This is a genomic window from Actinomadura sp. NEAU-AAG7, from assembly GCF_018603865.1.
Classification (GTDB): Bacteria; Actinomycetota; Actinomycetes; order Streptosporangiales; family Streptosporangiaceae; genus Spirillospora; species Spirillospora litoris.
In genome coordinates, this window is the sequence record NZ_JAHFZY010000004.1 from 451,464 (window position 1) to 879,199 (window position 427,736).

At 73.1% G+C, this 427,736-nt stretch carries 320 protein-coding genes, 1 other RNA gene and 1 pseudogene (1 of these 322 only partly in view); 196 read left to right on the forward strand and 126 right to left on the reverse strand.

Translation table 11 applies throughout. The annotated features are described in order from the left end of the window. Together KLI87_RS21130 and KLI87_RS21135 are read left to right on the forward strand one after the other, a co-directional pair. On the forward strand, positions 1 to 92 hold the 3' portion of the coding sequence (locus KLI87_RS21130) for a TadE/TadG family type IV pilus assembly protein (protein ID WP_250904070.1). It extends 358 nt beyond the left edge of the window; 92 of the gene's 450 nt are visible here — the last part of the coding sequence; its start codon lies beyond the left edge, outside the window; its stop codon occupies positions 90 to 92. A 94-nt stretch (positions 93 to 186) separates the two neighbouring features. After that, a complete protein-coding gene (locus KLI87_RS21135; RefSeq protein WP_214618361.1) occupies positions 187 to 3,210 on the forward strand; it encodes a BTAD domain-containing putative transcriptional regulator in 3,024 nt (1,007 codons plus the stop codon). Between the two features lie 15 nt (positions 3,211 to 3,225). Here KLI87_RS21135 and KLI87_RS21140 read toward each other — a convergent pair whose 3' ends face one another. From KLI87_RS21140 to KLI87_RS21155, 4 genes are all read right to left on the reverse strand, one after another. Then, entirely contained in the window at positions 3,226 to 4,413 is a 1,188-nt protein-coding gene (locus tag KLI87_RS21140) for a YncE family protein (protein WP_214618362.1), read from the reverse strand. 172 nt (positions 4,414 to 4,585) lie between these two features. After that, a complete protein-coding gene (locus KLI87_RS21145; protein ID WP_156219532.1) occupies positions 4,586 to 5,656 on the reverse strand; it encodes an NYN domain-containing protein in 1,071 nt (356 codons plus the stop codon). Positions 5,657 to 5,793: 137 nt separating this feature from the next. Then, complete coding sequence (locus KLI87_RS21150; protein ID WP_308166098.1) at positions 5,794 to 6,042, reverse strand: acyl-CoA carboxylase subunit epsilon; 249 nt, start codon at positions 6,040 to 6,042, stop codon at positions 5,794 to 5,796. A gap of 19 nt (positions 6,043 to 6,061) precedes the next feature. After that, on the reverse strand, positions 6,062 to 7,654 hold the full coding sequence (locus tag KLI87_RS21155) for an acyl-CoA carboxylase subunit beta (RefSeq protein WP_156219530.1): 1,593 nt from the start codon (positions 7,652 to 7,654) through the stop codon (positions 6,062 to 6,064). A gap of 162 nt (positions 7,655 to 7,816) precedes the next feature. On the opposite strand from KLI87_RS21155, the gene KLI87_RS21160 reads away from it, so the two are divergent. Together KLI87_RS21160 and KLI87_RS21165 are read left to right on the forward strand one after the other, a co-directional pair. Next, positions 7,817 to 10,411, forward strand: a complete 2,595-nt coding sequence (locus KLI87_RS21160) for a phosphoenolpyruvate carboxylase (protein WP_214618599.1) — start codon at positions 7,817 to 7,819, stop codon at positions 10,409 to 10,411. After that, positions 10,411 to 10,854: a GNAT family N-acetyltransferase gene (locus KLI87_RS21165; RefSeq protein ID WP_156219529.1), complete on the forward strand. Its 444-nt coding sequence runs from the start codon at positions 10,411 to 10,413 to the stop codon at positions 10,852 to 10,854. Before KLI87_RS21160 ends, KLI87_RS21165 begins: the two co-directional genes overlap by 1 nt. Here KLI87_RS21165 and KLI87_RS21170 read toward each other — a convergent pair. Beyond that, positions 10,851 to 11,621, reverse strand: a complete 771-nt coding sequence (locus KLI87_RS21170; RefSeq protein ID WP_156219528.1) for an enoyl-CoA hydratase/isomerase family protein — start codon at positions 11,619 to 11,621, stop codon at positions 10,851 to 10,853. The two genes, KLI87_RS21165 and KLI87_RS21170, sit on opposite strands and share 4 nt — an antisense overlap. A 241-nt stretch (positions 11,622 to 11,862) precedes the next feature. On the opposite strand from KLI87_RS21170, the gene KLI87_RS21175 reads away from it, so the two are divergent. Then, complete coding sequence (locus KLI87_RS21175) at positions 11,863 to 12,705, forward strand: biotin--[acetyl-CoA-carboxylase] ligase (RefSeq protein ID WP_156219527.1); 843 nt, start codon at positions 11,863 to 11,865, stop codon at positions 12,703 to 12,705. A 107-nt stretch (positions 12,706 to 12,812) separates the two neighbouring features. After that, on the forward strand, positions 12,813 to 13,826 hold the full coding sequence (locus KLI87_RS21180; RefSeq protein WP_214618363.1) for an adenylate/guanylate cyclase domain-containing protein: 1,014 nt from the start codon (positions 12,813 to 12,815) through the stop codon (positions 13,824 to 13,826). Between the two features lie 56 nt (positions 13,827 to 13,882). Here the strand turns inward: KLI87_RS21180 and bfr are convergent, their stop codons facing one another. After that, positions 13,883 to 14,380: a bacterioferritin gene (gene bfr / locus KLI87_RS21185; protein WP_156219525.1), complete on the reverse strand. Its 498-nt coding sequence runs from the start codon at positions 14,378 to 14,380 to the stop codon at positions 13,883 to 13,885. Positions 14,381 to 14,486: 106 nt separating this feature from the next. Next, entirely contained in the window at positions 14,487 to 14,846 is a 360-nt protein-coding gene (locus tag KLI87_RS21190) for a bacterioferritin-associated ferredoxin (RefSeq protein ID WP_214618364.1), read from the reverse strand. Positions 14,847 to 15,217: 371 nt separating this feature from the next. Here KLI87_RS21190 and treY point away from each other — a divergent pair, with 371 nt between their 5' ends. From treY to KLI87_RS21210, 4 genes are all read left to right on the forward strand, one after another. Beyond that, the gene (gene treY / locus KLI87_RS21195; RefSeq protein ID WP_214618365.1) at positions 15,218 to 17,482 is read left to right on the forward strand and encodes a malto-oligosyltrehalose synthase; all 2,265 of its coding nucleotides are present in this window, start codon (positions 15,218 to 15,220) and stop codon (positions 17,480 to 17,482) included. Between the two features lie 47 nt (positions 17,483 to 17,529). Continuing rightward, entirely contained in the window at positions 17,530 to 19,272 is a 1,743-nt protein-coding gene (gene treZ / locus KLI87_RS21200; protein ID WP_308166099.1) for a malto-oligosyltrehalose trehalohydrolase, read from the forward strand. 174 nt (positions 19,273 to 19,446) lie between these two features. Beyond that, on the forward strand, positions 19,447 to 20,118 hold the full coding sequence (locus KLI87_RS21205) for a response regulator transcription factor (protein WP_026402549.1): 672 nt from the start codon (positions 19,447 to 19,449) through the stop codon (positions 20,116 to 20,118). 96 nt (positions 20,119 to 20,214) lie between these two features. Then, positions 20,215 to 21,492: an ATP-binding protein gene (locus KLI87_RS21210; protein ID WP_156219523.1), complete on the forward strand. Its 1,278-nt coding sequence runs from the start codon at positions 20,215 to 20,217 to the stop codon at positions 21,490 to 21,492. A 32-nt stretch (positions 21,493 to 21,524) separates the two neighbouring features. On the opposite strand, the gene KLI87_RS21215 is transcribed toward KLI87_RS21210, so the two are convergent. Continuing rightward, entirely contained in the window at positions 21,525 to 22,142 is a 618-nt protein-coding gene (locus KLI87_RS21215; RefSeq protein ID WP_214618367.1) for a GtrA family protein, read from the reverse strand. A gap of 350 nt (positions 22,143 to 22,492) precedes the next feature. On the opposite strand from KLI87_RS21215, the gene KLI87_RS21220 reads away from it, so the two are divergent. Together KLI87_RS21220 and purE are read left to right on the forward strand one after the other, a co-directional pair. After that, positions 22,493 to 23,653 carry a 5-(carboxyamino)imidazole ribonucleotide synthase gene (locus KLI87_RS21220; RefSeq protein ID WP_374225464.1) on the forward strand — a complete coding sequence of 387 codons (1,161 nt, stop codon included), beginning with the start codon at positions 22,493 to 22,495 and terminating at the stop codon, positions 23,651 to 23,653. Further along, positions 23,650 to 24,138: a 5-(carboxyamino)imidazole ribonucleotide mutase gene (gene purE, locus KLI87_RS21225; protein ID WP_156219521.1), complete on the forward strand. Its 489-nt coding sequence runs from the start codon at positions 23,650 to 23,652 to the stop codon at positions 24,136 to 24,138. The genes KLI87_RS21220 and purE overlap by 4 nt, the downstream gene beginning before the upstream one ends. Before the next feature lie 13 nt (positions 24,139 to 24,151). Here purE and KLI87_RS21230 read toward each other — a convergent pair whose 3' ends face one another. The 5 genes from KLI87_RS21230 to KLI87_RS21250 form a co-directional block, all read right to left on the reverse strand. Further along, positions 24,152 to 24,562 (reverse strand): CoA-binding protein, encoded by a 411-nt coding sequence (locus tag KLI87_RS21230; protein ID WP_214618368.1) that lies wholly within the window; start codon positions 24,560 to 24,562, stop codon positions 24,152 to 24,154. Positions 24,563 to 24,600: 38 nt separating this feature from the next. Then, complete coding sequence (locus KLI87_RS21235; RefSeq protein ID WP_156219519.1) at positions 24,601 to 25,935, reverse strand: UDP-glucose/GDP-mannose dehydrogenase family protein; 1,335 nt, start codon at positions 25,933 to 25,935, stop codon at positions 24,601 to 24,603. A 207-nt stretch (positions 25,936 to 26,142) separates the two neighbouring features. Next, the gene (locus KLI87_RS21240; protein WP_214618369.1) at positions 26,143 to 26,652 is read right to left on the reverse strand and encodes a hypothetical protein; all 510 of its coding nucleotides are present in this window, start codon (positions 26,650 to 26,652) and stop codon (positions 26,143 to 26,145) included. A 114-nt stretch (positions 26,653 to 26,766) separates the two neighbouring features. Continuing rightward, positions 26,767 to 27,690: a thioesterase family protein gene (locus KLI87_RS21245; RefSeq protein ID WP_214618370.1), complete on the reverse strand. Its 924-nt coding sequence runs from the start codon at positions 27,688 to 27,690 to the stop codon at positions 26,767 to 26,769. A 71-nt stretch (positions 27,691 to 27,761) separates the two neighbouring features. Then, positions 27,762 to 29,438 carry an LCP family protein gene (locus KLI87_RS21250; RefSeq protein WP_214618371.1) on the reverse strand — a complete coding sequence of 559 codons (1,677 nt, stop codon included), beginning with the start codon at positions 29,436 to 29,438 and terminating at the stop codon, positions 27,762 to 27,764. Between the two features lie 250 nt (positions 29,439 to 29,688). On the opposite strand from KLI87_RS21250, the gene KLI87_RS21255 reads away from it, so the two are divergent. Continuing rightward, positions 29,689 to 30,807, forward strand: coding sequence for a glycosyltransferase family 2 protein (locus tag KLI87_RS21255; RefSeq protein WP_156219516.1), 1,119 nt, complete (start codon positions 29,689 to 29,691; stop codon positions 30,805 to 30,807). A 66-nt stretch (positions 30,808 to 30,873) separates the two neighbouring features. Further along, the gene (locus KLI87_RS21260) at positions 30,874 to 31,734 is read left to right on the forward strand and encodes a hypothetical protein (protein WP_214618372.1); all 861 of its coding nucleotides are present in this window, start codon (positions 30,874 to 30,876) and stop codon (positions 31,732 to 31,734) included. A 6-nt stretch (positions 31,735 to 31,740) separates the two neighbouring features. Here the strand turns inward: KLI87_RS21260 and KLI87_RS21265 are convergent, their stop codons facing one another. Beyond that, a complete protein-coding gene (locus KLI87_RS21265; protein WP_214618373.1) occupies positions 31,741 to 32,493 on the reverse strand; it encodes a glycerophosphodiester phosphodiesterase in 753 nt (250 codons plus the stop codon). Beyond that, positions 32,490 to 33,191 (reverse strand): 2-C-methyl-D-erythritol 4-phosphate cytidylyltransferase, encoded by a 702-nt coding sequence (gene ispD, locus KLI87_RS21270; RefSeq protein ID WP_214618374.1) that lies wholly within the window; start codon positions 33,189 to 33,191, stop codon positions 32,490 to 32,492. Before ispD ends, KLI87_RS21265 begins: the two co-directional genes overlap by 4 nt. A gap of 318 nt (positions 33,192 to 33,509) precedes the next feature. Between ispD and KLI87_RS21275 the strand changes: the two genes are divergently transcribed. The 4 genes from KLI87_RS21275 (at position 33,510) to KLI87_RS21290 (ending at position 37,150) form a co-directional block, all read left to right on the forward strand. Then, positions 33,510 to 34,253, forward strand: a complete 744-nt coding sequence (locus tag KLI87_RS21275) for a sugar phosphate nucleotidyltransferase (RefSeq protein ID WP_156219513.1) — start codon at positions 33,510 to 33,512, stop codon at positions 34,251 to 34,253. Positions 34,254 to 34,330: 77 nt separating this feature from the next. After that, positions 34,331 to 35,404 (forward strand): iron-containing alcohol dehydrogenase family protein, encoded by a 1,074-nt coding sequence (locus KLI87_RS21280; RefSeq protein ID WP_156219512.1) that lies wholly within the window; start codon positions 34,331 to 34,333, stop codon positions 35,402 to 35,404. Further along, positions 35,394 to 36,272: a CDP-alcohol phosphatidyltransferase family protein gene (locus tag KLI87_RS21285; protein ID WP_246250560.1), complete on the forward strand. Its 879-nt coding sequence runs from the start codon at positions 35,394 to 35,396 to the stop codon at positions 36,270 to 36,272. The genes KLI87_RS21280 and KLI87_RS21285 overlap by 11 nt, the downstream gene beginning before the upstream one ends. A gap of 23 nt (positions 36,273 to 36,295) precedes the next feature. Then, on the forward strand, positions 36,296 to 37,150 hold the full coding sequence (locus tag KLI87_RS21290; RefSeq protein ID WP_156219824.1) for a glycosyltransferase: 855 nt from the start codon (positions 36,296 to 36,298) through the stop codon (positions 37,148 to 37,150). On the opposite strand, the gene KLI87_RS21295 is transcribed toward KLI87_RS21290, so the two are convergent. From KLI87_RS21295 to KLI87_RS21310, 4 genes are all read right to left on the reverse strand, one after another. Continuing rightward, positions 37,143 to 37,784 carry a TetR/AcrR family transcriptional regulator gene (locus KLI87_RS21295; RefSeq protein WP_156219510.1) on the reverse strand — a complete coding sequence of 214 codons (642 nt, stop codon included), beginning with the start codon at positions 37,782 to 37,784 and terminating at the stop codon, positions 37,143 to 37,145. The two genes, KLI87_RS21290 and KLI87_RS21295, sit on opposite strands and share 8 nt — an antisense overlap. Positions 37,785 to 37,988: 204 nt before the next feature. Continuing rightward, positions 37,989 to 40,448 carry an AAA family ATPase gene (locus KLI87_RS21300; RefSeq protein WP_214618376.1) on the reverse strand — a complete coding sequence of 820 codons (2,460 nt, stop codon included), beginning with the start codon at positions 40,446 to 40,448 and terminating at the stop codon, positions 37,989 to 37,991. 142 nt (positions 40,449 to 40,590) lie between these two features. Beyond that, positions 40,591 to 41,073 carry an SRPBCC family protein gene (locus KLI87_RS21305; protein WP_214618377.1) on the reverse strand — a complete coding sequence of 161 codons (483 nt, stop codon included), beginning with the start codon at positions 41,071 to 41,073 and terminating at the stop codon, positions 40,591 to 40,593. Between the two features lie 33 nt (positions 41,074 to 41,106). Beyond that, positions 41,107 to 41,697, reverse strand: coding sequence for an HD domain-containing protein (locus KLI87_RS21310; protein ID WP_214618378.1), 591 nt, complete (start codon positions 41,695 to 41,697; stop codon positions 41,107 to 41,109). 124 nt (positions 41,698 to 41,821) lie between these two features. On the opposite strand from KLI87_RS21310, the gene KLI87_RS21315 reads away from it, so the two are divergent. Then, positions 41,822 to 43,840, forward strand: a complete 2,019-nt coding sequence (locus tag KLI87_RS21315; RefSeq protein ID WP_214618379.1) for a PQQ-binding-like beta-propeller repeat protein — start codon at positions 41,822 to 41,824, stop codon at positions 43,838 to 43,840. A gap of 10 nt (positions 43,841 to 43,850) precedes the next feature. Here the strand turns inward: KLI87_RS21315 and KLI87_RS21320 are convergent, their stop codons facing one another. The 3 genes from KLI87_RS21320 to KLI87_RS21330 all read right to left on the reverse strand — a co-directional run bounded on the left by KLI87_RS21320 (position 43,851) and on the right by KLI87_RS21330 (position 47,925). Further along, a complete protein-coding gene (locus KLI87_RS21320) occupies positions 43,851 to 44,984 on the reverse strand; it encodes a glycosyltransferase family 4 protein (RefSeq protein ID WP_156219505.1) in 1,134 nt (377 codons plus the stop codon). A gap of 193 nt (positions 44,985 to 45,177) precedes the next feature. Further along, on the reverse strand, positions 45,178 to 46,440 hold the full coding sequence (locus KLI87_RS21325) for a nucleotide sugar dehydrogenase (protein ID WP_156219504.1): 1,263 nt from the start codon (positions 46,438 to 46,440) through the stop codon (positions 45,178 to 45,180). Positions 46,441 to 46,461: 21 nt separating this feature from the next. Further along, entirely contained in the window at positions 46,462 to 47,925 is a 1,464-nt protein-coding gene (locus KLI87_RS21330; protein ID WP_308166100.1) for a glycosyltransferase family 4 protein, read from the reverse strand. A 24-nt stretch (positions 47,926 to 47,949) separates the two neighbouring features. On the opposite strand from KLI87_RS21330, the gene wecB reads away from it, so the two are divergent. From wecB to KLI87_RS21345, 3 genes are all read left to right on the forward strand, one after another. Next, positions 47,950 to 49,053, forward strand: a complete 1,104-nt coding sequence (wecB, locus tag KLI87_RS21335) for a non-hydrolyzing UDP-N-acetylglucosamine 2-epimerase (protein WP_374225466.1) — start codon at positions 47,950 to 47,952, stop codon at positions 49,051 to 49,053. Then, entirely contained in the window at positions 49,046 to 49,759 is a 714-nt protein-coding gene (locus KLI87_RS21340) for a hypothetical protein (RefSeq protein ID WP_214618381.1), read from the forward strand. Before wecB ends, KLI87_RS21340 begins: the two co-directional genes overlap by 8 nt. 86 nt (positions 49,760 to 49,845) lie before the next feature. Next, the gene (locus KLI87_RS21345; RefSeq protein WP_214618601.1) at positions 49,846 to 52,095 is read left to right on the forward strand and encodes a glycosyltransferase; all 2,250 of its coding nucleotides are present in this window, start codon (positions 49,846 to 49,848) and stop codon (positions 52,093 to 52,095) included. A gap of 97 nt (positions 52,096 to 52,192) precedes the next feature. On the opposite strand, the gene KLI87_RS21350 is transcribed toward KLI87_RS21345, so the two are convergent. Then, the gene (locus KLI87_RS21350) at positions 52,193 to 53,218 is read right to left on the reverse strand and encodes a CDP-alcohol phosphatidyltransferase family protein (RefSeq protein WP_156215688.1); all 1,026 of its coding nucleotides are present in this window, start codon (positions 53,216 to 53,218) and stop codon (positions 52,193 to 52,195) included. 244 nt (positions 53,219 to 53,462) lie between these two features. Between KLI87_RS21350 and KLI87_RS21355 the strand changes: the two genes are divergently transcribed. Then, positions 53,463 to 55,046 carry a hypothetical protein gene (locus KLI87_RS21355; RefSeq protein WP_214618382.1) on the forward strand — a complete coding sequence of 528 codons (1,584 nt, stop codon included), beginning with the start codon at positions 53,463 to 53,465 and terminating at the stop codon, positions 55,044 to 55,046. Here KLI87_RS21355 and KLI87_RS21360 read toward each other — a convergent pair. The 7 genes from KLI87_RS21360 to KLI87_RS21390 all read right to left on the reverse strand — a co-directional run bounded on the left by KLI87_RS21360 (position 55,033) and on the right by KLI87_RS21390 (position 67,765). After that, positions 55,033 to 57,051, reverse strand: a complete 2,019-nt coding sequence (locus tag KLI87_RS21360) for a glycosyltransferase family 2 protein (RefSeq protein WP_308166101.1) — start codon at positions 57,049 to 57,051, stop codon at positions 55,033 to 55,035. The two genes, KLI87_RS21355 and KLI87_RS21360, sit on opposite strands and share 14 nt — an antisense overlap. 9 nt (positions 57,052 to 57,060) lie before the next feature. Then, positions 57,061 to 60,468, reverse strand: coding sequence for a CDP-glycerol glycerophosphotransferase family protein (locus KLI87_RS21365; RefSeq protein ID WP_214618384.1), 3,408 nt, complete (start codon positions 60,466 to 60,468; stop codon positions 57,061 to 57,063). A 125-nt stretch (positions 60,469 to 60,593) separates the two neighbouring features. Continuing rightward, positions 60,594 to 62,807, reverse strand: a complete 2,214-nt coding sequence (locus KLI87_RS21370) for a bifunctional glycosyltransferase family 2 protein/CDP-glycerol:glycerophosphate glycerophosphotransferase (RefSeq protein WP_308166102.1) — start codon at positions 62,805 to 62,807, stop codon at positions 60,594 to 60,596. A gap of 59 nt (positions 62,808 to 62,866) precedes the next feature. Further along, a complete protein-coding gene (locus tag KLI87_RS21375) occupies positions 62,867 to 63,952 on the reverse strand; it encodes an acyltransferase family protein (protein WP_214618386.1) in 1,086 nt (361 codons plus the stop codon). 120 nt (positions 63,953 to 64,072) lie between these two features. After that, complete coding sequence (locus tag KLI87_RS21380) at positions 64,073 to 65,248, reverse strand: acyltransferase family protein (protein ID WP_214618387.1); 1,176 nt, start codon at positions 65,246 to 65,248, stop codon at positions 64,073 to 64,075. A gap of 79 nt (positions 65,249 to 65,327) precedes the next feature. After that, a complete protein-coding gene (locus KLI87_RS21385) occupies positions 65,328 to 66,752 on the reverse strand; it encodes an LCP family protein (RefSeq protein WP_156215694.1) in 1,425 nt (474 codons plus the stop codon). 125 nt (positions 66,753 to 66,877) lie between these two features. After that, the gene (locus KLI87_RS21390; RefSeq protein WP_214618388.1) at positions 66,878 to 67,765 is read right to left on the reverse strand and encodes a TIGR03089 family protein; all 888 of its coding nucleotides are present in this window, start codon (positions 67,763 to 67,765) and stop codon (positions 66,878 to 66,880) included. A 151-nt stretch (positions 67,766 to 67,916) separates the two neighbouring features. Between KLI87_RS21390 and KLI87_RS21395 the strand changes: the two genes are divergently transcribed. The 3 genes from KLI87_RS21395 to KLI87_RS21405 all read left to right on the forward strand — a co-directional run bounded on the left by KLI87_RS21395 (position 67,917) and on the right by KLI87_RS21405 (position 72,231). Continuing rightward, complete coding sequence (locus KLI87_RS21395) at positions 67,917 to 69,995, forward strand: hypothetical protein (RefSeq protein WP_250904073.1); 2,079 nt, start codon at positions 67,917 to 67,919, stop codon at positions 69,993 to 69,995. 102 nt (positions 69,996 to 70,097) lie between these two features. Next, entirely contained in the window at positions 70,098 to 71,111 is a 1,014-nt protein-coding gene (locus tag KLI87_RS21400) for a glycosyltransferase family 2 protein (protein ID WP_374225469.1), read from the forward strand. A 4-nt stretch (positions 71,112 to 71,115) separates the two neighbouring features. Beyond that, complete coding sequence (locus KLI87_RS21405; protein ID WP_250904074.1) at positions 71,116 to 72,231, forward strand: glycosyltransferase family 4 protein; 1,116 nt, start codon at positions 71,116 to 71,118, stop codon at positions 72,229 to 72,231. Here KLI87_RS21405 and trxA read toward each other — a convergent pair. Beyond that, positions 72,206 to 72,529, reverse strand: coding sequence for a thioredoxin (trxA, locus tag KLI87_RS21410; protein ID WP_214618389.1), 324 nt, complete (start codon positions 72,527 to 72,529; stop codon positions 72,206 to 72,208). The genes KLI87_RS21405 and trxA overlap by 26 nt on opposite strands. Beyond that, positions 72,526 to 73,560 (reverse strand): lysylphosphatidylglycerol synthase transmembrane domain-containing protein, encoded by a 1,035-nt coding sequence (locus KLI87_RS21415; protein WP_246249576.1) that lies wholly within the window; start codon positions 73,558 to 73,560, stop codon positions 72,526 to 72,528. The genes trxA and KLI87_RS21415 overlap by 4 nt, the downstream gene beginning before the upstream one ends. Before the next feature lie 65 nt (positions 73,561 to 73,625). Between KLI87_RS21415 and KLI87_RS21420 the strand changes: the two genes are divergently transcribed. From KLI87_RS21420 to KLI87_RS21440, 5 genes are all read left to right on the forward strand, one after another. Then, on the forward strand, positions 73,626 to 74,336 hold the full coding sequence (locus tag KLI87_RS21420; protein ID WP_156215697.1) for a class I SAM-dependent methyltransferase: 711 nt from the start codon (positions 73,626 to 73,628) through the stop codon (positions 74,334 to 74,336). A 131-nt stretch (positions 74,337 to 74,467) separates the two neighbouring features. Further along, complete coding sequence (locus KLI87_RS21425; protein WP_214618390.1) at positions 74,468 to 75,625, forward strand: glycosyltransferase family 1 protein; 1,158 nt, start codon at positions 74,468 to 74,470, stop codon at positions 75,623 to 75,625. 51 nt (positions 75,626 to 75,676) lie between these two features. Continuing rightward, positions 75,677 to 76,744: a sugar phosphate nucleotidyltransferase gene (locus KLI87_RS21430; RefSeq protein ID WP_214618391.1), complete on the forward strand. Its 1,068-nt coding sequence runs from the start codon at positions 75,677 to 75,679 to the stop codon at positions 76,742 to 76,744. 46 nt (positions 76,745 to 76,790) lie between these two features. Next, a complete protein-coding gene (locus KLI87_RS21435; RefSeq protein WP_308166104.1) occupies positions 76,791 to 77,744 on the forward strand; it encodes a DNA-3-methyladenine glycosylase 2 family protein in 954 nt (317 codons plus the stop codon). Between the two features lie 323 nt (positions 77,745 to 78,067). Further along, positions 78,068 to 79,024, forward strand: coding sequence for a LysR family transcriptional regulator (locus KLI87_RS21440; protein ID WP_156215699.1), 957 nt, complete (start codon positions 78,068 to 78,070; stop codon positions 79,022 to 79,024). On the opposite strand, the gene KLI87_RS21445 is transcribed toward KLI87_RS21440, so the two are convergent. From KLI87_RS21445 to cofD, 3 genes are all read right to left on the reverse strand, one after another. Next, positions 79,008 to 81,557, reverse strand: a complete 2,550-nt coding sequence (locus tag KLI87_RS21445) for a bifunctional FO biosynthesis protein CofGH (protein WP_156215700.1) — start codon at positions 81,555 to 81,557, stop codon at positions 79,008 to 79,010. The two genes, KLI87_RS21440 and KLI87_RS21445, sit on opposite strands and share 17 nt — an antisense overlap. Before the next feature lie 257 nt (positions 81,558 to 81,814). After that, on the reverse strand, positions 81,815 to 83,101 hold the full coding sequence (locus KLI87_RS21450; RefSeq protein WP_214618392.1) for a coenzyme F420-0:L-glutamate ligase: 1,287 nt from the start codon (positions 83,099 to 83,101) through the stop codon (positions 81,815 to 81,817). Beyond that, on the reverse strand, positions 83,098 to 84,054 hold the full coding sequence (gene cofD, locus KLI87_RS21455; protein ID WP_214618393.1) for a 2-phospho-L-lactate transferase: 957 nt from the start codon (positions 84,052 to 84,054) through the stop codon (positions 83,098 to 83,100). The genes KLI87_RS21450 and cofD overlap by 4 nt, the downstream gene beginning before the upstream one ends. Positions 84,055 to 84,223: 169 nt before the next feature. Here cofD and KLI87_RS21460 point away from each other — a divergent pair, with 169 nt between their 5' ends. From KLI87_RS21460 to KLI87_RS21475, 4 genes are all read left to right on the forward strand, one after another. Continuing rightward, complete coding sequence (locus KLI87_RS21460) at positions 84,224 to 85,171, forward strand: hypothetical protein (protein WP_214618394.1); 948 nt, start codon at positions 84,224 to 84,226, stop codon at positions 85,169 to 85,171. A 201-nt stretch (positions 85,172 to 85,372) separates the two neighbouring features. After that, a complete protein-coding gene (locus KLI87_RS21465) occupies positions 85,373 to 85,636 on the forward strand; it encodes a WhiB family transcriptional regulator (protein ID WP_021594342.1) in 264 nt (87 codons plus the stop codon). Positions 85,637 to 85,839: 203 nt separating this feature from the next. Beyond that, on the forward strand, positions 85,840 to 89,094 hold the full coding sequence (locus KLI87_RS21470) for a glycosyltransferase (protein ID WP_214618395.1): 3,255 nt from the start codon (positions 85,840 to 85,842) through the stop codon (positions 89,092 to 89,094). Positions 89,095 to 89,099: 5 nt separating this feature from the next. Then, positions 89,100 to 90,545, forward strand: a complete 1,446-nt coding sequence (locus KLI87_RS21475) for a DUF5719 family protein (RefSeq protein ID WP_250904141.1) — start codon at positions 89,100 to 89,102, stop codon at positions 90,543 to 90,545. Between the two features lie 19 nt (positions 90,546 to 90,564). Here KLI87_RS21475 and KLI87_RS21480 read toward each other — a convergent pair whose 3' ends face one another. Beyond that, positions 90,565 to 91,008, reverse strand: a complete 444-nt coding sequence (locus tag KLI87_RS21480) for a metallopeptidase family protein (protein ID WP_308166105.1) — start codon at positions 91,006 to 91,008, stop codon at positions 90,565 to 90,567. A gap of 197 nt (positions 91,009 to 91,205) precedes the next feature. Between KLI87_RS21480 and KLI87_RS21485 the strand changes: the two genes are divergently transcribed. From KLI87_RS21485 to KLI87_RS21530, 10 genes are all read left to right on the forward strand, one after another. Continuing rightward, a complete protein-coding gene (locus KLI87_RS21485) occupies positions 91,206 to 92,948 on the forward strand; it encodes a substrate-binding and VWA domain-containing protein (RefSeq protein ID WP_214618397.1) in 1,743 nt (580 codons plus the stop codon). Continuing rightward, complete coding sequence (locus tag KLI87_RS21490) at positions 92,936 to 94,189, forward strand: sensor histidine kinase (RefSeq protein ID WP_156215707.1); 1,254 nt, start codon at positions 92,936 to 92,938, stop codon at positions 94,187 to 94,189. The genes KLI87_RS21485 and KLI87_RS21490 overlap by 13 nt, the downstream gene beginning before the upstream one ends. Next, complete coding sequence (locus tag KLI87_RS21495) at positions 94,186 to 94,911, forward strand: response regulator transcription factor (protein WP_308166106.1); 726 nt, start codon at positions 94,186 to 94,188, stop codon at positions 94,909 to 94,911. The genes KLI87_RS21490 and KLI87_RS21495 overlap by 4 nt, the downstream gene beginning before the upstream one ends. A gap of 139 nt (positions 94,912 to 95,050) precedes the next feature. Further along, entirely contained in the window at positions 95,051 to 95,428 is a 378-nt protein-coding gene (locus KLI87_RS21500) for a DUF3499 domain-containing protein (protein WP_214618398.1), read from the forward strand. 93 nt (positions 95,429 to 95,521) lie between these two features. Beyond that, on the forward strand, positions 95,522 to 96,877 hold the full coding sequence (locus KLI87_RS21505; RefSeq protein ID WP_214618399.1) for a phosphomannomutase/phosphoglucomutase: 1,356 nt from the start codon (positions 95,522 to 95,524) through the stop codon (positions 96,875 to 96,877). An 8-nt stretch (positions 96,878 to 96,885) separates the two neighbouring features. After that, complete coding sequence (locus tag KLI87_RS21510) at positions 96,886 to 97,068, forward strand: Trm112 family protein (RefSeq protein WP_156215708.1); 183 nt, start codon at positions 96,886 to 96,888, stop codon at positions 97,066 to 97,068. Beyond that, positions 97,065 to 98,207, forward strand: coding sequence for an SIS domain-containing protein (locus KLI87_RS21515; RefSeq protein ID WP_308166107.1), 1,143 nt, complete (start codon positions 97,065 to 97,067; stop codon positions 98,205 to 98,207). Before KLI87_RS21510 ends, KLI87_RS21515 begins: the two co-directional genes overlap by 4 nt. Beyond that, the gene (locus KLI87_RS21520; protein WP_214618400.1) at positions 98,208 to 99,176 is read left to right on the forward strand and encodes a cation diffusion facilitator family transporter; all 969 of its coding nucleotides are present in this window, start codon (positions 98,208 to 98,210) and stop codon (positions 99,174 to 99,176) included. 371 nt (positions 99,177 to 99,547) lie between these two features. Next, positions 99,548 to 101,086, forward strand: coding sequence for a histidine kinase (locus KLI87_RS41590; RefSeq protein WP_214618401.1), 1,539 nt, complete (start codon positions 99,548 to 99,550; stop codon positions 101,084 to 101,086). Positions 101,087 to 101,098: 12 nt separating this feature from the next. Next, a complete protein-coding gene (locus KLI87_RS21530) occupies positions 101,099 to 101,773 on the forward strand; it encodes a response regulator transcription factor (protein ID WP_214618402.1) in 675 nt (224 codons plus the stop codon). On the opposite strand, the gene KLI87_RS21535 is transcribed toward KLI87_RS21530, so the two are convergent. Further along, positions 101,770 to 102,135, reverse strand: a complete 366-nt coding sequence (locus tag KLI87_RS21535; protein WP_214618403.1) for a MerR family transcriptional regulator — start codon at positions 102,133 to 102,135, stop codon at positions 101,770 to 101,772. The genes KLI87_RS21530 and KLI87_RS21535 overlap by 4 nt on opposite strands. Positions 102,136 to 102,258: 123 nt before the next feature. Between KLI87_RS21535 and ahcY (KLI87_RS21540) the strand changes: the two genes are divergently transcribed. The 4 genes from ahcY (KLI87_RS21540) to KLI87_RS21555 all read left to right on the forward strand — a co-directional run bounded on the left by ahcY (KLI87_RS21540) (position 102,259) and on the right by KLI87_RS21555 (position 107,272). Next, positions 102,259 to 103,689, forward strand: coding sequence for an adenosylhomocysteinase (ahcY, locus tag KLI87_RS21540; protein ID WP_156215711.1), 1,431 nt, complete (start codon positions 102,259 to 102,261; stop codon positions 103,687 to 103,689). Between the two features lie 253 nt (positions 103,690 to 103,942). Beyond that, positions 103,943 to 105,199 carry an adenosylhomocysteinase gene (gene ahcY / locus KLI87_RS21545; RefSeq protein WP_156215712.1) on the forward strand — a complete coding sequence of 419 codons (1,257 nt, stop codon included), beginning with the start codon at positions 103,943 to 103,945 and terminating at the stop codon, positions 105,197 to 105,199. Between the two features lie 6 nt (positions 105,200 to 105,205). Next, positions 105,206 to 105,772: a hypothetical protein gene (locus KLI87_RS21550; RefSeq protein ID WP_214618404.1), complete on the forward strand. Its 567-nt coding sequence runs from the start codon at positions 105,206 to 105,208 to the stop codon at positions 105,770 to 105,772. A 276-nt stretch (positions 105,773 to 106,048) separates the two neighbouring features. After that, complete coding sequence (locus KLI87_RS21555; RefSeq protein WP_308166108.1) at positions 106,049 to 107,272, forward strand: M14 family metallopeptidase; 1,224 nt, start codon at positions 106,049 to 106,051, stop codon at positions 107,270 to 107,272. 316 nt (positions 107,273 to 107,588) lie between these two features. Here the strand turns inward: KLI87_RS21555 and KLI87_RS21560 are convergent, their stop codons facing one another. Beyond that, the gene (locus KLI87_RS21560) at positions 107,589 to 108,626 is read right to left on the reverse strand and encodes an RDD family protein (RefSeq protein WP_214618405.1); all 1,038 of its coding nucleotides are present in this window, start codon (positions 108,624 to 108,626) and stop codon (positions 107,589 to 107,591) included. 70 nt (positions 108,627 to 108,696) lie between these two features. Between KLI87_RS21560 and KLI87_RS21565 the strand changes: the two genes are divergently transcribed. Beyond that, positions 108,697 to 109,692, forward strand: a complete 996-nt coding sequence (locus tag KLI87_RS21565) for a stage II sporulation protein M (protein WP_214618406.1) — start codon at positions 108,697 to 108,699, stop codon at positions 109,690 to 109,692. A gap of 8 nt (positions 109,693 to 109,700) precedes the next feature. On the opposite strand, the gene KLI87_RS21570 is transcribed toward KLI87_RS21565, so the two are convergent. The 5 genes from KLI87_RS21570 to KLI87_RS21590 form a co-directional block, all read right to left on the reverse strand. Then, positions 109,701 to 110,993 carry a DUF58 domain-containing protein gene (locus KLI87_RS21570; RefSeq protein WP_156215716.1) on the reverse strand — a complete coding sequence of 431 codons (1,293 nt, stop codon included), beginning with the start codon at positions 110,991 to 110,993 and terminating at the stop codon, positions 109,701 to 109,703. Next, positions 110,993 to 111,961, reverse strand: coding sequence for a MoxR family ATPase (locus tag KLI87_RS21575; protein WP_156216184.1), 969 nt, complete (start codon positions 111,959 to 111,961; stop codon positions 110,993 to 110,995). Before KLI87_RS21575 ends, KLI87_RS21570 begins: the two co-directional genes overlap by 1 nt. A 104-nt stretch (positions 111,962 to 112,065) precedes the next feature. Then, a complete protein-coding gene (locus tag KLI87_RS21580) occupies positions 112,066 to 113,253 on the reverse strand; it encodes a DUF4350 domain-containing protein (RefSeq protein ID WP_214618407.1) in 1,188 nt (395 codons plus the stop codon). Further along, complete coding sequence (locus KLI87_RS21585) at positions 113,247 to 113,939, reverse strand: DUF4129 domain-containing protein (RefSeq protein ID WP_214618408.1); 693 nt, start codon at positions 113,937 to 113,939, stop codon at positions 113,247 to 113,249. The genes KLI87_RS21580 and KLI87_RS21585 overlap by 7 nt, the downstream gene beginning before the upstream one ends. Further along, positions 113,936 to 115,243 carry a hypothetical protein gene (locus tag KLI87_RS21590; RefSeq protein WP_214618409.1) on the reverse strand — a complete coding sequence of 436 codons (1,308 nt, stop codon included), beginning with the start codon at positions 115,241 to 115,243 and terminating at the stop codon, positions 113,936 to 113,938. The genes KLI87_RS21585 and KLI87_RS21590 overlap by 4 nt, the downstream gene beginning before the upstream one ends. Before the next feature lie 401 nt (positions 115,244 to 115,644). Between KLI87_RS21590 and mtrA the strand changes: the two genes are divergently transcribed. The 5 genes from mtrA to hpf all read left to right on the forward strand — a co-directional run bounded on the left by mtrA (position 115,645) and on the right by hpf (position 122,428). After that, on the forward strand, positions 115,645 to 116,322 hold the full coding sequence (gene mtrA / locus KLI87_RS21595; RefSeq protein ID WP_021598338.1) for an MtrAB system response regulator MtrA: 678 nt from the start codon (positions 115,645 to 115,647) through the stop codon (positions 116,320 to 116,322). 146 nt (positions 116,323 to 116,468) lie between these two features. Continuing rightward, a complete protein-coding gene (gene mtrB / locus KLI87_RS21600; protein WP_308166109.1) occupies positions 116,469 to 118,220 on the forward strand; it encodes an MtrAB system histidine kinase MtrB in 1,752 nt (583 codons plus the stop codon). A gap of 2 nt (positions 118,221 to 118,222) precedes the next feature. Next, positions 118,223 to 119,995, forward strand: coding sequence for an LpqB family beta-propeller domain-containing protein (locus KLI87_RS21605; protein ID WP_308166128.1), 1,773 nt, complete (start codon positions 118,223 to 118,225; stop codon positions 119,993 to 119,995). 95 nt (positions 119,996 to 120,090) lie between these two features. After that, positions 120,091 to 120,759, forward strand: a complete 669-nt coding sequence (locus KLI87_RS21610) for a ComF family protein (RefSeq protein WP_214618410.1) — start codon at positions 120,091 to 120,093, stop codon at positions 120,757 to 120,759. Between the two features lie 1,033 nt (positions 120,760 to 121,792). Continuing rightward, positions 121,793 to 122,428 carry a ribosome hibernation-promoting factor, HPF/YfiA family gene (gene hpf, locus KLI87_RS21615; protein WP_214618411.1) on the forward strand — a complete coding sequence of 212 codons (636 nt, stop codon included), beginning with the start codon at positions 121,793 to 121,795 and terminating at the stop codon, positions 122,426 to 122,428. 804 nt (positions 122,429 to 123,232) lie between these two features. Here hpf and KLI87_RS21620 read toward each other — a convergent pair. Continuing rightward, complete coding sequence (locus KLI87_RS21620) at positions 123,233 to 123,517, reverse strand: hypothetical protein (RefSeq protein WP_214618412.1); 285 nt, start codon at positions 123,515 to 123,517, stop codon at positions 123,233 to 123,235. Between the two features lie 236 nt (positions 123,518 to 123,753). Beyond that, positions 123,754 to 124,161, reverse strand: coding sequence for a nuclear transport factor 2 family protein (locus KLI87_RS21625; protein WP_214618413.1), 408 nt, complete (start codon positions 124,159 to 124,161; stop codon positions 123,754 to 123,756). Between the two features lie 117 nt (positions 124,162 to 124,278). Between KLI87_RS21625 and KLI87_RS21630 the strand changes: the two genes are divergently transcribed. From KLI87_RS21630 to KLI87_RS21655, 6 genes are all read left to right on the forward strand, one after another. After that, positions 124,279 to 124,839, forward strand: a complete 561-nt coding sequence (locus KLI87_RS21630) for a TetR/AcrR family transcriptional regulator (protein ID WP_214618414.1) — start codon at positions 124,279 to 124,281, stop codon at positions 124,837 to 124,839. Between the two features lie 134 nt (positions 124,840 to 124,973). Continuing rightward, on the forward strand, positions 124,974 to 125,588 hold the full coding sequence (locus KLI87_RS21635) for a class I SAM-dependent methyltransferase (RefSeq protein ID WP_308166110.1): 615 nt from the start codon (positions 124,974 to 124,976) through the stop codon (positions 125,586 to 125,588). Between the two features lie 187 nt (positions 125,589 to 125,775). Continuing rightward, positions 125,776 to 126,273, forward strand: a complete 498-nt coding sequence (locus KLI87_RS21640; protein ID WP_214618415.1) for a nuclear transport factor 2 family protein — start codon at positions 125,776 to 125,778, stop codon at positions 126,271 to 126,273. 1,025 nt (positions 126,274 to 127,298) lie between these two features. Further along, positions 127,299 to 127,955: a response regulator transcription factor gene (locus KLI87_RS21645; protein WP_207933348.1), complete on the forward strand. Its 657-nt coding sequence runs from the start codon at positions 127,299 to 127,301 to the stop codon at positions 127,953 to 127,955. Positions 127,956 to 128,222: 267 nt separating this feature from the next. After that, on the forward strand, positions 128,223 to 129,251 hold the full coding sequence (locus tag KLI87_RS21650) for a maleylpyruvate isomerase family mycothiol-dependent enzyme (protein ID WP_214618416.1): 1,029 nt from the start codon (positions 128,223 to 128,225) through the stop codon (positions 129,249 to 129,251). 63 nt (positions 129,252 to 129,314) lie between these two features. After that, positions 129,315 to 130,511: a DNA glycosylase AlkZ-like family protein gene (locus KLI87_RS21655; protein WP_308166111.1), complete on the forward strand. Its 1,197-nt coding sequence runs from the start codon at positions 129,315 to 129,317 to the stop codon at positions 130,509 to 130,511. Between the two features lie 180 nt (positions 130,512 to 130,691). On the opposite strand, the gene KLI87_RS40230 is transcribed toward KLI87_RS21655, so the two are convergent. Next, positions 130,692 to 131,150: an HGxxPAAW family protein gene (locus tag KLI87_RS40230; RefSeq protein WP_246249547.1), complete on the reverse strand. Its 459-nt coding sequence runs from the start codon at positions 131,148 to 131,150 to the stop codon at positions 130,692 to 130,694. A gap of 182 nt (positions 131,151 to 131,332) precedes the next feature. Between KLI87_RS40230 and secA the strand changes: the two genes are divergently transcribed. Next, the gene (secA, locus tag KLI87_RS21665) at positions 131,333 to 134,248 is read left to right on the forward strand and encodes a preprotein translocase subunit SecA (protein ID WP_214618417.1); all 2,916 of its coding nucleotides are present in this window, start codon (positions 131,333 to 131,335) and stop codon (positions 134,246 to 134,248) included. A gap of 68 nt (positions 134,249 to 134,316) precedes the next feature. On the opposite strand, the gene KLI87_RS21670 is transcribed toward secA, so the two are convergent. The 4 genes from KLI87_RS21670 to KLI87_RS21685 form a co-directional block, all read right to left on the reverse strand. Further along, positions 134,317 to 135,201 carry an Rv3235 family protein gene (locus tag KLI87_RS21670; RefSeq protein ID WP_214618418.1) on the reverse strand — a complete coding sequence of 295 codons (885 nt, stop codon included), beginning with the start codon at positions 135,199 to 135,201 and terminating at the stop codon, positions 134,317 to 134,319. Positions 135,202 to 135,401: 200 nt separating this feature from the next. Further along, a complete protein-coding gene (locus tag KLI87_RS21675; protein WP_214618419.1) occupies positions 135,402 to 136,775 on the reverse strand; it encodes a PTS transporter subunit EIIC in 1,374 nt (457 codons plus the stop codon). Between the two features lie 21 nt (positions 136,776 to 136,796). Continuing rightward, a complete protein-coding gene (locus KLI87_RS21680; RefSeq protein ID WP_214618420.1) occupies positions 136,797 to 137,537 on the reverse strand; it encodes a GntR family transcriptional regulator in 741 nt (246 codons plus the stop codon). A gap of 510 nt (positions 137,538 to 138,047) precedes the next feature. Then, positions 138,048 to 139,364 carry a PTS transporter subunit EIIC gene (locus tag KLI87_RS21685; RefSeq protein WP_214618421.1) on the reverse strand — a complete coding sequence of 439 codons (1,317 nt, stop codon included), beginning with the start codon at positions 139,362 to 139,364 and terminating at the stop codon, positions 138,048 to 138,050. Positions 139,365 to 139,630: 266 nt separating this feature from the next. Here KLI87_RS21685 and nagA point away from each other — a divergent pair, with 266 nt between their 5' ends. The 7 genes from nagA to ptsP all read left to right on the forward strand — a co-directional run bounded on the left by nagA (position 139,631) and on the right by ptsP (position 145,259). Then, the gene (nagA, locus tag KLI87_RS21690) at positions 139,631 to 140,692 is read left to right on the forward strand and encodes an N-acetylglucosamine-6-phosphate deacetylase (protein ID WP_308166112.1); all 1,062 of its coding nucleotides are present in this window, start codon (positions 139,631 to 139,633) and stop codon (positions 140,690 to 140,692) included. Then, positions 140,689 to 141,729 carry an SIS domain-containing protein gene (locus KLI87_RS21695; RefSeq protein WP_156215728.1) on the forward strand — a complete coding sequence of 347 codons (1,041 nt, stop codon included), beginning with the start codon at positions 140,689 to 140,691 and terminating at the stop codon, positions 141,727 to 141,729. Before nagA ends, KLI87_RS21695 begins: the two co-directional genes overlap by 4 nt. 100 nt (positions 141,730 to 141,829) lie before the next feature. Next, on the forward strand, positions 141,830 to 142,063 hold the full coding sequence (locus tag KLI87_RS21700; protein WP_156215729.1) for a glucose PTS transporter subunit EIIB: 234 nt from the start codon (positions 141,830 to 141,832) through the stop codon (positions 142,061 to 142,063). Positions 142,064 to 142,077: 14 nt separating this feature from the next. Next, positions 142,078 to 142,527 carry a PTS glucose transporter subunit IIA gene (locus KLI87_RS21705; protein WP_156215730.1) on the forward strand — a complete coding sequence of 150 codons (450 nt, stop codon included), beginning with the start codon at positions 142,078 to 142,080 and terminating at the stop codon, positions 142,525 to 142,527. Further along, positions 142,518 to 143,186: an HAD family phosphatase gene (locus KLI87_RS21710; protein ID WP_250904076.1), complete on the forward strand. Its 669-nt coding sequence runs from the start codon at positions 142,518 to 142,520 to the stop codon at positions 143,184 to 143,186. The genes KLI87_RS21705 and KLI87_RS21710 overlap by 10 nt, the downstream gene beginning before the upstream one ends. Before the next feature lie 137 nt (positions 143,187 to 143,323). Further along, positions 143,324 to 143,596: an HPr family phosphocarrier protein gene (locus KLI87_RS21715; RefSeq protein ID WP_214618422.1), complete on the forward strand. Its 273-nt coding sequence runs from the start codon at positions 143,324 to 143,326 to the stop codon at positions 143,594 to 143,596. Continuing rightward, positions 143,589 to 145,259, forward strand: coding sequence for a phosphoenolpyruvate--protein phosphotransferase (gene ptsP / locus KLI87_RS21720; RefSeq protein WP_214618423.1), 1,671 nt, complete (start codon positions 143,589 to 143,591; stop codon positions 145,257 to 145,259). The genes KLI87_RS21715 and ptsP overlap by 8 nt, the downstream gene beginning before the upstream one ends. Here the strand turns inward: ptsP and KLI87_RS21725 are convergent. From KLI87_RS21725 to KLI87_RS21735, 3 genes are all read right to left on the reverse strand, one after another. After that, positions 145,247 to 145,750 (reverse strand): hypothetical protein, encoded by a 504-nt coding sequence (locus KLI87_RS21725; protein ID WP_214618424.1) that lies wholly within the window; start codon positions 145,748 to 145,750, stop codon positions 145,247 to 145,249. The genes ptsP and KLI87_RS21725 overlap by 13 nt on opposite strands. A 100-nt stretch (positions 145,751 to 145,850) precedes the next feature. Continuing rightward, complete coding sequence (locus KLI87_RS21730) at positions 145,851 to 147,485, reverse strand: glycoside hydrolase family 3 protein (protein WP_214618425.1); 1,635 nt, start codon at positions 147,483 to 147,485, stop codon at positions 145,851 to 145,853. Positions 147,486 to 147,801: 316 nt separating this feature from the next. After that, complete coding sequence (locus KLI87_RS21735) at positions 147,802 to 149,022, reverse strand: BadF/BadG/BcrA/BcrD ATPase family protein (RefSeq protein WP_308166113.1); 1,221 nt, start codon at positions 149,020 to 149,022, stop codon at positions 147,802 to 147,804. A gap of 61 nt (positions 149,023 to 149,083) precedes the next feature. Between KLI87_RS21735 and KLI87_RS21740 the strand changes: the two genes are divergently transcribed. From KLI87_RS21740 to KLI87_RS21770, 7 genes are all read left to right on the forward strand, one after another. Then, entirely contained in the window at positions 149,084 to 150,046 is a 963-nt protein-coding gene (locus KLI87_RS21740; RefSeq protein ID WP_246249550.1) for a MurR/RpiR family transcriptional regulator, read from the forward strand. Then, positions 150,043 to 150,939: an N-acetylmuramic acid 6-phosphate etherase gene (locus tag KLI87_RS21745; RefSeq protein WP_214618426.1), complete on the forward strand. Its 897-nt coding sequence runs from the start codon at positions 150,043 to 150,045 to the stop codon at positions 150,937 to 150,939. The genes KLI87_RS21740 and KLI87_RS21745 overlap by 4 nt, the downstream gene beginning before the upstream one ends. A gap of 113 nt (positions 150,940 to 151,052) precedes the next feature. Beyond that, entirely contained in the window at positions 151,053 to 151,688 is a 636-nt protein-coding gene (locus KLI87_RS21750) for an HAD family phosphatase (RefSeq protein ID WP_308166114.1), read from the forward strand. Between the two features lie 17 nt (positions 151,689 to 151,705). Further along, complete coding sequence (locus tag KLI87_RS21755) at positions 151,706 to 152,197, forward strand: hypothetical protein (RefSeq protein ID WP_214618428.1); 492 nt, start codon at positions 151,706 to 151,708, stop codon at positions 152,195 to 152,197. A 1,497-nt stretch (positions 152,198 to 153,694) separates the two neighbouring features. Next, positions 153,695 to 155,326, forward strand: coding sequence for an L-glutamate gamma-semialdehyde dehydrogenase (pruA, locus tag KLI87_RS21760; protein WP_214618429.1), 1,632 nt, complete (start codon positions 153,695 to 153,697; stop codon positions 155,324 to 155,326). A gap of 445 nt (positions 155,327 to 155,771) precedes the next feature. Next, a complete protein-coding gene (locus tag KLI87_RS21765) occupies positions 155,772 to 156,482 on the forward strand; it encodes an HAD family hydrolase (protein ID WP_156215736.1) in 711 nt (236 codons plus the stop codon). 416 nt (positions 156,483 to 156,898) lie between these two features. Next, on the forward strand, positions 156,899 to 158,860 hold the full coding sequence (locus KLI87_RS21770) for an acetoacetate--CoA ligase (RefSeq protein ID WP_214618430.1): 1,962 nt from the start codon (positions 156,899 to 156,901) through the stop codon (positions 158,858 to 158,860). A gap of 79 nt (positions 158,861 to 158,939) precedes the next feature. Here the strand turns inward: KLI87_RS21770 and KLI87_RS21775 are convergent, their stop codons facing one another. Then, positions 158,940 to 159,533, reverse strand: a complete 594-nt coding sequence (locus tag KLI87_RS21775) for a hypothetical protein (RefSeq protein ID WP_214618431.1) — start codon at positions 159,531 to 159,533, stop codon at positions 158,940 to 158,942. Between the two features lie 243 nt (positions 159,534 to 159,776). On the opposite strand from KLI87_RS21775, the gene KLI87_RS21780 reads away from it, so the two are divergent. The 3 genes from KLI87_RS21780 (at position 159,777) to KLI87_RS21790 (ending at position 168,765) form a co-directional block, all read left to right on the forward strand. Then, positions 159,777 to 161,303 carry a serine/threonine-protein kinase gene (locus tag KLI87_RS21780; protein WP_214618432.1) on the forward strand — a complete coding sequence of 509 codons (1,527 nt, stop codon included), beginning with the start codon at positions 159,777 to 159,779 and terminating at the stop codon, positions 161,301 to 161,303. A gap of 1,116 nt (positions 161,304 to 162,419) precedes the next feature. Then, positions 162,420 to 167,303: an NAD-glutamate dehydrogenase gene (locus KLI87_RS21785; protein WP_214618433.1), complete on the forward strand. Its 4,884-nt coding sequence runs from the start codon at positions 162,420 to 162,422 to the stop codon at positions 167,301 to 167,303. Between the two features lie 484 nt (positions 167,304 to 167,787). Then, positions 167,788 to 168,765: a hypothetical protein gene (locus tag KLI87_RS21790; protein ID WP_214618434.1), complete on the forward strand. Its 978-nt coding sequence runs from the start codon at positions 167,788 to 167,790 to the stop codon at positions 168,763 to 168,765. 290 nt (positions 168,766 to 169,055) lie between these two features. On the opposite strand, the gene prfB is transcribed toward KLI87_RS21790, so the two are convergent. Continuing rightward, a complete protein-coding gene (prfB, locus tag KLI87_RS21795) occupies positions 169,056 to 170,165 on the reverse strand; it encodes a peptide chain release factor 2 (protein WP_214618435.1) in 1,110 nt (369 codons plus the stop codon). Positions 170,166 to 170,290: 125 nt separating this feature from the next. Between prfB and KLI87_RS21800 the strand changes: the two genes are divergently transcribed. Further along, positions 170,291 to 171,343 (forward strand): hypothetical protein, encoded by a 1,053-nt coding sequence (locus tag KLI87_RS21800; RefSeq protein ID WP_214618436.1) that lies wholly within the window; start codon positions 170,291 to 170,293, stop codon positions 171,341 to 171,343. 83 nt (positions 171,344 to 171,426) lie between these two features. Here the strand turns inward: KLI87_RS21800 and KLI87_RS21805 are convergent, their stop codons facing one another. Continuing rightward, positions 171,427 to 171,609 (reverse strand): hypothetical protein, encoded by a 183-nt coding sequence (locus KLI87_RS21805; protein ID WP_156215742.1) that lies wholly within the window; start codon positions 171,607 to 171,609, stop codon positions 171,427 to 171,429. A 454-nt stretch (positions 171,610 to 172,063) separates the two neighbouring features. Here KLI87_RS21805 and ftsE point away from each other — a divergent pair, with 454 nt between their 5' ends. The 5 genes from ftsE to ssrA all read left to right on the forward strand — a co-directional run bounded on the left by ftsE (position 172,064) and on the right by ssrA (position 177,192). After that, a complete protein-coding gene (ftsE, locus tag KLI87_RS21810) occupies positions 172,064 to 172,753 on the forward strand; it encodes a cell division ATP-binding protein FtsE (RefSeq protein ID WP_067453578.1) in 690 nt (229 codons plus the stop codon). Between the two features lie 164 nt (positions 172,754 to 172,917). After that, entirely contained in the window at positions 172,918 to 173,823 is a 906-nt protein-coding gene (gene ftsX, locus KLI87_RS21815) for a permease-like cell division protein FtsX (protein ID WP_156215744.1), read from the forward strand. A gap of 203 nt (positions 173,824 to 174,026) precedes the next feature. Next, the gene (smpB, locus tag KLI87_RS21820) at positions 174,027 to 174,500 is read left to right on the forward strand and encodes an SsrA-binding protein SmpB (RefSeq protein WP_214618437.1); all 474 of its coding nucleotides are present in this window, start codon (positions 174,027 to 174,029) and stop codon (positions 174,498 to 174,500) included. 117 nt (positions 174,501 to 174,617) lie between these two features. After that, a complete protein-coding gene (locus KLI87_RS21825; RefSeq protein ID WP_308166115.1) occupies positions 174,618 to 176,510 on the forward strand; it encodes a penicillin-binding transpeptidase domain-containing protein in 1,893 nt (630 codons plus the stop codon). Between the two features lie 308 nt (positions 176,511 to 176,818). Continuing rightward, positions 176,819 to 177,192, forward strand: a transfer-messenger RNA (tmRNA) gene (gene ssrA / locus KLI87_RS21830). Between the two features lie 312 nt (positions 177,193 to 177,504). On the opposite strand, the gene KLI87_RS21835 is transcribed toward ssrA, so the two are convergent. Then, positions 177,505 to 178,092: a TetR family transcriptional regulator gene (locus tag KLI87_RS21835; protein WP_214618438.1), complete on the reverse strand. Its 588-nt coding sequence runs from the start codon at positions 178,090 to 178,092 to the stop codon at positions 177,505 to 177,507. A gap of 80 nt (positions 178,093 to 178,172) precedes the next feature. Between KLI87_RS21835 and KLI87_RS21840 the strand changes: the two genes are divergently transcribed. From KLI87_RS21840 to KLI87_RS21855, 4 genes are all read left to right on the forward strand, one after another. Further along, positions 178,173 to 179,210: an NAD(P)-dependent alcohol dehydrogenase gene (locus tag KLI87_RS21840; protein ID WP_214618439.1), complete on the forward strand. Its 1,038-nt coding sequence runs from the start codon at positions 178,173 to 178,175 to the stop codon at positions 179,208 to 179,210. 450 nt (positions 179,211 to 179,660) lie between these two features. Then, positions 179,661 to 180,638, forward strand: coding sequence for a hypothetical protein (locus KLI87_RS21845; protein ID WP_214618440.1), 978 nt, complete (start codon positions 179,661 to 179,663; stop codon positions 180,636 to 180,638). A 490-nt stretch (positions 180,639 to 181,128) separates the two neighbouring features. After that, the gene (locus KLI87_RS21850; RefSeq protein ID WP_214618441.1) at positions 181,129 to 182,574 is read left to right on the forward strand and encodes a serine/threonine-protein kinase; all 1,446 of its coding nucleotides are present in this window, start codon (positions 181,129 to 181,131) and stop codon (positions 182,572 to 182,574) included. 245 nt (positions 182,575 to 182,819) lie between these two features. Then, the gene (locus tag KLI87_RS21855) at positions 182,820 to 183,305 is read left to right on the forward strand and encodes a hypothetical protein (protein ID WP_214618442.1); all 486 of its coding nucleotides are present in this window, start codon (positions 182,820 to 182,822) and stop codon (positions 183,303 to 183,305) included. A gap of 30 nt (positions 183,306 to 183,335) precedes the next feature. Here KLI87_RS21855 and KLI87_RS21860 read toward each other — a convergent pair whose 3' ends face one another. Further along, positions 183,336 to 183,935 (reverse strand): DUF4360 domain-containing protein, encoded by a 600-nt coding sequence (locus KLI87_RS21860; RefSeq protein ID WP_214618443.1) that lies wholly within the window; start codon positions 183,933 to 183,935, stop codon positions 183,336 to 183,338. A gap of 118 nt (positions 183,936 to 184,053) precedes the next feature. Then, complete coding sequence (locus tag KLI87_RS21865) at positions 184,054 to 184,959, reverse strand: LysR family transcriptional regulator (protein WP_308166116.1); 906 nt, start codon at positions 184,957 to 184,959, stop codon at positions 184,054 to 184,056. A gap of 106 nt (positions 184,960 to 185,065) precedes the next feature. Here KLI87_RS21865 and KLI87_RS21870 point away from each other — a divergent pair, with 106 nt between their 5' ends. The 3 genes from KLI87_RS21870 (at position 185,066) to KLI87_RS21880 (ending at position 187,680) form a co-directional block, all read left to right on the forward strand. Further along, positions 185,066 to 185,476: a hypothetical protein gene (locus KLI87_RS21870; RefSeq protein ID WP_214618445.1), complete on the forward strand. Its 411-nt coding sequence runs from the start codon at positions 185,066 to 185,068 to the stop codon at positions 185,474 to 185,476. Further along, on the forward strand, positions 185,469 to 187,055 hold the full coding sequence (locus KLI87_RS21875) for a multicopper oxidase family protein (RefSeq protein WP_250904078.1): 1,587 nt from the start codon (positions 185,469 to 185,471) through the stop codon (positions 187,053 to 187,055). The genes KLI87_RS21870 and KLI87_RS21875 overlap by 8 nt, the downstream gene beginning before the upstream one ends. A 313-nt stretch (positions 187,056 to 187,368) precedes the next feature. After that, positions 187,369 to 187,680 (forward strand): hypothetical protein, encoded by a 312-nt coding sequence (locus KLI87_RS21880; RefSeq protein WP_156215754.1) that lies wholly within the window; start codon positions 187,369 to 187,371, stop codon positions 187,678 to 187,680. Positions 187,681 to 187,753: 73 nt separating this feature from the next. On the opposite strand, the gene KLI87_RS21885 is transcribed toward KLI87_RS21880, so the two are convergent. Beyond that, positions 187,754 to 188,158: a nitroreductase family deazaflavin-dependent oxidoreductase gene (locus tag KLI87_RS21885; RefSeq protein ID WP_214618446.1), complete on the reverse strand. Its 405-nt coding sequence runs from the start codon at positions 188,156 to 188,158 to the stop codon at positions 187,754 to 187,756. Between the two features lie 116 nt (positions 188,159 to 188,274). Between KLI87_RS21885 and KLI87_RS21890 the strand changes: the two genes are divergently transcribed. The 11 genes and pseudogenes from KLI87_RS21890 to KLI87_RS40240 form a co-directional block, all read left to right on the forward strand. After that, positions 188,275 to 188,907, forward strand: a complete 633-nt coding sequence (locus KLI87_RS21890) for a Crp/Fnr family transcriptional regulator (RefSeq protein WP_214618447.1) — start codon at positions 188,275 to 188,277, stop codon at positions 188,905 to 188,907. 71 nt (positions 188,908 to 188,978) lie between these two features. Next, positions 188,979 to 189,722 (forward strand): hypothetical protein, encoded by a 744-nt coding sequence (locus KLI87_RS21895; RefSeq protein WP_214618448.1) that lies wholly within the window; start codon positions 188,979 to 188,981, stop codon positions 189,720 to 189,722. After that, positions 189,719 to 191,905, forward strand: coding sequence for a hypothetical protein (locus KLI87_RS21900; RefSeq protein WP_214618449.1), 2,187 nt, complete (start codon positions 189,719 to 189,721; stop codon positions 191,903 to 191,905). The genes KLI87_RS21895 and KLI87_RS21900 overlap by 4 nt, the downstream gene beginning before the upstream one ends. A 47-nt stretch (positions 191,906 to 191,952) precedes the next feature. Next, entirely contained in the window at positions 191,953 to 192,822 is an 870-nt protein-coding gene (locus tag KLI87_RS21905) for an SDR family NAD(P)-dependent oxidoreductase (protein WP_214618450.1), read from the forward strand. Positions 192,823 to 192,845: 23 nt separating this feature from the next. Next, a complete protein-coding gene (locus KLI87_RS21910; protein WP_308166117.1) occupies positions 192,846 to 193,655 on the forward strand; it encodes an EI24 domain-containing protein in 810 nt (269 codons plus the stop codon). Positions 193,656 to 193,721: 66 nt separating this feature from the next. Continuing rightward, on the forward strand, positions 193,722 to 195,254 hold the full coding sequence (locus KLI87_RS41060) for a hypothetical protein (protein ID WP_214618451.1): 1,533 nt from the start codon (positions 193,722 to 193,724) through the stop codon (positions 195,252 to 195,254). A 71-nt stretch (positions 195,255 to 195,325) separates the two neighbouring features. After that, a complete protein-coding gene (locus KLI87_RS21920; RefSeq protein WP_156215761.1) occupies positions 195,326 to 197,074 on the forward strand; it encodes a hypothetical protein in 1,749 nt (582 codons plus the stop codon). Continuing rightward, on the forward strand, positions 197,074 to 197,205 hold the full coding sequence (locus KLI87_RS41065; RefSeq protein ID WP_281377906.1) for a hypothetical protein: 132 nt from the start codon (positions 197,074 to 197,076) through the stop codon (positions 197,203 to 197,205). Before KLI87_RS21920 ends, KLI87_RS41065 begins: the two co-directional genes overlap by 1 nt. Positions 197,206 to 197,218: 13 nt before the next feature. Next, positions 197,219 to 198,067, forward strand: coding sequence for a glycosyltransferase (locus tag KLI87_RS21925; RefSeq protein WP_156215762.1), 849 nt, complete (start codon positions 197,219 to 197,221; stop codon positions 198,065 to 198,067). Then, positions 198,064 to 199,425 (forward strand): glycosyltransferase family 4 protein, encoded by a 1,362-nt coding sequence (locus tag KLI87_RS21930; RefSeq protein ID WP_214618452.1) that lies wholly within the window; start codon positions 198,064 to 198,066, stop codon positions 199,423 to 199,425. The genes KLI87_RS21925 and KLI87_RS21930 overlap by 4 nt, the downstream gene beginning before the upstream one ends. A 10-nt stretch (positions 199,426 to 199,435) precedes the next feature. Continuing rightward, positions 199,436 to 201,475: pseudogene (locus tag KLI87_RS40240) on the forward strand (alpha-(1->3)-arabinofuranosyltransferase family protein); the annotation flags it as partial. A 2,086-nt stretch (positions 201,476 to 203,561) separates the two neighbouring features. On the opposite strand, the gene KLI87_RS40245 reads toward KLI87_RS40240, so the two are convergent. Together KLI87_RS40245 and KLI87_RS21940 are read right to left on the reverse strand one after the other, a co-directional pair. Then, positions 203,562 to 204,785, reverse strand: a complete 1,224-nt coding sequence (locus KLI87_RS40245; RefSeq protein WP_246249551.1) for an acyltransferase — start codon at positions 204,783 to 204,785, stop codon at positions 203,562 to 203,564. Beyond that, on the reverse strand, positions 204,782 to 205,543 hold the full coding sequence (locus KLI87_RS21940) for a class I SAM-dependent methyltransferase (protein WP_156215766.1): 762 nt from the start codon (positions 205,541 to 205,543) through the stop codon (positions 204,782 to 204,784). Before KLI87_RS21940 ends, KLI87_RS40245 begins: the two co-directional genes overlap by 4 nt. 157 nt (positions 205,544 to 205,700) lie before the next feature. On the opposite strand from KLI87_RS21940, the gene KLI87_RS21945 reads away from it, so the two are divergent. Continuing rightward, complete coding sequence (locus tag KLI87_RS21945; RefSeq protein WP_214618454.1) at positions 205,701 to 206,690, forward strand: DUF3068 domain-containing protein; 990 nt, start codon at positions 205,701 to 205,703, stop codon at positions 206,688 to 206,690. Between the two features lie 4 nt (positions 206,691 to 206,694). Here the strand turns inward: KLI87_RS21945 and KLI87_RS21950 are convergent, their stop codons facing one another. After that, positions 206,695 to 206,952 (reverse strand): hypothetical protein, encoded by a 258-nt coding sequence (locus tag KLI87_RS21950; protein ID WP_156215768.1) that lies wholly within the window; start codon positions 206,950 to 206,952, stop codon positions 206,695 to 206,697. A 264-nt stretch (positions 206,953 to 207,216) separates the two neighbouring features. After that, positions 207,217 to 208,368, reverse strand: a complete 1,152-nt coding sequence (locus KLI87_RS21955) for a helix-turn-helix transcriptional regulator (RefSeq protein WP_214618455.1) — start codon at positions 208,366 to 208,368, stop codon at positions 207,217 to 207,219. Positions 208,369 to 208,549: 181 nt separating this feature from the next. Between KLI87_RS21955 and KLI87_RS21960 the strand changes: the two genes are divergently transcribed. From KLI87_RS21960 to KLI87_RS21970, 3 genes are all read left to right on the forward strand, one after another. Beyond that, on the forward strand, positions 208,550 to 209,020 hold the full coding sequence (locus tag KLI87_RS21960) for a MarR family winged helix-turn-helix transcriptional regulator (RefSeq protein ID WP_214618456.1): 471 nt from the start codon (positions 208,550 to 208,552) through the stop codon (positions 209,018 to 209,020). A gap of 269 nt (positions 209,021 to 209,289) precedes the next feature. Further along, entirely contained in the window at positions 209,290 to 209,661 is a 372-nt protein-coding gene (locus KLI87_RS21965; protein ID WP_156215770.1) for a hypothetical protein, read from the forward strand. 111 nt (positions 209,662 to 209,772) lie between these two features. Then, positions 209,773 to 211,383: a serine/threonine-protein kinase gene (locus tag KLI87_RS21970; protein ID WP_214618457.1), complete on the forward strand. Its 1,611-nt coding sequence runs from the start codon at positions 209,773 to 209,775 to the stop codon at positions 211,381 to 211,383. Here KLI87_RS21970 and KLI87_RS21975 read toward each other — a convergent pair. Beyond that, positions 211,350 to 212,567 carry an MFS transporter gene (locus KLI87_RS21975; protein ID WP_156215771.1) on the reverse strand — a complete coding sequence of 406 codons (1,218 nt, stop codon included), beginning with the start codon at positions 212,565 to 212,567 and terminating at the stop codon, positions 211,350 to 211,352. The genes KLI87_RS21970 and KLI87_RS21975 overlap by 34 nt on opposite strands. An 80-nt stretch (positions 212,568 to 212,647) precedes the next feature. On the opposite strand from KLI87_RS21975, the gene KLI87_RS21980 reads away from it, so the two are divergent. The 11 genes from KLI87_RS21980 (at position 212,648) to KLI87_RS22030 (ending at position 220,495) form a co-directional block, all read left to right on the forward strand. Next, complete coding sequence (locus KLI87_RS21980; protein WP_156215772.1) at positions 212,648 to 213,538, forward strand: LysR family transcriptional regulator; 891 nt, start codon at positions 212,648 to 212,650, stop codon at positions 213,536 to 213,538. A 5-nt stretch (positions 213,539 to 213,543) separates the two neighbouring features. Beyond that, the gene (locus KLI87_RS21985; protein ID WP_214618458.1) at positions 213,544 to 214,311 is read left to right on the forward strand and encodes an SDR family oxidoreductase; all 768 of its coding nucleotides are present in this window, start codon (positions 213,544 to 213,546) and stop codon (positions 214,309 to 214,311) included. Positions 214,312 to 214,329: 18 nt separating this feature from the next. Then, positions 214,330 to 214,539: a hypothetical protein gene (locus tag KLI87_RS21990; RefSeq protein WP_214618459.1), complete on the forward strand. Its 210-nt coding sequence runs from the start codon at positions 214,330 to 214,332 to the stop codon at positions 214,537 to 214,539. Positions 214,540 to 214,638: 99 nt separating this feature from the next. Next, a complete protein-coding gene (locus KLI87_RS21995) occupies positions 214,639 to 214,986 on the forward strand; it encodes a DUF6507 family protein (protein WP_214618460.1) in 348 nt (115 codons plus the stop codon). Further along, on the forward strand, positions 214,983 to 217,268 hold the full coding sequence (locus tag KLI87_RS22000; protein ID WP_214618461.1) for a hypothetical protein: 2,286 nt from the start codon (positions 214,983 to 214,985) through the stop codon (positions 217,266 to 217,268). Before KLI87_RS21995 ends, KLI87_RS22000 begins: the two co-directional genes overlap by 4 nt. 34 nt (positions 217,269 to 217,302) lie before the next feature. Continuing rightward, on the forward strand, positions 217,303 to 217,938 hold the full coding sequence (locus tag KLI87_RS22005) for a hypothetical protein (protein ID WP_214618462.1): 636 nt from the start codon (positions 217,303 to 217,305) through the stop codon (positions 217,936 to 217,938). 29 nt (positions 217,939 to 217,967) lie between these two features. Then, on the forward strand, positions 217,968 to 218,444 hold the full coding sequence (locus tag KLI87_RS22010; protein WP_214618463.1) for a DUF6301 family protein: 477 nt from the start codon (positions 217,968 to 217,970) through the stop codon (positions 218,442 to 218,444). After that, complete coding sequence (locus KLI87_RS22015) at positions 218,419 to 218,904, forward strand: hypothetical protein (RefSeq protein WP_214618464.1); 486 nt, start codon at positions 218,419 to 218,421, stop codon at positions 218,902 to 218,904. The genes KLI87_RS22010 and KLI87_RS22015 overlap by 26 nt, the downstream gene beginning before the upstream one ends. Before the next feature lie 9 nt (positions 218,905 to 218,913). Continuing rightward, the gene (locus KLI87_RS22020) at positions 218,914 to 219,300 is read left to right on the forward strand and encodes a hypothetical protein (RefSeq protein ID WP_214618465.1); all 387 of its coding nucleotides are present in this window, start codon (positions 218,914 to 218,916) and stop codon (positions 219,298 to 219,300) included. Further along, a complete protein-coding gene (locus tag KLI87_RS22025; protein ID WP_284734166.1) occupies positions 219,300 to 220,112 on the forward strand; it encodes a DUF6177 family protein in 813 nt (270 codons plus the stop codon). Before KLI87_RS22020 ends, KLI87_RS22025 begins: the two co-directional genes overlap by 1 nt. Positions 220,113 to 220,204: 92 nt before the next feature. Then, a complete protein-coding gene (locus KLI87_RS22030) occupies positions 220,205 to 220,495 on the forward strand; it encodes a Fe-S cluster assembly protein HesB (RefSeq protein WP_214618467.1) in 291 nt (96 codons plus the stop codon). 80 nt (positions 220,496 to 220,575) lie between these two features. Here the strand turns inward: KLI87_RS22030 and KLI87_RS22035 are convergent, their stop codons facing one another. Continuing rightward, positions 220,576 to 220,716, reverse strand: a complete 141-nt coding sequence (locus tag KLI87_RS22035) for a hypothetical protein (protein WP_156215776.1) — start codon at positions 220,714 to 220,716, stop codon at positions 220,576 to 220,578. A 33-nt stretch (positions 220,717 to 220,749) separates the two neighbouring features. On the opposite strand from KLI87_RS22035, the gene KLI87_RS22040 reads away from it, so the two are divergent. The 6 genes from KLI87_RS22040 (at position 220,750) to KLI87_RS22065 (ending at position 227,481) form a co-directional block, all read left to right on the forward strand. Next, positions 220,750 to 221,400: an MBL fold metallo-hydrolase gene (locus KLI87_RS22040; protein WP_214618468.1), complete on the forward strand. Its 651-nt coding sequence runs from the start codon at positions 220,750 to 220,752 to the stop codon at positions 221,398 to 221,400. Then, entirely contained in the window at positions 221,397 to 222,050 is a 654-nt protein-coding gene (locus tag KLI87_RS22045; protein ID WP_214618469.1) for an HAD family hydrolase, read from the forward strand. The genes KLI87_RS22040 and KLI87_RS22045 overlap by 4 nt, the downstream gene beginning before the upstream one ends. A 154-nt stretch (positions 222,051 to 222,204) precedes the next feature. Further along, a complete protein-coding gene (locus KLI87_RS22050; protein WP_214618470.1) occupies positions 222,205 to 222,408 on the forward strand; it encodes a PspC domain-containing protein in 204 nt (67 codons plus the stop codon). A 93-nt stretch (positions 222,409 to 222,501) separates the two neighbouring features. After that, on the forward strand, positions 222,502 to 225,708 hold the full coding sequence (locus KLI87_RS22055; protein ID WP_308166118.1) for a hypothetical protein: 3,207 nt from the start codon (positions 222,502 to 222,504) through the stop codon (positions 225,706 to 225,708). 60 nt (positions 225,709 to 225,768) lie between these two features. Beyond that, positions 225,769 to 226,863, forward strand: a complete 1,095-nt coding sequence (locus KLI87_RS22060) for a winged helix DNA-binding domain-containing protein (RefSeq protein WP_156215780.1) — start codon at positions 225,769 to 225,771, stop codon at positions 226,861 to 226,863. 66 nt (positions 226,864 to 226,929) lie between these two features. Then, complete coding sequence (locus tag KLI87_RS22065) at positions 226,930 to 227,481, forward strand: hypothetical protein (protein WP_214618471.1); 552 nt, start codon at positions 226,930 to 226,932, stop codon at positions 227,479 to 227,481. On the opposite strand, the gene lysX is transcribed toward KLI87_RS22065, so the two are convergent. Then, complete coding sequence (lysX, locus tag KLI87_RS22070; protein WP_214618472.1) at positions 227,478 to 230,765, reverse strand: bifunctional lysylphosphatidylglycerol synthetase/lysine--tRNA ligase LysX; 3,288 nt, start codon at positions 230,763 to 230,765, stop codon at positions 227,478 to 227,480. The genes KLI87_RS22065 and lysX overlap by 4 nt on opposite strands. 185 nt (positions 230,766 to 230,950) lie before the next feature. On the opposite strand from lysX, the gene KLI87_RS40250 reads away from it, so the two are divergent. Genes KLI87_RS40250 through KLI87_RS22085 form a run of 3 tightly spaced genes read left to right on the forward strand, consistent with a single transcriptional unit; the run spans position 230,951 to position 236,060 of the window. Further along, positions 230,951 to 232,918 carry a serine/threonine-protein kinase gene (locus KLI87_RS40250; protein WP_250904081.1) on the forward strand — a complete coding sequence of 656 codons (1,968 nt, stop codon included), beginning with the start codon at positions 230,951 to 230,953 and terminating at the stop codon, positions 232,916 to 232,918. Positions 232,919 to 232,972: 54 nt separating this feature from the next. After that, positions 232,973 to 234,688 carry a serine/threonine-protein kinase gene (locus KLI87_RS22080; protein WP_214618473.1) on the forward strand — a complete coding sequence of 572 codons (1,716 nt, stop codon included), beginning with the start codon at positions 232,973 to 232,975 and terminating at the stop codon, positions 234,686 to 234,688. A gap of 22 nt (positions 234,689 to 234,710) precedes the next feature. Beyond that, positions 234,711 to 236,060: a serine/threonine-protein kinase gene (locus KLI87_RS22085; RefSeq protein ID WP_156215783.1), complete on the forward strand. Its 1,350-nt coding sequence runs from the start codon at positions 234,711 to 234,713 to the stop codon at positions 236,058 to 236,060. 11 nt (positions 236,061 to 236,071) lie between these two features. On the opposite strand, the gene KLI87_RS22090 is transcribed toward KLI87_RS22085, so the two are convergent. The 6 genes from KLI87_RS22090 to KLI87_RS22115 form a co-directional block, all read right to left on the reverse strand. Next, positions 236,072 to 236,677 (reverse strand): two-component system response regulator, encoded by a 606-nt coding sequence (locus tag KLI87_RS22090; protein WP_214618474.1) that lies wholly within the window; start codon positions 236,675 to 236,677, stop codon positions 236,072 to 236,074. An 89-nt stretch (positions 236,678 to 236,766) separates the two neighbouring features. After that, positions 236,767 to 237,432 carry a response regulator transcription factor gene (locus tag KLI87_RS22095; protein ID WP_214618475.1) on the reverse strand — a complete coding sequence of 222 codons (666 nt, stop codon included), beginning with the start codon at positions 237,430 to 237,432 and terminating at the stop codon, positions 236,767 to 236,769. Then, a complete protein-coding gene (locus KLI87_RS22100; RefSeq protein WP_156215784.1) occupies positions 237,429 to 238,727 on the reverse strand; it encodes a sensor histidine kinase in 1,299 nt (432 codons plus the stop codon). The genes KLI87_RS22095 and KLI87_RS22100 overlap by 4 nt, the downstream gene beginning before the upstream one ends. Before the next feature lie 87 nt (positions 238,728 to 238,814). After that, complete coding sequence (locus KLI87_RS22105) at positions 238,815 to 240,053, reverse strand: esterase family protein (RefSeq protein WP_214618476.1); 1,239 nt, start codon at positions 240,051 to 240,053, stop codon at positions 238,815 to 238,817. Between the two features lies 1 nt (position 240,054). Continuing rightward, positions 240,055 to 241,197 (reverse strand): esterase family protein, encoded by a 1,143-nt coding sequence (locus tag KLI87_RS22110; RefSeq protein WP_214618477.1) that lies wholly within the window; start codon positions 241,195 to 241,197, stop codon positions 240,055 to 240,057. 200 nt (positions 241,198 to 241,397) lie between these two features. Further along, on the reverse strand, positions 241,398 to 242,321 hold the full coding sequence (locus KLI87_RS22115; protein WP_214618478.1) for a cytochrome P450: 924 nt from the start codon (positions 242,319 to 242,321) through the stop codon (positions 241,398 to 241,400). 175 nt (positions 242,322 to 242,496) lie between these two features. Here KLI87_RS22115 and KLI87_RS22120 point away from each other — a divergent pair, with 175 nt between their 5' ends. Then, positions 242,497 to 242,634 carry a hypothetical protein gene (locus tag KLI87_RS22120; protein ID WP_214618479.1) on the forward strand — a complete coding sequence of 46 codons (138 nt, stop codon included), beginning with the start codon at positions 242,497 to 242,499 and terminating at the stop codon, positions 242,632 to 242,634. A 9-nt stretch (positions 242,635 to 242,643) separates the two neighbouring features. Here KLI87_RS22120 and KLI87_RS22125 read toward each other — a convergent pair whose 3' ends face one another. Continuing rightward, positions 242,644 to 243,528 carry an alpha/beta fold hydrolase gene (locus tag KLI87_RS22125; protein ID WP_214618480.1) on the reverse strand — a complete coding sequence of 295 codons (885 nt, stop codon included), beginning with the start codon at positions 243,526 to 243,528 and terminating at the stop codon, positions 242,644 to 242,646. Between the two features lie 94 nt (positions 243,529 to 243,622). On the opposite strand from KLI87_RS22125, the gene KLI87_RS22130 reads away from it, so the two are divergent. Further along, a complete protein-coding gene (locus KLI87_RS22130) occupies positions 243,623 to 244,042 on the forward strand; it encodes a helix-turn-helix domain-containing protein (protein ID WP_308166119.1) in 420 nt (139 codons plus the stop codon). Here the strand turns inward: KLI87_RS22130 and KLI87_RS22135 are convergent. Next, positions 244,015 to 244,374, reverse strand: coding sequence for a hypothetical protein (locus KLI87_RS22135; RefSeq protein ID WP_156215789.1), 360 nt, complete (start codon positions 244,372 to 244,374; stop codon positions 244,015 to 244,017). The two genes, KLI87_RS22130 and KLI87_RS22135, sit on opposite strands and share 28 nt — an antisense overlap. A gap of 23 nt (positions 244,375 to 244,397) precedes the next feature. Next, positions 244,398 to 244,868 (reverse strand): ATP-binding protein, encoded by a 471-nt coding sequence (locus KLI87_RS22140; RefSeq protein ID WP_214618481.1) that lies wholly within the window; start codon positions 244,866 to 244,868, stop codon positions 244,398 to 244,400. 130 nt (positions 244,869 to 244,998) lie between these two features. On the opposite strand from KLI87_RS22140, the gene KLI87_RS22145 reads away from it, so the two are divergent. Next, the gene (locus KLI87_RS22145; protein WP_214618482.1) at positions 244,999 to 245,790 is read left to right on the forward strand and encodes a helix-turn-helix transcriptional regulator; all 792 of its coding nucleotides are present in this window, start codon (positions 244,999 to 245,001) and stop codon (positions 245,788 to 245,790) included. After that, positions 245,781 to 245,966 carry a DUF397 domain-containing protein gene (locus KLI87_RS22150; protein ID WP_214618483.1) on the forward strand — a complete coding sequence of 62 codons (186 nt, stop codon included), beginning with the start codon at positions 245,781 to 245,783 and terminating at the stop codon, positions 245,964 to 245,966. Before KLI87_RS22145 ends, KLI87_RS22150 begins: the two co-directional genes overlap by 10 nt. A gap of 18 nt (positions 245,967 to 245,984) precedes the next feature. Here the strand turns inward: KLI87_RS22150 and KLI87_RS22155 are convergent, their stop codons facing one another. Next, positions 245,985 to 246,824 carry a hypothetical protein gene (locus KLI87_RS22155; RefSeq protein ID WP_214618484.1) on the reverse strand — a complete coding sequence of 280 codons (840 nt, stop codon included), beginning with the start codon at positions 246,822 to 246,824 and terminating at the stop codon, positions 245,985 to 245,987. A gap of 427 nt (positions 246,825 to 247,251) precedes the next feature. Here KLI87_RS22155 and KLI87_RS22160 point away from each other — a divergent pair, with 427 nt between their 5' ends. The 6 genes from KLI87_RS22160 to KLI87_RS22185 all read left to right on the forward strand — a co-directional run bounded on the left by KLI87_RS22160 (position 247,252) and on the right by KLI87_RS22185 (position 259,051). Then, positions 247,252 to 248,265, forward strand: coding sequence for an alpha/beta fold hydrolase (locus KLI87_RS22160; RefSeq protein ID WP_173390696.1), 1,014 nt, complete (start codon positions 247,252 to 247,254; stop codon positions 248,263 to 248,265). 8 nt (positions 248,266 to 248,273) lie between these two features. Beyond that, complete coding sequence (locus KLI87_RS22165) at positions 248,274 to 255,584, forward strand: type I polyketide synthase (protein WP_214618485.1); 7,311 nt, start codon at positions 248,274 to 248,276, stop codon at positions 255,582 to 255,584. A 19-nt stretch (positions 255,585 to 255,603) separates the two neighbouring features. After that, positions 255,604 to 256,152: a GNAT family N-acetyltransferase gene (locus KLI87_RS22170; RefSeq protein WP_214618486.1), complete on the forward strand. Its 549-nt coding sequence runs from the start codon at positions 255,604 to 255,606 to the stop codon at positions 256,150 to 256,152. A gap of 400 nt (positions 256,153 to 256,552) precedes the next feature. Then, entirely contained in the window at positions 256,553 to 257,509 is a 957-nt protein-coding gene (locus KLI87_RS22175) for a cyclase family protein (protein WP_250904082.1), read from the forward strand. A gap of 241 nt (positions 257,510 to 257,750) precedes the next feature. After that, entirely contained in the window at positions 257,751 to 258,380 is a 630-nt protein-coding gene (locus KLI87_RS22180) for a LysE family translocator (protein WP_214618487.1), read from the forward strand. A gap of 65 nt (positions 258,381 to 258,445) precedes the next feature. Continuing rightward, on the forward strand, positions 258,446 to 259,051 hold the full coding sequence (locus KLI87_RS22185) for a TetR/AcrR family transcriptional regulator (protein ID WP_214618488.1): 606 nt from the start codon (positions 258,446 to 258,448) through the stop codon (positions 259,049 to 259,051). Here KLI87_RS22185 and KLI87_RS41595 read toward each other — a convergent pair. Then, positions 259,048 to 260,850 carry a D-alanyl-D-alanine carboxypeptidase gene (locus KLI87_RS41595; protein ID WP_308166120.1) on the reverse strand — a complete coding sequence of 601 codons (1,803 nt, stop codon included), beginning with the start codon at positions 260,848 to 260,850 and terminating at the stop codon, positions 259,048 to 259,050. The two genes, KLI87_RS22185 and KLI87_RS41595, sit on opposite strands and share 4 nt — an antisense overlap. Before the next feature lie 239 nt (positions 260,851 to 261,089). On the opposite strand from KLI87_RS41595, the gene KLI87_RS22195 reads away from it, so the two are divergent. From KLI87_RS22195 to KLI87_RS22205, 3 genes are all read left to right on the forward strand, one after another. Next, positions 261,090 to 261,698: an RNA polymerase sigma factor gene (locus tag KLI87_RS22195; RefSeq protein WP_156215798.1), complete on the forward strand. Its 609-nt coding sequence runs from the start codon at positions 261,090 to 261,092 to the stop codon at positions 261,696 to 261,698. Between the two features lie 2 nt (positions 261,699 to 261,700). Further along, complete coding sequence (locus KLI87_RS22200) at positions 261,701 to 262,747, forward strand: LCP family protein (RefSeq protein ID WP_214618489.1); 1,047 nt, start codon at positions 261,701 to 261,703, stop codon at positions 262,745 to 262,747. A gap of 78 nt (positions 262,748 to 262,825) precedes the next feature. After that, positions 262,826 to 263,245 (forward strand): CBS domain-containing protein, encoded by a 420-nt coding sequence (locus tag KLI87_RS22205; protein ID WP_156215800.1) that lies wholly within the window; start codon positions 262,826 to 262,828, stop codon positions 263,243 to 263,245. Positions 263,246 to 263,251: 6 nt separating this feature from the next. Here KLI87_RS22205 and KLI87_RS22210 read toward each other — a convergent pair whose 3' ends face one another. Further along, complete coding sequence (locus KLI87_RS22210) at positions 263,252 to 264,412, reverse strand: aminotransferase class V-fold PLP-dependent enzyme (RefSeq protein ID WP_214618490.1); 1,161 nt, start codon at positions 264,410 to 264,412, stop codon at positions 263,252 to 263,254. A 139-nt stretch (positions 264,413 to 264,551) separates the two neighbouring features. On the opposite strand from KLI87_RS22210, the gene KLI87_RS22215 reads away from it, so the two are divergent. Next, positions 264,552 to 266,435: an ABC transporter ATP-binding protein gene (locus KLI87_RS22215; protein ID WP_214618491.1), complete on the forward strand. Its 1,884-nt coding sequence runs from the start codon at positions 264,552 to 264,554 to the stop codon at positions 266,433 to 266,435. 368 nt (positions 266,436 to 266,803) lie between these two features. Here KLI87_RS22215 and KLI87_RS41070 read toward each other — a convergent pair whose 3' ends face one another. From KLI87_RS41070 to KLI87_RS22230, 3 genes are read right to left on the reverse strand one after another with little or no spacing between them, the layout of a single operon-like run. After that, positions 266,804 to 267,220 carry an SRPBCC domain-containing protein gene (locus KLI87_RS41070; RefSeq protein WP_214618492.1) on the reverse strand — a complete coding sequence of 139 codons (417 nt, stop codon included), beginning with the start codon at positions 267,218 to 267,220 and terminating at the stop codon, positions 266,804 to 266,806. Then, a complete protein-coding gene (locus tag KLI87_RS22225; protein ID WP_214618493.1) occupies positions 267,217 to 267,540 on the reverse strand; it encodes a metalloregulator ArsR/SmtB family transcription factor in 324 nt (107 codons plus the stop codon). The genes KLI87_RS41070 and KLI87_RS22225 overlap by 4 nt, the downstream gene beginning before the upstream one ends. Before the next feature lie 2 nt (positions 267,541 to 267,542). Further along, positions 267,543 to 267,902 (reverse strand): VOC family protein, encoded by a 360-nt coding sequence (locus KLI87_RS22230; protein ID WP_214618494.1) that lies wholly within the window; start codon positions 267,900 to 267,902, stop codon positions 267,543 to 267,545. A 125-nt stretch (positions 267,903 to 268,027) separates the two neighbouring features. Here KLI87_RS22230 and KLI87_RS22235 point away from each other — a divergent pair, with 125 nt between their 5' ends. After that, on the forward strand, positions 268,028 to 268,954 hold the full coding sequence (locus KLI87_RS22235) for an NADP-dependent oxidoreductase (RefSeq protein WP_214618495.1): 927 nt from the start codon (positions 268,028 to 268,030) through the stop codon (positions 268,952 to 268,954). Positions 268,955 to 268,957: 3 nt separating this feature from the next. On the opposite strand, the gene KLI87_RS22240 is transcribed toward KLI87_RS22235, so the two are convergent. Genes KLI87_RS22240 through KLI87_RS22255 form a run of 4 tightly spaced genes read right to left on the reverse strand, consistent with a single transcriptional unit; the run spans position 268,958 to position 272,926 of the window. After that, a complete protein-coding gene (locus KLI87_RS22240; protein WP_214618496.1) occupies positions 268,958 to 269,857 on the reverse strand; it encodes an ROK family protein in 900 nt (299 codons plus the stop codon). Beyond that, positions 269,854 to 270,726: a carbohydrate ABC transporter permease gene (locus KLI87_RS22245; protein WP_156215806.1), complete on the reverse strand. Its 873-nt coding sequence runs from the start codon at positions 270,724 to 270,726 to the stop codon at positions 269,854 to 269,856. The genes KLI87_RS22240 and KLI87_RS22245 overlap by 4 nt, the downstream gene beginning before the upstream one ends. Next, positions 270,723 to 271,670 carry a sugar ABC transporter permease gene (locus KLI87_RS22250; RefSeq protein WP_308166121.1) on the reverse strand — a complete coding sequence of 316 codons (948 nt, stop codon included), beginning with the start codon at positions 271,668 to 271,670 and terminating at the stop codon, positions 270,723 to 270,725. The genes KLI87_RS22245 and KLI87_RS22250 overlap by 4 nt, the downstream gene beginning before the upstream one ends. Before the next feature lie 2 nt (positions 271,671 to 271,672). Beyond that, positions 271,673 to 272,926 carry an extracellular solute-binding protein gene (locus tag KLI87_RS22255; RefSeq protein WP_156215807.1) on the reverse strand — a complete coding sequence of 418 codons (1,254 nt, stop codon included), beginning with the start codon at positions 272,924 to 272,926 and terminating at the stop codon, positions 271,673 to 271,675. 556 nt (positions 272,927 to 273,482) lie between these two features. Here KLI87_RS22255 and KLI87_RS41600 point away from each other — a divergent pair. Next, positions 273,483 to 275,486 (forward strand): histidine kinase, encoded by a 2,004-nt coding sequence (locus tag KLI87_RS41600; protein ID WP_214618497.1) that lies wholly within the window; start codon positions 273,483 to 273,485, stop codon positions 275,484 to 275,486. Here the strand turns inward: KLI87_RS41600 and KLI87_RS22265 are convergent. Beyond that, the gene (locus KLI87_RS22265) at positions 275,483 to 276,088 is read right to left on the reverse strand and encodes a DNA-binding response regulator (protein ID WP_214618498.1); all 606 of its coding nucleotides are present in this window, start codon (positions 276,086 to 276,088) and stop codon (positions 275,483 to 275,485) included. The two genes, KLI87_RS41600 and KLI87_RS22265, sit on opposite strands and share 4 nt — an antisense overlap. A 127-nt stretch (positions 276,089 to 276,215) precedes the next feature. On the opposite strand from KLI87_RS22265, the gene KLI87_RS22270 reads away from it, so the two are divergent. Together KLI87_RS22270 and KLI87_RS22275 are read left to right on the forward strand one after the other, a co-directional pair. Further along, positions 276,216 to 276,947, forward strand: a complete 732-nt coding sequence (locus KLI87_RS22270; RefSeq protein ID WP_173390697.1) for an ABC transporter ATP-binding protein — start codon at positions 276,216 to 276,218, stop codon at positions 276,945 to 276,947. After that, entirely contained in the window at positions 276,944 to 279,340 is a 2,397-nt protein-coding gene (locus KLI87_RS22275) for an FtsX-like permease family protein (RefSeq protein WP_308166122.1), read from the forward strand. Before KLI87_RS22270 ends, KLI87_RS22275 begins: the two co-directional genes overlap by 4 nt. Here KLI87_RS22275 and KLI87_RS22280 read toward each other — a convergent pair. The 8 genes from KLI87_RS22280 to KLI87_RS22315 form a co-directional block, all read right to left on the reverse strand. Continuing rightward, a complete protein-coding gene (locus KLI87_RS22280; protein ID WP_214618499.1) occupies positions 279,229 to 279,714 on the reverse strand; it encodes a DUF6463 family protein in 486 nt (161 codons plus the stop codon). The genes KLI87_RS22275 and KLI87_RS22280 overlap by 112 nt on opposite strands. A gap of 57 nt (positions 279,715 to 279,771) precedes the next feature. Continuing rightward, positions 279,772 to 281,871 (reverse strand): histidine kinase, encoded by a 2,100-nt coding sequence (locus KLI87_RS22285; RefSeq protein WP_214618500.1) that lies wholly within the window; start codon positions 281,869 to 281,871, stop codon positions 279,772 to 279,774. 8 nt (positions 281,872 to 281,879) lie between these two features. Beyond that, entirely contained in the window at positions 281,880 to 282,560 is a 681-nt protein-coding gene (locus KLI87_RS22290) for a response regulator transcription factor (RefSeq protein ID WP_214618501.1), read from the reverse strand. A 165-nt stretch (positions 282,561 to 282,725) separates the two neighbouring features. Then, positions 282,726 to 283,712 carry a class A beta-lactamase gene (bla, locus tag KLI87_RS22295; protein ID WP_156215811.1) on the reverse strand — a complete coding sequence of 329 codons (987 nt, stop codon included), beginning with the start codon at positions 283,710 to 283,712 and terminating at the stop codon, positions 282,726 to 282,728. A gap of 52 nt (positions 283,713 to 283,764) precedes the next feature. Continuing rightward, complete coding sequence (locus tag KLI87_RS22300) at positions 283,765 to 284,535, reverse strand: thioesterase II family protein (protein ID WP_156215812.1); 771 nt, start codon at positions 284,533 to 284,535, stop codon at positions 283,765 to 283,767. Then, positions 284,532 to 284,774, reverse strand: a complete 243-nt coding sequence (locus KLI87_RS22305; RefSeq protein ID WP_156215813.1) for a DUF5988 family protein — start codon at positions 284,772 to 284,774, stop codon at positions 284,532 to 284,534. Before KLI87_RS22305 ends, KLI87_RS22300 begins: the two co-directional genes overlap by 4 nt. A 47-nt stretch (positions 284,775 to 284,821) precedes the next feature. Continuing rightward, a complete protein-coding gene (locus KLI87_RS22310; RefSeq protein WP_214618502.1) occupies positions 284,822 to 286,132 on the reverse strand; it encodes an MFS transporter in 1,311 nt (436 codons plus the stop codon). Between the two features lie 27 nt (positions 286,133 to 286,159). Beyond that, positions 286,160 to 287,374 carry a carboxyl transferase domain-containing protein gene (locus KLI87_RS22315; protein WP_156215815.1) on the reverse strand — a complete coding sequence of 405 codons (1,215 nt, stop codon included), beginning with the start codon at positions 287,372 to 287,374 and terminating at the stop codon, positions 286,160 to 286,162. Between the two features lie 151 nt (positions 287,375 to 287,525). On the opposite strand from KLI87_RS22315, the gene KLI87_RS22320 reads away from it, so the two are divergent. After that, on the forward strand, positions 287,526 to 289,715 hold the full coding sequence (locus tag KLI87_RS22320) for an MMPL family transporter (protein ID WP_214618503.1): 2,190 nt from the start codon (positions 287,526 to 287,528) through the stop codon (positions 289,713 to 289,715). A gap of 111 nt (positions 289,716 to 289,826) precedes the next feature. On the opposite strand, the gene KLI87_RS22325 is transcribed toward KLI87_RS22320, so the two are convergent. Continuing rightward, entirely contained in the window at positions 289,827 to 292,646 is a 2,820-nt protein-coding gene (locus KLI87_RS22325) for an AAA family ATPase (RefSeq protein ID WP_308166123.1), read from the reverse strand. A 427-nt stretch (positions 292,647 to 293,073) separates the two neighbouring features. On the opposite strand from KLI87_RS22325, the gene KLI87_RS22330 reads away from it, so the two are divergent. Continuing rightward, complete coding sequence (locus tag KLI87_RS22330; protein WP_156215817.1) at positions 293,074 to 293,727, forward strand: TetR/AcrR family transcriptional regulator; 654 nt, start codon at positions 293,074 to 293,076, stop codon at positions 293,725 to 293,727. A gap of 54 nt (positions 293,728 to 293,781) precedes the next feature. Here the strand turns inward: KLI87_RS22330 and KLI87_RS22335 are convergent, their stop codons facing one another. Continuing rightward, positions 293,782 to 294,567 carry an AfsR/SARP family transcriptional regulator gene (locus tag KLI87_RS22335; protein ID WP_156215818.1) on the reverse strand — a complete coding sequence of 262 codons (786 nt, stop codon included), beginning with the start codon at positions 294,565 to 294,567 and terminating at the stop codon, positions 293,782 to 293,784. A gap of 299 nt (positions 294,568 to 294,866) precedes the next feature. On the opposite strand from KLI87_RS22335, the gene KLI87_RS22340 reads away from it, so the two are divergent. Further along, complete coding sequence (locus tag KLI87_RS22340; RefSeq protein ID WP_214618505.1) at positions 294,867 to 296,327, forward strand: FAD-dependent monooxygenase; 1,461 nt, start codon at positions 294,867 to 294,869, stop codon at positions 296,325 to 296,327. Between the two features lie 61 nt (positions 296,328 to 296,388). Here KLI87_RS22340 and KLI87_RS22345 read toward each other — a convergent pair whose 3' ends face one another. From KLI87_RS22345 to KLI87_RS22355, 3 genes are all read right to left on the reverse strand, one after another. Then, a complete protein-coding gene (locus KLI87_RS22345) occupies positions 296,389 to 306,771 on the reverse strand; it encodes a type I polyketide synthase (protein WP_214618506.1) in 10,383 nt (3,460 codons plus the stop codon). Further along, entirely contained in the window at positions 306,772 to 314,928 is an 8,157-nt protein-coding gene (locus KLI87_RS22350; protein ID WP_214618507.1) for a type I polyketide synthase, read from the reverse strand. Positions 314,929 to 315,039: 111 nt separating this feature from the next. After that, positions 315,040 to 316,560 carry an FAD-binding oxidoreductase gene (locus KLI87_RS22355; RefSeq protein ID WP_214618508.1) on the reverse strand — a complete coding sequence of 507 codons (1,521 nt, stop codon included), beginning with the start codon at positions 316,558 to 316,560 and terminating at the stop codon, positions 315,040 to 315,042. A 172-nt stretch (positions 316,561 to 316,732) separates the two neighbouring features. Between KLI87_RS22355 and KLI87_RS22360 the strand changes: the two genes are divergently transcribed. Then, on the forward strand, positions 316,733 to 318,034 hold the full coding sequence (locus tag KLI87_RS22360; protein ID WP_214618509.1) for a condensation domain-containing protein: 1,302 nt from the start codon (positions 316,733 to 316,735) through the stop codon (positions 318,032 to 318,034). A 68-nt stretch (positions 318,035 to 318,102) separates the two neighbouring features. On the opposite strand, the gene KLI87_RS22365 is transcribed toward KLI87_RS22360, so the two are convergent. Genes KLI87_RS22365 through KLI87_RS22380 form a run of 4 tightly spaced genes read right to left on the reverse strand, consistent with a single transcriptional unit; the run spans position 318,103 to position 322,710 of the window. Then, positions 318,103 to 319,563, reverse strand: coding sequence for an FAD-dependent monooxygenase (locus KLI87_RS22365; protein ID WP_214618510.1), 1,461 nt, complete (start codon positions 319,561 to 319,563; stop codon positions 318,103 to 318,105). 28 nt (positions 319,564 to 319,591) lie between these two features. After that, positions 319,592 to 319,819, reverse strand: a complete 228-nt coding sequence (locus tag KLI87_RS22370; RefSeq protein ID WP_214618511.1) for an acyl carrier protein — start codon at positions 319,817 to 319,819, stop codon at positions 319,592 to 319,594. After that, complete coding sequence (locus KLI87_RS22375) at positions 319,816 to 321,678, reverse strand: HAD family hydrolase (RefSeq protein WP_214618512.1); 1,863 nt, start codon at positions 321,676 to 321,678, stop codon at positions 319,816 to 319,818. Before KLI87_RS22375 ends, KLI87_RS22370 begins: the two co-directional genes overlap by 4 nt. A gap of 3 nt (positions 321,679 to 321,681) precedes the next feature. Continuing rightward, positions 321,682 to 322,710 carry a 3-oxoacyl-ACP synthase III family protein gene (locus KLI87_RS22380; protein WP_214618513.1) on the reverse strand — a complete coding sequence of 343 codons (1,029 nt, stop codon included), beginning with the start codon at positions 322,708 to 322,710 and terminating at the stop codon, positions 321,682 to 321,684. Between the two features lie 215 nt (positions 322,711 to 322,925). Between KLI87_RS22380 and KLI87_RS22385 the strand changes: the two genes are divergently transcribed. The 3 genes from KLI87_RS22385 to KLI87_RS22395 are packed head-to-tail and all read left to right on the forward strand — an operon-like array spanning position 322,926 to position 349,208. Then, positions 322,926 to 334,355, forward strand: coding sequence for a type I polyketide synthase (locus KLI87_RS22385; protein WP_214618514.1), 11,430 nt, complete (start codon positions 322,926 to 322,928; stop codon positions 334,353 to 334,355). 32 nt (positions 334,356 to 334,387) lie between these two features. Next, complete coding sequence (locus tag KLI87_RS22390; protein ID WP_214618515.1) at positions 334,388 to 344,659, forward strand: type I polyketide synthase; 10,272 nt, start codon at positions 334,388 to 334,390, stop codon at positions 344,657 to 344,659. A gap of 40 nt (positions 344,660 to 344,699) precedes the next feature. After that, positions 344,700 to 349,208, forward strand: coding sequence for a type I polyketide synthase (locus KLI87_RS22395; RefSeq protein ID WP_214618516.1), 4,509 nt, complete (start codon positions 344,700 to 344,702; stop codon positions 349,206 to 349,208). Positions 349,209 to 349,211: 3 nt separating this feature from the next. Here KLI87_RS22395 and KLI87_RS22400 read toward each other — a convergent pair whose 3' ends face one another. Continuing rightward, positions 349,212 to 350,684, reverse strand: a complete 1,473-nt coding sequence (locus KLI87_RS22400) for an MFS transporter (protein WP_214618517.1) — start codon at positions 350,682 to 350,684, stop codon at positions 349,212 to 349,214. Positions 350,685 to 350,765: 81 nt separating this feature from the next. Here KLI87_RS22400 and KLI87_RS22405 point away from each other — a divergent pair, with 81 nt between their 5' ends. Then, the gene (locus KLI87_RS22405) at positions 350,766 to 351,209 is read left to right on the forward strand and encodes a MarR family winged helix-turn-helix transcriptional regulator (RefSeq protein ID WP_156215831.1); all 444 of its coding nucleotides are present in this window, start codon (positions 350,766 to 350,768) and stop codon (positions 351,207 to 351,209) included. A gap of 22 nt (positions 351,210 to 351,231) precedes the next feature. Here KLI87_RS22405 and KLI87_RS22410 read toward each other — a convergent pair whose 3' ends face one another. Next, a complete protein-coding gene (locus KLI87_RS22410) occupies positions 351,232 to 352,098 on the reverse strand; it encodes an NAD(P)H-binding protein (RefSeq protein ID WP_214618518.1) in 867 nt (288 codons plus the stop codon). 147 nt (positions 352,099 to 352,245) lie between these two features. Between KLI87_RS22410 and KLI87_RS22415 the strand changes: the two genes are divergently transcribed. Then, positions 352,246 to 353,235 carry a zinc-binding dehydrogenase gene (locus KLI87_RS22415; protein ID WP_214618519.1) on the forward strand — a complete coding sequence of 330 codons (990 nt, stop codon included), beginning with the start codon at positions 352,246 to 352,248 and terminating at the stop codon, positions 353,233 to 353,235. 41 nt (positions 353,236 to 353,276) lie between these two features. After that, the gene (locus KLI87_RS22420; RefSeq protein ID WP_214618520.1) at positions 353,277 to 354,239 is read left to right on the forward strand and encodes an RNA polymerase subunit sigma-70; all 963 of its coding nucleotides are present in this window, start codon (positions 353,277 to 353,279) and stop codon (positions 354,237 to 354,239) included. 34 nt (positions 354,240 to 354,273) lie between these two features. On the opposite strand, the gene KLI87_RS40260 is transcribed toward KLI87_RS22420, so the two are convergent. The 3 genes from KLI87_RS40260 to KLI87_RS22435 all read right to left on the reverse strand — a co-directional run bounded on the left by KLI87_RS40260 (position 354,274) and on the right by KLI87_RS22435 (position 357,017). After that, positions 354,274 to 355,275: an alpha/beta hydrolase gene (locus KLI87_RS40260; RefSeq protein WP_214618521.1), complete on the reverse strand. Its 1,002-nt coding sequence runs from the start codon at positions 355,273 to 355,275 to the stop codon at positions 354,274 to 354,276. Next, the gene (locus KLI87_RS22430; protein WP_214618522.1) at positions 355,272 to 356,069 is read right to left on the reverse strand and encodes a 2-oxo acid dehydrogenase subunit E2; all 798 of its coding nucleotides are present in this window, start codon (positions 356,067 to 356,069) and stop codon (positions 355,272 to 355,274) included. Before KLI87_RS22430 ends, KLI87_RS40260 begins: the two co-directional genes overlap by 4 nt. Positions 356,070 to 356,162: 93 nt before the next feature. Then, positions 356,163 to 357,017, reverse strand: coding sequence for an SDR family NAD(P)-dependent oxidoreductase (locus tag KLI87_RS22435; protein WP_156215834.1), 855 nt, complete (start codon positions 357,015 to 357,017; stop codon positions 356,163 to 356,165). Between the two features lie 89 nt (positions 357,018 to 357,106). Here KLI87_RS22435 and KLI87_RS22440 point away from each other — a divergent pair, with 89 nt between their 5' ends. Then, positions 357,107 to 357,736 (forward strand): TetR/AcrR family transcriptional regulator, encoded by a 630-nt coding sequence (locus KLI87_RS22440; protein ID WP_156215835.1) that lies wholly within the window; start codon positions 357,107 to 357,109, stop codon positions 357,734 to 357,736. Here the strand turns inward: KLI87_RS22440 and KLI87_RS22445 are convergent. Next, positions 357,733 to 358,479 carry an SDR family oxidoreductase gene (locus tag KLI87_RS22445; protein WP_308166124.1) on the reverse strand — a complete coding sequence of 249 codons (747 nt, stop codon included), beginning with the start codon at positions 358,477 to 358,479 and terminating at the stop codon, positions 357,733 to 357,735. The two genes, KLI87_RS22440 and KLI87_RS22445, sit on opposite strands and share 4 nt — an antisense overlap. Then, positions 358,476 to 359,459, reverse strand: coding sequence for an aldo/keto reductase (locus KLI87_RS22450; protein WP_214618523.1), 984 nt, complete (start codon positions 359,457 to 359,459; stop codon positions 358,476 to 358,478). The genes KLI87_RS22445 and KLI87_RS22450 overlap by 4 nt, the downstream gene beginning before the upstream one ends. A gap of 150 nt (positions 359,460 to 359,609) precedes the next feature. Between KLI87_RS22450 and KLI87_RS22455 the strand changes: the two genes are divergently transcribed. Beyond that, positions 359,610 to 360,806 (forward strand): MFS transporter, encoded by a 1,197-nt coding sequence (locus KLI87_RS22455; RefSeq protein ID WP_214618524.1) that lies wholly within the window; start codon positions 359,610 to 359,612, stop codon positions 360,804 to 360,806. Positions 360,807 to 360,842: 36 nt separating this feature from the next. Here KLI87_RS22455 and KLI87_RS22460 read toward each other — a convergent pair whose 3' ends face one another. Then, positions 360,843 to 362,027 (reverse strand): cytochrome P450, encoded by a 1,185-nt coding sequence (locus KLI87_RS22460; RefSeq protein WP_214618525.1) that lies wholly within the window; start codon positions 362,025 to 362,027, stop codon positions 360,843 to 360,845. A 146-nt stretch (positions 362,028 to 362,173) separates the two neighbouring features. Here KLI87_RS22460 and KLI87_RS22465 point away from each other — a divergent pair, with 146 nt between their 5' ends. The 7 genes from KLI87_RS22465 to KLI87_RS22495 are packed head-to-tail and all read left to right on the forward strand — an operon-like array spanning position 362,174 to position 371,913. After that, positions 362,174 to 363,064: a TauD/TfdA family dioxygenase gene (locus KLI87_RS22465; protein ID WP_156215839.1), complete on the forward strand. Its 891-nt coding sequence runs from the start codon at positions 362,174 to 362,176 to the stop codon at positions 363,062 to 363,064. Beyond that, a complete protein-coding gene (locus KLI87_RS22470; protein ID WP_214618526.1) occupies positions 363,065 to 366,025 on the forward strand; it encodes a type I polyketide synthase in 2,961 nt (986 codons plus the stop codon). A 21-nt stretch (positions 366,026 to 366,046) separates the two neighbouring features. After that, positions 366,047 to 368,020, forward strand: a complete 1,974-nt coding sequence (locus KLI87_RS22475) for a non-ribosomal peptide synthetase (RefSeq protein WP_214618527.1) — start codon at positions 366,047 to 366,049, stop codon at positions 368,018 to 368,020. Continuing rightward, a complete protein-coding gene (locus tag KLI87_RS22480; protein ID WP_214618528.1) occupies positions 368,017 to 368,745 on the forward strand; it encodes a thioesterase II family protein in 729 nt (242 codons plus the stop codon). Before KLI87_RS22475 ends, KLI87_RS22480 begins: the two co-directional genes overlap by 4 nt. A gap of 39 nt (positions 368,746 to 368,784) precedes the next feature. Next, a complete protein-coding gene (locus tag KLI87_RS22485) occupies positions 368,785 to 369,780 on the forward strand; it encodes an alpha/beta hydrolase (RefSeq protein WP_156215842.1) in 996 nt (331 codons plus the stop codon). Positions 369,781 to 369,784: 4 nt separating this feature from the next. After that, a complete protein-coding gene (locus tag KLI87_RS22490) occupies positions 369,785 to 371,023 on the forward strand; it encodes an ATP-grasp domain-containing protein (protein WP_214618529.1) in 1,239 nt (412 codons plus the stop codon). Further along, positions 371,020 to 371,913, forward strand: coding sequence for an LLM class flavin-dependent oxidoreductase (locus KLI87_RS22495; RefSeq protein ID WP_214618530.1), 894 nt, complete (start codon positions 371,020 to 371,022; stop codon positions 371,911 to 371,913). Before KLI87_RS22490 ends, KLI87_RS22495 begins: the two co-directional genes overlap by 4 nt. A gap of 4 nt (positions 371,914 to 371,917) precedes the next feature. Here KLI87_RS22495 and KLI87_RS22500 read toward each other — a convergent pair whose 3' ends face one another. The 7 genes from KLI87_RS22500 to KLI87_RS41605 all read right to left on the reverse strand — a co-directional run bounded on the left by KLI87_RS22500 (position 371,918) and on the right by KLI87_RS41605 (position 381,212). Further along, positions 371,918 to 372,985, reverse strand: coding sequence for a hypothetical protein (locus KLI87_RS22500; RefSeq protein ID WP_214618531.1), 1,068 nt, complete (start codon positions 372,983 to 372,985; stop codon positions 371,918 to 371,920). A gap of 102 nt (positions 372,986 to 373,087) precedes the next feature. Continuing rightward, entirely contained in the window at positions 373,088 to 374,275 is a 1,188-nt protein-coding gene (locus KLI87_RS22505; protein WP_214618532.1) for an MFS transporter, read from the reverse strand. Positions 374,276 to 374,287: 12 nt separating this feature from the next. Beyond that, entirely contained in the window at positions 374,288 to 376,105 is a 1,818-nt protein-coding gene (asnB, locus tag KLI87_RS22510) for an asparagine synthase (glutamine-hydrolyzing) (protein ID WP_214618533.1), read from the reverse strand. Then, entirely contained in the window at positions 376,105 to 377,241 is a 1,137-nt protein-coding gene (locus KLI87_RS22515) for a GNAT family N-acetyltransferase (protein ID WP_214618534.1), read from the reverse strand. The genes asnB and KLI87_RS22515 overlap by 1 nt, the downstream gene beginning before the upstream one ends. After that, positions 377,238 to 378,596, reverse strand: coding sequence for a DUF6002 family protein (locus KLI87_RS22520; RefSeq protein ID WP_214618535.1), 1,359 nt, complete (start codon positions 378,594 to 378,596; stop codon positions 377,238 to 377,240). Before KLI87_RS22520 ends, KLI87_RS22515 begins: the two co-directional genes overlap by 4 nt. A gap of 138 nt (positions 378,597 to 378,734) precedes the next feature. After that, a complete protein-coding gene (locus tag KLI87_RS22525) occupies positions 378,735 to 380,006 on the reverse strand; it encodes an ATP-grasp domain-containing protein (protein ID WP_214618536.1) in 1,272 nt (423 codons plus the stop codon). 108 nt (positions 380,007 to 380,114) lie between these two features. Next, on the reverse strand, positions 380,115 to 381,212 hold the full coding sequence (locus tag KLI87_RS41605; protein ID WP_214618537.1) for a helix-turn-helix transcriptional regulator: 1,098 nt from the start codon (positions 381,210 to 381,212) through the stop codon (positions 380,115 to 380,117). A 398-nt stretch (positions 381,213 to 381,610) separates the two neighbouring features. Here KLI87_RS41605 and KLI87_RS22535 point away from each other — a divergent pair, with 398 nt between their 5' ends. From KLI87_RS22535 to KLI87_RS22555, 5 genes are all read left to right on the forward strand, one after another. Beyond that, positions 381,611 to 383,980 (forward strand): ROK family transcriptional regulator, encoded by a 2,370-nt coding sequence (locus KLI87_RS22535; protein ID WP_214618538.1) that lies wholly within the window; start codon positions 381,611 to 381,613, stop codon positions 383,978 to 383,980. An 806-nt stretch (positions 383,981 to 384,786) separates the two neighbouring features. Next, positions 384,787 to 385,254, forward strand: coding sequence for a hypothetical protein (locus KLI87_RS22540; protein WP_214618539.1), 468 nt, complete (start codon positions 384,787 to 384,789; stop codon positions 385,252 to 385,254). Between the two features lie 326 nt (positions 385,255 to 385,580). Beyond that, positions 385,581 to 386,390 carry a phytanoyl-CoA dioxygenase family protein gene (locus KLI87_RS22545; RefSeq protein ID WP_156215852.1) on the forward strand — a complete coding sequence of 270 codons (810 nt, stop codon included), beginning with the start codon at positions 385,581 to 385,583 and terminating at the stop codon, positions 386,388 to 386,390. A gap of 41 nt (positions 386,391 to 386,431) precedes the next feature. After that, a complete protein-coding gene (locus tag KLI87_RS22550; RefSeq protein WP_214618540.1) occupies positions 386,432 to 387,490 on the forward strand; it encodes a polysaccharide deacetylase family protein in 1,059 nt (352 codons plus the stop codon). Then, a complete protein-coding gene (locus tag KLI87_RS22555; protein ID WP_214618541.1) occupies positions 387,484 to 388,740 on the forward strand; it encodes an FAD-binding protein in 1,257 nt (418 codons plus the stop codon). The genes KLI87_RS22550 and KLI87_RS22555 overlap by 7 nt, the downstream gene beginning before the upstream one ends. 49 nt (positions 388,741 to 388,789) lie before the next feature. Here the strand turns inward: KLI87_RS22555 and KLI87_RS22560 are convergent, their stop codons facing one another. Together KLI87_RS22560 and KLI87_RS22565 are read right to left on the reverse strand one after the other, a co-directional pair. Continuing rightward, positions 388,790 to 389,830 (reverse strand): polysaccharide deacetylase family protein, encoded by a 1,041-nt coding sequence (locus KLI87_RS22560; RefSeq protein ID WP_214618542.1) that lies wholly within the window; start codon positions 389,828 to 389,830, stop codon positions 388,790 to 388,792. A 142-nt stretch (positions 389,831 to 389,972) separates the two neighbouring features. Continuing rightward, the gene (locus KLI87_RS22565; protein WP_214618543.1) at positions 389,973 to 391,172 is read right to left on the reverse strand and encodes a glycosyltransferase family A protein; all 1,200 of its coding nucleotides are present in this window, start codon (positions 391,170 to 391,172) and stop codon (positions 389,973 to 389,975) included. 245 nt (positions 391,173 to 391,417) lie between these two features. Between KLI87_RS22565 and KLI87_RS22570 the strand changes: the two genes are divergently transcribed. Next, on the forward strand, positions 391,418 to 393,343 hold the full coding sequence (locus KLI87_RS22570) for a glycosyltransferase (RefSeq protein ID WP_214618544.1): 1,926 nt from the start codon (positions 391,418 to 391,420) through the stop codon (positions 393,341 to 393,343). 56 nt (positions 393,344 to 393,399) lie between these two features. On the opposite strand, the gene KLI87_RS22575 is transcribed toward KLI87_RS22570, so the two are convergent. Beyond that, positions 393,400 to 394,308 carry an aminoglycoside phosphotransferase family protein gene (locus KLI87_RS22575; protein ID WP_214618545.1) on the reverse strand — a complete coding sequence of 303 codons (909 nt, stop codon included), beginning with the start codon at positions 394,306 to 394,308 and terminating at the stop codon, positions 393,400 to 393,402. Positions 394,309 to 394,526: 218 nt separating this feature from the next. Here KLI87_RS22575 and KLI87_RS22580 point away from each other — a divergent pair, with 218 nt between their 5' ends. From KLI87_RS22580 to KLI87_RS22595, 4 genes are read left to right on the forward strand one after another with little or no spacing between them, the layout of a single operon-like run. Continuing rightward, the gene (locus tag KLI87_RS22580; protein WP_214618546.1) at positions 394,527 to 397,622 is read left to right on the forward strand and encodes a non-ribosomal peptide synthetase; all 3,096 of its coding nucleotides are present in this window, start codon (positions 394,527 to 394,529) and stop codon (positions 397,620 to 397,622) included. Next, on the forward strand, positions 397,619 to 398,671 hold the full coding sequence (locus KLI87_RS22585; RefSeq protein WP_214618547.1) for an ATP-binding cassette domain-containing protein: 1,053 nt from the start codon (positions 397,619 to 397,621) through the stop codon (positions 398,669 to 398,671). The genes KLI87_RS22580 and KLI87_RS22585 overlap by 4 nt, the downstream gene beginning before the upstream one ends. Next, positions 398,668 to 399,513 carry an ABC-2 family transporter protein gene (locus KLI87_RS22590; protein WP_214618548.1) on the forward strand — a complete coding sequence of 282 codons (846 nt, stop codon included), beginning with the start codon at positions 398,668 to 398,670 and terminating at the stop codon, positions 399,511 to 399,513. The genes KLI87_RS22585 and KLI87_RS22590 overlap by 4 nt, the downstream gene beginning before the upstream one ends. Before the next feature lies 1 nt (position 399,514). Continuing rightward, the gene (locus KLI87_RS22595) at positions 399,515 to 400,423 is read left to right on the forward strand and encodes an ABC transporter permease (protein WP_214618549.1); all 909 of its coding nucleotides are present in this window, start codon (positions 399,515 to 399,517) and stop codon (positions 400,421 to 400,423) included. On the opposite strand, the gene KLI87_RS22600 is transcribed toward KLI87_RS22595, so the two are convergent. Next, positions 400,413 to 401,684, reverse strand: a complete 1,272-nt coding sequence (locus tag KLI87_RS22600) for a helix-turn-helix transcriptional regulator (protein ID WP_156215859.1) — start codon at positions 401,682 to 401,684, stop codon at positions 400,413 to 400,415. The genes KLI87_RS22595 and KLI87_RS22600 overlap by 11 nt on opposite strands. Positions 401,685 to 402,003: 319 nt before the next feature. Between KLI87_RS22600 and KLI87_RS22605 the strand changes: the two genes are divergently transcribed. The 14 genes from KLI87_RS22605 (at position 402,004) to KLI87_RS22670 (ending at position 415,070) form a co-directional block, all read left to right on the forward strand. Further along, positions 402,004 to 404,007: a translation factor GTPase family protein gene (locus KLI87_RS22605; RefSeq protein ID WP_214618551.1), complete on the forward strand. Its 2,004-nt coding sequence runs from the start codon at positions 402,004 to 402,006 to the stop codon at positions 404,005 to 404,007. A 221-nt stretch (positions 404,008 to 404,228) separates the two neighbouring features. Next, positions 404,229 to 404,906 (forward strand): HAD family phosphatase, encoded by a 678-nt coding sequence (locus tag KLI87_RS22610; RefSeq protein ID WP_214618552.1) that lies wholly within the window; start codon positions 404,229 to 404,231, stop codon positions 404,904 to 404,906. Positions 404,907 to 404,929: 23 nt separating this feature from the next. Then, entirely contained in the window at positions 404,930 to 406,114 is a 1,185-nt protein-coding gene (locus tag KLI87_RS22615; RefSeq protein ID WP_214618553.1) for a hypothetical protein, read from the forward strand. Further along, positions 406,111 to 406,848 carry a hypothetical protein gene (locus tag KLI87_RS22620; protein WP_214618554.1) on the forward strand — a complete coding sequence of 246 codons (738 nt, stop codon included), beginning with the start codon at positions 406,111 to 406,113 and terminating at the stop codon, positions 406,846 to 406,848. The genes KLI87_RS22615 and KLI87_RS22620 overlap by 4 nt, the downstream gene beginning before the upstream one ends. A 59-nt stretch (positions 406,849 to 406,907) precedes the next feature. Then, a complete protein-coding gene (locus tag KLI87_RS22625; protein WP_214618555.1) occupies positions 406,908 to 407,867 on the forward strand; it encodes a diiron oxygenase in 960 nt (319 codons plus the stop codon). Beyond that, on the forward strand, positions 407,864 to 408,391 hold the full coding sequence (gene dcd, locus KLI87_RS22630; RefSeq protein ID WP_214618556.1) for a dCTP deaminase: 528 nt from the start codon (positions 407,864 to 407,866) through the stop codon (positions 408,389 to 408,391). Before KLI87_RS22625 ends, dcd begins: the two co-directional genes overlap by 4 nt. Further along, entirely contained in the window at positions 408,388 to 408,912 is a 525-nt protein-coding gene (locus tag KLI87_RS22635) for a deoxycytidine triphosphate deaminase (protein ID WP_156215865.1), read from the forward strand. Before dcd ends, KLI87_RS22635 begins: the two co-directional genes overlap by 4 nt. Beyond that, positions 408,909 to 410,009 (forward strand): glycosyltransferase family 4 protein, encoded by a 1,101-nt coding sequence (locus KLI87_RS22640; protein ID WP_214618557.1) that lies wholly within the window; start codon positions 408,909 to 408,911, stop codon positions 410,007 to 410,009. The genes KLI87_RS22635 and KLI87_RS22640 overlap by 4 nt, the downstream gene beginning before the upstream one ends. Then, complete coding sequence (locus tag KLI87_RS22645) at positions 410,006 to 410,416, forward strand: HIT family protein (RefSeq protein ID WP_214618558.1); 411 nt, start codon at positions 410,006 to 410,008, stop codon at positions 410,414 to 410,416. The genes KLI87_RS22640 and KLI87_RS22645 overlap by 4 nt, the downstream gene beginning before the upstream one ends. 132 nt (positions 410,417 to 410,548) lie before the next feature. Then, positions 410,549 to 411,406, forward strand: coding sequence for a glycosyltransferase family 2 protein (locus KLI87_RS22650; RefSeq protein ID WP_214618559.1), 858 nt, complete (start codon positions 410,549 to 410,551; stop codon positions 411,404 to 411,406). A gap of 23 nt (positions 411,407 to 411,429) precedes the next feature. Next, positions 411,430 to 412,593 (forward strand): glycosyltransferase family A protein, encoded by a 1,164-nt coding sequence (locus tag KLI87_RS22655; protein WP_308166125.1) that lies wholly within the window; start codon positions 411,430 to 411,432, stop codon positions 412,591 to 412,593. A 35-nt stretch (positions 412,594 to 412,628) separates the two neighbouring features. Continuing rightward, positions 412,629 to 413,612, forward strand: a complete 984-nt coding sequence (locus KLI87_RS22660) for a UDP-glucuronic acid decarboxylase family protein (protein WP_214618560.1) — start codon at positions 412,629 to 412,631, stop codon at positions 413,610 to 413,612. After that, positions 413,612 to 414,484, forward strand: a complete 873-nt coding sequence (locus KLI87_RS22665) for an alpha/beta fold hydrolase (protein ID WP_214618561.1) — start codon at positions 413,612 to 413,614, stop codon at positions 414,482 to 414,484. The genes KLI87_RS22660 and KLI87_RS22665 overlap by 1 nt, the downstream gene beginning before the upstream one ends. 73 nt (positions 414,485 to 414,557) lie before the next feature. After that, positions 414,558 to 415,070: a hypothetical protein gene (locus KLI87_RS22670; protein ID WP_214618562.1), complete on the forward strand. Its 513-nt coding sequence runs from the start codon at positions 414,558 to 414,560 to the stop codon at positions 415,068 to 415,070. Here the strand turns inward: KLI87_RS22670 and KLI87_RS22675 are convergent. Continuing rightward, positions 415,045 to 416,319 (reverse strand): amidohydrolase family protein, encoded by a 1,275-nt coding sequence (locus KLI87_RS22675; protein ID WP_173390704.1) that lies wholly within the window; start codon positions 416,317 to 416,319, stop codon positions 415,045 to 415,047. The genes KLI87_RS22670 and KLI87_RS22675 overlap by 26 nt on opposite strands. Positions 416,320 to 416,707: 388 nt before the next feature. Between KLI87_RS22675 and KLI87_RS22680 the strand changes: the two genes are divergently transcribed. From KLI87_RS22680 to KLI87_RS22690, 3 genes are all read left to right on the forward strand, one after another. Beyond that, positions 416,708 to 417,853: a DUF5753 domain-containing protein gene (locus KLI87_RS22680; RefSeq protein WP_214618563.1), complete on the forward strand. Its 1,146-nt coding sequence runs from the start codon at positions 416,708 to 416,710 to the stop codon at positions 417,851 to 417,853. A gap of 86 nt (positions 417,854 to 417,939) precedes the next feature. Next, positions 417,940 to 418,761 carry an SAM-dependent methyltransferase gene (locus KLI87_RS22685; RefSeq protein WP_156215874.1) on the forward strand — a complete coding sequence of 274 codons (822 nt, stop codon included), beginning with the start codon at positions 417,940 to 417,942 and terminating at the stop codon, positions 418,759 to 418,761. A 101-nt stretch (positions 418,762 to 418,862) separates the two neighbouring features. Next, positions 418,863 to 419,387, forward strand: coding sequence for a pyridoxamine 5'-phosphate oxidase family protein (locus tag KLI87_RS22690; RefSeq protein ID WP_156215875.1), 525 nt, complete (start codon positions 418,863 to 418,865; stop codon positions 419,385 to 419,387). A gap of 13 nt (positions 419,388 to 419,400) precedes the next feature. Here the strand turns inward: KLI87_RS22690 and KLI87_RS22695 are convergent, their stop codons facing one another. After that, the gene (locus KLI87_RS22695; RefSeq protein ID WP_214618564.1) at positions 419,401 to 420,537 is read right to left on the reverse strand and encodes a 2Fe-2S iron-sulfur cluster-binding protein; all 1,137 of its coding nucleotides are present in this window, start codon (positions 420,535 to 420,537) and stop codon (positions 419,401 to 419,403) included. 17 nt (positions 420,538 to 420,554) lie between these two features. After that, positions 420,555 to 422,036: an NAD(P)/FAD-dependent oxidoreductase gene (locus tag KLI87_RS22700; RefSeq protein WP_214618565.1), complete on the reverse strand. Its 1,482-nt coding sequence runs from the start codon at positions 422,034 to 422,036 to the stop codon at positions 420,555 to 420,557. A 203-nt stretch (positions 422,037 to 422,239) separates the two neighbouring features. Here KLI87_RS22700 and fabG point away from each other — a divergent pair, with 203 nt between their 5' ends. The 5 genes from fabG to KLI87_RS22725 form a co-directional block, all read left to right on the forward strand. Further along, entirely contained in the window at positions 422,240 to 422,995 is a 756-nt protein-coding gene (gene fabG, locus KLI87_RS22705; RefSeq protein ID WP_214618566.1) for a 3-oxoacyl-ACP reductase FabG, read from the forward strand. 14 nt (positions 422,996 to 423,009) lie between these two features. Further along, the gene (locus KLI87_RS22710; RefSeq protein WP_156215879.1) at positions 423,010 to 423,261 is read left to right on the forward strand and encodes an acyl carrier protein; all 252 of its coding nucleotides are present in this window, start codon (positions 423,010 to 423,012) and stop codon (positions 423,259 to 423,261) included. Positions 423,262 to 423,265: 4 nt separating this feature from the next. Further along, positions 423,266 to 424,462, forward strand: a complete 1,197-nt coding sequence (locus KLI87_RS22715; protein WP_156215880.1) for a beta-ketoacyl synthase — start codon at positions 423,266 to 423,268, stop codon at positions 424,460 to 424,462. Continuing rightward, positions 424,459 to 425,475, forward strand: coding sequence for a beta-ketoacyl synthase N-terminal-like domain-containing protein (locus KLI87_RS22720; RefSeq protein ID WP_214618567.1), 1,017 nt, complete (start codon positions 424,459 to 424,461; stop codon positions 425,473 to 425,475). The genes KLI87_RS22715 and KLI87_RS22720 overlap by 4 nt, the downstream gene beginning before the upstream one ends. Before the next feature lie 226 nt (positions 425,476 to 425,701). Further along, positions 425,702 to 427,736, forward strand: a 2,035-nt coding sequence (locus KLI87_RS22725) for a condensation domain-containing protein (protein ID WP_214618568.1), incomplete at its 3' end; no start/stop codon positions are given.

The window sequence follows — 427,736 nt, forward strand, 5'->3', positions numbered from 1 at the left end:
CCCAGTTCCTCGGCATCATCCCCGGTTTCGGGGCGTTCCAGATGTCCTCCAGCGCGACGGCCCATCCCGTCACGGGAGGCGACGACCGATGACTCGCGTGTCTACGATTGGTACGGCGACGTCCAGGGACCGGCGAACGGCGGCGACGCGATGGTGACAGGGCACGGGCGGAGGACGCCCCAACGGATGACGCCCCCGCGCGGGCGGCGGCGCAGCGCGGGCGATGTCGCGGCGGGCATCGGCGCGATGCTCGCGCTGGCGGCGCTGGTCGGCGGCGTCCCCTACGCGCTGCTGACGTTCTTCGGCTCGGCGCTCCCCGACGGGATGCCCGCCGCGTCCGACCTCACGCACCGGCTCGGGCCGGGCGCGCTCATCACGGTGCTGGTCGTGCTGGTGTGGCTCGCCTGGGCCCAGCTCACCGCGTGCGTGGTCGTCGAGGTGTACGCGGGGATCCGGGGCGTCGGCGTGCCCGCGCGGGTGCCGCTCGCGGGCGGGACGCAGTCGCTCGTCCACCGGCTCGTGGTGACGGCGCTGCTGCTGTTCACCGCGACGTCGGTCATCATGCCCGCGTTCTCGGGCGGCGGCGGGCTGACGCAGCAGCGCGCGGCGGCTGCGGCGCGACCGCAGGCCCAGCCGCAGGCGCAGGAGTTCCACCGGGTCGCGGACGCGCCGGAGCGCCCGGCGGCGGCGCCCGGCGACGTCGCGGAGCCGCTCACCGCGAGCCCCGCGGAGAACCGCACCACCAAGATCTACCGGGTGCAGCCGCCGGAGGGCCGCCACCACGAGAGCCTCTGGGAGATCGCGGAGAAGTGCCTCGGGGACGGGCGCCGCTACCAGGAGATCCACGACCTCAACAAGAACCGCGTCCAGCCGGACGGCAGCAGGCTCACGCACGCCAGCCTGATCCGCCCCGGCTGGGTGCTGGAGATGCCGGCGGACGCCAGGGGCGCCAAGGTCATCCCCCTCCAGGACCTGGACGAGTACTACCGCTACGGGCACGCCGTCCCCGACAAGGACCCGGCCCCTTCCAAGCCCGCGCCTTCCAAGCCCGCGCCCTCCAAGCCCGCCCCGGCCAAGCCCGCGCCCGCGCGGCCTCCCGCGTCGCACGCCCCCGCTCCGCAGACCCCGGCACCGCACACCCCGGCACCGCACACTCCAGCACCGCAGACCCCGGGGCAGCAGGGCCCCGCCCAGCAGCACGCCGATCCGCGGCGGATGCCGCCCGCGGGCGGCGGCGCGGACGGGCCGTCCGGCGAGATGACCGGCGGGGCCGGGAGCGGCGGCGCGTCGGTCCCCGGCCGGAACTCCTCGGCGCAGGAGCACGACGGCTCGTTCGACCTCGGCTGGCCGCACGGGCTCGCGGCCGCCTCGCTGCTGGCCGCGGGGCTGCTGACCGTGCTCGGGCGGCGGCGCCGCGTCCAGATGTGGAACCGCGCGTTCGGGCACATGGCCGTCCGGCCGGAGGGGGCGGCGGCGGAGGTCGAGCGGGCGCTGCGCCTGGGCGCCGACGCGTCCGCCGCGCGGCTCCTCGACCTCGGGCTGCGGCACCTGTCGAAGTCCATGGCCGCCGGGGGCCGCGCGCTGCCCACCGTCTACGGCGTGCACCTCGGCGTCGAGAGCCTGGACCTGTGGATCGCGCCCGCCGACCGCAACCCGCCCGCGCCCTGGCAGGCGTTCGACGACGGCCAGGTGTGGCGGCTGCGCGCGGAGGACCTGGACGCCGTCGAGGCGGCCGACCCCGCCGCCGGGGCGGGCGACGTGCTCGCCCCCTATCCCGGGCTCGTGTCGATCGGCACGAACGACAACGGCCGCATCCTCGTCGACCTGGAGGCCGCGCACGGCCTGATCGCGCTGCGCGGCCCCGCCGACACCCGCCGCGCCGCGCTCGCCGCGATCGCGCTGGAGCTGGCCACCAACCGCTGGTCCGACCACATGCGGATCACGCTCGTCGGGTTCGGGACGGAGTTCGGCGAGGGCATGGCGGAGATCGCGCCCGACCGGATCCGCGCCGTCCCGAACCTCGCCGACGCGATGCCGGAGCTGGAGGGCCGCACCGAGGAGGTGCGGCAGGCGCTCGCCGCCTCCGGCGTCGACTCCGTCCTCACCGGGCGGAGCCGGGGCGTGTTCGGCGAGGCGTGGATGCCGCACTACCTGATCATGGCGGACCCGCCGTCGGAGCAGGAGGCCGACCGGCTGGTCGCGCTGGCCCGCACCGGCACCCGGATGGCGGCGGGCTACATCGTCCCCGGCGAGGTGCAGGGCGCCACCTGGACGTGGGACATCGACGCCGCCGGGCGCCTGCACGCCGGAGTCCTCGGCTTCCAGGTCGCCGCGCAGCTCGTCCCGGAGGAGCACTACCACGGTGTGTTCGAGCTGTTCCGGACCGCCGGGCGGCTCGACGCGGTGCCGCTGCCCGAGCCGGCCGGCGGCGAGGAGCCGCCCGCCGCGCAGCGGTCCTCGGCGCAGGTGCGGCTGCTCGGCCCGATCGAGGTCGAGGCGCCCGGGCCGATGGACGAGGACCGCCGCGACCTGTGCACCGAGCTGCTGGTCTACCTCGCCGCGCATCCGAACGGCGTGCACCCGACCGTGCTGGCCGGCGCGATCTGGCCGCGCGGGGTGACCGCAGCCGTCCGCGACGCGTCCGTGGCGCGCGTGTCGGACTGGCTCGGCCGCGACACGCGCGGCCGCCCGAACCTGTACTACGACGACCGGGGGCGGATCAAGCTGGGCTCGGAGGTCCGCGTCGACCTCGCGGTGTTCCGCTGGCTGGTGTGGCGGTCGGCGGCCGAGCCCGCCTCCGAGGCCGCCTACATGTCCTACGCGCTGGACCTCGTGCGCGGCCCGCTGCTCGCCGACCGCCCGCGCGGCCGCTACTCCTGGCTGGCCTCGCACGACCTGGAGTACGAGGCGGCGGCGCGGGTCGTGGACGTCGCGCACCGGCTCGTCGTGCTGCGGCTGGACGAGGGCGACCCGCACGGCGCGGTCGGCGCCGCCCGCGCCGGGCTGCGGCTCGCGCCCGACGACGAGGGCCTGTGGCGCGACCTGCTCCGCGCGACCCACGCGTCCGGTGACGTCGCGCAGATCGGGGTCATCGTGGACGAGATGCGCTCCCGGATCGCCCACGACCCGATGTTCGGCGGGCTCCAGCCCGAGACGGAGGCGCTGGTCGAGGAGCTCCTGCCAGGCTGGCACCGCGTCGGCTCCCGCTGACCCACCGGCGCCGGCTCACCGGTACAGGCCGGTGCCGCCGAGCGAGTACCGCCCCGGCTGCGGGTGGACGAGCAGCGCCGACGGGCGTCCGCCCACCCATACCTGGCGGAGCGTCCGGCCCGTCCGGGTGGACACGGCGTAGACCATGCCGGCGGCGTCGGCGAGCCACAGCTCCGCGCCGTCCGCCGAGAGGCCGCCCGGCGCGGGTGAGCCGCCGCGCGGCAGCGGCCAGCGCGCGGCGACGCCGCCTCCGGCGAGGTCGAGCGCGGTCAGCGCGGCGTCGCCGACGACGAACAGGCGCCGCGCGTCCCGGTCGAGCGCGAGGCCCCGCGCGCCCGGCCCGGTCGGCACGAACCCGGGCGGCCCGACCGTCGGCCGGGCGGCGATCACCCACACCCCGCCCCTGGCCGGGTCGGCGACGTAGAAGCGCGCACCGTCGGGGGAGAGGCGCAGGTCACCGGGCCGCGCGCCGTCCGGCAGCCGGATGGTCCCGGTGACCTGGCGGCGCGCGACGTCCACCCGGAGGAGCCGCCCCGCTCCTGCGCAGCTCGCGAGGAGGGACGCCCCGTCCGGGGTGAAGTCGGCGTGTGCGGCCGCGCAGGGCAGCGGCACCGAGAGGCGGGGGCGCATCGTGCGCGGGTCGCGGACGTCGAGCCGCCGCGCCCGCCCGGCGAGGACGAGCGCGTCCCGCTCGTCCGGGGTGAAGTAGAGGCCGGCGGGTTCGGTGGCGGCGACCGCGCGGCCCCGCGCGCCGCTGCGCGGGCCGACCGGCGTCAGCGTCCCGTGCGCGAGGTCGGTCGCCCACAGCCGCCGCAGGTCGAAGGACGGGACGACCCGCGCGGTGGCCGGGCCCGCGCCGATCCGCTGGACGATCCGCGCCGTCACCGGGTCGATGACGTCGATCACCGGCCCGTTCGCGACGTAGAGCCGCACCGGCGAGGTGCTCGGCCGGACCGGCGCACCGCCGGTCGCGCCGCCGCCGAGCGGTGGCGAGGGCAGGGGCGCCTCCGGATCCGGGGCGCCCGTGGCGGCGGGCGGCCTCGTCCGGACGTAGGGCGCGGCCCCGCCGAGGTCCACCACCGGGCCGTCCGCCGGCCCCTCCCCCGGCGGGTGGAACGGGACGGGCGACTCGCATCCGGCGAGTGCCGCGGCCACGACCAGCACGCCCACGGCGAGCGCGGCGGCAGGTGATCGTCGTCGCATGCGCGGGTCCCCCTTCCCGGCGGGGACTGTACCGGCGCACGACTCCGCGTGTCCGAGTAATCGCAAGACGTGTCGGCGTGCGGGCGGCGGGCAGGCGGCGGGCAGGCGGCGGGCAGGCGGCGGGCAGGCGGCGGGCAGGGCGCGGTCGCGGCGGCCGCGACGCCCCGCCGGGTCAGTCGGACTTGCCGATCCCGATGCCGAACTCGCGGTAGACGCGCTCCCAGAAGCCGTCCCGCAGCCAGGTGCGGGCCTCCTGGTAGGGGCGCAGCGACCCGCCGAGCTCCTTCTCCGCCTCGATCAGCAGCTCCTTGTCGATGACGGGCGGCAGGATCGGCCCCGGCAGCAGGTCGCGGATGTTGTCGCGGCCCCGCTCGAAGATCCACTTCTGTGCGACATGCTCGCCGATCTCCAGCATGTGGTCGCGGTCGGGGCCGAGCTTGCCGTCGGAGGCGGCGGCAGCGGCGTTGTTCATCGACGCGGCGACGGTGGCGGGCGTCGCGGGGGCCGCGCCCACCGGGACGGGGGTGCGCGCGGGCGCCGGGGCCGGCTTGATCGCCGGGGGGCGTCCTGCGAACACCTGCGACGGCGAGGGGACGGCGGGCGTGGCGCGCTGCGCGGCGGCGGCGTCGGCGGCGTCCCGGACGGCGGCGGCGGTGCCGGGCGCGGGGACGGGCAGCACCTTGGCCTTGGTGAAGTAGGGGCGCAGGAAGTCGGCGGGCAGCACCTCGACCGTGTCGGACTCCCACACCAGCCACTCGGCCTGGTTCGAGCCGTGCGTCGGCTCGACCCCCCACAGGTGCACGCGGACGCCGTAGCGCTGCGCGGCCTCCACGGCGGGCAGCATGTCCTCGTCGCCGGCGAGCAGCACCGCGTCGGTGATCGCGCGGTGCCGGGCGAGGGCCTCCAGGTCGGCGCGGAGCTGGGCGTCCACGCCCTTCTGCTGGCCCTGCGCGTTCAGGTTGCCCAGGCGCAGCTTCACCAGCGGCAGGTTGGCGATGACCCGCTGGTCGACGGTCGGCTGCCGCTTGGGCGCGGCGTCGAACCAGTAGACGCGCAGCAGCTCGCCGAGCAGCTTGTCGTCGGCATGGCTGGTCAGCGCCTTGATCAGCTTCTCGGCGGCGACCCGGTACTCGCGCCGTGAACCGCAGCCGAGCAGCAGGGCCCCGGAGGCCGCGTAGAGGTATCCCGCGTCGACGAATATGGCGTATCGCGCGGGCTGTGGGACGAACTCCGAGGTGGCCATGGCCTTCCACCTTATTCGTGCCGGAGCCCTCACTGGGCGCGAACCACGGTTACATGTCCCTAGGCGCCGTCACCTCGCGTGCCCGTGAGGTGCCGAGATCCCCCTTGTCGTCCCCTCGCCGTCCCCCGGTGCCGTGCTCAGCGCGGTAGTGCGGCGGCCTTCCAGGCGCCGGGGCCGCGCGGGGTGGCCACCCCGGCCGCCGTCCCCCGGACGAGCCGGGAGCGGTCGGCCCAGCGGGAGGGCCGCGGCGTGTCGGCGCCGTCCGGCGCCTGGGCGGAGGCCCGCGCGCGGGCGGTCAGCACGGCGACGAGCGCCGCGACCTCCTCGGCGGACGGCTCACCCCGCACGATCTGGAGGAACGGCCGCTCGGGCCTGTCGTCGCTCACCGGAACCCCCTCGGAACGGTCACAGTGGGATGTTCCCATGCTTCTTGGGCGGCAGCGTCCGGCGCTTCTCCCGGAGTGCCCGCAGCGCCCGCACGACCTGCCCGCGCGTCTCCGACGGCTTGATCACGTTGTCGACGTAGCCGCGCTCGGCGGCGATGTAGGGGTTGGCGAGCGTGTCCTCGTACTCGGTGACCAGCTCGGCGCGGCGGGCGTCGGGGTCGTCGGCGGCGGCCAGCTCGCGCCGGTACAGGATGTTGACCGCGCCCTGCGCGCCCATCACGGCGATCTGCGCGGTCGGCCAGGCGAGGTTGACGTCGGCGCCGAGGTGCTTGGAGCCCATGACGTCGTAGGCGCCGCCGTACGCCTTCCGCGTGATCACCGTGACCAGCGGGACGGTCGCCTCGGCGTAGGCGTACAGCAGCTTCGCGCCGCGCCGGATGATCCCGTTCCATTCCTGGTCGGTGCCGGGGAGGAAGCCGGGGACGTCCACGAACGTCAGCACGGGGATGTTGAACGCGTCGCACGTCCGGACGAACCGGGCGGCCTTCTCGGAGGCGGCGATGTCGAGCGTCCCGGCGAACTGCATCGGCTGGTTCGCCACGACGCCGACCGAGTGGCCCTCGACCCGCCCGAACCCGACGATGATGTTGGGCGCGAACTTCTCCTGGACCTCAAGGAACTCGCCGTCGTCCAGCACGTGCTCGATGGCGGTGTGCATGTCGTAGGGCTGGTTCGGCGAGTCGGGGATGAGGGCGTCGAGCTCCTCGTCCAGCTCGGACGGGTCGGCGGGGGCGTCGAACACCGGCGCGTCGGACAGGTTGTTGGACGGCAGGTAGGACAGCAGCGCCTTGACGTAGCCGATCGCGTCGTCCTCGTCCGAGCCCTGGTAGTGCGCCACCCCGGACCGGGAGTTGTGCGAGTGCGCGCCGCCCAGCTCCTCCATGCTCACCTCCTCCCCGGTGACCGTCCTGATCACGTCGGGGCCGGTGATGAACATGTGGGAGGTCTTGTCGACCATGACGATGAAGTCGGTGATCGCGGGGGAGTACACGGCGCCGCCCGCGCACGGGCCCATGACCAGCGAGATCTGCGGGATCACGCCGGAGGCGTGCACGTTGCGCTTGAAGATCTCGGCGTAGAGGCCGAGCGCGACCACGCCCTCCTGGATCCGCGCGCCGCCGGAGTCGTTGATGCCGATGACCGGGCAGCCGACCTTCACCGCGTGGTCCATGACCTTGCAGATCTTCTCGCCGAACACCTCGCCGAGCGAGCCGCCGGAGACGGTGAAGTCCTGGCTGAAGACCGCGACCGGGCGCCCGTCGACGGTGCCGTGCCCGGTGACCACCCCGTCGCCGTAGGGGCGGTCCTTCTCCATCCCGAAGTTGGTGGAGCGGTGCCGCGCCATCTCGTCGAACTCGACGAACGAGCCCTCGTCCAGCAGCGCGGCGACCCGTTCGCGGGCCGTCATCTTGCCCTTGGCGTGCTGCTTCTCGACGGCGCGCGCGGACCCGGCGTGCACCGCCTGGGACCGCCGCCGCTCCAGGTCCGCGATCTTGCCCGCGGTCGTGTGGACGTCGGGGGCCGCCGAGGGGTCAGGGGCTTGCATCGCCATGCGCGCCAGAGTAACCGCACGGGCGGACCGGGCCCGTCCCGGGGGTGTGGGGGCGCCCCCACAGGAGCCGGGAGCGGTGCCCGGGGTCCGGCGGGGCGGGCCGGGCGGCCCGCTCACTACGCTGGGCGGGTGGCTAAGACACGTGACATCCTCCGCCAGGACATGCCGGAACCGCTGCGCCGCGACGTCCGGCTGCTGGGCGCGATGCTCGGCGACGGCCTGGTCGAGTACGGCGGCCAGGAGTTGCTGGACGACGTCGAGCGGCTCCGCCGGGCCGTGATCGCCGCCCGCCGGGGCGAGACGGGCATCGAGGAGGTCGCGGCGCTCGTCGACGGCTGGACGCTGGAACGTGCCGAGCAGGTGGCCCGCGCGTTCACCGTGTACTTCCACCTCACCAACCTGGCGGAGGAGCACCACCGCATCCGGACCCTGCGGGAACGCGACACCGGCGGCGCCGTCCCCGGGTCGGTCGCCGCGGCCGTGGAGGAGATCCGCGCCTCGTCCGCCGACGGGCGGCTCGCCGAGGTCATCGAGGGCCTGGAGTTCCGCCCGGTCTTCACCGCGCACCCGACCGAGGCCCGCCGCCGCGCCGTCGTCACCGCCATCCAGCGGATCAGCGATTTGCTCACCGGGCTGAACGCGGGGCCCGGCGCGGGCGAGCGCGAGGAGGCCGAGCGGCGGCTCCGCGAGGAGATCGACCTGCTCTGGCGGACGGCGCTGCGCCGGGGCACCCAGATGGACCCGCTGGACGAGGTCCGCACCGCGATGGCCGCGTTCGACGAGACGATCTTCCGGGTCGTCCCGGAGGTCTACCGGTCGCTCGACCGGGCGCTGGAGGGCGACGGCACCGGCACCCGCCCCCCGATGGCCCGCCCCTACCTGCGGTTCGGGAGCTGGATCGGCGGCGACCGCGACGGCAACCCGTACGTGACCGCCCAGGTCACCCGGGACGCGGTCATGATCCAGTCCGAGCACGTCCTGCGCGCCCTTGAGGCCGCGTGCGCCCGGGTGGGGCGGGAGCTGACCGTGCACGAGGCCACGACCCCGGCCTCGCCCGCGCTGCGCGAGGCCCTCGCCGCCGCGCGCACCGCCCAGCCCGCCCGGATCGAGGAGATGACCAAGCGGTCGCCGGGGGAGCCGCACCGCCAGTTCCTGCTCTACGCCGCCGCGCGCGTCGCGGCGACCCGCGTCCGCGACGCCGACCTCGCCTACGCCTCCCCGGACGACCTCCTCGCCGACCTGCGGACCGTCCAGGACTCCCTCGCCGAGGCGGGCGCGGCCCGCCAGGCCTACGGGCGCGTCCAGCAGCTCATCTGGCAGGTCGAGACGTTCGGCTTCCACCTGGCCGAACTGGAGATCCGCCAGCACTCCGAACTGCACGCCAAGGCCCTCGCCGAGGTGGACGGCGGCGGCGAGCAGAGCGAGACGACCCAGGAGATCCTCGACACGCTCCGCGTCGTCGCGTGGATCCAGCGGCGCTTCGGCGTCCGGGCCTGCCACCGCTACATCGTGTCGTTCACCCGGTCCGCCGAGGACATCGCGAACGTGCACGCGCTCGCCGCCTCGCTCGGCGACGGCGCCCCCGTCCTCGACGTGATCCCGCTGTTCGAGACCGGCGAGGACCTGGAACGCGCCCCGCACGTCCTCGACGGCATGCTGGAGATCCCCGCCGTCCGGCGCCGGCTGGAGGAGACGGGACGCCGGCTGGAGGTCATGCTCGGCTACTCCGACTCCGCCAAGCAGCTCGGCCCGGCCAGCGCCACCCTCCGCCTCTACGACACGCAGGAGGCCCTCACCGCGTGGGCCGCGCACCACGACGTGAGGCTGACGCTCTTCCACGGCCGCGGCGGCTCGCTCGGCCGCGGCGGGGGCCCCGCCAACCGCGCGATCCTCGCGCAGGCGCCCGGTTCGGTCGCGGGCCGCTTCAAGGTCACCGAGCAGGGCGAGGTCATCTTCGCCCGCTACGGCCACCCGCAGATCGCGCGCCGCCACGTCGAGCAGGTGACCAGCGCCGTGCTGCTGGCCTCCACCGGCGCCGTCCAGGACCGCGCCCGCGACGCCGCCGCCCGGTTCCGCCCGCTCGCCGACAAGATCGGCGAGGCGGCCAAGGCGTCGTTCCGGGCGCTGATCGAGTCCGAGGGCTTCGCGTCCTGGTTCGCGCGGGTCAGCCCGCTGGAGGAGATCGCCGAACTGCGCATCGGCTCCCGCCCCGCCCGCCGCAAGGCCGCCCGCGGCCTGGAGGACCTGCGCGCCATCCCCTGGGTGTTCGCGTGGACGCAGACCCGCGTCAACCTCCCCGGCTGGTACGGGCTCGGCAGCGGCCTCGCGGCCGTCTCGGGCGACGGCCGCGACCTCGCCGAACTCCGCGAGGCCTACGAGGCGTGGCCGCTGTTCAACACTTTGCTGGACAACGCCGAGATGAGCCTCGCGAAGTCCGACCGCGCGATCGCCGAGCGCTACCTGGCCCTCGGCGAGCGCCCGGAGCTGTCGGAGGCCGTGCTCGCCGAGTACGACCGCACCCGCTCGCTCGTCCTCGCGGTCACCGGTCACGACCGGCTGCTGGAGAACCGCCGCGTGCTGTCGCGCGCCGTCGAACTGCGCAACCCCTATGTGGACGCGCTGTCGCTGCTGCAACTGCGCGCGCTGTCCGCGCTGCGCTCCGGCGACGTCACCGACGAGGGCGAGCGCGCCCATCTGGAGGCCCTGCTCCTGCTCTCGGTGAACGGTGTCGCCGCCGGGCTCCAGAACACCGGCTGATGGCGACGATCAGAGCCGCCGCCCCGGACGACCGCGCCCGCGTGGAGCGGATCGTCCAGGCCGCCTACGCGCCCTGGGTCGAGGTCATCGGCGCCCGCCCGCTGCCGATGGACGCCGACTACGCCGCGCTGATCGACGCGGGGAACGTCTTCGTCACGGGCGAAGGCCCCGACGGCCTGATCGTCCTCGTGCCCGAGGACGGCGTGCTGCTGGTGGAGAACGTCGCCGTCGCCCCCGACCGGCACGGCCGGGGCATCGGCCGCAGCCTGCTGGCCTTCGCCGAGGACCACGCGCGCAACCTGGGGCTCCCCGCGCTGCGCCTGTACACCAACGAGCTGATGACCAGGAACATCGCGCTGTACGAGTCGCTCGGCTACCTCCCCGGCGGACGCGAGGACATCGGCGGCCGCCACGTCGTCCACCTGGCGAAGACGCTGGACTAGGACCAGTTCGGCGTCCGCTTCTCGTTGAACGCCGCGATGCCCTCCCGGCGGTCGGGGGAGAACGCCGCCGTGCGCCAGGCGTTCTCCTCCAGGTCGAGCGCGGCGTCGAGCCCCACGCCCCCGCCGAGCCGCATGGCCCGCTTCGCGGCGCGGACGGCGGTGGGCGAGTTCCGCGCGATCCGCCCGGCGATCGCGAGGGCCTCCTCGCGCGCCGTCCCGGCGGCCACCCGGTGGTCGGCGAGCCCGTACGCCACGGCCTCGTCTATCTTCACGCGCCGCCCGGTGAACACCAGGTCGGCGGCCCGCCCGGGGCCGAGCCTGCGCAGCGCGAGCTGCGTCCCGCCCCCGCCCGGCACGAGCCCGACGCCCACCTCGGGCAGCCCGAACACGGCGGTCTCGTCCGCGACGATCATGTCGGCCGACAGCGCGAACTCGCACCCGCCTCCGAGCGCGTACCCGTGCACCGCCGCGACCACCGGCTGCGGCAGCCCGAGCACCCCGCCGAACGCGGCCCGGAACACCGGCCGCTGCGCGTAGATCTCCGCGTCGCTCATCCCGTTGCGCTCCTTGAGGTCGGCCCCCACACAGAACGCCTTCTCGCCCGCCGCCGAGAGCACCACGGCCCGCACGGACGGGTCGTCCGCGACCTCCCGGCACACCGCCGCCAACCGCCGGGCCATGGCCGTGGACAAGGCGTTCAACGCCTCAGGCCGGTCCAGCACGATCTCCACCACATGCCCGTCCCGCGCAACGCTCACACCGTCCATGCCCCGCACCCTAATCGCACCGCGGACAGGACCACCGGCAGCAGGGACCCCAGCCACGCGACGACCAGGAACCGTCGCGATCGCGTCCGAAGGCAGGTACGAGCGAAGCGAGGACCTGATCGCGCAGCGAGCCGCCAGGCGAGTTCGGAGCGATGCCAGCGATCGCACGCATTGCCCGTTGAAGGAGGGAGCGCCAGCGACCGACGCCGAGGGCAATGCAACAACACGGCAGTATGAACCCATGAGCTCATATGGGGATCTCGACCGGCCGCCGCTGCACGAGGGGGCGTTGCGGGGGGCGCTCGTCCGGCCGGGCGGGCTGTGGCGGGACGTGCGGGTGGTGCCCGAGACGGGATCGACCAACGCCGATCTCGCGGCGGCGGCCGGGGGCGGGGCGCCGGAGGGGACGGTGCTGGTCACCGAGGTGCAGACCGCCGGGCGCGGGCGGCTCGGACGGCGGTGGGCGGCGCCGCCGAGGTCGGGGCTGATGTTCTCGGTGCTGCTGCGGCCCGAGGTGCCCGCGTCCTCGCTCGGGTGGGTGCCGCTGCTGGCGGGGGTGGCGGTGGTCACGGCCGTCCGGCGGATGACCGCGTTCTCGGAGTCCTCGGGCGAGGGCGGCGACGTGGCGGTGGACGCGCGGCTGAAGTGGCCGAACGACCTGCTGGTCGGGGACCGGAAGCTGGCGGGGATCCTGGCGGAGAAGGCCGGGGACGCGCTCGTCGTGGGGGTCGGCCTGAACGTGGGGCTGCGGGAGTCCGAGCTGCCGGTGCCGACGGCCACGTCCCTGGCGATCGAGGGCGCGCCGCTGAGCGACCGGGCGCCGCTGCTGCGCTCGATCCTGCGCGGGTTCGAGACCTGGTACCGGGAGTGGACGGCGCTGGGCGGCGACCCGGAGACCAGCGGCCTGCGCACCGCCTACAAGGACCTGTGCGTGACGCTCGGCCGGGAGGTCCGGGTCGAGATGCCCGGAGGCGGGACCCTGAGCGGGACGGCGCGCGACATCGACGGCTCCGGCCGCCTCGTCGTGGACGGCCCGCGCGGGGAGACGACGGTCAGCGCGGGGGACGTCGTCCACGTTCGGTGAACATTGGTGGGAACACCCGACAGCCTCCGGATCTGCACGGATATATCGTGGTGCCGGGTCATATCGTCGCAGGCGGGGCCCATGCCGGTGGACTGAGGGGCGGGCGGATGGCAGCGGGATTGCCGGATCCGAAGGAGATCGAAGAGCTCCTGCTCGGTGGCGAGCTGCGCTACACGCGGGTCGACGCCGTCCGGCTGTCGGGGGTCACCCGGGAGTTCTCCGGGCGGCTGTGGCGGGCGTTCGGGTACCCGTCGATGCCCGACGACGCCATCGCCTACACCGAGGGTGACATCTCGGCGCTGTGCCGCATCCGGGAGCTGATGGAGGAGGGGGTCCTCGACGAGGACGGCGTGATCCGGCTCGTCCGGGCGTTCGGGCAGACGATGACGCGGCTCGCCGAGTGGCAGGTGAACCTGCTGCGGGGGATGCTCGCGCCGGAGCCGGGGGAGCAGGCGTCCGAGAGCGCCCTGAACACCATCGTGGACATCGCCGAGCGGCACATCGGCGAGTTCGAGCCGCTGGTGGTGCACGCGTGGCGGCGGCAGCTCGCGGCGGCGGGGACGCGCGCGATGGCGGCGGCGGCCACCCGGGCGGGCGGTGATCCCTCCGGGCGTCCGATGACCACGGTCGGGTTCGCCGACATGGTGTCGTTCACGCAGGTCAGCCGGGAGCTGGAGGAGATCGAGCTGGCCCGGGTCGTGGAGTGGTTCGAGGAGACCGCCGCCGACATCATCGCCACCTGCGGCGGGCGGCTGGTCAAGACGCTCGGCGACGAGGTGCTGTTCAGCGCGGAGACGCCGCGGGTCGGCGCGGAGATCGCGTTGACGGTCGCGGCGGCCATCCAGGACGAGACCGAGGTGCCCGACGTCCGGGTCGGCGTGGCCTACGGGCCCGTCCTGCCGCTGATGGGGGACGTGTTCGGCACGACGGTGAACCTCGCGGCGCGGCTGACCTCGCTCGCCCGGCCGGGCTCGGTGATGATCGACTCGGAGCTGGCGGCGCGGCTGGAGGAGGACCCGGCGTATGAGGTGACGCGGATCGTCCGGCGCCCGGTGCGGGGCCTCGGGATCATCCAGCCCTACGTCCTGCGCCGCAACCCCAAACCCCCGGACGGCGTCTGAACCGGCCCGGGTGAGGCGACGCGCGGCCGCGTGCCCCACCGGGACGGCGCGGCTGTCTAGACGGGGCTGGGGCCGCCCTCGCCGGGGGCGTCGGTGAGGCGCTGGAGGTAGTTCTGCTCGCCGAGGGCCCGGACGAGCCCGATCTCGGTCTCCAGGTAGTCGATGTGCTGCTCCTCGTCGGCGAGGATGTCCTCGAAGATCCGCGCGGAGGTGACGTCGCCGCGCGAGCGCATCAGGTCGATGCCGGGGCGCAGCCGGGCCACGGCCTCCAGTTCGACCTGGAGGTCGGCTTCGAGCTGCTCGAAGACGGTCTGGCCGATCCGCAGCGTGCCGAGCTTCTGGTAGTTCGGCAGCCCCTCCAGGAACAGGATCCGGTCGGTGAGCCGCTCGGCGTGCCGCATCTCGTCGATGGACTCGTCCCGGGTGTGCTTCGCGATCCGCGTGTAGCCCCAGTTCTCCTGCATCTTGGAGTGCAGGAAGTACTGGTTGATGGCGGTCAGCTCGGCCGTGAGCTGCTCGTTCAGCAGCGCGATGATGTCCTTGTCGCCTTCCATATCGCCCCATGCTTCCACGCCGCGCGACCGGTGGACAGCACTGACCCCCGCACGGCGCGTGTCCGCCCCGGTGACGGGCGGGCCGTGCGGGTGCCGGAGACCGGGCTCAGGCGGCTGTGGGCGGCGCCGCTCCCCTCTTGCCGCGCTCGGGCTCCGACGCGATCGACTCCGCCGCGATCGGCCCCGGCACGGTGGTCTCGGGGACGGTGGTCTCCGGGACGGCGGTGAGGGGGTGCGGCCCGCCGGTGAGGGCGTCCGCGAGATCGCTCGCGGTGCGGAACTCGCTCACCATGGCGTGGATCCGCTTGGTGCAGGAGCCGCAACCGGGCAACATGCCGCAGGCCGCCTTGACATCCTTGGCCGAGGTGCAGGCGCCGCCCGCCATGCAGCCGTACACGTCGTCCTCGGTGACGGCGTTGCAGATGCAGACGTACATGCCGGTGGGGGTACCTCCCGTGCGGGCCATCAGGCGATCCTGTGGGCCCCTGACCTGCGGCGTTAGGGCCCCCTCAATAAGGTTAGGCTCCCCTAAGGTAACCCACGCTTGTCGGTTCTGGCCAGGGGGCCCCTGACCGGTGTGAGCCACCCCTCACGGGGAAGGGCTTCCGTCGCATCGGACGGAAGGGTGGGACATTGGCTCAGCTCCGCCGTGCCGTGTCTGACGGCGCCCCCGCCGCCGCGGTGCCCGCCCCCGAGGCGCCCCTCCCCGGCGAACCGCTCCCCGGCGAACCGCTCCCCGATGAACCGCTCCCCGATGAACCGGTGCCCGGCGCGCCGCTCCCCGACGCGCCGCTCCCGCACCGACCGCTCCCCGACGAAAAACCCCCAGAGGAAATCGTGTCCGAGGAACACACGGCCGAGGAGGCCGTCGCGGCGGAGGAACACTTCACCGCGCCCCCGTCCGGAACGTACCGGCTCCAGCTCCGCGGCACGCCGGAGGGCCGTTTCGGCTTCGCCGAGGCCGCCGCGCTCGCCCCCTATCTCGCGGCGCTCGGCGTGTCGCACGTGTACCTGTCGCCGATCTCGCAGGCGGCGCCCGGGTCCGCGCACGGCTACGACGTCGTCGACCACACCCGGCTGTCGGAGGAACTGGGCGGCCCCGAGGCGTTCGGCGCGATGGCCGCCCGCTTCCGCGCGCACGGGCTGCGCCTGCTCGTGGACGTCGTCCCCAACCACATGGCCTTCCCCGAGCGCCGCGACCTGAGCCCGGCGCTCGCCGACGTGCTCGCGCGGGGGCCGGAGTCCGCGCACGCGGCGTGGTTCGACGTCGACTGGGACGCGGGCGGCGGACGCCTCGTCCCGCCCGGGGAGGGGGAGCCGAACTTCCGCCGGTTCTTCGACATCTCCGGGCTGATCGGGCTCCGCCAGGAGGACCCGGAGGTGTTCGAGCGGACGCACGGGCTGCCGCGCGAGCTGATCGAGGAGGGCCTGGTCGACGGCCTCCGCGTGGACCACCCCGACGGGCTCGCCGATCCGCGCGGCTATCTGCGGCGACTGGCCGAGGTCGCGCCGGAGGGCTGGATCGTCGTCGAGAAGATCACCGAGGGCGAGGAGCGGCTCCCGCCGGACTGGCCCTGCGCGGGCACCACCGGCTACGACTCGCTCGGGATGGTCGGCGGCCTGTTCGTCGACCCGGACGGGGAGAAGCCGCTCACCGACCTGTACGCGTCGCTGACCGGCGGCCCGGACACGTTCGCGGGCGTCGCGCGCGGCGGCCGGCTGCACGCCGCCAGGCACGCCCTGAAGCCCGAGGTCGACCGGCTCGTGCGCGTCCTGCGCCGGGTCGCCGGGACGGACCGTCCGGGCCTTGAGCGGGCGCTGGTCGAGCTCCTCGTGGAAATGCCCGTCTACCGCGCGTACGTCGTGCCCGGCGAGGACGCGCCCCAGCGGGCCGTGGACGTCCTGGAGGAGGCCGCCAACCGCGCCCGCCTCCACCTCCCCCGGGAGCTGCACGGCGACCTGGAGACGCTCGTGGACCTGGCCCTGGGCCGGGGCGAGGTCTCCGACGCCGAGTTCATCGTCCGGTTCCAGCAGACGACGGCGCCGCTGGCGGCCAAGGGCGTGGAGGACACCGCATTCTACCGGTGGAACCGCATGGCCGCTCTGAACGAGGTGGGCGGCGACCCGGGGCGCTTCTCCGTCGGCCAGGCGGACTTCCACTCGCACTGCATACGGCTCGCGCGCGACTGGCCGCTGACGATGACGACGCTGTCCACGCACGACACCAAGCGCGAGGAGGACGTGCGCGCATGGCTGGCCGTCCTGGCGGAGCTTCCGGGTGAGTGGGCCGAGGCCGTCGACCGGTGGTGGAACTGGTGGGGGCCGGGCGCCTCGCCCATGGAACCGGATCTGGAGTACCTGTTCTGGCAGACGCTCGTCGGCGCGTGGCCGCTCACCCCCGACCGGCTGACGGAGTACCTCACCAAGGCGATGCGCGAGGCGAAGACGAGCACCTCCTGGATCGACCAGGACCCCGCCTACGAGGAGGCCGTCCTCACGTACGCGCGGCGCGTGCTGGCCGACCCCGACCTGCTCACCGACCTGACGTCGTTCGTGCGGCGGCTCGCCCCCTACGCGCGGGTGAACACGCTCGGGCAGAAGCTCGTGCAGCTCGCCATGCCGGGCGTCCCGGACGTCTACCAGGGCTGCGAGCTGACCGGCCTCGCGCTCGTCGACCCCGACAACCGGCGGCCGGTCGACTACGGGCGGCGCCGCGAGAAGCTGCTCCGGCTCGACACCGGGCGGCGGCCGAAGGAGGTGGACGACGAGAAGCTCCTGGTCACCTCCCGGACGCTGCGGCTGCGCCGGTCCCGGCCCGGCTGGTTCGGCCCCGGCTCGCGGCACGAGCCCGTCGCCGCGCGCGGGCCCGCCGCCGACCACGTCGTGGCGTTCGCCCGGGGCGAGGCGGTCGTGGTCGCGACCCGGCTGCCGGTCGGGCTGGAGCGGCGCGGCGGCTGGGCCGGGACGACCCTGGACGTCGGAAGCGTGGGCTGGCGCGACGTCCTGACCGGCGCCACGCTGTGGGGCCCGGAACTGGAGGCCGCCGACCTGTTCGCGCACCTGCCCGTGGCGCTGCTCGTTCCGCGGGCGATCGACAGATGAGCGCAGTTACCGGGGGGTGTGGGGGGTCTTCCCCTCGCAAGGGACAGGTGAGGTTCGAGGTGTGGGCACCGGCGGCCGGACGCGTCGCCGTGACGGCGGCCGGTGCCCCGCATCCCATGGCCGCCGTGGAGGGCCGTCCCGGCTGGTGGTTCGCCGACGTCCCGTCGGCCGGGCACGGCACCGACTACGGCTTCCTGCTGGACGGCGCGGAGAAGGCGCTGCCGGATCCGCGTTCCCGGTGGCAGCCGCATGGCGTGCACGGTCTGAGCCGCGTCTACGACCACGACCGCTTCGCATGGACCGACCACCGCTGGCATGGACGCCCGCTCCCCGGCAGCGTCCTCTACGAGCTGCACGTGGGCACGTTCACCCCCGAAGGCACCTTCGACGCGGCCACCGAACACCTGAACCACCTGGCCGCCCTGGGGGTGGACGCCGTGGAACTGCTCCCGGTCGCGTCCTTCCCGGGGCGGCACGGCTGGGGATACGACGGCGTTCACCTGTGGGCGCCGCACGAGCCCTATGGCGGCCCCGACGGGCTGAAGCGCTTCGTCGACGCCGCGCACGCGCACGGCATCGCCGTCGTCCTGGACGTCGTCTACAACCACCTGGGCCCGGACGGGAACCGCCTGGCGTCCTACGGCCCGTACTTCACCGCCGCGCACACCACGCCCTGGGGCGAGGCGGTGAACTTCGACCAGGAGGGCTCGGACGAGGTCCGCGCCTTCGCCGTCCAGAACGCGCTGATGTGGCTCCGCGACTTCCATCTGGACGGGCTCCGCCTGGACGCCGTCCACGCCATCAGCGACCAGAGCGCCGTCCACGTCCTGGAGGAGATGACCCGCGAGGTGGACGCGCTCTCCGCGCACCTGGGACGGGAACTGTTCCTCATCGCCGAATCCGATCTGAACGACCCGCGTCTGGTGACCTCCAGGGAAGCGGGCGGTTATGGCCTCGACGCGCAATGGAATGACGATTTCCACCATGCCCTGCATGCGGCGCTCACCGGAGAACGGCAGGGCTATTACTGCGACTTCGGTTCGATGGAGACCCTGGAGAAGGCCCTGACAAAGGTCTTCGTGCACGACGGGACGATGTCGTCCTACCGGGGGCGGCACCACGGCCGCCCCGTGGACCTCCGAACGACGCCCGCGCACAGGTTCGTGGGCTTCCTCCAGAACCACGACCAGGTCGGCAACCGCGCGTCCGGCGACCGCGTCGGCGCGTCGCTCCCGCCGGACCTCCTCAAGATCGGCGCGGCCCTGCTGCTGCTCGCGCCGTACACGCCGATGATCTTCATGGGCGAGGAGTGGGGCGCCTCCACCCCCTGGTGCTACTTCACCGACCACCGCGACCCGGACCTCGCCCGCGCGGTGAGCGAGGGGCGCCGCCGGGAGTTCGCCCGGCACGGCTGGGCGGACGACGTCCCCGATCCACAGGCTGTGGAAACCTTCCGCCGGTCGGTGCTCGACTGGTCCGAGCCCGCCGCGCGGCCGCACCGCGAGATGCTCGAATGGCACCGCGCGCTGATCACGCTCCGCCGTGCGAGACCGGAGCTGAACGACCCCTCCGCGCCCGCCGTCGAGACCGGCGACCGCTGGCTCACGATGCGGCGCGGCGGCGTCCACCTCGCCGCCAACCTGGGCGAACGTCCGGTCCGCCTCGACGTCCCCGGCGGCCGGCTGCTGCTGGCCTCGAACCCGGCGATCGACCTTCAACCGGACGTCAACGGCGATTCCCGGACCGTCACGCTGGCCCTTCCCGGCACCTGCGTCGCGGTACTCGGCTGACCGCACGGCACCACCACGGCGACCACGCGCCACAAGGGCGGCGGGCGACTTGACGGCAACATCCCGGTTCAGCCGGGAATAGTGGTGTTCGAGGATGTACTACGAGTGGCAAACCGCAGGTCAAGAGCGCGGCGGCGACCGGGCAATGTTCAAGAATGGTCATACGATCGGTCCATGACCTCAGTACTGCTCGCCGAGGACGACACGTCCATCTCCGAGCCTCTCGCCCGCGCGCTCCGCCGCGAGGGGTACACCGTCGAAGTCAGCCCGGACGGACCGCAGGCCCTGGAGCGGGCGCTCGGCGGCGGTGTGGACCTCATCGTCCTGGACCTGGGCCTGCCCGAGCTGGACGGCCTCGAAGTGGCCCGCCGGGTGCGTGCCGAGGGGCATGGCGTCCCCATACTGATCCTGACCGCCCGCGCCGACGAGGTCGACACCGTCGTCGGCCTGGACGCGGGCGCCGACGACTACGTGACCAAGCCGTTCCGGCTGGCCGAACTGCTCGCCCGGGTGCGGGCGCTGCTGCGCCGCGGCAGCACCGAGACGCCGATCGTCCAGGGGGTGCGGATCGACGCCGAGTCGCGCCGCGCCTGGATGGGCGAGCAGGAGCTCCAGCTCACCACCAAGGAGTTCGACCTGCTGCGCGTCCTCGTCCGCGACGCGGGCAAGGTCGTGACCCGCGAACAGATCATGCGCGAGGTGTGGGACACCAACTGGTGGGGTTCCACCAAGACCCTCGACATGCACATTTCCTGGCTGCGCCGCAAGCTCGGCGACGACGCCGGCAGCCCCCGCTACATCACCACGGTGCGGGGCGTCGGCTTCCGGTTCGAACGCGGCGACTAGTCCCCGCCGCCACGGCCGGCGGCGGCACCCCGGGCCTTCCCGAGAGGCCCGGGGCGGTGTTCGCGCGGCCGTGGCCACACCCTCCAAGGAGCCCTGATGAGGCGCCGACTCCTGCTGTCGACGCTCGCGGTGGCGGTCGTCGCGATACTGCTGCTCGGCATCCCCCTCGCCTTCGCCACCCGAAAGCTCATCTACGAGGAGGCCGGGCAGGCGCTGAACCGGGAGGCCGTCTCCATCGTCGGCGGCGTCGGCTACAGCCTGCAGACCCGCCAGCCCCTCACCGGCGACAAGATCGCCCAGGAGTACCCGGGCCGTGACATCGTCATCACGCTGCCCGACGGCCGGACGATCGTCGCGGGAGGCCGTCCCGACGCCTCCGAGCGGATGCTCACCGCCGCCGCGTCCGGCGGGAACGTGCGGGTGCGGGTGTACCGCCCCGCCGCCGAGGTGCAGGACGAGTCGCTCCGGCTGCTCGCGCTGATCGGCAGCCTCGCGCTGTTCGGCGTCGCCGTCACGGTCGGGCTCGCGATGTTCCAGGCCCGCAAGCTGACGCTCCCGCTGATCGACCTCGCCGAGACCGCCGACCGGCTCGGCACCGGCAACGCGCGCCCGCGCCGCCGCCGCTACGGCATCCCCGAGGTCGACCGCGTCGCCGAGGTGCTGGACCGCAGCGCCGTCCGGATCGCCGACCTGCTGGCCGCCAGCCGCGAGTTCGCCTCCGACGCCAGCCACCAGCTCCGCACCCCGCTGACCGCGCTGTCGATGCGGCTGGAGGAGATGATCGACGCCGCCGACTACCCCGACGTCGTCCGGGAGGAGGGCGTCGCGGCGGTCGCGCAGGCCGAGCGGCTCGTCGCGGTCGTCGAGCAGTTGCTCGCCCGCGCCCGCCACGACCGCACCGGCGGCGCCGTCGCGTCCCCGGTCGACGACATCATCGCCCAGCAGGTCGAGGAGTGGCGGCCGATCTTTCGCCGGGACGGGCGCGACGTCCGGATGACCGGCGAGCAGGGCCTGGTCGGCGTCACCAACCCCGAGGGCCTCTCCCAGATCGTCGCGACGCTGCTGGACAACTCGCTCATGCACGGCTCCGGCACCGTCACGATCAACACCAAGCCGGGCGCCGGATCGGTGGTCGTCGAGGTCGGCGACGAGGGCGCCGGGATCGCGCCCGAACTGGAGCCCCGCATCTTCGAGCGCAGCGTCAGCGGCGGCAAGGGCACCGGGCTCGGGCTCTACCTCGCCCGCTCGCTGGCCGCCGTGGACGGGGGACGGCTGGAACTCGTCCAGGCCCGTCCGGCGGTGTTCGGGGTGTTCCTCCGCCAGGCGACCGACGCGCGGCTCGCGTCCGAACGGGTGGTCATCGGCCCCGCGTGAGACCCGCGGCCCGCGTGAGACCCGCGGCGGCCTCAGTTGCCCGGGGTGACCTGGGCGTAGTCCTCGGCGGGGTGGGCGTCGAGCGGGTGCCCGAGCCGGGGGGAGGCGGCGTCGCGGCCGCCCGCCCGGTGCGCGCCGGGCCGCCCGTCGGGCACCTCGCCGCGGGAGGGGTCGTGCGGCGCCTCGGGCAGCCCCGAGGCCGGGTCGACCTGCGGCGCGCTCGTCGGCAGGAACACCCACTTCTTGTACGACCAGAAGCGGAACAGCGTGGCGACCCCGGTGCCGATCACCAGCGAGACGTTGTAGGGCAGCGCGCCGGACATGTCCAGCACGTAGCGGGTGAAGCCGATGAACAGCTCGGTGATCACCAGCCCGATCCCGTTCAGCGCGAAGAACAGCACGTACTCGCGGGTCAGGCCGGTGCGGTCGCGGTGCCGGAACGTCCAGTAGCGGTTCGCCAGGTAGGAGAACGTGGTGGCGACGACCGTGGCGATGCCGTTGGAGGTCAGCGGGCCCATGCCGAGGCCGGTGTGCAGGACGTTGCCGAGCGCGACAGTGATCACGAACGCGATGGCGCCCACGCTGCCGAACTTCGCGAGCTCGCGCACCAGGTGCGCGAACCGCCGTTGGAGATTGGCGACCAGGCTCACGAAACGGAACCGTCCCTTCCGGACTTGGACTTCGGCCAGGGAGCAGCGGCGGAGGCGCCGCTCCCACCGCGGAGGTATGACGAGGATAGACGCACGGGACCCCAGTGGCGTCGGAACATGAACGTTTCAGGCCGTCCGTGCGGTTCCCTCCCCGCTGTCCGGCCGTCCACACACGTTCGACGCGGGGGACGGGCGATTCGTTCGGTCCGGCCGCCGGATAGCCTTCTGACGTGACATCTCCAGCTCAGCGCCGCGCGCGGGAAGCCTCCCGGGAAGCCCCCCGGGAAGCACCGCGAGAAGCACCCCGGGAAGCACCGCCCACCGCGGGCCGGGACGAGGCGCCCCGCAGGGTGGCGCGCACCACCCCCGTCGTCGGGATGGCGGGCGGCGGGCAGCTCGCCCGGATGACGCAGCAGGCGGCGATCGCGCTGGGCGTGCCGCTGCGCGTGCTGGCCGGGGCCGCCGACGACTCCGCCGCCAAGGTCGTCGCGGACGTCCGGACCGGCGACGACCGCTCGCTCGGCGACCTGCGCGCCTTCGCCCAGGGCTGCGACGTCGTCACCTTCGACCACGAGCACGTGCCGGGGCCGCACATCCAGGAGCTGGAGAGGTCGGGCGTGGCGTGCCGCCCGGGGTCGGCGGCCCTCGCCCACGCGCAGAACAAGCTGGTCATGCGCGACCGGCTCAGCGAACTCGGCGTCCCCTGCCCCGCATACGCGCACGTCCCGTCCACCGCGCCGCTGCCCTTCCTGGAGTCCTGGGCCGGAGAGCACGGGTGGCCGCTCGTCCTCAAGGCCACCAGCGGCGGCTACGACGGCAAGGGCGTCTGGGTCGTCGAGGGCCTCTCCGGCGACGCGGGCGACCTCGTCCGGCGGCTGCTGGACGAGGGCGTCGACCTCATGGTCGAGCAGCACGTCCCGTTCCGGCGGGAGCTCGCCGCGCTCGTCGCCCGCTCCCCCTACGGGCAGGGCGCCGCGTACCCGATCGTGGAGACCGTCCAGGAGGGCGGGATCTGCACCGAGGTGATCTCGCCCGCGCCCGGCCTGTCCGGCGACCTCGCGGCCGAGGCGCAGCACCTCGCCCTCGACATCGCCGGGCGGCTCGGCGTCACCGGGCTGCTCGCGGTCGAGCTGTTCGAGACCGACACGGGCCTGCTGGTCAACGAGCTGGCCATGCGCCCGCACAACTCCGGGCACTGGACGATCGAGGGCGCCCGCACGTCGCAGTTCGAGCAGCACCTGCGCGCCGTCCTCGACCTGCCGCTCGGCTCCACCGAGCCGACCGCGCCGTACACGGTGATGGCGAACGTGCTCGGCGGCGACGCCCCGGACGTGTTCGAGCGCTACTTCCACGTGATGGCCCACGACCCGGCCGTCAAGGTGCACCTGTACGGCAAGGACGTGCGGCCCGGCCGCAAGGTCGGTCATGTCACGGCGCTCGGCGCCGACCTGGACGAGGTCCGCGAGCGCGCGCGCCACGCGGCCGACTACCTGCGCTGGGGGAAGCGATGACGCTGGTGGGCGTGGTCATGGGCAGCGACTCCGACTGGCCGGTCATGAAGGCCGCCGGCGAGGCGCTGGAGGAGTTCGGCGTCCCCTACGAGGCCGACGTCGTCTCCGCGCACCGGATGCCGCACGACATGATCGCCTACGGCGAGCAGGCCGCCGGCCGGGGCCTGGCGGTGATCATCGCCGGGGCCGGCGGCGCCGCGCACCTGCCCGGCATGCTCGCCTCGGTGACGCCGCTCCCGGTGATCGGCGTGCCCGTCCCGCTGAAGTACCTGGACGGGATGGACTCGCTGCTGTCGATCGTCCAGATGCCCGCCGGGGTCCCGGTCGCCACCGTCGCGGTCGGCGCCGCGCGCAACGCGGGGCTCCTGGCCGTCCGCATCCTCGCCGCCGCCGACGAGGAGCTCCAGGCGAGGATGAAGGTCTTCCAGCGCGACCTCTACGGTCAGGCCAAGGCGAAGGGCGCCCGCCTGCGAGCCCAGCTCTGAGCGCCGCCCGCCGCTACCGGCGCTTCGCCCACTCGATCGCCGGGCACCGGTCCATGACGACGTCCAGGCCCGCGTCGCGCGCCCGCCGCCCGGCGGCTTCGTCGACCACGTCGAGCGGGAGCCACACGGCCTTCGCGCCGGCCGCGATCGCCTCGTCCACGACGGCGCCCGCGAACTCCGAGCGCCGGTAGACGCCCACGACGTCGATGTCCCCGGGGACGTCGGCCAGCGAGGCGTACGCCTGCTCGCCGAGGACCTCCTCGCCGTCCGGGTGCACGGGGATGATCCGCTTTCCCCGCCCCTGGAGCAGGCGCGCCTGGTTGTAGACCTCGCGCGCCGGGTTGGCGCCCAGGCCCACGAAGGCCCAGACCTTGGTGTCGCTCAACAACCGCTCGATGACGTCCGGCTCAGCAAAATGCCCCATACGTCGCACAACACCCCCGGGTTCCGGGGCGTTCCCGCCTAGGGACGGCCGAGGGCGCGGTAGTTCCAGCCCGCGGCGCGCCAGCGTTCGGGGTCCAGGGCGTTGCGGCCGTCGACCAGGTTGCGCTCGGCGACGGCGCCGGCCAGGGCGTCGGGCTCCATGTCGCGGAACTCGGCCCACTCGGTCAGCAGCAGGACGACGTGCGCGCCGGCCGCCGCCGCGAGCGCCGACTCGCCGAAGTCCAGGGACGGGTGGGCGCGGCGGGCGTTGGGCATGGCCTGCGGGTCGTAGACGGTGACCTTGCCGCCCTGCGCGCGGATGGAGGCGGCCACGTCCAGGGCGGGGGAGTCGCGGACGTCGTCGGAGTTCGGCTTGAACGCGGCGCCGAGCACGCCGACCGTCCGGCCGATGAAGGAGCCGCCGAGCAGTTGCCGGGCGAGGTCCACCATGCGGATGCGGCGGCGGATGTTGATCTCGTCGACCTCGCGCAGGAACGTGAGCGCCTGGTCGGCGCCCAACTCGCCCGCGCGGGCCATGAACGCGCGGATGTCCTTGGGCAGGCAGCCGCCGCCGAAGCCGAGGCCGGGGCCGAGGAACCGGCCGCCGATCCGGTCGTCGTAGGAGAGCGCCTCCGAGAGCTTCGTCACGTCGGCGTGCGCGGCCTCGCAGACCTCGGCCATCGCGTTGATGAAGGAGATCTTGGTGGCGAGGAACGCGTTGGCCGACACCTTCACGAGCTCGGCGGTCGGGAAGTCGGCGGTGACGAGCGGGGTCCCGGCGCCCAGCGCGCTCGCGTAGACCTCGCGCAGGACCTTCTCGGCGTGCTCGGCGGCGCCCTGCTCGCCGGGCAGGCCGACCACGATCCGGTCGGGGTTCAGCGTGTCGTCGACGGCGAAGCCCTCGCGCAGGAACTCGGGGTTCCAGGCGAGGACGGCGTCGCCGCCGACGGGCGCGAGCCGGGCCAGCACGTCACCGAGCCGCGCGGCCGTCCCGACCGGGACCGTGGACTTGCCGACGACCAGGCAGGGCCGGGTCAGCAGCGGCGCCAGCGCCTCGACCGCCGCGTTCACGTAGGTCAGGTCGGCGGCGTACTCGCCCGACTTCTGCGGGGTGCCGACGCAGAGGAAGTGCACGTCGCCGAACTCGGCGGCCTCCGCGTAGGACGAGGTGAAGCGCAGCCGCCCGCTCTCCAGCCCCCGGCGCAGCACCGGTTCCAGCCCGGGTTCGTAGAAGGGCAGGTCACCGGCCGACAGCCGGGCGACCTTCTCCTCGTCCATGTCCAGGCCGAGGACCTCGAAGCCGAGGTCCGCCATGCAGGCGGCGTGCGTGGCGCCGAGGTAACCGGTTCCGATGACCGTCAGCCGGTGGGCCAAGTCGGGCTCCTCTCGGTTCGCCGCCGCCGCGGGGTCTCCGCGGGAGGGGGTGGCGAGCGGCGTTTGGCGGGGGTTCGCACATGGTGCGCGTGTCCGAAATCCTACGGGGTGCGGGGCCGGACGTCCCGCCGGCGGGTGATCGCCCGTTCACGCGGCCGCGCCCCCGTCCGGCACCGGACGGGGGCGCGGCCGCGCCTCACCCGGGCGTCAGTCGTGGGAGATGTCCACGATGACCTTGCCGTCCGGCCCCTTGCGCGGGGTCAGCCTGATCCCATTGAACACCGAGGTCCCGCCGACCGCGTTCGATCCGATCAGCCACTGCGTGGTGGTGGCCTTCGAGCCCTTGTTCCGCATGGTGAAGGTGACCTGGTCCCCCCTGACCTTGACGGCGATCGAGTCGGCGCCGTGCCTGCCGTCCAGCGGGATCTCCTGGCCGTCGCTGACCTCCACCTCGCAGGTGGCGTCCAGGCAGGCGCCGAGGTCGGTGCCGTCCTTGGCCTCCGCGGCCGCGGCCTTCGGGTTGCCCTTCGGCTTGGTCTTCGGTTTGGCCGGGCCCGCCTCCGGCGAGTCCGGGTCGGGTTGTGCCGCGGGCGCGTCCACCACGGGATGGCCCCCGGGGGTCGGCGCGGCGGACGCGAGATGAGTGTCGCTGCCGCAGCCCGTGAGGGCCAGTGCGGCGGCGGTCGTGGTGAGCAGGACGAGAACCCTTGCCGACATGCTGTGTGTCTCCTGACGGTCGCACGTGACTTCTCTCTGTCTGCCTATCATCACAGAGAGTAGCGATCAAGGGTGGTCGAGGTCAGGGCGGGTCGGGTCCGGTCGAGCCGGGGCTCAGGCGGAGGGGAGCTCGTCCACCAGGAGGGTCTGCAGGACGCGCCCGACGTCGCCGTCGCGGTCGGCCAGCGTGGCCTCGCACAGCGCGCTGCCCAGCGCGCTCGCGTGCAGCGCGGCGCCCATGCACAGCCATTCGCCGACCGGGTCGCGGTGCAGCGCGACGGTCAGGTCGGTGTTGATGATCAGCCACTTGGAGAGATCGAGCTGGCTGCCGACGCCGGACGCGCTGTCGGCCAGCACGAGCGCCCGCACGAGCGGCGTGTCGGCCTCGCCCGCGACGAGCGGGATCCGGGGCCGCGCCCAGACCACGCCGGGCCCGGGACGTCCGAGGGCGCCCTCGACCACGCGCCACTCCATCGCCGACAGGTAGCCGTCGAGGTGGGCGCCCTCCCACGCCACCAGCGGCGAGGCCGCCGCCGGCATCGGCGGCGGCGCGGGAGCGTGCCAGACCGAGGGGAGCCGCTCGGGCGCCGCGAGGATCCGCCAGGCGGTGGCACGTGCCACCGGCCGTCCCGCGTGCGTCATCTCCGCTTCGAGCAGCGCCACCCGCCGCCCCGGACGCAGGACCCGCGCCGTCACCGCCAGCTCCGCCACCGGGACGGGGCCGAGGATCTCCACCGTCACCCGGGCGATGCGCGTGCGCGGCTTCGAGCCGTTCCGGGGGGTGTGGGGGGTCGTCCCCCCACCAGAATCCGGGTCGTTCCGGGGGGTGTGGGGGGTCGTCCCCCCACCAGAGTCCGAGCCGTTCCGGGGGGTGTGGCGGGTCGACCCCCCGCCAGAGTCCGGCTCGTGTCGTTCGAGGACGTGCCCGAGCAGGCCCGCGACCGGCCCGGCGTGCTGCGCGTGCGGCGACCAGGGGCCCGCCGTCGCCGGGGTGCTCGCGAACAGCCCGCCGCCGAGCGGCCGGTAGAACGCCTCCACAGGGACCTCCCTCGCTCCTAGAACCGCATTCTAGGGGAGGGCGTCCGGCGGGCCGCAGGGTGGTCGTGCCGTCAGTCGCAGAGCTTCTGGGTGGCCGTGCCGGTCTCCACCGCCGGGGTGCCGGACGACGGCGTCGGGGTCGGCGACGCGCCGGTCACCTTGACCTTCTTCACCCCGTCCCAGTCGCCGCCGACCAGCACCTGGATGCGGCTCCCGAGCGAGGAGACCTTCTTCAGCCGCGCCCCCGGGATCGCGGCGGCGAGGGTCTTGGCCGAGTCCTCGCGGCCCGGGCCGTACTGGATCTGCGTCGTCTGGAGCCCGCGCCGCGCCACGCCGGGCACGACGCTCGCGTGGAATCCGGCCCGGTTCAACTCCCCGCCCGCGCGCGTCGCGAGCCCCCGGGTGCCGATCGCGTTGAGCACGCGCACCTGGATCTCGTCCGGCGGCACGGTCAACTCCTCGCCCGGCTTCTTGGTCGTCGGGCTCGCGCTCGGCTTCGGCTTCGGGGTCTCCTTGGCCAGCGCCTTGTCGCGCCGGATCCGGGTGAACAGGTCCCGCGCGCGGCGCTCGTCCCACTGGACGGTCGACTGCGGGGTCGAGGCGTTCCACAGCACGGTGTTGTAGTCGGGGTTGGCCAGCGGCACCTTCGCGAACGTCAGCCGGTCGGTCGAGAGGTCCTTCATCTGGTTGGCGAGCTTCGGCAGGTTCTTGGCGAGCTTCGGGTCGACGCGCAGCGACTTCAGCGCCGCGTTCAGGAACCGCGTCGACTTCACCGGGTCGCTCAGCGTCCTGGACGAGAGCGCCTGCTTCATCATCTGCGCCATGAACTGCTGCTGCCGGTCGATGCGCCCGAGGTCGCTGCCGCCGGTCAGCGTGTAGCGGGCGCGCGCGAACCCGAGCGCCTTCAGGCCGTCCACGTGCGACTTGCCCGCCGGGAGCTTCAGCCCGCTCTTGGCGTCGTCGATCGGCTGCTCGGTGCAGATGTCCACACCGCCGAGCGCGTCCACCATGTTGACGAAGCCGTAGAAGTTGACCTCGACGTAGTGGTCGATGGACACGCCGGTGGCCCGCTTGATCGTGTCGACGGTCAGGTCGGGCCCGCCGAACTGGTAGGCCCAGGTCAGCTTGCCGGGACGGGCCGGGACCCGCGCCCCCTTCGCGCCCTCCGAGCCGTTCGAGTCGTGCGCCGGGATCGTGACGTAGGAGTCGCGCGGCAGGTTCACGACCGACACGTCGTCGTGGTCGCGGGAGATGTGCAGCAGCATCATCGTGTCGGACCGCTCGCCCGGCTCGTGCCCGAGCCTGGCCGCCCGCTGCTGCTCGCGCGTCAGCCCCTCGCGCCGGTCGACGCCCGCGACCAGGATCGTCATCGCGCCCTTCGGCGCGTCCTTGCCCTTGCCGAGCCCGCCGACCGACACCTTGTCGATCGCGCCGGTCACGTAGTTCTGGAAGGCCCACGCGCCGCCGGAGGTCAGCAGCACGAACGCCGACATCGTCCCGGTGACCATGAGGAAACGGCGCTGCCGCCGGGCGCTCACCGCCGCGCGCGGGCTCAGCGTCGGCCCCGGGCGGCGGGGCCCGCGGCCCTCCACCGGCACCCTCGGGGCGGGCATGCCCTCGATGGTCACGCCCTCGATATCGCCCTCGTCGCCGGACCCCGGACCCTTCGCCGCGCCACCCGGGCGGGGCCGGAAGTAGTGTTCCAGCGGGTCGGAGTCGCCTCGACCTGAGTCGTGCCCGTCTGCCATGCGACCGCCCGCCTCCCCAAGGACTGCCATCCAGCGCGTGTCGACGCGAGTGCCCCCCACTCTAAAGTGGGAGACACCCGTCCGATGGCTACCTGGACCTCGTGTCCTTGCAGTAACGTGGCGCCGACTTGACCACACCCGGCGGCCCGCACGTGATCCTGGGTGGCGTGGGCCGCGTCAGGCAAGCCAGCGAGAGAGAGGAAGGGGGGCCTCCTCCGGCCGGTAGGTCGAGGTGTGTCCGCGAGCCCATATGAACCCGTCTCCCCACGCCAAGCAGGCCCAGCAGACCGGAGAGCGGCCGGCGCCGGAGCCGGTGCCGCAGCCGGAGCCAGTGCCGCAGCCCGAGCCGCGTGCCGCCGCCGGCGAGCGCACGTGGCCGGCCGTGTCGGTGGTGATGCCGGTGCTCAACGAGCAGCGCCACCTGACCGACGCCGTCCGGCGCATCCTCACCCAGGACTATCCCGGCGAGCTTGAGCTGGTCCTGGCGATCGGGCCCTCGCGCGACCGCACCGAGGAGATCTCCCGCAGGCTGGCCGGGGAGGACGCCCGCATCGTCGTGGTCGCGAACCCGACCGGCCGCACCCCGCAGGGCCTCAACATCGCGATCAAGGCGTCGCAGTACTCGATCATCGTCCGGGTGGACGGCCACTCGCTGCTGCCGCCCGACTACGTCCGCGCGGCGGTCGAGACGATGGAGGAGTCCGGCGCCGACAACGTGGGCGGCATCATGGCCGCCGAGGGCGTCACCGCGTTCGAGAAGGCCGTCGCGCGCGCGATGACCTCCAAGCTCGGCGTCGGCAACGCCCGCTTCCACACCGGCGGCGAGGCCGGCGAGGTCGAGACCGTCTACCTCGGCACGTTCCGCCGCAGCGCGCTGGAGCGGGTCGGCGGCTACGACGAGACCTTCACCCGCGCCCAGGACTGGGAGATGAACCACCGCATCCGGCAGAGCGGCGGGCGGATCTTCTTCACCCCCCGGATGCGCGTCACCTACCGCCCCCGGCCCAACCTGCGGGCCCTCGCCAAGCAGTACTTCCACACCGGGCGCTGGCGCCGCGTCGTCGGGCGCGAGCACCAGGGCACGCTCAACCTGCGCTACCTCGCGCCGCCGATCGCCGTGCTGGCGATCACCGCGGGCGTGGTGGCGGGCGCGGTCGGCTTCTGGCCGGGCTGGATCCTGCCCGGCGGCTACGCGGCGGCGATGGTCGCGGGCGCCGCCGTCGAGGGGCGGGGCCTGCCGGTGTCGGCGTGGCTGCGCCTCCCGCTGGTCTTCGCGACCATGCACCTCACCTGGGGTGTCGGCTTCCTCACCAGCCCGCCCGGGCTCGGCCAGCCCGCTCCGGCCAAACCAGGAGAAGCCGTCCGATAGCGGGCAGCCCGCTCCTCCCCTGAACCCCCGTGCGCTCAGGTACGTCTGAGGGTTAGGTTGGCGGTCATGCCGCCAACCGACGAGGAGGTGGGCATGTCCAACAGCGCACGTCACGTGATAGGCGCGCTGATCGGTCTGATCATCACGCCACTGGTGGCCGGGGCCCTGCTGTACGGCGCCCAGAAACTCGGGTTCGGCATCCGGCTGTCGGCCTACACGGGCCGGGCGGGCGGCAGCGACAAGTGGGTCGGCGCGGCGCTGCTGATCCTGGTCGCGGCCGTCCTCGGGGTGTCGGCGGGGTCGCGGCTCTCGCCGCTCGCCTCGCTCGTCCCCGGCGTCGCGTTCGCCTCCGTCGGGGTCCTGTGGGTGCTCGCCCCCAACTGGGCGGCCGAGAACACCGTGCGGGACTTCGCCCCCGACAGGTTCACGGTCGGGTACATGACGCTGGCGTCCTACGGCGGCTTCCTGGTCATCGGGGTGCTGCTGATCGTGGCCTCGCTCGCGCCGTCCCGCTGGACGGCGAGCACCGCGGGCGCGGCACCGCGCTTCGGTGGCCCGCCGCCCGCGCCGCTGGGCCCGCCGCCGGGACGACCGATGTCCGCCCCGATGGGCGGCCAGATGGCCCCTCCGCCGCCGCTGGGCGCGCCCCCCGGGCACGCGGCCCCTCCGCCCGGCGCTCCGGGGCGTCCGCCGCAGGACCAGCCGTGGCAGTCGCCGAGCGGCCCGTACGGCCACCCCGCACATCCCGCGCAGCCCGCTCCCGGCGCTCCCGGCGCGCCGGGCAGCTCGCCCAGCCCGTTCGCGCCGCCGCCCGCACAGAGCCCGAAGCCGTCGTCGCCGCAGGGCGGCTCGGGCGAGGGCGTCGGCGAGTGGACGCAGATGTACGGCGGCGACGACCTGCGCGGCGAGGGGAAGGACCGCTCCTGACCCGCCTCAGCGCACGGCGGCGAGCACCCCGGGGACGTCGTTGACCACCATCGCGTCGACCCCGGCCGCCTTGTAGTCGGGCGCGCGCTCGGCGGACGGGCACCAGACGACGACGTCCAGGCCCGCCTTGTGGGCCTGCTCGACGCAGCGCTCCAGCGGGCGCAGCCGCGTGTCGGGGTGCTCGAACCCGCACGACCCGGTGTGCGGCGCGACGGCCTGGAGGCCGAGGCCCGCCGCCGCCGGGACGGCGTGCCACAGCGGGAACCGCAGCCAGGTCAGCAGCCCCAGCGGGACGCCCGGCAGCTCCTCGCGCAGGAACACCAGCAGCGACGGGTCGAACGAGGTCACCAGCAACCGGCGGCGCCGCGCCTCGCGCCGCAGCACCGGCAGCAGCAGCGCGCCGGTGCGCCGGGACGGGTCGTCGGTCGCGTCCTCCAGGACGGTCTTGACGTCCACGTCCACCGCGACCTCGGCGGGCAGGCCCTCGAAGATCTCCTCCAGCAGCGGTAGCCCGGTGGCCTCGGCGGGCAGCTCGACCACATGGTCGCCCTCGGGGGTCGTCGGGTCGTGCCGCAGGACGAGCCGGTCGTCGGCGGTGCGCGTCACGTCGATCTCGACCCATGACGCCCCCGCCTCGACGGCCGCGAGCATCGAGGGCAGCGTGTTCTCCACGACCGACGACGTGCCGCCGGGCGGCGTCAGCGTGCCCGAACCGAGGCCCCGGTGGCCGATGACGGCGGGCGTCCGCTCGAAGATCACAATGATTTCCCGTCGGCGAGGTGTTCGGCGATCACGACGTCCAGGGGGCGGGTGACCTTGAGGTTGCGCTCGCTGCCCGCCACCACCCGGACCGGCACGTCCGGCAGGTAGCGGTGGACGATGCCGCAGTCGTCGGTCGCGCGCAGCCCGGGGTCGGCCAGCGCCAGCTCGTAGCCCTTGCGGATGGTGCCGAGCCGGAACCCCTGCGGCGTCTGGAACCGCACGGTCGTGTCGCGCGGCGGCATCGAGGCGACGAGCCCGTCCTCCACCACGACGATCGTGTCGGACGACGGGACGCCCACCGCGACGGCCTCGTGCGTCTCCAGCGCGTCCAGCACCCGGCCGATCACCTCGGCGTCCACGAACGGGCGGGCGGCGTCGTGGAACAGCACCCGCGTCTCGTCGGCGTGGCCCTCCAGGCGGCGCAGCGCGGCCACCGAGGAGGCGGTGCGGGTCTCGCCGCCCTCGACCACCGCGCTCACGCGGCGGAACGGCGCCGCGATCGCCGCGGCCTCCCGCAGGTGCGCCGCCGCCATCACGACGAGGACCTCGTCCACCCCCGGATGCGCGTCGAACGCCGCGATCGAGCGCGCGAGGATCGTGCGCCCGCCGACCTCGACCAGCTGCTTGGGGCGCCCCGCGCCCAGCCGGGCGCCGATCCCCCCGGCGAGTACCACCGCCACCGTCCGCGTCGCCATCTCACCCCGTTCGTCACGACCCGAAGTCATTCAAGCACTACGCTGAGCGTCCGCGTGCCACGTACCGGACCGCCCGGACGCGCGAGATCGAGTATGGTTACCTCGCCGTGTTGGGGTTTGCGCAGGGGATCTCGGCGCCCCTGTCCGCGCGCTGGTCACGATCCGCGCGCCCTACCACCACGCCACCGTGTACCGCTCCCGCCCGGGACCGGCCGCGGGGCGGGTCCTTCACGCCGGGCTCGGCCCCGAGAGGGCCGGACGCTCCCGGAGGGCCGGACGCGGCACCGGTGTGACCCTCGACCTGGAGGAACGAAAAGCATGATCGGCATGGTGCTGGCCGCCGGCGCGGGCCGGAGGCTGCGGCCCTACACCGACACCCTCCCCAAGGCGCTGGTCCCCGTGATCGAGTCCGCCGACGGCGGGACGACGATCCTCGACATCGCGCTCGGCAACCTCGCCGAGGTCGGCCTGACCGAGGTCGTCATCGTCGTCGGCTACCGCGCCTCGGCCGTCGAGGAGCGCAAGGCCGCCCTTGAGGAGCGGTACGGCGTGAGCATCACGCTCGTCCACAACGACAAGGCCGAGGAGTGGAACAACGCCTACTCCATGTGGCTGGCTCGGGAGTACTTCTCCAGGGGCGTCCTCATGGTGAACGGCGACACGGTCCACCCGGTCGGGGTCGAGAAGACACTATTGTCCGCTCGTGGGCCTGACATCCTCCTCGCCGTGGACAACGTGAAAACTCTGGCCGACGAGGAGATGAAGGTGATCCTCGACGACGGGGGCCACCTGCGGACCATCACCAAGCTGATGGACCCCTCCACCGCCGACGGCGAGTACATCGGCGCCACGCTGATCGAGCCGGCCGCCGCGGAGCCGCTGGCCGACGCGCTGAAGGCCACCTTCGAGCGCGACCCCGACCTGTACTACGAGGACGGCTACCAGGAGTTCGTCAACCGGGGCGGGCGCGTCGCCGTCGCGCCGATCGGCGACGTCGACTGGGTCGAGGTCGACAACCACGACGACCTGGAGAAGGCCCGCCTGATCGCCAAGGGCTACTGAGCCCGCCGGTCTTGGCGCCCACCCGGCCCTGAGCAACCGGCCGCGCGACCCGCGCGACCGAACGATCGAGGAGGCCCATGCCCCTGCTGACGCGGATGCTGACCGCACCGCTGTCCATCGACGTGCGGCGCGGGGCCGTCGCGGCCCTGGGCGAGCTGCTGGCCGACAGGAGGATCGCCACCGAGGGACGGGTGGCGATCGCGGTCGGCCCCGGCCAGGGCGACCACATCGCCGAGCACGTCCGCCCGTCGCTGACGGCGTGCGAGGTGTTCCAGGTCGAGGGCGGCACCGTCGAGGCGGCCGTCAGCCTCGGCTCCAAGCTGCGCGCCGGATCGTATGAGGCCGTCGTCGGCATCGGCGGCGGCCGCACGATCGACGCGACCAAGTACGCGGCGACGCTGTCGGGCATCCCGATGGTGTCGGTCGCGACCAACCTCTCCCACGACGGGATCTGCTCCCCGGTCGCCTCGCTCGTCCACGACAAGGGCAAGGGCTCGTTCGGCGTCGTGATGCCGCTGGCGATGATCGTCGACCTCGACTACGTGCGGGCCGCGCCGGAGCGCCTCGTCCGCGCCGGGATCGGGGACGTGGTGAGCAACTTCTCCGCCGTCGAGGACTGGCTGCTCGCCGCGCAGGAGTGCGGCGAGCGCGTCGACCGGATGGCGCTCACCGTCGCCCGCACCGCCGCCGAGGCGCTGCTGCACCAGCCCGAGTCGATCGAGTCGGACCGGTTCCTGACCGTCCTCGCCGAGGGGCTCGTGCTGTCGGGGATGGCGATGTCGTTCGCCGGGGACTCCCGCCCCGCCAGCGGCGGCGACCACGAGATCCTGCACGCCATCGACCAGCTCTACCCCGGCACCGCCAACCACGGCGAGCTGGCCGGGATCGGCGCGGCGTTCTGCTACCACCTGCGCGCGACCCGGCTGGGCGAGGGCGAGCGGCGGCTGGAGGAGATCCTCGCCTGCCTCGGCCGGCACGGCCTGCCCCGGTTCCCCGGCGACGTCGGCCTGTCGGTCGAGCAGTTCGCCGAGGCCGTCCAGTACGCCCCGCAGACCCGGCCCGGCCGCTACACGATCTTGGAACATCTCGGCCTCGACTACGGCGCGACCCTCAAGGCGGTGGAAGAGTATGTCCAGGCCCATGGAGGCTGAGGCCCCCGATCACCAGGCCCCCGCCGGTGCGGCGGGCGGCGGCGACCAGCGGCCCGACCAGCGGCCCGACCGCCGGGGCGCGAGCGTCGCCGACATCCGCCGGTACGGGCAGCCGCCCGGCCTGAAGGACCGGCGCAACGAGGAGCACTGGGCCGGCCGCCTCTACATGCGCGACCTGTCCCCCTACTTCGCGTGGATCGCGCTGCGCCTCGGGTTCAGCCCCAACCAGCTCACCTACCTGATGATGCTCAGCGGCATCGTCGCGGGCGCCGTGGTGTCGCTGCCCGCCTCCGGCACCGCCGCGCTGTGGACGGCGCTCGGCGGCGCCGTCCTCATCCAGGTCTACCTCCTGCTCGACTGCGTGGACGGCGAGGTCGCCCGCTACCTGCGCCGGACGTCGGTCGCCGGGGTGTTCCTCGACCGGATCGGCCACTACCTCTCCGAGGTGTCCCTGCTCATCGGGCTCGGGTTCGCCGCGCAGGGCGGCTGGAGGAACGGCGGCTGGGTCGAGCTCGGGCTCGTCGCCGCGCTCGGCGCCGCCCTGATCAAGGCGGAGACCGACAACGTCGTCGTGGCGCGGGCCAAGTCGGGGCTGACCGCCGACCCCTCCGGCGGCGACCGGGCGCTGCGGCCGCGCTCCACCGGCATCGCGCTGGCCCGGCAGGCGGCCTCCATGCTGCGCTTCCACCGGATCATCGGCGCGGTCGAGCTGTCGCTGCTGATCCTCGGCGCCGCCGCGCTGGACGTCGTGCTCGGCACCGACACCCCCGCGGCGACCCGCGTCCTGATGGTCGCCGTCGCCGCCGTCGCCGTCCTGCAGACCCTGCTGCACCTGGTCAGCATCCTGGCCTCCCGGAGACTGAAGTGAAGATCAGCGTCGTCGTCCTCACGATGGGCAACCGCCCGGAGGAGCTGGCCCGCGCCGTGCGGAGCGCGCTGGACCAGGAGCACGTGGACGTGGAGGTCGTCCTCGTCGGCAACGGCGTCGACCCCGTCGGCGCCGGCGCCGGGGCGGCGCCCTTCGACGACGAGCGCGTCCGGACGCTGAGCCTGCCGAAGAACGTCGGCATCCCCGCCGGGCGCAACCGGGGCGTCGAGGCGTCGTCCGGCGACGTCGTCCTGTTCCTGGACGACGACGGCTGGTACCGCTCCAACCGTCTCGGCACCTACCTGCGCGACCGCTTCTCCGCCGAGCCCGACCTCGGCGTGGTCTCCTTCCGCGTCCGCGACCCCGAGGGCGGCCGCGGCGAGCGGCGCCACGTCCCCCGGCTGCGCGCGGGCGACCCGGAGCGCTCCTCGCCCGTCACCACGTTCCTCGGCGGCGCCTGCGCGATCCGCCGCGCCGCCTTCGACGCGGGCGGCGGCCTGCCCGAGGACTTCTTCTACGCCCACGAGGAGACCGACCTCGCCTGGCAGATCCTCGACGCCGGGTACCGGATCGTCTACGACGCGTCGGCGGTGATGTTCCACCCCGCCGTGCTGCCCACCCGGCACGACATGTTCTACCGCTACAACGCCCGCAACCGCGTGTGGCTGGCCCGCCGCAACCTTCCGTGGCTGCTCGCGCTGACCTACCTCACCGTGTGGGTGGGGATGACCGTGCTGCGCGAGCGCAGGCCGAGCGCCCTCAAGCCCTGGTTCAAGGGGTTCGCCGAGGGCTGGCGCAAGCCGGCGGGGCCGCGCCGTCCCATCTCCTGGCGCACGGCCTGGCGCATGACCCGCACCGGACGTCCGCCGATCATCTAGCGGTCGTGATGGCCGCGAGCATCAGGTGGGTCAGCTCGGTGACGATGTCGTCGAGGGGGATGTCCTGCCCGCGCGCGGACCAGTGGTGCACGAGGTCGTCGACGGCCCCGATGATCGCGATGACGGTCAGGCCGTAGTCGCGGTCGGGGGCCTCGCCGCGCGTGACCGCCTCCCGGGTGATCGCCAGGATCGCCTCGGCCCACTGCGCCCGCCACCGGGCGCGGTGCCGCTCCAGGTCGGCGCTGACGCCGATGACCTCGACGAACGCGATGCGGGCCCAGCGCGGGTCGCTCGCGGTGACGGTGACGAACGCGCGGACGGTGCGCTCGGCGAGGGCGGCCAGCCCCGCGCCGGACGGGTCGCCGTAGGCCTCGATGAGCGCGTCCCGCGCGCGCTCGTTGATGTCGCGGTGCAGCGCGGTGAGCAGCTCCTCGCGGCCGGAGAACTCCTCGTAGAAGTTGCGGGTGGACACGCTCGCCGTCGCGCACAGCCGCTCGATCGAGGTGGCCGCGTAGCCGCGCGTTCCGAACAGCTCCAGGCCCGCGGCCAGCAGCCGCTCCCGTCGTTCGGCGCGGCGCTCCTGCGCGGAACGGCCGGCATAGCTTCGCCGGGGGGCGGGGTTTCGGCCGCTCATGGATCTCCGTCCACAGGTAGGCGGGGGCGCTGTGTCTATTGAAGCCCTGGCCCAAGGTACTCGGCTAGCGGCTCGCACCTTGACCATGCCTTTGGCGAGTGCGGCATCGCTTCGCGATCTTCCCGGCGAGGCTCGGCTCCGGCGTCGCCCCACCGCTCAGGTCACGCGCTCGCGTGAAGGCTGAGGCCGCTGTGCGGGGGTGCCCTAGGTCGTGAGGGTGCGCTGCCAGGCGGGGTCGGAGGTGAGGACGGTCAGGCGCTGGGTGGCGCGGGAGACCGCCACGTACAGGACGCGCAGGCCGCGCGGTGACTGGTCGGCGACGGTCTCGGGAGCGACGATCACGGCGGCGTCGAACTCCAGGCCCTTGGCCTCCAGGACGTCGAGCACCTGCACGCGCTCGGGCAGCCCCGCGCCGAGGCGCTCGCGGGCCGCGGCGTCCCAGGCGGTGCTCTCGGGGGCGGCCGGGCCGTCCAGGGTGAGCTGGCCGTCCTCCTCCAGCGCCATCGGGACGATCAGGCCGATCGTCCCGTCGACCTGGCCGAGCAGCTCCTCGACGGACGCGCGGGCGGCGGCGGCGAGGCCGGCCTCCGGCACGACGCGGACGACCGGCTCGATCCCCGAGGTGCGCACCGCGCGCGCCGGGCGCGCCTCGGGCAGCGCGACCGCCAGCACCCGCGCGGACACGGCGGCGATCTCCGTCGAGTTGCGGTAGTTCGTGGTCAGCTCGTACTCGTGCCGGGCGCGGCGGGGCGGGGCCTTGCGGCGCGGCTTCCCCCGGCGGGACCGGCCCCGCGTCGCCGGCTGCTCGCCGCCGAGCGCGGCCTCCATCGCCTGCCGCGCGGCGTCCAGGTCCTCCCAGGCGCTCTGGGCCGGGTCCTCCACGATGGTCCAGCTCGCCTGGCGGCCCCGGCGGCCGAGCATCCGCCACTGCATGGGGGAGAGGTCCTGCGCCTCGTCCACGACGATGTGCGCGTACTCCGGGCGCTCGTCGACCACGCCGTCGTCGACGCGCCGCGACCGCTCCAGCCGCTCCATCGACGTGGTCAGCTCCTGCATCTCCGGCTCCCACGTCTCGTCGGCGACCTCCTCACCGGTGAGGATGTTCACGCCGTCCACGACGAACGGGTCGCCCTCGGCGGGGGCGCGGCGCCGGGACGGGCGGGGCGGCGCGCCGAGCAGCGCGTCGATCTCGTCGAGCAGCGCGACGTCCTGGTAGCTGAGCGGGGCGTCCCCGGCCCAGGACGCGGCGAGCGGCGTCAGGTCGACGCGGTCGAGGTCGCGGCCGGCGGCGTGCCGCAGCCGGTTCGGGTCGCCGAGGGAGCGCAGCACGTCCAGCGGGCGGCGGAGCGGCCACCAGGCGACGAGGAAGTCGGTGAACGGGCGCTGCTCGCGGACCCGCGTGTCGAACTGGGCGCGCTTGCCGGCCGACCCGTCGCCGTTGCCGTTCGGGTGGCCGGGCTCGTCGTCGATCGAGGCGAGGCCGTCGGCCGCGAGGATCGCGTTCCACAGCCCGGCCTCCGCGCCCTCGGCCGCCTCGGCGGCCTCGGGACCGCCGAGGTCGTTGAACCGCTCCCACAGGGCGTCGAGCAGGGCGTCGGCGGCGCGGCCGCGGGCCGCGTTCACGGCGCCCCGGCTGCGCCGGTGGACCTCGCCGCGGATCCGGTCGAGGCGGGCCCGGTCCAGCGCGACGACCACGCCCTTGAACACCACGCGCAGCTCGTTCGGCGCGCCGGGGGCGTGGTCGGTGACGGCGCGGCGCAGCACCGCCGCCATCGTCTCGGCGCCCTTCAGCCGGGCCAGCCGGGGCGAGTCGTGGACGCTCGCGGTCGCGCCGTCGACCAGGTCGCCGAGCGAGCGCAGCGTCGCCGACCCCTCGCCGAGCGAGGGCAGCACGCGCTCGATGTAGGCGGTGAAGCGGCGGTTCGGGCCGACCACCAGCACGCCGCGCGAGCCGAACCGGCGGCGGTGCCGGAACAGCAGGTAGGCGACCCGGTGCAGCGCGACGGCGGTCTTGCCGGTGCCGGGGGCGCCGCGCACGAGGACGGTGCCCTCGGCGGGCGCGCGGATCACCTCGTCCTGCTCGCGCTGGATCGTCGCGACGATGTCGCGCATCGCGCCCTCGCGGGTGCGGGCGAGGGAGGCCAGGAACGCGCCGTCGCCGACCACCGTCATCTCCTGCGCGGCGGCCGGGTCGAGCAGGTCGTCCTCCAGGTCGACGACCGTGTGGCCGCGCGAGTGCAGGACGCGGCGCCGCACGACGCCGCGCGGGTCCTCGGGGGTGGCGCGGTAGAAGTCCTCGGCGGCGGGGGCGCGCCAGTCGATCACCAGGGAGTCGTGGTCGCGGGTCCGCACGCCGATGCGCCCGACGTAGCGGATCTCGCGGGTGGCGAGGTCGAGGCGGCCGAAGACCAGCCCGTCGTCGGCGACGTCGAGCGCCTGCGCGCGCAGGGCCGCCTGGTGGACCATCGCGTCCCGGTCGACGAGCGAGCCCTTGGTGCCGGCGAGCGACTGCCGGTAGCCCTCGCGGAGCATGGCCTGGGCGTCCGCGCGCATCTCCTCCAGCCGCGCGTACGCGAGGTCGACGTAGCGCTGCTCGGTGGCGATCTCTTGGTCCTTGACGGTGCCGCCGGTACTGGACGACCGCCCGGTGACCTGGGACGACATGCAGGCTGCTCCTCGGATCCGCTGCCGGGGACCGCCCCCGGCGCCCCGGCGGGGGCGAAAGAGACAGCTTATTCGCTCCCCCCGACGTTAAGGGGGGACCGGACATCCGGCCCAGGCGGGGGGCGGCCCGCCCACCTGCCGACTACCCCGCGACGCCCGTCCTGATGCGGTCGAGGGTGGCGCGCATGCCCGCCCGGTTGACCTCGGCGCGGTGCGCGGCCGGGACACCGGTGAACAGCCGCCCGAGCACCGACACCAACGCCGCGCCGCGTCCGCCGCGCCGCAGGTCCTCCCAGTACTCGGTCAGCCGGGTGGAGCCGCCGCCGATGTCCTCGACCCGGTAGCCCCACAGCGCCACCGGCATCCCGAAGCTCGACACCCGGAACGCGAACGCCTGGCCCGGGACGGCGGCCGTCACCCGGCAGCTGGTGAACCAGAGCCGCCAGCCGATGCGGTTGAACCCGACGAACCGCAGGCCCGGCACGACCGCCCGGCCCCGCACCCACACCGCGAAGACCTCGGGGCTCCACTCGCGCATCCGGCGCGGATCGGCGACCGCCGCGTAGACCTCCCTGGAGTCCGCGCCGATCGCGACGCTCTCCTCGACCACCCATTCGCGTTCCATGTCCGTAATCATCCCGCCCATGCGACCGCCCGGTCATCTCAGGTGGGCGAACTCCTCCCGCCAGGACGCGTACCAGGACGCGAACCACGGCTCGCCCTCGGCGAGCGGCAGGATGTAGGTCACGGTCTCGGCGTAGTAGCGGCGCTGGAAGTCGGGCGGCATCTGGTGGAGGCGCTGGACGTTGCTCGCCCGGTCGGCCAGCTTCACCACGACCGCCTCGCGCGGGGCGTCCCGCAGCCGCCGCAGGTAGGCGGACTTCGCGGCGCGCCTCGCCTGCCGTCCCGCGCCCCCGGCGGGCGGCTTGGTGACCCAGTCGACCAGCTCCGTCACCTCGTCGCCGAACTCGGCCTCGATGTCGGCGAGGGTGGCGGGGGTGTCCTCGACGACGTCGTGCAGGAGCGCCGCGTCCAGAATCGCGGGGTTCGTCTCGCCCGCGCCGCGCACCAGCACCTCCAGCGCCTCCAGCAGGTGCTCGACGTAGGGGACGCCCGTCGGCCGTGTCTGGTCGCCGTGCCAGCGCCGCGCGGCCAGGGCGGCCTTCTCCAGACGATTAAGGTCGATACCGGACGCGGTGAGGGCGGCGCGCGCCTCGTCCCACGTCCGCCAGTGGGCGAAGACCTCCACGGTTCCTCCCCTTCTGCCCGGGCCGTGTCGCGCGTGCGCCCGCCACACGGCATGGTTGGACTGGTCTTCCCGCACCATATGGGGAGCACGAAAGAGCACAGTAGGGGAAGGAGGCGGCGCGGTCGTGGTCGGGAGCCGGCAGCGGACCGGCGGCCGGTCCGGGCCCGCGAGCAGGATCAGGCTCGCGCTCGGCCTCGTCGCGGGCGCCGTGGCGATCGCGCTGTGCACCGTGCTGACCGACCGGTTCGTCCTGCACGCCGAGTGGTGGCAGGTGCGGCACACCGTCACCGCCGACCCGGTCGCCCCGCAGGCCGCGATCGGGCCGCCGCCGGGGCCGCTCACCGCGAGCTGGGAGCGCACGACCCCGATGCACCACGGCCCGGTCGCCGGATACGACAGTGTCGCCTACGACGTCGCGCAGGGCCAGGTGATCGTGGCCTCGGGCGACGGCCTTGAGGTGCGGGACGCGCGGACCGGCGACAGCCGCTGGAGCTACCGCCGCTCCGGGTGGACGCTGCTCGGCTGGGCCTCCACCCGGTCCCGGCTGATCGCCTACTTCGAGCGGGACGGGCATCGCGGCGAGCGGCTGTTCGCCGGATTCGACGCGCTGTCGGGCGGGCTGCTGTGGCGCCGCGAGGGCGAGCGGCCCGCCGCCGCGTCCCGGGCGACGCTGCGGTTCCCCGCCGGGGCCGGGGTCGCGCTCGCGACCGACGAGGAGCGCCGGACGGTGTCGGGCCGGTCCGCCGAGACCGGCGCGCGGGTGTGGGAGCGGCGGCTGCCGGGGCGCTGCCGGCTGTTCGAGGGCGCCGCGCACCCCTCCGACGCCCGGGAGAAGCTCGCCGCGCTCGCCCTGGACTGCCCCGGCCGCAGCCGGCTGCTGGCGCTGGACCCGGCGACCGGCCGCGTCGTCTTCGACCGGACGCTCGGCTCCCCGGAGTCGCCCGAGGTGGCGATGCTCGACGGCGTCACGCTGGCCTCGGACGGGACGGCGCTGCGCGCGTTCGGCCCGAAGGGCTCCCTGCTCGCGGCCTGGAAGGGCGACGCCGTGTGCGGTGACGAGATGTGCCCCGCCGTGATCGCGGACGGGCGGCTCGTCGTCGTCCACCATCCGGAGGGCGAGCGCAGGCCCCGCCACGAAGAAGGCGAAGGGGGCGAGGGGGGCGAGGGAGAGCGGTCGACCGATGACGAGAACGGCGACCAGGAGCGGTACGGGGACTCGGCGGCGCGCATGGAGGCGGTGGACGTCTCCTCCGGCGCCCTCGTGTGGCGGCGCGCCGTCCCCGCGTACGCGGCGCTCGCGCAGGCGGGCGACCGGATCTACGCGCTGCGGCCCCGGCTGTCGGAGGCGCTGCTCCCGGCGGGCGTCGACATCGTCTCGCCGGACCGGGGGGCGGCCACCACGGCGCCCGCGCCGCTCGCGGTCGATCCCGACCTGCCGGGCGTCCGGCCGTGGATGGCGGCGGCGGGCGGGCTGCTCTACGTCGCCTACGCCGAGTCTCCGCCGCGTCCCGAGGGGCGGGCGCGGCTGGCGGCGCTGCGCGGCGGGGCCACCGGCACCGGCCCCGCGGAGCTGGGCGGCGTCCCGGAGTCGGACTGGCCGGACGCGTGCGAGCTGCTGAGCAGGCCCGACCTGGCCAAGGAGCACCTCGACGCCTACGTCCGCAGGCCGACCCGCGCCCATGTCGGGTCGGTGAAGCTCCCGCACGCGGTGTCGTGCACCTACGAGCCGCCCGAGCCCGGCCGTCCCAAGAAGGGCGAGTCAGGCAAACAGGGCAAGGGGGGCAAGGGGCCGGGGAGGAGCGGCGAGCCCTCGCCCGGCGGCACGCGGAGCGGCGGGCCGTCCGCGAGCCCCGGCGGGACACCCGACCCCGGGAAGGAGCCGATCATCCGGGGGCTGACCGTGAGCGTCCGCTGGGTCGCGCCCAACGAGGGCACGGCCGGGCGGCTGCTGGACGCCCTGCGCTCCACCCAGGCGCAGGCGCGGCCGCGCCGCGACCTCGGCGACGAGGCCTACGAGCTCGGCCCGACCGCCGGGACGATCGCGCTGCGCGTCGGCCGCGTGATCGTGGTCGTCGACACCGACCGCCCGCCGGGCGCCGCCGCCCGCATCGCCTACCGCTTGCGGCATCCCGCCCGGCCCTGATCCCGGGGCGTCAGAACTCGGTGACCGGCGCCGGGTCGGTGGTCGGCCGGAGCGCTGGCGAGCGCCCCGCCCAGGTCTCCAGCTGGGCGACGAACCGCTCGGCCTGGATGGGCCAGTGGAAGCGCGCGCGGGCCGTCTCGTAGCCGCGCTTGCCCATGCCGACGCGCATCTCCGGGTCGTCCCGGAGGCGGCGGACGGCCTCGGCGGCGGCGGCCGGGTCGGCGAACGGGACGACCAGCCCGCAGCCGGACGGCTCGACGATCTCCACGGCGGGCGGGTTCGGCGTGCAGACCACCGGGACGCCGCGCGCCATGTACTCCACGACCTTGGTCGGCATCGAGTGCCGGTAGTTCGGCTCGTCGTGCAGCAGCGCCAGCCCGGCCATCGCGCCCTCGGCGATGCGCAGCGCCCGGTCGTTGGGGACGAACCCGTACCAGCGCAGCAGGTTCTCGCGCTGCGCTTCGCGGAGCGCGGGCCGGACGTCGCCGTCGGCGGAGCCGATCAGCTCGACCATGATCCCCTCGGGGGCCAGCAGCCGGGCCATCTCGATCATGTCGAAGGCGCCCCGGGCGGCCGACAGGTGCCCGACGTAGACGGCGCGGCGGCCGTCGGGCGGGCCGGGCGGCAGGTCGGAGACGTAGGTGGTGTTGGGCACCACCGGGTGCTCCTCGCGGAACCGCGTCCGGTAGCCCTCCTCGGCGAGCAGCAGCCGGTGGCGCCGCTCGCTGCGCCGCTCCAGCCGCCGCACCGCCGGGCGCAGCACGGGCCGCGCCGGGCCGGGCAGCCAGCCCTTGGCGGTGAGCGCGGCGGCGGTGTCCTCGTGGACGTCCCAGACGACCGTCCGCGCGCGCACCGAGCGCGGCATCGAGACGAGCAGCTCCGGGTCGTGCAGCAGGATCAGGTCGGCGTAGGCGGCGTGCTCGGCGAGGGCGCGGTGGGCCGCGCGCAGGGCGCGCAGGCGCCGCCGCCCCGTCGCCCGGGGCACGTCCACCGGGCTGATCTCGCGCCACGGCGTCACGTTGCATGACCGAAATGGTGCAATATAGGTGACTTCATGGCCGGCGTCCAGGAGCGCGCGTATCTGCCGGTGCAGAATGCGCGCATCCTCCGGATGATGCACGATCGTGCAAACACAGACCCGCATTCCACTCACTCCGCAACGTGCCGAATTATCGCCTTGTGGCCGAGTCTTCGGTGGCGATGGAAATGGCCGATGAATCCCCGCCGTCCAGAAGGTGGCCAACGCCAGGCAGATCACCCTCGGTGGGGGAACGACCTCGTTCCTTCTGGCCCCGTGCGGGGGACGACGCCCCCCACACAACCCCCGGAACCGCCCTTCAGAGGAGCTCGACGGTCTCGCTCCGCAGATCCCTCGTACGGCCGCGCGTGTCGAACAGCAGCCGGGAGTGCCGGGCGAGCGTCGCCGCGTCGTAGGCGGCGTGGTCGGCCAGGACGACCACCAGGTCCGCCGCCGCGAGCGCGGCCGGCAGGTCGTCCCCGGCGTTCCGGACCTCGGTGCCCTCGACCAGCCACTCGCTCACGAACGGGTCGTGGAAGCTGAGGTCGGCGCCGAGGCGGGCCAGGCGGCGGGCGACGGGACGGGCCGGGGACTCGCGCTGGTCGGCGATGTCGGCCTTGTAGGTGACGCCCAGGAGCAGCACCCTGGCGTCCTTGAGGGCCCGCCCCTCGCGGTTCAGCAGTTGCTGGGCCCGCTCCACGATGTACCGGGGCATCCGGTCGTTGATCTCCTGGGCCAGCTCCACGAACCGGAACGGGTACCCGAGGGAGCGGACCTTGTACGACAGGTAGTTCGGGTCGATCGGGATGCAGTGCCCGCCGACCCCCGGCCCGGGACGGAACGCCTGGAAGCCGAACGGCTTGGTCGCGGCGCAGTCGATCGCATCCCACAGGTCGATGCCGAGCTCGTTGCAGAACACCGCCATCTCGTTGACCAGCGCGATGTTCACATGGCGGTAGGTGTTCTCCAGCAGCTTGGCCATCTCGGCCTCGCGGGTGCCCTTGGCCTCCACGACCTGCTCGACGAACTTGCCGTAGAACGCGGCGGCGGCCGACGCGCACGCCGGGGTCAGCCCGCCGACGATCTTGGGCGTGTTCCGCACCCCGTAGACGGGGTTGCCCGGGTCGATCCGCTCGGGCGAGAAGGCCAGGTGGAACTCCTCGCCCGCGACCAGGCCGGACTTCTCCAGGATCGGGCGGACGACCTCGTCGGTCGTGCCCGGGTAGGTGGTCGACTCCAGCACCACCAGCATGCCGGGCTCCAGGTGCCGGGCGACGGTCTCGGCGGCGCCGCGGACGGCGGTCAGGTCGGGCCCGCCCTCCTCGGAGAGGGGGGTCGGGACGCAGATGACCACCGTCCGCGCGCCGTCCAGGATGTCCTCGTGCAGGCTGGGCGTGAATCCGGCCTCGTTCATCTGCTCGACCTCGGCGGTCGAGACGTCGTCGATGTGCGACAGCCCGGCCTTGAGCCCGGCGACCACGCGCGCGTCGCGGTCCAGGCCGCCGACTTCGAGACCGGCCCGGCAGACCTCCCGCACCAGCGGCAGCCCCACGTAGCCGAGTCCGATGACCACCAGATCCATGCCCGGCTCCCTTCGCGAGTTCTATGTGATGGCGTACGCCGCCCGGTAGCCGGCCGCCACGGCCCGCCACGTGCGTTCCGCCCTCACCCACTCCCGAGCCGACTGCCCGATTTTCCGGCGTCTTTCTGGAGCGTAAATGAGCTCTTCCAGCGAAATGGCCCATGCTTCCGGGTCTTCCGGAACTGTTAACGTGCCCGTTACGCCCGGTTCCACGATTTCGCGCAGAGCCTTGACATCACTTGCTATTACTGGGATCCCCCCGGCCATCGCCTCGATCGGCTTCAGGGGCGTGACCAATTGGCAGACCCGGTCGGCCCGTCGGGGGACCGCGAACACATCGAGGACGGCGTGGTGGCGACGAACGGCATCCATCGGCACGCGTCCGGTGAACACGGCGTGGACGCCGTGCCCGGCCGCGCGCCGTTCGAGCGCGCCGCGCTCGGGCCCGTCGCCGACCAGCAGCAGCGTGACGGGCGTGCCCCGCTCGCGCAGCAGCGCCGCCGCGTCGATCAGCGTGTCGATGCCCTCGTAGCCGTAGAACGACGAGGTCAGGCCGACGACCGGCGCGTCAGCCGGGATGCCGAGCGAGACGCGCAGGTCGGCGGCGTCGGGCAGCGGCTGGAGGAACGCCTCGTCCACGCCGTTCGGCACCGTGAAGATCTTCTCGGCGGGGACGCCGCGGGAGGCGATCTCGGCGCGCATCGCCTCGCCCAGCGTGACGACCGCGCCGGCCTCGACCATGCGCCGGGTCTCCAGCTCGCGGGTGAGCCGGTAGAACTCGTCCGTCTCCTTGTGGGACGGGTCACGCGAGAGCCACGAGTCCTCCAGGAACCCGCGCACCTCGTAAACGACGGGCAGATCGTGCCGCCGCCCGAGCTCCAGCGCGACGGCCGCGTTCAGGTGGTTGCTGACCGCGTGCAGCACGTCGGGGCGCAGCTCGCAGACGAGGCGTCCGGCCAGGTCGGCGCCCTTGTCCACCGCGCGGACCGGATTGCCGGGCGGCAGCCAGGGGATCAGCCGGTGGTAGGGGACGCCGTCGACCTCCACGCGGGGCCGGGTGTCGCCGATGCCCTGGCTGAGCGGGTAGCCGAGCCGCGTCACGACGTGGACGTCGGCGCCGAGCTCCCGCTGGGCGAGGGCGAGCCGGTGCGTGCGCACGGTGTATCCGGCGTTCGTGCGCGGCAGGGCGTTGGTGACGAACTGGAGAACGCGCGGCCCTTCGGTGGCGCGCTCGGGGGGGACGGGTATGCCGGGGGGCACGGCGGGGGGCGGCGGCGTACGGGCCAGCAGGGCGCGCAGCTCGCCGGCCTCGCGCTGCACGCCGCGGGGACGCGGGACGGCCAGGCGGGAGCGCCGCAGCCGCCCGCCGAGCGGGCCGGGCGCGACCCGCGCCAGCAGCCGGACGGCCAGCCGGGGCGCCCGCCCCGGGTCGTCGCGGAGCTGGCGCCAGGTGAGTCCCAGCAGGTAGACGGGTTTTCTGAGCACGGCGGGCGAGCGTAGGCAACCCCGATGAACAGAAGGGAAATTGTGTTGGCACCCATCGTGCACGTCCTCGGGGCGCGGCCGAACTTCGTCAAGGCCGCCCCGGTGATCGCGGCCCTGCGCGCCGCCGGCGCGGAGCAGGCGGTGGTCCACACCGGCCAGCACTACGACGAGCGGATGTCGGAGATCTTCTTTGTGGAGCTGGGGCTCCCGGAGCCCGACGTCAACCTCGGCGTGGGCTCGGGCGGGCACGCCGAGCAGACCGCCGCGCTCATGATCGGGCTGGAGCGGGAGTTCACGAGCCGTTCACCCGCGCTCGTCATCGTGTACGGCGACGTGAACTCGACGATCGCCGCCGCGCTGGTCGCGGCCAAGCTGCACATCCCGGTCGCCCATGTGGAGGCCGGGCTGCGCAGCTTCGACATGACGATGCCGGAGGAGGTCAACCGGCGCCTCACCGACCAGCTCTCCGACCTGTGCCTGGTCACCAGCCCTGAGGCGATCGGCCACCTGGCGAACGAGGGCGTCCCGGTCGGCCGCGCCCACCTGGTCGGCAACCCGATGATCGACACGCTGCTGGCCAACCTCGACAGCTTCGACACCGCGAAGGTCCGCGCGGCCCACGACCTGCCCGAGCGGTACGTGCTGGCGACCATGCACCGGCCCGCCAACGTGGACGCGCCCGGCACGGCCGCCGCGCTCGTCAAGCACCTGCACGGCGTCGCCGACCTGGCCGACGTCGTGATCCCCGTCCACCCGCGCGGACGGGCCAACCTGATCGCCGCCGGGCTGGACGAGCACCCCCGCGTCCACGTCCTCGAACCACTCGGCTACATCGACTTCATCGCCGCCGTCCGCGGCGCCGCCGCCGTCGTCACCGACTCCGGCGGGCTCCAGGAGGAGACGACGATCCTCGGCGTGCCGTGCCTGACCGTCCGGCCCAACACCGAACGGCCCATCACCATCACCCACGGCACCAACCGCCTCGTGACGTTCGAGGAACTGGTCCCGGCGGCCCGCAAGGCGCTGGAGAGCGAAGGCAAGGACGCCGGGGACCGCAGGCCCCCGCTGTGGGACGGCCAGGCAGGCCCCCGCATCGCAGATGTGATCATGGAGTTCCTCGGTGAGTGACGCCAAGGCCAACCGGCAGGTCGCGCGGCTGCGGGCCACGCTCCGCGAGCGCGAGTCCCGCGTCGAGGAGCTGGAGCGGCGCCTCGCCGCGCTGGAGACCTCGACGACCCTCCAGTTCGGACGGCTCGTCGCGGGCGCCGCGCGCAACCCCAGGCGGCGCGGTGTGCGGCTGCCGAAGGAGCTGTACCGGCTCTGGCGCAAGCGCAACGTCCCGGTGTCGGAGAGCGGCACGGGCGACGGCGAGCGGATCACGCTCGACCGGATCGACCGCCCCGAGGACCGGCTGCTCATCGCGGCGCCGCACGACGGCCTGGTCATCGCGGGCGTGCTCGGCGCGCGCGCGGCGGCGACGCTGGCCGAGCACGCCAAGGTGGTCCGGCTCTACCCGCACGACGCCTCGATCGTGCTCGACACCGCCGACGTCGACCTCCTCGTCGTGGACGCGGCGGCGGGCGAGCCGGGCGGCCCCTGGGCCTACCTCGGCGTCCCCGGCATGTACGACCGGGACCGCGCGCTGAACGACGTCCGCGAACTCGCCGCCGCCCGCGGCCTCCCGCTGGTCCTGTGGGGGGAGGCGCCGCCCGCCACGCTGTCCTGCCTGCGCTGGGACGCCGCCGTCACCGCACCCGGCCGCCTCGCCGACCTGCTCACCCCGGCCCAGTCACCCGTGGGGGGACCCCCAACGCCCTCCGGGACCGCCCGTTGAAAGGAACTCCTGTGCGACCTCGCGCCCTCGTCTACGGCGACGTCGATCTCAACCTGATCGACGGCTCGGCGATCTGGGCCCAGGGCATGGTCCAGGCGCTGGCCCGCGCCGGCTGCGCGGTGACCTTGGTGCTCAAGGCCCCCGTCCGGACCGGCCGGCTGGTCGACCCGCTGCGCGCGCTGCCCGAGGTCACCGTGCGCAGCCCGCACGCCGAGGGCATGGTCTCCTTCGAGGGCGGCATGCCGGCGAAGGCCGCCGCCGCGGTCCTCGCCCGCGTGGACGAGGAACACCCGTTCGACCTGATCGTCGTCCGCGGCCGCCGCCTCGCGGGCAAGCTGTCGGCCGGGCCGCTGGCCGGACGGATGTGGACCTACCTCACCGACGTCCCCCAGTCCGCCGGGGAGTTCGACGGCGCGTCCAAGGGCGAGCTGCGCCGGATCGCCGACGCCTCCCGGGTGCTGCTCTGCCAGACCGAGGAGCTGCGCGGCTTCCTGGAGAGCGCCGTCCCCGCGACGGCGGGCAAGAGCGTGCTGTTCCCGCCCGTCGTCGTCCTGCCCGAGGGCCTGGCGACCCGGCCCGACGGCGCGCCCGACGGCCGCGCGCTCAAGCTCGCCTACACCGGCAAGTTCGCGCCGCGCTGGAACACCTACGAGATGACCTCGCTGCCGCGCCTGCTGGCGATGCGGGGCGTGGACGCCGAGCTGCACATGGTCGGCGACAAGATCCACGACGACCCGAAGGACCCGGGGTTCGCGACCCGGATGCGCACGGCGCTGGAGAGCGGCCAGGGCGTCATCTGGCACGGCGGGCACCCGCGCGCCGAGGCGATGCGGCTGACGGCCGCCTGCGACGTCGGCCTGTCGTGGCGGCACCCCGAGATGGACGCGAGCCTGGAGCTGTCCACGAAGGTGCTGGAGTGCGGGACGCTCGGCGTCCCGGTCGTCATGAACCGCACGCCGATGCACGAGCGGCTGTTCGGCGCCGACTACCCGCTGTTCGCCTCCACCGAGACCGACGTGCTGGACGCGCTGACGCTGATCGGCAAGAACCCCGACGTGTTCACGCTGGCGGTCCAGCGGTGCCGCGCCGCCGCGGCGGAGTTCACGCTGGACGCGGCGGCGGCGCGCCTGCGCGGCCACCTCGCCCGGACCTTCCCCGAGCCGTCCCCGCGCGTGCTCGCGGCGGCGGTCGAGCACGAGCGCGTCGGCGTGCGTCCGGCCGACGCGCTCAGCGACGTCTCCGCGCCCGCCGCGTCCGCCGTGTCCTCCGCGCCCGCCGCGCCCGCCGGGCCTGCGGCGGGGGAGGGGCGGCGGCTGCGCGTCGGCGTCGCGGGCCACGACCTGAAGTTCTTCAGCAGGCTGCTGGACTACCTCCAGTCCCGTCCCGACATGGAGGTCCGCGTCGACCACTGGGCGGCGCTCAAGGTCCACGACGAGGAGCGCAGCCAGGAGCTGGTGGACTGGGCGGACGTCATCGTCTGCGAGTGGTGCGGCCCGAACGCGATCTGGTTCGCGCAGCGCAAGCGCCCCGGGCAGCGGCTCGTCGTCCGGCTGCACCGCTTCGAGCTGTACGCGCGCTGGCCGCAGCACCTCGACATCGACGCGGTCGACGAGATCATCTGCGTCAGCCCGCACTACGCCGACCTCACCCGCGAGATCACCGGCTGGCCCGCGGACAAGGTCACCACGATCCCCAACTGGGTGGACGACCAGCAGCTCGACCGGGCCAAACTGCCCGGCGCGCAGCACCACCTCGGGATGATCGGCATCGCGCCGTCGCGCAAGCGGCTCGACCTGGCGCTGGACGCGCTGGAGGAGCTGCGCCGCGACGACCCCCGCTTCACCCTCTTCATCAAGACCAAGCTCCCCTGGGAGTACTGGTGGATCTGGCAGAAGGAGGAGGAGCGCGAGCACTACGAGAAGGTGTTCCGCCGGATCCGCCGCTCGCCGCTGCTGGCGGGCGGGGTCGTGTTCGACTCCTACGGCCGCGACGTCGCGTCCTGGCTGCGGCGCATCGGGTTCGTGCTGTCGACCAGCGACGACGAGAGCTTCCACCTCGCGCCCGCCGAGGGGATGGCCGCCGGCGCGGTGCCGGTGCTGCTGAACTGGCCGGGCGCCGACACGATCTACGACCGGCGCTGGATCCACGCCGACCCGCCGGCGATGGCCGCCTCCATCGCCGCCACCGTGTCGCTCGGCCGCTGGGAGCAGGACCGGCTGCTCGCCCGCGACCAGGTCCGCGCCGCCTACGGGCTGGACGAGGTGTGCCGCCAGTGGACGGACATGCTCGCCGCCACCGGCGCGCCGAAGGCCGCCCGGCAGGCCCGCACGGCCTGACCCGCGCCTGAGACCCGGCCGGAAGTCGTCTGGGGACGAGCAAAGTCCCCGTGGAGCCGCGCTCCACGGGGACTTTGCTCGTCCAGGACCGGGGAGGTCAGCCGGAGCTGCCGACGCCCGCGTTCGCCGTCTCGCGGTACTCGGCGGGCAGCTGCGCCCGGTAGCCCTCGATCGCGTCGTTCAGCTTGGCGAGGCTGCGGCTGTAGTCGCGGCTGGCCAGCCAGAACTTGTAGATGATGACCAGCTCGAAGGCCAGCATGCCGACCGCGCTCGCCACCACCACCGGGATCACCGCGCCGGGCACGATCGCGGCGGCGATCGGCGCGATGATGAACACGCCCATCTGGAACTCGATGCCGCTGATCAGGTGCGGGCGGATGCGGCCCGCCATCAGCGCGTTGCGGATCCGCGCGTACCAGGGGAACTTCTGCTCGAAGCCCTGCCGCATCATGGCCATCGCGGGGTCGTCGGCGACGACCCGGTTCTCCATGTCGGCCTCGGGGTCCTCGCCGAGCGCGCCCTCGGCCGAGCGCAGGTCCGCGCCGACCTCGGCGGCGTCGACGATCTCGCCGTTGGCGCGGCGCGCGGCCAACTCCAGCTCGGCGGCCTCCTCGCGGGCGGCGTTCAGCGTGACCCGCATCTGCGAGCGGACCTTGTAGATCTCCAGCGCGTCCATGTAGCGGAGCATGTCGAGGAAGACGACCGCGACGGCCGTCCACACGTAGGCGACGTTGTCGGTGGCGGCGTACTGCCCGGCCATCAGCGCGATCGCGCAGGCCAGCACCCGCACCCGGTCGAAGATGTAGTCGAGCCAGGCGCCGAAGACCGAGCCGGTGCCCTTGAGCCGCGCGATCTTGCCGTCCATGCAGTCGAGCGTGAACGACAGGTGGTACAGCAGCGCGCCGAGCAGCAGCCACGGCCAGGACGCGACCGTGAAGCAGGCGCCCGCCGCCAGCCCGAGGACGAGCGCGCCCACGGTGAGCTGGTTGGGCGTCACGCGGGTGCGGTTGGCGGTGAAGCGCACCAGCCGGGCCGCGAGCGGATCGACCAGCAGGACCGTCCACCAGGCGTCACGCGCCTTGTACGTCCGTTGCCGAACGTCGTCGAGCGTGAAGTTCGCCATGGATCGGTGTCCTTTCTTTCGCGCCCGGCGGTGTCGTTTCGTGCCCAGGCGCTCTCGGCCGTTGACGATCGTATCCGCTGTCCGGATACGGACCCGGCCATTGTCTCCGAGTCGTGATCCACTCGCTGTCCCAAGCACCGTAACCCGGTGTTCGCTTGACGAAGTCTTGCGGCGAGGAGGTGGTGAACGCGCGGCGGACGGAGGGTGGCGCGATACGGCGTCCCGCCCTGGGTAGGCTTTCGGAGTGCGCGAGAAAGCCGGTCTGGCGGGCCGTTCCGCCGTGGCCCACCTGCCCTTCGCCTGTGTACTCGCGGTAGCGGTGTGGATACGGGTGGTCGCGGTCAAAGGCTATCCGGCGCCGATGTGGTTCGGCGACTCGCCCGGGTACCTGCGGGCGGCGATCGACCTGCGGCCCGGCGAGACGCGCCCGAGCGGCTACCCGCTCACGCTGTGGCTGATCAAGCCGTTCCACAGTTTCACGGTGATGGTGTCGGTGCAGCACGCGATCGGCGTCCTGACCGGTGTGCTGGTGTACGTCCTGGTGTGGCGCGCGGCGCGGGCGGCCTGGCCCCTCGGCCCCGACGGGGACGCCGGTCGCTGGGCCTGGCGCCGGTACGTCCCGGGGCTCATCGCGGCCCCGCTGACGCTGCCGGTGCTGCTGCCCGTCCACCAGGTCGCGCTGGAGCACATGCTCATGTCCGACTCGCTGTTCACGTTCCTGCTGCTCGCGGCGGTCACGGCGGCGCTGTGGCGGCGCCGCCTCACCTGGTGGCTGGGCGCCCTGGCCGGGTTCTTCGCGGCGTGGGCGGCGCTGACGCGGTCGGCGGGGCTGCCGCTGGTCGCCGTGATCCTCGTCGCGATGCTGCTGCGCCGGGCGGGCTGGCGCGCGTGCGCGGCGACGGTGGTCGCGTTCAGCCTGCCGATCATGGGCTACATGGCGTGGTTCCACGCGGAGTACGGCCAGTACGGGCTCGCGAAGGCGAGCGGGGTCTGGCTGTACGGGCGCACCGCCGACTTCGCCGACTGCCGGGTCATCAAGCCGCGCCCCGAACTCGCCGTCATGTGCCCGAAGAACAGCGACCCGCGCATGTCGCCCGCGTTCGCCGCGATGTGGACGCGCGACTCGGCGTTCCGCGACATCCCCGGCTGGATCACCGGCCCGACCGGCAACGAGCTCGCCAGCGAGTTCGCCATGGACGCGATCAAGGCGCAGCCCGGCGACTACGCCCGCGTCGTCGTCCGCGACACCTTCCGGTCGTTCGAGTGGGAGCGCAAGCCCTACCCCACCCCGTGGACGTGGTTGCAGTACGAGTTCCCCGAGGGCGAGGCGTGGGCCGAGAAGCAGGCGGTGATCGCCGCGCGGTACGACCCGGGCGGCGGGGAGCCGAGGGTCGTCGAGCCCTGGGCCGGGAGGATGCGCGGCTACCAGGACCGGATGGCCATGCCCGGCACCTTCCTCGGCATCCTGCTGCTCGGCGGCCTCGTCGCGGCCCTGCCCCACGTCCGCTCGGGCGGGCGGTGGCGGGTGCTCGGGCCCGTCCGGCACTGGGGGACGGGCGCGCTGCTGCCGTGGGGGACGAGCCTCGCGCTGCTGGTGATCCCGGCCGCGACCGCCGACTTCGACTACCGGTACGTGCTGCCCGCCGTCCCGTTCGCCTGCGTGGCTTTCGGGCTGGCGCTGCTGCCGCCGCCGCGCCGCCCGTGCGCCGCCGCGTCCCCGGTCGGGCCCGGGCAGTCCGAGGAGCCGGAATCGAAGGGGCCCGAGGAGCCCGAGGAGCCCGAGCCGGCCGAGTCGGCCGAGTCGGAGGGCGCGGCTACCTCCGGGTGAGGCGGCGTCCCGCCGAGCGGGCCAGCGCCGTGACCCTCCCCGGGACGATGTGGACGGCGAGGTTCCCGCCGCCCGTCCGGTAGAACGAGGCGCGGCGCAGCCCCAGCGTCGCGCACGGCACGGGCGGGACCTTCGGCTGCCCCGCCCTGACGGGCACGCGCATCCGGGCGGTCTCGCCGCCGACGGTGAACTCCAGGTGGACGTCCCAGCGCCCGACGGCCAGCCCGCGCAGGTCGGTGACGGCGGTGAACTCCAGCCGCTCCGCGCCGGGGAGGAGGCTGATCTCGGCGTCCTTGGTGTCCCCGCCGCCGCGTGCCTCCAGCCGGACGGCCACGCCGACGTGCGCCGCCGACGCCGGCGAGACCGGCACCGACCCGCGGACGAGCAGGCGCGGCAGGCCGTCCCAGCCGACCGCCTCGACCCGCAGCAGCTTCTCCAGCGCGGCGGGGCCCGGCACGACGGTCAGCGACAGGTTGTCATAGCCCTGGGTGAAGAACGGGGTGACGGACGCGCCCACCCCGCCGCCGGAGACGACGAACCGGGGCTTCGGGGCGGTGACGCCCTCGGCGCGGTCGGCGCCGAGCCGACCCTCCTTCACCAGCCGGTCGTGCGCGACCTCGACGTGCAGGTCCCACGTGCCCGCCGGCAGCGGCGAACCCGATGCCGCCGTCCCCGGGTCGAGGGCCGCGGTGAAGCCGCCCCCGTCGTCACCGCTGTCCCCGTCGTCCCCACCGGCCTCGCCTGCCTCGCCTGCCTCGCAGGGCACCCGGTGCTCGCCGCCGGACCTCTTGTCGCGCAGCAGCAGCGCGATCGTCCGACCGGCCGTGTCGAGCCGGCTCACGACCGCCGTCCCGCCGAGGCCGAGCCGGTCGCCGTCCCAGCCGAGCGCGGTCAGGCTCCGCCGCACGCGCAGCCGGTCGGTGACGTCGAAGTAGGTGTCGGGCACGGACGCGCCCGGCTCCCGGAACCCCGGGTAGGCGACGTAGGCGCGGGCCTTGTCCACCAGCAGGGGCACGGGCTCGGACGCCGCCGCCCGCTCGATGATCCGCATCAGCAGTTCCCGGCGCCCGCTCCGCACGCTGTGGGCGAGGACGCGGTAGCGGGGCCGCATGCGCATCATGACCGAGGGGGTGAGGAAGTCCTCGCAGAGGCGGCGCATCCCGTCCATGACCCGGTCGACGACGTCCTCGGGGGCCGTGAGGAGCCGCCGGTCGAGCCCGTACAGCACCTCCAGCTCGAAGTGCCGGACGAGCATCCGGTCGCGGGCCGGGCCCGGCCCCCGGTGCGCCATGACCTGCTCCAGCATCGAGCGGGCGACCTCGCCGTGGAACACCTCGGGCCAGCCGCCGCCCGCCTGCATGATGCTGCTGCCGTCCTCGCGCTCCACCAGGTAGTAGCAGTCGTGGTCGGCCACGACCGACACCCCGGAGGAGTGCAGGAACGCGTGCGCGGTGAAGACCTTGTCCTCCGCCGCGAGGATGCCCTCGGGGAACCGGATGCCGTGCCGCTCCAGCAGCTCGCGCCGGAACAGCTTGTGCGTGGTCAGCGAGGCGCCGTAGACGTCGGTGTCGGGGTCGTCCACGCCCACGCGGGCGATGTTCTTGGTGAACCGCGCGACGCCCCGGCCGATGCCGACGTAGCGGCCGACGACGACGTCCGTGCCCTGCTCCTCGGCCACCGCGCACATGCGCTCCAGGGCCTCGGGGCCGAGCCGGTCGTCGGCGTCCAGGAAGAACAGGTACCGGCCCCGGGCGCGCTCGATGCCCGCGTTGCGCGGCGCGCCGGGGCCGCCCGAGTTCGCCTGCCGGACGACGGTGAACCCGGGCCGCCCCTCGGCGAGCCGGTCCAGCTCGTCGCCGCTCCCGTCGGTGGACCCGTCGTCCACCGCGACGACCTCGACCAGACCGGGGTCGATCGTCTGCTCGACGACCGACCCCAGCGCCTCACCGAGGGTGGCGCGGCAGTTGTAAACGGGAACGATCACACTGACCAAGGGGGGATTCACTGGGGGGCCTCACGGAGTCGGGTCGAAGATCCGGTCGACGGTGCGGGCGGCGGCGCTGCCGTCGTCCAGGGGGCAGAACCGGGCCACGAAGTCCTCGTACCGCTTGCGGTGGCCCTCCGTGGCGGACTCGACGTCGCGGATCGCCTCGATCAGGTCGTCGGAGGTCTCCACGAGCGGCCCCGGCGACTCGGCCTCGAAGTCGAAGTAGAAGCCGCGGAGCCGGTCCCGGTAGTCCGCCAGGTCGTAGGTGAAGAACAGCATGGGGCGGCCGGTGTTGGCGTAGTCGAACATCACCGAGGAGTAGTCGCTGATCATCATGTCGGCGATCAGGTACAGCTCGGTGATGTCGGGGTAGAGCGAGACGTCGCGGACGAAGCCGCTCTCGTCCTCGGGGACGCCGTCCACGACGTTGGTGTGCAGCCGGACGAGCAGCACGTGGTCCTCGCCGAGCGCCTCCCGCGCGCGCTCCAGGTCGATGCGCATGTCGAACCGGTACCGGCCCTTGCTGTAGTACTGGTCGTCGCGCCAGGTCGGCGCGTACAGCACGACCTTCTTGCCCTCGGGGATCCCGAGCCGGGCGCGGACGTCCTTGGCGACGACCTCCGCCTCGGGGCTGTGCATCAGGTCGTTGCGCGGGTACCCGGCCTCGATGATCTCGCCCTTGAACGCGAACGCGCGGCGGAAGATCTCCGTGCTGAACGGGTTCGGCGACAGCAGGTGGCTCCACTCGGGCACGGTCGGGCCGGTGGTCTTCGCCTGGAGCGCGTGCTTCATGCCGGGCGCGTAGGCGAAGTGCACCTCCTTGATGTCCCTGCCGATCTTCTTCAGCGGCGTCCCGTGCCAGGTCTGCAACACGACCTGGTCGGGGTGGCGCTGGAACCACTCGCCGAGCCGGTGGTTGGTGATGATGTAGCGGGAGGTCGTCACGGCCTCCTGCCACTCCTTGCCGTTCAGCCGCAGCGCCTGGAGCGTGTCGGGCAGCTCCACCTGGGCGTCGTTGACGACCCAGAGCTGCTCCAGCGGCGAGCCGCGCCGGACGAGCTCCTGGTGGATCGCCTTCGGGCTGTCGGAGTACTGGCGGCCGCTGAAGCAGGAGAACACGACGGCGTCGCGCAGGCCGTCCCGCTCGACGCGGCGGCGCGCCTCCTCGCGGATCTTCGGGCCCGCGCTCTTCTCCTCGCCGGAGACGTCGCCGGTCACCGCCACCACGAGCCGCCCGTCGCTGGACTCCAGGTCGTACTCGCGGCGCGCCACCTCCAGCGCCCCCGGCAGGCCCTTCTGCGCGGCGCCGGTGAGCCGCACGGTCAGCGCCCGCTCCCCGCGCCCGGACGGGCGGAACAGCACGTCCCAGCGCCCCGGGCGCAGCGGCAGCACGCCCGCGACGCTCGGCACCGCCGCGACCGGCACCTCGGCGCGCAGCGTCCCCGCCTCGCCGGGGACGAGGTCGAACGCGAACTCCTTGCGGCGCGCCCTGCCCCGGACCACGATCTGCCCGCCGCCGTGGGCGGCGTGCGTCGCGGTGAGCACGAGCGTCCCGTCGGGGCGCCACGCGCACTCGCCGACGATCAGCCGGGTCGTGGTCAGCCGCACCCGCAGGTAGCCGCTCGGGCCGCGCCCCGCGCTCACCTCCAGCGCGCCGAACGGACGCTCGGCGTCGTCGATGCCCTCGGCGAGGACGAGCGGGCGGCCGTCCGCCGACACCGTCCAGTCGCGGGTGTCGTCGATCGCCTCGGGGGAGATCGGGACGTCCGCGAGCGCCGCCGGGTCGATCCGGGCGCGGTGCGTGCCGCCCTCGTCCACGACGGGGACCGCGACGGCGGTGTCGCCGAGCCGCAGGGTCAGCTCGGCGGGCGGGGCCTGCGCCGCCGCGACGTCGACGACCAGCGCGTCGCCGTCCCAGCGCAGCCCGCTCGCGCGCACCCGCACCTTCTCGACCTTGACCCGCAGCTCGCCGTCCACGATCAGCGGGACGACGCGCACGTCGCCCGCGACGTAGCGGTAGGGCGGGTTCGCGCCGGTGCCCGACCCGCCGCCGCGCAGCGGGCCCTGCCGGAACACGCCGGCGTTCAGCACCGACGCCCGCACGTCCCAGGTGCCCTCGACCCACTGGCCGTGGTCGCGGAGCTTCCCGGCGTCGATCGAGAACTCAAAGCCCGACCAGCCGCCGGTCTTCTTGCCCGGCTTCGGCGTCTGCCTCGCCCGCGCGGTGATCTTCCGGCGGCCCGAGCGCAGCGTGACGGCCTTCAGCGACGTCCAGCGGCGGCGCGAGCTGACCGAGTTGATGTAGGCCTCGCCGGTGACGGTGAGGCGGTCGCCGTCCCAGGACACCGCGTGCACGCGGCCCCGCAGCTTGACCTCGCCGCGCGCCCGGTACACCTCGCGGGGGACGTCGAGCGAGCCGTCCTTCCAGTACGGGTACACCACGTAGCGGCGCAGCGGGTCGCGGACGATCGACGGTGAGGACTTGCCCCGCTCGTACCGAACGACCTTCACCAGCTCGCCCGTGTGCCCCGTCGTGGCGAGGTGCCACTTCAGCCGGACGAGCGCGGACGCCTCGGCGAACACCTTCGGGGAGATCCCCGCCGCGTACGTCGCGGCCTGCGCGACGACCTGCTCGCGCTCCTCCTCGGACAGGTCGGGCAGCACGTCCAGGAACACGCGCAGGTCGGTGTTGACGGTGGCGAGCTGGAGGCGCCGCGCGTCCCTGGCGTCGCCGTGGGCGGTGAGCCAGCCGGTCGCGAGCGTGACCGCGCCGAACCCGTCCGCGATGTCCTGCGGGACCGTCGTCGACCCGAACCGGGGGCGCCGCCGCCGCAGCACCACCTCCGACAGGACGTCGATCTTCTTCGCCAGGTGCAGCGCCTTGACGGTCGCCGCGAGGTCGTCGTAGCGGCCGATGTCGGGGAACTCCAGGCCCGCCGACGTCCAGAACGACCGGCGGAGGAGCTTGCCGGTGATCTGCCGGTTCAGGATCAGCTCGGGACGGCGCCGCAGGTCCGTCCCCGACGCGGGGGCGGCGGGCGTCGAGCGCGGCTGCCACGACCACACCTGGCCCGTCCGCCTCCTGACGGCCTCCGAGCCGAGCGCGAGGTCCGAGCCGGACCTCTCCAGCGCGGTCACGAGCAGCTCCAGCCCGTCCGGAGGCAGCTCGTCGCCGCCGTCCACGAACAGCAGGAACTCCCCGCCCGCCTCGGCGGCGCCGCGGCCGCGGGCCGCGCCCCGGCTGAGCGCGCCCTCCCGGACGAGCCGGAACCGCTCGTCGGGCAGCTCGACCCCGGCGGCGCCCCCGGCCCCGTCGTCCATGACGAGGACCTCGATCTCGCCGTAGGACTGCGCCGCGAGGGACTCCAGGGTGCCGGGGAAGGACTCCCCGGCGCCGTGCGTGAGGACGATGACGCTGATCCGGCTACTGGACAAGCGGCCCACTCCTTCAACCACCTAAGGGACCCGGCGCCCCGCGCCGGGTCGTGAGACGACGTTGTGTGCGCGGCGGGCCCCGTGGGTGCCGGTGCCCGCCGGTGGTGCTGGAGCGGGGCGGGTGCTCACTGCGGAGGGTTCGGGACCTTCTCGCCCAGGAACATCCGGCGGACGGCGCGCTCGGCGGCGTGGCCATCGTCCCAGGGGCAGAACCGGGCCCGGAAGCTTTCGCGCGCCTTCTGGGCCGTGTCGCTCCACGCCGCCCGGGAGACGAACGCGTCCACCAGCTCGCTCTCCGTCGTGGCGACGACGCCCGGCGGGGTCGCGGTGATGTCGAAGTTGACCCCGCGGGTCAGCTTGTAGGTCTCCCAGTCGTTGGCGTAGATCACGATCGGCTTGTCGAGGTTGGCGTAGTCGAACATGACCGAGGAGTAGTCGGTGAGCAGCGCGTCCGAGGCGATCGCGAGGTCCTCGACCGACCGGTGCCCGGACACGTCGATGACGCTGCCCTCCGGCCATCCCATGTCCGCCGCCATGTTCTTCAGCTTGTAGTAGTAGTGCGCGCGCACCAGCAGGACGTGGCCGGCTCCGAGCTGCTCCACGACCCGCCCGATGTCGAACATCGGGGTGTAGCGGCGCTGGTACTCGCGGTGCGTCGGCGCGTACAGGATCGCGGTCCTGCCCTCGGGCACGCCCAGCTCGTCGCGCAGCCGGAGCCGCTCCTCCTCGGTGGCCCGCACGAGCCGGTCGTTGCGCGGGTACCCGATCTCCAGCATCTCGTAGTTGCACGGGAAACCGCGCTCCCACGCCTCGCTCGACAGCGGGTTGGAGGAGACCAGGTAGTCCCAGCGGTCCGAGCGCTCGATCAGCGCCTTGAAGTCCATCTCCTTGGCCCCGACCGGGTACTCCATCTGGTCGAGGCCCATCTTCTTCAGCGGCGTCCCGTGCTGCGTCATCATGTGCACCTGGCCGGGGCGCTTGACGTAGTGGTCGGGGAAGTTGACGTTGTTGACGAAGTACTTCGCGCGGGCGATCGTCCGGTAGTAGTCGGCCGACCCGGCCACGACGTAGTCGACGCCCTCCGGCATGTTCTTGCGCGCGCCCGACTTCACCACCCACACGCCGTGGACGTGCGGGGCCAGCTCCTTGAGCTTCTCGTAGATCGCCGCCGGGTTGCAGGAGTACCCGCGGTACCAGTAGGCGCCGAACACGGCCAGGTTCTCGTCGACGGCCAGGTGGCGCTGCATCTGGTAGAAGCGGTCCTTGGCCATCGCCTTGGAGGCCAGCACGCCGCGCTTGCGCAGGTTGTTGGCCTTGCGGGCGGGCTTCTTGGCCTTGGCCTTCACCGACCCCGGGCCGAGCCGCGCGAAGCCCCGGTAGTCGTTCTTCTGGATCAGCCGGTGCTTCTCGGCCAGGTGCGGCTTGTCGTCGGGCGGGACGTGCCCCTCGGGCCGGTACCGGTTGTAGGTCTTGGACATCTCGGCGAAGAACCGCTCGTTCTCCGACGGGTGCACTCGGTCGCCCCGCTCGATGATCACCAGCAGGTGCCAGATCGTCCGGTTGAACATGAGGTTCCGGAACTGGTCGGCCTCCGGGCCCATCTCGTCCATGAAGGCGAAGATGCGGTCGTACTGCGCGAACGCGTCGAAGTGCTTGGCGCCGGTCGTCCGGGTGATCGCGCCGCGGCGGCGCTGCCGGTAGATGTAGCAGACCCGGTCGAGCAGGCTGAGCCGCTCGGCCGCCATCAGGATCGGGTAGGTGACGTTGACGTCCTCGTAGTACCCGCCGCTGAAGCGCAGCCCGAGGTCGAGCAGGAACTGGCGGCGGATCGCCTTGTTCCAGGCCGTCATCATCATCTCAAGGACGCTCGGGCGCTCGGCCAGCGTGAACACGTCCGGCGCCGGAGGCTCGCGGAACAGGTCGTTGATGATGCTGCGCTTGACCTTGCCGTTCCAGTACGAGCGGGCGTAGTCGAAGACCAGCACGTCCGGCCGGGTCTCGGCGAGCCGGTCGCAGATCGCGCGCAGGGCGCCCTCGGTGGCGTGGTCGTCGCTGTCGAAGAACCAGACGTAGTCGCCGGTCGCCGCGTCGAGCCCGGTGTTGCGCGCGTGGCCGAGCCCGACGTTCTCGGCGAGGTGCAGGACGCGGACGCGCGAGTCGCGCTCCGCGTACTCGTCGAGGATCTCCCCGCATGCGTCCGGCGAGGCGTCGTCGACCGCGATCACTTCCAGGTTCGGAAGGTCGGGATCGAGGATCGAGTCCATGCACTGCCGGATGTAGCCCTGCACCTTGTGCACGGGCACGATGATGCTCAGAGAGATGTCATTACCACTGCTCACGGAACGCCAATCAACTTCTCGGTGAAATCTGGATCATACCCGCACACGGTAGTAAGAGCTTATGTCCGGCCATGCGAGGGCTTGAGCAGCCATCGGGCCCTGGGCTCCACCGCCCAGCGCGTGACCCGCTGCACGGGGGCCGTGGCGAGCACCACCCCGAGCGCCAGCGCGGCCAGCGTGACGCCCACCATGCCGAGCGGGTTGTGCAGGGCGGGCTTGGCCAGGAGGCCGCTGTAGTCGAAGGTCTTCACGACGAGGCCGTGCAGCAGGTACACGTACATCGTCCGCGTCCCCATCGCCGTGTACCAGGCCTGGCCGCGCGGGATCGCGGCGAGGAACGCGGCCCCGAGGACGAGCGCGAACACGACGGTGAGGACCCGCCAGCCGATGCCCTCCGGCGTCGAGTAACCCATGTCCTCATAGCCCATCGTCCACCAGACGTAGGCCTTGTTGATCTTCGGGACGACCGTGCCGCGCTCCCAGACGTAGGCGACCGGCAGCGCGGCCAGCAGCACGCCGAGGCCCGCCCAGCGCGCCCAGGAGCGGCGCAGCAGTTGGACGTGCCGGGGCTCCACGGTCAGGCCGAGGACGAAGAAGGGCAGCAGCCCGGCCGTCCGGCTGAGCGTGGAGTCGGCGGTGAACGTCCAGGTGCCCGCGACCAGCGCCAGCGCCATCGAGACCGCCACCGGGTGGCGCAGGTGCCCCCACAGCGGCGCGCTCAGCCGCCAGAACACCATCGCGACCAGGAACCACATCAGGAAGTGCGGACGGAAAAGGGAGCTCAACCGGAAATCGGCGTCGTTGATGAACACGAGCTGCAACCGGTAAAGCACGATGAAAATCACATAGGGCACGATCAAGCTGGGGAAGATATTCCGGAACTTGTCGGTCGAGCGCATGAACCCGCGCGAGAAGTAGCCGGAGATGAACACGAACACCGGCATGTGGAATCCGTACAGCACCATGTACGCCGCGTGGGCGGCCTGGCTGTCCCCGAACTCGGCCCAGACGTGCCCGACGACGACGAGCAGGGCCGTGAAGAACTTGGCGTTGTCGAAGTAGGCGTCGCGGGGGCGCGGCTGCGGCGCGGCACCGCCGGCGGGTTCGCCGGCCGGCGGGCGCGCCTGGGGGAGGGTTTCCGTCATGTCTCCGAAAGATTCACTTGGCGCGGGACGAACGTTCACGCGGAGGGGATGCCGACTCTAGTGCCCCGCCGGAGGCCGCGGAGGCCGATGCGGCAGACTGCCGCGAACGCGGCGATCATGTCAGCCCTTGGCGCGGGGACGGCGCAGGGGGGTGAACACCCAGGTCATCTTGGGCTCCAGCGCCCAGCTCATGCAGCGCACGACCGGCCGCGTGCACAGGCAGGTGCCGACGACCACCGCGCCCGCGACGACCGCGACGACGCCCGCCGGGGTGTGCATCCAGTCCGCGCCCCACCAGTCGGTGAAGTTCAGCAGCCGCGTGACGAACCCGTGCAGCAGGTAGGCGTACAGGGTCGCGGCGCCGAGCGCGGTGAACCAGTACCGCCGCCGGGGGACGATCGCGAGGAACGCCGCGACCAGCACGGTCGCGGACACGAACATGCCGAGCCGCATCACCGTCCCGGCGAGGTTGCCGACGCCGAGCTGGAAGTGCGGGTTCGCCCAGAAGATCCAGTTCCGCGACATGTGGTTCATGACGAGGTAGGAGCCGCCGAGCCCGAGGGCGAGGACGGCGAACCCGATCGGCCGCGCGATCGGCCGCTTCAGCAGCTCGAAGTGCTCGGGCTTCAGGTTGAGCCCGAGGACGTAGAACGGCAGCAGCCCGAGCACCCGGTGGATGTCGAAGGTGCCGCCGAGGTCGCTCATGTACGACAGCAGCGCGAACGTCAGCGCGACCGCGAGCGGCCACCGGATCTGCTGCCAGACCGGCGTGGACAGCCGCCACAGGAACAGCGCGCACAGGAACCAGGTCAGGTAGTAGGGGTTGAGGAGGCTGATCTCCAGCTTGTTGTCGCCCGCCAGCCAGTCGTAGATCGAGTAGGCGAACTCGAACACCACGTAGGGCACGCCGACGTTGGTGATGAGCTTGCGCGCCTTGCCGCCGGAGAACGTCCAGTTCCGCGAGAAGTAGCCGGTGATCACGATGAACAGCGGCATGTGGAACAGGTAGATGAAGATGTACAGGCCCTTGGCCATCGGGACGTTCTGCAGGTTGGCCAGCGAGTGCCCGGCCACGACCAGCAGGATCGCGAGGTACTTGGCGTTGTCGAAGAACGGGTCGCGGGGCTTGCGGACCTGGTCGGCCGGCTCCGCCTCGGAGCCGGCCCGTCCGGGCTCGGCGGGCGGGCCCGTCTCGGCGGCGGGCACCGCCGCCGGGTCGGGGATCGCGGCCCCGGGGACCGAGGACCAGGGCTGATCGGGCCTTTCGACCGTTCCGGGAGCGGTGGTGTGCGTCATGGCTGCTTCATGATGGCTGCTTCATGATGGGCTGCGGCATGGGCTGTAGGGGCTCAGGGCCCCTTGCTGGTCGTGCTGGTCAGGCTCCCTTGCAGACGTCGTCGCTGGCCTTGATCTCGCCGTTCTGCTTGGGGATCCCGCCCTTGGGGTTCTTCAGGGCCTTCCAGTCGGAGCCGACGATCAGGTCGACGACGCCCGGCTTGGCGCCGGTCGTGCGGGCCGTCGGCTGCGGCTTGCTCGGGATCATCGAGACCAGCGTCTGCGCCTGCCTGTCGGCACCCGCACCGTACATGACCTTGGTGATCGCCGAGTTGGACGGCGCGTTGCCGCCGACGGTGACCTGGTAGCCCTGCGCCTGGAGGTCCTCGGAGACGCGCTTGGCCTGCCCCGCGATGCCGCTGGCGTTGTACACCCGCACCTGCACCTGGCTCGGCGGGATCTTCGAGGCGCCCGGCTTGGGCGCCTCGGGGACCGTCTTGTCGTTGCGGACCGTCTCGAAGAACGGCTGCGCCTCGGTGGTCAGCGCCACCCGGTTGGTGTCGGCCGGGTCGGGCCCCGAGGGGACGGTGATGAAGCGCAGCTTGCCCGAGCTCATGCCCTGCATGCCCTGGCCGATCCGCATCATGACCTGCGGGGTGAGCTCCTTGTCGGTGGTGAGCGACTTGGTGGCCGCGTTCATCAGCGACAGCATCCGCGCCGGGTTGCTGAGCACGCCCGCGCTCATCGCCTTGTTCGCCAGCGCGCCCATGAACTTCTGCTGCCGCTTGATGCGGTCGGTGTCGGAGCCGTCCCCGAGACCGTGCCGGACGCGGACGTAGGCGAGCGCCGTCTCACCCTTGATCGTGTGCCTGCCGCGCTTCAGGTTGAGCTTGGACTTCGGGTCGTTGACGTCCTTGGGCAGGCAGATCGGGACGCCGCCGACGGCGTTGGTGATCGACTTGAAGCCGTTGAAGTCCACCTGCATGAAGTGGTCGATGCGGATGTTGGACAGGCTCTCGATCGTCTTCATCACGCACGCGGCGCCGCCGTTGGTGAACGCCGAGTTGATCTGGGCGCGGGCCTGGGCGGGGATCGTCCGGCCGTCCCTGGACTTGCAGGAGGGCATCCGGACCATCAGGTCGCGGGGGAAGCTGATGCCCATCGCCTGGCCGCCGCCGGGCGACAGGTGCAGCAGGATCATCGTGTCCGAGCGCGGCGGCTCGTTCTTCAGCGCGCGGCCGTACTTGGAGTTGGCCCCCGCGCGGGTGTCGGACCCGAGCAGCAGGATGTTCATCGCGCTGTTCAGCTTCTTCGGCCGGTTGGGGCCGAGCTGGGCGTTCACGTCCTCGTGGGAGATGTTCCCGAACGCCTTGCGGTACAGGCCGTAGGCGGTGAGCGATCCCGCCACCATGACCGCCGACAGCCCGATGCACACCCAGCCGAGGATGCGCCAACCGCGTCGAGGCGACGCCTGTTGCGGATCGGCGTCGTCGACGTACTCCATGTACATCGGGTTGCTGTTCATCGGCTCCGTGGTCCGGGGGCGAGCCCGCTTTCAGGGGTTCGGTCGGCGTTGTGAGTCGTGGCGCTAGCGGTGTGAGTCGTGTTCAGAGCGGCTGTGGTCGTGGTTGGAGCAAGGGAGAGCGTAGGTCAGGCGAGCAGGCGCGGGGACCCGGATGCGTCATTCGCTCCGGGGATCCCGGCCACCGCCGTCACATGCTCCAGCGTGACCCGCCGATCCAGGACGGCTTTGTCAAAGTTTCGTTGAATTATGACGGAAGCACCTGAGGCTAGTGGTGCGACCAGGCACGCAAGTACCCCGTCGAGTGTGGTGAAGGACATGTCAACCAGGATCCGGCTCCGCGCGTCCAACTCCCATTTCACAGCGGCCGCGCGGGCTCGCGCGACGACGTCCGCCCCGGTCAGTGTGGTCTTTGTCACATCTGAGGCGGGCAACGGAACCGGCACCGAGAGCGCGGGGAGCTCGGGCGACACCCGCCGGTCCGGCACGAACCGGTCACCGTGGGCGCGCACCTCCAGGGCGTAGTCGGTCACCCCGGAAGGGCACGCGGTGAGCGGGCCGCCCAGCGCGTGCAGCGAGAGGCCCACGATCTCCTCCGCATCGCCGTACGCCCCGCCGGTGAGCACGTCGTCCAGCACCTCCTCGGCCGCCGCCAGGATGTACGGCGCGGAGGCGTCGCCCGGTTCGGCCGACTCGCTATCGAGGGCGGCCGGATCCACGGGCTCGGCGACGAGACCCGCAGACCAGCAGGCCATCAGCCACACGGCGGTCTGCCAGTGCGGCGGCAGCGCGAGCACCACGCGCGTGCCGGGCTCGGCGCCCAGCCCGTCCACCAGGAAGTTCGCCGTCTTGGAGACCCAGTTGTCGAACGTGCGCGCCGACAGCTCGACGCGCTCGCCCGACGCGTCGTCGTAGAAGGTCACGAAGGGGCGGGACGGGTCGTCCGCGACGCGGGCGCGGAGCAGGTCGGCCGGCCCCGCTCCGCCGCCGGGGCCGCCGCCGGCACGTGTGCTCATGGGGTGAGCGTAGAGCGCCGCACGTCGCGGCACCTCTCCGGCGGCGGCTTAGCACGTGTCGGGAGTGCCTCCCGACATGCGTCCTGAGCTGGCGTCTGGTATGCGCGGTCGGCCGTCCGGCGGTCGGCCCGGACCGCTACGCTCCGCTCCGATGAACGACCACCGCATGGGCCTGAGCGCGGGCCGGACGCTCACACGGGCCACCGTGGCGCCGGCGCTGCTCCTGGTGGCGTGGCTGGCGGTCTCGCTGCCGCTGCTGCTGGCGGGCGTGTTCCGTCCGGGCCCGGCGATCGCCCTGTTCGTGCCGGTGGCGGGGCTGGCGCTGTGGCTGGGGCTGCGGTCCCGGCCGCGCGGCGCCGGGGACGGCGGCGCGGACACCCCCGACCCCGGCGGGCTCGGCTCGGTGTCGTGGTGGACGACCGGCGCCGTGCTCGCGGTGGCGGGAGCGTTCCTCGTCCTCCAGGTGGCGATGTGCTCCGAGCAGATCATCGTGCGCCGCGACCCGGCCTCGTACGTGCAGTTCGCGAGCTGGCTGACCGGGCACGGCTCGCTGCCGATCCCGCGCATGGAATGGGCGTTCGGCGGGGAGGACCGGGCGCTGGAGTACGCGGGCCCCGCCTTCTACGAGGACCGCGGCTCGATCGTCCCGCAGTTCATGGCCGGGCTGCCGATCGTCCTCGCGCTCGGCGGCTGGATCGGCGGTACGCAGGGCATGCTGCTGATGGCGCCGCTGCTCGGCGCGTGCTGCGTGCTCGCCTTCGCCGGGCTGGTCGCGCGGCTGGTCGGGCCGCGCTGGGCGCCCGCGGGCGCGCTGCTGCTCGCGCTGACGCTGCCGATGCTGTGGGCGTCGCGCTCGACGTTCAGCGAGCTGCCCGCGCTGGTGCTGCTGCTCGGCGGGCTCGCGCTGCTGCACGACGTCCGCACCGAGGAGGTGCGGTCGGCGCGGGCGAAGGCGTTCCTCGCCGGGCTCGCGCTCGGGCTGGTCGTGCTCGTCCGCATCGACGGGCTGCGGGACGTGCTGCCGGTGGCGGCGTTCGCCGGGCTGCTGGTCGCGCGGGGCCGCCGCACCGGCCACCCGCTGGCCGCCGGGCTCGCGCTCGGCGCGGGGGGCGGGCTGGTCGAGGGGTTCACGCTGTCCCGTCCGTACCTGCGCTACCTGCACACCTCGCTCGACCCGCTGCTGGCGCTCACCGTCGTCGTGGTGGCGGCGACGGGCGCCATGGCGGTGCTGCTGCGCTGGGGACGCACCGGCCCCCGGCTGCGCGGGCTCGCGGCGGCCGTCGGGCGCGGGCGGCTGCCGGACGCCGCCGCCCTGCTCACCGTCCTCGTGATGCTGGCGTTCGCGGTACGGCCGCTGGTGCAGACCGTCCGGCGGGTGCCGACCAACCCCGACGACAAGCTGAACGCCTACTTCATCGAGCAGGTCCAGCGGATCAACGGCATGGCGCTGGACGGCACCCGGCAGTACTCGGAGCTGTCGCTGTACTGGGTCGTCTGGTACATCGGCGTGCCCGCGCTGCTGCTGGCCACGTTCGGCGCGGCGCTGCTGGCGCGGCGGCTGACGCGCGGCCGGTCGCCGGAGTGGCTGCTGCCCTACGCGGTCATCGTCTGGACGACCGTCCAGGTGCTGCTGCGGCCCGGCATCACCCCCGACCACCCGTGGGCGTCCCGGCGGCTGATCGGCCTCGCCATCCCCGGCCTGCTGCTGTTCACCGTGTTCGCGATGGCGTGGGCGGCGCGCCGGGTGCGGCGCCTCGGGTACGGGCCGCGCGTCGTCCGCCCGGTGGCGGCGGGCCTGGTGCTGCTGGCGCTCGTGCCGATCGTCATCACCTCCGGCAGGTTCCTGGTCACCCGCACCGACCAGCACGAGCGCGCCGCCGTCGACGGCCTGTGCGACAGGCTCGGGCCGGGACGCTCCGTCGTGGTCGTCGAGCGGGCGACCGCCGACCGCTTCCTCCAGGTGGTCCGCGGCATGTGCGGGCTGCCCGCCGCGCGGACGACGTCCTCCGCGCGGCCCGCCGACGTCAGGCGCGTCATCGGCCGCGTGTACGCCACCGGGCGCCGTCCGGTGATCATGGGGGCGGAACCGGGGCAGGTCGCCCGGTACGGCCCGGCGACACGCGCGCTCGCGCTCGCGACCCGGCAGGACGGCCGGACCCTGGACGGCCCGCCCGGCAGCACCTGGGGCCTCACCGTCGAGGTCTGGATCGCCGAGCCGCCCCGCCCGTAAGGCCGCCGCGCCCCGCGCGGGCGAGTATTCTCGCCCTGCGTGAGTACCCAGCCCGCCATGTCGGCGTCCCAGCCCGCCGCACCGACGACCGAGCAGGCCGCCCTGGCGGCTGAAGCCGCGACCGGCGCCGCGACCGAGGCCGCGGTCGGAACCGCGGCCGAGTCCGCGCCCGCGCCGTCGCTGCCCGATCCGGCGCTCGACTTCGAGCTCGCCGACGTGCCGCCCGAGCCCGTCCACGTCACGATCGTCCTGCCCTGCTACAACGAGCAGGACCACGTGATCGAGGAGGTCGAGCGGATCACCGCGGCGATGGACGGCAGTGGAAGATCCTATGAACTCCTCGCCGTGGACGACTGCTCGACCGACGAGACGCTCGCCCGGCTGAGGGAGGCGGCGCCCCGCTTCCCGAACATGCGGATCATGGCGTTCCAGCACAACAGCGGCTCCGGCACCGTCCGGCGGATCGGGTCGCAGCAGGCGCGCGGCGAGATCGTCGTGTGGACCGACGCCGACATGTCCTACCCGAACGAGCGGATCCCCGAGCTGGTCGAGGCCCTGGACTCCGACCCCTCGATCGACCAGGTCGTCGGCGCGCGCACCAGCGAGGAGGGCACGCACAAGGCGCTGCGCGTCCCGGCGAAGTGGTTCATCCGCAAGGTGGCCGAGCGGCTCACCAACACCAAGATCCCCGACCTCAACTCGGGGCTGCGCGCGTTCCGCCGCGAGGTGTCGCTGCCCTACCTGCGGCTGCTGCCGCCCGGGTTCTCCTGCGTCACGACGATCACGATCGCGTTCCTGTCGAACCAGCACCCGGTGCGGTACATGCCGATCGCCTACGCCAAGCGGGCCGGGAAGTCCAAGTTCCACTTCACCAAGGACGCCTACCGCTACATCCTCCAGGTGCTGCGGATGGTCATGTACTTCAACCCGCTCAAGGTGCTGATGCCGCCCGCGCTGTGGCTGGTCGTGATCGGGCTGCTCAAGGGCGTGTTCGACATGGTCGTGCACTTCGGGTACTTCGCCAACAACACCATCATGATCTTCGTGACGGGGTTGATCATCGCCTCGCTGGCGCTGCTGGCCGACCTCATCGTCCGCTCGCGCGGCGACGTCTAGCGGGATGGGCAACCCCGCGTTGCGGATCGCCGTCGTCGGCCCCGCGTTCCCGTTCAAGGGGGGCGGCGCCCACCACACCACCGAGCTGGCGCACCGGCTGTCGGCCGCCGGCCACGAGGTCGTGATCGAGTCGTGGCGGGCCCAGTACCCGAGGTTCCTGTACCCGGGCCAGCAGACGATCTCCGAGCCCGAGGGCGAGCCGTTCCCGGGGACGCGGCGGAGGCTCGACTGGCGCCGCCCCGACGGCTGGTGGCGCACCGGCCGCGCGCTGCGCGAGCGCGACCTGGTGGTGCTGGCGGTGCTGAGCCCCGTCCAGGTGCCCTCGTACCTGGGGATCCTGGGGGGCCTCCGCCGCCGGACGCCCGTGGTGGCGCTGTGCCACAACGTCCTGCCGCATGAGCGCAAGCCGTACGACGTGCCGCTGATGAGGCGGCTGCTGCGGCGGGTGGACGGCGTGCTCGTCCACAGCGGGGCGCAGGCCGACCTGGCGCGCGGCCTGACGGGGCGCCCGGTCCGCGTGGCGGAGATGCCCGCGCACCTGCCCGCGTCCGCGAAGCCCGCGCCGCCGGACGGGAAGGTCCGCCGCAGGCTGCTGTTCTTCGGGATCGTCCGCCCCTACAAGGGCCTGGACGTCCTGCTCCGCGCGCTCGCCGCCGGGCCGGACGGCGTCGCGCTGACCGTCGCGGGCGAGTTCTGGGGCGGGCTGGAGGAGACCCGGGCGCTGATCGCGGAGCTGGGCCTCACCGACCGCGTGGAACTGCGTCCCGGCTACGTGCCCGCCGCCGACGTGCCGGGGCTGTTCGCCGCCGCGGACGCGCTCGTCCTGCCCTACCGGACGGCGACCGCCTCGCAGAACGTGTGGATGGCCCACGAGCACGGCCTGCCGGTGATCGCCACCGATGTGGGCGGGTTCGGCGAGCAGGTCCGCGACGGGGAGGACGGCGTCGTGTGCGCTCCGGACGACGTGCCCGCCCTCACCCGCGCGCTCGAACGCTTCTACGCGCCGGGGGAGCCGGAGCGGTTGCGCTCCGGCGTCCGCCCGGTCGACCACGGCCCCGTGTGGGCCGCCTACCTCGACGTGCTGACCGGCGCGATCACAGGTGCGGTTCGAGCACCTTGAGCAGGGCGCGCTTCGGCTTGGCGCCGACGATCTGCTCGACGACCTCGCCGTTCTTGTAGAGCAGGAGGGTCGGCAGGCCCATGACCCCGTACTCCTGCGGCGTCTTCGGGTTGGCGTCGTAGTCGATCTTCGCGATCCGGATCTTGCCGTCCTGCTCCTGCGCGATCTGCTCCAGGATCGGAGCGATCATGCGGCAGGGACCGCACCAGTCGGCCCAGAAGTCGACCAGTACCGGAGTGTCGCTTTTCAGGACCTCTTCGGTGAACGTCGCGTCGGTCACGGTGATCGGGGCCGTCACGGTCCCTCCTTCGTTTGCGGTGTACCCCTGACAAGCGCCTCAGGGGCGGGTTCATTCCCGGGTTCCCCGGGCTGACCAGGCAGGCCGGGCTCGCCCGGCTCGGACGGCTCCGGCGGGCGCGCCGCCGGATGCCCGGGGCCGCGTCCCAGCAGGAGCGCGGCGCCCGCGTTCAGCAGGTCGGCGATCGTCAGCAGGACGCGGGAGGCGATCGCGACCACGACCGGCGCGCCCGCGGGCAGCACCGGCGTCAGCACGACGGTCAGCGCGGCCTCCCGGGCCCCGATCCCGCCGGGCGCGATGAAGACCAGGAACCCCGCGACGAACGCGAGCGCGTAGGCGCCGGTGGCGAGGAACGGCAGGCCCGCGCCGTCGCCGCCGACGGCGACGCACAGCAGCCAGGTGTGGACGCCGAACAGCACCCAGCCGAGCACCGTCCAGCCGACGGCCCGCAGCGTCACGCCGAGGCTGACCGGCTGCTCCAGCGGCGGCCGCCGGATGAGCCTCAGCATCGTGTCGAGGCACCACGTCACGATCTTCGGGTGCAGCGCGGCGAGCATGACGGGCGCGAGCGGGAACAGCCACCAGTACTTCTCGCGCGCGGCGGCGGAGGTCAGCGGCAGCGTCGCCGAGGCGACGGCGAGCCCGCACGCCGTGGACGAGGCGACCGCGAGCAGCGTCGAGCCGAAGCTGCGCTCGGCGGGCACCTTGTGCTCGCGCGCCATCTCGATCTGGGTGACCAGCGCCCACACCTTGCCCGGCACGTACTTGCCGAGCTGGGAGATCGCTGAGATCCGGAACGCGGGGCGCAGCGCCAGCGGCGAGCCGAGCCCGGCGAGGAAGGTGCGCCAGCCGAGCATCCAGGTGAACAGGCCCGCGAGCCCCACGGCGAGCGACCCGGCGAGCGTCGCCCAGGACATCTCCCGGAACGCCCGCGTCGTCGCGTCCCACTGGTCGACCACGCTGTAGGTGCAGAAGGCCAGTGCGAGCAGGACGAGCAGCACGCGCAGGACTCGCATGGCGACGACCTTCATCTTCACCCGCCCAGGGTAGGCGAACGTGACCTCCCTGCCACGCTCTCGCCCTACAGTTGGAGGCGATGAAAATCTCGGATGTGGTCGCCTTCATGGGGCACCAGGTGCATGTGTGCCGCTACCGCGAGGCGGGGACGCTCCTGTCGTGGATGGGACGCGACCTGCGCGGTCGGCGTGTCCTCGACGTCGCCGGGGGCGACGGCTACTGGGCCGGGCAGGCGCGCCGGCGCGGCGCGGACGCGGTGTCGATCGACCTCGCGCGCGGCAAGATGGTCTACGGCCGGACGCTCGCGAACGCCCCCGCGCTGATCGAGTGCGACGCGCTGCGGCTGCCGTTCGCCGACGCCTCCTTCGACGCGATCCTGTCGGTCTGCGCGATCGAGCACTTCGACGACGGCGGGAAATCGCTGGACGAGATGGCCCGGGTGCTCAAGCCGGGCGGTGAGATCTTCATGTCCGCCGACGTGCTGAGCCGCGCCGACGCATGGCCGAAGCTGCGCGACGCGCACAAGGCGAAGTACCACGTCCAGCACACCTACACCCACGGCAGCCTCGGGAAGCTGATGGACGAGCGCGGCCTGGACCTCGTCCGCCACTCCTACCAGTTCCGGACGGCGGCGACCGAGCGGCTCTACCTGTCGCTGTCGACCTACGGCGGCAAGGTCGGCTTCAACGCGGCGGCGCCGCTGGCCCCGCTGGTCGCGCTGGCCGACCGGTCGGCGCCGAACGAGCGCGGCAGCATCGTCCTGATCCACGCGCGCAAACGTCCCGTTTAGGTAAACCCGGGCGCGCGTGCTCCAGGTCGCGCGAATCCGTCCCCGGCGGGGCGTAGGCTCGTCAGTAAAGAGTGATCTACGCCACTGCGGCCCCGGATCGCTGAGCCGGGGCCGGGATGGGGGAGTGGACCGTGGCGCCTCGGATCCTGCTGGACACGACGGCCGTGCCCGCCGACAGGGGAGGGCTCGGCCGGTACGTCGACGGACTGCTGACGGCCCTGCACGCGCAGGGGGCCGATCTCGCCGTCGCCTGCCAGCGCGCCGACCAGGAGCGGTACGAACGGCTCGTGCCGGGCACCCGCATCGTCAGCGGGCCGCCGGGCCTCGCGCACCGCGCGACCCGGCTGGCCTGGGAGCAGACGGGCCTGCCGCACGTCGCCGCGAGCGTCGCCGCTGACGTCATCCACCTGCCGACCTACACGATGCCGGTCAGCGCGAGCCTGCCCACCGTCGTGACGATCCACGACGTGACCCTGTTCGCCGAGCCGGGCAGGCACGACCCGGTGAGGACGACCTACATCAAGTCGGCGACGCGCACCGCCGCGCGGCGGGCGACCCGCCTGATCGCCCCGTCCCGGGCGACGCGCGACGAGCTGGTCCGCCTGCTCGGCGCCGACCCCTCGCACATCGACGTCGCCTACCACGGCGTCGACCACGAGGTGTTCCACCGTCCGGCCGAGCCCGAGATCAAGCAGGTCTCCGACCGGCTCGGCCTGCACGGCCGCCCCTACATCGCCTATCTCGGGGCGCTGGAGCCGCGCAAGAACGTCCCGAACCTGATCCGCGGCTGGGCGCGGGCCTGCGCCGGGCTGCCCGACCCGCCCGCGCTGGTGCTGGCGGGCGGCGGCGGATGGGACGACGAGGTCGACGCGGCGATCGCGGCGGTCCCGCCCCAGCTCCGGCTGCTGCGTCCGGGCTACCTGTCGTGGTCGTCGCTGCCGGGCTTCTTCGGCGGCGCGCTCCTGGTGGCGCTGCCGAGCCTCGGCGAAGGGTTCGGGCTGCCCGTCCTGGAGGCGATGTCGTGCGGCGCGCCCGTGCTGACGACGCGGCGCGGCCCGCTGCCGGAGGTCGGCGGCGAGGCGGTCGCCTACACCACGCCCGACCCCGACGGCATCGCCTCGGCGCTGGCCAAGCTCATCGCCGATCCGGTCCGCCGCGCGAGCCTCGCCGAGGCCGCCCAGGCGCGCTCGCACGAGTTCAGCTGGACGGAGTCGGCCCGCGCGCACATCGCCTCCTACGACAAGGCGGTGGAGGAGCACCGCGCGTCCCAGGGGTCGCGCACCCACTAGCCTGGCTCGCGGTAAAGCCGCGTGGGCCGGAGCTCTTGAGAAGGGGACTTTGTGGAAGCGATCCTGCTGGTGGGAGGGCAGGGCACCCGCCTGCGCCCGCTGACGATCTCCACCCCCAAGCCGCTGCTGCCGACGGCGGGCGTCGCCTTCCTCGCGCACCAGCTCGCCCGCGCGCACGCGGCCGGGGTCGACCGGATCGTGTTCGCCACGTCCTACCGCGCGGAGATGTTCGAGGCGGCCTTCGGCACGCACGCCTACGGCGTCGACCTGGCCTACGTCAGCGAGAACGAGCCGCTCGGCACCGGCGGCGCGATCCGCAACGCGGCCAGGGCGCTCACCGCCAAGCCCGACGACCCCGTGCTGATCCTCAACGGCGACATCCTGTCGGGGCACGACGTCCAGGCGCAGGTCGCGGTGCACGAGCGGGCGGAGGCGGCGGTGACGCTGCACCTCACGGAGGTCACCGACCCCTCGCGGTTCGGCTGCGTCCCCACCGACGGCACCGGCCGGGTCACGGCGTTCCTGGAGAAGACCTCCCATCCCGTGACGAACCAGATCAACGCGGGCTGCTACGTCTTCCGCCGCTCGGCGATCGACACGATCGCCGAGGACGAGGTGGTGTCGGTGGAGCGGGAGACGTTCCCGTCGCTGATCGCGTCCGGCGCGGTCGTGATGGGCCACGTCGAGTCGGGCTACTGGCTGGACGTCGGCACGCCCGAGGCGTTCGTCCGCGGCTCCTGCGACCTCGTGCTCGGCAAGCTGGCCTCGCCCGCGATGCCCGGCGAGCCGGGGGAGCGGCTCACGCTGACCGGCGCGAGCGTGTCGCCCGGCGCGGTCGTGCGCGGCGGCACCACGGTCGGGCGCGGCGCGGTGGTCGAGGCGGGCGCGACCGTGCTCGGCAGCGTCCTGCTGGACGAGGCGTTCGTCGCCGAGGGCGCGACCGTGCGCAACTCGGTGCTGAGCCGGGGCGCGCGGGTCGGGCCCGGCGCCGTCCTCGACGACGTGATCCTCGGCGACGGCGCGGTGGTCGGGCCGGGCAACGAGCTGCGCGGCGGCCTGCGCGTCTGGCCCGGGATCGAACTGCCGCCGACCGCCGTCCGGTTCTCGACCGATGCCTGAGAGCACGGCGCCCCCGGTGTCTGGCGGTACGGTGTCCGGCGGTACGGTGTCCGGCGGTACGGCCCGCGTGCGAACCGGGGAGCCGACCGCTGGGCGGCTCCCCGAGCACGGATCGCAGCGGCGGGAATGGCGTCCGCCGTGGCCGCTCGACCTGTCGGCCGTCCTGGCGCCGCATCGGCGTGGACCGCGCGATCCGGCGTTCCAGGTCGACCGGAACGGTGCGATCTGGAGAACATCCCACACTCCGGACGGCGCGGGAACCATCCGCCTATTCCATAGCGGAGAGGTCGTCTACTGCACGGCCTGGGGGCCGGGCGCCGGATGGCTGCTCGACGGCGTCCCGGCCCTGCTCGGAGAGGGTGACGCGCCGGAGGGGCTGCGCGCGCACCACGACATCGTCCGGGAGCGGATGGCGCGGCGCCCCGGCCTGCGCATCGGCCGGACGGACCGCGTCTTCGAGGCGCTCGTGGCCGCCGTGATGGAGCAGAAGGTGCTCAGCGAGGAGGCGTACCGCGCCTGGGGCTACCTGCTGCGCCGGTTCGGCGAGCCCGCCCCCGGCGCGCCCGCCGAACTGCGCATGCGGGTTCCGCCGCCGCCCGCCGTCTGGGTCCGGATCCCGTCGTGGGAGTGGCACCGGTCGGGCCTGGAGGCCGTCCGCGCCCGCACGATCATCGGCGCGGCGCGCGTCGCGGCCCGCCTGGAGGCCGACCCCGCCGAGGCCCGGCTGCGCACGCTGCCGGGCGTCGGGGTCTGGACGGCCGCCGAGACCAGGCAGCGCGCGGTCGGCGATCCCGACGCCGTCTCCGTGGGCGACTACCACGTGCCCGGGCTCGTGGGCTGGGCGCTGATCGGCCGCAAGGTCGACGACGCCGGGATGCTCGAACTGCTGGAGCCGTACGCCGGACACCGGTACCGGGTCACCCGGCTGCTGGAATCGTCCGGCAGGCGTCCGCCGAGGCGTGGCCCCCGGCTGCCGGTGCGGGACTATCGCTCTTTCTGAGCTCGCTCTTCCGCAGGTCCTTGGCGCAGGTGTCGCGGCGCCGCTGCCAGAACGCGTTGGGGGCCCAGTCGAGCCCGTCCCGGGTGTCGGATCCGAAGAGGGGGCCGAGGACGGCCGCGGCGACGATGAGACCTAGCATGATCAACATGTTCGTTCCTTGGGATCGTGTGTGACCCCTCAGCAGGGGCGTGGACGTTCCCGCGCGGGGCGATCAGGGGGGATCGGGGTCGCCGTCCCTTTCCTGTCGCATGTTCAGTTTGACGCGGTCCAACGTTCAGGTCCAGCGACCATTTCTGGATGGATTGTGTAAGAATCCCTTCACTATGCTGGATTTGGCCAGGTTGCGGGTGTTGCGGGAGTTGAAGCTGCGCGGCACCGTCGGGGCGGTCGCCGAGGCGCTCGGGTACAGCCCGTCGGCGGTCTCCCAGCAGCTCGCACAGCTCCAGAAGGACGTGGGCGTCAGCCTCGTCGAGCGCGCCGGGCGGCGGCTGCGGCTCACCGAGGCGGGCGACGTGCTCGCCGGGCACGCCGAGACGCTGCTCGCGGGCGCGCACCGGGCGGAGGAGGCGGCGCTCGCCGCCAGCGGGCGCGTCGCGGGCGTCGTGCGGGTCGTCGGGTTCACGACGGCGCTGGTACACGTCCTCGCGCCCGCGCTGCCGGGGCTCGCCGAGCGCTACCCCGAGCTGGTCGTGGACGTGATGGAGGAGGAGTTCGTCCGGGTGCTCCAGGCGCTCGTCCTCCAGGAGATCGACGTGGTGCTTACCGACGAGTACTCGCACCTGCCCCGGCCGCGCCGTCCCGAGCTGACCTCGGAGGTGCTGGTCATCGAGAAGATGCGGCTCGCGCTGCCCGCGGCGCACCCGCTCGCGCGCGGCACCGGGCCGCTGCGGATGGCCGAGTTGGCGGAGATCCCGTGGGCGACCGGCCATATCGGCACCAACCACGCCGACGTGATGGAGCGGACGTGCGTGGAACTCGGCGGGTTCCGGCCGAACGTCCGCTACCGGTCCAACGACATGCTGGTCATCTTCGCGATGATCGCGCGCGGCGGCGCGGCGTGCCTGGTGCCCGACCTCGCGCTCGCGGAGCTGGAGGAGGGCATCGTCGTCCGCGACATCGCCGACGCGCCGGTGGAGCGGCGCATGGTGCTGTGGACGCGGACCGGCGCGGACGTCCGACCGTCCGTCCGCGCCGTCCTGGAGGCGCTGCGCCGCTCCGCCGACGAGCTGGCGGCGGGGCGGACCACCCTCGTCCGGGGCGTCCCTAGCGCAGGGGGGTGAGGGGCAGCCGGCCGAAGGCGCCGATGCCGTCGGTGCGGCGCGCCGCCTCGATACGCTCCGCCGGGACCTCGCCGTAGAGGGTCGTCCGCTGCCGGGCGGGACGGCCCGCGCGTGCCGCGATCTCCTCCAGCTCGCTGATGGCCTTGAACGAGCCGTTCTCCGACCCCGCCATGCGGCTGATCGTCTCCTCCATCAGCGTCCCGCCGAGGTCGTTGACCCCGCCGCGCAGGACGCGCGCGCACAGCTCGTCGCCGAGCTTCACCCAGGACGTCTGGATGTTGGAGATCGCGCCGTGCAGCAGGATCCGGGCCAGCGCGTGCACGGCGACGTTCTCCCGCGCCGTCGGCCCCGGGCGGGCCAGCCCCGCGAGGTAGATCGGGGAGTTGTGGTGGACGAACGGCAGCAGCACGAACTCGCTGAACCCGCCCGTCCGCTCCTGGATCGACCGCAGCAGCTTGATGTGCGCGACCCAGTGCGCCGGGGTGTCCACGTGCCCGTACATCATCGTGGACGTCGTCGGCATCCCGAGCTCGTGCGCGGTCGTGACGACCTCGACCCACTGGTCGGTGGGCAGCTTGCCCTTCGTCAGCACCCAGCGGACGTCGTCGTCGAGGATCTCGGCGGCGGTCCCCGGCAGCGAGTCGACCCCCGCCTCTCGCGCGGCCTGGAGCCACTCCCGGATCGACATGTCCGCGCGGGACGCGCCGTTCACGACCTCCATCGGACTGTAGGAGTGCAGGTGGATGTCCGGCGCGCGGCGCTTCACCTCCCGCGCGAGGTCGAAGTAGGCGGTGCCGGGGAGGTCGGGGTGGATGCCGCCCTGCATGCACACCTCGGTCGCCCCCGCGTCCCACGCCTCGTCCACCCGGTCGCCCACCTGCTGGAGTGACAGAGTGTAGGCGTCCGCGTCGGTGCGGCGCTGCGCGAACGCGCAGAAACGGCAGCCGGTGTAGCAGACGTTGGTGAAGTTGATGTTCCGCGTGACGACGTAGGTGACCTCGTCGCCGGACGCCTCGCGCCGCAGGTCGTCGGCCAGCTTCGTCAGCGCGTCGAGTTCGGGGCCTTCGGCGTGCAGCAGGGCGAGGGCCTCGTCGTCCGACAGCCCGGCCGGGTCGCGTTCGGCGGCGGCCAGCGCGGCCTTCACGTCGGCGTCGAAGCGGGTCGGCGCCGCCATCCGGTCCTTGAGCGCGTCCCAGTCGCCGTAGACCTCGTCGAAGTCGTCGCGGCGGTCGGCGGTCCGGCCGGCGGTGTCGATGGAGGTGTGCAGGTCGGTGCGTCCCGACGCCTCGAAACCGCCGTCGGGCTCCTGCCACGGACGCCCCTCCAGGACGGCGTCCTGCCTGGCCAGGCCCGTCGCCGGGTCGGCGAGCGCCGCGACGTGGCCCGCCAGCCGCGGGTCCAGCCACGGCTCGCCGCGCCGGACGTACTCGGGGTAGATCGTGAGCCGCTCCCGCAGCGCGAACCCCGCCTGCGCGGTCCGCTCGGCCAACTCCTCGATCTGCGGCCACGGCCGCTCCGGGTTCACATGGTCGGGCGTCAGCGGCGACACCCCGCCCCAGTCGTCGATCCCCGCCCGCAGCATCAGCGCGAACTGGTCGGCGACCAGGTTCGGCGGCGCCTGCACCCGCGCCTTCGGCCCGAGCACGAGCCGCGTCACCGCGATCGTCGCGGCCAGCTCCTCCAACTCGGCGTCGGGGGTGTCGCGCATCTTCGTGTCGGGCTTCGCGCGGAAGTTCTGGACGATCACCTCCTGGATCGCCCCGTACTCGCGCATCGTCCGCCGGATCTCGAAGATCGCGTCCGCGCGCTCCGCGACGGTCTCGCCGATGCCGATGAGGATGCCGGTGGTGAAGGGGACGTTCGTCCGCCCCGCGTCCTCCAGCACCCGCAGCCGGACGGCCGGGTCCTTGTCCGGCGACCCGAAGTGCGGCCCGCCGCGCTCGCTGAACAGCCGCGTCGCCGTCGTCTCCAGCATCATCCCCATGGACGGCGCGACCGGCTTGAGCCGCTGGAAGTCCCGCCAGGTCAGCACGCCGGGGTTCAGGTGCGGCAGCAGCCCGGTCTCCTCCAGCACCCGGATCGCCATCGCCCGCACATAGGACAGCGTGTCGTCGTAGCCGTGCGCGTCCAGCCACTCGCGGGCGGGCCGCCACCGGTCCTCGGGCCGGTCCCCGAGCGTGAACAGCGCCTCCTTGCACCCCATCGCCGCGCCCTGCCGCGCGATCTCCAGCACCTCGTCGGGGCTCAGGTACGGCGAGTCGAGCCGGTGCGGGACGGTCGCGAACGTGCAGTACCCGCACCTGTCGCGGCAGAGCCGGGTCAGCGGGATGAAGACCTTCCGGCTGTAGGTGATGACGCCGGGCCGCCCGGCGGCCTCCAACCCGGCGTCCCGCGTCCGGGCGGCATGGGCGAGCAGATCGTCGAGCTGCGCCCCGCGGGCGCCGAGCAGCGTCGTGGCCTCGGATCGGTCCAGCGTCTTGCCGTCACGCGCGCGGGCCAGGGCCCGCCGCACGGAGTTCTCAATGGCCTCCATGCGGGCACTCTATGCCAAGTGTCATACTTTTTTGCATCGCCCTCGGCGTCGGTCGCCGGCGCTCCCTCCTGCAACGGACAATGCGTGCGATCGCTGCATCGCTCCGTCTCGCCTGGCGGCTCGCTTCGCGATCAGGTTCTCGCAGGCTCGAACCTGCCTTCGGACGCGATCGCAACGTCTGAGGTTGCTGACGGCTGGGGTTACGAACTGCGGCTTACCGCTGGTGCAGCCGTTGGCGGGTGTGGGGTATTCCCGGGTCAGCGGAGTTCGATGAAGGTGTCGGGGGAGCGGGGAGGGCGCTCGCGGGGCGGGGCGGCGGGGTGGCCGACGCCGACGGCGCCCATCGGGTCCCACGTGCCCGGAATGTCCAGGGCCTCGCGGACGACGTCGCGGCAGAACAGCGTGCTCGACACCCAGCAGGAGCCGAGGCCCTCCACCGCCAGGGCGACCAGCAGGTTCTCCACGGCGGCGCCGGCGGCGACCACGAACATCTCGCGTTCGGCCTGCGCGCGGCGCTCGTCGGGGTAGTCGTGCGAGCCGTCCATGACCAGGCACGGGACGACCAGGTAGGGGGCGCGGCGCAGCACGTCGCCGCGGCGCAGCCGCTTGGCGACCGACTCCTCGGTGAAGCCGTCGCGGCGCAGGTCGGCCTCCCAGGCGTCGCGCATCGCGTCCAGCAGCGCGGTGCGGGACTCCGCCGACTCCAGCAGGACGAACCGCCACGGCGTCGTGTGGTGCGGCGCGGGCGCGGTGATCGCGGCGGCGACCGCGCGGCGCACCGCCGCCGGGTCGACCGGGTCGGCGGTGAACTCGCGGATCGTCCGGCGGGCGTGCAGCACCTCGGTCGAGCCGTAGCGGAACATGTCCTCGCCGGGCGGGCGGACCAGGACCCGCGCGCCGGGCCCGTCCTCGGCCGTGACCAGGGCGGACAGGCCCCGGACGACGGCGATCGGCACCCCGTCCAGCTTGCCCTTGACCAGCTCGCCCGCCGCCGCGATCTCGTCGGCGACGGCCGTGATCGTGGCGTCCAGGCGGTTGCCGTGCGTGTCGTCGCGGCCGCGCAGGTCGCTGATCGGCTCCAGGCCCGCCACACCGATCGCGACGTCGGTGAGCCCGTTGCGCCACGGCCGCCCGAACGTGTCGGACACGATGACGGCGACGTCCACGCCGTGCAGTTCGCGTACTCGTGAGCGGATCCGCCGGGCGGAGGCGTCGGAGTCCTCGGGCAGCAGCAGCACCGTGCCGGGCGCGGTGTTGGACGCGTCCACCCCGGCGGCGGCCAGCACCAGGCCCTGCCGGGTCTCCACGATCCGCGTCTCGCCGCGCGCGTGCGTGCGCCGCGCGACGACCCGCACGGTCTCGGCCTCGATCGCCTTCTCCCGGTCCGCCGCGACCAGGACCCGCCCCTCCGCCTTGCTCACGATCTTGGACGTGACCACCAGCACGTCGCCGTCCTCGACCGTTCCGGCGGGCAGCAGCGCCGCGATGTCGTCCCCCTCGGCCACCTCGGGCAGCCCCGGGACGCCGAACACGTTCAGGTTCATCGGGCGCCCTCCTCGCGCTTCAGCTCCAGGGCCAGGTCGAGCGCGGCCCGCGCGATCGCGGCCGTGGCGTCCGCGTCGCTCATCAGCAGCGGGCGCGGGCGCACCTCGATGCCCTCGACCCGCACGCCGGAGTCGGCGTCGTCGACGAGCCAGCCGTCCAGCAGGCCGAGCCCGTAGTGCTCGGCCACCGCCTGCGCGGAGGTCTCCACGCCGATCGCGGTCAGGCAGGCGTCGGCCATGCCGCGCACCGGCGCGCCGCCGATGATCGGGGAGACGCCGACGACCGTCTTCGCGGCGACCGCGTCCCTGATGCCGGGGATCGCGAGGATCGTCCCGACGCTCACCACCGGGTTGGACGGCGGGAACAGCACGACGTCCGCCTCCTCGATCGCGGCGAGCACGCCCGGCGCGGGCTTCGCCTCGTCCGCGCCGACCGGGGCGATCGACACCGCCGGGGCGGACGCGCCCATCCGCACCCACCACTCCTGGAAGTGGATCGCGTGCCGGCCCCGCTCGGGGTCGTCCACGACCACGTGGGTCTCGACCTGGTCGTCGGTCATCGGGATCAGCCGCACGCCCGGCCGCCACCGGTCGCACAGCGCCTCGGTCACCGCCGACAGCGTGTACCCGGCCGCGAGCATCTGCGTCCGGACGATGTGGGTCGCGAAGTCGCGGTCGCCGAGACCGAACCAGGACGGCCCGACCCCGTAGGCGCCGAGCTCCTCCTTGACCGTGAACGTCTCGGCGGCGCGTCCCCAGCCCTGCTCCTCGTTGATGCCGCCGCCGAGGGTGTACATCACGGTGTCCAGGTCGGGACAGACCCGCAGCCCGAACAGGGAGATGTCGTCCCCGGTGTTGCCGATGACGGTGATCTCCGCCTCCGGGGCCGCCGCGCGCAGCCCCCGCAGGAAGCGGGCCCCGCCGATGCCGCCCGCCAGCGCCACGATCTTCATGCGATCAGCCTAGGCCGCCCCGCCGTCCGCCCTGGACACCGGTGACCGGAACCGGCGCCGGAGCGGCGGTCGCGCCGGGTCCGGCGCCGCGCCGGGGACGCAGACGTGGATGGGCCTCATGTGCAAAGCTTTGCGTGTCATCCGATTGCCTCGATCTGGAGATGTTCCCGTGAACAAGGAAGCCGTCCAGCGCCTGCGCGAACCGGCCGCCTGGGTATTGCTCGCCGCGGCGGGTCTGCATTTGCTGGCAGGCATCATCCTGCTCCTCGGCGGCGACGGTGAATTCAGCTACCGCGCGCTGAACGAGACGGGCAGCGGTGTCTTCACCCAGTTCGCCGTCGTCGCCCTCGTCGTGCTCGCCGTCCTGCTGGCGACCTGGGGCCCCGCCCCGACGCCGCAGGCCAGGAACATCACGATGGGCGGGCTCGGCGTGCTCGGCGGCGTCGCGCTGTTCGGCGTCATCTGCTGGCTCGCCGGGATGCTCGCCAACTCCCAGATCGCCGAGGCGGTGACCAAGCTCTCCTATTTCCTCATCGGCGCCGGAAAGCTCGCGGTCGTCGGCCTCGGGGCCTGGCTCGTGTTCACGATCTACCAGGGAATGCAGCCGCCGCGCCCGCAGGGCCAGCCGCAGATGCCGCAGGGCTACGGCGGCGACTTCGGCTACCAGCAGGGCCCGCCCGGCCAGCAGTACGGGCAGCAGGCCGGGCAGCAGGGCTACGGCCAGCAGCAGTACCAGCAATACCAGCAGTACCAGCAGGGTGCCGAGGGGCAGCAGGGCTACGGCCAGCAGGGATACGGGCAGCAGCAGTACGAGCAGCAGCAGTACGGCCAGCAGCCCGGTCAGCAGCCTCAGCCGGGGCAGGCCCAGCCGGGGCAGGACTACCAGCAGTACGGCGCCCAGGGCGGCTACCAGGCCGGTCAGCAGCCCGCCCAGCCCGGCCAGCAGCCCGCCCAGGGAGCCGAGCAGGAGGAGATGGGCGAGTGGACGCGCGCCTACGGCGGCACCGGCGGGCAGGAACAGGGCCCGCAGGGCACCCAGGGCATGCCGCCGCAACCGGGCGAGCAGGGTGAGCAGGACGGTGGCGACTGGTACCGGGACAACCGGCCCCCGCAGTGACGCCTCGATTAACTGATCTTCATCCAAAGGCCGTCCAGCACGTCCGGACATAACCCGCTATGCCTCCCCGGAAACTCGTTGCGCTTGACGGGGCGGGCACTACACGCGTGTAATTTCGTAGGTGTAGTTTCAATGCCTTCTCGGGGGAACAAGCCAGGGGAGGGCGTTGACCAGGGGGCTCCACGGGCAGGGAGGTGCGCTGTGAGCGAGGTAGTCATACCGCTGGCGCACGGCACAGACGGTGAAGAGTTGGGCTGGCAGGAGCGCGCCCTGTGCGCGCAGACGGACCCGGAGGCGTTTTTTCCGGAGAAGGGCGGCTCCACTCGCGAGGCCAAGAAGGTGTGCCGGGCATGCGAGGTGCGAACGGAGTGCTTGGAGTACGCGCTGCAGCACGATGAACGCTTCGGGATTTGGGGAGGGCTCTCCGAACGCGAACGCCGGAAGCTGAAGCGCCAGGCCGTCTGAGCGCGTCCGGGCAGGGTGGCGGGCCGGTGGCACCGAAGGGGAGCGGTGCGCCCGGCGCGAGGACCCGGCCGGAAGAGAGCCCGCTTTTTCCCGATCTCGGGGGATCCGGAGCGTGCTCACGCGACCACGCGTACAGTTGTCAGCCGTGCCGGCCCCCGGGCCGGCACGGCTGCTGATTGTCGTCCCACAGATCGCGCGGACCGTTGTCGCCCACACCCGATCGCCACGTCGTCACGGCGGTCCTCGTCGCCCACGACGGCGCGCGCTGGCTGCCCGAGACGCTCAAGGCGCTGCTGACCCAGGCGCGGCCGGTGCAGCGCCTGCTCACGGTGGACACCGGGAGCCGCGACCGCGGCCCCGCCGTGCTCGCCGAGGTGATCGGCGCGGGCCGGGTCCTCGCCCTGCCCCGCACCACCGGCTACGGCGAGGCGGTCGCCGAGGCGCTGCGCCAGGACGCCGCGTCCGCGCCCGTCCCCGACGACGAACCCGGCTCGCCCCGCACCGAGTGGGTGTGGCTGCTGCACGACGACTCCGCGCCCGCGCACGACGCCCTCGCGCGCCTGCTGCGGACGGCCGACTCCGATCCCGGCATCGCGGTGCTCGGGCCGAAGGTCCGCGACTTCCACGACCGGCGCGTCCTGCGCGAGGTCGGCGTCGCGATGGACGCCGCCGGACGCCGCGCCACCGGCATCGACGGGCACGAGTTCGACCAGGGCCAGCACGACGGCGTCCGGGACGTCCTCGCGGTCGGCAGCGCCGGGATGCTCGTGCGCCGCGACGTGTGGAACCGGCTCGGCGGGTTCGACCTCGACTACGGCATGTTCCGCGACGACGTCGACTTCTGCTGGCGCGTCCACGCGGCGGGGCACCGCGTCGTCGTCGCCACCGACGCCGTCGTTTACCACGCGGAGGCGTCCCGGCGCGGCGTCCGCGAGGTCGGCATGACGGCCACGGCGCCGGCCCGCCTCGACCGCCGCAACGCGATGCACACGCTGCTGGCGAACCGGCCGTTCGGCCCGATGGCGCGGGGCCTGGTCCGCAACGTGTGGGCGTCGCTGCTGCACGCGCTCGCGCTGCTGGTGACCAAGCGGCCGGACGCGGCGCGCCAGGAGCTCGGCGCGCTCGCCGACGTGCTGCGCGCCCCCGGACGGCTGCGACGGGCCCGCGCCGCGCGGGCCGAGGGGCGCAAACGCGTGTACCGCAGCGTCCGCCGGTTCCAGCCGCGCTGGGTCGTGGCGCGCCGCGCGGTCGAGGCCGTGTCGGAGTTCCTCGCGGCGCACGAACGCGGCCGGGAGGAACGTGACGACGACCTCGCGCCCGACGAACCCGGCCTGCTCCGGCGGCTCGTCGCCCGGCCGGGGGTGGCGCTCGTCCTCGCGCTCACCGCCGTCACGGTCGCGGCCGAGCGCTCGCTGCTCACGGCGGGCGCGCGGCTCGGCGGCGGCGCGCTCGTCCCGGCGTGGGGCGGCGCGAGCGACCTGTGGACGCAGTACATCTCCGGCTGGCACCCCACCGGCCTCGGCGGTGACGCGGGGAGCCCGCCGTACGTGGGCGTCCTCGCGGTGCTCTCGACGGTGCTGTTCGGCAAGCCGTGGCTGGCCGTGTCGCTGCTGCTGCTCGGCAGCGTGCCGCTCGCCGGGCTGACCGCCTACCGCGCGTCCCGCGTGCTGATCTCGGCGCCGCCCGTCACCGGACGGCGCGCGCGGGCGAACCGCCGCCGGATCCCCGTCTCGGCCGTCCGGGTGTGGTTCGCCGCCGTGTACGCGCTGCTGCCCGCCGCGACCGGCGCCGTCGCGGGCGGGCGGCTCGGCACCGCCGTCGTGCTCGTGCTGCTGCCGCTGATCGCCGTGCGGGTCGCGCGGATGTACGGGCTGCCGCGGCCCGCCCCCGACCCCCGGACGCGCCGCAAGCGCGCGGGCCGCGCCGCGTGGGCGGTCGCGCTGCTGCTCGCGGTCGCGACGGCGTTCGTCCCGCTGGTGTGGCCGCTGGCGCTCGCGGGCGGCGGCCTGCTGTGGGCGCTGTTCGACCGGCCCGGCCGGGTCGGCCGCCGCAACCTCGCCATCGCGCTCGGCGTCCCGCCGCTGCTGCTCGGCCCGTGGACGGTCGGCCTGCTGCTGCATCCGTCCCGGTTCCTGCTGGAGGCGGGCCTGCACCGGCCCGGCGCCCCCGCCGGGGCGGGCGACCTGCTCGCGCTGAGTCCCGGCGGGCCCGGCACGTCCGCGCGGTGGGCGCTGGCCGGGCTGCTGGCGGTCGCGGTGTGCGCGCTGCCGCTGCGGGCGCGGCGCAGCGCCGTCCTCGCGGGATGGCTGCTGGCCCTGTTCGGGCTGCTCGTCGCGATCGTGACGAGCGCCGGCACCGTCACCAAGGGCACCGACGCCGGGCCCGCCTGGCCGGGCGTCGCGCTGGTCTTCGCGGGCGCCGGGGTGCTGCTGGCCGCGACCGCCGCCGTCCAGCGCGCCACCGAGGCGCTCGCGGGCACCCACCTGATCTACCAGGCGGGCGGCGCGGTCGTGGCGACCGCCGCGCTGACCGCGCCCGTGCTGGCCGCGGCGCTGTGGATCACCGGCGGCGCGGGCGACCCCCTCGGCCGGACCGATCCGGACGTCGTACCGGCGTTCGTGCGGGCTCCGGGCGGGCCGCGCACGCTGGTCCTGCGCGGCGACGGCTCGGGGCGCGTGTCCTACACCGTCCTGCGCGGCGCGCGGCCCATGCTCGGGGAGGCCGAGACGCCCACCGGGGGCGCGGCCGAGCGGCGGCTGGACGATCTGGTCTCCGGGCTCGCCGGGGGCCGCGAGGGCGACGAAGGGCCCGCGCTGACCCGGATGGGCATCCAGTACGTGCTGGTGCCGCACCCCGCGTCCGACCAGGTCACCAAGATCCTGGACGCGGCGCCCGAGCTCTCCCGCCTCAGCCGGACCGGCACGTTCGGGGTGTGGCGGCTCCAGGCGAACACCGCGCGCCTCATGCTGCTGGACGGCGCGTCCACCACGCCGCTCCCGGCGGGCCGGACCGACGCGCGCGTCCGCGTCCCGCCCGGCGGCGGGAGCCGCACGCTGCTGCTGGCCGAACCGGCGGACGGCGGCTGGCACGCCACGCTCGACGGCCGCGAGCTCAAGCCGAGGACCGTGGACGGCTGGGCCCAGGGCTACGACGTCCCCGCCGCCGGGGGCGACTTCGCGTTGACGCGCGGGATGACGCTGCGGCACACGTGGGTCGCCGTCCAGGGCGCCGCGGTGCTCCTCGTCGCCGTGCTGGCGCTGCCGGGCGCGCAACCTGGCACGCTCCTGCCGTCCGGTGAACGCGCCCGTGACCGCCGCGCCCGCCGCGGCCGCCGCCCCGGACGCGGCCGCCGCGCGTCCCCGCCTCCCGCGCCGAAGGCGCCCGAGACGCTGACCCTGCCCGAGCCGCGCGAGAGCGCCGACGACGGCGACGCCCTGGCCGAGGAGCGCAGCCCGTGAGAACCATGCTCCGCGTCCTCAGGTTCCGCTACGCCACGGCCGCGCTCGTCCTCGTCGCGGTCGCGGCCCTGTACGGCGCCGCGGCGCTGTCGCGCCCCTCGGCGGGCGGCGCGGACGCGGGGGGCGTCCGCGCGCCGATCACCTCGGCCGTCGCGGTCTGCCCGGGGCACGAGGGCGGGCGGCTGAGCGTCCAGTCGGCGAAGGGCGGCCCCTCCGGCGGGCGGATCGACACCTCCCCGACGCGCGGCGGCGCTCCGCTCGCGTCGCTGACGGCGGCGGGCCAGAGCTGGACGAAGGACACCGGCGACGGCGAGGACTCCTACACCGTCCGGGCGAGCGGCGGCATCGCGGCGGGGCTGGAGGCCGAGCAGACCACGCACTGGGGCGGCGGGCCCGACCGCGGCCTCGCCGGAACGCGCTGCGCCGCGCCCGGCACCGACCTGTGGTTCCTCGGCCCGGGGCCCGCCGACGCCGACGCGCTCGACCTCTACCTGACCAACGTCGACTCCCAGCCCGCGTCGGTCGACCTCAGGGCGCTGTCGGAGGCGGGCCCGCTGGACACCACCGACGGCCGCGCCACCTCCATCGCCCCCTACACGACCGCGGTCGTGCCGATCGGCGGGTCGCCCGAGGGGCTCGGCGACATCGTCAAGACCGCGCACGACCTGGCACTGCACGTCCACACCACCGGCGGGCGGGTCGCCGCGTCGCTGCGCGCCCGGATCGGCGAGAAGAAGGGCATCGAGTGGGTGCCGCCGTCGCCCGCGCCGTCCGCCGCGCAGGTCGTCCCGGGGGTGCCGGGCGGGTCGGGGGAGCGGCGGCTGGTGGTCGCGGTGCCCGGCGACGCCGACGCGCGGGTCAGGGTCCGCGTGGTCACCCCCGACGGCGAGTTCACGCCGCGCGGCCAGGACGTCGTCGAGGCCCCCGCCGGCACCGTGACGCCCGTCGACCTCGGGCTGTCCGGCAGGCCGGCGGCCGTGCGGGTGGTCGCCGACCGCCCGGTCATCGCGGGGTTCGCGGCGACGCGCGGCGGCGACGTCGGCTACGGCGCCGCGACCGCGCCGCTCGGCACGCCCGACGGCCCGGACCGGCTGACCACGGGCGTCGTCGCCGACAACCGCTTCGACTCGGTGCTGACGCTGACGGCGCCGTCGGGCGCCGCGTCCGTCCAGGTCACGACCGTCGGCGGGCAGGGGCCGGGGCCGTCGCGGGAGATCGGGATTTCCGCCGGGCGGACGGTCGAGACGACGCTCGCGCCCCCGCCCGGCGGCGACGGCGGCTTCGGGGCACTGATCACGATCAAGCCGGGCTCGGCGCCGGTCTACGCCGCGCGGATGATGTCCACGGGCAAGGGCGAGGAGTTCCTGTTCACGGTGCTGCCGGTGGTCCCGGCGTCCACCACGCGGTGGCTGCCGAGGGCGGCCGACACCCAGGGCGCGCTGATCCCCTAGCCGGGGTCTTCAGCCGGGGTCAGTCGTCGGGGGAGTCGTAGCTCGGGTCCACGGATTCGGGGGACAGCCCCAGCAGGTCGGCGATCTCCTCGACGAGCAGGTCGCGGACCAGCCGTCCGAGCTCCTGCTCACCGCTCGCGCGGGCCTCCACCGGGCGCCGGTAGACGACGATGCGGACGGGCGCGCCGCCCCGGCCTGGGCGGCCCCGGCCGGCGAGGGTCTGGCCGAGCGGCACCGGCCCGTCGAACCAGGGCTCGACCTCGGGGACCTCCTCGACCGTGAACTCGACGCGGGCCAGCTCACGGCCCCAGCGCCTGCCGAGGCGCCGCACCTCGTCGGCGACGACGTCCTCGAACCGCTCCGCGCGGGAGCGCGAGACGGGGGCCTGCGGGGGCGTGAGGGGGCCCCGGAGGCCGCGACCGTGCCGATCGCGGCGCCGCACGCCTGACACACGGGATCGCACACGTCCAGACTACCCCGCCGGACGCGGGCTGCCCCTTCCGGTCACGGACAGGTTCGCGGGCCCGTAAATCCCGGTCCGGAACTCCCCCATAAAAGGACGCCTTTATGTGGTTGTGTAGTTAAAAGAGTGGTTACAGTGGCGTGGCGCGGTCGCCTCCGGGCCCGCGCGGCCGAGGGTGCATGAAGGGCCGACTACCCGTGCTTCCACCGTCCTCCGACTCCCAGGCGCGCACCCGGCGCAGCCGGGACCGGCTCACGGTCGCCGCCGCCGTCGCCCTGATCACCGGGCTGGTGCTCGGCGGCGGGGGCTGGGCGCTGGCGATGCGCGGCACCGGCTGCGACGGCCCCGGCCAGTGGCTCTCGGTCACGGCCGACCCGGCCCTCGCGCCCGCCGCGCTCGCGGCCGCCGACCGCTTCAACGCCGCCCGCCGGGAGGCCGGGGACTGCGCGGCGGTGAAGGTCGCCGCCGCCGACTCCGGGGAGATCGCCGGGGTCTTCCGCGACGGGCGCGGCACGCCGGACGTGTGGATCCCCGACTCCTCGCTGTGGCCCGACCTCGTCGGGCGGGTGCGCGCGGGAGGGGCCCCGTCCGTGGCGTCCTCCCCGGTCGTGTTCGCGATGCCCAACGTCCCGGCGAACCGGCACCACCGGGAGCTGGAGCGCCGCTCGTGGGGCGCGTTCCTGCCGGAGGGGGGCGGGATGTCCGCCGACGCCGCGTTCCGGCTCCAGTTGCCCGACCCCGCGCGGACGGGCACGGGCATGGCCGCGCTGCTCGCCCTCCAGGCGTCCTCGGGCGCGGGCCGGGGCGCCCTGGACCGGTTCACCACCATGCTGAGGACGGCCAAGACCCTCCCCCACGGCAAGGGCGTGGACGCGGTGTTCGACGACGGCGACACCTCGGTCGTCGCGGTCTCCGAGCAGGTCGTCTGGCGGCACAACCGGTCCGCCAAGGACGCGGGGCGGCGCGTCGCGACCATCTACCCCTCGGCGGGGACGCCCTACCTGGACTTCCCCTTCGTCGTCACCACCGCCGACGCGGGGCGCAAGCGCGTCGCGGAGCGGTTCCTCGCCGAGCTGCGCACCGCGACATCCGTGGCGGACCTGCGGCAGGTCGGGCTGCGCGGCTCCGGGCCCGCGAGCGGCTCCGCCAACGCCGCGCCCATGGCGGCCACCGAACCGATCGGCGGCACGCGGACGAGCCGCGACGCGCCCCGCGCGCTGCCGGTGGCGCGTCCGGGCGCGGCGGCCGAGATCCAGGAGATCTGGCGCAAACTCGGTCAGGGGCTCAACGTCCTCGCCCTGGTCGACCCGTCCGGGATGGCGACCGCGCCCATGCCGCCGAGCGGCGGCCGCAAGCGGGGACGGTCCGAGGGGACGCGGCTCGACGCGATGCGGAAGGCGCTGTCCACCGGCTTCACCCTCGTCCCGGACGACTCGTCCTTCGGGCTGTGGACGCTCTCCGGCTCCACCAGGGCCGCCCCGTACCGCGAGGTGCTGCCCATGCGGGAGCTGGGCGCCCGCACGCCGGACGCGCTCAACCAGCGCCTCCGACTCCAGGAGGCCATCGCGGGCGTTCGCCCGCGTTCCGGTCGGCGACCCGGCCTGTTCGACGCCATCGACTCGGCCTATTCCGAAGTGGAGCGCAACTACCGAAGCAACGAACTCAACGTCGTGCTCGTTCTCACCGCTGGAGGCCCACGCGGCGAGGAACGGAAGGAGGTCGAGCGGACGGTGCGACGCCTGCGCGGCGCCTTCGACGAGCGGCGGCCGGTGAGCGTCGTGGTCCTCGGCTTCGGCGCGGGCGCCGACCCGGCGCTGCGCCGGGTCGCGGCCGTCACCGACGGCGGCACCTACAAGATCGACAACCCGGGAACGGTGATGCGGCTCTTCCTGCGCACGGACCAGCTCCGCGTCTGCGACCACCCGCGATGTCCGGACTGATCACGCTCGCGCGGCCGGACGAGCGGTCGGTGCGGACCCGCCTCGCGGTGACGTTCCGCCTGCTCCTCCTGCTGCGCGGCCTGCTGCTCGCGATGGCGGTCGTGCTGCTCGCCGACGACCCCGGCCCCCGCCTCGGCCTCGGGCTGGTGGTGCTGGGCGCGGAGACCGTGATCGCCAGTGCGGCGTGGCGCCGGGTGCTGCCCGCCGTCCAGCGGATGCCGCCGCTGTGCTGCCTGGACGCGCTGCTGGTGTTCGCCGTCCTCGCCGAGGGCGGCGTGTTCGGGCCGTTCTTCCTGTTCACGGTGATGACGGCCGCGATCGCGGGTGTCCTTTACACCTGGGGCCCGGTGCTGCTGGTCTGCGTCACGCAGATCGCGCTGTCGTTCGTCGCGATGGCCGCCGCCGCGCCCGCCGACCGGCACTCCCCGGGCCTGCTCATCGCGCTGCCCGTCTTCTACCCGCTCGCCGCCTGCGCCGGGGTCGCGCTGCGGACGCTGTTCGACCAGTACGCCGAGTCCGAGGCCGTCCGCCGCCGCGCCGAGGCCGCCGTCGCCGCGGCCGACGAGCGCACCCGGCTCGCCCGCGAGATGCACGACTCGCTCGCCAAGACGCTCCAGGGCCTCACGATGTCGGTGGCGACCCTGCCGCACTGGATCCGCAACAGCCCCGACCGGGCCGAACGCGACGCCCAGGACATCCTCGCCGCGCTCCAGGTCGCCGCCCGCGAGGCCCGCGGGCTGATCGCCGACCTGCGCGAGGACGCCTACGGGATGCCGCTGCCCTCCGCCGTCCTGCACGTCGCCGCCGGGTGGAGCCACGCGAGCGCCGTCCCGTCCAGCGTCGAGACGCAGGGCTGGTTCGCCGACGACATCCCGGTCGCGGTCCGCTACGAGATCATCTCCGTGCTGAAGGAGGCGCTGACCAACGTGGAACGCCACGCCCGCGCGGGCCAGGTGGACATCCGGCTGCTCTCGTCCGCCGACGCGCTGCACCTGACCGTCCGCGACGACGGCGCCGGGTTCGCCCCGCCCGCCGGAGGACGGCTCGACCTGCTCGCCCGCGAGGGCCACTACGGGCTGGTCGGCATGGCGGAGCGGGCCCGCAGGATCGGCGGGCGGCTCGCCCTGCGCTCCGACCCCGGCGGCGGCACGACCGTCACGATCGTCGTCCCGCACGTCCCCGGAGCGGGCCACTGGAGCGACGCGCCAGACGTCTCGGGCACCGAGCGGCGCGCATCGTGAGCGCCCCGGTGGGAACGCGCGTGCGGGCGCTGGTGGTCGATGACAACCCGGTGGTCCGCGCGGGCCTCGCGACGCTCCTGGAGGCCGGGGACGTCGACGTGGTCGGCCAGGCCGTCGACGGCGCGCACGCGCTGGAGCAGGCCGAGCGGCTGCGCCCCGACATCGTGCTGCTGGACGTGCGGATGCCCGGCGTGGACGGCGTCACCGCCGCCGGGCCGCTCAGCGCCCTGGCGAAGGTGCTCATGCTGTCCTACGACACCGACTCCGACGTGATCGGCCAGGCCATCCGCAACGGCGCGGCCGGCTACCTGGTGCACGGCGCGTTCGACGTGGACGAGCTGCTCACCGCCGTCCACGACACCGTCGCGGGCCGCGCCTGCCCCCTGTCGCCCCCGGCCTCCCGGGCCGTGGTCGAGGCGCTGCGCCGCGGCGAGGCCCCGCCGCAGCCCGCCCCGCCGCCTACCCCGCCCGCGCCCACCGCTCCGCCTGTCGCCCTGCCCGCCGTCCTGCCCGCCGCTCCGCCCGCCGACGCGTGCGGGCTGTCGCCGCGCGAGGCGGAGGTGATGGACCTGATCGCCCAGGGCCACTCCAACGGCGAGATCGCCGCGCGGCTCGTCGTGTCCGAGTACACGGTCAAGAACCACGTGAACCGCATCTTCGCGAAGCTCGGCGTCCGCACCCGGGGCGCCGCGATGGCCCGCTGGCTCGGCACCGCGCGCTGACCGGCGGGCGCCCCGGTCGGCACGGTGAGGCCCGGCGGGCTCACGGTATGTAGTTGTTACCCCGGAAATCGACCGGTAACGGCGACACGTGCGGCGGGGTGGTGGCGGACGCGCCGGAGGGGAGGTACCGTCGGCCATCGTGAGCCCCGTCCGCACTTGCTCCCGCACCGCCTGCAAGGCGCCAGCAGTCTTCACGCTCACGTACGTCTACCGTGACTCCACCGCGGTCCTGGGGCCGCTCGCCACGTACGCCGAGCCCCACTGCTACGACCTGTGCGCGGAGCATTCCGAGCGGCTCACCGCCCCGATGGGGTGGGAGCTGGTGCGCCTCCCCGTCGAGGAGGAGAGCGAGCCCAGCGCCGACGACCTGGAGGCCCTCGCCGACGCCGTCCGCGAGGCCGCGCGGCCCGCGCCGGGCCCCGGGCAGGAGCCCGTCGGCCAGGGCACCGAGGTCGGCCGCCGCGGGCACCTGCGGGTGCTGCGCTCCGAGCCCGCGGGCACGCAGCCGCAGGAGTGAACCCCCAAGCCGGAGGCGGGGCGGGTGACGCCCGCCTTTCCCGGTAGGCTCGGGAAAATCCCCCTCGCGACAACACTCGGACAGGGAGCAGGAGTGGGCGACCTCGCCAAGATCTTCAAGGCGTATGACATCCGGGGCGTCGTACCCGACGAACTGGACGCCGAGACCGCCGAGGCGATCGGCGCGGCCTTCGTCCGCGTGACGGGGGCGGACTCCGTCGTCACCGCCCACGACATGCGGGCCTCCTCGGTGCCGCTCGCCGAGGCGTTCGCGCGCGGCGCGACGTCCCAGGGCGCGGACGTGGTCGAGGCCGGGCTCGGCTCCACCGACCTCCTCTACTACGCCAGCGGCAGCCTCGAACTGCCCGGCGCGATGTTCACCGCGAGCCACAACCCGGCGAAGTACAACGGGCTGAAGCTGTGCCGCTCCGGCGCGCGCCCGGTCGGCCGCGACACCGGCCTCACCGAGATCCGCGAACTGGTGGAGAAGGGCGTGCCCGCCCACGACGGCCCCGCCGGGACGGTGACGCGCCGCGACCTCCTCCAGGGCTACGCCGACCACCTCAAGACCCTCGTCGACCTGTCGGGGATCCGCCCGCTCAAGGTGGTCGTGGACGCGGGCAACGGCATGGGCGGCCACACCGTCCCGTCGGTGTTCGCGGGCCTGCCGATCGACCTCGTGCCGCTCTACTTCGAGCTGGACGGCACCTTCCCCAACCACGAGGCCAACCCGATCGAGCCCGCGAACCTCCGCGACCTCCAGGCGAAGGTCCGCGAGGTCGGCGCCGACCTCGGGCTCGCCTTCGACGGCGACGCCGACCGCTGCTTCGCGGTGGACGAGCGCGGCGAGATCGTCTCCCCGTCCGCGATCACCGCGCTGGTCGCGACCCGGGAGCTGGCCAAGCACCCCGGCTCCTCGATCGTGCACAACCTGATCACCTCGAAGGCCGTGCCCGAGATCGTCGCCGAGAGCGGCGGCACCCCGGTGCGGACGCGCGTCGGCCACTCCTTCATCAAGCAGACGATGGCCGAGACCGGCGCGGTGTTCGGCGGCGAGCACTCGGCGCACTTCTACTTCCGCGACTTCTGGTTCGCCGACTCGGGGATGCTCGCGGCGCTGCACGTCCTCGCCGCGCTCGGCGGGCAGGACGCCCCGCTGTCGGAGCTGCTCGGCGAGTACACGCGCTACGCCGCGTCCGGCGAGATCAACAGCGAGGTCGCCGACCAGGCGGCCGCCACCGGCCGCGTGCGCGCCGCGTTCGCCGCGCGACCGGGAGTTACCATTGACGAACTCGACGGCCTCACCGTCGCGGACGAGTCGCAGGGGTGGTGGTTCAACCTGCGGCCGTCCAACACCGAACCGCTGCTCCGGCTGAACGCCGAGGCGGCCGACGACCGGGCCGTGACGGCCATCCGCGACGAGGTGCTGGCCATCGTGAGGGAGAAGTGACGCCGCACATGAGCATGAAGATCGACTCCTGGCTGCTGGAGATCCTCGCCTGCCCGAACTGCGGCGGCGGCCTGCGCGCCGACGAGGACGCGGCCGAGCTGGTGTGCACCGGCTCGTGCGGCTACGCCTACCCGGTCCGCGACGACATCCCCGTCCTCCTCGTCGACGAGGCGCGGACGCCCGCACCGTGAACCCCGGCCGACTGGAGGAGGCCGAAAAGATCGAGGCCGCCGACCCCGGCGGCATGCTGCGGCAGGTGGCCTCCTCGGCCGCGCAGGTGCGGGAGGCGCGCCGCGCGGCGGCGGAGGCGGGCGTCGACGGCCTCGCCGAGGACGGGCGCCCCCGCGCGATCGTCGTCGCCGGCATGGGCGGCTCGGGCATCTCCGGGGACGTGCTGGCCGCCGTGTGCGGCATCGGCTGCCCCGTCCCGATGACGACCGTGCGCGGCTACCGGCTGCCCGGCTGGGTGGGCGCCGCCGACCTCGTCATCGCCGTGTCGTGCTCGGGCGAGACCGAGGAGACCCTCGCGCTCGCCGCCGAGGCCGCCCGGCGCGGCTGCCGCCTGCTGTTCGTCGGCGCGGGCGGCTCGCCGCTCGCCGACCTGGCCGAGCAGACCCGCGCGCTGTTCGTCCCCGTCCGCTCGGTGGGGCAGCCGCGCTCCACACTGTGGGGGCTGACGGTCCCGCTGCTGCTCGCGGCCCGCTCGCTCGGCCTCACCGACCTCCCCGACGCGGTGCTGGAGTCCACCGCGACCCTGCTGGAGGACGTCGCGCACCGCTGCCGCCCGGCGAGCGAGCCGTTCGTCAACCCCGCCAAGCGGGTCGCGCTCGACCTCGCGGGCGACGTGCCGCTGGTGTGGGGCTCCTCCGCGCTCGCGGGCGCCGCCGCCCACCGGCTGACCTGCCAGCTCAACGAGAACGCGAAGTACCCGGCGGTCTTCGGCGAGATCCCCGAGGCCGACCACAACCAGGTGATGGCCTTCGACGGCTTCTTCGCCCGCACCGCGTCCTCGCCCGAGCCCGGCTCGCTCGACCCCGAGGACTTCTTCCGCGACCGCTCCGACGATCCCGAGCACGGCCTGCACCTGGTCATGCTGAGCGACATCGACGAGCATCCGCAGGTGCGCAAGCGGCGCGAGGCGTCGGTCGCGATGGCGCGCGACCGGGGCGTCGCGGTCACCGAGCTGGGCGCCGAGGGCGCCCATCCGCTGGAGCGGATCGCGTCGCTGATCGCGCTCGGGGACTATGTCACGGTTTACTTGGCCATCGCCCTGGGCGTCGACCCCACACCGGTGCCCGCCATTCAAGAGCTCAAAGCGAGGATTGCGTAGATGAGTGCTGAGGGTGGAACGAAGGCCATCATCGCCGCGCTGGCCGCCAACCTCGGGATCGCCGCGTCGAAGTTCGTCGCGTTCGTGTTCACGGGTTCGTCGTCGATGCTCGCCGAGTCGATCCACTCGGTCGCCGACTCGGGGAACCAGGCACTGCTGCTGCTCGGCCGCAAGCGGTCCGAGCGCGACCGGACCCCCAAGCATCCGTTCGGCTACGGACGGGAACGCTACTTCTACGCGTTCCTCGTGGCGGTCGTCCTGTTCACCGTCGGCTCGGCGTTCTCGCTGTACGAGGGGTACCACAAGGTGTCCCACCCCGAGGAGGTGAAGTCGCCGGCGTGGGCGTTCGCCGTCCTGATCATCGCGATCGGGCTGGAGGGCTTCTCGTTCCGCACGGCGATCAAGGAGTCGAACGCGCTGCGCGGCGACAAGTCGTGGTGGGCGTTCATCCGCCGCGCCAAGGCGCCCGAGCTGCCCGTCGTCCTGCTGGAGGACCTCGCCGCGCTCGTCGGCCTCGTCCTCGCGCTGGCCGGCGTGTCGATGGCCGTGGCCACCGGCGACGGGGTCTGGGACGGTGTGGGCACCGTCGCGATCGGCGTGCTGCTCGCCGTGGTCGCGACGATCCTTTCGATCGAGACCAAGAGCCTGCTGATCGGCGAGGGCGCCGACCCCGAGCAGCAGAAGCGGATCGTCGCGGCGCTGGAGTCGGTCGACGAGGTCGACCACGTCATCCACATGCGGACCGAGTACGTCGGCCCCGAGGAGCTGCTGATCGCCGCGAAGATCGCCGTCTACCACGACGACACGGCGGCGGAGGTCGCGCGCGGCATCGACGCCGCCGAGGCGAAGGTCCGGTCGCTGATCCCGGAGGCGCAGCTCATCTACCTGGAGCCCGCGCTCGACGAGGCGTACCGCAAGAACGCCGCCCCATCGGGGAACGCCTCGTCGGAGAGTCCCACGTCCTCCTGACGGAGGCGCGGCGGACGTTCGCACGGGATCCCTCGCCGGGCGGCCGACGACGTGCCGGTCGACCCCAGCCCAGGCAAGACCGGCGAGTGCCTCCGGGGAGGCGGTACCACGGCCGTCCGGCGAGGTGCTTCCCATGCTCCCCGCCCGGACCCCTGAGCCGGGCGGTTCTGGTGTGACCGCGGCAGCCCCACCGAACCCCCTACGTCGGTGCGGCCGCCTTCGCGGTCACGATTAAGACACTACGTTCGCGCTGGTCCCTCGGGCGTCCGCCAAAAGGAGGGAAACCGGGTCGTCCTCCAGGGGGATCCCGCCTCCTCGCATAGCCCCGCATGGTGAGGTGACCTCCTCCACCCAGCGGTCAGTATGGAGGGGTGACCAGCGACGACCACACCGACAAGGCCCGGCCGGCGCCCGATCCCGCGGGGTTCGGCCCCGCCATCGCGCATCACGCGTGGCGGCTGTCCGGCCGGATCGTGGCGGGCGTGGGGCAGCTCCTCCTGTGGATCCTCACCGGACTCGGCAGGCTCCTGCGCCCGGCGGCGGCCCGCCTCACCGGCCGCCTGACGGGCGCCTCGCGCCCCGCGCCCGGCGGCGGGGCCACCGCGCCGCTGCCCCGGTGGCTCGACGCCTGGGGCGAGATCACCGGCTCCTGGTACTTCGCGCCGCTGACCGGCCTCGCCCTCACCATCGCCGCGCTGGCGGAGCTGGCGCCGAGCGCCGGCACGCCGCTGAGCCTCGCGGGCGGGTTCGCGGTCGCCTCGACTCTCCCGCTCGTCTGGCGCCGCGAGTACCTGCGCCCGGTGGCGGCGGTGGCGCTCGGCGCGTTCGCCGCCGGGCTGCTCACCGGGCAGGTACTGCTGATCACCACGACGTTCGGCGCGCTCTACACGCTGTTCGCGCTCGGTCGGCAGCTGCCCCGGCAGTCGGCGGGCGTCCTCGCGGTGGGCTCGGTCGCGACCGTCGCCGTCGTGTACGTCGCGACCTCGACGCTGGACGACGTGCCCTGGCCGGCGCCGATCGTCGCCGTGCTCGCCGCGATCGGCCTCGGCGACGCGCGCCGCGTCGTGGAGACCGCCGGGCGCACCGAGGCCGAGGCCGAGGAGCGCACCAACGAGACCCTCACCCGGCTGATCGCCGTCCAGCGGGAGCAGGCGGTGATGCGCGAGCGCGCCAGCATCGCCCGCGAGCTGCACGACGTCGTCGCGCACTCCGTCTCCATGATCGCGGTGCAGGCGGAGACCGCCCCCTACACGATGCAGGACCTCTCGCCCGAGGCCCGCGCCGGCTACACCGAGATCGCCAAGACGGCGCGGGAGGCGCTGGTGGAGATGCGGCGGCTGCTCAGCGTGCTGCGCGCCGACGCCAAGCCCGAGCCCGACGCGGTCACCACCCCGCAGCCCCGGCTGGACCGGCTGCCCGACCTGATCGACCAGCACCGCGGCGCGGGCGGCGCCGTCGACCTCGCCGTGCACGGCGACCCGCGCACGCTGTCGACGACCGTGGAGCTGTCGGCGTACCGGATCGTCCAGGAGGCGCTGACGAACGCGCGCCGCCACGCGCCCGGCGCCGGCGTCCACGTCGACCTGACGTTCCTGCCGGACCGGCTGGCCGTCCGGGTCCGCGACGACGGCGCGTCCGCGCGGACGATGGTCCTGCCCCCCGGCATCGCCGGGACGCCCGGCGATGATCCAGCGGGACCGACCCGGTTCGACACCACGTCAGGGCCGATCTCCGAACCCGCGCCCGAGTCCGGTGGCGGACATGGCCTCGTCGGCATGCGCGAACGTGCGACCATGCTGGGCGGACGGTTCTCCGCCGGGCCCGCCACCGAGGGCGGGTTCCTGGTGGAGGCCGAGCTTCCGCTCAACAGGGAGGAGTCGGCCGATGGGGGACGACGCGCGCGCGGGTAGGGACCGGCTGCGGTGATCAAGGTGATGATCGTCGACGACCAGACGATCGTGCGGGCGGGGTTCGCCGCGCTGCTCGCCTCCCAGGACGACATCACCGTCGTCGGCGAGGCCGGCGACGGGCGCGAGGCGGTCCGGCTGGCCGAGCGGGGCCGCCCCGACGTGGTCGTCATGGACATCCGGATGCCCGGCATGGACGGCATCGAGGCCACCCGCCGCATCCTCGCGCTGCCCGGCGCCGAGAACGTGCGGGTCCTGGTGCTGACCACCTTCGACGTCGACGAGTACGTCTACGAGGCGCTCGCCGTCGGCGCCAGCGGCTTCCTGCTGAAGGACGCGACCGCCGAGGAGCTGGTCGCGGCCGTGCACATCGTGGCGCGCGGCGACTCGCTGCTCGCCCCGCAGGTCACCGGGCGGCTCATCCGCGAGTTCACCAAGCAGCGGCGCGGCCGTCCGCAGGCGCCCTCGGAGCTGTCCACGCTGACCGCCCGGGAGAGCGAGGTCCTCGTGCTCATCGCGGGCGGCCTGTCCAACGGCGAGATCGCGCAGCGGCTGGTGGTGAGCGAGCACACCGTCAAGACCCACGTGGCCCGCGTGTTCACCAAGCTCGGCCTCCGCGACCGCGCCCAGGCCGTCATGCTCGCCTACGAGTCCGGCGTGGTCGTCCCCGGCGAGTCCGCCGCCGGCTAGCGGCGGCGGAGCAGGCGCAGCGCCTTCTCCTTCTCGAAGTCGAGCGCGCGGGTGGGCGGCGCCGAGAGCCGTCCGATGCGCTCGCCCAGCTCGCGGACGTGCGCCTGCACCTGCGGCTCGGCCAGCACCCGCAGCCCGAACGCCAGCTCCGCCGGGCCGATGTCGTAGCGCTTCTCCAGCGCCAGGGCGAGCGCCACCGCGCGCAGCTCCGCGTCCCCGAACCGCCGGTGCCCGTTCGCGCGCCGGACACCCCCGCCCGGCAGCGAAGACTCCCGGGTCGTGGGCAGCAGCCCGAGCGTCTCCCGGTAGCGGAGCATGCGGGGCGAGGTACCGAGCCGCCGGGCGGCCTCCGTGATGCGCATGAGTCGATTCTGACAAATTTGTGTCAGGAAGTCGCCCCCGACGATGCCGAACCGGCTTCGCCCGCCATAGACTCGCGGCCGGACGCCAACACGGGCACACGCGGACCAAGGAGCAACGTAAGCATGGACTACAAGGTCGCCGACCTTTCGCTGGCCGACTTCGGGCGCCGGGAGATCCGGCTCGCCGAGCACGAGATGCCCGGCCTGATGGCCGTGCGCAACGAGTACTCCACCGCCCAGCCGCTGCGCGGCGCCAAGATCATGGGCTCCCTGCACATGACGATCCAGACGGCCGTGCTGATCGAGACCCTCGTGGAGCTCGGCGCCGACGTCCGCTGGGTGTCCTGCAACATCTTCTCCACCCAGGACCACGCCGCCGCGGCCATCGTCGTCGGCAAGGAGGGCACCGCCGAGAACCCGCAGGGCGTCCCGGTGTTCGCCTGGAAGGGCGAGACGCTCGACGAGTACTGGTGGTGCACCGACCAGGCCCTGCGCTGGCCCGACGGCTCCGGCCCCAACATGATCCTGGACGACGGCGGCGACGCGACCCTGCTCGTCCACAAGGGCGCCGAGTACGAGAAGGCCGGCGCCGTGCCGACCGCCTCCGAGGACGACCCCGAGGAGTGGGGCATCATCCTGGAGACCCTCCGCCGCACGATCGCCGAGAAGCCCGGCCGCTGGACCGCCACCGCCGCCGAGATCAAGGGCGTCACCGAGGAGACCACCACCGGCGTCCACCGCCTCTACGAGATGGCCAAGGCCGGCACGCTCGCCTTCCCGGCCATCAACGTCAACGACTCGGTCACCAAGTCGAAGTTCGACAACAAGTACGGCTGCCGCCACTCGGTCATCGACGGCCTCAACCGCGCCACCGACGTCCTCATCGGCGGCAAGGTCGCCGTCGTCTGCGGCTACGGCGACGTCGGCAAGGGCTGCGCCGACGCCCTCAAGGGCCAGGGCGCCCGCGTGATCGTCACCGAGATCGACCCGATCTGCGCGCTCCAGGCCGCCATGGACGGCTTCCAGGTCACCACCCTCGACGACGTCGTCGAGATCGCCGACATCTTCGTCACCACCACCGGCAACTTCAACATCATCACGGCCGCGCACATGGGCCGGATGAAGCACCAGGCGATCGTGTCCAACATCGGGCACTTCGACAACGAGATCGACATGGCCGGCCTCGCCAAGACCGACGGCATCGAGAAGATCGAGATCAAGCCGCAGGTCGCCGAGTGGCGCTTCCCCGACGGCCACTCCATCATCGTCCTCGCCGAGGGCCGCCTGATGAACCTCGGCTGCGCGACGGGCCACCCGTCCTTCGTCATGTCCAACTCCTTCACCAACCAGGTCATCGCGCAGATCGAGCTGTTCACCAAGACCGAGGAGTACCCGGTCGGCGTGTACGTCCTGCCGAAGCACCTCGACGAGAAGGTCGCCCGCCTGCACCTCGACGCCCTCGGCGTCAAGCTCACCGAACTCACCAAGGAGCAGGCCGCCTACATCGGCGTCCACGTGGAGGGCCCCTACAAGCCCGACCACTACCGGTACTGAGTTTCTTTGCATTGCCCTCGGCGTCGGGCGCAGAGCGCCCTCCTTCAACGGGCAATGCGCCGATCGCTAGCATCGCTCCGTCTCGCCTGGCGGCTCGCTTCGCGATCAGTTTCTTGCTTCGCTCGAAACTGGCTTCGCACGCGATCGGAGGGTTGGGGTCGTTGCGGGGCTGGGGCGGCGGCTGAGGTAGTTGCAGTGATTAACTGCCGGACGGGGGTTTCCCCGTCCGGCAGTTAGGGTTCGGAAGGGTTGTATGAGCGACGTCTCGGATGTGTCGCTTGCCTATCAGGGGGGCAAGCGGATCGAGTGGGCCGACCGGAGCATGCCCGTGTTGGGGCAGATCCGGGAGCGATTCGCTGCCGAGCGGCCGCTGGAGGGGTGGCGGGTGGCGGCGTGCATGCACGTCACCACCGAGACGGCGTGTCTGATCCGCACCTTGCAGGCGGGGGGCGCCAGTGTGGCGCTCGCCGCGTCCAATCCGCTCTCCACGCAGGACGATGTGGCCGCCGCCCTGGTGCAGGACGACGGCGCCGAGGTGTTCGCGCGGGCCGGGATCGACCGCGAGGGGTACTACGCCCATATCCACCAGGTGCTGGAGACCGGGCCCGATCTCGTCCTGGACGACGGCTGCGACCTCGTCAACACCCTGCACAGCGACCGGACGGATCTGCTCGGCACCGTCAAGGCGGGCTGCGAGCAGACGACGACGGGTGTCATCCGGCTGCACCAGATGGCGCGCGAGGGCGCGCTCAGGTTCCCCGTCGTCGCGGTGAACGACACCGACACCAAGCACATGTTCGACAACCGGTACGGGACGGGCCAGTCCACGCTGGACGGCATCATCCGGGCCACCAACACGCTTCTCGCGGGCAAGACCATCGTGATCGCGGGCTTCGGGTACTGCGGGCGGGGGCTCGCCGAGCGGGCGCGCGGGCTCGGCGCGCGCGTGGTGATCACCGAGATCGACCCGGTCAAGGCGCTGGACGCGGCGCTCCAGGGGTTCTCCGTCCAGCCGATGGCGCAGGCCGCGCCGGACGGGGACGTGTTCATCACCGTCACCGGCAACCGGGACGTGGTGAACGCCGAGCACCTCGCCTCGATGAAGGACGGCGCGATCCTCGCGAACTCCGGGCACTTCGACGTGGAGGTCGACGTCCGCGCGCTGGAGGAACTGGCCGTCGAGGTGCACCACGGCGTCCGTCCGCAGGCCGACGAGTACGTGCTGGCCGACGGCCGGCGGCTGGTGCTGCTGGCCGAGGGGCGGCTGGTCAACCTCGCGGCGGCCGAGGGGCACCCCGCCGCCGTCATGGACATGTCGTTCGCCGACCAGGCGCTGACCTGCGCGTGGCTGGCGACCGCGCACGAGAAGCTGGCCCCGGCCGTCCACGAGGTGCCGCAGGAGATCGACACCGAGGTCGCCCGGCTCAAGCTCGCGTCGATGTCGATCTCCATCGACCTGCTCACGCCCGAGCAGGAGGAGTACCTCCACTCGTGGCGGATGGGTTCCTGAGGGCCCATGCCGACCGGAGCCTACCTCCACCTGGAGGACGGTCTTGAGGAGCGCTTCCGATGCGCGCCGGGGCCCGGCGGCTGGCGCTACACCTCCGAGCGCTCCGACGGCGTCCGGACCGACCTCGTGGTCGACAGCCGGTGGCGGCAGATCCGGGTCGAGGTCGTCACCCCGTCGTGGTGGGTGCGCGGCGGCGTGACCGGGCCCGAGGTCGCCTGGGTGCGCGGGGACGCGGAGCACGGCGAGCGGGCGTCCGGGTTCCTGACCGACTCGCCCGGCTTCCTCGTCGCGATCGCCCATTCGCTCAGGGTCGCCGAGCAGGACGAGGCGGACGTCCGCCTCGTCCGTCTCTCCGGGCCCTCGCTGGCGGCGCTCACCGCGACCTGGCGGTGGCGGCTCGCGGGCACCTCGGCCTACCAGAGCGAGACCGAACCGCTTCCCGTCGCCGAGTACGAAATCACCGACCTGTCAACCGGAGAACGCACCGCGTTCCATCTGGCCGGGGACGTCGTGCTGGCCGCTCCGGGAATCGAGCTGACCGAACTGGAATCGGTTCCGAACTTCCTGGTCTAGCGGGCTGCCGGCCGCGCTGAAATTTCACATCCCGTTTGATTGGCGCTGAATCGCGCCCGGGATATGCGGCCCTGACCTGCGTTTTCATCGTGGCGACCTGCGCTGCGCCACTGAAAGTGCGCCCATTGTCATTCGGGCGTACAGCGGTCATCGTGACGACACCGCATGCGTTCGTGACCCTCCTGAGGAGCCCCCGCCGCGTGCCCAGGCACGCAGATCCGAATGGCAGGTTACCCGTCAATGGTGAATTCCAGCAGACAGCGTTGTCTTCTGGCGGTGCTCGCCGCCGGCGCCCTCGCCGCAGGCGTCCCGAGCACGGCCGGGGCGTCCGCGCCGGCGCCGGTCGAGACCTCCGGCCAGTACATCGTCACCGGTGCGCGCAGCGCCGAGCAGCGCACCCAGGTCGCGCGGACCGGCGCGGCCATCGACCTCCTCCGGGCGGACGGCGTCCAGGTGAGCGCGATCCCGTCCGAGGTCGCCGCGATCCGCAGGCTCGGCTTCACGGTGAGCGCGCCGCTCCCCAAGCCCGCGCCGCAGCCGACGAGGTCGGCGACCTCTTACCACACCTTCGCCGAGACGCAGCAGGAGGTCGACGCGGTCGCCGCCGCGCACCCGCAGATCACGCGCAAGTTCGTCGCGGGCAAGTCCGCGCAGGGCCGCGACATCATCGGCCTCAAGATCAGCGACAACGTGGCCACGGACGAGAACGAGCCCGAGATGCTCGTCATCGCCAACATCCACGCCCGCGAGCGGCTCACCGCCGAGCAGGCCCTGGACTACATCGGCCAGCTCACCGGCGGCTACGGGACCGACAAGCGGATCACCGACCTCGTGAACGAGCGCGAGATCTACGTGATGCCGATGGTCAACCCCGACGGCCAGGTCTACGACATGACCAGCGACACCCAGCCGGGCCGGATGTGGCGCAAGAACCGGGTGGGGTCGGGCACCGACCTGAACCGCAACTTCGCCTACAAGTGGGGCTGCTGCGGCGGGTCGTCCACCAGCCCGTCGAGTGAGACCTACCGCGGCACCGGGCCCGAGTCGGCCCCGGAGACCAAGGTCATCGCGAACTTCGTGCGCAGCCGCGTGGTCGGCGGCAAGCAGCAGCTCAAGATGTTCCTGGACGTCCACTCGGTGGCGCAGCTCGTGCTGTGGCCGTTCGGCTACACGATGAACAACACCGTCCCGGGCTCGATGGACGCCGACGACGAGGCCGCCCACCGCACGATCGGGCGCGAGCTCGCCGGGACGAACGGGTTCACGCCCGAGCAGTCCAGTGACCTGTACATCACCGATGGCACGACCGACGACTGGACGTGGGGCGAGTACCGCATCTTCTCCTACACGTTCGAGCTCGGCGGCGGGAGCTTCTACCCGCCCCCCTCGGCCATCGACAGTGAGGTGCGGCGCAGCCGCGAGGCGATGCTGCGCCTGACCGCCTATGCCGACTGCCCCTACCGGGCCATCGGCAAGGAGGACAAGTACTGCGCGGCCTGATCGGACGCCTGCCGCGTGGCCCCAGACGGCCCCTGGACCGGTCGCAGAGCCGGTTCCAGGGGTCGTTTCAGGGGGCGCGGGCGTCCCGTTCGGCCCTTCCGAGTCCGGTGAGAGGTGAGGGTGGTGTGCCGGCGTAACGGGTGCCGGGGGACGCGATCCCGGTTGGACCGCTCCTTTCGGTGCGGTGCCGCCGCGCCGCGGCAGGGTTCCCCGTGGTGCAGGAGATCGTGGTGGACGGCCCGGCGCCGCGCCGGCGGGCCCGGGGGAAGGCGGCTCTGGTCGGGCTGCCCGTACCGCCGCTGACGCGTCCCGGGTGTCAGGGCCGCTGCGGCGGTACGGGGTACTGGCCGGTCGGGTACTGGCCCTGTGGCGGGCCGGGCGGCGGGCCCTGCGGCAGGACGCCCTGGTACGGGCCCGCGCCGTAGTTCTGCGGCGGGAGGAAGCGCGGCTGGCCCGGCCCGGGAGCGCTGAACGGCGGCGGCATCGGAGGGCCCTGCGGGACGGGCGCCACCGGCGGACCCCCGGCCATCGCCATGGCGGGAACCGGCGCCGGGGCCGCGCCGGGCGGCTGCCCGGTCTGCCCGAGGCGGCGCAGCCGGGCGGCGCGGCGCTGGGCGAGGCGCCACTCCTCGCGGCGGCGGCGCTCGGCGAGGATCGCCGACAGCAGGATCTCCGGCCGGACGCGCCCCGGCGGCGGGGGGCTCACCACCGCGGCCACCTGGTCGGCGATGCGCTGCCCCAGCGAGTCGCGGACGTCCGGACGCAGCTCCCAGAAGCGCGAGAGGTACTGCCGCGCCGTCATCGCCAGCTCGTCGGACAGCATCGACAGCTCCAGCGTCCGCGCCCACCCGGCGAGCTGCGGCGGCATCACCGCGACCGGCCCGAACACCGACGAGGGCACCCGCTCCTGGATGACGATCGTCCCGGCGAACAGGTCGCCGAGCCGCTTGCCGCGCTTGCTGCACAGCGAGGCGATCAGCGCGGGCGCGCTGTAGAGCGTCCAGAACTCGATGAACCCGGCGAGCGCCCGCACGAGCGCCTGCCGGAACCGGATCGGCCCGCCGTCGTCGGCGACGACGCGCAGCCCGGCCGCGAGCTTGCCGAGCGTCCGGCCGCGCGAGAGCGTCTCGAACGCGCACGGGTAGCCGACGATCACCGCCACCACGCAGGCCAGGCTGAGGCCGGTCGTCCACGCGTCGTCGGCGCCCGCCGTCGCCATCGACACGCCCACGATCAGGATGTTCATGATCACTAGCTGGAACAGCAGGTCGAGCAGCACGGCGCAGCCACGGCTGGCCAGCCGCGCGACACGGATGTCGAGCGCGACGGCCTCGCCGGTGACGAGTTCGGCCATGTCCTGTTCCTCCAATGCCGGGGCACGTCTATTTTGCCGGTTCGGCGGTGTGAGGCGTTAGTCTCCCGGGGTGGACGTCGACGCCTATGTGGCCGCGCACAACGCCGACTGGCTGCGCCTCGAACGGTTGATCAACCGGGGCCGCCGGCTGTCCGGCACGGAGATCGACGAGCTCGTCGAGCTCTACCAGCGCACCGCCACGCACCTGTCGGTGGTGCGCTCCAGCTCCCCCGACCCGCAGCTCGTCGGGCGGCTGTCGTCGCTGGTCGCGCGCGGGCGCGCGGCCGTGGCGGGCGCGCAGGCGCCGCTCTGGCGGGACGTCTCCCGGTTCGCCACGGTCTCGTTCCCGGCGGCGGCCTACCGGATGCGGTGGTGGTGGCTCGGCAACGCCGTCCTCGGCAACCTGCTCGCGCTGGCCCTCGCGATCTGGATCGTGCACAGCCCCGAGGTGCAGTCGAGCATCGCGACGCCCGCCGAGATCCGCGACATCGTCGACCACGACTTCGCGAACTACTACACCGAGCACTCGGCGGCCTCGTTCGCCTTCAAGGTGTGGATCAACAACGCGTGGGTGTCGGCGGTCGCACTGATCTTCGGCATCATGCTGGGCATCCCCACCCTGTTCGTGCTGCTGATGAACCAGGTCAACCTGGGAGTGATGGGCGGGCTGATGTTCGCCTCCGGCAAGGGCTCCATCTTCTTCGGGCTGATCCTGCCGCACGGCCTGCTGGAGCTGACCGCCGTGTACCTCGCCTGCGCGGGCGGCCTGAAGATGGGTTGGACGGTCGTCGACCCCGGCCGCCGCACCCGCGGCCAGGCCCTCGCCGAGGAGGGCAGGGCGGCGGTCAGCGTCGCGATGGGCCTGGTCGTGGTGCTGCTGGTGTCCGGCCTCATCGAGGGGTTCGTGACGGGCTGGGTCCATGTGACGTGGCTCCGCGTCGGCATCGGCGTGGTCGCCGAGGCGGGGTTCCTCGGCTATGTGATCGTCCTGGGCCGCCGCGCGACCCGCCGGGGCGAGACCGGCGACGCCGACCTCACCCCCGACCTCGTCCCCGTCTCGGGCTGACCCCGGGCCTACAGGCGGCCCGCGGCCTTGAGGGCCAGGTAGGCGTCGGCGAGAGCCGGGGCGATCTCGTCGGGCGGGGCGTCCACCACCTCGACGCCGTGGGCGCGCAGCTCGGCGGTGAGGCGGCGGCGGTCGGCGCGGGCGCGCTCGGCGGCGGCCGCGTCGTAGACGGCCGCGAGGTCGCCGCGCCCGGCCGCCATCTCCCCGAGCCGCGGGTCCGCCACGGCGGCGATCATGACCAGGTGCCGGGCGGTGAGCTGCGGCAGCAGCGGCAGCAGCCCCTCCTCGATCGCGGCGGTGTTCAGGTCGGTCAGCAGGACGACCAGGCAGCGCTGCCGGACGCGCGCCATCAGCGTCGACACCATCCCCGCCGCGTCGCATTCGAGCAGCTCGGGCTCCAGCGGCGCCATCGCGTGCACCATCGCGGGCAGCAGGTCGGTGCGGGACGCGCCCTCCACGCGGGTCCGGACGCGCCGGTCGTAGGCGAGCAGGTCGACGCGGTCGCCGGCGCGGGAGGCCAGGGCGCCGAGCAGCAGCGCCGCGTCCATCGAGCAGTCCAGCCGGGGGATGTCGCCGACGCGGCCCGCGGACGTGCGGCCGGTGTCGAGCACCAGGTAGATGCGCCGGTCGCGCTCGGGACGCCACGTCCGCACGACGACGTCGCCGCGCCGCGCGGTGGCCCGCCAGTCGATGGAGCGGACGTCGTCGCCGTCCACGTACTCGCGCAGCGAGTCGAACTCGGTGCCCTGGCCGCGGATCAGCGCCACGTGCGCGCCGGTCAGCTCCCGCAGCCGCGCCAGCTTGGCGGGCAGGTGGCGGCGGGACGGGAACGCCGGGAGCGCCCGCACCGTCCACGGCGCGGGACGCGAGAGCTGCCGCGCGGCGAGCCCGAGCGGGCCCACCGACCGCACCACGACCGTGATCGCGCGCCGGTCGCCGCGCCGCGTCGGGGTCAGCGACATCTCGACGCGGCGGCGCTCCCCGGCGGGCACGTCCACGCGGGCGGTGCGGGGGGTGGCGCCCGCGCTCGGCGGCCACACGTCCCGCAGCCGGGCCTTGAGGCGCCGCCTGCCGAGGTTCTCGACCGTCAGCGTGACCGTCGCGCTCTGGCCGAGCCTGACGCTGGTGTCGCCGGTCCGGTGGAAGCGCAGCGCCCGCACGTTCCCCGCGAGCGCGAGGTCGGCGACGACGCCGAGCAGCAGGACGCCCCACAGCGCGAGCAGCGTCCACCAGCTCGGCACCAGCAGCGGGACGAGCGCGCCGAGCAGCGCCAGCAGCCCCAGGCGTCCGGTCAGCGCCATCAGCGGGGCGCGGGGACGTGGGCGAGGATGCCCTCCAGCACGCCGTCGGCGGTCGCGCCCTCCAGCTCCGCCTCGGGACGCAGCTGCACCCGGTGCCGGAGGGTGGGCCTGGCCAGCGCCTTCACATCGTCCGGCGTCACGTAGTCGCGGCCGGACAGCCAGGCCCAGGCGCGCGCGGTCGCCAGCAGCGCCGTCGCGCCGCGCGGGGACACCCCGAGTTGCAGCGACGGGGACTGTCGGGTGGCGCGGCACAGGTCCACGACGTAGGCGGCGACCTTCGGGTCCAGCAGGACGGCGCGGACCGCCGCCCGCCCAGCCGCCAGCTCGGCCGCGCCCGCGACGGGCCGCACCGCCGACAGGTCGCGGGGGTCGAACCCCGAGGCGTGCCGTTGCAGCATGGCGATCTCCTCGTCCCGGGTGGGGACGGGCACGGTCAGCTTCACCAGGAACCGGTCGAGCTGGGCCTCGGGCAGCGGGTAGGTGCCCTCGTACTCGATCGGGTTCTGCGTCGCGCACACCACGAACGGGTCGGGCAGCGGACGCGCCGTCCCCTCGACGGAGATCTGCCGCTCCTCCATCGCCTCCAGCAGCGACGCCTGCGTCTTGGGCGGCGTCCGGTTGATCTCGTCCGCGAGCAGGAGGTTGGTGAAGACGGGCCCCTCGCGGAACTCGAACTCCGCCGTGCGGTTGTCGTACACCAGCGACCCGGTCACGTCGCCGGGCATCAGGTCGGGGGTGAACTGGACGCGCTTGAAGTCCAGGTCGAGGGCGCGCGAGAGCGTCTTGATGAGCAGCGTCTTGGCCGTGCCGGGGACGCCCTCCAGCAGCACGTGGCCGCGGCAGAGCAGCGCGATGACGAGACCGGTCACCACGGAGTCCTGGCCCACGACCGTCTTGGCCACCTCCTTGCGCAGCGCCGTGAGCGCCGCGCGGGCGGTCTCGGACTGCCGCCGCACCTCCTCGGGCAACCGCTCGGCTCCCGGGGGCGTGTCCACGGGTGCGCCGGGGCCCTGGCCGGGTGCGCCGGACTCCGGGCCCGGCCCGTCGCCCTTCCCGAGGTCAAGAGGGTGGTTCACGACTGTCGTACCTGCCTTTCCAGGTCGTCGAGGACGTCGGTGAGAGCGATCAGCCCGGCGTCGTCCGCGGGCTCGGGACCGTACAGCGCCGCGCCCACGTAGGCCTCCTCGCGGCCGGTGCGGACCGCGACGGCGGCGACGATCTCGTGCATGGACGCCGGGTCCTGCGCGCTGCCGCGCGGGAGGCCGAGCAGCGGGACGATGCGCTCGCGCGCCCCCGAGCGCAGCGCGTCGGAGGCCCGGTCGCGGGCGCGGGCCGCGCGGTACAGCCGGGCCCGCCCCTCGACCGTCTCGGCGGAGCGGACCGCGACCGGCAGCGCCTCGGCCACGACCGGGCCGAGCCGCCGCGCCCGCCACGCCGCCACCAGCAGCACGGTGACCACCAGTTCGAGGAAGAACAGCCAGACGCCGAACGGCACCATGTCGGTGATCGTCTTGTCCCCGGCGCCGGAGCCGGCGGCGGGCTTGTCCGGGATCAGCCAGATGACGGAGGGCGGCGCGCCGATCATTCCCATGGCCAGCGCCGCGTTCCCCTCCTCGTCCAGGTGCTCGTTGGTGAGGAAGCCGGACGAGCCGACCACCGTGACCGACCGGTTTCCCGCGATGAGGCTGACCAGCCGGGGGGAGCCCGCCGCCTTGTAGCAGCCGACGCCCTCCTCCGGGTCGTCGTAGGTCTGGGAGTCGCCGAACCTCACCCTTCCGGCGAGCCTCGCGAAGGGCATCTCGCAGCCCGGGTCGCTGGTCTCCTCGAAGCTCGGCCCGGCCGAGGTCACCCCGGGGGCCAGCGCCGCCAGGACGTCGCGTCCGGGCGCGAGGAGCAGCAGGTCGCCCGGTGTGGAGCGGAGCCGTTCGATGTCGGCGTCGGTGAGCCGCTCGCTGCGGCTCACCACCAGCATGCTCCGGGGCGTGGACGCCTCGGCCGCCTCGCTCGCGTGCCTGGCCACCGTCACCGGCGTCCCGCGCTGCTTGAGGAGCTCGGCGATCGCCCGGGTGCCGTCCCGCTTGGCCGATGTCGGGTCGAGCTGCTCGTTCGAGCCCGTAGGGCGAAGCGCCGCGAGCACGACCGCGATGACCGCCAGGGCGAACAGCACGCCGACGATCCCGCGCGAGGACCGCCAGCGCCGCCGCGCGACCTGCCCGGCGGACGGCTCGGCGGGCGCCTGGGGCGGGGCCTGGGTCACCATCGCGGGCCCCCCTCTCCCTCCGCCGCGTCCTCGGCGGCTCCGACCGGGACGAGACCATCGGCCTCCAGCGGCTTCGGACGCGCCTCCCGGAGGCGTTCGTCCAGGTCCTTGAGCCGCGCGTACCCCTCGGAGGTGCCGGGGCGGTCGCCGTACCAGACGTCGTCGAAGATCCGCACGCCGCCGCGCAGCTCGTCGGCGAGCTGCGGCACGGCCTCGCCCGCCTCGGCGGCCAGCTCGTCGGCCGTCCGCCCGGGACGCGGCGAGAGCACCGCCCGCTCCTCCAGGTCGCGGGCGATGGCGCGGAGCCGCTCGCGGATGGCCTCGGCCCACCGCCCGGCGGCGGCGTGCGCGTCCGCGGCGTCCCGGTGGTCGAGCGCGGTGGACGGCTCGTCCTCCAGCAGCGCCTCCCCCCGCGAGCGCGGGTTGCGCCGCCCCCACATCAGCCACGCGACCAGCGCGATCGCCGCCGCCAGGATGAGGATGATGACCGCGACCGACAGCCACCCGCTCCCGTTCCCCTGCGCGTTCGGCGCGGCGGCCCGCTGGAACAGGTCGCCTAGCCAGTCGGTGAACCTGTCCCAGGCCCGCTCCAGCCAGGACGGCTTGTCCCGCTGGTAGATCTGCTTGTCGAGCTCGCGCCGCGCCATCTCGCGCGCCTCGTCCCGCCCGACCGGATCGAACCTCACGACCCCACCCCGCCTTCAGACCCGGGCCACCCCTGAGCCCCGGCCGCGAACCCGGCCCCAGGCGCGGAGTCGCCCCCGCCACCGAACGCGGCCCCGGACCCCGCGCCGGGCGCGGGAGGGTGGCCGACCCCAGGAGCGGGGTTCGTCTCGGGGCCCTGACCTGTCCAGGGGGCGGGAGGCGCGGTGGGCGCCGGGGCGTGGGGAGGTCGTGGGGGAGGTTGTGTTCGCATGGCGGGATCGGTCGGGAACCCCGTGGTTCCCGGGGGCGGGGTGAAGGGCGCCCCGGAGGGTGGTGGCGGCGGGGCGGGGCGCCACAGGTCGATGAAGCCCTCGCCTCCCTCGTCGTCGCCGGCCAGGGCCGCCGCGGAGCGTCCGCGGGTGCGCAGGTCCAGGTCGAGGCCCTCGCGGCGCATGCGCCGGTCGATGTACAGCAAGGCGATCACCCCCGCGTCGAAGGGCAGGACCACGGACCAGCTCACGATCCGCCCGAGCGTGTCGACGGCCAGCGCCGCCACGGCGGCGCCGCCCTCCGGCTTGGTGCCGAAGGCCACCAGTTCCACGATCAGGAACGGGATCCGCAGGGCGAAGAACCCCATGAACACCGTCACCAGCAGTGCGAGCAGGAGCGTCCCGCAGGTGCGCAGCCAGCGGCCCTTGGACAGCGTCCTGGCCCGCCGGAGCGCCCCGCCGACGCCCTGCCGCTCCAGCACCACCGCCGGCACCGCCTGGACGAGCAGGATGTACAGCCACACCATCAGCCCGACCCCGACCGGGACGCCGAGGATCCCGGCCAGCAGGACCAGCGCCGGATGCGCGCCCGCCGCCAGCAGCAGGAGGAACGGCAGCGCGGGCAGCAGCAGCGCGAGCAGCGGCACCACCATCACCACGCCGGCGGTGGCGGCGACCCGGCCCAGCCGCGGCCGGACGTCGCGCCAGGCCCGCCCCTGCTCGACCGGCAGGCCGAGCAGTTCGCGCCCGAGGATGGGCGCCATCATCCCGGCCATCAGCAGGACCCCGTACGCCGACAGCACCAGCCCCGCGAGCCCGAGCGTGACCTGTGCGCCGATCGAGTCCAGCAGCACGTCCGGCGTGACCTCGCCGCGCGCCTCGTCCCCGACGAAGAAGTACGCGGCGACCGACCCGGCCACCTGGACCACCGTACTGATGGCCACCGACATTCCGAGCGTCGTCCGCGGCCGCCGCCGGATTCCGGCGATGGCGCCGTCCAGCATCTCCGAGATGGACATGGGGCGGAACGGGACGGCGCCGTCCACGTCGTCGTCCCAGCCGTCCGGTCCCGGCATCTTGGCTCCCTGCGATCTCTGGCGGGGGTCTCGGCTCGCCCGCGTCCCCGTCCGGGCGGTGGCCCCGCCCGCTCTCGCCGGGGCCGCCGGTCAGGTCATCCTGTCACGGGCGGGCCGCCGTCAACGCCGCTCGACGGCGATCGGCGCCACGACTCGGGGCGAGCCGGACCAATACGGCCCAACCCGTCAACCGGGTGTCCCTCTCGGGAGTCCCCTTTACAATCCGTCCCTCGAATAGGGGACGGATAAGGCGTGGGCGTGCTCGGACACGGTCCGGGAGGAGTCATGTACGACGCAAACGCGGGTAACCTTGCACGCCAAGGCATATCTCTCCCTGGCGAGGTGGGGCCGGAGCGTCTCACCCCACTCCACCGAACCCCGACTTTGTGACGATGAGGGCCATGAGAGGACGTGTACTGGTCGTCGATGACGATCTCGCGCTCGCCGAGATGCTCGGTATCGTGCTGAGAGGCGAGGGTTTCGAGCCCTCGTTCGTCCACGACGGTGACAAGGCGCTGGAGGCGTTCCGGGAGACCCGGCCTGACCTGGTGCTGCTCGACCTGATGCTGCCGGGGGCCGACGGCATCGACGTCTGCCGCCAGATCCGCGCGGAGTCGGGCGTCCCGATCGTGATGCTGACCGCCAAGAGCGACACCGTGGACGTCGTGCTCGGGCTCGAATCCGGGGCCGACGACTACATCGTCAAGCCGTTCAAGCCGAAGGAGCTGGTGGCGCGCGTGCGCGCGCGCCTGCGACGCACCGACGAACCCGCGCCCGAGACCCTCCAGATAGGCGACATCACCATCGACGTCGCCGGGCACTCCGTGAAGCGGGGGGACCGGCACATCCCACTCACGCCCCTGGAGTTCGACCTCCTGGTCGCCCTGGCCCGCAAGCCCCGTCAGGTGTTCACCCGCGAGGTCCTGCTTGAGCAGGTGTGGGGCTACCGCCACGCCGCCGACACGCGCCTGGTCAACGTGCACGTGCAGCGGCTCCGAGCCAAGATCGAGAAGGATCCGGAGCGTCCCGAGATCGTCGTCACCGTCCGCGGCGTCGGCTACAAGGCCGGTCCCGCCTGACCGTCCGGACCCTCCCGTCCCCGGAACGGCACGCCCATGACGACCCGACTCCGCCCCGCGAACATCCCACCCGCAGCCGCCGGTGGGCCGCTGAGCGACGCCGCTCGCGGCTCCGGGCGGCGCGCTGACAGCGTCCGGGGGCGGCCATGAGCGGGCCGGCGGGTGCGAGCGGCGCCGACGGCGCGCAGGGCGAGACCACCGCGCAGGGCGGGGCGAGCGGGCAGGGCGGGGCGAGCGGGCAGGGCCGCGCGAGCGGGACGGGCGGCCTCGGGAGGCGGTTCAAGCGGTTCGTCCGGCGGGGGCTGGGCGCCGCCCGGCGCGTCGTGCGCGGGACGGCCCGGCACGGCTACATGCGGTGGCGCCGCTCCATCCAGGTGCGGATCGTCACGTCCACGCTCTTCATCTCGGCGATCGTCGTGGCGATCCTCGGCGTGTTCCTGATGCAGCAGGTGTCGTCCGCGCTGATGGACGGGAAGGTCAAGGCGGCCCGCCTCCAACTGGACGAGGGCCTGGCCCAGGTACAGCGCGACAGGGCGGGCGCATCCGCCGAGAACGGGAACTGGCTGAGTTCCACGGTCGATCGCCTGAAGGCGCGCAGCGGTCCGTCCGGCCTCTACGAGGTCTACATACGCGACACGACGGAGCAGTACGTCGGCGGATACGCGACCAACGACCTGCGTGAGGAGAGCATCCCCAGGCGGCTGCAAGAGGAACTCCAGCACGCGCCGGCCGGGTCACGCGCCTACACCTACGGCAAGCTCACCTACGTCGACCACCGTCCGTCCGAGCGCGGGCTCATCGTCGGCGGCAGGACGGGCCAGTTCGAGCTTTACTACCTGTTCCCGCTGGAGCAGGAGCAGCACACCCTCACCAACGTGGGGCGCTCCATGGCGGGAGTGGGCATCGTCCTGGTGCTCCTCCTGGCGGCGATCGCCTCGCTGGTCACCCGGCAGGTCGTCATCCCCGTCCGGCTCGCCGCGCAGGGCGCGCAACGCCTCGCGGCCGGGCGCCTCGAAGAGCGGATGAGGGTCCGCGGCGAGGACGACCTGGCGCGCCTCGCCCGCTCCTTCAACGACATGGCCGCCAACCTCCAGGAGAAGATCGGCGAACTGGAGGACCTGTCCCAGGTCCAGCGGCAGTTCGTCTCGGACGTCTCCCACGAGCTCCGCACGCCCCTGACCACCATCAGGATCGCGGCCGACATGCTCTACGAGAACCGCGACACCTTCGACGATCCCGCCGTCGGACGCTCGGCGGAGCTGTTGCAGAGCCAGCTGGAGCGGTTCGAGTCCCTTCTGGCCGACCTCCTGGAGATCAGCCGTCACGACGCGGGCGCCGCGACCCTCGACGCGGAGTCGCTCGACATGCGCGACCTCGTCCTGCGCACCGTGGGCGACATCCAGGGCCTGGCCGAGCGCAAGGGCAGCAAAGTCGTCCTGCAACTTCCCGGCGAGCCTTGCATGGCGGAGGTGGATCGGCGCAGGGTGGAGCGCATCATGCGGAACCTACTCGTCAACGCCGTCGAACACGGCGAGGGCGAGGACATCGTGGTCTCCGTGGGAGCCGACCGCGACGCCGTCGCCGTCGCCGTGCGCGACCACGGGGTCGGCCTCAAACCGGGGGAGGGGCAGATGGTCTTCGACCGCTTCTGGCGCGCCGACCCCGCGCGCGCCCGCACGACCGGCGGGACGGGCCTGGGCCTGTCCATCTCCCGCGAGGACGCCCAACTCCATGGCGGCTGGCTCCAGGCGTGGGGCGAGCCCGGAGCCGGATCCCAGTTCCGCCTGTCGCTGCCCCGCGTCGCCGGTGCGGAACTGCGCGGCTCGCCGCTGCCGCTCGTCCCGCCGGGCGCGGGTGACGCGCGTCCCCTCTTCGCGGAACTGGAGGCGGGCGATTGACCGTGCGTGTGTGCAGGCTGCTGGCCGTCGCAGCCTTCGTTCTGGGGGCCTCCGCATGCGCGAACGTCCCCAGCGGCGGCCAGGTGGTGACGGGCAAGCCCGCCGAGCGCGCGGAACGCGTGGACGACCCGTACGTGCGGCTGATCCCCGTCCGTCCGCGTCCGGAGTGGGGCCCGGAGCAGATCGTCTCCGGCTTCCTCGCCGCGTCCGCCGGGTTCGACGACGACCACCGGGTCGCCAAGGAGTACCTCGGCGGCCAGCTCTCCTGGAAACCGGGCCCGCGCCCCTACGTGACCGTTCTGCAGAGCCGCGTCCCCGACCCGCACGTGGACAAGGCGTCCGGTGGGCAGGCGACCGTCAAGGTGACCGCCGAGCAGCTGGGGACGATCAGCTCCGACGGCCAGTACACCGCCGCCCCCAAGAACCTTGAGGCCACCTTCCAGCTCGCCAAGAACGCGCAGGGGAGATGGCGCATCACCAACCTCCCCGGCGAGGAGAAGTCCGGGCTGCTGCTCACCAAGAACGACGTGGAGCGCACCATGCGCCCCGTCAACCTCTACTTCTTCGCCCCGGACAAGCGCACCCTCGTCCCCAACGGCATCTTCCTCCCGGTCGTGGCCAGGCAGACGCTTCCGGCGCGCCTCGTCCAGGCGCTCCTGACGGGCCCCACGTCCTGGCTCAACGGCGCCGTCGAAAGCGCCTTCCCCACCGGGACGAAGCTGCGCGGCCTCAGCGTCGAGAAGGACGTCGCCACCGTCGACCTCAGCGGCGAGGCCGCCGGAGCCAGCGTCGACCGCATGTCGGCCCAGCTCGCCTGGACGCTGCGGCAGCTCTCGGGCATCCAGCACTTCCGGCTCAGGATCGACGGCGAATCCGTCAGCCCCCAGAACAGCGACGCGACACAGCCCGTGAGCGGCTGGGCGGGCAACTCCCCGGACGGCCCCCACCTGACCGGCCAGACCCACCAGAACGCCTACGTCGCGGGCGCCCCCGGCTTCCTCGGCACCCTGGTCCGCGACCACGCCCAGCCCGTCGTCACCGGCCCCGCCGGGCACCTCTCCCACCCCGCCGTCGCGCCCGACTACCAGGAGCTGGCCGGCCTGAGCACCAGGGGCGACCAGCTCCTCGCCGCCGCCCCCGTCACCGGCTCACCCTCCGCCCGCCTGCTTCTGACCGCCCATCGCGGCGCACGCTTCACCGCTCCCTCGTGGAGCAGCGACGGCACCCTCTGGGCGGTGGAGAGCAAGGCGAACCAGTCCTGGCTCTGGGTGCGGGCGCGCGGGGAACGTCCCGTCCTCGCCGCGCACTGGGGCCTCGGAGGCCGCGAGGTCCTCGCCTTCCGCGTCGCCCGCGACGGCGTCCGCGCGGCCGTCATCGTCCGCATCGACGGCCGCCCGCAGGTCCAGATCGGCCGCATCGCCCACGCCCCGGGCGGGTCCCTGGACGTCGGGTCGTTCCTGCCCGTCAGCTCCGAACTCCAGGACGCGATCGACCTGGCCTGGCGCGACTACGGCAACCTGGCCGTCCTCGGACGCGCCAAGCGCGACAACCTCTCGCTGCCCTACATCATGCCGGTCAGCGGCAGCGCCATCACGCCCCTGGGCGTGGGCGCCCTGGGCGAACCGCGCACGATCGCCGCCGCGCCGGGCGAACCCGTCCTGATCGGCACCCGCTCGAACGGCAAGGACCAGGTCTGCCGCCAACGCTCGGCGGACAAGTCGTTCCGCGAGTGGATCTGCCCGACCGCCGCCCGGGACCCGAACTACCCCAATTAGCCCGTCCCCCCACGTCACAGCCCCGCTATCGCCGGTTATCCACAATCACGCGAGGGGGTTACGGCCAGGGCCTCCAAGCGGCCATCGTCGTGGGCATGAACTTCTTCCGCGACCTGATCGACCTGCTTCTCCCCGACCGCTGCGCGGGCTGCGGCAAGGCCCCGGCCCTCCTGTGCGACGCCTGCGCCGCACCCCTCTCCGGCGCTCCTCGCCCGGTCCGCGCCCCGGCGGGCGTCCCGTCCGCGTGGACGGTGGCGCCCTACGAGGGCTCCGTCCAGATGGTCCTGGCCAACTACAAGGAACGAGGCCGTACCCCGCTGGCCGATCCCTTAGGCCGGGCACTGGCACACGCGATCCAGGCCGCCGCCCCGACCGGCGTGCCGCTGGTCGTGGTCCCGGTGCCCTCAAGCCGCCGCGCCAACCGCAGACGCGGCCACGACCCCCTGGGCGGAGTGGTGGACGCGGCACTCCAACACCTCCGCGCCAACGGCCTGAACGCAACGAAGGCATCCGCGCTCCGTCAGCGCCGCCGTACCAACGACCAGGCGGGTCTCAGCGCCGCCGAGCGCGCGGCGAACCTGTCCGGAGCCCTGGAGGTGACCCCGAAGACCGACATGGCCGGACGCCGCGTCCTGCTGGCCGACGACGTGATCACCACCGGCGCCTCCCTGGCCGAGTCCGCAAGAGCCCTGCGGGCGGCCGGGGCCGAGGTGACCGCCGCAGCCACGCTGGCGGCGACCCCACGCCGAAGCCCAAGCTGGTAGAGCCCCTTCGCAACGCGGAGCGGGCGGGCGCACGGGGACGCGAAAGGAGAGACGACGAAGGGACTCCCGCGGCGGAGCCGGCGGCCGACGCGAGCACACCCGGCCTACAAGCCCGCCCGGCGCTGCCACGCAACATCGGGACCACCTGTAAGAGAGGAGCACCCTCGTACACGAGCCACCGGGTGTCGCGGGAGTAGTCGGATCGGGACCGTATGTAAGAGGGGGGCACCTCCCTTTCGCGAAGGTGGTCGAGGGCCTCTGGGTGAGGTTGCTGTTCGCTGACGCCTCGCCCCCGCTCACCGCGACCGATTCCAGTCCAGCGCGACCGTCGCGCTGGCCCTGCGGGCCCCGGAACGACAAGCCGACCGCAACCGTCAATCACTGTTCGTAGCCGTCTCATGCCCCGCTGCCAACGCCTGAGCTGCAACTTGAGGTAACAGACGTCACAATGCGGCCACAAAAGGAGGGGAGATCTCCGAACCCGCTAGATCGCCACTTCGGACTGACCTGCGGACGGGGCGGGGCGCGCAGCCCCGACGCACGGGGGGTTCCGGGCGTCCCAGAGGTGCCGTGCGGACCCGCCGGGACCGCGCTGCGACGGCCACCGATGACGGTCAGTGAGTATTTCCTCGGCTCACCCCCCTGACATTCGTGGCGGAAGGGGTTAGCGTTCCTGACATGGCACCCGCCCGGGTCCGTGGTTGCGCTGGATCGCAGTGCTCATCAGGAGCACGGCAGACGATCCGGCTAGCCGATGCCAGGCGCAGGCGAAACGGCCCACGTAAGGCGACTTCTCGTCGACCGATCACGGTGCGCCTTAGAGGTAAGTCCTGCCCCGTCGAGGGATCCGACATCCTTCGAACCGGGAGAAGGGCAGTAGTGGCGAGAGCGCCGCGAGCCCCTCAGCAGGCGGATGTGGGGACGAAGACCAGGTCGGCCGGGCGGGTGCGACCCATCGTCCTGTGGAGCCCGACCGGAGCCTGCATGGCTCCGGCTCGGGTGGGCAACGCAATCGGGAGAAGGGGGGTCCCGCGTGGACATCATCGTCAGGGGCCGGCACACCGACATCAACGACAGGTTCCGCCGGCACGTCGACACCAAACTGGCCAAGATCGAGCGGTTGAACCAGAAGGTCATCCGCGTGGACGTGGAGGTGTCCGAGGAACGTAACCCACGACTGGCCGACCAGCGCGAACGGGTGGAGCTGACCATCCGCTCCCGAGGCCCGGTGATCCGCGCCGAGGCCGCCGCCGACGACCGCTACGGCGCCCTCGACCTGGCGCTCGACAAGCTCGAATCGCGGCTGCGCCGCGACGGCGAGCGGCGCAAGGCCCACGGCGGCAAGGCCCGCGCCAAGCTCACCCCGGCGGAACCGCTTCCCGAGCCCCCGCTCGAAAAGGCACCCGAGGCACCGGCCAAGGAGCCCGCCGCCCAGAAGCCTTCGGAAGACGACCACATCGTCCCGATCCCCATGGAGGGCGACGGCCCCATCGTCGTCCGCGAGAAGTTCCACGAGGCCGAGCCGATGGGCATCGAGCAGGCCCTCTTCGAGATGGAACTCGTCGGCCACGACTTCTACCTGTACCGCGACAAGGCCACGGGCCACCCCTCGGTCGTCTACCGCAGACGCGGCTGGGACTACGGGGTCATCAGGCTCGTCGAGGAGTAACGCCCCGCCGCGCAACGATCCCGAAGAACCGATCCCCACCCCATCGATCAACGCTGGCGCGGGCCGCGTGGTACGGATCCTCAACCCCGCCACCGACCCGCGCCGGCAACACCCCAGCGCCTCGCCCGAGCCGAGGACCAGGCCCGACGCGGGGAACCTCAACAAACGCCGAGCCACGGCGCCCCGGTAGTGGGTTGAGGGCGAGCCCGTGCCCTCGGAGGCGGCCCAGCGGCGGCCGTCGCAGCGCGGTCCCGGCGGGTCCGCACGGCACCTCTGGGACGCCCGGAACCCCCCGTGCGTCGGGGCTGCGCGCCCCGCCCCGTCCGCAGGTCAGTCCGAAGTGGCGATCCAGCGGGTTCGGAGATCTCCCCTCCTTTTGTGGCCGCACGTCAAGAACTATGGATCAGGCCAGCCGGGTGGCTGGTCTCGCCGACGTAGCCGGTGGTGGGCGGCAGCGCGGACGCGTCGTGTTCGTCCCGCGCCGGTGAGCAGGGCGAGGACGGCGGCTGCGGTCACTGTCTCGACGGCCTTGCGCCGGCGGTGGGCGGCAGCGCGGGCGCGTCGTGTTCGTCCTGTGCCGGTGAGCAGGGCGAGGACGGCGGCTGCGGTCACTGTCTCGACGGCCTTGCGCCGGCGGTGGGCGGCAGCGCGGGCGCGTCGTGTTCGTCCTGTGCCGGTGAGCAGGGCGAGGACGGCGGGTGCGGTCATTGTCTCGACGGCCTTGCGCTGGAACCAGTCGGATGCGGTGGTGACTTCTTCTGCGGCCCAGCGTCCGCCCATGGTGATCGATCTCAGCAGGGTCCACTAGTGCAGGCGGCGTGTGAGGAAGTCCAGTTCGCTGATTCGACCGGCCATGGTGTGCGCACAGTCCTCGAACCGCTCGTCGGGGAGCGGAAGCAGGCTTGCCGCCCGGTGGTCCCAGTGGCGGACCACCGCGGATTGCGCCATCGCCTGGTCCGGGTCGCGTAGGACGCCGGCTACCAGGTCGGCTTCTTCCGCCGCGCGGACGATGGCCAGGTCCCGCAGGTACTGAGCGAATCGCTGATGCTCGTCGGAGGCGGGCCGCTCGTGTGCGTTGCGGCCGGTCACGCGGCGGCTCCCTTCGGCCGCTCAACCGAGCGGCCTTGTTCGAAGCAGGCGCCGACCCGCGCCCACGCGGCGAGCCAGGAGGCGTCGACCTCCGCCTCCAACGCGGCAACGGGCATCCGCCGGGCCGCATCGAGTTCGCCCGCGAGGGCGAGCGCCGCGGCGCCGGAGCCCTGGTCCCTTCTCGGACGATCTCACCGATCAAAGGACCGTCTCGCTGTTTTGATGGGTCTTGCGGGTCAGGCTTGGCGGCCTAGGGGCTTGCGGTGGGCGTGGATCTTTCGGTGGCTGATCCGCCAGCCTTGGGGTGTGCGCAGGACGGTGTCCTCGTAGGTCACGCTCCCGGCGGTGCCGTCGGCGTTGACGCCGATCCCCTTGGACCGCGCCTGTACCCGGTCGTCGGCGATCTCGCTGAGGACGATGTTGGTGACGTGGTGGCCGACCGGGTTGAGCTCGCCCAGCGCGCGTCCGGCGGCGGCGCAGGCCGCGACGCCCAGCAAGGGCTCCTGACCGAACTCCGAGACGTCGTAGACGACGTCGGGAGTGAACACCTCGTCGAGTCGATCCAGTTCGCCGCTGTCGCATAGGTGGCCGTGCATGGAGATCAGCTCGGTGATCGCGGTGCGGTCGTCGGCGGTGAACGTCATCGCTCCTCCAGACCGGGGCGCCGTCCCTCGACCTCGTTGGGAAGTGGGGAGCTCCCCGCTTAGTGTCACGAGTAAGGTAAGCGGGGAAGTCCCCGTTTAGCAACCAAGGGAGCAGGGATGGTGGCGTCCTCCGGGCGGGCACGCCGCGCGGACGCCGAGCGGAACGCCCGGCTGCTGGTGGCGGCGGCCAGGGAGCTCTTCGACGAGCGCGGCCCGGACGTCGCCCTGGACGAGGTGGCCCGGCGCGCCGGGGTCGGCAACGCGACCCTCTACCGGCACTACCCGACGCGCGGTGACCTGCTCACGGCGGTCTACGCCGACGAGATCGCCGCGCTTTGCGACCGAGGCGCCGCTCTCCTACGCGAACCGGATCCCGGTGAGGCCCTCTTCACCTGGTTGGAAGACTTCGTCGTCCACGTGGCCACCAGGCGGACGCCGGCCTTCGCCGGTGTCGCCGGCGAGCGGCGCACCGCGCTGTTCGAGCGCTGGCACGCCTCGCTGACCTCGACCGCGGAGAGGTTGCTCTCCCGCGCCCAGGAGGCGGGCGCCGTTCGCGGGGACCTCGCCGTGGCCGAGGTGCTGGCGCTCGCCAACGCGGTCGCTGTTTCGGAGCCCGATGTCGGCCGGGCGCGCCGCCTCCTCGACATCCTTCGCCACGGCTTCAGCGGGCCCGGCTGAACCATTGGACGATGATCAGGGGACGGGCGGGTCCAGGGCGGATGGCGTCTTGTCGCGGCCGCGCTGGCTGGCGGGGCCGCGGGTGCTTGTTACGCGGGGCGCGGTCGCAGGGGTGTGCCCTTTACGGTGAGCGGGTGCGTCAGGCGGATCTGGAACCGTATTGGAACACCAACGTCGCCCGTCACCCCGGCATTCTGCGCGCCGTTCCGGAGGGGTGCGGCGACGCGCTGGACGTTGGTTGCGGCGACGGGCTGCTCGTGCGCAAGCTGGCCGGGAAGGCGAAGCGCGTGACCGGTGTCGACAGCTCGCCGAGGATGGTCGCCCACGCTCGCCGGCTCGCTGCCGGGGAGCCGGATCTGGCCTTTGTCGAGGGCGACTTCCTCACCGCCGATCTGCTGGACGAGGGCTATGACTTCATCTGTTCGGTGTCCGCGATCCATCACATGGACTTCGAGGCGGCCCTGACCCGGATGCGCGAGCTGCTGCGCCCCGGCGGCACGCTGGTGGTGGTCGGGTTGGCTCGGGAGAGCAGCCCGACGGACTGGGCGGCGTCGATCGCGGTCGCCCCGGTCGTCCGGGTCATCAAGGTGCTGCGGCGCGCGCACGGCCCGGACGGAATGCCGGTCGCCAATCCGCAGATGAGCTACGGGCAGGTGCGGACCGCGGCGCGGCGGCTGCTGCCGGGCTCGCGTTACCAGCGCCACATCCTCTATCGATACTCGCTGACGTGGGAGAAGCCCGTCCGCTAATGGCAGCGCCTCACAGCGGTGGCCTCTGGGGGTGGGGCGTGCTCGGCGGCGACGGGCGGTCACGTCATCGCGGCGGCTGCCGAACGTTCGTCGGAGTTCCGATTCACCGCGGCCTCGTGTGGCCGCTGGTGCAACCGCGTTGGGGTGGACGGGGTTCCGGGCGTGACTGCGGTGAGAGGGGCAGACGATGGGCATGGGGCCTTCGGTGGAAGACCGGTACGCGTCAGGTGACGCGTGGGCGGTGATGGAGAAGTTCTACGCGGCCGAGGCGGCGTATGTGGCGGCAGGCGGGTACGGCAAGGCCGACTATGGGCCGGCGGCCGCCTGTCTGGATCCGGAGGTGGTGCTGCACCAGGCTCCGGGCCTGCCGTTCACGGGCACCGGGACGTGGCGCGGCCGGGACGGGCTGGAGCGCTTTCTGACCCGCTTCAGCGAGGTCTGGGAATCGATGGAGTTCCTGGAGCAGGAGCACTGGGGCGACGGCGACACCGTCGTGGTGCGCAATCGGGTGCGGTTCCGGGCCCGGGCCACCGGCCGGGAGGTCGAGACTCTGATCCTGCAGCAGATCAGGGTCCGGGACGGGCGCATGCTCGAATGCCGTCCCTTCTACTGGGACCAAGCCGCCATCGTTGAGGCGTGCGGCTGGACGGGGCCGAGCGGGGAAGGCGAAGTTTCCATCGGGTGAGGTGCGCGTCGCGGCGTCCGGGTGCTGACATCGTTTTCCGGCAGAGCGGGTCGAGCGCCTTCCGCGGGGAATTCGGGGGCGTTCGAGTTCCCGGATGATCGCCATTGGAGGTCAAGGCCGCCCACCGGTGTGGCGGAGTGGTCGCTGACGGTTGAGGGGGAGCACGTCGCTGCGGCGGCTCCTGCGGGACGGGCGTGAGCGCTGGTCAGCGGCTTGTGCCGGGAGGTTCCGGTCAGCTCTGGAACCTTTCTGGAGGCGCAGCAGTTCACTCGTGGACGGGCGCGGTCCCTGAGGTTGCGCGGGGTTCGCCCGTGATCAGGTTCCTTGGCGGGCGTTGCGCGTGATGCCCGGAAACTCCGAAGAATAGGGCTCCGGTTCTCGTCCGATTTCAGAGGTTTCGAAGGGTGCGAGAACCGCCGAGCCGCTCTAGGCCGTGGCCGGGGAGGTGAATCGGTTTGGGTGAGGTGGGTACCGGCGATTTTCGTGTCACCGGAAATCGAATCGGTCGAGCCTTTCCTGAGCCGAGCGTGCCCTGCCGCCCCGGCGCGGGCAAGGGTCGGGGCGAAGCGTGCGAACCCGGCATCCTGCGGAGGCGACAGGCGCGGGCGGCGCCCCTGGGGGCGCGCGGGCAGGGCCGTCCAGGGAAATCCGGATGATTCCAGGGCGCGTCAGGGGGTGTGGTCGCCCCGCAAGTAGAAGACACTTGGACCAGCGAACCGTACAAGCCGGGGCAACCCCGGAGCCGGTGGGTCGCCCGGGAGTGATTCCGGGGGCGCGGCGGTCCGGGCGACCCCCAAGTGCAAGAAATTGGACGACCCGGGGCCGTAAGGTGCCGGAACCGGGCTCGTCCAGGCCCGGTACAGATCATTGACAGCGAAGGGGGGAAGCGGCGTCTCCTCCACGCCGCGACTCAGGTGAGCGAGAAACCCGAGGCTCGCGGCGCCGCGGCCGTACCCCGTCAGGCCGGCGCCGGTGCGACGCCCGCCGCCCGTGAGGCGGCGGGTCCGGCCGGGGCCGCCGACCCGATCCGGGTGCTCATCGTCGACGACCACGCGCTGTTCCGCAGGGGTCTGGAGATGGTCCTGCAGGGCGAGGACGACATCGAGGTCATCGGCGAGGGCGGCGACGGGCACGAGGCGGTCGAGATGGCCGGCGACCTGCTGCCGGACGTCGTGCTGATGGACATCAGGATGCCCCGCCGCAGCGGTATCGAGGCGTGCACCGCCATCAAGGACGCGGCGCCCAGCGCGAAGATCGTCATGCTGACCATCAGCGACGAGGAGGAGGACCTCTTCGAGGCGATCAAGGCGGGGGCCAGCGGCTACCTGCTCAAGGAGATCTCGATCGACGAGGTGCCGCAGGCGGTCCGCGCCGTCCACGGCGGGCAGTCGCTGATCAGCCCGTCGATGGCGTCCAAGCTGATCACCGAGTTCGCCGCGCTCGCCAAGCGCAGCGAGGAGCGCACCCAGCAGGTGCCGGCGCCGCGTCTCACCGAACGTGAGATGGAGGTGCTGCGGCTGGTCGCGCGCGGGCTCGGCAACCGGGAGATCGCCCGGGAGCTGTTCATCTCCGAGAACACCGTGAAGAACCACGTCCGCAACATCCTGGAGAAGCTCCAGCTGCACTCGCGGATGGAGGCGGTCGTCTACGCCGTCCGGGAGAAGCTTCTGGAGATCACCTAGAGGTTGGGCGCACCTGACCGGAACCGTCCGACAACACGGTCCTGAGGGTTACGCCCGCGCTACCTGTGCGTCCCCAGGAGCGGAGGTCGTCGCGGTGGCGGCCCGTTTGAGCGCCCTGCGGGAGGCGGTCGTGCTGGCCTATTTCCCCCGGCGCACGTACGGTCGGGTGGCAGCCTGGTTCGGTCCGGCGGAGGGCACCGCGGGACCGCGCGTCAGGACGGCCCCGCGCCGCGTCGCCGAGACGCTGGCGGAGAGGGGGATCACGCCATGAGCCCCGTGCACGAGCACGTCGCGTCCCTGCTCGGCTCCTGGGCGTTGGGCGCGTGCTCGGACGAGGAGACGCGGCTCGTCATGGGCCACGTCCCGCACTGTCCCGCCTGCATGGAGGAGAGCCTCCTGCTCGGTGGCGTCGCGGGTCTTCTCGACGGCGTCCGGCCCGGCGCGTCCCTGCGTGAGCGGACCCTCGCGGGCGCGCGCGCCCGGCGGCGGCCGGTGGCGCCCTCCGTCCCGTCCTATGCGGCGCCCTACGCGGCGCTGGTGTCGATGCTGGACGCGCTGCTGGCGGAGCTGTCGCGGCGCGCGTGGTCCACCAACGTCATCTACGACTGGTCCGTCCAGGATGTCGTCGCCCACCTGTCCGCCACCGATTCCCTTCTGGCGGAGCAGTTGAACACGCAGGACGGTGCCCCCGTTTTGGCACGTGCCGAACCTGCGCAGGGGGCAGACGCCCGGGACGTGGACGCGCGCACGGCCCTCGTCATCGACGAGCAGCGCGGACGCGGCCACGAGGAGACGCGGGTGTCCTGGCGCACCCAGGCCGACGCGTTGTGCGCGCGCCTGGACGAGGAGGCGGCCGCCATCCGGGTGGTCCTCAAGTTCCCGATGCGGACGGACAGCGCGGTGGTCGCCCGCGCGTTCGAGACCTGGGTCCACGCCCGCGACATCGCGACGGCGACCGGCCACTCGCTGCCCCCGCCGCCGCCCGAGCATCTGCACGCGATCGCGACCCTGGGCGTCCGTGCGCTCCCCGGGGCGCTCGCGCTGCGCGAGGGGCGGGCCGCGGCCGGCGAGAGCGTCCACGTCGATCTGAGGGGCCCCGGCGGGGGAGCCTGGCATCTGCCGCTCGGCCCGTCCGCCCCCGACAAGCCGACCGTGACGCTCGCGCTCGACACGATGGACTTCTGCCTTCTCGCCGCGGAACGGCTGCGACCGGGCGAGATACGGGTCGACGTGGGCGGGGACGTGCCGCTGGGCCGGCGCATCCTCGCCGCCGCCTCCGCCTTCGCCGGCCCCTGACACCGGGCCCGTCGCGCGACCGGCATTCCCCTTTTGTCGGTGTCGTGCCCTAGCATCGCGGACGTGGACGAGGTAGAGCTCAGCGCGGACGAGGCACGGCGGCTGCAACTCCGGGCCCAGGGGTTCCTGGGGGCCCGGCCCAAGGGCGGTGTGCCCGCCATGCTGGAAAGGCTGGGGGCCGTCCAGCTGGACACGATCTCGGTTCTGGCACGGTCCCACGAGTTGATTCCCTATGCCCGGCTCGGCCCGGTGGGGCGGAACGCGATCGAGACCGCCTATTGGGGCAATGGCACGTATGGGGCATTCGAGTATTGGGCTCACGCGGCGTCCATAATCCCGATGGCCGACTGGCCGCTGTTCGAGTTCCGCCGCCGCGCGTACCGGAGCCGGGGTTGGCGCTGGCACAAGGTTCCGGAGGGCGTCTGCGACCAGATCCGGGCACGGCTCCGCTCGGACGGGCCGCTCACCACGAAGGAGCTGGGCGGCGCCAAGGCCAGCTCCGAATGGTGGGACTGGAGCGACCACAAGATCGCTATCGAGTGGCTGCTCGACATCGGCGAGGCCGTCTGCGTGGAGCGGGTGGGCTGGCGGCGCGTGTACGACCTGGCGGAGCGGGCCGTCCCGGAGGAGCTCCGCATGCGGGAGCCGGACGACGACGCCTGCCTGACGGCGCTCGTCGCACGCGCGGGCAGGGCCCTCGGCGTGGCGACGCGGGGGGACCTCGCCGACTACTACCGCGTCCGGCAAGACCAGGTGGACCGGGTGATCGAGGCGACGGGCCTCGTCAGGGCGTCGGTGCGGGGATGGACGCAACCCGCGTGGGCCGACCCTCAGGCGCTGGAGGTCCCGCCCAAGGGCAGGCACATGACGACGCTGCTCTCGCCCTTCGACTCCCTCGTGTGGGACAGGGCCCGTGCCTCACGCGTCTTCGGTTTCGACCACCGGCTGGAGGCGTACGTCCCCAAGGCCAAGCGCGTGCACGGCTACTTCGCGATGCCGCTGCTGGCAGGGGGGCGCATCCTGGGCCGCGTCGACCCCGCCAGGGAGGGAGGCACGCTCATCGCCCGGCAGGTGACCTTCGAGCCCTGGGCGGTCAGGACCGCTCCCCGCGCGGAGACGGCCGCGGCCTCCCTCGCCACGGCGCTCTGGCGCGCGGCCTCCTGGGTCGGATGCGACGACGTGCGCGTCGAGCGGATCGTTCCGGACGGCGTCGACCGCGCCCTCCTCGACGCCGCCCTCAAGTCCGCCGCCACCGGCTAGGGGCCGCGACCGGCTAGGGGCCGCCACCGGCCAGAACCTCCGCCACTGGCCGGAAGGCGCCATCGGCGTGCGGCCGCCGCTGGCCGGAACACGCCGAAGACGCCCGGCCCGCGGGCCGGACCGCCGGAGCGGGTGGCGCGGCGTGCGCCACCCGCTCCGGCGGTCCGATGTACGGCCAGGTCAGCCGTGCGGTGTCTGCTGCGGGTCCGTGGCGATGGGACGGTCGATGGCCTCGCCCTGCTCGCCGCCGCGCCGCTTGTCCGAGCGCGAGCCGAACAGCGAGTAGTCGACGATCTCGGGGATGACGCGCGGCGCGTCCACCACCACGTCCGAGAAGAGGTGGACGAGGCCACTGACGATCATGCCGACGACGATGATCCCGACACCGACGTAGAACATGATCCAGGCCGGTCCCAGGCAGATCGCGACGCCGCCGACGACGAACCCCGCGAAGATGATCGTGACGGCGACCCACGAACCCGGCCGCCCGGCGTGGGAGCCGTGCGACTCCGCTCGCGCCGCGCCGTTCGACTCCCCGGTGTGCGACGCTCGTGACCCTCCGCCACCTGGACGGCGCGCCCCGCGCGAGTCGGATCCCTCAGAGCCGTACGGCTCTCCTGTCTGCGGTTCTTCGGACACCAGGCCTCCCCTTCCGTGCCGTCGGAGACCTATCCGGTACCCGAACGGTCAAACGGAACGTTCTGTGGATTGCGTTGCGGAGTGACCTAGACCATTCTGGATCTCGCCTACGATGGGCATCGTACGTGTGGTGTGCGCGCCGCCAGGAGCGGTGACCCACGATCTGCAAGGAGTCTTCGAGAGTGCCGCCAGTCATCGACAAGATCCTTCGTGCGGGCGAGGGAAAAACCCTGCGCAAGCTCAAGAAGCTCGCGGATCAGGTCAACTCGATCGAGGACGACTTCCTCGAGATGAGCGACGCCGAGTTGCGCGAGCTGACCGACAAGTACCGAGAGCGCCTCGCCGACGGCGAGACCCTCGACGACCTGCTCCCCGAGGCGTTCGCGACCGCCCGTGAGGCCGCCAAGCGCGTGCTCGGGCAGCGCCACTACGACGTCCAGATCATGGGCGGTGCCGCGCTGCACCTGGGCAACATCGCGGAGATGAAGACGGGTGAGGGCAAGACCCTGACCTGCGTCCTCCCGGCGTACCTGAACGCCCTTGAGGGTGACGGCGTGCACGTGGTCACGGTGAACGACTACCTGGCCAAGCGCGACGCCGAGTGGATGGGCCGCATCCACCAGTTCCTCGGCCTTGAGGTCGGCGTCATCCTCCCGCAGATGACCCCGGACGAGCGCCGCACGGCCTACAACGCCGACATCACCTACGGCACCAACAACGAGTTCGGCTTCGACTACCTGCGCGACAACATGGCCTGGAGCCTGGAGGAGTGCGTCCAGCGCGGCCACAACTTCGCGATCGTGGACGAGGTCGACTCCATCCTGATCGACGAGGCCAGGACCCCGCTGATCATCTCGGGTCCGGCCGAGCAGAACTCCAAGTGGTACTCGGAGTTCGCGAAGATCGTCCCGCGGCTGAAGCGGGCCGAGCTGATCAGCACCGCGGGCCAGGTCGACGAGTACGGGCCCGGCGACTACGAGGTCAACGAGAAGAAGCGCACGGTCGGCATCACCGAGGCCGGGGTCGAGAAGGTCGAGGACTACCTCGGCATCGACAACCTCTACGACTCGGTCAACACGCCGCTGGTGAGCTTCCTCAACAACGCGCTGAAGGCCAAGGAGCTGTACAAGCGCGACAAGGACTACGTCGTCATGAACGGCGAGGTCCTGATCGTCGACGAGTTCACCGGGCGCATCCTGCACGGCCGCCGCTACAACGAGGGCATGCACCAGGCCATCGAGGCCAAGGAGGGCGTGTCGATCAAGGACGAGAACCAGACGCTCGCCACGATCACCCTCCAGAACTACTTCCGCCTCTACAACAAGCTGTCCGGCATGACCGGTACGGCCGACACCGAGGCGGCCGAGTTCAACAAGACCTACAAGATCGGCGTCGTGCCGATCCCGACGAACAAGCCGATGGTCCGCCAGGACGTCGCCGACGTCGTCTACAAGACCGAGCAGGCCAAGTTCGAGGCGGTCGTCGACGACATCGCCGAGCGGCACGAGAAGGGCCAGCCGGTCCTGGTCGGCACCACCTCGGTCGAGAAGTCCGAGAAGCTGAGCAAGATGCTCAAGCGGCGCGGCATCCCGCACCAGGTGCTGAACGCCAAGCACCACGAGCAGGAGTCGGCGATCGTCGCCGAGGCGGGCCGCAAGGGCGGCGTCACGGTCGCGACGAACATGGCCGGCCGCGGCACCGACATCATGCTCGGCGGCAACCCCGACTTCCGCGCCGACCTCGAACTGCACCAGCGCGGGCTGTCCCCGCTGGAGACGCCCGAGGAGTACGAGGAGGCCTGGCCCGAGGCGCTGGAGAAGGCCAAGGAGGCCGTCAAGGGCGAGCACGAGGAGGTCGTCGACGCCGGCGGGCTCTACGTCCTCGCCACCGAGCGGCACGAGTCGCGGCGCATCGACAACCAGCTGCGCGGACGGTCCGGCCGCCAGGGCGACCCGGGCGAGTCGCGGTTCTACCTCTCGCTCGAAGACGACCTGATGCGGCTGTTCAACTCGGCCCGCGTCGAATCGATCATGACCCGGCTGAACATCCCGGACGACACGCCGATCGAGTCCAAGATCGTCTCCAACGCGATCAGGTCGGCGCAGACCCAGGTCGAGCAGCAGAACTTCGAGATGCGCAAGAACGTCTTGAAGTACGACGAGGTCCTCAACCGGCAGCGCAAGGTCATCTACGCCGAGCGCCGCAAGGTGCTGGAGGGCGAGGACCTTCAGGTCCAGGTCCGCCGGATGATCGACGAGGTCGTGCACGGCTACGTCGCGGGCGCCACCGGCGAGGGCTTCGCCGAGGACTGGGACCTCGACAAGCTCTGGAAGGCGTTCAAGCAGCTCTACCCGATCTCCATCACGGTGGACGAGCTGGTCGAGGACGCGGCCGACGGCGACATCTCCGGCCTGGACGCCGAGACCCTCGCCGCCAAGATCCGCGACGACGCGCAGGACGCCTACGAGAAGCGCGAGGAGGAGCTCGGCTCCAACGTCATGCGGGAGCTGGAGCGCCGCGTCGTGCTGTCGGTCCTGGACCGCAAGTGGCGCGAGCACCTCTACGAGATGGACTACCTCCAGGAAGGCATCGGCCTGCGGGCCATGGCGCAGCGCGACCCGCTGGTGGAGTACCAGCGCGAGGGCTACGACATGTTCAACGCGATGCTGGACGGCATCAAGGAGGAGTCGGTCGGCTACCTGTTCAACCTTGAGGTCGAGATCGAGGAGCAGCCCGAGGCCCCCGCGGTCGGCGCCGCGCCCGTCTCCGTCGCCAAGTCCGCACCCGAGGGCAAGCTCGCCGTGGACGAGGACGTCGCCGTCGACGAGGACGTGGAGGAGCCCGAGGAGGCCGACGACGTCCCGGTGGACCAGCTCGCCGTCGACGAGGCCCCGGCGATCAAGGCCAAGGGGCTGGACAAGCCGAACCGTCCGTCCAAGCTGGAGTACTCGGCCCCGACGGTCGACGGTGAGGGCGGCGTCGAGCACCACAGCGAGGAGACCGACGACCCCTACGCGGGCGTCGGCCGCAACGACCCGTGTCCCTGCGGCTCGAAGAAGAAGTTCAAGCGCTGCCACGGAGACCCGCGCAACAAGTAGCACGTGATCGCGAGCGGCCTCCCGGACCTGGTCCGGGAGGCCGTTCTCGCATTCAGGGGGACGCCGCGTCACGGCCCGGTGGTCTCCACGGCGGTGCAGCGCCAGCGCCCCCGGTGCAGTTCGAGCCGGAGCGCGAGCGCCCGCACCCGGCCCGCCACGACGGCCACCGCCCCCACCTCGGCGACCCCCGGCGCGGGCCGCTGCAACCAACTCGACAACACCCGAGCCGGAACAACCCGCCCCGCGGGAACCCTCCCCGTCGGCACGGCACCCCCTCCTGGCAAGGCCCGTCTCGGCAGCCCGGCGCCCGCCGGGTCGGTGCGTCCGGGTGAGGCGGCCCCCGGTGGGACGGCGCGCCTCAGAGCGGCGGCGCGCGGTCCGGCGGCGCGTCCGGGCTGCATGGTCCCCGGCGGGTCGGCGCGCCCCGGAGAAGCGCCACGCGGTGGCGCGGCGCGGCCCTCCCGGCGGGCACCCGGCGGGGCGGCGCGGCCTGCGGTGGGCGGATAGAGGCGTTCCAGTTCCTGGCAGACCGCCGGGACCGCCACCTGGGAGAGCCGGTGTGCCGGGCGTGCTCCGGCCAGGACGTCCAGCACGATGCGCACGGTCGCCTCCGCGCGTGCGCGCAGTTCCGTCTCCACGCTCTCGCCCGGCTGGACGAGGCGCAGCGGACGCGGCGTCCGCGCATGCAGCGGCGCCCGGTTGAGCGCCAGCGCCCCGTCCGTGCTCGGGGCCTGGGAGGGCCTCCACTCGGAAGGCGCGCCAGATGCGCGTCCCGCCGTAGAAGGCCCCGAAGGCACCTCGGATACGGGCCGCGCCGCGCCGGGTCCGCTCCGCCCGGTTGAGGCCGTGCTGGACGCCGATCCGCCGCCGTCCCGCCACCGGGCGGATGACAGGACGGGCGTGTAGCGGACGATGCGAACGGCGGACACCGGCTGGACGGGGCGTCGGCCCACGGCTACCTCCTCGAATCGGTTCGAGAAAAGGAGTCCTGAGCGGCCGAGAAAATACATGCTGGCCACATACGGCCAGTTCCGCATCCCTAAATATCACCGGATATTCGTGCGGAAAGGGCGGCGGCGGGGCGGTGGAGCGCCCCGCCGCCGCGTGGAGGGAGAGTCCCGGAGGGGTCGTGGGAGGTCCGGGGCTCTCGGGGTCAGCCGGAGGCGGGGGAGTCCTGGGGCGATCTGCGGTCGGGGTCGCGCGCGGGCTTGGCGCCGGCGGCCAGTTCGGGGTTGGTGGTCGGATCGGCGGCCACCGACTCCTCGCCCTCGGGTTCGCGTCCCGGCGTGGCGAAGTCGAACCTCACGATGAGGAACTTGAACACGAAGTAGTAGACGAAGAAGTACAGGACGCCCAGCCCGATGATCAGCGGCAGGCCCTTGGTGTTGTCCTTGGAAGCGTTCAGCAGCATGTCGATGCCGCCCGCCGAGAAGCCGAAGCCCATCTGGGCGCCCGCCGCCTCCATCAGGGCCATGGAGATGCCGGTCAGCACGACGTGCACCGCGTACAGGACGGGCGCGACGAACATGAACGCGAACTCGATCGGCTCGGTGACGCCGGTGACGAAGGCGGTGAGCGCGGCGGAGATCATGATGCCGCCGACGGCGGGGCGGCGGTGCGGGGGCGCCGCGCGCCAGATGGCGAGGGCGGCGCCGGGCAGGCCGAACATGAGGACGGGGAAGAACCCGGCGGTGAAGCCGCCCGCGTGCGGGTCGCCGGCCAGGTAGCGGTTGATCTCGCCGTGCACGACGCCGTCCGGCCCCTTGTAGTCGCCGAACACGTACCAGATCAGGGAGTTCGGGATGTGGTGCAGGCCGAAGGGGAGCAGGAGCCGGTTGACGACGCCGTAGACGCCCGCGCCGAGCGCGCCCGCGCCGGTGATCCAGTCGCCGAAGTCGGTCAGCCAGGTGCCGAAGACGGGCCAGATGAAGCCGATCGCGACGCCGATGCCGAGGGCGGCGACCGCGGTGATGATCGGGACGAACCGGCGGCCGCCGAAGAAGGCCAGGTAGGTGGGCAGCTTCACGCGGTTGAAGCGCTGGTAGAGCAGTGCCGCGACGACGCCGATCAGGATGCCGCCGAGGACGTCGGTGGGGTTGGTCGCGCCGAAGTCGATGACCTGCTTGGTCGTGCCCTCGTCGACCTTGGTGATCAGCACGCTGCCCTTGAGGTCGGCGGAGTGCGAGAACATGATCTTGGTGACCTGGTCGAAGACGAGGTACCCGACGAGCGCGGCGAGCGCCGTGGAGCCGTCGGACTTCTTGGCGAACCCGATGGCGACGCCGACCGCGAACAGCATCGGCAGGTGCTCGAAGAGCGTCTGCCCCGCGCCGCCGACGACCTCGGCGACGCGCGTCCAGCCGAGCCCGTCCGCGCCCAGCATGTCCTTCTGGCCGAGCCGGAACAGCAGGGCCGCGGCGGGCAGGACCGCGATCGGCAGCATGAGGCTGCGGCCGATCCGCTGGAGCACCGCGAGGATGCTCGACCCTCGGCGCGGCGCGCCCGCGTCCACGGTTGTCGAAGTCATCGGGGGTTCCTCCTCAGGGGGTTAGGAGTGCGGCGGGGGGTTTCCGAGGGCCGTGTGGATCTGGTAGCGGTCCGCCCTGTAGGTCGAGACGCCGAGTTCGGCGCAGATGCCGCCGGTGTAGGAGCGGCGTTGCAGCAGCAGGACGGCGCTGCCGCGGGCGATCTGGAGGTGCCGGGCGTCGGCGGCGTCGGCGAGGCTGGCGTCGATGGTCTGGTCTCCCGCGTCGAAGACCAGCCCGTACACCGCCTCCAGCACGCCGTAGAGGGAGCGGTCGGCGAGCCGCCGGTCGAGCAGGTCGGGGGCGAGCGAGGCGAGGATATGGGCACGTTCCAGAGCCATCGGCTCGCCGTCGGCGGTCCGCAGCCGCTCGATGACGTGGATCTCGGTGCCGGGCTCGACCTCGAACATGCGGGCGAGGCGGGCGTCGGCGGGGACCGTGCGGCGGTCGAGGTCGACGGCGCCGGGCCGCAGCCCGCGGCTGAGCATGTCCTCGGTGAAGGAGACGAGCCGGAGCGGCATCTCGATCTTGGGACGGGCGACGAACGTGCCCTTGCCGGGGACGCGGTAGAGCCGCCCCTCGGAGACGAGCTGGTCGACGCCTTGGCGGACGGTCATGCGCGACAGCTCGTACCGGACGCACAGCTCGCGCTCGGACGGGATCGGCGCGTCGACGGGCAGCTCGGCGCTCTCGATCAGGTCCAGCAGGATGGCGCGGAGCTGGAAGTACTTCGGTACCGGGCTGTGCGGATCGATGGCTGTCACGGGGGAGTCCTCGATGGCCGGGGCCGGAGCGACGGGGTCGGCGGACGGATGGTCGGTCGGACGGGCGGCGGCTCGACGGGCGGACGGCCCGGGAGCGCCCCGGGCGGCTCGGGCTGGTCCGAGCCCGGGGTACGTCCCCCCGAACGCGTCCCCCGAACGTCCTGAACCGTTCCAACGCCTGCGCACATCCCTGAAACGTCAGGGAAACCGGGACGCGCGCGCGGGTGGCGGCGCGGACGCGTGAGCGGCCCGGCGGTGGCCGGGCCCGAACGCGACCGGGTCGGTGCGACCGGCAGGGGTTGCCGGACCGGGCGCACAAACGGATGTGACCAGGCCGGACGTCGTCCGGTGCGTAATGCTAGGGATGGGATGGGGGTTTCGGTTGTGATTCAGTTTGGTTCGTACTGGTCTAGGCCGGACTAGACCACATTGGGGAAAGACATGTCAATGCACAGATCCGTAACGAGCAGGTCACGGCTCCATCCTCTCAAGATCGAATGAATGCGCAGGTCAGGTGGCCGGTCCGAGGGCCTGCCCGGCGTCGCTTTCGGGCGGTGCGTCCTCCTCCCGCTCGCGGCCCGGTGTGGGCAGGTCGAACCTCTTGATCACGAACATGAACACCGCGTAGTAGAGGAAGAAGTAGACCACTCCCAGTGCCACGACCAGCCACAAATGCCGCGTGTTGTCCTTGGTGGCGTTCAACAGCATGTCGATCAGCCCGGCGGAGAAACTGAACCCGAGCTGCGCGTCCGCCGCCGCCAGAACGTACATCGAGATACCCGTGAGCAGCACGTGGATCACATACAGCAGCGGCGCGACGAACATGAACGAGAACTCGATCGGCTCGGTCACCCCGCAGACGAACGCGGTGAGCGCCGCCGAGATCATCAGGCCGCCGACCGCGCCGCGCCGGTGCGGCGCCGCCGAGCGCCAGATCGCCATCGCGGCGCCGGGCAGACCGAACATCAGCACCGGGAAGAACCCGGCGAGGAACGTGCCCGCGTGCGGGTCGCCCGCGAGGTAGCGGTTGATCTCGCCGTGGACGACGCCGTCCGGCCCCTTGTAGGTGCCGAACACGAACCAGATCAGCGAGTTCAGGATGTGGTGCAGGCCGAAGGGGAGCAGCAGCCGGTTCGAGACGCCGTAGATCCCGGCGCCGAGCGCGCCGAGGCCGGTGAGCCAGTCGCCGAAGTCGTCGATCCAGCCGCCGAGCGTCGGCCACACGACGCCGAAGACGACGCCGAGCACCAGCGCCGCCCCGGCCGAGACGATCGGGACGAACCGGCGGCCGCCGAAGAACGCCAGCCACGACACCAGCTTCACCCGGTAGAAGCGCTGGTAGAGCAGTGCGACCATCAGGCCGACGACGATGCCGCCGAGCACCTGGGTCGGGTTCTTCAGCCCGTAGCCGATGGTCTCCTTGAGCGAGCCGTCCTCCTGGCGGACCATCTCCACCACGGTGCCCTTGAGCTCGCCGCTGTGGGAGAACATCACCTTGGAGACGCGGTCGAACACGAGGTAGGCGGCGACGGCGGCGAGCGCGGTGGACCCGTCGGACTTCTTGGCGAACCCGATCGCCACGCCGACCGCGAACAGCAGGGGGAGGTTGTCGAGCAGGGCGCCGCCCGCCGCCGCGAAGACCTCGGCGATCCGGTCCCAGCCGAGGCCGTCGACGCCGAGCAGGTCGTCCTGGCCGAGGCGCAGCAGGATGCCCGCCGCGGGCAGGACGGCGATGGGGAGCATGAGGCTGCGGCCGATCCGCTGCAGCACCCCGAACGTGGCGGACCACGCCCCGCGCATCCCTCCGGCCTCGGCCGTGGTGCTCATGGGCGGATGACCTCCCCCGAGACGGCCCGAACCCGGACGAGTTCGGGCCGACGTCTTCAGCTGGCTCCGATTGGTGGGATAAGGTGCGTACTGGTCTAGTCCGGACTAGACCTGTACGCCCCGGCGGCGACGTTCCGCGATCGTCGCGTCACAGAGAGCGCGCTCCAATGGCATCACTACTGATCAGCGCTGAGCACATGATCACTACCCCCGGGGGTGGTCCTACCCGCGTACTCTCCCCGGGATTCGTCCGAGCGGAGAACGGTGTGATCACCGAGGTGGGGGAGGGCCGCCCGCCCGGCGTCCCCGACGCCGACCTCGGTGAGGGCCTGCTCGCCCCCGGCCTCGTCGACCTCCAGGTGAACGGGTTCTTCGGCTACGACATGGTCGACGCCGACGTGGACCAGTGGCGCACGGTCGTCTCCCGCCTCCCCGAGACCGGCGTGACCGCGTTCATGCCGACGTTCATCACCGCCCCCGTCCAGGTGCAGGCCGAGGCGCTGCTGCGCACCCGCGACCTGCTGCCCGACCTCGCCTCCGGTACGAAGGTCCTCGGCGTCCACCTCGAAGGGCCGTTCCTGTCGGAGCGGCGGAAGGGCGCGCACAACGCCGCGTACCTGACCGACCCGACGCCCGAGGCGATCGCGGCGCTGCTGGAGACCGGCCTGGTCAAGCTCGTCACGCTCGCGCCCGAGCGGGAGGGCGCGCTGGCGGCGATCCGCGAGCTGGACGCGGCCGGGGTGCTGGTCAGCGTCGGGCACAGTGACGCGACCGCCGCCCAGACCGCGGCCGCCGCCGACGCGGGCGCCCGCATGGTCACCCACATCTTCAACGCGCAGAGCGGCGTCGGGCACCGCGACCCCGGCGTGGCGACGCAGGCGCTGATCGACCGGCGGCTGCACCCCGGGCTGATCCTCGACCTGCACCACGTGTCCCCGGAGGCGGCGAAGCTGGTCTTCCAGGCGGCGGACGGGCGGGTACTGCTCGTCACCGACGCCGCCTCCTCCGCCGGGATGCCGCCCGGCACCTACGAACTCGGCGGCGAGCCGATCACGATGCCCGAGCAGGGGCCGCCGTTGCGCGCGGACGGCACCCTCGCCGGGTCCGGCCTCCGGCTGGACGAGGCGCTCGGCAACGCCGCCGCCCTCGGCATCGACACCGCGGTGGCGGTGGACGCGGCGACCCGCGTCCCCGCCGACCTGATCGGCCGTCCCGACATCGGCCGCATCGCGCCGGGCGCGTCGGCCGACCTGGTCTGGCTCGGCCCGGACCACCGCGCGCATGCGACCTGGATCAACGGGCAGAAAGTCTTCGGAGGGGGATCATGACCAGTCAGATGCGCGCCGAGATCGGTGAGCAGCCGGACGCGCTCGGCCGGACGGTGGGCGCGCTGCTGCCGCGGCTGCCCGAGGTCGCGGAGCTGGCCCGCGACACCCGGCAGGTGCTGTTCATCGCGCGCGGGTCGTCCGACAACGCCGCCGTGTACGGGCGCTACCTGGTCGAGGCGCACACCGGGCGGCTCTCCACGCTGGCGGCGCCCTCGATCGCGACGGCCTACAAGCGGCGGGTGGACCTGAGCGGCGTGCTCGCCGTGGCGATCAGCCAGTCCGGCAAGACCGAGGAGATCGTCGAGACGCTCGACTGGGCCGCCGCGGGCGGCGCCCGGACCGTCGCCGTCACCAACGGCGCCGGGTCCCCGCTGGCCGAGGCCGCGGAGGTCGCGCTGATCACCGACGCGGGGGCCGAGATCGCCGTCCCGGCCACCAAGACCTACACCACGCAGCTCGCCGCGCTGTCGGTGCTGGCCCTCGGGCTCGGCGCCGACGTCGCGGTCGACGACCTGCGCCGCGTCCCGGACGAGGTGGCGCGGCTGATCGCGCTGACCGAGGCGTCCCCGGCGCTGGAGCAGATCGTCGAGGCGCTGGCGCAGGTCCCGGGCGCGGTCGTGTCCGGGCGCGGCATCGCGTTCGGCACCGCGCTGGAGCTGGCGCTGAAGATCAAGGAGGCCTGCTACCTGCACGCGATGGGCCTGTCCTACGCCGACCTGCTGCACGGCCCCATCGCCGTCGTCGACGAGCAGACGCCCGCGCTGCTGGTCGCCGCCGACTCCGGGCCGACGCTGCCCGGGACGGTCGCGCTGGCCCGCCGGGTCGAGGGCGCGGGCGCCCACGCGTTCGGCGTCGGCGGCGGCGAGGGGCTCGCCGAGGCGTGCACGGCCGCGCTGCCCGGCCCGGCGCTGCCCGAGTGGGTCGCGCCGCTCGGGCTGATCGTCCCCGGCCAGATCCTGGTCGAGAACCTGGCCCGCCGGCTCGGCGTCGACCCCGACGTCCCGCGCGGGCTGAACAAGGTCACGCAGACGGACTGAGCCGTACCGGCGGCCCCGGACCGGCGCCCGGGGTCGCCGTCCGGGCCGCCCGCCTGGCAGGTTGGAACGAGCCACCCACCCCGAACGGAATGAGAGAGCAATGGACAAGGCCGAGGCCATCGTCGCCGCGCTGGGCGGCGCCGACAACATCGTGGAGATCGAGCCGTGCGCGACCCGGCTGCGCACCGAGGTGAGCGACGCGGGACGGGTCGACGAGGCCGGCCTGAAGCGGGCGGGCGCGTTCGGCGTGATGCGCAGCGGCACCGTCGTCCAGGTCGTGGTCGGCCCCGAGGCCGACACCATCGCCAGCGACATCGAGGACATCCTGGAATGAGAGGAGCGCTCACGATGACCCGAGTGCTGTCGCCCGTCGCCGGCCGCGCCGTCGGCCTCGCGGGCGTGCCCGACCAGGTGTTCGCGCAGGCCATGGTGGGTCCGGGCACCGCCGTCGACCCCGAGCGCGGCCCCGGCTACGCGATCGCGCCGGTCACCGGCAAGATCGTCAAGTTGCATCCGCACGCCTACGTCGTCGTGGACTCCGAGAACCACGGCGTGCTGGTCCACCTCGGCATCGACACCGTCCAGCTCAAGGGCGCCGGGTTCGAGCTGCTCACGACCCAGGGTGAGGCGGTCACCGCCGGGCAGCCGCTGGTCCGCTGGGACCCGGCCGTCATCGAGGCGGGCGGCCGGTCGCCGATCTGCGCGGTCGTGGCGCTGGACGCGGGCGACGGCGCGCTCACCGACGTCGTCGAGTCGGGCGAGGTCACGAAGGGGGCCGAACTGTTCACATGGAGCTGATCCCCCTGCGTGCCGCCGTGTTCGACCTCGACGGCACCCTCATCGACACCGAGCCCCGCAACCGCGTCATGTGGGGGCTGCTGTTCGACGCGCACGGCGTCCCCTACGACGACGACCTGATCACCTCGTTCGCGGGCCGCCGCGGGCTGGAGGTGCTCCAGGAGCTTGAGCACAGGTTCTCCGGGCCGACCGCCGAGGAACTGCTCAAGGAGGCGCTCTCCTACGGGAAGCTGCCGGACATGCCCGTCGACGTGCCCGTCCCCGGCGCCGTCGACCTGATCCGGGCGCTGGCCACGGCAGGCGTCCCGCTCGCCGTCGTCACCTCCGGACGGCGCGGCTACGCCGAAGGGCTCCTGGAGGGTCTCGGCGTCCGCGACCTGCTCGACCTCGTGGTGACCGCCGGCGACGTCGTCAACGGCAAGCCCCACCCGGAGGGGTACCTGGCCGCCGCGCGCGACCTCGGCGTCCCGCCGGAGGAGGCGATCGGGTTCGAGGACGCCCCGGCGGGCGTCGCGGCCGTGAAGGCCGCGGGCATGACCTGCGTCGGCGTCACCACCTCGCAGCCGGTGGAGGCGCTGGCCGAGGCCGACCATCTGGTGGCCGACCTGAAGGAACTGGACGTCGCGCCGGGCCCCGCGCTGCGGGTGCGCGGCCGGTGACGTCCGTGGCAGCGGCGGCCCGGGCCTCCCGGGCGAAGCGTTCGGGGGCGGGTCCCCCGGGCGCGAAGGCCGACAGTGAGGGCCGTGACCGACGGCCCGGCGACGGCCGTGACAGACGGCCCTTCGAGGAGCATTCCGTGACTGAACGCACTATCAAGATCATGTCCAGGGTGGGCCTGCACGCGCGGCCGGCCGCGCTGTTCGTCCAGACCGCCGCCAAGGCGCCCGGCCAGGTCACCGTGGCCAAGCGCGGCGCGGGGCCCGTCAACGCCAAGAGCATCCTCGCGGTGCTCGGCCTGGACGCGCGGCACGGCGAGGAGATCGTCATCGCCGCCGACGGCGAGGGCGCGGACGCGCTGCTCGACACCCTGGAGGGCCTGCTGTCGACCCCGGAGCCCGAAGGTGTCTGAGCCGCTGCGCGGTGTCGGGGTGAGCCCGGGGGCCGGGGCGGGTCCCGTGCTGACCATCGCGGGCGCCGTCCCCGAGCCGCCCGCCGGCTCCCGGCACGGCGGCGACGCGGGCGCCGAACGCGACGCCGCGCTCGCCGCGCTGGAGGCCGTGGCCGCCGACCTGGAGGACCGCGGCGCCCGTGCCGCGCAGGCCGGCAACACCGACGGGCGCGACGTGCTGAACGCGCAGGCGCTGATGGCCCGCGACCCGGGCCTCGCCGACGGCGTCGGCGCCAAGGTCGAGGAGGGCGTCGCCGCCGCGCGCGCGGTGTTCGAGGCGTTCGGCGTCTATCGGGAGCTGCTCGCCGGGGCCGGCGAGTACATGGCGGCGCGCGTCACCGACCTCGACGACATCCGGGACCGCGCGATCGCCCGGCTGCTCGGCCTGCCGGTGCCGGGCGTCCCCGAGTCCGCCGAGCCGTTCGTGCTGGTCGCGCGCGACCTCGCGCCCGCCGACACCGCCGTGCTCGACCCCGCCCAGGTGGTCGCGTTCGTGACCGAGGAGGGCGGCCCGACCAGCCACACCGCGATCATCGCCCGCACGATGGGCGTGCCCGCCGTCGTGGCGCTGCCGGGCGCGACCGCGCTGACCGACGGCACCCGCGTGCTCGTGGACGGCGCCGCCGGGACCGTCGTGGTCGACCCGTCCGACACCGAGGTCGAGGCGGCGCGCGCCGCGTCCGCCGCCCGCGCGTCCGCGCTGGCCGAGTCCACCGGTCCCGGGGCCACCAAGGACGGGCACGCCGTCCCGCTGCTGGCCAACATCGGCGGCCCGCAGGACGTCGCGGCCGCGCTGGCGGCCGGCGCCGAGGGCGTCGGGCTCTACCGCACCGAGTTCCTGTTCTTGGATCGGTCCAAACCGCCGTCCGACGCCGAGCAGGAAGAGGCGTACCGGAAGGTGCTGGAGGCGTTCCCCGAGGGCCGCGTCGTCGTGCGGACCCTGGACGCCGGAGCCGACAAGCCCCTCGCCTTCCTCCCGCCTCCCGGCGACGAGCCGAACCCCGCGCTCGGCGAGCGCGGCCTGCGGATGATGCGCCGCCACCCGGACGTGCTCACCGCCCAGCTGTCGGCCCTCGCCCGCGCGGCCGCGGGGCTGACCGTGAAACTCCAGGTCATGGCCCCGATGGTGACCGGTGTGGAGGAGGCGGAGTCGTTCGCCGCCGCGTGCCGCGCGGCGGGCGTCGAACGTCCCGGCATCATGATCGAGGTCCCCGCCGCCGCGCTGCGCGCCCGCGACCTGGCGCCGGAGGTCGAGTTCTTCAGCATCGGAACCAACGACCTCACGCAGTACGCCTGCGCCGCCGACCGCCAGATCGGCGGCCTCGCGCACCTCCAGGACCCGTGGCACCCGGCCGTCCTCGACCTGGTCGCCCCGGCGGCGGGCGCCGGCGTCCCCTGCGGCGTCTGCGGCGAGGCGGCCGCCGACCCGGCCCTCGCGTGCGTCCTCGTCGGCCTCGGCGTGACGTCGCTGTCGATGAGCGCGCCGTCCCTGCCGCTGGTGCGCGCCACCCTCGCCCAGCACACGCTGGACGAATGCCGCGAGGCGGCCCGCGCGGCCCGCGCCGCGCGGACACCGGCCGAGGCCCGCGCCGCGGCCCTGGCGGTGCTGGGTCAGGAGGGCTGACCCTGCTCGGCGACGAGCCAGCGTCCGCCGGTCCTGCGGAGGGTGAAGCTCGAAGCGAGCAGCCCACCCTGGCCGGCGGGCTCGCCGCGCCACTTCAGATCCTCGAAGCGGACGGTGACCTCGCCCGCCCCGGGGCCCGCCTCACCGGTCGGCACCGTGACCCCGCGGAGCGCGGCCAGATCCCACGGACCGAGCTTCGCGCGCTCTCGCCCTAACCCGGCGCGGCAGCCGCCCGGCCTGCCGAAGGCGGTGCGCTCGTAGGCGGGCGCCAGGTAGGCGCACACCGCGACGTTCCCCTTGGCCACACCGCGCAGGAACCGGTACAGGACGAGCCGCGCCGGAAGCGTCCGCCGCTCGTCTCCGCCCGTGTCGGCCAGCCGGGAGTCGGCGGGCTCGGGCGTCAACGGCGGCATCGTGACCTCGCCGCCCCCACCGCACGCGGCCAGCGCGGGCAACAGGGCCAGAACGGCGAGGGAAGGCCGGACCCACACGGCGACCTCCTGGGGACGGGGGCGCCCGATCTTCCCAGCTCCCGCCACCCGCCGTCCACAACTCCCACCAGACCGACCCCGCGGACGGCATGCGCGGGGGTCAGTAGCCGAGGCCGTGGCCGACGGGCTTGCCGCCCGCGGGCACCGGGAGGCGGCCCACCGGCTTCACCGTGCCCGCCAGCACCTTCGCCAGCGCCTCGATCGCGACCGCCTGCGAGGAGTAGGTGGCCAGCGCCGCCGCCGCGCCGCGCGCCGCGTCCAGGTCGTAGGGGCGGCCGAGCGCGGCCACCACGACCGGCTTCGGCCCGAGCGCCCTGACCCGGGCTGCCGTCGCCGCTCCGGCGTTGAGCGTGGTCAGGACGGTGACGTCCGCCGACCCGGGCGCGGCCGTCCGGACGCCCTGGCGCCGGAGCGCGGCGCTCAGCGCGGCGCCGTCCGGTCCGGACACCCCGACCGTCCTCTTCTTGAGCGGCAGCAGCCGCCCCTCGTTGCGGACGAGCGTCACCGCGTGCTCGGCGACCGTCCGCGCGGCGGCCCGGTGCGCGGACGTGCCGATCGTCGCGTCCGCCTTGGCCGGGTCGGCGCGCGTCCCCTGGAACAGGCCGCGCTTCTGCTTGAGCCGGAGGATGCGCGCGACCGACTCGTCCAGGCGCCGCTCGGGGATCTTCCCCGAGCGCACCGCGCCGAGCACCGCGTTGTAGGCGCGCGGCAGGTCCGGCGGCATGAGGAGCTGGTCGGCGCCCGCCGCGACGGCCCGCACCGGCACGGCCGCGTCGCCGTACGCGCGGCGCGCGCCCGCCATCTCCAGCGAGTCGGTCACGATCACGCCCTGGTAGCCGAGCGTCCCGCGCAGCATCCCGGTCAGGACCGTCCGCGACAGCGTGGACGGGTCGCCGGACCGGTCGAGCTTCGGCACCACGATGTGCGCCGTCATGATCGCGTCCACGCCCGACGCGATCGCGGCCTTGAACGGCGGCGCGTCCAGGCGCTCCCAGGTCCGCCGCGAGTGGGTGATGACGGGCAGCCCGGTGTGGCTGTCGGTCGCGGTGTCGCCGTGCCCGGGGAAGTGCTTGGCCGTCGCGGCGACGCCCGCCTCCTGGTAGCCGCCGATCGCCTCGGTCAGCATCGCCGACACCTTCGCCGGGTCGGACCCGAACGAGCGCAGCCCGATCACGGGGTTGCGCGGGTTGACGTTCACGTCGGCGTCGGGCGCGTAGTCCTGGTTGATCCCGATCGCGCGCAGCTCGGTGCCCGTGACGCGCGCCTGGGTCCGTGCGTCGGCGGGGCGCCCCGTCGCGCCCAGCGCCATGTTCCCGGGGAAGCGCGTGATGAACGGCGTCCGGGACACGATGCCCTGCTCCTCGTCCACCCCCAGCAGGAGCGGCACCTTCGACGCCTTCTGCAACGCGTTCGACTGCGCCGCCGCCCGGCTCGGCGTGCCCATGTTCTCCGGGAAGTAGATCAGCCCGCCGACGTGGTACCGCCTGACGATCGAGATCCCGTCCGCGCGGCTGGAGAACCGGGTCACGAAGAGCTGCCCGACCTTCTCGGCCAGGCTCATCCTCGCGACGTGACCGGGCACCCACGCGTCCGGCGCCGGGCTCACGGACGGGCTCGCGGACGTCGCGGGCCGCGCGCCCTTCTCGCCGTCCTTGGTGCCGCCGCCTCCGCAACCCGCCGCAGGCACGGCCAGCGCCGCCACCGCGACGAGCGCAAACCGCCGTGAAACACGCACTGACCAGGCCCTCCGCCACGGTCGACAGCTCGCCTTCGGACGCCCGCGACGCTAACGCCTCCCCGACTCCCTGTCGACCCGCCACCACCTTCGTGTCCACGGCCCCGCCCCGACGTCGAGCGGCCCCAGCGGGCACGGCGCCATCAGGACAGCGCTGGGAGAACCCACGTCCCCCTGACCACACCCCCGATCACGATGGACCCCGGATCGCGATCCATCGCGGGTCTTCGGGGGGTCCATCGTGATGGGAGTCCGGACGGCCGTGGCGCCGTCCTCGCCTCGGGCGGGCCCTACAGGGTCGCCGGCCAGGGGCGGCTCAGCCGGGGAGCGGGTGGCCGAGGCGGCGCAACGCCAGCCCCGCGGCGCCCACGGCCCCGTCTCCCGCGCTTCGGGGAGCTTCGGCGAACCGGTCGCGCAGCCCGGTCCGGACGGCCTCGGCGACCGGGCCCTCGCGCAGCACCGAGCCGTGCATCACGACCGGGGCGCAGGGGTCGGAGAGGGCCGGGCGCACCGCGTCGACGTCGCGGAGGAGCCATTCGGCCGCCTCCTCGGTGATGCGCCTGGCCACGGGATCGCCCGCGGCCGCGGCCGCCGCGACCACCGGGCCGAGCCGGCCGAGGGCCGCGGGCGGACGACCGTAGACCTCCTTGATGATCGCCTGGGCGAGCTGCGGATTGGGCGGCGTCCCCGACATCTCCGGATGGTGCGGGCCGTCCGGATCGCCGGAGCGTCCGGGCGGCCCCGGGCCGTTGACGTCCGGTCGTGGGACGGGCGATCCGGGGATCAGCACGGCGGTGCTCGTGCCGCCCCCGGCGGGGGAGGGGAACGCGGAGGCGAGCGGGACCGTCTGCGGCAGCGCCGAAGCGGCGCCGGGCGGGGCCGGGACGGCGCCGGCCATCGCCAGCTCCCGCCGCGCCCGGGGCCGCCGCCGCGCCGAGTCGATCTCCGCGACCACCGTCGGACCGAGCAGCGCCCGCGGGACCGAGTCGGTGAGCAGCGTCGGGGAGCCGCGGCCGTCGTAGGCCGCGAGCGCGGCCCTGACCGCCTCCTTCCCGAGCCACACCGCCGAACCCTCGTCCCCGACGAGCCAGCCGTAGCCGTCCGCGCGCTGCACGATCGACCCGTCACTGATCACCGCCGCCCCGGCGCCGGTGCCGGAGAACACCACGATGCCCTTGGGCTCGCTGGTCCCCGCGGCGAACGCCACGGCGATGTCGGTCACCACTGCGGGCGAGCCGCGCAGCCCGACGGCCTGCCACGCCTGCCGCGCCGCCGCGACGGCGGCGGGTCGGCCTGCCGAGCCCGCGCCGGCGATCCCGAAGACACCGGTGAGGATGCGGGTCCGGTCGAGGTCGCCGAGCGCCTCCCGCAGAGCGGTGGTCAGCGCCCCCGCGGTGTCGCCTCCGGAGTTGGGGTTGGCCCCTGGGCCGGTGCCGGAACCGGCCAGGGCTCCCCCGAGCGTCAGTACGACACAGCGGGTCTTCGTGCCACCCGCGTCTATACCGACCACGTAAGGACCGGCCAAATGGGTCAACACATGGCGACCGTAGCCTTTTCTACCGTTGACGTGACATCCTGGCAGTAAGAAAATTCCTTACATGAGGAAACCCAACGGCCCCGAGAGCGGGGGCACAGGGGAGGCCGGTACGTCCAGGGAAGACGCGGCGCCCAAGGAGCAGACGCCGCTGAGCACCGTGGTGCGGGTGCGCTCGCTGCTGCCCTCACTGCCCCCCGCGGAGCGACGTGTCGCTCAACGCGTCATCGACGACCCCGAGGGGGTCGCCAACTCCACCATCACCGAACTCGCCCAGACCTGCGGCACCTCGGAGACCACGGTCATCAGGTTCTGCCGGGCGATCGGGTTCCATGGTTATCCAGAGCTCCGACTGACCCTCGCCACCGAGGCGGGCCGGGCGCAGAGCGCCAGCGGGGGCCGGGTCATCGGCAGCGACATCAGTCCCGACGACTCCCTCGAACAGATCGTGGAGAAGGTGACCTTCGCCGACGCGCGAGCCGTGGAGGAGACCGCCTCGCAGCTCGACATCAAGATGCTCGAACAGGTCGTCGACGCCGTCGTCGCCGCCGACCGGGTCGACGTCTACGGCGTCGGGGCGAGCGCCTTCGTCGCGGCCGACTTCCAGCAGAAACTGCACCGCATAGGCCGGGTCTGCTCGGCGTGGTCGGACGCCCACATCATGCTCACCAGCGCCGCGGTCCTCGGCGCCGGGGACGTCGCGATCGGGATCTCCCACACGGGCTCGACGGTGGAGACCATCGACGCGCTGGAGGTCGCCAGGAGCAACGGAGTGAGGACCGTGGCGCTGACCAATTTCCCGAAGTCCCCCATAGCGGAGGTGGCGGACCTGATCCTGACGACGGCGGCGCGGGAGACCACCTTCCGCTCCGGCGCCACCGCCAGCCGGCTGGCGCAGCTGACCGTGGTCGACTGCGTCTTCGTCGGTGTGGCACAGCGCACCTACGGGTCTACCCGCAAGGCCCTGGAAGCCACGTTCGAGGCGGTCCGCGGCCGGACCGTGCGACCCGACCGGAGGCGTCGGTGATCGATTGCGAGCTCCCCACCGAGGGCAGGAACCCCCGAACCCTCGACGTCGACACGCTGCCGACCCTGGAGGTGCTGCGCCTGATCAACACTGAGGACGCGACGGTTCCGATGGTCGTCGCGTCCGTCCTGCCCGAGGTCGCCCGGCTGGTCGACCTCGCCGTGGAGTCCCTGCGCGCCGGCGGGCGCGTGCACTACTTCGGCGCCGGGACGTCCGGCCGGCTCGCGGTGATCGACGCCGCCGAGCTGCCCCCGACGTTCGGCATCTGGGGCCGCGTCGTCGCCCATCACGCCGGCGGGCCCGGCGCGCTGTCCCAGGCGATATCCGACGTCGAGGACGACGTCGAGCTGGGCGCCCGCGACGCCCGCGACGTCCAGCCGGGCGACATCGCCATCGGCATCGCCGCGTCCGGCCGCACGCCCTACGTCGTGGGCGCCCTGCGCGCGTCCGCCGCGGTCGGCGCGCGCACCGCCCTGATCAGCTGCAACCCGCACACACCGTACGGCGACGAAGTGGAGGTGCACATCGGCCTCGCCACCGGCCCCGAGGTGATCACCGGATCGACCCGGATGAAGGCGGGGACGGCGACCAAACTCGTCCTCAACTCCTTCTCCACCACCCTCATGGTCAGGCTCGGCCGCACCTACTCCAACCTGATGGTCAGCGTGAACGCGCTGAACGCCAAACTGCGCGCCCGCCTGGTCCGCATCCTCACCGAGGCGACGGGCATGGACGCCCGCACCTGCGAGAACGCACTGACCGAGGCGCACGGCAACACCCGGGTCGCCCTGGTCTCCCTGCTCGGCGAGGTCCCGGCCGCCCGAGCGACGATCGTCCTGGAAGAGACCGACGGCGGCGTCAGGGAGGCGCTGCAGAGACTGAGATCGGCCTGAGGCGCCCCGTGATCATGCGATCGCCCCCGCACCGATCGCATGATCACGGCCGCCCCTCGGGGCCTTGTCGAACTGGATTCGGTCACCGGTTCGGGATCGTTTACCATCGGGCCGTGGCCGTCAAAGCTGTGATCACCGACTGGGGCGGTGTCCTCACCTCCCCGCTGAACGAGGCGGTCGCCACCTGGCTGGCGGCCGACCGCATCGACGCCGAGCGCTACGGCGTGGTGATGCGGGCGTGGGTGAGCCAGGCCTACGAGGGCTCCGGCCAGAACCCGATCCACGGGCTTGAGGACGGCTCGCTCGCCCCCGAGGAGTTCGAGCGGCTCCTCGCCGCCGAACTGCACACCGTGGACGGCGGCCCGGTCACCGCCACCGGCCTGATCGCCCGCATGTTCGGCGCGTTCGCCCCCGTCGAGCCCATGTACGCGGCCCTCCGCACGGTCCGCGCCGCCGGATCCCGGGTGGCGCTGCTGTCCAACTCCTGGGGCAACGACTACCCGCGCGACCTCTTCGCCGACCTCTTCGACGCGGTCGTCATCTCCTCCGAGGTCGGCATGCGCAAGCCCGACGAGCAGATCTTCCGGCACGCCCTCGAACTGCTCGGCCTGGACCCCACCGAATGCGTCTTCATCGACGACATCGACCACAACATCCGCGCGGCCACGACCCTCGGCATGCTCGGGATCCACCACACCTCGACGGACGCCACGGTCGCCGAACTGCGCGATCTCGGTCTCCTCCCGTGACAGACTGATCGATCGTCATGCGCGTCTACCTGCCTTCCACGCTCACCCTCCTCGCCGCCGTCCAGGCCGCCAGGGAGATCGGCCCCGCGCCGCTCGCCGCCCACGCCGTCACCCCCGCCCTCCGCGAGTGGTACGCGGAGGGGGACCAGGAGGAGATGGAGTACGCGGCGATGACCGCCGCCGCCCGCGCCTCCCTGCGCATGCTCGCCGCCGACCCCTCCGCCCCCCGGCGCCGCCTCGTGCTCGCCGCCGAGGTCGCCGACCAGGCGGTGCGCCGGTCCCATGACGCCTCCGACCGCTCCCTGGTCGAGCTCACCGCCACCGTCCCGTGGAAGAAGATCGCCTCCGCCCACGTGGACGACCTGTCGGCCGTCGCCGACGTCACCGCGGCCTGCGAGGCACTGCCCGCCGCCGACAACGGCGACGATGACGCCCTCTTCACGGTCGAGGGCGCCGAGGGCCACGAACTCCTCTGGTACGCCACCCAGGAACTCCCCCACCTCCTCTGACCGGACGTCACCGCCCGACGTCCGCGTTCAACCCTCGGCGCCGAACGTGCCTGCACGACGCGCCACAACCAGACAACCGGTGCCGGCGAGGCCGACACGGCGAAGGGGAATTCGGGCCGCGGGCACCAGAGAGCAGACGGCGAAAATCAGGAAGCGCGCAAGTTCAACCCTCCCCAGGCAGCAGGACACCCCTGCCGCGGGCGACCTGGGGTCCGGGCGTCGGCAGCGGACGACGGGGAGCGAAAAGCGCGCAGCTTCTGGAACCGCCAGCAGACGGCGGAGAACGGCAAGGATGCGGCTTCTGAGACCCGCAGGAGGCGGCGGAGAGCGGAGAGCGGGAAGCGCGCAATTTCTGGGACCCGCAGCAGGCGGCGGGGAGCGGTAAGGACGCGGTTTCTGGAACCCCCAGCAAGTGGCGAGGGAGCGGGAAGCGCGTAGGGGGCAGCAGGAGGGGAGCGCGGAGCGGACGGCGGGAGCGGGGAGCGGGGAGCGGGCGGTGGAAAACGGGAAGCGCGCAAGTTCCGAAACCCTCCGCAGGCAGCAGGACGCCCCTGCTGCGGGCGATCAGGGGGGCCGGGCGTCGGCGGCGGACGATGGGGAGCGGCACGGACGCGGTTTCTGGGACCCCAGCAAGTGGCGGGAAGCGGGAAGCGCGCAGCTTCTGGATCCGCAGCAGGTGGCGGGGAGCGGGAAGCGTGTAGGGGGCAGCAGGAGGGGAGCGCGGAGCGGACGGCGGAAGCGGGGAGCGGGCGGTGGAAAAGGGAAGCGCGCAAGTTCGGAACCCTCCGCAGGTAGCAGGACGCCCCTGCTGCGGGCGATCAGGGGGGCCGGGCGTCGGCGGCAGACGATGGGGAGCGGCAAGGACGCGGTTTCTGGAACCCCCAGCAGGTGGAGGGGAGCGGCAAGCGCGCAGCTTCTGGATCCGCAGCAGGTGGCGGGGAGCGGGAAGCGTGTGGGGGGCAGCAGGAGGGGAGCGCGGAGCGCGGAGCGGGGAACGGACGGCGGGTGGCGGGGAGAGGGAGCAGGCGGCGTGCAGAGCGGGTCGGGGACGACCGGTCGTGGGCGGTGGGGCGTGGGGATTCGAGAGACGGGCGGCGGGAGTGGGGCGCGGGTGGTGGGTGGCGGTGAGTAGGGAGTAGGCGGCGTGTAGCGGGGCGTGGGCGGTGGGGCGTGGGGATTCGAGAGAAGGGTTGCGGTGGGGAGCGGGGCAGCGGGAGGGGCGGCGGGGCAGGAGGGCGGGAGGGGGCAGGGCTGGGGTTGGTGGGTGCCCATGGGCGTCGAGGTTCGGCGGGCGGCGGGTGGGTGAGGGGTGGTTGGGTGTCGCCCTTCGAGGTTGGACGGTTGGAGGGGCGGAGCAGGTGGGGGCGCATGTTTGCGGCGTCCTGACTTGTGTGGCCGGGCGGGGGCCACGGGACTGCGGCATCGGTATTCGGCTGCGGACGGGCGGGTAGGGCACCGCACGTTGGCAACGCTGTCGGATTCGTAGGGAGCGACCAGATGGACGCCGTCACCAATGTGCCGGAACCGGTGAACGAGCCGATCAAGGGCTATGCGCCGGGCAGCGCCGAGCGGGCCGCACTCGAAGCCAAGATCAAGGAGCTCGGCGGCGAACAGGTCGAGCTGACGATGACGCTCGGGGGCGAGCGGCGCATGGGTGCCGGGCCGCCGATCGACGTCGTCGAGCCCCACAACCACGGTCACATCCTCGGGCGGATGGGCAACGCCACCGACGCGGACGTCGCCGAGGCGATCGCGGCCGCGCGCACGGCGGCGGTGGGTTGGCGGGAGATGCATCCGGACGACCGCGCGGCGATCTTCCTGCGCGCGGCGGACCTGCTCGCGGGGCCGTGGCGGTCCACCCTGAACGCCGCGACGATGCTCGGCCAGTCCAAGACCGTGCAGCAGGCGGAGATCGACTCGGCCTGCGAGCTGATCGACTTCCTGCGATTCAACGTGGCCTACGCGCGGGAGATCCGCGAGAAGCAGCCGAACTCCTCGCCGGGTGTCTGGAACCGGATGGAGTACCGTCCGCTGGAGGGGTTCGTCCTCGCCATCACCCCGTTCAACTTCAGCGCGATCGCCGGAAACCTGCCGACCTCGCCCGCCCTGATGGGCAACGTCGTCGTCTGGAAGCCGTCCCCGACCCAGCAACTCGCCGCGCACCACACGATGCGGCTGCTGGAGGCCGCCGGGCTCCCGCCCGGAGTGATCAACCTGGTTACCGGCGACGGGCAGGCCGTCTCCAACGTGGCCCTCCGGCACCCCGATCTCACCGGACTCCACTTCACCGGGTCGCCGCCCACCTTCCAGGCCCTCTGGCGGACGATCGGCGAGAACATCGCGGGGTACAAGCACTATCCGCGCATCGTGGGCGAGACCGGCGGCAAGGACTTCATCGTCGCGCACCCGTCCGCGGATCCCGCGGTGCTGAGGACCGCCCTGATCCGCGGCGCCTTCGAATACCAGGGCCAGAAGTGCTCCGCCGCCTCCCGCGCGTACATCCCCCGCTCCATCTGGGACGGGATGCGCGATGACTTCTGCGACGAGGTCGACGCGCTCACCGTGGGCAACGTGGCCGACGACCTCTCGGTCTTCATGGGCGCGGTCATCGACGAGCGCGCGTTCGCCAAGCATCGCCGCGCGATCGAGCGGGCGCGCGACATCGACACGGTGCGGATCCTCGCGGGCGGCGAACTGGACGACTCGCGCGGCTACTTCGTCAGGCCCACCGTTCTGGAGTCATCCGACCCGACCGACGAGATCTTCACCACCGAGTATTTCGGCCCGATCCTCGGCGTCCACGTCTACGACGACAACGACTACGACTCCGTGCTCACGCAGATGGAGAGCGTCTCGGAGTACGGTCTGACCGGCGCGGTCATCGCCCAGGACCGCGCCGCGATCGCCGCCGCCACCGAGACCCTGCGCTTCGCGGCGGGCAACTTCTACATCAACGACAAGCCGACCGGCGCGGTCGTCAGCCAGCAGCCCTTCGGCGGTGCCCGGGCGTCCGGCACCAACGACAAGGCCGGTTCTGTCTTCAACCTCCTTCGCTGGACGAGCGTCCGCTCCATCAAGGAGACCTTCGTCCCGCCGACCGATTACCGCTACCCCTACATGGGTCGCTAGCCCGTTCCCGGCAGGTGGCCATGCCCCGGGATGCGACTGGTCGGTCTGGGCCGTAGTTCGTCCGCGCATAGGGACGCGAACGCTCGTCCGAGTGCGAGTGACCACACTGTCGTCTCGTACGCGGCGGCCATGCCGCCGCCCACCTCGAACGCACGCGGCCCGGCATGATCCGGCTGGGCGCGGCACCTCCCGTCGGGCATCACCGTCGAGGCCGTTCATTTCTGGGTGAGGCTCCTCGCGGTCCCCGCCGTCTCCAACGTCCCCGCCATGGCGCTGCCGAGCCTGTGGCGTCTGGAGGGGGGTTGTTCGTTGGAGGTAGGGGCGTCGTTGGTCTGCTGGGGGCTGGTTGCACTCGGGGGGCGTGAGGGCCGACGATAAGCTCGCCGCACGCCGCGGGTGCCTGAGGGTGCTCACGGATGCTCCTCCGACCGGTCATGGGAACGGGATGTCGACGCTGAACCGTCTGGTGCTGTGGAACATCGATCACACTCTGGTCGACGTCGGGCGGGTCACTCGGGAGGCCTACGCCGAGGCTTTCCAGCGGACGATCGGACGGCCCCTCGTCCGGCTCGCCCCCACCCCGGGCCGGACGGAATCGGAGATCATCTTCGAGACGCTGGCGTTCAACGACGTCGTCACCACCGATGACCACCTGCCCACCTTCATGGCCGCGCTCGTCGAGGCGTTCGCGACGCGACGCGCCGACCTGCGCGGTCACGGCCGCGTGCTCGCGGGCGCCCAGGAGGCCGTCGCCGCGCTGGCCCATGTTCCGGGCGTGGTGCAGTCCGTCCTGACCGGCGCCGTCCAGCCGAACGCCGTGCTGAAGGTGACCGAGCTGGGGCTCGCCGACCACCTCGACCTCGACTCCGGGGGTTACGAGAACGGGGTCTACAGCAAGGCGGCGCTGCTCGAACTGGCGCGCAGCCGGGCGGGGGAGCGCCACGAGGCGCGCTATCCCGAGTCCGCGACCGTCTACATCGCCGACTCCCCCCGGGACGTCCAGGCCGCCCACATAGCCGGGTCGCCGATCATCGCCGTCGCCACCGGGAGCGCCACCGAGGCCGAGCTGCGCGCGGCGGGGGCCGACCGTGTTCTGGCGACCCTCGCCGACACCCACGCGGTCGTGAGCGCGGTCGCCGACCTGACGCGGCTCTGACCGGCAGGCTGATCGACCGGAGCCCGGCGGGGCGATGTTCACCGCTCGCCGGGGCGGGGCCCGTCTTCCTTCGTGACCGCATGTGGATCTCTTCGTGTGCGGTGGTCGGCATGGTCGGTGCTCCTTCCATCGATCCCGGGAGAGGCGCTGGCGTCTGCCCCCGGACCTTCGCGGTCCAACCGACTTCATGTCTTGAGTCTCGGGCGCCTCGACGGGCAGCGGAACTGGAATGCGATTCTGTGGAAAAACCCGGCTCGGAGGCCCGACGATCGGGGCGCGCAGGTGTGCCGCGCGGCGGGTGTGACGTGCGGGGGAGACCGGCGGACGGCCCGAGATCAGGGAGGTTGCGCGGGGCGTCCGGCGGGGCCGATATTGGGGGTGCCGCGCGATGGGGCGTGGCGATGGAAGGGAGAGAGATGTCCCGTGACCATGAGGTCTCCGAGGGCTCGCCGTTGTGGGAGCCGTCGGAGGAGGTCGTCGCGAATGCGCGGGTGACCCACTTCGTCCGCTGGCTGGGGGATCGGGGCGTCCTCACGGAGTCCTACGACGACCTCTGGCGCTGGTCGGTCACGGAGGTCGACGCGTTCTGGGACGCGGTGTGGTCGTACTTCGAGGTCGTCGGCCGGCGGGGCGACGGTCCGGTGCGCGCGGGCGGCACGATGCCCGTGGACGGGTTGACATGGTTCCCCGGGGCGACGCTCAACTATGCGGCCAATGCCCTGCGCAATACCTCGGAGAACCCGGACAAGGCTGCGGTCATCTTCCGCTCTGAGGCGGGTGGGCACCGTGTCCTCACCCATCGCGAGTTGGCCCTTCACGTGGCCGAGGTCCGCGCGGGCCTCGCGGAGCTGGGCGTCGGCAGGGGAGACCGGGTCGCCGCCTACATCCCGAACATCCCCGAGGCTCTGGTCTGCTTCCTGGCGACGGCGTCGCTGGGAGCGGTCTGGTCGTCCTGTTCTCCGGACTTCGGGGCCTCCTCGGTGATCGACAGGTTCGCGCAGATCGAGCCGAAGGTGCTCATCGCCGTGGACGGCTACGCCTACAACGGCAAGCGGTTCGACCGGCGGGACACGCTCGCCGAGATCGAGGCGGAGCTGCCGAGCCTCGCCGCCACCGTCCTGATCCCCTACCTCGACCCGGCCGCCGTCCCGGACGGACTGCGAGTCGGTATGCACTACCGCGACCTGCCTCGCCCCGGCCACGACACGCTGGAGTTCGAGGACGTTCCCTTCGACCATCCGCTGTGGGTCGTCTATTCGTCCGGGACGACGGGGCTGCCCAAGCCGATCGTCCATGGGCACGGCGGGGTCGTCCTGGAGCACCTCAAGGCGCTTTCATTCCACCAGGACCTCGGCCCCGAGGACGTCTTCTTCTGGTACACCACGACCGGCTGGATGATGTGGAACTACCTCATCGGCGGCCTGCTCGTGGGATCCACCATCGTCATGTACGACGGCGCTCCGCTCGACCTCTGGTCCCTCGCCGCCGACAATGGCGTCACGTATATGGGAGTGGGCGCGCCCTATATCACCGCCTCGGCGAAGGAAGGGCGGCGTCCCGGACGGGATCACGACCTCTCCCGCTTGCGCGGTATCGGCTCCACCGGCTCGCCGCTGCCCCCCGAGGGTTTCGCCTGGATATACGACGCCGTCGGCGAGGATCTGCTCCTGGGATCGATGTCCGGCGGCACCGACCTCTGCACCGCCTTCGTGGGGCCGTCGCCTCTGCTGCCGCTGCGCGCGGGCGTCATCCAGTGCCGTTGCCTGGGCGCCAAGATCGAGGCGTTCGGCGACGAGGGCAAACCGGTCGTGGACGAGGTCGGAGAGCTGGTCATCACCGAGCCCATGCCGTCCATGCCCGTCGGGTTCTGGAACGACGCGGACGGCGAGCGGTACCGCGAATCCTATTTCGGGATGTACCCCGGCATCTGGCGCCATGGCGACTGGATCAAGATCCTGCCGGACGGCGGCTGCGTCATTTACGGCCGCTCCGACTCCACCCTCAATCGGGGTGGTGTGCGGATGGGCACCTCCGACTTCTACCGCGTGGTCGAGGCTTTCGACGAGATCGCCGACAGCCTCGTCATCGACACCGGACGCCTGGGGCAGGAGGGCCGCCTTCTGCTCTACGTCCAGCTCGCCCCTGATGCCTCTCTTGGCGACGACCTCGTGAACAGCCTCAAGCGGCGGATCCGGTCCGCGCTGTCACCTCGCCACGTCCCGGACGAGATCCACGAGGTCCCCGGTATTCCGCGCACGCTGTCGGGTAAGAAGCTGGAGGTTCCCGTCCGGAAGATATTGCAGGGCACCCCGGTCGACAAGGCCGCGAACCGCGACTCCATGGCCAATCCGGAGGTTCTCGAACACTTCACTAGGTGAAGACTGGACTTATGGTGCTGGCCCGAATCTCGCCTCTTGGAATCCGGATGTGGGGTTGCGATAAGGCCGGATTGCGGGGTCAGTTGCGTTTTTCCGCGTAGGACTGGATGTCGCGGCGGCGGTAGAGACGCCGGACTCGTCCGCCCCCCAACTGTTCCACGCGGGCCGGTTCGGGCCATCCCGCCGGTGGGCGTTTCGGATAGACGGTGACGCTCGTCTGCGCGAGCCCGAGGATCCGGGCGGCCTCGGCGAGGGTGACCAGATCGTCGGGTCCGTCCTCGCGCGGACGTGCGGTGTGGGCCGCGTACCAAGCGGCCCACTCCTTCTCGTTCCAGTACAGGGCTTTGCCCGCGCGATGGGCGGCCTCGGGATGGCCGTTCGACTCGCGGTCCGCCCACAACTGCTTGAGCCGGTGGCGGCTGACGCCGTGGCGTGCGGCGAGTTCGTCGCGGCCGGCAAGCCCCGGCGGGACGGAGGCGGAGCCGCGCGAGGCATGCCAGCGGTCCCATGCGTCCGCGTCCCACACGAGTTGTGATCCGACCGTCCCGGCCGGCTCCGGGTGGCCGTTGCGGTCGCGCTCGCGGAACCACTTCTCCAGTGTGCTGCGCCCCAGCCCGTGCGCGTCCATCAAGTCGGCGCGGGTATAGACACGGCGTCCGTCGAGTGTGGTCACCGGCACAGTCTCACCTATGCGAACCGGGGTTTGCGCGGTATCGCCGCCGGGTCGGCAGCATTAGGGTGGTCCCCGAGCCCAAATGTGTCCGATCGGGTGCGGGGCGTCAGAACGCGCCGTAAGGTCGCAGGGGCGAGTGAACTTTCCTGGGGTTTGGGGCGTCATACAAGCGGAGCGGCGACCTGCGGAAATAGGTCTCTGGCCCGTTTCGGTCCGTCGAGATGGAGAGGGACGGTTTCACGCATGGAGGTTGGGGCGCTGCGATCCGGTGACCCGGAGCGGCTTGGTTCGTACGCCCTGACCGGCCGGGTCGGTGAGGGCGGCCAGGGCACCGTCTTCCTCGGCGAGGACGAGAACGGGCGGCAGGTGGCCGTCAAGCTGCTGCACGCCGAACTGACGTCCGACGACAAGGCACGCGCCCGTTTCCTGCGTGAACTTGAGGTCGCCAAGCAGGTGGCGCCGTTCTGCACGGCGCAGGTCATCGACGCGGACGCGACGGGCGAGCGGCCCTACATCGTCAGCGAATACGTCCCGGGCCCGTCCCTCAACCAGTACGTCACGCAGGACGGTCCGCTCGTTGGCGCGGCCCTTGACCGGCTCGCGATCGCCACGGCCACGGCGCTCGCCGCGATCCACCAAGCGAAGATCATCCATCGCGACTTCAAGCCCCACAACGTCCTGATCGGCCCGGACGGCCCCCGCGTCATCGACTTCGGGGTGGCACGTGCCATCAGTGGCTCGACGACGCTGACCAGCCGGGTCATCGGCACGCCCTCCTACATGGCGCCCGAGCAGATCCAGGGAGAGGACGTCGGCACCGCCGCCGACGTCTTCTGCTGGGCGGCCACGCTGGTGTTCGCGGCCACCGGCGAGCCGCCGTTCGGCCAGGACACGATCCCCGCGGTGATCAACCGCATCCTGCACGAGGAACCGGAGCTCGGTGACCTCACCGGCCCGCTGCGCGATCTCGTCCTCGCCTGCCTGCGGAAGGACCCGGCGGGGCGTCCGCCCGCACGGCAGGTCCTGATGCGCCTGCTCGGCCACGAGGACGCCCCGGTGTCCGACATCGCCCCTCCGCCGAGCGACACCGACGAGACGGCGATGCTCGCCGCGGGCAGCGTGCTGGCCTCGGAGGCGGCCGACGACTACCAGCAGGCGGCCGCCGGCCTGCCGCCCGCCGACCACGCGCCCGCCGCGCAGGCCGATGCCGCGGCGTTCGGTCCCGCCGGACATGACGTCCCGGACAAGACCCAGGGCACCGCCGGACGGCTGCCCACCCCCGCCGAATGGGCCGCCGGCAACACCCTGCCGCCCCACCTCGCGCCGGAGAAGCGCGGCCTTCGCAAGGCCCTCGTGGGTTCGGGACGTTCGGCCGTGCTCGCCGGAGCCGCCGCGCTGGTCCTGGCGATCGTGGTGGTCTCGTCGGTGCTAGCGCTGAGCTCGGGCGACAAGGGCAAGGCGGGGCAGAAGGTGAGCGACCCCAGCGCCCCGGCCAAGTCGAGCGAGGTCGCGCCCAGCCCGACCGCCCCGAGAACCCATGCTCCCGTCGAGGAGACGCCCGAGAGTCCGTCCGGCCCGCCGCCGTCGGCGAGCCCGTCGCCCAGCGATACGCCGCCCCCGTCCGACACCCCGACGCCGAGCGATACACCGACGGACCCCACGCCGACGCACACCACCGAGAGCCCGGACCCGACGCCCACGACCACGCCCACCGCCCCCACGACCACGCCCACCGCTCCAGCGGGCAAGAACGCAGCCCCTCCCAGCTAATACCGCCCCCGCTGACACCGCCCTCCTCGCTATGGAGTTTCCAGCGGTCAGGGCGCAGGGCGCGATCATGGGCCGCCCTCCCCCGCTCGACGCGCCCCCTCCCCGCTGACGCCACTCCTACCAGCTAGGACGGCCTTCCAGCGGTCAGCGCGCAGAGGCGCGGTCGTGGGGCGCCTCTCCCTGCTGACCGTGCTCCTACCAGCTCGGGCGGGCTTCCAGCGGTCAGGCGCAGGGGCGCGCGCGGTCGTGGGGCGTCTCTCCCTGCTGACGCCGCCCCTCCCAGCTCGGGCGGGCTTCCAGCGGTCAAGGCGCAGGGGGGCGCGCGGTCGTGGGGCGTCTCTCCCTGCTGACGGTGCCCCTTCCAGCTCGGGCGGGTCTCCGGTGGTCAGCGTGCAGGGCGCGGTCGGGTGGGTGCGCGTCTCGCGCGTGTGGTCATCTGTGGATGACCGGCCAGGTCGCCTCCTTCCGGGTTCGCGGCGCGGATTCCTTCTCCGGGTCCTCCTGACGGAGCCCGATCAGCCCGGACTCCTTCCGGGTTCGTAGCGCAGATTGCTCTGAGTGTTCCGCTGCGATCGCGACGTCGCTTGGGCGGCGACGTTGTTGCGGGGTGGCCGTGCTCACGTGGGGCGGGGGACCAAGCCCTCGGTGGTTCGCATCCCGCGCGGTCGCTGCCCTGCCGTATTTGGGCGCGGGTGTGTGGGCGGATGTCGGGTTGCGTGGGTTGTGAGCCTCCGGCCTGGTTTTCGGGCAGGGGGACTGAGGGGTTCAGGGCTGTGGTTGGGGGGCTGGGTGGTTGCGATGGGGTGTGGTGGGGAGTGGAGGGCCATGGCTGGGTGAGCTGGCGGTTCTGGGCCTTGTGGTTGAGGGAGGGCGAGGCGGTGCGCGGACGGGGGAAGTGGCGGTTGGGGTGGGTTTCGGCCGCCGTCGTGTGTGCGGGCGGGGTGGGCGGACGGGCACTTCGGCGATCTTCGGGCAGGGGTGCTGGAGGGCCTGGCAGGGTGGGCAAGGCCACGTCCACCTCGGTGCCGAGCAGGTCGGCTTTGGGGGATTTCCTGGCTACGCTGGCGCAGTGAGCGGCGCCACAACGAGGTGGCGCATTCTCTAGGGGAGTTGTTGATGGGCGGCAAGCTCGACCAAGCGAAGGACGACCTGCTCAGGAGGGCCGCGGAGACTTGTGCCCAGCGTCCTGGCGGTAAGGGCGAGGACGTGGAGGAGGCCCTCGCCTACCTCCGGCTCTACTACCGGCACGTGGCGCCCGAGGATCTGCTGGCGCGGGACCCCGCCGACATCTGCGGCCCGGCGATGGCGCACCGGCTGCTCGGTGAGGAGCGGCCGCAGGGGCGCGCGAAGGTGCGGGTGTTCACGCCGTCGCTGGAGGAGTACGGCTGGGACCCGGGGCACACGGTCGTCCAGGTCGTGACCGACGACATGCCGTTCCTGGTCGACTCGGTGACGATGGAGCTGAACCGCCACCAGCTCGCCACCCATCTGATCGTCCACCCCCTGCTCGGCGTGGACCGCGACGTCGCGGGCCAGATGCGGGCGTTCCGCGGCAAGCTCGACAGCGCCACCGACATCGACGAGTCGTGGATCCACATCGAAGTGGACCGCACCAGTGACCGTGAGCGACTGGCCGCTCTCGAAAAGGATCTGCTCCGCGTCCTGCAGGACGTGCGGGTCGCCGTCGAGGACGAGCCGAAGATGCGCGCCCGCGCCGGGGAGATCGCCGCCGCGATCCGGGAGGCCGCGCCGCCGCTGCCCGCCAAGGAGCTCGCCGAGGGCGTCGAGCTGCTCGACTGGCTGGCCGACGGGCACTTCACCTTCCTGGGGTACCGCGACTACACGCTGACCGAGGGCGGGGACACCGCTGAGGGGCGCGGGACGCTCGGGCTCCGCCCCGAGCCGGGCACCGGGCTCGGCATCCTGCGCAACGACAAGCGCGAGTCCGACAGCTTCGCCTCGCTGCCCCCGGAGGTCCGCGAGAAGGCCACCGAGAAGCACCTGCTGGTGCTGACCAAGGCGAACTCGCGCTCGACCGTCCACCGGCCGCTGTACCTCGACTACATCGGGGTGAAGAAGTTCGACGAGTCCGGGGAGGTCATCGGCGAGCGCCGGTTCCTTGGGCTGTTCACGCACGTCGCCTACAGCGAGTCGATCGCGCACGTGCCCGTCCTCAAGCGCAAGCTCGAAGAGGTGCTGGAAGAGGCCGACTTCACCGCCGACAGCTACGACGGCCAGGACCTCATCGAGATACTGGAGAGCTACCCGCGCGACGAGCTGTTCCAGATCTCCGTCGACGACCTGCTGTCGATCTCGCTGGGCGTGCTGCGGCTGCGCGAGCGCAGGCAACTGAAGCTGTTCCTGCGCAAGGACCTGTACGGGCGCTACATGTCGTGCATGGTCTACCTGCCGCGCGACCGGTACACCACGCAGGTCCGGCTGCGCATCCAGCAGATACTGCGGGACGCGTTCGAGGGCGTCAGCGTCGACTACAGCGCGAACGTGACCGAGTCGATGCTCGCGCGGCTGCACGTGGTGGTGCGGGGCGAGCGCGGACGTCCGCTGCCCGACGTGGACGTGGACGACCTGGAGGCGCGGCTGGCGAACGCGACCCGCTCGTGGGGCGACGACCTGGCCGACGCGATCGTCGAGCAGTGCGGCGAGGAACGTTCCGGTACGCTCGCGCGGCGCTACGCGAACGCCTTCCCCGAGGGGTACAAGGCCGACTTCCCGGCCCGGACCGCAGTCGCCGACCTGCGTCGCCTCGACGAGCTGACCGGCGACGACGACACCTCGATCAACCTGTACGAGCCCTACGGCGCCCAGCCCGGCGAGCGGCGCCTGAAGATCTACCGGCTGGGCGAGCCGATCTCGCTGTCGCGGGTGCTGCCGCTGCTCCAGAACATGGGCGTCGAGGTCATCGACGAGCGGCCGTACGAGATCGCGACCGGCGACGGTCGGCGGTACTGGATCTACGACCTCGGGCTGCGGTACGTCCCGCCCGTGGACGTCCCGGAGGAGGCCATCAAGGGCCTGTTCCAGGAGGCGTTCACCGCGCTGTGGCGCGGCCGGATCGAGAACGACGGCTTCAACGCCCTCGTCCTGCACGTGGGGCTGAGCTGGTGGCAGGCGATGATCCTGCGCGCCTACGCCCTGTACCTGCGGCAGACCGGCACCACCTTCTCCAAGCGCTACATCGAGCAGGTGCTGCTGCGCAACGCGCAGATCACCCGGCTGCTGATCCGGCTGTGGGAGAGCCGCCTCGACCCCTCGCTCGCGGGCGGTGAGGAGGAGCGCAGCCTCGGCATCACCGAGGAGCTCCAGGGCAAGCTGGACGAGGTCGCCAGCCTCGACGAGGACCGCATCCTCCGTGCCTACCTGGCGATGATCCAGGCGACGCTGCGCACGAACCACTACCAGCACAAGCCCTACCTGGCGGTCAAGTTCGACCCGCAGGGCATCCCGGACCTGCCCCAGCCGCGCCCGACGTACGAGATCTTCGTGTACTCGCCGAAGGTGGAGGGCGTGCACCTGCGCTTCGGGTCCGTGGCGCGCGGCGGGCTGCGCTGGTCGGACCGGCGGGAGGACTTCCGCACCGAGATCCTCGGGCTGGTGAAGGCGCAGGCGGTGAAGAACACCGTCATCGTGCCCGCGGGTGCCAAGGGCGGGTTCGTCGGCAAGCAGCTCCCCGACCCCGCCGCCGACCGCGAGGCGTTCATGCAGGCGGGCATCGCCTGCTACAAGGACTTCATCTCCGGCCTGCTCGACGTCACCGACAACCTGGTGGACGGCAAGGTCGTCCCGCCCTCGAACGTGGTCCGCCACGACGGCGACGACACCTACCTCGTCGTCGCGGCCGACAAGGGCACCGCGACGTTCTCCGACATCGCCAACGGTGTCGCCGCCGAATACGGGTTCTGGCTCGGCGACGCGTTCGCCTCGGGCGGCTCGGTCGGCTACGACCACAAGGCGATGGGCATCACTGCGCGCGGCGCCTGGGAATCGGTCAAGTACCACTTCCGCTCCCTCGGTAAGGACATCCAGAGCGAGGACTTCACCGTCGTCGGCATCGGCGACATGTCCGGCGACGTGTTCGGCAACGGGATGCTCCTGTCGGAGCACATCAAGCTGGTCGCGGCGTTCGACCACCGGCACATCTTCCTCGACCCGGACCCCGACCCCGCCGCCTCGTTCGCCGAGCGGCGCCGCGTGTTCGAGCTGCCCCGCAGCTCCTGGGCCGACTACGACACCTCCCTGATATCCAAGGGCGGCGGGGTCTTCCCCCGGACCGCCAAGTCGATCAAGCTGAGCCCGCAGATCAGGGCGGCCCTCGGCATCGAGGACGGGGTCAAGGCGCTGACCCCGTTCGAGCTGATCCGCGCCGTGCTCAGGGCGCCGGTCGACCTGCTGTGGAACGGCGGCATCGGCACCTACGTCAAGTCCTCGATCGAGAACAACGCCGACGTCGGCGACAAGGCCAACGACGCCGTCCGCGTGAACGGCGAGGAACTGCGCTGCAAGGTGATCGGCGAGGGCGGCAACCTCGGCCTGACCCAGCTCGGCCGCATCGAGTTCGCCCGCGAGGGCGAGCGCCGCGGCGCCGGAGCCCTGGTCAACACCGACTTCATCGACAACTCCGCCGGCGTCGACACCTCCGACCACGAGGTCAACATCAAGATCCTCCTCGACCAGGTCGTCCGGGACGGGGAGCTGACGCGCAAGCAGCGCGACGGCCTCCTCTACGAGATGACCGACGAGGTCGGCCGGCTCGTCCTGCGGGACAACTACGCGCAGAACGTGACGCTCGCCGCGTCCCGCGCGCAGGCGGCCGCGATGCTGCACGTCCACGCCCGCCACCTGCGCAAGCTGGAGCGCGACGGGCGGCTCAAGCGCAGGCTGGAGTTCCTGCCCGACGACAAGGCCCTCGCCGAGCGCCGCCAGTCGGGCCTCGGGCTGACCAGCCCCGAGTTCTCCGTCCTGCTGGCCTACGCCAAGCTCACCCTCGACGCCGAGATCGTCGCCTCCGACCTCGCCGACGACCCGTACCTGGAGTCGTGGCTCGTCGACTACTTCCCGACCCCGCTGCGCGAGCGGTTCCAGAGCTACATGGACCGCCACCCCCTACGCCGGGAGATCATCACCACCGCCGTGGTGAACGACCTGGTCAACAACAGCGGCTCCACGTTCGTGTTCCGGATGAACGAGGAGACCGGGGCGTCCTCGTCCGACATCGCGCGCGCCTACCTGGTGGCCCGCGAGGTCTTCGAGATGCCGCGGTTCTGGCGGTCGGTGGAGTCGCTCTCGCACCAGGTCGAGGAGTCGACCCAGATCGCGATGCTGCTGGAGGCGCGGAAGCTGACCGAGCGCGGCGCGCGCTGGCTGCTGCACAACCGGCGGCCCCCGTTCGACATCCGCGAGACGATCGACTACTTCTCCGGCGGCGCGGCCACGCTCAGCGGGCGCCTTCCGAAGGTGCTCGTCGGCCTGGACCTCGCCGCGTTCGAGCAGCGCAGGGACGGATTCGCCGAACTCGGCGTGCCGGACGACCTGGCCGAGCAGGGCGCGATGCTCGTCGCCGCCTACTCCACGTTCGACCTCGTGGGCATCGCCCACGAGACCGGACGCCCGGTCGAGGAGGTCGCCGAGGTGTACTTCGACCTCGGTGACCGGCTCCAGCTGTCCCGCCTCCGGGAGCGCATCATCGCGCTGCCCCGCGACGACCGCTGGCGCTCGATGGCCCGCTCCGCGCTCCGCGACGACCTGTACGCCGCTCATGCCGCCCTCACCCGCGACGTCCTCGTCACCAGCGAGCCCGGCGGGCAGCCCGAGGAGCGCCTGGTGCACTGGGCGGAGAAGAACCAGACCGCGGTGCTGCGCGCCCAGCAGACGCTCAGCGAGATCTGGGAGAGCGACAGCTTCGACCTCGCGACGCTCTCGGTCGCCCTCGGTTCCATCCGTACCCTCGTCACGGCGAGTTCCCTCCCGTCCACCGAGGCCTGATCGGCCCCGTTCCCCGACTCCGTGCCGCCCGCCCCGCCTGGGGACGGGCGGCGCGCTCGTCTCCCATCCTCGACACCGCGGCCCCGGCCCCAAAAGTGGAATGCCGTTCTGTGGATAAGCCCCGGCACCCCGAAAATGATCAGTTTTCGAGCCGGGGTGCGAGTCTCAGGGAACGGTGCGGCGCGGTGCGTTCAGCGCGCAAACTCTGACCCCCGAGGTGATCAATATCCCTGATCGGGCCACGAGCCATGCGAGCCGCCGGCCGGCGTAAGGAGGGGGACGCATTGAGCGGAGCCCCGACGTCCAGGGACGATCGACGGCCTCACCCGCCGAGCCTGTGGCCCGCCAACGAGTGCCCGGGAGAGGCTGAGAGGACGGCGCGGGCGGTGCATTAAGCGGACATTCTACGTTCACAGAGTGACAACTCAGTTACTCTGCGATGATGCTCCGTGGACCGGACCACCGTCTCCACTCGGGGGGCTTCATGCCCAAACGTTTCATCACCATTCTGTCGCTGGGACCCTGCCTGGCCGTCGCCGCATTCGCGGCGGGCTGCGGCGGGGGAGAGAGTTCGTCCGCAGGGACGGATCCGCCGGCGCTGACCAAGGCGCAGGCGCAGCAGGTTCTCACCTCGTTCACCGAAGGGGCGAACCGCGCGGGCAGGACGCTCGACCGCGGCGAACTCACCGGAATCGAGGCCGACCCGCAGCTGTCGATGGACGCGGCGTCGTTCAGGCTCCGCAAGGTCATCCGCCAGCGGCCGCCTACGCTGCGCTTCGACAACCCGTCGTTCTACATCCCGCGCATGAAGGAGTATCCGCGCTGGTTCGCCGCCGACGCCAGTACGGGGGTGGGCAAGCAGACGACGCGGCACGCGCTGCTGTTCACCCAGTCCGCGGCCGGAGCGCCGTGGCTGCTGGCCGCGGACCCGTTCCCGCCGGACGCCGCGCTGAGCCGTGTGGCGCTCGACGCGGAGGGGTACGCCACAGCGGTGAGCCCCGGGACGTCCCAGGGGCTTCCCGTGGCGCCCGCGAAGCTGGCCGACACGCACGCGGCGATGCTGTCGGGCGGGTCGTCCGCGCCCGGCGCGTCCGTCCTGGCGGACGGGCCGAGGACGAGCCAGACCGTCGAGGCGCTGCGTCAGGGCGAGAGGATGCTGGCCAAGCGGGGGATCACGCTCTCGTCGAGGTTCTCGGTCGCCCCGTACGGGGTGTACGCGCTGCGGACCAAGGATCGCGGCGCCCTCGTCTGGTATGTCCTGCAGCAGAACGAGGCGTATTCCTCCGCGAAGCGGGGCAGGCTGGCTGTGAGCGGTGATCTTGTCGGGCTCGCTCCCGCCAACTCCGTCCGGAACCGCATGGACACCACCGTCCTCGTGCAGTATCTGGCCACCGTTCCGCCCAAGGGCCGGGTGACGATCAGCGGCATGTACCGCAAGGCCGTCACCGCGCACGGTTCCTGAACTCCGTCGGGTGCCGGGGCGTTCCCGCTCTTCTGACCGCTGCAGCGGGACCGCCACCGGCATCCGACGGGCTTGTTCTAGCCCAGGCCGGAGCCCGGGTCGTGCCGAAACCACGGAAGGCGCACGGCCCGGTCAACGAACCAGCAGCGGAAAACGCGGCCGCTCAAGCAGCGGAAAACGCGGTGCTCAGGCAGCGGGAAACTCGGTCGCTCAGGGGCGCGCCCCTCAAACCCTGGCCGCGCCCGGCGGCGCACGTCACAGCGCTCGCCCTCAGCCCCGCCGAGACGGGGTTACGCGGTCTCCTGCTGGCGCATCCAGCGGATCTCGGCCTCGATGAACTCGTCGATATCGCCGTCCAGGACGGACGTGGGGTTGCCGACCTCGACCCCGGTGCGCAGGTCCTTGACGATCTGGTACGGGTGCAGGACGTAGTTGCGGATCTGCGTGCCCCAGCTGCTGGTGCCCTCACCGCGCAGCGCGGACATCTTCTCCGCCTCCTCCTGCCGCTTGCGCTCCAGCAGCTTGGCCTGGAGCACGTTCATCGCGGTGGCCTTGTTCTGGAGCTGGCTCCGCTCGTTCTGGCAGGACACCACGATCCCCGACGGGATGTGGGTGATGCGGACGGCGGAGTCGGTCGTGTTGACGCCCTGGCCGCCCGGCCCGGACGAGCGGTACACATCGACCCGCAGCTCGCTCTCGTCGATGTCGACGTGGTCGCTCTGCTCGACGACCGGCACGACGTCGAGCCCGGCGAAGGAGGTCTGGCGGCGGCCCTGGTTGTCGAACGGCGAGATGCGGACGAGGCGGTGCGTGCCGTGCTCGCCGCGCAGCGTCCCGTAGGCGTAGGGGGCCCGCACCGTGAAGGTGGTGGACTTGATGCCGGCCTCTTCCGCGTAGGAGGTGTCGTAGACCTCCGTCGGGTAGCCGTGCCGCTCCGCCCAGCGCAGGTACATCCGCTGGAGCTGCTCGGCCCAGTCGGCCGCGTCCACGCCGCCGGCCTGGGCGTTGATCGTGACGAGGGCCTCGCGGGCGTCGTACTCGCCCGACATGAGCGTGCGCACCTCAAGCTGCTGGACGGCCTTCTGCAGGGAGGCCAGCTCCTCGTCGGCCTCGCCGCGCGTGTCGGCGTCGTCCATCTCCTGGGCGAGCTCGTAGAGGGTCGCGATGTCGTCGTGCCGCTGGCGCAGGCCCTCGACCCGGCTCAGCTCGGCCTCCAGGTACGACAGGCGGCGCGTCACCGTCTGGGCGCGCTCCTGGTCGTTCCACAGGTCGGGGTCGGCCGACTGCTCGCGCAGCTCGGCGATGTCACGCCGCATGCCGTCGAGATCCAGCACCTGCTCGATGCCGGTGAGTGTCGAGCCGAGCTCCTTGAGCTGCTCTTCGGGTTCGATGGCTGCCACGCCCCCGAGCCTATCGCCGTCCCGGTAGTGCCCGAGCGTTCTGACATTACGCTGTGGATGGCAGAATCACGAAGAGGTCGATCATCACGGTCGGCATGGGGTTGTTCTGGCCGGGGGATGGAGCTGTGCGGAGGATCTCTCGGGCCGTCGTGGCGGTCGTGGTGCTGCTCGCGGCCGCGGGTTGCGCGGAGGAGAAGAAGAGCGGCGCGCCGCCGTCCACCCCCATGCCCACGCCTTCGCCCACGCTCCCGGTTCCCCTGACATCGCAGGTGGCGGAGAAGGCGTTCGGCACCTACGTCACCGACGAGGACGTGGCGCGCGCGGCCGGGGACGAGCGCCTCGCCATGACCTGGACGTCGGGTGGGCAGACGCTGCTGACCGCCGCCGAGTTCCGCAAGGCGGCCTTCGACGGAGACCCCGTCCGGCGTTTCTCCTATGAGAAGCCCAAGCTGTACGTACCGAAACTGAAGCCGGACGGATACCCGCAGTGGTTCGTGGCGTCGGTGAAGCGGTCCGTCCAGGGGGAGGACGAGAGCGAACGCACCGCGCTCATGGCGTTCATCCTGCGCTCGCCCTCCGACCGCTGGCATCTCACGATGACGACCCTGCTCTCGAAGAAGGCCAAGGAGCCGAAGGTCGTCCTCGACCCCGAGGGCTACGCGGAGGCACTGGGCAAGGACGACACGTCGGTGGTGATCCGCCCCAGGGACGTGGGCGGTATCCAGGCGACGATCGCCGCCGAGGGCGGACGCAGCGTGGCGGCGAAAGTGATGCGGCCGGGCGCCGTCACCACCGGCTACTACCAGCAGGCAAGGCGTGAGAAGAAAAAGGCCAAGGAGAAGGACCTCACGCTCCAGGTCGTATACACAGCGACGCCCTACCCTTACTTCGCGCTACGTACGGAGCATGGCGGAGCCTTTGTGCTCTACTCCCTGTTCCGCAGCACGACGCTCGTCGCCAAGGACCCGAAGACGCCCAAGCCCGAGATCCCGTCAGAGGCGGAACACCTCCTGGACGGCACGGTCGAGGGCAACGAGATCGACACCACATCCGTCCTGCACTTCGCGGCCCTCGACCCGGCACGGGCCAAGAAGGGGAAGACGCAGTCCAAGGCCAGCGTCATCGCCGACGACGGCGCGGTCTCCAAGGCCACGACCCCGCCCCTGAAGAAGCCCTGACCCGACGGGTGCGGCCGTCTCGGAACGGTCGGGGGCAAGCGTCGAGCCCGCCATTCGGAAGGCCCTGGCCGTCCGCCGTCGGCTCAGTAGACCCTCTGCAGGACGAGCGCGATGAAAAGGAGCGCGACGAGCCCCGCCAGGACGAGCGCGGGCGGTATCGACGGGCCGTGGCGGTGGAGTTCGGAGCGGGCGGCCCGGCAGGTCGGGCAGCGGCCCTCGACCACCGGGTTCGAGCACCGGGCGCAGATCAGATGTTCGCAGCTCATGTCGTGGGCCCCAATCTCCGTGAACGGCACGTGGGTCCGTGCGGGTGAGAACGTCGATCGACGACCTATTAGGTATCTTTCGCCATCATCCAGCGTAGCCGGACTGTATGGTCGTTCCGGCAAGTCCGGGAGCTTGACGGCATGAAACAGGCCTGACGTCGGGAGACGGTTGCATGGCACTGATTGGATGCAGGGCAATGATCGGACACCATCACCCCCTCCGGCGTGTCGCCGTCCAGGGGACGGCCGACACGCCGTTACGGGCCGCCATTCCCGGTCATGCGCCCCACGTCGAGCGGGACGAGGTAGTTGACTGTCCCCTCTACACTGCTCGGAGGCTCCACGGTCCACCCGGCCGCGAAGCCCGGCGACCAGGCCGTGGGCCACGGATCTCCTCCGTGGTCACAGGTCGGGCCGTTCCCCAACCCCTAGACTGAACCGCCGTGATGCAGCCGTGATCCATTTCGACAACGTCACCAAGGTCTACCCGAGCCAGAACCGGCCCGCCCTGCAGCATGTGAACGTCGCCATCGAGAAGGGCGAGTTCCTGTTCCTGGTGGGGCCCTCCGGTTCCGGCAAGTCGACCTTCCTGCGCCTCGTCCTCAAGGAGGAGCGTCCTTCCCAGGGTCACGTGCATGTGGCGGGCAAGGACCTGAGCAGGCTGAGTAACTGGAAGGTGCCGCACCTGCGCCGCAGGATCGGCTGCGTCTTCCAGGACTTCCGGCTGCTCCCCAACAAGAACGTCTTCGAGAACGTCGCGTTCGCCCTGGAAGTGATCGGCAAGCCGCGGCGCTTCATCGGCAAGGTCGTCCCCGAGGTCATCGACCTGGTCGGTCTGGAGGGCAAGGCCCACCGGATGCCGGACGAGCTGTCCGGCGGTGAGCAGCAGCGCGTCGCCATCGCGCGGGCGTTCGTCAACCGGCCGATGATCCTGCTGGCGGACGAGCCCACGGGCAACATCGACCCCGCCACCTCCATCGGCATCATGAAGGTGCTGGACCGCATCAACCGGACCGGCACCACCGTCGTCATGGCCACCCACGACGCCGCCATCGTCGACGCCTTCCGCAAGCGCGTCGTCGAGTTGGAGGACGGACGGGTCGTCCGCGACCAGTCGCGCGGCGTCTACGGCCAGGCCTACTGACCCGGCGGGGGCCTGACCGGGAAGGCCGCCGCCACCCCATCTGAACCCAACGATTCTTGCCGGGGCGTACGACACCCCAGACGTACGAGACACCCGCAGAGGGCCCGCGCGCGGCGCGGCGCCCACGCTTCCGGCGGGACACAGGCGATCAAGGACAGCGAGGCATGCGCGCACAGTTCGTTCTCCAGGAGATCTGGATCGGTCTCCGCCGGAACATGACGATGACGATCTCCCTCGTCATCACCGTCGCCATCGCCATGGCGCTTTTCGGCACGGGCCTGCTCCTGCGTAAGCAGGTGGACGAGTCCAAGAGCTACTGGTACGACAAGATCGAGGTCTCGATCTTCCTGTGCGCCAAGACGAGCTCCAACGACAGCTGCCAGAAGCGGGACGTGACCCCCGAGGAGCGGGACGCGCTCAAGACGCAGCTTGAGAAGATGCCGCAGGTCTCAAGCGTCCAGTACGAGAACAAGCAGCAGGCGTACGCGCGGTTCAAGGACCGTTTCGCGAGCTCCCCCGGATTTGTGCAGAGCACCCGCGAGGGCGACATTCCTGACTCGTTCCGGGTGAAGCTGAAGAAGCCCGAGGAGTACAAGGCGGTCGCCCAGGCGATGCTCGGCCAGAAGGGCGTCGACACCGTCATCAACGAGCAGGAGATCCTCAAGAAGTTCTTCAGGATCCTCAACGGGCTCCAGTTCGCGGCGCTGCTGATCGCCCTGATCCAGGTGGTGGCGGCGGTGCTGCTGGTCGGCAACACCGTCCGGCTGTCGGCGTTCAACCGGCGCCGGGAGACGGGCATCATGCGGCTGGTCGGCGCGTCCAACACCTATATCCAGATGCCCTTCATCCTGGAAGGCGCGATCGCGGGTCTGCTGGGCGGGCTGATCGCCTCGGTCCTGCTGGTGTTCAGCAAGATGTTCCTCGTCGACCGGCTCGCCAACGACCTCCAGATCGTCAGCAAGCTCGGCTGGAGCATCGTCATCCTGGTGATCATCCTGTCGATATGTTTCGGGGTGCTGCTGTGCGCCCTGTCCTCGTTCCTGACGCTGCGGAGATACCTGAGAATCTGATCCGGCGGCCCGCGCCGTCCAGGATCCGGATCCGCGTGAACCGGACGCCGGAGGCCGCCGTCAGAGCAGAGCGGGCGCCCGCGCGCAGCGGGCGCCGGGGAAAAGCGGTTCCACCCTGACCGCGCGGCCCTCGTAAGATCGCGTACGGACGGGAAGGGGCTCGGTGCAGGAACCGACGCCGGACAAGGACCGAGGCTGATCACGTGCCACGCGACACAGGGCGCAAGCTCATCGCCCAGAACAAGCGGGCCCGCTACGACTACCACATCGACGACACCTGGGAAGCGGGCATGGTGCTCATGGGCACCGAGGTGAAGGCGCTGCGCGCCGGACGCGCGTCCCTCGCCGACGGCTACGCCCACGTCATGGACGGCGAGGTGTGGCTGGAGCACGTCCACATCCCCGAGTACACGCAGGGCACCTGGACGAACCACGCCCCCCGGCGGCGCCGCAAGCTGCTCCTGCACCGCCGGGAGATCCAGAAGATCATCGCGAAGTCGTCGGAGCCGGGCTGGACGTTGATCCCCCTCGCGCTGTACTTCAAGGACGGCAAGGCCAAGGTCGAGATCGGGCTGGCCCGTGGTAAGAAGGCCTACGACAAGCGCCAGGCCATCGCCAAGCGGGAAGCCGATCGGGAGATGCAGAAGGCGGCGGCCGCCCGGTTCAGGAGACGGTGAAGGGTGTCGATGATCCAGCCAGGCCGGTCGACGGACCAAGAGGGCGAGCCGGATCTCCAGGGCGCCGGCGCGAAGGCCCGCCGAGGCCGGCGGCGCGTCGCGCGTAGATCGCGCACCGTGCGGCGCCGGGTGACCGCGATGGTGGCCTGCGTCGGTCTCGTCGGCGGTCTGACGACGGGCTGCTGGGCGGAGCCGTCCGCGATGCCCGCCGTCCGCGACTTCCTCATCGCCTGGGAGGTCGGCAACTACACGGCGGCGGCCAAGCGGACCATCGGCGCCGACCGCGCCCAGGTCTCCGCCGCGCTCGGCCAGGTCCGCTCCCAGCTGGACGCGGCGTCCCTGCGCCTCGCGCTGGGCGTCACCGGCCAGGACAGCGACGCCAAGGCGATCGACAAGAAGGGCGACGAGGCGGACGCCAACTTCTCGGTGAAGGTCGACCTCGGCGAGAACGGCCAGCCCTGGACGTACAAGGGGCAGATGCACCTGCGCCGCAAGGGCGGCAAGTGGAAGGTCGTCTGGGACCCCTCCATCATCAACCCGGTGCTGAAGCCGGGGCAGCGGCTCGCGGTGCAGACCGAGGTGCCCCCGCGCGCCGCCATCACCGACACCCAGGGCCGCTCGCTGCTGCAGAAGGTCGGGGCCTACAACGTCGGCGTCTTCCCCGGGGGGCTCGCGAACCCGCAGCGCACGCTGGACGAGCTCGCCCGGCAGGTCAAGATCGACGGCGGCCGGCGGCTGGACTCCGAGCGCCTGCTCGGACGCGTCAGGTCCGCGCCGCCGCAGCGGTTCCTGCCCCTGCTGACCCTGCAGGTCCCCGAGCACAACGGGTTGATCCAGCGGCTCAACCAGGTCCCCGGGCTGACCTTCCAGGGCGTCCGCGTCCCGATCGCGCCGGTGTACGCGCCGGAGCTGGTCGGCACCCTCGGCCCGGCGACCGCCGACCGGCTCCAGCAGGTCGGCGCCCCCTACCAGCCCGGTGACACGATCGGCGTCAGCGGCGTCCAACTGCTCCAGCAGCGCCGCCTCGCGGGCACCCCGACCGTGCGGATCGTGGCGCAGGATCCGGCGGGCAAGGACACCCAGGTGCTGCACGCCTGGCCGGGGCAGCAGCCCCAGGAGGTGCGCACCACGATCGACCCCGGCTACCAGCGCAAGGCCGACTACGCCCTCAGCGGCGTGACCGTCCCGGGGTCGCTGGTGGCGGTGCGTCCGGCCACGGGCGAGATCCTCGCCGTGGGCAACCGCGCGACGAACGGCCGGAACCTGGCGTTCGAGGCGCACTATCCGCCCGGTCTGACGTTCGGGATCGTGTCCGCGGAGGCGCTGTTCGCCCACGGCGGGATGACCCAGTCCACCAAGACGACCTGCCCTGGCACCGTCACGATCGGCGGCCTGACCTTCACCAGCAGGGCCCGTCCCGCCGGCAGTTTCGCGAACCAGTTCGGCGCGTCCTGCCGGACGGCCCTCGCCCAGCTCGGCGGCAAGCTCGACGCGAAGACGCTGGTCGCCGAGGCCGCCAGGCTCGGCATCGGCAAGGACTGGGGGCTCAACGTCCCCGCCTTCACCGGCTCGGTGCCGCCGCCCGCCAACGACGCCGAGAAGGCCGCCACCATGGTCGGCGAGGGCAAGGTCCAGGTCAGCCCCCTCGCCATGGCCCTGGTGGCCGCCGCCGCCCAGAACGGCACCTGGAAGGCCCCCTACGTCCTCAAGGACCTCTCCAAGGCCGACCAGATCCAGCCCACCAACCTCCAGTCCGAGGCCATCTCCAGCCTCAAGAAGCTCCTCTCCAGCTCCGTCCGGGCGGGCCTCGCCCAGCCCGCCCGGGTCTCCGGCGACGTCGTCGGCGTCGCCGCGCTGCCGACCGTCACCGAGAACGGCCGCAAGAAGGAGATCTCCTGGTTCGTCGGCTCGCGCGGCGACCTCGCCGTCGCCATCGCCATCGAGGGCCACGTGTCCGCCGCCAAGGTGGCGGCCAAGTTCTTCACCGCGCAGCCCGGCCGGGCACGCTGAGGCGGCTTTGACAAGCCTTTACGCGCTCGGACGCAACCACCTCGCCCTCTCCCCGCGTCTTCCTGGGTGACTGGGCCTCCGCTCGGGGGGTTGCGGAACCCAGTCGACGTGATGAGACCAGAGCCTCGTCTCGGGGGAGGCTCTGCCGTCCGGACCGGCCCGACCCTGCCGGTCGGCCCCGGTGGGCGCGTCCAACCACGCGCTCACCGGGGTTCACGTGTCCCTGCGGGAATCACGTTGCCCGTCGGGGCGTTACCTTGTAACGTCGTCGTTCGGACGTCTTCGACGGCCGTTTGACAACTCAACATGGGGGTGACCGGCTTCGACTTCGGTCGATCGAGCCAGGGGAAGCGGGTCGAGGGTTGCTGTCGTGACCTCGTAAATCCTGTGACAGCGAACCAATAACTGCCAACAAGAAGCAGTCCGAGTTCGCTCTCGCCGCCTGAGGCGAGTAGCGAACTCTGTCAGCCCGGGAGCGTCTCCGACCCGGGGTCTGGCATCGTAAGGAGACTCCACCTGCAAGCCCGGTCGCGGGACCTGTAGGGAAACCAAACAGCGACTGAGCCCGTCGGCGACACGCCTGCGTGAGCGCCGGGGCTGAGAAAACGCCAAGCAGGCTGCACCCGGAGAAGCCCTGACTCATTACCGAAGGACGCGGGTTCGATTCCCGCCACCTCCACCACGTGTGCTCGTCGGCCCCTTCGGGGCCGACTTCGCCGGTTCTTCGTGTTCTTCTGGGGGGCGACCCCCAGACCCCCGGTGTGGGGGCTCCGCCCCCACGCCCCCTTGTGGCTCGGGTTGCTGGTCGGGCTGAGGCCGTGCACGCTTCGCGCGCACGGCTTCTTGTTTCTGTGGGTACTGCGCGCGCTGCCTCTGCTCGCTGGTCTGGAGCACCGGGGGTGCCCCTCATGGCGGACGGGTTGTGGCCGTCACCCTCGATGACGCCGCTGCTTGGGCGGTGTCCGAGGTGCTCCTGGGCCGACGCGGTCGGCCGTCAGTCGGCTGCGACGGCGCGCCGGACGCTTTCGCGGAGCAGGGCGCGGCGTCGCTCATGTGCTTCGGCGGGCTCCTGGGCGGTCGCCGCGTAGACGTTGCTGACGGGTGACCAGGCCATGGACATGGCGATGACCACGGCCATCACGTCGAACGGGTCTCCCTGGCGCACCAGGCCGGCGGCCTGGGCCTCCGCGATGGCGTGCAGCTTGCCGTCCTCGACCCGGTCGTGGTCGTCCACGAGGTGGCCGGCCGGGCGGCGCTCCAGGCGCGCCCAGGTGGCCAGCCGGATCAGGTCGGGACGGCGCAGGTACTCGTCGTAGAGGCGCACGGCCCAGTCCGCGAGGTCGGTGGCGTCGATCGGCGCGACGTTCATGATTCGTTCCAACGAGCCGAGGAAGATCGTGTCGAAGAGCTTCTCCTTGTTGCCGAAGTAGGCGTAGAGCTGCGCCTTGTTGGTGCGTGCGGCGGCCACGATTCGCTCGATGCGCGCCCCGGCGATCCCCCTCTCCGCGAACTCCTGGGTCGCCGCGTCGAGGATGCGCTGGTAGGTCTCCGCTCCGCGGGCGGTCAGGGACGGTTCGGCCATGTCTCCGACGCTACCAAACAGAACAGTTGGTTTGCTCGGGTACCGTGAAGCAAACCGAACAGTCTGTTTAAGGAGAGGCCATGCGAACCACTGTCGGCTGGCAGGCGGCCGGATCACCGGCGAGGCTGCGCCGAGTCCCGCTGAAGCGCCGTGATCTGCGTCCCGACGACGTGGCGGTCCGAGTCGATCACTGCGGCGTCTGCCACACCGATCTGCATGCCCTGAGCGGCCATCACGGGACGCATCCGCTGGTGCCAGGGCACGAGTTCACGGGAGTGGTGACCGAGACCGGGGCCGCGGTCACCGGCCTTGGCGTCGGCGACCCCGTCGCGGTCGGCAACATTGTTGATTCCTGCGGCGAGTGCCCCATGTGCCGGGTCGGTCAGGAGAACTTCTGCCATGCCTTTCCGACCCTGACCTACGGTGGCACCGACTGGCGGGACGGAACGACCACTCTGGGCGGCTTCTCCCGCGAGTACGTCGTCCGCGACCGGTTCGCCTATCCGCTTCCCGCCGGCCTGGATCCGGCCGCCGCCGCTCCCCTGCTCTGCGCCGGGATCACCGTTTGGGAACCCCTGCGTGCGCTCGGAGTGGGTCCCGGCAGCCGTGTGGCGGTGGTGGGGCTGGGCGGTCTGGGGCATCTCGCGGTCAAGCTGGCGGTGGCGCTGGGCGCCGACACCTCGGTCGTCAGCCGGTCTCCCGCCAAGGCGGACGACGCGCGCCGTCTGGGCGCGGAGGGGCTCATCGTGTCCAGCGATCCAGCGCAGATGGCCGAGGTCCGGGACCGGTTCGACATCGTCATCGACACCGTCTCCGCCCCGCACGACCTCGGCCCGTACCTGCGGCTCGTCGCCATGGACGGCACGCTCAGCCAGGTGGGACACCTCGGAACCCTCACGGTGGACGCCCTGGACCTGCTCGTCGGGCGCAAGAAGCTCAGCTCCGCGGGGAGCGGCGGCACACCCGCGACCGCGGCCCTGCTCGCCTTCTGCGCCGACAAGGGCATCACCGCCGACGTCGAGGTGCTCCCCTCGGCCCGGGTGCACGAGGCGCTAGACCGCCTCCGCCGCAACGACGTCCGCCACCGCTTCGTCCTCGACCTATCCGACCTGGACTGAACCCCGGGCGGCCAACTCATCTCCTTGTGGACGCGGCGGCGCGCGGCACCAGGGGCGGGACGTGCCGCCGCGTCGTCGAGAGGCCGCCCGCCCCGCGACGACGGTGGGCGGGCGGCGGGCACGGCTGAAGTCCGTGCCGGTGGTGCGGCGTCCACGACAATCTCCACGCCGGCCGTCCTGCCGCACCTTCGGCTGGGCGCGCCGGCCGGTTGCCGCGCTCACGTCATTCGGGACGGGTCATCGTCGTCGACGATCTCGGAGAAGAGGTTGTCGTCAGGGTGGGCCTCGGTTAGTTTTGAAGTCGGCAAGGAGCTTGGGATCGTGCCTGAGCCACCGCCGAGTCCATTGAGGCATGGAGCGTCGGAACGTGCCCTCGCCACCGCCTTCCTCTGGTTCATTCACTCTGTTATCGGCGCGCCCTGTCGAGGGTGCGTCGGCCGAGGGGATCTCATGACGATTTACTCGCAGCATCCCAACCGCGGAAAATTGCAGATTCTGGCGACCTACGAGGGGCAGACCGGTACTACATCGGTGACCGTTACCAGTGTCGCCGATGCGTCCCTGGTGTCACCGATCGTCGACGCGCTCAACCGGATATCCGCTCTCGCCACCGTGCCGGTCAGCCTTCGCGACCTCCGGACCGATCGGTTTGCCCGCTATCCGCATACGCATCTTGCGGCGTTGACCGACCAAAGCGCTCGGACCGACCTGCTCAAGGGGTCGCACAGCTTGTGGTACGAATATGTTATGTGGCTGCTTCATGGGGCACTGGCCGATTTGGACAGCGCTTTGGAGGGGGTACCCGCGCCTGTCCGAACGGCAATCGAGGCGGAACTGGAGATAGAGGCCGGCGAACTGTGTGATGCGCTGGTGGAGTTCTCGGAAGGCCCCACGAAGCCAGAAGCCGAGGTCCGACGGTACTGGGATTTCGAGTTTCCGTTCGTAGCTTTCGAGGGCGGAACGCCGGCACTGAGTCGCGAGATGCGCGAGACCCTGGACCTGCTGGAGGAGGGGATCACAGCCGAGCGGCGTGAATCGGCCGTCACCGATCTGCGGCTACTCCTCGCGGCCCACGCGCAGGCTGCGGGCGGCCAGGCAAGACTTGAGGTGGGGCAGCTGGAAATCTTCGACGAGCCGGAGTTTGTGAAGGGTTACTACTTGGTGGTGAACGCGCCGCGCCCTGATGGTAGAACCGGTGACTGGCGTATCGAGATCGGTTACTGGGAACCGGACGATCCAGATGAGGAGGAGTGCACCAGCGCCACAGGGGAAACCGTTCTCTTCTGTGAACTCTCAGCGCGGCCTACCCTCTCCCAGCTCGCCACAGTACTGAACCAGAACTCGGAGCAACTCGCAGCCTGGGCCACGACTCCGGCTGGGGAGAGGCTTGCGGGGACCCCCTTCGTTGTCAGTAAAAGCTTCACCTGACGACCGGGTCTGTGGCGCGCCCGATGTGATGCCTCTGGGAAGGAGGCCGGGAGGTCGGGCGTGCCCAGTCGGGGCGTGGGAATCTGTCGCGCGCCGCATCGCGGCCCTACCTGTTCAGTGGCAGGCTTTCGATCGGAGTCGCTGTGGGCGCGGTCCACCGGCCCGTTGCCGTCACTGGTTGCCGGGTTGTCCCTCTGGCTTTTCTGATCTTTTGGGCTCGGCAGCGGTGATTTCATCGCAGCGCCTGCCCGGACGGTGGCGCGGGCCCGGTTCCTGCTCGGGGAGCACGACCTCCTTGGTCCCCTCTGTACGAAGTTCCCGCTATGTGTGGGTAGGGCCGGGGTCTGGACCGATTTGTATTTTTTGGTCGGACTCGAATCACGCTTGAGTTCCAGTCCGGTCCTTGTTGTCTCCCAGGTCGTCTATTACCTGGAAGCATTGGGTCTGGGGCGCCGGTGGACGCGTTCGCGGATGCTTGTCCCTGGGATGAATGGCGAAGAAGGACGGTGCGGTGGAGCCTGGGGTCGCGCTTGGGGGGCGGTATCGGCTGGTCACCCGGCTGGCCCGCGGCGGGATGGGGGAGGTGTGGTCGGCGGTCGACCAGAGCCTGGCGCGCTGGGTCGCCATCAAGATCGTGCTGGCGGAGATGGGTGCTGATCCGATGCTGATCGCTCGGTTGCGGCGGGAGGCCCAGACCGCGGCGGCTCTCTCCCACCCGGGGATCACTGTGGTCTACGACATCGGAGAGCATGAAGGCCATCCGTTCTTCGTGATGGAGTTGCTGGAGGGGACCGACTTCAAGGCGCTGCTCGCCGATAGCCCCGGTGGAATGCCGGCAGTGCGTGCCGCGGGGTTGATGGCACAGGTGGCCGACGCGCTCGACTACGCCCATCGAAAGGGTGTGGTGCACCGGGATATCAAACCGGCCAACCTCATCGAACTGGTGGGAGGCGGTGTGCGGATCTGCGATTTCGGCATCTGTCGATATAGTGAGGCCACCACGGGACTCACCGCGTCCGGGGGAGTGCTGGGCACTCCTGCCTACATGGCTCCTGAGCAGTACGAGGACGGGTCTGTTGACGCACGCGGTGACTTGTATTCGTTCGGTTGCACGCTATATGCGCTGCTAACCGGTCGCCCCCCTTTTCCGGGTCCTTCACTGGTCGCGTTGATGCGCCAGCATCTGTCCATGCCTCCCGCTCGACTGACCGCCGTTCCGAGCCGCCTCGCCGATCTGGTGGCGAGCCTTCTTTCCAAGAACCCCGGCGACCGGCCCGCGTCCGCAGGAAAAGTCGCCGATGCGCTGCGGGCCGTGGCCGCCGAACGCCCTGTATCCTCGACCTTCGACGACGATCTGCGCGTGATATTCCCGAACCTTCAGCCCGTGCTCAAGTCATTTGACGAAGGCATCGCCGATCAGGTTCCCCGCGCCAGGTCGCTGCTTCGGTGGCCTGATTTCGGCTATCAACTCGGTCGCGAACTAGCGGCCCTCGATGTCGACACCATTTTGATCATTCGCGAGCGAAACGAGACCCATCACTATGTGCAGGCCATGCGCGAGACCGATCGCCTATATGCCGAGGCGGTCAGCAACAATTTCCTGACTGGCGACCTTCTGCTGACCGAGCAGGACGAGGCCGAGATGGTCAGGCTTGGTTGGAACCCTCCCCTCGATCCTGTGCCAAAAAACTGGTGGACCGAGTTGCCGGCGTCTGCCACTGCCGCGGACCATCGACATCTGGCGAGCATCATGATGGTCGGCGCGTTGCGAGATGTTCAGGGCGTGCGGTGGACTTCGAGCCTGGTGTACGAGTCTTTCTGGCGGCACGGTACCGGGCTGATTGAATTGTTGGACTTCGACGTTGAATGTCTTGATAAAAAGCGGGTCTATGTACAAAAAAGCAGTGCCCAAAGGGATGGCCAGGGCCCGGAGTGAAGAGCGTCGGCGGGCTGCCTGAGTGGATCTCGGTACCGACTCAGGTTGTTGGTCCGGCTCGGGTTCGCCGCGCACGGGTTGTGTGCAGGGCTTGGGGCGGCAGGGGCAGATTGTGCTGTGTCGACGGACGCTCCCGCGGTCGCCCTTCTAACCTGGTGGGGTAGCCGACCTCACCGGTTCCGCACCCTGATCTGCACTGACATGGCTTCCTCACGGCATCGACGATGGAGATGAGGTGGTCTGTGGTGGCGGAGATCAGGGTCAGTAGTTTCGGGCAGCGGCAGACTGGGCTGGGGGCGGTCACCGATGAGGCGGCCGCCGCTTACGGGCGGATCCTGCTGGCGATCGTCGGTGCCGACGGTGAGGTGACGGAGCCGGAGTTCGACTGGCTCGTGGCCCACCAGCGCTCGTTCGGTGTGCCCGAGCACGTCATCGACGGGTACGCCGCCTTCGATCACCGGTCGGCCGACCTGGATTCGCTGCTGGACGCGCTGGACGTCGATGTCGACGGTTGGCGGCCCGGCCCCACGCTCATCTACCACGCGATCCAGATGGCCGGGGCCGACGGTGACTACGCCGATGCCGAGCGCGCCAAGGTGAATGTCGCCGCCCGGCGGCTGGGTGTGCCCGACGATGTGGTCGCTGTGCTGCACCACATGGTCATTGCCGAGACTGCCCTGGACGCGATGCGCACCGTCCTGTTCCACACCGCTCCGGCGCCGGGTGGGTGAACCGCCCAGGGGCGGTGCGGTGGCCGCGCCTCAGCAGTGGCGCAGCCAGTAGAACTGGTAGGTACTGCCCAGGCCGGAGTCGGAGGAGTCCAGGAACATGAAGCTCGTCTTGGACGCGTTGGACGTGCCCAGGTCCACGCTCAGTTCCGTGGCGAGAGTGGTGTTGCCGCGCTCGCCGCAGGGTCTGACGTTCACTTCGGGAATGTCGCTCTGGTCGACGAACTGCCAGTCGTCGACGTACAGGCCGTGAATGACACGGGGGCGACCTGGAAGAGGGTTTCTGCCGAGAATAGAATAGGAGGACCTCAATGTGCCGGAGGCGCCTTCCTCCAGGCTTGCGAAGCCTTTGTTCTCAACCCGCGCGATCCCGTAGGTGAATTCTGGTGGATGGCTCACCCGCACGCTGACCTGGCAGCTGGTTCGAAGGTCGGACGGCGATGAGTTTCCGCCGGCGGAGGCAAGATAGTAGCTGTAACGGAGCCGGAAGCGCTCGGCTGTCGAGTCGACCGTTACGCTGCCCGGAGGGCAGCCTGAGCCGTTAGTGGTCACCAGTTGGACCGTGACGCTTCCGGCGGGCGGCTCTGCGGCGGCCGAGGCGGGGGCGGGGACCAGGGCGAGGGTGGTGCTCACCGCCGTGATTGTTCCGGATTTCAGCATGACAGCCTCCCGGTGGGTGGAAGTCCATCGGTATTTTATTTTCGGTTGGGCGGCCGGTCAATGTTGAATTATTTTCTGTTCTTATTCACTTTCAACTTTTGGGTTCGCCGGTGGTCCAGTCCCAGGTGGTGAGGGTGGTGCGCATCAGTTCGGCGGCGGAGGAGAGGCGGGCGTCGGCGCGCCAGTGCAGGGTCAGCGTGCGGCGGCAGCCGGGGGCGTCCACGGTGATCCAGGCGACGGGGGCGACGGTGGTGCTGCCGCGGGTCATGGTGCGGCGGGCGATGGCGGGGACGAGGCCGAGACCGAGGCCGGCGTTGATCAGGTCCGCCATCGCGGACGACTCGTCGCCCTCGCAGACGATCTTCGGGGTGAGGTGTTCGGCCGCGAAGAGGCGGTCGAGGAGCTGGCGTTGCCAGTGTCCCTTGCGGGCGGTCACGAAGGGCTGGTCGGCGAGGTCCCGGATGGTCACCGAGGTGCGGTTCGCCAGGGGGTGGTCGGGCGGGGCGGCCAGCCAGACCTCCTCGTCGAGGAGGTGGGCCGTTTCCAGGTCCTCGGCGTGGACCGGCTGGGACGCGGCGCACAGGTCGATGTCCTGGGCGCGCAGGTGGCGGGCCATCTGCCCGGCCGGCATCTGGTGCAGTTCGATCTCGATGGTGGGATGGGCCCGCTTGTAGGCGGTGAGGGGGCCGGTGAGGGTGAGGAAGGTCTCCGACGCGAGCCGGACGGTGCCGAAACCCTGGCTGGTGGCCTCGGCCACGGCCCGCCGTCCCGCGTCCAGCTCGCCCAGGGAGCGTTCCACGTAGCCGCGGAAGAGGCGTCCGGCGTGGTTCAGGCGGAGCCGTCCGCCGCGGTCGAACAGGGGTGTGCCGAGTTCCTTCTCCAGGCGGGAGATGGTGCGGCTCAGGGAGGGCTGGGCCACGTGGAGTTCGTCGGCGGCGCGGCTCAGATGTTCCAGGCGTGCCACCGCGAGGAACTGCGTGAGCGCGTTCAGGTCCACCGGGCCTCCTTCATGACCGCAGATGCATAACGCCATAGCAATATTAATCTTGGACATGATAACTCCCGGGTCATAGCGTCAGGGGCGATCGAGAGGAGGTCGCCCTATGGCCACCGTCGCCGGCGGTTCGCGCCGGGTCAGGCCCATCGAGTGGGTGATGCGCGCGGTCGTCAGCGCGCACGCGGTTCTGATCTTCGGGCAGCCGGTGTTCGCCGGCGTCTATCTGAGCGGTGACTTCGACGGCCTGCGCTGGCATGCGGCCGGCGCGAACGTCGTCACGTCGGTCGGGTACGTGCAGGTGGTCGTCGGAATCGTCGCCTGGGTCCGGTTGCGCCGGGCCTGGCCGTTCCTCGCCACGATGGCGCTGGTGGTCGCGGAGACGGTGCAGTACTTCGCCGGGTTGGGCGGCGCGCTGTGGCTGCACATCCCGCTGGGCGTGATGACGATCGTCGCGCTGGTCGTGATGTTCATCGCGGTCTGGTGGGCGCCCGTCCGGAGGGAGGGCACCGATGCGTGAGCGGGGGATGGGCAGGCGGCAGGTGCTCGGCATCGGCGGGGCGCTCGGGCTGATGGCGGCCTCCGGGCTGTCGGTGTCGGCCGCGTTCTCGCGGCGTCCGGCGCTGACCGGCGCGGAGTTGCGCAGCGACCTGCCGTTGCCGCCCGCGTTCCGGGTGCCGCTGCCGGTCCCGCCCGTCCTGAAGCCGGTGAGCACGTCCGGCGGGGCGGACCGGTACGAGATCACCCAGCGGGTGGAGAGCGCGGAGATCCTGCCGGGGCACCGGACGCCGCTGTGGACCTACGACGGAACGTTCCCGGGGCCGACGATCGAGGCGCGCCGGGGGCGTCCGGTCAGCATCACGCACCGCAACGAGCTGCCCGTGCCGACGGTCGTCCACCTGCACGGCGGACGGACCGCGCCGGACTCCGACGGCTATCCGACCGACCTCGTCCTGCCCGAGGAATGGCAGGAGGGCCATGGCGCGCACGGCGGCGGGCACAAGATGAGCGATCCGCGGGCCGTGGTGACCAGGGTGACGCGCCGGTACACCTTTCCGATGGACCAGCGGCCGACGCTGCTCTGGTACCACGACCACCGGATGGACTTCACCGCTCCCGCGATCTGGCAGGGGCTGGCGGGGCTCCATGTCGTCCGGGACGACGCCGAGGACGCGCTCGGCCTGCCCTCGGGGCGGCGCGAGCTGCCCCTCATGATCACCGATCGGGCGTTCGCGGACAGCGGTGCCCTCGTCTATCCCGCGATCGACCGGACGCTGCGGACGCGGCCCGGCGTCCGCGGTGCCTACCTCGGCGGGGTCCTCGGTGATGTGATCCTGGTCAACGGCGCTCCGTGGCCGGTGCACGAGGTCGACGCCGTCCGGTACCGGCTGCGCTTCCTGAACGCCTCGAACGCCCGGCACTACGACCTTGAGGCGATCGGGCCCGACGGGCGCCGGCTCGATCTCGTCCAGGTCGGCTCCGACCAGGGGCTGCTCGCGGCGCCCGTCACGCACCGGCGGCTGCCGATCGCCCCCGCCGAACGCTACGACGTGGTCATCGACTTCGCGGACGTCCCGGTCGGCGGCATGGTCAGGATCGCCAACCGGCTGGGCTCGGGCCGCACCGGCGACGTGATGGCGTTCCGGGTCGCGCGCAGGGCCGCCGACGGGAGCCGCGTGCCGCGCGTGCTGTCGACCGACCTTCCGACCTGGCGGCGGTCGGAGGCCGTGCGGACGCGCGAGTTCTCCTTCCGCGCCGGACGGATGCACGGGGACCACGGGTGGCTGATCGGCGGGCTGCCGTTCGATCCCGCGCGCTCGGACGTCAAGGTCGGTCTCGGCGATGTCGAGGTGTGGCGGCTGGTGGCCGACGTCCACCATCCCGTCCATCTGCATCTGGTCGGTTTCCGGGTGCTTTCCCGCAGCGGTCGAAAGCCCCTGCCCCAGGACGCGGGGCTGAAGGACACCGTTTCGCTGCGTCCGGGCGAATCGGCGGAGATCATCACGCGTTTCGACGGCTACCGGGGGCGCTATCTCTTCCACTGCCACAACGCCGAGCACGAGGACATGGGAATGATGGCCAATCTGGAGATCACCTGACGGCGTGGGGCGCCCGCGCGCGTGTTCGGCGTATTGGACCACGGCGGTGGTGACGGCTCGGTGATCTGAGGGGGCCAGGTATCCGCCTGGTGACAGCATCCTCCCTGCACCAGATGACCTCTTGTCCGTATGTGAGGGGAGAGTTACCGTCGGTGGCAAGCGCAGCAGTTGTAGCGGTTTGATCGAAGTGGATCACCTGTAGCGCTCTGAGGCCCCCCTCGGCGGAAACCGGTGTACGTCGTCCGGCCCCAGGACGCGCCAGAACGGCTCGACCGCCGCGCCGAACAGACCACCACTCGAAAGGACGAGATCCATGGATCTGCCGACCATACAGTCGAACCTGGAGGGCGTGACCGAGCGCGCCGTCGCCACCGTCTTCACCGGCACGGCCACGTTCGTCACGCACGGCCAGGTCATCCTCAACGCGACCTCGGGCTCCTTCACGCCCAACACGCGGGTCACCGCCTCCATCGTCGAGCTCGACAGCAACGGGCTCCCGCAGATCGGTGCGGCGCGCCTGACCATTCACAACGTCCAGCCCTACCAGGGCGGCGTGCGCGTCTGGGCGAACATCGAATGGGGCTCCAACCTGCGAGTCCGGGTCAGTTACTTCTGGGAGACCTGACCCTTCCGCATGATGGTGCGGGCGGCCTGATTCAAGCGGGCCGCCCGCACCTCCCCCTTCCAGGACGCGGGCGTCAGATCCGCTCCAGGAAGACAACCGGGATCTCCCGGTCCACCGTCTTCCGGTACTTCTCGTAGTTCGGCCAGACGGCGACCATCTTGGACCACACCGCCGCGCGCTCGGCGGCGCTCGCGTCCCGCGCCCTGGCCGTGAACCTGTCCCCCCTGACCTGGACCTTCACCTCGGGCTCGGCCTGGAGGTTCTGGTACCAGTTCGGGTTGACCGGGGCGCCGCCGTCGGAGGCCACGAGCACGTAGGCCCCGTCGTGCTCCTGGTAGATCAGCGGGGACTTGCGCTCCACACCGCTCTTGCGCCCCCTGGTGGTGAGGATGAGGACCGGCGCGCCGTTCTCCCAGTCGTGCCCGACCTCGCCGTCGGTCTCCTCGTAGCGGCGCACATGCTCGGGGCCGTACAGCACGGTCTCTCCCTCCCGTTGATGATCATCTTCTCCGCCCAACATACGCCGTGGGCGTCCCGCCGGGACAGGGACGCTCGTACCTGGCCCGGGACGGCGGACTGTGGCAGACAGGAAGGATGGACGTCACGGCGGGAGTGTGGGACCGGCTGATCACGGAGGGCACCGGGAAGCGGTTCGGCGCCGGGGAGGTCGTGCTGCGGCAGGGGGATCCGCCGACGCACGTGCTGATCCTGGTGTCGGGACGGGTGAAGGTGCTGCTCACCCTGCCGCAGGGCGAGGTGCTGCTGCTGGCCGTCCGGGGGCCGGGGGAGCTGCTCGGCGAGATCGCCGTGCTCGGCGGGGACGACCGGTCGGCGACGGTCGTGGCCATCGACGCGTGCGAGACGCGGGTGGTGGCGGCCGAGCGGTTCCGGGCGCTGGTGCGTTCGACCGGGCTGCAGGACGAGCTGCTGCGCCGGGCCGTGCGGCGGTTCCGCGAGGCCGAGGCGTGGCGGGGCGAGATCGCCACGCTGCCCGCCGGGACGCGGGTCGCGCGGGCGCTGGTGCGGCTCGCGGTGGCGTCCGGGGAGACGGTGTGGCTCGGCCAGATGGAGATCGGTCAGGCGGTGGGGCTGTCGCGCGGCGTGGTCGCCGCCGAGCTGGCGCGGTTACGGGACCTGGGGCTGGTCGTGACCGAGCGGCGGCGGGTCGTCATCCTCGATCTCCCCGGGCTGCGGGACCTGGCCGATTCGGGACAAGGTTCTGTCTGATTCCGGACACACAGGGTGTTCGGGCGCCTGCATGGTGGACGGGACATTCAGCCCCCGGGGGAGTCGCAATCATGGAAACGTTCCGCGCGCTGCTCGTCGTCGACGCCGAGCGGTTCAGCGCCCACAGCGACGTGCAGCTGCCCGTGCTGCACATGGAGATCCGGCGCGCGCTCGGCGCCGCGTTCGACCGGAGCGGGCTCGCGCAGGCGTGGGGTTCCGTCCGGTTCGTGGAGAGCACGGGGGACGGGATCCTCGCGATCCTCCCGCACGACATCACGCCGCGCCTGGTCGAGCCGTTCCCCCGGTACCTCCAGGACGAGCTGCACGCGGCGGCGCCCAGGTTGCGGGCCGCCGAGATGCGGTTGCGGCTGCGCGTGGCGATGCACATCGGGCTGGTGGACGACGAGCGTCCAGAGGCGCCGGGCATCTCCACCGCGACCGTCGACGTCAACCGGCTCCTGGACGCCGAACCCCTGCGCGAGGCGTTGAAGCGCAGCGATCCCGGGGTGACGTACGCGGCGTTCCTGCTGTCGGCGGAGCTGTTCAGCGTCTACGTCGTGGGCGGACGGTCGGGCCTGCGCGAGAGCCAGTTCACCGAGGTGGCGGTCAAGGTGAAGCAGTTCGAGCGGCCCGCCTACCTGTACGTCCCCGCCCCGTCCCGGGGCCCGGACGAGCAGGAAGGGCCGCCCGCCGAACCCGCGCCGCCCCCGCCGGCCGGGCCGTCGATCAGCGGCATCACGATCACCGGCGACGGCGCGCAGAACGCGATCGGCAACACCGTCTCCGGCGGCGACCTCCGGCAGGAGCGGCGATGACGCAGATCATCGAGGACGTCACGATCAGCGGTGACGGCGCGCAGAACGCGATCGGCAACTGGGCCTCGCGCGACCTCATCCTGACCCAGCTCCAGTTCGTCACCCGCCAGCCGTCGATGGTGCTCTCGGAGGGGGAGATCGCCGACCGGGTCGCGGGGTACGTGCCGGTGCCCAACCACGAGGAGGTCCTCCGCACCCTGCACGAGTACCACGCGGTGGGGATCGCGGGAGCGCCCGGCTCGGGGGCCGCGACGACGGCGGTCGCCGCGCTGCGGCAGCTGCGTCCCGACCTGCCGATCCGGCAGTTCTCCATGGACACCGAGGACGTCGAGCAGATCGGTGCCCGCCAGCCCCAGGGATACCTGGTGCGCGCCGGCGACGAGGAGGGCGACTCACGGTTGCGGACCTGTATGGAGGCGGTGCAGGCGTCCGGTGGATATCTGCTCGTGGTCGGGGCGGCCGTCCAGGAGAAGTTCAGGGAGTTCCTGCCGGTATACCCGGTGTATCCACCGCCGCCGGAGGCCGTGTACCGGGCGTGGCTGACGCGCCGGGGCATCGACCATCCGCGCTGGTGGAACTGGTCGCGCGCGCCGGCGCTGCTGCGGGACGCCAAGCCCTACGACGCGCGCCGCCTCGCCGAACTCGCCGCCTCGATCGGTAACGAGCACGAGGTCGAGCAGGTGTACCTCCGGTGGAACGAGCAGTTGCACACCTGGTTCGCCAAGAACGGCGAGCCCCGGGACCAGGCGCTGATGATCGCCGCCGCGACGATCGCGCCCGCGGACGAGACGAGCGTGTACGGGGCGGCGCTGTCGCTGGCCCGCCAGCTCAACATCCGGCCGGAGGGCGGGGGGCTCGTGTGGTGCCCGTCCACCGGGCTGAACGAGCTGCTCGGCGCCGACCGGGAGGGCGACCGGCTCGTGTTCCGGCGGCAGGGCTACGCCGAGTCCGTCCTGCGGCACGTGTGGGACGACTACCCGCTGACGCGGACGGACCTGCTGACCTGGCTGTCGGCGCTGCCCGTCGACGACGAGGTGGACCTGCCGCGCGACCTGCGCGGCAAGCTGGTCGAGGTGTTCGCCGACCTCGCCGCCGAGCACGACGCGGTGGACAAGATCCTACGGAAGGCGGAGGTGTGGGCGACCCGGCACGGGGCCGCCGACCTGTCCTACATCGCGCTGGCCCGGACGTGCCTGCACCCGCGTGTGGGCGGGCGCGTGCGGCGGCGGATGTACGAGCTGGCGACGGAGCGGCGGACGCCGCAGATGCTCAAGCTGACGGTGGCGCAGGTCTGCGAGGTGCTGGGGCAGACGCACGTGTCGGTCGCGCTGACCCGGTTGAAGCACCTCGGCACCTACGGCGACGACGTCGTCCAGGAAGAGGTGTTCCAGGTGGTGCGGGCGCTCGCCGCCGTCCACCCGGAGCAGGTGTTCCAGACGTTGCTGATCTGGTGCCGGACCGCCATGAACCTCCAGTCCCAGAAGGACATGTTCAACAGGGCGCGCATCGGGCTGCGGGCGCTGCTCGGTGAGCACGACCGCCCGCTGCCCTCGCAGTATGAGGCGCCGGTCCCCGACAGGACGCGGCTGCGGAGCGTGCTGGAGGTGATGGAGCAGCTCGCGGCGTGCGGCGAGCATGTCCGCCCGCTGGTGGTGGACGCGGCGCGGACGCTGGCGGCCGGCGGGTACCGGGCCCACGTCCTCCAGGCGGCGCTGGTGTGGGCGGGGCGTCCTGGCCCGGCCTCGATGATGGGCACGGAGATCTTCCTGATGCTGGCCGCCGAGCAGGCCCCGGACGGCATCCCCGTGATCCTGACGGACCCGGGAGCCATCGACCCCGTCGACTGCACCCCCGCGTGGGCGGTGGCGATCGCGACGCAGGCGATGGGGCAGGGCGGGTTCGCCGCGTTCGAGGGGACGCTGCGGCTGTGGCTGGACGCGGCGTCCAGGCTCCCCGCGCTGCGTCCGCGCATCGTCTCGATGATCGAGCGGGCGACGGGCGGCGACATCATGCGCCGGGCGGTCGTGCTGGGCATCGTCCGGCGCTGGGCGCTGACCGGCCCGGGCCGGAACGGGGTGAAGAACGACGTCCTGGTCCGGCTGCTGTACCCGGAGTGGAAGCGGCTGCTGTTCGTGGTCTGGGTGTGGGTGAGTTCGATGTTCGTCCGCGACACGTCGGAGTGACGACGTGCGGGGTTGCCGGGGGTTCCGGGCGGTGGTGGGGTGGGGGGATGCAGAGCGGGATCGCGATCGTGACCGGAGGGACGTCCGGGATCGGGAAGGAGATCGCGCGGGGGCTGGCGCGGCGCGGGTTCCTGGTGGGGATCGTGTGCCGGAGCGAGATGCGGGCGCGGGCGACGGTCGAGGAGTTCGCGGGGAGCGTCCCGGGGGCGCGGGTCGAGACGTTCATCGGCGACCTGTCGGTGCAGATGGACGTCCGCCGGGTCGCCGCGTCGCTGGAGGAGCGCTTCGACCGGCTGGACGTGCTGGTCAACAACGCGGGCGCGCACCTGGTGCGCGCCAAGGTCAGCGCCGACGGCCATGACCGGATGGTCGCGACCAACCACCTGGGCCCGTTCCTGCTCACGAACCTGCTGCTCGGGCTGCTGGAGCGGGCGGCGCCGTCGCGGGTGGTCGTGCTGGCGTCGGAGGCGCACCGCGGCGCCGGGCGGCTCGACGTGGAGCGGATGGCCGAACCCGGGTCCTACGGGGCGGCCGGGTCCCTCCGCGTGTACGGCCGGACGAAGCTGCTCAACATCCTGTTCGCGCGGGAGTTGGCGCGGCGGATGGAGGGCAGCGGCGTCGCGGTGAACGCGGTGTGCCCCGGGGTCGTCGCGACGGGGCTCGGCCGGGACGTGCGGGGCACCGAGCGGCTGGGGTCGCTGCTCGCGCGGACGCCCGTCCTGCGGACTCCTGAGCAGGGCGCGCGGATGGCGCTCCGGCTCGCGGCCGACGCCGAGTTCGAGGGCGACAGCGGCGGGTTCTACAGCTCGGCGCCCGGCGCGGGCATGCTTCCGGTCACGGGGGCGCTGAAGGATCCGGAACTGGGCCGGGCGGTCTGGGAGCGATCCGCTCGCCTTGTGGGCCTCCCTGCGAGTTAACGCGGGCCGATAGCGTGGAGCGCGTGAACGACGTGGAGGCTCCCCGGCCGTCGGCCCTCAAGGACCTGTTCGACGGCGCCGGATACCTGGTGCGCGGCATCGCCTGGACGGCCCGCCACCCCGCGCAGTGGCTTTTCGGCCTGATCCCCGCGCTGATCGTCCTCGTGGTCTACGGGACGGCGCTGGTCGTGCTCGCGCTCAACCTGGACGGCCTCGCCGGGTGGGTGACGCCGTTCGCCGACGGCTGGTCGGACGGCGCGCGCACGTCCGCCCGCGTCGTCGCGGGGATCGCGATCCTCGGCGCGTCGGTGTTCCTCGCGGTCATCACGTTCACCGCGATGACGCTGCTGGTCGGCGACCCCTTCTACGAGGCGATCTCGGAGCGGGTGGAGGAGTCGGAGGGCGGCGCGCCGCCGGACCGGGACGAGGCGCCGCTGCTCACCCGGATCGGCCGCGAGATCGCGGACGCGCTGGTCCTCGCGTCCGTCGCGCTGGTGTTCGCGGTCGTGTTCTTCGCCTGCGGGTTCCTGCCGGTGGTGGGGCAGACGGTGGTCCCGGTGGTCGCGGCGCTGGTGTCCGGCTACTTCCTGGCGGGCGAGCTGACCTCGGTCGCGCTGGACCGGCGGGGGCTGCGGCGCCGCGACCGCTTCGCGCTGCTGAAGCGCCGCCGTCCGCTCGCGCTCGGCTTCGGTGTCGCGACGTTCGTGGTGTTCCTCATACCGTTCGGCGCGGTACTGGCCATGCCGGGCGCGGTCGCGGGCGGGACGCTGCTCGCGCGGGAGCGGCTCGCGGAGGCGGTTCCGGCCGATTCGGGGGGACTCGTCGCGGGCTAGGCATTGTGTCCGGAGCGTGATTGGTCGTCCGGACGGAATGGATGATCTTCGCGTAACGTGTGCCGCATGTCCGATCAGGGGGAGCGCAACGTGCGCTGGACCGAGACGAGCGAGAGCGATACCGGTGGCGAGCCGAAGGACTCGCAGGCAGGGGCGGAGACGGACGTCCCGCGGATGGGCTTCCCCGAGGCCAAGGTGCCCGAGGTGCGGGTGCCCCCGCCCGCGGGCCGCACCGAGTTCTCCGAGCCGGCCGCGCCGCCCGCGCCACCCGCCGCGCCACCGGCAGGGCCCGTGCCGCACGACGTCTGGGGAAAGGTCGAGGGGCCTCCCGCCCCGCCCGCCGCCCCGCCCGCCACTACGCCCGCCGCGTCGCGGCCGGAGCCCGCGCCCGTGCCCGACCTGCCCGTGCCCGAACTGCCGGAGGCCGTCCTGCCGGAGCTGGCGCCGCGGGAGCCCGCGCCGCCCGCGGCCGCAGAGCCCGCCCCGCCCGCGTCCGCGCCGATGACGTTCCCGCCCGCGCCGCCCGAGTTCGCCACGCCCGCCGCCCCGACCGCACCCGCCGGGCCGCCGCCGCCCGAGCCGCCCGCGCCGGGTGAGGCCGAGGACGTGAAGGTGGCGCCGGTCCCGGAGGAGTCCCCCCAGTGGGAGGGGGCCCTGTTCGAGGACTCCGGCGAGGGCGACCCGCTCTACCAGGCGGCGGTCCCCTCGGGGGTGGGCGGTCCGGCGCGTCCGGGCAAGCCGAGCAGCGGCAACTGGCAGATGCCGGACTGGATGGCCGACGAGTCCGCCGCCGACGCCAAGCTCGGCGGCTCGCCCGCGCCCGCGCACGACGAGTTGGACGGCGGCGGCAAGGGCCGGATCGTGCTGTTCGGCGGCGTCGGCCTGCTGGTCGTCGCGCTGGTCGCGGCGGGCGGCTTCTACCTGCTGAAGGGCGGCGGCGAGGAGGCCAAGCCGCAGGGCGGCAAGAAGAGCCGCCCGCCCTCCACCCAGCAGGAGCCCGAGCAGCGCCCGCAGGACTCGCAGGTGAAGATGCCGCCCGACAAGCGGCTCCGCACGTTCGCCGGACGGCCGAGCCGCGTGCTCGGACGGGTGACCGACGCCCGCGCGGGCCTGGCGTGGCCCCGGCTGGGCCCGCCCTGGCAGGTGCCGGGCAAGCGGGCCAAGGTCGGCACGCCCGGCTGGTCGGGCCAGCAGGTGACGGTGACCGAGCGCCGCGGCCGGCGGGTCGGTTACGGGCAGTTCCTCACCAACGTGCTGCCCCCGGCGTTGCAGGGCGGCTACCACGGCCCGGAGAGCGTGAAGAGCGTCAGCGCCCAGGCGGCCAAGCACTTCGAGGAGCAGTACTACGGCTTCCCGCACCGCACGACGCCGCTGGCCTCGCAGTCGCTGACGGTCGGCGGCCACCGGGGCTGGATGGTCGCGTCCTACCTGACCTACAAGCGCGCGGGCGTCAAGGCGACCGGCGAGATCGTCGCGACCGCGGTGATCGACACCGGACGCCCGGCGCCCGCCGTGGTGCTCGCGGTGCTGCCGAACACCGGCAAGCAGGTCTGGCCGGACCTCCACCAGTTCTTCGCGCAGGTGAAGGTAGCCGCCTGACGCGGCGGTGCCGCCGCCCGGCGCGCGGAGGCTCCGGTTTCGCCCCATCGGTCCGGTAGCGTCCTAGCGCTATGCGCTATGGACGGGCGTTCCGCGTGGTCGGCCGGTCGCGGCCTCTGGTGCCCGCGCTGACCGGGCTGGGGCTCGGGCTCGCGGTGCTCGGGCCGGGGCTCGCGCCCGGTTTCGTGCTGTCCTACGACATGGTGTTCGTGCCCGACCCGTCGTTCACGCCGATGACGTTCGGGCTGACGGGGACGGTGCCGCGGCACGTGCCGAGCGACGTGTTCGTGACCGCGCTCGCGTCGGTCGTCCCGGCGGACGCGGCGCAGAAGCTCGTCCTGCTGGCGGTCTTCGTGATGGCGTGCGCGTCGGCGGCGTCGCTCGTCCCGTCGCGGCGGCTGTTACCGCGCCTGGCCGCCGGGGTCTGCTACACGTGGAACCCGTTCGTCGCGGAACGGCTGCTGCTCGGCCAGTGGGCGCTGCTGCTCGGTTACGCGGCGCTGCCGTGGGTGCTCGCGGCGGCCACCGGCGTGAACGAGCCCGGCGGCTCGCGGCGCCTCGTCCGCGCGCTGGTCCCGGCGGCGATCGGGGGTTTCGCCGCGCTGACCGTCTCCGCCATCGCCGCCCTCACCGCCGCGCTGGTCACGGGCCGCACGCGCGCGGGCCTGCGGGTGGTCGCGGTGGTCGCCGTGCTGAGCCTGCCGTGGCTGGTGCCGGGGCTGCTCCGTCCCGCCGGGATGCCGGAGGACGGCGGCGCGGTCGAGGTGTTCGCCGCCCGTGCCGACACGCCGTTCGGGACGCTCGGCAGCCTGCTCTCGCTCGGCGGCGTCTGGAACTCCGAGACCGTCCCGGTCGGTTACGGCAACCCGCTGTCGGCCACGTTCTGGCTGCTCCTCGTGCTCGCCGCTCTCGCCGCCCACGCCACGGGCCTGCGGCGCGGCGCCGAGGCGTGGAGCGCGTCGAGGGGGATCGCGGCGGCCGGGGTCGCCGGGTTCGCCGTCGCGGCGTTCGGGGCGGTGGCGGCGCCCGTCCTCGAAGGGATGGTCGACCTGTGGCCGGGGTTCGCGGTGCTGCGCGACGGCCAGCAGTACGTGGCGCCGCTGGCCGTGGTCGTCGCGGTCGGGCTCGGTACTGCCGCCGACCGCGCCGCCGGGGCGCGGTTGCCGCTGGTCCCGACCGGGGCCGTCCTCGCGCCGCTGCTCCTGCTGCCCACGCTGGCCTGGGGTGCGGCGGGCCACCTCCGCGCCGTCGACTACCCGGCGGACTGGGCGCGGGCCCGGCAGATCATCGAGGACGACCCGGCGCCCGGGGACGTGCTGGTGCTGCCATGGGCGTCCTACCGGAGCTATCCCTGGAACCACGACCGCCGCGTCCTCGACCCGCTACCGCGCTACCTGCGCCGCCGCGTCATCGTGAACGACGCCGTCACCGTGCAGCGCGCGGGCGAGGCGGTCACGGTGCGGCCGGAGGATCCCCGGGCGGTCCGGCTCGGGCGGATCATCGCCTCCGGGGCCCCGGACGCGGCCGCGCTGCGCCTCGAAGGTGTCCGGTATGTGGTATTTGATGCTGAGATATCCGCAAGTCATATACAACGTGCCACAACGCTGCTACGTAGCGCTGACCTGGTGGTGTACCGGATCGACGGTACGAGCCCCGCGCACGAGGCTCGGGTTTCGGTGGCGCCTGTTGTGACGGTATGGGTCACCGTGGGGGCAGTGGTCCTCTGGTCAATCCTGACGGCGGGGATTAGCCTGAGCCTTCCTCTGCTTGGCAGCATCAGAAGCATCACCCCCCGCCACCCTCGTCGAAGGGCAGAATGATGCGTATCGCGATTGCCGCTCTGGCCGGAATCCTGCTGGCCGGCGGCGCCTCCATCGGTGCGGTCCAGCTCGCCAGCGCCTCCCAGAAGGACCCGGTCGTCCAGCCGATGTACAACTACGGCTCGCGCTGACCGACCCGTCCTGATGGGGACGCGGCACAACGGCCCCGCCCCGCTGGAGATCATCGTCCCCGCCTACAACGAGGCCATCCGGCTTCCGGCGGGGCTGGGCCTGCTCAGTGAAAAGCTCGCCACGCTCCCGGCGAGCGCGCAGATCGTCGTCGTGGACAACGCCAGCACGGACGGGACGGCTGAGATCGTCCGGTCCTGGCGCGGTCCGGTCCCCGTCCGGCTGCTCCGCTGCGAGCGGCGCGGCAAGGGGGCCGCGGTCCGCACCGGCCTACTGGCGACGTCCGCCCCGTACATCGGGTACATGGACGCCGATATGGCCACCGACCTCGCCGCACTCGACGCCGTGCTCGCCCTGCTCCGGCAGGGTCACCCGGTCGTCGTGGGCTCCCGGCGGCACGGCCGGTCGGTCGTGGAGGGCTACAAGCTGCCCGCGCGGCGGCTCGGCGCCCTCACCTTCAACCGCGTCGTCCGCGATCTCGCGGGCGGCATTCCCGACACCCAATGCGGGTTCAAGTTCTTCTCGGGCCCGCTCGGCCGCGCCGCCGCGGCCGACCTGCGAACCGCGGGATTCTCCTTCGACGTCGAGCTGCTCGCGCACTGCGTGCGGCGCGGCGTGACCGTGACCGACATCCCGGTGGTCTGGCGTGACCGCCCGGGATCGACGTTCTCGGTCCGGCGGCACTCGTTGCAGTGCGTGTTCGAACTGGCCCGCATTCGCTCGCGCGCCAGGCGACCCGCTAGGCGGCCTGTCCCGAGGCCACCTCGCGCCGTCGTCACCGAGCGGACGGATCCGGACCTCTCGGAGGGACTCGTCCTGCCCGACGGCGGGCTGCCCTCCACCTCTGGCGCCGGACCGGGATGAGCATCTGCTCGCATCCCGGTGACACCTCGGTCGCGGGTCTGCGGCTGGCGGTCGTCAACTGGCGCGACCCGTGGCATCCCGCGGCCGGCGGGGCCGAGCGCTATGCGTGGCAGGTGGCGCGCGGTCTCGCCGGTCGTGGGGCCCATGTCCGGTACGTCACGAGTCGGGCGCCGGGCCGGCATCGCAGGGAACGGGTCGAGGACGTGGAACTCGTCCGACTCGGGGGACGGTTCACCGTCTATCCGCTCGTTCTCCTGTGGATGCTGGCCCGGCGTCGCTCGTTCGACGCGGTCGTGGACTGCCAGAACGGCATCCCGTTCTTCACGCCGTGGGCGCTGGGCCGCCGCGTCCCGGTGTTCTGCGTGATCCACCACGTGCACGACGCGCAGTTCGGCGTGTACTTCCGGTCCTGGCGCGTCTGGCTCGCCTGGCTCGGGCGTGCGCTGGAGGGCCCGGTGAGCCGCTGGACGTACCGGCGGCACGCGTACGTGGTCGTCTCGCCCTCGACGCTGCGCGCCGTCCGGGAAAGGCTGGCGTGGACGGGGCCCGTCTATGTGGTCCCCAACGGAATCCCCCGCGAGACCGGGTCCTTTCCTGTCGCGCCGGGGGAGGGCGGTGGGACGGAGCTGGTCTGCGTGACGCGGCTCGTCCCGCACAAGCGGCTCGACCTGCTACTCGACCTCGCCGAGCGGATCGCGGAGCGCCGTCCCGGGCTCCGGGTCCATGTCATCGGGGACGGTCCGGAGGGCCCCGCGCTCGCCGCCGAGATCGCGCGGCGCGGCCTCGGCGGCACGGTGATCGCCCACGGCTATGTCGCCGAGGACGCCAAGGCGGCCCTGGTCGCCCGCGCCGACCTGCACCTCAGCACGTCCGAGGGCGAGGGCTGGGGGCTCAGCGTGATCGAGGCCGCGGCGCTCGGCGTCCCGACCGTCGCGCGGAACGTGGACGGGCTCCGCGACGCCGTCCGCGACGGCGTCACCGGCTGGCTGACCGGCCCGTGCGAGCGGACGGACGAGGCCGTCGAACGCGCCCTCAAGGACCTGGACGACCCGTCCCGCCGGAAGGAGGTCGCCGAGGCCTGCCGGGCCTGGGCGGCGGAGTTCGCCTGGTCGCGGACCACGGACCGGATGGCGGCGCTGTTAGCCGCCGCCGTGCGGACGGGGACGTCCTCGACGAAGGACGACCGGGCGCACGTCGTGCACCGGTACGGTGACGAGCACCCGAGGGTGGTGGAGGGCCCGGTGCGCGACGAGCTCGTCGCGCTGCCGCACCGGACGCTCCGGACCGCGACCCCGACCGAGCGCCTCCTCGGACGCGCCGAACCCGCCGCGCCGCCCGAGCGGCGGGTGCGCTCGTAGAGGGGGCGGGATGGCGGTAAGAGAGGCGAACCCGCCGCGCGCGGAGACGTCGCCGCCCGCGCCCGCGGACGACGACCCGGCGGAACGGCTGCGCGAGCGGCTCCGCGTCCTCGCGTGCTGCCTGGCGCTGGCGGCGCTGTCGTTCGGCACCCGTCCCGGCGCGATCCTCGCCGACACCAAGATCGACATGGCGCTGGACCCGGTCGGCTTCCTCGGCCGCGCGCTGCACCCCTGGGACCCCGAGCAGTTCGGCCAGCTCCAGAACCAGGCGGTCGGCTACCTGTTCCCGATGGGCCCGTTCCACGCGCTCGGCGAGCTGGCCGGGCTGCCGCCGTGGATCACCCAGCGGGCATGGCTGGCGCTGCTGATGTGCCTGGCCTTCACCGGCGCCCGGCGCCTCGCCGGACGGCTCGGCCTCGGCACTCCGACGACGCGCCTGCTCGCCGCGCTCGCCTACACGCTGGCGCCGAACGGGCTCGCGACGCTCGGCCAGATCTCCTCGGAGTACATGCCGGTCGCGATGCTCCCGTGGATGGTGCTGCCGCTGGTCGCGGCGGCGTCGGGGGAGTGCGGGCGGGTCCGCGCCGCCGCCCGGTCGGGGCTGGCGGTCGCGTGCTGCGGCGGGATCAACGCGACCGCGACCGTCGCCGTCCTGGTCGTGCCGTTCCTGTACGTGGTGACCCGGCCGCGCGGGTCGTCCCGTCCGAGGCTGCTCGCGTGGTGGTCGGGCGCGGTCGCGGCGGCGAGCGCGTGGTGGCTGGTCCCGCTGCTGCTCACGGGCCGGTACGGGTTCTCCTGGCTGCCCTACACCGAGCGGGCGTCCACGACGACCGGGCCGACGGGGCTGGTCAACGTGCTGCGCGGCGCCGAACGCTGGGTCAACTACCTGGTCGTGGACGGCCAGGTCTGGTGGCCGGTCGGGCACGGGCTCTCGATGGACCCGCTGCCGATCCTGTGCACGGGCGCGGTCGCGGCGCTCGGCCTCGCCGGGCTGCTTCATCGACCGCTGCCCGAGCGGACTTTCCTGCTCCTCGTCCTGCTCACCGGCGTCGCGATCCTGTCGGCCGGTCATGCCGGTGACGTGCCGGGGCCGCTGGCGTCCTCGACCCGCGACCTGCTGGACGGCCCGCTCGGCCCGCTGCGCAACCTGCACAAGTTCGACGCGGTCGTGCGGCTGCCGCTGGCGCTCGGGCTCGCCGCCCTGCGCTTTCCCCGGGTCGCGCAGTTTCCCCGGGTCGCGCGGTGGCGGGAGTTGGTGAGCGCTCCGGCCGCGGCGTTCGTCGCGCTGGGCGGGGTCGGCGCGACGGCGCTCTCGCACGGGCTGTCCGGGCCGGGCGACTTCAAGGAGGCTCCCGGTTACTGGCGGGACGCGGCGGCCTGGCTGAACGCGCGCGCCGGGCACGAGGGCGTGCTGGCCCTGCCGGGCACGCCGTTCGGCGAGTACCTGTGGGGCCGTCCGATGGACGACGTCATGCAGCCGCTCCTGGACGCGCGATGGGGCGTGCGGCAACTCGTCCCCGTCGGTTCGCCCGGATACACGCGTGTGCTGGACGCCGTCGACCGCCAGACCCGCACGGGGCGGCCTTCCCCCGGGCTGGCCGCGTTCCTGGGACGGATGGGCGTCCGTTACGTCCTGGTCCGCAACGACCTGCGGCGGGAGACGCTGCGCGGCGCCGTGCCGTCGCGGCTGCACCAGGCTTTGGACGGCTCGCCCGGCCTGCGGCGGGCCGCCGCGTTCGGCGGTCCGGTGGGCGGGGACCTCGTCGACGACGCCGTGTCCGCCGTGGACCAGCCGCGTCCGGCGCTGGAGGTCTACGAGGTCGCCACGCCCGGCATCGTGACGTTGGCGGACGCGTCCCGTCCGGTGCGGGTGTTCGGAGGTCCGGAGTCGCTGCTGCCGATGGCGGACGACGGCGCTCTGCCGCGCGGGCCCGTGCTGATGAACGACGACGCGCCCGACCTGCGCGGGACGACGGTGGTAACGGACTCGCCCCGGTTGTCGCGCCGCGCTTACGGCGAGTTGCACCAGTCGTCGCCGACGCTGTCGGCGGCCCAGGGCCGCGAGGCGACCGATGTCCTGGACACCGGCTGGGACCGCTACACCACTCACGCCGCTTACGGCGGCGGCGTCCGCGACGTCACGGCGTCCAGCTCGCTCGGGGGTGACGACGTGATCCCGCAGGCCCGCGAGCCGGGATCGGTCCCGTTCGCGGCGCTCGACGGCGACCCGGCGACGGCGTGGCGGACCGGCGGCTGGGACGGCCCGGTCGGCCAGTGGCTCCGCGTCGACTTCGACGGGCCCCGGGAGGTGGGGTCGCTGACGGCCGCGTTCGTCGCTTCGGGGCCCCCGGTCGCGCGGGTCGCGGTCGAGACCGAGCGGGGGGCGGTGGAGCAGGCCGTCGGCGGTGGCCAGGGGCTTCGCGTGCCGGACGGGCCGACCCGCTGGGTGCGGCTGCGGATCACCGGGCTCGCGTTCGCGGCCGTCGCGCCCGCGCTCACCAGCGCCGGTGTCTCCGAGCTGTCGATCGGCGGCCTGGAACCGGCCCGCTCGTTCACGCTCCCCGCGCCCGCCGGGGCCGCCGCCTACGTGATGGGCCGGGCGCCGGACGCCGCGTCCGCCTGCATGAAGGGCAGCCTGCGGTGGGTGTGCTCGCCGTCCCTGGGCGCCGGGGACGAGGAGGGAACGGGCTTCGACCGGACGTTCGTCTCCGCGACACCCCGCCCCGTGCCGCTCACCGGGACGGCCGTGCTCACCGACCGGCGCCTCATCGACCGCTACACGGCGCCCAAGGGGCGGACGGCCGTCACCGCGAGTTCGGCCCTGACCGCTCACCCCGCAGACCAGGCGCGCTCGGCGTTCGACGGCGACCCCGCGACGGCGTGGATCTCCGGCGAGCGGGACCGGGCGCCGGAGCTGACCGTCCGGTGGAAGGGACGCAGGCGGGTCTCGGCGGTGACGGTCACGCGCCCGCCGGGCGCGTCGGGGCCGGTCCGGGTGCGGGTCGAGGGAGGAGGCGGCGAGACGCGCGAGGTCCTGTCGGACGCGGCGGGCAGGCTGACGTTCGCGCCCCTGGCCACCGACCGCCTCACGCTCGCCTTCCGCAGGGACCGGCGCCTCCAGCCGGTGCAGATCACCGACCTGGCCGTGCCGGGCGTGCGGCCGCTCGGCGGTGCCGCCGCGGCCCCGCTGGCGCTGCCGTGCGGCTCCGGGCCGGAGGTGAGGCTCGGCGGCGCGGGGGCGCAGGCGGACGTGGCGACCAAGGCGACCGGCAGGCTCGGTGACCTGCTCACGGGCCGCCCGCTGCGGTTCACGGCCTGCGGACGGCCGCGCCTGGTCGCCGGGCCGAACCGCCTGACGGTCGCGCCGCTCGGGCCTTTCCGCGTGGACACCGTCACCGTGGGCGGCGACATCGTGGGCGGCGACACCGTGGGAGGCGCCGCCGCCGGCGAGGCCGCGCCGCGTCCGGTCGCGGTGCGGAGCTGGGGCCCCGGCTCCCGGACGGTCGAGGTCGCCGCCGCCGAACGCTCGTTCCTCACCGTCAACGAGAACTTCAACGCCGGATGGCAGGCGACCATCGGCGGCACGGAACTGCGGCCGGTCCGGCTGGACGGATGGAAACAGGGCTGGCTGGTGCCCGCCGGGACGAGGGGCACCGTCCGGCTCACCTACGGACCCGACCGCGCACAGCGCGCCGCGATCGTCGCCGGCCTGGGCGTGCTCGCCCTGCTGGTGCTGGTCGCGGCGTCGCCGGGCGGGCGGCGCGACCCGGTCGCGGGTGCCACCGGGACGGGCTGGCCCGCGTGGGCCGCGATCGGGCTCGCCGCCGCGCTCGGCCTCTGGATCGCCGGACCGGCCGGGCTCGCCGTCGCCGCCGCGTCCGCCGCCGCATCCGGGTGGGCCCGCACCCGCGGCTCCCGCCCCGCCCGCGCCCTGGCCTCACCCTGGGCGATCGCCGTCCCCATGCTCGCCGGGACGGCCTGCCTCGCCGCCGGGGCCTGGCTGAACCGGCTCGGCAACCCGGGCGCTCCGTCCGGCGTGCTCGGCGACGTCGCGCCGCAACTGCTCGGCGTCGCCGTCGCCGGACGCCTCGCCGCCGAACTGTGGCGGCCCCGCCCGTCCGGCGGCCGGATCGAACTCAGCTGGACGGCGCCGGTGCCGACCGCTCCCGATCACGACGAGGAACGCGGCGCATCCCCAGCCTCCGCACCGGCTCCTCCACCAGGTACAGGCTCAGCGTCGCCGCCGCGATGGCCGCCGCCGCCATCAGCGGCAGGTCCGTGGCCACCTCCCCCCGGAACAGCCGGTCCGTCCCCTCGTACCAGCCCACGATGATCAGCATCTGCCACAGGAACACGCCGTAGGAGATCCGGCCGAGGAACCGGGCGACCGGGTTGCCGAGGACCGCCTCCAGCCCCGGATGGCCGGGCGGCGCGAGCGCGACCGGCGCGACCAGCGCCGCCGCGCACAGCCCGCTCAGGACCAGGTCGAGCAGCGACGTCCAGAGCACGTCGGGCGTCTGGAGGTCGATGGGGCCGGTCACTGGAGTGGAGACGATGACGTAGAGCATCGCCGCCGCCGTCCAGCAGGCGATCCACGAGTCCGCGACGGCGCGGCAGAGCGCGGCCACCGGGCGCCGCTCGTCCAGCCGCGCCCAGACCGTGACGACCGCGAGCGCCATCCCGATCGCGAACCACGCGAAGTAGCGGGGGAGCCACAGCCCCATTTGCGAATGCGTGCCAGATGCGAACACCAGGGCGGTGAAGGGCGCCGACAGCGCCGCGTACACGCCGATCGCGCACAGCAGCCGCCGGGCCCGCGCCCCGACGTCGTCCGCCGGTCCGCGCCGCGCGTACCAGCCGAGCAGTGCCGCCGTCGGGGGCAGCAGCAGATACCAGGCGACCTCGACCGCGAGGCTCCACACCTGCCCGAGATGCGCGGGCCCGAGGTCGCCGTTCCACCAGTGATTCGGGAGATAGGTCTGGGTAAGCGTGAGAAGCGCGCCCCAGGTAACGGGATCGCCGATATGCCCGCGCCCGGCCGTGACCATATAAACGATGACCAGGGCCCAGTAGGCGGGCAGAATCCGCAGCGCGCGCTTGCGGAAATAGACGCCCGCCTTAGGCGTGGAACCGCCCAGGGCGGCGGCGGCCCAGGGGCGGTAGAGCAGCAGTCCCGACAGCGTGAAGAAGATCGGGACCCCGATCTGCCCGCCGTTGTAGAGCCAACCCGTCCCGGACGGATTCAGGAGCGCGCCCGCCGAACTCGCCACATGGAACACCAGGACGGCCAGCGCGGCGACCGCCCGAAGCCCGTCCAAGGTGTTCTGGTGCCCCGACACCGGCGGCGCCCCGGCCTTCATATCCCGACGCCCCTCTTGCGCAGAACCAGGACGAGATTCCATGTCGCGACCTCCCGCAGACCCGGGACCCGCACGACGCCCTCCGCCCAACGCGGGTGGTAGCGCGGCACGGCGTCCAGGACGCGGACGTCCTCCCGCGCACGGGCCCACGCCAGCGCCGCCGACACCGACACGGGATGCAGGCTGTGGCCGAACCGGTTCTTGGGCGGACGCCCCGTCCGGCGCTCGTACCTGCGTGCCGCCCGGTCGCCGCCCAGATAATGCCAGGGCGACGTCTCGTGCCCGCCCCACGGCGACAGCCAATTGGTGAACGACAGGAAGACCGTGCCGCCCGGCCGTGTCACCCGCACCATTTCCGCCGCCATTCGCCACGGGCCGGGAACATGCTCCAGCACATTGGACGAGAAGCAGACGTCGGCGCTGCCCGTCCTGAACGGAAGGGCGAGGGCGCTCGCGACCAGAGAACCCGCGCCGGGCGTCCCGTGCGCGGTCATCTCGGCCACATCGTGGTCGATTCCCACGCACCGCGCACCGGCCGCCGTCAACGCGCGCGCGAAGAAACCGGAACCCGTGCCCACGTCGATGACGGTGGCGCCGTCCAGATCGGTGTACATGCTCAGTTGCGCGACGGTGTCGCGGGCCATCAACGCGTAGAAGGACTCCGGGTCCCGCTGCTCGTGCCGGAACGCGGTCAACAACCGCACCGACCGCGCCAGCGTGGCCCGATGCCGCTGCGACGCGGGGGACGCCGATGCCATGGGGCACCTCACGGGGACTCTGGGCGTGGACGTACGGCGGAGCCTATCCGCCCGGATCCCCGCCGGACAGAACACTGCCTGACGACCTGACGGGTCCGGTAACCTACCCGCTGCCGCCGGACGCGGCGCCCGGCGGCGGCGTCCTCCGGAGGTGCGCATGCGGCGGTCCGTCGGCTTGGTCCTGGTGGCCGTGGGCGCGTTCTTCCTCACGCTCGCGCCCCTCGTCCGCTACTACGTGGCCGACCGGGTGGCGGTCGCGCCGCTGAACCGGTACGAGACGACGCGGTTAGAGGCGTCCAACGCCGCCTACTTCGACGGCGCGACGCTGAAGCTGCGCAACGGAGTCTCGCTCGTCGCGATCAACACGATCCGCGGTGACGTCCGCGCCAACGGCGGCGACGACCGCATCGCCGTCTGGGACTCCACCACCAACATCTACGACAGCGCCACCCCCGGCAGGCCCGTCCAACTCCAGGGCCACCGGATCGCCTTCGACCGCCGGACCGCCCGCCTCGTCAACTGCTGCGGCGCCAACGCCGACGGCGACAACACCGTCCGGATGTCGGGCTACGGGCTGCTGTTCCCGCGCACCGGCGTCCACCGGCGCGACTACCCGTTCTTCGACATGGCGACCAAGCGGCCGGCGCCGATGCGCTTCAACGGGGTCGAGGAGGTGCGGGGCCTCACCGCCTACCGCTTCACCCAGCACGTCCCGCTCACCAGGACGGCCGCGCTCGACACCAAGGTCCCCGCCAGGCTGCTCGGCCTGGACGGCGCCGACCGGGAGGTCGACCGCTACACCGAGGCGTACAACACGGTCTGGGTCGACCCCCGGACGGGCATCCCGGTCAAGCACCGCGAGAACGTCCGCGCCACCGTCCAGACCCCGGACGGCAAGGGCCGGATGGTCGTGACGCAGGCCGACTTCGTCACCGTCCCGCAGGACCAGCGGGCCCTCGTCGACACGGCCGACGCGACCGCGATCCGCGTCGCCCTCGTGCGCGCCTACGTCCCGGCCGGTGCCGTCGTGCTCGGGCTCGTCCTGCTCCTCGTCGGCGGCTACTTCGGCCTGGTCCGCGGCGAGCCGTCCGCGCCCTCGGCGTCCCGCCGTCCGGACGGCAGGTTCGGCGCGGCGGCCCGCGCCTAGCGGGTCAGAAGCGGGCCAGCCACGACAGGACGCGCGCGAGCAGGTAGTAGGCGGCGCCCGCGATGGTCCAGTTGATGTAGAGCTGTTCCTCGCGATCGTTCCGCGTGAACATGTCGTGGAAGGGCGTCGCGAGCCACCGGCCCGCGTCGAGCACGGCGTCCACGACGCCGTTGCTCGGATTGGCGTCCGCCCAGGTCAGCAACATCCCCAGTCCGAGAACCGCGACGGCGGCCCAGCCGGCCGCCAGGATCATCGTGCTCACCGGATTGGTCCTGCTGCTCCACCAGTGGTGCGATCTCCGCCTGTGCACCGCGGGCTTGTCGGCCACGGTGGTGCTGGTGGACTCCTTCGCCGTGCCTGTCCTGCGGTCCATCATCCACCGAGGCCGGTACCGCCGCCTCGCCGGAGCGTGCCGCTTGCGTCCAAGGTGCAGGGCCATGACGGTCATTCCTCTCATGAGGTGTTCGCGTCCTGCTGTCCCTCACCACCCGCCCCGCAAACCGCCCCCCACCTTTCGGACACCCCGTTAAGCGGTCTGTGGCACGACCGAACGCAGGTACTCCCGCGCGTGGCGCATCACCGGCACGTGCGCCCACCGCCTGGAGGAGGCGAGTATCTCCGCCACGCGCGCAGTGGTCCGCGCGGACGAGACGAACGGCAGAGCACGCGCCAACTCCTCCATCCGGACCGCCGCCAGCGCGGGATCCCCGGCCCGCAGCGCGGCCTGCGCCTGCCTCCCCACATACTGGGCCTGGAAAAGGGGTGACCATTCCCCGATCCGGGCCGCCGCCTCGCCCAGCAGTTCCCCGGCCCGGTCGTACTGCCGGAGCCGTCCGAACCCGATGCCGACATCCCCGGTCAACGCGGCCCGGGAGAACGCCGGGAGCCTTTCACAACCCAGCGCGTGCTCCAACGCCTCGCGCGAGGCGGCTTCCTGGCCGGGAATGGGCGCCAGGGCCCGGCCGAGGCGCATGTTGAGCGACGCCCTCTGCGAATGCGACACGTCCCGGACGGAGAGGCCGTGCCGGGCGTAGGCCACCCCGCGTCCCCAATCCCCCTGGTAGGAGGCGACCCTGCTCAGCGTGTCGAGCACCTGCGCCTTGGTCTCGGTGCGCGGTGAACGGTCCGCGAACCCGAGCCCGAACTTTCCGGCCCTCTCCGCGTCCGCTATTCGTCCCGCGTCGTACAGAACCAGGGCGACCTGATCACTCAGGGTCGCGGCCGCGTCCATGAGCGCGGCGTTCTCGGGCTCGCCCATCGCGGCGCGCCGCGTCCGCGCCATATGCCCCAACGCGTCGTCCACCAGCGGAACACCGCCGAGCTCATACCGCCGATGCGCGAGCGACTTCGCGACGCCCCGCACATACCCGGCGTCCTGAAAAGGACTGGCCGAATCGGACGAAACAAAGATCAGTGAAGCGGCCCCGGGCAAGAACATGGTCGTGAACTCGCGACGCTCCAAGGGACCTTCCTCCTCTGCCTTGGGCGTTATCCGCACCTGCCAGCCTACGCGAGCCAGATATCCGATCACCTTGCCGATGGCGACATCGCGCTTGCGGTTGACCAGTTGGGAGACGAATGCCTGGGATATACCCAGTTTGCGGGCCAGGCGGGACTGGCTCCAGCCTCGGCTCTCCATGATCAGGACGAGGGCGTCGGGAAGGTTCGTCGCTTCCATTCGGTCAATGTATAACCTAAAGCGAAGATCTACATACGGAGAGTGAAAATCGGCCATGGCGGCTCGTCCGGCCTGGCCGGAGGGTGGTTGAGGGCGCCGCGTCGCGGACCTAGACTCTCCTGGTAAGAGTCGCTCTTGATGAGTGTTTCTCTAAGCTAGAGATGATGGAAGAGGTGGAGGCGTGACGACCCCGGAGCGCGCGCGGATGGCGGACGAGCTGCAGATGGAGACCCAGCGCGGCACGATGTTCACGGTGCTGCTGCATCACGCCACCGCGAGCAAGGCGGGCATGAACGTCACCGACGCGCAGTGCGTGAACGCGCTGTCGCTCGACGGCCCGCAGACCCCCGGGCAGCTCGCGCAGCTCATGGGCATCACGACGGGCGGCGCCATCACCGCCGTGATCGACCGGCTGGAGAAGGCCGGATACGTCCGGCGCACCCGCGACCCCGACGACCGCCGCCGGGTGATCGTCGAGCCGGTCGAGGAGAACCTCGCCCGCTTCGGCCGCTACTTCGCGCCGATCGGCCGCCACTCCCAGGAGCGGCTGGAGGGTTACAGCGACGAGCAGATCGCGTTCCTGCTGGAGTGGATCCGCGCCAACAACGCCATGATGCCGAAGGTCATCGAGGAGATCCGCAACCTCCCCTGACGCGGCCGGGCATGTGTCCGGGGACGGTCGCGGCGGTCCCCCCGGCCACGACGGCCGTCCCCGGAGTCTCCGTCTCGGAAGTGGTGCCCGTCCCCGGATCCGTGCCTATAGGTCGGCAGCACACCCGGACCAGCCCCTTAGCGGGCAGAACGCCGAGATGGCGACATCGCAGACCCTGACCGATATGCGGGCCGTCACACCGATCGGCTGGGTGACCTCTGTCACAGGCCGTGCGCGGGAACGATCCGGCCACCTGTCAGACTGCAACCATGACCGACTCGTCACGCGCGGCCCGCGGGCTCGCCGCGTTCATGGCCGGGATGGGGGCGGCGCACCTGATCGTCCCGCGCCCGTTCGACGCGCTGGTACCGAGTCGGCTTCCCGGCCGCGCGCGGTTCTGGACCTTCGCCAGCGGCGCGTCCGAACTGGTCTGCGCCGCCGCCATCGCCCATCCCCGCACCCGCAAGAAGGGCGCGCTCGCCACGGCGTGGCTGTTCGCGGCGGTCTTCCCTGCGAACCTCAAGATGGCGCGCGACTGGCGGACCCGGTCCCTGCCGCTGCGAGCCGTCGCCTACGGCCGCCTCCCGCTCCAGGTCCCCCTGGTCGCCTGGGCTCTCCGCGTGGCGCGCGAAGCCGACTGACCGCTCGCGGCGTGCGTTGTGGAGGGAAACGGCGCAATCCGCCGTGTGAAGGCCCGGGGCGCTTGGACGAAATGAGATCATTCCGGCCATGCGTGGAACACGAACGGGCCGGTGACCGTGGAGCCATTGCGTCCTGAGGACCCGTCCGACATCGGCGGCTACCCGCTGCTGGCCCGCCTCGGCGCGGGCGGCATGGGGCAGGTGTATCTGGGGCTCACCGGCGGCGGACGGCACATCGCGCTCAAGGTGATCCGCGAGGACTTCGAGGGGCCGCAGGCGCTGGCCCGGTTCCGCCGCGAGGTGCAGACCGCCGAGCGGGTGCGCAGCCGGTCCGCGGCGGCGATGGTCGGCGCCGGGCTCGACACACCTCCCTACTGGCTGGCCACCGAGTACGTCCCGGGGCCGACGCTCAGGCAGGCCGTCACCGTGCACGGCCCGATACCGCCCGACACATGCCTGCGGCTGCTGGGCGCGCTCGCGGCCGGCCTGCTGGAGATCCACCGGCAGGGCGTCCAGCACCGCGACCTCAAGCCGGGCAACGTGATCCTGGCGCCGGACGGGCCGCGCCTCATCGACTTCGGCATCGCGCGCGGCGAGGGCCAGACGCAGATCACCCAGACCGGCGTGTGGAACGGTACGCCCGGATATGTCGCGCCCGAGGTCGTCCGCGAGCAGGAGCCCGTCCCCGCGTCGGACGTGTTCTCGCTGGCCGGCACCATCGCCTACGCCGCCACCGGACGCCCGCCCTTCGGCGGCGGGCGGATCGAGGCGATCCTGCACCGGACGCTGAGCGGCGACATCGACCTGGACGGCGCCGACCCGCGCGTCGCCGAACTCGTCGCGCTGTGCGCCGCGAAGGACCCGGCCGACCGCGCCTCGCTCGAACGGGTGCTCCAGCTCACCGCCCCCTACGGCACGCTCGCCGCCGACCCCGCGTACCGGCGGCTGGTGGGCGTGCTACCGCCGCTACCCGCCGACGTGCGGGAGGCGGTCACGTCCGGGCTCGTCCCGCCCGGCCGCACCCAGGCGCCGGCCGGCATGCGCGGCGGATCCCGCGCCGTCATCATCGCGGCGGCCGCGGCGGTGGTCGCGGTCGTGCTGGCGGGCTCGCTGACGGCCCGCTACCTGATGGACGGCGGGGACGCGGCGGAGAACCCGTCCGGCGGATCGCCGGAGCAGGGGGGCGGGCGGTCCGGCACCCCGGCCGCGAAGGGCGGCACCTCGCCCGCGACCGGCGCCGCGCGGTCGCCGGGCGGCCCTCCGCCGGACGTGATCCTGCTGAAGGAGCCCACCGACGAGTTCGACGAGGTCCGGTGGACCAAGGCGAACTTCAACTGCCAGCCCGCCGTCCGTCCCGATGACATGCGGTACGCGAACGACCTCCAGACGTCCGCGCCGCGCCAGCCGTACGCCGCGCCCACCGTGGACATCGGCATGAGGTTCAAGTACGCGCGGCCGTCCGGCTACTACCTGGCCGCCGAGATCCGCCCGCCCGCGGAGCAGCAGGGGAACGGCGTCACCGGAGTCGTCAGGAGCAAGCCGCATCTGTACCCGAAGGGCGAGAGCGGGCTAACGCTCCACTACCCGGCCGATTTCAAGTGGGAGGGCTCCGGTAGCGAGGCGTATCCGCTGATGAAGGGCGACTGGACGGTCATCTGGCTGCACGTCCGCGCCAACGGCGACGCCTACTACCTGGGCTGCGACGGTTTCACCGCCCGCTGATCGCCGGGCATGCGGACGGCGGCCAGGAGCGCGACGGCGAGCAGGGCCAGAACGTACAGGCTCGTCCCGTCCCAATGCCCGCTCTCGTAGGCGAAGCCCCCGGTGGTGCCGCCGATGCTACTGCCGAGGTAGTAGGAGAACAGGTAGAGCGCGGACGCCTGCGCGCGGGCGGACGCGGCGCGCCGCCCGATCCAGCCGCTCGCCACGGAGTGGGTCGCGAAGAACCCCACGGTGAAGATCAGCAGACCCAGTCCGACGAGCGGCAGGACGGGCGGCACCGTCAGCACCAGCCCCCCTCCCGCCAGCAGCAGCGCGCCGACCAGCACCTTGCGGCGGCCCGCCCGGTCGGCGAGGTGACCCGCGCGGGCGGAGGCGACCGAGCCCGCGAGGTTCGTCACGGCGATCAGGCTCGCCACCTCCTGCGGGAGATGGAACGGTCCGTCCAGCAACCGGTAGGTGAGGAAGTTGTAGACGGTGACGAACCCGGCCATCGCCGTCATCGCGATCAAATACAGGCGCCGCAACCCCGGATCGGAGAGGTGGGTGAGCAGCGGCCGGTAACCCATCCGGGACGGGCGAAAGAAGCGCGACTGCGGAAGCAGCAACCAGAACGCGACCGTGAACACCAGGGCGAGCACCGCGGTGACGCCGAGGGCCCAGCGCCATCCGGCGAAGCCCGCCACGACGCCGGGGACGAGGCGTCCGAGCACGCCGCCGATGGCGGTCCCGGCGACGTAGCGGCCCATCGCGCCGCCGAGGTGCGCGCCGTCCACCTCCTCGGCGAGGTAGGCCATCGCGACGGCGGGCACCCCGGCGAGCGCGAGCCCCTGGACGGTGCGGACGGCGGCGAGCTGCCCGAACGTCGAGCACACCGGGATCAGCAGTCCGACCAGCGCCGACGCGACGGATGAGACGATCATGACGCGGGTCCGCCCGAACCGCTCCGACAGCGAGCTGACCGGGATCACCGCGAGCGCCAGCGCGCCCGTGGACAGCGACACGAGCAGGCTGGCGCGCGCCGGTGAGACGCCGAACCCCTCCGAGAGCTCCGGCAGCAGCGCCTGCGTGCAGTAGAGCGACATGAAGGTGGTGAGCCCGGCCGCGAACAGCGCGAGGTTGACGCGGCGCAGGCCGGGGGAGCCGGGCCGGTGGCGCGCGCGAGCGTCCGGAGGGGCGAGGGTCATGGGATACAGCCTCAACGCGAAAAAGTCATGCGTCCAATGAAAGTTTGCTTCCTCGTTGATGCGCGCTCATCATGAGTCGTATGGATCTGGTGACGGTGCGGTGGTTCCTCGCCGTCGCGGAACTCGGGCATGTGACGAACGCCGCGACGGAACTGCGGGTTTCGCAGCCCGGCCTGTCCCGCGCGATCGCCCGGCTGGAGCGCGAGTTGGGCGTCCCGCTGTTCGACCGCGCGGGCCGAGGCGTCGTCCTCAGCCGCTACGGGGAGGTCTTCGCCGAGCACGCCCGCCGCCTCGTCGCCGAGGAGGAACTGGCCCGCCGCGCCCTCGCGCAGGCCGCCGACCCCGAGCGCGGCGAGGTGTCGCTGGCCTTCCTGCACACCCAGGGGCCCTCCTTCGTGCCCGACCTCATCCGCCGCTACCGGCTCGACCACCCCGGGGTCACGTTCCGGCTCAGCGAGGGCCGCTCCGAGCGCATCCTGGGAATGATCCTGGACGGGAGCGCCGACCTCGCCATCACGAGCCCCTGCCCGGACGACGCGTCCCTGGTCTGGCACCCGCTCGTCGTCGAACGCCTCCAACTCGCGGTCCCCGCGGGCCACCGCCTGGCGGGCCGCCGCCGCGCGAGCGTGCGCGACGTCCTGGACGACCCGTTCGTGGCGTTCCTCAAGGGCGCCGGCCTCCGCGTGATCGCGGAGGAGCTGTTCCGGCTCGCGGGCGCCCGCCCGAAGATCGCCTTCGAGGGCGAGGAGACCACGACCGTGCGCGGCCTGGTCGCCGCCGGACTCGGGGTCGCGGTCGTGGCGCCGCTCCGTCCGGACGAGGAGGTCCCGGGCGTCCGGCACATCACGCTGGAGGAGCCCGCCGCCGTCCGGACGATCGGGCTGGCCTGGGCGCGGGCCCGCACCCGTCCTCCGGCCGTCGAGGGGTTCCGGAGGTTCGTGACAGGCGGAGATCACCCGCCGATACAGTGACCCGCATGCACACGGGCCTACAGGGAAAGACCGCGCTGGTCACCGGGGCGTCCCGGGGCATAGGAAAGGCGATCGCCACCGCGCTCGCCGCCGAGGGCGCGTCCGTCGTGCTGTCGTCCCGCAGACAGGAGGCGCTGGACGAGGCGGCCCGCGAGATCCGCGCCGCGCACCCCGGCGCCCGCGTCCTGGCCAAGGCCGCCCACGTGGCCCACCGCGACGAGGCCGAGTCCTGCGTGGACGCCGCGATCACCGAGTTCGGCGGCCTCGACGTCCTGGTCAACAACGCCGGGACCAATCCCTACTACGGCCCGATGGCCGACATCGACCCCGCCGCCGCAGCGAAGACCGTCGAGGTCAACCAGTTCGCGCTCGTGCAATGGACCCAACTCGCCTGGCGCGCGTCCATGCGCGAGAACGGCGGCGCCATCGTGAACATCGCCTCCGTGGGCGGCATGGTGACCGAGCACGGCATCGGCTACTACAACGCCACGAAGGCGGCGGTCATCCACCTCACCCGCCAGTTCGCGATGGAACTCGCCCCGTCCGTCCGCGTCAACTGCATCGCCCCGGGCCTGATCAGAACCGCCCTGGCCCGCGCCCTGTGGGAGAACAAAGAAGACCAGATAGCCGCGTCGACACCCCTGGGCCGCATCGGCGCCCCCGAGGACATAGCGAACGCCGCCCTCTTCCTGGCAGGCGAAACCGCATCCTGGATGACAGGCCAAACCCTGGTAGTAGACGGCGGCACCACAATCCGCCCCACCCTCATCTGACCGTGTGACGATGAACCCATGAAGTTCGAATACACGCCCTCCCCGGACGACGCCGCCCCCCAAGAGCCGCCGACCCCACTCGAAAGCATCACCGCCGCCACCCAGGCCATGAACGACGACCTGGCCATAATCACCGACCTCGCCGAGAACTTCGCTGCCGCTCCGGCGCCCCCGGCAGCCGCATCACCCCCGGTAGACTTCGACCCCTCCCGATTCCGCGCCCGCTAACGGACAACCGAAAAGCCTCACCCTGCGAAATTGATTTTCGTCGTCCTGAGGGCTGTTTTACGCTCGTCCCGGACGCTGCCAAACTGCGGGGGAGTGCCGGTGGCCATTCCGGGCTGGGACATCGAGATCACGGGCATACGCAGCGCGGTGGCCCGCACCATCGGCGCGATAGACCCTCTCGAAGGACACGCCAAGACCTACACCGACGCCCTCTACGACGCCGGGTACTCCTCCGGCAGCGACCGCGTCAAACAGGCGCTCGCCGGTTTCGGTGAACACCACCGGTACACGCTTCCCCTGGTGGTCGTCCGCACCTCGAACTGCATCCGCGCCGTCACCACGGCGACCAACGCCTACCTGCGCGCGGACGAGGAGATGGCCGAACGCGCCCAGCGCAACGCCCAGAAGGCGCCACGCGTGGCCGACCTGAGAATGCCGCGCAAGTGATCAACGCCAATGGCATCGAGCTCATGGCGGGCAGCCTCGACCCAGCCGGCGTCCAGGCCGAGTCCGCCCGCCTGCGCACCACCGCCACAGGCATCCGCGAAACGGGCGAGAACGTCGTCGACGCCTGGACGCACGGCCTGAACCCGCACGTCTACAGCGCTCCTGAGGGCGACCGGCTCCGCCTTGCGACGCGTCCCGTCCAGACGGAGACCGCGCAGTTCGCATGGCAGCTCTGGCAGGTGGCCGGCGCTCTCGCCGACTACGCCACGGAGATAGCCGCGATCAAAGCGCGCCTCCTCACCATTCTCGGAGAGGCCCGCTCGTTCCTGGCCCAGGCCGACCCCATGGGTGCGGAATGGCTCAAGGACGACGACATGGTCGAACGGAACAACGGCCTGGAGGCCCGAGCCCGAGCCCAGGCGGAAGCCCTCGCCGCCGCCGAGGAACGCTGCGCGAACAGGATCTACGCGGCCTACGGCGGGCACGCCCCGGGCCCCGTCTGCACCGCCGCACCCCCGTCGCCGCCACCCTGGGGAACCTCGGAGAAGGGCGACGACCCCTGGTACGAGGACGCCTGGCACGGCATGACCCGTTTCGGCCACGGCATGTGGGACGTGACCTGGGGCGCCTTCTCCACACTCGCTTTCGTCCAGGGCAAGGACAAGGCGCTGGACGCGTGGAAGGGCATGGGGAGATGGGCACTGGCGTCCGCCGTCGTCGGCATTCCCGGCGCCCAGGGCGCGCTGATGATCCCCTCCGTCCGCAACATCGTCTGGCGCGCCCACAAGGAGCAGGTCAAGGGCCTGACCGCCTGGGACGAATGGCGCAGGGACCCGGCCCGCGCCGGAGGCCAGGTATTCGGCAACCTCCTCCTTCTCGCCACCCTGAAGAAGACGGGCCCGAGGGCCACCACCGTCCTCGGCCGCGGCGCCCAGCAGGCGCTGAGGGGCGCCCGCTACCTGGACCCGATGACCGCCGTCCCGGCAGCCGCGATGAAGTCACTCGGCCTCGCCCGCCAGGTCGGCGACCTCATCAAGACCAGACTGCACACCGACATCCCCGAGATCGCCTCCCCGCCTCCCGCCACGTCCCGCCCGGGCCTACCTGAGTTCCGCGACCCCAACGGCGGCTTCGAACCGGTCAACCCGGGCCATCCCAAGGAGCCGTCCCTGACCGGAGCTCCCCATTCCCGCGGCCCCCAGGAGATCAACGGCTCCCACATCCCGCCATCCAACGACCCGCCGACCCCGGGAGAGAAGCCGCCTGCTGGCGGCGGACGGGAGAACGGTTCGGGCGCCGAAGCGCAACCGACCGATCCGACGAACGCTGGAAAGGAGCCGACCGGCCCCTCACAGGGTGAGCCCCCCACCCGCGATCCGGTGGAAAACGGCGGACAACCCGGTGACAAAGGCGGCGGCGAAAGCCACCAGACTCGGCCCGCCAACCCACCCGACCCCGAAACGACGTCGGCCCTTCGGCGAACGGGCCTCTCCGAGGAGGAGGCGCTGCGCCTACTCGGCCCGGACGACCGACGTGGTCTCCGCAGGCACCTCCTCAACCTGATCGACAAAGCCGGTCGGCAGAACCAGCCGACCCTGGCCGAGGTCGGAGGTGCGCTGCGCGACCTCGATTGGACGATGCACAGCGGCAAGCTGCACACTGACAGTTACGCCCAGCTCTTGGCGAACCTCGGTGGTGCCGCTGACGGAACCCAGTTCCGCCAGGCATGGGCCGAGATCGGCGCGGCGAGGGACGTGATCGAGCACGAGCCTCTCGCCCCCGGGACGCAGGTGTTGACCCATGCGAAAGCAGGGCACCCGCAAGACCTCGGGGACGGCACCCGAGTGGATATCAGCCCGATCGGTCAGGCGGATCTGCTGTATCGCACACACGATGGCGTGCTGCACGCGGACGAGGTCAAGCACAGCTTCAACGCGCTTCGCCAGAAGATCCAAGGCAGTCGGCAGCACAACAATTTGCTGGACTGGCGCGGGATGGATCCGGGGGAGCGTAATGTTGGATACAGAGTCATGGGGCAGGACAGGTGGATGAGAATCTTCGGTAAAGAGCCTGATCCATTCTTCCAGCTCTGGAGAGATGATGTTCCACTGACCGTCGGCGGCCGCAAGTACACGCCTGCCGAGCTTCTGCGCATCCGTGACGGCATAGAGAGTAGGATGCGTCGCTGGGTGGCGGAGAACCCCGGCCACCGCCCGAGCGAATTCTTTGATCTGCCGGAGTTGCGGACAGTGGAGAGTGCGATCAAGTATGTCTTTGAGTAATTCTGGTGAGAGCCGGGGCCCGCTCGCTGAGGAGTTGAGCGAGGTCGCTCGGCCCTGGAACCTGAATTTCAAAGAGATCTCAACGGCGGTGGCCGAACTCCGCGGCACATCGGAGGAGACCCTTGTGGCGCTGAGCTCTCTTGACGCGCTACTTCGATTCCATGAGCGGCATGAGGCGGCGGCCGCAGCCGCCGATGACGCATTCCCCTTGGCCGATCGCATTTACTGGATCGCCTACGAGAGGGACCTGCTGGAGGCGATGCCGACGCTGGCCGACCTCACGTGGCCCAAATTCCACCGCTGGGCGGCGGGATTCTCTCCGAGTGACATTGACATGGCCTGGGAGGAGCCGCCGGAGGAGTTCGTTCGGTCGTTCGGCTGGAGCTGGACCATGTCGATGACAGAGTATTCTACCAACGAAGTCACAGAATGGCTGGTCAAGCAGTTCAGGAGCGCGGCGGACCACGAGCTGCTGGAACGGTTCCTTGTTCTGCTGAGCGAGCATGCGCCGAAGGCCGACGCGTTCGGTGAGACTCTGGTTGGGGCCATGGCGCGCGCCGGTAACAAGAGCTCTCTGCCGTACTTGAGCCGCCTCGCGGCGAACGCCGAGGCTTCGGCCAAAGTGCGGGAAGAGGCCGAATATTGGCTCGACTACTGCACCCGCACCTGACCCGTGGCCCTACGGATCTGAGCGAGGCCATGAGCGTTCCTACTCGGCTGGATGATGGTCAGATCGTCGACTTGGCGCGGCAGTTGCTCGGGCTTCGCTGGTCGTGGCGCGGCACCGAGGTCGGGGGGCTGGTCCGCGATTTCGGGTGGACAGTGGAGATCGCGGACGAGGGCGGGGTCGAGTTCGATATCGGCCTCGGCGTGGCCACCGCGGACGCCGATATCGATGAGACCGGCAGAGTCAGCGGATTCGTGATTCCGATCAGCGGATACGGGGACAAGTCACCGGAGTCCCGAGCCTGGCTGCAGGACCTTTTCGCCCATGCCTCCCGCGTTCTTGTAGAGGCTCTCGGCGAACCGACCAAGCGATCGCCCGGAAGGTACCCTGAGGTCCGCTGGCGGGACGATCGGGCGACCCTCGCTGTGACTCGCAATTCCATGGTCGTCGAAGTGACCTACGCTTTGAACGAGTATTTGGATTTTGCTGAGCGGTACTCGGTCGAGTAGGTCTGGGGGGCGTATGGGGTGGGATGAGTTCGCGGAGGCGCTGGCGGAGGAGCTCGCCGTGTTTCCGGCCGGGGCGCTTGTGGTGATCAAGGAGGCGGCCGAGCCGCGGTTCGCTCGGTATGTGCAGTTCGCTCAGCGGGACGCGGAGTTGGACGCCGGGGTCGTGGCGAACTCCTTTCTGGAGGAGGCGGCGCAGTGCTCCCCGGAAGGGGAGCGGGTGATCGCGGAGGCGGGGTGGCGGACGCGGCAGCCGACCGTCGGTCATCAGGAGTGGTGGTACGCGCTGCCCTGGCCGGCTTCGTCGGGTGAGTATCGGCGGCTGACCGGCATGATCGTCACGGCCTTTCGGGAAGGGTACGGGATCGCCGACCCTGGTTCCTGGCGTTATCGGGCGTGGAATGAGAGGGAGTGGAACCAGGCGATCTCGCTTTCCCGGCTCGGGCTGGAGCGGTATGAGTGAGGGGCGGGGATGAGCCGGGACCTGGTGGTTCTGGGGCGGGTCGAGCCGGGGGACGCGGCGTTCGGGGCGGCGCTGGAGGCGGCGGGAGAGGGGCTGCTCGCCTCCGGTGCCGGCGGGGTGCTGAGGCTGTGGGACGAGGCGGACGGGCGGCTCGTGTTCTCCGTCGAGCCGCCCGTACTGGTGGAGACGGAGGGCGAGCCCGCGCGGGTGCTGGGGCCCGAGGTCGCCCATGTCACGCCGCCCGTCTGGTGGGTCGAGGTGCGGGCGGTCGAGGACGTGGACGGGGCAGAGGTACGAGCGACGCGGTTCGCGGCCGAGCTTTCACTTCAGGTCGACGGCTGCCTGTGGTGCGACGATCCGGGATATGCGGAGCGGGCGGGGTTGAGGGGGCGCTGATGCATCCGGCATTGGATGTGATGACCGACAGGTCCGGGGTCGTCGTCCAGGGGCGGAGGGTCATCTCGCTGTCGGTGCGGATGGCCGAGGCGGTCAGGTTCTGCACCGAGACCGAGCGGGAGCTGGTCGTGGCGGGCGGGGCGAACAGTCGTTTGACGCTGCCCATGCGGCTGGCGCTGGGGCCGAAGGCGCGGTGGGCCGTCAAAGGTGGCGGCGGGGGCTACTACGACGGGCTTAGCGGCCTGTCGCTGGAATGGGACGGGCACGCGTTCGTGCCCGGGAGCGAGACCCATCCGGAGTTCGCGAACAGAGAGGTCGACGGGCTCCAGTTGCTGGTGAGCGGAAGCGTCCTGCACGAGGCGTCCGAGGGGCTGGTCGTGGGCGGGTTCGCGGAGGCGGTGTGCCGGTTTCTGAGTGGGGAGCCGCCGTGGGGGTGGGGGGCGAGTGAGCCCGCTGGGTCGCCGTGGCGTCAGCGGGGGGTGACGTCGTTCTGCCGGGGGCGGGCGCCTCGGCGGGCGTGGGTCGTGTTCGTGGGGGCTTCGGTGGTCGGGGTGCTGGAGGTCGAGCGGACGGCCTCCGGGGTGCGGGAGGCGGTCGCGCTGGGCGCGGGGTGCCGGGAGGTGCCGGAGCTTGGGGGGCTGGTCGGGGAGGTGGCGTCGCGGTACGGGTTGGTGTCGTTGACGGCGCAGGTGTGTCCGGGGCCTGGGGATCTCACCAGTGTTCCCTGGTTCTGCGGGGCGCCCTCGCCGGTGGGGATCGGGGTGCCCGCCCACGTGGCGGGAAGCGCGGAGTGGGCTTGGGCGAGGTCGTAGGAAAGAGTTGGGGGGCGGATGTTTGCCGGTAGGGGGAGCGGGGAGGGTGGGGCAGATCCGATCCCGAACGAATGAGACGTGAGGAGCTGATCGTGCTCACGCTGACCAGCGGTGCCGTCCAGGTCATACGTACCGTCACCGCCAACCCCGAACTTCCGCCGGACACCGGGATCCGCATCGAGTCAGGGACCGATGGTTCGGACGCGCTGCGCCTCTCGGTGGCGCCCGCCCCCGAGGCGGGTGACCAGGTCGTCGAAGAGGAGGGCGCCAAGGTCTACTTGGAGCCGGCCGTGGCCGTCATGCTCGATGACAAGAAGCTCGACGCGCAGGTCGACCCGCAGGGGGATGTGGCCTTCACCATCGCGGAGGGCACCGAGATCTGAGGCCGCGTCCTGGTCGCCCCGTTCGACCAGGACGGAGGTGAGACCGGGGTGCCGATCGCGCGGGTCGGCGTCCCGGTCTCTCATTTCGCGGCCAGCACCGCCACGGCGACCGCGAACGCGAAGGCGGCCAGGGTGAGGACCAGGAACGCGCCGACGACCGCGCAGGCCAGGCCGCGTGGCTGGTCGCGCCAGTTTCGGCGGCGCTCTTCCGGGGAGGTCACGCCACCAGTGTGTCACCGTGGAAAGATCGGACGATGCGTCTCACCAAGCTCGGCCACGCCTGCGTCCAGATCACCAGGGACGATCGGACGATCATCATCGATCCCGGGTCGTTCAGCGGCGCCGCCGGCGCGCTCGCCGCGTCGGACGCCGTCCTGATCACGCATGAGCATTTCGACCACTTCGACGCCGACGGCCTGCGTGAGGCGATGGCGAGGCGTCCCGCGCTTGAGGTGTGGACGTCCCGGGTCGTCGCGGAGAGTCTCGCGGACCTCGGTGGGCGTGTTCACCAGGTCGGGCATGGGGACGCGGTCACGATCGCCGGTTTCGACGTCCATGTCTATGGCGAGGAACATGAGATCCTGCACCCTGACGTTCCGCCTATCCCGAACGTGGGTTTCCTCGTGGACGGTGAGGTCTTCCATCCGGGGGACGCGCTCACCGTGCCGGGGGAGCCGGTACCGACGCTGTGCCTTCCGGGGAACGCGCCGTGGATGAAGATCCCCGAGTTGTATTCGTATGCGCGGGCGGTGCGTCCCGAGCGGGCGTTCGTGGTCCATGACGGGTTGCTGAACGACATCGGGCTCACGGTCATGGGGAAGCACGTCAGCGCGGCGGGCGAGGAACTGGGCAAGGACTTCCGCCGGTTGCAGCCGGGCGAGTCCGTCGAACTGGGCGCGGCATGATCCGGGCCGTCTTCTTCGACATCGGGGAGACGCTCGTCAACGAGGGCGAGATCTACGGCCGGTGGGCCGACTGGATCGGGGTTCCGCGCCACACCTTCCTCACCAAGCTGGGCGCGCTGCTGGCCACCGGCGGCGACCACATGGACCTGTTCGAGCATTTCCGTCCGGGGTTCGACCTTGAGGTGGAGGAGAAGCGGCGCGCCGAGGCCGGTGTGCCGAACGGGTTCGGCCCGGACGATCTCTATCCGGACGCGCGGGCGTGCCTGTCGGCGCTCCATGACCAGGGGCTCTACGTCGGGATCGCGGGCAACCAGCCGGTGGAGGCCGCCGAGCGGATGGCGGCGCTCGGCCTCGCCGCCGACGCCATCGGGATCTCGGACGTGTGGGGGATCAGCAAACCGTCCCCGGAGTTCTTCGAGCGCTGCGCCCGGCTCGCGGGCACGCCCCCCGAACACGTTCTTTATGTCGGGGACCGCATCGACAACGACGTCAGGCCCGCGCTGAAGTACGGGATGCATGCGGCCTTCCTACGGCGCGGCCCTTGGGGGCACATCCAGAAAGACGATGATGCCCTGAGTAAATGCCTGTTCGTCCTGGACGATCTGGACGTCCTCCCAGAGCTGGTCGCCAGGCACAACGCGGCCCCCTAAGGGAGATCCCCTAATCCGGGAGTAGGGCGCTGAACGACCCGAACGGCCGATGTGGGCGGGCGTGCCCGGTTCGTAGCGTGGGGTATGTGGCCACCGAGGCCACGGCCGCGGAACACGCGGCCGACCGCCATCGAATCGGGGAGAGAGAAAGCCCATGAACGGCCTTTACCGTCCGCGCCACGGCAGGATCATCGCGGGTGTCTGCGCCGGTCTGGCGCAGCGGTTCGGCATGTCGGCCTGGACGGTCCGGATGCTGGCCCTGCTGTCCTGCCTGCTGCCCGGACCGCAGTTCGTCGTCTACCTCGTCCTGTGGGTGATGCTGCCCAGCGAGGACCGCTACGTGGCCCGCACGCACTAGCGCACCGCATGATCATCGGTGGCTCTTGGCCCCGCCCGTCGCTGGGTGTTAGATCGTGGCACACCGTTCCCCAGTGGGAGGGAAGGAGCCGCGGTGCCGGACGAGGGCCCGGGGATGACCGGCGAGGGCCCGGGGGCGGGTGCCGAGCGGGCGGCTCGCCTGCTCGGATACCTGCGTGACCTGGCGCGGGCGCGGCTGCGGCCCGCCCGCGAGCTGGCCGAGCACGACCAGGTGCACTGGCTCGCCGAGCTGCCCGGCGACGTCTATGTGGAGGCCGACGCCGGGCCCGGCGACGTGCTGTTCAGCGTGCCGGTCATCCCGCTGACGCCTCCGGCGGTGCTGGAGGAGTTCGACGGCTGGCTGGCCCTGCGGCACTGGTACCGCGTGCTGCGCGACCTGGCCGAGCAGGAGCCGGGGCGCGGGCAGGAGGTGGTCCTCGCGACCGGCCTGCTCGCCTGGGGGCCGGACGGCGGCGACCCCGTCCACGATCATCTGCTGAACACGCCGGTGCGGGTCGTGGTGGACGAGCGGACCGAGCGCGTCGACGTCGTCCTCGCCGGGCCCGCGGCCATCCGCGACCGCGAGCTGCTCGCGGGACGCGCCGAGCGGGCCGGGTGGGTGGCGGACGCGGTGCAGGCCGGGCAGGGCTTCGGGCTCAACGCCTCGGTCGGCGACGTCCTGCGGAAGTGGTGCGCGGAGACGTTCCGGGAGCCGGTCGACTACCGGGAGGACTGGCTGCCCGAGCCGGAGGGGCCGCTGCCGCCGGTGCCGAGGCTGCGGCTCGCGCCCGCGCTGGTCGTCCGCCCGCCGGGGCGGGGCGCCGTCGCCGACTACCACGCGCGGATGATCGGGATGCTGGCGCACGGGACCCCGGTCCCGGAGGGCCTCGCCCGGTTCATCGCGCGCGGCGGCGGGCAGCTCGTCAAGCACGTCGAGGAGGCGGATCCGCATACGGTCCGGGACTTCCTCGCCGGGGTCCTCGTCCTCGGCATGCGGGTGCTGGTCGCCACGTCCGGCGCGACCGCGTCGGGCGCGCTGCGCGCCGCGCTCCCGCCGGGGCTCGCGGCGCTCACGGTCGCCGACCCGGCCGCCGCCGCCGGGGTGGCGGAGGCGATCCGCGCCGGCGCGGATCCGAAGGCGGACCAGGCCGCGCTCGCCGAGCGGGAGGCGGTCACCGAACGGGAGGTCGCCGGGCTGCGCGAGCGGCTCCGGGAGGCGGAGGCGACCGGCGCGACCGATCTCGGCTCCGGCTACCGGGGCGGACGCGGCGAGCTGGCGCGGCGGCTGCGCGCCGAGGCGCCCGAGCTGTCGTGGATGCCCGTCCGGGCGGAGCTGCCGCCGGTGCCGCCGATCTCCCGCGCCGAGGCGGCCGAGCTGATCGTGCTGCTCGCGGAGGAGACGCCCGCGCGCAAGGCCCGCACCGCGCAGCGCGACGTCGATCCCGGCGCGCTGCCGAGCCCCGCCTACGTCCGGACGCTGTTCGAGGCCGAGGCGGCGGCGGCCGAGCGCGCGGCGCGCTCGGAGACCGACCTGTCCCGGCGCCTGCGCGGCTTGGACGTCGCGCTGCTCGCCCGCCTCGACGGCGCCGCCTCCGTCGTCGCCGCCGCGCTCGGCGATCTCGGGCTGGGCGGGCATCCGGGCGGCTGGAACCCCGCCGACCTCGCCGTGCGCGCGTTCGGCGACGCGCTCGCCCAGCACCGCCCGCTCGTGTGGACGCGGGTCGCGGAGATGGCGAACCGCGCCCAGTGGGCCGGACGCGCGGTCGCGGGCATGGCCGGGCACCGGATCGAGCTGCCGCCGGAGGCGCACCTGCGCAAGCTGGCGACGATGGCCCAGGACCTGCGCGGCTACCTCGCCGACGGCGGCAGCCTGCGGCGCGGTCCGCTGCGCCCGGCGGTGCAGCGGCAGGCCGAGCCGCTGCTGACGGGCGCGAGCGTGGACGGCGCCGCGCCGACCACCCCGGAGCTGCTCGACCTCGTCTTCACCGAGGTGATGGTGCGGATGACCTGCCAGGAGCTCCAGTACGTGTGGGAGGCGGCCGGGATCTCCTTCCCCGCCGACCCGCCGCTCGCCGACCGCGTCGCGCGCTTCGTCCGCGCGCACGCGCGCCTGGCCCGGGTCCGGGACGCGATTCCGGCGGTCAACGAGACCGCGGACCTGCTCGCGCATGCGTCCGTGACGATTCCGCTGAGCCATCCGATGCAGTGGCACGCGTACGTGTCCGCGCTGCGGAGCGCGATGGAGGGCCTGGCCGTCAACCGCGCCCGCGCCGACCTCGACGCGCTCCGCGACTCCATCGGACCCGTGGACGGCGACGACCCGCCCGAGCTGGCCCGCGCGCTCGCCGCCATCGACGCCCGCGACGCGGCCGCCTACGGCCAGGCGCTCGGCGCGCTCGCCGAGGGACGGCACGCGCGGGCGCTCCAGATCCGCTGCGAGGAGTTGCTGAAGCGGGTGCGCGCCGTCCATCCCGACCTCGCGAACCTGCTGGTCGCGACCGACGGCGACGCGAGCTGGCAGGCCCGCACCGGGCGCTGGGACGAGGCGTGGGCCTGGGCCAGGGCGTCGGCGCGGCTCGCCGAGACCGTCCCGTCCCCGGCGGAGGAGCGGCTGCGCGCGACGCTCGCCGAGGCCGAGGAGCGCCTCCGCACCGCGCGGGACGAGCTGGCCTCCGCCCGCGCGTGGGCGGCGCTCCGGCCGACCCGGTCGAGCGACCCGGCCGAGATCGTCCCGGGGTGGATCCTGCCGCTGTGGCGCGTGCCGGACGCCCTCGCGCCGCGTCCCGGGTCGTTCGACGTCGTGATCGTGGACGGGGAGCACGGCGCGGGCGCCGAGGCCCTGTTCCTGCTCTGGCTCGCCCCCCGGGTGATCCTCGTCGGCCCCCCGGGGCCGGAGCTCCCCGTCCCTGAGGGACCCGTCCCGGCGACACCGCTTCCGGACGTCCTGGACGGCAGGATCACGCCCACGACCCCGCTCTTCGAGGCCCTGACCTCGGAGCCCGACCGGCCCGAATCCCTCCAGGCGGCCTCCCCGGAGCCGGTGCCGGAACAGGAACCGGAAGCGGAAACGTCCGTCCCCGAGCAGCGGCCGGAGCCCGTCCGGCGCGGGCGCTCGATCGTGAGCTACAAGCGCCCCGAGCTGGTCGAGCTGGTCGGACGGATCGCCGCGCGCGAGCCGAGCCTGACCGACGAGCAGCTCATCGAGCTGGCCACCCGCCTGCTCGCCTGCCCGCCCGACGAGGCGCTCCTGGTCGGCGCGCGGCTCCGCTACGCCGTGGAGGTGTTCCGGGAGGGCCAGTAGTGGAATAACTCGTTCCGTTCCGATAATATGGAACGGAACGATTTGTTCCCAGGAGGCCCGATGCCGCGCACGATCGACCAGCGCACGCTCAACCGCACGACGCTGGACCGCCAGTTGCTCCTCGCCCGCTCCGCGATGCCGCCGCTGAGCGCGGTCGAGCGCCTCGTCGCGCTCCAGGCGCAGGACCCGAACCTCCCCTACTACGGCCTGTGGTCGCGCCTCACCGGCTTCCGCCAGAAGCAGCTCACCGACCTGCTCCACGACCGCTCGGTGGTGCGCTCGTCGATCCTGCGCGGAACCCAGCACGTCGCCGCCGCCGACGACTTCCGCTACATCCGGCCGCTCGTCCAGCGGAGCATGCTCGGCGCGCGGCAGGCGGCGTTCGGCCGCGTCACCAAGGACTGGGACCTGGACGAACTCGCCGCGCGGACCCGCGAACTGCTCGCCGGGCGGACGCTCACCCGCCCCCAACTGGCCCGGGCCCTCGCCGAGATCTGGCCCGGCCGCGACCTCCAGGCGCTCGGCTGGTCGGCGCAGGCGCTGGTGCCGGTCGTCCATCCGCCGCCCAGCGGGACCTGGAACACCTGGGGCGCCACCCCGTTCGCGCTCCCGGAGGACTGGATCGGAGAGCCCCCGCAGACCGATCCCACCCCCGACCGGCTCATTCACCGGTATCTCGCCGCATTCGGGCCCGCGTCGGTCAAGGACTTCCAGATGTGGTCGGGCATGCGGCGGATGGACGCCGACTTCGACCGCCTCCGCCCTGACCTTCGCGTTTACCATGACGAGAACGGCGTGGAATTGTTCGACCTCCCCGACGCCGCATTGGTGGAGGACGCCCCCGCCCCCATCCGTTTCCTTCCCGACCTCGACAATCTCCTCCTCGCCTACGCCGACCGCACCCGCGTCATGACCGCCGAGCAGCGCGCGATCATCTGCGTGGGGGCGTGGGTGAAGGCGACCGTGCTCGTGGACGGCCGCACCCACGGGATCTGGAACCTCAAGCACGACCGCAAAGCGCGGCACGCGGCGCTCACCATCGAGACCTTCGCGCCGCTCCCGGACGAGCCGTCCGTCCGGGAGGAGGCCGGGGCCCTGCTGCGATTCGCCGCCCCCGACTCCGATCACGAAATCCGCATAACCCCGCTCCGGTGATCGGGCCACCGAACGGTCTGCCGAATCGGCCGACGAATGTCATGGGGAGTCGGTAGAAATGTCCGTGTGACGGGATGGGACGAGGAGGCGATGGCGCGCCTGCGGGCCGCCGCGCGGCGCGGCGACGGGGCCGGCGGGCTGGCCGCGCTCGGCGACCGCCCGCTCGGGCCCGTCCTCCAATACGCGGGCGACGTGCTGGTCGCCGCGCTGACCGAGGGGCGCCCGGCCGGCGAGCAGGCCCGGCGCGTCCTCGCGGAGCTGCGCGAACGCGACCTTCCCGGCGACGCCGAGCTGGCCGACGAGGTGGCGGCCGCGCTCGGAACCCCGCGAACCGGCGAGCCCCTGACACCCCTCCCGGTGGATCTCGGCGCGCTCGCCGCCGCCCTCGACGATGACGAGCCGCACCTCCTCGACCTGCACCGGGGCGACGTCCTCCCGGCGGTCGACCTGGCGGACGACCCCGCGTTCGACATGGCCGGCCCCGCCTACGACCCCGACCGCTGGCTCCTCATCCAGCCCGGTCAGCCCGCCTGCGACAGCACGGAGGAGGCCCGCCGCGCGCACGCCCGCCACTGGCTGGCGGCCCAGGGCCACCGCCCGGCGCCGAGAACCCTCTAGGAACCCGGCCGCACGAGCGGGAACGGGATCGTCTCGCGGATGCTGCGCCCCGTCAGAGTGATCAGCAGCCGGTCGATCCCCATGCCCATCCCGCCCGCCGGAGGCATCGCGTACTCCAGCGCCCGCAGGAAGTCCTCGTCCAACTCCATCGCCTCGGGGTCGCCCCCGGCCGCCTGGAGCGACTGCTCGGTGAGCCGCTGCCGCTGGAGGATCGGGTCGATCAGCTCCGAGTAGGCGGTGCCGAGCTCCAGCCCGAAGACGATGAGGTCCCACTTCTCCGCCAGGCGCGGGTCGTCGCGGTGCGGACGGGTCAGCGGCGACGTCTCGGCCGGGTAGTCGCGGACGAACGTCGGCTCCGTCAGCTCCTCCTCGACCAGCGCCTCGAACAGCTCCTGGACGACCCGCCCCTGCCTCCAGGCGGGGTCGAGGTTCAGCCCGGCCCGCTCGGCGAACGACCGCACCTTCGCCGCCGCGGTGTCGGGGGTGACCTCCTCGCCGAGCGCCTCCGACACCGACCCGTAGACGGTGATCTCCCGCCACGGCTGCGCCAGGTCGTGCTCGACGCCGTCGCGGACGACGACGGACGTGCCGAGCGCCGCCTTCGCCGCGTCCACGACCAGCGAGCGGGTGAGGTCGGCCATCGTGTCGTAGTCGCCGTAGGGCTCGTACGCCTCCAGCATCGTGAACTCGGGGTTGTGCTTCTGCGAGACGCCCTCGTTGCGGAAGTTGCGGTTCAGCTCGAAGACCCGCCCGACGCCGCCGACCAGCAGCCGCTTCAGATACAGCTCGGGCGCGATCCGCAGGTAGAGCTGCATGTTGTAGGCGTTGATGCGGGTGGTGAACGGACGCGCCGCCGCCCCGCCGTGGATCGGCTGGAGCATCGGCGTCTCGACCTCCAGGTAGCCGCGCGCGCGCAGGCCGTCCCGGACGGCGGCCACCGCGTCGCCGCGCATCCGCAGCATCTGGCGGGCGTCGTCGTTGACGATGAAGTCGACGTAGCGCTGCCGGACGCGGGCCTCCGGGTCCGACAGGCCCGACCGCTTGTTGGGCAGCGGGCGCAGGCACTTGGCCGTCAGCCGCCACTCATCGGCGAGCACCGACAGCTCGCCGCGCCGGGACGTGACGACCTCGCCCGCCACCCCGACCTGGTCGCCGAGGTCGATCAGCGACTTCCAGTACCCGAGCGACTCCTCGCCGAGCGCGTCGGCGGTCAGCATCACCTGGATGTCGGCGGTCTCGTCCCGCAGCGTGACGAAGATGAGCCGTCCGTGCTCGCGGGCGAGGACGACACGCCCGGCGATCGCGACGTGCTCGCCGGTGCGGGTGTCGGGCGCCAGGCACGGGAACCGGTCGCGGACGGCGGCGGCGAAGTCGGCGCGCTCGAACGACAGCGGGTAGGGCTCCATGCCGCAGGCGCGGATCTGGTCGAGCTTGGCGTGCCGCACCCGCTCCTGCTCCGACAGCCGCCGCTGCGGCGCGCGGGCCGACTCGGCGGCCTCCTCGATCTCCTTGATCCGGTCGACCAGGCCCATCGTCGGCACCATCGCGGCGGCGCGGTCGAGCTTCGGCCGGTTGAAGCTCGGCAGGAAGCCCTCGGCCCGCGCGTAGGCGAGCCCGAGCCGGATGATGTGCCGCCCCTGCTGGTAGCAGATGAACCGGGGGCGCCAGTGCGGCAGGTATTTGGCGTTCGCCAGGTACAGGGACTCAAGCTGCCAGAACTTCGACGCGAACGACAGGAACCGGTAGTAGGCGCGGGCGACGGGCCCGGCGCCGATCTGGGAGCCGCGCTCGAACGCCGAGCGGAGCATCGCGAAGTTCAGCGAGAGCTGCTGCGCGCCGACGGCCGCCGCCTTCTCGGCGAGCTTGGCGACCATGTACTCGTTGAGCCCGTTCTCGGCGGCCCGGTCGCGGCGCATCAGGTCGAGGGACAGGCCCGTCCGCCCCCACGGGACGAAGCTGAGCAGGCCGCGCAGCTCCCCCTCGGCGTCGAACGCCTCGACCATCACGCAGCGCCCGTCGGTCGGGTCGCCGAGGCGGCCGAGCGCCATCGAGAAGCCGCGCTCGGTCTCCTCGCCGCGCCAGGCGTCCGCGTTGCGGATCAGCTTGGCCATCTCCCAGCCGGGGATCTGCGAGTGCCGCCGGATCCGGACCGTGTACCCGGCCCGCTCGACCCGGCGGACGGCCTGGCGGACCTGCCGCATCTCGCGTCCGTCCAGGTTGAAGTCGGTGAGGTCGATGATGGCCTCGTCGCCGAGCTCCAGCGCGTCGAACCCGTGCCGCCGGTAGATGTGCGCGGCGCGCTCGCCGACGCTGACCGCGCCCGGGATCCACGCGTGCGCGCGGCACTCCCCGAGCCACGCCTCGATCGCCTGGTCCCACGACTCGGGATCGCCGAGCGGGTCGCCGCTGGCCAGCGAGACCGAACCCTCCACCCGGTAGGCGATGGCCGCCTTACCGTTCGGCGCGACGATGATGTCCTTGTCGCGGCGCAGTGCGAAGTAGCCGAGCGAGTCCTGGTCGCCGTACTCGGCGAGCAGCGCGCGCGCCGCGAGCTCCTCCGGCGGGTTCAGGACGGGGTCGCGGCGGCCCGGCTTGAACAGCGCCCAGAACGTCCCGACGAACAGCCCGGTGCCGAGCACCCACAGGATCACGTCCACGTAGAACGGGACGTGCACGTCGATCGGCTTGCCCGTGACGCGCGGCCCGAGGACGGTCTGGGTGATCGCGTAGACCGGGTGCGTCCAGAAGTCGCCCTTGGCGTTGCGGTCGGTGACGGTGACCAGGAAGGTGCCGATGCCGCAGGTCACGATCAGCAGGCAGGTGAAGACGATCGCGGCGAGCCGCCGGTTGGCGCGGTCGGGCAGCGTGGTGAACTGCCCGCGCGCGGCGACCAGCAGGCCCAGCACGGCGAGGTACACGCTCGCGGTGACGATCAGGCCGACCGGGGTCGGCCGGTCGGGGTCGAACAGCGTGGTGAGGACGCCGGTGACGCCGAGCGCGGCGGGCAGGCAGAACATCAGCACGAGGATCCGCCAGGCGGCCTTCTTGCGCCGCCGCACGCCCATGGAGAGCAGGATCCAGACGAGCCCGACGGGCACGCTGGGGAACCAGCCCAGGTAGCCGATCCAGCGCAGCGCCCAGATGTCGGCTATCTCAAGGATGAGACCATAGGAGACCCACGCCAGCAGTGACAGGATGCCGGAGAGCCGGGTGTACCAGAAGAAGATCGTCGGCGCGGCCTGGATGAGCCGCCGCCACTCGCCGGTCACGCCCTTCTCCGGCATCGTCCCCCCGTCGGCACGCTGTGCAACTCTCTTATTTGTACCGGGTGTCACGTCGATCACGCTTCCGTCCGCACTCCCTCGCCCTGTGGCGAACCGCGGAGTGGTGCCGGGCGTCGTACGGGTAGGGGGTTGTGGCTTGCAAGCTCGGTCCAAGGTTCTCAGTAAAAGTCGATATGGTCGCGGATATGCCAAATGAACCCGGGGAGCGGTTGCTCGCCCGCCGCTACCGACTGGTAACCCAGGTCGGCCGAGGCGGCATGGGGACGGTCTGGCAGGCACACGATGAGGTCCTCGGTCGTGACGTCGCTGTGAAGGAGGTCATCCTCCCGCATGGTCTCACCGATGAGGAGCGTGCCGTCCACCACAAGCGGACCTTCCGCGAGGCGCGCACGGCCGCGCGGCTCGGCCATCCCGGGGTGGTGACCGTCTACGACGTCGTCGAGGAGGACGACCGCCCCTGGATCATCATGGAGCTCATCCGCGCGCGCTCCCTCGACCAGGTGATCAAGCAGGAGGGGCCGCTCGAACCGCGCCGCGCCGCCGAGATCGGCCGGCAGATGCTCGCCGCGCTGCACGCCGCGCACGAGGCCGGGGTGCTGCACCGCGACGTCAAGCCCAGCAACGTGCTGGTCACCGGCAGCGGCGGGGCGGGCGACCGGGCCGTGCTCACCGACTTCGGCATCGCCACCGCCGCCGGCGACGCCACCCTCACCCAGACCGGGCTGGTCATGGGCTCGCCCGCCTACATCGCGCCCGAGCGCGCGCGTGGCCGCGTCGCCGGGCCCGCCTCCGACCTGTGGTCGCTCGGCGTCACGCTGTACGCGATGCTGCACGGCAAGTCGCCGTTCGAGCGCCCCGAGCCGATGGCCGCGCTGGTCGCCGTCATCTCCGAGGCCCCCGACCCGCCCGAGAAGGGCGGACGGCTCGTCCCGGTCATCGAGGGCCTGCTGCACAAGAACCCCGACCAGCGGATGGGCGCGATCGAGGCCGGGGCGCTGCTGGACGACATCGTCCGCCAGGAGACCGTCGACACCCAGCGCACGATGGCCGTGGAGTACCCGGTGGAGGCGCCCGCCGCGCAGACGCGGGTGACGCCGATCCCGGAGCTGCCCGACGTCCCCGACACGCCCGAGATCCAGGAGGTGTCGGCCCCCGACAACGCGCGGCCCGACCAGCTCACCCGGTTCGACCCGGTCAAGAAGCCCGCCAAGCCGCACCGCCCCCGGCCCGCGACCTCTCCTCAGGGCGCTCCGCCGACCAGGGCGAGGGGGCCGGCGGGGCCGGGCGACACCGCGCACGACGAGCCGCGCCCGGACACCACCGTCCTGGACGACTCCACCCTGGCCGCCGCGGCCGGCGCCGTCGCCCCGGCGGGCAGCGACACGTCCTGGCAGGCGGGGCCGCCGACGCGTCCGGCGGGCGCCGTCCACCAACCGCCGCCTCCGCCCGGCGCGCCCGAGGCACCCGGACGCCCCGCGATCCCCGCGCTCGCGCTCAACCGGAACGCGCTCATCATCGGCGTGGTCGTGCTCGTCATCATCGTGGTCATCGCCGGTATCGCGATGGCCAGTTCGGGCGGCGGCTCGGACGACCCGGACGAGAAGGGCGCGCGGCCGGCGCCGAAGTCGCAGAGCCCCTCGCCGTCGGCCCCCGCGACCTCGGCGAAGCCGAGCGGCACGCCGAAGCCGACGCTGCCCGCCGGCTTCCGGATGCACCACGACCGCACCGGCTACGCCGTCCCCGTCCCGGACGGGTGGAAGGGCCCCGAGCGCAAGACCGGCGGCGACTTCTTCTACTCGCCCGACCGCGCCGCCTACATCCAGATCGACCAGACCGACAAGCCGGGCGCGAGCGCGATCGACGACTGGCGCAGGGCGGACTCCGGCGGCCCCGGCTTCCCCGGGTACCAGAAGATCAAGATCGCGCCGAGCGGCGACCAGCCGCCCGTGCGCGACACCGGCTCCGGCGACCGGTCCGCCGACTGGGAGTTCACCTTCGACGGCGACGGCGGGCGGCTGCACATCCTCAACCGCGGCTTCGTCGCGAACGGGCACGGCTACGCGATCCTCGTGCGCGCCCCCGACGGCGGCTGGGGCGAGCGGTTCGCCGCGCTCCAGCCCGTGTTCCGGTTCTTCGAGGCCGCCAAAAAGTGAACTCAGGATCGGTGTATGCCGATCTGTTAGGTGAGATCGGTAGGGTCGCGACACATGTCGGACGGGGAACACGCGGATCACACGGACGGACGGCTCCTGGCCGGCCGGTACCGCCTGTTGTCGGTGGTCGGGAGCGGGGGGATGGGCACGGTCTGGCGTGCCCGCGACGAGACCCTCGACCGCGACGTGGCGGTGAAGGAGGTCGTGCTGCACGCCTCCCTCAGCGCCGAGGATCGCGAGAACCGGCACCGCAGGACGCTGCGCGAGGCGCGCGCCTCGGCGCGGCTGAACCATCCGGGCGTCGTGACGGTCCATGACGTCGTCGACGAGGACGACCGTCCGTGGATCGTCATGGAGCTGGTGCGGGCCCGCTCCCTCCAGGACGTCATCGACGAGGACGGGACGCTCCCGCCGGGGCGCGTCGCCGACATCGGCAGGCAGGTGATCGGCGCGCTGCGCGCCGCGCACGCGATCGGGATCCTGCACCGCGACGTCAAGCCCGCCAACGTGCTCGTCACCCCCGACGACCGCGCCGTGCTCACCGACTTCGGCATCGCGCAGATGGCGGGCGACGCGACGCTCACCAACACCGGGCTGATCATGGGCTCGCCGGCGTACATGCCGCCGGAGCGGGTCAACGGCGAGCCCGCGACCCCCGCGTCCGACCTGTGGGCGCTCGGCGCGACGCTCTACGCCGCCAGCGAGGGCCGCGCGCCGCACCACCGCAGCGACGCGATGGCGGTGCTCGCGGCGGTGATGACGCAGGAACCGCCGCCGCCGCGCAACGCCGGGCCGCTCGCGCCCGTCCTCGCGGGGCTGCTGCAGCGCGACCCCGTCCGGCGGCTGAGCGCCGACCAGGCGGAGGAGGCGCTCGCCGCGGTCGCCTCCGGCCACGCGGCGAGCCAGGCCGCCGCGCAGATCGCGATGCAGGCCGGCGGCATGGGCGGGACCGCGGCCGACCGGCACTGGAACACCGGCACGGCGGTGGACGACGGGGCCACGCTCGCCGCGCCCGCGACCCCGGCCACCGGCATGACCGACCACTACGCCACGCCTACGGGCGGTCCCTGGGCCCCCGCCGGGCCCACCGCGACCGGACCCGCGCCGAAGCGCCGGTCGAGGCTGCCGATGATCCTGGGCGCGGTCGCCGTCGTCGCGCTCCTCGTCCCGGTGGGGATCTTCCTGTGGCCGGACGGGGCGTCCAGCGGCGGTCCGGACGCCACCGGCTCCTCACCGGTCCCCAGCCCGCCCGTCAGCACGGGCGTGAGCGACCTCACGCAGTCGAGGCCGTCCCCCACGCCGCCGACCCCGACGGTGCCGGGGTCGACGCGGCTTCCGGCGGGGCTCACCCGTTCGAGCGGCCCCGGGTACACGATCGGGGTGCCGGACGGCTGGAAGCGCACGGTGGACGGCACCCGCTCCTCGTGGATCGATCCCGCGTCCGGCGCCTACGTCCAGGTCGACCGGACGCCGTGGACGGGCGACCCCTACGACCACTGGGTCGCCTGGGAGCAGGAGGCCCGCGCCGACGGCAAGCTCCCCGGCTTCCAGAAGATCGGGATCACCCGGACGACCGTCGGGTCGCTGCCCGCCGCCGACATCGAGTTCCTGTGGTCGCGCCAGGGCGGCACGCGGGCCCGCGACCGCGGCGTGATCGCGAACGGGACCCCGTACGCCGTGATCGTGGCGCTCCCGGCCGCCAGGTGGAACGACCGGACGGCACTCGTGAACAATGTGCTCGACAGTTTCCGCCCCGCCGGGGCGGGATGAGCACCAGGGAGACCGTTCAGGAATGGCAGCAGAGGCGCGTCTGCTCGGCAACCGCTACCGGCTCGACTCGGTGGTCGGCCGCGGCGGCATGGGCACCGTGTGGCGCGCCTACGACGTCATGCTCGACCGCGAGGTCGCGGTCAAGGAGGTCGTCCTCCCGCCGGGGCTGAGCGAGGCGGAGCGCGCCGTCCTGTACGAGCGGACGTTCCGGGAGGCGCGGGCGTCGGCGCGGCTGAGCCACCCGGGCGTCGTGATCGTCCATGACGTGGTGGAGGAGGCCGACCGGCCCTGGATCGTGATGGAGCTGGTCAGCGCGCCGTCGCTGCAGGACCTGCTCGACCGCGGCCCGATCGGGCACCGCCGGGTCGCCGAGATCGGCCTCCAGATGCTCGCGGCGCTGCGGCACGCCCACGAGAAGGGCATCCTGCACCGCGACATCAAGCCCAGCAACGTGCTGATCACCGACGCGGGCCGGGTCGTCCTCACCGACTTCGGCATCGCGCAGATGGAGGGCGACGCGACGCTCACCCAGACCGGCCTGGTCATGGGCTCGCCCGCCTACATCCCGCCGGAGCGCGCGCAGGGCGAGCGGGCGGTGCCCGCCTCCGACCTGTGGGCGCTGGGCGCGACGCTGTACGCGGCCGTCGAGGGCCATTCCCCCTACGAGCGCTCGGACGCGATGGCCTCGCTCCAGGCCGCGCTCACCGAGCCCGTCCCGCCCGCGCGCAACGCGGGGCCGCTGGCGCGCGTGCTGGACGGGCTGCTGGCGCGCGAGCCGGTGCACCGGATGACCGCCGCGCAGGCGCAGCCGCTGCTCGTCCAGGTCGCGACGCTGCCCCCGGCCCCGATGACCTCGGCGGACGCGACCGTGTTGGACGAGCCGTCCGGCCGCTTCCCCGCCCGGCCGCGGGGCGGGCGGGAGGACGAGGCCGCCGACACCGTCCTCGACCCGAGCGAGATCGAGGCGGTCACCCGGCGCGAGGGCACGAACCAGCACTTCCCCGGCCCGGCGGCCCCGCCTCCGAACCCCGGCAAGGGCGACCCCGAGCCGAGGACGCTGCTGGAGACCGACTGGGCCCCGCCCCCTCCGGTGAACCCGCACGCCGCCCCGCAGACGCCGCCCCCGTGGGAGCAGCCGCGCCAGGCGGCGAACTGGCAGCAGCCCCCGCCGCCCCCGACCGTCGACGACGGCGCCCGGCACGGCCTGGACGAGCGCCGCAGGACCGTGCTGATCGTCACGGTCGCGGTGATCCTGGTGATCGTGGCGGTGCTGGCCGGGGCGTTCATCCTGCGCCAGAAGCTCCACTCGGGCGCCATGGACGCGACGCGCGCCCCCCGGACGTGGGTCGTGACGCCCGGCCCGGGGATCTGACGCGGGCGGGCTCAGGAACCGGCGGTGAGCGCGTCCAGCGCGAGGCGCAGGTCGGCGACGTGCTCCTCAAGGCCGCCGGGCCCGCCGTCCGAGCGCAGCCGGGCGACGTCGTCCTCGACGAGGGAGAGCCGCTCGTCCAGCGCCTTGAGGAGCCGCTCGGAGCCCTCGAAGCCCTCGGTCCCCTCGGCGAGCGTGGTGCGCAGCAGCGCGGCCTGCCGCCGCAGCTCCGCGGTGCGGTGGTTGAGGTCGACGAACACCTGCACCTTCGCGCGCAGCAGCCACGGGTCGAACGGCTTGGTGAGGTAGTCGACGGCGCCCGCCGCGTAGCCGCGGAACGCCTGGTCGCGGGCATCGCCCGCGGCGGTCAGGAAGATGATCGGGATGTCGCGGGTGCGGGGCCTGGCCTTGATGTGCCCGGCGGTCTCGAACCCGTCCATCTCCGGCATCACGACGTCGAGCAGGATCAGCGCGAAGTCGTCGTTGAGCAGCTCCTTGAGCGCGTCCTGACCCGAGGAGACGGGGACGACCTCCACCGGCAGCGCGTCGAGCACGGCCGCGAGGGCGGTCAGGTTCTCCTCGCGGTCGTCGACGGCCAGGATCCTCGTGGCGTTCGGCACCGCACCCTCCGCATCGGTGACCTGCTACGCGTCCCACCTTGTCACGCCAGTGCGGACGACGACAGTCAATCGCCCCAGAGTGACGATTTCTAGGGCAGCCAACCGGGCTTGACGAGCCCCGACTCGTAGGCGAACACGACGAGCTGTGCGCGGTCGCGGGCGCCGAGCTTGACCATCGTGCGGCTGACGTGCGTCTTCGCGGTCGCCGGGCTGACGACCAGCCGCGCGGCGATCTCCTCGTTGGACAGTCCCTCGCCGACCAGCGCCATCACCTCCCGCTCGCGGTCGGTGAGCGCGTTCAGCCGGGGCGAGGGCGCGGGCTCCTTGGCCCGGGTGGCGAACTCGGCGATCAGCCGCCGGGTCACGCTCGGCGACAGCAGCGCGTCCCCGGCCGCCACCGCCCGGACGGCGTGGATCAGCTCCACCGGCTCGGTGTCCTTGACGAGGAAGCCGCTGGCGCCGCCGCGCAGCGCCTCGAACACGTACTCGTCCAGCTCGAACGTGGTGAGGATCACGATGCGGGCGCCGTCCAGCCGGTCGTCGGCGGCGATCTGGCGGGTGGCGGCGAGCCCGTCCAGGCCCGGCATGCGGATGTCCATGAGGATCACGTCGGGACGCAGCAGCCGCGCCTGCCGGGCCGCCTCCGCGCCGTCGCCCGCCTCGCCGACGACCTCGATGTCGGCCTGGGCGTCCAGCAGCGCCCGGAAACCGGCCCGCACCAGCGCCTGGTCGTCGGCCAGCAGGACCTTGATCACCGTGCGCCCCTCTCCAGCGAAGCCTCGTCCGCCGAACCGTCTCCGGAGCCCTCCTCCAGCGGCAGCCGCGCCACGACGCCGAACCCGCCGCCGGACCGGGGCCCGGCGTCGAACGTGCCGCCGAGCGCCGCGGCGCGCTCGCGCATGCCCCGGATACCGCTGCCGCCCGGACGGTCGTCCAGCAGGGCCGCGCCCCGCCCGTCGTCCTCGACCCGCACCTCGATATCGCGTTCACCGTAGGCGATGCGGACCCGCGCCGTCACCGGCCCCGGCCCCGCGTGCCGCGTGACGTTGGTGAGCGACTCCTGGACGATCCGGAACGCGGCGAGGTCGGTGCTCGCGTGCAGCGGCCGGCGCTCGCCGGTGACCTCGGTCTCCACCCGCAGCCCGGCGGAGCGGGCGCGGTCGAGGAGGTCGTCGAGCCGGTCGAGCCCGGCGGTGGGGGAGCGCGGCGCGCTCTCGCCCTGCGCGCGCAGCGCCCCGATCACGCCGCGCATCTCGGTCAGCGCCTCCTTGCTCGCCTCCTTGATCGCGGCGAGGGCCGTCCGCGCCTGCTCGGGGTGCTCGTCCATCAGGTGCAGCGCCACGCCCGCCTGCACGTTGATCATCGAGATGTTGTGCGCGAGGACGTCGTGCAGCTCGCGGGCCATCCGCAGCCGCTCCTCGCTGGCCTGGCGGCGCTCCTCCTCGGCGCGGACGCGGGCGGCCTCGGCGGCCTTCTGCCCGCGCGCCCGCAGCAGCTCGGCGGTGATCAGCACGACCAGCGCCCAGCCGATGACGAAGATCGTCGAACCGAGGGTCGGCCGCTCCACCGGGAAGAGGCGGCCGGGCTCGCCGCGGTCGCTCTCCGGGACGCCGATCAGCATGGTGAGGCCGAAGTAGGCGGCCAGCCCGGCGCCGGTGCCCGCCCAGGCCGCCGTCCGGTGCCCGGCCGTGACCGCCGCGAACAGCGCGACCGCGAGCGAGAACGGCGCGGGCCCGTAGGTGTAGGCGCGCAGCAGGTAGAGGCCGGTGACCAGCGCGGTACCGGCCAGCGTCGCCACCGGGTCGCGGCGGCGGAACAGCAGCAGCGCCGGACCGGCGAGCAGCAGCCCGAACCCGAGCGCGTCGAGGTCGGTGTGGCCGAGCGCGTGGCTCGTCCCCAGATCATGGGTGCCGCCGTGCCTGCGCGGCGGCCCGTTCTGCGCCGCCAGCGACCCCGCCACCTGGACGAACGCCAGGAACAGCGGGACGACCCATACGGGCCACCGGGCCGGGCTCGGCAGCCGCGGCCCGTGCGGCGGAGAGGTGCTCATGTCAGCACGTTAGGACACCGATGGGCGAATCCTCGTCGGCTGGGGGGAGTCAGCGCGCCTACTCCTCGGGAGGTAGCCGGTCCCGTGTCACTCGGCCCGCAGATGCGTGCTCAGCCACTGCAAGACCGGTGGGATGTGGGGACGCCAGTCCCGGGGCGTCTTCAGCACCGCCGGGATGATGGTCCTGGACGCCCACATCGGCGGCTTGGCGAGGGCGACGAGCCGGTCGGCCTGCCGCTGCTCCTCACCGCCGGCGCCGGTCGTGGCGAAGATCGCGACGGGCGGCGGCGGCAGGTGCTCCAGCCGCCACAGCAGGTCGTTGTCGCGCCGGTAGACCGGGCTGCCGCCGTACGGGTCGCCCTTCGCGCCGGGCAGCCCGTACCGCTTGGGCTTGTCGTGCTTCCCGTGCTTGTGGCGCTTGCCCGCCTCCACCGGCACGGCGGTCGCGGGCGGCTCGCCCGCCCCGGGCGGCTCGGCCTTCGCGGGCGGGCCCGGCGGGTCGAACCGCCCGCCGAGGCTCGCGGCGGTGGCGAACCGGTCGGAGTGCAGCATCGCCAGGCGCGCGGCGCACCGCCCGCCCTCGCCGATCCCGGCGAGCCCCCAGCCCTTGCGGGTGGACGGCAGCCGGTAGGTGCCCGCCAGCGCGGGCGGGAGGTCCTGCGCGAGGAAGGTCTCGGGGAGCCCGCCGCGCCGTCCGGGGGTGTCGACGCAGGCGCGCGGCGCGCCGAGCATCACGTAGATCATCGGTTGGGCGGTGCGGTCCTCGGTCGCCTTGTCCGCCGTGTCGGGCAGGCGCGCCTGCTTGATCCACGCCATCGCGGCCGGGCCGCCCGACAGCAGCACGACCACCGGCAGCCGCTTCCCCGCGTACGCGGGCTGGAAGTACTGCGGCGGCAGGTACGCGTACGCCTCGGTGTCGATCCCGCTGCGCGGGCCGTGGATCTCCAGGCGGTCGACCCGTCCGTCCCTGGCCGGGCCCTGCTCGCGGCCGCGGTGGTCCGGGGCGAGGTCGGTGGTGGTGCGGCGCACCAGCTCCGCCGGGCCGGCGTGTCCGCCGCGGCTCGGCTGCACCTGGTTGACCTTCACCTTCGCGACGTCGCTGCCGAACAGGTCGTTCCAGGTCGCGTAGAACACGAAGTACTTGTTCGCGAGCAGGACGACGGCCGCCGTCAGCAGCGCCTGCGTCGCGACCAGCACCCCCGTCCGCGACACCAGCGAGCGGGGGCCGGGCCCGGCGAGCCGGGGCCACAGCACGACGGCGGCGACCACGCCCACCAGGGCGAGCCCGCACACCAGGAAGAGGAAGGCCGCGCTGACCGGTTCCATGTCACTCCCCCTTCAGGTGATCGCTCAGCCACCGGATCGACGGCGGGATGTACTTGCGGAACGTCTTGAAGTTGTGGCCGCCGGTCGGCAGCAGCATCTTGTCCACCACGAGCGGCGGGCGCGCCTCCGCCATGAACCGCTGCGCGGAGGGGAACGTCTTCTCGCCGACGTCCGCCGACGCCACCAGGACCGAGATCGGCGGCTGCGGCAGGTTCTTCAGCCGCCAGATCAGGTCGCTGTTGTTCCGCAGCTCCAGGCTGTTGGCGTAGAGGTCGCGGGTCGTGGTGTCGAGCAGCGCGTGGAAGTGCCCCGCCATGCTCACCGCCGCCGAGAACCGGTCGGAGTGCAGCATCGCGATCTTCGTCGCGCAGTACCCGCCGGTGGAGTACCCGGCGACGCCCCAGCCCGAGCGGTCCCGGGCCGTGCGGTAGGTCTCCGCGACCGCCTCCGGGACGTCCTGCGCGAAGAACGTCTCGACCTTCGGGCCGCCGGGGACGTCGGCGCACTCGGTGTCCCAGCCCTTCTCGACGGTGGGCCGCATCATCACGTAGATCATCGGCTGGAGCTGCCCGGCCTGCTGCGCCTTCGCGACGTCGGCGGGGATGTGCCCCTTGCTGATCCACACGAACTTGTCCGACGCCGGATAGCCCGCGATGAAGATCACGACGGGCAGCCGCCTGTTCGCGTAGGCGGGCTGGAAGTACTGCGGCGGCAGGTAGACGAACGCGTCCGACGACAGCCCCGTGCGGATGCCGCGGATGTCGAGGTGCTCCACCTGCCCGTCCCGCTCGGGGACGCGCCCGTGGCCGAGCGCGGGCCCGAGGCTCGCGCGCACCGTCCGCACGACCTGCGAGGCCGCCGCCGCGTTCGGGTTGGGCGGCGGCCGGTCGCGCATCTCCTGGGCCTTGCCGCCCGCCGCGCCCGCGAGGTCGGCCCACGACCCGTAGAACAGGTAGTAGCTGTTCAGCGAGGTCACCAGCGTCACCAGCACGGCGAACTGGCAGCCGACCAGGATCAGCACGCGCGCGCCCACCGAGCGCGCGCCGGACGAGGCGACCCGCGGCCACGCCCACACCGTCACGGCCAGCAGGCCGGAGGTGATGAATGTCAGCAGACCGAGCAGCCCCCAGCTCGTCAGTCCCACTGCCGTCTCCCCTTGTACCGAAGGCACGTCCACGCGGATGTGCGAAGGAGCGATCGAGCCGCTGTACGGCGCGATCACGATGGGCGTTCAGCGGTTGAAGGCAACCGTGAACGGCGGGGTAGGGCAGGCCGTGCTCACAACGGCCGGCGCGCGGCGGGAATGTGCCGCGGCAGTTCAGGCGAAGACGCCGTGCCCGCTCTTCAGCCGGTCCATCGAACGGGAAGCCGTTCGAAGCCGTGACGGGCGTTTGACCGCAATAGTACCGGCTCTCCGGCGGGACGAACACGCCCAGGCCGGTCCAAAAGCGCGACGAGAAGGGCGCGCAGGTGAACCCGCGCGAGCGCCGCGCCGAGGCATGCCCGCTCGCCGTATCCGAAGCACAGATGCGGGCGGACGCGCTGCTCCCGCAGCCGCCGCCGCGCGGCCCGGTTCGGCGTCCCCCCGAGCGGGACGCTCCGGAAGCGGTCGGGCACGAACCGTCCGGGCTCGGCGAACACCGCCTCGTCATGGTTGGCGGACGCGAGCCACAGCGCGACCCGCTCACCGGCCAGCAGCGGCACCCCGCCGATCACGGTGCCGCGCCGCATCGTCCGCCACACCTGGATGACGGGCGTCCACCAGCGCAGCATCTCCTCGACGGCGCTGTCGAGGAGGCCGTCGTCCGTCCTGCGCTCGCGCAGCCGCTCGTACTGCCCGGGGTGGCGCAGCAGCGCGTGCACGCCTCCGGCCAGCGTGTTGCGGAGCATCTCGGGGAGGCCGGTGACGACGTCCGCCATGAAGTCGACGGGCGCCCCGTCCGGCATCCGGTCGAGCATGGCCCTGGCCGGTGGGTCCATGTCGATGCGCGCGGCCTCGCCGCTCGGGGGCTCCTCGGGGGTGGTGTGCAGGCCGTCGTCGTGCTCCGGGGTGAAGAGTCCGGGGTGCGCCAGCGCGTGCCGGACGTCCTCGTAGCGCAGCACGGCCCAGGCGCCGGGGACATCGGAGAGCCGCCCGTCCAGCCAGACCACGGGGGTGCGCGCCCGGAGCCGTTCCAGCCGGTCGTAGGGGACGCCGCGCGCGTAGGTGTCCGGGCAGTCGAGGACCTCGGCGTCGGAGATGGGCAACGCGCCTCGGCGTTGAGGCATGGGGGGACCTCCTCCCTCAAGGCGGACGCTAACGCACCGGAGCAGACCCGGTATGTCCGGTTTCGGCCGCATCCGGTGCCGGCGGCGGGTGCCGGAGAAGTTGCCTAGCGCGGCGAAGTACCCCGGATTGTGTTAGATTTTCCCTGCTTGATGGGGGTTTAAAGGGGTGCACGGGGTGAACCGCAAGAAGCTCGGCCTGCTGGTCGTCGCGTTCGTTTTGACCATCGCTCTGATGGAGGTCCTGGCGCTCAAGCTGGGCTCGATGGATTTCCTGGCGCCGCAGCAGAAGCCGGCGGTCGCCGACCGCCGCTGACCGCGCGGCTCACACGCGTTCGGCGAGAAAACCCAGCACGACCTCGGCCACCTCGTCGGGAACCTCCTCGGCGAGATCATGTCCGGCGTCGAAGACATGGCCGGTGACGTCGTCGGCCATGAAACGCATCTGGCTCTCGTTCCGTGCGCCGATGAACGCCGAACCGCCGAGGGCCAGCACGGGTATGTCGAGCCGCGTCCGCGCGGCCTCCCGGTTCTGCTCGGCGTCGACGAGCATCGCCCGGTAGATCGCCAGCATGGACCGAATGCCGCCGGGCATCGAATAGCAGCGCACATACTCCTCGACCGCGTCGGGCGTCGCGCTGTCGGGGCGGCTCCGCTCGAACTTCACCATGTAGGTGATCAGCTCCCGCTCATGCCCGGCGATGAGCATCTCGGGGACGTCCGGCTGGAAATAGAAGCCCAGGTGCCACATATGCATTCCGCCGTGCACGTTCTCCGAGGTCAAAGCCGTGTGGTCCTCGAAACCGAAGCCGGGGAACAATGCCTCCGCGAACACCAGCGCCGAGACGTGTCCCCGGTGCCGGGCCGCGAGCTGGTAGCCGATGACCGCTCCCCAGTCCTCGCCCATCACGCTGTAGGACGCGTGCCCGAGATGCGCCATCAGCTCGGCGATGTCGTCGGCCATCGTCGCGGAGTCGAATCCGTCCGCGGGACGGGCGGAGTCCCCGAGCCCGCGAAGATCTGGCACCACGACCGTGTACCGCTCGGTCAGCCGGGGGACGAGATGGCGCCAGTGGTATCCGGTCTTGGGCACGCCGTGCAGCAGCACGATCACCGGGCCGGAGCCGCCCGTCCGGTAGTGCAGGCTCGTCCCGTTCACGTCGGCGCGCCCGCTGCGGACGGCCGCCCCGCGATGGTCGAGAATCATCATTCCCGCTCCCTGTGCTCTCTTCTGGTTACTCAGGAACCGTAAGCGAGTAAGGTCCGACCTGGAAGAACGCACTTCTTGGTGAGAGAGGAACCCGGTGGAAACCGAGCAGGCAGGCCGCGCCCCCGACGACGCGGACGTGACGCGCGCCGACTCCCTGGCCCGCGAGATCTTCTCCGGCGTCGCCAACAAGTGGGCCCTGCTGACCATCAACATCCTGGGGGAGCGCACGCTGCGCTTCACCGAGCTGCGCACCGAGCTGGAGGGCATCAGCCACAAGATGCTCACCCAGACCCTGCGCGGCCTGGAGCGGGACGGAGTGGTGCACAGAACCGTGTACCCCACCGTCCCGCCGCGCGTGGAGTACCACCTGACGGAGCCGGGCAAGGTGCTGCGAGTGACGGTCAACGCCATGTGCGCCTGGACCCGCCGCTACCTGACCGAGATCGAGGACTCCCGCCGCCGCTTCGACGCCAAGAGGAAAAGCGGTCACACCGAGTCGTCCTCCTCGAACTGACCCTCGTCCGGAACGCGGACGGCGCCATTGAGCACAGCGTCGATGCGCTCCGCCGCAGCCGTGGGATCGTCGCAGGGCGCAAGCAGCCCATGCCGTTCCTCAGGCCCGTCGATCCGGTAGTAGGCCCAGGTCCGTCCGGGCGCCGCATGGACGATCATCACGACCTTGAGCCGATCGCCGGGCCGGGGCGTGCACACCCACAGCAGCAAAGGCCGTGTAGGAAACCGCTCGGCGCGATAAAGCTTGAGGCATCGGTAGCCCTTCTTGCCGAGCGCGTGGGCGAGCAGATCCAGATGCCCGATGGCGGCGGCGCGCCCCCACGGGATCCGCATGGCCCGCCTCCACCGCCGTCGCGTCAGACCGCGCAGCGCGCCCATACGATCTTCCCCTCCTCATTCAGCGGACGGACACCCCAGTCATGGACGAGCGCGGCCACCAGTGCCAGCCCGCGCCCGCAGAGGTCATGGAGTTCGGCGGCCCGGATCACGGGCATTCCGGCCCCCTGATCCCAGACCTCGACCCGCACCAGCCCGCCCCCTTCCTCGGGGACGACCCGGACGACGATGTGCCCGAATCCCACGTGCCTGTAGGCATTGGTCACCAATTCGGTAACCACGAGCCGCCCGACATGGTCGTCGGCGACCCCCATCTCCCAGAACCGCGCACTGACGAATCGCCGCGCACAAGCAGCCGCAAGACCAGTAGGCGCAAGTACGAGAACTGACGGTTCCGGCGTGAGCACTATCGCTGGCATCGGCACCCCTTCCAGCGTGGATGGCGGGGTGACCTCGGCCGCGAACTCGCCTGAGGCGGAAAGATCCGCCATAATCACCCAGTGTCATCGAACGGTCACCATCAAGTCATGTGGCGCCGTACGATGACAGGCAAGCCGCAAAGCGGTGGCTCGAAACTCACAGCTGCTGTCACGGGTACTAACACTCGATCTTGGGGGCGCCATGGGAGCGATCAAGATCAAGCCCGAGTTCCTCAGCTTCGGGGCGGAGGTCAAGCGCCTCCGGCTGGCGGCCGGGCTGAGCCAGCAACAACTCGCTGACCTGGTCCACGTGACCCGCAGTTATGTGGCGCAGGTCGAATCCGGCAGGACGCGCTGCCGCCGCGACTTCGCGCTGCGCCTCGACCGCGCACTCAAATCCGGCGTGGCCCTCGTCGTGGCATGGGACGAGCTACTAGAATCCATCAAGTCCGACAAGTACCCCGAGTTCTTTGCCAACTTCCCCAAGGCCGAACAGTCCGCGACCATGCTCCGTGCGTACGAGGAAAGGGTTGTTCACGGGCTGTTCCAGATCGAGGCCTACGCTCGGATCCTTCTCAATGATGATGACGCCCTCAAAAACAGGCTGCGTCGCCAGGAGGTCCTCAACCGGAATCCTGTACCGGCGGTGACGGTCGTCATGGACGAGACGGTGCTCTATCGCGAGGTCGGGGGAAAGGAGGTGATGAAGGAGCAGCTAGAGTTCTTGATCCAGCTCTCCGAGCGAGAGAAGACAAACATTCAGATCGCGCCGATCCAATACATTCGAAACGTTTGGGCGACGTTCGTTATCGCAACCCTGCCGGACCTGAGGCAGGTCGTCTACACGGCGAAGGCTTACGGTGGCGAGACTTCGTCCGCCCCCGACGACGTGGCGCTGGTCAACGAAACCATGTCCGCCTTGCAGGCGGAGGCGCTGAACGTCAAGGACAGCAGGGCGCTAATCAGAAGGGTGATCGACGAAAAATGGAGCTGACTCCGGCGACCTGGCGCAAGGCCTCTCGCAGCAACGAGTCTGGTGATGCATGTGTCGAGGTTGCGGGTGTAGCTGAGGTCGTCGCCGTGCGTGACAGCAAAGACCCCGAAGGTCCCAAGCTCATCTTGAGCCGGAGCGACTTTCGCCGCTTCGCCGACAGGCTCAAGAGCATCTAGGGCCGGTGTCCGGCCGCGCTAGGGGCGGGGGGCGCAGACGACGCCTCCCTCTATGTCGTAGCCGGGAACGCCGGGGTTGAGGGCGGTGACTCGCCAGTCGCTCTCGCCGATGGTGTGGGGCTTGCTGGACCTCAGGGAGGCGTTCGACCTGAACGTGACACCGATGCTGCGCTCCCCGGCCGGGCAGGCCCAGAGCGGCCCCCGGTCGTTGGGGTAGGAACTCTGCCACTCATTGTGCCAGTCGGTGCTGCCGTCGTAAGCGGTGGCGCAGATCGCGTAAACGTCGATCTCGACGGTGCCGGCGTCAGTTCGAAAACCCCTCGCGCCCGCGTAGGTGATCGTGCTGGACGGGTTGGTCCACATGCTGCTGGTGGTCAGTGCCGCAGTGGGGCCCTTGGCTTCACCTCCGACGTTCACCATGTATTCGTACGGGTAATTGAAGATTGAGCAGGTCTGCCCAACGTTATCTCCGTTGGGCACGATGCCCGTCTGTTTGACGATCCGGTAGCCGGGCGACGGGGTGGCGCACATGGCGTACCAGGTCATCTCGAAGGGCGTGGGGTCGTCCTTGATGGAACGGGCCTTGACCACCCACCCGGTGTCGGCGACGGGATAGGAGGCGGACACGGTGTGCTCGATGGGGAGTTCGAACCCGCCTCCCAGTGGCTGCTTGCCCGGGGGACAGTGGGCGATCTTGGCCTCGTAGGGCGCGACCGTCCCGGTCTCCCGCACCATTTCCAGGTCGGTCAACCGGTACGGGGCCGCCGCGCCGGTGGCCGAGGACGGGACGGCCGAGGCCACGGACGGCGAGACACCGGTAACGGCGGCGGTGGCCATCAGGGCGAGCGCGGCGGCCACGGCACGGCTGTGCGCCAGGAGGCCGGTGTGGGAGCGTCGGGACAGCAAAACGTCTCCTTCCCGTGAAGGCACCGCCGCTGCGCCCCGCCGTGGGGCTCCGGTGGGCGGCGAGCATCTCACCGCCTCCGCGCACCGCCAAGCCCCCCGGGGACTTCCGGCCTTCACCCCCACCCGCTGACGACGGCCCCAACCCCCGCGAACTCGCGCTGAACTGCGGGGTCTCGGGGAACCCCGCCCTCGGACCACGAGTCCGAAACCGGCCGGGGGAGCCGAGGACGCTCGGCCTCCGGCTACAGGTTCGACCGGCACGGTCCGCCGGGGCGGGAGGGGCTCGGGTTGCTGCGGTGTCGACAGAACGAAACCGAACGGCAACCGTGCCATGGCCGTTGCGGAACGTTACGGTTTATCACGTGTTGTGCTCTCCTTGATGAATAAGGCGGTGAACACCGCGTATCAGATCATGGGGGAGGCATTGATGGACGTTTCTTCCGCCCCTGGTGACGATGTCCGGGTACTGTCCGTGGACGGTGTGCGATTCAACTGCCGCATTCTGTGGAATGACGATCATCCGCAGACGGTGCCCGTGGTGTACACGCATGACGCTTTCGCGCGGATGCACTTCTGTGGGCTTTCCGGGCCGATCAGCGACGTCGCCACTCTCGTCCAGGTGAATCTGCCGGGCTCCGGTGACGCGGATGACGTTCCTGTCGATCAATCACCCGATTTCCTCATCCGCGTGCTGCTTGAGGTGATGGACGAGGTGCCGCTGCCGCGCGTCAACCTCGTCGGGGGGTCCGCTACCGGTCCGTTGGCCTACCAGTTCGCCCGGCGATATCCGGAGCGGGTGCGGCGGCTCGTTCTGATCGCCGCCGTCGCGTCGGCGTCGGAGATGCGCAGCCTCCACGCGGACAAGTCCGTGTCCTGGGACGAAGGGGTGACGGAGACCCTCACGCAGTCCGACATAGACACGGTCCTGCGGCTGCTCGTGGATCACTCCTCCGGCAACCCCGTGATCGGGAGGGACGCGGTCCGAGACCGGCTGAGGGCGATGTTCGGCCACATGATGCCCGAGGAGATCGCGCGCCTCGCCCACCAATGGCAGGCGCTCGCCGCCCTCTCCACCGATTCCGGCGGCGGCGCCTATGACGGTCCCGCCCTGGTCTGCACCGGTGAGTTCGACGCCCTGACCCCTCCGGAGGCGTGTCGCGAATTCGCCGCCACCCTGGCTCCGTCGACCTTCGCGACCATCGGGAGGGCGGACCACATGGCGCACCTGGAACGTATCCACGAGGTCGCGGACCTGGTGCGCCGGTTCGTCACCGACCAGCCGCTCGACGGTCTGCCGTATCTGGCCTCGATCGAGTATTTCCTCGGCCCTCGCGGTGCCGAGACTCCAGCGACCCCGCAGGCCCCCCGGCCGCCCGTCGTCCCGGGCCCCTAGGAGCAAAGATGACCGCTGATTATGCGGAGACACCTATATCCTCCGTCGCCATCGTCGGCGTCGGGTGCCGTTTCCCCGGGGGGATCCAGTCGCTCGACGGCCTGTGGACGGCGCTCGCCGAGCAGCGGGACCTCGTCGGCGAGGTCCCACCGGATCGCTTCGACGCCGCACAATGGGCCACCCCCGGAAGAAGGGGGGAGCGGAACGCGTGCACCGCGGCCGGCGGCTTCCTGGACGATCTGCGATCGTTCGACGCGGACTTCTTCGAGATCTCGCCGAAGGAGGCCGCCCAGATCGACCCGCAGCAGAGGCTCCTGCTGGAATGCGCCGTGGAGGCGTTCGACGACGCCGGGATCGACCCCGCCGGGCTGCGGGGCAGCGAGGTGGCCGTGGTCGCCGGTGCGTCCCTGCACGACTACGAGGTCCTCCAGACGCGCAGGGTCCCGGCCACGCCCTATTCGATGAGCGGGATAGCGGCGTGCAATCTCGCCAATCGCATCTCCTATTTCCTCGACCTGCGCGGGCCCTCGCACACCGTGGACACGGCCTGTTCGTCGTCGCTGCTCGCGGTGCACCAGGCATGCATGGCGGTGCGGTCCGGCCGCAGCCCGCTGGCGCTGGCGGGCGGCGTGAACGTCCTGCTGTCACCGCATCCCTACCTGGGGTTCTCGCAGGCGTCCATGCTCTCGCCCACGGGCAGGTGCCGCCCGTTCTCCGCCCGCGCCGACGGGTACGTGCGCGCGGAGGGGGCCGCGGTGGTGCTGCTCAAGCCGCTGCGGACGGCGGTGCGCGACGGCGACCGGGTGCTGGGCGTGATCCTGGCGAGTGAGGCCAACGACGACGGCCGCACCCGGGGCCTGACGCTCCCGAGTTCCCGCGCGCAGGCCGCCTTGCTGGAGCGGGTGTACACGCAGGCGGGCGTGGCGCCCGAGGAGGTGGCCTACGTCGAGGCGCACGGCACCGGCACGGCGGCCGGGGATCCGGCCGAGTGCGAGGCCCTGGGCGAGGTGCTGGGGCGGCGTCGAGGCGGGCGGCCGCTCCCGATCGGGTCGGTCAAGTCCAACCTGGGGCATCTGGAACCCGCGTCGGGGATGGCGGGGCTGTGCAAGGCGATCACGGTGCTGCGGTCGGGGCGGATCCCGGCGACACTGCACGCCGAGGTGCTCAACGAGCACATCGACTTCGCCGGTCTGGGGCTGGAGCCGGTCACCTCGCCCCGGCCGCTGCCCACCGGCGGCCGTCGCGTCGTCGGTGTCAGTTCCTTCGGGTTCGGCGGCGCCAACGTCCACGTCGTGGTGGCGCCCCCGCCGGAGGACGGGCACGCGCGGGTGTGCGAGGCGGGCCCGCTTCCCGTGCTGGTCTCGGCTCGCACCCCGTTGGCTCTGAAGAACGCGGCGGAGCGCTGGGCGGAGCACCTGGAGCAAGCGGACGAGAAAGACTTCTACGACATCTCCTACACCTCCTGCCGCCGCCGCGCGCTGCACGAGCACCGGATGGCCGTGCTGGCCGACGATCCGCACGAGGCCGCGGCGGGTCTGCGTTCGCTGGCCCGGGGACGGCCCACCCCGCGCGCCGCGTCGGCGGCGGCCGTGCCGGGCGGCCGGGTCGCCTTCGTCTTCAGCGGCAACGCCTCCCAGTGGATGGGGATGGGCGGTGCGCTGCTGGCCACCGATCCGGCGTTCGAGGCCGAGGTCCAGGCGGTCGACGAGGTGCTGTCCGGCCTGCTCGGCTGGTCGGTCCGCGAGGAGCTGGCCGTCCCCGCCGACGCGGCGCGATGGGCGCGGACGGAGGTGGCGCAACCGCTGCTGTTCGCGGTGCAGGCGGGGCTCGCGGCGGCGCTCGCGGCGCGCGGGGTGCGGCCGTCGGCCGTCACCGGGCACAGCGTCGGCGAAGTGGCCGCCGCCTACCGCGCGGGGGCGCTGACCCGCGAGGCGGCGTGCCGGGTGGTCGCCGAGCGCAGCCGGGCGCAGGCGCCGACGGCGGGCCTCGGCCGGATGGCGGCGGCGGGCCTGAGCCCGCGCCAGGCCGAGCGGTGGATCGCCGACCAGGGCTACCTCGACCGCATCTGGATCGCGGGGCTGAACGCCGCGCGCGATGTGACGCTGACCGGGAACCTGCGGGAGCTGGCGGCCTTCGGCGAGCTGCTGGAGGAGCGCGGGCTGTTCTTCCGCGACCTGGATCTGGACTACGCCTTCCACAGCCCGGTGATGGACCCGCTGCGCGAACCGCTCCACTCGGCCTTGCGCGGCCTCGCCCCCGCCGGTTGCTCGGTCCCCCTGGTGTCCACCGTGACCGGCGAGGTGATCGAGGGGACGGCGCTGGACGCCGACTACTGGTGGCGCAACGTCCGCGAGCCGGTCCGCTTCGCCGACGCCGTCCACACGCTGCTCGACACGCAGGGCTGCGACGTGCTGGTGGAGGTCGGGCCGCACCCGGTGCTCGCCGCCTACCTGCGCCGCATCCGCTCGGGACGTCCGGAGCCGGTGGCGGTCGTGCCGACGATGAGCCGCTCGTCCAGCGGCGCGCGGGCGATGGACACCGCCGTCGCGCACGTGCTGGCGGCCGGTGGGCGGGTCGGCTGGGACCGGATCCTTCCTCGGCGGGGGAGGGCGGTGCCCCTTCCCGGCTATCCCTGGCAGCGCGAGCCCCACTGGAGCGGTACGCCGGACTGGTGGAGCGAGCCTCCGGAGGACCGGCCGACCGGGCACCCGCTGCTCGGTCGGCGGCAGGTCGCCCCCGTCCCGTCCTGGAACCTGGACTTCGACGCCGGACGGCTGGGATGGCCCGCCGACCACCGCGTCGGCCCCGATGCCGTGCTGCCCGCCGCCGCCTTCGCGGACATGGCCCTGTCGGCCGGGCGCCAGGTGCTGGACGGGCCGGTCGAGATCCTCGGCCTGTCCATCGAACGGGCCTTCGTCGTGCGGCCCGACGACACGAGCGCGCACGTCCGGCTGCACACCACGCTGGCGCAGGACGGCACCCTCGTCATCGCCGGCAGGGACGGCGACGCCGGCGACTGGGTCGATCATGCGCGGGGACGGGTCCGGCGCCTGCTGCACGACGCCCCGGCGACATGGGAACCGCCCGAGCCGGGGTCGCTGTCCGCGCGGGAGGCCGAGCGGTTCTACACGGCCATGGCCCGCACGGGCCTGCGGCACGGCCCCGCCTTCCAGACCGTGACGGCGCTCCGGGCCGGCTCCGGCGCGGTGCGGGCCGCCTACAGCGCCCGGATCGACTTCGGCGAGGGCCACGCGGCCCATCCCACCGTCCTGGACGCGGCGCTACAGCTCTACTACGCGCTGTGGCCCGAGATGGCGCGGGAGCGGAAGCTGTTCCTGCCGGTTCGCGTCGAGACGATCCGCTGCCACCGCCCGATGCCCCGCGCCGGATTCCTGCACGCGCGGCCCCTGCGCGGCGACTCCGCGGAGGCGGTGTGGGACGTCACGGTCACCGACGAGCGGGGCGAGGTCGCCCTGGAACTGCTCGGATGCCTGGTACGCCGCTACGACGCCGGGCGTCCCGCCGAGCCGGGCCGGTTGGTCGAGGTCGTGCGGGCCGCGCCGCTGCCCTCCGAGGACCTCGCACCGATCACCGCGAGCCCGCTGCCCGCTCCCGCCGACGTCCTCGCGGCCTGCGCCCGCGATCCGGAGACCGGCCGCGTCCACGACCACGCCCGGGTGCGCGACCGGCTGCTGGACCTGACCGCGCACTTCGCGGCGGCGGCGATCGGTGATCTGCTGGCGGAGCCGGAGACCTTCACCCTGGAGGACCTGCTGGCGGCCGGGGTGGACGCGCGGCACACCGAACTGCTGCGCGCCCTGATCCGCGCCGCGACCGAACGCGGCGTCCTGGCCCTCCACGCCCCCGGGCGCTGGCGCGTCGCCGCCGCGCCGCGTCCCGCGGAGCTGTTCCGGGAGGCGCTGGACGACCTGCCCGGCCAGAGCACCGCCCTGCACGTGTGGGGCGTCAGCGGCCGCCACCTGGCCGAAGTGCTGCGCGGCGAGCGGGACGCCTCGGACCTGCTGCGGGCCATGCCCGACCAGCTCGCCGCGCGCTTCGCCGAGGGCTTCCCGCTGCTGCGCGCGCACCGGCGGCTGGCCGCGCGGCTGCTGCGCGCGACGCTCGCCGACTGGCCCGCCGACCGTCCGCTGCGGGTACTGGAGACGGGCGCGGGCACCGGCACGACCACGGCGGCCCTGCTTCCCCTGCTGCCGCCCCGGCTCAGCCGCTACACCTTCACCGACCTCACCACGGCGCGCTTCCCGCAGGCGCGGAACCGCTTCGCCGCCTGCGACTTCATCGACTACCGCACGCTGGACCCGGACGCCGACCCCGCCGAGCAGGGCTTCACCCCCGCCTCCTACGACCTGGTCATCGCCGGTCACACGCTGAGCGCCCGCCGCGACCCGGCCGCCGCGCTGCGCCGGATCGCCGACCTGCTGGCCGATCACGGGCACCTGCTCGCCCTGGAGTTCCACGCGCCGCTGGTCCCGCCGCTGTTCGAGGTGCTCGGCTCCCGGCCGCTGCCGGGCCGGGACGAATGGCCGCCGCTGCTGCACGCATGCGGCTTCACCGGAACGGTGCGGGCGGGCGATGGCACCGAGCCCGCGCGCGGCGACCACTCGGTGATCCTCACCGCACGGGCGCCGCGTCCGGCGTCCGCCGCCGCCGCTCCGGACATCGACGTCCCCGGCCGGTGGCTGGTCGCCGACCTGGACGGCGGCACCCCCGTCGCCGCCGAGTTGGGCCGCGTCCTCGGCGCCGAGGCCGTGCCCGCCGACGGCGACCGCGAGCGCTGGGCGGCGCACCTCGCGCCGGGGGCGCTCGGCGTGATCCTGGTGGCGGGCGCGGCGCGCCCGGATACCGAGCAGGCGGTAGGGCACCTGGCGGTGCTGCGCGCCCTCGCCGCGCGGGCCCCCGGCGGGCTCGCCGTGTGGATCGTCACCGAGGGCGCGCAGGGCCCGCCGCTCGCCGCGTCCGGCACCGGCCTGTGGGGCGCCGCGCGGACGCTCGGCAACGAACGCCCCGACCTGAAGGTCCGCCGGGTCGCCCTCGCGGGCCCCGACCCGCACGCCCTCGCGCGGCGGCTGGCGCGCGAGCTGATGTCGGGGTCGGATGAGGACGAGGTGCTGCTCACCGGCGCGGGCCGCTTCGTGACACGGGTGCGCCCGCGCGGCGAACCGCCCGGCCCGGACCGGGTCGGCGCGGAGCCCCGCGTGCTGACCCCGCGCACCACCGGCGAGCAGCGGTTGCGGTGGCGGCCCGCGACCGCGCGCGAACCGGGCGAGGGCGAGGTCGCGGTCCGGGTCGAGGTCGCGGGGCTGAACTACCGCGACGTCCTGGTCGCCACCGGGCGCGTCCCGGCGGCCGACCCGTCCCGGCCGCTGGGCCTGGAATGCGCCGGGGTGGTCACCGCGGTGGGCGGGGGCGTGCCCACCCCGGTCCCGGGCGACCGGGTCGCGGTGCTCGCGCCCGGGTGCCTCGCCACGCACATCACCGTCCGGGCCGACCAGGTGATCCCCGTCGCCGCCGGGCTGAGCCTCGCCGAGGCCGCCACGATGCCGACGGTCTTCCTCACCGTCCACCACGGCCTCGGCCACCTGGCCCGGCTCACCGCGGGCCAGACCGTACTGGTCCACGGGGCGGCGGGCGGCGTCGGGCTGGCGGCGCTGCAGTACGCCCGCGGCGTCGGCGCCCGCGTCATCGCCACCGCCGGCACCCCCGCCAAACGCGACCTGCTGCACCTGCTCGGCGTCGAGCACGTCCTGAACTCGCGGACGCTGGACTTCGTCCGGCAGGTCAAGGACCTCACCGGCGGCGAGGGCGTCGACGTCGTGCTGAACTCGCTGGCCGGCGAGGCCCTGACCCGGGGCCTGGAACTCCTCAAGCCCCACGGCAGGTTCGTCGAGCTGGGCAAGCAGGACATCCTCGCCGACCGGCCCCTGCCGCTCGGGCCCTTCGCCGCGAACCTGGCGTTCTTCGGCGTGGACGTCTCCACGCTGTTCACCGCGCCCTCGGCGCTCACCGCCGCGCACCTGACGGCGATCACCAGGGCGATCGAGACCGGCCGGTACCGCCCCCTGCCCTACCGGACCTTCCCCGCGCACCAGGTCGAGGGGGCCTTCGAGTACCTGCGGCACTCCCGGCACATAGGCAAGGTCCTGATCACCTTCGGCGAGCACGTCCCGCCGCCGCCCCGGCGCGCGGCTCCGGTCCTGGACCCCGAGGCGACCTACCTGGTCGTCGGGGGTCTGGGCGGGTTCGGCGCGGCGACCGCCCGGCACCTGGCCGGGCGCGGGGCGCGCCACCTGACCCTGATCGGCAGGCGCGGCCCGGACACCGGCGAGGCGCGGGCCCTGCTCGACGACCTGCGCGGACGCGGCGCGACGGTGCTGGCCCTGGCCGCCGACGCCACCGATCCGCGGCGCATGCGGGACGTCTTCGCGCGGATCGACGCGGAGGGCCGCCGCCTGGCGGGGGTCGTGCACGCGGCCATGGTCCTCGGCGACGCCCCGCTCACCGAGCTGACCGACGAACGCGTCCGCGCGACCCTGGCGCCCAAGACGGCCGCCGCGCACCTGCTGGACGAGCTGACCCGCGACCGGCCGCTGGACTTCTTCGTCGTCTACAGCTCGGTCGCGGCACTGGCCGGGAACATCAAGCAGGCCGCCTACGTCGCGGCGAACCTGGAACTCGAAGCGCTCGTCCGCGACCGCCGCCGCGCCGGACTGCCCGGCCTCGCCGTGCAGTGGGGCGCCATCGGCGACGCCGGATACGTGCACCGCGCCGGACGCGCCGAGGAGATGCGGCGCCTCGGCCTCGGCGAGCTGACCGCGCAGGACGCCCTGACCGCGTTGAGCGACCTGCTCGCCGACCCCGGCGCCGGCGTCGTCGCGGTCGCTCACCTCGACGGCGACCGGCTCCGCCACCTGCTGCCGCGCCTGGACGCGCCGCGCACCGCCGCCCTGCTCAGCGCCTCGTCCGAGCACGCCGACGACGACCGCGCCCGGCTCCGCGAAGCCCTCGCGACCGCGAGCGCCGGCGAAGCCGAGGCCGTCATGGCGGACGCGCTGGCCGTCCTGCTGGCGAAGGTCCTGCAGACCGCCCCGGACCACCTCGACCGGTCCCGCCGCCTGGACCAGCTCGGCGCGGACTCCATGCTGACCGTCGAGTTCGCCGCCGAGATCCGGCGGCTGCTCGACACCGAGATCTCCGCGATGGAGATCCTCAGCCTGGGAACCGTTCCGGCCATCGCCCACCGGCTCCTCGCGCGTCCCGGGGACGACCGGCGACAAGCAGCGGTGAAGGCCGCTGGGTGAACTGCTCTAACGTTGGTCTGTGTCTGGGAATTCTGCACGGATCGAATTGGCTCCGCTCACTCTTGGTGAGCAGGATGAGTTCTGCTCGCTCGTTCGGGCCAGTGCGGAGCTTCATCGGCCTTGGATGCGGTTGCCCGCTACGGCGCAGGAGTTCCAGGAGTGGATGCGGCGTTTCGAGGGCGGTGACAACCTCGGCTTTCTCGTCCGGGTCCGGGAGAGCGGTGCCGCAGCCGGGATGGTGAACATCAACTCGATCATCCGGGGCCGCTACCAGGGTGCCGCTCTCGGGTATGCCGCCTTCGCCTGGGCGGCGGGGCGGGGATACATGCGCGAGGGGGTCGCCGCCGTGCTGGATCATGCCTTCGGTGAGCTGCGGCTCCATCGGCTGGAGGCCAACATCCAGGCCGAGAACACGGCGTCGCTGGCGCTCGTCCGGCGGCTGGGCTTTCGCTACGAGGGGCTCTCGCCCTCCTACCTCTACATCGACGGTGCCTGGCGCGACCATGAGCGCTGGGCCATCACCGCGCCGTCTGCGTGGACGCCGCACCCGTCCCTTCCCGAGGTCTGAGCGCAACCGTTGTAGGCGCGAAGCGTGACGCAACAGCAGCGGACTCACGCTTACGGTGAATGCCTGGCTGCCTACTCAGTTCGATACGCGAGATCAGTCGGGCAGCGCCACGGTGAGATCCACCTCGACGAGCTGTCCGGCGAAGCCTGGTCGGGCGACGCCCAGGAGCGTAGGCCGTGCGCCCCGCCTCCGCCACCGTGATGTGGTGGTAGCCGGGCGTCCCGTGCAGCAGTTCGGGGTTGATGCGGGTGATCTTCTCGGCCATGGGCGCAAGTCTGACCAGCGTGATGGCGGCACGCATCGCGGTTTCCTCCGGCAGCCGACTGTCGGTCCGCTGGTCTAGCGTCAGGCCCGTTCGGCGGGGCCTCGGGCCTCGAACCGCGTGACCGGAGGAGCTGGGATGACGGTAGAGCGACCACTGCCCACACAGGATGACGTGCTCGGGTACTTCGACACGCTGTCGAACTGGGGACGATGGGGCGACGACGACGAGCTCGGCACCCTGAACCACATCACCGACGACGTCCGGCTGGCGGCGGCGCGCGCCGTGCGCCACGGCAGGAGCGTGTCGTGCGGATGGGAGATCGCCGTCCCGGCGGAGATGGAGCGGTCGACGACGTCCTGCCCGTGCGCGGCCGACATGCCGGGAGCCGAGAACATGCCGGTGTCCGGATTCCGCGACGACCGGCGGTGGGGCTTCTCGAACGAGCGGCTCGGCATCATGTTCCACAACAACACCGTCACCCACGTCGACTCTCCGTGCCACATCTTCTGGGACGGCGCGATGTACAACGGGCGGTCGCACTCGTTGGTCGACGCCGAGACGGGATCGGCGTGGGCGGCCGTCACGGCGGCGGCGAACGGGATCGTCACGCGCGGTGTCCTGCTGGACGTCGCGGCCGTCCGTGGCGTGCCGTGGCTGGAGCCGGGGGAGGGGGTGTTCCCCGACGATCTGGAGAGGGCCGAGCGTCGACAGGGCGTGCGGGTGCGGTCCGGTGACGCGGTACTCCTGCGGACCGGCGGTGGCCGCGTCCGGCATGAGGGCGGCGCGGCCGGCGGTATCACGCAGGCGGGCTGGCACGTGTCCTGCCTGCCGTGGCTGCGTGCACGGGAGGTCGCATTGATCGGCGCCGACACTCCCCAGGACGTTCAGCCGTCGGGGTACGACGACCTGCTGATGCCGGTCCACGCCGTGAGCCTCGTGGCGATGGGTCTGTGGATGCTCGACAACTGCGACCTGGAGGCGTGCGCGACCACGGCCGCCGAGCTCGGCCAGTGGGACTTCCACCTTGCGGTCGCCCCGGTCCGCCTCGCCGGGACGTCCGGCAGCCCGGTCAATCCGATCGCCACGTTCTGACCGCGGGACTCGCGCCCGGCCCCTCAGCGCCTGGGGAGCGGATGGCCGCCCGGTCCCAGTTCGATGATCATTCCGAGGATGACGTGGCCGTTGTCGACGTAGCTCCAGCCCTTGCCCGGCTCGAAGAGCCGCCGGTGGCGCATGGCGGCGGCGAGGAATGCTCATTCGGGTTGAATGGCCTGGAATCCGGGGCGTGCAATGGCCCTACTGGTCGGGGCGCGGTGTCCGTAGCGTGGCGACGGTGACCAACCCACTGCTGTTCGTCCTGGCGGCGCTCACGCTCGTCGCCATTCCCGGGCCCAACCACCTGTACATCACCACGCGCAGCATCGGGGAGGGACGTCGCGCCGGGTTCATGTCCGCGTTCGGGGTCGAGAGCGGCACGCTCGTGCATGTCGCGGCGGCGGCGGCGGGATTGTCGGCGGTCGTCGCCGCGTCCGCCACCGCGTTCGGGATCCTGCGGTACGCGGGCGCCGCGTACCTGCTCTATCTCGCCATTCGGACGCTGCGCGGCGGGAACGGCCACGAGGAGATCAGGCTGAAGCCGCAGCCGCTGCACCGCGTCTACCTGGACGGCGTGCTCGTCAACATCCTCAACCCGAAGGTCGTGCTGTTCTTCCTGGCGTTCCTGCCGCAGTTCGTCGACCAGGACGCGGGGGCCGTCCCGGCGCAGATCGTGGTGCTCGGGCTCGTGCTCACGCTGATCGGGCTCACCGTCGACCTGGTCTACGCGGCGGCGGCCGGGTCGATCGGCGGGTGGCTGCGGTCGCGGCCCGCGTTCCGGCGCCGCCAGCGGTACGCGACGGGGATCATCTACCTCGGGCTCGGTGCCGCGACCGTCCTCGCGGGGCCGTCCGCCCGCCGTACCTGAGAGGTTCCTGAACGGCCGCGGCGGCCGATTGACCGGGCCCGCGCCCGGCCCCTACGGTGAGCCGCATGACGAGCGAGCCCGGCCGGGAGCGGGTTCTGGACGCGGCGACCCGGCTGTTCGCGGCCCTCGGCTACGACGGCACGTCCACCAAGATGATCGCCGAGGCGGCGGGGCTGAACACCGCCGCCATCGCCCACTACGCGGGCGGCAAACGCGACCTCTACCTGGCCGTCATGGAGCGCGCGCACCGGATGGAGCGGTCGGCGCTCGAAGCGGCGGTCGCGGACATGACCCCCGACGCGGCGGGCGTCCTCAACCTGCTCGACCGCTACATCGACTTCTGCGCGGCGCACCCCGAGATCCCCGCGCTGTGGATGCACCGCTGGCTGTCGGACGCCGCCGACGTCGCCCACCTGGAATCCCTCTACGTCAAGCCGCTCATGCGGATGGTCACCGGCGCCGTCGGCGGGCTGCTCAGCGACGGCGCCGACGTCGAGTACCTCGCCTGGACGATCGTCTGGTGCACCCACGGCTTCGCGCGCGGCGGCGTCCTGGACGGCGACGGGCGGCGGCACGGCGTCGACGACCCGCGCGAGCTGGCCCGCTTCCGCGCCCATCTGCGCGGGCTCGTCGCGACCGCCCTCCGCCTGCCCGGCGACGAGGTCCGCTAGCGGAGCCGGGTCAGGCGCCTGAGCGGGGACGGCTCGCTCAGCGCGGCGCCGAGGACGAGCGGGATCCGCGCCGCGCCCGCCGTCAGCACGCCGACCCTGTCGCCGCGCCTCCCGGTGGCCGGCGGGTCGCCGCCGACCGTCACCGGGACCGAGAGACCGGGCCACCCCACCACGGTCACGGCGGACGCGGCGCGCGCCGGGGCGCCGCCGCCGAGCCCGTCGTCGACCTTCGCCACGGCGGTGTTCGCGGGCGCCAGCGTCGCCGCCGTCAGCGCGCCCTCCGCCGCCGCGACCAGCTGCTGCCCGGCCGTCACCGCGCCCATCGCGCTCGGCGACCGCTGCGCCATCACCGCGCCCACGATCAGCGTCGGGACGCCCGCGACCCGCTTGCGCGCGGCGAACACGAAGTTGCCGCCCGCCGCGTCGGTGTAGCCGGTCTTGCCGCCGACCACGCCGTACTGGCCGAGCAGGATGTTCCCGCCCGGACGCGGCGCGCCGCCGCCGTCGGGCACGTAGGCGGGGTGGTTGACGATCTCCCCGAACGCCGGGATCGCCATCGCGGCGGTCAGCAGCTTCACCTGGTCGGCGGCCGTGGACACGGTCCGCGCGTCATAGCCGCTCGGGTCGGTGTAGGTCGTGCTCGTCATGCCCAGCTCGCGCGCGGCCGCGTTCATCTTCGCGACGAACGCGCGCTCGTCCCCGGCGTCCCACCGGGCCAGCTCGTGCGCCACGTCGTTGGCGGAGATGATCATCAGGGCTTCCAGGGCCTTGCGCTGGGTGAGCCGCTGGTTCGCGGTCACCCCGAGCAGCGACTCCTGGCGCTTCCTGCGCATCGGGATCTGCGCCGCCGCCTGCGGCGACACCGTCAGCACCGGGCCCGGCTCGCCCGCGCGCAGCGGATGGCCGCGCAGGTAGACGTACGCGGTCATCACCTTGGCGACGCTCGCGGTCGGCGTCGGCGCCGACCCACCGGAGGCGCCCATCGTCCCGAGCCCGTCCACATGCACGACCGACTGCCCCTGCGCGGGCCACGGCAGTGCCGGCGCCGCCCCGGGGAAGGTGTGCCTGGACGTCGCCAAGGTCATCTTGAGCGTCGCGTCGGGGGCGGGCCGCACGAGCTGGCCCGCCACCGCACCGGCGACCAGGACCACCGCCGCCAGGGCGATGACCAGGGCACGCCGTCGCCGCCTGGGCGGCCGCTCGGCCGCGGGCGGTGGCGGTTCGGGGAGCGGCGGTTGCGGCGGTGCCGGTGCCGGCACCAGGGCGTGCGCCGGTTCGGGCTCGGGCTCGGATGTCTCCCAGGGCACCGTCCACTGGCCGGACGATCGCGTCGTGGGGGCCGGTTGAGGCTGGGATTGGGGGAGCGCGGCCTCCCACGGTCCCTGCGGTGCTTCCGGCTGGGCGCTGGGCTGCGGCGCGCTCGGCGGTTCGGGCAGGGGGGCGGCGGGGGGTTCGGGCGGGGGAGCGGCGGGCGTCTCCGGCCTCGGCTCCTCCCGCGTCCGCTGGGAGGACATGTCGAAGACGGTCGCGTCCGGGTTCCGCCGGACGGAGATGTCCGGGCGGGTCAGGGAGGCGGCCTTCTTCCGCTCCCGCTCGGCGCGGGCCTCCCCGTCCTCCTCCGGCTCTGTTTCCGCTGTTTCGGCCGCCTCGTCCTCAGGCTCGGCGGGCTCGGCGGGCTCGGCGGGCTCGGCGGGCCCGGGGGGCCTGGGCAGGGCGAACTCGGCGGTGCTCATGCGGTCGGGACCGTCGGGGACCTCGGCCTGCTCGGCCGCCTCCGGCTCCCGCTGGGCGTCGTCCACGGCACGACCTCCTCGACTCGGTGTCCTGACACGCGGACGGGACGGTCGCGGGCAGCGCGCCCCCACGCCGTCGACCCGTGCACCCTGAAGGATGCGCAGTTTAGCTGGAAGGTTCACTTCGTTACGCATTAGTGATCATGAGACGGCGGTTCCGCCGTGAACCGGGACGCGGCGTCGCGGAGATACACCGGCGAACACAGTCCCCACGGAAGGCCGGTTCGCATGCCATGGTGTCAGCGATGACAGCACCTCCGGCCGGTATCCCCGTCACCGGCACCGCCGCCGGACCGGTCTGCGACGCCGACCTCGTCGAGCGGTCGCTGGAGGAGCCGGAGGCGTTCGCCGCGCTGTTCGACCGCTACTCGGCGATGCTGTACCGCTACGTTTCGCGCAGGATCGGCCCGGAGCCCGCCGAGGACCTCGTCGGCGACACGTTCCTGACCGCCTTCAGCAAGCGGCACCGCTACGACCTCGCCCACCGGGACGCGCGGCCGTGGCTGTTCGGCATCGCGACCAAGCTGATCGCGCGGCACCACCGGGGCGAGGCGACGCGGTACCGTGCGCTGCGCCGCAGCCCGGTGGACGGCCCCGGGGAGGAACTGGCCGAGCGCGTGGCGGAGGACGTGACGGCGTTCGCGGCGCGCCCGCTGCTGGCCGAGGCGCTGGCCGGGCTGCCGCGCCGCGACCGGGACGTGCTGCTGCTGATCGCCTGGGGCGATCTGAGCTACGAGGAGGTCGCGCAGGCGCTGCGGATACCGGTCGGCACCGTCCGCTCGCGGCTGAACCGCGCCCGGCGCAAGGTGCGCGCGGTGCTCGGCGACACCAACCCGATGCACGAGGAGGAGTAGCGGTGGACGATCTCGAACTGCTGCGCGGCCTCGGCCGGGAGCTGGAGCACGAGCCGCCGGGGACGCTGGCGCGGCAGCGGCGGCGCCTGCTGGAGGCGCCGGACGGCCGCCGCGCGACGCCGGGCAGGAGCGGGCGGCTCCGCAGGCCGGGCGGCCCCGCGGGCTGGAGCCTGATCGGCGCGGTCGCGATGGTGACGGCCGCGCTGCTCCTCATCCCGGGCGTGGTGCTGCGCGGGGGCGGGAAACCGGTGCTCGGCGGCGCGAAGCACCTCGCGTTCGGGACGGGCAAGACCCTCAACGTCCTGCTCGTCGGCTCGGACTCGCGGGGCGGCGGCGCGGCGCGCTCGGACACCCTGGTCCTCGTCCACCTGCCCGCCGACCGCAAGAACGTGCGCGCGGTCAGCATCCCCCGGGACACGCTGGTGCGCGTGCCGTCCTGCAAGGCCGACGGCGGGAGGGTCGTGCCGGCCCGCGTGGCGCCCGTGAACTCGGCGTTCGCGCTGGGCGTCGCATGCACGCACCGCACGGTGGAGTCGGTGGCCGGCGTCGAGGTCGACACCAGCGTGGTGGTCGACTTCACCGGGTTCGCGAAGATCGTGGACGTGCTCGGCGGCGTCGAGCTCACGATCCCCCGGGCGGTCTCGGACCCGCCGTCGGGCCTGTCGCTGCGCCCGGGGAGGCAGCGGCTCGACGGCCGGCAGGCGCTCGCCTACGCCAGGGTCCGGCACGGCCTCGGGGACGGTTCGGACCTGGCCCGGATCGAACGCCAGCAGAAGCTCATGTCCGCCCTCCTGAAGGAGGCCAGGGAGCAGCGGCTGCGCGACCCCGCGCGGTACGCGAGGTTCCTGGCCATGTCGGCGCGGTCGGTCTCGACGTATCCGCGGCTGGACGTCGGCGCCCTGGAGGCCGTCGCGCGCGGCATGGAGAAGACGGGCGCGGACGCGGTGCGCTTCTCGACCGTGCCGGTGAGGCCCGCGCCGCAGGACCCGAACCGCGTCGCCCTCGACGGCGCCGCGGCGGAGCGGCTCTTCGCGCAGTTCAGGAAATAGGCGCGATGAGTGAGCCGAATCTCCTCGGGTAGGGCACGGCTCGTCCCAGGACCAGGAGCGAGTCGCAAGGAGTGAGTGATGGCCACGAAGATCCGCGACATCATGACCGGTTCCCCGACGTCGGTGTCCCCCGAACTCGACATCGTCACGGTGGCGCGGGCGATGCGCGACGAGGACATCGGCGCCGTCCTGGTCGCGGACGGTGACGAGCTGCGCGGACTCGTCACCGACCGCGACCTGGTCGTGCGGGGCCTGGCGGCGGGCGGCGACCCGAGCCAGGCCAAGATCGGCGGCATCACCAGCAGCGTCACCGCGACGATCGGCCCGGAGGACTCCCCGCAGAAGGCCGCGCAGATCATGCGCGAGCGGTCCGTCCGGCGGCTCCCGGTGCTGGAGGACGGCCGTCCGGTCGGCATCGTCTCGATCGGCGACCTCGCGGTCGAGGAGGACTCCGGCTCGGCGCTGGCCGACATCAGCGCGTCCCGCCCCAACCGCTGAGGCCGGTCAGCCGGGGAGGGCCGACATGAGAAGGTCCAGTTCCTCCTCGGTGTTGTAGTAGTGCACGGACGCCCGCACCGCCGACGGGAGCGCCCGCGGGTCATACCCCTGCGAGCGCGGGCTCGTGGTGTTGATGTTGACGCCGCGTTCCCGCGCCGCCTTCTTCACGGCGGCGGGCTCGTGCCCGTCCACGGTGAAGGTGACGATGCCCGACGGGCGCTCGCCCTTGTCCAGGACGGTCGTCCCGGGCCGGGCGGCGAGCCGCTCCCGCAGCCCGTCGGCGAGCGCGGCCACCCGCTCCCGGATCGCCTCGATGCCCAGCTCCGACGCATACTCCGCCGCCACGCCCAGGCCGATCTGGCCCGCGACGTAGCGCTCCCACGACTCGAAGCGGCGCGCGTCGCCGCGGATCTCATAGCCGTCCGGCGCCTTCCAGGTCGCGGCGTGCAGGTCGAGGAACGGCGGCTCCAGCGCCGCGATCATCTCCCGGCGCACGTAGAGGAACCCCGTCCCGCGCGGCCCCCGCAGATACTTGCGGCCCGTCGCGGACAGCATGTCGCAGCCGATCTCCTCCACGTCCACGCTGATCTGCCCCACCGACTGGCAGGCGTCCAACAGGTAGAGGACGCCGTGCTGGCGGCACAGCCGCCCGACCGCCGCCGCCGGGTTCACCAGCCCGTTGTGCGTCGGGACGTGGTTGATCGACACCAGCCGGACGTCGCCCCGCTCCAGCTCGGCGCTCAGCGCGTCCAGTGACAGCACGCCGTCCCGGCCGTCGGGGACGACCTCCACCTTGACGCCCCTGGCCGCCGCGACCTGCTGGTAGGCGATCGCGTTGCTGGAGTACTCGCTCGTCGTGGTGAGGATCCGGTCGCCCGGCGCGAAGGGGATCGCGTAGAACGCCATGTCCCACGCGCGGGTCGCGTTCTCCACGTAGGCGATCTCGTCCGGGCGGGCCCCGACCAGCCCCGCCACCGACTCGTAGAACCGCTCGATCGCCACCGCGTTCCGTTCGGCCGCCTCGTAGCCGCCGATGGTCGACTCCAGCGCGAGATGCTCCGCCACCGCCTCGATCACGGGACGCGGGGGCAGCGCCGCCCCCGCGTTGTTGAGATGCGCCACGTTCGCGCAGCCGGGGGTGTCCTTACGCGCCGCGTCGATGTCCACATGATGCCTTTCGCCGAAGATCGTCTATCGATCCTGTCGTACCCATGTGCGAGGTTGTGCACGGCGGCGAGGTTGACCTCAATCTTTGTTGAGGTTCCAGGATGTTCTTGGCGAGATCCTCCAGAGAGAGTGGTAACCGATGGACATGGAAGTGACCGCGTGGATGTCCCTGCACCACGCGATGAACGCCAAGGACGACCGCCGCCCGTTCTCCAAGGCGACCCTGAAGCGGATAGCGAGGTTCGCGCGCCCGCACAGACGGCAGCTGTTCGCCTTCCTCGGGCTGAGCGTCGTGCTGGCCGTCCTCGCGGTCGCGACGCCCGTCCTGGCCGGACGCGTCGTCGACGCGATCGTGGACGACTCGGCCAGTTCCACCGTCGTGAACCTGGCCATCCTGATCGCCTTGCTGGCCCTGCTGGAGGGCGGGCTCGGGCTGGCCAACCGGTGGCTGTCGGCCCGCATCGGCGAGGGCCTGATCCTCGATCTGCGCACGTCCGTCTTCGACCACGTGCAGCGGATGCCGGTCGCCTTCTTCACCCGCACCCGCACCGGCGCGTTGGTCAGCCGCCTCAACAACGACGTCATCGGGGCGCAGCGCGCCTTCAGCGACACGTTGTCGGGCGTGGTCAGCAACCTCGTGATGGTGATGCTGACCTTCGGGGTGATGGTCGGCATCTCCTGGCAGATCACGCTGCTCGCGCTGGTCCTGCTGCCCGTCTTCGTCCTCCCGGCGCGCCGCATGGGCACCCGCCTGGCCCGCCTCGAACGCGAGGCCGCCGCGCACGACGCCGCGATGAGCACCCAGATGACCGAGCGGTTCTCCGCCCCCGGCGCGACGCTGGTCAAGCTGTTCGGCCGCCCCGCCCGCGAGTCCGCCGAGTTCGCGGCCCGCGCGCGCCGCGTCCGCGACATCGGCGTCCGCACCGCGATGGTCCAGCACGTGTTCATCACCGCGCTGACCATGGTGTCGGCGCTCGCCCTCGCGCTCGTCTACGGCCTCGGCGGCTGGTTCTCGCTGCGCGGCTCCCTGGACGCGGGCGCGGTCGTGTCCCTCGCCCTGCTGCTGACCCGCCTCTACGCCCCGCTGACCGCGCTCGCCAGCGCCCGCGTCGAGGTCATGAGCGCGCTCGTCAGCTTCGAGCGGGTCTTCGAGGTGCTCGACCTGAAGCCGCTGGTCGCCGAGAAGAGCGGCGCCCGCGCCGTCCCCGAGGGGCCCGTCGCGGTCGAGTTCGACGACGTCCGCTTCGCCTACCCGTCCGCCGACAAGGTCTCCCTCGCCTCGCTGGAGGAGGTCGCCACCCTCGACACGCGCGGCGGCGTCGACGTCCTGCACGGGGTGTCGTTCCGCGCCGAGCCCGGCCAGATGGTCGCGCTCGTCGGCTCGTCCGGCGCGGGCAAGTCGACGATCGCGCAACTGCTCCCGCGCCTGTACGACGCCGACTCCGGCGCGATCCGGCTCGGCGGCGTCGACGTCCGCGACCTCACCTTCGAGTCGATCCGCGACACGCTCGGCATGGTCACCCAGGACGGGCACCTGTTCCACGAGTCGATCCGCGAGAACCTGCTGCTCGCCCGCCCCGAGGCCACCGAGGACGACCTCTGGGACGTCCTGCGCCGCGCCCGCCTCGCCACCCTCATCGAGGGCCTGCCCGACGGGCTCGACACGATCGTCGGCGAGCGCGGCTACCGCCTGTCGGGCGGCGAGCGCCAGCGCCTCACGATCGCCCGCCTGCTGCTGGCCCGCCAGCGCGTCGTGATCCTGGACGAGGCCACCGCCCACCTGGACTCCACGTCCGAGGCCGCCGTCCAGGAGGCCCTGGCCGAGGCCCTCGACGGCCGCACCGCCGTCGTCATCGCCCACCGCCTCAGCACGGTCCGCGCCGCCGACCTCATCCTCGTCGTCGAGGCCGGCCACATCGTCGAACGCGGCACCCACACCGAACTGCTGGCCGCCGGAGGCCGCTACGCCGACCTCTACCGCACCCAGTTCAGCGACGAGACCCCCTTGGAACCCGTCGCCTGACCCTCCTCGGACTCGGCCCGCCCCGGCACCCGGCCGCCGCTCCGGCTCCCGACCCGGACGAGCCGCCGGACGGCGGCGGGAGGCATGGAAGAGGAGCGCGGACATCCCGGGTCAGCGGCCGCCTGCCCGCGGCCGCCTGCCCGCGGCCGCCTGGTGTGGGCGATCGAGTGCCAGGAGGTCGACCGCCCGCCCTTGGCGAGCCGCCAAGAGCGGGCGGGTGCGGATCGCGTGCCGTTGATCCGCACGGTTCGGATGCCGGGCATCAAGGTCACGGGCCGTTGCGGGTGCCCGTGGAGTGCTCACCGGGGGCTTGGCCGCGCTCCGCGCCGGCGCCGGGCCGGGCGGGCGGCCGGGGCGTCCTGGTGCGGCTAGGCGAGGGCGGTGTGGAGGGACTCCAGCACGTGGGAGCGCCAGCCGTTGGCCATGCCGCGGAACGCGAACGCCTGGGACGGGTCGTCCATGTCGAAGCCCGCGTGGCGGATGAAGAGCCTCGTGCCGCGTCCCTCGGGGACCAGGCGCCAGGTGACGGTGGTGTCGAGGGAGCCGCCGCCCCAGCTGATGCGCAGCAGCCGTTCCTCGTCCAGGTCGAGGACCCGGCAGCGGATCGTCCCGTCGAAACCGGCGCCGGGGATAGGGCGGGTGGTGAAGGTGAACCGGTGCCCGACGACGGGTTCGAAGTCGTTCGGCATCAGCCACCGGGCCAGCAGGTCGCGGTCGGTGAGCGCCCGCCAGACCTTGGCGGGCGGGTGCGGGAGGAACTCCTCGACCTCGATGTCGGCGGTCACTCCGGGTGCTCCTCGTCCAGGACGTCGCGCAGGTCGGCCAGGCGTTCGCGCCAGAACCGCTCGTAGGGGGTGAGCCAGTCCGACACGTCCATCAGCGGGCCCGGCTCCAGGCGGTAGACGCGGCGGCGGCCGTCGCGCCGCTCGGTGACGAGCCCGGCGGTCCGCAGGACGCGCAGGTGCTCGGAGACGCTCGGGCGGCTCATCTCGAAGTGGGCCGCGAGCTCGTTCACCGAGCGCGGGCCCTCCAGCAGGAGGCGGGTCAGCTCCAGCCGCACCGGGCTCGCGAACGCCGCGAAGACGTCGGTGACCTCGGCGGCCATGGTCAGCGCGCCGCGAGGACGATCCCGTTGCCGTCGGGGTCGGCCAGGGTGGCCTGGCGTCCCCACGGCAGGTCCTGCGGGCCCTCGACGTCCACGCCCGCGCGGCGCAGTTCGGCGCAGTCGCCGTCGAGGTCGGACGTCTCCAGCATGAGGCCGTGCACGGTCCCCGGCGCGAGGCCGGGGACGTGGTTCGCCAGCACCACGTTCGTGTCCGCGCCGGCGGGGGCGAGCTGGAGCCAGCGGACGGGGCCCATCGCCCGGTCGGTGACCACCTCGAACCCGAGGGTTCCGGCGTAGAAGTCCTTCGCGGCGTCCTGGTCGGAGACCGGCACCGTCAGCAGCCGTACACACGTGATGTTCATGCGCCCGAAGATAGGTAGGAAACTCCCTACCTGTCAAGCGTAGGGAGTTGCCTACGCGACCCCGGTGGGCTCGGGCCTCCGGCGCGGTGGCAGGCTTTGGAATGGTCCACTAACCGGAGGAAGACATGCGCGCGGTCACCTATGACGCCTACGCCGACGACAACTCCCGCTTGAAGCTGGGTGAGGTCCCCGATCCGAGGGTCCCGCCGAGCAGTGTGCTCATCGAGGTGCGCGCGGCGGGGGTGAACCCGGTGGACTGGAAGGCGATGGCGGGCGGGCTCGACCCGCTGCTGGACACCGTGTTCCCCGTCATCCCGGGTTGGGACGTCGCCGGGGTCGTCGTCAGGCCGGGGCCCGACGTCCCCGAGTTCGCGGCCGGTGACGAGGTGATGGCCTACGCGCGCAAGGACGCCCTCCAGGCGGGGACGTTCGCGCAGTACGTCGCGGTGCAGGCGGCCCACATCGCCCTCAAGCCCGCGAACCTCGGTTGGGAGCAGGCGGGAGGGTTGCCGCTCGCCGGGCTGACCGCGCAGCGCGTCCTCGACCACCTGGACGTGGGTGAGGGCGACACCGTCCTGGTGCACGCGGCGGCCGGTGGCGTGGGGAGCCTCGCCGTGCAGATCGCGCGGGCGCGAGGTGCGCGGGTGATCGGCACCGCGTCCGAGAAGAACCATGACTACCTGCGGGGACTCGGTGCCGCGCCGGTCGCCTACGGCGAGGGGCTGGCGGGACGCGTCCGCGAGCTGGCGCCGGACGGGGTCTCCGCCGTGGCCGACCTCGCCGGGGGCCAGCTCGACGCGACGCTCGCGGTCCTCGCGCCCGGCGGGCGGCACGCCTCGATCGCCGACCCCGCCGTCGAGGAGCACGGCGGCCACGTGGTGTGGGTCCGCCCGGACGGCGCCAAGCTCGCCCTGCTCGCCGACCTCGCGGAGCGGGGCGCGCTCGACGTCGAGGTCGCCGGCTCCTTCCCCCTGGAAGGGGTCGGAGCCGCCTTCGACCTCAGCCGGGCCGGGCACACCCGGGGCAAGCTGGTGATCGACCCGTCCGCCTGAGGTCTAGCGGAGGCGGGAGGCGAGGATCGTCGCGCCCTTGACGCCGGCCTGGTCGTCCAGTTCCGTGGGGACGATCGGCGGCGCCGGGCGGAACTTCAGACGGTCGGTCAGGCGGGACGCCAGCGGCGTGAGCAGCGTGGCGCCCGCCTTGGCCAGCCCGCCGCCGACGACGATGAGGCCCGGGTCGAGGAAGAGCGTGGCGGAGGCCAGGCTGTCGGCGAGGCAGTCCAGTGCCTCGTTCCAGACCGCGGACGCGTGCGGTTCGCCCGCGGCGGCCAGCGCGACCACCTTCTCGGCCGGGACGCCCGAGCCGTGCCTGCGGGTCAGCGCGGCGGCCGACGCGTAGGTCTCCAGGCACCCCCGGTTGCCGCAGGCGCAGGGCTCGCCGTCCGGGCGGACGACGATGTGCCCGATCTCGCCGCTCCACCCGGACGTGCCCGGATAGGGGGAGTCGTTCAGGATCAGCGCGGCGGCGATGCCCGTGCCGATGGCGACGAACACGAAGTCGGACACCTCGCGCCCCGCGCCGAGCTCGGCCTCCCCGAGCCCGGCCGTGCGGACGTCGTGGCCGATCGCGACCGGGATGCCGAGGCGCTCCGCCGCGAGCCGCCGCATCGGGACGTCCCGCCAGCCGAGGTTGGCCGAGTGCACGGCCGTGCCGGACGTCTCGTCCACGATGCCGGGCAGCACGATGCCCGCCGCGGCGGCGGGGGAGCCGGTCAGCTCCTCCGCGCGCGCGGCGAGGTGGGCGGCGAAGCCGAGCACGCCGCCCACCGGGTCCGCCTGGTCGGTCGGCCAGGAGAGCGTCGCGAGGACCTCCCCGCCCGCCCCCGCCCGGCCGGCGACCTTGACGATCTCCGCCTTCATCGACGTGCCGCCCACGTCCAGGCCGATCAGCGTCACTTGACCGAGCCCGCGGTGAGGCCGCCGATCAGGTAGCGCTCGACGAACACGAACAGGATGACGACCGGCACGATCGCGATCAGTGACGAGGCGAACAGGTACTGCCAGTGCGCCTGGTACTGGGTCACGAACGAGGGGACGGCGACGGTGAGCGGACGCCGGTCGGGCGACGCGGTCACGGTCAGCGCCACGATGTACTCGTTCCACGCCGCGATGAAGGTGTAGACGACGGCGGTGACGACGCCGGGCATCGAGATGGGCAGGGTGACGCGGGTGAGCGCCCCGACCCGTCCGGCGCCGTCCAGGAACGCGGCCTCCTCCAGCTCCTTGGGGATGCTGGAGAAGTAGCCGTGCAGGATCCACACGCAGAACGGCAGGTTGAACGCCGCGTTCACCAGCACGAGCGCGAACAGCGTGTCGGTCAGGTTGAGCGCGACCATCTCCCGGTAGATGCCGATGACCAGCGCGGTCGGCGCGAACATCTGCGTGACCAGGACGAGCAGCAGGTAGGCGCCGCGCCCCCGGAAGCGGTAGCGGGCCGTGTAGTACGCGGCGGGCAGCGCGCACGCCAGCGTGACGACCGTCGCGGCCACCGCGACGATCAGCGAGACCCGCAGGTAGGTCCACAGCGGCGCCGCGTCCCAGACGTCGACGAAGTTCGACCAGGTCCAGTGGTCGGGCAGGTAGCCGCCCGGCGACTTGGTCAGGTCCTTCTCCGACTTGAGCGAGGTCAGCGCCATCTGCAGGTAGGGCAGCAGGAAGCCCACGGCCACCAGCCAGCCGACGGCGGTCAGCAGGGCCGTGCGGAGCCGGAGCGGGCGGCGGCGCGCCGCCCCCGCCGGGCTCGTCTCCTTGGACGGGCGCGTCATCGGACCTCCTCCCGCCACCGCGCGGCGCGCAGGTACATCAGGACCATCGCGAGGATGAGGACGAAGTTGACGACCGCCATCGCGCCGGACTCACCCACGTTCTGATCGTAGAAGGCGAGCTTGTACATGAACGTGGTGGTGGTGTCGGTGGAATGCCCGGGGCCGCCCCCGGTCATCGCCCAGATGATCGGGAAGCTGTTGAACACGTTGATGACGTTGATGATGGAGGCGATCATGATCGAGGGCCGCAGCAGCGGCAGCGTGATCCCGAAGTAGGTGCGCAGCGGTCCGGCGCCGTCGACGCGCGCGGCCTCGTAGACGTCCTCGGGGATCGTCTGGAGCCCGGCGAGGATCACGAACGAGGCGAACGGCAGCGACACGAACACCGCGACCCACATCATCCACAGCATCGCCTGCCAGGGATGGGCCAGCCAGTTCACCGGCTCGTCGATCAGGTGCAGGTCGAGCAGCACCCGGTTGACCAGGCCGGAGTAGTTGTCCAGCATCCACTTCCAGATGAGCGAGGTCATCAGCACCGACGCGGCCCACGGGACGATGACCGTCCAGCGGACGATGCGCCGTCCCGGGAAGCGGCTGTTCAGCAACTGGCCGATGGCGAGCGACAGCACCATCGTGGTGATGACGATGCCGGCGACCCAGCCGAGCGTCCGCAGGACGACCGGGATGAGGTCGTCCTCGTCGAACAGGTCGGTGTAGTTGGTGGTCCCGTTGCCGCCGAGCGTCACACCCGACGAGCTGATCTTCTGGAACGAGGTGCGGACCATCTCGACGACGGGCCACAGGACGACGACGGTGATGAGGACGAGGGACGGGCCGAGCCAGACGAGCGGCGTCAGCGCCCGCCCGGCCCGCCGGAGTGCGGAGGGGCGGGACGGCCGGGCCGTGGCACCGGCGTCCCGCGCCCTGGTTTCGAGGTCCTGCACTATCAGCCGCTCTTCTCGGCCGTCTTCTGGATGTCGTCCAGGACCTTCTTCGGGTCCTTGTTCGCCACCGAGGAGCCGAGGCTCTGCTTGACCGCGCCCGCGACGGCCGACCACGCCGGGTTGCTCGTCGGCGCGAACTTGGAGGAGGGCAGCGCGTCCACGAACTGCTTCATGTACGGGTCGGAGCTGAGCGCGTCACCGGCCGACTTCGTCACCGGGAGGAAGCCCTCCTTCTTGAGGAAGGTGGACGTGTTCTCCTTCTGGTACAGGAAGTCGAGGAACTTCTTGAGGGCCTCCTTGTTCTTGCCGTCGTTCTTCTTGAACGCGGCGAGGAGGTCCATGACGCCGAGCGTGTTGTGCTCGGTGCCGCTCTTGCTCGGCAGCGAGGTGACGCCGAAGTTCAGGTTCTTGTTGACGGGGTCGATGAACCCGGCCTTGGTGAACGGTCCGCCGATCGCCATGCCGATCTTGCCCTGCGCGAACTGGTTGAACACCGTCTTGCGGTCGGTGGTCTCCGGGTTCGGCTGGGTCAGCTTGGCGTCCTTCAGGCCCTTCAGGAAGTTCAGCGTCTCGACGTTGGCGGGCTGGTTGATCGCCCATTTGCCGGACGCGTCGACCCAGCCGCCGCCGTTGTTCATCGCCCAGGAGTAGAACTCCGCCTGCGACTCCTCGGGGCCGAGCGGCAGCCCGTAGCCGGTGGCGCCGCCCTCCTTCTGGATCTTCTCGGCGTCGGTCTTGACCTCGTCCCAGGTCTTGGGCGGGTTGGCGATCTTGGCCTTGGCGAACAGGTCCTTGTTGTAGAACAGCAGGCGGGCGCTGGAGATGAACGGCAGCGCGTACTGGTCGCCGTTGTACTTGGACTGCTCGACGAACGTCGGCGTGAAGTCGCTCAGCGTGGTCGGTGAAACGACCTCGGACGCCTTGTAGATGAGCCCGTCCCGCGCGAAGTCGGAGAACGAGTTGTAGTTCAGGAGGTCGGGAGCCTGCTTCGTCTGGATGTAGGTCTTGACCTTGGCGTCCATCTGGGTCCAGTCGACCATCTCCAGCTGCACCTTGTAGCCGGAGTTCTTGGCCTCGAAGTCCTTGATGAGCGCCTTCCAGTAGGGCTCGGCGTTGCTGTCGTAGATCGCCGCGACGAACTTGATGCTCTTGCCGTCGGAGCCGCCGTCGTCCGACGAGCTGCCCTTCCCGCATCCGCTCACGCCGAGGGCCACTGTCAGGCCCGTGGCGATGGCGACCGTGAGGTGCCGTTTCATCTGTCCCCGCCTTCTCCGGCTTGCTCTTCTTCGGGGCGCCCGCGCGCCCGTGCCGACTGTCGATCCGCTAGCTGCCGCCGACCCCGCGCTAGGGTCGCGCGGCCTCTCCCGCCGCGGTCGTTTGGCGCGATGAGTCTCCTGGGCACGGCGTCCGGACGGTCTCGGGTTCCGCCCGGCGTGCCCCCTCGCGCGCATGAACATTTGTGCGCGGGGCGAATGCTCATTGAGCACAAACGCGCGTTGGTCCCAGAAGATATGAGCTGGTCCGTACCAGTTCAAGAGGTCATTTCCGCAAGAGTCTTAACTGTTACCGGGCGCGGGACCTGCGGAGATCTGGTCCGGTGTGCACGCTGGACTGGTCTAGTCCAGCTGTCAGGAGTGTCTTGCTGTTCACTCTCAGCGAACGTTGGTCTTTCGGGCCGAAACGGACCTGAGGTGGCCCCGAGGTGGCCTCCACGTGTCGGCGCCGTACGCCGGTCGAGCGCCCGCCGGGAACGCGGCAAATGGCGGACATGGGAGGATCCGAGGCGGGCGCGACTGCGATGTGAGGGGATCGGTGGCCGTCGAGGGGTTCACGGCGTCCGGGCGGGCGCGGCTGGTCGCCGGGCTCGTCATGGCCTCGTTCGCCGGTGTGTACGCGTTGGGCGCCCCCGCGCGGACGGACGGCGCGCCCCGGGTCGCGGTGGCGATCGTCCTCGTCGCGGCGGTGTGCGCTCTGCACCTGGTGTGGCTCGTCCCGCGGATCCCCGGCAGCCGCTGGGCCGCCGTCGCCGCGCAGGCCGCGTGCGCCTACGGCGCGGTGGCGCTCGGCACCTCGGTCGGGGTCCTCGGCTTCGTCGCGGGTTCGCTGATGCTGGCGGCGGCGTGGCCGGCGGCGGTCGCGGTGCTCGCGAGCGCCGCCGTCCTGGACGCGCCGCGCGACGGCTCGACCGCCGACGCGACGCTCTCGGCCCTGCTGGTCGGGCTCGTCGTCTACGGGCTGGTGCGGCTCGCCGACCGGGTGGACGACACGGCGGCGGCGCGGCTGCCGCTCACGATGGCGGCGGTGTCGCGGGAACGGCTCCGCATCGCGACCGAACTCGACCGGGGCCTCGGCGAGGGACTCGCCACGATCTCCGCGGGCGGCCGCCGCGCCCTCGACCGCCCCGAACGGATCGGCGACGTGCTGGACGTCGCGCGCCGCTCGCTGAACGACGCGCGGGCGGCGGCGGCCGACTTCCGGAGCATGTCGCTGGCGCCGGAGGTGGCGGCGGCGCGGGCGCTGCTGGAGGCGGCGGGCGTCGAGGCGGAGGTGCGGAGCGGGCACCGGGAACCGCTGGGCCCGGCCGGGGCGCTGCTGGCGACCGTCCTGCGCGAGGCGGTCACCGACGTGGTGCGCGGGGACTCCGCCGAGCGGTGCGTCATCGAGACGTCCGAGAGCCGGGGCGTGGTCAGGCTGCGCGTCGTGAACGACGGCGTCCGGACGGCGGCCGAGGGCGAGGAGGGCCTCGCGGACGCGGCGGAACGCGTCCGCGCGGCGGGCGGCACGTTCGCCACGGGCCTCGGCGGCGACGGCCGCTTCACGGTGGAGGCCGCCGTCCGGGCCGCGAAGCGACCCGTGACCACGCCCGACCGCAACGCCTACCGGCTGTCGGTCACGCTGCTCGCGGCGGTGCTGGCGGGGTTCGCGCTGAAGGGCCTGCTACAGGCCCCGTCGGGCCTGTGGCTGGGGCTGGCCGGGTTCCTCGTCGGGGGGCTGCTGGTCGCGCTGCCGCACCGGCTCGCGGTCCCGCTGGTCGCGGCCGTGATCACCGGCGTCGGCGCGGCGGCCGCCGGGCCGTTCCGGGGGGACGTCCCCCCGCAGGAGGCCGGCCCGGACGTCGCCGCCACGGTCAACTCCATGATCAGCGCGCTGGTGACCGGGCTCGTGCTGTACGGGCTCGTCCGCCTCACCCGGCTGGTGCGCGACCTCCGGGTCGCGGGCGAGGAGCTGGCGCGCGCCGCGACCGTCCAGGAGCGGCTGCGGGCGGCCCGCGACCTGCACGACCTGCTCGGGCACAGCCTCGCCGCGATCCTGCTGAAGTGCGAGCTGGCGCGGCGGCTGGCGGAGGCGGACCCGGCCCGTGCCAGGGCCGAGCTGACCGAGGTCCTCGCGATGGCCGAGCGGGCGCAGGGGGACCTGCGGGCCGCGACCGGCGGCACGTCGGCGCTGGTGCTGGACGCGGAGGTCGCCTCGGCGCGGTCGGTGCTCGCGGCGGCGGGCGTCGAGGTCGAGGTGGACACCGGCCACGCGGGGCTCACGGCCGAGGCGTCGGCGGTGCTCAGCGTCGTGCTGCGCGAGGCGGTCACCAACGTGCTGCGGCACAGCGCCGCCCGGCACTGCGCGATCGTCACGGCGCGCGACGGCGCGGGCGTCCGGCTGACCGTCCGCAACGACGGCCTCGACCCGCGCGCCCGCCGCACGCCCCCCGGCGCGGGCATCGGCAACCTCACCACGAGGCTCGCCTCCCACAACGGCACGCTCAGCGCCCGCGCCGACGGAAACGGCGACTTCCGCCTCGACGCCCACCTGCCCGCCTAGAGCCAGCCGGCCTCGCCCGCTATTCGCGCCGCGTCGGTGCGGTTGCGGGCGTTGAGCTTGGCCACGACGGACGTCAGGTGGTTGCGGACCGTCCCGGCCGACAGGAACAGCCGCTCGGCGATCTCGGTGGCCTCGGCGCCCTCGGCGGCGAGGCGCAGCACGTCGGTCTCGCGCGGGGTGAGCGGGTTGTCGGCGAGGTCCCAGGCGGTGACGGCGAGGCTCGGGTCCAGGACGCGGCCGCCCGCCGCGACCTCGCGGATCCCGGCGGCCAGCTCCTCGGGCGGCGCGGTCTTCAGCAGGAACCCCCGGACGTGCGCGGCGAGCGCGCGGCGCAGGTGGTGGGGCTTGCCGTGGCCGGTGAGGATCAGCGTCGCGGTCGCGGGCAGCTCCTCGTGCAGGGCGGCCGCGGCCGCGAGGCCGTCCATGCCGGGCATGTCCACGTCGAGGACGGCGACGTCGGGACGGTGCGTCCGGGCCGCGGGCAGCACCGCGTCGCCGCGCTCGACCTCGGCCACCACCTCCAGGTCGGGCTCCAGGTTCAGCAGCGCGGCGAGCGCGCCGCGCACGACGTGGTGGTCGTCGGCCAGCAGCACCCTGATCACGCTCTATGTCTACCAATGTCCACCAATGTCTACCAGCCGCCGCCACGGCGGCACCCATGACGAGGTCATGGGTGATCGGTGACGGCGTCTCTGGTGGGCGGACCCGCAGGTCAGAAGACTTGGGGGCATGGACGAAGCGGTGCGTTTGGACGCGGTGAGCAAGGTCTACGGCAGGGGCGGCGGCGCCGTCGCGGCGCTGCGGGAGGTGACGGTGGGGATCCCGCGCGGCCGGTTCACGGCCGTCATGGGGCCGTCCGGATCGGGGAAGAGCACGTTCCTGCACTGCGCGGCGGGGCTGGACACGCCGACGTCGGGGACCGTCCGGCTCGGTGGCACCGAGCTGTCGGCGATGAGCGAGACGCGGCTGACCGAGCTGCGCCGCGAGCGCGTCGGGTTCGTGTTCCAGGCGTTCAACCTGGTCTCCGCGCTGACCGTGGAGAAGAACATCACGCTGCCGCTGCGGCTGGCCCGCGCGCGTGTCGACCGGGCGTGGCTGGAGGAGGTGGTGGCCCGCGTCGGCCTGCGGGACCGCGCCGCGCACCGTCCCGCGCAGCTCTCGGGCGGGCAGCAGCAGCGGGTGGCGATCGCCCGCGCCCTGGTCACCCGGCCGGACGTGGTGTTCGGCGACGAGCCGACCGGCGCGCTCGACACGATGACGGCGCGCGAGGTCCTCACGCTGCTGCGCGAACTCGTGGACGGGATGGGCCAGACGGTCGTGATGGTCACCCACGATCCCGTCGCCGCGTCCTACGCCGACACGGTGCTGTTCCTCGCCGACGGCCGGATCGCCGACACGCTGGACGCGCCGTCCAGCGACGGCGTCGCCGCCCGCATGACGCGGCTGGGGGCCTGGAAGTGATCGCGAGGAAGGCCGGTCTCGCCGGCGCGTTCGCCGCCCTGCTGTGCGCCGCCGCGCTCGTCTGCGCCTGCGGGATCCTGCTGGACACGGGGCTGCGCGGGTCCGTCGCGCCGCAGCGGTACGCGGGCGCGCCGGTCGTCGTCGGCGGCGACCAGTACGTGCACGCGGTCAAGGAGAAGAAGGGCAGGACCAAGCACAAGGCGAAGGTGCTCGGCGAGCGCGTCTGGGTCCCGGCGTCGCTGGCGGACCGGATCCGCTCGGCGCCGGGCGTCCGCGCGGTGACGACCGAGGTCAGCTTCCCCGCCGAGATCGCGGGCCGGGACGGCGAGTCGTGGGGGCACGGCTGGGAGTCGGCCGCGCTCACCCCGTTCACGCTGCGGGCCGGGCGGGCGCCCGCCGCCGACGACGAGATCGTGGTGGACGCGGCGTCCGCCCGCGAGCGGGGGCTGCGGCCCGGCTCGCGGGTGCGGGTCGAGTCGGCTGAGCCCGGCACCTACCGGGTCGTGGGCGTGACGCGGCAGGCGCTCAGGGACCAGACCGCGATCTTCTTCAGCTCCGCGCGGGCGGCGCGCCTGGCCGGGCGTCCCGGCATGGTCTCCGCGATCGGCGTGACCGGGCCGGAGCGGGCGGTGCGCGACGCGGTGCGCGGCGCGCGGGTGACCGTCCACACCGGGGACGGCCGGGGCAGGGCCGAGTTCCCCGGCGCCGAACGGTCCCGGATCAAGCTGATCAGCATGGGCGGTGCCCTCGGCGGGACGGCGCTGCTGGTGGCGGTCCTCGTCGTGTCCGGCACGTTCGCGCTGTCGGTGCAGCAGCGGGAGCGGGAGATCGCGCTGCTGCGCGCCATCGCCGCGACGCCGCGCCAGGTCCGCCGGATGATCGGCCGGGAGGCCCTGGCGGTCGGGCTCGTCGCGGGCCCGCTCGGCGCCGCCGCCGGGCTGCCGCTGGCGTTCTGGCTGCGCGACCGGTTCCGGGGCCTCGGCGCGCTGCCGGCCGGTCTCGACCTCGTGACCGGCCCGTTCCCGCCGGCCGTCGCGGTGCTCGCGGCCGTGGCCGCCGCGTGGGCGGCCGCCCGGACCGCCGCGCGGCGGACGTCGCGGATCCGGCCGGTCGAGGCGCTGGGGGAGGCGGCGCTGCGTCCCGTCCGGCTCGGGGCGGGGCGGCTCGTCGCCGGGCTCGGGTGCACCGCCGGGGGCGCCGCGTTGACGGTGCTGCTGGCCCACCTGAACGTCGAGGCCGCGTCCAGCCCGGTCACGATGCTGACCGCCATCGTCTGGACGGTCGCCGTGGCGCTCCTCGGCCCGGTGCTCGCCCGCGCCGGTGTCGCCGTGCTGGCGGTGCCGCTGCGCCTGTTCCCGGTCGGCGGCGACCTGGCCGCCGCGAACCTCGGCGCGGGCGCGCGGCGGCTCGCGTCCGTCATCACCCCGCTCACGCTGATGATGGGGCTGACCGCCACGATCCTGTTCGTCCAGACGACGATGGGCCACGCCGCGACCCGCCAGGCCGCCGACGGCACGATCGCCGCGCACGTGGCCGGGCCCGGGGTTCCGCACGCGGTCGCGGAGGAGATCCGCCGCTCGCCCGGGGTCACCGCCGTGACCGAGGTCGTGCGCGGCACCGTCCGGGTCGGGCTGGAGAACTACCGGATCCAGGGCGTCACGCCCGCTGCTCTGAACCGCACGCTGGACCTCGACGTCCGCTCCGGCTCGCTGGACGGGTTGGGCGGGTCCGGCATCGCGGTCAGCGAGACGGCCGCCGGGCGGCTGCACGTGCGGCCCGGCGACCGGCTCCGCCTCACGCTCGGGGACGGGACGCCGATCGCCCCCACGGTGATCGCCGTCTACGGGCGCGGCCTCGGGTTCGGCGACCTCACCCTCTCCTGGGACCTGCTCGCCGCCCACGTGGACGACCCGCGCGGCACCGTGCTCGTGGCCGGGGAGCCCCCGCGGATCCCCGGCCTGCGGTTCGCCGGCCCTGCCTCCATCACCACGAACGCCTCCCAGAACGCCGAGGTCAACCAGGTCGCGATGATCCTGATCATCGCGTTCACCGCGATCGCCGTGGTGAACACGCTGGCGATGGCGACCTCCGCCCGCGCCCGCGAGTTCGCGCTGCTGCGGATCGTCGGGACCACCCGCCGCCAGGTCATGGGCATGCTCGGCTGGGAGACGCTCGCGACCGTGCTCATCGCGGCCGTCCTCGGCACGGCGGTCGCGCTGGTCACGCTCACCGCGTTCGGCCGGGGCATGACCGGCGGCGCGCCCCACGTCCCGCCGCTCATCTACCTGGGCGTCCTCGGCTGGGCCGGGGTGCTCGCGCTGGTGGCGACCGCGCTCCCGGCGCGGCTCGCGATGGCGCCGCGTCCGGCCGACACCATCGGCGCGGGCGAGTGAGCCCGGTAGGCGGAGGTCAGCGACAGCGCGCCGATCACCAGCAGCAGCCAGCCGCCGCCCGCCGGGAAGTACAGCGCGACGAGCACGACGCCGAGCAGCAGCATCACCCAGCCGGTCTCGGCGGGCATGCGCCCCGTCCGGACGGCGACCGAGCGCGACAGGAGCCCGGCGAGCAGCAGCATCGGGGCGGCCAGCAGGAACCACACGCTCGACTCGCGCTCGAAGAAGCCGGCCGCGCCGTCGTCCGCCAGCGCCCGGAAGAACCCGTCGCGGGCGATGTCGTCCCAGGCGTTCGGCTGGACGAACGCGAACAGCACGTGGCCCACCGCCGTGGCGAGGATCAGGCGGATCGTCCAGCGGGTCAGATTGTCCATGATTACCTCCTGACCTGGGACGTTACGGCCGTGCCGCGCGGGCCCGCGAGGGTGCGGTCACCCGGTTCCGGGTACGGTTCCGCGCCCCCGCGCGGTGGTGCCCGCACGAGGCACGGGCACCCGCCCCCGGACGGTGGTGCCCGCGCCGGGGGACGAGCGGATCTCCAGCCGCCCGCCGACGGCGTCGATCCGGTCGCGCATGTTGCCGAGCCCCGACCCCCGCGCCGTCGCGGACGGGTCGAACCCCGGCCCGCCGTCGGACACCGCGAACTCCAGCACGTCACCGTCTCCGCCGAGGTCGAGCCGGAGCCGGGGCGCGCTCCCGGCGGCGTGCTTCGCCGCGTTCTGCAGGGCCTCCAGGCAGCAGAAGTACACCGCCGCCTCGACCTCGGGCGCGAACCGCCGCCCGGCGAGTGCCGGTGCCGCCGCGACCTCCGCCGGGACGCGGGCCGCGTGCGCGCGCAGCGCCCGGGCCAGGCCCTTCTCGGCGAGGATCGCGGGGAAGATGCCCCGGGCCAGGTCGCGCAGGGTGTCCAGGGCCGTCCCGGTGTCGTGGTGGAGCTCGTCCAGCAGCGCCCCGACCTCGGGGGAGGCGTCGCCGAGCAGCGCCCGCGCGAGGCCGATCTTCGCGGCGACCGCGAGCAGGTGCTGCTGCGCGCCGTCGTGCAGGTCGCGTTCGAGGCGGCGGCGCTCGGTGTCCTGCGCGGCGACCAGCCGCCGCCGCGACGCGCGCAGCTCGGCGGCGCGCGCGACGTCGCGGAACGCGATCGCGGCGTGCGCGGCGAGGTCGGCGGCGAGGGCGGAGTCCCGCGCGGTGACCGGGTCGCCCGGCGGCTTGGCGATCGTGATCGCCCCGAGCGTCTCCGCGCCGTCGCGCACCTCGGCCACGGCGTCCGCGCCCGGGACGCCGTCCAGGAGCGGGACCGGTTCGGCGGTGCGCGGCGGGTGCGCGGCGGCCAGCCGCAGCTCCTCGCCCACCCTGACCCAGACCTCCGTGCGGGACGCGCCGGTGGCGTCGGCCAGGGCCCGCGCGAGCGAGGGCAGGAACTCCTCGATCGGCGCGGCCGAGGCGAGCCGCTCCGACAGCAGCGACAGCGTCTCGTAGGGCGTCGCCCTCACCCCGTGGACGAGCCGGTCCGCGACCTGCCGCGCGCGGGCGCGCACCGGACCGAACCCGAGCGCCGCGACGGCCGTCGCCACGAGCGGCGGCAGCGGCCCGCCCCCGACCTGCGACCCCACCAGCGAACCGGCGCCGACGACCACCGCGACGTAGACGACCGTGATGAACGCGGCCAGCGTCGCGTACACGATCGTGCCGCGCAGAACGGCGTCGATGTCGTACAGCCGGTACTTGGAGATCGCGAACCCGATCGCGACCGGCGTGCCCGTGCCCAGTACGAGCAGCGACGCGAACCACGGGTCCGGCGTCGGCGCCACCGGCTGGACGAACTGCGCCGCCACCGCCGCCGCGCCGAGCGCCACACTCAGCCCGAACCAGCGGAGCTGCGCCCGCTCGTCGCCGCGCGCCCGCCGGTACCGGCCCCGGCTCGCCGCCGCCGACAGCACGGCGAGCAGCCCGGCCGCGGCGGCGGGCCCGGCGACCAGCGCCACGTCCCCGGGCCCGCTCACCTCCGGCTGGAACGCGGGCGGGCCCGCCCCGGCCGAGACGGCGCCGAAGCAGACCGAGGCCGCGGCGAGGTTCGCGGCCGACAGCCGGCCGACCGCGCGCCAGCGCCGGGACGGGAGCCGCCCGTCCGGGAACAGCAGCGGCAGGAACGTTCCCGCCGGGAACACCGCGAGGATCCACGACCACGTCCCGGCCCAGCCCGCGAACTCCCCGAACGGCAGCGACCCCGGCCGCGTCGTCAGCGCGTAGACGGCGTAGGACTGCCACAGGCCCGTCATCGCGATCGCCGCGCCGATGCCGCTGAGCAGCCAGCCCACCGGGTTCGCCGGATGGCGCGGCGTCACGACCGCGCCGACCGCCGCGAACGCCACCGCCATCAGCGACAGCCCGACCGGGTAACCGGCGCCGAGGCCGCCCGCGTCGGTCCCGTTCAGGACGGCGAGGAGCAGGTTCGCCGAGGCCAGGAGCACCGTCCCGAGCCACAGCCCGTGGCACGCCCACCGCACCCACCGCGCCTTGTCGATGTCCATGGAGGGGCTCAGCCGGACGCGAGCAGGCCCTCGTCGTCCAGGAACAGCAGGACCGCCTTCACCCGCCGGTGCACCACCGGCTCCTCAGTGATGCCGAGCTTGCCGAACACGGCGTTGATGTGCTTCTCCACGGCGCGCACCGACACGGTCAGGTCGGCCGCGATCCGCGCGTTGTTCTTGCCCTCCGCCATCAGCGCGAGGACCTCCCGCTCGCGCGGCGACAGCGCCCCGAGCGGCGAGCCGGGCGCGCGGCGCCGCCCGGCCAGCAGCGCGGCGACGATCTCGGGGTCGAGCGCCGAGCCGCCGCGCGCCGTGTCCTCCAGCGCGCGGACGATCTGCTCGACGTCCCCGATCCGCGACTTGAGCAGGTAGCCGAGGCCCTCCGCGCTCTCGCCCAGCAGGTCGTAGGCGAGGTCGGGCTCCGCGAACTGCGAGAGCACGACGACGCCGACGTCCGGGTGGTCGCGCCGGATGGTCCGCGCCGCGCGGATCCCCTCGTCGGTGCCCGTCGGCGGCATCCGGATGTCGGTGAGGACGGCGTCCGGGCGGTGCTCGGCGACGGCCGCCAGCAGGCCCGGCAGGTCGTCGGCGGTCGCGGCGACCTCGACGCCCCCGGCGCGCGCGAGCAGCGCGGCGACGCCCTCCCGGACGAGGTAGCTGTCGTCGGCCAGAACGACCCGAAGTGCCATGTCGGCGATGATATTGCCCGGTCGTCCGCGCCCGGCTCGGGCGGGTCGGCCGGTCGGCCCGCGTGACCCCCTCGATCACGCGGGCCGCGACAGCCGGCCTCTGGGTTCCGTCCCTTCGTACCCCTTCTGGACGGCCGGCGGAACCTCACCGCCGGTGAGATCTCACTATGCGGGACGCGAGACGGGACGCGCGCCGAGGCCCTCCGCCAGGATCGCGGCGGTCTCGGCGATCGCCTTCTCATCCGCCGAACCGCCCGATGCCCGCCGGTTGGTGGTGATCACGATGATCAGCGGGGCGCCGCCGGACGGCGGGTAGGCGATGGCGATGTCGTTGGCCGTGCCGTAGGTGCCGCCGGTGCCGGTCTTGTCGCCGACCGTCCAGCCCGGGGGCAGCCCGGCGCGGATGCGGGCGCCGCCGGTCTCGGCGGCCTTCATCCAGCCGATCAGCCGGGCCCGGTCGGCGGGGACGAGCGCCCGGCCGAGCGTCAGCTCGCGCAGGTCGCGTCCCCAGGCGCGGGGCGTGACGGTGTCGCGCCGCTCGCCGGGGCTCCACAGGTTGAGGTCGGTCTCCCAGCGGTCGTGGCGGCTGACCCGGTCGCCGAGCGAGCGGAAGAAGGCGGTGTGCCCGGCGGGCCCGCCGATCTGCCGCAGGACGAGGTTCCCGGCGGTGTTGTCGCTGACGGTGATGGCCGCGTGGCACAGGTCCGCGACGCTCATCCCGGTGGCGACGTGCTTCTCGGTGACGGGCGAGTTCGGGACGAGGTCGTCCTCGGTGTAGCGGATCACGCGGTCCAGCAGCCCGGGGTCGGACCGGCGCGCCTTCCGCAGGACCGCGCCGCACGCGATCGCCTTGAACGTCGACAGGAACGGGAACCGCTCGTCCGCGCGGTGGGTGCGGACCCGGCCGGTGCCGGTGTCGAGCGCCCACGCGCCGATCCGCGCCCGGTGGGTCCTCTCCAGCTCGTTCAGCCGCTTGGCGACGGCGCCCTGGGAGAGCGCGGGACGTGCGGGCGCGGCCAGCGGTGCGGTGTCGCCGCGGGGCGCGGCGGAGGTGGAGCCGCCGCCGGCGCCGCAGGCGGTCACGCCGGTGAGCAGGACCGCCGCGGCCCCGGCGGCGAGCCGGACCCGGAACCGGGAAGGTGGAGTTCGCATGCCGGAAGAAGACCAGACCCCCGGCGATGATGTCCAATATTGATATTGGTTTTCAGCTGATACTGGTTCGCATATCAATCGTGGTCGCGAGCCGTTCGATCGTCTCGGCGGGCGACCGCGTCAGGTAGAAGTGGCCGCCCTCGAAGACGTGCATGTCGAACCCGCCGGTGGTGTGCTCCCGCCAGGCCCGCGCCTCGTCCAGCGTGACGTGCGGGTCGTCGTCGCCGACGAACACGGTGATCGGCGTGTCGATCGCCGCGCCCGGCGCGCAGGCGTAGGTCTCGATCGCGGCGTAGTCGCCGCGGACGGCCGGCAGCAGCATCGCGAGCAGCTCGGCGTCCTCCAGCAGGCTCGCCTCGGTGCCGCCCAGCGCGCGCAGCTCCGCGACGACGCCCGCGTCGTCACGCAGGTGCACCGACTCGGCGCGGCGGCGCGAGGGCGCGCGGCGCCCCGAGGCCACGAGCTTGACGGGCGGGCGCTCCATCCGGCGGGCGACCTCGAACGCCAGCGCGGCGCCCATGCTGTGCCCGAAGAACGCGGTCGGCGCGCCGTCCCAGCCGGGCAGCGCGGCGGGCAGGGCCTCGGCGACCGCGTCGGCGAGCCGGTGCAGGTCGGTGACCGGCTTCTCGTGGCGGCGGTCCTGGCGCCCGGGGTACTGGACGGCCAGCACCTCGACGCCCCGGTCCGCCAGCGCGGTCGCGACGGGGAAGAAGAAGCTCGCGGAGCCGCCCGCGTGCGGGAAGCACACCAGGCGCAGCGCGGCGTCGGTGACGCGGCGGTAGCGGCGGACCCACAGGTCGGCGGTGGTCTGCGGCGCGCTCATTCGGCGATCTTCGTTCGCGTCGTCCAGTGGTAGACGGGGACGCCGTCGGCGGACGCGCCGCCGTCCGGGCCGTCGGCCCGCTCGAAGTGCTGGTAGGCGCCCCGGTGCGGGATCTTGACGGTGGCGCCCTCGGGTGGGGTGCGGAGCACGCGCAGCTCGGCGGGCAGGTCGGCGGGCCCGCCCTCAAGCACCGCGCAGACGCTGCCGGGTCGGCCGGAGGATTTCCTCGCAGTGTCCATGGCCGCAGGCTCGCAATACCCGCTAAAGCGGTCACAAAGCCGCACCGTCACGGCCGTCCCTCCGGCCGCGCCTCCAACCGGGGGAGGGACGCGGCGCCGGCGCGGCGCGTCCGGGCGGCGTCGCGCCCCGGCCGGATCGTGAGCACCGAGACGACCGCGCCGGCCGCGAGCAGCCCGGCGGCGACGTCGAAGGCGTGCCGGAACCCGTCCGGGCGGCTCGCCGCCGCGTCGATGATCCGTCCGGTGGTGAACGGCCCGAGCACGCTCGCGAGCGCGGCGACCGCGTAGGACAGGCCGAGCGCCGCGCCGCGCAGCCGCGCCGGGCAGCCGTCGGCGATCGCCGCGTTGACCAGCGGGACCTGCGCGTTCCCGCAGAACGCGACCGCCATCAGGAGCAGCAGCAGCGGGACGCCGCCCGCCCTCGTCATACCGAACATGCACAGCCCGGCGGCGAGGCCGACGGCGCCGCCGACCGCGCCGTAGGCGATCCGGGTGGACGCGCCGCGCCCGAGCAGCCGCTGCGCCGCGATGCCGAGCAGCGGCCCGAGCACCACGGTCAGCACGCTGGGCAGCCCGACGGTCGCGCCGATCTGCGCGTCGGTGAGGCCCGTGTCCTCCTCCAGGAACAGCGGCATCCACGCGAGCCCGACGGCGAGCGCCCACATGGCGGTGAACGTCGTGAACGTCCCGCCGAGCCATGTGCCGGTGAGGAGGACGCGCCGCCGCGGCACCAGCCCGCCGGACGCCTCGACCGGCTTCGCGGCGGCGGGCGAGGGGGCGTAGGGACCGGTGCCGCCGTAGCGCAACCACACCAGCACCCAGCCGAGACCCATGACGCCGAGCGCGCCGAACGCCGCGCGCCAGCCGAACAGCCCGTCCACCGCGATGACCAGCGGGCCGCCGACGACCGCGCCGAGCGCCCCGCCGACGGTGATCGCGGCGGCGGGCAGCGCGCGCCGCCCCTCGGGATACCAGCTGAACGCGGTGTGGTTGGCGAGCGGGAAGCCGGGCCCCTCGCCCGCGCCCAGCACGACGCGGGTGCCGAGCAGGACGGCGTATCCGGCGGCCGGGATCACCACCGGCAGCTGCGCCGCCGCCCACACCAGGCCGAGCGCGGCGAGCAGCGTCCGCGCGGGGAACCGGTCGCCGAGCATCCCCACCAGCAGCGCGGACACGCTGAACAGCAGGTAGAACGCCGAGGCGAGCGCGCCGAAGCCGGTCGCGGTGAGGTCGAACTCCTCCATGATCGGGTCGGCGGTGAGGCCGAGCACGCTCTTGTCGGCGACGTTGACGAACATGAAGCCCGCCAGCAGGAGCAGCGCGGTACGGGAAGAGGTTCGCCGTGGGGGATTACGCATCGGAGGGGTGCCTTCCTGAGGCGCGGGTCAGAGCGGGATGTTGCCGTGCCGGCCGCGGCGGCGGACCCCGGCGGTGAGGGCGGCGGCGATCTTCTCCCGGGTGCGGCCGGGGGTGACGACCTCGTCGACGACGCCGTACCGGGCGTCGCCCATCGCCGCGACGTCCGCGTCCGGCCAGGCGAACACCTTCGTCGCGCCCAGCGAGCGGGAGTTCAGCGCGACGCACATCGCGTCGGCGGAGCGCCCGGTGATCAGCGTGACGCGCGGGACGACGGCCTCCGCGAACGCGTACAGCAGCTTGGCGCCGCGCAGCATGACGCCGTCCCACTCCTCCCGGGCGCTGGGCAGCTCGCCGGGCGCGTCGAAGACGACGACCAGCGGGATCCCGAGGGAGTCGCACATCCGGACGAAGCGCGCCACCTTCTCCGCGCCGACCCCGTCGAGCGTGCCGCCCTCGCGCCGGGGGTCGCCCGCGACGACGCCGATCGTCCCGCCCGCGAGCCGGCCGAGGCCGATCACGACGCCCGGGGCCCGGTGGCGCTGCATCTCGGTGAGCTCGCCGCCGTCGAGCAGGGCGCGCAGCAGCGCGCGCGGGTCGGGCGCGGCGTCGGGCGGCAGGCCCGCCGGCGGCGCGGGATCGAACCTCCCCGGTCGGGTCAGCAGCGCGATCAGCCGCCTGGCCTCGTCGAGCGCCTCGTCCCGCGAGCCCGCCACCATGTGGACGACGCCCGTGTGGCGCGCTTGCGGCTCCGCGCCGAAGCCGGTCGGGTCGATGAGCGGGCCGCGCCCGTCCGGCGCCACGATCACCAGGTCGGTGAGCGCGGGGCCGTAGGCGGCGCCGTGCGCGGCGGGCCCGAGGACGACGGAGATCTGCGGGACCTTCCCCGAGGCCCGCACCATCGCCGCGAACACGCGGCCCGCGCCGTCCAGCGCCTCGACGCCGTCGTCCAGCCGGGTGCCGCCGGGGTGCCAGACGCCGATGACGGGACGGTCCTCGGCGGCGGCGAGGTCGGTCGCGTGGGCGATCCGCAGGCACTCGCCCATCCCGATCTCGCCGCCCGCGCAGAACGCGATGACCTCCGCGCCCGCGACGCGGCCCCGCACGGCGACGGCCGACAGGTCGTCCTCGGGGTGGACGCGGCGCAGGGAACCGGTGTCCAGCAGCCGGTTGAGCCGCAGGTAGGGGTCGCGCCCGCCCGCGGGACGCCGCTCGCCGGGCGGCACCGTGGTGAGTCTCGTCATGGACGCAGTGTCGAGAGCGCCGCTAAAGCGCGACCTAACCGGCGAAGCGGACACTCGGCGGCGACCGGTGCCCCGAATCGCTGGAAATAAGATGAACCATGGTTCATTATTATGGTGAACCATGGTTCGACTTATGGAAGGGTGACCTCACGTGGCTGCGATCCTCTACCGGGTTGGCGCCTTCTGCTTCCGGCGCCGCCGCCTGGTCTGCGGGCTCTGGGCGCTGCTCGTGGTGCTGACGATCGCCGGGGCGGCCACGCTCGCGGGCGAGACGTCCAACACCGTGACGATCCCCGGCACCGAGGCGCAGCAGACCCTCGACCGGCTGAACGAGCGCTTCCCCGAGGCGAAGGTCGGCAACGCCTCGGCCCGGGTCGTGTTCGTCGCGCCCCCCGGGCAGCGCCTTTCCGACGGGCCGAACCAGGCCGCGGTCGAGAAGGTGGTCCAGGGGATGCGCAAGGCGCCGAGGGTGAGCGCGGTCCTCGACCCGTTCCAGGCGAAGGCGCTGTCGCGCGACGGCAGGTTCGGCTACGGGCAGGCGACCTACGACGTCCCCGCCGCGGACCTGGAGAAGGACGAGCAGGAGGCGCTCAAGGACGCCGCCGCGCCCGGCCGCGCCGCCGGGCTGACCGTCGAGTTCGGCGGCGACGCCGTCACCGAGAAGCCCGTCACCGGCGTGTTCGAGCTGATCGGCGTGCTGGTCGCGGCCGTGGTGCTGGTGGTCACGCTCGGCTCGATGATCGCCGCCGGGCTGCCGCTGGTGATGGCGATCCTCGGCGTCGGCATCGGGATGAGCGGCGTCGCGATCGCCTCCGGCATGACCGACCTGAACGTCAACACCGGCGTGCTGGCGCTGATGCTCGGCCTCGCGGTCGGCATCGACTACACGCTGCTGATCGTGTCGCGGTTCCGGCACGAGGTCGCCGAGCGCCCGCCCGAGGAGGCGGCGGCGCTCGCGGTCGGCACCGCCGGGTCCGCGGTCGTGTTCGCCGGGCTCACCGTCATGATCGCGCTGGCCGGGCTGTCGGTCGTCGGCATCCCGGTGCTGACCGCGATGGGCCTCGCCGCCGCCGGGACCGTCGCCGTCGCGGTGCTGCTCGCGCTGACCCTGCTCCCGGCGCTGCTCGGCTTCGCCGCGCGCCGCATCGCGGCGGCCAGGCGCGGGCGGGTCAAGCCCGGGGCCGTCCCGCACGGGGAGCGGTGGGCGCGGTTCGTCATCCGGCGGCGGATCCCCGTCCTGCTGGTGGCGCTGGTGGGCCTCGGCATCGCCGCGATCCCGGCCGCCGACCTGCGGCTCGGCCTGCCCGACGACTCGATGCTCCCCGCCGACTCCACCCAGCGCAAGGCGTTCGAGCTGGTCAGCGAGGGCTTCGGCCCCGGCTTCAACGGCCCCCTGGTCGTCGTCGTGGACGGCGGGCGCGGCGGCGGCGCCGCGGCGGCGGGCCAGGTCGCCGCGACCATCGGCCGCATGGACGGCGTCGCCGCCGTCACCCCGCCGACCCCGAACCGCGACGGCGGCATCGCGCTGCTGACGGTGTTCCCGAAGACCGGGGCGACCGAGCAGGCCACGACCGACCTCGTCCACCGGATCCGCGACCGGCGCGGCGAGGTGCGCGCGGCGACCGGCGCCTCGATCGCCGTGACCGGGCTGACCGCCGTCAACATCGACTTCTCCAAGAAGCTCAACGACGCGCTGCTGCCCTACCTCGGCGTCGTCGTGGGCCTGACGTTCCTGCTGCTGATGCTGGTGTTCCGGTCGCTGATCGTCCCGGTGAAGGCCGCGCTCGGCTTCCTGCTCAGCGTCGCGGCGACGTTCGGCGCGGTCGTCGCGGTGTTCCAGTGGGGCTGGCTGTCGTCGGTGTTCGGCCTGGACGCGACGGGCCCGACCGCCAGCCTGCTGCCGATCGCGCTGATCGGCATCCTGTTCGGCCTCGCGATGGACTACGAGGTGTTCATCGTCGCGCGGATGCGGGAGGAGCACGTCCACGGCACCGCCCCCGACGAGGCCGTCGCGACCGCGTTCCGGCACAACGCCCGGGTGGTCACCGCCGCCGCGATCATCATGATCAGCGTGTTCGCCGGGTTCCTGTTCTCCACCGAGCAGCTCAGCCGGTCGATCGGCTTCGCGCTGGCCTTCGGCGTCCTCGCCGACGCGCTGGTCGTGCGCATGACGATCGTGCCGGTGGTGATGTCGCTGTTCGGACGGGCCGCCTGGTGGCTGCCCGGCTGGCTGGAGCGGATCCTGCCCGCCGTCGACGTCGACGGCGAGCGGCTGGCCGAGCGCCGCGACCCGCCGGCCGGCCGACGCTCGGAGCCGGACGTCGCCGCCCCCGCCGGCTGACCCCGACTCCCCTCCCCGGGCCCCGCCGTCCGTCCGTCCCCCGTGGGGCGGACGGCGGGGCCACTCCCTTTCGACGCACGTCGGCGGTGCGGGGCAGGTCGGCGGTGAGGGTCAGGAGCCGTACCGCTCGGAGAGGGCGAGGCTCGCCTCGGGCGGGATCGCGGACGGCAGGTCCGACCGGCGGCTCAGACGCAGCTTGCGGTAGACGCGGGTCAGGTGCTGCTCGACGGTGCTGACCGTGATGAACAGCTTCGCCGCGATCTGCCGGTTGGTGTAGCCGTCGGCGGCGAGCGCGGCGACCCGCAGCTCGGCGTTGCTGAGGTCGTCGACGCCGGGCCCGGCCACCGCGGCGGGGACGCCCTCGGGACCGCCCCTGGAACCGGCGCCCGACCCGGCCTCCGCACGCCCCTCGGCCACCGCGCGTCCCTCGGTGGCCGCGCGCGCCGCCGGGGCGAGCGCGAACGGCGGGCGGCCCCGCCACTGCGCGCCCGACGCCTCGGCGAGCCGGTCGGCGCGGCGCGCCGTCCGGCGGGCGGTGCCGGGCTCGCCCAGGCCGTGCTGGACGCGGCTGAGGTCGGTGAGCGCGCGGGCCAGCTCCAGCCGGTCGTAGGAGCGCTGGAGCACCTCGACGGCCTCGAACAGCAGCGCGCGGCGGCCCCGCATGTCGCTGGTCCTGGCGAGGGCGCGCAGCGTGATCCCGCGCGTCCGGTGGTCCCAGGACGGGATCACGGCGAGCTGCTCCTCGGCCAGCGCCCGGCCCTCGTCCCGGCGGCCCAGCTCGGCGTAGGCGTAGGCGGCCGAGGAGCGCCACGGCACGACCGCCGGGATGTCCAGCCCCCACCGGCCCATCAGCTCGCCGCACACCTGGAAGTCGCCGAGCGCGGCGTGCAGCCGTCCGGTGGACATGTGGAACCAGCCGCGCGCCTCCAGGTAGTGCAGGCCCGCGCGGGTCTGGAACATCGCCTCGGGGACGGAGGTGTCGAGCCACGCCTCGGCGCGGTCCAGGTTGCCGAGCCCGACGGTGGCCGCCACCATGCTCGCCAGCGGCAGCCCGATCCCGACGCCCCAGCTCCTGGCGGGCATGACCGTCAGCGCCCGGGACGCCTGCCGGTGCGCGGCGCGCAGGTCGCCGCGCCGCAGCTCGGTCATCGCGCCGAGGCCCGCGAGCATCGCCTCCCAGACGGGGGTGCGGCGCACCCCCGCCTCGGCGGCGAGGGACTCGCGCCAGAACTCCGCCTTGTCGAGCGACCCGCCGTAGATCAGCGCGGCGAGCGCGGCGATGACGGGGATCAGCGCGGAGTCGTCCAGCCGCGCGCTCTGGAGCACCTGCTCGGCGCCGGTCATCAGCACGTCGACGTCGTCGGAGAGGGTGTGCACCGCCGACAGCTGCGGGGCGAGCGCCGCGCGGCCCGGGGCCGCCTCGCCCCACGCCGGGGGCCTGGTGTCGGGGTAGAGGGCCCGCAGGCGGTTCAGCGCCTGGCCGGCGGTCCGCTCGTCGTGGTGCCGCAGCTCGCCGAGCAGCTCCGCCGCGTCCTGCGGGCGGCCGTGCCACAGCAGGTAGTCGATGGCGCGGGCGCCGTGCCGGCCGGTGAGCAGCCCCCGCCGCACGGCGGTGCCGAGCTCGGGCAGGAGCCGTTCGACGCTGGAGGGGTCCAGCAGCCACTCGGCGCGCGCGATCAGCGACAGCGCGACCGCGCGCTCGCGCTCGTCGGCGCTGTGCCGCTGCGCCCGCTTGAGCAGCAGCAGCGCGCGCTCCCCGTCGCCGTTGTCGAGGGCCTGCTCGGCGGTCTCGCGCAGCACCGCCACCTCCCACGGCTCGCGGGGGCCGACCCCGCACAGCAGGTGCTCGGCGACGGCGGAGGCGGGGAACCCGGCGTTGTGCAGCGCCGTCGCCGCCGAGGCGTGCAGCGCCATCCGGTCGCCCGGCGGGATGCTCTGCAGGACGGCGACCCGCGCCGCCCCGTCCCGGAACCGGGTGCCGTCGAGCAGCCCGGCGAGCGTCAGCGTCTCGGTGGCCTCGGCGACCGGGTGGCGGCTCAGCCCGAGCGTCGCCGCCAGCAGGTCGGGGGACGCGGCGTCGCCCAGGATCGCGATGGCACGTGCCACGTCAAGTTCGGGCGACTCATAGCGGTAGAGGCAGCGGACGACCGCCTCCTGGAACGCCTCGCCCGGCGCCGGCGCGCTCATCCCGCGCGCGGGGTCGAGCGAGTCCTCCAGCAGGGCCTTCACCAGCAGCGGGTTGCCGCCGGTGATGCGGTGGAAGGCGCCGACGAGGCGCTGCGCGCCCGGACGGCTCGTCCGCTGCGTCAGGAGCGTTCCCACCGCGAACGGCGACAGCGGCTCCAGCCGTATGTAGCGGCAGTAGGGCTGCCGCATGACGTCGGTCTCCAGGATCGGATGCCGCCGCCGGGGGCCGAACAGCTCGGTGAACACCACCATGACGCGGTCGGAGCGCAACCGCCGGACGAGGTAGAGCAGGCACCGCAGGGACAGGTCGTCGGCGTACTCGACGTCGTCGACGGCGATCAGGACGGGCCGGTCCTCGGCGAGCTGGTGCAGCCTGCCGAGCAGGTCGCGGACGCTGGGCGAGGCCAGGTGCGTGGTGACGTCGAGGTCGGGCGAGGACAGCGCGCGGGTGAGCGCGTGGTCGAGCGGGGACAGCTCGCGGTCGACGTCGCCGTCCGCGGACTCCACGTTGCGGAGCAGTTGGTCGAGCACGCCGAGCGGGAGGGTCTGCTCCGCGCGCGACGCCGCCGCGCTCAGCACCAGCGCGCCGGCCTCGACCGCGCGCTCGGCGAGGGCGTGCAGCAGCGCGGTCTTCCCGCTCGCGACCGGACCGCCGACGATCGCGACCCGCACCGTGCCGGTGGCGCACTCCTTGAACAGTGCGTCGAGACTGGACAATTCTCTGTAGCGTTCCGCCAAGGTCACAGGTCGGCCTCGTCAATTCCAGGTGAAAGACACATGGGCACACCCGGCTTGCGACCAGGTGGGACACGATTCAGCGGGGCAGAAGAGGTGTTAGGGCGAAATGGTCGTGGGAGCGATGATCAATTGTCGGCCGTTGCGCACGCCAAACGAATAAGGGAGCCGGTTCATTTTCTGTTCACTCTAACCGTTGGTATGGATGGGTGGACTCCCGGGTTCGGGTCGTGGCCTGAAGTGGTCGGGGACGGTGGGCGGCCCCGCGGGCCCGGCCCGCGCGGCGCCGCGACGGGAGGACGCGGGACCGGCCCGGGACCCTCGCCGCGAACGGCGCACCCGGCGGGACCTGCGGTCATGGCGACTCCAGCGCTGCACTACGGTGTAGTGTGAACCGTGGTTCATCTTATGATAAGTCCACCGAGGACGGGCGCGCATGGAAAAAACACCGGGACTTCGGGCCGACGCCACCCGGAACCGGGCGAAGATCCTTCAGTCGGCGCGTGATCTGATCACCGCGCACGGCCCGCAGATCGGGATGGATGAGATCGCGCGCTCGGCGGGGGTGGCGGTCGGCACCCTGTACCGGCACTTCCCGACCAAGAACGCCCTGGTCAACGCGATCATGATCGAGATCGAGGCCGGGGTGGTCGCGGGCCTGGAGGAGGCGGTGGCCCGCATCGAGGGCGGCGGCAGCGCGCTGGCGGAGATCGAGTTGATGCTGCGCCGGCTTGCCGTGGACATGGCCGACGACCGCGCGCTGCGCGCCGTGGCGACCCGCATCGGGGCCTACTCGCCCGACAACGTCCGCCGGCACGCCGACGCGGCGCTCGGCCGGATGGTCGCGGCGGCGCACGCCGCCGGGGCGCTGCGTCCCGACGTCACCTCCGAGGACATCGGCCTGCTCATCGGCACGATGCCCGGCGCCGAGGTGCCCGAGCCCGCCCGCCGCCGCTGGGTGGAGCTGATCCTGCGGAGCATCGTCCCGGCCCCGGTCCAGGAGGGCTCGCCCGGCGGCTCGCCCTCCTGGACCGCCGTCCCGCCCGGCGCCGTATCGCGCCCGTGTGACGGCCGGGATCACGCGGAGTAGGGGGTTTCGGTCCGCGCGGCCCGGTCGCGCGGCCCGGTCGCGCGCCCCAGGCCGTCAGACGGCGGCGCGGGCCAGCTCGGGGGCGCCGAGGAGCCGCTCGTCCCCGCGCAGGATGGACTCGTGCAGGTCGCGCAGCGAGCGGCACGGCTCCAGGCCCAGCTCCCGGTTGAGGCGCTCGCGCGCGGTGCGGTAGGCGCCGAGCGCGTCGGCCTGCCGGTCGGCGCGGTAGAGCGCCAGCATGAGCTGCCGGTAGAACGCCTCGTGCAGCGGGTGCTCCTCGGTCAGCGTGTACAGCCGCCCGATGATCTCCCGGTGCCGGCCGAGCCACAGGTAGACGTCGATGAGCATCTCCAGGCACTCCAGCCGGAGCTCCTCCAGCCACGTGACGTAGGAGTAGATGATCGGGCCGTCGCGCAGGTCCCCGAGCGTCGCGCCGCGCCAGAGCGCGAGCGCCCGCTCGAAGGCGGGGGCGGCCTCCTCCGGACGGCCCTGCTGGACGGCGCACCGCCCCTGCTGGACGAGCCGCTGGAAGTCGTGGACGTCCAGCTCGTCGTCGCCGAGCCGCAGCAGGTAGCCGGGGGGACGGGTGATGATCGGGCCGGTCTCGCGGCCGGGCCGGTCGAGGAACTTGCGGAGCTGGGAGACGTACACGTGCAGGGAGGCCGTCGCCCGGCGGGGCGGGTTCTCGCCCCAGATCTCGGTCATGAGCTGGCCGGTCGTCGTCACCTGGTCCGCCCGCGCGAGCAGCACCACCAGAAGAATCTCGATCTTGCGCGCGGTGAGTGAGGACGCCCCATCATGATCAATAACGCGTACCGGGCCGAGCATTTCGAAGCGCATGTGATCCCCCGTGGTGTGTCATGTTGTGCCTTATCAGACTTTGGCACACCCTAAACTCGCCTTCGAACCCCTACGCGGCCCCTACAGACCCCAGATCGGGCGCCCCGAGTGGTTATCGGGGATTTACTTTTCGTAATTGTGAATTCTGTTCCCGTTCCGCCGCCGGTCAGGGCGCGCCGGGCCGGGCGGCGGTAAGGGCGGCTTTAGCGGCGGGTCCGACGATGGGCCGGGGCCGCCTCCGCCGTGGAGCGGCCGGAACGTCACGCCGCCGCCGCACCAGGCGGCACGGGAGGGTGGAGATGGAATCACGACAGCGGCCGGCGCCCGTGCTCATCGTCGGGGCGGGCCCGGTCGGGCTGTGGCTGGCGCGGGAGCTGGCGCTGGCGGGCGTCCGGCCGCGCATCGTGGAACGCGAGCCGCGGCCGAGCTCCTACGTCCGCGCCGGGGGCCTGCATCCCCGCACGATCGAGCTGCTGGACATGCGCGGCGTCATGGACCGCTACACCGGCCACGCGCTCAAATGGCCCTACGTGAACTTCGCCGGTCTGATGCCGCTGCTCGACCTCGCGCCGCTCGACACCGCGCACGCGTTCGGGCTCACGATCCGACAGGACGTCGTGGAGCAGATCACCGAGGAGCTGCTCGGCGAACTCGGCGTCACCGTGGAGCGCGAGCGGACGGTGACGGCCGTGGAGCAGGGCGCGGACGCCGTCCGGGTCGCGATGGAGGACGGCGAGGTCATCGAGGCCGCCTACGTCGTGGGCTGCGACGGCGCCCGCAGCCTGGTGCGCAAGCAGGCGGGGATCACCTTCCCCGGCATCGACTCGACAGCGACCTACGTCCTGTCCGACGTGCGGCTGGACGACCCGCCCGAGTGGCTCGGCAAGCTCGGCATCAAGTCGTTCGAGGGCGCGGACGGGCAGCGGATCGGCTGGTTCCTCGGCGGCCAGGTCCCCGGCACCGACCAGTACCGCATCATGATCGCGGACGAGCCGTCCAGCCGCGCGGGCAAGGACGACCCGGTCGAGATCGAGGAGGTCCGCGCGATCCTGCGGCGCATCGCCGGGTCCGACTTCGGCGCGCACAGCCCGACCTGCCTCGCGCGGGTCGGCAACCAGGCGCGGGTCGCCGACCGGTACCGCGCCGGGCGGGTGCTGCTGGCGGGCGACGCGGCGCACGTCCACTCGCCGTTCGGCGGGCAGGGCCTGAACACCGGCCTCCAGGACGCCACGAACCTCGGCTGGAAGCTCGCGGCGGTCGTGCGCGGCGAGTCCGGCGAGGAACTGCTGGACACCTACCACGACGAGCGGCACCCGATCGGCGAGCGGGTCGTCGCGAACACGCTGGCCCAGACGCGGATGGTCTTCGACTTCACGCTCGGCGGCGCGCGGCTCCGCGAGCTGTTCTCCTCGCTGATGGAGCTGCCCCAGGTCAACGACCACCTCGCCGGGATGATCACCGCGCTGGACTACTCCTACGCGCCCGCCTCCGGCGCGCACCCGCTGGTCGGCACGCGCGTCCCGGACCTGGAGCTGAAGTCCCCGGACGCCGGACGCCTCTACGAGCTGTTCCGCGACGGCGGGCACGTCGTGCTGGAGCTGGCGGCGGGCGGCGCGAAGGAGCTGGACGTCCCGGCGAAGGCCCAGGTCAGGGTCGTGCGGGGCGAGCCGTCCGCGCCGAGGGAGGGCTGGGACGGGCTGGACGCCGTCCTGATCCGCCCCGACGGCCACGTCGCGGCGGTGGCCCCGGCCGGGAGCTGATCGCCTCGACCGCAGAGAAGGGCGCGCATCCCGGGACGGGACGCGCGCCCTTCTTCTTGGGTCAGCCCGCGCCCAGCTCGTTGTCGATGAACTCGAAGATCTCCTCGTCGGACGCGGCGCCCAGCCGGTCGGTGACGGCCCCGGCGGCGTCCCCGGTCACGCTCACCGCCACGCCGATGCGGGTCAGCATGCCCTGGAGCCGCGCCGCCAGCTCCTCGACCACCGCCGGTTCGGGCGGCGGCCCCGCGGCGAGCTCGGCGTCGAGCCGGTCGAGTTCGGCCAGCACGCCCCGGCCCTCCTCGGGCACCAGCAGCCCGGCCAGGTGGCGGCCGAGCGCGACCGGCGTCGGATGGTCGAACACGACCGTGGACGGCAGCCGCAGCCCGGTCGCCGCCGACAGCCGGTTGCGCAGCTCGACGGCGGTGAGCGAGGTCATCCCGGAGTCCAGGAACCCGGCGCCCGGGTCCACCGACGACGCCGAGCCGTGCCCGAGGATCGTCGCGGTCGCCGACCGGACGAGTTCCAGCGCCGCCTTCTCCCGCTCCTCGGGGGGCAGCTCGCGCAGGTCGCTCGTCCGCGTCGCCGGGGCCGGTGGGGGCGTCGTGGGCGGACGCTTCACCAGGCCCGCGAAGACCGGGTTCAGCGTCCCGTCGGCGGCCTGGCGGCGCAGCGCGCGCGGGTCGAGGGCGACCGGGATCGCCAGCGGGCGCCCGCCGGCGAGCGCCGCGTCCAGCAGCCGCAGGCCCTGCTCCGCGTCGAGCGGGACGATGCCCGCCCGGCCGAGCCGCTCGTGCTCGGCGCCGTCGAGGTGGCCGGTCATCGCGCTCGCCCCCGCCCACAGCCCCCACGCGACCGAGACCGCGGGCAGCCCATCGTCCCGCCGCTGTCGCGCGAGCGCGTCGAGGTAGGTGTTCGCGGCGGCGTAGTTGCCCTGGCCCGGGTTGCCCAGGATTCCGGCGAACGAGGAGAACAGCACGAACGCGTCCAGGTCGTGGTCGCGCGTCAGCCGGTGCAGGTTCCACGCCGCCTCGACCTTCGGCCGGACGACCCGAGCGAGCCGCTCGGGGGTGAGCGAGGCGAGCATCCCGTCGTCGGTGATCCCGGCCGCGTGGACGACGGCCCGCAGCGGATACCGGTCGGGGACCGCGTCGATGAGCTCGGCGAGCGCCGCGCGGTCGGCGGCGTCGCAGGCCGCGATCGCGACGTCCGCGCCGAGCCCGGTCAGCTCCTCGCGCAGGGCGTCGGCGCCCGGCGTGTCCGGGCCCTTCCGGCCGAGCAGGAGGAGCCGCCGGACGCCGTGCTCGGCCACCAGGTGCCGGGCGACCAGCGTGCCGAGCTGCCCGAGCCCGCCGGTGATCAGGACGGTCCCGTCGGTGCGCAGCCGCGGTGCCGCCGGGGACGGGGCGACCGGCGCCAGGCGCGGCGCCAGCAGCGTGCGGTCGCGGACGGCCAGCTGCGGGTGCTCGGTCGCGTGGACGGCCGCCGCGAGGGCGGGCCAGGCGACGTCGTCCCCGTCCAGGTCGACCAGGGTGATCCGGCCGGGCTCCTCGTTCTGCGCGCAGCGCACCAGCCCCCACACCGTGGACGCGTCCAGGTCGATCTCCTTCTGCCCGTCCCCGGCGTCCACGGCCCGCCGCGTCACCACCACCAGGTGGGAATCGGCGAAGCGCTCCTCGGACACCCAGTTCTGGACGAGGTGGAGCGCGTGCTCGGCGGCGTCCTGGGGGCTCGCGCCGGTGCAGGGCGCCAGCACGATCGGCGGCGGCCCGGTCTCCGCGAGGGCCTTGAGGTCGGAGTGGTCGGCCAGGACGGCGATCCGCGGGGCGTCGATCGGCGTCGCGGGGAGGTCTCCCACGGGGATCCAGTCGAGGGTGAACAGCGACCGCTCGGCCTCGCCGAGGGCCGCCAGCCGCTCCGGCGACATCGGACGCGTCGTCACCGTCCCGAACGCGACGATCGGCCCGTCGGCGTCGCTGAGGACCGCGCGGACTCCGCCGTCCTGGGCCCGGATCCGCACGCGCGCGGCCGTCACCGGCGCCCGGCGCGCCACGACGTCGCCGAACGAGAACGGAAGCTCGGTCTCCTCGCCCTCCTCGACACGCAACCCCAGCAGGTGGAACGCGGCGTCGAGCAGGGCCGGGTGCTGGACGAAGCCCCCGGTGCCGGTACCGGGCGGGAGCTCGACCTCGGCGCAGACGTCGTCGCCGTCCCGCCAGGCGGCCTTGAGGCCCTGGAACAGCGGGCCGTACTCGTAGCCGCGCTCGGCGAGGCGCTCGTAGCAGCCGTCCAGCTCCACGGGCTCGGCGCCCGGCGGCGGCCACGCCTCGTGGACCGCTTCCGGGAGCACGGCCTCGCTCCCGACGACCCCGGCCGCGTGCTGCGTCCAGGCGTCGTCGCCGGTGCGGGAACGGATCGTGATGGGCCGTCGCCCGCTCTCCTCAGGCCCGACGACCACCTGAAGATGGGTGAGCCGCCGGCCGAGGATGAGGGGTGCGTGGAGGGTGAGTTCGTGGACGGTGGGGTGGGTGTGGAGGGCGAGGTCGAGGAACGCGGTGCCGGGGAGGATCGGTGTGCCGGTGACGGCGTGGTCGGTGAGCCAGGGGTGGGTGTGGGTGGAGATGGCTCCGGTGTAGAGGGTGGTTCCGTCGGGGAGTTCGGTGGCGGTGGCCAGGAGCGGGTGCTCGGCGCTCTGGAGGCCGAGGTGCGGGGCGTCGGCTGCGGGCTGGGGCGGGTTGAGCCAGTACGACTGGTGCTGGAAGGGGTAGGTGGGGAGGTCGGTCGGCGCTGCGTTCTTGGGGAGGAAGGGCGTCCAGTCGATGGTGGTGCCGTGGACGTGGAGGTGTGCGGCGGAGGTGAGGAATCGGTCGAGTCCGCCTTCGTCGCGCTTGAGTGTTCCGGTGACGAGGGTGTCTTCGTCGATGTCGCTGATGGGTGTGGTGAGGACGGGGTGGGCGCTGGCCTCGATGAACGTCTCATGCCCGTCGTTGAGGAGTTGCTGGATGGCGGGTTGGAATCGGACGGGGTTGCGGAGGTTGTTGTACCAGTACCGGCCGTCGAGGTGTTCGGTGTCGAGGCGTCGGCCGGTGAGGGTGGAGTAGAAGGGGATGCGGGGTGGCTGGGGGGTGATGTCGGCCAGGTCGGTGAGGATCTGGTCGCGGATGTGTTCGGTGTGGGCGCAGTGGGAGGCGTAGTCGACCGGCAGGACGCGGGCGTTGAGCCCTTCGTCTTTGCAGGTGTTGACGATCGCGTTTATCGCCTCGGGGTCGCCGGAGATGACGGTCGCCAATGGCCCGTTGAAGACGGCGATCTCGACTCCGGCGTGCCCGGCGATGCGCTTCTGCGTCTGCTCGGCGGACAGGGAAAGCGATGCCATCGCGCCGGTGCCGGAGAGGGCGGTGAGTGCCTGGCTGCGCAGGGCGACGACTTTGGCCGAGTCGGCGAGGGTGAGTGCTCCGGCGATGTGGGCGGCGGCGATCTCGCCTTGGGAGTGCCCGATGACGGCGTCTGGGGTCGCACCGGCTGACTTCCACAGTTCGGCCAGGGAGATCATGACGGCCCAGAGCGTGGGTTGCAGGACGTCGACCCGGTCCATGCCGACCTCGTTGCGGAGGGCTTCGGTCAGGGACCAGTCGATGAAGGGATCGAGTGCCTCGGCGCAGCGCTTGATGGATTCGGCGAACACCGGGGATTCATCGAGTAGCGCGGCGGCCATTCCCTGCCATTGCCAGCCCTGCCCGGGGAACACCAACACCGTCTTGCCGGAGGTCCCGGCGCGGCCCTGAACCAGGTTGGGTGCCTCGGCGCCGTCGGCCAGTGCCCGCAGGGCTTCCTGGAACTGGTCAGGGGTCTCGGCGACGATGACGGCGCGGTGATCGAGGGTGGCGCGGGTGTTCGCCAGGGCGGTTGCCACCCCTGCCACATCGTCGGTCACATCAGCGAGCCGGTCGGCCTGGGCGCGTAGGGCGGGTTCGGTCTTGGCTGAGATCAGCCACGGCACCGGTCCTGAGATTTCCGCCGGCGTTGTTGGGGGTTCTTCTGGGGCTTGTTCGAGGATGATGTGGGCGTTGGTGCCGCTGATCCCGAACGAGGACACCGCCGCGCGGCGCAGCCCGTCCCTGTCCCAGGGTTGGGGTTCGGTCAGCAGCGAGACGGCCCCCGATTCCCAGTCGACGTGCGGGGACGGTTCGTCCACGTGCAGGGTCGGCGGGAGGACGCCTGCGCGTATGGCGCCGACCATTTTGATGACGCCTGCGACTCCGGCGGCGGCCTGGGTGTGCCCGATGTTGGACTTCACCGACCCCAACCACAACGGACGACCCTCCGAACGCCCCCGCCCATAGGTGGCCAACAACGCCTGCGCCTCGATCGGGTCACCCAACGCCGTGCCCGTCCCATGCGCCTCCACCACGTCCACATCACCGCCGGTCAAACCCGCATTGGCAAGAGCCTGCGTGATGACGCGTTCCTGGGAGGGGCCGTTGGGGGCGGTCAGGCCGTTCGACGCGCCGTCCTGGTTGACCGCCGAGCCACGCACCACCGCCAACACCCGATGCCCGTTGCGCTGCGCCTGGGACAGCGGCTCCAGCAGGACCAGGCCGACGCCCTCACCCCAGCCCGTCCCGTCGGCGGAGGCCGCGAACGCTTTGCAGCGGCCGTCCACCGACAAGGCCCGCTGCCGCGAGAACTCCACGAAATGGGTCGGGCCCGCCATGACGGTGACTCCTCCGGCCACGGCGAGAGCGCAGTCGCCATTGCGGAGCGACTGCATCGCCAGATGCATGGCGACCAGGGAGGACGAGCAGGCCGTGTCCACCGTGATCGCCGGGCCCTCCAGGCCGAGGGTGTAGGCGATCCGGCCGGAGGCGACGCTGGTGGTGTTGCCGATGGCGAGTTGTCCGGCGAGTTCCTCGGGGGCCTCGGTGAGGTGCGCGGTGTAGTCGCCGGGCGTGACCCCGGCGAAGACCCCGGTGCTGGAGCCGCGCAGTGTCGTCGGGTCGATGCCCGCCCGCTCGAACACCTCCCAGGCCGTCTCCAGCAGCAGCCGCTGCTGCGGGTCCATCGCGGTGGCCTCGCGCGGCGATATCCCGAAGAACGCCGCGTCGAACCCGTCCGCGTCGTGCAGGAACGAGCCGTGCCGGACGTAGGACGTCCCGGTGCCGCCGTCCGGGTCGGGGTCGTAGAGCTTGTCGAGGTCCCAGCCGCGGTTGACCGGGAAACCCGTCAGCGCGTCCCGGCCGCCCGCGACGAGCGTCCACAGGTCCTCGGGTGAGGCGACGCCGCCGGGGAACCGGCACGCCATCCCGACGATCGCGATCGGCTCGTCCGCTGAAGCGGCGGCCACCATGGCGCCAGAGGAGACGGACGCGCCCGACAGCTCGCCCACCAGGTAGGCGGACAGCGCCTCGGGCGTCGGACGGTCGAACACCAGCGACGCGGGCAGCCGCAGGCCCGTCACCGCGCTCAGCCGGTTCCGCAGTTCGAGGGCGGTCAGCGAGGTGAAGCCGAGCTCCTTGAAGTTCCGGTCGGAGGCGAGCGCGCCGGAGTCGGTGTGGCCGAGGACGGCGGCGGCCTCCTGCCGGACGAGCGTCGTCACGGCCGTCGCGCGTTCGGCCTCCGGCAGGTCGAGCATCCTGCGGGCCCAGGCGCTCTCGTCCCCGGTCGCGCGTCTGGCCCGGCGCAGCGGGGCGCGGACGAGCCCGCCGAACACGGCGGGCAGCAGCCCGGATCGTGCCTGGGAGCGCAGCGCACCGGTGTCCAGGTGGACGGGTGCGAGGAGCGGCCGGGGCGACGCGAGCGCCGCGTCCAGCAGGGCCATGCCCTCGGCGGGGGAGAGCGGGGAGATGCCGGTCCGCTGGAGCCGGTCCAGGTCGCTCTGCCGGAGGGTGTCGCCCATGCCGCTCGCCTCGGTGTCCCACAGGCCCCAGGCGAGGCTGGTCGCGGGGAGCCCGTTCGCGCGCCGGTGGCAGGCGAGGGCGTCGAGGAAGGTGTTGGCGGCGGCGTAGTTGGCCTGTCCGGCGTTGCCGATGAGCCCGGCGACGGAGGAGAACAGGACGAACGCCTCCGGGGCGAGGTCGCGGGTGAGCTCGTGCAGGTTCCAGGCGGCGTCGGCCTTGGCGCGCAGGACGCGGTCGAGGCGTTCGCCGTCCTGGGACGCGAGGACGGCGTCGTCGATGACCCCGGCGGTGTGGATCACGGCGGTGAGCGGACGCTCCCCGGGGATCGACGCGAGCAGCGCGGCCAGCGCGTCGCGGTCGCCGGCGTCGCAGGAGACGACGTCGGCGTCGGCGCCGAGCGCGGCCAGCTCGTCCCGGAGGGCGGCCGCGCCCTCGGCGGCCGGGCCCCGGCGGCTGATGAGCAGCAGGTGGCGCGCGCCGTGCTCGGTGACGAGGTGCCGCGCCACGCGGGCGCCGAGCGCGCCGGTGCCGCCGGTGACGAGCACGGTCCCGTCCAGGTCGGGGGCCGTGTCCCCCTCGGGCTCGGCGGCCCTGACGAGGCGCGGCACGAGCAGTTCCCCGTCGCGGACGGCGAGTTGAGGCTCTCCGGTGGCGATCGCGGCGGCGAGGACGTCGTCCGTGGGGTCGTCGGCGTCGAGCAGGACGAACCGTCCCGGGTTCTCGGTCTGGGCGACACGGACGAGCCCCCACACGGCGGCGCCCGCCAGGTCGGTCACGTCCTCGCCGGGACGGGCCGCGACCGCGTTCCGGGTGGCGATCACGAGCCGGGAGCCGGTGCGGCCGTCGCCGGACCACTCCTGGAGCGCCGCGAGCACGTCGCGGGTGAGGTCGCGCGTCCCCGTGAGGACGTCGTCCCCGGACCCGACGGCGGGTCTCACCTCCACGTCGGGCGTCGGCGCGTCCGCGGGCGTGGGGATCGGCTGCCATTCGGGCGCGTAGAGCGAGCGCGCCACCGGCGACGAGGGGCCGAGGTCGTCCAGCGGCATGGGCCCGGTCCGGAGCGCGCCGACCGACAGGACGGGCGCTCCGGCCGGGTCGGTCAGCGTGACGTCGAGGGCGCCGTCCGGGCCCGGAGAGAGGCGGGCCCGGACGGCGGTGGCGTCGGTGGCGTGCAGCCGCAGCCCGCCGATGCCGGTGATGTGCGGCGGGGCGTCCGGCCGCAGGAGGTGGGGGACGGCGTCCAGCAGCGCCGGGTGGAGGCCGTAGCCGGAGACCTCGACGCCGTCCGCGAGCGCCAGGTCGGCGAACACCTCGTCGCCGCGCCGCCACGCGGCCCGCACCCGCGCGTTGCCGAGGTCGTCGAGGTCGTCCAGGTCAAGGGGGTCGGCTCCGGCCGGCGGCCACACGCCGACGTCCGCACCGCCGACGGCGATGTCGGCGGCGACGGCGCGGGCGTGCAGGGCCCAGGGGAGGTCGGCGTCCGCCGGGCGGCCGTGGACGGTCACGGCCCGCGTCCCGTCCTCGCCGGGCGCGCCGACGGCGACCTGGAGGTGGACGGCGCCCTGGTCCGGCAGCATCAGCGGCGCGCCGAACTCCAGGTCGCGGACGGACGCGGACCCCGCGGCCGCCACGATCAGATCGGCCAGCGCGGCCGAGGGCAGGACGATCCGCCCCGCGACCCGGTGTCCGGCGAGCCAGGGGTGGTCGTGCACCGAGATCCGGCCGGTGAACAGCGTCCCGTCGCCGTCGGCGAGGCCGATCGCGGCGGCCAGCAGCGGATGCTCGGCGACGCCGAGGCCCGCCGAGGCGACGTCGCCCCCCGGGCCGGGGCGCAGCCAGTAGTGGCGGCGGTCGAACGCGTAGGTCGGCAGGTCGATGGCGCGGGCGCCGGGGAACACCGCCGCCCAGTCGAGGGCGGCGCCGCCCGCGACCATCCGCGCGAGCGCGTGGGCGAACGACGCGGGTTCGGGACGCCCCTCCTTCAGCGCGCCGGACGTCGCGAGCCCGGTGACCTCGCCCAGGCAGTCGTGGAGCATGCCGGTCAGCACCGGGTCGGGGCCGAGTTCGAGGAACGCGGTGACGCCGAGCGCGCGCAGCGCCCGCACGCCGTCGTGGAACCGCACGGCCTGCCGGACGTGCGACACCCAGTAGTCCGGGGAGGTGAGCTGCCCGGGTTCGGCGACGCGTCCGGTCACGTTGGAGACGACCGTGAGGCGCGGCTCGTGGTAGGTGAGCCCGGCGGCGACACGGCGGAACTCCTCCAGCATCCCGTCCATGTGCGGGGAGTGGAAGGCGTGGCTGACCTGGAGGCGCCGCGTCCGGTGGCCGTCGGCCTTGAAGCGCGCGGCGAGGGCGTCGACCGCGTCGGCGTCTCCGGAGACCACCGTGGACGCGGGACCGTTCACGGCCGCGATCGCGACCCGGTCGTCCAGCGCGCGGGCGACGGTGTCCTCGTCGGCGCCGACGGCGAGCATCGCGCCGTCCCCGCGGGCGGCCTGCATGAGCCGTCCGCGCGCGGCGACCAGCGCGCACGCGTCCTCCAGCGACCACACCCCGGCCGCGTGCGCCGCCGCGAGCTCGCCGATCGAGTGCCCGATCAGGTAGCCGGGGGCGAGGCCGAAGTGCTCGGCGAGCCGGAACAGCGCGGTCTCGACGGCGAACAGCGCGGCCTGCGTGAACCGCGTCTGGTCGAGCAGCGCCGCGTCCTCGGAGCCGGGCTCGGCGAACACCACCTCGCGCAGCGGGCGCGGAAGGTGCCGGTCGAGTTCGCCGCAGACCTGGTCCAGCGCCTCCGCGAACACCGGGAACGCGGCGCCCAGCTCGCGTCCCATGCCGAGGCGCTGGCTGCCCTGGCCGGTGAACAGGAACGCGACCCGCGCCGCGCCGTCCGCCGTGCCGCGCACGACCTGCGGGGACGCCTCGCCGCGCGCCAGCGCGTCCAGCGCGTCCAGGCCCTCCTCGCGGTCGTTCGCGACGACGACCGCGCGGTGCTCGAACGGCTTCCTGGTCGTGGCGAGCGAGAACGCGGCGTCGACCGGGTCGGCCCCGGCGAGCCGGGCGCGGAGCCGCGCGGCCTGCGCGGCGAGGGCCTCCTCGCCGCGCGCCGACACCGTCCACAGGACGGGCGCGAGCCCCGGCCCCCTCGCGGCGGCGGCCTCGTGGGCCTGCTCCGGCGGCTCCTCCACGATGACGTGGGCGTTGGTGCCACTGATCCCGAACGAGGAGATCCCGGCCCGGCGCGGCCGGTCGCCCGGCTCCCAGGGGCGCGGCTCGGTGAGCAGCGCAACCTCGCCCGCCGCCCAGTCCACGCGCGGGGACGGCTCGTCCACGTGCAGCGTCCGCGGCAGCTCGGCGTGCCGCATCGCCATCACCATCTTGATCACACCGGCGACCCCGGCGGCCGCCTGCGTGTGCCCGATGTTCGACTTGATCGACCCCAGCCACAGCGGGCGCCCCTCGGGACGGTCCTGCCCGTAGGTGCCGATCACCGCCTGCGCCTCGATCGGGTCGCCCAGCGAGGTGCCGGTGCCGTGCGCCTCGACCGCGTCCACGTCCGCGCCGGACAGGCCCGCGCCCGCGAGCGCCTGCCGGATCACCCGCTCCTGCGACGGCCCGTTCGGCGCGGTCAGCCCGTTGGACGCGCCGTCCTGGTTGACCGCCGAACCCCGGATCACGCCCAGGACGGCGCGGCCGTTGCGCCGCGCGTCCGAGAGCCGCTCCAGCACCAGCATCCCGGCGCCCTCGCCGAGGCCGGTCCCGTCGGCGGCGGCGGCGAACGCCTTGCACCGCCCGTCCGGCGACAGGCCCCGCTGGCGCGAGAACTCCACGAACACCCGGGGGCGCGCCACGACCGTGACGCCGCCCGCCAGCGCCAGCCCGCACTCGCCGCGCCGCAGCGCCTGAACCGCGAGGTGCACCGCGACCAGCGACGAGGAGCACGCCGTGTCGACCGTGACAGCGGGGCCCTCCAGCCCGAGCGTGTAGGCGATGCGCCCGGAGATGACGCTGTTGATCCGCCCGGTCAGCAGGTGCCCCTCGAACTCGGCCGGGGTGCGCGGCGGCGCGTACTCCTGGTCCATCGCCCCGACGAACACGCCGGTCGCCGACCCGCGCAGCCCGCCCGGATCGACCGAGGCCCGCTCGAACGCCTCCCACGCCGTCTCCAGCGCGATCCGCTGCTGCGGGTCCATCGCCGTCGCCTCACGCGGGCTCAGGTCGAAGAACCCCGGGTCGAACCCGCCCGCGTCCGACAGGAACCCGCCCGCCCGCGACGACACCTTCCCCGGCGTCGCCGGGACCGGGTCGAACAGGTTCTCCAGGTCCCAGCCCCGGTCGCCCGGGAACGGCCCGACGGCGTCGCCCTCGTCCGCGACGAGCCGCCACAGCGCCTCGGGGGAGTCGACGCCGCCCGGGTAGCGGCACCCCATCCCGACGATCGCGATCGGCTCGGTGGTGGCCGCGATGAGCTCGGAGTTGCGGCGGCGTAGCTGCTCGGCCTCCTTCAGGGACGCGCGCAGCGCTTCAACGAGCTGGTCGTTCGACGTGGTCATCTACGCTCCATCGCTGGTGCTGCCGTTCAAGGCCAGCCGGATGAGTTCATCGGCGTTCATGGCGTCGATCTGTTCGGTCTCGGCGGGCGCCGCGCCGCCGCCGTCTTCCGCGAGTTCGGTCAGCCGCTCCAGCAGGCCGGACGCGCGGAGCCTGGCCAGCGGGACCGACGCCAGCAGCCCGCGGACGGCGGCCTCGTCGTCCGCCTCCTGGTGCGGGTCGGCGCCGAGTTCGCGGGCGAGGCGCTCCGCCAGCGCGGCGGGCGTCGGGTGGTCGAAGGTCACGGACGCGGGCAGCCGGACGCCCGCCGCCCGGTTCAGCCGCGTCCGCAGCTCCACCGAGGTCAGCGAGTCGAACCCGAGATCCTTGAACGGGCGGTCCTCGGGGACCGCCGCCGGCTCCGCGTGCCCGACCGCCGCCGCCGCGTGCCCGCGGACCAGGTCGACCAGGAAGCGGCGCCGCGCGTCCGGCGGCATCGCCGCCACCCGCCCCTTCAGGTCGGCCTCCTGGGCTGCCGCCGCCTCCCCGCGCGGCCGCCGCGGGACGAGGCCGCGCATCAGCGCCGGGACCTCCGCGTTCGCGCGCAGCGCCGCCAGGTCCAGCCGGACCGGCACCAGCACCGGCCCGAGCGGCGACGCCCACGCCGCGTCCAGCAGCGCGAGCCCCTGCTCGGACGGCAGCGGCGTCACACCCCAGCGCAGCATGCGGCGCCGGTCCGCCTCGCCCATCGCGGACGTCATGCCGCTCTCCTGCGCCCACAGCCCCCACGCCAGCGACAGGGCGGGCAGGCCCTCGCCGTGTCGCAGCCGGGCCAGCGCGTCGAGCGCGGCGTTGGCGGCGGCGTAGTTCGCCTGGCCCGCGCCGCCGATCGTCCCGACCACGGAGGAGAAGAGGACGAACGCGTCCAGGTCCAGGTCGCGGGTCAGCTCGTGCAGGTTCCACGCGCCCGTGACCTTGGGCTTCAGGACGGTGTCGAGGCGTTCGGGGGTGAGTTGGGAGAGGACGCCGTCGTCGAGGACGCCGGCGGCGTGGATGACGGTGGTGAGGGGGTGTTGGGTGGGGATGTGGTTGAGGAGGGTGGCGAGTTGTTCGCGGTCTGCGGTGTCGCAGGCGGCGATGGTGACGTGGGCGCCCAGTTCGGTCAGTTCTTTGTGGAGTTGGGCGGCGCCTTCGGTGGCCGGGCCCCGGCGGCTGGTGAGGAGGAGCCGCCGGGCACCCCGCTCGGTCACCAGGTGGCGCGCGAGCATGCGGCCGAGGCCGCCCGTTCCGCCGGTGATCAGTACCGTGCCGTCCAGGGGCGGAAGGGGTGCCGACTCGTCGGTCGCGGCCTTTTCGAGGCGCGCGGCGCGGGGGTGGCCGTCGATGATCTGTAGCTGGGGCTCCCCGGACGCGAGCGCGGCCGGGAGCGCCGCCACCGATGCCGCGTCGTCGTCCAGGCCCACCAGGACGAACCGGCCGGGCTCCTCCGTCTGCGCCGTGCGGACCAGGCCCCAGACCGGCGCCTCGGACACCTCGTCCGGACCCGCCCCCACGAACACCAGCCGCGCCGACGCGAACGCTTCGTCGGCCAGCCATTCCTGCACCGTGCTCAGCGCGTGGTGGACGGTGTCAGCGGGGACCAGGACGATGTCGGGTGCTTCGAGCGAGGCGAGGTCGGGGACGGTGTCGAGCGTGATCCCGGCCTCCTCCAAGCCCTTGCGGATCCGGGCGTCCTCGGGGCCCACCCAGGCCCAGCGTCGTCCTGGTTCCGGAATCGTGGACGGGAGCGGCGTCCAAGCCGTCCGGTAGAGGGGACCGGCGCCGCGTCCCGCGCTGAGGCGCGCCGACGACAACGGGCGCAGCGTCAGCGACTCGACCGCCGCGACCGCACCGCCGGACGGGTCGAACACCGTGAACGAGATCGCGTCCGGGGCCGTCCAGGTCATCCGCACCCGCAGGACGGTCGCGCCCGTCGCGCGCAGGGTGACGTCGGTCCAGGAGAACGGCAGGCCGCCTTCCTCGGCGTCGGGGACGAACATCGCGTGCAGCGCCGCGTCCAGCAGGGCGGGGTGGACTCCGAAGCCGCCCACCTCGTCCTGCTGCTCGGGGGCGAGGCCGACCTCCGCGAACACCTCCTTGCCGCGCGTCCATGCGGCCCGCATTCCCTGGAACGCCGGGCCGTAGGTGAAGCCCGTATCGGCGAGGACGTCATAGAACTCCGCCAGCTCGACGGGTTCGGCGCCTTCCGGCGGCCAGACCGGGGGATTCGGTGCGGGCTCGTCCGACTCGTCCCCGATGATCCCGGTCGCGTGCTGCGTCCATTCGCCCCCGCCGGTGCGGGAGCGGATGGTGATGTCCCTGTCCGGGCCTAGGACGACCTGGATCTGCGTCAGGCGCTCGTCCAGGATGAGCGGGGCGTGGAGGGTGAGTTCGTGGACGGTGGGGTGGGTGTGGAGGGCGAGATCGAGGAACGCGGTGCCGGGGAGGATCGGAGTGTGGGTGACGGCGTGGTCGACAAGCCAGGGATGGGTGGTGGTGGAAACGGCTCCGGTGTAGACGGTCGTCCCGTCGGGGAGTTCGTTGACCGTTGCCAGGAGGGGGTGCTCGGCCGGCTGAAGGCCGAGGTGCGGGACGTCCGTTGTCGGCCGGGGTGGGTTCAGCCAGTACGACCGGCGTTGAAAGGGATAGGTGGGGAGATCGGCCGGGGGCGCGTCCTTGGGGAGGAGCGGCGTCCAGTCGATGGTGGTGCCGTGGACGTGGAGGTGCGCGGCGGAGGTGAGGAATCGGTCGAGGCCGCCTTCGTCCCGCCTCAGTGTTCCGGTGACAACGGCCCCGTCGTCGGTGTCGCTGATGGCGGGCGCCAGGACTGGATGCGCGCTGGCCTCGACGAAGGTGCTGTGTCCGTGGTTGAGGAGTTGTTGGATGGCGGGTTGGAATCGGACGGGGTTGCGGAGGTTGTTGTACCAGTACTGGCCGTCGAGGTGTTCGGTGTCGAGGCGTCGGCCGGTGAGGGTGGAGTAGAAGGGGATGCGGGGCGGTTGGGGGGTGATGTCGGTCAGGTCGGTGAGGATCTGGTCGCGGATGTGTTCGGTGTGGGCGCAGTGGGAGGCGTAGTCGACCGGCAGGACGCGGGCGTTGAGCCCTTCGTCTTTGCAGGTGTTGACGATCGCGTTTATCGCGTCGGGGTCGCCGGAGATGACGGTGGCCGAGGGTCCGTTGAACGCGGCGATCTCCACGCCGTGGTGGGCGGCGATCCGTTCCTGTGTCTGTTCGGCCGACAGCGACAGGGACGCCATCGCACCGGTCCCTGACAGGGCGGTCAATGCGCGGCTGCGCAGTGCGACGACCTTGGCCGAATCGGCGAGGGTGAGGGCTCCGGCGATGTGTGCGGCGGCGATCTCGCCTTGGGAGTGCCCGATGACGGCGTCCGGGGTCACACCGGCCGACTTCCACAGCTCGGCCAGGGACACCATGACGGCCCACAGCGTGGGTTGCAGGACATCAACCCGCTCGAACCCGGCCCCCTCACGCAGAACTTCTTCGAGCGACCAGTCGATGAATGGATCGAGTGCCTCGGCGCAGCGCTTGATGGATTCGGCGAACACCGGGGATTCATCGAGTAGCGCGGCGGCCATTCCCTGCCATTGCCAGCCCTGCCCGGGGAACACCAACACCGTCTTGCCGGAGGTCCCGGCGCGGCCTTGGACCAGGTGGGGTGCCTCGGCGCCGGCGGCCAGGGCCCGCAGGCCGGTGTCGAACTCGTTCGGGGCCTGCCCGATGATCACGGCACGGTGTTCCAGGGTGGCGCGGGTGTTCGCCAGGGCGGTTGCCACGCCCGCCACATCGTCGGTCACACCAGCAAGGCGGTCGGCCTGGGCGCGTAGGGCGGGTTCGGTTTTCGCCGAGATCAGCCATGGCACCGGGCCGGAGATTTCCGCCGGCGTTGTTGGGGGTTCCTCGGGTGCTTGTTCGAGGATGATGTGGGCGTTGGTGCCGCTGATCCCGAACGAGGACACCGCCGCGCGGCGCAGCCCGTCCCTGTCCCAGGGTTGGGGTTCGGTGAGCAGGGAGACGGCCCCCGATTCCCAGTCGACGTGCGGGGACGGCTGGTCCACGTGCAACGTCTGGGGGAGGATGCCTGCGCTTATGGCGCCGACCATTTTGATGACGCCGGCGACTCCGGCGGCGGCCTGGGTGTGCCCGATGTTGGACTTCACCGACCCCAACCACAACGGACGACCCTCCGAACGCCCCCGCCCATAGGTCGCCAACAACGCCTGCGCCTCGATCGGGTCACCCAACGCCGTGCCCGTCCCATGCGCTTCGACCACATCAACGTCGCCCGAGGTAAGGCCCGCATTGGCCAGAGCCTGCGTGATCACGCGCTCCTGCGAGGGACCGTTGGGCGCGGTCAGGCCGTTCGACGCGCCGTCCTGGTTGACCGCCGAACCACGCACCACCGCCAACACCCGATGCCCGAGTCGTTCGGCATCCGACAAGCGCTCCAGCAACACCAAGCCGACGCCCTCGCCCCAACCCGTCCCATCAGCGGCAGCGGCGAACGCCTTGCAGCGGCCGTCCACCGACAAACCACGCTGCCGCGAGAACTCGGTGAACATGCCCGGCGTGGACATGATCGTGGCGCCGCCCGCCAGGGCCATCGTGCATTCGCCGTTCCGCAGCGACTGGACCGCCAGATGCATGGCGACCAGCGACGACGAGCAGGCGGTGTCCACCGTGATCGCCGGGCCCTCCAACCCGAACGAATAGGCGATCCGGCCGGAGGCCACGCTCGTCGTGCTGCCGGTGAGGACGTGGCCGCCGAAGTCGGCGGGCGCGTCGGCGAGGCGGGGGCCGTAGTCGTGCGTGGTGACCCCGGCGAAAACGCCCGTCCGGGTACCGCGCAGGGCCGAGGGGACGATCCCGGCCCGCTCGAACACCTCCCACGCGGTCTCCAGCAGCAGCCGCTGCTGCGGGTCCATCGCGGACGCCTCGCGCGGTGAGATGCCGAACAGGTCGGCGTCGAAAAGGTCCGCGTCGTGCAGGAATCCGCCCCGCCGCACATACGACGTTCCGGCGCGAGAAGGATCGGGGTCGTACAGCGCCTCGATATCCCAGCCGCGGTTCTCCGGGAACCCGGACACGGCGTCGCGGCCCTCGGCCACCAGCCGCCACAGCTCCTCCGGAGACGACGCGCCGCCCGGGTAGCGGCAGGCCATCCCGACGATCGCGACCGGCTCGTCCAGCGCAACGGCGGAAACAGCGGTGTCCGATGAGGGCGAAGCGCCGCCTTCGAGCGTCCACAGGTGGCGGGCGAGGCGTTCGGGTGTGGGGTGGTTGTAGACGAGGGTGGGCGGCAGCCGCAGGCCGGTGCCGGATTCGAGGCGTTCCCGCAGTTCGACGGCGCCGAGCGAGTCGAAGCCGAGGTCCTTGAAGGTCGCGGAGGGCGGGACGTCGTCCGGCGTGTCATGTCCGAGGACGATCGCGGCGGTGGCGCGTACGAGCCGCAGGAACTCCTCCTCGGACCGCACGTCCGGGAGATCGTCCTCAACGACCGCAGCCTCCGCGACGGGACGCGGAACAGCCGGACCAGTGGAACCCGAGGTGTCGATCCAGTGGCTCCGGCGCTGGAACGGATAGGTCGGCAGAGGCACGCGGACCGCGTCCTGCCAGCCCGGCCCCGCCGTCCAGTCGACGGGGACGCCGTTCACGTGGGCCGTGGCGGCGGACGTGAGGAAGCGTTCCAGGCCGCCCTCGCCCCGGCGGAGCGACCCGGTGACCACCGCGGGGACACCGGCGGCGTCGGCGGTGGCGCGGAGCGCCATCGTCAGCACGGGATGCGGGCTGACCTCGATGAACGTGCGGTGTCCGCGTTCGAGCAGCAGTCGCGTGACCGGTTCGAGCAGGATCGGCTGCCGCAGGTTCCGGTACCAGTACCCGGCGTCGAGTCCGGCGGTGTCGAGGACCTCGCCGGTGACGGTGGAGTGGAAGACGACGTCGGAGGTCCGGGGAGCGACCCCCGACAGCACCTCGGCGAGCCGTTCGCGGACGGGTTCGACGTGCCGGGAGTGGGAGCCGTAGTCGATCGGGACGCGCCGGGCCCGCACGTCCTCCGCCCGGCACTCGGCGATGATCTCCTCGACGGCGGCGGCGTCGCCGGACACGACGGTGGCGCCGGGGCCGTTGAGCGCGGCGATCGCCACGGCGCCGTCCCAGCGCGCGATGCGGTCGCGGGTCTGGTCGGCGGTGAGTTCGAGCGAGGCCATCGCGCCGTTCCCGGCCAGGTCGCGGACGACCTGGGCGCGCAGCGCGACGATCCGTGCGGCGTCGGGCAGCGACAGCGCGCCCGCGACGCAGGCGGCGGCGATCTCGCCCTGCGAGTGGCCGATGACCGCGTCGGGGTGGACGCCGAACGACCGCCACTGGTCGGCGAGGGCGACCATCACCGCCCACAGCGCGGGCTGGACGACGTCGTCGCCTTCGAGGGGGGCGCCGCCGGTGAGGACGTCGATCAGCGACCAGCCCACATGCGGCTGGAGGGCGTCGGCGCATTCCTGGAGCCGCGCCCGAAAGACCGGCGAGGTCTCCATGAGTTCGGTGGCCATCCCGGCCCACTGCGAGCCCTGGCCCGGAAAGACGAACACGACCTTGCCGGGATCGCCCACGCTTCCGGTGACCACCCCGGTCGCAGGGCGGTCCTCGGCGAGCGCGTCGAGCGCGGCGCCCGGCTCGTCCCCGATCACAACCGCCCGGTGCGCGAACGCGGTCCGGGTCGTGGCCAGCGAGAACCCGATATCGGCGGGGGAGCCGCTGACGTCGCGCAGCCGCCGGGCCTGGTCGCGCAGCGCGCGGCGGTCACGCCCCGACAGCGTCCACACCACGGGTCCCGGAGCCGGATCCCGTGGCGTCTCCTCGCGAACCGGAGGCGCCTCGCCGACCAGTATGTGGCAGTTCGTCCCGCCCATCCCGAACGAGCTGACGCCCGCCACCAACCGGCGGTCGGGCGCGGGCCACTCGCCGGCCCGGTCCTGGACGCGCAGGTTCAACTCGTCCAACGGGATGTGCGGGTTCGGGGTCTCGTAGTTGAGGCTGGCCGGCAGCAGCCGGTTCTGCACGCTCAGCACCGTCTTGATGAGCCCGGTGATCCCGGCGGCGCCTTCGAGGTGCCCGACGTTGGTCTTCACCGAGCCGACCGCGAGGGGCGGCGAACCGGCCGGGCGCGGCGCGCCGAGCGCCGCGCCCAGCGCGGCGGCCTCGACCGGGTCGCCGACGGCCGTCCCGGTGCCGTGCAGCTCGACGTACTGCACCTCGCCAGGGGAGACGCCCGCCCGCGCGCAGGCCGACCGGATCAGGTCGGCCTGCGCGTCCCGGTCGGGGACGGTCAGCCCGGCCCCGCCGCCGTCGTTGTTGACGGCGCCGCCGAGCAGCACGCAGCGGACGGGGTCGCCGTCGGCGAGCGCGCGGTGGAGGGGTTTCAGCACGAGCACGCCGCCGCCCTCGCCGCGCACGTAGCCGTTGGCGCGGGCGTCGAAGGTGTGGCAGCGGCCGTCGGGGGACAGCCCGCCGAACAGCTCCGAGCCGCGCGTGCTCGCCGGGTCCATGATCAGGCTGACGCCGCCCGCGAGCGCGAGCGCGGACTCGCCCGACAGCAGGCTCTCCATCGCCAGGTGCACGGCGACCAGCGATGACGACTGGCCCGAGTCCACCGTCAGGCTCGGCCCGCGCAGGCCGAGGGTGTAGGAGACGCGATTGGCGATGATGCCGCGCGCGGTGCCGGTGAGGGTGTGCCGCCCGGCGGCGCCCGCGTCCCGCGACAGCATCGCGTAGTCGTCCCAGAACGTCCCGGTGAAGACGCCGGTGGCGGTGTGCTCCAGCGCGGCGGGGACGGTGCCGGAGTCCTCCAGCGCCTCCCAGCTCAGCTCCAGCATGAGGCGCTGGCGCGGGTCCATCGCGGCGGCCTCGCGCGGTGAGACGCCGAAGAACGCGGCGTCGAAGCCGTCGACCCGGTCGAGGAAGCCGCCGCGCGCGCCGTCCAGGCCGCGTCCGGCGGGCGCCGGGCCGACGGCGTCGCGGCCCTCGCGCAGCAGCGTCCAGAACGCGTTCGGGGCGGGCGCGCCGGGCAGGCGGCACGCCATCCCGATCACCGCGATCGCCGTGCTCGGCCACTCCTCCTGGGGCATCCCGGCTCCTCGTCACTGGTGCTGGTCGCAGTCGGTCGGCCTCCACGGTCGGAGGCGCTGCTAACGGAGGTCTTGCCGGGCGCTAAAGTCGGCGCGGCCGGGCCGGGCGGGTCAGCCGATGGCCTGCTCGAAGTCGAAGAACCCGTACCGGTCGTAGCGGCGCTTCACATCGACGAGCCGGGGATAGTTCTCGGCGTAGTACGCGCGCCGCCAGTCGGTCAGCTCGGGGTCGATGTAGTTCTGGTACGTCTCGTGCGAGGAGTACCGGTCGGTGACGGTGAAGGCGTTGTCGATCCACCGGCGGGCGATCGCCCGGTCCTCCTGCGTCGCGCCCGCGGGCGGCACCATCGTCGACCAGTTGACGGTGAACAGCGCGTCGCGGTGGACGTAGGCGGTGTCGGTGCGGGACGGCCGCGCCGAGACCCCGCCGAGCGCGAACGCCTGCACGAACCTGATGTGCCCGGCCTTGCGGTCGGCGTCGAACGCCTCGACCATCGCCTCCAGCCCGGCGGCGGGCGCGTCCTTGCGGAAGATGCGGGTCCGCTCCAGCGTGTACCCGGTGCGGGGGAGCATCGCCTCGGGGTTCGCGCCGACCCGGTGGCACTGCGCGACGGTCTTGGTGGTGCAGTCGAACCACGTCATCATCGCGTCCCGGAACGTCAGGTCGTTGACGTCGCGCTTCTGCGGCCGCCTGCCCACCTCGGAGATCAGCGCCTCCAGGTGCGGGGCGAGGTCGTCCGGCGAGCCGAGGAACGCGCCGTCGGTGATCAGGTAGGGGACGTTGCCGGGCGCCGCGTCGAAGTGGATGAACAGCCACCGCGACCCGAGGTTGTCCGGGACGGTCCGCGACCACTTCTGCCAGGCGGCCATGACGCGCTGCACGTCGTCCCACGCCCAGTACAGGGTGAAGTTGACCATCCGGGGGACCATCGCGTGCCGGCGCTGGTAGCCGGTGACGATGCCGAAGTTGCCGCCGCCACCGCCGCGCAGCGCCCAGAACAGGTCGGGATAGGACTTCTCCGAGCAGGTCACGACCCGCCCGTCGGCGAGGACGACCTGCGCCGACTCGACCGTGTCGCAGCCGATGCCGAGCGCGCGGGTCTGCCAGCCGATGCCGCCGCCCTGGAGGTAGCCGCCCATCGCGACCGTCGGGCACAGCCCGGCGGACACGGCCGCGCCGTTCCTGGACAGGGTGTCGACGACGTCGACGAGCTGGGCGCCGGGGCCCATGTAGGTCGTGTCGCCCTTCATCTGGATCCCGTTGATCCGGGACACGTCGATGACGAGCCCGGTGGAGGTGGAGTACCCGCCGTAGCTGTGGCCGCCGCTGCGCGGTACCGCCGCGATGCCGTTGTACTGCGCGAACGACAGGCACGCCTGCACGTCCCCCGGCGACGTGCAGTACGCCACCCCGGCCGGGTTGACGCCGTCGAACTCGGTCCACTGGATCTGCTTGGCGGCGGCGTACCCGGCGTCGGACGGCAGCACGAGGCGGTCGCCCAGCCGCCTGCGCAGCCGGTCCCACTCCGTCGCCTGCGCGCCGGCGCTGCCCGCCAGGCCCATCACGCCGAGCCCGGCGGCTGCCAGGGTCGCGGCACCGCCCTTCAGCACCGCTCTCCGTGTCGTCGTCATGCGCACCTCTCTCCTCAGGGCCCCGGTGGGGGCCGTTCGGCCGGCCGCAAGCCTGGGCGCGCCCCCTAAACCCGCGCTTAGGCGGTTCCATGGGATTAGCGGCGGTTTAGCCGCGCCGAGGAGGTTGTGCTCGACCCCTATTCAGCAGGCCCGACACAGGAGGCTGTGCCACGTGGAACGAAAGCTGAACGCCGTCGAGGCGATGCTCGTCGGCGACGCGAGCACGCGCATCACCGTGGTGTGCACGCTGCGCGGCGGGATCGACGCGGACGCGCTCGCCGCCGCCTTCGCCGCCAAGGTCGCCGAGCATCCCGCGCTGCGGAGCCACGTCGTGCGGACGCCGGACGGCCTGCGGTTCGAGCCGCTCGACCCGGCGGACCACCCCGTCCTCCAGGTCCGCCCCGGCGGCCGGGACGCGCTGGAGGAGGAGATCCAGACGCCCCTCGACCCCGGCGAGGCGTTGGTCCGCGCGGTGCTCCTGCGCGGCGACGACGCGGACGGCGAGGACCGCGAGGACGTCGTGGTGTTCGCCGTCGACCACGCCGTGTCGGACGGCATCAGCGTCGTCACGCTGCACGAGGCGTTCTGGGACCACTACACCCGCGCCGTCGCGGGCGCCGCGCCGGACGCGCCGCCCCGGGCCGTGCCGGAGCCGGTCCAGGTCCGGCTGCGCCCCTGGTCCGAGGAGGACATCTCCGCGCACGTCGCCCGCCGCGTCGCGGAGGCGAAGGAGATGCGCCCGGTCACGCTCCCCTACGGCGCGGGCGGGGAGCCGGGCATCCGGCTGGAGCAGATCCGGCTGAGCGCGGCGGACACCGAGGCGATCTCGGCGGCGGCGAAGCGGGACGGGCTGAGCCGGCACTGGCTGGTGTCCGGCGCGCTGCTGACCGCGCTGCGCCGGCACCTGGACGCGCCGTCCGGCCCCGCGAACCTGAGCTGCCTCACGCCGGTCGATCTGCGGTCGCGGCTGGACCCGGAGGTGGACCGCGAGGACATGGTGCTCGCCGCGTCCTGGTTCACCGCCTACGCCGAGGTGCCCGAGGACGGTGAGGCGACGGCCGTCGGCGCCCGGCTGAACGAGGGATTCCGGCGCGCGCGCGAGCGCGGCGACCTGGAGCTGGAGATCCTCGGCGTGCACCGGCTGCTGGAGGACCCGAGCCTGCTGATGCCGAGCCTGGTCGTCACCAACGCGGGCGCGATCTCCACACCGGTCACCCCGCCCGGCGTGGAGATCACCGGCTTCCGCTGGTTCGGGCTGGCCGCGATGGGGCCGCTGACCGCGTTCGTGCTCACCCTCGACGGCCGCCTGACCGTCGAGTTCGCGTTCAACGGCGGGTTCCTGGACGAGGGGCTCGTGCGGGCGTTCGCGTCCTCGGTCCGGGAGGTGCTGGCCGAGCTGGCGTTCTCGGGCGCGACGCCGGACGGCGCCGCCGGGCACGCTGCCGCGGGGAACCCGGCCCGCGTCAACGCCTGAGCGCCGCACCCGAAAGGGGGCACCGGGATCACCGGTGCCCCCTTTCCGCGGCGGTCACGGGACGGCTCTCAGGATGTCGGCTCTCCGAACCACCGCGTGAGGGCCTCGCGCAGCCCCGTGTCCACGCCGTCGCCGGGTGTCGCCCAGGCGACGAAGCCGTCCGGCCGGACGAGCAGCGCGGCCGCGTCGAGCCCGGGGTGCGGCTCGGCGGCGACCACGTCGACGCGGTCGGCCCATCCGGTGACCCGGGCCTGGTCGGGCTCGGACCCCGAAAGGTCATAGAGGACGCCGCAGCCGGCGGCGAGCGGCCGCTCGTCCTTCACGGCCAGCAGCGTGTTCGGGACGCGCGCGCCCACCAGCGGGTGCGGGGCGGCGTCGCTGCCCAGCGGGTAGCGCACGTCGGTCACCTGCGTGATGAGCTGCCGGTTGACCTCGTCGTAGCGGATCAGCTCGGCCATCAGCTCCCGCAGCGCCGAGGTCGTCCTCCCCGACCGGAACACGGCGAGCTGCGCCTCGCCGTGCAGGCAGGCGCGGTCGCCGACCGGCCGCCGCTCGGCGTCGTAGCTGTCGAGCAGCCCCGGGGGCGCCCACCCGTTCAGCTCCGCGCCGAGCTTCCACGCCAGGTTGAGCGCGTCGTGGATGCCGGTGCTCTTGCCGTGCGCGGCGTGGACGAAGTGGGCGTGCGCCGCCTCGCCCGCGAGGAACACCCGCCCCTTGCGGTAGCCGTCGGCGTGCCGGGTCGGCCCGCCGTAGCGGAACAGCCGCTCGGGCTCGCCCAGCTCGGGCTCCTCGCCGGACGCGCGGCGCAGGGAGGCCAGCAGCTCGTCCTTGCTCAGCGGCACGTCGGCGGCGGGCGGGCGCCGGTCGAACTCGACCGACATCACGCGGATCAGGCCGTCGCCGAACGGCAGCACCGAGGTCATCCCGTCCGCGTACAGGCCGGTGTCGAACTCGGGGGACTCCCCGGCGGCGACCTTGAAGTCGCCGAACACGCCGTAGTAGGACAGCGTGCTCTCGGTGACGTCGAACCCGGCCATCTCCCGGACGGGGCTGTCGGGCCCGTCGCAGCCGACCAGGTAGGAGCAGCGGATCTCGTAGTCGCCGTCGGCGCAGGACACGCCGAGGGTGACGCCCGCCCCGTCCTGGCGCAGGCTCGTCGCGCGGTGGCCGCGACGGACGTCCGCGCCGAGCTCCACCGCCCGCTCCTCCAGGATCTCCTCGGCGCGCCAGTCGGGGGAGGCGAGCGTGTACTCGTCCTCGCCGACCTTCTCCACGTCCAGCCAGATGAGCCCGAAGTGCAGGCGCGGCCACTTCGGCAGCGGCCCGCCGAACCGGTCCATCAGCCCGCGCTGGTCGAGCGCCTCGGCGGCGCGCGGGTGCAGGCCCATCGAGTGCGTGTGCTCGTGGAGCGTCCCGATCCGCTCCAGCAGGACGACGTCGACCCCGGCGAGCCGCAGCTCCCCGGCCAGCATCATGCCGGTGGGCCCGCCGCCCACCACGACGACGGAGGTGCTTTCCTCAGCGTTCACGGTGCTTCCTTTCGGTGCGGCGGACGGCTCACGCGCCGGCCGCCAGCTCGTAGATGCCGGCGAGGCTCGGCGCCTCCAGCAGGTCGGGCAGGGAGATCGGGCGGCTGGTCTCGCGCTCCAGCACGACCATCAGCGCCAGCAGGTGCACCGAGTCCCAGCCGGGCAGCTCGTCGAACCCGGTGCCGACGGTCTCGCTGGTCACCGGCAGGCCGAGTTCGTCGCGGACGAGCGCGACGAAGTCGTCGATGCTTCTCACGACGGGGTCCCTTCGAAGTCGGTGGTGAGCCTGACGTGCTCGGGCGGCTCGGGCAGCTCGGCGAGGTCGTGCCGGAAGTGCGTCCCGTCCTCGTCCTCGGCGACCGGGACGAAGCCGGAGCGGGGATAGAAGTCCGCGACCTTGCCGTTCTTGGCGCTCGGCCGGTAGGAGGCCCGGACCTCCGCCGCGCCGGTGTCCCTCGCGTGCCGCAGCAGCGCCGCCAGGCACGCCTGCTCGATGCCGCGCGAGAACACCCGGCAGCTCAGCAGGAAGTTGTCGATGTGGACGGTGCCGCCGTCGCGCCGCGCGAACACGGCGCCGACGACGCCGTTGTCGCCCATCCGGTCGGAGGCGTGCACGGCGAGCGGGAACGCCCGCGGGTCGGCGGCGAGCGCCTCGACATCCGCCTGCCGGAGCCGCCGCGTCGTCAGGTTGAACTGGTTGGTGCGCAGCGTGATCTGGGACAGCCGCGGCAGCTCGCGGGACGCGGCGCGCGCCATCCGCACGGTCACGCCCAGCTCCCGCAGGTACTCCTCGATCGAGTCGAAGCTCTCCAGGAAGTCGCGGCGCGCCATCTCCTGCCGGTAGCGGGCGGGCCGCGCGTGGTCCTCGTCCGACAGCTCGACGGTGTCGAACCAGCCGTCGGCCAGCAGCGCCCCCGGATGCCCGGCGGGCTCGCGGTCCAGGTCCACGACCGCGACGCCGGGCAGCTCCCGGCGCACCAGCCCGCGCTCGTAGGGGCTGTCGTCGGCGAACACGAACGCGTCGACGCCGATGTTGAGGTCGGCGGCCAGCTCCCGCAGGTTGTCGTGCTTGGGGCGCCAGTTCGCGACGACCCGGACGAAGTCCTCCTCGCGCAGCACCATGCCGGGGTGGTCGCGCAGCACCTCCCGGACGGGCTCCAGGTCGTTCTTGCTGACGGCGGCCAGCAGCACGCCCTGCGCGGTGATCTGCTTGGCGACCCGCTGGAACGCGGTGAACGCCTCCCCGCGCGGCGAGTGCCCGACCTCGATGCCCTCGGCGCCGTCCTCGCCGAGGATCCCGCCCCAGACCGTGTCGTCCAGGTCGAGGACGAGGCACTTCTTGCCGCGCCCGGTGAGGTGCCGGGCCAGGTGCCCGACCTCCCGCGCGTACGCGGCGAGCAGACCGGGCGCCAGGTGCGCCTTCGCGTAGACGCCCAACCGGGGATCGGTGACCGGCACGCCCTCGGCGGTCAGCGGGTCGAGGTCGATGACGACCACGCCGGAGTGCTCGGCGGTCAGCCGCAGCAGCCGCGCGTTGGCCTCCCGCCACGCCGCGCCCGCGAGCGCCCGGGACCGGTGGTCGACGAGCTGTGCCGGAACGCTCCGGGGGAGCGGCAGCGTGTTGAGGACGAGCGTCGCCCGGGACGCGGCGGCGAACCGTCCCGCCAGGCCCGCGACCAGCGACACCTTCTCGGCGAGGACCCGCTCCAGGTCCGTGACCTTCCACGGGACGGGCAGCTCGCCCGTCACGATGTCGTGGTCCAGCACGCACAGGACGACGTCGGCGTCCCCGGCGAACCCCTCGGGGTCGGACAGGTCGAACACGTAGGAGTCGAAGTCCGACACGGCCGGGCGCAGCAGCGTCCCGTGCCGGGCCAGCTCGGCGGTCAGCGACGGGACGAGCCCGGAGAGCGTGCCGTGGCCGGTCACGGCGGCCTTCAGCACCGGCGTGCCCGGATGCTCGCGGAGCACCTCGCCGGGGTCGACGGCGGCCAGCAGCCGTCCGGCGCGGGCCAGCTCGTCGGGCGTCGCCCCGTCCAGCAGGCGGGGGAGGCGGGGGAACTCGGCCGGGACGCGCCCGGACCGGTGCAGCGATGTCAGCTCGTCGGCGGACATGGGTCAGACACACTCCAGCGCGATTCCGGCCTTGATCCATTTGCTCGACTCGACCGCGACGCACAGCGCGCGGTCACCGGTGGTCATCTCCGCGAGGGCGCGCTCGAACTGGAAGAACGGCAGCGCGTTGCCGGTGTTGGCGGTCTCGCGCACGCAGCTGACCTCCTCGGCCGCCGCCAGGCCCAGCTCCTCGACGATCCGCGCGGTCATCCTCCCCGACAGCTGCGGCGGCAGCAGGTAGTCGACGTCGGTCGCGTCCCAGCCGGTGTCGGCCAGCAGCTCCTTGACGATCTCGGCGGCCATCAGCGGCACCGACTCCTCGATCGCCTTGTAGTCCTCCTTGACGGCGGCCGCCGCGGACGCGCGGTCGGCCAGCCCGAACCACTGCACGGACTGGCCGGGCTCCCGGCCCTGGCCGGTCAGCCGGTTCAGCACCCGCCGGACCGCCGGGACGCCCTCCACCGGGTCGGCGGTGAGCACGGCGGCCCCGGCCCCGTCGCCGAACAGCACGACGTTGACCAGCTCGGCGGGCGAGAGGTCCTTGAGGTCCACCGACAGGTCGAAGTGCTTCGCGCACACCTCCCCGCCGATGACCAGCGCGTTCCGCGCCCCGGTCGCGAGCATCCCGCGCGCCACGTCCAGCGCCTGGACGGCGCCCGCGCACCCGGACTGGAGCTGGTAGGTCGGGACGTCGTTGATGCCGAGCCGGTCCGCGACCACGTTCACGGTCGCGGGCATCAGCATCTCCGGCGTGGACGTGCCGAGCACCAGCACGTCGATGTCGGCGGGCCGCAGCGCCGCGCCGCGCAGGGCGCGCTCGGCGGCGAGCGCGCCCAGCTCCGACAGCGACGAGCGGACCTCGCCGGTGTCCAGGTCGACGGCGAGGTGCCGGCTGTCGGTGCCGACGAACGCCGCGATCCACTGCTCCCACGCGCCGTCCATGCCGAACCGCCGGGCGAGCGCCGCGTTGTCGATCGGCGGGCCGGGCAGCGCCGTCCCCGCCGCCAGGACGCGGACCTCCGAGATGTCCATGGGTCCCTCCTCATGCCCCACTCCCGGGCATGTGGGGTCTCGATGTCCCGGCCATGCTCCGGACGCCCGCTAAAGCCGCGCTAATCGGCTGCTTGCCGCGCGTCCGGAGCCCGCGCCGGTGCCGCGGCGCGCTTTAGAGCGCGTAAAGCGGACCGTTAGCGCCGTCTCCGAGGTTGCTGGCATGACGCAGGACGGGCAGGACGGGATGGCCTCGCATGGCGAATGAAGAGAAGCTGCGCGACTACCTCAAGCGGGTGACGGCGGACCTGCACCAGACCCGCGGGAGGCTCGCCGAGCTGGAGGCGGCGCGGCGCGAGCCGATCGCCGTCGTCGGCATGGCGTGCCGCTACCCGGGCGGGGTGTCCTCGCCCGAGGACCTGTGGCGGCTGGTCGACGGCGGCCGCGACGCCGTCTCCCCGTTCCCGAGTGACCGCGGCTGGGACCTGGAGCGCCTCTACGACCCGGACGCGTCCCGTCCCGGCACCTGCTACGCGCGCGACGGCGGCTTCCTCCACGACGCCGACCTGTTCGACGCGCCGTTCTTCGCGATGAGCCCGCGCGAGGCGCTCGCCACCGACCCGCAGCAGCGGCTGCTGCTGGAGCTGGCGTGGGAGGCGCTGGAGCGCGCGGGCCTCGACCCGGCCGGCCTGCGCGGCAGCGGCACCGGCGTGTTCGCCGGCGTCATGTACGGCGACTACGCCTCCCGGCTGCACACGGTCCCCGAGGGCCTCGACGGCCATGTCGTGAACGGCAGCGCGGGCAGCGTCGCCTCCGGCCGCGTCTCCTACCTGTTCGGGTTCGAGGGGCCCGCCGTGACCGTCGACACCGCCTGCTCCTCGTCGCTGGTCGCGCTGCACCTGGCCGCGCAGGCGCTGCGGAACGGCGAGTGCTCGCTCGCCCTGGCGGGCGGCGTCAGCGTCATGGCGACGCCCGGCACGTTCGTGGAGTTCGCCCGCCAGCGCGGCCTGTCCCGCGACGGCCGCTGCAAGGCGTTCGCCGCGTCCGCCGACGGCACCGGCCTCGGCGAGGGCGCGGGCCTCGTGCTGCTGGAGCGGCTCTCGGACGCCCGCCGCCACGGCCACCCCGTCCTCGCCGTGCTGCGCGGCTCCGCCGTGAACCAGGACGGGCACAGCAGCCAGCTCACCGCCCCGAACGGCCCGTCGCAGGAACGCGTGATCCGCGCGGCGCTGGCGAGCGCCGGGCTGGGCCCCGCCGACATCGACGCGGTCGAGGCGCACGGCACCGGCACCAGACTGGGCGACCCGATCGAGGCGCAGGCGCTCCTCGCCGTCTACGGGCGGGCGCGTCCCGCCGGGCATCCGCTGTGGCTGGGGTCGGTGAAGTCCAACATCGGGCACGCCCAGGCGGCCGCCGGGGTCGCCGGTGTGATCAAGATGGTGATGGCGCTGCGCAACGGCGTCCTGCCGCGGACGCTGCACGTGGACGCGCCGTCGCCGCACGTCGACTGGTCGGCGGGGGCGGTGTCGCTCCTGACGGAGTCCCGCCCGTGGGACGCGGGGGACCGCGTCCGCCGCGCCGGGGTGTCGTCGTTCGGGATCAGCGGCACCAACGCGCACGTCCTTCTGGAGGAGGCGCCCGCGGAGCCCGCCGGGGAGCCGGAGCCCGCCGGTGCGGCGGCGCCGGTGACCGGGTGGGTGCTGTCGGCGAAGTCCGAGACGGCGCTGCGCGGCCAGGCGCGGCGGCTGCTCGACCACGCCGGCCTCCGGACCGCCTCCGTCGCCGACGTGGGGCTGTCGCTGGCGACCACGCGCAGCCGGTTCGAGCACCGCGCGGCCGTCGTCGGCGCGGATGCCTCCGGGCTGCTGCGCGGGTTGGAGGCCCTCGCCGCCGGTGAGAGCGCGCCGGGGCTGGTTCGTGGGACGGCCGCGCCCGGCGGGCTCGCGTTCCTGTTCGGCGGGCAGGGCGGGCAGCGTCCCGGGATGGGGCGCGAGCTCCACGCCGGGTTCCCCGTCTTCGCCGCCGCGATCGACGAGGTCCGCGCCGCGCTCGACCCGCATCTGCCGCGCCCCCTGCTTTCCGTCCTGTTCGCCGAGCCCGGGTCCGAGGAGGCGGGGCTGCTCGACCAGACCGTCTTCGCGCAGGCGGGACTGTTCGCCGTCGAGGTGGCGCTGTACCGGCTCGTCCGCGAGTTCCTGCCCGCGCCGGACCACGTCCTCGGGCACTCGATCGGCGAGCTGGCCGCCGCGCATGTCGCCGGGGTGTTCTCGCTGGAGGACGCGTGCGCGCTCGTCGCCGCGCGGGGAAGGCTCATGCAGGCCGCGCGCTCCGACGGCGCGATGGTCGCCGTCCGCGCGAGCGAGGACGAGGTGCGGGACGTCCTGGACGGGCGGGCCGGCATCGCCGCCGTCAACGGCCCCGCCGCCGTGGTGATCTCCGGTGACGCCGACGCCGTCGAGGAGGCCGCCGCGCACTTCGCCGGGCTCGGCCGCAAGACGCGGCGGCTGCGGGTCAGCCACGCCTTCCACTCCGCCCACATGGACTCGGCGCTGGAGGAGTTCGGCGAGGTCGCCGCCGGGCTCACCTACCGGCGCCCGAGCATCCCCGTCGTGTCCAACCTGACCGGCGAGATCGCCACCGATGAGCTGACCGACCCGGGCTACTGGGTGCGGCACGTCCGGGAGCCGGTCCGGTTCCTCGACGGCGTCCGCGCCCTCGAAGCCGCCGGGACGGGCTGCTTCCTCGAACTCGGGCCCGACGCCGTCCTCACCGCGATGGCCCACGAGTGCCGCACCGGCGACGCCCCGGCCGCGCTCGCCGCGACCCTGCGCCACGACCGCCCCGAACCGGAGACGCTCGTCGCCGCCGTCGCCGCCGCCCACGCCCACGGCACCCCCGCCGACTGGACCCCGCTGTTCGCCGGCGCGCGCCGCGTCGACCTGCCCACCTACGCCTTCGACCACCGCCCCTACTGGCTCGACGCCCCCGAGGCGGCGGGCGACGCCACCGGCCTCGGCCAGGCCGCGGCGGGCCACCCCCTCCTCGCCGCCGTCGTCGACCTCGCGGACGGCGCCGCCGTGTCCACCGGACGGCTCTCGGTCCGCACCCACCCCTGGCTCGCCGACCACTCCGTCGGCGGCGCCGTCCTGCTGCCCGGCACGGCCCTCGCCGAACTCGCCCTGCACGCCGCCGACCACGCCGGCTGCGACACGCTCGGCGAACTCGTCCTGGAGGCGCCGCTCGTCCTGCCGGACGGCGCGTCCGCGCGACTGCGGGTCGAGACGTCCGCGTCACGGGAGATCGTCATCCGGTCGTCCCTGGACGGCGAGATCTGGATGACGCACGCGACCGGCCAGCTCGTCGCTTCCTCCGAAACTCCTGCTACCGAGGCCCAGACCGCGTGGCCGCCGGTCGGGGCCGAGCCCATCCCCCTGGACGGGCGCTACGACGAACTGGCCGCTCTCGGATACGAGTACGGGCCCGCGTTCCGGGGCGTGCGAGCCGCGTGGCGCGACGGCGACGACATCTGCGCCGAGGTGGCGCTGCCCGCGGACCAGTCCGACGCCGCCGGGCGCTTCGGCGTCCACCCGGCCCTCCTGGACGCCGCCCTCCACGCGTTCGCGCTCGCGACCCCGGCCGGGGACACGCTGCGGCTGCCGTTCTCCTTCGGCGGCGCGCGGCTGCTCGCCACCGGCGCGACGAGCCTCCGCGTCCGGCTGACGCCGAAGGGCGACGGCGCCCTCGGCCTCGTCGCCACCGACCCGGCGGGCTCACCGGTGGTCGCGATCGACACGGTTTCGGTGCGTCCCGCCCCGGCGTCCGTCGAGGCGGCGCCGGCGGGACGCGACGGGCTGCTTGAGGTCGTGTGGAACACCGTCCCCGGGAGCCGTCCCTCTGAGGTGGACGGGGTCGTGGTGCTCGGCTCGGATCTCGACGGCCTCCCGAGCCTCCCCGACCTGGCCGCGCTCGCCGAAGCGGTCGACGGCGGGGCGGTCGCGCCCCGGATCGTGCTGGTTCCGCGGTCCTCCGAGGGCGACGAGCCCGTCGCGGCCGCCCACGCCGCCGCTCGCGACGTCCTGGACCTTGCCCGCCGCTGGTCAGACGATGATCGCTTCGCCTCGGCCCGGCTCGTCCTCGTGACGTCCGGGGCCGTCGCCGTGCTGCCGGACGAGGGCGTCCGCGACCTGGCCACCGCTCCGGCCTGGGGGCTGTGGCGGTCCGCAGAGTCGGAGAACCCCGGCCGCTTCGGACTCCTCGACTCCGACGGCGGCGATCTCCTCGCCGCCCTCCAGACGATGCTGGACGGCGAGACGCAGGTAGCTGTCCGGGACGGGGAGGTCCTCGTCCCCCGCCTGTCCCGCGCCACCGCCGGTACCGGCGGCTCTTGGGGTGACGGGACGGTTCTGATCACGGGTGGTACGGGTGTGCTGGGTGGTGTGGTGGCGCGGCATCTGGTGGTGGAGCACGGTGTCCGCGATGTGATGTTGATGAGTCGTCGTGGGGGTGCTGGGGCTCTGCGGGATGAGTTGGTGGGGCTTGGGGCTGAGGTGTCGGTGGTGGCGTGTGATGTCGCCGATCGTGATGCTTTGGCCGAGGCCCTGTCTGGTGTGCGGGTCTCGGCGGTGGTTCATGCGGCTGGGGTGGTGGAGGATGCGACGATCGCTTCGCTTTCGGGTGGGGCGTTGGATGCGGTGTTGCGGGCGAAGGTGGATGCGGCGTGGAATCTGCATGAGTTGATGCGGGATGTGTCGGCGTTTGTGTTGTTCTCTTCTCTTGCTGGGTTGGCGGGGAGTGCGGGTCAGGCGAATTACGCGGCGGCGAATGCGTTTTTGGACGCGTTGGCGAGCCGTCGCCGTGCGGAGGGGCTGCCGGGGACGAGCATCGCCTGGGGACTCTGGGACACCGAAAGCGGCATCACCGGTACGCTCACCGGCTCCGACCGGCAGCGGATGAGCCGCGCGGGCGTCCTGCCGATGTCCGACAGCCACGCCCTCGCCCTGCTCGACGGCGCGCTCGCCGCCGACTCCGCGCTGCTGGCGGCGGCCCGCCTCGACACCGCCGCCCTCCGCTCGCAGGCCGAGGCCGGGGCGCTGCCGTCCCTGCTGAGCGGGCTCGTCCGCGTGCGCCGCCGGGCGGCGGTGGCGGACGCCGCGTCCGCCGCGCCGCTCACCGAACCGCACCAGATCGAGGAACTCGTCGCGACCAACGCGGCCGCCGTCCTCGGCCACGCCGAGACCGACGCCGTTCCCCTCGACCGGGCGTTCCGCGACCTCGGATTCGACTCGCTGATGGGCATCGAACTCCGCAACCGGCTCAACACCGCCACCGGACTGCGCCTCCCGGCGACCGCCGTCTTCGACCACCCGAACGCCTCGGCCCTGGCCCGCCACATCCTGGCGCAGTTCTCCGGGACCACCACGGCGGTGACCGCGCGGGCGACCGTCGCCCAGGACGAGCCGATCGCGATCGTCGGGATGGCCTGCCGCTACCCGGGCGAGGTGACCTCTCCGGAGGAGCTGTGGCGGCTGGTGGCCGAGGGCCGCGACGCGGTATCGGGCTTCCCGGAGAACCGGGGTTGGGATGTCGAGTCGCTCTATGACCCCGACCCCGAGCACACCGGGACCTCATATGTACGGGAAGGCGGATTCCTTCACAACGCGGACCTTTTCGACGCCGACCTTTTCGGCATCTCCCCGCGCGAAGCCCTCGCCGTCGACCCGCAACAGCGGATGCTGCTCGAAACCGCGTGGGAGGTGTTCGAGCGGTCCGGCATCGACCCGACGACGCTGCGCGGAAGCGACACCGGCGTGTTCGCCAGCGTCATGTACAACGACTACGCCTCCCGCTTCCCCACGCCGCCGCCGGAGCTTGAGGGCTACCTCGGCATGGGCAGCACGGCGAGCGTCGCGTCCGGCCGGGTCGCCTACACCTTCGGGTTGGAGGGCCCGGCGATCACAGTGGACACGGCCTGCTCCTCCTCCCTGGTCGCCATGCATCTCGCGGTCCAGGCACTGCGGAACGGCGAATGCGGCCTCGCTCTCGCAGGCGGCGCCACCGTCATGGCGTCCCCCAACACCTTCATCGAGTTCTCGCGGCAGCGTGGTTTGTCGGTGGACGGCCGCTGCAAGGCGTTCGCCGCTGCCGCTGATGGGACGGGTTGGGGCGAGGGCGTCGGCTTGGTGTTGCTGGAGCCGCTGTCCCAGGCGCAGCGCAACGGTCACCGGGTGTTGGCGGTGGTGCGCGGTTCGGCGGTCAACCAGGACGGCGCGTCGAACGGCCTGACCGCGCCCAACGGCCCCTCGCAGGAGCGCGTGATCACGCAGGCGCTGGCTAATGCGGGTTTGACCGGTGGTGATGTGGACGTGGTGGAGGCTCATGGGACGGGTACGGCGTTGGGTGACCCGATCGAGGCGCAGGCGTTGTTGGCGACCTATGGGCGGGGGCGTTCGGAGGGTCGTCCGTTGTGGTTGGGGTCGGTGAAGTCCAACATCGGGCACACCCAGGCCGCCGCCGGAGTCGCAGGCGTCATCAAAATGGTCGGCGCGATGCGTGCGGGTGTCCTTCCCCAGACGTTGCACGTGGACCAGCCGTCCCCGCACGTCGACTGGGAGGCGGGGGCGGTCTCCCTGCTCACCGAACCCCAGCCCTGGGACAAGGACGGGCTGCGCCGCGCTGCGGTGTCCTCGTTCGGGATCAGCGGCACCAACGCCCACATCATCCTCGAACAAGCTCCCGAGGAACCTCCAACAACGCCGGCGGAAATCTCGGGCCCGGTGCCATGGCTGGTCTCAGCGAAAACCGAACCCGCCCTGCGTGCGCAGGCCGACCGGCTCGCTGATGTGACTGAGGATGTGGCGGGCGTGGCCACCGCCCTTGCGAACACCCGCGCCACCCTGGAACACCGTGCCGTGATCATCGGGCAGGCCCCGAACGAGTTCGACGCCGGTCTGCGGGCCCTGGCCGCCGGCACCGAGGCACCCCACCTGGTCCAAGGCCGCGCCGGAACCCCCGGCAAGACGGTGTTGGTGTTCCCCGGGCAGGGCTGGCAATGGCAGGGAATGGCCGCCACCCTCCTGGACGAGTCGCCGGTCTTCACCGAATCCATCAAGCGCTGCGCCGAGGCACTCGATCCATTCATTGACTGGTCGCTCGAAGAAGTCCTGCGTGAGGGGACCGGGTTCGAGCGGGTGGACGTTCTGCAACCCACGTTGTGGGCCGTCATGGTGTCCCTGGCCGAGCTGTGGAAGTCGGCCGGTGTGATCCCGGACGCGGTCATCGGGCACTCCCAAGGCGAGATCGCCGCCGCACACATCGCCGGAGCCCTCACCCTCCACGACTCGGCCAAAGTCGTCGCACTGCGCAGCCGCGCATTGACCGCCCTGTCGGGGACCGGTGCGATGGCGTCCCTGTCGCTGTCGGCCGAACAGACACAACAGCGGATCGCCGCCCACGACGGCGTGGAGATCGCCGTCTTCAACGGACCTTTGGCGACCGTCATCTCCGGCGACCCCGAGGCGATCGAAACCATCGTCGGCGCGTGCAAAGACGAAGGGCTCAACGCCCGCGTCCTGCCGGTCGACTACGCCTCACACTGCGCCCACACCGAACACATCCGCGACCAGATCCTCACCGACCTGACCGACATCAACGCGCAAGAACCCCGCATCCCCTTCTACTCCACCCTCACCGGCCAACGCCTCGACACCGAACAACTCAACGGCCAGTACTGGTACAACAACCTCCGCAACCCCGTCCAATTCCAACCCGCCATCCAACAACTCCTCAACCACGGACACAGCACCTTCATCGAGGCCAGCGCCCACCCCGTCCTCACCACACCCATCAGCGACATCGACGAAGACACCCTCGTCACCGGAACGCTGAGGCGGGACGAAGGCGGACTCGACCGATTCCTCACCTCCGCCGCGCACCTCCACGTCCACGGCACCACCATCGACTGGACGCCCTTCCTCCCCAAGGACGCACCCCCCGCCGACCTCCCCACCTACCCCTTCCAGCACCAGTCGTACTGGCTCAACCCGCCCCAGCCCGCAGCCGACGCCCCGCACCTCGGCCTTCAGAGCGCCGAGCACCCACTCCTGGCCACCGCCACCGAACTCCCCGACGGAACCACCCTCTACACCGGAGCCATCTCCACCCACACCCACCCCTGGCTCACCGACCACGCGGTCAGCGGTACCCCTCTCCTGGCAGGGACCGCGTTCCTTGATCTGGCCCTCCACACGCACCCCACCGTCCAGGAACTCATCCTGAACGCGCCGCTCACGCTTGACGAGAGCCTCACGCACATCCAGGTCGTCCTGAGCCCGGAAAAGGAAATCTCCATCCGCTCCCGCAAGGGTGATGGCGAATGGATCCAGCACGCGTCCGGAAGTGTCGGGGAGGCGGACGCCGGCAATGACGCCTACGACGGGCGAATTCCCGACACCGCCAATCCCATCGACATCGACGGCATGTACGAGCGCCTCGCCGATCAGGGCTACGAATACGGCCCGCTCTTCCAGGGGCTCCAAGCGGCTTGGCAAGAGGGAGAGGACACCCTTTACGCCGAGGTCGACCTGCCGCCGGACACCGACACGGAAGGCTTCGCCGTCCATCCGGCGCTTCTCGACTCCGCGCTCCACGCGATGGCGTTCTTCGGCGAGACGGACGCGGTCCGGTTGCCGTTCTCGTGGACGGGTGTCCGCCTGGAGGCCGTCGGCGCGACGGCGCTGCGGGCCCGCCTGACGCGGGAGTCCGACGACCGGGTGACGCTGGCGCTGGCCGACCCCGCCGGAATGCCCGTCGCGACGGTAGAAGCGCTGACGGTACGGCCGATGGAGACGCAAGGGCCGTCCATCCGCGACTCGCTGTTCGCGCTCGACTGGCCGGCCGTGACGGTCGCCCAGTCCGATGGGCGGCGATACAGCGTCCTCGGCACGGGCCTGGAGGAACTGTTCCCCAACGAAGACGCGCACCAGGACCTCAAGTCGCTCACCGATCCGGAACTGGTCTTCGTGTCCGGCACCGGCGCGGACGTCCGGGACGCCACCGGACGGACGCTCGCCCTCCTCCAGGAATGGCTCACCGACGACCGCCTCACCGGCTCCCGCCTCGTGATCGTCACGCGCGGCGCGGTGGCGACGCATCCGGGGGAGGCCGTGCACGATCTGGCGGGTGCCGCCGTCTGGGGGCTCGTCCGCAGTGCGCAGACGGAGAACCCTGACCGCTTCGTCCTGCTCGACATCGACGGACGGGACGACTCCCGCGCCGTCCTCCTCGACGCCGCGGCCTCGGGCGAACCGCAGACAGCGCTCCGCGAAGGCGCGGTACACGCCGCGCGGCTCGCCCGCTACACCGGCGCCGGAGCGCTCACGGTCCCCGAGGACGCGGAGACGTGGAAGCTCGCCCTGCGCGGCGGCGGCACGCTGGACGGGCTGTCGCTCGACCCGGCCCCCGAAGCGCTGCGGGAGCTCGAACCGGGCGAGGTGCGGATCGCGCTGCGCGCGGCCGGGCTGAACTTCCGGGACGTGCTGGTCGCGCTGGACATGGTCCCCGAGGACGGACGGCCCACCGCCGGTGAGGGCGCCGGAGTCGTCCTGGAGGTCGCCCCGGACGTGCGGGGCCTGCGCCCCGGAGACCGCGTGATGGGTCTGCTGGAGGGCGGCGTCGGCCCGGTCACCGTGACGGACCGGCGGATGGTCGCGCCGATGCCGCCGGGCTGGTCGTTCGCGCAGGCCGCGTCCGTCCCGGTGATCTTCATGACGGCCTTCTACGGGCTGCGCGACCTCGCCGACGTCCAGGCCGGGGAGTCGCTGCTGCTGCACGCCGCGACCGGCGGTGTGGGCATGGCGACGCTGCAACTGGCCCGGCACTGGGGCGTGGAGGTGTTCGGGACGGCGAGCGCCGCGAAGCAGCACGTCCTGCGCTCGTGGGGGCTGGACGAGGACCACATCGCCTCGTCCCGCGACCTGGCGTTCGAGGAGCACTTCCGCAAGGCACTGGGCGGCCGGGGCATCGACGTCGTCCTGAACTCGCTGGCGAAGGAGTTCGTGGACGCGTCGCTGCGCCTGCAACGTCCCGGCGGACGGTTCCTGGAGATGGGCAAGACCGACAAGCGCGACCCGGCGGCGGTCGCCGAGGCGTACGAGGGCGTGGCCTACCGGGTCTACGACCTGCTCGACGCGGGCCCCGACCGCATCCAGGAGATGCTGCTGGAGCTGGGCGGGCTGTTCACCGACGGCGCGCTGGAGCCGCCGCCGATCACCGCGTGGGACATCCGCCGCACGCCCGACGCCATCCGGTTCCTCAGCCAGGCCCGGCACATCGGCAAGCTCGTCCTGACCCTGCCGTCCGAGCCGAAGAGTGACGGCACGGTGCTGATCACCGGCGGTCTGGGCGTGCTCGGCCGGACGGTCGCGCGCCACCTGGTGACCGAGCGGGGCGCCCGGCGGCTCCTCCTCACCAGCCGCCGGGGCCCGGCCACCGAAGGCGCCGAGGAACTCCACAAAGAACTGACCGAACTGGGCGCCCACGTCACCATCGCCGCCTGCGACACCGCAGACCGCGAACAACTCGCCACCCTCCTCAACCACATCCCCGCTGAACACCCCCTCACCACCGTCATCCACGCCGCCGGCGTCCTCGACGACGGCGTCCTCTCCCAACTCACCCCCGAACGCCTCGACACCGTCCTGAGGCCCAAGGTGGACGCCGCGTGGCATCTGCATGAGCTGACGGCAGGTTCGGAACCGGCGGAGTTCGTGATGTTCTCCTCCGCCGCCGGGACGCTGGGCGCGGCCGGGCAGGCGAACTACGCGGCGGCGAACGCGTTCCTCGACGCGCTCGCGCGGCACCGCGCCTCGCGGGGCCTTCCGGCGACGTCGCTGGGCTGGGGCCTGTGGGCGCGGGCCAGCGGCATGACCGGGCACATGGACGGCACCGACCTGTCGCGGCTCGGCCGGACCGGTGTCGGCGCGCTCTCCGACGCGGAGGGCCTGGCGCTGCTGGACGAGGCGGCCCGCGCGGCCGACCCCGTCCTCGTGCCGGTGAAGCTCGACCTCGCCGCGCTGCGGGCGCAGGAGGAGATCCCGCACCTGCTCCGCGGCCTGGTCCGCGCGCCCGCCCGGCGGGCCCAGGCGGGCGCGGCACGGGCCGCGGCCGGAACGTCCCTGGAGGACCGCCTCGCGAAGCTCCCGCCGGACGAGCGGTACACCGTCCTGCTGGACCTGGTGTGCGGGCAGGCGGCGGCGGTCCTCGGGCACGGCGTCGCCGACGACGTGGACGCGCGGCGCGCCTTCAAGGAGCTGGGCTTCGACTCGCTCACCGCCGTCGAGCTGCGCAACCGGCTCGGCTCGGCGACCGGGCTGCGGCTGCCGTCCACGCTCGTCTTCGACCATCCGACGCCCGGCGAGCTGGCCCGGCACCTCCAGGCCGCGTTCGCGCCGCAGGACGCCGACCCGGCGCGGGCGCTGCTGGCCGACCTCGAACGGATCGAGGCGGCGTGGTCGGGGCCGGTCGACGACGACTCCCGCTCGAAGGTCGTCGCGCGGCTGGAGACGCTGCTCTGGAAGTGGAACGGCGCTGACGCGGCGCCCGGCGCCGGGCCGGAGGAGGCGGACGGCCTCGGCGCGGCGACCGACGAGGAACTCTTCGACGCACTCGACAACGAACTCGGCATCTCCTGAAACCGCACGCGCTCTCCGAGGTGGACGCTTCCATGGCGAACGAAGACAGGCTCCGGGATTACCTCAAGCGGGCCACGACGGACCTGCGGGCCGTCCGCAGGCGGCTGCGCGAGGTCGAGGAGAAGGACCGGCAGCCGATCGCCATCGTCGGCGCGGGCTGCCGGTATCCCGGCGGGGTCGACTCGCCGGAGGCGCTGTGGCGCCTGGTCGCCGGGGCGGGCGACGCGATCGGCCCGTTCCCCCGCGACCGCGGCTGGGACCTCGCCGGTGTGTACGACCCGGACCCGGAGACGCCCGGCACCACCTACGTCACCGAGGGCGGGTTCCTGCCCGCCGGGGACTTCGACGCCGAGTTCTTCGGGCTGAGCCCGCGCGAGGCGACCGCGATGGACCCGCAGCAGCGGATCCTGCTGGAGGTCGCGTGGGAGGCCGTCGAGCGCGCCGGGGTCGACGCGACCCGGCTGCGCGGCAGCCGGACGGGCGTGTTCGTCGGCGCGATCGCGCAGGACTACGCGCCGCCGCGCGTCCCCGCCGAGTACGGCGGGCAGATGCTGACGGGCACCACGACCAGCGTCGCCTCCGGCCGGATCGCCTACACGTTCGGGTTCGAGGGCCCGGCGGTGACGATCGACACGGCCTGCTCGTCGTCGCTGGTAGCCGTGCACCTGGCGGTCCAGGCGCTGCGCCGCGGCGAGTGCGGGCTGGCGCTCGCGGGCGGGGTGACGGTGCTGCCGTCGCCGGGCCTGTTCGTGGAGTTCGCCCGGCAGCGCGGCCTTTCGGTGGACGGCCGCTGCAAGGCGTTCGCGGGCGGCGCCGACGGCACGGGCTTCGGCGAGGGCGCGGGCGTCCTGCTGCTGGAGCGCCTGTCGGACGCGCAGCGCAACGACCGCACCATCCTGGGCGTGATCCGGGGCTCGGCGGTCAACCAGGACGGCGCGTCCAACGGCCTCACCGCGCCCAGCGGACCGGCGCAGGAGCGGGTCGTGCTCCGCGCGCTCGCCGACGCCCACCTGGAGCCGTCCGACGTGGACGTGGTCGAGGGCCACGGCACCGGCACGACGCTCGGCGACCCGATCGAGGCGCGGGCCCTGCTCGCGACCTACGGGCAGGGCCGTCCCGAGGGGCGCCCGCTCTGGCTGGGGTCGATCAAGTCGAACATCGGCCACACCCAGGCCGCCGCCGGGGTCGCCGGCATCATCAAGATGGTCGGCGCGATGCGGCACGGCGTCCTGCCGCGGACGCTGCACGTGGACGAGCCGTCCCCGCATGTCGACTGGTCGTCGGGCGGGGTGTCGGTGCTGGCCGAGTCCCGGCCGTGGGACGCGGGGGAGCGCCCGCGCCGCGCCGGGGTGTCCTCGTTCGGGATCAGCGGCACCAACGCCCACGTCATCCTGGAGGAGCCCCCGGCTCCCGAGGCCGCCGACCCCGTCGCGGGCGGCGACCTCGCCCCGGTGCCGCTGCTGGTCACCGGCCGCACGCGGGACGCGGTCCGCGCGCAGGCGGCCCGGCTCCGCGAGCACCTGTCCGGGGCCGGTGACGTGCCGCTGGGCGAGGTCGCGGCGGCGCTCGCGACGACCCGGACCGCGTTCGAGCACCGCGCCGTCGTCCTCGCCGACGACCTCGCGTCCGGGCTGGAGGGGCTGGCCGCCCTCGCGTCGGACGAGCCGTCCCCCCGCGTGGTCGAGGGCACCCTCACCCCCGGACGCGTCGCCTACCTCTTCACCGGCCAGGGCAGCCAGCGGCCCGGCATGGGACGCGAACTCCACGCGGCCGATCCCGTGTTCGCCCGCGCGCTGGACGAGGTGTGCGCGCACCTCGACCCGCACCTCGACCGCCCCCTCCGCGACGTCCTGTTCGCGGACCCCGGGAGCGGCGCCGCCGCCCTGCTCGACCAGACCCTCTACACGCAGGCGTCCCTGTTCGCCGTGGAGACCGCGCTGTTCCGGCTCCTCGAACACCGGGGCCTGCGTCCCGGCCTGCTCATGGGCCACTCGATCGGCGAGCTGACCGCCGCGCACGTCGCCGGGGTGTGGACGCTGGAGGACGCGGCCGCGCTCGTCGCCGCCCGCGGACGGCTCATGCGGGACGCGCGGACCGACGGCGCGATGATCGCCGTCCAGGCCGCCGAGGACGAGGTCGCCCCGCTGCTGGCGGGCCACGAGGACACCGTGGCGATCGCCGCGATCAACGGGCCCGCCTCGGTCGTGCTGTCGGGGGACGCGGAGCCGGTTGCCGAGGTCGCCGCCCGGATCTCCGCCCTCGGCCGCAAGACCAAGCGGCTCCGCGTCGGCCACGCCTTCCACTCCCCGCACATGGACGAGGCGGCGGCCCGGTTCCTGGAGGTCGCGCGCGGCGTCGCCTTCCACGCGCCCGCCGTCCCGATCGTGTCGAACGTGACCGGCCGCCTCGCCGACCCCGAGCAGGTGCGCGACCCCGGCTACTGGGCGGGGCATCTGCGCGCACCCGTCCGGTTCCTGGACGGCGTCCGCACCCTGCACCGCGAGGGGACCGCCGCCTATGTGGAGGTCGGGCCGGACGACACGCTCACGGCCCTCGTCCACGAATGCCTGGCGGGCTCAGACCCGGTCGGCGCGTCGTTCGCCCGGGGCGACGCGCCGACCGCCGTACCGACGCTGCGCGAGGACCGGCCCGAGCCGCTCACGGCGGCCGCCGCCCTCGCGCAGGTCCGGACGGTGACCGACGCCGTCGACCCCGGCGCGCTCCACCCGGCGGCCCCGCACGTCGACCTGCCGACCTACGCCTTCCAGCGCCGTCACTACTGGCTGCGCCCCGAGCCCGGCGCGGACCTCGCGTCCTCCGGGCTGGACGGCGCCCCGCACCCGCTGCTGGCCGCCGCCCTCACCCTCGCCGACGGCGAGGGGACGGTCTTCCTCGGCCGCTTCACCGTCCAGGACCACCCGTGGCTCGCCGACCATCACGCCGGGGGACGGCCGGTGCTGCCGGGCGCGGCGCTGGCCGACATCGTCCTCGGCGTCGCGGACGGCGACCTCGTCGACTCCCTCACGATCGACCCGCTCCTCGTCCTGCCGTCCGAGGGAGTCGTGCAGCTCCAGGTGAGCGTGGGCGCGGCAGGGGAGGACGGCGCCCGTTCCGTGACCGTCCACGGCCGGACCGACGACGACTCCGCGTGGACACGGCTGGCGGCTGGGCAGATCCGCCCGGCCGGGCCCGGGCCGGTGGCTCCCGCCGGCAGGCAGGAGGTCTCAGGCGAACTCGCCCTGGACTCCGAGATCGATCCCTCGGGATATGGCGTCCATCCTGTGCTGCTGGAGTCGGCGCTTCAGTTGCTCGCCTCCGACCGCGAGCCGCAGCGGCTCACCGCGATCGAGGGGTTCCAGGTCCACGCGTCGGACGCGTCGGCGGTCAGCGCGCGTCTCGTCCCGGCGGGCGGCGACGCCTTCGCGCTCACGCTGACCGACCCGTCCGGCGGCCTCGTCGCCACCGCTCGGACGGTGCGCACCGAACCCCTCCAGACCGCCGAGCCGTCCCGCGCGGGCGACCTGCTGCCCGTCGAATGGGTACCGGTCGGCGACGCGGTCGGCCAGGAGGACGCGCCGCCGTTCGTGGTCCATGCCGTGCCGCCGTCGGACGGCGACGCGGCCGCCCACGCCCACACCGTCGCCCGTGACGTGCTGCGGGCCGTCCGGGACTGGCTGTCCCGGACGGACGCCCAGGACTCCCGGCTGGTCGTGCTGACACGCGGCGCGATGGCCGTCGCCGGCACCGAGCCCGGCGACCCGGGGGCGGCGGCCGTGTGGGGGCTCGTCCGCAGTGCCCAGACGGAGAACCCCGGTCAGTTCGTCCTCCTCGACGCCGACGACGCCCTCACCGACGAGCGCATCGGTGCCGCGCTGGCCACCGGGGAACCCCAGATCGCCCTCCGGGAGGGAGAGTTCCTCGTCCCGCGCCTCGCTCGCGCCGCCGCTGAGGGCGTGGGTGGTTCGTGGGGTGATGGGACGGTTCTGATCACGGGTGGTACGGGTGTGCTGGGTGGTGTGGTGGCGCGGCATCTGGTGGTGGAGCACGGTGTCCGCGATCTGATGTTGATGAGTCGTCGTGGGGGTGCTGGGGCTCTGCGGGATGAGTTGGTGGGGCTTGGGGCTGAGGTGTCGGTGGTGGCGTGTGATGTCGCCGACCGTGATGCTTTGGCTGGGGCCCTGTCTGGTGTGCGGGTCACTGCCGTGGTTCATGCGGCCGGGGTGGTGGAGGATGCGACGATCGCTTCGCTGTCGGGTGGGGCGTTGGATGCGGTGTTGCGGGCGAAGGTGGATGCGGCGTGGAATCTGCATGAGTTGATGCGGGATGTGTCGGTGTTTGTGTTGTTCTCTTCTCTTGCTGGGTTGGCGGGGAGTGCGGGGCAGGCGAATTACGCGGCGGCGAATGCGTTTTTGGACGCGTTGGCGAGCCGTCGCCGTGCGGAGGGGCTGCCGGGGACGAGCATCGCCTGGGGACTCTGGGAAAGCGGCATGGCCGGATCGCTCGACCAAGCCGAACTCGCCCGCATCCGCCGCACCGGCGTCGCGCCCCTCACCCCCGACCAGGGCCTCGCCCTGCTCGACGCGGCCCTCGCCGTCCCCGATCACGCGGTCATCGCCGCCGCCCGCCTCAACCCGAAGGCGCTGCGGGCCCAGGCCGAGTCAGGGATGCTGCCCAGCGTTCTCGGCGGGCTCGTCCCGGCGCCCAGGCGCCGGGCCGCCGCGTCCGGTCGCGACCTCCCGCTCGCCGACCTGCCGCCGCGCGAACGCGACCGGGAAGTGCTGAACCTCGTCCGCGCCGAGGTCGGCCGGGCCCTCGGCTTCGCCGCGTCCGACACGCCCGCGACCGACCGGGCCTTCAAGGACCTCGGCTTCACCTCGCTCACCGCGCTGCAACTGCGGAACCGGCTGAGCGCGGTGACGGGCCTGCGGCTGCCCGCGTCGCTGGTGTTCGACCATCCGACGCCCGAGGCGGTCGCGGCCTACCTGGTGGGTGAACTGTCGGGTGCCTCCTCGTCCTCGGAAGCGGTCGTCGCCGCTGCTGTGATGGACGAGCCGGTGGCGATCGTCGGAATGGCGTGCCGGTATCCCGGTGGTGCCTCGTCACCCGAAGAACTGTGGCGAATGGTGGCCGAAGGGCGCGACGCCGTATCCGATTTCCCGATGAACCGTGGCTGGGACGTCGAGGCGCTGTACGACCCGGACCCCGACCACGTCGGCACCTCTTATGCGCGGCGCGGTTCGTTCCTGCATGACGCGGACGGGTTCGACGCGGCGTTCTTCGGGATATCGCCGCGTGAGGCCACCGCGATGGACCCGCAGCAGCGGCTGCTGCTGGAGACGGCCTGGGAGGTGTTCGAGCGGTCCGGCATCGACCCGAACGCGCTGCGCGGCTCCAGCACGGGGGTCTTCGCCGGAGTCACGGCGGGCGACTACGCCGCGCGCGCCGGTGCCGTCCCCGAGGGACTCGAAGGGCACATGGCCGTCGGCAACACGACGAGCGTCGCGTCCGGCCGGATCGCCTATTCGTTCGGGTTGGAGGGCCCGGCGATCACGGTGGACACGGCCTGCTCCTCCTCTTTGGTCGCCATGCATCTGGCGGTCCAGTCGCTGCGGAACGGCGAATGCACGATGGCCCTGGCGGGCGGCGCCACGATCATCGCGGGCCCGACCCATTTCGTGGAGTTCTCGCGGCAGCGGGCCTTGTCGGTGGATGGCCGCTGCAAGGCGTTCGCCGCTGCCGCTGATGGCACCGGCTGGGGCGAGGGCGTGGGGCTGTTGCTCTTGGAACGTCTTTCGGACGCCCGACGCAACGGGCATCGGGTGTTGGCGGTGGTGCGTGGTTCGGCGGTCAATCAGGACGGTGCGTCGAACGGCCTGACCGCGCCCAACGGCCCCTCGCAGGAGCGCGTGATCACGCAGGCTCTGGCCAATGCGGGTTTGGCCGGCGGTGATGTGGACGTGGTGGAGGCGCATGGGACGGGTACGGCGTTGGGTGACCCGATTGAGGCGCAGGCGTTGTTGGCGACCTATGGGCGGGGGCGTTCGGCGGATTGTCCGTTGTGGTTGGGGTCGGTGAAGTCCAACATCGGGCACACCCAGGCCGCCGCCGGAGTCGCAGGCGTCATCAAAATGGTCGGCGCGATGCGTGCGGGTGTCCTTCCCCAGACCTTGCACGTGGACGAACCATCCCCGCACGTCGACTGGTCCGCCGGTGCGGTGTCACTGCTCACCGAGTCGCAGCCGTGGGAGAAGGATCAACCGCGCCGCGCGGCCGTGTCCTCGTTCGGGATCAGCGGCACCAACGCCCACATCATCCTCGAACAAGCCCCAGAAGAACCCGCAACAAAGCCGGCGGAAATCTCCGGCCCGGTGCCATGGCTGGTTTCAGCCAAGACCGAACCCGCCCTGCGCGCCCAGGCCGACCGGCTCACGAGCGTGACCGATGACGTGGCGGCCATGGCGACCGCCCTGGCGACGACCCGTGCGACTCTCGATCACCGCGCTGTCATCGTCGCCGAGACCCCTGACCAGTTCCAGGAAGCCCTGCGGGCCCTGGCCATCGGCGCCGAAGCACCCAACCTGGTCCAGGGCCGCGCCGGTACCCCCGGCAAAACGGTGCTGGTGTTCCCCGGGCAGGGCTGGCAATGGCAGGGAATGGCCGCCACCCTCCTGGACGAGTCGCCGGTCTTCGCCGAATCCATCAAGCGCTGCGCCGATGCCTTGAACCCCTTCATCGACTGGTCGCTCGAAGAAGTTCTGCGTGAGGGGACCGGGTTCGAGCGGGTGGACGTGCTGCAACCCACGCTGTGGGCCGTCATGGTGTCCCTGGCCGAGCTGTGGAAGTCGGCCGGTGTGACCCCGGACGCGGTCATCGGGCACTCCCAAGGCGAGATCGCCGCCGCCCACATCGCCGGAGCACTCACCCTCCACGACTCGGCCAAAGTCGTCGCACTACGCAGCCAGGCACTCACCGCCCTCTCCGGCACCGGCGCGATGGCGTCCTTGCCGCTTCCGCACGAGGAAGCACAGAACCGTATCGCCGCCCATGAGGGTGTGGAGATCGCGGCATTCAACGGCCCCTCGGCCACCGTCATCTCCGGCGACCCGGACGCGATAAGCGCGATCGTCAAAGGCTGCGAGGCCGAGGGAATCAAGGCGCGTGTCCTCCCCGTGGACTACGCCTCACACTGCGCCCACACCGAACACATCCGCGACCAGATCCTCACCGACCTGGCCGACATCACCCCCCAGCCACCCCGCATCCCCTTCTACTCCACCCTCACCGGAACACGCCTCGACACCGAACAACTTGACGGCCAGTACTGGTACAACAACCTCCGCAACCCCGTCCAATTCCAACCCGCCATCCAACAACTCCTCAACCACGGACACAGCACATTCGTCGAGGCCAGCGCCCACCCCGTCCTCGCCACACCCATCAGCGACACCGACGTCAACGGCGAAACCGTCGTCACCGGAACGCTGAGGCGGGACGAAGGCGGACTCGACCGATTCCTCGCCTCGGCCGCGCACCTCCACGTCCACGGAACGCCCATCGACTGGACGCCCTTCCTCCCCAAGGACGCAGCGCCAGCCGACCTCCCCACCTACCCCTTCCAGCACCAGTCGTTCTGGCTGGCGGCGGCGCCGTCCACAACGGACGCCCCGCACCTCGGCCTCCAGACCGCCGACCACCCGCTCCTCGCCACCGCCAACGAACTCCCCGACGGGACGACCGTCTACACCGGGGCCGTTTCCACCACCACCCACCCCTGGCTCACCGATCACACGATCGGCGGCACCGCCCTTCTCGCCGGGACCGCGTTCCTGGACCTCGCGCTCCACACGCACCCCGCCGTCCACGAACTCACCCTCCACGCGCCCCTCCCGCTGGACGAAAGCCTCACGCACCTCCAGGTCGTCCTGGGCCCGGACGAGGACGGGCAACGCGCCATCACCATCCGCTCCCGCGCCGACGACGTATGGACGCGACACGCCACTGGCGTGGTCGGCAACGACACCGCCGCACCCCCAGACACCTACGACGGGCAGATCCCAGAAACCGCGAAGCCCATCGACATCGACGGGATGTATGAGCGCCTCGCCGACCAGGGCTACGAATACGGCCCCCTTTTCCAGGGCCTGAAGTCCGCGCGGCAGGACGGCGACACCCTCTACGCCGGGATCGAGTTGCCGTCCGGCGCCGACACCCGGGGCTTCGTCCAGCATCCGGCGCTCCTCGACGCGGCGCTGCACGCGCTCGCGCTGCGCGGGACGTCCGGCGACGAGGTGCGGTTGCCGTTCGCCTTCTCCGGCGTCGTCGCGCACCGTTCCGCCGTTACGGGCGCGCGAGTGCGCCTCCGGCCGGCGGACGGCGACGGCACCCCGCTGACCATCAGCGATGACGAAGGCCCGGTGGTCACGATCGGCGCGGTGCACACCCGTCCGATCCCGCGGGCGCAGTTGGCGGCGCTGGGGTCGGCGCGGCGGCAGCCGTACGCGGTCCGCTGGCACCGGCTCACGGCACCCGCGCCCGCCGGGTCGAGCATGGCGGCCCTCGGCGGCGGCGACCTGGGCGTCCCGGCCTTCCCGGACCTGGACGCGATCGCCGACGCGGGCGTCCCCGACTTCGTCCTGGTAGACCGACGGGACGAAAGGGACGAGGCCCTGTCGGCGGCCGAGAAGACGCTGACGCTGATCCAGCGGTGGCTGGCCGACGACCGTTTCGCCGATGCGCGCCTGGTGGTCATCACCCACAACGCCATCGACACCGACGCCCCCGACCTCACCGCGGCCCCCCTCTGGGGCCTGGTCCACACGGCGGGCAACGAGCACCCCGGGCGCTTCATGGCGCTGGACGCCGACCGGCTGGAGCCCGGCACGCTCGCGACGGCGCTCGCGACCGGCGGGCCGCAGGTCGCGATCCGCGGCGGCGAGCTGTTCGCGCCGCGCCTCGTCCAGGCGGCACCGGCCGACGGCGGCGACTGGTTCGACCCGGACGGGACGGTCCTCATCACCGGTGGGACGGGCACGCTGGGCATGCTCACGGCGCGCCACCTCGTCACCGGCCACGGCGCGCGGCGCCTGCTGCTGGTCAGCCGCACCGGCCAGGACGCCCCCGGCGCGGCCGAACTGCGAGCCGAGCTGGCCGGGCTCGGCGCCGAGGTCGCCGTGGAGGCGTGCGACGCAGCCGACGCCGACGCGCTCGACAAGGTGACGGCCGCCCACACGATCACCGCCGTCATCCACACCGCGGGCATCACCCAGGACGCGCCGATCCACGCCCTCACCAGCGGTGACATGCGCGCGACATGGCGCGGCAAGGCGGCGGCGGCCGGGAACCTGCGGCGCCTCGCCGACGTCCACCCGATCAGGACGCTGGTGCTGTTCTCCTCCTTCGCGGGCATCGCCGGGAACCCGGGCCAGGGCAACTACGCGGCGGCGAACACCTACCTCGACGCCCTCGCGCGCCACCCCCTCCCGGGCGGCGCCCGTACGGTGTCGATCGCCTGGGGCCTGTGGACGCCGGTCACGACGATGACCGACCACCTCACCGGCGAGCACCACCGCAGGCTGAGCCGGCACGGCGTCGTCCCGCTCACGCCCGAGGACGGCCTCGGCCTGTTCGACGCGGCGCTCCGCACCCGCGAGCCCGTCGTGGTCGCGGCGCGGCTCAACCTCCCCGCGCTCCGGGAGCAGGCCGGGCGGGGCGTGCTGTCGCCCCTGTTCGAGGGGCTCGTGCCGGCGGCCGCCCGCGGCGGGGACGCGGCTCCCGGCGAGTCGCTGGCGCGGCGGCTCGCCGGGCTGGACGAGGGCGGGCGGCACGCGCTCGTCCTGGAGACCGTGCGCTCCACGGCGGCGGCCGTGCTCGGGCACACGACCGGCGCGGTCGAGGCCGACCAGGCGTTCAAGGAGCTCGGCTTCGACTCGCTCACGGCCGTGGAGCTGCGCAACCGCCTCAACGCCGCGACCGGTCTGCGGCTGCCCGCGACGCTGATCTTCGACCGGCCCACGCCGGCCGCGCTCGCCCGGCACATCCACGACGAGCTGGCGCCGGACGACACGGGCGCCGCGTCCGCCGCCGAGGACCTCGACCGCCTTGAGGAGCGGCTCGCGGGCCTCTCGGACGACGAGCGGGCCCGGACGGCGATCACCGCCCGGCTTGAGGCGATGCTGCGCCGCTGGGGGACCGGACCGGCCGAGGAGGCCCCGGCGGAGGAGGAGCGCATCCGCGACGCGTCGACCGCCGAGATCTTCGACTTCATCGACACCGAACTCGGCCGCAACCTCACCGACCACCACTGACCTGTACCGAGCCAGCCGACGGACGCCGGAGCGAGGACCGATGACCAGCGACGCCAAGAACAACGAGGAAAAGCTCGTCGACTACCTCAAGTGGGTGACCGCGGACCTGCAGCGGACCCGGCGGCGGCTCGCCGAGGTACAGGACGCGGCGCGGGAGCCGGTCGCGGTCGTCGGGATCGGCTGCCGTTTCCCGGGCGGCGTGCGGAGCCCCGAGGAGCTGTGGCGGCTGGTGGACACCGGCGGCGACGCCGTCGCCGGGTTCCCCGCCGACCGGGGCTGGGACGTCGACGCGCTCTACGACCCCGACCCGGACCGCCCCGGCACCTTCTACACGCGGCGCGGCGCGTTCCTCTACGACGCGGACGGCTTCGACCCGGCGTTCTTCGGGCTCGGCCCGCGCGAGGCGACCGCGATGGACCCGCAGCACCGGCTGCTGCTGGAGACCACGTGGGAGGCGGTCGAGCGGGCGGGCATCGACCCGGCGACGCTCCGCGCGAGCGACACCGGCGTGTTCGCGGGCGTGATGTACAGCGACTACGCCGCGCGGCTCGGCCGCGTCCCGCAGGAGTACGAGGGTTTCGTCGGCAACGGCAGCGCGCCGAGCGTCGCGTCCGGCCGGATCGCCTACACGTTCGGGTTCGAGGGCCCGGCGGTGACCATCGACACGGCCTGCTCGTCGTCGCTGGTCGCGGTGCACCTGGCGGTCCAGGCGCTGCGCCGCGGCGAGTGCGGGCTGGCGCTCGCGGGGGGCGTCACGGTGCTGGCCTCGCCGGGCCTGTTCGTGGAGTTCGCCCGCCAGCGCGGCCTGTCCGCCGACGGCCGGTGCAAGGCGTTCGCGGGCGCGGCCGACGGCACGGGCTTCGGCGAGGGCGCGGGCGTCCTGCTGCTGGAGCGCCTGTCGGACGCGCGGCGCAACAACCGCACCATCCTCGGTGTGATCCGGGGTTCGGCGGTCAACCAGGACGGCGCGTCCAACGGCCTCACCGCGCCGAACGGACCGGCGCAGGAGCGGGTCGTCCGGGCCGCGCTGAGCGACGCCCGGCTGGAACCCTCCGACGTGGACGTGGTCGAAGGCCACGGCACCGGCACCACGCTCGGCGACCCGATCGAGGCGCAGGCGCTGCTCGCGACCTACGGCCAGGACCGCCCCGAGGGCCGCCCTCTCTGGCTGGGGTCGGTGAAGTCGAACATCGGCCACACCCAGGCCGCCGCCGGGGTCGCGGGCATGATCAAGATGATCGCTGCCATGCGGCACGAGGTCATGCCGCGGACGCTGCACGTGGACGAGCCGTCCCCGCACGTCGACTGGACGTCCGGCGACGTCGCGCTGCTGGCGGAACCGCGGCCCTGGGGCAGGAACGGGCGCCCCCGCCGCGCCGGGGTGTCCTCGTTCGGGATCAGTGGCACCAACGCCCACGTCATCCTGGAGGAACCCCCCTCCGCGACCTCGACGGAACCGGAGCGGAACGAGCCCCCGGCCACCCCCGTGGTCCTCTCCGGACGCGGCGCCCCCGCCCTCCAAGGCCAGGCGAGCCGGTTGCGGGAGTACCTGCGGTCGCAGGCGCCCCTCCGCCCCGTGGACGTCGGCTTCTCGCTGGCGCGCCGCACCGCCTTCGACGAGCGCGCCGTCATCGTCGCGGGCGACCGCGACGCCCTCGACAAGGGCCTCGCGGCGCTGGCGGAGGACCGTCCCGCGTTCCACGTCCTGCGCGGACGGGCCGACCCGAGCGGTAAGACCGCGTTCCTGTTCACCGGCCAGGGCAGCCAGCGCCTCGGCATGGGCCGCGACCTCGCCGCCGCGTTCCCGGTGTTCGCGCGGGCGCTGGACGAGGCGTGCGCGCACCTCGACCCGCACCTCGACCGCCCCCTCCGCGCGGTGATCTTCGCGGAGCCGAGGACGGCGGAGGCGGCGCTGCTCGACCAGACCCGCTACACCCAGTGCGCCCTGTTCGCCGTGGAGACCGCGCTGTTCCGGCTGTTCGAGCACCACGGCCTCACGCCCGACCACGTGATCGGCCACTCGATCGGCGAACTGACCGCCGCGCACGTCGCGGGCGTGCTGAGCCTCGACGACGCCTGCGCGCTGGTCGCGGCCCGGGGACGGCTCATGCAGGCGGCGCGGTCCGGCGGCGCGATGACCGCGATCCAGGCCGGAGAGTCGCAGGTACTGCAATCCCTGACCCGCCACGCCGGACGCGTCGCGATCGCCGCCGTCAACGGCCCGACGTCCGTCGTGGTGTCGGGCGACGCCGACGCGGTCGCGGAGGTGTCCGCGCACTGGCGCGCGGCGGGCCACAAGACCAAGCGGCTGCGCGTCAGCCACGCCTTCCACTCCCCGCACATGGACGACGTGCTGGAGGAGTTCCGCCGGGTCGCCGAGGGCCTGGCCTTCCACCCGCCGACGATCCCGCTGATCTCCAACCTGACCGGCGGGCCCGCGACGGCGGAGCAGCTCGCCTCCCCCGGCTACTGGGCCTCGCACATCCGCGAACCCGTGCGCTTCCTCGACGGCGTCCGCGCGCTGGAGGCGGCGGGCGTCACCGCGTTCGTCGAACTCGGCCCGGACGGCGTGCTCACCGCGATGGCGCGCGAGTGCCTGGCCGCCGAGCCGCGCGTCCTCGTCCCCGCGCTGCGCGGCGACCGCCCCGACGCCACGACGTTCCTCACCGCGCTCGCCCATGCGTGGGTCTCGGGTGCGAGCGTCGACTGGCGGGGCCTGCTCAGCGATCAGGGCGGAACCCCCACCGACCTGCCCACTTACGCGTTCCAGCACCGCCGCTACTGGCTCGACGCCTCCGCCGACACCGCCGGGGGCGCCTCGTCCGACGGCGCGTTCTGGACGGCGGTCGAGGGCGGCGACCTCGACGTCCTGTCCCGGATCCTCCAGGTCAACGGCGACCAGCGGCGCTCGCTGACCACGCTGCTGCCGGTGCTGTCGGCCTGGCACCGCCGGCGGACCTGGCGCTACCGCGTCACCTGGAGTCCGCTCCCGGAGACCGCGGCACCGACCCGGCCGGGCACATGGCTGGTCCTGGCCGCCGCCGACGACCCCCTAGGAGTGGCCGCCGCCCTGACGGAACGCGGCGCCACCACCATCTCCGTCCACCCCGAAGCGGACAAGGACGACCTCCTCGCGGCCCTGGACGGCCGGGACCTGTCGGGCGTTCTCGTCGTCCCGGCGCCCGGGGACCCGCTCCCCGCCGCCCTGGCCGGGGCGGACATCGACGCGCCGCTGTGGTGGGTGACGCGCGGCGCGGTCACCGTGGACGAAGCCGGAGACGGAACCTCGCAGGAGCAGGCCACCGGCGGTTTCCCGCCCCCGAACGCCAAGGTCATCGACCTGCCCGGCAGGCTCGACGACGCCCTCGCCGGACGCCTGCTCCGCGCCCTCGCCTCGGACGGGGAGGACCGCCTGGCCGTCCGCGCGAACGGCACCTACGCCCGCCGACTGGTCAGGGCCACGCCCACGGCGGCGGCCCCCGAGCGGCCGCGCCGCGCGCACGGCACCGTCCTGCTCACTGGCCCGCTCACCCGGGCGATCGCGCACGCCGCCCGCTGCCTGGCCGACGACGGCGCCGAACGCCTCGTCCTGGCCTGCACGCCCGGCGCCGAGAGCGGCGGCGCCGCCGTCCTGGAGGCCGAACTCACCGCGCTCGGGACGGACGTCCACGTCACCGACTGCGACCCCGCCGACCGCGACGCCCTCGCGGCGCTGCTCGCCACGCTCGCCGCCGAGGGACGCCTGACCGGTGTCGTCCACACCGTCCACACCGTCCACGACCCGGCCGCGGGCGACACCGCCCCGCACGACATCGCGGCCGTCCGCAACCTGGACGAGCTGACCCGCGACCGCGATCTCCACGTGTTCCTGCTGTTCGGGGAGTTCGGCGCGGCGATGGGCGACGCGCGTCCCGCGTGGCGGGCGCCGGTCGAGGCGCTCGCCGAGACCGTCGTCCACCACCGGCGCTCGCGCGGCCTGCCCGCCGCCGCCATCGCCTGGGGGCCGCTGGAGGGCGAGGACGCCGCGCCCGGCCTGCGTCCCATGGAGGCGCAGGCCGCCGCGACCCTGCTCCGCCAGGTCCTCGACGCCGACGACCCGTTCCCCGCGATCGCCGACGTGGACTGGCCGGCGTTCGCCTCCCGCCGGGGCGGCCGGGGCGCCGGGCTGCTGTCCGCCGTCCCGGAGGCCGGACGCGTCCTGGACGCGGCGCGCGCCGCGAGCACCCCCCGCGACACCGGAGAACTGCGCGCCCGCCTGGCCGAACTCCCGGGAGACAAGCGGGAGGCCGAGCTCCTGCGCCTGGTCACCGACCACGCGGCGGCGATCCTCGGCCACCACACCGCCGGGGAGGTGGACCCGGCCACGACGTTCCTCGAACTCGGCTTCAGCTCGTTCACCGGCCTGGAGCTGCGCAACCAGCTCTGCGCCGCCACCGGCCTGGAGCTGCCCTCGGTCGTGGTCTTCGACCACCCCACCCCCGACGCGCTGGCCCGCCACCTCCTCGACGCCCTGGCCGACCGCCTCGAACAACCCCAGGAGTCCCCGTGACGGTCAGGGGCGCAGGCCATCGGACGTGAGGTCGTCGCCGGTCTGCTCCGGTAGCCGGATCCCGCCGGCGGGCGGGCGCTCCGCGCGGGCGCGCGGGAACCAGGCGAGCGCGGCGGCGGCGACGCAGATGCCGGCGGCGATCCACAGCACCATGGCGAAGCCGCCCACCGCCGGCTGCCCGTCGCCGCCGGCGTGCGCGGCCAGGACGGTGGCGGTGAGCGCGCTGCCCAGGGAGAACCCGGTGAAGCGGACCACCTGGTAGAAGCCCATGGCGCTGCCCGTCTCCCGCGCGGGGACCGCCTCCACGATCAGGCCCGGAATCGCGGCGAAGGTGGTGCCCAGCCCCACTCCGAGGACACCCGTCATGACGAACGCCTGCCACAGGGCGCCGTGGACGACGGCGAAGAATCCGCAGCCCAGCGCGGACACCAGGCAGCCGAGCGCGAGCACCGCGCGGGCCCCCATGAGCGACACCAGGGCGGGCAGGAAGCGGGAGCTGCCCAGCATGAGGAAGGACAGGGGGATGAGGACGAGACCGGCCACGACGGCCGACGCGGAGAATCCGAAGCCGCCCGAGCGCGGGGACTGGACGAACTCCGTCACCCCCGAAAGCGCCATGTACATCGCGACACCGAGCACCATGGCGCAGGCGTCGGCGGCGAACACGGACGGATGGCGCAGCAGGCGCAGCTGGACGAGCGGGTTCCCGGCGCGCGACTGCTGAACCGCCCAGACCGCGAACAGCGCCGCCCCGGCGGCCAGCAGGCCGATGACCGTCGGCGAGCCCCACCGCCACTCCGTCCCCTCCGCCACCGCCACCAGCGTGGTGACGATCGCCAGCGCGAGCAGCAGGGTTCCGGGCCAGTCGAACCGGGCGGCGACGCCGCGTCCCGCACTCGACGGGACGACCGCCGCGACACAGACCAGCGCGAACCCGGACACGACCGCCCCGAACCAGTACGCGCCCGCCAGGCCCCACGCCTCGACGATCAACCCGCTGATCGGGTAGCCGGCGCCGAGACCGGCCCCCGCCGACACCGACAACAGCGCGATCATCGGCGCCACCCTGTCCCGCGGCAGCTCCTCCCGGGCGGTGGCCATCGCCAGCGGCACCAGCCCGAGCCCGACGCCCTGGAGCCCGCGGCCGACGACCAGCGTCCCCAGGCCGTCCGCCAGCGCGGCCACGACGCCGCCCGCCGTGACCGCGGCCAGGCCGCCGAGCAGCGTCGCCCGCCGCCGCGGGCCGTCGCCGAGCCGTCCGAGGACCGGCGAGCTCACCGCCCCGACGAGCAGCGCCACGGTCAGCGACCACTGCGCCGAACTCAGCGACACGTGGAAATCGCGCGCGACGGTGGGGATGAGCGGGGCGCCGAACGAGCTGATGACGCTGGCGACCAGCGTGGCCAGCACCAGCACCGGCCCGATCAGCGCACCGCGACGCCCCCCGCCGAGAACCTCTTCCGCGCCGGCGCCCATGAGACCTCCCAGCAACCGCGTGTGAATTGCACGCGTTTCACTGTACGCCCGTTGCGTGCGAATTGCACGTATCCTGGTCGGATGGCGGATGCGGAACTGGCACGTGACCTGGAGCAGGCCCTGGTGCAACTGCTCCTGCGGCGCAACCGGAGCGCGATCTACGACGCGATCCTGGAGTCGGCGCCGGAGGGCGTCGATCGGCAGACCTACTCGGTGCTGAGCGGTCTGGCGCGGCTCGGACCGCGGTCGGCGGCGCGGCTGGCCGACGAGGTCGGCATCGACCGGTCCGGCGCGAGCCGCTACGCCGACCGGCTCGAAGCCGCGGGCCTGCTCGAACGCGGCCCCGACCCCCGCGACGGCCGCGCCACCCTGCTCTCGCTGACGCCCGCGGGCGAGGCCGCGGTCGGCAAGCTCCGCGAGGCGCTGACCCGGCACCTCGCGGACCGGATCGCCGACTGGCCGGACTGGAAGGCGCGGGCACTGATCGACGGCATCCGCCTGCTCATCACCCCGCCCCCGGACTGACCCCCGCGAAGCGGAACCCGACTCAGGGGAGATGCCGCCGGACGGCCGGGGCCAGTTGTTCGGCGGCGAAGTCCTCGACCGAGCGCGGAGGGCGGCCGAGCATTCGCTGGACGCCGTCGCCGAGCCCGGCCGCGCCCTCGTTGAGGTAGTTGGTGTACAGGTCGTGCAGACCGTCCACGACCTGCGGATGGACACCGCGTTCGGCCAGGTCGGCGCGCCAGGACTCGTCCATCGGCACATCGACGTGGCGGACCGGTCTCCCGAGCACGGCACCGAAGCGCCCGGCCAGCTCGGGCACGGTCAGCGCCTGCGGACCGCTGAGGTCGATCTCGCCGCCGACCGGGTGCTCGGCCAGCAGTTCGGCGAGCGCGACGTCCGCGATGTCCCGCGTGTCGATATAGCCGCGCGCGCCCCTGGACACCGGATCGGGCAGGGTGCCCCGCGCGATCGAGGCCGCCAGCGGCAGGAAGTTCTGCAGGAACCGGTCGGGCCGCAGGACGGTCAGCTCCGGGACGCCTTCGGCGCGCAGCCGTTCGGTGACCACGTCATGGGCGCCGGTGACGGCGTCGGGGAGCGCGGCGCCGGAGAACGCCAGGGCGCCGAGCTTGACGATCCGCCGCGCCCCCGCCTCAAGGGCGGCCAGGCCGAGCCCGATCTCGATGGGCACCTGGTCCTCGGCGAAGGGATGCGCGAGGTAGAGCCGCTCCACCCCGGCGACCGCGCGGCGGACGTCGGCCGCGTCGGCGGCGTCGCCGCGCACGACCTCCCCGCGAACCGCGCCGAGCGCCTCCGCGCTCGCGGCGGACCGAACGAGGAAGCGCACGTCCTCCCGCTCGCGCAGCGCCTCGGTCAGGTACCGCCCCACGCCGCCGTTCGGCGTCGTAATCAAGATCGACATACTCGCGCAACAGCCCTCCCGACCGGGGCATTCCGGGGGAGGAGCGGCCGATTCCTTTTCGGCCCGGCCGAGGTCTACATGATGGGAGGCGCGGCCGGTCGGCCCCTCCCGTACACCGAGACGGAAGGCCGATCTTCGATGACCGTTCCCGCGACCATGCGCGCGCTCCAGCAGACGACCCTCGACGGCCCGCGGGACATGCGCCTGGTCACCGACGCGCCGGTGCCCGTCCCCGGCCCGGACGAGGTCCTGATCCGCGTCACCGCCGCCGGGGTCAACTTCGCCGACGTCTCCAGGGCCCGCGGCACGTTCCTGGACGGCCCGCGGCCCCCGTACGTGGCGGGTTTCGAGGCCGCTGGAGAGATCGTCGCAGTAGGGGAGGCGGTGACCTGGCAGCCGGGGGCCCGCGTCGTCGGCGTCGGAACCGGCGCCTTCGCCGAGTACATGGCCCTGCCCGCGGCGGCGGCGGTCCCCGTGCCCTCGGGCTGGACGGAGCGGCAGGCGCTGGGCCTGGTCGTGAACTGGCCCACCGCGCTGGCCGCGCTCAGGCCCCTGGGCGACGTCGGTTCCGGCCACGTCGTGCTGATCCACGCCGCGGCGGGCGGAACCGGCCAGGCAGCCGTGAGGATCGCCAAGCACTACGGCGCGACGGTCATCGCCACCGCCTCGCCGGGCAAGCACGAAACGGTGCTGGCACTCGGCGCCGACCACGTCCTGGACTCCCTCGGCGGCGACCTCGCCGCCGAGGTGGCCGAGCTGACCGGCGGCTCCGGCGTCGATGTGGTCCTGGAGTCGGCCGGTGGCGCCACCTTCGCCGCCGGCCTGGCCGCCGCCAAGCGGGTCACCGGACGCGTCATCGTCTACGGTCTGGCGGGCGGCGAGGCCCCGATCACCAACTGGGACCTGGTGTACAAGCACCAGGTCCACGTCATCGGCCTCAACATCGGCGTGCTGGTCCAGGCCGCGCCGCGGATCTTCGGCGAGGTGATGGGCGAGCTGTCCGCGCTGATCGCGGCGGGCGTGCTCGCCCCCGTCACGCCCACCGTCCACGAACTGGCCGACGGGCCCAAGGCGCTGACGGAACTGGAGGCCAGGGCCACCGTCGGCAAACTGGCCCTGCTGCCCTGAATGATGCCGATGCCGATGCCGCACCGTACTAGGCTCGCGGCGTGACACCGGATCGCGACCGGTTCATCGCCGAGACCGAGCGGTTCCGCCAGGAGCTGCTGGCGCACTGCTACCGCATGGTCGGCTCGGCGCACGACGCCGAGGACCTCGTCCAGGAGTGCTACCTGCGGGCCTGGCGGTCCTACTCCGGGTTCGAGGGCCGCGCGTCGACGCGGTCCTGGCTCTACAGGATCGCCACCAACGTCTGCCTGACGGCGTTGAAGCCGCGCCCGATCCGCGTGCTGCCCTCGGGCCTGGCGGGCCCGTCCGACCGCCCGCCCACCCCCGTCCCGCCCGGCGAGGTCTCGTGGCTGGAACCACTGCCGGACGCGTGGATCGCCACCGACGATCCCGCCGCGGTGGCGGTCGAACGCGAGTCGGTGCGCCTGGCGCTCATCGCCGGCCTCCAGCACCTGCCCGCCCGCCAGCGCGCGATCCTCATCCTGCGCGAGGTGCTGGCGTTCTCGGCGGCCGAGACCGCGGAGATCCTCGACACCACGACGGCGGCGGTCAAGAGCGGCCTCCAGCGCGCCCGCGCCCGGCTGGACGAACTGGAACCCGAGCCGGAAGCCCTACTCGAACCGACCGACCCCCGCGCCCGCGCACTGCTCGACGGCTACATCGCCGCCTTCGAACACTCCGACGCCCGCCTCCTGGAACAGGTACTGCGCGCGGACGCGACGCTGGAGGCGACGCCCTTCCGCGAATGGCAGTCGGGCCGGGCGACGTGCGTCCACACGCTCGACACCTACGTGCTGGGCGCACCGGGCGACTGGCGGATGATCGCCACCGCGGCCAACGGCCACCCCGCCGCCGCCGTGTACCACCGCGCCCCCGACGGCACACTCCGAGCCGACGGCGCCGTGGTGCTGACCCCCACCCCCACCGGCATCACCCACGTGATCAAATTCCACGACCCAGCCCTACCCGCGACCTTCGGCCACCCACCCCACCTCACTCCCTGACCCACCGATGGCCATCGGTTGCGATTCGGGCCTATCAGGACGGGGTGCGCATGCGGAGCAGGGATTCGAGGAGCCAGGCTCGGGTCTCGTCCAGGTGTGCCGGGGAGGCGTGGACGTCGTCGAACTCCTTCACCCACAGTTCCTTCACGTGCTTGCGCAGGTGGGCGATCTCCGAGGGCGGGGTGATCTCGTCGCGGAGGCTGACCGTGTAGGAGACGGGGATCTCCAGCGTGGACAACTCGTCCGGGGTCAGTGCCCAATCGCCTAGGACGTCGGGCAGGTCGTCGGGGGTCGTGCCGGTCAGGTGGGCGAGTGTTGCGCGGGTGATCTGCGGCAGGGCCCGGAGCCAGTCGGGGTCGGTGAAGAAGTCGTGGACCGGGGCGCCGTTCGTGATGACCCCGCGTATGCGCCGGTCGCTCACCGCCGCGCGGAGCGCCATGTGGCCGCTGAAGCTGTTCGCCACCGCGTAGGTGTCGCCGACCGACGCCTGGTCCGCGAGCGCGTCCAGGATCGCGGGGAGCATGCCCGGACTCGCCTTGTCATAGGGGAGCGTGTTGTGGCCGATGCCCGGCATCTCCGTGACCAGCATCGCCATGCCCAGCGCGTCCGCCTGGAGGAGGAGCGGGGCCCACTGCTCCTTCGTGCTCACGATGCCGCCCATGACCACCAGCAGGGGCCTCGGTTCCTCCCGGCTCAGGCCCGACGTCCAGCAGCGGAGGCGGCCCTCCAGGTCGAGGACGCCGATGTCCGCGCCGCGCCAGGTCTCGAAGACCCGCCACGCGTCCCGCATGGCGGTCCGGCGGGGGAGGCCGTCCACGAACGGGAACCGGGCGATCGTGAAGCAGCGGCAGGCCGCGAGCGGGTCGCCCGCGTCCTCCAGCGTGCGCGCCGCCGCCGACCACTCGGCGGCCCACGAGCCCTCGCCCTCACCGTCGTGCCGGATCCGGTCCAGGACGCCCTCGTACAGGTCGGCGGGCAGGTCCTGCGCGCGGGCGTGGACGATGACGAACCTCTTCAGCTCCTCGACGTCGTTCACCGCGCACGCTCCGCCGCGACGGGTTCGCGGGGTTCGGCGTCGGCGGTGAAGGTCTCCAGGCCGTCCTTGATCTCCGCGAGGACGTCGGCGGCCTCGGCGCCGTCGATGACCCGGTGGTCGAAGGCCAGGTTCAGGCGCATCGTCGGGGCGATGACCACCTGGCCGTCGCGCGCCGCCGGGCGGTCGGTGATCCGTCCCACGCCCAGCGTGACCGTGGTGCCGCCCACCGAGTGGAAGCCGTCCACGGGACGGTGGCCGAGCGAGGTCACCGACAGCGTGCCGAGCAGCCCCGCCCGCGCCGGCAGCGGGCGGACGGCCCGCCGCCACCCCCGCAGCCCCACGCTCCACGGCAGCTTGTGCAGCGCCCGGACGCCCGCGAACTCCGGCATCTGCTCGGGGTCGCCCTCGCGGTAGTGGTCGACGCGGTCCTGGATGCCGTCCAGGGAGGCGGTGTCCAGGTTCGGCAGGAGGGCGGCGAGGACGATCCGCTGCCCGCCCATCGTCCGGTCCAGCGTGAGCTTGCCGTGCACGGACGGGTAGCGGGCGACCCGCAGGCCGAACCGTCCGCGCACCGCCGCGTTGGCGTCGGGGTGCTTCACCAGCACCCGCGCCGCCGTGTGCAGGACGTAGGAGACGATCGAGTAGCGGCGGCCCCCGTCGCCCGCCGCCGTCCGGTGCGCCCGGACCCGGGTCATGTCGACCTCGGTGTCCAGGAACACCGGGGAGAAGGCCCGGATCTCCTTCAGGAGATAGAGCGTGTGCCGTCGTTGCCGGGCAAGCGGTTGTTCCTTCAAAGCGAGCACCCCTCTCGGGCCGTTCGACCTCGTCCCGCGCGCGGGACCGCGATCTCACAGCCTCGGGAGGCGCGCTAAAGCGCTGCTAATGGCTCACACGGCGATGCCGGTCTTGTGCGTGCGCAGCAGTTGGCCGGTCGCGTCGAACAGCCGCCACGCCTTGTCGACGTCGAAGGTGTCCTTGCCGAGATCGACCTGCTTGGTCTTCCAGGACGCGCTGAAGCGCTGCTCCGGCGGCGCGTCCACCAGCGCGACGATCGGCGGGAGCGCCTTGTCGACCGGCTGCGCCGCGACCTTGAACACGGCCTTGGCGATCGGCCGCACCGGCATCGGCAGCGTGTCGGTCATGCTGGTCGCGACCACGCCGGGGTTGTAGGCGACGAACCGCGTCTTCCCGCCGACGCGCTTCTCCGCGAAGATCACGCCGAGCAGGTCGTTGGCGCGCAGGGCCTGGAGGGACGCCTTGAACCCGCTGTACTTGCCGGTCATGTTCAGGTCCGTCCAGTTGATCGCGCCGGCCGACACGCCGGGCGTGCAGAGGCTCACGATCACCGGGTTCGCGGCGCGCTCCAGCGCCGGCGCCAGCCCGTAGGCCAGGACGAACCGGCTGAGGTACAGCAGCGCGAGGTGCCGCTCGAAGCCCTCCTCGGTCTCCACCCGCGGGCCGAACGGCCTGTCGTGCCGGGCGCCGAGGATGAGCGCGTCCAACCGCGGGTAGGACGCGTCCACGAAGTCGATCAACTCCTGGCAGTTGCGGGTCAGCGTGAGATCCGTCCGGTGGAACACGACCCGGTCGGCGGCGCCGAGCCGCTCGGCGTCGGCGAGCAGCCGGTCGCCCTTCGCCTGCGTGGAACCGACGGCGATGACGCGGTCACCGTTCCGGAGAAAGTGCAGTGCCAGCCCCCTGCCGATCCCGTCGGTGCCGCCGGTGATAAGGATCGTCCGCATGTCCACTCCCAGTAGTCATCAACGGTGACTTGGCTGACGCTACGGGGAGCCCGGTAACATGTCAACACTGATGACTTGTGAGGACGGGGATGACGGGAAACACCGAGAACGGCGACGCGCGAGGCGATTCCAAGGGCGGCGCGCGCAAGCGCGACCGCGCCGCGACGCGGGCGGAACTCCTGGCGGCGGCGCGCGAGCGTTTCCGGCTCGGCTACGACGGCACGAGCGTGCGGGACATCGCGAAGGACGTCGGGGTCGACCCCGCGCTGGTCTACCGGTACTTCGGCTCCAAGCTCGCCCTGTTCGAGGAGGCGTGCGTCGACCAGGAGCAGTTCACGACGCTGCTCGACGGCCCGCCCGAGCAGATCCCGATCGGGCTGCTGCGCTCGATCGTCTTCGAGGACTGGTCGCAGTTCACCGGCGACCACCCGCTCGTGGCGCTGCTCCGCTCGTCCGCCTACGAGGAGGTCAGGGGACGGCTGCACGACCGGGTCTGCGACGAGTACTTCCTGAAGCTGAACGAGCTGGTCAACGGCCCCGACGCCGAGCTGCGCGTGGAGATCCTCGTCGGCGCCCTGCTGGGCATGGGCGCGATGCGCTCGATCGTGCGCTCCCCGGCCCTCCAGGCGGCGAACGCCGAGGACGTGATGCCCTACTTCGTCCGCCTCTTCGAGCTCCTGCTGGGCCGGGAGGCCGCCGACGCCGCGGCGCCGTCCTAGACGACCTGGGCGGTGGAGGCGAGCACGACCTCGCGAACGCAGACGTTCTGCGGCTGCCGGTACACGAACAGGACGGTCTCGGCCACGTCCTCCGCCGCCAGCCCGCCGCCCGCCGCCTCCTGCGACCCGGCGTGCTCGGCCCGCAGCACGTCATCGGCGATCAGGTCGCCCATGCCGGTCGCGACGTAACCGGGCGCGACCGTGACCACCCGCGTCCCGTGCGGGGCCGCCTGCTGCCGGATCCCCTCCGACAGGATGTGCGCGGCGGACTTGGTCGCGCTGTAGACCGCCTCCACCCCCGCCGTCTTGTACGCGGCGATCGACCCGATCGTGACGACGGTGCCGCCGCCGCGCTCGATCATCCCGGGCAGCACGGCCTGGACGCAGCCGAGCACGCCCTTGACGTTCACGTCGACCATCCGCTCCCAGTGCTCGCGCGACTGCGCCGCCGCCACCCCCGGCTGGAGGACCGCCGCGCTGTTGACCAGCGCGTCCACGGGACCGTACGCGGCCTCGGCCTCCTTGACCGCCGCCGCGACGGCCGCGCCGTCCACGACGTCGGCGGCCCGGCAGAGCGCGCGCGGCAGCCCCAGCGCCTCCAGCCGGTCGAGACGGCGCCCCAGCAGCAGCAGCGGGTGGCCCTCGCGGGAGAAGGCGCGCGCGGTGGCGGCCCCGATCCCCGAACCGGCACCGGTGATGACGACGAGCGGCTTGTCCATGGCTTCCTTCGGGTCGCGGGTCACCAGCGGTGATGTACCTGGGGACGGATCCGGGCGTCGTACAGCTCGGCCAGCGCCGTCAGGGTGCCGGCGTCCAACTCCGGCAGGTCGGCGGCCGCGGAGTTGGCGCGGGCCTGGGCGACCGTCCGCGCGCCGGGGATCACGGTGGTCACCCCCGGCTGCTGGACGATCCACCGCAGCGCCGCCTGCGCCGGGGCCGCCCCCTCGGGCGCCAGCGCGGCGAACGCCTCCGCCGCCTCGACACCGCTGTGGAAGTCGACCCCGGAGAACGTCTCGCCCACGTCGAACGACTCGCCGTTCCGGTTGTAGGTCCGGTGGTCGTCGGCGGCGAACGTGGAGTCGTGCCGGTAGCGCCCCGACAGCAGCCCGGACGCGAGCGGCACCCGCGCGATGATCCCGATCCCCTTCTCGCGCGCGGCGGGCAGCACCCGCTCCAGCGGCTTGCGCCGGAACGGGTTCAGGATGATCTGGACGCTCGCCACCCCGGGCCGCGCGATCGCGGCCAGCGCCTCGTCGCACGTCTCGACGCTCACCCCGTACCCGGCGACCCGCTTCTCCTCGACCAGGGTGTCGAGCGCGTCGTAGACCTCGTCCTTGTGGAACACCGCCGTCGGCGGGCAGTGCAGCTGGACGAGGTCGAGCGTGTCGACGCCGAGGTTCTCGCGAGAGCGGTCGGTCCACGCGCGGAAGTTGTCCAGCGTGAACGCGGACGGTTCCTGCGGGCCGCGCCGTCCGAGCTTGGTGGCGACGAGCAGCCGCCCGTCCGGCCCGCCCGCCGTGAACGCGCCGATGAGCCGCTCGCTGCGGCCGTCCCCGTACACGTCGGCGGTGTCGATGAACGTCACACCGGACGCGACGGCCGCGTCCAGGACCGCCAGCGCGTCGTCCTCGGAGACGTCGCCCCAGTCCGCGCCGAGCTGCCAGGTGCCGAGGCCGACGACCGACGCCGTCCGGCCGAGCCTGTCGAACGATCGTTGCTCCATGGGAACCGTCCTCGCGATGCCGGGTTCTGGCAAGAAGATTGACACACCCCGTCGCCCCCGACAATGGCCGTCCGTGACCTTGGCAGCTAGATGCCACGTCAAGGCGTTGTTGCGCTAGGCAAATGGTGGCAACGTCCTCGCCACACCGATTTGGGGGTCGCGATGACTCACACCCAAGAACTCCCCACCCGGACGGCGCCCCCGCCCCCGGCGGCGCCCGGCGCGCTCTGGGCGGCCCGCGCGCCGTTCCTGGCGACGGGCCTCGTCCTCGCCGGCTTCTTCGTCCGCGTGCCGTCACTGAAAATGGCCTTCGGCCTCTCCGACGGACGGCTGGGACTCCTCCTCACCCTCCCCGTCCTCAGCGGCCTCGCGGCGATGCAGCTCACCGGCCGCCTGGTGGCCCGCTTCGGCAGCGCCCCGATAGTCCGCCTGACAATGGCCGGCCTGCCGGTGTCCCTCCTCTGCGTGGCGACGTCCGGAGGCCAGACCCGCCTGGCCTTGGCCCTCCTCCTCTTCGGCGCCCTGGACGGCCTGGTGGACGTCTCGATGAACGCCCACGCCATCACCGTGGAGCGCACCCTGGACCGCCGCGTGATGAACAGCTGCCACGCGTCCTGGAGCATCGGTGCCGCCGCGGGCTCCATCCTGGGCGGCCTGGCGATCAAGGCGGGCCTTTCCCTCACCGAGCACTTCCTGATCGTCGCGCTGGTCCTGGTGGCCTTCACGGCCGCGACCGGCCCGTACATGCTCTCCTCCCGCACGGACCGCGTCGCGGAACCGGCGCGCCGCACAGGCTGGACGCCCCGCATCCTGATGTTCGGCGCCGTGGGGACGATCGTCCTCGTGTGCAGCGGCGTGATGGGCAACTGGAGCGGCGTCTTCCTGCACGACGAACTGGGCATGTCCCTTGCGGCGGCGTCCCTCGGCTACATCTTCTTCAGCACCTTCGAAACGGGAGGCCGCCTGGTAGGCGACCGCCTCCAAACCCGCTTCGGCGCCCCACTCCTGGTCCGCTGCGGCGGCGCCCTGGCGATCACCGGCCTGGCGACCGTGGTCGTCAGCCCCCTCCCAGTCCTGGCCGTCGCAGGATTCGCCATATTCGGCTTGGGCCTGTCCGTTCTCCTCCCGATAATCTTCAGTACGGTAGGCCACAATGCCGCCGATTCCGAAGGCGCGGCGTCAGCTCTGGCGAAAGTGAGCACCCTGACCTACACCGGCCTGCTGATAGGCCCCATGGCGGTGGGTTTGATCGCCGAAAAGACCAGCCTGACGACGACGTTGGCGGGCCTGCTGGCCCTCCTGACGACGACCCTGGCCCTCTCCCTGCGCCTCTTCCCCCGCACCTGACCTCCGGGCGCCTGTCGACGCGAGGTCGGGCGCTTCTCACTTGCCGGTGATGTGGACGGGGAGGTGTTCGGGGCCGTTCACGGCTATCGAGTGGACCGGGGTCGGGGCGGCCGCCGGTTCTATTTTCTCGGTGGAGTCCAGGAGCTCCGAGAGGAGGATTCTTGCTTGGGCCCGGGCCAGGGTGGCGCCCAGGCAGAAGTGCTCGCCGGACGCCAGGGCCAGGTGGCGGTTGGGCTTGCGGGATATGTCGAAGGTGAACGGGGCGGGGAAGATCGACTCGTCCCGGTTGGCCGAGGGGACCCAGACCACCACCTTGTCGCCCGGGGCTATTCGCTGGTCGTGCAGGGTTATGGGCTCGGTGGCCGTGCGCATGCTGTGGGTGGCGCTGGAGGTCCAGCGCAGGGTCTCTTCCACGGCCGATGGCAGGAGGGAGCGGTCCTCGCGCAGGCGCTCCCATTCACCGGGGTTTTCGAGGAAGGACTGCATGGCGCCCGCCAGCGCCAGGCGGCCGTTCTCGGTGGCGCCTACGAGGTTCTCGCAGTTGAGGAGTACCTCCTCTTCCGTGAGAAGTTCGCCTTCCACTGTCCCGCCCAGCAGCATGCTCACCAGGTCGTCGGCCGGGTTCGCGGTGCGGCGGTCCATCAGGTCGATGAAATAGAGCATCAGTTCCTGGTGGGCGGCGAGGGAGACGCCCGCCTCGAATGCCTCGTTCGTCCAGCGGAAGAGCGTCTCGTGGTCGGGCTCGGGGACCCCCATCATGTGGCCGATCGTGTAGATGGACAGGCGGCCCGCCACGTCGTGGACGAAGTCGGCCTCCTCCGCTTCGACGGCCTGGGCGAGGACGGCGCGGACCATGCCGCGCATCGCGTCCTCCAGGGCGCGGACGGAGCGGGCCGTGAACCAGTCGGCCACCGTGTTGCGCAGTTCCTTGTGGCGGGGCGGGTCGGTGAGGGCGAGCGTCATTCCGGCGCCCGGGTCCTCGCGCAGCCTGGTCGGGCGGAGGAGGACGCCGCTCGCCGAGCTGAACCGGCCCGGGTCGCGGTAGACGGCGCGGACGTCCTCGTAGCGGGTCAGCGACCAGAACGCCGGGAGGTGGGTCGGCTCGTGCCGGTGGACGGGGGAGTGCTCGCGCATCCAGCGCCAGATCTCGTGCTGGGCGCCGGCGGCGTGCACGGCGGGGTCGACCAGGCCGGTGGGATCCAGGGACGTTGTCGCCGTCATGGGCTCCTGCCAACTCTTTTGCCAATGTTGAGTCAAAAGGTTGCCAGATTCTTGGCATATCAGGCAAGATGGCGACGTCCGCCTGGTTCGCACGGTCGGCGGGACCTCCCCCGCCCTTCCGTCACCTGGTCGAAAGGGGTCCGCACATGACCGTCCTGTCCCCGACCGGCGTCGGGATCACCCGGCTCGCCGGCAACATCGGTGCCGAGATCAGCGGGGTGGACGCGAGCCGTCCGCTGGAGGCGGAGGTGGTCGCCTCGGTCCGCGCGGCGCTCCTCCGGCACAAGCTCATCGTCCTGCGCGACCAGGACCTCGACTACGACAGCCAGGTCGCGTTCGCGCGGCGGCTCGGGGACCTGACGCTCGGCCACCCGATCTACGACGCGCCGAAGAACCGCCCCGCGCTGCGGGAGATGGACTCGCGGCAGGGCACCCGCGCCAACCACTGGCACACCGACCTCACCTTCATCGAGCGGCCGCCCGCGTTCGCGCTGCTGCACAGCAAGATCATTCCGCCGGTCGGCGGCGACACGATCTGGGCCAACACCGCGAGCGCCTACCAGAGCCTTCCGGCGGAGCTGCGCGACCTGGCGGACCGGCTGCGGATCGTCCACAGCAACGACTCCGACTACACCGACGACACGGTCGCGGCGCGGGGCGACTACATCTCCACCCGGTACGAGGCCGAGCACCCGGCCGTCCGCGTCCACCCGGAGACGGGGGAGCGGTCGCTGCTGCTCGGCGGGTTCGCGCGCAGCGTCGTCGGGCTGCCCCCGCAGGCCGGGCGCGACCTGATCAGGGTGCTCCAGGAGTATGTGACCAAGCCCGAGCAGACCGTGCGGTGGAAGTGGCGCGTCGGCGACCTCGTCATCTGGGACAACCAGGCGACGATGCACTACGCGATCTACGACTACGGCGACGAGCCCCGGCGCGGCGAGCGCCTCACGATCATCGGGGACGTCCCGGTCGGCGTGGACGGACGCCCCGGCCGGGCACTGGCCGGTGACACCTCCGCCTACAGCGGCGGGACGGTCTGAGTGACCCGCGACCGCTCGCTCGACATCGCCGTCACCGGCATGTCCGGCCGCTTCCCCGGCTGCGCCGACCTCGACGCGTGGTGGTCGGCGCTGCTCGCCGGGCGCGTCCTGACCCGGCGGTACGAGCGGCGCGAGCTGGAGGCCGCCGGGGTCCCGGCGAGCCTGCTGGACGAGCCGGACTACGTCCCGGTGCACGGGCACCTCGACGGCGCCGACCGCTTCGACAACGTGCTGTTCCGGGTCAGCCCGCGCGACGCGGAGATGATGGACCCGCAGCACAGGCTGATGCTGGAGGCGGCCTGGGCCGCCCTGGAGGACGCGGGGTCCGCGGGCGACCTGGTCACGGGCGTCTACGCGTCCGCGAGCGGGAGCGGGTACCTGCGCGCGATGGTCGCGGGCGGGAAGCTCGACCCGCTCACGCTTGAGGACGCGGTGCACGGCACCGAGCCCGACTTCATGGCGAGCCTCATCTCCTACAAGCTCGGCCTGACCGGGCCCGCGCTCGCGGTGCAGACCGCGTGCTCGTCGTCGCTGGTCGCCCTGCACATGGCGGGGCAGGCGCTGCTGAACGGCGACTGCGACCAGGCGCTCGTCGTCGCCGCCGGGATCGCCCATCCCCAGGCCGGACATCTGCACGTGCCGGGCGGAATCCACTCCCCGTCCGGCACGTGCCGTCCGTTCGACGCGCGGGCGGACGGGGTGGTGGCCGGGTCGGGAGTCGCGGCCGTGGTGCTGCGGCGGGCCGCCGACGCCGCGGTCGCGCCGCACGGGATCATCCTCGGCACGGCGATCAACAACGACGGCGCGGCGAAGGCCGGGTACTACGCGCCCTCGGTCGCCGGGCAGGAGGCGGTGATCCGGTCGGCGCTGCTCGCGGCGGACGTGGAGGCCGACTCGATCGGCTACCTGGAGTCGCACGGCACCGGCACCCGCGTGGGGGACCCGATCGAGTGGTCCGCCGCGTCCGCCGCGCTGGGCGGGATGGGCGCGGCGCCGGGGCAGGTCGCGGTCGGCGCGCTCAAGGCCAACGTCGGGCACCTCGACAACGCGGCCGGGCTCGCGTCGCTGATCAAGACGCTGCTGGTGCTCCGGGACGGTGCCGTGCCGCCCGTGGCCGGGTTCACCCGGTTGAACCCGCTGCTGGACGCGGGCGACTCGCCCCTGTACGTCCCGGCGGAGGCGGCGCCGTGGAGCGGTCCCCGGCCGTGGCGCGCGGGGGTCAGCTCGTTCGGCATCGGCGGCACCAACGCGCACGTGATCGTGGAGCGGGCCGCCGACGTCCCCCGGACGCGGCGGGACCGGCCCGGTCTGGTGCTGCTGTCGGCCGCCGACCCCGAGGCGCTCACGCGGTCCGCCGCCCGGTTGTCCGAGCGGCTCGGCGGTTCCGACCTCGACCTGGGCGATGTCGCGTTCACCCTCGCCACCGGACGCGTCGCGCTCACCGAACGCCTCGCGGTGTCCGGACGGAGCGCCGCCGACGTGGCCGCGCGCCTCGCCGGCGGGGACGGCGTGGTGCGGGGGAGCCGCCCGGCCGACGGACCCGCGCCTGTCGTGTTCCTGTTCCCCGGCCAGGGGTCGCAGCATCCGGGCATGGCGCTGCCGTTCGCCGAGGCGCTACCCGGCTTCGCCGACGCCCTCGACCAGATCCTCGACACATTCGACACACCGCTCGCCGGACGGTTGCGGCCTGCGCTGCTGACCCGCGGGTTCCCCGAGGCGCAGCTGCGGGAGACGGAGCTGGCGCAACCCGCGCTGTTCGCCGTCGAGTACGCGGCCGACCGCGCGCTGCGCGGCCTCGGCGTCGTCCCGGTCGCGGTGGCGGGGCACAGCCTCGGCGAGATCACCGCGCTGTGCGTCGCCGGGGCGCTCGACCCGGCCGAAGCCGCGCGGTTCGTGGCCGCGCGCGGGCGCGCCCTCCAGGGCTGCCCGCCCGGCGCCATGCTCGCGCTGGGCTGCGACGAGGCGGCGGCGCGCGAGCTGCTCGCCGCGTCCGGGGCCGCGCTGGAGATCGCCGCGATCAACACACCCGACACCTGCGTGGTGGCGGGCACCGCCGACACGGTCGACACGTTCCGCGCGTGGCTCGGCGACCGCGTCTTCGCCCGCCCGCTGCGCACCGGCCGCGCCTTCCACACCTCCCTCGTGGAACCGGGGCTGCGGGAGCTGGCCGCCGCGCTGCCGGGCCTCGCACCGAAACCCCCGACCGTGCCCTACGCCGCGAACGCCACCGGAAAACTCGTCCCGGCGGGCACCCCGATCGAGCCGGGCGACCTCGTCCGCGCCGCGCGCGAGCCGGTGCGGTTCGCCGACGCGATGGCCGCGATCGCCGCCCGCCACCCCGGCGCGGTCGCCGTCGAGATCGGCCCCGGCCGTGCGCTCACCGGGATGGCGGACGCGGCGGGCCTCACCGCCGTGGCGCTCTCCCCGTCCCGTACCGCGCGCCCGGACGAGGAGGTCAGGACCGCCCTCGGCGCCCTCTGGACGCTCGGCCAGCCCCTCGCCACGGAGCCGCTGATCGAGCCCGGACACCTGCTCCACCTGCCCGCCTACCCGTTCGCCGGGCCGAGCTGGATGGCCCCGGAGGCCGCCCCGAAACCGCTCCCCGAGGCCGAGCCGCCGAAGGCGCCCGAGCCCGCCGGCCAGGGCGCGCCCGACGCCCCCGCCCTGCTCGCGCGGCTGTGGACCGAGCTGCTCGGCCACGCCGACCTCACCGCCGAGTCCGACTTCTTCAAGCTCGGCGGGGACTCGCTGCTGGTCACGCATCTGGCGCGCAGGGTCCACCGGGAGCTCGGGGTCCGGGTGCCGATGCGCGAGATGCTCGCGGGCCGGACGCTCGGGCGGCAGACGACGATCGTGCTCGACCTGCTGGAGCCGTCGCGATCCGGCGGCCCGCCCGGCCAGGCGCGTCCCCACGGCGTCCCCACGGCGGCGGTCGCGGGCCATGAACGTCGCGGGCCATGAACACCGAAGCGGAGGAAACAGATGTCATCGCCGGAACACCCCGGTCCCTCGCCGGTCGGCCTGGCGCGTCCCGAACACGCGCGGCCCGAACACGCGCGGCCCGAACACGCGCGTCCCGGAAGCGCGCGCCTCGGACGCGGCGCCCCGCTCCCGCCGCCGCCGCGGACCCCCGTCCACGAGCTGGTGACCGCGATCGCCCGCGCCCACCCCGCGCGGCCGGCCGTCCGCTGCGGCGGGCGGACCGTCGGGTACGGCGAGCTGGACGCCTGGTCCGCCCGGATCGCGGCGCGGCTCGCGGCGGCGGGCGTCCGGCGCGGCGACCATGTCGGGCTGCTGGCGGAGCCGTCGGCGGCGATGGTCGCGGCGGCGCTCGGCGTGCTGCGCGCCGGGGCCGCCTACGTCCCGGTGCACCGGGAGAACCCCGACCGGCGGGTCGCCGAGATCCTGGCCGACGCGGGCGCCTCCTGGACGGTCGCCACCGAGGGCGAGGCGGAGCGCCTGAGCGGCCTCGGCCTCCCCTTCCTCCCGGCCGAGGACGGCGACGACGCCGCCGCACCGCCCGGCGTGGAGGTCGGGGAGGGCGACCCGGCGTACCTCATCTACACCTCCGGCAGCACGGGCGAGCCGAAGGGCGTGCTGGTCGAGCACGGGCACCTGGCCGCCTCGACGCTCGCGCGGCACGCGGTCTACCCGGGCGCGCCGGTGTTCCTGCTGGTGTCGCCGATCGCGTTCGACTCGTCCGTGGTGGGGCTGTGGGGGACGCTCACCGCCGGGGGCTGCCTGGTCGTGGCCACCGCCGACGAGGTCCGCGACCCCGCGCGGCTGGTCGCGCTGGTGGAGGAGCACGGCGTGACGCGGACGCTGTGCGTGCCGTCGCTGTACCGCGTCCTGCTGGACGCGGCGGAACGCGCCGGCATCGAGCGCCTGGCCTCCCTCGACACGGTGATCGTCGCCGGTGAGCCGCTGCCCGAGCCGCTGGTGCGGCGGCACTTCGCGCTGCGTCCCGGCCCGATCGCGCTGGTCAACGAGTACGGCCCGACCGAGGCGACCGTCTGGGCGAGCTACCACCGCTTCGACGCGCCGGGCCCGGTGTCGATCGGCGGGCCGATCCCCGGCGCGGCCCTGTACGTCCTGGACGAGGAGCTGCGGCCGGTGCCGCCCGGAACCGAGGGCGAGCTGGTGATCGGCGGCGCCGGGATCGCCCGCGGCTACTTCGGCGACCCCGGCGCCACCGCCCGCGCGTTCGTCGACGACCCGTTCGCCGAGGCCCCCGGCGCCCGCATGTACCGGACGGGCGACCGCGTTCGCTGGAACGGCGCGGGCACGCTCGACTTCCTCGGCCGCCGCGACCAGCAGGTCAAGATCCGCGGGCACCGGGTGGAGCTGGGCGCGGTCGAGGCGGCGCTGCGCGGCGCGCCGGGCGTCGGCGACGCGGTCGCCGTCCCCGACCAGGCGGGCGCGCAACTGGTCGGCTTCGTCGTCGCCGCGTCCGACATCAGGCCCGAGGACGTGCGCGCCCATGTCGCGGAGCGCTTCCCCGGCGTCATGGTGCCCGCCCGCGTCCGGATCCTGGACGCCTTCCCCCGCACGCTCAACGGCAAGGTCGACCGCGCCGCGCTGCTCGCGAAGGCGGAGGAGGCGCCGTCCGGGGCGGGGGCGCCGACGGGCGTCGCCGCCGCGTGGGCGGAGGTGCTGAAGATCTCGGAGGTGCCCGCCGAGGTCAACTTCTTCGACCTGGGCGGCAACTCGCTCACGATGTTCCGCCTCCAGGACGCGCTGGAGCTGCACACCGGCACCCGCCCGTCGATCGTGGCGCTGTTCCGGCACACGACCGTCGCGGCGCAGTCCGCGCTGATCCGCGACGGCGGCGCGGCGGCGGACGGCTCGCCGGGCGCCTCCCGCCAGGCGGCGGCCCGGCGCGCCCGCGCCGCACGCGCCCGCCGCCAGCGCACCGCCCCCGCCGACCCCCGCACGACACAGGAGACAGGCCGATGACCGACGACCTCTCGACCTGGCTGAGCTGCCCGGCACCCGATCCCGAGGCCCGGCTGCGGCTCGTCTGCTTCGCGCACGCCGGAGGCTCGGCGTCGTTCTTCCGCGAATGGCGGATCCCCGGCTGCGAGGTGCACGGCGTCCGCTACCCGGGACGCGCCGAGCGCATCGACGAGCCGTCCCCGACCGACCTGCGGCGACTCGCGGACGACATCGCCGAGGCGCTGACGGCGCTGGCCGACCGCCCGATCGCGCTGTTCGGGCACAGCATGGGCGCGGCGGTGGCGCTGGAGACGGCGCGGAGCCTGGAGGCGCGCGGCGTCGTCCCCGCCCACCTGTTCGCGTCCGGCTCCCGCGACGCGCCGCTGCCGAGCCCCGAGGAGCTGGTCCCGGAGGACGACGCGGACGTCCCCGAGCGCCTCGCCCGTCTCGGCGGCACCGACCCCGAGCTGGCGTCCGACCCGTTCTTCCTGGAACTCGTCCTGCCCTACATCCAGGGCGACGGCCGCATGTTCCACGCCTACGGGCACCGCGCCGAGCCGCCGCTGCGCTGCCCGGTCACCACGATCGTGGGGGACGCCGACCCGGACGCCGACCGCCGGCCCTGGCGCGAGCTGGCCGCCGGGGGCTTCCATGAGAAGATCGTCAGCGGAGACCACTTCTATCTCGTCGCCGACCCCCCGTTCGCGGTGCTCGCCGACCGCCTGGACACCGCCCCCGCCGGCTGAGCCTGCCCCTGAGCCCGCCACCGCCCGCGAAGGAGCACGATGACCGAGACCCCCGCCCGGCCGGTGACACCGCCGGCACCGCCCCTCGACCACGAACTGGCCGAGCCGCTGCGCACGATCCTCGCCGGGATCACCGTCCCGCTGACGCCCGACCTGATCGCGGACCGGCGGAGGAGCTCCGAGCGGGGGCGGCTGTCGGACGCCGAGATCCGCCGGGGCGGCGCGTTCGAGCTGGAGGAGCGGGTGGTGCCCGGCCCCGCGGGCGCGCCCGGCGTCCCGGTGCTGATCTGCCGCCCGACCGGCGTGGAAGGCCCGCTCCCCGTCATCTACAACACGCACGGCGGCGGCATGGTCGCGGGCCACAACCGCACGACGGAGCTGGCCGGCGAGCTCGACCGCGCCGAGGAGCTGGGGCTCGCCGTGGTCGCGGTCGACTACCGGCTCGCCCCCGAGAACCCCCACCCCGCGCCGGTCGAGGACTGCTACGCCGGGCTCGTCTGGGTGCACGAGCACGGCGCGGAGCTGGGCCTCGACCCGAGCCGCGTCGTCATCAGCGGCAACAGCGCGGGCGGCTGCCTCGCCGCCGCCGTCAGCCTGCTCGCCCGCGACCGGCAGGGCCCGCCGCTGCTCGGCCAGATGCTCCAGTGCCCGATGCTGGACGACCGGTGCGACACGGTGTCGGCCGCCCAGATGGACGGCGTCGGGCTCTGGGACGGGCGGTCCAACCTCGCCGGATGGACGGCGCTGCTCGGCGACCGCGTCGGCACCGGCGACGTCCCGTCCTACGCCGCGCCCGGACGCGAGACGGACCTGGCGAACCTGCCGCCCGCGTTCATCGACGTCGGCACCGTCGAGGCGCTCCGCGACGAGGCCATCGCCTACGCCACCCGGATCAGCCAGGCCGGCGGCGACGCGGAGCTGCACGTGTGGGCCGGGGCCTTCCACAGCTTCGACGAGTGGGTGCCGGACGCGGTCGTCTCGAAGACCGCCCAGCGCGCCCGCGCCGACTGGCTGCGCCGGATCCTGGCAAGGTGAACCGATGACCTCCCTACCGGACGCGCCGCGCCTGCTGTTCGTCGGCGGCGCCCGCGCCGTCTCGCACAGCCGCGACATCGTCACCGACGCCCTGACCCAGGCACGGGACCGGGGCATCCGCACCCACATCATCAACCGGGCCGAGACCCTCGACGTGACCGCCGACGTGAACGCGCTCGCCGACGGGGTGTCGGTGGTGGACCCCGACGACCCGGCGGCGTGCGTGCGGTGGGCGCGCGAACGCCTAGCCCGGGGCGAGCGCTTCGACCTGGTGATGGGCCTGCGCGACACGGTCCTCGCCTCGGCGGCCGACGTCGCGGCGGTCGTCGGCGCGCCCGGCAACCCGCCGGACGCGGCGCGCCGCGCCCGCACCAAGGACACCTGCCGCACCGCGCTGGCGGCGGCGGGCTTTCGCCAACCGGCGGTCCGGCTGTGCCACGGCCTCGACGACGCGGCCGCGTTCGTGGCCGAGGCACCCGGCCCCTGGGTGGTCAAGCCGCGCGACAGCACGGCCAGCATCGGCGTCCGGAAGGTGACCGCCCCCGCGGACCTCCGGGCGGCCGTCGAGGCGCTGCCCTCCCAGGACGAGTTCCTCGTCGAGCAGTTCGTCGAGGGGCCCGAGTTCAGCGTGGAGGGCGTGTTCCTCGGCGGCAGGCCGCACGTCCTCGCCGTCACGGCCAAGACGAAGCTGCCGCCGCCCCACTTCGTGGAGATCGGGCACGTGCTGCCCGCCGACCTCCCCGAGCCCGGCAGGCGACGCATCGACGACGAGGTGACGTCCGCCCTCACCGCGCTCGGCCTGCGTTTCGGGCCGTTCCACGTCGAGCTGTGGCTGACCGCCGAGGGCGTGGTGCTGGGCGAGGTCCACGCCCGTCCGGGCGGCGACTGGCTGCACCGGCTCCTGACCTACGCGGTTCCGGGGCTGGAGATGTTCGGCCCGATCTACGACGACGCGCTCGGCCGCCCGGTGGAGCCGGCCCCGCCGGTCACGCGGGCCGCCGCCGCGTACTTCTTCGCGCCCGCGCCCGGCCGCCTCACCGAGGTGCGGGGCTGGTCGGGGCTGCTCGCGCACCCCGCCGTCCTGCACGCGGAGCTGACCGTCCGGCCCGGCGACGTGCTGCCCGCGACGCACCGCGAGTCCTCCGACCGGGCCGGGGCCGTGGTCGTCGGCGCGGAGACCTCCGCCGAGGCGCGGGCGCTCGCGCTGAAGCTCGCGGGCTCGATCGAGTTCGTGACCGGGTGAGCGCGCGGCGGCCCCGGATCGGCGCGGTCGTCCTCCCCGAGTACGGGTGGGCGGAGACGCGCCGTATCTGGATCGGCCTGGAGGAGATGGGCCTCGACCACGCCTGGACGTTCGACCACCACTCCTGGCGGACGCTGCGCGAGCGCCCCTGGTACGACGCGGTCGCGACGCTGTCGGCGGTGGCCGCCGTCACCGGCCGGATGCGGCTCGGGACGCTGGTGTCCTCGCCGAACTTCCGGCATCCCGCCGTGCTGGCCAAGCAGGTCATGACGCTGGACGAGGTGTCGGGCGGGCGGTTCGTGCTCGGCCTCGGCGCGGGCGCGTCCGGCGCCGACGCCGCCCTGCTCGGCCGCGCCGCCGCGTCCCCGCGCGAGCGCGCCGACCGGTTCGCCGAGTTCGTCGAGCTGTCGGACATGCTCCTGCGCGAGCCGTCCGCGACCTACCGCGGCGCGCACTTCGCGGCGGTGGACGCGCGGATGGTGCCCGGCTGCGTCCAGCGGCCCCGGGTGCCGTTCGCGATCGCCGCCGCGGGCCCGCGCGGGCTGCTCCTCGCCGCCCGGCACGCGGACCTGTGGGTGACGATCGGCGACCCCGGCCGCCCAGGCGGGCAGGCGGAGGAGGAGGCGTGGCGGCTGCTGCGCCGCCAGCTCACGAGCCTGGAAGGCGCCTGCGAGCGCGCGGGGCGCGATCCCGCGTCCCTCGGACGGCTGGTGAACGTGAGCCGCGTCGTGGACGCCCCCTACGCCTCGCCGGAGCGGTTCGCCGAGGTCGTCGGCCGCTGCCGGGACCTCGGCTTCACCGACGTCGTCGTCAACCATCCCCGCTCCGAGGGGGTCTTCGCGGGCGACCGGACGGACTTCGAGCGCGCCGTCCTCGCGCTGGTCGGCTAGCCGGTCAGCCGGCGGTGAGCCCGGCGGTGAAGCCGGTCTCCGCCAGCTCGGCCGTCTCCGCCGAGTAGGTGGCCAGCAGCGACGGCGGCAGCGGCATCCACGCGCTGCCCCCGACGGCGAGCGTGTGCAGCCCGGCGCGCTCGATCGCCGGGCCGGTCGGCGGCGCGCCGCGGCCCGGGAGCGTGCGCAGCGGCACTCCGGCGCGGACCGCCGCCCCCATGAGGTAGGACGTCAGCCACAGCGAGAACACGAACAGCTCGCCCAGGTCGTCGGCGGTCTTCTGGAGGCGCGGGCTCCGCGCGGCCAGCCGGTCGAAGCCCGCCCTGAGGTCGCCCGCGTCCAGGCCGTGGGCGGCGGCCATGTCGGTCCAGGGCCGCTGGATCCACATCTGGCGGCCGTCGTGGACGGTCCGCGCGAGCACCAGCGCGCGGCACTTGTTGAGCCACGGGCAGAAGTCGATCGCGTGCGCGAGCGCCTCGTGGGACGGGTCGTAGGCGGGCTCGGCGGTGAACCAGGCCGCGCGCCGCTCGCCGTGGTCGCCGTTCCCGGCGACGCTCTCCAGGTCGCGGTGCTCGACCAGGCACGGCACCGACACGTAGGCGTCGATGCCGCGCGACTCCAGGAACTCGCGCATCACGTCGTCGTCGTCCCGCCACCACCGGCTGAGCGCGGTCGCGAACTCGACGAAGTCGCCGACGTGCCGCGCGGGCAGGGCGAGCGCGAGCGTCGGGAAGTACTCGGTGCCCATCTCGTGGACCCAGGTCGCGCCCGCCGCGCCCGCGAGGCGGATCGCGGCGCCGTTCATCGAGCTCCAGTTGGCGTAGAAGGCGAGCGCGGCGTCCGGGAACAGCCGCACTCCCGCCTCGACCCGGCGCAGGAACCCGGGGGACAGCTCGACGTCGTCCTGGACGACCAGGTGGTGGGTCGCGCCCGGCTCGGCGGCGCCCCACGCGAGGATCGCGGTCCGCAGCGGGAACTGCCGCTCGGGAGGGGACGGGTCGGTCACCACCCTGGCCCCCTCCAGCCGCCCGGCGAGGGCGGCGGCCTCCCGGGCCCGCTTGGAATGGCTCATGATGGCGATGCTGACGCGTGGGTCGGCCGACCGAAGTTCCATCTCACCCCGCCTTTTCGATCTTTCCATCGAGTGTCAGGGATATTGCCAATCTTGGCAAGGTCAACTTGCCGAATGGCCGGAAACGGTGTCGTGCGGCGCCCGGAGCGCGCGGGCGACGGCCGCGGTGGCCGCCAGCGACAGCCCCGCCATGAGGGCCGTCGCCGTCCCCGGCGAGGACCACTGCGCGAGCGTCCCGGCGAGGGCGGCGGCGACGCCCTGCGCGGCCAGCATCCCGGAGGAGTGCAGGCCGAGCGCCTGGCCGCTCATCTCGTCCGGCGTCAGGTCCATGAGCCGGGGCTGGAGCAGCAGGCCCGTCCCGTACCCGGCGGAGGCGACCGTCACCGCCGCGGCCGCCACCGGCAGCGGCGGACCGGCCGCGAACACCAGGTACGGCGCGGCGAGCAGCACGTACAGCGGGACGACGAGCCGCCCCCGCCACGCGTCCGGGACGAAGCGCCCGACCGTCGTGTCGCCCGCCAGCATCCCGAGCGCGGAGCAGGTGAACAGCAGCCCCGCCTGCCGGGGCGCGTAGGACACGAACAGCGACTCGCAGCCGACGACCAGCCCGCTCGGCACCCACAGCGCGAGGTAGACGTGCCGCCGCGCCGGCAGCGACCACAGCCGCGCGTTGCGCCGCCAGGTCGCGCGGACCGACGGGCGCCCCGCCGCGCGCGCCGGACGCGCCGCCAGGCCGAGCCGCGCGGTCCCGGCCGCGGCGCAGAACAGCGCGGCGCCCGCGAGCAGCGTGCCGCGCGGCGACAGCGCCGCGACCAGCCCGCCGCCCACCGCGAACCCGCAGATCTGCATGACGCCGTCGGTCATCGCGAGGACGGACCGGCCGAGCAGGTACCCCTCCCGCGCGAGGATGTCGGTGAGCAGCCCGTACCTGACCCCGCCGCCCAGCGAGCCGGCCATCCCGGCCGCCAGCAGGACGCCGAACGCGGCCCAGGTCGGCAGGCCGGGCACGGCCTGCGCGGCGGTGCCGAGGGCGAGCAGCAGCGCGATCCCGGTGAGCGCGGCGCGCGGCGGCAGCCGGTCGGCCGCCGACAGCAGCGTCGCGGCCCCCGCGGCCTGCGCGAGCGAGGGCCCGAACATCGCGAGCGCCGACAGCAGCGGCGAGCCCGTCCGGTCGAAGACGAGCGTGCTCAGCGCCAGCCCGCTCACGGTGGTGGCCGCGACGTGCGCGGCCACCACGAGGAACAGCGGGGTGTACTCGGGGGTCGCGAACAGCTCGCGGTAGGTGCGCACGCGGGAGGATCCTTACGCCATCGACACGCCGTACGCGCGGAGCCAGCGGTCGACCTCGACGATCGGGAGCAGGAAGTGCAGGGAGTCCGCGACGGTCATCGGCGACGTCCGGCTCGCGGCGAGCGCGCGGACCTTCGGGACGTCCAGCACCTCGCGCAGCGGGGACGCGGCGTCGGTGAGCACCCGCTCCAGCTCGGCGCGCACGGCCCGCGCGTGCGCCGGGGCGAACGTCGCGGGGTAGGCGCTCTTGCGGCGCCGCAGCACCTCCGGCGGGACGAGGTCGGCGACGGCCGCGCGCAGCAGGCCCTTCTCCCGGCCGTCCGCGACCTTGATCTTCCACGGGACGTTCCAGACGTACTCCAACAGCGTGTGGTCGCAGAACGGCACCCGCACCTCCAGCCCGAGCGCCATGCTCATCCGGTCCTTGCGGTCCAGCAGGTAGTGCAGAGGGCCCTGGAGGCTCAGGTAGAGGACCTCGCGCATGCGCGCCTCCAACCCCGACTCGCCCGCGAGCCTCGGCACGAGCGCCCGCATCGTCGCGTACCGGTCGCGCTCGTCGTCGCCGGGACGGACGCGGGCCCGCACGTCCGGCGCGAGGCAGTCGGTCAGCCGGGGCCCGGCGCCGAGCCACGGGAACGTCCCGCCCCACACGGTCGCCTCGTCGAAGAACCAGGGGTAGCCGCCGAACACCTCGTCGGCCGCCTCCCCGGACAGCGCCACCGTCGACCGCTCCCGCACGCTCCGGAACAGCAGGTACATGGACGCGTCGAACTGCCCGAGGCTCGGCAGGTCGCGCGCGGCGAGCGCCTCGGGGACCGCGCCGGGCAGCGCGGCCGGGTCGAGCGTGACCGGGGTGTGGTCGACGCCGAGGTCGCGCGCCGCGGCCACGGCGAACGGCGCGTCGCGGTCGGGGCGCAGCGTCGTCGCGTGGAAGTCGTCGCCGGACCCGGCGAAGTCGACGGAGAACGTCCGGAGCCGTCCGGGCTCGTCCGCGGCGGCGAGGGCGGTGAGCGCGGTGGAGTCCAGGCCGCCCGACAGCAGCGCGCACAGCGGCACGTCCGCCACCATCTGGTGGACGACGACGTCCTCCAGGATCTCCCGGACGGTCCGCACCGTCGTCGCGTGGTCGTCGTGGTGCTCCCGGCTGACCAGCCGCCAGTACGGGGTCTCGTGCGCGCCCGACCGGTCGACGCGCACCAGATGCCCCGGCCGCACCTGGCGCAGCCCGGTCAGCGGCGTCTCCCCGGGCAGCGCCAGCCTCGGGTTGAACAGGATCGGCAGCTCCGCCTCGCTGGTGCGCGCCGTGAACAGCGGGGTCGCGAGCAGCGCCTTCGGCTCCGAGCCGAACAGCAGCCCGCCCGGATAGGCGTGGTAGTAGAGCGGCTTGACGCCGAGCCGGTCGCGGACGAGCAGCAGCTCCTCGCGCGCCGCGTCCCAGATCGCGAGCGCGTACATGCCGGTGAGCCGGTCGACGAACGCCGCGCCCCACTCCAGGTAGGCGTGCAGCACGACCTCGGTGTCGGAGGCGGTCGCGAACCGGTGCCCGAGCCGGGCCAGCTCCGCGCGCAGCTCGCGGAAGTTGTAGACCTCGCCGCTGTAGGTGAGCACGACCGGCTCGCCCGCCCGGCGGCCGCGCGCCGCCATCGGCTGGGCGCCGCCCTCGATGTCGATGACGGCGAGGCGGCGGTGCCCGAGCGCGGCGTGCGCCGAGACCCACACGCCCTCGCCGTCCGGGCCGCGCCGGTACAGCGACCGCGTCATCGCCTCGACCGTCGGCCGCTCGAATGCGAGGTCGCGTCCGAAGTCGACCCAGCCGGTGATGCCGCACATCAGGCGCCTCCGTGCAGGCTCAGGGGTGTGGCGGGCAGGCCGTCCAGGAACCCGTCGAGATGGATCAGGCGGTGCCCGGTGATCCCCGGGGCCTCCCAGCGCAGGTCCGTCCTGGGCGGGTGGTCGTCGTCGTGGAAGTAGGCGGCCTCCAGCGCGCCGTCCGGGGCGAACGTCAGCATCGGGTTCGCGGTGAGGAACGCGCGCACGGCCGGGCCGTCCCGGCGGACCCGCAGGTGCAGCCGCTTCCCGCCGAAGTGGTTCGCGGGCAAGGCGACCTCCGGGTGCATCTTGCGCTTGAACTGGAAGATGCCCTTGCTCAGGAACGGCTCGCAGCCCGACAGGTCCACCCGCGCGACGCCGTGCTCGGAGGCCCACTGAAGGACCAGGATGTACAGCGACATGTAGGCGCCCGACCGGTACAGGGACTCGTCGCCGCCCGCCACCCCCGCCAGCCGGACGACGAGCGCCGCCCGCTCCCGGCGGCACAGCATCCCCGCCACCGGGCGGCCGTCCTCGCACAGGTAGAACAGCGCGCCGCGCCGGAACAGGCACGCGCGCGCGGTCTCCTTGGACTCCGAGCGCGCCGCGCCGCCGTGCCTGCGGCGCATCGTCGGCCGGTGCATGCCCTCGTAGAAGTGCTCGAAGTCGGCGTCGCCGGTCGCGACCCGCAGCGTGCGCGCCCGCGACCGCACCTCCCGGGCGTGCTGCTGCCGGGCCTTCCGCGAGATCCCCCGCAGCACCCGCTCCGGCCCGCCGCCGGTCGGCACGGCGAGCGTGACGCGGAACGGCAGCAGCAGGACGTGCTCCGGGACGGGGTCGGGGACGCGCCGCCGGAAGCATCCGACGGCGAGGATGTCGGCGTCCGGCGCCGCGCGGCCGTCGGCGAGGCCCGTCCAGGACGTGCGGCGCGTGACGCGGCGCGCGGCGGCCGGGCCGCGGCGCTGCTCCAGGAACGGCAGCACATGGGTGAGGCCGTCGGGCAGGCCGCCGTAGGCCAGCACCGGCCCGCCGTCCCCGGGCACCGACACGGTCACCCGCGGGCGCGCGGAGACGGCGGCGTCCGCCCACTCCCGCGCCCGCACGATCCACGGGTCGGCGCCGTGCTGCCAGGCGTACCGCCAGCCGCGCGGGATCACCGCGCCGCCGCGCGGACGAGCCGGGCGAGGTCGTCGGCGCCGCCGATCGGGGTGAGGTGCTCGTCCCGCGCCGGTGCGAGCGAGGCGTCGGTGTAGTGGCCGGACGCGTGCACCACCACGTCGGTGCCGGGGGCGATCAGACCGCGCTCGCGGGCCACCAGCACGCCGGTGAGCGCCTTGACCAGCGACCACTCGCGGATCTCCGCCGGGTCCGCGCCGATGGCGATCCCGGCCTCGGCGGCGAGTGCGCGGACGCGGTCGAACCGCGCCAGGCACTCGCGCCGCGAGACGATGCCCCCGCCGCCGCCGTGCCGCCCGATGATGGCGTTGACCTGCGGGATCGTGGCCGGTGCCCGGGTGTAGAAGGTCGAGTCGACGACTTCGCGGGGGTCGTCGGTCTCGGCGGGGAAGTGCGGTGCGCCCTCCTGCCGCCAGACGGCGCCGCCGGGGTCGCAGGCGTAGTCGGGGACGTCGGCGCCGAGGACAGCGGTCACCATGTCGGGCGTCGCGAGCTGCTGGACCAGCCAGAACCCGGGATGGCGCGCGGGGACGGCCCGTCCGGGCAGGCCGCGCGCGAGCATCTCGTGCCCGAGGTGGTAGCCGAGCAGGCCGAACGCGCTCGACACCGCGTGCGCGTGCAGCCGGGGCGGCGAGTCCTCGGTGAGCGGCAGCAGCTCGGCCTCGGCGAACGCGCGCGCCGCGTCCGCGATCCGGTAGTTGTCGAGGTCGAGGGTGGGCCACAGCCGGAACCCGGTCGCCTCGAACAGCGCGCCGGCCTCCTCCCGCGCGACCCGCGCGGTGACGGCCTTGACGTCCCCGGGCTCGGCGACCCGCGCGAGCGCGACGGGGTTCGCGGCGCGCAGGCCGGCGTCGGCGGTGAGCGGGCAGTCGCGGAGCTTGCCGCGCGACGCCTCCGGGTTGACCGTGACGACGCGCAGGTCGGCGGGCGTGGTGATGCCGGTGGCGTAGGCGCGGGCGACGGCGTCCCGGAGCGCGGTCCCCTTGTTGCCGGACGTCGGCGTGAGGATCATGACGCGCTCGCCCGTCCGGCGCGTGTGCCCGGCCGCGCGCGCCACCATGAGCAGCGACGCCATCGTCTTGGTCGTGCGCGCGCCCGGGTTGCGCATCAGGTCGAGGACGTAGGTGTGCGGCTCCACCCGGGTGAGCCCGATGTCGGTGGCGTCGGTGAACTCGGTGAAGCGGTCGGCGGGCTCCAGCGGCACCACCGGCTGGACGTCGCGCTCCGCCGCGACCGCCCGCGCGGCGGCCCGGATCTCGTCGTGGAACCGGGAAAGGGCGTTGTGGATGACACCGGCGTCGGCGCCGGACCGGACAGGTTGACCCGCGACCAGCATGCGGCCACCCCCAGGGAGAAGATCGTTTCGCCGGAAAGATAACCGGGTTCCGCACTCTCTGGCAATACGTTGTCAAGATGCCGGTAATATGTTGCCAGTCCTTATCCGCCCCGGGCACGACCGCATTCGGGGGCGGGGTCAGCCGACCTGGAAGACCTGGTCCTTCAACTCCCGGACGAGCCGGTAGTCGCGCGCCATCGCCTCCTCGGTCCCGGCGCGCAGGTAGACGCGCATGGTGCTCGTCCGCAGATCGACGGTGGGACGGATCCGGTCGCCCTCCCGCAGCTTGAGCAGCACCCCGTACACGCCGGGCAGGTTCTCGATCTCCTTCACGACCGTCCAGTCGATCCGCTCGACGACGCCGTCCTGCTCCGTCGGGCTCGCGTAGACGCCCGCCGCGAGCCGCCGGGTGTAGCGGCGGCCCGCCCGCTCGCGCAGGAACGTCTCGGGGCTGGTGTAGGCGAGCGCGGTCAGGTCGGCCTGGTTGCCGCCCAGGCACTCGTCGTGGAAGCCGGGGTCGAGGTGGCCCGCGAGCCGGGCGCCGACCTCGATCAGCGTCGGCCCCCGCTCGGTGACTATCACCTCGGCGTGCGCGGGGCCGTGGTCGATGCCGAGCGCGTCGAGCGCGCCGCCGACATAGGCGATCAGGTCCGCCACCACGTCCTCCTCGGGCGCGACGAGGAGTTCCAGGTCGTAGGTGTTGCGGGTGCCGAGGAGCCGCTTCTGCGACCGCCAGATCCCGCACGTGTACCGGGCGCCCCGGCAGCACACCATGTCGACCACGTACTCGGTGCCCGCCAGGTACGACTGGACGAGGACGGCCGTGTTCGGCTCGCCGTAGACGGTCCTCGACCCGAGCACGGCCTCCGCCGCGTCCCGCACCTGCCCGGCGTCCGCGCAGATCTCCACGCCGTCGGTGCCGGACGAGGCGAGCGGCTTCACCACCACCGGGTAGGCGCCGCGGCGCTCGGCCCACGCGACCGCGTCCGCCGCGTCCGAGGCGCGGACCTGGTCGGCGCACCGCACCCCGGCCCGCCGCAGCGCCTCGATCATCTCGAACTTGTCGCGGCGCGCCGCCGACAGCGCCGTGCCGTTGGTCGGCAGGCCCAGCCGCTCGGACAACTCGTCGGCCAGCGGCACGCCCGGCTCCTGCCCGGCGCCCACCGCGATCGGGTCGAGCGCCGCGAGCCGCGCGGCGGTCGCCGCCGGGTCGCCGCAGACCAGCGACGACCGGTAGGCGCCGAGGTCCGGTGCGAGCATCCCGGCGATCGGCTCCGGCGTGCTCTGCACGTGGACGACGTCCACGCCGAGCCGGTCGAAGGCCGGGGGCAGGAAGTTGCCGGTGGAGTAGGCGTCCACCAGGACGGCGGTCGGCCGGTTCGGGGTCGGGGTTCGGTTCGCTGCTGCCATGCGATGCCTGCCTCGTGCGTGGAGGACCCTCCGAGTTGACAGAAGATTGCCAGATTGATTGCCTTATTGGCAATCGCAGCGACGAGGTCGTGTCGGCGTGGCGCCCGGTCAGGTCACGCCGGGGCTCGGACTCGCGCCGGGGCCGAGGGGCCGCCCGCGCGTCCCGGACGGGGAGGTCTCGGCCGCCTGTTCGCCCTCGTCAGGGCGGTCGCTCTCCGAACGGAGAATGCCACGTTCCACCGCCCGCACCCCCGCCTGGAACCTGCTCCGCGCGCCGAGCATCTGCATCAGCTCGGCGGTGATGCGGCGCGTCGTCCGCAGCGACACCCCGAGCCGGCGCGCGATCGTCTCGTCGGTGTGCCCGTCGGCGAGCAGCCGCAGCACCGCCATCTGCTGCGGGGTCAGGTCGTCGCCGCCCCGGCGTCGGGGATGGCTGAGGCTCAGCTCGGCGGACTTGTCCCAGACGGCCTCGAAGTGCTCGCACAGCGCGTTGACGATCCCGGTGCCGCGCACGAGCAGCGCGCCCGAGCTCTCCTCGTCGGGGTCGACCGGGACGAGCGCCGCCTCCCGGTCGTAGATGAGCAGCCGCTGCGACAGCGCCCCGTAGGTGCGCACCAGCGCCCCCGCCTCCGAGAGCCACTGCGCGTACTCCAGGGTGAGGCTGTCGTTGTAGATGCTCTGCACGTACACGGTGCGGACGAGCACGCCGCGCCGCAGGATCGCCTGGTCGAGCGGGCGGCTCGCCTCCATCGCCTCCCGGCTCTGCGCGCCGCGCGGCGCGAACGCCATCAGCTCCGCCTCGCAGGCGGCGGCCAGCTCCTCGATGCGCAGCCGGACCTCGTCCAGGCCGGCGAGGTGCTCGACCTCGGGATGGTGCAGGTGGCGCTGCCGGGAGTGCTGTTCGATCAGTTCCATCACGGCCCGCCGGTTGGCGGCCAGCTCCTGCTGGCGCCGCAGCAGCTCCTGCTCCTCGCGGGCGAGCAGGGAGGAGAAGCCCACGGCGGGGTTGACGGCGAGCAGCGTCTCCGGCTGCTCCCACGAGGGGCGCACCAGCGACAGCTCCGCGAGCTCGTCCAGGACGCCGCGCACCTGTTCCGGTGACCAGCCGAGAAGCTCGCCCAGTTGGTCCACCCCGTACTTGGGGTTGTCCAGTATCGCCCGGTACAGTCTCGCCGCGTCCGACCGCAACCCGATGGACTCGAACACACCGCCTCCCTGGGCACGCGTCGGGTACCACCGAGTCTCTCGTGCAGCGTGTTTGTTAGCAACCTTTACAGTCAAGCCATAATAATCCTCTATCCGTTCCGGGTATCACATGGCCGTTGACGAAACGCTAGTGGAGATGCCGTCCGTGCATAGCTGCCTGACCTGGAAGGATGGGCGGCGCACACCCCTTTCGGGTGGCCGAATAGGGGCCCGGGCGCCGTCGCGAGCCGGTAGGGGTTGACAGGCGCCGCCGGTTCTGATTCGCCCGGACGGGTGGAGAACATGTCACTTTCCTGCCACTGCAGGCATCTGACAGCGCACCATGGCGCCCGCGTTTTTGCATCAATTTTAAGCTGGTCAGGATAGGCCAGCGGCGGTCGATGTCGACCAGGGATCGAATGGTGTACATAGTCAAAGCCAGACTGACCGGTCAGTCACCGGGCGGCGCGCAGCGGATCGCCTCCAGCCTGCGGACCTTCGTCGACCAGGGCAACGGCGTGGAGCACCTGCGCGCCAAGCTCGAACCGGACGCGACGGAGGTCGTCTTCTTCCTGCTGGCGGAGACCGCGCGCCGGGCCGAGGCGCTGACCGTCGAGATCTGCCGGCGGGCGATGCGCATGGCGGGCTGCCAGGACTGGGCCGTCGCGCAGTGCATGGTCACGCTCGTCGACCAGGCCGAAGACCTCATCCTGTCCGCCCCCCCGCCACCGAACCCCGACGAGGCCCCCGCACCCCCCGCAAACAGCGCGAACCCCGCAAACCCCGAGCCCCCCGCAAACCCCGAGAACAGCGCGAACCCCGCGAACGGCGCGCCCGCCGCGAACCCCGCGCCCGCCGCGAACCCCGCGAACAGCGCGGGCGCCGCGAACGCCGTGAACCCGGCGGGCGACGCGAACCTTGCGGGCGGCGCGACCCCCGCGAACCCCGCGAACGGTGCGGGCGGCGCGAACCTTGCGGACGGCGCGGACGGCGCGGACGGCGCGGACGGCGCGGGTGGCGAGGACGGCGCGAACCTTGCGAACCCCGCGAACGCCGCGAACAGTGCGAACCCCGCGAACGGCGCGGGCGCCGCGAACCTTGCGGACGGCGCGGGCGGCGCGGGCGGCGCAAACCTTGCGAACCCCGCGAACGGTGCGGGCGGCGCGAACCTTGCGGGCGGCGTGAACGGCGCGAACCCGGCAGGCGGCGCGAACCTTGCGGGCGGCGCGAACCCCGCGAACCCCGCGAACGGTGCGGGCGGCGCGAACCTTGCGGGCGGCGTGAACGGCGCGAACCCGGCAGGCGGCGCGAACCTTGCGGGCGGCGCGACCCCCGCGAACCCCGCGAACGGTGCGGGCGGCGTGAACCTTGCGGGCGGCGTGAACGGCGCGAACCCGGCAGGCGGCGCGAACCTTGCGGGCGGCGCGAACCCCGCGAACCCCGCGAACGGTGCGGGCGGCGTGAACCTTGCGGGCGGCGTGAACGGCGCGGGCGGTGCGGGTGGCGCGGGTACGGTGGAGGAGCCCTGTGGCGTCGACGTCGATGGGTTGGGCGAGGCGTGTGCCGCGGGCGAGGGCTGCGGCGGCGGGTCTGGGCCCGCTTCGCCGCCGTCCTCGGGCGGGCGGGCGGCTCGGATCCCGTCGCGGGTGCCGTCCGCCCGCATGCTCAGGGCGATGAACGAGCGGTACGTGCTCAGCCTGATCCGGCAGTTGGAGACGGTGTCGCGCGCCGACCTGGCGCGGCTGTCGGGGTTGTCGAAGCCCACGGTCTCCTCGGTGGTGGCGAACCTGGAGACGCTCGGCCTCGTCGAGCGGTCCGGGCACCGCGCGGGCTGCCCGGGGCGGGCTCCCACGCTGTTCACGGTCGGGCACAACGCGGGCTGGGTGCTCGGCGTGGACGTGCGCGACGGCGCCGCCCACTGGGCCGTCTCGCGGATCGACGGCAAGGCGCGCTCGACGCGGGTGTCGCCGCTGCGCGGCGAGCAGGGCCTGCCCGGCGTCGCGGCGGAGGTCGACCTCGTCTGCCGCCAGGCCGACATCACGCGGGCCGACCTCGCGCGCGTGGTCGCCGGGTTCTCCTCGGCGCCCTGCGACATGATGCCCGCGCCGCCGAGCCGCGCCTGCCACGCCTCCCTCGACCACGCCCTGCACCGGCTCTTCGGCCCGCGCTACTCGGCGCGCCGGGGCGTGGAGATGGAGGCGCTGTTCCGCTACCGGGACGACCGGCGGGCCGCCAGCACCACCGTCTACGTGACGGTCGAGTCCTCGGTCGACATCGGTGTGATCAACGATGGCGCGCTCCACTCGCAGGACGCCTCCGTCTGCGCCCCCGGCCCGGCCCCGCGCGACCCGGACCGCGGCGGTAGGGCGCGGGACGCGTTCCTGCGGCTCTGCGGCGTGCCCGGCGGGAGCGTTCCCTCCGACCTCGAACGGATCACGGCGGCGCGCGGCGGCGGGCCCGTCATGCGGCCGCAGGAGCTGGCGGAGGCGGTCGGACGCGGCGACCGGCGCGCGGCCGAGGTGCTCGCGGAGATGGCGGTGCTGACCGCGCGGCTGCTGCGGCCGGTGCTGGCGATCGCGCGCCCCGGGCTCGTGGTGTTCGCCGGACGGCTCGCGGAGGTGCCGGGGTTCGTGGACGCGGTGCGGTACGAGCTGCCCGCCGCGGCGGCCGGCGGCATGCCGCCGATGGAGGTCGGCGGGGGCCGCGGCGAGGCCGTGCTGGACGGCTGCCTGGTCGAGGCGTGCGACCTGGCCTGGCAGCACATATTCGACGACCTGGCCGGGGTGTGAGCGGCTCAGGACCGGGCACACGAGAACTTCGGGGTGGTCCGTCCTTGATCAGCCGGTGACATGCTAATGCCATTGCAGGGTCGTGACACTCGCCGCCTCTTGGCTCAAGAACCGAACCTATCAAGAATCACCTGTGAAAGAACTTCGAGGATTCAAGGGAGTGGAACAATGATCATCACCATGCTTCAGGGCGGTCATTTCATGTTCACCTCCGAAGGAGGAGATTCGTCGGGAACCAATGGCTGGGGTTGAGGCGCGGCCGGGACGGCGGCGGAGAATCCGATGCGGCTCGCCGGGAAAGGCGCCCGCTCGTGAGGGGGCCGCGGGCCGGGGTCGCGGGACGGCGCACCCGGCGCTCAGCGGCGGCGACGCGGGCGGCGCGGGGCGGCGCGGTGGCGTCCTGGGCGGCGCCCGGCACCGGGTCGGCGCCCCCGGCGCGCGTCGGCCGCGGACGCTCGATGGCGCACTTTACCGGCGGTGCGGTGGCCTGTTTCCGCGCGTCGACGCCGGTTCCGGCGGTGTTCGCGTCCCGGACGGGTCCGGGCGCGGCACGCACGGCGCTGGTCCTTGGCGGATGTGCTCTGCCGCTCGGGGGCCTCGTTCATCAGGGGGTATGGGATTTCGCCGTACTTGTCCTTTTCTGTGGCGCATGCGGCGCTCTCGACGCTTCCCTGCGCACCCAGGCGGCGGCCGTGGAGCGGATTAGCGGAAAGCGACTCCCACCCGCGCCGCGCGCAATGCGGTGCGCCGGGGCGCGCACGGGCACGGCGGGCGCGCGGCTCCCGCTTCCGGTCCCCTGCCTGCCCGTGCTCCGCCTCGGCCTGCTCCTCGCCGGTGCCGCGGGCGCTCCCGCGCCGGCCCGGGTCCGTCCCCGCGTCCAGGGCCGGGAGTCGGGTTCCCCGGTGCCGCTCGTGGCCGCGGCGGTCGGCTTGGGAGCGGCGGCCGGCCTGGGGGTGGCGATGACCGCGCATGACGGACCCGTGGCCGACGACGTCCTCGGCTGCCTGCTGCTCGGCCTCGGCCTCGCCGGCGCGATCCCCGTGCCCGGCGTCGCCGAACGCGAGGGCGGACGTCCGGCGGTGTCGCTGGTCAGGAGGCCGGCAACCGCGCAGGCGCCCCCGGCGCAGGCGTCCCAGACGGCTCCGGCGCCGACCGGGGCCGGGTCGCCGCCCGCCCCGGCGTGCCCGTCGCCCAGGCGCAAGGCCGGACGGCACGACTGCCTCACCCGCGAGAGGGCGATGCCCATGGACGGTCCGGAGATCGACTGGCCCTGAGCGGCCACGAGTAGGGATCCACGAAGGCCGGCGGCTGACGAGCCGCCGGCCTTCCGCGCTGCCCGGACCCGGCCGACCGGTGACGCCCCCGCGTGTCCCGCTTGGACGGAACGGGTCGTTGGCATCTTCTTGCCAAGTTAGGCAACTCTGTGCCAACATCGGTTGCCAGAAGCTCCGGGGGCCCCCACCGACTCCGACACCTATGCCACCCCACCACGCCACCCCATCCACGCCATCACATAGACGCGTGCGGCGGCGCGCCTGCGCGCGCGCCGCCGCGGGCGCGTGGCAGCACGCGCATCTCGACGCGGAGCGGAGGCCCCGGCATGACCTCGCGAACCTCATTCGCCCCGGAGCGGCCCTTTCCCCTGGAGGCCGCCCAGATCGACCGGTTCACCCGGCTCGGTTACCTCGTCCTTCCCGCCTTCCTGCCCGGTGACCTGGTCGAACGCCTGAAGCCCGAGGCCGACCGCTGGGTGGACGAGGGCCTGCGGGACAGATCCATACAAAGCTGCGTCGATCCCGGCGCGCAGGGCCCGCCGCCGGTCATGGAGATCGAGCTCGCGGCGCACGGCGAACTCGTCGGCCACCCGCCGCTGATGGACGTCCTCGCCCAGCTCATGGGGCCCGAGTTCGTCTTCCACCACATGCACTCGCACCGGCAGGACCCCGGGCTCCCGGGCAAGAGCTGGCACCACGACTACGAGCAGAACCCGCAGGCCGAGCGCACCCACACCATGATCCACACGCTGCACTACCTGGACGGCATCGACGCGGGCACGGCGCCGCTCGCGGTGCTGCCCGGGTCGCAGTACGAGGTGGCGGCCAAGAACGCGCGCGCCGCCCACGGCACCGCCGAGCTTCCGGGCGAGGTCGTGATCGACCGGCTGCCGCCCGGCTCGACCGTCGTGCTGCACTCCGCGCTGTTCCACGCCCGGCGCCCGAACCCGCGCCAGGGCGACCAGCCCCGCTACCTGGTCGACGGCTCCTACTGCCAGGTGGGCCGCCGCTGGCCGCCGGTCAAGCCGTTCTGGCGCCACATGCTGCGGCGCGGCCGGGACCTGCGGCTCGACCGGGGCCGCCGGCCGGAGCTGTTCGCCGAGCGCCACTTCGAGGAGTACGTCCGGCCGGTGTGACCGGCCCCTGTCGCCCGACCATCTGTTGAGGGAGGAACTGGATGCTGTACTCGGGAGTGTCCTGGGGAGCCACCGGCTACGAGGTCGAGGTGGTGGACCGGGAGGGCAGGCGGGTGGCGCCCCCGGCGCGCTTCGGCGCGGACCGGGTGGACGACATGATCGGCTTCCTGCGCGAGACCGGCCGCGCGCACGCCGACCCGGCCATGGCCACGGTCGTGGACAGCACGAACGGCGTGCTGGACGGCCGCATGATGGCGGCGGGCCTGGAGATGTACCGGGCCGACCCGCCCGCGCTGCCCGAACGTCCCGTGTTCGGGTCCGTTTCGGCGGGCGCGCTGGCCCGCGCGGCGGCGCGCGACCTGTCGGCGCTGGCCCGGCTGGAGCGGACGTCGGGCACGCAGACCGGGCGCGAGGACGTCCTCCTGGCCGACATCGCGGCGAGCGCCGACCGCACCGCCGCGCTGACCGGCGCCGGACGCTGCCTCGGCCACGGCGACCGCTCCCGCCGCGAGGTCGCGCTGACCTTCGACGACGGCCCGCTGCCGCCCTACACCGGCCAGGTCATGGACGTGCTGGAGCGCTACGGCGTCCCCGCGACCTTCTTCTGCGTCGGCATCAACGTCGAGGCGGGCGCGGAGGAGGTCGCGCGCATGCGCGAGCGGGGGCACACGGTGGCCAACCACACCTGGTCGCATCCGTTCCTGCCGGAGCTGACCCGTCCGCAGCTCGCCGAGCAGATCGACCGGACCAACGAGGCCGTCGCCGGGGCGTCCGGCGGGGCGGCGCCGACGCTGTTCCGCCCGCCCTACGGGTCGCGGACCCCGCGGGTGCTCGACTGGCTGGAGGAGATGGAACCGACGGTCGTGCTGTGGGACGTCGAGCCCGACGACTGGTCGATGCCCGGCGCGGACGTGATCGCGCGGACGGTGCTGGCGGGGACGCGGCCCGGCTCGATCATCCTGCTGCACGACGGCGGCGGCGACCGCTCGCAGACCGTCGGCGCGCTGGCCCCGATCATCGAGGGGCTGCTCGCCGACGACTACACGTTCGTGTCCGTGGAGGACATGACGACGGCCCCCGAGGGGGTGGCGGCGTGCTGACCACGCGTCCCGCCGCGAACTGGGCGGGCAACGTCGTGTTCCAGGCCGCGCGGGTGCACCGCCCCGCGTCCCTGGACGAGCTGCGCCGGATCGTCGCGGGCGCGGCCCGCGTCAAGGCGCTCGGCAGCGGGCACTCCTTCAGCGCGGTCGCCGACACCACCGGCGACCTCGTCCGGGTGGACGGCCTGCCCCGGGCGATCGAGATCGACCCGTCGACCGGGACCGCGGCGGTGTCGGCCGGGCTGCCCTACGCCGACGTCGCCGCCGCGCTGCACCGGGCCGGGCTCGCGCTGCCGAACATGGCGTCGCTGCCGCACATCTCGGTCGCCGGGTCCTGCGCGACCGCGACGCACGGGTCGGGGAACGCGCTGCGCGTCCTCGCCTCGTCGGTGTCGGCGCTCCAGCTCGTCGGGCCGGGCGGCGACCTGGTCGAGCTGAGCCGGGACGCCGACCCCGGCGTGTTCCCGGGCGCGGTCGTCGCGCTCGGCGCGCTCGGCGTCGTCACCCGGATCACGCTGGACGTCGAGCCGGAGTTCGAGGTGGCCCAGCGCGTCCTGCTGGCCGTGCCGCTGGACGAGGTGGCCGCGCGGTTCGAGGAGGTGTCGGGCGCCGCCTACAGCGTCAGCGTGTTCACCGACTGGCGCGACCCCGACGCCTCGGTGTGGCTCAAGCACCGCGCCGACCGGCCGGGCAGCGGCTGGGAGGGCGGGCTGGCGGCGGACGCGCCCGTCCACATGGTGCCCGGGATGCCGACCGAGTCGTGCACCGGGCAGTTGGGGCTCGCCGGGCCGTGGCACGAGCGGCTGCCGCACTTCCGTCCCGGCGTGGTGCCGGGCGCGGGGGAGGAGTTGCAGTCGGAGTACTTCCTGCCGCGCGAGGCCGCCGCGTCCGCGTTCGCCGCGCTCCGCGGCCTCGCCGACCTGCTGGGGCCGGTGCTGCACATCGCGGAGGTCCGCACCGTCCGGGCGGACGGGATGTGGCTGAGCCCCGCGTTCGGCCGCGACTCGGTCACGCTGCACTTCACCTGGGTCCGGGACGCGGCGGCCGTGGCGCCGGTGCTGGCCGCCGTCGAGGACCGGCTCGTCCCGCTCGGCGCCCGGCCGCACTGGGGCAAGCTGACCGCGATGACGGGGAAGGAGATCGCCGCCCTCTACCCGCGCGCGGACCGGTTCGCGGCGCTGCTGCGCGACCGCGACCCGGACGGCACGTTCCGCAACCCCTTCCTCGACGAGCTCTTCCCGCCGGACTAGCCCGGAGACCTCCTGAGGGGGCGCGGCGCCCCCTCAGGAGGACGGCGGCTCAGACGGCGGGCTTCAGCTCGTCCAGCAGGACGAACCGGTACCCGCGCTCCTGGAGCCCCTCGATGACCAGCGGGACGGAGGCGACGGTCCGGGAGCGGTCGCCGCCGCCGTCGTGCAGCAGGATCACCGAGCCGGGCTCGGTCTTGCGCAGCACGTCGGCGGCGATCTTCTCCGGGCTCGGCAGCGTCCAGTCCTCGGCGTCGACGTCCCAGGTCACGGTCGTCACGTCCTCCTCGCCGAGCCAGCCGACGACCTCCGGCGACCGCGAGCCGTAGGGCGGGCGGAAGTAGCGGACGGGTTCGCCGTCGATGCGCGGCAGCACCTCGAACGTCCGCGCGAGCTGCTCGCGGAGCTGGTCGCGGGTGAGGTCGGGCAGGTAGGCGTGCGACCAGGTGTGGTTGGCGACCGTGTGGCCGGCGGCCATCATCCGGTCGGTGTCCTTCGACCGTTCCAGCGCGTTGAGCCCGACGCAGAAGAACGTGGCGGGCACGCCGTAGTGGTCGAGGATGTCGAGGACCTGGCCGGTGTAGGGCGGCTGCGGGCCGTCGTCGAAGGTCAGCGCGACCACCCGCTCGTCGCGGGCGCCGTGGGTGAACCAGCGTCCCGCCGCGCGCAGCGGCGCCTCGGCCGCCGCGCTCCTCTTCATCGTGGCGAGCTGCTCGGTGACGCGTCCGGTGAGCGTCCCGTCGTCGATGGTGAGCCGGTCCAACCGGGCGAGGTCGCGGCGGGCGGCCTCGGCGAGGTCGGCGGCGCCCACCGAGCCGAGGACGGGACGCTCCGGCAGCGACCACGGGTCCGCGCGGTGCACGCGCAGCCCGACGGCCATCAGCAGGCCGTCGATGATGCCGTTGGTGCTGTCCACGACGCTGACCAGCTCGTCGTCGGCGTGGTCGGCGACGCTCCGCAGGTGCGCGACGAGGGCGTCGCGCTCGCTCGGCCCGAACCGCGCGGACGGGACGGGCGCGCCCCCGGAACCGGCGTCGCGGCTGAACACGACCTCGTAACCACTGGAGTGCCAGGCGACACCGGCGTACAGCATGGGGACTCTCCTTCGTTCGGGCGCGGCGGTCGAGGACCGGAGACGAAGCGGGGTGGGACAAGGGGTGGAAGGGGGGGCGGGAACGGGACGGGCGGGCGCGCGGCGGCCGGGGCCGCGCGCACCCGCCCCCGGTACATACCCGTCAGGCGGTCTCCAGCGGCGACGCCACCGCGCCCGCGGACACGCGTCCGGCTTCGGCCAGCACGGTGTCCCGGTGGCGCTCGCCCAGCCCCAGCACGGACGGCAGCACGCGGCACTCGCCGAGGTCGCCGTCGCCGAAGGGGAGCGCGAGCCCGAGCAGCGGCAGCACGTCGAGGGAGTCGGCGTCGTCGAACAGGTCCGAGACGTCCGGCGCCGGGACGCGGGTCCGGGAGTCGATCTCGGCGCCGACCACGAGCAGGTCGGTGCCCTCGGCCTTGCCGCGCACGACGCCGAGCGTGCGGCCGTGCCCGGAGACGGCGGCGGCGACCTCGTCGCGCACCTCCGGGTAGAGGCGGTTGCCGTCCTCCCAGCCGTAGGCGCGGGTGATCTCGACGTCGAGGGTCGGCCACTTGGTGAGGAAGTAGCGGCTGTTGGCGCGGTAGGACTCCTGGTCGGTGGCGGCGTCGCGGTCGTGCGGCAGGTGCATGCCGTACACGTCGTCGCCCAGCACGAGCGGGGTGCCGGTCGCGTAGACGCGGTACCCCCACTCCTGGTCCTCCGAGCCCCAGCCGCGGAAGTTCTCGTCGAACATCAGGTCGTGCCGGCGGACGGTCTCGGCGGGCAGCGCGACGAGGCCCGTCCAGACCAGCGACCAGGGCAGCGGGACCGACTCCAGGACCTTGCGGTCGTCGGCCCACACCTCGCCCGCCTGCTCCAGGTCGTCCAGGAGCGCGCGGTGGCCGCCGTAGGCGAGCACGCCGCTGTTGTCCTGGCCGGACATCGTCAGCTCGGTGCCGTTCGGCGCGTGCTCCACGACGCAGCTGTAGCCGAGGGCCTTCCCGAGGACGCAGACGTTCCGGTGCCCGGCGAAATACCGGTCGTAGAGGGTGTCGAGCACCTGCGGGGGGAGCACCATGTCGGCGTCGAGCAGCATGACGACCCGCCCGGTCGCCTGCCGGATCGCGAGGTTGCGCGCCTGGGCGACGTTCCACTCGTCGTCCGACAGCACCGAGACGAGGTTCAGGCTCCCGGTGAACTCGCGGCAGGCCGCGACGTACTCCTCGCTGTACTCCATGGCGCCGACGACGACCTCGAACTCGTCCGCGTCCATGGTCTGGTCGGCCAGCGAGCCGAGCACCGATCGGATGTTGTCCAGCCGCTGCTTGTAGGGGATCACGACGCTGATCTTCAGGTCGGCCATCTGCGCTCCTTGCCGGATCGGCGAGTTGCCAAACTTTGGCAATATAATGCCATCTGGGCGGCGATATCACCATAGATCGCGGGGGACGGACTCCGGCCAGTGTCACAGACGCCGCGCCGCCCGGCGGGACGGGCCGTGACAGCCTCCTGCCACGGCATCAACTTGACACTCTCTTTCCTCGTCTTGCCGACCGCCGCACGCACAGAATCGGGAACGCGAGGCCGGTGACACCTTGGGAGAGTGGCATGCCGCAGACGCGCGACGACCTGATCCGGCACGACCCGACCGACGCCGACGCCGACACCTCCGCCGCCGAGGGCGCGCAGGACGCGGCCGCGCGGACGCTCGCCGGGCGCTGGCACTTCACGGGCCCCGACGAGACCGTGAGCGACGACCTCTACGCGGCGGTGACCGGCGCCGTGACCCGGAGCCGCACCCGGCTCACGCTCGCGCCCGGGGCGAAGGCCTCCGGGAACGCCTTCTTCGGCCGGTTCCCCGCGACCTACTGGCAGCGCTGGACGGACGCCCGCGAGGTCCGCGTCGAGCTGACCGTCACCGGCACCGGACGGCTGGCGGCCGCCGCGTCCGACGTCAACGGCCCCGCGCGCGTCGTGGCGGCGCGCACCGTCCGCGACGCCGACCGGGAGCGGGTCGTGCTCGCGGCGCCGCTGGACCTGTACGCCGACGGCGGCGCGATCTGGGTCGAGCTGGAGGCGGCGGCGGACGGGCGGCGCCTCACCGTCGAGGACGTCCGGTGGACGGTCGCGGCGCCCGCGTCGCGGCGTCCGACCTCGCTGGCGTTCGCGACCTACAACCGCCCCGACTACTGCCGCGACCTGCTGCGGGCCCTCGCCGCCGACGACGTCGCCCGCGCCCGGCTGGAGCGGATCTACATCGTCGACCACGGCGACCACGTCACCGGGCAGGACTGGTACGAGGAGATCGCGGCCGACTTCGGCGACCGCCTCCAGCACACCCCGCAGCCCAACCTCGGCTCGTCGGGCGGCTGCAACCGGGGCCTGTACGAGGTGGCGCGGCATGCCAGCGAGAACGCGAACGTCATGTTCCTGGACGACGACATCCTGCTCGAACCCGAGGTGGTCGTCCGGCTGACCGCGTTCGGCGACCATGTCACCCGGCCGATGATCGTCGGCGGGCAGATGATCAACATCTTCCATCCGACCGTGCTGCTCGCCGACGCCCAGCGCACCGACATCGACGGCATCCAGCCCGGCAAGCCGATGCCGCACGCCTACCACGACGCCGACCTGCTCACCCCGGACCCGGCGACCGGGCGCCCGCCGCTCCAGGAGCGCCGCCTGGACGCCGGCTACACCGCCTGGTGGGCCTGCCTGATGCCGATCGAGCTGGTCGAACGCGTCGGGTACATGCTGCCCGTCTGGGGGCAGGGCGAGGACGCCGACCTGTGCGCGCGCGCCCGCAAGAACGGCATCCCGACGATCATCCTGCCGGGCGCGGCCGTCTGGCACACCGACTTCTCGATGAAGGACCTGGACGACGTCAAGACCTACTTCATCCGGCGCAACTACCTGATCGTCGCGGCGCTGCACGGAAGGTTCCCCGTCGGCGCGCTCACACGGCGGCTCGGCACCGAGATCGCCCAGTGCATCCTGGACATGCGCTACGGGCTCGCCGCCACGATCCTCAGCGCGGTCGAGGACTTCCTCGACGGCCCGGACGACCTGTACGACGGCGGCGCCGAACGCCTCCAGGAGATCGCGCGGATGCGGTCCCGCTACCCCGAGACGCGGCGGCACCCCGCGACGGCCGCGCCGGGCGCGCCGTCCGACCGGCTGGAGATCGTCACCCCCGGCCGCCCGCCGCTGCTGCCCGCCGCCGCCGCGCTCGGGCTCGCCGCCGCGCGGCTGCGCGGGCGGCACCGCTTCCGGCTCGGGGAGGTCGCGCACGACGAGGCGCACTGGTGGCACGTCGCCCGGTTCCGGACGGCGGTCGTCACCGACGCGTCGCAGGAGGGCGTCCGCGTCCGCAGCCACGACCAGGACGCGACCGTCGAGCTCGGGGTCCGGGCCGCGCGGACGCTGCTGCGCTTCAGCCGGACGGCGCGGGACGCGCGGCGCCGCTACTTCGAGGCGCTCCCCGAGCTCACCGGCCGCGCCAACTGGTCACGCCTGTACGAGACGGGCGAGTAGCCATGCGCCATGGCGGTCGGGGCGGTCGGGGCGGTCGGGGCGGTCGGGGCGGGGGGTCAGGAGGCGGACAGGTCGTGGGTGCGCTCGGCGAGGACCTCGCCGATCACGTGCCGCGCCTGCGCGGCGATCGCGGGGTTGGTGTCCTTGTAGTAGGGGAGCTGGATCAGCGCCATCGACAGCGCCCAGCCGCGGCCGCGCGTCCAGGTCGCGTCGTCCACGCCGAGGGCCGCGCGGAACGCCTCGCGCGCGTGCGCGGGCAGCAGGTACCAGGCGACGATCATGTCGCAGGCGGGGTCGCCGATCCCGGTGGTGGCGAAGTCGATCACCGCGCTGAGCCGTCCGCCGCTGGTCAGCAGGTTGCCGGGCATCAGGTCGGCGTGCACCCAGACCGGTGGCGCGCTCCAGTTCGGCGCCTCCAGCGTGGCCTCCCACGCCGCGGTGGCCGCCGGGACGTCGACCAGGCCGTCGAGTTCGGCGAGCGCGTGGCGGCACTCCTCGTCCTGGGTGACCAGCGGACGGGTGCGCGCCGCCCGCGGTCCGCCGTCGGTGTCGATCGCCTGCAACGCCGTGATGAACGCGGCGAGGTCCCCGGCCAGCGCGACGGGGTCGGTGAGCGTCTCCGGGGCGGGGTTCTCCCCGTCCAGCCAGCGGTGGACGGACCACGGCCACGGGTACTCCTCGGTCGGCGTGCCCTTGCCGAGCACGACCGGGACCGGGACGGGCAGGTGCGGTGCGAGCCGGGAGATCCAGCGGTGCTCCTTCTCCACGTCCTCGACGCCGCCGGGGATGCGGGGCAGCCGCACCGACATGTCCTCGCCCAGCCGGAACAGGGCGTTGACGGTGCCCGCGGACGGGAACCGCTCGATCGGCAGGCCCGCCCACTCGGGGAACCGCGCCGCGAGCAGCCGCCGTACGAGCGCCTCGTCGATGTCCAGTTCGTCGGCGTGCATCTTGCCAGCGGCCATCAGCGTCCTCTCCGGTCGGGGCCCGGCCGGGGCGGCCGGGCGACGGCCATCGGACCTCACCCGCCCGCGCGTGTCAACTCCGCCGCCGGGCCTGCGCCCACCTACATTGCCATAGGTGGCAATATATGGCACGATTTTGGAAATCTTGGCAAGGATCTGCTGACCCCGATCGGCTCGGAGGAAGTGGGAAGCCGGTGCAGCCAGACGTGAGTTGGATCATGGGTTCGCCGTGCACCGCGCGCGACGAGGGCCTGCACGAGACGGTCGCGCGGCTCGCCGCGGCCCGTCCCGGCGCCACCGCGCTGGTCGCGGGCCGGAACACCATGACGTATGCGGAGCTGGACCGCACCGCCGACGCCTGGGCCGCGCGGCTGGCGATGGCGGGCGTCGCGCCCGGCGACCGCGTGTCGGTGCTGCTGCCGCGGAGCACCGAACTCGTCGTCGCGCTGCTCGCCGTGCTGAAGGCGGGCGCCGCCTACGCGCTGCTGGACCCGGCCTGGCCCGAGCGCCGCCTGCGCGAGGTGACCGCGCAGCTCGGCTCGCCCGTCGTGGTCGCGCGGCGCGGGACGGGCACGGGACTCGGCCGCCCCGTCTGGACGCCCCCGGCCGGCGCGGTCGCGCCCGTCGCCGGGTTCCATCCGGCCGCCGTCGGCGGGTCCGATCCGTGCTGCGTGTTCTTCACGTCCGGGACGACCGGCGAGCCCAAGGGCGTCGTGAGCCCGCACCGCGCGACCGCCCGGCTGTTCCAGGCGGGCGGGTTCGCGCGCTTCGACACCGGCGCGGTCGTCCCGCTGGCCGCGCCGATGTCGTGGGACGCGTTCTCGCTCGAACTGTGGTCGATGCTGCTCAACGGCGGCGCCAGCCTGATCGTGGACGAGCCGTACCTGTCCGCCGCGTCGCTGCGCGAGGCGGTGTCGGCGCACGGCGTCCGCACCGTCTGGCTCACCGGCAGCCTCTTCAACATGATCGTGGACGAGGCCGTGGAGGCGTTCGACGGGCTGCACCAGGTCATGATCGGCGGCGAGCGGCTCTCGACCGGGCACGTCCGCCGGTTCCTGCGGCGCCACCCGCGCGCCACGCTGATCAACGGCTACGGGCCGGTCGAGAGCACGGTGTTCGCCACCACCCACCGCGTCACCGAGGCCGACTGCGAGCGGCCCGGCGGCATCCCGATCGGACGGCCCGTCCCCGGCACCGGCGTCCACGTGCTGGACGGCTCCCGCCCCTGCGCGGTGGGCGAGGTCGGCGAGATCTGCGTCTCCGGCGACGGCCTGGCGCTCGGCTACCTCGGTGACGCCGAGCTCACCGCCGCCAAGTTCGCGCACGTGAGCATCGACGGCGAGCCGCTGCGCGTCTACCGGACGGGCGACCTCGGCGCCTGGGACGCCGGCGGCCTCCTCCACTACCGGGGACGCGACGACCGGCAGGTCAAGATCCGGGGCCACCGGGTCGAGCCCGCCGAGGTCGAGCGGCAGGTCGAGCGGCTGCTGCCGGCCGTGCGCGCCTGCCGGGTGCTCGCGCGCCGCGACGCGTCCGGCGCCGCCCGCGACCTGGTCGCGTTCTGCGTCCCCGCCGACCCGGGCGACCCGCTGGACGGCGCGCTCGCGGTGCTGCGGGACGACCTCGTCCCCTACCAGCGCCCCGGCGCCCTCGTGAGCGTCGCCGCCTTCCCCATGACCGAGCGCGGCAAGCTCGACGAACCCGCGCTGCTGGCCCTGGCCCCCGCGCCCCCCGCGCCCGCCGTGCCCCCCGTGCCCACGCCCACGCCCGCGCCCGCGCTCGCCGGGACGGCCCGCCTCGTCGCGGAGGTCTTCGCCGAGGTGCTCGGCCGCGACGGCGTCCCGGCGGACGTGCCGTTCGTCGAACTCGGCGGCGACTCGCTCGGCGCCGGACGCGTCTGCGCCCGGCTCACCGCGCGGCTCGGCCGGCCCGTCCCGGTGTCCTGGCTCTACCGGGACCCGACGCCCGCCGCGCTCGCGCACCGGCTCGACACCACCACGCCCCAGGAGGCCGACACGCACACCGTCGAGGACATGGACGCCGAGACCCCGCTGACGTCCATGCAACTGGTGTACCTGACCCGGCACCTCGTGGACCCCTTCGACCGGACCGCGCACTGCCTGCTCACCTGGCTCATCGAGGGCGCGCCGGACCGCGCAGCGCTGGAGGCCGCGATCGCCGAGGTGCACCGGCGGCACGAGCCGCTGCGCGCCGCCTACGTCCCCGACCCGTGTCCGGTGGCGTGGCCGGTGGACGTGCCGCCGCCCGCGCTGACCGCGCTGCCCGCCCAGCCGACGCCCGAGGCCGCCGCGACGGCGCTGCGCAAGGAGCTGGCCCGGGGCCTGGAGCCCATGGACGGCGACGTGTGGCGGACGGCGCTCGTCCCCATCGGCGACGGCGCGAGCACGCTGTTCGGATGCGCCGTCCACCACATCGCCTTCGACGGGTGGTCGGAGGCGGTGCTCGCCCACGACCTGTCCGCCGCCTACAACACCGCCGGACCGCTGGAGGAGGCGCCCTCGATGGCGGCCGTCCACCGCGAGCACGCCGAACGCCTCCGGCAGGACGACCGCGCCGCCCACCTCGACCACCTGCGCGCGGAACTCACCGACGTGCCGCCGCTGCGATGGCCGCCGGGCGCGACGGAGACGCCGCCGGTGGAACCCCGACATATCGAGGTTCCGCTGTCCCCGGCCGTCGTCGCCGGGGTGGACGCCCTGGCCGCCGGGGCCGGGGCCACCCGGTTCGGCGCGCTGCTCGCCCTGTACGGCGCGTGCCTCGCGGAGGTCACCGGGCAGGACGACCTCGCGGTCGGCGTCCCGGTCGACCAGCGGCACGGCCGGGGCCTGGAGCGGTCGGTCGGCTGCCACATCACGACGCTGTGCGTCCGGCTGCGCGGCGCCGCGCTCGGCGGCGGCCCGGCGGCGGTCGCCGCGACCGGGCGGGTCGCCGCCCGCGCGTTCGCGGCGCAGGACGTGCCGCTCGACGACGTCCTCCGCCTGGCCGAGGCCGCCGACGGTTCACCCCTGTACCGGACGCTGTTCGCCCTCCAGGACAACGCCGTCCCCCGGCTGGCGCTCACCGGCGCGCGGACCACGTTCCTCCGCCAGCCCTACGTGAGCCTGCCGCTCGACCTGCACGCCGAGCTGTGGCCGGACGAGCACGGCGGCATGGCGCTGGTCGTCTCCTACCGTCCCGAGGCCGTGCCCGAGGCCGCCGCGCGGGAACTCGCCAAGCGCTTCGCCGACCGCCTGCGCACCGTCCCGGCGGAAAGCGGCGGCACCGAGGCCGGCACCCCGGAGAGCGCGCGATGACGGCACGCGAGTCGGAGTTCGCGATCGAGGCGCGCGGGCTCGTCAAGACGTTCCGGACGGCCCGCCGCCGCCCCGGCGCGCTCGGCATGCTCCGCGCGCTCGTCGCGCCCGAGCGGGTCTCCACGACGGCGGTCGCGGACGTGTCGTTCTCGGTGGGGCACGGCCAACTGCTCGCGCTGCTCGGCCCGAACGGCGCCGGGAAGTCGACCACGATCAAGATGCTCACCGGCATCCTGACCCCGTCGGCCGGGCGCGCGAGCGTGATGGGGATCGTCCCCTACCGGGAGCGGGTCCGCAACGCCCGCAACATCGGCGCCGTGTTCGGGCAGCGCACCCAGCTCTGGTGGGACCTGCCCGCCCGCGAGTCGTTCCGGATCCTGCGTGACATCTACGGCGTGGCCGACGGCGACTACCGGTCCCGGATGCGCGAGTTCGACGACCTGCTGGAGCTGTCGAGCTTCTGGGACACCCGCGTCCGGCACCTCTCGCTCGGCCAGCGCGTCCGCTGCGACCTCGCCGCCGCGCTGCTGCACGACCCGCCGGTGGTGTTCCTGGACGAGCCCACCATCGGCATGGACGTCGTGGTCAAGGAGCAGGTCCGGCTGCTGCTGCGCGACCAGGTCGAGCGGCGCGGCCAGACCGTGCTGCTCACCACCCACGACATGACGGAGGTGGAGCGGCTCGCCGAGCGCGTCGTCCTGATCAACCACGGCCACATCGTGCTGGACGGCACGCTCGCGGAGATCCGCACCCGGTTCGGCAGCGGCTGGCGGGTGAACGCGACGCTCGTCCAGACCGAACCAGCCGCCGGACGCTGCCCGCCGGGCCTGCGGGTCGTGCGCCAGGACGGCGCCCGCGTCATCTTCGAGCCCGACGGCACCGACGGGGTCGCGCCGCCGCAGGCGCTCAAGCGCGTCATCGACCGCTACGAGGTCACCGACATCCACATCCAGGAGAGCGACCTCGAAGACGTGATGCGCGCCGCCTACCTCGACGACCGCGCGGACCGCGAACTGGATGGAGAACTGGACGGGGAGACGGTCGCGTGAGCGTCTCCACGGCCGGCCGGGCACGGCGTCCCGGGTGGAGCGCGATGCGCGAGGGGTGGAGCACGGCGGGCATCACCGCGCTCGGCGAGCTGCTGTCGCCGAGCCGCCTCACCGGCACGGCGGCGCGGATGTCCGTCCAGCTGTTCCTGGTCGTGTGCCTGTGGCACGCCCTGTACAGCGACACCGAGACCAGCGGCGGGCTGGACGAGGGGCAGGCCGTCGCCTACGGCGTGCTGGCCGTCCTCGCGCTGCGGCTGCGCGACACCGACCGCTGGATCGGCCGCGACATGGTGATCCAGCAGATCGAGTTCGGGACGATCGTCTACTGGTTCCTGCGCCCGCTCGCGCCGTGGCGCTACTACCTGCGGCGCGCGGTCGGCGACCAGCTCTACGGGTTCGCGTGGGCGGCCGCCGGATACGTGGTGTGCCTGCTGGCGGGCGTGATGGACCCGCCCGCCTCGGCGGGCGCGGCGGGCGCGTTCGCGGTGACGTTCCTGCTCGGCCAGTCGGTGCTGTACTACCTCGTGCTGCTCACCGACCAGATGTGCTTCTGGGCCGTCCGCAACGACTCGGCGGTCGAGATCCTCCAGTTCGCGCAGAACCTGCTGTCGGGCGGGTACGCGGCGCTGTGGTACTTCCCCGGCTGGTTCCAGACGATGAGCGCGCTGCTGCCGTTCCAGGCGACGCTCAGCGTCCCGCTCTCGTTCTACGTCGGCCGCCTCCCGGTGGACGACCTGCCCCGCCACCTCGCCGTCCAGCTCTTCTGGGTGGTCTCGCTCGCCGCGCTGACCCGGCTGGTGTGGCGGCGGGCCGAACACCGCGTCGTCTCGCAGGGAGGCTGACATGCGCGACGTCCAGGAACTCGTCCAGGGACCGGGGGGACCGCGGCGCGGGGACGCGCGGCGGCCCGACATGCGGGTCACGCGGCACGGCGACCTGCGGCTGACGCGGTGGGCCGACCTGAGGCTGACGCTGCGGATCGTCGCGCTGACCTTCCGCGCCCAGGCCGAGTACCGGGCCGAGTTCCTGCTCAAGGTCGCCTTCGGGGTGGCCTGGCAGGTGTCGATCATCGTGTTCGCGGCGGTGCTGCTCGGCCGCTTCCCCGGGATGGGCGGCTGGCCGAGCGACGCCGTGCTGCTGATCGCGGCGATGCGGATGCTGAGCCACGGGCTGTTCGAGCTGTTCTGCGGGCGCGCCACCGAGCTGTCCACGATCGTCCAGGCGGGCAAGATCGACGCCTACCTGCTGCGGCCGCTGCCGGTGTACCGGCAGGTCCAGCTCTCGATCTTCCCCAGCAACGCGCTCGGCGACCTGCTGGTCGGCGTGTCGATGTTCACCAGCGCGGTCGTCGCCCTCGACACCGCGTGGACCCCGCTGCGCGTCGCCTACGTCGGCGCCGCGGTCGCGGGCGGCGCGCTGATGGAGGGCGCGATCTTCACGCTGCTGTCGGCGCTGCAACTGCGGCTCCCGGCGGGCCTCTCCTGGAGCCGGTGGGTGGAGGAGCTGCTCAGCACCTTCGGCAACTACCCGCTGAAGATCCTGCCGGGGGTGGTCAACGGCGCGTTCACGTTCATCCTGCCGCTGGCGTTCGTCGCCTACTTCCCGGCGGCCACGCTCACCGGCAACACCTCCGGGCTCGGCGTTCCGGCCGCGCTGGCCGCCGCCGCCCCGCTGGCCGGGCTCGCCGGGTTCGTCGGATCACGGCTGCTGTGGAACTTCGCCCTGCGGCACTACACCGGGGTCAACGGCTAGTGCCCGCGCGCGGCCTGGACGCGGCGTCGTGATCGTCGCTCCCGTAGGCGTCGGCGAGGGCCCGCGCCAGACCGCGCCAGACCTCCGCCGCCAGCTCCACGTTCAGCGCCTGCTGCGCCTGCTCGGCCAGCTCGTTCAGCGTGCGGGTGCCCTCCTCGACGTCGCCGCGCAGGATCGCGAGCTGCCCGCGCAGCGCCTGGAACCGGACGCGGTCGCGGAACGACAGCCGCAGGCCCGCCTCGTCGATCCGCGCGCACAGCGTGCGGGCGTCCTCGATCCGGCCCTCCTCGAACGCCAGGTGCGCGCGCAGCGTCACGAGCTGCTGGCGGTGCAGCTCGGTCCCGGTCAGCTCGGTGACCGGCGCGACCTCGTCCAGCATCGCGCGGGCCTGCTCGGTCGCGGCGGGGGAGACCTGGAGGTACAGCGAGGCCGCGGCCAGCCGCAGCCGCAGCCACAGCACGAGGTCCTCGCGCGGGTCGGCGCGGCGCAGCGCGTTCTCCAGCGCGTCGCGCGCCGCCGCGTAGTCGGCCTGCCGGATCGCGACGGTCGCCGACGCCCACAGCGCCCGCACCCACGCGGCGCCGCCGAGCGGCTCGGCGAGCGCGCACCACTGGTCGGCGTGGCCGCGCGCCTCGGCGAGCCGCCCCGCCTCGGCCTCGGCCGACACCAGCACCTGGAGCACCGCGACCTGGTCGGCGACGCCGAGGCCCTCGGCCCGCTGGTAGGCCGCGAGCGCGTGGGCGCGCGCGGCGGCGTTGTCGCCGAGCGTCTGCGCGCACCGCGACAGCCGCGCCCGGGTGCGCACCGACAGCTCCGCGACGCCCATCCGGTCGTTCAGCTCGACCAGTTCCTCCAGCAGCATGCGCTCCTGCTCGTAGCGGCCCTCGGCCGAGCGCAGCCGGGCCAGCAGCCACAGCCCCTGCCAGCGCAGCGCCACGTCGGCGCCCGGCTCGGCGCGCAGCGCCTCGGCCAGCACGTCGGCGAGCGCCTCGGGGTGGCGGTCCTCCTCGGGCGCGGAGGAGACCGCCGCGATGATCTGCGCCAGCGAATGCGGCTCGGAGGTCGCCTCGAAGGCCGCGACCGGCACGCCGAGCCGCGCGGCGAGGAACTCCACGGCGCGCGCCGTCGGCGGCCGCGCCCCCGACTCCAGGCGCGACAGGTAGCCCGTCGACACCCCGCCCTCGGCGACCGCGGCCTGCGTCAGCCCCCGTTCGAGCCGCAGGGCCTTCAAACGCCGACCGAAAGCCGGTTGCTCCAGCATGTCGTCACTCGCAGAACTGATCAGGCGAACGGTTGCGGCGTTCCCCTTCTGATCATCGGTTAGCAGCGGTCAAGGTACACGATGACAACATGATGCCAGAGACTCGCCCGCCGATGGCAGCACCGGACAGGTAGGCCTGACAAGCCCTGACCGCAGGACGGCATATCCGGTTGACGGGAGGGCACCCGTCCTGTTGTCGTTCGGGCAAGGCATCGCGGCGTCCGCCGTGCGTGCGAGCACCGAGGAGGAGTCGAGATGGGGACAAGCGTCATGTCCAGCACACCGGTGATCGTTGCCATCGCGGAGGAGATGACGCTAAGTGAAAAGGCTCAACCTGGGCATCCTCGCCCATGTCGACGCCGGTAAGACGAGCCTGACCGAGAGGCTCCTGCACCACGCCGGGGTGATCGACGAGATCGGACGCGTCGACGACGGCAGCACCCAGACCGACACGCTCGCGCTGGAGCGGCGGCGCGGCATCACGATCCGGTCCGCCGTCGTGTCGTTCACCGTCGGCGGCACCTCGGTCAACCTGATCGACACACCGGGGCACCCCGACTTCATCGCCGAGGTCGAGCGGGCGCTCGGCGTGCTGGACGGCGCGCTGCTGGTCGTGTCCGCCGTCGAGGGCGTCCAGCCGCAGACCCGGGTGCTGTGGCGCGCGCTGCGCCGCCTCGGCGTCCCCGCGCTGGTCTTCGTGAACAAGATCGACCGGCGCGGCGCGGACCCCGAGGGCGTGCTGCGCGGCGTGTCCGAGCGGCTGACGCCGGCGGTCGTCCCGATGGGCGCCGTTTCCGGGGCCGGTTCGCGCGACGCGCGCTTCACCCCGTTCGCCGCCGGCGACCCCGGCTTCACCGCGCGGCTGCTCGACCTGCTCTCCCGCCAGGACGACGACCTGCTGGCCGACTACGTCCAGGACGAGGCCGCCGTCGGCTCCGGGCGGCTGCGCGCCGCGCTCGCCGCGCAGACCGCGCGGGCGGCGGCGCATCCGCTCTACTTCGGCTCGGCGATGACCGGCGCCGGCGTGCCCGCCCTGCTCGACGGGATCACGGGGCTGCTGCCGGGCGCGGGCGGCGACGCGGAGGGGCCGCCGTCCGGGACGGTGTTCAAGGTCGAGCGCGGCCAGGGCGGGGAGAAGATCGCCTACGTCCGCATGTACTCCGGGACGGTGCGCCCGCGCGACCGGATCGGCTTCGGCGCCGCCGACGGCGCCGAGGAGAAGGTCACCGACGTGGGCGTGGTCGATCACGGCGCGGAGGTCCTGCGCGCCCCGGTCACCGCCGGGCGGATCGGCAAGCTGTGGGGTCTCGGCCGCGTGCGGGTCGGCGACCACATCGGGGAGCGGCCCGCCGCGTCCCCTGGCCGCCTCGGCCGGCAGCGCCACTTCCCGCCGCCGACCTTGGAGACCGTCGTCGCGCCGGTGCGCCGCGCCGACCGGGGCGCCCTGCACGCCGCCCTCACCCGGCTCGCCGAGCAGGACCCGCTGATCAACCTGCGCGAGGACGGGCCGGGCGAGATGTCGCTGCTGCTTTACGGCGAGGTGCAGAAAGAGGTGCTCCAGGCGACGCTGCTCGACGAATTCGGCGTGCGGGTCGCCTTCCGGGAGTCGACCACGATCTGCGTCGAGCGGCCGGTCGGCGCGGGCGCGGCGGACGAGGCGATCGGCGTGGACCCCAATCCCTTTCTCGCGACCGTCGGGCTGCGCGTGCGGCCCGCTCCGCCCGGCACCGGCGTGCGGTTCGGGCTGGAGGTCGAACTCGGCGCGATGCCGCCCACGTTCTTCCGCGCGGTGGAGGAGAGCGTCACCGAGACGCTCCGCCAGGGCCTGCGCGGATGGCAGGTCGTCGACTGCGCCGTTTCGATGACGCATTGCGGGTACTGGGCGCGCCAGAGCCATTCCCACGGAACCTTCGACAAGAGCATGTCGAGCACCGCCGGAGATTTCCGCAACCTGACACCGCTGGTTCTCATGAGCGCCCTGAAACAGGCGGGGACACGGGTGCACGAGCCGCTGCACGGGTTCAGCATCGAGACCCCGGCGAGCACGGTGCGGGCGCTGCTGCCGGTCCTCGCGCAGTTGCGGGCCGTCCCGCGGGACCACCGGACCAGGGGCGGGACGTGCCTGCTCGACGGCACGATCCCGGCGGCGCGGGTGCACGAGCTGCAGCGGCGGCTGCCCGGCCTGACGCACGGGGAGGGCGTCCTCGAATCGGCCTTCGAGCGCTACGAGCCGGTGCGCGGGGAGCCGCCGAGCCGCCCGCGCTCCGGCGTGGATCCGCTCGACCGCGAGGAGTACCTGCTGCATGTGGTCCGGCGCGTCTGACAGCTCACTGCCATTGCCCCATGCTGCCGCCGCCGCACGCTAGCCGCCTTTCTCGGGGGTCGTGCACGCTGTAACCGGAACGCCCGCCGCGTGCCGTACGCTCGGCGGCGCGAATCTTCTCCATGCACGCCGTTGGAAGGGAATTTCAGGGCGGATGGATCGCTGATATGAACCTCACCGGAATCGCTCCTGCCATTGACCAGGCGATCACCGTCGGAGGCGTGGGCGGCGTACAGGCCGTCGTCTTCGACTTCAACGGGACGATCACGGATGACGATGAGTTCCAATTCATCGTCTACGCCGAAACCGTCGCCGCGAAAATGGAGGCCGAACTCGACCGCGCCTTCTTCTTCGGGCTGCGGGGCCTCAACGACCCCGACATGTTCCGCGCGATGCATGCCCACCACGTCGGCGGGGCGCCGTCGCCGGAGTTCGTCGAGACGCTCTGCCGGGACCGCCTCGACCGCTATGTCGCGCGCGTCCGCTCCATCTCCCCGGTGCGGCCGGACGCGGCGGCCTTCGTCCGCGCGCTGGCCGCGCGCGCCCCGCACGTCCCCCTCGCCGTCGTCACCGGCGCGCCCCGCGCCGAGGCCGCGCCCGTGCTCGCCGCCGAGGGGCTGCTCGGCCTGTTCGCCACGGTCGTCACCGCCGAGGACGTCGCGCACGGCAAACCCGACCCCGAGGGATTCCTGGCGGCGCTCGCGACGCTCCGCGCGGACCGGCCGTGGCTGCGCGCCGACGAGGTCCTCGTCTTCGAGGACGCGGCGGTCGGGATCACCGCCGCGCGCCGCGCCGGGATGCGCTGCATAGGCGTCCACCTCCAGGGGCCGGAGGCGGGCGCGGACGCCGACGAGGTCCACGACGTCATGGGCCCGCACCTGCTGTACCCCACCGCCTGAACGGACCCCACATCGAGAAGGAGGTGGACGACATGCAGGTCAGCATGCAGGTCAGCGTCGCGGTGATGTACCACCCGAGCCGGGAGCGCAGCGCGCGGGCCGTCGCGCGCGGGTGCGCGGAGCTGTCGCCGATCCTGGTCCCCGACCCCGACCCCGGCGGGCCGCCGAGCCCGCTGCGCACCGCCAAGCGCGCCTGGGCCGCCTGCCCGCCCGGTGCCACGCACCACCTGGTCCTCCAGGACGACGTCGTCCTCGCCGCGGACTTCGTGACCCAGCTGACCGGCGCGGTGCGGCTGCGCCCGGCCCACGCGGTCGCGCTCTACGCCAACCGCAACAGCGTCCGCAACTCCTACCTGCTGCGGCGCGCGGCGGCGCTCGGCTCCCGGTGGGCGCCGCTGTCGCGGCACGAGTACACGCCCACCCTCGGCCTGCTGCTCCCCGCCGAGCACGCGCGGGCGCTGGCGGAGTACCTGCGCGCGTTCCCCGACGACTACCGCGACGACGACGAGGCCGTGACGGTGTTCTGCCGCGAGCGCGGCGTGCCCGCCGTCGGCACGGTGCCGAGCCTGATCGACCACGGCGACCTGCCGAGCGTCGCGGGCAACGGCACCCACGGCACCCGGCACGCGGCGGTGTTCGCCGACCACGCCGGGGTGGACGCGGGCTACTGGAACGGCGCCGAGGCCGCCGGCGCGCCCGGCGCGCGGGCCCTGCTCCCGCACACGCTGGAACTGCACGACTCGCGGTGCCTGATCCGGTTCGCGCGTCCCGCGGCCGGGGAGCCGGTCGACTCGCTGTTCGGCTGGTACTGGCACGACTGGTGCGAGCTGCTCGGCGCGTCGCCCGAGGCCGTCCTCGCCGGATGGGCCGAGCACATGGAGGGCGGCGACGCCTACGCGTCGATGGGCGTCGCCGACGCGATGGTGTTCCCGGTCGAGGCCGCGCTGGAGGTCTGGGCCGCCGGGTACCTGCTCGGCGTCGACGTCTCCGCCGACCCCGACGCGGCGGTGCCGGAGGTCTCGCCGGTGTTCCGCCGCTCGGTCGAGACCTGGCTGGACGCGGGGCTCGCCGAACCCGACCGGGAGCGGCTGGACGCGGCCGGACGCGCCGGGCTGGTCGAGACGTGCCTCGCGGGGTTCCGCGCGGGCGTCCTCGCCGGTCTGGCACCGGCCGCGCCCGCCGACCTGTGCGGGATCGAGGCGCCATGACCGCGCGCTCCCCGTTCGCGGCGGCGGCGACGGTGGCGGCGATGGCGGCGCGGGAGGCCGCCGCGCTGACGCTCGTCCCGGATCTGCGGGTCAGGACCGACGGCCCCGACCCGGAGATCCTCTTCCGTCCCGTCGACTGCCCGTGGTGCGGGGCCGCGGCCCCGTGCCCGCCGCCGATGCGCGAGATCGCGTTCACCGGCGACCGCGCGCTGCCCCGGCTGTCGCTGCTGGCCTGCGAGGAGGTGACCGCGAGGTCGCTGCTCGCGCTCACGCTGATCCGCTCCGCCGAGGCGTCCGCCCCGCCGAGGTTCGTCACGCGGGGTGTGTTCTGGGCGCGGACGGTCGGCACCGGCCCGATCGAGGACCTCGGTTCCGGTCTCGCCCTCCTCGACGCCGCGGAACGCTGGTTCGACGATCTGCTCCCCGCGTTCCGCTCCGGCCCCCCGAGGCGGGACGACCTCCCACACCTCCCGTACCCCCCGGAACCGCTTGATGGCGCACACTGGACGCACCCGGGTGACGCGCCGCTCCCGGTGTCCGTCCGCGCCGCGCGCCCGGCGCCGGACGGACGGCGCGCCGGGACGGTCGCCTCGTCGCGCCGGAGCCTGCACTTCCTCTCCCCGCACGCGCGGGGGGAGTCCGCCGCGCGGCTCAACCACGCCTACCTGTCGGCACGGGCGGACGCGGTGCGCGCCGCCCTGACCGTCCGAGACCACCCAGCCCTCGCCGTCTGACCCGTTGTCCGCCCTCGACCTCAGGTACCGCACACCAGGAGTGAATGAGGAGCACCGACATGACGATCACGTCCGACGCGCCAGGTCCGGCCGGCTCCGGCCCGGACACCCTCCGGCGGCTCGTCGCGGCCTGGCCGCGCCGCGCGACCATCCGCACGGACCTGGACAAGGTGACCGACCCGGGGCCCTACGACCCCGCCCTGATGGACTACCCCGTCTCCCTGCTGCCGTTCGCGGGGCATCCGAGCTACCTGGCCGCGTCCGACGAGCAGCGCCTCCAGGTCAACACCCTCGCCTGGCTCGCCTACAACGAGCGTGTCATCGCGGCGGAGGAGCACGTCGCCAACCCCACCTTCGAGAAGCTCTCGCACGGCGTGTTCCCGGGCGCGGACGGCGTCGACGCCCGGGAGGCCATCCAGCAGTCGCACATCGACGAGGTGTGGCACACCTACATGCACATGCTGGCGATGCAGCGCAGCCGCGAGGCCCGCCGGGTGACCGCCGAGCCGGACGACTACCTCCACCCGGTCACCAACCGCAGGCTGTACAGGCTGGCGGACGAGGCGTCCGAGCAGTGGGAGCGCGACCTGCTCTACCTGCTGTGGACGGTCGTCGGCGAGGTCAGCATCAACGCCTTCCTCGACCTCGTCGCCGGCGACCGGACGATCCAGCCGGGCCACGCGCTCATCGCCCGCCTGCACGCCCGCGACGAGGCCGCGCACGGGCCGATCCTCGCCGAGGTGATGAAGGACGTGTTCGTCCACCTCAACGCGGCGCAGCGGGAGGTGCTGGTCCGGCGGCTGCCCGAGGCCGTCACCGCGTTCGGCGCGGAGGACTACGAGCTGTGGCTGCGCATCCTGGACTTCGCCGGGTTCGCCGACGCGCGGGCGATCGTCGAGGACAGCCGCGCGCTGCCCGGCGCGGAGCTGATGCTGACCGACTTCGCGCCGATCCAGCGGCTGATCCGCGAGCTCGGCGTCGACGACCGGGTGGACCTCGACCTGCCGGCGCCGTCATGATCCTCACCGGCCCGGAGATCACCGAGGCCGCGGCGGACGGCCGGATCACGATCTCCCCGTTCGTCCCCGAGCAGGTCAACCCCAACAGCTACAACGTCCGGCTGGGCGAGACGCTGCTGGCCTACACCGACGAGGTCATCGACCCCTACCGCTCGAACCCGACCAGCGCCGTGAAGCTCGGCGAGGAGGGCCACGTGCTGCGGCCCGACCAGCTCTACCTCGGCCACACGGTCGAGAGCGTCGGGTCGGAGGTCTACGTCCCGCTGCTGTTCGGCCGCTCCTCGGTCGGCCGGCTCGGGCTGTTCGTGGAGATCACCGCGCCGATCGGCGACATCGGGTTCGTCGGGCAGTGGACGCTGATGCTCTCGCCGGTCCGCCCGCTGCGCGTGTACCCGGGGATGAAGATCGGCCAGATCATGTTCTTCGTCTCGCTGGGGCGGATCGACCTCTACGACGGGAAGTACCAGGGCTCCGAGGGCCCGCAGGCGTCCCGGTACTGGGCGGACCGGATGGCCCTTCCATGATCCTCACCGGACCGGCGATCCGCGCGGCCGTCCGGCTCGGTGACATCGTCATCGACCCGTTCGATCCCGCGCGGGTCTCGCCGAACGCCTACGACTGGCGGCTCGGCGACACGATCCGGGTCTGCGAGGTCGACCTGGACGCGGCCGCCTCCACCGAGCTGCCCGAGCAGGTCATCCCGCCCGAGGGCATGGTGCTGCTGCCGGGCCGCCTCTACCTCGGCATCACGCACGAGCGCACCGGGTCCGAGCGGTACGCGCAGCTGCTGAACGGCGACCACACGACCGGCGGGCTCGGCATCTGGGTGCACGTGTCCGCGCCGCTCGGGCACGTCGGCCACGCGATCCGCTGGACGCTGGAGATCCGGGTGGCGCGCCCCGTCCGGGTCTACCCCCGGATGACCTTCGGGAAGGTCGTCTTCCTGGCGGCGCACGGGTCGCGGCTCAGCTACCAGCAGGTCGCGGCCAAGTACGCGCGGTCGGACGGCATCGACATCTCCCACCTGTACCGGGAGCTCCAATGAGAGTGATCACCGGGGTCGACCTGCCGCCGGACAGCCCCGGCGGCAGCGTCGAACTCCTCCGCGACCTCTACCTCGGCCCGGACCGCCCGATCCGCGCGGACGTGTTCATGCTGGGCGACCCAGGCGACCCGGGCGACCCGGGCGACGCGGGCGGGAGCGATCCGGCGTTGCTGGCGGTCGGGGGCAAATGCCTGGACGGCCCCGACTTCTGGCGCTACGTGGACGACCTCGCCGGGGCCGTGCGGCGCCGGTTCGGGCCCGCCGGGCACGGGGTGCTGCACCTCCAGCACCTCGCGTTCGGCGCGACGCCCGCGCTGCTGCGCGCGTTCCCGGACCGGCCGAGCCTCGCGCTCGTCCACGGGACGGACCTGCTGTTCGCCGCGGACCACCCGACGCAGGGCGAGGTGCTCCGCGAGGCGGCCGCCGCCGCGCACGCCATCGTCGTGCCGACCCTGGCCATGGCCGACCTGCTGCACAACCTGGCGCCGGGGGTGGTGCGCCGCGTCGAGCACGTCCCGTGGGGCGTCCCCGACCACCTGCTCGCCGCGCCGCCCGAGCGCGAGCCCGCCGAGCCCGGCCTGCCGCGGCTGCTGTACGCGGGCCGGCTCACGGCGGAGAAGGGCGTCGAGACGCTGATCGTGGACGGCGCGCGCCTCGAAGGCGTCGCGGTGTCGGTCGCGGCCCCGGCGGCGCAGTTCGCGGCGCTGCGCGACCGGCACGACCTGTCCGGCGTCCGCTACCTGGGCTGGCTGCCCCGGCCCGCGCTGTGGCGGACGTTCGCGCGGCACGACCTGCTGCTCGTCCCCTCCACCCGGCTGGAGGCGTTCGGGCTGGTGGCCGTCGAGGCGCAGGCGTGCGGGCTGCCGGTGCTCTACCAGCCGGTGCCGGGCCTGGCGGAGGTGCTGGGGGACAGCGCCGTCGCGGTGGACTTCACCGACCCGGCCGGCCTGGCGAACACCGTCGCGTGGCTGCGCCGGGACGAGGCCGCGCTCGCCGACCTGCGGGCGGCCGGGCGCCGCAACGCGGCCCGGTTCGCGCTGTCGCGGACGGCGGCGGAGCTGGCCCGGCTGTCCGCCGCGATCGGGGGAGGGCCATGACCGGCGGCTGCGTCTTCTGCGCGATCATCGCGCGCCGGGAGCCCGCCGCGCTCCTGTACGAGGACGAGCTGACGCTGGCCTTCCTCGACATCACCGCCGTCACCGAGGGGCACACGCTGGTGATCCCCCGGCCGCACCGCGCCGACCTGTGGGAGATCGAGGAGGAGCTGGCGGCGGCGGTCGCGCGGACCGTCCACCGCATGGCGCGGCGCATCCGCGACGTCCTGGAGCCGGACGGCCTGACGCTCTTCCAGGCGAACCGGGACGCGGGCTGGCAGGACGTGTTCCACCTGCACGTCCACCTGGTGCCGCGCGCCGCCGGCGACCGGCTGACCAGGCCGTGGACGGCGGCGCCCGTCCCGCTGGAGACGCTGGCGGCGACCCGCGACCGCCTCGGCCTGCTCTGAACCCGAATGCTCGGCATATAGTTGCCAATCTATTGCCAAAAGTTGCCTTGCCTGGCACCATGAGGGCAGTGGGACATGTCCGTGCCGCGCCCCCCGCATGAGCCGGGGGGTGCCCCCGAGGAGGATGACCCGATGCCGCTGGACCCGATATCGGTGGTGACGCTCACCCGCCGCCGCCCGGAGATGCTCCGCCGCGCGATGGACTCGGTACGCGCCCAGGACTACGAGGGCGAGATCGAGCACGTCATCGTCATCGACGACGACGCGGACTCGGTGCCCACCGCCGAGCAGGCGCCGTCCCGGCCGGGGCTGCGGGTCGTGCCGCACCTGGTCCGCCGTCCCGCCGAGGAGGTCGGGCTGCCGCACGAGCGCCGCTACACCTATCCGCGTCAGGCGCGGCTGTTCAACGAGGGCGCCCGCACGGCCTCCACCCCGTGGGTCGCCTACCTCGACGACGACAACGAGTACGAGCCCGACCACCTGCGCACGCTGATGCGGACCGCCCGCGCGAGCGGCGCCCGCGCCGTCCACTCCGGCCGCAAGATGCTGTTCCCCGACGGCTCGCCCTACCTCGACGAGCTGTGGCACACCGCGCGCCACCGCGACCTCGACGAGGCCGCCCGCATCTACAACATGATGTGCGACCGCGGCGTCTGGATCCGCGGCACCAACCACCTGATGGACCGCGCCGACCCCGTCCGGCGCGAGACCTGGCGCCCGAGCACCGTGATCGAGCCCGGCGACCCCGTCTACCTGGTCGACCAGAGCTCCTGGCTGATCCGGCGGGACGTCCTCATGGACCACCCGATCCCCGAGACCTACAGCGAGGAGGACCACGCCAACAACATGGCGCCCGACGACAAGCTCCTCCAGGTCCTGCTCAACAACGAGGTCGGGATCGTCCCGACGGGGCTGCCCACCGTCCGCTACTACCTCGGCGGCGTGTCCAACCTGATCGAGACCCCGGCCGCGCCCGCCGCCGCCGGGTGAGGCCGTCGCGGCGAGGAGGGGCAGTGGACCGCACAGGCGCGGTGGACCGCGAGGAACCCGTGGACATCAGCATCGTCATCCCGTTCAAGCAGCGCCCGCGGACGCTGGAGATCGTCCTCGCCTCGCTCGCGGAGCAGACGATGGAGCGTTCTCGGTTCGAGGTCGTCGTCGGCGCGCTGGAGTACTCGACCGGGTACGTCGCGCTCTGCGCCCGCTTCGCCGACCGCCTCACGATCCGCTCCGTGCTGTCGGACGAGCCGTGGAACGTCAGCCGGGCCCGCAACCTCGCGATCCGGCAGGCGTCCGGCCGGGTGATCGTCACCCTGGACGCCGACGTGGCGCTCCCCGCCGCGACGCTGGAGAACCTCTACGAGCGCTATTTCGCGAAAGAGGACGAGATCTGCGTCCTCGGCCAGTCCATCGGGTACAGCAGCCGCCGGTCCGGCGGCGACGAGCTGGAACCCTTCGACCACTACCGGAAGGTGCTCGCGGACCTGGACCCGCGCGAGGCCCCGCCGGATCCGCGCCGCCGCGTGGACCCGGTCGTCCTGCCCTGGACGCTCGTCTGGTCGGGCTTCGTGGCGCTGCCCGCCGCGCTCGTCCGGGCCCACGGCCTGCTCTTCGACGAGGGGTTCCGGGGCTGGGGGATCGAGGACCAGGAGTGGGGCTACCGGATCCAGGCGACCGGCACCCCGATCACGATGGCACCGGACGTCTTCGGCCTGCACCTGCCCCATCCCCGCGACAACGCCGCCAACACCGTCAGCTTCGACGGCAACGGCACCTACTTCCTCTCCAAATGGCCGTCCCTGGACGTCGAGTCGTTCCGCGCCTTCGGCATGTACGAGGCGAACGAGCGCTATCTCGACCTCGCGGAGAGCGTGCGCCGCTGCGTCCCCGCCGGACGCGTCCCCGGCGTCGTGCGCGGCCCCTCCAAGGGCACCGACCTCCTCGTGATCGGTGCCGAACTCGACGCGGACGGCGCCGTCCGCGACCCCGCCGTCACCGCGATGTTCGACGGCCCCGCCGAGGCGTCGCCGCTGGTCGGCCTCGCCCTTCCCCACCCGGACGGCGGCGTGGACGGGTGCGTGGTCCTGCCGCCCGTCGCGCGGCTGGGCGAGCCCTACCGGGACGCGGTCCTCCGCGAGGCCCGGCGGGTCTCCCGGGGCCCCGTCACCTGCGTGTGAACGCCGCGTCCTTCCGCATCACGAAAGGAGCGTCAATGCGCGTTGTCGTCACCGGCGGCGCCGGGTTCCTCGGCTCGCACCTGTGCGAGGCCCTGCTGGAACGCGGCGACCAGGTCGTGTGCGTGGACGACCTCAGCACCGGAAAGCTCTCCAACATCGAATCCCTCATCGCCGACCCGTCCTTCGTCTTCGTCGAACGCGACGTCGCACTCGGGCTGGACATCGACTACTCCGTGGACGCCGTCGCCCACCTGGCGAGCCCCGCCTCCCCGCCCGACTACCTCCTGCGCCCGTTGCAGACCCTGAGGACGTGCAGCCGCGGCACCGAGCACGCCGTCTCGCTCGCGAAGCGGCACGGGGCCCGTTTCGTCCTCGCCTCCACCAGCGAGGTCTACGGAAGCCCCGCCCTGCATCCCCAGCCCGAGGAGTACTGGGGCAACGTCAACCCGATCGGGCCGCGCAGCGTGTACGACGAGGGGAAGCGCTACGCCGAGGCGCTCACGTCGGCGTTCCGCCGCGCCCACGACGTCGACACCGGGATCGTCCGCATCTTCAACACCTACGGCCCCCGCATGGACGCGGGCGACGGCCGGGTCGTCTCCACGTTCATCTCCCAGGCGCTGGCGGGGGAGCCCCTCACCGTCCACGGCGACGGCTCCCAGACCCGGAGCTTCTGCTACGTGGACGACCTCGTCCGCGGCCTGCTCTCCATGATCGACTCGACCGAGCCGGGCCCGGTCAACCTCGGCAACCCGCAGGAGTACTCCGTGCTGGAGCTGGCGTCGATCGTCCGCCGGATGACCGGTTCGACCTCGCCGATCCGCCACCACGGGCTCCCGCAGGACGACCCGCCCCGCCGCCGTCCCGTCATCGAACGCGCCGCGCAGTCGCTCGGCTGGTCGCCCAAGACCGACATCGAGGACGGTATAGAACGCACGATCACCTGGTTCCTGGACGAGGGCGGCGCCCGGCGGCCCCGGCGGGCCGCGACCGCCGACCGAGCCCCCATCATGGAGTGATGTTCGAGGGCTTCACCGAGTTCGACATCACCACGACCGGCACGACGATCCACGGACGCCGGGGCGGCGACGGCCCCCCGGTCCTCCTCCTGCACGGCATCCCCGAGACCCACCTGATGTGGCACCGCGTGGCGCCCGCGCTCGCCGAACGCCACACCGTCGTCGCCACCGACCTGCGCGGATACGGCGACAGCGGGACGCCGCCGAGCACACCCGACCACGCCCCCTACGCCATGCGCGAGATCGCCCGCGACCAGGTCGAGGTCATGCGCGCCCTGGGCTTCGACCGGTTCGGCGTGGTCGGGCACGACCGCGGCGCGCGCTGCGCCTACCGGATGGCGCTGGACCACCCCGCCGCCGTCGACCGCCTGGCCGTGCTCGACATCGTCCCGACCGGCGAGGCGTTCGGCCGCGCCGACATGGACTTCAGCCTGGGCTACTGGGTGTGGTCGTTCCTGGCGGCGCCCGCACCCGTCCCCGAGCGGCTGATCGCGGGCGCGCCCGAGACCTTCGTCGACCACATGCTGGATTCCTGGTCGGACGCGCCGGACGCCTTCCCCGCCGCCGTCCGCGCCGAGTACGCCGCGAGGTTCCGCGACCCCGCGACCGTCCACGCCATCTGCGAGGAGTACCGCGCCGCCGCCACCCTCGACCACCGCCACGACGAGGCCGACCGGGGCACGAACCGCATCGCCTGCCCCGTCCTCGCCCTCTGGAGCGCGACCGGGGCCGTGGCCGCCTGGTACGACCCGCTGGAGATCTGGCGGACCTGGGCCGACGACGTCCGGGGGGCCGCGCTCCCGTGCGGCCACTTCCTCCCGGAGGAGGCCCCGGCCGAGACCGCCCGCCACCTCCTGGACTTCCTCGGCTGAGCGCGGCGGCGCGGCGAGCCGCCCGACCATGATCGGTTCGCTGGCCGGCGTGCCGTTCTGGTGTGCTTCGTCCGTGACCGTCGCCACCACCGCCCCGCCCGCCACCGACACCGACCCCTCAGGCCGGCGGGTGGTCGTGACGGTCGTCGCGGTCCAACTCGCCGCGTGCCTCGGCTTCTTCGCGGTGACGGCGCACCTCGTCGCGCACCTCAGGCACGACCTCGGCCTGCTCGCCGGGACGGTCGGGCTGGTCCTCGGCGTGCGGGTCGGCCTCCAGTACGCGCTCCTGCCGCCGGTCGGCGCGGTCACCGACCGGCTCGGCGCCCGCCGGACCGGCGCGATCGCCTGCGCCGTGCGCGCGCTCGGCTTCGTCCTGCTCGGCGGCGCCGGGACCGTGGGCGCGCTGCTGGTCGCGGCGGTCTTCCTCGCCGTCGGCGGCGCCGCCTTCGCCGGAGACCTGGTGATCGGCCGCCTGTTCGACCTCGGCTCGACGGCGGCGACGCTGGCGCTCACCGGGGTCGGCGTGTCCGCGTTCGGCGCACGCGGCCCGGGGGCCGGGCCTAGGGCAGGGGGGCGCGCTCCCTGAGGCGCGCGATCGCCTCGGCCGCCTGGCCGAGGAGGGGGGCGTCGTCGGTCAGAGGGCGGCCGTTCCGGACCAGCGTGCGGCCGTCCACCAGGACGGTGTCCACGTGGGCGCGATCCATTTGCAGGACGACCGTGCTGTAGGGATCCAGGACGGGGGCGACGTCGGCGCGGGAGGCACGCAGGACCAGCAGGTCGGCGCGCTTGCCCGGGGTCAGCGAGCCGGTGCGCTCGCCCAGGCCGAGGACGCGGGCCCCGGCGAGGGTCGCCATGCGCAGGACGTCCCGCACCGACAGGCCGGGCCGGTCGTGGACGCCGTGCTCCGCGTGCCGTCCCGCCTGGTAGGCCGCGCGCATCTGGGTGAACATGTCGGCGGGCACCGTGACCTCGACGTCGGTGCTGAGCGTGATCGGGACGTGGTGGCGGGCTGACGTCATCGGGTAGCCGTGGCCCATCGTCAACTCGACGGCGGGCGAGACGGAGACGCCGCCGCCGGAGTCGGCGATGATCGCCAGCTCGCCCTCGTCCACCCCGTTGGCGTGGATGAACGTGGTTCCGGGGACGAGCGCGCCGATGTCGCGCAGCCGCGCGACCGACTTGCCCACCGAGAGGTGCCGGGCGGCGCGCAGGCCGAGGTCGCGGGCGAGCCCGGCGTTGCGGCGCTCGACGTCGTCGTCGCCTCCCTCGGTGACCAGGGCCATGGTGACCAGGCCGTTCGCGGCGGGCAGGAGGTCGGCGCGGACGCGGCGCACGTCGCCGGGCAGCGCGAAGCCGTCCCGCATCAGGCCCGGGAAGCTCCGGCCGTAGGCGAACACGGTGCGGACGCCGGATTCGAGGTGCGCGGCGATGACCGCGTCGGTGATCTCCGGGCTCTCCTGCACGTTCGAGACGTCCTGGACGGTGGTGATCCCCGACGCGAGCGCGGCGCGGGCGCTGAGCAGGGTGCCGAGGTGGAGGTCGCGCGGGCCGAGGGCGGGCGCGAGCCGTCCGAGGACGTCGGACAGGTAGTCGTCCAGGCTGTGGCCCGGCGCGATGCCTCTGAGCAGCGCCTCCCACATGTGCCGGTGGGAGTCGACGAAGCCCGGCAGCAGGATCCCGTCCGGGAGGTCGACCACCTCGGTCCCGGAGGGCGGGACGACGGTCGCGCCGACGGCGCCGATGCGGTCGCCCTCGACCAGGACCTGTCCGGGGGAGTGGTCCCCGACGCTGGAATCCATGGAGAGGACGTGCGCGGCACGGAACAGGGTGGGCATGGGGGATCTCCTCCGGTTCGCGTCAGGGAAGCCACAGGTGCGCCCGGCGGCGGGATGATCCCGGCGCCGCCGCACCGGTTGCTCATAGAAGGCATTTCCCTCCATTTCAACAGTGCCGCGGGTGCGTCAGCATCGGGTTCCCCACAATGCCGGACGACCCTCGTGTGGTTAGGAGAATTACCGGCTTTCGGACACATTCGGATATACCCGAGAGTATCCGAATCGCGTCCGAGGATGACCGGCCTGCGGTGAACGACGGGGCGGGCTACCCTGAGCGGGCAGTGGCGGGACGCCGCACCCGATCGGGATGAATTGCGTCGTGTGACATAACTCGTGGCGACCCCACTGGGATCATGTCAGCGACGGCCGGCGCACGGACGCGGCGACGATGAAACGGATCGACGACATGCCGGACGACCATCGTGGAAACGGATACGAGACGGTGATCGCCGCCCTGGCGTACAACCGATATCTCGCGGGCAGACCCTCCTACTACGAGATCGCGAGGGTGTCGTCGAAGCTGGCCCAGCGCCCGCTTCCGGTGCGCGGCGTCACCGTCGGGCACCTGCCGAAATCGAGCGCGCACGAGCTCATGCAGGGCAAATACTCGCGCATTCGCCGGTGGGATCTGGTGGCGTCGCTGTGGGCCACGCTCGCGGAGATCGCCGAGCGGCGCGGCGCGGACGGCCCCGAGCCGATCACGCTGGAGGAGCTGCGCCTGCACCATGACGCGGTGGGCAGGCCACCGCGCCCCCGACCGGCTCCGGCGGCCGGGGTCGCCGGTGTCGCCGAGGGGGCACGGGCCCGCCTCGCCCCGCCCGCGCCCCCGCCCGCCTGCGACGCCCTGCCGGGCCCCGGCGCCCGGATGGCCGTCGCCCGCCTCCGGCTCCTCGCCGAGGCCAGGCGGCGCGGCGGACCGGCGTGGTGGCGGCCCTACGGCGACGTCGTCCTCGGCCACGAGGAGATCCGCCTCACACTGGAGCCGGAGCTGAGCGTGATCCGGATCTACGCCCCCGACCGCGTCCCCGAGCTGCTGCGGACCGCGTACTACGCGCACGAGATGGCGGGCGCCGACCTCCCCGGCGCGAGCCGGAGGCGGCGCGAGCGGAGGGTCGAGCTGTGCCGCCGGCGCCAGGAGATCCTGCACCGGCCCGACCCGCCTCAGCTCTGGGTGCTGCTGGACGAGCGGGCGCTGCGCACGACGCCCGGCGGCTCGTTCATGATGCGCGGCCAACTCGCCCGGCTCATCGAACTCGCGCGCCTTCGGCATATCACCCTTCAATTGGTTCCGGCGAAATCGGCCGAGCACGCGGTGACCGAGGGCCCTATCACCATCATGCAGCTTCCCGAACGGCACCATCCGTATCTCGTCTACATCGAGCATCCCGCGTACGGGCTTTATCCGCACGAATCAAATGACGTCGACTATTTCGTGCACGCGTTCGGCCGGCTCGCGATCTCCGCGTGGCCGGAGGAGGAGACGGTCGAACGCCTGCGCCGCATGCTGGACAGGCCCTGGGCGACGGACGGGTAACCGTTTCCCCCGCATCGGCGATCTGGTCTGATGGGTGCTGAGCCTCCGCACCCCCGGCGCCTGCGCCCGAAAGGTCACGATGCGTGATGAGCAACGAGGAGTTCTTCGCCGCCGCCGAACGAGAACTGATGGCGGAAATCGACACCAGCGTCCCCCATTCGGCACGAATCTGGAACTACTGGCTCGGCGGCAGCGACAATTTCGCGGTCGACCAGGAGGCGGGTGAGGAGTACGCCCGCACATTCCCCGCGATCACCGTGCTCGCGCGGCTGTCGCGGGAGTTCCTCGGCCGCGCCGTCCGGTACCTGGCGGCCGAGCGCGGCGTCCGCCAGTTCCTCGACATCGGCACCGGCCTGCCGACCGAGGAGAACACGCACCAGGTGGCGCAGCGCGCCGCGCCGGAGAGCAGGATCGTCTACGTCGACAACGACCCGCTCGTCCTCGTCCACGCGCGGGCGCTGCTGACGAGCAGGCCGGAGGGCGCCACGCACTACATCGACGCCGACCTGCACGACCCGGCGGGCATCATCGAGCGCGCGCGGGCCTACCTGGACTTCGACGAGCCGATCGCGCTGATGCTGATGGGCATCCTCGGGCACGTGGCCGACGACGGGGAGGCGCTGTCGATCGCGCGGCGGCTGCTGGCGGCGCTGCCGTCCGGGAGCTACCTCGTCCTGTACGACGGCACCGCCACCGACCAGGCGTTCATCGAGGCCCAGCAGGGCTACGACGACACCGGCGCGGTCCCCTACCGGCTGCGCCACCCGGACACGGTGGCGGCCTTCTTCGCGGGCCTCGACCTGGTGGAGCCCGGCGTGGTGCCGCTGCCGCTGTGGCGGCCCGACCCGAGCCCGCTGGACCCGCCCGGCTCGGCCGACGCCTACTGCGGCGTCGCGCGGAAGCCCTGACCGCGAGGACCGATCGCACCGGCTCCGCTCCGGCGCCGATGAGTTTCCGGTCGGAGGATGGTCCATTCCCTGTGAACGGCGACACGACCGGAGGCGATCACATGGGCGTCAGCGAGCCCGTCGAGACCACCAACCTCGACCGTTACGGCAACGAGCCGCTGCCCTGGAGCAGGGCGCACGAGCGGCTGAAGGTCGACCTGTCCAAGATCAGCACGGCGGCGTTCCTGTCGACGACCAGGCCGGACGGCCGTCCGCACGCCGCCGGGATCGGAGCGCTCTGGCTGGACGAGGACCTCTACTTCACCAGCGGGCCCGGCACCCGCAAGTCGCGCAACCTGGCCGCGAACCCGGCCTGCGTGTACTCGGTGCGGCTGGAGGGCCTCGACCTGGTCGTCGAGGGCGAGGCCGCGCGGGTCACCGACGGCGCGACGCTGGAGCGGGCCGCGGCGTCCTACGACCAGGACGGCTGGCCCGCGCGGGTCGACGGCGACGCGCTGACCGCGCCGTTCAGCGCGCCCAGCGCGGGCCCGCCGCCCTGGTACCTGTACCGGATCGGGATCCACACCGCCGTCGGCGTCGCGACCGTCGAGCCCTACGGCGCGACCCGGTGGCGCTTCCGCGACTGAGCCGGCGGTCCGCCTAGAGGTCCAGTTCGACGTCGGTGAGCGGGTAGGCGACGCAGCTGTGGACGTGGCCGGAGGCGTGGTCGGCCATCCGGAGCCGCGCCTCCTCGGCGCTGTGCACCTCGCCCTTCAGCACGCGGACCCGGCACAGGCTGCACTCGCCCGACCGGCACGCCGACTCGGGGCGGACGCCGTTGTCCTCCAGCGCGTCCAGGAGGGGGCGCCCGCGCGGGGTCCGGAAGGCGGTGCCGCGGACGGTGACCGTCACCTCCTCCTCCGGCGGGAGGTCCCGCGGCCAGTGCGGCTGGTCCTGCGGGCGGGCGGGCGCGCCGTTGGCCTCGAAGCGGGTCCGGCGGCGCGGGTGGCGCAGCCGGGTGAGCTGCTGGAGGGCGTGCGGGTAGAGGGCCTGCGGGCCGCAGACGTAGACCATGCGACCGCCGAGGGGCCCGGCGAGCGCGGCGATGGCCGCCGAGTCGATCAGGCCGGTGCGCCCGGTCCAGCCCGGGGCCGGGTCCTGGACGACATGGTCGACGCGGATGTTGCGGTGCGCCCCGGTGACGGCGGCCAGCTCGGCCGCGAAGATCACGTCGTCGGACGAGCGGGACCCGTAGATCAGGTGCAGCCGCCGCGCGAGCCCCTGCCCGGTGATGTCGCGGATCATGCTCATGGCGGGCGCGACGCCCGACCCCCCGGCGAGGAACACGACGTCCTCGCCGTGGAAGAGCGGGTTGTGGTGGAACGTGCCCATCGGGCCGGTGCTGGTGAGCGTGTCGCCGACCTTGAGCGTGTCGAGGAGCAGGTTGCTGATCCGGCCGCCGGGCACGCGCCGGACGGTCAGGTCGTAGCGGTCGAGCGTCCCCGGCCCGGAGGAGATCGCGAAGGGGCGGGTGGTGCCGTCCGCGAACAGCGTGACGTACTGGCCCGCGAGGAAGGGCGGCAGGTCGCCGCCGTCCGGCCGCCGCATGCGGAAGGTCTTGGTCGTCGGCGTCTCGACGACGATCTCCGCGACGGCGAGCGCGAGGCGCCTCGGGTGGAAGGCGTCGATCCGGCGGCGGGTCTGGCCCGCGTGGTCGCGCCGGTCCGGCGGGCGCGCGTCGATCTCGGCTCTGACCTGGTCGTATCCGTCGTACAGCTCGGCGGTGGGACGCGTCATCGGTGCTCCATCGATCCTCAGGCGGCGCGTGCGTGCAGGAGCCGGAGGGCGAGCCGCGCCCCGGCCTCCAGGGTCGGCTGGAAGCCGCCGACGCCGGTCCAGGCCCCGGCCGTGTGGAGGCCGGGCACGTGCGTCCGGCTCGCGTCGCGGAACAGCGGGCCCTCGGTGGCGTCCTGGTCGTAGCCGTAGATGGCGCCGCCCGGGTGCCCGAGGTAGCGGGTGAGGGTGAGCGGCGTCGCGACGTCCACCTCCTCGATGGCGTCGCGGATGCCGGGCGTCACCGACTCGGCGAGGTCGAGCACGGTCTCGGCGTAGGCGAACTTGGCGCGGGCGTAGTCGGCGGGCCGCACCGCGTCCCACGCGTCGGCGTACTGGAGCGTGAGCAGGCTGACGTGGCTCGCCCCGGACGGCGCGAAGCCGATCGGGTGGACGTCGTAGGCGGTGGCGCAGATCCCGCGCGCGCCCTCCAGCGTGCGCATCGACGCGAACGTGCGGTCGTCGTCGGTGTCGGCGGCGAGGAAGCTCGTCGCGGCGGTGAAGCCGAGTTCGCGCGGCGTCGCGTCCAGGCCCATGTGCAGGACGAACGCCGACACCCCGACGCGGCGGCTGCCGAGGTCGCGGCGCGCGGCGGCGGGGACGTCGGCGGGGTCGAGCATCGCGTAGGTGAGGGGGAGGGAGGCGTTGGAGACGATGTCGGTCGCGGTCGCCTCCGCCCCGTCGTCGGTCCGGACGCCGACCGCGCGCCCGCCCTCGGTGAGGACGCGCTCGACCGTCGTGTTGAAGCGGACCTCGCCGCCCGCGTCCAGGAACGCGCCGAGGATCGCCGAGGACAGGGCCTGCGAGCCGCCGCGGATGTGCCACGGCTTGAACCCGATGTACATGACGAGGATCTGCGCGAGGTCCTGGAAGGTGACCCGCGACGGCGGCTGCCCCAGGTAGTGCCAGTACGCGCCGAGGGCGGACCTGATCCGCTCGTCGTCGAAGTGCTCGTCCAGGACGTCCTTGAAGGGGCGCAGGCCCTGCCGGAACACCTCCGGCTTGATCCTGCGCGCGGGACGTCCGCGCAGCACGGCGTTGTACCCGGCGACGACCTCCTTCAGCAGCCGGAAGAACCGCTCGACCCGGGCGCGGTTGCCGGGGAACGCCTCCTCCAGCGCGTCGGCGGCGCCGTCCCAGCTCGCGGGCAGCGTCACGTCGTAGCGGCCGGGGACGGCGGCGCGGTAGAGGTCGTCCTCGCGGACGAGTTCGAGCCGGTCGGCGATGCCGAGCTGGTGGAACAGCCCGCGCAGCGAGAACGCCTGCCCCTCCTCGCCGACGCCCGAGAGCTGGTGCAGCGCGACCTCGAACTCGAACCGGCCGCGCCGGAACGACGTCGCGCACCCGCCGGGGACGTTGTGCCGCTCGACCAGCAGGGTGCGGGCCCCCGCCCGCTGGAGGGTCGCCGCGGCGGTGAGCCCGGCGTTGCCCGCCCCGATGACGATCGCGTCGTAGTCGACCACGGTTCCGCCTCCCCTTCGCCCCGAGGAAGCGGGACGGCAGGGCCCGAGCGTAAGGCGGCGGTCTATCAAGGAACTGGGAGGAATCGTATAGGAGCGCCATAGCGGACACTGCGAGGCTCCGGGCCAGTGATTGAACCGGGAGGGGCCGCATCAGATCGGGGCCGCGACATCCGGGCCGCATCAGATCCGGGAGGGTCCGCAACATGGCAAGTGCATCCGCCGACGGCGCGCCGTGCGCGCTGGTCACCGGCGGCTCGCGGGGTATCGGGCGGGCCATCGCGGTGCAGCTCGCGCGCGACGGGTTCGACGTCGGCTTCTGCTACCGCAGCGACGTCGGCGCGGCGGCCGACACCGCCGCCGAGATCGAGGCGCTGGGACGCCGCGTCCACCACCAGGCCGTGGACGTCGCGGGCTTCGAGGCCGTCCAGGAGTTCGTCGCGGCGGCCGAGGAGAAGCTCGGGCCGGTGACGGCGGCGGTCTCCTGCGCGGGGATCACGCGGGACAAGTCGCTCGCGCTCATGCCCCCCGAGGACTGGTCCGCCGTGCTGCGCACCAACCTCGACGGGTCCTTCAACCTCGCCCGCGCCGTGATGTTCGGCATGATCAAGCGGCGGGCCGGGACGCTGGTCCTGGTCTCGTCGGTGTCGGGGATCATCGGCAACGCCGGGCAGGCCAACTACGCCGCGTCCAAGGCGGGGATGCTCGGGCTCGGCGCGTCCCTCGCCCTGGAGGTCGCCGGACGCGGCGTCCGGGTCAACACCGTCGCGCCCGGGCTCATCGAGTCCGACATGGTCGCCGCGATGCCGGCGAAGGCCCGCGCCAAGTTCGAGGCCGACATCCCGATGGGCCGGTTCGGCGTCCCGCGGGACGTCGCCGACGCCGTCTCCTTCCTCGTCTCCGACCGCGCCGCCTACATCACCGGCACCGTCCTGCGGGTCGACGGCGGACTCGCGCACTGATCTAGGAGAAACGCATGCAGAACACCGTGGCCGATCGCATGGCCGAGATCCGCGACCTCACCGCCGACATCCTCAGCGCGGAGCCGGAGGAGGTCGAGTCCGCCCACTCCTTCATCGAGGAGCTGGACGCCGACTCGCTGGTGGCCATCGAGCTGCTGACCCAGCTCGAACGCAAGTACGGCCTGGAGATCCCGCAGGAGTCGGTGCAGCGGATGACCAACCTCAAGACCACCTACGAGGTGGTCGCCGAGATCGCCGGCTGGTGATCCGATGAGGCGGGTGGTCATCACCGGCATGGGCCCGGTGTCCAACATCGGCATCGGCCTGCCCGACTTCACCGAGGCGCTGCGCCTCGGCAAGAGCGGCACGGGCCCGATCCGCGGCTTCGACCCGACCGGGTTCCCGCACACCCTCGCGGGGGAGGTGCCGGACTTCCGGCCGGAGGACCTGCTCACGCGGATCGACCCGGCGGAGTGGGGACGCTCGTCGCAGTTCGCCGCCGCGGCCGCCCGCCTCGCCGTCGCCGACGCGGGCGTCGACCCGGCGGACGCGCGGACCGCGATCGCGGTGGGCACGACCAACGGCGAACTCGCGCCGCTGGTCGACATGATCGAGGAGTGGCACACCGGCGCGCCGGGCCCGCCCGACCCGCGCGCCGCCGCGCAGATCCCCGGGTCGCGGCTCGGCCTCGCGGTCGCGCACGAGCTGGGCGCGACCGGCGAGACCACCGTCCTCGGGACGGCGTGCTCGGCGGGCAACTACGCGCTCGGCTACGTCTACGACCTGATCGGCATGGGCGAGGCCGACCTCGGTGTCGCGGGCGGCGCCGACTCGGTCACCCGCTTCACCCACGCCGGTTTCCACCGGCTCGGCGCGGTCGCCGAGGAGGCGTGCCGCCCCTTCGACCGCGACCGGGACGGGATGCTCACCGCCGAGGGCGGCGTCGCGCTCGTCCTGGAGCCGCTGGAGGCCGCCCGCGAACGCGGCGCGACGATCTACGCGGAGGTCCTCGGGTACGGGATGACCTGCGACGCCATCCACCCGACCGCGCCCGACGCCGACAGCATCGCCCGCTGCACGCGGATCGCGCACCGGCGTTCGGGCGTGCGGCCCGAGCAGGTCGACTACATCTGCGCGCACGGCACCGGCACCCGCACCAACGACGTCGTGGAGAGCACCGCGATGCGCGCGGTGTTCGGCGACTCCCCGCCGCCGACCAGCTCGATCAAGTCGATGATGGGGCACACGATGGGCGCCGCCAGCGGGTTCGGCGCGATCGCCAGCGCGCTCAGCATCGCCGAGGGCTTCCTGCCCCCGACGATCAACCACCGCGCGCTGGACCCGGAGATCCCCGGGATCGACCCGGTGCCGAACCAGAGCCGTCCCGCGACCGTCCGGGTAGCGCAGAACAACGGGTTCGCCTTCGGCGGCAACAACGCGATCGTCCTGCTCGGGAGCGTGGAGTGAACGACATCGTGATCACCGGGGTCGGCGCGCTGCGGCCGGGCGGCGCGGTGGCCGTACCCGCCGAGGGCCGGGCCGGCGGCAAGATCGACTGGGCGCCGCCCGCCGGGCCCGCGTGCCTGGTGGACTTCGACGCCAAGGCCGAGCTCGGACGCAAGGCCGTCCGGTTCAACCACCGCTCGACCGTCCTCGCGATGGGCGCGTTCGAGCGGGCGCTCGCCGACGCGGGCCTCACCGTCACCGACGACAACCGCGACCTGATCGGCATCACGGTCGGCACGACGCTCGGCAGCGTCGCGGGCGTCGCCGAGTTCGGCGTCGACTCCTTCGACCGGGAGCGTCCCTATGTGGTGGACGCGGCGCGCTTCCCCAGCGCGGCCCTGAACTGCGCCGCCGCGGCGCTCGCCATCCGCGCGGGGCTGCGCGGCGTCAACGCGACCGTCGCCGGGGGACCGCTCTCGGCGGTCGGCGCGCTGCGCCACGCCCAGGTGATGATCCGCGCGCGGCACGCGCAGGGCGTCGTCGCGGGCTCGTCGGAGGAGTTCAGCGCGCCGGACGCCTGGTGGGGACGCACCCACCGCGCGACCGGCACGCCCGGTGAGGGCGCGGCGATGTTCGTGCTGGAGGACGCCGAGGCCGCGGCCGCCGCCGGGCGGCGGGTGCGGGGTCGCCTCGCGGGGACCGTGGTCCGCGCCGTCGGGTCCGTGGACGCCGACTCCGTCTCCCGGGTCGTGCGGGAGGCGCTGGAGCTGTCCGGGGTCGCGGCCGCCGACATCGCCACGGCCGCCGTGCGGGCGACCGGGGTGGGCGAGGTCGACGACGCGCAGACGGCGGGCCTGGCCTCGGTGCTCGACGTCGAACCGCGCTTCGACGAGGACGCGATCGGCGACTGCTACAGCGCGCACAGCGCCCTCCAGTTGGCGGACGTGCTGGAGCGGAACCCGGGGGAGGCGGCCCTCGTGCTCGCCGCCGACCCGGACGGCGCGCTCGGCGCCGCGGTCGTCACCGCCGCCTGACCGGCGGTCGACGGTTCGCCCGGCGTTCGATTCGGCGATTTCCCATAACCGAATTGATCGCCGGGCGATCTGGCATGCCCGCTTTCGGGCGGCGGCCCAATGATGCTCGCGTATAGATGGCGAAGAGAAACGGCTGGCAACGTGATCGTGTGCCCGGGGGGACGCCTGCCGCGGACCCGGCCGGGCGCGGCGGTACTCGGCAGCGACGCGGAGAGGCGAAGTGCGCATGTCTGACGTGGGGGACGGCCGGCTCGACGCCCTGGACGCGCAGGTCGGCGTCTGGGTGGCGGCGCGGCTCGCTCCGGACAGCCCCGCCTACAACTGCGGCGGCTACGCACGGCTCGACCAGGCGGTCGACGTCGCGCTGCTGGAGGAGACGACCCGCCGGATGATCGGCGAGTCCGAGGCGCTGCGCGTGGTGTTCGAGGAGCGCGACGGCGTCATCGCGCAGACGGTCGGGCCCGTCCCGCCGAACCCGCTGGAGCGCGTGGACCTCTCGTCCGCCGCCGACCCTTTCGGCGCTGCCCTGAGCTATATGCGGGCCGATCTCGTCGAGCCCGCCGTGCCGGGCCGCGACGTTCTATATCGGCACGTCCTGTTCGATCTCGGCGGCGAATACGTGCTCTATTTCCGCTGCCACCACATCGTCCTGGACGGCTACTCGCAGGCCCTGCACTTCCGTAGGTTCGCGCGCGTCTACACATCGCTGCTGGAGGGGCGCGAGCCGCGCCCGACCCGGTTCCGCCCGCTCGCCGAGGTGGTCGCGGACGAGGCCGCCTACCGCGGCACCGAGGAATGGCGCGCCGACCGGGACCACTGGCTGCGGACCTTCGCCGACCAGCCCGAGCCGGTCAGCCTCGCGGGCCGCACGGCGCCGCCGTCGCCGGTGCCGGTCCGCCTGTCGGCCGACGTCCGCCCCGCCGCGCTCGCGCCTTCGCTCGGGCTCGTCCAGGGCGTCCTGAACGGCTGGTCGGTGCTGCTGATCGCGGCCACCGCCGTCTATATGCGGCGGATGACCGGCAAGGACGACATCGTCCTCGGCCTTCCCGTCACCGGCCGGACCAGCACCACCGCCCGGTTCACCCCCGGCATGCTCGCCAACGACCTCCCGCTCCGGCTGACCGTGACCCCGTCGATGACCTACCGGGACGTCGTCGCCCAGGCGTCCGCGCGGGTGGTCGAGGCCCTCCGGCACCAGCGGTACCGCGCCGAGGACCTGACCCGCGAACTCGGCCGCTCCGGCGGCGAGGGCGGCCTGTTCGGCACCACGGTCAACGCGATGTCGTTCCTCAGCCGCCTGCACCTCGGCGACGTCCCGCTCGACATGGTGTTCCTCGCCTCGGGCCCGGTCGCGGACCTGTCGATCGTCGCGTCCGGCGACCCGGACGGCGCCAGCGGCGTCCGCCTCGACCTTGAGGCCAACCCGGCGCTCTACAGCCCGTCCGAGGTCGCCGCGCACGCCGAGCGTCTCGTCCGGGTGCTGGAGGCGATGGCGCAGGAGCCGGACATGCCGGTGGGGCGCGTCGACGTCCTGGGCGCGGCCGAGCGCGAGCGGGTTGTGTCGGCCTGGAACGCGACGGCTTTGGATGTTGCGCCCGGTTCGGTGCCGTCTTTGTTGGCCGGTCGTGGTGAGGGTGTGGCGTTGGTGTGCGATGGCGTGGAGCTGTCGTATGCGGAGTTGAACGCGCGGGTGGACGCCCTGGCTCGCGTCCTGGTGGGTCGGGGTGTGGGTGCTGGCGACCTGGTGGCGGTGGCGTTGCCGCGTTCGGTGGAGTTGGTCGTCGGGTTGTTGGCGGTGATGCGGTCGGGTGCGGCGTTCGTTCCGCTCGACACCTCGTATCCGGCGGACCGGATCGCGTTCATGATCGAGGACGCTTCTCCGGCCCTGGCCCTGGTGGACGACTCGACCCGCGACGCGGTCCCGGGTGTTCCGCATCTACTGGTCGGTGAGATTCCGGAGACCGACGACGTCGCACTCCCGGAGATCAACGCCGCACAGCCCGCCTACGTGATCTTCACGTCGGGTTCGACGGGTCGCCCTAAGGGTGTGGTGATTCCGCATGGGGCGTTGACGAACTTCCTTTCCTCGATGCAGGAGCGCTTCTCGCTGGCGGCAGACGATCGCCTCCTGGCGGTGACGACGGTCGGGTTCGACATCGCGGGCTTGGAGTTGTTCCTGCCGCTGGTCACGGGTGCGGGTGTGGTGTTGGCGACCGGCGACCAGGCTGCTGACCCTGGTGAGTTGGTGGAGTTGGTCGCCC

What these genes read in the sequence shown, in the direction of transcription:
- KLI87_RS22490 (WP_214618529.1), top strand. Translation starts at nt 369,785, where the DNA reads ATGACCTCCCTACCGGACGCGCCGCGCCTGCTGTTCGTCGGCGGCGCC.
- KLI87_RS22050 (WP_214618470.1), top strand. Translation starts at nt 222,205, where the DNA reads ATGAACGGCCTTTACCGTCCGCGCCACGGCAGGATCATCGCGGGTGTC.
- KLI87_RS22570 (WP_214618544.1), top strand. Translation starts at nt 391,418, where the DNA reads ATGCCGCAGACGCGCGACGACCTGATCCGGCACGACCCGACCGACGCC.
- KLI87_RS22480 (WP_214618528.1), top strand. Translation starts at nt 368,017, where the DNA reads ATGACCGACGACCTCTCGACCTGGCTGAGCTGCCCGGCACCCGATCCC.
- KLI87_RS22375 (WP_214618512.1), bottom strand. Translation starts at nt 321,678, where the DNA reads ATGTCCGCCGACGAGCTGACATCGCTGCACCGGTCCGGGCGCGTCCCG.
- KLI87_RS21440 (WP_156215699.1), top strand. Translation starts at nt 78,068, where the DNA reads ATGCTGGATTTGGCCAGGTTGCGGGTGTTGCGGGAGTTGAAGCTGCGC.
- KLI87_RS22675 (WP_173390704.1), bottom strand. Translation starts at nt 416,319, where the DNA reads ATGCCCACCCTGTTCCGTGCCGCGCACGTCCTCTCCATGGATTCCAGC.
- KLI87_RS21155 (WP_156219530.1), bottom strand. Translation starts at nt 7,654, where the DNA reads ATGGCGATGCAAGCCCCTGACCCCTCGGCGGCCCCCGACGTCCACACG.
- KLI87_RS22280 (WP_214618499.1), bottom strand. Translation starts at nt 279,714, where the DNA reads ATGGACAATCTGACCCGCTGGACGATCCGCCTGATCCTCGCCACGGCG.
- KLI87_RS21305 (WP_214618377.1), bottom strand. Translation starts at nt 41,073, where the DNA reads ATGGAACGCGAATGGGTGGTCGAGGAGAGCGTCGCGATCGGCGCGGAC.
- KLI87_RS21905 (WP_214618450.1), top strand. Translation starts at nt 191,953, where the DNA reads ATGCAGAGCGGGATCGCGATCGTGACCGGAGGGACGTCCGGGATCGGG.
- KLI87_RS22660 (WP_214618560.1), top strand. Translation starts at nt 412,629, where the DNA reads ATGCGCGTTGTCGTCACCGGCGGCGCCGGGTTCCTCGGCTCGCACCTG.
- KLI87_RS22160 (WP_173390696.1), top strand. Translation starts at nt 247,252, where the DNA reads ATGAATAAGGCGGTGAACACCGCGTATCAGATCATGGGGGAGGCATTG.
- KLI87_RS21210 (WP_156219523.1), top strand. Translation starts at nt 20,215, where the DNA reads ATGAGGCGCCGACTCCTGCTGTCGACGCTCGCGGTGGCGGTCGTCGCG.
- KLI87_RS21880 (WP_156215754.1), top strand. Translation starts at nt 187,369, where the DNA reads ATGGATCTGCCGACCATACAGTCGAACCTGGAGGGCGTGACCGAGCGC.
- KLI87_RS21415 (WP_246249576.1), bottom strand. Translation starts at nt 73,560, where the DNA reads ATGAAGGTCGTCGCCATGCGAGTCCTGCGCGTGCTGCTCGTCCTGCTC.
- KLI87_RS22405 (WP_156215831.1), top strand. Translation starts at nt 350,766, where the DNA reads ATGGCGGATGCGGAACTGGCACGTGACCTGGAGCAGGCCCTGGTGCAA.
- KLI87_RS21325 (WP_156219504.1), bottom strand. Translation starts at nt 46,440, where the DNA reads ATGGATCTGGTGGTCATCGGACTCGGCTACGTGGGGCTGCCGCTGGTG.
- KLI87_RS40245 (WP_246249551.1), bottom strand. Translation starts at nt 204,785, where the DNA reads ATGAAGGCCGGGGCGCCGCCGGTGTCGGGGCACCAGAACACCTTGGAC.
- lysX (WP_214618472.1), bottom strand. Translation starts at nt 230,765, where the DNA reads ATGCCGGAGAAGGGCGTGACCGGCGAGTGGCGGCGGCTCATCCAGGCC.
- KLI87_RS21560 (WP_214618405.1), bottom strand. Translation starts at nt 108,626, where the DNA reads ATGGCCGAACTCGTCACCGGCGAGGCCGTCGCGCTCGACATCCGTGTC.
- KLI87_RS21275 (WP_156219513.1), top strand. Translation starts at nt 33,510, where the DNA reads ATGATCGGCATGGTGCTGGCCGCCGGCGCGGGCCGGAGGCTGCGGCCC.
- KLI87_RS22195 (WP_156215798.1), top strand. Translation starts at nt 261,090, where the DNA reads ATGACAGCACCTCCGGCCGGTATCCCCGTCACCGGCACCGCCGCCGGA.
- KLI87_RS21710 (WP_250904076.1), top strand. Translation starts at nt 142,518, where the DNA reads ATGGAGCTGATCCCCCTGCGTGCCGCCGTGTTCGACCTCGACGGCACC.
- KLI87_RS21255 (WP_156219516.1), top strand. Translation starts at nt 29,689, where the DNA reads ATGAACCCGTCTCCCCACGCCAAGCAGGCCCAGCAGACCGGAGAGCGG.
- KLI87_RS22315 (WP_156215815.1), bottom strand. Translation starts at nt 287,374, where the DNA reads ATGACGAGACTCACCACGGTGCCGCCCGGCGAGCGGCGTCCCGCGGGC.
- KLI87_RS21345 (WP_214618601.1), top strand. Translation starts at nt 49,846, where the DNA reads ATGGTCCAGGCGCTGGCCCGCGCCGGCTGCGCGGTGACCTTGGTGCTC.
- KLI87_RS22330 (WP_156215817.1), top strand. Translation starts at nt 293,074, where the DNA reads ATGGAAAAAACACCGGGACTTCGGGCCGACGCCACCCGGAACCGGGCG.
- KLI87_RS21445 (WP_156215700.1), bottom strand. Translation starts at nt 81,557, where the DNA reads ATGGAGGCCATTGAGAACTCCGTGCGGCGGGCCCTGGCCCGCGCGCGT.
- KLI87_RS22335 (WP_156215818.1), bottom strand. Translation starts at nt 294,567, where the DNA reads ATGCGCTTCGAAATGCTCGGCCCGGTACGCGTTATTGATCATGATGGG.
- KLI87_RS22085 (WP_156215783.1), top strand. Translation starts at nt 234,711, where the DNA reads ATGGCAGCAGAGGCGCGTCTGCTCGGCAACCGCTACCGGCTCGACTCG.
- KLI87_RS22475 (WP_214618527.1), top strand. Translation starts at nt 366,047, where the DNA reads ATGTCATCGCCGGAACACCCCGGTCCCTCGCCGGTCGGCCTGGCGCGT.
- KLI87_RS22255 (WP_156215807.1), bottom strand. Translation starts at nt 272,926, where the DNA reads ATGAAACGGCACCTCACGGTCGCCATCGCCACGGGCCTGACAGTGGCC.
- KLI87_RS21205 (WP_026402549.1), top strand. Translation starts at nt 19,447, where the DNA reads ATGACCTCAGTACTGCTCGCCGAGGACGACACGTCCATCTCCGAGCCT.
- KLI87_RS21535 (WP_214618403.1), bottom strand. Translation starts at nt 102,135, where the DNA reads ATGCGCATCACGGAGGCCGCCCGGCGGCTCGGTACCTCGCCCCGCATG.
- KLI87_RS21175 (WP_156219527.1), top strand. Translation starts at nt 11,863, where the DNA reads ATGAGCTCATATGGGGATCTCGACCGGCCGCCGCTGCACGAGGGGGCG.
- KLI87_RS22020 (WP_214618465.1), top strand. Translation starts at nt 218,914, where the DNA reads ATGAGCCGGGACCTGGTGGTTCTGGGGCGGGTCGAGCCGGGGGACGCG.
- KLI87_RS21300 (WP_214618376.1), bottom strand. Translation starts at nt 40,448, where the DNA reads ATGTCGTCCCAGGTCACCGGGCGGTCGTCCAGTACCGGCGGCACCGTC.
- KLI87_RS21395 (WP_250904073.1), top strand. Translation starts at nt 67,917, where the DNA reads ATGAACGACCACCGCATGGGCCTGAGCGCGGGCCGGACGCTCACACGG.
- KLI87_RS21285 (WP_246250560.1), top strand. Translation starts at nt 35,394, where the DNA reads ATGGAGGCTGAGGCCCCCGATCACCAGGCCCCCGCCGGTGCGGCGGGC.
- KLI87_RS21610 (WP_214618410.1), top strand. Translation starts at nt 120,091, where the DNA reads ATGAACTTCTTCCGCGACCTGATCGACCTGCTTCTCCCCGACCGCTGC.
- KLI87_RS21320 (WP_156219505.1), bottom strand. Translation starts at nt 44,984, where the DNA reads ATGCGGGTCTGTGTTTGCACGATCGTGCATCATCCGGAGGATGCGCGC.
- KLI87_RS22640 (WP_214618557.1), top strand. Translation starts at nt 408,909, where the DNA reads ATGAGAGTGATCACCGGGGTCGACCTGCCGCCGGACAGCCCCGGCGGC.
- KLI87_RS22100 (WP_156215784.1), bottom strand. Translation starts at nt 238,727, where the DNA reads ATGAGCACCTCTCCGCCGCACGGGCCGCGGCTGCCGAGCCCGGCCCGG.
- KLI87_RS41060 (WP_214618451.1), top strand. Translation starts at nt 193,722, where the DNA reads ATGTCCGATCAGGGGGAGCGCAACGTGCGCTGGACCGAGACGAGCGAG.
- KLI87_RS22545 (WP_156215852.1), top strand. Translation starts at nt 385,581, where the DNA reads ATGACCTCGCGAACCTCATTCGCCCCGGAGCGGCCCTTTCCCCTGGAG.
- KLI87_RS22440 (WP_156215835.1), top strand. Translation starts at nt 357,107, where the DNA reads ATGACGGGAAACACCGAGAACGGCGACGCGCGAGGCGATTCCAAGGGC.
- KLI87_RS21375 (WP_214618386.1), bottom strand. Translation starts at nt 63,952, where the DNA reads ATGACGGAAACCCTCCCCCAGGCGCGCCCGCCGGCCGGCGAACCCGCC.
- KLI87_RS22115 (WP_214618478.1), bottom strand. Translation starts at nt 242,321, where the DNA reads ATGCCTCAACGCCGAGGCGCGTTGCCCATCTCCGACGCCGAGGTCCTC.
- KLI87_RS22485 (WP_156215842.1), top strand. Translation starts at nt 368,785, where the DNA reads ATGACCGAGACCCCCGCCCGGCCGGTGACACCGCCGGCACCGCCCCTC.
- KLI87_RS21625 (WP_214618413.1), bottom strand. Translation starts at nt 124,161, where the DNA reads ATGACGTTCACCGCCGACGACCGCACCGCGATCACCGAGCTGATCTCC.
- KLI87_RS22105 (WP_214618476.1), bottom strand. Translation starts at nt 240,053, where the DNA reads ATGGAACCGGTCAGCGCGGCCTTCCTCTTCCTGGTGTGCGGGCTCGCC.
- KLI87_RS22625 (WP_214618555.1), top strand. Translation starts at nt 406,908, where the DNA reads ATGACGATCACGTCCGACGCGCCAGGTCCGGCCGGCTCCGGCCCGGAC.
- KLI87_RS21475 (WP_250904141.1), top strand. Translation starts at nt 89,100, where the DNA reads ATGCTCCGCGTCCTCAGGTTCCGCTACGCCACGGCCGCGCTCGTCCTC.
- KLI87_RS21965 (WP_156215770.1), top strand. Translation starts at nt 209,290, where the DNA reads ATGACCGACTCGTCACGCGCGGCCCGCGGGCTCGCCGCGTTCATGGCC.
- KLI87_RS22575 (WP_214618545.1), bottom strand. Translation starts at nt 394,308, where the DNA reads ATGGCCGCTGGCAAGATGCACGCCGACGAACTGGACATCGACGAGGCG.
- KLI87_RS22560 (WP_214618542.1), bottom strand. Translation starts at nt 389,830, where the DNA reads ATGCTGTACGCCGGTGTCGCCTGGCACTCCAGTGGTTACGAGGTCGTG.
- KLI87_RS22350 (WP_214618507.1), bottom strand. Translation starts at nt 314,928, where the DNA reads ATGCCCCAGGAGGAGTGGCCGAGCACGGCGATCGCGGTGATCGGGATG.
- ispD (WP_214618374.1), bottom strand. Translation starts at nt 33,191, where the DNA reads ATGGCGACGCGGACGGTGGCGGTGGTACTCGCCGGGGGGATCGGCGCC.
- KLI87_RS22290 (WP_214618501.1), bottom strand. Translation starts at nt 282,560, where the DNA reads ATGGCACTTCGGGTCGTTCTGGCCGACGACAGCTACCTCGTCCGGGAG.
- KLI87_RS21170 (WP_156219528.1), bottom strand. Translation starts at nt 11,621, where the DNA reads ATGGACGGTGTGAGCGTTGCGCGGGACGGGCATGTGGTGGAGATCGTG.
- KLI87_RS22685 (WP_156215874.1), top strand. Translation starts at nt 417,940, where the DNA reads ATGAGCAACGAGGAGTTCTTCGCCGCCGCCGAACGAGAACTGATGGCG.
- KLI87_RS21405 (WP_250904074.1), top strand. Translation starts at nt 71,116, where the DNA reads ATGGGCAACCCCGCGTTGCGGATCGCCGTCGTCGGCCCCGCGTTCCCG.
- KLI87_RS21990 (WP_214618459.1), top strand. Translation starts at nt 214,330, where the DNA reads ATGAAGTTCGAATACACGCCCTCCCCGGACGACGCCGCCCCCCAAGAG.
- KLI87_RS21160 (WP_214618599.1), top strand. Translation starts at nt 7,817, where the DNA reads ATGCCGGAACCGCTGCGCCGCGACGTCCGGCTGCTGGGCGCGATGCTC.
- KLI87_RS21230 (WP_214618368.1), bottom strand. Translation starts at nt 24,562, where the DNA reads ATGGGGCATTTTGCTGAGCCGGACGTCATCGAGCGGTTGTTGAGCGAC.
- KLI87_RS22135 (WP_156215789.1), bottom strand. Translation starts at nt 244,374, where the DNA reads ATGCGGATCCCGTGGGGGCGCGCCGCCGCCATCGGGCATCTGGATCTG.
- KLI87_RS22525 (WP_214618536.1), bottom strand. Translation starts at nt 380,006, where the DNA reads ATGGCAGCAGCGAACCGAACCCCGACCCCGAACCGGCCGACCGCCGTC.
- KLI87_RS22150 (WP_214618483.1), top strand. Translation starts at nt 245,781, where the DNA reads ATGGAGCTGACTCCGGCGACCTGGCGCAAGGCCTCTCGCAGCAACGAG.
- KLI87_RS21780 (WP_214618432.1), top strand. Translation starts at nt 159,777, where the DNA reads ATGGAGGTTGGGGCGCTGCGATCCGGTGACCCGGAGCGGCTTGGTTCG.
- purE (WP_156219521.1), top strand. Translation starts at nt 23,650, where the DNA reads ATGACGCTGGTGGGCGTGGTCATGGGCAGCGACTCCGACTGGCCGGTC.
- KLI87_RS21260 (WP_214618372.1), top strand. Translation starts at nt 30,874, where the DNA reads ATGCCGCCAACCGACGAGGAGGTGGGCATGTCCAACAGCGCACGTCAC.
- KLI87_RS21145 (WP_156219532.1), bottom strand. Translation starts at nt 5,656, where the DNA reads ATGGCCACCTCGGAGTTCGTCCCACAGCCCGCGCGATACGCCATATTC.
- KLI87_RS21740 (WP_246249550.1), top strand. Translation starts at nt 149,084, where the DNA reads ATGAGGAAACCCAACGGCCCCGAGAGCGGGGGCACAGGGGAGGCCGGT.
- fabG (WP_214618566.1), top strand. Translation starts at nt 422,240, where the DNA reads ATGGCAAGTGCATCCGCCGACGGCGCGCCGTGCGCGCTGGTCACCGGC.
- KLI87_RS21580 (WP_214618407.1), bottom strand. Translation starts at nt 113,253, where the DNA reads ATGGTGACCCAGGCCCCGCCCCAGGCGCCCGCCGAGCCGTCCGCCGGG.
- KLI87_RS21930 (WP_214618452.1), top strand. Translation starts at nt 198,064, where the DNA reads ATGAGCATCTGCTCGCATCCCGGTGACACCTCGGTCGCGGGTCTGCGG.
- KLI87_RS21280 (WP_156219512.1), top strand. Translation starts at nt 34,331, where the DNA reads ATGCCCCTGCTGACGCGGATGCTGACCGCACCGCTGTCCATCGACGTG.
- KLI87_RS21590 (WP_214618409.1), bottom strand. Translation starts at nt 115,243, where the DNA reads ATGCCGGGACCGGACGGCTGGGACGACGACGTGGACGGCGCCGTCCCG.
- KLI87_RS21755 (WP_214618428.1), top strand. Translation starts at nt 151,706, where the DNA reads ATGCGCGTCTACCTGCCTTCCACGCTCACCCTCCTCGCCGCCGTCCAG.
- KLI87_RS21390 (WP_214618388.1), bottom strand. Translation starts at nt 67,765, where the DNA reads ATGAGCACACGTGCCGGCGGCGGCCCCGGCGGCGGAGCGGGGCCGGCC.
- KLI87_RS21630 (WP_214618414.1), top strand. Translation starts at nt 124,279, where the DNA reads ATGGTGGCGTCCTCCGGGCGGGCACGCCGCGCGGACGCCGAGCGGAAC.
- KLI87_RS22205 (WP_156215800.1), top strand. Translation starts at nt 262,826, where the DNA reads ATGGCCACGAAGATCCGCGACATCATGACCGGTTCCCCGACGTCGGTG.
- KLI87_RS22585 (WP_214618547.1), top strand. Translation starts at nt 397,619, where the DNA reads ATGACGGCACGCGAGTCGGAGTTCGCGATCGAGGCGCGCGGGCTCGTC.
- KLI87_RS22145 (WP_214618482.1), top strand. Translation starts at nt 244,999, where the DNA reads ATGGGAGCGATCAAGATCAAGCCCGAGTTCCTCAGCTTCGGGGCGGAG.
- bfr (WP_156219525.1), bottom strand. Translation starts at nt 14,380, where the DNA reads ATGGAAGGCGACAAGGACATCATCGCGCTGCTGAACGAGCAGCTCACG.
- KLI87_RS22380 (WP_214618513.1), bottom strand. Translation starts at nt 322,710, where the DNA reads ATGGACATCTCGGAGGTCCGCGTCCTGGCGGCGGGGACGGCGCTGCCC.
- KLI87_RS21650 (WP_214618416.1), top strand. Translation starts at nt 128,223, where the DNA reads ATGAGCCCCGTGCACGAGCACGTCGCGTCCCTGCTCGGCTCCTGGGCG.
- KLI87_RS22635 (WP_156215865.1), top strand. Translation starts at nt 408,388, where the DNA reads ATGATCCTCACCGGACCGGCGATCCGCGCGGCCGTCCGGCTCGGTGAC.
- mtrB (WP_308166109.1), top strand. Translation starts at nt 116,469, where the DNA reads ATGAGCGGGCCGGCGGGTGCGAGCGGCGCCGACGGCGCGCAGGGCGAG.
- KLI87_RS22580 (WP_214618546.1), top strand. Translation starts at nt 394,527, where the DNA reads ATGGGTTCGCCGTGCACCGCGCGCGACGAGGGCCTGCACGAGACGGTC.
- KLI87_RS22175 (WP_250904082.1), top strand. Translation starts at nt 256,553, where the DNA reads ATGACGGTAGAGCGACCACTGCCCACACAGGATGACGTGCTCGGGTAC.
- KLI87_RS22390 (WP_214618515.1), top strand. Translation starts at nt 334,388, where the DNA reads ATGGCGAACGAAGACAGGCTCCGGGATTACCTCAAGCGGGCCACGACG.
- KLI87_RS22185 (WP_214618488.1), top strand. Translation starts at nt 258,446, where the DNA reads ATGACGAGCGAGCCCGGCCGGGAGCGGGTTCTGGACGCGGCGACCCGG.
- KLI87_RS21805 (WP_156215742.1), bottom strand. Translation starts at nt 171,609, where the DNA reads ATGAGCTGCGAACATCTGATCTGCGCCCGGTGCTCGAACCCGGTGGTC.
- KLI87_RS22565 (WP_214618543.1), bottom strand. Translation starts at nt 391,172, where the DNA reads ATGGCCGACCTGAAGATCAGCGTCGTGATCCCCTACAAGCAGCGGCTG.
- KLI87_RS22600 (WP_156215859.1), bottom strand. Translation starts at nt 401,684, where the DNA reads ATGCTGGAGCAACCGGCTTTCGGTCGGCGTTTGAAGGCCCTGCGGCTC.
- wecB (WP_374225466.1), top strand. Translation starts at nt 47,950, where the DNA reads ATGAACAGAAGGGAAATTGTGTTGGCACCCATCGTGCACGTCCTCGGG.
- KLI87_RS22345 (WP_214618506.1), bottom strand. Translation starts at nt 306,771, where the DNA reads ATGACCACGTCGAACGACCAGCTCGTTGAAGCGCTGCGCGCGTCCCTG.
- KLI87_RS22165 (WP_214618485.1), top strand. Translation starts at nt 248,274, where the DNA reads ATGACCGCTGATTATGCGGAGACACCTATATCCTCCGTCGCCATCGTC.
- KLI87_RS21240 (WP_214618369.1), bottom strand. Translation starts at nt 26,652, where the DNA reads ATGTCGGCAAGGGTTCTCGTCCTGCTCACCACGACCGCCGCCGCACTG.
- KLI87_RS22225 (WP_214618493.1), bottom strand. Translation starts at nt 267,540, where the DNA reads ATGGCCGCCGAGGTCACCGACGTCTTCGCGGCGTTCGCGAGCCCGGTG.
- KLI87_RS21845 (WP_214618440.1), top strand. Translation starts at nt 179,661, where the DNA reads ATGACGATTTACTCGCAGCATCCCAACCGCGGAAAATTGCAGATTCTG.
- KLI87_RS22450 (WP_214618523.1), bottom strand. Translation starts at nt 359,459, where the DNA reads ATGGAGCAACGATCGTTCGACAGGCTCGGCCGGACGGCGTCGGTCGTC.
- KLI87_RS22230 (WP_214618494.1), bottom strand. Translation starts at nt 267,902, where the DNA reads ATGAACATCACGTGTGTACGGCTGCTGACGGTGCCGGTCTCCGACCAG.
- mtrA (WP_021598338.1), top strand. Translation starts at nt 115,645, where the DNA reads ATGAGAGGACGTGTACTGGTCGTCGATGACGATCTCGCGCTCGCCGAG.
- KLI87_RS22650 (WP_214618559.1), top strand. Translation starts at nt 410,549, where the DNA reads ATGCCGCTGGACCCGATATCGGTGGTGACGCTCACCCGCCGCCGCCCG.
- KLI87_RS21840 (WP_214618439.1), top strand. Translation starts at nt 178,173, where the DNA reads ATGCGAACCACTGTCGGCTGGCAGGCGGCCGGATCACCGGCGAGGCTG.
- KLI87_RS22400 (WP_214618517.1), bottom strand. Translation starts at nt 350,684, where the DNA reads ATGGGCGCCGGCGCGGAAGAGGTTCTCGGCGGGGGGCGTCGCGGTGCG.
- KLI87_RS21895 (WP_214618448.1), top strand. Translation starts at nt 188,979, where the DNA reads ATGGAAACGTTCCGCGCGCTGCTCGTCGTCGACGCCGAGCGGTTCAGC.
- KLI87_RS22140 (WP_214618481.1), bottom strand. Translation starts at nt 244,868, where the DNA reads ATGGCGGATCTTTCCGCCTCAGGCGAGTTCGCGGCCGAGGTCACCCCG.
- KLI87_RS21985 (WP_214618458.1), top strand. Translation starts at nt 213,544, where the DNA reads ATGCACACGGGCCTACAGGGAAAGACCGCGCTGGTCACCGGGGCGTCC.
- KLI87_RS21980 (WP_156215772.1), top strand. Translation starts at nt 212,648, where the DNA reads ATGGATCTGGTGACGGTGCGGTGGTTCCTCGCCGTCGCGGAACTCGGG.
- KLI87_RS21700 (WP_156215729.1), top strand. Translation starts at nt 141,830, where the DNA reads ATGGACAAGGCCGAGGCCATCGTCGCCGCGCTGGGCGGCGCCGACAAC.
- KLI87_RS22010 (WP_214618463.1), top strand. Translation starts at nt 217,968, where the DNA reads ATGAGCGTTCCTACTCGGCTGGATGATGGTCAGATCGTCGACTTGGCG.
- KLI87_RS40250 (WP_250904081.1), top strand. Translation starts at nt 230,951, where the DNA reads ATGCCAAATGAACCCGGGGAGCGGTTGCTCGCCCGCCGCTACCGACTG.
- KLI87_RS41065 (WP_281377906.1), top strand. Translation starts at nt 197,074, where the DNA reads ATGCGTATCGCGATTGCCGCTCTGGCCGGAATCCTGCTGGCCGGCGGC.
- KLI87_RS22395 (WP_214618516.1), top strand. Translation starts at nt 344,700, where the DNA reads ATGACCAGCGACGCCAAGAACAACGAGGAAAAGCTCGTCGACTACCTC.
- KLI87_RS21945 (WP_214618454.1), top strand. Translation starts at nt 205,701, where the DNA reads ATGCGGCGGTCCGTCGGCTTGGTCCTGGTGGCCGTGGGCGCGTTCTTC.
- KLI87_RS22245 (WP_156215806.1), bottom strand. Translation starts at nt 270,726, where the DNA reads ATGACGCGCCCGTCCAAGGAGACGAGCCCGGCGGGGGCGGCGCGCCGC.
- KLI87_RS22690 (WP_156215875.1), top strand. Translation starts at nt 418,863, where the DNA reads ATGGGCGTCAGCGAGCCCGTCGAGACCACCAACCTCGACCGTTACGGC.
- KLI87_RS21250 (WP_214618371.1), bottom strand. Translation starts at nt 29,438, where the DNA reads ATGGCAGACGGGCACGACTCAGGTCGAGGCGACTCCGACCCGCTGGAA.
- KLI87_RS21550 (WP_214618404.1), top strand. Translation starts at nt 105,206, where the DNA reads ATGCCGACCGGAGCCTACCTCCACCTGGAGGACGGTCTTGAGGAGCGC.
- KLI87_RS22645 (WP_214618558.1), top strand. Translation starts at nt 410,006, where the DNA reads ATGACCGGCGGCTGCGTCTTCTGCGCGATCATCGCGCGCCGGGAGCCC.
- KLI87_RS21675 (WP_214618419.1), bottom strand. Translation starts at nt 136,775, where the DNA reads ATGACTTCGACAACCGTGGACGCGGGCGCGCCGCGCCGAGGGTCGAGC.
- KLI87_RS21890 (WP_214618447.1), top strand. Translation starts at nt 188,275, where the DNA reads ATGGACGTCACGGCGGGAGTGTGGGACCGGCTGATCACGGAGGGCACC.
- KLI87_RS22465 (WP_156215839.1), top strand. Translation starts at nt 362,174, where the DNA reads ATGACCGTCCTGTCCCCGACCGGCGTCGGGATCACCCGGCTCGCCGGC.
- KLI87_RS21870 (WP_214618445.1), top strand. Translation starts at nt 185,066, where the DNA reads ATGGCCACCGTCGCCGGCGGTTCGCGCCGGGTCAGGCCCATCGAGTGG.
- ftsX (WP_156215744.1), top strand. Translation starts at nt 172,918, where the DNA reads ATGCGCGCACAGTTCGTTCTCCAGGAGATCTGGATCGGTCTCCGCCGG.
- KLI87_RS21290 (WP_156219824.1), top strand. Translation starts at nt 36,296, where the DNA reads ATGGGCAACCGCCCGGAGGAGCTGGCCCGCGCCGTGCGGAGCGCGCTG.
- KLI87_RS21875 (WP_250904078.1), top strand. Translation starts at nt 185,469, where the DNA reads ATGCGTGAGCGGGGGATGGGCAGGCGGCAGGTGCTCGGCATCGGCGGG.
- KLI87_RS21420 (WP_156215697.1), top strand. Translation starts at nt 73,626, where the DNA reads ATGAAAATCTCGGATGTGGTCGCCTTCATGGGGCACCAGGTGCATGTG.
- KLI87_RS21835 (WP_214618438.1), bottom strand. Translation starts at nt 178,092, where the DNA reads ATGGCCGAACCGTCCCTGACCGCCCGCGGAGCGGAGACCTACCAGCGC.
- bla (WP_156215811.1), bottom strand. Translation starts at nt 283,712, where the DNA reads ATGCGAACTCCACCTTCCCGGTTCCGGGTCCGGCTCGCCGCCGGGGCC.
- KLI87_RS21685 (WP_214618421.1), bottom strand. Translation starts at nt 139,364, where the DNA reads ATGAGCACCACGGCCGAGGCCGGAGGGATGCGCGGGGCGTGGTCCGCC.
- KLI87_RS22235 (WP_214618495.1), top strand. Translation starts at nt 268,028, where the DNA reads ATGCGCGCGGTCACCTATGACGCCTACGCCGACGACAACTCCCGCTTG.
- KLI87_RS21640 (WP_214618415.1), top strand. Translation starts at nt 125,776, where the DNA reads ATGGGCATGGGGCCTTCGGTGGAAGACCGGTACGCGTCAGGTGACGCG.
- KLI87_RS21785 (WP_214618433.1), top strand. Translation starts at nt 162,420, where the DNA reads ATGGGCGGCAAGCTCGACCAAGCGAAGGACGACCTGCTCAGGAGGGCC.
- KLI87_RS21450 (WP_214618392.1), bottom strand. Translation starts at nt 83,101, where the DNA reads ATGAACCTGAACGTGTTCGGCGTCCCGGGGCTGCCCGAGGTGGCCGAG.
- KLI87_RS21850 (WP_214618441.1), top strand. Translation starts at nt 181,129, where the DNA reads ATGGCGAAGAAGGACGGTGCGGTGGAGCCTGGGGTCGCGCTTGGGGGG.
- KLI87_RS21770 (WP_214618430.1), top strand. Translation starts at nt 156,899, where the DNA reads ATGTCCCGTGACCATGAGGTCTCCGAGGGCTCGCCGTTGTGGGAGCCG.
- KLI87_RS21695 (WP_156215728.1), top strand. Translation starts at nt 140,689, where the DNA reads ATGACCAGTCAGATGCGCGCCGAGATCGGTGAGCAGCCGGACGCGCTC.
- KLI87_RS22500 (WP_214618531.1), bottom strand. Translation starts at nt 372,985, where the DNA reads ATGAGCCATTCCAAGCGGGCCCGGGAGGCCGCCGCCCTCGCCGGGCGG.
- KLI87_RS21900 (WP_214618449.1), top strand. Translation starts at nt 189,719, where the DNA reads ATGACGCAGATCATCGAGGACGTCACGATCAGCGGTGACGGCGCGCAG.
- pruA (WP_214618429.1), top strand. Translation starts at nt 153,695, where the DNA reads ATGGACGCCGTCACCAATGTGCCGGAACCGGTGAACGAGCCGATCAAG.
- KLI87_RS22620 (WP_214618554.1), top strand. Translation starts at nt 406,111, where the DNA reads ATGACCGCGCGCTCCCCGTTCGCGGCGGCGGCGACGGTGGCGGCGATG.
- KLI87_RS22270 (WP_173390697.1), top strand. Translation starts at nt 276,216, where the DNA reads ATGGACGAAGCGGTGCGTTTGGACGCGGTGAGCAAGGTCTACGGCAGG.
- KLI87_RS21180 (WP_214618363.1), top strand. Translation starts at nt 12,813, where the DNA reads ATGGCAGCGGGATTGCCGGATCCGAAGGAGATCGAAGAGCTCCTGCTC.
- KLI87_RS21920 (WP_156215761.1), top strand. Translation starts at nt 195,326, where the DNA reads ATGCGCTATGGACGGGCGTTCCGCGTGGTCGGCCGGTCGCGGCCTCTG.
- KLI87_RS22695 (WP_214618564.1), bottom strand. Translation starts at nt 420,537, where the DNA reads ATGACGCGTCCCACCGCCGAGCTGTACGACGGATACGACCAGGTCAGA.
- KLI87_RS21350 (WP_156215688.1), bottom strand. Translation starts at nt 53,218, where the DNA reads ATGGCGAACTTCACGCTCGACGACGTTCGGCAACGGACGTACAAGGCG.
- KLI87_RS22520 (WP_214618535.1), bottom strand. Translation starts at nt 378,596, where the DNA reads ATGCTGGTCGCGGGTCAACCTGTCCGGTCCGGCGCCGACGCCGGTGTC.
- KLI87_RS22715 (WP_156215880.1), top strand. Translation starts at nt 423,266, where the DNA reads ATGAGGCGGGTGGTCATCACCGGCATGGGCCCGGTGTCCAACATCGGC.
- KLI87_RS22680 (WP_214618563.1), top strand. Translation starts at nt 416,708, where the DNA reads ATGAAACGGATCGACGACATGCCGGACGACCATCGTGGAAACGGATAC.
- KLI87_RS22385 (WP_214618514.1), top strand. Translation starts at nt 322,926, where the DNA reads ATGGCGAATGAAGAGAAGCTGCGCGACTACCTCAAGCGGGTGACGGCG.
- KLI87_RS21490 (WP_156215707.1), top strand. Translation starts at nt 92,936, where the DNA reads ATGTCCGGACTGATCACGCTCGCGCGGCCGGACGAGCGGTCGGTGCGG.
- KLI87_RS22665 (WP_214618561.1), top strand. Translation starts at nt 413,612, where the DNA reads ATGTTCGAGGGCTTCACCGAGTTCGACATCACCACGACCGGCACGACG.
- KLI87_RS22045 (WP_214618469.1), top strand. Translation starts at nt 221,397, where the DNA reads ATGATCCGGGCCGTCTTCTTCGACATCGGGGAGACGCTCGTCAACGAG.
- KLI87_RS21790 (WP_214618434.1), top strand. Translation starts at nt 167,788, where the DNA reads ATGCCCAAACGTTTCATCACCATTCTGTCGCTGGGACCCTGCCTGGCC.
- KLI87_RS21925 (WP_156215762.1), top strand. Translation starts at nt 197,219, where the DNA reads ATGGGGACGCGGCACAACGGCCCCGCCCCGCTGGAGATCATCGTCCCC.
- asnB (WP_214618533.1), bottom strand. Translation starts at nt 376,105, where the DNA reads ATGTGCGGCATCACCGGCTGGGTCGACTTCGGACGCGACCTCGCATTC.
- KLI87_RS21165 (WP_156219529.1), top strand. Translation starts at nt 10,411, where the DNA reads ATGGCGACGATCAGAGCCGCCGCCCCGGACGACCGCGCCCGCGTGGAG.
- KLI87_RS22215 (WP_214618491.1), top strand. Translation starts at nt 264,552, where the DNA reads ATGGACATGGAAGTGACCGCGTGGATGTCCCTGCACCACGCGATGAAC.
- KLI87_RS21705 (WP_156215730.1), top strand. Translation starts at nt 142,078, where the DNA reads ATGACCCGAGTGCTGTCGCCCGTCGCCGGCCGCGCCGTCGGCCTCGCG.
- KLI87_RS21940 (WP_156215766.1), bottom strand. Translation starts at nt 205,543, where the DNA reads ATGGCATCGGCGTCCCCCGCGTCGCAGCGGCATCGGGCCACGCTGGCG.
- KLI87_RS22305 (WP_156215813.1), bottom strand. Translation starts at nt 284,774, where the DNA reads ATGGACACTGCGAGGAAATCCTCCGGCCGACCCGGCAGCGTCTGCGCG.
- KLI87_RS22355 (WP_214618508.1), bottom strand. Translation starts at nt 316,560, where the DNA reads ATGACGACGACACGGAGAGCGGTGCTGAAGGGCGGTGCCGCGACCCTG.
- KLI87_RS21295 (WP_156219510.1), bottom strand. Translation starts at nt 37,784, where the DNA reads ATGAGCGGCCGAAACCCCGCCCCCCGGCGAAGCTATGCCGGCCGTTCC.
- KLI87_RS22060 (WP_156215780.1), top strand. Translation starts at nt 225,769, where the DNA reads ATGCCGCGCACGATCGACCAGCGCACGCTCAACCGCACGACGCTGGAC.
- KLI87_RS21135 (WP_214618361.1), top strand. Translation starts at nt 187, where the DNA reads ATGACGCCCCCGCGCGGGCGGCGGCGCAGCGCGGGCGATGTCGCGGCG.
- ahcY (WP_156215712.1), top strand. Translation starts at nt 103,943, where the DNA reads ATGAGCGACGTCTCGGATGTGTCGCTTGCCTATCAGGGGGGCAAGCGG.
- KLI87_RS22080 (WP_214618473.1), top strand. Translation starts at nt 232,973, where the DNA reads ATGTCGGACGGGGAACACGCGGATCACACGGACGGACGGCTCCTGGCC.
- KLI87_RS22125 (WP_214618480.1), bottom strand. Translation starts at nt 243,528, where the DNA reads ATGATGATTCTCGACCATCGCGGGGCGGCCGTCCGCAGCGGGCGCGCC.
- KLI87_RS21765 (WP_156215736.1), top strand. Translation starts at nt 155,772, where the DNA reads ATGTCGACGCTGAACCGTCTGGTGCTGTGGAACATCGATCACACTCTG.
- KLI87_RS21510 (WP_156215708.1), top strand. Translation starts at nt 96,886, where the DNA reads ATGAGCATGAAGATCGACTCCTGGCTGCTGGAGATCCTCGCCTGCCCG.
- KLI87_RS22550 (WP_214618540.1), top strand. Translation starts at nt 386,432, where the DNA reads ATGCTGTACTCGGGAGTGTCCTGGGGAGCCACCGGCTACGAGGTCGAG.
- KLI87_RS22435 (WP_156215834.1), bottom strand. Translation starts at nt 357,017, where the DNA reads ATGCGGACGATCCTTATCACCGGCGGCACCGACGGGATCGGCAGGGGG.
- KLI87_RS22415 (WP_214618519.1), top strand. Translation starts at nt 352,246, where the DNA reads ATGACCGTTCCCGCGACCATGCGCGCGCTCCAGCAGACGACCCTCGAC.
- KLI87_RS21975 (WP_156215771.1), bottom strand. Translation starts at nt 212,567, where the DNA reads ATGACCCTCGCCCCTCCGGACGCTCGCGCGCGCCACCGGCCCGGCTCC.
- KLI87_RS22535 (WP_214618538.1), top strand. Translation starts at nt 381,611, where the DNA reads ATGGTGTACATAGTCAAAGCCAGACTGACCGGTCAGTCACCGGGCGGC.
- ahcY (WP_156215711.1), top strand. Translation starts at nt 102,259, where the DNA reads ATGGACTACAAGGTCGCCGACCTTTCGCTGGCCGACTTCGGGCGCCGG.
- KLI87_RS22460 (WP_214618525.1), bottom strand. Translation starts at nt 362,027, where the DNA reads ATGACGGCGACAACGTCCCTGGATCCCACCGGCCTGGTCGACCCCGCC.
- KLI87_RS22340 (WP_214618505.1), top strand. Translation starts at nt 294,867, where the DNA reads ATGGAATCACGACAGCGGCCGGCGCCCGTGCTCATCGTCGGGGCGGGC.
- KLI87_RS22310 (WP_214618502.1), bottom strand. Translation starts at nt 286,132, where the DNA reads ATGCGTAATCCCCCACGGCGAACCTCTTCCCGTACCGCGCTGCTCCTG.
- KLI87_RS21570 (WP_156215716.1), bottom strand. Translation starts at nt 110,993, where the DNA reads ATGGCGCTGACCGGACGCCTGGGGCTGCTGGCGCTGCTCGGCGCGCTC.
- KLI87_RS22300 (WP_156215812.1), bottom strand. Translation starts at nt 284,535, where the DNA reads ATGAGCGCGCCGCAGACCACCGCCGACCTGTGGGTCCGCCGCTACCGC.
- KLI87_RS21190 (WP_214618364.1), bottom strand. Translation starts at nt 14,846, where the DNA reads ATGGCCCGCACGGGAGGTACCCCCACCGGCATGTACGTCTGCATCTGC.
- cofD (WP_214618393.1), bottom strand. Translation starts at nt 84,054, where the DNA reads ATGAAGATCGTGGCGCTGGCGGGCGGCATCGGCGGGGCCCGCTTCCTG.
- KLI87_RS22285 (WP_214618500.1), bottom strand. Translation starts at nt 281,871, where the DNA reads ATGGACATCGACAAGGCGCGGTGGGTGCGGTGGGCGTGCCACGGGCTG.
- KLI87_RS21385 (WP_156215694.1), bottom strand. Translation starts at nt 66,752, where the DNA reads ATGAACAGCAACCCGATGTACATGGAGTACGTCGACGACGCCGATCCG.
- KLI87_RS22025 (WP_284734166.1), top strand. Translation starts at nt 219,300, where the DNA reads ATGCATCCGGCATTGGATGTGATGACCGACAGGTCCGGGGTCGTCGTC.
- KLI87_RS22040 (WP_214618468.1), top strand. Translation starts at nt 220,750, where the DNA reads ATGCGTCTCACCAAGCTCGGCCACGCCTGCGTCCAGATCACCAGGGAC.
- KLI87_RS21380 (WP_214618387.1), bottom strand. Translation starts at nt 65,248, where the DNA reads ATGACGCACACCACCGCTCCCGGAACGGTCGAAAGGCCCGATCAGCCC.
- KLI87_RS21140 (WP_214618362.1), bottom strand. Translation starts at nt 4,413, where the DNA reads ATGCGACGACGATCACCTGCCGCCGCGCTCGCCGTGGGCGTGCTGGTC.
- KLI87_RS22710 (WP_156215879.1), top strand. Translation starts at nt 423,010, where the DNA reads ATGCAGAACACCGTGGCCGATCGCATGGCCGAGATCCGCGACCTCACC.
- KLI87_RS22595 (WP_214618549.1), top strand. Translation starts at nt 399,515, where the DNA reads ATGCGCGACGTCCAGGAACTCGTCCAGGGACCGGGGGGACCGCGGCGC.
- KLI87_RS21520 (WP_214618400.1), top strand. Translation starts at nt 98,208, where the DNA reads ATGAGTGCTGAGGGTGGAACGAAGGCCATCATCGCCGCGCTGGCCGCC.
- dcd (WP_214618556.1), top strand. Translation starts at nt 407,864, where the DNA reads ATGATCCTCACCGGCCCGGAGATCACCGAGGCCGCGGCGGACGGCCGG.
- KLI87_RS21955 (WP_214618455.1), bottom strand. Translation starts at nt 208,368, where the DNA reads ATGGAAGCGACGAACCTTCCCGACGCCCTCGTCCTGATCATGGAGAGC.